Origin of the sequence: Serratia sp. 3ACOL1 (assembly GCF_003668775.1) — a bacterium.
GTDB lineage: Bacteria > Pseudomonadota > Gammaproteobacteria > Enterobacterales > Enterobacteriaceae > Chania > Chania fonticola.
The window spans coordinates 2,306,863-2,768,235 of the sequence record NZ_CP033055.1 but is presented as its reverse complement, the minus strand read 5'-3'; the positions used below and the strand labels follow the sequence as shown (position 1 = coordinate 2,768,235).

344 protein-coding genes, 5 tRNA genes, 17 pseudogenes and 1 riboswitch (2 of these 367 cut by a window edge) are annotated in these 461,373 nt (G+C 53.9%); of the genes and pseudogenes, 231 read left to right on the top strand and 135 right to left on the bottom strand.

Annotated elements, in window-relative coordinates; translation table 11 throughout:
* Positions 1 to 511, bottom strand: a pseudogene (locus tag D9980_RS12405) (LytS/YhcK type 5TM receptor domain-containing protein) (it extends 1,198 nt beyond the left edge of the window).
* A gap of 91 nt (positions 512 to 602) precedes the next feature.
* Positions 603 to 1,847, bottom strand: a complete 1,245-nt coding sequence (locus D9980_RS12400; RefSeq protein ID WP_121607443.1) for a DUF1479 domain-containing protein — start codon at positions 1,845 to 1,847, stop codon at positions 603 to 605.
* A 169-nt stretch (positions 1,848 to 2,016) separates the two neighbouring features.
* Between D9980_RS12400 and D9980_RS12395 the strand changes: the two genes are divergently transcribed.
* The 3 genes from D9980_RS12395 to D9980_RS12385 all read left to right on the top strand — a co-directional run bounded on the left by D9980_RS12395 (position 2,017) and on the right by D9980_RS12385 (position 4,771).
* Positions 2,017 to 2,559, top strand: coding sequence for a GNAT family N-acetyltransferase (locus D9980_RS12395; protein ID WP_024486109.1), 543 nt, complete (start codon positions 2,017 to 2,019; stop codon positions 2,557 to 2,559).
* Positions 2,560 to 2,678: 119 nt separating this feature from the next.
* On the top strand, positions 2,679 to 3,893 hold the full coding sequence (alaC, locus tag D9980_RS12390; protein WP_121607442.1) for an alanine transaminase: 1,215 nt from the start codon (positions 2,679 to 2,681) through the stop codon (positions 3,891 to 3,893).
* A 353-nt stretch (positions 3,894 to 4,246) separates the two neighbouring features.
* Positions 4,247 to 4,771 carry a cytochrome b gene (locus D9980_RS12385; RefSeq protein ID WP_121607441.1) on the top strand — a complete coding sequence of 175 codons (525 nt, stop codon included), beginning with the start codon at positions 4,247 to 4,249 and terminating at the stop codon, positions 4,769 to 4,771.
* Between the two features lie 68 nt (positions 4,772 to 4,839).
* Here D9980_RS12385 and ypdK read toward each other — a convergent pair whose 3' ends face one another.
* Positions 4,840 to 4,914, bottom strand: a complete 75-nt coding sequence (gene ypdK, locus D9980_RS12380; protein WP_099782600.1) for a membrane protein YpdK — start codon at positions 4,912 to 4,914, stop codon at positions 4,840 to 4,842.
* Between the two features lie 314 nt (positions 4,915 to 5,228).
* Between ypdK and D9980_RS27170 the strand changes: the two genes are divergently transcribed.
* A complete protein-coding gene (locus tag D9980_RS27170; protein WP_255417745.1) occupies positions 5,229 to 5,360 on the top strand; it encodes a hypothetical protein in 132 nt (43 codons plus the stop codon).
* A gap of 78 nt (positions 5,361 to 5,438) precedes the next feature.
* On the opposite strand, the gene D9980_RS12375 is transcribed toward D9980_RS27170, so the two are convergent.
* Positions 5,439 to 5,885 (bottom strand): hypothetical protein, encoded by a 447-nt coding sequence (locus D9980_RS12375; RefSeq protein ID WP_121607440.1) that lies wholly within the window; start codon positions 5,883 to 5,885, stop codon positions 5,439 to 5,441.
* 441 nt (positions 5,886 to 6,326) lie between these two features.
* On the opposite strand from D9980_RS12375, the gene D9980_RS12370 reads away from it, so the two are divergent.
* Positions 6,327 to 6,536, top strand: a complete 210-nt coding sequence (locus tag D9980_RS12370; RefSeq protein WP_024485107.1) for a hypothetical protein — start codon at positions 6,327 to 6,329, stop codon at positions 6,534 to 6,536.
* 171 nt (positions 6,537 to 6,707) lie between these two features.
* Here D9980_RS12370 and D9980_RS12365 read toward each other — a convergent pair whose 3' ends face one another.
* A complete protein-coding gene (locus tag D9980_RS12365) occupies positions 6,708 to 7,247 on the bottom strand; it encodes a DUF2058 domain-containing protein (protein ID WP_024485106.1) in 540 nt (179 codons plus the stop codon).
* A gap of 216 nt (positions 7,248 to 7,463) precedes the next feature.
* The gene (locus D9980_RS12360) at positions 7,464 to 7,823 is read right to left on the bottom strand and encodes a helix-turn-helix domain-containing protein (protein ID WP_121607439.1); all 360 of its coding nucleotides are present in this window, start codon (positions 7,821 to 7,823) and stop codon (positions 7,464 to 7,466) included.
* A 246-nt stretch (positions 7,824 to 8,069) separates the two neighbouring features.
* Here D9980_RS12360 and hsdR point away from each other — a divergent pair, with 246 nt between their 5' ends.
* From hsdR to D9980_RS26995, 4 genes and pseudogenes are all read left to right on the top strand, one after another.
* Positions 8,070 to 10,505: an EcoAI/FtnUII family type I restriction enzme subunit R gene (hsdR, locus tag D9980_RS12355; protein ID WP_121607438.1), complete on the top strand. Its 2,436-nt coding sequence runs from the start codon at positions 8,070 to 8,072 to the stop codon at positions 10,503 to 10,505.
* Between the two features lie 74 nt (positions 10,506 to 10,579).
* Complete coding sequence (locus D9980_RS12350; RefSeq protein WP_121607437.1) at positions 10,580 to 12,052, top strand: N-6 DNA methylase; 1,473 nt, start codon at positions 10,580 to 10,582, stop codon at positions 12,050 to 12,052.
* Positions 12,052 to 13,815: a restriction endonuclease subunit S gene (locus D9980_RS12345; protein WP_121607436.1), complete on the top strand. Its 1,764-nt coding sequence runs from the start codon at positions 12,052 to 12,054 to the stop codon at positions 13,813 to 13,815. Before D9980_RS12350 ends, D9980_RS12345 begins: the two co-directional genes overlap by 1 nt.
* A gap of 10 nt (positions 13,816 to 13,825) precedes the next feature.
* Positions 13,826 to 14,014 (top strand): annotated as a pseudogene (locus D9980_RS26995) (nuclease); the annotation flags it as partial.
* Between the two features lie 119 nt (positions 14,015 to 14,133).
* Here the strand turns inward: D9980_RS26995 and D9980_RS12335 are convergent.
* The 8 genes from D9980_RS12335 to D9980_RS12300 all read right to left on the bottom strand — a co-directional run bounded on the left by D9980_RS12335 (position 14,134) and on the right by D9980_RS12300 (position 20,284).
* Positions 14,134 to 14,208, bottom strand: a tRNA-Arg gene (locus tag D9980_RS12335).
* A gap of 237 nt (positions 14,209 to 14,445) precedes the next feature.
* Positions 14,446 to 15,498 carry a tyrosine-protein phosphatase gene (locus D9980_RS12330; RefSeq protein ID WP_121607435.1) on the bottom strand — a complete coding sequence of 351 codons (1,053 nt, stop codon included), beginning with the start codon at positions 15,496 to 15,498 and terminating at the stop codon, positions 14,446 to 14,448.
* 11 nt (positions 15,499 to 15,509) lie between these two features.
* Positions 15,510 to 16,361 (bottom strand): PTS system mannose/fructose/sorbose family transporter subunit IID, encoded by an 852-nt coding sequence (locus tag D9980_RS12325; RefSeq protein WP_024485102.1) that lies wholly within the window; start codon positions 16,359 to 16,361, stop codon positions 15,510 to 15,512.
* Positions 16,358 to 17,146 (bottom strand): PTS sugar transporter subunit IIC, encoded by a 789-nt coding sequence (locus tag D9980_RS12320; RefSeq protein WP_121607434.1) that lies wholly within the window; start codon positions 17,144 to 17,146, stop codon positions 16,358 to 16,360. Before D9980_RS12320 ends, D9980_RS12325 begins: the two co-directional genes overlap by 4 nt.
* 38 nt (positions 17,147 to 17,184) lie before the next feature.
* Complete coding sequence (locus D9980_RS12315; RefSeq protein WP_121607433.1) at positions 17,185 to 17,658, bottom strand: PTS sugar transporter subunit IIB; 474 nt, start codon at positions 17,656 to 17,658, stop codon at positions 17,185 to 17,187.
* 11 nt (positions 17,659 to 17,669) lie between these two features.
* Complete coding sequence (locus D9980_RS12310; protein ID WP_024485099.1) at positions 17,670 to 18,101, bottom strand: PTS sugar transporter subunit IIA; 432 nt, start codon at positions 18,099 to 18,101, stop codon at positions 17,670 to 17,672.
* A 297-nt stretch (positions 18,102 to 18,398) separates the two neighbouring features.
* Entirely contained in the window at positions 18,399 to 19,250 is an 852-nt protein-coding gene (locus tag D9980_RS12305; RefSeq protein WP_074030644.1) for a MurR/RpiR family transcriptional regulator, read from the bottom strand.
* Between the two features lie 95 nt (positions 19,251 to 19,345).
* Positions 19,346 to 20,284, bottom strand: a complete 939-nt coding sequence (locus tag D9980_RS12300) for a formate/nitrite transporter family protein (protein WP_024485097.1) — start codon at positions 20,282 to 20,284, stop codon at positions 19,346 to 19,348.
* A 236-nt stretch (positions 20,285 to 20,520) separates the two neighbouring features.
* On the opposite strand from D9980_RS12300, the gene ccmA reads away from it, so the two are divergent.
* From ccmA to D9980_RS12240, 12 genes are all read left to right on the top strand, one after another.
* Positions 20,521 to 21,153, top strand: a complete 633-nt coding sequence (ccmA, locus tag D9980_RS12295; RefSeq protein WP_024485096.1) for a cytochrome c biogenesis heme-transporting ATPase CcmA — start codon at positions 20,521 to 20,523, stop codon at positions 21,151 to 21,153.
* Positions 21,153 to 21,812, top strand: a complete 660-nt coding sequence (gene ccmB, locus D9980_RS12290) for a heme exporter protein CcmB (protein WP_021806074.1) — start codon at positions 21,153 to 21,155, stop codon at positions 21,810 to 21,812. Before ccmA ends, ccmB begins: the two co-directional genes overlap by 1 nt.
* 116 nt (positions 21,813 to 21,928) lie before the next feature.
* Positions 21,929 to 22,666, top strand: coding sequence for a heme ABC transporter permease (locus D9980_RS12285; protein ID WP_024485095.1), 738 nt, complete (start codon positions 21,929 to 21,931; stop codon positions 22,664 to 22,666).
* Positions 22,663 to 22,914, top strand: coding sequence for a heme exporter protein CcmD (gene ccmD / locus D9980_RS12280; protein WP_065683034.1), 252 nt, complete (start codon positions 22,663 to 22,665; stop codon positions 22,912 to 22,914). The genes D9980_RS12285 and ccmD overlap by 4 nt, the downstream gene beginning before the upstream one ends.
* Positions 22,911 to 23,405 (top strand): cytochrome c maturation protein CcmE, encoded by a 495-nt coding sequence (gene ccmE / locus D9980_RS12275; protein WP_024485093.1) that lies wholly within the window; start codon positions 22,911 to 22,913, stop codon positions 23,403 to 23,405. Before ccmD ends, ccmE begins: the two co-directional genes overlap by 4 nt.
* Complete coding sequence (locus D9980_RS12270; RefSeq protein WP_121607432.1) at positions 23,402 to 25,372, top strand: heme lyase CcmF/NrfE family subunit; 1,971 nt, start codon at positions 23,402 to 23,404, stop codon at positions 25,370 to 25,372. Before ccmE ends, D9980_RS12270 begins: the two co-directional genes overlap by 4 nt.
* Positions 25,369 to 25,920 carry a DsbE family thiol:disulfide interchange protein gene (locus D9980_RS12265; protein WP_021178627.1) on the top strand — a complete coding sequence of 184 codons (552 nt, stop codon included), beginning with the start codon at positions 25,369 to 25,371 and terminating at the stop codon, positions 25,918 to 25,920. The genes D9980_RS12270 and D9980_RS12265 overlap by 4 nt, the downstream gene beginning before the upstream one ends.
* Entirely contained in the window at positions 25,917 to 26,384 is a 468-nt protein-coding gene (locus tag D9980_RS12260) for a cytochrome c-type biogenesis protein (protein ID WP_021178626.1), read from the top strand. Before D9980_RS12265 ends, D9980_RS12260 begins: the two co-directional genes overlap by 4 nt.
* On the top strand, positions 26,384 to 27,598 hold the full coding sequence (ccmI, locus tag D9980_RS12255; RefSeq protein WP_121607431.1) for a c-type cytochrome biogenesis protein CcmI: 1,215 nt from the start codon (positions 26,384 to 26,386) through the stop codon (positions 27,596 to 27,598). Before D9980_RS12260 ends, ccmI begins: the two co-directional genes overlap by 1 nt.
* A 34-nt stretch (positions 27,599 to 27,632) precedes the next feature.
* Positions 27,633 to 28,394: a phospholipid-binding lipoprotein MlaA gene (mlaA, locus tag D9980_RS12250; protein WP_024485089.1), complete on the top strand. Its 762-nt coding sequence runs from the start codon at positions 27,633 to 27,635 to the stop codon at positions 28,392 to 28,394.
* Between the two features lie 327 nt (positions 28,395 to 28,721).
* On the top strand, positions 28,722 to 29,348 hold the full coding sequence (locus tag D9980_RS12245; protein WP_162304261.1) for an OB-fold-containig protein: 627 nt from the start codon (positions 28,722 to 28,724) through the stop codon (positions 29,346 to 29,348).
* Between the two features lie 51 nt (positions 29,349 to 29,399).
* Positions 29,400 to 31,187 (top strand): flotillin family protein, encoded by a 1,788-nt coding sequence (locus tag D9980_RS12240; protein ID WP_238393711.1) that lies wholly within the window; start codon positions 29,400 to 29,402, stop codon positions 31,185 to 31,187.
* Between the two features lie 80 nt (positions 31,188 to 31,267).
* Here D9980_RS12240 and fadL read toward each other — a convergent pair whose 3' ends face one another.
* A complete protein-coding gene (fadL, locus tag D9980_RS12235; protein ID WP_121607428.1) occupies positions 31,268 to 32,590 on the bottom strand; it encodes a long-chain fatty acid transporter FadL in 1,323 nt (440 codons plus the stop codon).
* 407 nt (positions 32,591 to 32,997) lie between these two features.
* Between fadL and D9980_RS12230 the strand changes: the two genes are divergently transcribed.
* The 4 genes from D9980_RS12230 to sixA all read left to right on the top strand — a co-directional run bounded on the left by D9980_RS12230 (position 32,998) and on the right by sixA (position 37,860).
* A complete protein-coding gene (locus D9980_RS12230; protein WP_021806065.1) occupies positions 32,998 to 33,294 on the top strand; it encodes a YfcZ/YiiS family protein in 297 nt (98 codons plus the stop codon).
* A gap of 198 nt (positions 33,295 to 33,492) precedes the next feature.
* Positions 33,493 to 34,806, top strand: a complete 1,314-nt coding sequence (gene fadI, locus D9980_RS12225; protein WP_121607427.1) for an acetyl-CoA C-acyltransferase FadI — start codon at positions 33,493 to 33,495, stop codon at positions 34,804 to 34,806.
* Positions 34,803 to 36,971 carry a fatty acid oxidation complex subunit alpha FadJ gene (fadJ, locus tag D9980_RS12220; protein ID WP_121607426.1) on the top strand — a complete coding sequence of 723 codons (2,169 nt, stop codon included), beginning with the start codon at positions 34,803 to 34,805 and terminating at the stop codon, positions 36,969 to 36,971. Before fadI ends, fadJ begins: the two co-directional genes overlap by 4 nt.
* 406 nt (positions 36,972 to 37,377) lie before the next feature.
* Positions 37,378 to 37,860, top strand: coding sequence for a phosphohistidine phosphatase SixA (gene sixA, locus D9980_RS12210; RefSeq protein ID WP_024485082.1), 483 nt, complete (start codon positions 37,378 to 37,380; stop codon positions 37,858 to 37,860).
* A 56-nt stretch (positions 37,861 to 37,916) separates the two neighbouring features.
* Here the strand turns inward: sixA and D9980_RS12205 are convergent, their stop codons facing one another.
* The 3 genes from D9980_RS12205 to smrB all read right to left on the bottom strand — a co-directional run bounded on the left by D9980_RS12205 (position 37,917) and on the right by smrB (position 42,828).
* The gene (locus tag D9980_RS12205; protein WP_121607425.1) at positions 37,917 to 39,578 is read right to left on the bottom strand and encodes a ShlB/FhaC/HecB family hemolysin secretion/activation protein; all 1,662 of its coding nucleotides are present in this window, start codon (positions 39,576 to 39,578) and stop codon (positions 37,917 to 37,919) included.
* A 162-nt stretch (positions 39,579 to 39,740) separates the two neighbouring features.
* Complete coding sequence (locus tag D9980_RS12200; protein ID WP_121607424.1) at positions 39,741 to 41,843, bottom strand: filamentous hemagglutinin N-terminal domain-containing protein; 2,103 nt, start codon at positions 41,841 to 41,843, stop codon at positions 39,741 to 39,743.
* Positions 41,844 to 42,297: 454 nt separating this feature from the next.
* Positions 42,298 to 42,828 carry an endonuclease SmrB gene (gene smrB, locus D9980_RS12195; RefSeq protein ID WP_021806058.1) on the bottom strand — a complete coding sequence of 177 codons (531 nt, stop codon included), beginning with the start codon at positions 42,826 to 42,828 and terminating at the stop codon, positions 42,298 to 42,300.
* Positions 42,829 to 43,010: 182 nt separating this feature from the next.
* On the opposite strand from smrB, the gene prmB reads away from it, so the two are divergent.
* The 6 genes from prmB to D9980_RS12165 all read left to right on the top strand — a co-directional run bounded on the left by prmB (position 43,011) and on the right by D9980_RS12165 (position 47,993).
* Positions 43,011 to 43,943 carry a 50S ribosomal protein L3 N(5)-glutamine methyltransferase gene (prmB, locus tag D9980_RS12190; RefSeq protein WP_024529156.1) on the top strand — a complete coding sequence of 311 codons (933 nt, stop codon included), beginning with the start codon at positions 43,011 to 43,013 and terminating at the stop codon, positions 43,941 to 43,943.
* Between the two features lie 84 nt (positions 43,944 to 44,027).
* The gene (gene aroC / locus D9980_RS12185) at positions 44,028 to 45,113 is read left to right on the top strand and encodes a chorismate synthase (protein ID WP_021806057.1); all 1,086 of its coding nucleotides are present in this window, start codon (positions 44,028 to 44,030) and stop codon (positions 45,111 to 45,113) included.
* A gap of 9 nt (positions 45,114 to 45,122) precedes the next feature.
* Positions 45,123 to 45,950 (top strand): penicillin-insensitive murein endopeptidase, encoded by an 828-nt coding sequence (gene mepA / locus D9980_RS12180; protein ID WP_121607423.1) that lies wholly within the window; start codon positions 45,123 to 45,125, stop codon positions 45,948 to 45,950.
* Between the two features lie 192 nt (positions 45,951 to 46,142).
* The gene (locus tag D9980_RS12175) at positions 46,143 to 46,943 is read left to right on the top strand and encodes a sulfite exporter TauE/SafE family protein (protein ID WP_121607422.1); all 801 of its coding nucleotides are present in this window, start codon (positions 46,143 to 46,145) and stop codon (positions 46,941 to 46,943) included.
* A 190-nt stretch (positions 46,944 to 47,133) separates the two neighbouring features.
* A complete protein-coding gene (locus tag D9980_RS12170) occupies positions 47,134 to 47,679 on the top strand; it encodes an elongation factor P hydroxylase (RefSeq protein WP_121607421.1) in 546 nt (181 codons plus the stop codon).
* A gap of 32 nt (positions 47,680 to 47,711) precedes the next feature.
* On the top strand, positions 47,712 to 47,993 hold the full coding sequence (locus D9980_RS12165; protein WP_021806053.1) for a YfcL family protein: 282 nt from the start codon (positions 47,712 to 47,714) through the stop codon (positions 47,991 to 47,993).
* Positions 47,994 to 48,035: 42 nt separating this feature from the next.
* Here the strand turns inward: D9980_RS12165 and mnmC are convergent, their stop codons facing one another.
* Positions 48,036 to 50,057 (bottom strand): bifunctional tRNA (5-methylaminomethyl-2-thiouridine)(34)-methyltransferase MnmD/FAD-dependent 5-carboxymethylaminomethyl-2-thiouridine(34) oxidoreductase MnmC, encoded by a 2,022-nt coding sequence (gene mnmC / locus D9980_RS12160; protein ID WP_121607420.1) that lies wholly within the window; start codon positions 50,055 to 50,057, stop codon positions 48,036 to 48,038.
* Positions 50,058 to 50,227: 170 nt separating this feature from the next.
* Here mnmC and fabB point away from each other — a divergent pair, with 170 nt between their 5' ends.
* From fabB to D9980_RS12125, 7 genes and pseudogenes are all read left to right on the top strand, one after another.
* Positions 50,228 to 51,442 carry a beta-ketoacyl-ACP synthase I gene (gene fabB, locus D9980_RS12155; RefSeq protein ID WP_021806051.1) on the top strand — a complete coding sequence of 405 codons (1,215 nt, stop codon included), beginning with the start codon at positions 50,228 to 50,230 and terminating at the stop codon, positions 51,440 to 51,442.
* A gap of 646 nt (positions 51,443 to 52,088) precedes the next feature.
* Positions 52,089 to 52,259: riboswitch (M-box (ykoK) riboswitch) on the top strand.
* Between the two features lie 59 nt (positions 52,260 to 52,318).
* Positions 52,319 to 53,329 carry a magnesium transporter gene (locus tag D9980_RS12150; RefSeq protein ID WP_024531285.1) on the top strand — a complete coding sequence of 337 codons (1,011 nt, stop codon included), beginning with the start codon at positions 52,319 to 52,321 and terminating at the stop codon, positions 53,327 to 53,329.
* A 191-nt stretch (positions 53,330 to 53,520) separates the two neighbouring features.
* Entirely contained in the window at positions 53,521 to 53,949 is a 429-nt protein-coding gene (locus tag D9980_RS12145; RefSeq protein ID WP_121607419.1) for a hypothetical protein, read from the top strand.
* 70 nt (positions 53,950 to 54,019) lie between these two features.
* Positions 54,020 to 54,340, top strand: coding sequence for a copper-binding protein (locus tag D9980_RS12140; protein ID WP_024486011.1), 321 nt, complete (start codon positions 54,020 to 54,022; stop codon positions 54,338 to 54,340).
* Positions 54,341 to 54,350: 10 nt separating this feature from the next.
* Positions 54,351 to 55,610 carry a TolC family protein gene (locus D9980_RS12135; protein WP_121607418.1) on the top strand — a complete coding sequence of 420 codons (1,260 nt, stop codon included), beginning with the start codon at positions 54,351 to 54,353 and terminating at the stop codon, positions 55,608 to 55,610.
* A complete protein-coding gene (locus D9980_RS12130) occupies positions 55,607 to 57,049 on the top strand; it encodes an efflux RND transporter periplasmic adaptor subunit (protein ID WP_121607417.1) in 1,443 nt (480 codons plus the stop codon). Before D9980_RS12135 ends, D9980_RS12130 begins: the two co-directional genes overlap by 4 nt.
* Positions 57,046 to 60,188, top strand: a pseudogene (locus D9980_RS12125) (efflux RND transporter permease subunit). The gene D9980_RS12130 and the pseudogene D9980_RS12125 overlap by 4 nt, the downstream one beginning before the upstream one ends.
* A 210-nt stretch (positions 60,189 to 60,398) precedes the next feature.
* Here D9980_RS12125 and apbE read toward each other — a convergent pair.
* Complete coding sequence (gene apbE / locus D9980_RS12120) at positions 60,399 to 61,430, bottom strand: FAD:protein FMN transferase ApbE (RefSeq protein WP_121607416.1); 1,032 nt, start codon at positions 61,428 to 61,430, stop codon at positions 60,399 to 60,401.
* A gap of 145 nt (positions 61,431 to 61,575) precedes the next feature.
* Here apbE and D9980_RS12115 point away from each other — a divergent pair, with 145 nt between their 5' ends.
* Positions 61,576 to 62,691, top strand: coding sequence for an SLC13 family permease (locus D9980_RS12115; RefSeq protein WP_024486882.1), 1,116 nt, complete (start codon positions 61,576 to 61,578; stop codon positions 62,689 to 62,691).
* On the opposite strand, the gene D9980_RS12110 is transcribed toward D9980_RS12115, so the two are convergent.
* The gene (locus tag D9980_RS12110; protein ID WP_370454320.1) at positions 62,660 to 64,111 is read right to left on the bottom strand and encodes a PLP-dependent aminotransferase family protein; all 1,452 of its coding nucleotides are present in this window, start codon (positions 64,109 to 64,111) and stop codon (positions 62,660 to 62,662) included. The genes D9980_RS12115 and D9980_RS12110 overlap by 32 nt on opposite strands.
* Before the next feature lie 92 nt (positions 64,112 to 64,203).
* Here D9980_RS12110 and D9980_RS12105 point away from each other — a divergent pair, with 92 nt between their 5' ends.
* On the top strand, positions 64,204 to 64,656 hold the full coding sequence (locus tag D9980_RS12105) for a rhodanese-like domain-containing protein (RefSeq protein WP_024485618.1): 453 nt from the start codon (positions 64,204 to 64,206) through the stop codon (positions 64,654 to 64,656).
* Here the strand turns inward: D9980_RS12105 and flk are convergent.
* On the bottom strand, positions 64,653 to 65,678 hold the full coding sequence (gene flk, locus D9980_RS12100; RefSeq protein ID WP_121607414.1) for a flagella biosynthesis regulator Flk: 1,026 nt from the start codon (positions 65,676 to 65,678) through the stop codon (positions 64,653 to 64,655). The genes D9980_RS12105 and flk overlap by 4 nt on opposite strands.
* A gap of 180 nt (positions 65,679 to 65,858) precedes the next feature.
* Between flk and D9980_RS12095 the strand changes: the two are divergent.
* The 4 genes and pseudogenes from D9980_RS12095 to D9980_RS12080 all read left to right on the top strand — a co-directional run bounded on the left by D9980_RS12095 (position 65,859) and on the right by D9980_RS12080 (position 69,518).
* A pseudogene (locus tag D9980_RS12095) lies at positions 65,859 to 66,226 on the top strand (copper resistance protein).
* Between the two features lie 49 nt (positions 66,227 to 66,275).
* Positions 66,276 to 68,309 carry a protein-disulfide reductase DsbD gene (locus tag D9980_RS12090; protein ID WP_121607413.1) on the top strand — a complete coding sequence of 678 codons (2,034 nt, stop codon included), beginning with the start codon at positions 66,276 to 66,278 and terminating at the stop codon, positions 68,307 to 68,309.
* Positions 68,309 to 69,025 (top strand): DsbA family protein, encoded by a 717-nt coding sequence (locus D9980_RS12085; protein WP_121607412.1) that lies wholly within the window; start codon positions 68,309 to 68,311, stop codon positions 69,023 to 69,025. Before D9980_RS12090 ends, D9980_RS12085 begins: the two co-directional genes overlap by 1 nt.
* The gene (locus D9980_RS12080; RefSeq protein ID WP_024485613.1) at positions 69,018 to 69,518 is read left to right on the top strand and encodes a protein disulfide oxidoreductase; all 501 of its coding nucleotides are present in this window, start codon (positions 69,018 to 69,020) and stop codon (positions 69,516 to 69,518) included. The genes D9980_RS12085 and D9980_RS12080 overlap by 8 nt, the downstream gene beginning before the upstream one ends.
* A gap of 76 nt (positions 69,519 to 69,594) precedes the next feature.
* On the opposite strand, the gene D9980_RS12075 is transcribed toward D9980_RS12080, so the two are convergent.
* Positions 69,595 to 71,049, bottom strand: coding sequence for a PLP-dependent aminotransferase family protein (locus tag D9980_RS12075; protein WP_121609014.1), 1,455 nt, complete (start codon positions 71,047 to 71,049; stop codon positions 69,595 to 69,597).
* A gap of 168 nt (positions 71,050 to 71,217) precedes the next feature.
* Here D9980_RS12075 and D9980_RS12070 point away from each other — a divergent pair, with 168 nt between their 5' ends.
* Both D9980_RS12070 and D9980_RS12065 read left to right on the top strand, forming a co-directional pair.
* The gene (locus D9980_RS12070) at positions 71,218 to 72,204 is read left to right on the top strand and encodes a DMT family transporter (protein ID WP_024485612.1); all 987 of its coding nucleotides are present in this window, start codon (positions 71,218 to 71,220) and stop codon (positions 72,202 to 72,204) included.
* A 310-nt stretch (positions 72,205 to 72,514) separates the two neighbouring features.
* The gene (locus D9980_RS12065) at positions 72,515 to 73,144 is read left to right on the top strand and encodes a CatB-related O-acetyltransferase (RefSeq protein WP_121607411.1); all 630 of its coding nucleotides are present in this window, start codon (positions 72,515 to 72,517) and stop codon (positions 73,142 to 73,144) included.
* Positions 73,145 to 73,222: 78 nt separating this feature from the next.
* On the opposite strand, the gene D9980_RS12060 is transcribed toward D9980_RS12065, so the two are convergent.
* The 3 genes from D9980_RS12060 to D9980_RS12050 are packed head-to-tail and all read right to left on the bottom strand — an operon-like array spanning position 73,223 to position 76,181.
* Positions 73,223 to 74,743 (bottom strand): tripartite tricarboxylate transporter permease, encoded by a 1,521-nt coding sequence (locus D9980_RS12060; protein WP_024485610.1) that lies wholly within the window; start codon positions 74,741 to 74,743, stop codon positions 73,223 to 73,225.
* Positions 74,744 to 74,754: 11 nt separating this feature from the next.
* Positions 74,755 to 75,186 carry a tripartite tricarboxylate transporter TctB family protein gene (locus tag D9980_RS12055; RefSeq protein ID WP_121607410.1) on the bottom strand — a complete coding sequence of 144 codons (432 nt, stop codon included), beginning with the start codon at positions 75,184 to 75,186 and terminating at the stop codon, positions 74,755 to 74,757.
* Positions 75,187 to 75,200: 14 nt separating this feature from the next.
* Positions 75,201 to 76,181 carry a tripartite tricarboxylate transporter substrate binding protein gene (locus tag D9980_RS12050; RefSeq protein ID WP_021178586.1) on the bottom strand — a complete coding sequence of 327 codons (981 nt, stop codon included), beginning with the start codon at positions 76,179 to 76,181 and terminating at the stop codon, positions 75,201 to 75,203.
* Positions 76,182 to 76,304: 123 nt separating this feature from the next.
* Here D9980_RS12050 and tctD point away from each other — a divergent pair, with 123 nt between their 5' ends.
* Positions 76,305 to 76,979 carry a transcriptional regulator TctD gene (gene tctD, locus D9980_RS12045; protein WP_024485608.1) on the top strand — a complete coding sequence of 225 codons (675 nt, stop codon included), beginning with the start codon at positions 76,305 to 76,307 and terminating at the stop codon, positions 76,977 to 76,979.
* Positions 76,966 to 78,378, top strand: a complete 1,413-nt coding sequence (locus D9980_RS12040) for a sensor histidine kinase (RefSeq protein WP_121607409.1) — start codon at positions 76,966 to 76,968, stop codon at positions 78,376 to 78,378. Before tctD ends, D9980_RS12040 begins: the two co-directional genes overlap by 14 nt.
* A gap of 25 nt (positions 78,379 to 78,403) precedes the next feature.
* Here the strand turns inward: D9980_RS12040 and D9980_RS12035 are convergent, their stop codons facing one another.
* The gene (locus D9980_RS12035; protein ID WP_024485606.1) at positions 78,404 to 79,297 is read right to left on the bottom strand and encodes a DMT family transporter; all 894 of its coding nucleotides are present in this window, start codon (positions 79,295 to 79,297) and stop codon (positions 78,404 to 78,406) included.
* Between the two features lie 108 nt (positions 79,298 to 79,405).
* Here D9980_RS12035 and D9980_RS12030 point away from each other — a divergent pair, with 108 nt between their 5' ends.
* Positions 79,406 to 80,179 (top strand): helix-turn-helix domain-containing protein, encoded by a 774-nt coding sequence (locus tag D9980_RS12030; RefSeq protein ID WP_024485605.1) that lies wholly within the window; start codon positions 79,406 to 79,408, stop codon positions 80,177 to 80,179.
* Between the two features lie 16 nt (positions 80,180 to 80,195).
* Here the strand turns inward: D9980_RS12030 and D9980_RS12025 are convergent, their stop codons facing one another.
* Positions 80,196 to 80,777: a common pilus major fimbrillin subunit EcpA gene (locus D9980_RS12025; RefSeq protein ID WP_024485604.1), complete on the bottom strand. Its 582-nt coding sequence runs from the start codon at positions 80,775 to 80,777 to the stop codon at positions 80,196 to 80,198.
* 214 nt (positions 80,778 to 80,991) lie between these two features.
* Here D9980_RS12025 and pdxB point away from each other — a divergent pair, with 214 nt between their 5' ends.
* The 14 genes from pdxB (at position 80,992) to hisP (ending at position 95,076) form a co-directional block, all read left to right on the top strand.
* Positions 80,992 to 82,113 (top strand): 4-phosphoerythronate dehydrogenase PdxB, encoded by a 1,122-nt coding sequence (gene pdxB / locus D9980_RS12020; protein WP_121607408.1) that lies wholly within the window; start codon positions 80,992 to 80,994, stop codon positions 82,111 to 82,113.
* 102 nt (positions 82,114 to 82,215) lie between these two features.
* Positions 82,216 to 83,226: an aspartate-semialdehyde dehydrogenase gene (locus D9980_RS12015; protein ID WP_024485602.1), complete on the top strand. Its 1,011-nt coding sequence runs from the start codon at positions 82,216 to 82,218 to the stop codon at positions 83,224 to 83,226.
* A complete protein-coding gene (gene truA / locus D9980_RS12010; RefSeq protein ID WP_021178578.1) occupies positions 83,226 to 84,047 on the top strand; it encodes a tRNA pseudouridine(38-40) synthase TruA in 822 nt (273 codons plus the stop codon). The genes D9980_RS12015 and truA overlap by 1 nt, the downstream gene beginning before the upstream one ends.
* Before the next feature lie 80 nt (positions 84,048 to 84,127).
* A complete protein-coding gene (locus D9980_RS12005) occupies positions 84,128 to 84,790 on the top strand; it encodes a DedA family protein (protein ID WP_024485601.1) in 663 nt (220 codons plus the stop codon).
* 230 nt (positions 84,791 to 85,020) lie between these two features.
* The gene (gene accD / locus D9980_RS12000) at positions 85,021 to 85,929 is read left to right on the top strand and encodes an acetyl-CoA carboxylase, carboxyltransferase subunit beta (protein ID WP_121607407.1); all 909 of its coding nucleotides are present in this window, start codon (positions 85,021 to 85,023) and stop codon (positions 85,927 to 85,929) included.
* 155 nt (positions 85,930 to 86,084) lie between these two features.
* The gene (gene folC, locus D9980_RS11995; RefSeq protein WP_121607406.1) at positions 86,085 to 87,350 is read left to right on the top strand and encodes a bifunctional tetrahydrofolate synthase/dihydrofolate synthase; all 1,266 of its coding nucleotides are present in this window, start codon (positions 86,085 to 86,087) and stop codon (positions 87,348 to 87,350) included.
* Complete coding sequence (gene dedD, locus D9980_RS11990) at positions 87,351 to 88,094, top strand: cell division protein DedD (RefSeq protein WP_098930342.1); 744 nt, start codon at positions 87,351 to 87,353, stop codon at positions 88,092 to 88,094.
* An 865-nt stretch (positions 88,095 to 88,959) separates the two neighbouring features.
* Positions 88,960 to 89,460 carry a colicin V production protein gene (gene cvpA / locus D9980_RS11985; protein ID WP_024485212.1) on the top strand — a complete coding sequence of 167 codons (501 nt, stop codon included), beginning with the start codon at positions 88,960 to 88,962 and terminating at the stop codon, positions 89,458 to 89,460.
* 21 nt (positions 89,461 to 89,481) lie between these two features.
* Positions 89,482 to 90,999 carry an amidophosphoribosyltransferase gene (purF, locus tag D9980_RS11980; RefSeq protein ID WP_021178572.1) on the top strand — a complete coding sequence of 506 codons (1,518 nt, stop codon included), beginning with the start codon at positions 89,482 to 89,484 and terminating at the stop codon, positions 90,997 to 90,999.
* A 147-nt stretch (positions 91,000 to 91,146) separates the two neighbouring features.
* The gene (locus D9980_RS11975) at positions 91,147 to 91,719 is read left to right on the top strand and encodes a UbiX family flavin prenyltransferase (protein ID WP_024530661.1); all 573 of its coding nucleotides are present in this window, start codon (positions 91,147 to 91,149) and stop codon (positions 91,717 to 91,719) included.
* A gap of 297 nt (positions 91,720 to 92,016) precedes the next feature.
* Positions 92,017 to 92,799, top strand: a complete 783-nt coding sequence (gene hisJ / locus D9980_RS11970; RefSeq protein ID WP_121609013.1) for a histidine ABC transporter substrate-binding protein HisJ — start codon at positions 92,017 to 92,019, stop codon at positions 92,797 to 92,799.
* Between the two features lie 96 nt (positions 92,800 to 92,895).
* Positions 92,896 to 93,582: a histidine ABC transporter permease HisQ gene (locus tag D9980_RS11965; RefSeq protein WP_121607405.1), complete on the top strand. Its 687-nt coding sequence runs from the start codon at positions 92,896 to 92,898 to the stop codon at positions 93,580 to 93,582.
* On the top strand, positions 93,579 to 94,286 hold the full coding sequence (locus tag D9980_RS11960) for an ABC transporter permease (protein ID WP_024485209.1): 708 nt from the start codon (positions 93,579 to 93,581) through the stop codon (positions 94,284 to 94,286). The genes D9980_RS11965 and D9980_RS11960 overlap by 4 nt, the downstream gene beginning before the upstream one ends.
* Before the next feature lie 16 nt (positions 94,287 to 94,302).
* Positions 94,303 to 95,076 (top strand): histidine ABC transporter ATP-binding protein HisP, encoded by a 774-nt coding sequence (gene hisP / locus D9980_RS11955; RefSeq protein ID WP_024485208.1) that lies wholly within the window; start codon positions 94,303 to 94,305, stop codon positions 95,074 to 95,076.
* Positions 95,077 to 95,122: 46 nt separating this feature from the next.
* Here the strand turns inward: hisP and D9980_RS11950 are convergent.
* From D9980_RS11950 to yfcG, 3 genes and pseudogenes are all read right to left on the bottom strand, one after another.
* Positions 95,123 to 96,027 (bottom strand): annotated as a pseudogene (locus D9980_RS11950) (TIGR01777 family oxidoreductase).
* Positions 96,028 to 96,053: 26 nt separating this feature from the next.
* Complete coding sequence (folX, locus tag D9980_RS11945; protein ID WP_021178565.1) at positions 96,054 to 96,431, bottom strand: dihydroneopterin triphosphate 2'-epimerase; 378 nt, start codon at positions 96,429 to 96,431, stop codon at positions 96,054 to 96,056.
* A gap of 155 nt (positions 96,432 to 96,586) precedes the next feature.
* Positions 96,587 to 97,216, bottom strand: coding sequence for a GSH-dependent disulfide bond oxidoreductase (gene yfcG / locus D9980_RS11940; protein ID WP_121607404.1), 630 nt, complete (start codon positions 97,214 to 97,216; stop codon positions 96,587 to 96,589).
* A 376-nt stretch (positions 97,217 to 97,592) separates the two neighbouring features.
* On the opposite strand from yfcG, the gene D9980_RS11935 reads away from it, so the two are divergent.
* The 4 genes from D9980_RS11935 to D9980_RS11920 all read left to right on the top strand — a co-directional run bounded on the left by D9980_RS11935 (position 97,593) and on the right by D9980_RS11920 (position 103,158).
* Positions 97,593 to 100,286, top strand: a complete 2,694-nt coding sequence (locus tag D9980_RS11935; RefSeq protein ID WP_238393710.1) for a ZirU family protein — start codon at positions 97,593 to 97,595, stop codon at positions 100,284 to 100,286.
* Between the two features lie 82 nt (positions 100,287 to 100,368).
* Positions 100,369 to 101,067 (top strand): ZirU family protein, encoded by a 699-nt coding sequence (locus D9980_RS11930; protein ID WP_024485204.1) that lies wholly within the window; start codon positions 100,369 to 100,371, stop codon positions 101,065 to 101,067.
* 76 nt (positions 101,068 to 101,143) lie between these two features.
* The gene (locus tag D9980_RS11925; RefSeq protein WP_121607403.1) at positions 101,144 to 102,760 is read left to right on the top strand and encodes an Ig-like domain-containing protein; all 1,617 of its coding nucleotides are present in this window, start codon (positions 101,144 to 101,146) and stop codon (positions 102,758 to 102,760) included.
* 107 nt (positions 102,761 to 102,867) lie between these two features.
* The gene (locus D9980_RS11920; protein WP_121607402.1) at positions 102,868 to 103,158 is read left to right on the top strand and encodes a chorismate mutase; all 291 of its coding nucleotides are present in this window, start codon (positions 102,868 to 102,870) and stop codon (positions 103,156 to 103,158) included.
* 191 nt (positions 103,159 to 103,349) lie between these two features.
* Here the strand turns inward: D9980_RS11920 and D9980_RS11915 are convergent, their stop codons facing one another.
* The 10 genes from D9980_RS11915 to D9980_RS11870 all read right to left on the bottom strand — a co-directional run bounded on the left by D9980_RS11915 (position 103,350) and on the right by D9980_RS11870 (position 114,170).
* On the bottom strand, positions 103,350 to 103,616 hold the full coding sequence (locus D9980_RS11915) for a type VI secretion system PAAR protein (protein WP_121607401.1): 267 nt from the start codon (positions 103,614 to 103,616) through the stop codon (positions 103,350 to 103,352).
* A gap of 67 nt (positions 103,617 to 103,683) precedes the next feature.
* On the bottom strand, positions 103,684 to 104,700 hold the full coding sequence (locus D9980_RS11910) for a hypothetical protein (protein ID WP_121607400.1): 1,017 nt from the start codon (positions 104,698 to 104,700) through the stop codon (positions 103,684 to 103,686).
* 87 nt (positions 104,701 to 104,787) lie between these two features.
* The gene (locus D9980_RS11905; RefSeq protein WP_121607399.1) at positions 104,788 to 105,804 is read right to left on the bottom strand and encodes a chorismate pyruvate-lyase family protein; all 1,017 of its coding nucleotides are present in this window, start codon (positions 105,802 to 105,804) and stop codon (positions 104,788 to 104,790) included.
* An 87-nt stretch (positions 105,805 to 105,891) separates the two neighbouring features.
* On the bottom strand, positions 105,892 to 106,908 hold the full coding sequence (locus D9980_RS11900) for a hypothetical protein (RefSeq protein ID WP_121607398.1): 1,017 nt from the start codon (positions 106,906 to 106,908) through the stop codon (positions 105,892 to 105,894).
* A gap of 88 nt (positions 106,909 to 106,996) precedes the next feature.
* A complete protein-coding gene (locus D9980_RS11895) occupies positions 106,997 to 108,013 on the bottom strand; it encodes a hypothetical protein (RefSeq protein WP_121607397.1) in 1,017 nt (338 codons plus the stop codon).
* Between the two features lie 35 nt (positions 108,014 to 108,048).
* Positions 108,049 to 109,656: a hypothetical protein gene (locus tag D9980_RS11890; protein ID WP_121607396.1), complete on the bottom strand. Its 1,608-nt coding sequence runs from the start codon at positions 109,654 to 109,656 to the stop codon at positions 108,049 to 108,051.
* A 1-nt stretch (position 109,657) separates the two neighbouring features.
* Complete coding sequence (locus tag D9980_RS11885) at positions 109,658 to 110,140, bottom strand: hypothetical protein (RefSeq protein WP_121607395.1); 483 nt, start codon at positions 110,138 to 110,140, stop codon at positions 109,658 to 109,660.
* Positions 110,134 to 110,616, bottom strand: coding sequence for a DUF4123 domain-containing protein (locus D9980_RS11880; RefSeq protein WP_121607394.1), 483 nt, complete (start codon positions 110,614 to 110,616; stop codon positions 110,134 to 110,136). The genes D9980_RS11885 and D9980_RS11880 overlap by 7 nt, the downstream gene beginning before the upstream one ends.
* Positions 110,617 to 110,619: 3 nt before the next feature.
* On the bottom strand, positions 110,620 to 112,581 hold the full coding sequence (locus tag D9980_RS11875; RefSeq protein ID WP_121607393.1) for a type VI secretion system Vgr family protein: 1,962 nt from the start codon (positions 112,579 to 112,581) through the stop codon (positions 110,620 to 110,622).
* A 671-nt stretch (positions 112,582 to 113,252) separates the two neighbouring features.
* The gene (locus D9980_RS11870; protein WP_121607392.1) at positions 113,253 to 114,170 is read right to left on the bottom strand and encodes a LysR family transcriptional regulator; all 918 of its coding nucleotides are present in this window, start codon (positions 114,168 to 114,170) and stop codon (positions 113,253 to 113,255) included.
* Positions 114,171 to 114,273: 103 nt separating this feature from the next.
* Here D9980_RS11870 and D9980_RS11865 point away from each other — a divergent pair, with 103 nt between their 5' ends.
* A complete protein-coding gene (locus tag D9980_RS11865) occupies positions 114,274 to 115,482 on the top strand; it encodes an MFS transporter (protein WP_121607391.1) in 1,209 nt (402 codons plus the stop codon).
* Positions 115,483 to 115,681: 199 nt separating this feature from the next.
* On the opposite strand, the gene D9980_RS11860 is transcribed toward D9980_RS11865, so the two are convergent.
* The 3 genes from D9980_RS11860 to D9980_RS11850 form a co-directional block, all read right to left on the bottom strand.
* Complete coding sequence (locus D9980_RS11860; protein ID WP_121607390.1) at positions 115,682 to 116,293, bottom strand: LuxR C-terminal-related transcriptional regulator; 612 nt, start codon at positions 116,291 to 116,293, stop codon at positions 115,682 to 115,684.
* A gap of 630 nt (positions 116,294 to 116,923) precedes the next feature.
* Complete coding sequence (locus D9980_RS11855) at positions 116,924 to 117,247, bottom strand: cupin domain-containing protein (protein WP_024530670.1); 324 nt, start codon at positions 117,245 to 117,247, stop codon at positions 116,924 to 116,926.
* Positions 117,248 to 117,273: 26 nt separating this feature from the next.
* Complete coding sequence (locus tag D9980_RS11850; protein WP_024485198.1) at positions 117,274 to 118,440, bottom strand: oligogalacturonate lyase family protein; 1,167 nt, start codon at positions 118,438 to 118,440, stop codon at positions 117,274 to 117,276.
* Between the two features lie 431 nt (positions 118,441 to 118,871).
* Here D9980_RS11850 and D9980_RS11845 point away from each other — a divergent pair, with 431 nt between their 5' ends.
* The 12 genes from D9980_RS11845 to D9980_RS11795 all read left to right on the top strand — a co-directional run bounded on the left by D9980_RS11845 (position 118,872) and on the right by D9980_RS11795 (position 131,816).
* Complete coding sequence (locus tag D9980_RS11845; protein WP_065683084.1) at positions 118,872 to 120,437, top strand: MFS transporter; 1,566 nt, start codon at positions 118,872 to 118,874, stop codon at positions 120,435 to 120,437.
* Between the two features lie 87 nt (positions 120,438 to 120,524).
* Positions 120,525 to 122,327 carry a right-handed parallel beta-helix repeat-containing protein gene (locus D9980_RS11840; RefSeq protein WP_238393709.1) on the top strand — a complete coding sequence of 601 codons (1,803 nt, stop codon included), beginning with the start codon at positions 120,525 to 120,527 and terminating at the stop codon, positions 122,325 to 122,327.
* The gene (locus D9980_RS26990) at positions 122,324 to 122,581 is read left to right on the top strand and encodes a hypothetical protein (RefSeq protein ID WP_238393708.1); all 258 of its coding nucleotides are present in this window, start codon (positions 122,324 to 122,326) and stop codon (positions 122,579 to 122,581) included. The genes D9980_RS11840 and D9980_RS26990 overlap by 4 nt, the downstream gene beginning before the upstream one ends.
* A gap of 346 nt (positions 122,582 to 122,927) precedes the next feature.
* Positions 122,928 to 123,689: a 2-dehydro-3-deoxy-D-gluconate 5-dehydrogenase KduD gene (kduD, locus tag D9980_RS11835; RefSeq protein ID WP_046808386.1), complete on the top strand. Its 762-nt coding sequence runs from the start codon at positions 122,928 to 122,930 to the stop codon at positions 123,687 to 123,689.
* Between the two features lie 45 nt (positions 123,690 to 123,734).
* Positions 123,735 to 124,379, top strand: coding sequence for an RpiB/LacA/LacB family sugar-phosphate isomerase (locus D9980_RS11830; protein WP_021178550.1), 645 nt, complete (start codon positions 123,735 to 123,737; stop codon positions 124,377 to 124,379).
* Between the two features lie 103 nt (positions 124,380 to 124,482).
* Positions 124,483 to 125,034: a phosphodiesterase gene (yfcE, locus tag D9980_RS11825; protein ID WP_024485194.1), complete on the top strand. Its 552-nt coding sequence runs from the start codon at positions 124,483 to 124,485 to the stop codon at positions 125,032 to 125,034.
* Between the two features lie 131 nt (positions 125,035 to 125,165).
* A complete protein-coding gene (yfcD, locus tag D9980_RS11820; protein ID WP_021178548.1) occupies positions 125,166 to 125,741 on the top strand; it encodes an NUDIX hydrolase YfcD in 576 nt (191 codons plus the stop codon).
* 674 nt (positions 125,742 to 126,415) lie between these two features.
* Positions 126,416 to 127,306, top strand: coding sequence for a carbohydrate ABC transporter permease (locus tag D9980_RS11815; protein WP_024485193.1), 891 nt, complete (start codon positions 126,416 to 126,418; stop codon positions 127,304 to 127,306).
* Positions 127,299 to 128,213, top strand: a complete 915-nt coding sequence (locus D9980_RS11810) for a carbohydrate ABC transporter permease (RefSeq protein ID WP_024485192.1) — start codon at positions 127,299 to 127,301, stop codon at positions 128,211 to 128,213. The genes D9980_RS11815 and D9980_RS11810 overlap by 8 nt, the downstream gene beginning before the upstream one ends.
* 13 nt (positions 128,214 to 128,226) lie before the next feature.
* Positions 128,227 to 129,354 carry an ABC transporter ATP-binding protein gene (locus D9980_RS11805; protein ID WP_024530677.1) on the top strand — a complete coding sequence of 376 codons (1,128 nt, stop codon included), beginning with the start codon at positions 128,227 to 128,229 and terminating at the stop codon, positions 129,352 to 129,354.
* Positions 129,355 to 129,369: 15 nt separating this feature from the next.
* Positions 129,370 to 130,659, top strand: a complete 1,290-nt coding sequence (locus tag D9980_RS11800) for an ABC transporter substrate-binding protein (RefSeq protein ID WP_024485190.1) — start codon at positions 129,370 to 129,372, stop codon at positions 130,657 to 130,659.
* Positions 130,660 to 131,123: 464 nt separating this feature from the next.
* Complete coding sequence (locus tag D9980_RS11795; RefSeq protein WP_065683089.1) at positions 131,124 to 131,816, top strand: oligogalacturonate-specific porin KdgM family protein; 693 nt, start codon at positions 131,124 to 131,126, stop codon at positions 131,814 to 131,816.
* 57 nt (positions 131,817 to 131,873) lie between these two features.
* Here D9980_RS11795 and D9980_RS11790 read toward each other — a convergent pair whose 3' ends face one another.
* Positions 131,874 to 132,893 carry a LacI family DNA-binding transcriptional regulator gene (locus tag D9980_RS11790; RefSeq protein WP_046808384.1) on the bottom strand — a complete coding sequence of 340 codons (1,020 nt, stop codon included), beginning with the start codon at positions 132,891 to 132,893 and terminating at the stop codon, positions 131,874 to 131,876.
* A gap of 376 nt (positions 132,894 to 133,269) precedes the next feature.
* Between D9980_RS11790 and D9980_RS11785 the strand changes: the two genes are divergently transcribed.
* The 5 genes and pseudogenes from D9980_RS11785 to D9980_RS11765 all read left to right on the top strand — a co-directional run.
* Entirely contained in the window at positions 133,270 to 133,713 is a 444-nt protein-coding gene (locus tag D9980_RS11785; protein ID WP_121607389.1) for a PTS sugar transporter subunit IIA, read from the top strand.
* A 97-nt stretch (positions 133,714 to 133,810) separates the two neighbouring features.
* Positions 133,811 to 134,092 carry a PTS sugar transporter subunit IIB gene (locus tag D9980_RS11780; RefSeq protein WP_021178540.1) on the top strand — a complete coding sequence of 94 codons (282 nt, stop codon included), beginning with the start codon at positions 133,811 to 133,813 and terminating at the stop codon, positions 134,090 to 134,092.
* A 23-nt stretch (positions 134,093 to 134,115) separates the two neighbouring features.
* The gene (locus tag D9980_RS11775) at positions 134,116 to 135,498 is read left to right on the top strand and encodes a PTS ascorbate transporter subunit IIC (RefSeq protein WP_121607388.1); all 1,383 of its coding nucleotides are present in this window, start codon (positions 134,116 to 134,118) and stop codon (positions 135,496 to 135,498) included.
* A complete protein-coding gene (locus D9980_RS11770; RefSeq protein ID WP_121607387.1) occupies positions 135,495 to 136,331 on the top strand; it encodes a transketolase in 837 nt (278 codons plus the stop codon). The genes D9980_RS11775 and D9980_RS11770 overlap by 4 nt, the downstream gene beginning before the upstream one ends.
* A pseudogene (locus D9980_RS11765) lies at positions 136,324 to 137,274 on the top strand (transketolase family protein); the annotation flags it as partial. The gene D9980_RS11770 and the pseudogene D9980_RS11765, both read left to right, overlap by 8 nt.
* Before the next feature lie 415 nt (positions 137,275 to 137,689).
* Here the strand turns inward: D9980_RS11765 and D9980_RS26675 are convergent.
* The 3 genes from D9980_RS26675 to ackA all read right to left on the bottom strand — a co-directional run bounded on the left by D9980_RS26675 (position 137,690) and on the right by ackA (position 142,084).
* Positions 137,690 to 137,902 carry a hypothetical protein gene (locus D9980_RS26675; protein ID WP_141132628.1) on the bottom strand — a complete coding sequence of 71 codons (213 nt, stop codon included), beginning with the start codon at positions 137,900 to 137,902 and terminating at the stop codon, positions 137,690 to 137,692.
* A 718-nt stretch (positions 137,903 to 138,620) separates the two neighbouring features.
* Positions 138,621 to 140,780 carry a phosphate acetyltransferase gene (gene pta / locus D9980_RS11755; protein ID WP_024485140.1) on the bottom strand — a complete coding sequence of 720 codons (2,160 nt, stop codon included), beginning with the start codon at positions 140,778 to 140,780 and terminating at the stop codon, positions 138,621 to 138,623.
* Between the two features lie 101 nt (positions 140,781 to 140,881).
* Positions 140,882 to 142,084, bottom strand: a complete 1,203-nt coding sequence (ackA, locus tag D9980_RS11750) for an acetate kinase (protein WP_021806000.1) — start codon at positions 142,082 to 142,084, stop codon at positions 140,882 to 140,884.
* 403 nt (positions 142,085 to 142,487) lie between these two features.
* Here ackA and yfbV point away from each other — a divergent pair, with 403 nt between their 5' ends.
* The 4 genes from yfbV to D9980_RS11730 all read left to right on the top strand — a co-directional run bounded on the left by yfbV (position 142,488) and on the right by D9980_RS11730 (position 146,364).
* Positions 142,488 to 142,943 carry a terminus macrodomain insulation protein YfbV gene (yfbV, locus tag D9980_RS11745; protein ID WP_024485138.1) on the top strand — a complete coding sequence of 152 codons (456 nt, stop codon included), beginning with the start codon at positions 142,488 to 142,490 and terminating at the stop codon, positions 142,941 to 142,943.
* A 319-nt stretch (positions 142,944 to 143,262) separates the two neighbouring features.
* A complete protein-coding gene (locus D9980_RS11740; protein ID WP_021178532.1) occupies positions 143,263 to 143,757 on the top strand; it encodes a YfbU family protein in 495 nt (164 codons plus the stop codon).
* A 21-nt stretch (positions 143,758 to 143,778) separates the two neighbouring features.
* Positions 143,779 to 144,435, top strand: coding sequence for a sugar phosphatase (locus D9980_RS11735; RefSeq protein WP_121607384.1), 657 nt, complete (start codon positions 143,779 to 143,781; stop codon positions 144,433 to 144,435).
* 96 nt (positions 144,436 to 144,531) lie between these two features.
* Positions 144,532 to 146,364 carry an SLC13 family permease gene (locus tag D9980_RS11730; RefSeq protein WP_021178530.1) on the top strand — a complete coding sequence of 611 codons (1,833 nt, stop codon included), beginning with the start codon at positions 144,532 to 144,534 and terminating at the stop codon, positions 146,362 to 146,364.
* 439 nt (positions 146,365 to 146,803) lie between these two features.
* On the opposite strand, the gene yfbR is transcribed toward D9980_RS11730, so the two are convergent.
* Entirely contained in the window at positions 146,804 to 147,403 is a 600-nt protein-coding gene (yfbR, locus tag D9980_RS11725; protein WP_021178529.1) for a 5'-deoxynucleotidase, read from the bottom strand.
* Positions 147,404 to 147,539: 136 nt separating this feature from the next.
* Positions 147,540 to 148,754 (bottom strand): pyridoxal phosphate-dependent aminotransferase, encoded by a 1,215-nt coding sequence (locus D9980_RS11720; RefSeq protein ID WP_021805995.1) that lies wholly within the window; start codon positions 148,752 to 148,754, stop codon positions 147,540 to 147,542.
* Positions 148,755 to 149,591: 837 nt separating this feature from the next.
* Here D9980_RS11720 and lrhA point away from each other — a divergent pair.
* The 14 genes and pseudogenes from lrhA to nuoN all read left to right on the top strand — a co-directional run bounded on the left by lrhA (position 149,592) and on the right by nuoN (position 166,333).
* Positions 149,592 to 150,530: a transcriptional regulator LrhA gene (gene lrhA, locus D9980_RS11715; RefSeq protein ID WP_065683097.1), complete on the top strand. Its 939-nt coding sequence runs from the start codon at positions 149,592 to 149,594 to the stop codon at positions 150,528 to 150,530.
* Positions 150,531 to 151,232: 702 nt separating this feature from the next.
* Entirely contained in the window at positions 151,233 to 151,673 is a 441-nt protein-coding gene (locus D9980_RS11710) for an NADH-quinone oxidoreductase subunit A (protein WP_021178526.1), read from the top strand.
* Between the two features lie 15 nt (positions 151,674 to 151,688).
* Entirely contained in the window at positions 151,689 to 152,363 is a 675-nt protein-coding gene (locus D9980_RS11705; RefSeq protein ID WP_021178525.1) for an NADH-quinone oxidoreductase subunit B family protein, read from the top strand.
* Positions 152,364 to 152,447: 84 nt separating this feature from the next.
* Positions 152,448 to 154,256: an NADH-quinone oxidoreductase subunit C/D gene (gene nuoC, locus D9980_RS11700; protein ID WP_202913995.1), complete on the top strand. Its 1,809-nt coding sequence runs from the start codon at positions 152,448 to 152,450 to the stop codon at positions 154,254 to 154,256.
* A 2-nt stretch (positions 154,257 to 154,258) separates the two neighbouring features.
* Complete coding sequence (gene nuoE, locus D9980_RS11695; protein WP_238393707.1) at positions 154,259 to 154,810, top strand: NADH-quinone oxidoreductase subunit NuoE; 552 nt, start codon at positions 154,259 to 154,261, stop codon at positions 154,808 to 154,810.
* Positions 154,807 to 156,159, top strand: coding sequence for an NADH-quinone oxidoreductase subunit NuoF (gene nuoF / locus D9980_RS11690; RefSeq protein ID WP_021805992.1), 1,353 nt, complete (start codon positions 154,807 to 154,809; stop codon positions 156,157 to 156,159). Before nuoE ends, nuoF begins: the two co-directional genes overlap by 4 nt.
* A gap of 99 nt (positions 156,160 to 156,258) precedes the next feature.
* Positions 156,259 to 158,994, top strand: coding sequence for an NADH-quinone oxidoreductase subunit NuoG (gene nuoG, locus D9980_RS11685; protein ID WP_121609010.1), 2,736 nt, complete (start codon positions 156,259 to 156,261; stop codon positions 158,992 to 158,994).
* Positions 158,991 to 159,968, top strand: a complete 978-nt coding sequence (gene nuoH, locus D9980_RS11680) for an NADH-quinone oxidoreductase subunit NuoH (protein ID WP_021805990.1) — start codon at positions 158,991 to 158,993, stop codon at positions 159,966 to 159,968. The genes nuoG and nuoH overlap by 4 nt, the downstream gene beginning before the upstream one ends.
* A gap of 14 nt (positions 159,969 to 159,982) precedes the next feature.
* The gene (gene nuoI, locus D9980_RS11675; protein WP_021178518.1) at positions 159,983 to 160,525 is read left to right on the top strand and encodes an NADH-quinone oxidoreductase subunit NuoI; all 543 of its coding nucleotides are present in this window, start codon (positions 159,983 to 159,985) and stop codon (positions 160,523 to 160,525) included.
* Between the two features lie 13 nt (positions 160,526 to 160,538).
* Positions 160,539 to 161,099: an NADH-quinone oxidoreductase subunit J gene (nuoJ, locus tag D9980_RS11670; protein WP_021805989.1), complete on the top strand. Its 561-nt coding sequence runs from the start codon at positions 160,539 to 160,541 to the stop codon at positions 161,097 to 161,099.
* The gene (nuoK, locus tag D9980_RS11665; protein ID WP_021178516.1) at positions 161,096 to 161,398 is read left to right on the top strand and encodes an NADH-quinone oxidoreductase subunit NuoK; all 303 of its coding nucleotides are present in this window, start codon (positions 161,096 to 161,098) and stop codon (positions 161,396 to 161,398) included. Before nuoJ ends, nuoK begins: the two co-directional genes overlap by 4 nt.
* Positions 161,395 to 163,241 (top strand): annotated as a pseudogene (gene nuoL / locus D9980_RS11660) (NADH-quinone oxidoreductase subunit L). The gene nuoK and the pseudogene nuoL overlap by 4 nt, the downstream one beginning before the upstream one ends.
* Before the next feature lie 98 nt (positions 163,242 to 163,339).
* The gene (gene nuoM / locus D9980_RS11655) at positions 163,340 to 164,869 is read left to right on the top strand and encodes an NADH-quinone oxidoreductase subunit M (RefSeq protein ID WP_024485132.1); all 1,530 of its coding nucleotides are present in this window, start codon (positions 163,340 to 163,342) and stop codon (positions 164,867 to 164,869) included.
* A 6-nt stretch (positions 164,870 to 164,875) separates the two neighbouring features.
* Positions 164,876 to 166,333: an NADH-quinone oxidoreductase subunit NuoN gene (gene nuoN, locus D9980_RS11650; protein WP_021805986.1), complete on the top strand. Its 1,458-nt coding sequence runs from the start codon at positions 164,876 to 164,878 to the stop codon at positions 166,331 to 166,333.
* A 57-nt stretch (positions 166,334 to 166,390) separates the two neighbouring features.
* Here the strand turns inward: nuoN and D9980_RS11645 are convergent, their stop codons facing one another.
* Positions 166,391 to 167,263, bottom strand: a complete 873-nt coding sequence (locus D9980_RS11645) for a LysR family transcriptional regulator (protein WP_121607382.1) — start codon at positions 167,261 to 167,263, stop codon at positions 166,391 to 166,393.
* Between the two features lie 246 nt (positions 167,264 to 167,509).
* Here D9980_RS11645 and D9980_RS11640 point away from each other — a divergent pair, with 246 nt between their 5' ends.
* The 4 genes from D9980_RS11640 (at position 167,510) to elaB (ending at position 170,939) form a co-directional block, all read left to right on the top strand.
* Positions 167,510 to 168,373 carry a DMT family transporter gene (locus tag D9980_RS11640; protein ID WP_046808525.1) on the top strand — a complete coding sequence of 288 codons (864 nt, stop codon included), beginning with the start codon at positions 167,510 to 167,512 and terminating at the stop codon, positions 168,371 to 168,373.
* Positions 168,374 to 168,512: 139 nt separating this feature from the next.
* Positions 168,513 to 169,754, top strand: coding sequence for an MFS transporter (locus tag D9980_RS11635; protein ID WP_121607381.1), 1,242 nt, complete (start codon positions 168,513 to 168,515; stop codon positions 169,752 to 169,754).
* 235 nt (positions 169,755 to 169,989) lie between these two features.
* Positions 169,990 to 170,484, top strand: coding sequence for a DUF1097 domain-containing protein (locus D9980_RS11630; RefSeq protein WP_024485129.1), 495 nt, complete (start codon positions 169,990 to 169,992; stop codon positions 170,482 to 170,484).
* Positions 170,485 to 170,627: 143 nt separating this feature from the next.
* The gene (elaB, locus tag D9980_RS11625; protein WP_024485128.1) at positions 170,628 to 170,939 is read left to right on the top strand and encodes a stress response protein ElaB; all 312 of its coding nucleotides are present in this window, start codon (positions 170,628 to 170,630) and stop codon (positions 170,937 to 170,939) included.
* A 197-nt stretch (positions 170,940 to 171,136) separates the two neighbouring features.
* Here the strand turns inward: elaB and D9980_RS11620 are convergent, their stop codons facing one another.
* The gene (locus tag D9980_RS11620) at positions 171,137 to 179,788 is read right to left on the bottom strand and encodes a glycoside hydrolase family 94 protein (protein WP_121607380.1); all 8,652 of its coding nucleotides are present in this window, start codon (positions 179,786 to 179,788) and stop codon (positions 171,137 to 171,139) included.
* A gap of 288 nt (positions 179,789 to 180,076) precedes the next feature.
* Between D9980_RS11620 and menF the strand changes: the two genes are divergently transcribed.
* The 6 genes from menF (at position 180,077) to menE (ending at position 187,291) form a co-directional block, all read left to right on the top strand.
* Positions 180,077 to 181,369, top strand: a complete 1,293-nt coding sequence (menF, locus tag D9980_RS11615) for an isochorismate synthase MenF (protein WP_121607379.1) — start codon at positions 180,077 to 180,079, stop codon at positions 181,367 to 181,369.
* A 266-nt stretch (positions 181,370 to 181,635) separates the two neighbouring features.
* The gene (menD, locus tag D9980_RS11610; protein ID WP_065683109.1) at positions 181,636 to 183,309 is read left to right on the top strand and encodes a 2-succinyl-5-enolpyruvyl-6-hydroxy-3-cyclohexene-1-carboxylic-acid synthase; all 1,674 of its coding nucleotides are present in this window, start codon (positions 181,636 to 181,638) and stop codon (positions 183,307 to 183,309) included.
* Complete coding sequence (gene menH / locus D9980_RS11605) at positions 183,309 to 184,097, top strand: 2-succinyl-6-hydroxy-2,4-cyclohexadiene-1-carboxylate synthase (RefSeq protein ID WP_121607378.1); 789 nt, start codon at positions 183,309 to 183,311, stop codon at positions 184,095 to 184,097. The genes menD and menH overlap by 1 nt, the downstream gene beginning before the upstream one ends.
* Positions 184,081 to 184,938: a 1,4-dihydroxy-2-naphthoyl-CoA synthase gene (menB, locus tag D9980_RS11600; protein ID WP_021805976.1), complete on the top strand. Its 858-nt coding sequence runs from the start codon at positions 184,081 to 184,083 to the stop codon at positions 184,936 to 184,938. Before menH ends, menB begins: the two co-directional genes overlap by 17 nt.
* Positions 184,938 to 185,921: an o-succinylbenzoate synthase gene (gene menC / locus D9980_RS11595; RefSeq protein ID WP_121607377.1), complete on the top strand. Its 984-nt coding sequence runs from the start codon at positions 184,938 to 184,940 to the stop codon at positions 185,919 to 185,921. The genes menB and menC overlap by 1 nt, the downstream gene beginning before the upstream one ends.
* Positions 185,909 to 187,291 (top strand): o-succinylbenzoate--CoA ligase, encoded by a 1,383-nt coding sequence (menE, locus tag D9980_RS11590; protein WP_121607376.1) that lies wholly within the window; start codon positions 185,909 to 185,911, stop codon positions 187,289 to 187,291. The genes menC and menE overlap by 13 nt, the downstream gene beginning before the upstream one ends.
* Positions 187,292 to 187,347: 56 nt before the next feature.
* On the opposite strand, the gene katA is transcribed toward menE, so the two are convergent.
* Positions 187,348 to 188,784, bottom strand: coding sequence for a catalase KatA (gene katA, locus D9980_RS11585; RefSeq protein WP_121607375.1), 1,437 nt, complete (start codon positions 188,782 to 188,784; stop codon positions 187,348 to 187,350).
* A 335-nt stretch (positions 188,785 to 189,119) separates the two neighbouring features.
* On the opposite strand from katA, the gene D9980_RS11580 reads away from it, so the two are divergent.
* Positions 189,120 to 189,659, top strand: coding sequence for a YfaZ family outer membrane protein (locus tag D9980_RS11580; RefSeq protein WP_024485848.1), 540 nt, complete (start codon positions 189,120 to 189,122; stop codon positions 189,657 to 189,659).
* 51 nt (positions 189,660 to 189,710) lie between these two features.
* On the opposite strand, the pseudogene tyrP reads toward D9980_RS11580, so the two are convergent.
* From tyrP to D9980_RS11565, 3 genes and pseudogenes are all read right to left on the bottom strand, one after another.
* Positions 189,711 to 190,918: pseudogene (tyrP, locus tag D9980_RS11575) on the bottom strand (tyrosine transporter TyrP).
* Positions 190,919 to 191,088: 170 nt separating this feature from the next.
* Positions 191,089 to 192,312: an MFS transporter gene (locus D9980_RS11570; protein WP_121607374.1), complete on the bottom strand. Its 1,224-nt coding sequence runs from the start codon at positions 192,310 to 192,312 to the stop codon at positions 191,089 to 191,091.
* A 42-nt stretch (positions 192,313 to 192,354) separates the two neighbouring features.
* A complete protein-coding gene (locus D9980_RS11565; RefSeq protein ID WP_121607373.1) occupies positions 192,355 to 193,557 on the bottom strand; it encodes an MFS transporter in 1,203 nt (400 codons plus the stop codon).
* 136 nt (positions 193,558 to 193,693) lie between these two features.
* Between D9980_RS11565 and D9980_RS11560 the strand changes: the two genes are divergently transcribed.
* The 8 genes from D9980_RS11560 to D9980_RS27275 all read left to right on the top strand — a co-directional run bounded on the left by D9980_RS11560 (position 193,694) and on the right by D9980_RS27275 (position 202,143).
* Complete coding sequence (locus D9980_RS11560; RefSeq protein ID WP_121607372.1) at positions 193,694 to 194,281, top strand: TetR/AcrR family transcriptional regulator; 588 nt, start codon at positions 193,694 to 193,696, stop codon at positions 194,279 to 194,281.
* A gap of 121 nt (positions 194,282 to 194,402) precedes the next feature.
* Complete coding sequence (locus tag D9980_RS11555; protein WP_121607371.1) at positions 194,403 to 195,599, top strand: nicotinamide mononucleotide deamidase-related protein YfaY; 1,197 nt, start codon at positions 194,403 to 194,405, stop codon at positions 195,597 to 195,599.
* Between the two features lie 542 nt (positions 195,600 to 196,141).
* Positions 196,142 to 196,840 (top strand): DUF1120 domain-containing protein, encoded by a 699-nt coding sequence (locus D9980_RS11550; protein ID WP_121607370.1) that lies wholly within the window; start codon positions 196,142 to 196,144, stop codon positions 196,838 to 196,840.
* 201 nt (positions 196,841 to 197,041) lie between these two features.
* Positions 197,042 to 197,731 (top strand): fimbria/pilus chaperone family protein, encoded by a 690-nt coding sequence (locus D9980_RS11545; protein ID WP_238393706.1) that lies wholly within the window; start codon positions 197,042 to 197,044, stop codon positions 197,729 to 197,731.
* Positions 197,732 to 197,826: 95 nt separating this feature from the next.
* The gene (locus D9980_RS11540; protein ID WP_162304259.1) at positions 197,827 to 200,181 is read left to right on the top strand and encodes a fimbrial biogenesis usher protein; all 2,355 of its coding nucleotides are present in this window, start codon (positions 197,827 to 197,829) and stop codon (positions 200,179 to 200,181) included.
* A 21-nt stretch (positions 200,182 to 200,202) separates the two neighbouring features.
* Positions 200,203 to 200,757, top strand: coding sequence for a hypothetical protein (locus D9980_RS11535; protein ID WP_121607367.1), 555 nt, complete (start codon positions 200,203 to 200,205; stop codon positions 200,755 to 200,757).
* A 139-nt stretch (positions 200,758 to 200,896) separates the two neighbouring features.
* Positions 200,897 to 201,595, top strand: a complete 699-nt coding sequence (locus D9980_RS11530; RefSeq protein ID WP_121607366.1) for a DUF1120 domain-containing protein — start codon at positions 200,897 to 200,899, stop codon at positions 201,593 to 201,595.
* Positions 201,596 to 201,933: 338 nt separating this feature from the next.
* On the top strand, positions 201,934 to 202,143 hold the full coding sequence (locus D9980_RS27275; RefSeq protein WP_315902366.1) for a Hok/Gef family protein: 210 nt from the start codon (positions 201,934 to 201,936) through the stop codon (positions 202,141 to 202,143).
* 71 nt (positions 202,144 to 202,214) lie between these two features.
* Here the strand turns inward: D9980_RS27275 and yfaE are convergent, their stop codons facing one another.
* The 4 genes from yfaE to ubiG form a co-directional block, all read right to left on the bottom strand.
* Positions 202,215 to 202,475 carry a class I ribonucleotide reductase maintenance protein YfaE gene (gene yfaE, locus D9980_RS11520; protein WP_021805960.1) on the bottom strand — a complete coding sequence of 87 codons (261 nt, stop codon included), beginning with the start codon at positions 202,473 to 202,475 and terminating at the stop codon, positions 202,215 to 202,217.
* Positions 202,476 to 203,606 (bottom strand): class Ia ribonucleoside-diphosphate reductase subunit beta, encoded by a 1,131-nt coding sequence (gene nrdB, locus D9980_RS11515; RefSeq protein ID WP_024485993.1) that lies wholly within the window; start codon positions 203,604 to 203,606, stop codon positions 202,476 to 202,478.
* Between the two features lie 71 nt (positions 203,607 to 203,677).
* On the bottom strand, positions 203,678 to 205,966 hold the full coding sequence (nrdA, locus tag D9980_RS11510) for a class 1a ribonucleoside-diphosphate reductase subunit alpha (RefSeq protein WP_024485994.1): 2,289 nt from the start codon (positions 205,964 to 205,966) through the stop codon (positions 203,678 to 203,680).
* A gap of 431 nt (positions 205,967 to 206,397) precedes the next feature.
* Positions 206,398 to 207,123, bottom strand: coding sequence for a bifunctional 2-polyprenyl-6-hydroxyphenol methylase/3-demethylubiquinol 3-O-methyltransferase UbiG (ubiG, locus tag D9980_RS11505; RefSeq protein ID WP_021178493.1), 726 nt, complete (start codon positions 207,121 to 207,123; stop codon positions 206,398 to 206,400).
* Between the two features lie 237 nt (positions 207,124 to 207,360).
* Between ubiG and gyrA the strand changes: the two genes are divergently transcribed.
* Positions 207,361 to 210,012, top strand: coding sequence for a DNA topoisomerase (ATP-hydrolyzing) subunit A (gene gyrA, locus D9980_RS11500; protein ID WP_024485995.1), 2,652 nt, complete (start codon positions 207,361 to 207,363; stop codon positions 210,010 to 210,012).
* Positions 210,013 to 210,183: 171 nt separating this feature from the next.
* On the top strand, positions 210,184 to 213,057 hold the full coding sequence (gene rcsC, locus D9980_RS11495) for a two-component system sensor histidine kinase RcsC (protein ID WP_121607365.1): 2,874 nt from the start codon (positions 210,184 to 210,186) through the stop codon (positions 213,055 to 213,057).
* An 81-nt stretch (positions 213,058 to 213,138) separates the two neighbouring features.
* Here the strand turns inward: rcsC and rcsB are convergent, their stop codons facing one another.
* Genes rcsB through D9980_RS11480 form a run of 3 tightly spaced genes read right to left on the bottom strand, consistent with a single transcriptional unit; the run spans position 213,139 to position 217,657 of the window.
* Entirely contained in the window at positions 213,139 to 213,789 is a 651-nt protein-coding gene (rcsB, locus tag D9980_RS11490) for a response regulator transcription factor RcsB (protein WP_021178490.1), read from the bottom strand.
* Positions 213,782 to 216,484, bottom strand: a complete 2,703-nt coding sequence (gene rcsD / locus D9980_RS11485; RefSeq protein ID WP_121609009.1) for a phosphotransferase RcsD — start codon at positions 216,482 to 216,484, stop codon at positions 213,782 to 213,784. The genes rcsB and rcsD overlap by 8 nt, the downstream gene beginning before the upstream one ends.
* 21 nt (positions 216,485 to 216,505) lie before the next feature.
* Positions 216,506 to 217,657: an MFS transporter gene (locus D9980_RS11480; protein ID WP_121607364.1), complete on the bottom strand. Its 1,152-nt coding sequence runs from the start codon at positions 217,655 to 217,657 to the stop codon at positions 216,506 to 216,508.
* Between the two features lie 838 nt (positions 217,658 to 218,495).
* Here D9980_RS11480 and ompC point away from each other — a divergent pair.
* The 4 genes from ompC to D9980_RS11460 all read left to right on the top strand — a co-directional run bounded on the left by ompC (position 218,496) and on the right by D9980_RS11460 (position 220,838).
* Positions 218,496 to 219,611: a porin OmpC gene (ompC, locus tag D9980_RS11475; RefSeq protein WP_046808380.1), complete on the top strand. Its 1,116-nt coding sequence runs from the start codon at positions 218,496 to 218,498 to the stop codon at positions 219,609 to 219,611.
* A 155-nt stretch (positions 219,612 to 219,766) separates the two neighbouring features.
* On the top strand, positions 219,767 to 220,183 hold the full coding sequence (locus D9980_RS11470; RefSeq protein ID WP_121607363.1) for a VOC family protein: 417 nt from the start codon (positions 219,767 to 219,769) through the stop codon (positions 220,181 to 220,183).
* 79 nt (positions 220,184 to 220,262) lie between these two features.
* Entirely contained in the window at positions 220,263 to 220,592 is a 330-nt protein-coding gene (gene osmE / locus D9980_RS11465; RefSeq protein ID WP_121607362.1) for an osmotically-inducible lipoprotein OsmE, read from the top strand.
* A 158-nt stretch (positions 220,593 to 220,750) separates the two neighbouring features.
* Positions 220,751 to 220,838, top strand: a tRNA-Ser gene (locus tag D9980_RS11460).
* Positions 220,839 to 221,064: 226 nt separating this feature from the next.
* On the opposite strand, the gene D9980_RS26860 is transcribed toward D9980_RS11460, so the two are convergent.
* Entirely contained in the window at positions 221,065 to 221,232 is a 168-nt protein-coding gene (locus D9980_RS26860) for a DUF4942 domain-containing protein (protein WP_370454339.1), read from the bottom strand.
* Positions 221,233 to 221,513: 281 nt separating this feature from the next.
* Here D9980_RS26860 and D9980_RS11450 point away from each other — a divergent pair.
* The 10 genes and pseudogenes from D9980_RS11450 to D9980_RS11405 all read left to right on the top strand — a co-directional run bounded on the left by D9980_RS11450 (position 221,514) and on the right by D9980_RS11405 (position 230,012).
* A pseudogene (locus tag D9980_RS11450) lies at positions 221,514 to 221,751 on the top strand (cold shock domain-containing protein).
* A gap of 768 nt (positions 221,752 to 222,519) precedes the next feature.
* Entirely contained in the window at positions 222,520 to 222,909 is a 390-nt protein-coding gene (locus D9980_RS11445) for a winged helix-turn-helix domain-containing protein (RefSeq protein WP_121607361.1), read from the top strand.
* Between the two features lie 38 nt (positions 222,910 to 222,947).
* Positions 222,948 to 223,502 carry a LuxR C-terminal-related transcriptional regulator gene (locus D9980_RS11440; RefSeq protein ID WP_121607360.1) on the top strand — a complete coding sequence of 185 codons (555 nt, stop codon included), beginning with the start codon at positions 222,948 to 222,950 and terminating at the stop codon, positions 223,500 to 223,502.
* A gap of 269 nt (positions 223,503 to 223,771) precedes the next feature.
* On the top strand, positions 223,772 to 224,293 hold the full coding sequence (locus D9980_RS11435) for a fimbrial protein (protein WP_024486156.1): 522 nt from the start codon (positions 223,772 to 223,774) through the stop codon (positions 224,291 to 224,293).
* Between the two features lie 277 nt (positions 224,294 to 224,570).
* Complete coding sequence (locus D9980_RS11430) at positions 224,571 to 225,242, top strand: molecular chaperone (RefSeq protein ID WP_024486155.1); 672 nt, start codon at positions 224,571 to 224,573, stop codon at positions 225,240 to 225,242.
* Positions 225,243 to 225,398: 156 nt separating this feature from the next.
* Positions 225,399 to 227,882, top strand: a complete 2,484-nt coding sequence (locus D9980_RS11425) for a fimbria/pilus outer membrane usher protein (RefSeq protein ID WP_238393705.1) — start codon at positions 225,399 to 225,401, stop codon at positions 227,880 to 227,882.
* Positions 227,883 to 227,895: 13 nt separating this feature from the next.
* On the top strand, positions 227,896 to 228,132 hold the full coding sequence (locus D9980_RS11420; RefSeq protein ID WP_121607358.1) for a hypothetical protein: 237 nt from the start codon (positions 227,896 to 227,898) through the stop codon (positions 228,130 to 228,132).
* Between the two features lie 29 nt (positions 228,133 to 228,161).
* Positions 228,162 to 228,902, top strand: a complete 741-nt coding sequence (locus D9980_RS11415; RefSeq protein WP_121607357.1) for a fimbrial protein — start codon at positions 228,162 to 228,164, stop codon at positions 228,900 to 228,902.
* A gap of 53 nt (positions 228,903 to 228,955) precedes the next feature.
* The gene (locus tag D9980_RS11410) at positions 228,956 to 229,453 is read left to right on the top strand and encodes a fimbrial protein (RefSeq protein ID WP_046808377.1); all 498 of its coding nucleotides are present in this window, start codon (positions 228,956 to 228,958) and stop codon (positions 229,451 to 229,453) included.
* Between the two features lie 100 nt (positions 229,454 to 229,553).
* Positions 229,554 to 230,012, top strand: coding sequence for a fimbrial protein (locus D9980_RS11405; RefSeq protein WP_162304258.1), 459 nt, complete (start codon positions 229,554 to 229,556; stop codon positions 230,010 to 230,012).
* Positions 230,013 to 230,075: 63 nt separating this feature from the next.
* Here D9980_RS11405 and D9980_RS11400 read toward each other — a convergent pair whose 3' ends face one another.
* The 3 genes from D9980_RS11400 to D9980_RS11390 all read right to left on the bottom strand — a co-directional run bounded on the left by D9980_RS11400 (position 230,076) and on the right by D9980_RS11390 (position 232,591).
* Positions 230,076 to 230,912 (bottom strand): transcriptional regulator, encoded by an 837-nt coding sequence (locus tag D9980_RS11400; protein ID WP_121607355.1) that lies wholly within the window; start codon positions 230,910 to 230,912, stop codon positions 230,076 to 230,078.
* A gap of 393 nt (positions 230,913 to 231,305) precedes the next feature.
* Positions 231,306 to 231,773 carry a hypothetical protein gene (locus tag D9980_RS11395; RefSeq protein ID WP_121607354.1) on the bottom strand — a complete coding sequence of 156 codons (468 nt, stop codon included), beginning with the start codon at positions 231,771 to 231,773 and terminating at the stop codon, positions 231,306 to 231,308.
* Complete coding sequence (locus tag D9980_RS11390; protein ID WP_121607353.1) at positions 231,770 to 232,591, bottom strand: winged helix-turn-helix domain-containing protein; 822 nt, start codon at positions 232,589 to 232,591, stop codon at positions 231,770 to 231,772. The genes D9980_RS11395 and D9980_RS11390 overlap by 4 nt, the downstream gene beginning before the upstream one ends.
* Positions 232,592 to 232,723: 132 nt before the next feature.
* Here D9980_RS11390 and D9980_RS11385 point away from each other — a divergent pair.
* Together D9980_RS11385 and D9980_RS11380 are read left to right on the top strand one after the other, a co-directional pair.
* A pseudogene (locus D9980_RS11385) lies at positions 232,724 to 232,873 on the top strand (IS6 family transposase); the annotation flags it as partial.
* A 377-nt stretch (positions 232,874 to 233,250) separates the two neighbouring features.
* Positions 233,251 to 233,502 (top strand): YdgH/BhsA/McbA-like domain containing protein, encoded by a 252-nt coding sequence (locus D9980_RS11380; RefSeq protein ID WP_370454313.1) that lies wholly within the window; start codon positions 233,251 to 233,253, stop codon positions 233,500 to 233,502.
* Positions 233,503 to 233,826: 324 nt separating this feature from the next.
* On the opposite strand, the gene D9980_RS11375 is transcribed toward D9980_RS11380, so the two are convergent.
* From D9980_RS11375 to D9980_RS11345, 7 genes are all read right to left on the bottom strand, one after another.
* Positions 233,827 to 234,702 carry a LysR family transcriptional regulator gene (locus D9980_RS11375; RefSeq protein ID WP_162304257.1) on the bottom strand — a complete coding sequence of 292 codons (876 nt, stop codon included), beginning with the start codon at positions 234,700 to 234,702 and terminating at the stop codon, positions 233,827 to 233,829.
* 58 nt (positions 234,703 to 234,760) lie between these two features.
* Entirely contained in the window at positions 234,761 to 235,468 is a 708-nt protein-coding gene (locus tag D9980_RS11370) for an MgtC/SapB family protein (RefSeq protein WP_065683124.1), read from the bottom strand.
* Between the two features lie 151 nt (positions 235,469 to 235,619).
* On the bottom strand, positions 235,620 to 236,408 hold the full coding sequence (locus D9980_RS11365; protein WP_037412911.1) for an ABC transporter ATP-binding protein: 789 nt from the start codon (positions 236,406 to 236,408) through the stop codon (positions 235,620 to 235,622).
* Between the two features lie 776 nt (positions 236,409 to 237,184).
* Positions 237,185 to 238,261 (bottom strand): porin, encoded by a 1,077-nt coding sequence (locus tag D9980_RS11360; protein ID WP_121609007.1) that lies wholly within the window; start codon positions 238,259 to 238,261, stop codon positions 237,185 to 237,187.
* A 46-nt stretch (positions 238,262 to 238,307) separates the two neighbouring features.
* Positions 238,308 to 239,099: an ABC transporter ATP-binding protein gene (locus tag D9980_RS11355; protein ID WP_121607350.1), complete on the bottom strand. Its 792-nt coding sequence runs from the start codon at positions 239,097 to 239,099 to the stop codon at positions 238,308 to 238,310.
* A 14-nt stretch (positions 239,100 to 239,113) separates the two neighbouring features.
* Positions 239,114 to 240,724, bottom strand: coding sequence for an ABC transporter permease subunit (locus D9980_RS11350; protein ID WP_237737036.1), 1,611 nt, complete (start codon positions 240,722 to 240,724; stop codon positions 239,114 to 239,116).
* Positions 240,725 to 241,478: 754 nt separating this feature from the next.
* Positions 241,479 to 244,178, bottom strand: a complete 2,700-nt coding sequence (locus D9980_RS11345; protein ID WP_121607348.1) for a glycoside hydrolase family 32 protein — start codon at positions 244,176 to 244,178, stop codon at positions 241,479 to 241,481.
* A 666-nt stretch (positions 244,179 to 244,844) separates the two neighbouring features.
* On the opposite strand from D9980_RS11345, the gene gspS reads away from it, so the two are divergent.
* Positions 244,845 to 245,237: a type II secretion system pilot lipoprotein GspS gene (gspS, locus tag D9980_RS11340; protein ID WP_121607347.1), complete on the top strand. Its 393-nt coding sequence runs from the start codon at positions 244,845 to 244,847 to the stop codon at positions 245,235 to 245,237.
* A 49-nt stretch (positions 245,238 to 245,286) separates the two neighbouring features.
* On the opposite strand, the gene gspB is transcribed toward gspS, so the two are convergent.
* Both gspB and pulA read right to left on the bottom strand, forming a co-directional pair.
* Entirely contained in the window at positions 245,287 to 245,841 is a 555-nt protein-coding gene (gene gspB, locus D9980_RS11335) for a type II secretion system assembly factor GspB (protein ID WP_121607346.1), read from the bottom strand.
* 208 nt (positions 245,842 to 246,049) lie between these two features.
* Positions 246,050 to 249,313, bottom strand: a complete 3,264-nt coding sequence (gene pulA / locus D9980_RS11330) for a pullulanase-type alpha-1,6-glucosidase (protein WP_121607345.1) — start codon at positions 249,311 to 249,313, stop codon at positions 246,050 to 246,052.
* A 465-nt stretch (positions 249,314 to 249,778) separates the two neighbouring features.
* Here pulA and gspC point away from each other — a divergent pair, with 465 nt between their 5' ends.
* The 14 genes from gspC to D9980_RS11260 all read left to right on the top strand — a co-directional run bounded on the left by gspC (position 249,779) and on the right by D9980_RS11260 (position 262,835).
* Positions 249,779 to 250,633, top strand: a complete 855-nt coding sequence (gene gspC, locus D9980_RS11325; RefSeq protein ID WP_121607344.1) for a type II secretion system protein GspC — start codon at positions 249,779 to 249,781, stop codon at positions 250,631 to 250,633.
* An 18-nt stretch (positions 250,634 to 250,651) separates the two neighbouring features.
* Complete coding sequence (gene gspD, locus D9980_RS11320) at positions 250,652 to 252,616, top strand: type II secretion system secretin GspD (protein ID WP_024485903.1); 1,965 nt, start codon at positions 250,652 to 250,654, stop codon at positions 252,614 to 252,616.
* A complete protein-coding gene (gene gspE, locus D9980_RS11315) occupies positions 252,613 to 254,118 on the top strand; it encodes a type II secretion system ATPase GspE (RefSeq protein WP_121607343.1) in 1,506 nt (501 codons plus the stop codon). Before gspD ends, gspE begins: the two co-directional genes overlap by 4 nt.
* 1 nt (position 254,119) lies before the next feature.
* Entirely contained in the window at positions 254,120 to 255,343 is a 1,224-nt protein-coding gene (gene gspF, locus D9980_RS11310) for a type II secretion system inner membrane protein GspF (protein ID WP_121607342.1), read from the top strand.
* A gap of 28 nt (positions 255,344 to 255,371) precedes the next feature.
* Entirely contained in the window at positions 255,372 to 255,800 is a 429-nt protein-coding gene (gene gspG / locus D9980_RS11305; protein WP_024530061.1) for a type II secretion system major pseudopilin GspG, read from the top strand.
* Positions 255,800 to 256,351: a type II secretion system minor pseudopilin GspH gene (gene gspH / locus D9980_RS11300; protein ID WP_121607341.1), complete on the top strand. Its 552-nt coding sequence runs from the start codon at positions 255,800 to 255,802 to the stop codon at positions 256,349 to 256,351. The genes gspG and gspH overlap by 1 nt, the downstream gene beginning before the upstream one ends.
* Positions 256,348 to 256,713: a type II secretion system minor pseudopilin GspI gene (gspI, locus tag D9980_RS11295; protein WP_074028120.1), complete on the top strand. Its 366-nt coding sequence runs from the start codon at positions 256,348 to 256,350 to the stop codon at positions 256,711 to 256,713. The genes gspH and gspI overlap by 4 nt, the downstream gene beginning before the upstream one ends.
* Positions 256,710 to 257,309, top strand: coding sequence for a type II secretion system minor pseudopilin GspJ (gene gspJ, locus D9980_RS11290; protein ID WP_121607340.1), 600 nt, complete (start codon positions 256,710 to 256,712; stop codon positions 257,307 to 257,309). Before gspI ends, gspJ begins: the two co-directional genes overlap by 4 nt.
* Positions 257,306 to 258,292: a type II secretion system minor pseudopilin GspK gene (gene gspK / locus D9980_RS11285; RefSeq protein WP_121607339.1), complete on the top strand. Its 987-nt coding sequence runs from the start codon at positions 257,306 to 257,308 to the stop codon at positions 258,290 to 258,292. Before gspJ ends, gspK begins: the two co-directional genes overlap by 4 nt.
* On the top strand, positions 258,292 to 259,491 hold the full coding sequence (gspL, locus tag D9980_RS11280) for a type II secretion system protein GspL (protein ID WP_121607338.1): 1,200 nt from the start codon (positions 258,292 to 258,294) through the stop codon (positions 259,489 to 259,491). Before gspK ends, gspL begins: the two co-directional genes overlap by 1 nt.
* Positions 259,484 to 259,972, top strand: a complete 489-nt coding sequence (gene gspM, locus D9980_RS11275; RefSeq protein WP_121607337.1) for a type II secretion system protein GspM — start codon at positions 259,484 to 259,486, stop codon at positions 259,970 to 259,972. The genes gspL and gspM overlap by 8 nt, the downstream gene beginning before the upstream one ends.
* Positions 259,962 to 260,705, top strand: a complete 744-nt coding sequence (locus tag D9980_RS11270; RefSeq protein WP_121607336.1) for a type II secretion system protein N — start codon at positions 259,962 to 259,964, stop codon at positions 260,703 to 260,705. The genes gspM and D9980_RS11270 overlap by 11 nt, the downstream gene beginning before the upstream one ends.
* Positions 260,706 to 260,765: 60 nt before the next feature.
* Positions 260,766 to 261,608 (top strand): A24 family peptidase, encoded by an 843-nt coding sequence (locus D9980_RS11265; RefSeq protein ID WP_024486647.1) that lies wholly within the window; start codon positions 260,766 to 260,768, stop codon positions 261,606 to 261,608.
* A 132-nt stretch (positions 261,609 to 261,740) separates the two neighbouring features.
* On the top strand, positions 261,741 to 262,835 hold the full coding sequence (locus D9980_RS11260) for a succinylglutamate desuccinylase/aspartoacylase family protein (protein ID WP_238393704.1): 1,095 nt from the start codon (positions 261,741 to 261,743) through the stop codon (positions 262,833 to 262,835).
* Positions 262,836 to 262,914: 79 nt separating this feature from the next.
* Here the strand turns inward: D9980_RS11260 and D9980_RS11255 are convergent, their stop codons facing one another.
* Positions 262,915 to 264,189, bottom strand: a complete 1,275-nt coding sequence (locus D9980_RS11255) for an MFS transporter (protein WP_121607334.1) — start codon at positions 264,187 to 264,189, stop codon at positions 262,915 to 262,917.
* Positions 264,186 to 265,603 (bottom strand): annotated as a pseudogene (locus tag D9980_RS11250) (M20 family metallopeptidase). The gene D9980_RS11255 and the pseudogene D9980_RS11250 overlap by 4 nt, the downstream one beginning before the upstream one ends.
* A 165-nt stretch (positions 265,604 to 265,768) precedes the next feature.
* Here D9980_RS11250 and D9980_RS11245 point away from each other — a divergent pair.
* Positions 265,769 to 266,692 carry a LysR family transcriptional regulator gene (locus D9980_RS11245; protein ID WP_121607333.1) on the top strand — a complete coding sequence of 308 codons (924 nt, stop codon included), beginning with the start codon at positions 265,769 to 265,771 and terminating at the stop codon, positions 266,690 to 266,692.
* 109 nt (positions 266,693 to 266,801) lie between these two features.
* Positions 266,802 to 266,877, top strand: a tRNA-Thr gene (locus D9980_RS11240).
* An 85-nt stretch (positions 266,878 to 266,962) separates the two neighbouring features.
* On the opposite strand, the gene D9980_RS11235 is transcribed toward D9980_RS11240, so the two are convergent.
* On the bottom strand, positions 266,963 to 267,205 hold the full coding sequence (locus D9980_RS11235) for a DinI family protein (RefSeq protein ID WP_021178442.1): 243 nt from the start codon (positions 267,203 to 267,205) through the stop codon (positions 266,963 to 266,965).
* Between the two features lie 310 nt (positions 267,206 to 267,515).
* On the opposite strand from D9980_RS11235, the gene D9980_RS11230 reads away from it, so the two are divergent.
* Positions 267,516 to 267,986, top strand: a complete 471-nt coding sequence (locus tag D9980_RS11230; RefSeq protein WP_121607332.1) for a hypothetical protein — start codon at positions 267,516 to 267,518, stop codon at positions 267,984 to 267,986.
* 195 nt (positions 267,987 to 268,181) lie between these two features.
* A complete protein-coding gene (locus D9980_RS11225; RefSeq protein ID WP_024530087.1) occupies positions 268,182 to 268,445 on the top strand; it encodes a hypothetical protein in 264 nt (87 codons plus the stop codon).
* Positions 268,446 to 268,758: 313 nt separating this feature from the next.
* On the opposite strand, the gene D9980_RS11220 is transcribed toward D9980_RS11225, so the two are convergent.
* The 4 genes from D9980_RS11220 to D9980_RS11205 form a co-directional block, all read right to left on the bottom strand.
* A complete protein-coding gene (locus D9980_RS11220) occupies positions 268,759 to 268,827 on the bottom strand; it encodes a DinI-like family protein (protein ID WP_121609006.1) in 69 nt (22 codons plus the stop codon).
* 203 nt (positions 268,828 to 269,030) lie between these two features.
* A tRNA-Pro gene (locus tag D9980_RS11215) sits at positions 269,031 to 269,107 on the bottom strand.
* A 76-nt stretch (positions 269,108 to 269,183) separates the two neighbouring features.
* Positions 269,184 to 270,968 (bottom strand): LPS biosynthesis-modulating metalloenzyme YejM, encoded by a 1,785-nt coding sequence (gene yejM, locus D9980_RS11210; protein ID WP_121607331.1) that lies wholly within the window; start codon positions 270,966 to 270,968, stop codon positions 269,184 to 269,186.
* A gap of 9 nt (positions 270,969 to 270,977) precedes the next feature.
* A complete protein-coding gene (locus tag D9980_RS11205; RefSeq protein ID WP_021805879.1) occupies positions 270,978 to 271,205 on the bottom strand; it encodes a YejL family protein in 228 nt (75 codons plus the stop codon).
* A 161-nt stretch (positions 271,206 to 271,366) separates the two neighbouring features.
* On the opposite strand from D9980_RS11205, the gene yejK reads away from it, so the two are divergent.
* Positions 271,367 to 272,371, top strand: coding sequence for a nucleoid-associated protein YejK (gene yejK / locus D9980_RS11200; protein WP_024486230.1), 1,005 nt, complete (start codon positions 271,367 to 271,369; stop codon positions 272,369 to 272,371).
* Positions 272,372 to 272,521: 150 nt separating this feature from the next.
* On the opposite strand, the gene rplY is transcribed toward yejK, so the two are convergent.
* Positions 272,522 to 272,806, bottom strand: coding sequence for a 50S ribosomal protein L25 (rplY, locus tag D9980_RS11195; RefSeq protein WP_024486231.1), 285 nt, complete (start codon positions 272,804 to 272,806; stop codon positions 272,522 to 272,524).
* A 150-nt stretch (positions 272,807 to 272,956) separates the two neighbouring features.
* Positions 272,957 to 274,714 (bottom strand): DEAD/DEAH box helicase, encoded by a 1,758-nt coding sequence (locus D9980_RS11190; protein ID WP_121607330.1) that lies wholly within the window; start codon positions 274,712 to 274,714, stop codon positions 272,957 to 272,959.
* A 285-nt stretch (positions 274,715 to 274,999) separates the two neighbouring features.
* Between D9980_RS11190 and rsuA the strand changes: the two genes are divergently transcribed.
* The 3 genes from rsuA (at position 275,000) to D9980_RS11175 (ending at position 278,221) form a co-directional block, all read left to right on the top strand.
* Positions 275,000 to 275,713, top strand: a complete 714-nt coding sequence (rsuA, locus tag D9980_RS11185; RefSeq protein ID WP_121607329.1) for a 16S rRNA pseudouridine(516) synthase RsuA — start codon at positions 275,000 to 275,002, stop codon at positions 275,711 to 275,713.
* 30 nt (positions 275,714 to 275,743) lie between these two features.
* Positions 275,744 to 276,940: a Bcr/CflA family multidrug efflux MFS transporter gene (locus D9980_RS11180; RefSeq protein ID WP_121607328.1), complete on the top strand. Its 1,197-nt coding sequence runs from the start codon at positions 275,744 to 275,746 to the stop codon at positions 276,938 to 276,940.
* A 936-nt stretch (positions 276,941 to 277,876) separates the two neighbouring features.
* On the top strand, positions 277,877 to 278,221 hold the full coding sequence (locus tag D9980_RS11175; RefSeq protein ID WP_021805874.1) for a YejG family protein: 345 nt from the start codon (positions 277,877 to 277,879) through the stop codon (positions 278,219 to 278,221).
* A 9-nt stretch (positions 278,222 to 278,230) separates the two neighbouring features.
* Here D9980_RS11175 and yejF read toward each other — a convergent pair whose 3' ends face one another.
* The 8 genes from yejF to D9980_RS11135 all read right to left on the bottom strand — a co-directional run bounded on the left by yejF (position 278,231) and on the right by D9980_RS11135 (position 288,539).
* Positions 278,231 to 279,826, bottom strand: a complete 1,596-nt coding sequence (gene yejF, locus D9980_RS11170) for a microcin C ABC transporter ATP-binding protein YejF (RefSeq protein WP_121607327.1) — start codon at positions 279,824 to 279,826, stop codon at positions 278,231 to 278,233.
* Between the two features lies 1 nt (position 279,827).
* Positions 279,828 to 280,853: an ABC transporter permease gene (locus tag D9980_RS11165; RefSeq protein WP_121607326.1), complete on the bottom strand. Its 1,026-nt coding sequence runs from the start codon at positions 280,851 to 280,853 to the stop codon at positions 279,828 to 279,830.
* A complete protein-coding gene (locus D9980_RS11160) occupies positions 280,850 to 281,944 on the bottom strand; it encodes a microcin C ABC transporter permease YejB (protein WP_046808369.1) in 1,095 nt (364 codons plus the stop codon). Before D9980_RS11160 ends, D9980_RS11165 begins: the two co-directional genes overlap by 4 nt.
* Positions 281,945 to 281,954: 10 nt before the next feature.
* Complete coding sequence (locus D9980_RS11155; RefSeq protein ID WP_024484954.1) at positions 281,955 to 283,763, bottom strand: extracellular solute-binding protein; 1,809 nt, start codon at positions 283,761 to 283,763, stop codon at positions 281,955 to 281,957.
* 134 nt (positions 283,764 to 283,897) lie between these two features.
* Positions 283,898 to 285,487 (bottom strand): cyclic di-GMP phosphodiesterase, encoded by a 1,590-nt coding sequence (locus D9980_RS11150; protein ID WP_121607325.1) that lies wholly within the window; start codon positions 285,485 to 285,487, stop codon positions 283,898 to 283,900.
* A 331-nt stretch (positions 285,488 to 285,818) separates the two neighbouring features.
* Positions 285,819 to 286,400, bottom strand: coding sequence for a bifunctional murein DD-endopeptidase/murein LD-carboxypeptidase (gene mepS, locus D9980_RS11145; RefSeq protein ID WP_121607324.1), 582 nt, complete (start codon positions 286,398 to 286,400; stop codon positions 285,819 to 285,821).
* Positions 286,401 to 286,808: 408 nt separating this feature from the next.
* Positions 286,809 to 287,519, bottom strand: coding sequence for a phosphatase PAP2 family protein (locus tag D9980_RS11140; protein ID WP_024484957.1), 711 nt, complete (start codon positions 287,517 to 287,519; stop codon positions 286,809 to 286,811).
* A 45-nt stretch (positions 287,520 to 287,564) separates the two neighbouring features.
* Positions 287,565 to 288,539: a GTP-binding protein gene (locus D9980_RS11135; RefSeq protein WP_121607323.1), complete on the bottom strand. Its 975-nt coding sequence runs from the start codon at positions 288,537 to 288,539 to the stop codon at positions 287,565 to 287,567.
* 315 nt (positions 288,540 to 288,854) lie between these two features.
* Here D9980_RS11135 and D9980_RS11130 point away from each other — a divergent pair, with 315 nt between their 5' ends.
* Positions 288,855 to 289,163: a type 1 fimbrial protein gene (locus tag D9980_RS11130; protein WP_024528050.1), complete on the top strand. Its 309-nt coding sequence runs from the start codon at positions 288,855 to 288,857 to the stop codon at positions 289,161 to 289,163.
* 319 nt (positions 289,164 to 289,482) lie between these two features.
* The gene (locus D9980_RS11125; RefSeq protein ID WP_121607322.1) at positions 289,483 to 289,794 is read left to right on the top strand and encodes a type 1 fimbrial protein; all 312 of its coding nucleotides are present in this window, start codon (positions 289,483 to 289,485) and stop codon (positions 289,792 to 289,794) included.
* A gap of 61 nt (positions 289,795 to 289,855) precedes the next feature.
* Here the strand turns inward: D9980_RS11125 and D9980_RS11120 are convergent, their stop codons facing one another.
* A complete protein-coding gene (locus D9980_RS11120; RefSeq protein ID WP_121607321.1) occupies positions 289,856 to 291,337 on the bottom strand; it encodes a mannitol dehydrogenase family protein in 1,482 nt (493 codons plus the stop codon).
* A 341-nt stretch (positions 291,338 to 291,678) separates the two neighbouring features.
* Here D9980_RS11120 and uxuA point away from each other — a divergent pair, with 341 nt between their 5' ends.
* Entirely contained in the window at positions 291,679 to 292,869 is a 1,191-nt protein-coding gene (gene uxuA, locus D9980_RS11115) for a mannonate dehydratase (RefSeq protein ID WP_024484962.1), read from the top strand.
* A 38-nt stretch (positions 292,870 to 292,907) separates the two neighbouring features.
* Here uxuA and yeiP read toward each other — a convergent pair whose 3' ends face one another.
* From yeiP to D9980_RS11095, 4 genes are all read right to left on the bottom strand, one after another.
* The gene (yeiP, locus tag D9980_RS11110) at positions 292,908 to 293,480 is read right to left on the bottom strand and encodes an elongation factor P-like protein YeiP (protein ID WP_021805861.1); all 573 of its coding nucleotides are present in this window, start codon (positions 293,478 to 293,480) and stop codon (positions 292,908 to 292,910) included.
* A gap of 122 nt (positions 293,481 to 293,602) precedes the next feature.
* Positions 293,603 to 294,847 carry a tryptophan permease gene (mtr, locus tag D9980_RS11105; RefSeq protein ID WP_024484963.1) on the bottom strand — a complete coding sequence of 415 codons (1,245 nt, stop codon included), beginning with the start codon at positions 294,845 to 294,847 and terminating at the stop codon, positions 293,603 to 293,605.
* Between the two features lie 522 nt (positions 294,848 to 295,369).
* Positions 295,370 to 295,627 (bottom strand): DUF1240 domain-containing protein, encoded by a 258-nt coding sequence (locus tag D9980_RS11100; protein WP_370454338.1) that lies wholly within the window; start codon positions 295,625 to 295,627, stop codon positions 295,370 to 295,372.
* 165 nt (positions 295,628 to 295,792) lie between these two features.
* Positions 295,793 to 296,086: a DUF1240 domain-containing protein gene (locus D9980_RS11095; RefSeq protein ID WP_238393726.1), complete on the bottom strand. Its 294-nt coding sequence runs from the start codon at positions 296,084 to 296,086 to the stop codon at positions 295,793 to 295,795.
* A gap of 253 nt (positions 296,087 to 296,339) precedes the next feature.
* Here D9980_RS11095 and D9980_RS11090 point away from each other — a divergent pair, with 253 nt between their 5' ends.
* Positions 296,340 to 296,594 carry a YkgJ family cysteine cluster protein gene (locus D9980_RS11090; protein WP_024484966.1) on the top strand — a complete coding sequence of 85 codons (255 nt, stop codon included), beginning with the start codon at positions 296,340 to 296,342 and terminating at the stop codon, positions 296,592 to 296,594.
* Here the strand turns inward: D9980_RS11090 and D9980_RS11085 are convergent.
* The 4 genes from D9980_RS11085 to D9980_RS11070 form a co-directional block, all read right to left on the bottom strand.
* Positions 296,558 to 297,769 (bottom strand): sugar efflux transporter, encoded by a 1,212-nt coding sequence (locus D9980_RS11085; RefSeq protein ID WP_024484967.1) that lies wholly within the window; start codon positions 297,767 to 297,769, stop codon positions 296,558 to 296,560. The genes D9980_RS11090 and D9980_RS11085 overlap by 37 nt on opposite strands.
* A 161-nt stretch (positions 297,770 to 297,930) precedes the next feature.
* Entirely contained in the window at positions 297,931 to 300,411 is a 2,481-nt protein-coding gene (torA, locus tag D9980_RS11080) for a trimethylamine-N-oxide reductase TorA (protein ID WP_024484968.1), read from the bottom strand.
* A 12-nt stretch (positions 300,412 to 300,423) separates the two neighbouring features.
* Positions 300,424 to 301,584 carry a NapC/NirT family cytochrome c gene (locus D9980_RS11075; protein ID WP_121607318.1) on the bottom strand — a complete coding sequence of 387 codons (1,161 nt, stop codon included), beginning with the start codon at positions 301,582 to 301,584 and terminating at the stop codon, positions 300,424 to 300,426.
* A gap of 227 nt (positions 301,585 to 301,811) precedes the next feature.
* Positions 301,812 to 302,273 carry an NUDIX hydrolase gene (locus tag D9980_RS11070; RefSeq protein ID WP_370454312.1) on the bottom strand — a complete coding sequence of 154 codons (462 nt, stop codon included), beginning with the start codon at positions 302,271 to 302,273 and terminating at the stop codon, positions 301,812 to 301,814.
* A gap of 209 nt (positions 302,274 to 302,482) precedes the next feature.
* On the opposite strand from D9980_RS11070, the gene fruB reads away from it, so the two are divergent.
* From fruB to fruA, 3 genes are read left to right on the top strand one after another with little or no spacing between them, the layout of a single operon-like run.
* Positions 302,483 to 303,616, top strand: a complete 1,134-nt coding sequence (fruB, locus tag D9980_RS11065; protein WP_121607317.1) for a fused PTS fructose transporter subunit IIA/HPr protein — start codon at positions 302,483 to 302,485, stop codon at positions 303,614 to 303,616.
* On the top strand, positions 303,613 to 304,551 hold the full coding sequence (fruK, locus tag D9980_RS11060) for a 1-phosphofructokinase (protein WP_021805853.1): 939 nt from the start codon (positions 303,613 to 303,615) through the stop codon (positions 304,549 to 304,551). The genes fruB and fruK overlap by 4 nt, the downstream gene beginning before the upstream one ends.
* Positions 304,552 to 304,565: 14 nt before the next feature.
* Positions 304,566 to 306,254 carry a PTS fructose transporter subunit IIBC gene (gene fruA, locus D9980_RS11055; RefSeq protein ID WP_121607316.1) on the top strand — a complete coding sequence of 563 codons (1,689 nt, stop codon included), beginning with the start codon at positions 304,566 to 304,568 and terminating at the stop codon, positions 306,252 to 306,254.
* Positions 306,255 to 306,317: 63 nt separating this feature from the next.
* Here the strand turns inward: fruA and nfo are convergent, their stop codons facing one another.
* Positions 306,318 to 307,157: a deoxyribonuclease IV gene (gene nfo, locus D9980_RS11050; RefSeq protein ID WP_024484973.1), complete on the bottom strand. Its 840-nt coding sequence runs from the start codon at positions 307,155 to 307,157 to the stop codon at positions 306,318 to 306,320.
* 107 nt (positions 307,158 to 307,264) lie between these two features.
* Positions 307,265 to 308,344 carry a YeiH family protein gene (locus D9980_RS11045; RefSeq protein ID WP_121607315.1) on the bottom strand — a complete coding sequence of 360 codons (1,080 nt, stop codon included), beginning with the start codon at positions 308,342 to 308,344 and terminating at the stop codon, positions 307,265 to 307,267.
* A gap of 259 nt (positions 308,345 to 308,603) precedes the next feature.
* Here D9980_RS11045 and yieE point away from each other — a divergent pair, with 259 nt between their 5' ends.
* A complete protein-coding gene (yieE, locus tag D9980_RS11040) occupies positions 308,604 to 309,491 on the top strand; it encodes a DNA-binding transcriptional regulator YeiE (protein ID WP_121607314.1) in 888 nt (295 codons plus the stop codon).
* A 134-nt stretch (positions 309,492 to 309,625) separates the two neighbouring features.
* Positions 309,626 to 311,107: an amino acid permease gene (locus tag D9980_RS11035; protein ID WP_024484976.1), complete on the top strand. Its 1,482-nt coding sequence runs from the start codon at positions 309,626 to 309,628 to the stop codon at positions 311,105 to 311,107.
* Between the two features lie 321 nt (positions 311,108 to 311,428).
* Here D9980_RS11035 and D9980_RS11030 read toward each other — a convergent pair whose 3' ends face one another.
* The 6 genes from D9980_RS11030 to puuR form a co-directional block, all read right to left on the bottom strand.
* Positions 311,429 to 312,808: an IS4 family transposase gene (locus D9980_RS11030; protein ID WP_121606694.1), complete on the bottom strand. Its 1,380-nt coding sequence runs from the start codon at positions 312,806 to 312,808 to the stop codon at positions 311,429 to 311,431.
* A gap of 135 nt (positions 312,809 to 312,943) precedes the next feature.
* Positions 312,944 to 314,929, bottom strand: a complete 1,986-nt coding sequence (locus D9980_RS11025) for a ligand-gated channel protein (protein WP_121607313.1) — start codon at positions 314,927 to 314,929, stop codon at positions 312,944 to 312,946.
* Between the two features lie 249 nt (positions 314,930 to 315,178).
* Positions 315,179 to 316,174 (bottom strand): ABC transporter permease, encoded by a 996-nt coding sequence (locus D9980_RS11020; RefSeq protein ID WP_024484978.1) that lies wholly within the window; start codon positions 316,172 to 316,174, stop codon positions 315,179 to 315,181.
* Positions 316,171 to 317,682 (bottom strand): sugar ABC transporter ATP-binding protein, encoded by a 1,512-nt coding sequence (locus tag D9980_RS11015; RefSeq protein ID WP_121609004.1) that lies wholly within the window; start codon positions 317,680 to 317,682, stop codon positions 316,171 to 316,173. Before D9980_RS11015 ends, D9980_RS11020 begins: the two co-directional genes overlap by 4 nt.
* 161 nt (positions 317,683 to 317,843) lie before the next feature.
* Positions 317,844 to 319,124: an FAD-binding oxidoreductase gene (locus tag D9980_RS11010; RefSeq protein ID WP_121607312.1), complete on the bottom strand. Its 1,281-nt coding sequence runs from the start codon at positions 319,122 to 319,124 to the stop codon at positions 317,844 to 317,846.
* 20 nt (positions 319,125 to 319,144) lie between these two features.
* Positions 319,145 to 319,702 carry an HTH-type transcriptional regulator PuuR gene (gene puuR, locus D9980_RS11005; RefSeq protein WP_121607311.1) on the bottom strand — a complete coding sequence of 186 codons (558 nt, stop codon included), beginning with the start codon at positions 319,700 to 319,702 and terminating at the stop codon, positions 319,145 to 319,147.
* A gap of 397 nt (positions 319,703 to 320,099) precedes the next feature.
* Here puuR and D9980_RS11000 point away from each other — a divergent pair, with 397 nt between their 5' ends.
* From D9980_RS11000 to D9980_RS10980, 3 genes are all read left to right on the top strand, one after another.
* On the top strand, positions 320,100 to 321,518 hold the full coding sequence (locus D9980_RS11000) for a glutamine synthetase family protein (RefSeq protein WP_121607310.1): 1,419 nt from the start codon (positions 320,100 to 320,102) through the stop codon (positions 321,516 to 321,518).
* A 487-nt stretch (positions 321,519 to 322,005) separates the two neighbouring features.
* Positions 322,006 to 323,379, top strand: coding sequence for an APC family permease (locus D9980_RS10990; RefSeq protein ID WP_065683227.1), 1,374 nt, complete (start codon positions 322,006 to 322,008; stop codon positions 323,377 to 323,379).
* A gap of 130 nt (positions 323,380 to 323,509) precedes the next feature.
* The gene (locus D9980_RS10980) at positions 323,510 to 324,982 is read left to right on the top strand and encodes an IS1182 family transposase (RefSeq protein ID WP_370454311.1); all 1,473 of its coding nucleotides are present in this window, start codon (positions 323,510 to 323,512) and stop codon (positions 324,980 to 324,982) included.
* Positions 324,983 to 325,322: 340 nt separating this feature from the next.
* On the opposite strand, the gene sbcB is transcribed toward D9980_RS10980, so the two are convergent.
* The 3 genes from sbcB to D9980_RS10965 form a co-directional block, all read right to left on the bottom strand.
* Positions 325,323 to 326,750 carry an exodeoxyribonuclease I gene (gene sbcB / locus D9980_RS10975; protein WP_121607309.1) on the bottom strand — a complete coding sequence of 476 codons (1,428 nt, stop codon included), beginning with the start codon at positions 326,748 to 326,750 and terminating at the stop codon, positions 325,323 to 325,325.
* An 82-nt stretch (positions 326,751 to 326,832) separates the two neighbouring features.
* Complete coding sequence (locus D9980_RS10970; RefSeq protein WP_121607308.1) at positions 326,833 to 327,036, bottom strand: DNA polymerase III subunit theta; 204 nt, start codon at positions 327,034 to 327,036, stop codon at positions 326,833 to 326,835.
* Between the two features lie 75 nt (positions 327,037 to 327,111).
* On the bottom strand, positions 327,112 to 327,297 hold the full coding sequence (locus tag D9980_RS10965) for a hypothetical protein (protein WP_021805840.1): 186 nt from the start codon (positions 327,295 to 327,297) through the stop codon (positions 327,112 to 327,114).
* Between the two features lie 244 nt (positions 327,298 to 327,541).
* Between D9980_RS10965 and D9980_RS10960 the strand changes: the two genes are divergently transcribed.
* On the top strand, positions 327,542 to 328,651 hold the full coding sequence (locus D9980_RS10960) for an SDR family oxidoreductase (RefSeq protein WP_024485910.1): 1,110 nt from the start codon (positions 327,542 to 327,544) through the stop codon (positions 328,649 to 328,651).
* Positions 328,652 to 328,845: 194 nt separating this feature from the next.
* Here the strand turns inward: D9980_RS10960 and D9980_RS10955 are convergent, their stop codons facing one another.
* Entirely contained in the window at positions 328,846 to 329,592 is a 747-nt protein-coding gene (locus D9980_RS10955; RefSeq protein WP_024485911.1) for a helix-turn-helix transcriptional regulator, read from the bottom strand.
* 172 nt (positions 329,593 to 329,764) lie between these two features.
* Between D9980_RS10955 and D9980_RS10950 the strand changes: the two genes are divergently transcribed.
* The 6 genes from D9980_RS10950 to D9980_RS10925 all read left to right on the top strand — a co-directional run bounded on the left by D9980_RS10950 (position 329,765) and on the right by D9980_RS10925 (position 335,027).
* Positions 329,765 to 330,832: an FUSC family protein gene (locus D9980_RS10950; RefSeq protein WP_121607307.1), complete on the top strand. Its 1,068-nt coding sequence runs from the start codon at positions 329,765 to 329,767 to the stop codon at positions 330,830 to 330,832.
* A gap of 161 nt (positions 330,833 to 330,993) precedes the next feature.
* The gene (gene tmaR, locus D9980_RS10945; RefSeq protein WP_024528076.1) at positions 330,994 to 331,311 is read left to right on the top strand and encodes a PTS system regulator TmaR; all 318 of its coding nucleotides are present in this window, start codon (positions 330,994 to 330,996) and stop codon (positions 331,309 to 331,311) included.
* Between the two features lie 217 nt (positions 331,312 to 331,528).
* Entirely contained in the window at positions 331,529 to 332,674 is a 1,146-nt protein-coding gene (locus D9980_RS10940) for an ABC transporter permease (RefSeq protein ID WP_121607306.1), read from the top strand.
* Positions 332,671 to 333,468 (top strand): ABC transporter ATP-binding protein, encoded by a 798-nt coding sequence (locus D9980_RS10935; RefSeq protein ID WP_065683235.1) that lies wholly within the window; start codon positions 332,671 to 332,673, stop codon positions 333,466 to 333,468. The genes D9980_RS10940 and D9980_RS10935 overlap by 4 nt, the downstream gene beginning before the upstream one ends.
* A gap of 3 nt (positions 333,469 to 333,471) precedes the next feature.
* Positions 333,472 to 334,413, top strand: a complete 942-nt coding sequence (locus D9980_RS10930; protein WP_121607305.1) for an MlaD family protein — start codon at positions 333,472 to 333,474, stop codon at positions 334,411 to 334,413.
* Positions 334,410 to 335,027 (top strand): ABC-type transport auxiliary lipoprotein family protein, encoded by a 618-nt coding sequence (locus D9980_RS10925; RefSeq protein WP_121607304.1) that lies wholly within the window; start codon positions 334,410 to 334,412, stop codon positions 335,025 to 335,027. The genes D9980_RS10930 and D9980_RS10925 overlap by 4 nt, the downstream gene beginning before the upstream one ends.
* Here D9980_RS10925 and dsdC read toward each other — a convergent pair.
* Positions 335,024 to 335,965 (bottom strand): DNA-binding transcriptional regulator DsdC, encoded by a 942-nt coding sequence (dsdC, locus tag D9980_RS10920; protein WP_166732952.1) that lies wholly within the window; start codon positions 335,963 to 335,965, stop codon positions 335,024 to 335,026. The genes D9980_RS10925 and dsdC overlap by 4 nt on opposite strands.
* Positions 335,966 to 336,210: 245 nt before the next feature.
* On the opposite strand from dsdC, the gene dsdX reads away from it, so the two are divergent.
* The 12 genes and pseudogenes from dsdX to D9980_RS10860 all read left to right on the top strand — a co-directional run bounded on the left by dsdX (position 336,211) and on the right by D9980_RS10860 (position 349,389).
* Positions 336,211 to 337,548 carry a D-serine transporter DsdX gene (gene dsdX / locus D9980_RS10915; RefSeq protein ID WP_024485917.1) on the top strand — a complete coding sequence of 446 codons (1,338 nt, stop codon included), beginning with the start codon at positions 336,211 to 336,213 and terminating at the stop codon, positions 337,546 to 337,548.
* A gap of 17 nt (positions 337,549 to 337,565) precedes the next feature.
* Positions 337,566 to 338,897, top strand: coding sequence for a D-serine ammonia-lyase (locus D9980_RS10910; RefSeq protein ID WP_121607302.1), 1,332 nt, complete (start codon positions 337,566 to 337,568; stop codon positions 338,895 to 338,897).
* A gap of 246 nt (positions 338,898 to 339,143) precedes the next feature.
* On the top strand, positions 339,144 to 341,051 hold the full coding sequence (locus D9980_RS10905) for an FTR1 family protein (RefSeq protein ID WP_121609002.1): 1,908 nt from the start codon (positions 339,144 to 339,146) through the stop codon (positions 341,049 to 341,051).
* A gap of 66 nt (positions 341,052 to 341,117) precedes the next feature.
* A complete protein-coding gene (locus D9980_RS10900) occupies positions 341,118 to 341,645 on the top strand; it encodes an iron transporter (protein ID WP_024485920.1) in 528 nt (175 codons plus the stop codon).
* Between the two features lie 196 nt (positions 341,646 to 341,841).
* Positions 341,842 to 343,212 carry a Fe-S-containing protein gene (locus tag D9980_RS10895; protein ID WP_121607301.1) on the top strand — a complete coding sequence of 457 codons (1,371 nt, stop codon included), beginning with the start codon at positions 341,842 to 341,844 and terminating at the stop codon, positions 343,210 to 343,212.
* A gap of 2 nt (positions 343,213 to 343,214) precedes the next feature.
* Positions 343,215 to 344,495, top strand: a complete 1,281-nt coding sequence (locus tag D9980_RS10890; RefSeq protein WP_121607300.1) for an ABC transporter permease — start codon at positions 343,215 to 343,217, stop codon at positions 344,493 to 344,495.
* A 13-nt stretch (positions 344,496 to 344,508) separates the two neighbouring features.
* Positions 344,509 to 345,621, top strand: coding sequence for an ABC transporter permease (locus D9980_RS10885; protein WP_121609001.1), 1,113 nt, complete (start codon positions 344,509 to 344,511; stop codon positions 345,619 to 345,621).
* Between the two features lie 2 nt (positions 345,622 to 345,623).
* Positions 345,624 to 346,345: pseudogene (locus D9980_RS10880) on the top strand (ABC transporter ATP-binding protein).
* Positions 346,335 to 346,838 carry a TlpA disulfide reductase family protein gene (locus D9980_RS10875; protein WP_121607299.1) on the top strand — a complete coding sequence of 168 codons (504 nt, stop codon included), beginning with the start codon at positions 346,335 to 346,337 and terminating at the stop codon, positions 346,836 to 346,838. The pseudogene D9980_RS10880 and the gene D9980_RS10875 overlap by 11 nt, the downstream one beginning before the upstream one ends.
* A 210-nt stretch (positions 346,839 to 347,048) precedes the next feature.
* Complete coding sequence (locus D9980_RS10870; RefSeq protein ID WP_121607298.1) at positions 347,049 to 348,428, top strand: IS4 family transposase; 1,380 nt, start codon at positions 347,049 to 347,051, stop codon at positions 348,426 to 348,428.
* Positions 348,429 to 348,451: 23 nt separating this feature from the next.
* Positions 348,452 to 348,805, top strand: a complete 354-nt coding sequence (locus D9980_RS10865) for a transposase (RefSeq protein WP_121607297.1) — start codon at positions 348,452 to 348,454, stop codon at positions 348,803 to 348,805.
* Between the two features lie 284 nt (positions 348,806 to 349,089).
* Complete coding sequence (locus D9980_RS10860) at positions 349,090 to 349,389, top strand: c-type cytochrome (protein WP_121609000.1); 300 nt, start codon at positions 349,090 to 349,092, stop codon at positions 349,387 to 349,389.
* Positions 349,390 to 349,417: 28 nt separating this feature from the next.
* Here D9980_RS10860 and D9980_RS10855 read toward each other — a convergent pair whose 3' ends face one another.
* Positions 349,418 to 350,197 carry a TIM barrel protein gene (locus D9980_RS10855; RefSeq protein WP_121607296.1) on the bottom strand — a complete coding sequence of 260 codons (780 nt, stop codon included), beginning with the start codon at positions 350,195 to 350,197 and terminating at the stop codon, positions 349,418 to 349,420.
* A 225-nt stretch (positions 350,198 to 350,422) separates the two neighbouring features.
* Here D9980_RS10855 and D9980_RS10850 point away from each other — a divergent pair, with 225 nt between their 5' ends.
* The 4 genes from D9980_RS10850 to D9980_RS10840 all read left to right on the top strand — a co-directional run bounded on the left by D9980_RS10850 (position 350,423) and on the right by D9980_RS10840 (position 353,923).
* Positions 350,423 to 350,899, top strand: a complete 477-nt coding sequence (locus D9980_RS10850; protein ID WP_237735571.1) for a sorbitol dehydrogenase family protein — start codon at positions 350,423 to 350,425, stop codon at positions 350,897 to 350,899.
* Positions 350,900 to 350,925: 26 nt separating this feature from the next.
* On the top strand, positions 350,926 to 351,264 hold the full coding sequence (locus D9980_RS26985; RefSeq protein WP_238393702.1) for an NAD(P)-binding protein: 339 nt from the start codon (positions 350,926 to 350,928) through the stop codon (positions 351,262 to 351,264).
* The gene (locus D9980_RS10845) at positions 351,261 to 352,514 is read left to right on the top strand and encodes a GMC oxidoreductase (protein ID WP_238393701.1); all 1,254 of its coding nucleotides are present in this window, start codon (positions 351,261 to 351,263) and stop codon (positions 352,512 to 352,514) included. The genes D9980_RS26985 and D9980_RS10845 overlap by 4 nt, the downstream gene beginning before the upstream one ends.
* Positions 352,515 to 352,576: 62 nt before the next feature.
* Positions 352,577 to 353,923 (top strand): cytochrome c, encoded by a 1,347-nt coding sequence (locus tag D9980_RS10840; RefSeq protein WP_238393700.1) that lies wholly within the window; start codon positions 352,577 to 352,579, stop codon positions 353,921 to 353,923.
* Between the two features lie 54 nt (positions 353,924 to 353,977).
* Here the strand turns inward: D9980_RS10840 and D9980_RS10835 are convergent, their stop codons facing one another.
* Positions 353,978 to 354,286 (bottom strand): monooxygenase, encoded by a 309-nt coding sequence (locus tag D9980_RS10835; RefSeq protein WP_121607293.1) that lies wholly within the window; start codon positions 354,284 to 354,286, stop codon positions 353,978 to 353,980.
* A gap of 43 nt (positions 354,287 to 354,329) precedes the next feature.
* Positions 354,330 to 355,073 carry a DsbA family protein gene (locus tag D9980_RS10830; protein WP_121607292.1) on the bottom strand — a complete coding sequence of 248 codons (744 nt, stop codon included), beginning with the start codon at positions 355,071 to 355,073 and terminating at the stop codon, positions 354,330 to 354,332.
* Positions 355,074 to 355,178: 105 nt separating this feature from the next.
* On the opposite strand from D9980_RS10830, the gene D9980_RS10825 reads away from it, so the two are divergent.
* Complete coding sequence (locus tag D9980_RS10825; RefSeq protein WP_121607291.1) at positions 355,179 to 356,117, top strand: LysR family transcriptional regulator; 939 nt, start codon at positions 355,179 to 355,181, stop codon at positions 356,115 to 356,117.
* Between the two features lie 74 nt (positions 356,118 to 356,191).
* Here the strand turns inward: D9980_RS10825 and gadC are convergent, their stop codons facing one another.
* Both gadC and D9980_RS10815 read right to left on the bottom strand, forming a co-directional pair.
* Positions 356,192 to 357,730, bottom strand: coding sequence for a glutamate:gamma-aminobutyrate antiporter (gadC, locus tag D9980_RS10820; protein ID WP_121607290.1), 1,539 nt, complete (start codon positions 357,728 to 357,730; stop codon positions 356,192 to 356,194).
* 101 nt (positions 357,731 to 357,831) lie between these two features.
* Positions 357,832 to 359,232: a glutamate decarboxylase gene (locus tag D9980_RS10815; protein ID WP_121607289.1), complete on the bottom strand. Its 1,401-nt coding sequence runs from the start codon at positions 359,230 to 359,232 to the stop codon at positions 357,832 to 357,834.
* Positions 359,233 to 359,722: 490 nt separating this feature from the next.
* Between D9980_RS10815 and D9980_RS10810 the strand changes: the two genes are divergently transcribed.
* The 6 genes and pseudogenes from D9980_RS10810 to D9980_RS10785 all read left to right on the top strand — a co-directional run bounded on the left by D9980_RS10810 (position 359,723) and on the right by D9980_RS10785 (position 366,663).
* Complete coding sequence (locus D9980_RS10810; protein WP_121607288.1) at positions 359,723 to 361,189, top strand: amidohydrolase family protein; 1,467 nt, start codon at positions 359,723 to 359,725, stop codon at positions 361,187 to 361,189.
* 107 nt (positions 361,190 to 361,296) lie between these two features.
* A complete protein-coding gene (locus D9980_RS10805) occupies positions 361,297 to 361,542 on the top strand; it encodes a YtcA family lipoprotein (protein ID WP_037375583.1) in 246 nt (81 codons plus the stop codon).
* Between the two features lie 11 nt (positions 361,543 to 361,553).
* Positions 361,554 to 362,603, top strand: a complete 1,050-nt coding sequence (gene mdtN / locus D9980_RS10800; RefSeq protein WP_121607287.1) for a multidrug transporter subunit MdtN — start codon at positions 361,554 to 361,556, stop codon at positions 362,601 to 362,603.
* A 15-nt stretch (positions 362,604 to 362,618) separates the two neighbouring features.
* Positions 362,619 to 364,462, top strand: a pseudogene (locus D9980_RS10795) (FUSC family protein).
* Positions 364,459 to 365,940, top strand: coding sequence for a TolC family protein (locus D9980_RS10790; RefSeq protein ID WP_121607286.1), 1,482 nt, complete (start codon positions 364,459 to 364,461; stop codon positions 365,938 to 365,940). Before D9980_RS10795 ends, D9980_RS10790 begins: the two are co-directional and overlap by 4 nt.
* Positions 365,941 to 365,985: 45 nt before the next feature.
* Complete coding sequence (locus tag D9980_RS10785) at positions 365,986 to 366,663, top strand: SDR family oxidoreductase (RefSeq protein WP_121607285.1); 678 nt, start codon at positions 365,986 to 365,988, stop codon at positions 366,661 to 366,663.
* Between the two features lie 113 nt (positions 366,664 to 366,776).
* On the opposite strand, the gene D9980_RS10780 is transcribed toward D9980_RS10785, so the two are convergent.
* Complete coding sequence (locus tag D9980_RS10780; protein ID WP_024485164.1) at positions 366,777 to 368,099, bottom strand: 6-phospho-alpha-glucosidase; 1,323 nt, start codon at positions 368,097 to 368,099, stop codon at positions 366,777 to 366,779.
* Positions 368,096 to 369,712, bottom strand: a complete 1,617-nt coding sequence (locus D9980_RS10775; RefSeq protein ID WP_121607284.1) for an alpha-glucoside-specific PTS transporter subunit IIBC — start codon at positions 369,710 to 369,712, stop codon at positions 368,096 to 368,098. Before D9980_RS10775 ends, D9980_RS10780 begins: the two co-directional genes overlap by 4 nt.
* A 295-nt stretch (positions 369,713 to 370,007) precedes the next feature.
* Here D9980_RS10775 and D9980_RS10770 point away from each other — a divergent pair, with 295 nt between their 5' ends.
* Entirely contained in the window at positions 370,008 to 370,721 is a 714-nt protein-coding gene (locus tag D9980_RS10770) for a GntR family transcriptional regulator (protein ID WP_021805816.1), read from the top strand.
* Positions 370,722 to 371,285: 564 nt separating this feature from the next.
* Here D9980_RS10770 and D9980_RS10760 read toward each other — a convergent pair.
* Together D9980_RS10760 and D9980_RS10755 are read right to left on the bottom strand one after the other, a co-directional pair.
* Positions 371,286 to 372,197, bottom strand: coding sequence for a LysR family transcriptional regulator (locus D9980_RS10760; RefSeq protein ID WP_121607282.1), 912 nt, complete (start codon positions 372,195 to 372,197; stop codon positions 371,286 to 371,288).
* A gap of 88 nt (positions 372,198 to 372,285) precedes the next feature.
* Positions 372,286 to 373,179 (bottom strand): LysR family transcriptional regulator, encoded by an 894-nt coding sequence (locus D9980_RS10755; protein WP_121607281.1) that lies wholly within the window; start codon positions 373,177 to 373,179, stop codon positions 372,286 to 372,288.
* A gap of 433 nt (positions 373,180 to 373,612) precedes the next feature.
* On the opposite strand from D9980_RS10755, the gene D9980_RS10750 reads away from it, so the two are divergent.
* The 5 genes from D9980_RS10750 to D9980_RS10730 all read left to right on the top strand — a co-directional run bounded on the left by D9980_RS10750 (position 373,613) and on the right by D9980_RS10730 (position 378,451).
* Entirely contained in the window at positions 373,613 to 373,984 is a 372-nt protein-coding gene (locus tag D9980_RS10750; RefSeq protein ID WP_121607280.1) for a DUF2255 family protein, read from the top strand.
* Between the two features lie 97 nt (positions 373,985 to 374,081).
* Positions 374,082 to 375,101: an alpha/beta hydrolase gene (locus tag D9980_RS10745; protein WP_121607279.1), complete on the top strand. Its 1,020-nt coding sequence runs from the start codon at positions 374,082 to 374,084 to the stop codon at positions 375,099 to 375,101.
* A 33-nt stretch (positions 375,102 to 375,134) separates the two neighbouring features.
* Positions 375,135 to 375,899, top strand: a complete 765-nt coding sequence (locus D9980_RS10740) for an SDR family NAD(P)-dependent oxidoreductase (RefSeq protein ID WP_121607278.1) — start codon at positions 375,135 to 375,137, stop codon at positions 375,897 to 375,899.
* 347 nt (positions 375,900 to 376,246) lie between these two features.
* Positions 376,247 to 377,269 carry an alpha/beta hydrolase gene (locus tag D9980_RS10735; protein WP_121607277.1) on the top strand — a complete coding sequence of 341 codons (1,023 nt, stop codon included), beginning with the start codon at positions 376,247 to 376,249 and terminating at the stop codon, positions 377,267 to 377,269.
* Positions 377,270 to 377,350: 81 nt separating this feature from the next.
* Positions 377,351 to 378,451, top strand: coding sequence for an MBL fold metallo-hydrolase (locus D9980_RS10730; RefSeq protein ID WP_121607276.1), 1,101 nt, complete (start codon positions 377,351 to 377,353; stop codon positions 378,449 to 378,451).
* Positions 378,452 to 378,656: 205 nt separating this feature from the next.
* On the opposite strand, the pseudogene D9980_RS26855 reads toward D9980_RS10730, so the two are convergent.
* Together D9980_RS26855 and D9980_RS10720 are read right to left on the bottom strand one after the other, a co-directional pair.
* Positions 378,657 to 378,806: pseudogene (locus D9980_RS26855) on the bottom strand (IS6 family transposase); the annotation flags it as partial.
* Positions 378,807 to 378,989: 183 nt separating this feature from the next.
* Positions 378,990 to 379,868, bottom strand: coding sequence for a LysR family transcriptional regulator (locus tag D9980_RS10720; RefSeq protein WP_121607275.1), 879 nt, complete (start codon positions 379,866 to 379,868; stop codon positions 378,990 to 378,992).
* A 283-nt stretch (positions 379,869 to 380,151) separates the two neighbouring features.
* Between D9980_RS10720 and D9980_RS10715 the strand changes: the two genes are divergently transcribed.
* The 5 genes and pseudogenes from D9980_RS10715 to D9980_RS10695 all read left to right on the top strand — a co-directional run bounded on the left by D9980_RS10715 (position 380,152) and on the right by D9980_RS10695 (position 384,582).
* On the top strand, positions 380,152 to 381,168 hold the full coding sequence (locus D9980_RS10715; RefSeq protein WP_121607274.1) for an alpha/beta hydrolase: 1,017 nt from the start codon (positions 380,152 to 380,154) through the stop codon (positions 381,166 to 381,168).
* Between the two features lie 86 nt (positions 381,169 to 381,254).
* The gene (locus tag D9980_RS10710) at positions 381,255 to 381,977 is read left to right on the top strand and encodes a dihydrofolate reductase family protein (protein WP_121607273.1); all 723 of its coding nucleotides are present in this window, start codon (positions 381,255 to 381,257) and stop codon (positions 381,975 to 381,977) included.
* Positions 381,978 to 382,274: 297 nt separating this feature from the next.
* On the top strand, positions 382,275 to 383,477 hold the full coding sequence (locus tag D9980_RS10705) for an MFS transporter (RefSeq protein ID WP_238393699.1): 1,203 nt from the start codon (positions 382,275 to 382,277) through the stop codon (positions 383,475 to 383,477).
* A 21-nt stretch (positions 383,478 to 383,498) separates the two neighbouring features.
* Positions 383,499 to 384,334, top strand: a pseudogene (locus D9980_RS10700) (NAD(P)-dependent alcohol dehydrogenase).
* 53 nt (positions 384,335 to 384,387) lie between these two features.
* The gene (locus tag D9980_RS10695) at positions 384,388 to 384,582 is read left to right on the top strand and encodes a hypothetical protein (RefSeq protein ID WP_121607270.1); all 195 of its coding nucleotides are present in this window, start codon (positions 384,388 to 384,390) and stop codon (positions 384,580 to 384,582) included.
* A 274-nt stretch (positions 384,583 to 384,856) separates the two neighbouring features.
* Here the strand turns inward: D9980_RS10695 and D9980_RS10690 are convergent.
* A tRNA-Asn gene (locus tag D9980_RS10690) sits at positions 384,857 to 384,932 on the bottom strand.
* Between the two features lie 667 nt (positions 384,933 to 385,599).
* Here D9980_RS10690 and D9980_RS10685 point away from each other — a divergent pair.
* The 7 genes and pseudogenes from D9980_RS10685 to D9980_RS10655 all read left to right on the top strand — a co-directional run bounded on the left by D9980_RS10685 (position 385,600) and on the right by D9980_RS10655 (position 393,005).
* Complete coding sequence (locus D9980_RS10685; protein WP_024485160.1) at positions 385,600 to 386,016, top strand: hypothetical protein; 417 nt, start codon at positions 385,600 to 385,602, stop codon at positions 386,014 to 386,016.
* A gap of 610 nt (positions 386,017 to 386,626) precedes the next feature.
* Entirely contained in the window at positions 386,627 to 387,745 is a 1,119-nt protein-coding gene (locus tag D9980_RS10680; RefSeq protein WP_098930542.1) for a branched-chain amino acid ABC transporter substrate-binding protein, read from the top strand.
* A gap of 105 nt (positions 387,746 to 387,850) precedes the next feature.
* Positions 387,851 to 388,764 (top strand): annotated as a pseudogene (locus D9980_RS10675) (branched-chain amino acid ABC transporter permease LivH).
* An 8-nt stretch (positions 388,765 to 388,772) separates the two neighbouring features.
* Positions 388,773 to 390,059, top strand: coding sequence for a high-affinity branched-chain amino acid ABC transporter permease LivM (gene livM / locus D9980_RS10670; RefSeq protein ID WP_121607269.1), 1,287 nt, complete (start codon positions 388,773 to 388,775; stop codon positions 390,057 to 390,059).
* Positions 390,056 to 390,931, top strand: coding sequence for an ABC transporter ATP-binding protein (locus D9980_RS10665; RefSeq protein WP_024485157.1), 876 nt, complete (start codon positions 390,056 to 390,058; stop codon positions 390,929 to 390,931). Before livM ends, D9980_RS10665 begins: the two co-directional genes overlap by 4 nt.
* The gene (locus tag D9980_RS10660; RefSeq protein WP_121607268.1) at positions 390,928 to 391,644 is read left to right on the top strand and encodes an ABC transporter ATP-binding protein; all 717 of its coding nucleotides are present in this window, start codon (positions 390,928 to 390,930) and stop codon (positions 391,642 to 391,644) included. Before D9980_RS10665 ends, D9980_RS10660 begins: the two co-directional genes overlap by 4 nt.
* Before the next feature lie 173 nt (positions 391,645 to 391,817).
* Positions 391,818 to 393,005, top strand: coding sequence for a sugar transporter (locus D9980_RS10655; protein ID WP_121607267.1), 1,188 nt, complete (start codon positions 391,818 to 391,820; stop codon positions 393,003 to 393,005).
* A gap of 110 nt (positions 393,006 to 393,115) precedes the next feature.
* On the opposite strand, the gene D9980_RS10650 is transcribed toward D9980_RS10655, so the two are convergent.
* A protein-coding gene (locus D9980_RS10650) for an IS3 family transposase (RefSeq protein WP_370454336.1) occupies positions 393,116 to 394,476 on the bottom strand; the annotation gives its coding sequence in 2 pieces (ribosomal slippage) (positions 393,116 to 393,958 and positions 393,961 to 394,476; 1,359 coding nt in all).
* 106 nt (positions 394,477 to 394,582) lie between these two features.
* The gene (locus D9980_RS10645) at positions 394,583 to 395,035 is read right to left on the bottom strand and encodes a transposase (RefSeq protein ID WP_121607266.1); all 453 of its coding nucleotides are present in this window, start codon (positions 395,033 to 395,035) and stop codon (positions 394,583 to 394,585) included.
* Between the two features lie 309 nt (positions 395,036 to 395,344).
* Between D9980_RS10645 and D9980_RS10640 the strand changes: the two genes are divergently transcribed.
* The gene (locus D9980_RS10640; protein ID WP_121607265.1) at positions 395,345 to 396,205 is read left to right on the top strand and encodes an aldo/keto reductase family oxidoreductase; all 861 of its coding nucleotides are present in this window, start codon (positions 395,345 to 395,347) and stop codon (positions 396,203 to 396,205) included.
* A gap of 259 nt (positions 396,206 to 396,464) precedes the next feature.
* Positions 396,465 to 397,667 (top strand): Bcr/CflA family multidrug efflux MFS transporter, encoded by a 1,203-nt coding sequence (locus tag D9980_RS10635; RefSeq protein ID WP_121607264.1) that lies wholly within the window; start codon positions 396,465 to 396,467, stop codon positions 397,665 to 397,667.
* Positions 397,668 to 397,739: 72 nt separating this feature from the next.
* On the opposite strand, the gene D9980_RS10630 is transcribed toward D9980_RS10635, so the two are convergent.
* The 6 genes from D9980_RS10630 to hlyD form a co-directional block, all read right to left on the bottom strand.
* Positions 397,740 to 398,684, bottom strand: coding sequence for a p-hydroxyphenylacetate 3-hydroxylase reductase component (locus tag D9980_RS10630; protein WP_065683277.1), 945 nt, complete (start codon positions 398,682 to 398,684; stop codon positions 397,740 to 397,742).
* Positions 398,685 to 398,704: 20 nt separating this feature from the next.
* Positions 398,705 to 399,874 carry a p-hydroxyphenylacetate 3-hydroxylase oxygenase component gene (locus D9980_RS10625; protein ID WP_121607263.1) on the bottom strand — a complete coding sequence of 390 codons (1,170 nt, stop codon included), beginning with the start codon at positions 399,872 to 399,874 and terminating at the stop codon, positions 398,705 to 398,707.
* A gap of 243 nt (positions 399,875 to 400,117) precedes the next feature.
* Positions 400,118 to 401,230, bottom strand: a complete 1,113-nt coding sequence (locus D9980_RS10620; RefSeq protein ID WP_121607262.1) for an ABC transporter permease — start codon at positions 401,228 to 401,230, stop codon at positions 400,118 to 400,120.
* A gap of 9 nt (positions 401,231 to 401,239) precedes the next feature.
* Complete coding sequence (locus D9980_RS10615; RefSeq protein WP_121607261.1) at positions 401,240 to 402,373, bottom strand: ABC transporter permease; 1,134 nt, start codon at positions 402,371 to 402,373, stop codon at positions 401,240 to 401,242.
* Positions 402,373 to 404,109: an ATP-binding cassette domain-containing protein gene (locus D9980_RS10610; RefSeq protein WP_121607260.1), complete on the bottom strand. Its 1,737-nt coding sequence runs from the start codon at positions 404,107 to 404,109 to the stop codon at positions 402,373 to 402,375. Before D9980_RS10610 ends, D9980_RS10615 begins: the two co-directional genes overlap by 1 nt.
* Positions 404,110 to 404,132: 23 nt before the next feature.
* Positions 404,133 to 405,122: a secretion protein HlyD gene (gene hlyD / locus D9980_RS10605; RefSeq protein ID WP_121607259.1), complete on the bottom strand. Its 990-nt coding sequence runs from the start codon at positions 405,120 to 405,122 to the stop codon at positions 404,133 to 404,135.
* A 391-nt stretch (positions 405,123 to 405,513) separates the two neighbouring features.
* On the opposite strand from hlyD, the pseudogene D9980_RS27270 reads away from it, so the two are divergent.
* From D9980_RS27270 to D9980_RS10580, 6 genes and pseudogenes are all read left to right on the top strand, one after another.
* Positions 405,514 to 405,945 (top strand): annotated as a pseudogene (locus D9980_RS27270) (acyl carrier protein); the annotation flags it as partial.
* A 144-nt stretch (positions 405,946 to 406,089) separates the two neighbouring features.
* Complete coding sequence (locus D9980_RS10600) at positions 406,090 to 409,323, top strand: type I polyketide synthase (protein ID WP_238393698.1); 3,234 nt, start codon at positions 406,090 to 406,092, stop codon at positions 409,321 to 409,323.
* Complete coding sequence (locus D9980_RS10595) at positions 409,236 to 416,051, top strand: SDR family NAD(P)-dependent oxidoreductase (protein ID WP_121607257.1); 6,816 nt, start codon at positions 409,236 to 409,238, stop codon at positions 416,049 to 416,051. Before D9980_RS10600 ends, D9980_RS10595 begins: the two co-directional genes overlap by 88 nt.
* A gap of 42 nt (positions 416,052 to 416,093) precedes the next feature.
* Positions 416,094 to 443,567 carry an SDR family NAD(P)-dependent oxidoreductase gene (locus tag D9980_RS10590; RefSeq protein ID WP_121607256.1) on the top strand — a complete coding sequence of 9,158 codons (27,474 nt, stop codon included), beginning with the start codon at positions 416,094 to 416,096 and terminating at the stop codon, positions 443,565 to 443,567.
* Entirely contained in the window at positions 443,552 to 444,424 is an 873-nt protein-coding gene (locus D9980_RS10585) for a polyketide synthase dehydratase domain-containing protein (protein WP_121607255.1), read from the top strand. The genes D9980_RS10590 and D9980_RS10585 overlap by 16 nt, the downstream gene beginning before the upstream one ends.
* An 18-nt stretch (positions 444,425 to 444,442) precedes the next feature.
* Positions 444,443 to 461,373, top strand: partial view of an SDR family NAD(P)-dependent oxidoreductase gene (locus D9980_RS10580; RefSeq protein WP_121607254.1) — the 5' portion only. Its footprint extends 7,222 nt past the window's final position; 16,931 of the gene's 24,153 nt are visible here — the first part of the coding sequence; its start codon is at positions 444,443 to 444,445; the stop codon falls past the right edge of the window.

Sequence of the window (461,373 nt, the reverse complement as noted above, 5' to 3'; positions counted from 1 at the left end):
GACACGATATCCAGCCCGAGCTCGGTGGGTTTGGCCCAGGCAACGATTAGCAGCATGGTGAGTGATTCGCACAGCATGCCTCCCAAGATCCCGGCACGCCAGCGCTGGCCTTTCTTCACCTTCAGGTTGATATAACCGGCGCCGATCCCGGCAATAATGCTGGTGATCAGGCAGGGAACCGAGGTGATACCGTCGATATCGATCAGATAGCGGTGCAATCCGGCGATAATGCCGGTAATGATGCCGACCCAGGGGCCAAACAGGATCCCCCGGCCATAATGGCGATCACGCGCACGTTAACCAGAGAGCCTTCGACGTTGATGCCAGAATAGGTACTGAACAGGGCGAACAGAGAGAAGATGGCCGTGACTGCGGCCAGTTCCAGCGGAGTATGATCTTCCTTTTGCAACAGCTGTCGAAACAGCCGAGTGCGGGTGAGGAAAAACAGGCAGATTAACATCAGGGCGGCACGATCGAATACCGCTAACAACATTTCAAAAACAGGGTGCACAACGGGCGGCTCACTGCGACAAACGGAAGAACACAGTATATCACAGCGCGGCAATGACCGCGGTGGCCGGAGCACACCGCGGTCATCAGGGCTACTTGATACCCAACTGCTCTTTGCCGAGCGGTGTTAGTAGCTCAACGGTGGCGCGGCCAATGAAATCCACTTCGAAATCATCCGCAGCAAAATCCACCGGGCTTTTGCCGGACAGGAAACTTGGCAACTGCCGTTGCAGATAGGCATCGTTCTTCTCGCAACCCGGCGCGGCGGCGATGTACATCACGTTGCTGTCGAACTCGCCGTTATGCTCGTTTTCTACCGAATGGATCACGTCACAGTGCCAGAATACCGTATCTCCCGGCTCCAGATCGGGAATAGGGGATAACCCACTTAATAAAAGGGGATGCCATTGTTCCGAGATAGATAGCGCCCGGCCCGGGGCGGCTCCGCACAGATCGTCATCCGCCACATCGTCTTGCAGGGCACGCAGCAGGATATAGGCCATGGCATTGGCGATCGGTACCACGTTCAGCGTACCGGCATGGGTGCGTTGCGGTGTCAGCGCTGTCCAGCCCTGGAAGGTGCGGAACATGGAACAAACCGCCGGTGAGGCGATCTCGCGCACTTCGGTACGGCCATCGGCGGCAAAGGGATCGTATTGCTGCCAGTTGCCGGAGAACACGTGACGATAGACATAGCGGAAATTCTCATCCAGCCAGCGTTCGATGGTGCCGCTATCCACATGCGGGGAAAGGCCCAACGAAGAGGAGTTTGGCGGGCGGCGGCGGGTACGGTCGGCATAGGTAGCAACACGCGTTGGGTCAAAATGCTGTTTGCCGTTGCTCTCGGTTGCCCACAGGCTGTTGAGGAACACCTGTACCGCATGCATGCGCTGATCTTGACGAGCCTCGACCTGAGGCTTCGACCAGTAAATGCCGTAGATCTGTGGCTTACTGGCAGCCAGTTTGCCAAAGTAGTTATCTTCGGCGGCATTTTTTAACCGCTCGACGAAGTTATTGCGTTCGAGATAGTCGCCAATCTCCTGGTTCCAGGCCTCGGCTTTGCTGCGTGGGAATACTCCCCGAATGGCGCACACGCCGCGCTGTTTAATCAGGGCAATTTGTTGTTCGGTAACGCGTTGTTGCAGAATATCCTCGGCGTCCACCTGCGGCACCGGGTCCTGGCCGTTGGCCAGTTCCTGACGGATTTGCTCCACCTGCTGGCGAATATTGTCTTCCAGTTCCAGGAAGACTTCGCGATAGTTGGGTAGAGCCTGGCGTAACTGCTGCTTGACGCTTTTTATTGCGGCAGGGATATCATCGATGAGTAATGAAGCCATGGTGTTCTCCTTGGCCCGCCGGTGGGCGAGGATGGTGGTGGTAGGGTAGCGTTATAAAGTTGCTGTTTTGTTGTAACCTGGTTAATGATTATCTGGATTTAATAGGGGGAAATAAAGGGATATCTTTCATTCGTAACTTCCTCTTTTTCGTTTTTCGGAGATTTACCTGATGAAATTGGAAACACCTCGCTTGCTGCTGACATCGCTAACGGCGGATGACTGGCCGTTATTCCTACGTCTATTCCAGGATCCCCAGGTGATCCGTTACATTGCCGATCCGCTGCCGGAACACGAGATCCGCGAACGTTTCGAAGCACGCTTGCCCGCATGGGATAAGCATTGCGATCGCTGGCTATGTCTGGTGATGAGAGAAAAAAGCAGCGGTCAAGCGGTGGGAATGACCGGGTTCCGCCCTGAGTGGTCCCCTTGCCAGCAGGCCGAAGTGGGCTTTGGCAGCCTGCCGGAAGGGCAAGGGAAAGGTTATGGCAAAGAGTCGCTGCCAGTGATCTTGGACTTTGCCTTCAATGCTTGCGGTTTTCACAAAGTGTATGCCACGGTGACAGAGGGGAATTTAGCCTCACGGGGTCTGTTGGAGAGCTGCGGTTTTCAACTGGAAGGGACGCTGCGTGACAATTTCCGCCTGGCGGGCCGGTGGTGTAATGACTGGCGGTTGGGGCTGTTGGCGACGGAATTTGCGGCTGCCAACCGGTAAAAAAATTGTTATGCGGGGGACTCGACAGCCTGACAAGGCTGAGTTATGTTCGATGTTCGGCCATTCTGTGGCCAGCGTCGCTCGGATGGTCCGGGCGCTAACGTCTCTTCGAGGTAACTATGTCTGATAACAACCCGCGCCGTTTCACGCGCATCGAACGCCTGCCCCCTTATGTGTTTAATATCACCTCTGAACTGAAGATGGCCGCGCGCCGTCGCGGGGAAGATATTATCGATTTCAGCATGGGTAACCCGGACGGCCCAACGCCACCGCATATCGTAGAGAAACTCTGCACCGTAGCCCAGCGTGACGATACGCATGGCTACTCAACCTCACGTGGTATTCCGCGCCTGCGTCGTGCTATTTCGCACTGGTATCAGGAACGCTATCAGGTCGATATCGATCCCGAGAGCGAAGCCATTGTGACTATCGGCTCGAAAGAGGGCCTGGCACACCTGATGTTGGCAACGCTCGATCATGGGGATACGGTGCTGGTGCCGAATCCAAGTTACCCGATCCATATTTATGGCGCGGTGATCGCCGGTGCGCAGGTGCGTTCCGTGCCGCTGGTGGACGGCGTGGATTTCTTTGGTGAGCTGGAGCGCGCCATTCGTGAAACCATTCCGCGGCCAAAAATGATGATCCTGGGCTTCCCGTCCAACCCGACGGCGCAGTGTGTAGAACTGGATTTCTTTGAACGGGTAGTGGCGCTGGCGAAGCAGTATGACGTGCTGGTGATCCACGATCTGGCCTACGCCGATATCGTCTATGACGGCTGGAAAGCGCCTTCGATCATGCAGGTGCCAGGAGCCAAAGACATTGCGGTAGAATTCTTCACCCTATCGAAAAGCTACAATATGGCTGGCTGGCGGATTGGTTTTATGGTAGGTAACCCTGAGCTGGTTAGCGCATTGGCACGGATCAAAAGCTACCACGACTACGGCACCTTTACGCCGCTGCAGGTGGCTGCTATCGCCGCATTGGAAGGCGATCAGCAGTGCGTGTTGGATATTGCCGAGCAGTATCGCCAGCGCCGTAACGTGCTGGTGAAAGGGCTGCACGAAGCTGGCTGGATGGTAGAGAATCCGAAAGCCTCGATGTATGTGTGGGCAAAAATTCCTGAGCCTTACGCGCATCTGGGGTCGCTGGAGTTCGCCAAGCGTCTGTTGGCGGAGGCTAAGGTGTGCGTATCCCCAGGGATCGGCTTTGGCGATTACGGCGATACCCATGTGCGTTTTGCCTTGATTGAAAACCAGGATCGTATCCGCCAGGCGGTGCGCGGTATCAAAGCGATGTTCCGTGCCGATGGGTTAATCAAGCCAGCGACCAAATAACATCGCGTTATTGCCTGAGACCCGGCAGTCGCTGTTACACCTCACCCCGACCCTCTCCCACTGGGAGAGGGAGCTGGCCGGAGCGCTTGGTTGGTCCGTGCAGCTTCGGAAAGTAGGGAGCAAAAACAAGAAAGATAAGGTATTACGCAAACCAACAACTAACTCGATCGCCACCCCAGCCAAGGTGTGCCACCGTATTTTCAAACCCACTCGATCGGTCCCCTCGCCCTACGGGAGAGGGTTAGGGTGAGGGGTGTGTTAAGTGCCCACAATCCTGATTTTTCTTCTACTTAAGGTTCTCTTCAGTTGTTATCCGCTATGCTCTGCTAATACCGAATTTAGTGGGAGTCTCTATGAGCGTTCGTTTTGCAAAATCACAAATCCTCCTGCACTGGCTGACGCTGGTGATGGTGATCCTGACTTACAGTGCCATATTGCTGAAGGACTCTGTGCCGGATGACAGCGCGGCATTGGTGAAGGATCTGCACTTTAACTTTGGCCTGTCGGTGTTTGTGCTGATGCTTATCCGCCTTGGGCTACGCCACCGGCATCCTACGCCGCCGATCACTCCGGCCTTGCCGGAATTACAGGCGCTAGGGGCGAAAATGCTCCATTGGGTGCTGTATCTGCTGTTTTTATCGTTGCCGATCTTGGGCTTCTTGACGTTGGCCTATGGTGGCAAACAGTGGATGCTGCTGGGCTGGCAGGTGCCGCAGTGGGTCACGCCCGATGCGGGCATACGCCGCACGCTGAAAATGGTGCACGAAACCTTGGCAAATACGGGATATTTCATCATCGGCATTCATGCCTTGGCCGCGATTTATCATCACTATGTGCGGGGTGACGACACCCTGCGCCGGATGATGCCCGGCAAATAGTTCGCGGTGCAGAAACAACAAAGGGGCGCAGAAGCGCCCCTTTGTCTAAGTACCTGGTGAGATTGCTGTTAGGCAACCATCAGCATGAAGGTGCCTACCCATGCAACCAGCATGAATGAAACGCCCATCAAAAAGTATTTCACGTAACAACTCCTTGTGGAGTCCTCGCAAACCAACGATCCCGATTGTTGTCTGAGTATTTTGTGGCAAATCAGCGGCGGGCGGCGGGTTCTTCAATCAGAAGGAACAACGTCCTGAGCTACGATTTACCGGTCGTTGCGATTCAAGTTCCTTGAGGTTATCCAGGAATCACAACAGGATCGGCGCTAATGTACTCCCAAAATCCTACCCATTTCAATACTGTGTTTTTGATCACACTTTTTGCCGGTTTTTTACCCTGCCAGGGCGTTGAAACGGGTGCAGCATGCACACCCCTTCGAGGTGTAATGGTTGATAAATGCCCGAAGTAACAGTTTGTTACAAGGCATCAGGCCACGGCACTGACGCTGGCGATCAGGAGCGCCCAGAAGACCAGACAAGAAAGCAGGATAGCGGCCCAGACATGACGACGGTTGAGTTCCATTTTTAGCCTTCACTTTGCAATCGGTGGTTGTTTAATAACCCTATCGGCGCAAAACGGTAAAAATTTACTCTCTGGGCAAACTATTTATTCTGAGGGCTGGTGGATCGCCACTACCGTGGTATGCACTTCGTAGCCCAGGAGAAACAGGGCTTGCTCAAGTGCCTCAACCTTCGAGGCATAGGCCACATCCAGCAACCGTTCGATCTGTGCGCCGTTAAACCCCATCTGGCGGGCCAGCAGCGCTTTTGAGGTGTTGCTGCTTAACATGCGGTTATGCAGTTCCAGCTTTAATTTCACCAGCACCGGCAAATGCAGTGCGATGTCACCGCTCTGCAATGCGGAGGACGCAGGCACCGGGCGCCCTTCTTCCATTTCAATGGCGATAGCCGTCAGCAGGCTTTCCTGCGCCTCCAGTTCGACGTCCTCACGTTTGTAGCAGGCGGCTTGCTGCTCGGGGAAATCGCGTAGGGTAATTTGCCAGGCATCGCTTTCGCTATCGAAGGCGTAATGGGCGGGGTAGTGGTAAGGCATCATATTTCCTGCTTGGGGGGAAGTGAGCCGCATTGTGACCGGTTGGCGACAACAATGCCAGAGATTGGCATCCTTAAAGCACGTAGATAATCGCTGCGTAGGCCGCCAAGCTGAACACATTGTTGCGCCGTATCTTTTTTGGACGGCGACTTTTGCCTTAACGGCGGCTAAAGGCCCGGTGAATGCTGGCATGAAGGTGTTTTATTCGGTGCTTGACGACTTTGGCTCTGTGGTTACGGCAGAGCAAGTCTTGCAAGCTGAGCAATCGTCCTTGCCACGCTAGGTATTTCTGCGATCTCTGCCCGCTTTTTAATCACACCGCACGTATGGCGTATATTTTTCAGGCTTTGCTAGTATTCTTAGAGATGCAGCACATTTAACGAGCGATTGTCATCCTGCTTGTGGCACGTCAACTTTACTGTAAACGTTGAGGAGGAGAACATGGAAACTTTGGAAAAGTGCTATGTCTATGCCAAGAACACCAGCAACATGGATTTTCTCGCTTCTACGGTGGCATTCTTGGAGTTTCAGGGGCGTGAAGTCGATGCTAATGGCGTGGCGGGTAATATGTCGCGTGACCAGAGCAACAGCTTTTTTGAACGACTAAATCATTACCGTTCCATCTATAAAAAGCAGGCCCAGCCCGTTTGAATCCACCACAAGGCCCCGTTTTCGGGGCTTTTTCATTTAACTTTTTAATTTAAATACGATTTTGTGTGATTTACTTCGAAAGACGAAAAGATAGGTCGGAATGCCCCTGGGGTTGAGCTCAAGGGGCGTTGTTGCTTGTGGGCTGGCGCTATAAGCATCTGGAAAGTTTGTTTACCACATCAGATCGTCAGGCACGACAAAGTCGGCATACGGATCGTCTTCATCTTTAGCTTCTTTACTCAGCTCGGCATTTAATACAATGCTGCTCTCATCACGCTGCGCAATTTTATCGGCTACGATCGCGGGTATAATCGCGTATTCGCCATCAGGATTCTTATCGGTAATCAGCCGAGCAATGGCAAGGCGGCCACTAATTAATTGAGATTGGGTCGTTTTATCCACATATATTTTTTTAATTAAATTGTTATCTGTGAAGTTATAACCAATATCGCCATGTGAAATAACGATCCGGTTCATTTCAATGAGCTGCTTAACCTGGGCTTTATATTCTTTAGCTAAGGCGGCCTGCTTTTGCTGCTCATTCAGCTGTTTATCACGTTCAACCTGAGCCTTTTTGTTTTCTTCCACGGCCTCTCTTGCCTCACGAGCCTGAACCCGCGATTTTTTAGCTGTTCTTTCCACTTTCGCCAGTTTTTTACTGTTGACCAGTCCAGCTTTAAGCAGCTGCTCTTGTAATGTTAGCTTTGCCATGTTCGTTTCCGAAACCGATTAAATAATGCCTTAGATTATACCCTTAACCTACGAGGTTGTGCTAGGTAACGGGAGACGGTCACGCATCATATTGATAATACTATATATCCTGCCCTCAGCGGCAGCATAGTTGCTGATTTGTAGGGGCCGAACATGTTCGGCCTGAGTTAACCCCATTGGTTATCTAAAGGGCGGACACCCCTACACTGAGCAAGATTAGGGGATCAACTGCTCGGGGGAGCAATCATACAACGCCGCTAGTTTTTCACGGGTACGCTTCTGAGGGCGGTCTGATGCCTCCCATTGTGAAACGGTGGATTGGGTGGTGCCGAGTTTTTCGGCTACATCATACTGAGACAGGTCCCGATAGATCCGCCAGGCCGCCAAAAGTGAAACTTCCTGATTAATCATGATCTTGACGATCGCGTTAGGCACGGTCACATCATCGGATTTTGAGGGAGTGTAGGGCACATCTTCCCATTCATTTTTTGCGTTAATCAGTTTTTCATATTCGCTGTAGGGCACCACGGCATACTGTGGTTCGCCTTTATCATTGCGGATAATTTGCACTGCCATTTTCGGTTACTCCTGGTTTTTGTTAAGGAGCGCTATCCTTACTGGTTGATTAGATAATAAGATTTAATCGCGGTTTGTTCAAATTAAATACGATTAAAATGCGATGCTTCGCGATATACTTCGCAAGAAGGGAAGGTTGACCGGGCTGGGTGAGGCGGGATTACTCAAAACCTCGTTTCAGGTCATTACCTGACTCACTAATATGTGTAAAATCAGAGTTAACCCTATACTGTTGAGAGCGATGCTATGGCTGGCGTGAACAAAACCACTCTGACTGAAACGGACATCATCACAAAATTCATTCTGCCTGCGATTAAAGACGCAGGTTGGAACGTGATGACGCAGATACGCCAGGAGGTAAAACTCCGTGACGGCAAAGTGGTGGTGCGCGGTAAACTGGCGGCACGCCTCACGGTGAAATCCGCCGATATAGTCCTTTATCACAAGCCGGGGTTACCACTGGCTGTAATAGAGGCAAAAGCCAATAAGCATGAGATTGGCAAAGGCATGCAGCAAGGGCTGGATTACGCCCGTTTGCTTGATGTGCCGTTTGTTTTTGCCTCCAACGGCGATGGATTTATCTTTCACGATAAAACCAACCCTGTTCAGCTTGAATCTGAAATCACGCTGAATGACTTCCCTACTCCTGAGCAGTTGTGGAATAAATACTGCGTCTGGAAAGGTTTTACCGCCGAACAGATGCCCGTCATCAGTCAGGATTACTACGACGACAACTCGGGAAAATCCCCGCGTTATTACCAGTTGCAGGCAATCAATAAAACCATAGAGGCAGTTTCTGCCGGGCAAAAGCGCGTGTTGCTGGTGATGGCGACCGGAACCGGGAAAACCTACACCGCTTTCCAGATAATCTGGCGTTTATGGAAAGCGAAAAATAAGAAGCGCATTCTATTTTTGGCTGACCGTAATATCTTGGTTGATCAAACCAAAACGAACGACTTCCAACCCTTTGGCGGCGCGATGACAAAAATCACCGGGCGCACCATTGACCCGGCCTACGAAATCCAGCTGGCGCTTTACCAGGCCATCACCGGGCCAGAAGAGCACCAGAAAGCGTTTAAACAAGTCGCGCCAGATTTCTTTGACCTGATTGTTATCGACGAATGCCACCGTGGTAGTGCATCGGAAGACAGTGCCTGGCGTGAAATCCTCGAATACTTCAGCAGCGCTACGCAGATCGGCCTCACTGCCACGCCGAAAGAAACCGAAGAAGTCTCCAGCACCGACTACTTTGGTGAACCGGTCTATACCTATTCCCTGAAAGAAGGCATTGAAGATGGTTTCCTCGCACCATACAAGGTGGTGCGTGTGGATATCGACGTAGATTTGCAGGGCTGGCGGCCAACCAAAGGGCAACTGGATAAACACGGTGAGCTGATCGAAGACCGTATTTATAACCAGAAAGATTTCGACCGCACTATGGTAATTGATGAACGCACCCTGTTAGTGGCGCAAACCATCACCGATTATTTAAAACGCACCAACCCGATGGATAAAACTATCGTCTTTTGTAACGACATTGACCATGCCGATCGAATGCGCCGGGCGCTGGTAAACCTGAACCCGGAACAGGTTAAGAAGAATGAAAAGTATGTGATGAAAATCACCGGTGATGACGACATCGGCAAAGCGCAACTGGATAACTTCATCAACCCGAAAAAACCTTATCCGGTGATTGCCACCACTTCTGAACTGATGAGCACAGGTGTAGATGCTCAAACCTGCAAGCTGGTGGTACTGGATCAAAACATTCAGTCGATGACCAAGTTTAAGCAAATCATCGGTCGTGGAACGCGCATCAACGAAAAACACGGCAAACTTTGGTTCACTATTCTCGACTTCAAAAAAGCCACCGAACTGTTTGCCGATGAACGCTTTGATGGGGTGCCGGAAAAGGTGATCCGCACTACCCCAGAGGAGATCACCGATCCGGACTCGGATTTTGACGAGCAGCTAGCAGACGAAACACCAGAGAACGAATCACCGGATTTGGTGACTGGGGCGAATGAGACACCCGCAACCTATGACCCGACGTCTGGTGAGGGAACTGGGGCATTTGAAGAAGACGACGAAAACAAGATCCGCAAATTCCATGTTAACGGCGTTGCGGTAAAAGTACTGGCGAAGCGGGTGCAGTATTATGATGCCGACGGTAAGCTGGTCACGGAATCCTTCCAGGATTACACCCGCAAAACGCTTCTGAAAGATAAAGCGTATACATCGCTTGATGACTTCACCCGTAAATGGCACTCTGCCGCCCGTAAACAGGTGATCATTGAAGAGCTGCAACAACTGGGCATTCTTTGGGACGTGTTAGCCGAAGAGGTGGGTAAAGATCTCGACCCGTTCGATTTGCTTTGCCACGTGGTTTACGGCCAGCCGCCGCTAACGCGCAAAGAACGTGCCGACAACGTGCGCAAACGTAATTACTTCACCAAATATTCCGAGCCAGCGCAGAACGTGTTAAACAAGCTGCTGGATAAATACGCCGACGAAGGCGTGCAGGAAATCGAGGATATCCAGGTGCTGAAGTTGAAGCCGTTTGACACGCTGGGCCGCCCGCTGGAAATTATCAAAAGCAGCTTTGGTAACAAGCAGGCTTACGAAGATGCCGTTAACGAACTGGAAAACGAGATCTACCAGTTACCGCCACGCTTTGCCTGATAACCCAAACCCTATTCTGCCACCTGGTGCTTACGGCTCCCGGTGGCATCCTTTTTTAGAAACGGAAAGAAAACATGTCGATTAGCTCAGTCATTAAATCCCTGCAGGACATCATGCGCAAAGACGCCGGTGTGGACGGCGATGCCCAGCGCTTAGGCCAGCTCTCCTGGCTACTGTTCCTGAAGATTTTTGACACCCAGGAAGAAGAACTGGAGCTGGAGCAAGATGATTACCAGTTACCGATCCTAAAACGTTACCTCTGGCGTACCTGGGCGGCGAACAGCGAAGGCATCACGGGTGACGAACTGTTGGAGTTCGTGAATGACGATCTCTTCCCTACGCTGAAAAGCATGATTGCGCCTATCGACAAAAACCCACGGGGTTTTGTGGTGAAGCAAGCGTTTAGCGATGCCTATAACTACATGAAAAACGGTACGCTGCTGCGCCAGGTGATCAACAAACTCAACGAGATCGACTTCAGCAGCAGTTCTGAGCGCCACCTGTTTGGCGACATCTACGAGCAAATCCTGCGTGATCTCCAAAGCGCTGGGAATGCGGGTGAGTTCTACACCCCACGTGCAGTTACGCGCTTTATGGTCAACCGTATCGATCCTAAACTGGGCGAGTCGATTATGGACCCGGCCTGCGGTACGGGCGGTTTCCTGGCCTGCTCATTCGACCATGTCAAAGAGCATTACGTTAACACCACCGAAGACCATAAAACGCTGCAAAAGCAAATCCACGGAGTGGAGAAAAAGCAGCTTCCGCATCTGCTGTGTACCACCAATATGTTGCTGCACGGCATTGAAGTACCGGTTCAAATCCGCCACGACAACACGCTCAACAAGCCGCTTTCCTCCTGGGATGAGCAGCTTGATGTGATCATCACCAATCCGCCGTTTGGCGGCACCGAAGAAGACGGTATAGAGAAAAACTTCCCGGCAGAGATGCAGACCCGTGAGACCGCCGATCTGTTCCTGCAACTGATCATCGAAGTGCTGGCCGATAAAGGCCGTGCGGCGGTGGTGTTGCCAGATGGCACACTGTTTGGCGAAGGCGTAAAAACCAAAATCAAAAAGCTGCTGACCGAAGAGTGCAACCTGCACACCATCGTGCGTTTGCCAAACGGGGTGTTTAACCCTTACACCGGTATCAAAACCAATATTCTGTTCTTCACCAAAGGCCAGCCAACCAAAGAGATCTGGTTCTATGAACATCCGTACCCAGATGGCGTGAAGAACTACAGCAAAACCAAACCGATGAAGTTTGAAGAGTTCCAGACCGAGATCGACTGGTGGGGTAGTGAAGCCGACGGTTTTGCCAGCCGTGAAGAGAACAACCAGGCGTGGAAAGTGGGCATTGACGACATCATTGCCCGTAACTTCAACCTCGATATCAAAAACCCGTACCAGGGTGAAGCCATCAGCCACGATCCGGATGAACTGTTGGCACTGTATCAGACGCAACAGGCTGAAATCAGCGAACTGCGTAACCAGTTGCGCGATATTCTCGGTGCCGCGCTGGCAGGCAACAAGGGGGCGAACTGATGACCGTTGAGAAGCTGCTCACCGACCATATCGATATCTGGTCCTCTGCCCTGCAAACCCGCTCCACGGCCGGGCGTGGCAGTAACGGCAAAATCGACCTCTATGGCATTAAGAAACTGCGTGAGCTGATTCTGGAACTGGCGGTGCGTGGCAAGTTGGTGCCGCAGGATCCGAATGATGAACCGGCGTCTGAGTTACTGAAGCGTATTGCTGCCGAGAAAGCGGGGCTGGTGAAGCAGGGGAAGATTAAAAAGCAGAAGCCGTTGCCGGAGATTAGTGAGGATGAGAAACCTTTTGAGTTGCCGGTAGGGTGGGAATGGGTAAGGTTATTGGATATTGCCACGCTAATTGGCGATGGTCTGCATGGAACACCAAATTATGTAGATCGAGGACATTATTTTTTTGTCAATGGTAATAATTTAAAAAATGGGTGTATACAGATAACAAACTCTACAAAAATGGTAAGTGAAGATGAGTTTAAAAAACATAAGAAAGAGTTAAATGAGAGAAGTGTACTTCTTTCTATCAATGGTACGCTTGGTAATATTGCCTATTATAATAATGAACCGGTAATTCTTGGTAAAAGTGCTTGTTATATAAATCTGACAAGTGAAATGGCAAAGCCTTACTTAAAAATGCTATTTGAGTCATGCTACTTTAAGCAGTTTGCTATGAGTAACGCCACCGGTAGCACTATAAAAAACTTAGGCCTTAAATCTCTTTCTTTAATGCTTGTTCCCTTGGCTCCAAAGGAGGAGCAGAATCGTATTGTTGCTCACATTGAACAAAATTTGATTCTATGTGACCAACTAGAACAGCAATCCCTAAGCAGTCTTGATGCGCATCAGCAACTGGTGGATACCCTACTGTCAACGCTGACCGACAGCCAAAATGCCGAAGTACTCGCCGAAAATTGGGCGCGAATTAGCCAGCATTTCGACTCGCTGTTTACCACCGAAGCGAGTATCGATGCGCTTAAGCAAACTATTCTGCAACTGGCGGTGATGGGTAAACTAGTGCCGCAGGATCCTAACGATGAACCGGCATCTGAACTGCTTAAACGTATTGAGCAGGAAAAAGCGCAGCTGGTGAAAGAAGGTAAAATTAAAAAGCAAAAACCTTTGCTGCCAGTGAGTGACGAAGATAAGCCGTTTGAATTACCGCAGGGGTGGGAGTGGATCCGATTTGGTGAAATTTTAACAGAGCTAAAGTATGGAACTTCTCAGAAATGTGATTATTTAACTAATGGGTATCCTGTACTGAGAATTCCCAACGTGGTTGGGGGTGAAATTTCTTTAGAAGATATGAAGTTTGGTAAGCTAACGGAGCATGAAGTGAAAGAGTTGTCCTTAGAAAAGGATGATTTGATTTTTATCCGCTCAAATGGAAGCCTTGGTATTGTTGGTCAATGTACTTTATTACGGCGAACTTTAGTTGATCATGCTTATGCTGGTTATTTAATTCGTGCAAGAATATTTAATGATGCTGTTTGTGCTGAATATATATCATTAATGATGAAGACGGATTTTATTCGCGATCAAATAGAGAAACCGATCAGAACAACTACAGGTGTTAAGAATATTAATTCTTCTGAATTATCAAATTTAAAATTAGCCCTTCCGCCTATATCAATGCAGAAGATGATTGTAGAAAAGATGGATGCTTTTTTGAGTTTTTGCGAATCACTCAAATCCCGCCTGCAATCCGCTCAGCAAACCCAGCTTCACCTAGCGGATGCGCTTACCGACACAACCTTAAACTAAGGAACAAACGATACTGCTTCATCATGCTATCTGGCGAGTAGGGGATAATTCTCAGTCGCTGGCCATCAGCAAATTGACCAGTGAGCAACTGTTGGAGAAGATGATCTTAAACGATTTCTTCATCCTCTCTGAGCAGTAGATGATCATCGGTCATCCGGAAAATACGCTCGATAAAGGGCGTATCGGCCTGCTAGCTATGCCCGCAAAAGTTTGTTGTAGTCAATGCATGTCGGTTCGTGTTGGTTCGCGTCGATTTTGTTGGAGGTCTTGCTGTGGAGGGGTTTTGTTCGTGTGGGGTAATACCAGTTCGCATCAATATGGTGTCCCCTGCAGGAATCGAACCTGCAACTAGCCCTTAGGAGGGGCTCGTTATATCCATTTAACTAAGGGGACACAGCGGGCGCAGTATACCCATTTTTACGCTTGGGTTTAAGAGGTTATTGGCCTGATCGTCTGAAATGTAACCGGTTTTCTCTGTTTTTAGCCCATTTCTTGCCGTTAGCCGCCCATCAATGTGAGTTTGCGGCAGAAGCCAGGCGCTTTGGGGAAGGGCGAGCGGCAGGAATGAGGCATGTCACAGTGCCCCACAGCTGCCGCCGTGGTATCAAGGAGTTGTCTGGTTCTAAGGGGTTAAATTAAAAAGTTTTGCTGCATCTTGCTAAAGTCGGCGTCGGTAAAGCCTAATTCCTGCTTGATGTAACCCGCAACGCTACCAGATTGTTGTTTCATGGTGTTGAACACCTCAACAATAAAGGATTCGCGCGTATCAATCAGCGTATGCAGGTAATCAAGCACATTTTGGTCGTCGGTTATTTTACGGTAGGCGGCCATTTTTACCTCGTTGCGCTCCATCCGGTTGGCCTGGGTTAGCATGTAATCGGCAATAATGTCATCTTCTGAAACCCCCAGCATGGATAAAACCAATAAAGCGCCATAGCCCGTGCGGTCTTTGCCCCCACGGCAGTGCTGAATATGTGGGCTGTTGTTTTTATCTAACAACACCTCAATCATGGCCTTAAACGCTGTTTTAGATTTGTCACTGGTCACGAAGTGTCTGTATTGTTCTAAAACCTGTGCGCCTTGCCCATTGATCAGTTCTGCAGGGATATCACGCATAACGCTTTCGATCAGCATGCGATCTTCGTCACTGGGCTCGGCGGAAAACTGGGCCGCCAGCTCTGCGGTTTGTGCCGCTGCATCCAGGTGATAGGTTCTTTTCTCACCAACTGCGTCGTTGGGGCTTTTGGCGATCTCATTGGCACTGCGGTAATCAATAATGGTCTGAATCTGCAACGATTCGATGTATGCCACGGCCTGCGGGCTGAGGTGGTGTAAATGGTTCGAGCGGTACAGCATTCCCCATTTTACTTGTTTGCCACCGGCACCCATGTAACCGCCAAAATCCCGGAAGTTATTTAATCCGCCAACGGGAAGGGTTCTTTCTGCGGTAAGAAAAGTTTGGCCTCCCTGTTCGATAATAAAATAAACGCGCTGTTCGGCCTTTAACGGATCGTCCAATAAATAGGGGCTAGTGGCATTGTCCGTAATTAAATAGCGTTCCTGACTGTTGGCATCATTATCTTTTGTCCAGTATAGCGACACCGGGCCTGCATCTGAATTAAAGCTTATCTCGAGCTGGGTCTTGTTTTTTCTGCTGACGGATAACTGAATCTTCGAATTCATCACTATTCCCTTTAACTTAAAATGCCAAACATGGAGCAAATGACGCCGAACACCATCATTGCAATGATGAGTGACACCGTATATTTTCCTTTAAACCTTTTGACCAGGAAGAATATGCCCAAGGAGAACAGTAACGTCAGCAGGTTAGGCGCAACCTTGTCAAACATCTCCTGGACTTTTATCGACTGCTCGCCAACCGCGATCACCAAGGGGGTCGATATCTTGACGGTGGTGGCTATTAGCGATCCTAGCACCATCACGCCCACCACGTTGGCCACGTTTGAGATGCGTTGAATGATGTTGGAGTTTTTCGACTGCTCGATTAAATCCACGCCCTTGTTGTAGCCATAATGGATAAAGAAATATTTCGAGCCGATGTTGACCAGATTAAAGAGAATAAACATCAGTATCGGGCCGATAAGATTACCCTGTAGGGCAAATGCGGCACCGATACTGCCGCAGATCGGCAGCCAGGTGAATTTCAACAGGCTATCGCCTAAACCGGCCAGCGGGCCCATTAAACCGGCCTTAACAGAAACTACCGCTTCTTTCTCTTCTTCTGTGGTTTTTTCTTCCAGCGCGGCGGTAACGCCCAAAATCAGTGCGCCGGTGTTAATCTGTGAATTGTAGAATTCCAGGTGCCGCTTCATGGCCCGTACGCGTGTTTCTTTATCAGCATCGGCGTACAACTTGTCGAGCACCGGGATCATGCAATGCGCAAAGCCAATAGTTTGCAGCTTCTCATAGTTATATGAGAATGACATGGTCTGAATATTCCAGAAAATACGGTTTAAATCGGCCTTGGTCAGCTTTTTTTCCTGAGTGGTGGGGCTCACACCATGATATGAAATTGTCTCGTTCATAAGTCATACTCTTCTTCAGTGTCCGTTGCGGTCGCTTTGCTCTTTTTTGGTGCCGGAGTATTCATGCCGTTGGTATAAGCCATGTCGTAAAGCACGGCAAAGGCCAGGGCGATAAAGGTAATCGGGATAATCGGCAGTTTTAAATAGGTGGTCAGAATAAAGCCCAGCAGGAAGAAGAACCACATCCGGCCCTTTAACAGCATCAGCAATAAGATACACACGCCGATGGCTGGGATCATTTTAGACGCTACGCCCATGCCGGTTAAAATGCTGGCCGGTATGGCTTCTAACACTTTGCTGACCAGGTCCCCACCAAAGTAGATTGCCAGGAAGCAGGGAACGGCACGGATCAAGAACCACAGCGGCGTCGAGAAATAGTGGACCTTGACCAGGCCTTGATAGTCCCCCGATTGAATGGATTTCTCCGCCCAGACGTTTAAGAAGCTGGCAAAAGAGCGCCAGACGATCAGCAGTTGCTGGCAAAGAATAGAGACCGGAACTGCCAGCGCGATACCCGCGGCAATACCGCCTTTGGAGGCGATACCCAAAGCGACGCCGATGATCGATCCCGCAATGATATCGGGAGCAGAGTAGGCGCCTACGTTACCGATGCCCATCCACATCAGTTCAAGCGTGGCGCTGATCGCCAACCCCTGAACCATATCCCCCATGATGATGCCTGCTACCGTGCCGGTTAACAACGGCCGCCGCAGCATTTGTGGCCCTACGTCATCCATTGAGCAGATACCTGCCCAAATGGCCACCAAGATTGCTTCCATTAACATCGTTGTATCCCCCAGCGATTACGTAAAAAGTTACCTAATCAATTGATCAATGTTTTCAGTTCCACAATGGGATCTTTCGGCACCATTTGTATTTCTACCGCAATATTTTTGGCAATCAGCGATTTAAACGCCTGCTCTTCTTCTGGTGTTACCGCAACGGCCCGCGAAAGGCTCTTTCTGCCTTCCTGCATTCTCATGCCACCCACGTTCAGCTTGTCGATTTTCAGCCCACCTTCTACCAGCGCGTGGACATCGACACTGTTGGTAAACAGCAGCATGGTGCGTCTTTTAATTTCTGCCTTTTTCAGTACATCGATAAACTTCTGTACGCCAAATACCTGAACCTTTAATTCAGGCGGTGCTGACATGGTGATCACCGATTGCTGAACGCTATCACCGGCAACCTTGTCATTAATAATCAGGATCTGTTCAATATCATGGTTTTTAACCCATGTGGTGATCACCTGGCCATGAATAAGGCGGTCATCAATTCTGGCTAAATTAATTGGCATGGTATCTTTCCTTAAAGTTCGGTTGACTGTTCCCGCTCGGCTTGTAAGACCTTCCCAACGTTGAAGCAACTATTTGGAAAAACCTCCTCGATAACGGTTCCAATCTCATTTAATGGCAACTCGCGATTGCTGAAAACTTCAAGCAGGGTCGGAATATTAAAACCGCAGAATAACAACACGTCATCATGGGTTAACAACAGCTCGCAAGACAAATTACACGGCGAGCCACCCATCATATCCACCAGGATCACCACTCCATTGCCCTGGTTAATCGATTTATAGGTGTCAAATAGCGTGACGCGAGCATCACTGATATTGGTGTCTTCCTGAATGGAGACCACCGCAACGTTTTCTTGCTTACCGATCAGCATCTCGGCACAGGTCAGCGCACCTTGGGCAAAGGGGCCGTGGCTCACTAATATGACAGGGATCTCAGCTTGCATCGTCTCTCCTGGATAATCCTTTGTGTAATATTATTACTTTGTGTGTTTTATTTTTTAGTAATACTATTACCTTTAAATTGAAATGGACACCTTGAGAAGTGGATTTTCTGCGTTCTGAGAAGCCGATCACCCTTTGGTGGTTAAGGCTGCCTGGAAGGCTGTTTTTGGCTTGAGGAGGAGATGGGGATGTGGGGACCAAAGATAAGGAGTTGATAGGGGGCAAAGGTGCGGATTGTATGAGCGGGCGCGGCATGCAGCGCCCCTACATTTTTAACCCGGCGAGGGTATGTAGCCTGGTTAAGGCTTGTTGTTTTGGTTGTAAAAACGTTCTGCTCGGGTTTGGGTTTGCTTTAATAAACGCTCGTCGTACTGCTGGATAAACAGGTTAGTCACCAACATATTAATCACCGAAAGCTGTGAAATCTTGGAGCGGATAGGGATCAGGCGGGAAACGCTTTCCGTGGAAATGGTGTGCAATAACACATCGGCCAAGCCAGAGATGCGGCTTTGGCCCATTTTGGTGATGGCGATAGAAGGGACACCCAACTGTTGTGCCAGGGTCAGCAACTTGACGCCATCCTGATTTTCACCGGAGTGGGAGATAATGATCAGCAGATCGTGTTTATCCAGGGTATTGACGATGCTAAATTGAATGCTGTAGTCCAGGTGGCAGCTCACGTCTTTCTTTATCTTGATTAACTGGTATTCGAGCTCTTTACCTACCAGTCCGCTACTGCCTGCACCGTAGATCACCACTTTATTGCTATTTCTGATGAGCTCATTGGCTTTGGCCAACTGCTCGCTATTCATCATGGCGTGGGTTTCATCAATAGAGGATTTTTCTATCAGGTGAATTTTACCGTTCACCGTTTCTATTGAGTCATCCAGATTAATGTCTTCCTGCAACACATTATCTTGTTTGCTGGAACCCGACGCGGTGATCAAATCGATTTTAAGATCGCTAAATCCTTGATACCCCAGCTTATGGCAGAGACGTAGAATGGTAGTGGTGCTGACGTCGTTAGCTTTTGCCAGCGTCTGGATACTCATATTTTTTAGCGACTGTTTATTCGCAATAATATACTCGGCTACGCCACGTTCTTTCGCCGATAATCCGTTGCTGACTTCTCTAAGTTTTAAGTCGAACATCTAACACCTTTCGCCGGGTAAGAATGTTATTCGTTGTTTATAATACAATTTCGCACCAACCTTATCAAACGGCGAATCGCTGGCGGCGGCAAGTCTTACTGGCGATCCGTATCTTCTTTCGGTTTTTTCTCCTGCTGAGCCTTTAGCCGTTCGGCCTTGGCCTTGTCACTCATATCGTTACGGATCTGCGCATGGCTGATCAGGGCGAAGATAAAGCTGCCGCCGATGATATTGCCCGCCAACGTCGGGATGGCGAACGGGTAGAAGAATTCCTGCCAGGGGAGTGCGCCGCTAAACACCAGGTACAGGATTTCGACGGAACCAACCACGATATGGGTAAGATCGCAAATCGCCACCAGGTAGGTCATCAGCACGATCACCCAGATCTTGGCGGCTCTGGCCGAAGGGAACATCCACACCATCGTGGCGATGATCCAACCCGCCAGGATGCCGTTGGCAAACATCTCTCCCGGGGTGTTATGCATGATTTCCTGTGACAAGCTGGTGAAGGCCGCACGGGTATTCTCATCAAAAATAGGCATATAGATAAATGCCAACGCGGCCAGGCCGGTGCCGATCAGATTCCCCAACAGTACTATCCCCCATAGGCGGAACAGAATGACGAAGTTCTTCGGCGTCGGTTTATGCATGATGGGCAACACCGCAGTGACGGTGTTTTCGGTAAACAACTGCTGGCGAGCCATGATGACGATGATAAAGCCGAAGGTATAGCCGATGTTCTCGATAAAAAACCGGCTTGGGTCGTCCGGTAGCCGTGCGTGAAAAATCCCTTTCGCCGCCAGGGAAGCCCCCATCGACAAGCCAGCCGCCAAGGCCGACAGTAATAGCGCCAGCCAGTCACGCTCCAGTTCTTTCTCCCCTTCCATGCGGATTTGCTCATGCACGGCAGCGGCGCGCGAGGGCAGTTTTTCCTCATCAACCTCAATGGTGGATTTGCCCCGATCGTGCTCTTCGCTTTCGACCTTGACGCTGCTTTTATCGCTGTTGGCTGGACGATCTGGTTTTACGCTCAATGGTCATTCTCCTATTGGCTGATAACTAAGCGTAGTTGCTGATGGAGCGAAGGAAAGTGCGCCGGAAAAATGATTAAAAAGTAACGAAATTTTAACGTTGCTGATTTTTTCTACGCAATTTTGATCTGATGCGCAATATTACCCCTAATGGAGTACATCCAAGCCAGGCTGCGGGCTTCGAGCGCACTGTGGCTTATGCTATGATTCGCTATCCCAAAGAAAAATATGAGTCCTCCATGCTGGAAGCCAGAAATCTTAGTTGTGTACGAGATGAACGTACTCTGTTTGACAGGTTGAGTTTTTTGGTGAGCCCGGGGGACATTATTCAGGTGGAAGGCCCTAATGGGGCTGGCAAAACCAGCTTGCTGCGCATTTTGGCCGGGTTGGCGCAGCCAGACGCGGGTGAAGTGCTGTGGCAGGGCGAAAATACGCGTCACCGCCGTGAGCAATATCATCTGGATCTGCTGTTTCTGGGGCACCAGCCGGGGATTAAATCCATGCTGACCCCGTTTGAGAATTTGCAGTTTTACCAGGCCGTTAGCCAGTCATCCGATCGTCAGGCCATCTGGCAGGCGCTGGAGCAGGTAGGCCTGGTAGGGTACGAGGATGTACCGGTGGCGCAGCTTTCCGCCGGGCAGCAGCGGCGCGTGGCGCTGGCACGGCTCTGGCTCAGCAAATGCCCGTTGTGGATCCTGGATGAACCTTTGACGGCCATAGACAAACAGGGCGTGGTGGAGCTCACCGCGCTGTTTGGGCAACATGCTCAACAGGGCGGAATGGTGTTGCTCACGACGCATCAAGATTTAACCGGTACATCGCAGGCGGTCAGGAAAATTCGCCTGACACAGACCAGCGCGGAGATCGCCTGATGTTCTTTATCATACTGCGGCGGGAACTGAAAATTGCCTTTCGTAAAGGCTCCGAGATCGTCAACCCGCTGTGGTTCTTCCTGATCGTGATCACGCTGTTTCCGTTGGGCGTTGGGCCAGAACCGCAATTGCTGGCGCGCATTGCGCCGGGGATTATCTGGGTAGCGGCGCTGTTAGCCTCGTTGCTTTCGCTGGAGCGATTGTTCCGTGATGACTACCTGGATGGCTCATTGGAACAGCTACTGTTATTGCCAACCCAGCTGCCAATGACGGTGTTAGGCAAAGTGTGTGCTCACTGGGTAGTGACCGGGTTGCCATTGCTGATCCTGTCGCCGCTGGTGGCGCTGCTGCTGTCGCTGGATGTGAATACCTGGATGGCGATGGCGTTGACCCTGCTGCTGGGCACCCCAACGCTGAGCCTGATTGGCGCTATTGGGGTGGCGTTGACGGTGGGGCTACGCAAAGGCGGCGTGCTGCTGAGTTTGCTGGTGCTGCCGCTGTATATTCCGGTACTGATATTTGCCACTGCGGCGATAGATGCCGCCTCAATGGGGATGCCAATCGACGGTTACCTGGCCATCCTGGGCGCGATGCTGGCGGGCAGCATCACACTGGCGCCTTTTGCCACCGCAGCTGCGTTGCGTGTAAGCGTACACTAGCTGGAAATTTAATCGCGGATGAATGCCTCTAAGAGCTTTTCCGTGCGCAAGACTTTCGCCGTTCTGCCATCAGGGAGCGGCTACCGAATGATTTCTTACCGTGAGCAATGACGACAATGTGGAAATGGTTACATCAATTTGCCAGGCCGGAACGGCTGTACCATGTCTGTGGCCGCTTTGTCCCCTGGTTGGGGATAGCGGGCGCCATCTGTCTGCTGGTCGGCTGGGTGTGGGGCTTTGGTTTCGCACCTAAAGATTATCAACAGGGTGACAGCTTCCGTATCATGTACATTCATGTTCCGGCGGCCATCTGGTCGATGGGCATTTATGGCTCAATGGCGATAGCGGCGTTTATCGGCCTGGTCTGGCAGATGAAAATGTCCGATACCGTGGTCGCGGCCATGGCTCCGGTCGGCGCGGTGTTCACCTTTATTGCACTGGTCACCGGATCTGCCTGGGGCAAACCGATGTGGGGCACCTGGTGGGTGTGGGACGCACGCCTAACCTCGGAGCTGGTGTTGCTGTTCCTTTATATGGGCATCATTGCGTTGTATAACGCTTTCGACGATCGCCGCCTGGCCGGACGAGCCGCCGGTATTCTGGTGCTGGTGGGGGTGATCAACATTCCGATTATTCACTTCTCGGTCGAATGGTGGAATACCCTCCACCAGGGCTCAACCAATATGCAGCAGAGCATTGCGCCAAGCATGCGTTACCCGCTGCGTTGGGCGATCTTCGGTTACCTGTTGTTCTTTATTACGCTGACCTTGATGCGCCTGCGCAACCTGATCCTTTTCCAGGAACGTCAGCGCCCTTGGGTCGCCGAATTGGTTAACAAGGAGCGTCAGTCATGAATGCTGCATTCAGTTCCTGGCAGGCGTTTTTCGCCATGGGCGGTTACGCGTTTTACGTTTGGTTGGCCGTGGCCGCAACTCTGCTTTCCTTGCTGGGGCTATTGGTCCACACCCTGTGGCAGCGCAAGCAACTACTGGCCGAGGTCAGCCGCCAAGCATCACGTGAACGGCGTATCCGTCAGTCACAACAGTCAAAGCAAGCAGCGGCCACACCGCAGTCTGTTAACTCGCGGGAGAAATCACAGTGAATCCACGTCGTAAAAGCCGCCTCTATCTGGTCGTTGTCGTACTGATTGGCGTTGCGCTTACCGCTACGCTGATGCTGTATGCCTTGCGCTCGAATATCGACCTGTTCTATACCCCGAGTGAGATCCTGCAAGGCAAGGGCGAAAAACATGAAAAGCCGGAGGTGGGCCAGCGCCTGCGTATCGGTGGCATGGTGATGCCTGGTTCGGTCAAACGCGATCAGCAAAGCCTGCAGGTGAGCTTCAAGGTCTATGACGCCCGCGGGGCCATCGAAGTAACCTACAACGGGATTTTGCCGGATCTGTTCCGTGAGGGGCAGGGCGTAGTGGCACAAGGCGTGTTGGGGGAAGGTAACGTGGTCAATGCGCGCGAAGTATTGGCCAAACACGATGAAAAATATACGCCACCAGAAGTTGCGGATGCCATGAAAGAGAATCATAAAAGCCCGGCCGCTACCTATAGCAATTCGCCGGACGAGGGCAACAAGTCATGATGCCGGAACTCGGAAGTTTTCTGCTGTGCCTGGCGTTGGCGATTTCGTTGCTGCTGAGCATTTATCCGCAATGGGGAGCGGCGCGCCATGATACGCGCATGATGGCGGTAGCCCGCCCGTTAACCTATGGCATGTTTATCACCATCGCCCTGGCATTTGCCTGCCTGGTGTATGCGTTTATTACCAATGATTTTACCGTCTCCTATGTAGCAGCCAACTCCAACACCAAGCTACCGGTGTATTACCGCATTGCGGCAACGTGGGGAGCGCACGAAGGTTCCCTGCTGCTGTGGGTGTTGCTGCTGAGTTGCTGGTCACTGGCTGTTGCCATATACAGCCGTGCAATGCCGCAGGATGCCGTGGCGCGTGTGTTGTCGGTGATGGGGATGATCACCGCCGGGTTCTTGCTGTTCATCATTATGACCTCCAACCCGTTTACCCGCACCTTGCCGAGTTTCCCGATCGACGGGGGCGACCTTAACCCGCTGTTGCAGGATATCGGGCTGATCTTCCACCCGCCGTTGCTGTATATGGGCTACGTGGGGTTCTCGGTGGCCTTTGCCTTCGCCATTGCCTCACTGATGGCCGGGCGGCTCGATACTGCTTGGGCTCGTTGGTCGCGTCCGTGGACTACGGCGGCCTGGGTCTTCCTGACCATGGGCATCGTGTTGGGGTCAGCATGGGCTTACTATGAGCTGGGCTGGGGCGGCTGGTGGTTCTGGGATCCGGTCGAAAACGCCTCCTTTATGCCTTGGCTGGCCGGTACGGCCTTGATGCACTCGCTGGCGGTCACCGAAAAACGCGGGACCTTCAAAGCCTGGACGGTGCTGCTGGCGATCACTGCCTTCTCCCTGTGTCTGTTGGGCACCTTCCTGGTGCGTTCTGGCGTACTGGTTTCCGTTCACTCCTTTGCCTCCGATCCGGCGCGCGGGATGTTTATCCTCGCCTATCTGGTGATCGTGATTGGCGGCTCGCTGTTGCTGTATGCCGTGAAGGGCGGGCAGGTGCGTAGCCGGGTGCAGCATGAAACCTTCTCGCGGGAAACCTTCCTGTTGGGCAACAACGTCTTGCTGATCGCCGCCATGCTGGTGGTGCTGTTGGGGACCTTGTTGCCGTTGGTGCATAAACAGTTGGGGCTGGGCAGTATTTCCATCGGCGAGCCTTTCTTCAACACCATGTTTACCTGGCTGATGGCACCGCTGGCGCTGCTGCTGGGCATCGGGCCGTTGGTGCGCTGGCGTCGTGATGAACCCACCAAGCTCTGGCGTCGCCTGGGCGTGGCGCTGGTGATCACGCTGGTGCTGTCAATCCTGCTGCCTTGGCTGCTGCAAGACAGTATCGTCGGCATGACGGTGGTTGGGTTGATCATGGCCATCTGGGTGATCCTGTTGACCCTGATGGAGCTGCACGAGCGAGCCACCCATCGCCACGGTTTCTGGCAGGGGCTCAAACACCTTTCCCGTAGCCATTGGGGCATGGTGTTAGGCCATCTGGGCGTGGCGGTCACGGTGATTGGGATCGCTTTCAGCCAAAACTACAGCGTTGAGCGTGATGTGCGCATGAAGGCCGGTGATAGCGTGGAAATTCACGACTATCGCTTCATCTTCCGCGACGTTCACGATATCCGCGGTTCAAACTATACCGGCGGAGTCGGGATTATCGATGTTACCCGCAACGGTAAGGCAGAAGCCACCTTGCGTGCGGAAAAACGCTATTACAGCGTGGCGCGCAGCATGATGACGGAAGCCGCCATCGACGGTGGCCTGACGCGCGATCTGTACGCCGCGTTGGGTGAAGAGCTGGACGATGGCTCCTGGGCAGTGCGGCTTTACTACAAACCTTTTGTCCGCTGGATCTGGTTCGGTGGGGTGTTTATGGCGATTGGCGGCGTGTTGTGTATTCTCGATCCGCGCTATCGCATGAGCAAAAAACTCAAACGTGAAGCCAAACAAGGGGGGCAGGCATGAACCGCAAACTGTTATTTATTCCGTTAATCCTGTTCCTGCTGTTAGTGGTGGCTTTGTTGGTGCAGCTGACGCGTAACGCCGGCGGGGAAGATCCCACCATGCTGGAGTCTGCGCTGATTGGTAAACCGGTGCCGACCTTCAAGTTGGAATCCCTGGAACATCCAGGTAAAACCTTCGATCAGGCGGTGCTGCGCACGGGCAAACCGATATTGCTTAACGTGTGGGCGACCTGGTGCCCCACCTGTCGGGCGGAGCACGAGTATCTCAATACTCTGGCGGCCAAAGGCATCCGCGTAGTCGGGCTAAACTATAAAGACGATCGCCAGAAGGCGGTGGTTTGGCTCAATCAGTTGGGTAACCCTTATGCGCTGAGCCTGTACGACGGCGATGGCATGCTGGGACTCGATCTCGGCGTGTATGGCGCACCTGAGACCTTCTTGATCGACGGTGAAGGTATTATCCGCTACCGCCACGCCGGGGACATGAACGAGCGTGTCTGGCAGCAGGAAGTGTTACCGCTGTACCGTAAATATGGGGGCGACGCATGAGGCTGATAACCTTACTGGTGGCGGCATTGCTAAGCTGGAGTGCTGCTGCTGCCATCGATACCTACAAATTCAATTCGGTAGAGCAGGAACAGCAATACCGTGAGTTGACCGAACAACTGCGCTGCCCTAAATGCCAGAACAACAGCATTGCCGATTCCAACGCCATCATCGCGGCGGATATGCGCACTAAGGTGTATGAGCTGATGATGCAGGGGCAAGACAAGCAGCAGGTCATCGACTATATGGTGGCGCGCTACGGTAATTTTGTGACCTATGAACCCCCGGTGACGCCAGCAACCTTGATCTTGTGGGTCGGGCCGCTGCTGTTTGTGCTGATTGGCGGGGCGGTGGTGATACTGCGTACCCGTCAACGTCGGGCGGGCGTAGTCAACGAGGAATTCTCCGAGCAGGAGCAGCAGCGTCTTGCGGCGTTGTTGAAAGAGACTGACAGGAAGAAACCCTAATGGCTTTTTGGCTGATAATTATAGTGCTGTTGGTCGGTGCGAGCGCGTTGCTGGTCGTACCCGCGATGCGCCAAGGCAAAGAAAGTACGGCGGCCAGCCGCGATACGCTCAACAAGGCGTTCTACCAGGATCGCCTTGACGAGCTGGCACAAGATGAAGATCAAGGGGTAGTTGCGGAACGCCCGGAGCTGGTCAAAGAGCTGCAACAGAACTTGCTGAACGATATTCCTGGGCAACCGGATGAGCAGCCTGCACGGCCCATCAATCGTTGGGCTTTAGTGCCTGGCGTGATGGTGCTGGTGGTGGTATCGGTTGGCTTTTATCTGAAAACCGGCGGTTTGGCTCAGGTTATGGCCTGGCATCAGGTAGAATCCCAAATGCCAGAACTGCGCGCGCGGGTGGCCAATGAGCGTGCCCAACCGCTGAGCATGGAAGAGATCGCCCGTCTTGGCTTGGGCTTACGCACCTCGTTGCAGGACGATGACAGGAATCTGAACGACTGGATGATGCTTGGCCGTGTCGGGATGGCGTTGAATAATGCCACCACTGCGACCCAGGCCTTTGCTCATGCTTACAGCCTGGATCCGAGCAATATGGAAGTGCGCCTAGGCTATGCCGAAGTGCTGACGCGCTCTGGCGATCCGGAAGACAACAAGCAGGCCACCGCGATGCTGCGTACCATGGTGGCAGAAGATCACACTAACGTGCGCGTCCTGAGCCTGCTGGCGTTCAACTCCTTTGAGCAGGGCGATTACCAACAGGCGATCGGTGCCTGGCAGGTAATGTTGAAACTGTTACCCGCCGATGACCAGCGTGTTGCAGTGATAAAGCGCAGCATTGAACAAGCAAAAGTTCAGGTGGGCGCAGAAACTGTTAAACTCTCCGTCACTGTCACGCTGTCGCCAGAGGCGGCAAAAGCATTACCACAACAAGGAACGCTGATCGTTTCGGTTACCGATGGAACCAACCCGGTGCCGGTAGCGGTTAAGCAATTGCCACTGAGTCGTTTCCCGCTATCATTCACATTGGATGACAGCAACGCCATGATGCCTGAGCGTCTGCTTTCCGCTCAGCAGAAGGTGAAGGTGCACGTCAGGCTTTCACAGGATGGTCTGGCAACGCCGCAGGCGGGCGACTGGTTTGGCGATAGTACGCTGCAAGCCTATAGCGGCAAGGAACAGGTCAGCGTTCAGATTGATAAACAGGTTCCCTGATAAAAAGAATCCAAGGGTTTTCATGGAGAAATATATGAACTTTCGCCTGACTGGGCTGGCTTTCGCAACGGTGTTATTGGTAGGCTGTGCCAGCTCGCCTGGTGACGATCCGCAAGGGCGTTCCGACCCTCTTGAAGGGTTTAACCGGGCGATGTTTAACTTCAACTATAACGTGATGGATCCCTACGTGCTGCGCCCGGTCGCGGTGGTATGGCGCGATTACGTCCCGACGCCTGCGCGTAATGGCTTGAGCAACTTTACTTCCAACCTGGAAGAGCCAGCCAGCATGGTGAACGAATTTCTGCGTGGTAATCCTTATCAGGGCATGAAGCACTTCAACCGTTTCTTCCTCAACACTCTGTTGGGGATGGGCGGGCTGATCGACGTGGCCGGTATGGCCAACCCGAAACTGGCGCGTGAAGAACCACGCCGCTTCGGTGGCACCTTGGGGAACTACGGCGTCGGTTACGGCCCGTATGTCCACTTACCGGTCTACGGCAGCTTCACCATTCGTGAAGACGGTGGCGACTGGGCGGATAGCGTTTATCCGGTGCTGAGCTATCTCACCTTCTGGATGTCGGCGGGTAAATGGGTAGTGGAAGGGGTTGAAACCCGTGCTCAACTGCTGGATTCCGATGGGTTGCTGCGCAACTCTTCCGATCCCTATGCGATGATGCGTGACGCCTATTTCCAACGCCATGACTTCCTGGCGAATGGCGGAGTGCTCAAGCCGCAGGAAAACCCGAATGCCAAGGCGATCCAGGGCGATCTGGACGAGATCGACTCTGCCAACTAAAGATTAGGTTTTTTTCAGCTTATCCTGCGGTGAATAGCGTTTGAAAAAGGATCCCGGAAATTTAGGGATCCTTTTTTTATGCAAATGATAATCATTTTTACTGAGGATTTTCTGGGATGGTGGGGCAGTAAATGCTAAAATCTGCGCCAGGCGACTGCCGCTGGTTACATGGAAGGCAGAGCCCGTGGCTTGGTAACCGACTGGTGTGGAACAAGGATCGTTTATAGCGGATTACAGCATCACCTTTTACCGCGTTTTGTACCCTCTTTCCTGCCGGTTTTCTGCTGCCGCGATATTTTCGCTGTGATGCGCACGGAGAACGCCAATATGGACCTACTTTCTTCAGGCAATGCCCCTTTCTTGATCGCTCTGCTCCTGCTGCTGTTTATCGGCGTGCTGGAAACGCTGGCGGTGTTTCTCGGTGCTTCTCTTTCCAGCCATTTCGATGCAGCTATAGACTCCCATCCGGATATTACCTTGGGTGAGAACGTTTTCGCTCATGGTCTGAGCTGGCTGCATATCGGGCGCTTGCCGCTGCTGGTCATCATCGTGCTGTTTCTCGGCGGTTTTTCACTGAGTGGCCTGATACTGCAATGGTTGGCAGGCGGTGAACTACCGGTGTGGCTGGCGGTGATCGTTGCCTTTATTGTCGCAGTATTCAGCGTGCGCTGGTGTGGCCGTGGCATTGCTCGCTACTTGCCACGTGACGAAAGCAGCGCAGTTTCCACAGACAGCTTTATTGGCCGGATGGCAATTATGACCAGCGCAACGGCTACGGTTGGCTCCCCGGCAGAAGCCAGGTTGACTGACGAGCATGGGCGTACCCATTACATTTTGATCGAGCCGGATGAGGAGGATGTCGCCTTTGTGCGTGGAGCCAAGGTGCTGGTTACGGCGCGCATCTCCGGATCCCGATTCAGCGGCAGCGCCAACCCTTGGCCGGACCTGCTGTGAACACGGTTTTAACGGAATTATTTTGATAATGCTTATGGAGAGGTAACCCTGGTGATAATTAGTGATGGTCTTACGTTTTGGGGTTCGATTGCGGGTGGCATCTTTGTTGTCCTGCTGATCATCGGACTGATTTTTTCACGCCTGTATCGCCGCGCCTCGGCGGAACAGTCGTTGGTGCGTACCGGTCTGGGCGGGCTTAAGGTCGTGCTGAGCGGTGGTGCTATCTCCCTGCCGGTGTTTCATGAGATTGTTGAAATCAACATGAAGACCCTGAAACTGGAGGTCAGCCGTGCCATGCACGACAGCCTGATCACCAAGGACAGAATGCGCGTCGACGTGGTGGTGGCATTTTTTGTCCGCGTGCAACCGACCATTGAAGGGATTTCCACTGCCGCACAGACTTTGGGCCAGCGTACGCTGTCACCGGAAGATCTGCGCCAACTGGTGGAAGACAAGTTTGTCGACGCCTTACGCTCCACCGCAGCGCAGATGACCATGCAAGACCTGCAAGACACGCGCGAAAACTTCGTGCAGGGCGTGCAGAGCACGGTATCTGAAGATCTGGCGAAAAACGGCCTGGAGCTGGAAAGCGTATCGCTGACCAACTTTAACCAGACCTCGAAAGAGTATTTCGACCCTAACAACGCCTTCGATGCTGAAGGTCTGACCAAGCTGACGCAGGAAACCGAACGCCGTCGCCGCGAGCGTAACGAAGTTGAGCAAGACGTGGAGGTCGCAGTACGCGAGAAAAACCGCGATGCCATGTCACGCAAGCTGGAGATCGAGCAGCAGGAAGCCTTCATGTCGCTTGAGCAGGAGCAGCAGGTCAAAACCCGCAGCGCCGAGCAAAGCTCCCGGATCGCCACCTTCGAAGCGGAACGCCGCCGCGAGGCCGAGCAGAGCCGCATTTCCGCCGAGCGCCAGATTCAGGAGGCGGAAATCGAGCGTGAGCAGGCGGTACGGACCCGTAAGGTAGAGGCGGAGCGTGAAATCCGCGTCAAAGAGATCGAGCAGAATAAAGTCACGGAAATGGCTGCCATCGAGCAGAAAAAAGTGACGGAAATTGCCGAACAGGATAAGGCCATCGCCATTGCTGCCAAGTCTGAGCAACAGTCCCAGGCCCAGGCGCGCGCTAATGATGCGTTGACCGAAGCGGTGAAAGCGGAGCAAAACGTGGAAACCACGCGCCAGACCGCCGAAGCCGATCGTGCTAAACAGGTTGCTCTGATCGAAGCCCGTCAAGGGGCGGAAACCGAGGCGATGCAACTGACGCTGAAAGCCCGTGCGGAGAAAGAGGCGGCTGAATTGCAGGCTGCTGCCATCATTGAACTGGCCGAAGCCGCGCGTAAGAAAGGCTTGGCAGAGGCGGAAACCCAGCGCGCGTTGAACGAAGCGGTCAACATGCTTTCCAGCGATCAGACCAGCCTGAAGTTCAAACTGGCGTTGCTGCAGGCACTGCCGGCGATTATCGAGAAGTCCGTTGAGCCGATGAAGGCTATCGACGGCATCAAGATCCTGCAGGTTGATGGGTTGAACCGTTCTGGCGGTGCTGCAGGTGCGACGGCGGCTTCGGTCGGCGGCGGCAACCTGGCCGAGCAGGCGATGTCTGCCGCGCTCGCTTACCGCACGCACGCCCCGGTTATCGATTCCCTGCTCCAGGAAATCGGTATCAGCGGCGGTTCATTGCAGGCGTTGACCGCGGCTTTACCCCAGGCGCAGCCAGTTGCTCCGTTGGCAGAGCCTGACGCTGTAGTCGTGCAGGAAGAAATTACGGACCAAAAACCGGAGTCGTATGCACCGCCAACTGAGCACAGCATCACGACGGTAAGCCTTTCCTGAGTTACGACTGGATGGGGTTAATAGAATAAAAAACGGCGGGATTATCCCGCCGTTTTTACGTCTCTGTTTAGGAAGACAGATTAGAAACGGTAGTTGAAGCCAGCACCGTACAACCAAGCTGAACCCTTAGATTCGAAGGTGTATGGGCCTTCGTTGATAGTCACTTTCTGGCCGTGCATGTAAGACACCCCGACGTCGACAGACGCATCTTTATTGAACGCGTAAGTGGTACCGGCGCTGATCCAGGTGCGATCTTGATCCGGGATCGAGATAGAGCGGTTTTCCGCAGGTACCGGGCTATCGTCGAAGGCGATACCGCCACGGAAGGTCCAGTTATCGTCGTAGAAGTAGGTAGTACCCAGCGCGATGCGGTAAGCATCACGGAAGCCTTCATGCTTCTGGAACAGGGTGTTACCGTTGCTGTCGGTCGCTTTCAGCTCCTGGAACTGGCTCCAGCTGGTGTAGGCCATGCTGTAGTGGATCGCCCACTGTGGTGCCACTTTGTTATACCCGGAAACTTCCCACATTTCTGGCAGATTCAGGGTCAGAGAACCTGGGACGTTGTTGCCGTCGGTTCCCATTGGCAGGCCAAGTTTGCCGAGCAGAGGATTAAAGGCAGAAGGCAGGCTGCTTCTGTAGTCACCGTCAAAGTCGATTTTCACTTCAGAACGGTAGGTAAAGCCGTAGCGGTTGTTTTCATCCACTTCATACAGCACGCCCGCGTTCCAGCCATAGCCCCATTTATTGCCTTCCAGATGAGAAATCTGGGTATCAGCAGGGATTTGAGCTACCTGGCCAGCCAGCGCCGGAGGCAGTTGTCCTGAACCTGCGATCAGCAGTGGTAAATCACCGGCGTAGCGATCGATTTTGGCTTTGGCATACACCGCATCAAAGCCCAGACCGAAGCTGAAGTGTTGGTTCAGACGGTAAGCGGCGCTCAGGTTGATATTGGCGGTAGTCAGGTCGGTAGTACCGCCGACGGAGCCAGCGGTGTAGCCTTCGTTGTATTCGGTGGCCAGGCCATAGTTGCTGGTCACGGAAGCGCCGACTGCCCATTGGTCATTCAGCGGTTGAATGTAGTGCAGGTTGGGTACCCAGGCGGTCGGGGCAATGTTCTTCGCATCCAGGCTGCGGCCTGAAGGTGAGGTGCCGGTAATGTTAACGTCTGGGTCAATAAAAACGGCGCCCGCAGTGAGAGAAGGGCGGTCAAACATCATCATGGTTGCTGGGTTACGACTTGCCGAGGCAGCGGTATCCGCCATTGCGCCTTCGCCAGAATAGGCTCGCCCTAAACCAGCCGCCGAAAACTCGTTCAGCTGGAATCCTGCGGCATATACGTTTGAAGAAATAATTGCCACTGCAGCTGCGAGAGCTGATTTAGTGAATAGGTTTTTCTGGCTCATGACCAAAACCTCATTTTATGTGTTTATTATTTAAACAATGTTACACAAAGTAACATGGAGCGCGCGATTGTAGGGTCCGTTATCAATCTGACAAATCAGACCAGTGGCTGAATTATAGGTCCGACCTGTTAAGATGTTGCAAGTTTGTTTTTGAAATATTTCCAAATTGATATCAGAAAAGAGATCCACATAACAAAAAACGACCGATACATAACAAAACTCTTATGTTTTTTTACCAGGTGGCGATTTAGTTATGTGATTTCCGTCACTTAAAATGCTTACAAAAAGTAAGGCTAGTGATTGGCAAGCCCGAGGAGTAAAATAAACACAGAATTTTGTTTATTTGCGCCAGATCATAAATGGCTATTTGGGCGAGCTTAACCGCGGCCCGTGAGGAGATTTCAACTATGTCAGATGCAATCAATAAATGTAACGCTCAGGAAACTGCGGCCTGCTGCTGTGTCGATGTCGGAACCGTGATGGATAACACCGATTGCACCGCTTCCTACAGCCGAGTGTTTGCCAATCAGCAAGATGCAGAGCAAACCCTGGCAGCACTGACTGAAAAGGCGCGCGGCGTGGAGTCCGATCCTTGTGACATCAGCAGTAGCATTAAACCGGTTGACGGCGGCGTGCAACTGGATGTGGATTTCACCTTCTCTTGCCAGGCAGAAACCATGATCTTCCAGCTCGGCCTGCGTTAATCCCGACCCGATCCCGTAGGGGCGTAATATGCGCCCCTGCTGGTATCCGCACCGCTTTACCCCCTACCAGAAAGTTGCTCCCGCTCTCAGTTTTCACTTCTACCGGTTTGCCAAATGTAAACATTTGGTTAACAATGACCTCATCAGGTCAGACCTCTTTTTGTCCGTTGTGTTGACGGCCTCTCTTCAGGAGCGTTTATGAGTAAGGCATTGCCGCTGGTTACCCGTCTCGGCGACCGTATCGCCATCGTTCAAGGGCTGCGTACCCCTTTCGCCAAGCAGGCTACCGCTTATCACGGTATACCTGCGGTCGATCTTGGCAAGACTGCGGTGAGCGAGCTGCTGGCGCGTAGCGGCATCGATCCCGCCCTGATCGAGCAATTGGTATTTGGCCAGGTGGTACAAATGCCTGAAGCGCCTAACATTGCGCGGGAAATTGTGCTTGGCACCGGCATGAGCGTACACACCGATGCCTATAGCGTTTCACGTGCCTGTGCCACCAGTTTCCAGGCGATTGCCAACGTGGCGGAAAGTATCATGGCTGGCAGCATCAGTGTTGGCATTGCCGGTGGGGCGGATTCTTCCTCTGTGCTGCCGATTGGCGTTAGCAAGGCGCTGGCTCGCACATTGGTTGACGTCAACAAGGCCCGCACGCTGTCACAGCGCCTGAAGCTGTTCAGTAAGCTTAAGTTCCGCGATCTGATGCCGGTGCCACCCGCCGTGGCGGAATACTCAACCGGTCTGCGCATGGGGGATACCGCCGAGCAAATGGCGAAAACCCACGGCATTACTCGCGAGCAGCAGGATGCCTTGGCACACCGCTCGCATCAACTGGCCGCCAAAGCCTGGGAGCAGGGGTTGTTGCGCGATGAAGTGATGACCGCCTATGTGCCGCCGTATAAAACCCCGCTGGCCGAAGACAACAACGTCCGCAAAGATTCCAGCCTGGAGTCTTATGCCCGCTTAAAACCGGCATTCGATCGCCGCCACGGTACCGTCACGGCCGCCAACAGTACGCCACTGACCGATGGTGCGGCAGCGGTGCTGATGATGAGCGAATCCCGTGCTAAAGAACTCGGCCTGGAGCCTCTAGGCTACCTGCGCAGCTTCGCCTTTGCCGCCATTGATGTGTGGGAAGATATGCTGCTCGGTCCTTCCTATGCCACCCCGTTGGCGCTGGATCGTGCTGGTATTACCCTGGCCGACCTGATCCTGATCGATATGCACGAAGCCTTTGCGGCGCAAACGCTGGCCAACCTGAAAATGTTCGCCAGCACCGAGTTTGCCCAGCAGAAGCTGGGGCGTGAGCAGGCGATCGGTGAGGTGGATATGGAAAAATTCAACGTGTTGGGTGGCTCCATCGCCTATGGCCACCCGTTCGCCGCGACCGGCGCGCGCATGATCACCCAGACTCTGCACGAGCTTAAACGGCGCGGTGGCGGTTTGGGGCTGGCCACTGCCTGCGCGGCCGGGGGCTTGGGAGCGGCGATGATCGTGGAGGTGGACAAATGAGTTTCGAGAACGCATTGCACGAACAGCGTGCCAAGCCTTCGGCATTTCATCTGACCTTACGCCCGGACAATATTGGCGTGATCACCATCGATGTGCCGGGGGAGAAGGTCAATACGCTGAAGGCGGAGTTTGTTGAGCAGATCAACGACGTGCTGCTCAAGGCACAGCAGCTTGCCACCCTGGAAGGCTTGGTGATCCTGTCCGGCAAGCCAGATTCCTTTATTGCCGGTGCAGATATCACCATGATTGCCGCGTGCCATACGGCTCAAGAGGCACAGACGCTGGCGAAGAAGGGGCAGAGCACGCTGGCACAGATTGCCGCGTTCCCTGTGCCGGTGGTTGCCGCCATTCACGGTGCTTGCCTTGGGGGCGGGCTGGAGTTGGCACTGGCCTGCCATAGCCGCGTCTGCTCGCTGGATGACAAAACGGCGCTCGGCCTGCCGGAAGTCCAGCTAGGCTTGTTGCCTGGCTCTGGTGGCACTCAGCGCTTACCTCGCCTGATTGGTGCCAGCAAAGCGTTGGATATGATGCTGACGGGCAGACACGTTCGCGCGCGTCAGGCGCTGCGTATGGGCCTGGTGGACGAGGCCGTACCGCAATCCATTCTGCTGCAAACCGCCATTGAGCGTGTAAAACAGGGTTGGAAATCGCGCCGTGCGTTACCGTGGCAGGAACGCCTGCTCAACGGTCCGTTGGGCAGAAGCCTGCTGTTCAGCATCGTGCGTAAGAAGACCCTGGAGAAAACCCACGGTAACTACCCGGCAGCGGAACGTATTATTCAGGTGGTGCGCACCGGTCTGGATCAGGGCAGTGCCAGCGGCTATGAAGCGGAGGCCCGCGCCTTCGGTGAACTGGCAATGTCGCCACAGTCTGCCGCATTACGCAGCCTGTTTTTTGCCTCTACGGCGCTGAAAAAAGAGCGCGGCGGGGATGCTCAGCCCCATGAATTACAGCGCGTCGGCGTACTTGGCGGTGGTTTGATGGGCGGCGGTATCGCCTGCGTCACGGCGACCCGTGGTGGGCTACCGGTGCGCATTAAAGATGTGAATGAGCAGGGTATCAACCATGCGTTGAAATACACCTGGGATCTGTTGGGCAAACGGGTACGTAGCAAACGCATGCGTCCGGCAGAGCGTCAGAAACAGATGATGCTGATTTCCGGCAGCACCGATTACAGCGGTTTTGAGCGGGTCGACATCGTGGTGGAGGCCGTGTTTGAAGATATCGCGCTCAAGCAACAGATGGTGGCCGATATTGAACAGTATGCCGCACCGCATACCGTATTCGCCTCCAACACCTCATCATTGCCGATCGGCCAAATTGCGGCGCAGGCAGCCAGGCCGCAGCAGGTTATTGGTCTGCACTACTTTAGCCCGGTGGATAAAATGCCGTTGGTCGAAGTGATCCCGCATGCCACTACCAGCGAACAAACCATTGCCACCACCGTTGCTCTGGCCCACAAGCAGGGGAAAACGGCGATCGTGGTCGCCGATCGCGCTGGTTTTTACGTCAACCGTATTCTTGCCCCTTATATTAATGAGGCGGCGCGTTGTCTGCTGGAAGGCGAGCCGATCGAATCGGTGGATAAGGCTTTGGTCGATTTTGGTTTCCCTGTGGGCCCCATCATGCTGTTGGATGAAGTGGGTATTGACGTCGGTACCAAGATTATCCCGATCCTGACGGCGGAACTGGGGCCACGCTTTGCCGCTCCGGCAGCGTTCGACGCAGTGCTGAAAGACGGCCGCAAAGGGCGCAAGAATGGCCGTGGTTTTTATCTGTATCCAGCCGAGGGCAGCAGGTCACGCCAGAAACGCAAGAGCGCAGACAGCAGCATCTATCCGCTGCTGGGTATCACCGCCAAGGCGCATATTCAACATGCGGTGATCGCCCAACGCTGTGTGATGATGATGCTTAACGAGGCGGCGCGTTGCCTGGATGAGGGTGTGATCCGCAGCGCACGTGACGGTGATATCGGTGCGGTGTTTGGCATTGGTTTCCCGCCGTTCCTTGGTGGCCCGTTCCGCTATATGGATGAGCTGGGCGCAGAGAAGGTGGTAAAAACCCTGCGCTATCTGCAACAGCAATACGGTGAATATTTTGCTCCTTGTGAACGCCTGCAGCGCATGGCTGAGCAGGGGGAACGCTTCTATCCGCAAGGCAGTTAACCAGCATAGCGGCCCGGTTTGCGCTACAGTTTGATCAGGGCCGCATTGTGATCGCCATCACTCCTTGCAATTAGGGCAATCCCGGATGCTGTACAGGGAGATTGTGGAGGGGTAACGTAGCGTTTTGGTGGGTGGCTCACTCAGCGCTACCAAAAATTTCATAGCAACAAGGTTAAAATTTAACCCGTTGAATTGGTTGTTATGTCAGCGATGAATTTGTGTAAGGGCGCAAATGTTGTAAAAAACAGCGTTTTCTTTACGCGAACTTTCAGGCAAAATGCCCGGCCGCCATAGAGAGACGGCGCGTTATCGTTTGAAGCAGGCCTGTGTTCTTGAGTGCAACTCGGCGATACAGCACGCTCGGCGTTTCTGTATAGCGTTATTTTGTCAACAACAGCGGTGCAATATGCAAGTTTTGATTATGCGTCACGGAGAGGCGGCACTCGATGCAGCCAGCGATGCGGTAAGACCTCTTACCGTTTGTGGCCGTGATGAGTCACGTCAGATGGCGGCCTGGTTGAATACCAAGTCTGTGGATATTGAACGAGTGCTGGTCAGCCCCTATTTGCGGGCCGAGCAGACGCTGGAAACGGTACGCGAAGCGTTAACGCTGCCGGAAGGTGAAGAAGTGCTGCCGGAGTTGACTCCAGGGGGCGATGCTGGGCTGGTGAGCTGCTATCTGCAGGCGCTGGCGAAAGAGGGCATCGGTGCGGTGCTGGTGGTTTCCCATCTACCGCTGGTGGGTTATCTGGTGGCCGAGCTGTGCCCTGGGGAATGCCCGCCAATGTTTGCTACCTCCGCCATCGCTAATGTCGAGCTGTCCGAGGATGGCAGCATTGGCAAGTTTGAATGGCAGGTTGGCCCGTCACAGGTGATGGCCAAAGTCTAGGCTGGTTCCCACCCTCAAAGGGCGATGATAAACATCGCCCTTTGTCATTAACGCCATCAAAATTGCCATTGCAATGTAAAGCCGAGGTTGACCGGGCTGGTGGCGAAATTATCGGGCTTGGACAGCGGCACCCCAACGAAGGCGTCATAACCAACCGCTTTTACCCTCCCGCGAATACCGGCAACGCTACCAAGCAAGTGACCATCGGCAAAGTCGTTACTACCGTCACCTTTCACCCGGCCATAATCCATACCCAAGTATAATTGCTGCCCCAATTTTGGCAGGTTCAGGTTCAGGTCATTGCGCAGGTAGTAGCCCTTATTGGCCATCATATTCATTTCACCGTCAAAACCACGTACGGTCCAGCGGTTACCGATACTGAATTGATCCTGAGTGGTCAGGCGGTCCGGACTATATTGCTGGCGAAAGCGGGATTGATAACTCATTGAGAGATCTTGTACCGTAAATGGCGTATAGGTGCTGATATCCAGGTTGACGATACGGCTTGACGGAGCGCTGTCCACCGGTCTTTCGGCACCAAACCAGGCGGTATCACGCTGATAGCTCAACATGGCATCGACAATGGACTGGCCGACGTAGTGGCGGTGATTGAGCTCAACGCTCCAGTTGGCCATATTACGCTTTTGTAACTGCAGTTCCGTATCGTTCAGGTAAAAATGCGAGTTACGCTTGAGGACTTGAAAGCTGAGCGTGTTTTTCTGGCTCGCGTTGCGATACAACAGGCGATTCACTTTTAAGCTAAGGTTGCGATACTTGCCGCGGTAGGAAAAGTCGGTATAGATGCCATGGATATTTTGTACATATTCGCTGCGGCTGGCGTATAAATCCAATGACCAGAAGCCGTAGGGCACCGAGTAGTACAACGATCCGTTATTAGAATGACGGCTCGATTGGAACTGCAAGTCACGACCAGCAGAAACGTAGAACAGATCGTTCATCGAGGTCGGGTTATCAATATATAAAGCCAGGCCGCTTTGATAGCGGCCAGTTTGTTTACTGCCTGAATCATCCAGCCAACCGCCTAAACGCCAGAATGAGGGTTGTTCACGGGTTATTTCCAGGTCGGATTCACCCGGCTTACTGCCTGGGTGGAGTGAAATATTGGCAACGACATCAGGAATGTGCTGCATGTTTTCCAACCCCTGCTCAATAGCGCGCAGATCCAGCAGATCCCCTTGGCTGCCAGGGAAGGTGGTATGCAAGTTGACGTACTTATCGCTGTCGTCCGTTAGCCTGACGTTGCCAATGGTGCCGGGCAGGATATCCAGAGTGAGAAGCCCCTCTGCCAGGTTTTGCTGAGGGATCATTACCCTGGTAGTGATATAACCATGCCCAATCAGGTTATTTTGTATGGCGGTTGCGAGCGCTTTCACCCCTTGGATCCCAAGGCAACGCCCCTGCGCCTGTTCTGTCAGTTTGCGCAAGGGTATCCAATGGGGGATCTTGTCGTCTTTGTTCAGTTCAACCCGTTGTAGGGTGAAGCAGGGTTGTTCTTCAGGAAAATCAATGCGGGTACTTAGACCACCGTTGTCAGAGGAGCGAACGTCTTTACCTACGGTTTCCAATTGGTTGTAGCGTGCTTTTTCCTGTTCCTGCTGGTGGCTCATTTGCTGTTCAATAAATTGGCCATTTTCAGCTGCCTGAACCAGTGGAGTGAGAATAAGTAATAGCCAAGCATTGGGAGAGCGAAAACGCATGTTAACTTCCTTATTAATATGATTTTTCTTAAATCAGACGCGGTGCGGATATAGATAAAAAAAGAAAAACAGCTGATGGCCATTGTTAACATGGCTATCAGCTTGTTATTACCTATCTCGCGATGCTAATAGATGTGATAGGGGTTCAGCATGAGCACTGGATTAGCGCTTGCTATGGATTTCTACAGTATTGTCTGAGATCAGTTTGCCGTAATTACTGAATTTCCCATCAGTACTGACCTTGATCTTGTTTTTGCCAGCCAAGGTCCCTTGATTATAGAAGCTGCCATCGACCTGCTGACCACCGGAAAGCGGGCCGCGCTTCATGTTGATCTCTAAAGTATCACCGGCCTCAATGTTTCCAGCGGTGCTGGCCGATGAGCCATTATCTAAACGTGAGGCATTAACCACCAGATTTTCGGCAGCAATCATATTGCCATTGTGATTACCCATGCTGGCCGCACTCAGCGTGATGTTTTTATCGCTCCCAATATGCCCATGTTTATTGGCTATGAGATAGTTAGGGGTGATGGTGATATCACCATGAGAAGCGATGACACCATACTCATTATTGAGTGAGGAGCTTAAGTTTAGGTTCATGTCACCACCGCTGAATACTCCGTATTCTTGGAGCGGATTGTGATAAGCACTATTAACCAGACGGGCGGCTTCGATATTCAAGGCTTCTTGAGCCATGATTTTACCTGAGTTGTTTTTAATCTCTGACGCTTTTATAGCAATGTTGCCTTCTGCCAGAATTTCACCCTGGGTGTTATTCAGCTCAGAGGATACGTTAATAACAACGTCATCCCTGGTCTGGACGAGACCGTATTGACTGCTCATCTTGTAGGCATTCAGAGTCACGCAGCAGTTGGCCTCAATAATCCCCCTGTCGTTGAAGAGGGTGTTAGCGGTATTAATCGTCACACCACCAACATCTGATACAATTCTCCCCACGTAGTTATTCACACCATACTTGGCATCCAGGGTGACATCGTCCACGGCACTGATGATACCGCTGCTGTTCTTGATTGAGGAGCCTTTGGTGCTAACAGTGATACCCTTTCCAGCGCTGAGTTCACCATTATCATTATCGACCCCTACATTTGAAGATAAGGCTGCGGAACTGTCGATGTTGATATTGCCATCGGCCACCATGGTCCCCTTGATGTTTCTCACGTAAGAGCTTTTAATGTCAATATCATTGCCAGCTTCAAGATAACCACCTGGGCTGTTTATTACGTATGTATTGTTGTTACTAGGGGTTAATACCACCCTGATATCTTTTTGGGCAGAAATAGTCCCCTTATTGGTGAGTGAACCATTCATGTTCATGACAACATCACCAACAGAAGCGGCGAGGGTGCCAGCGTTGTTCACACCCACGCCATTCCCGGTACCGATCAGCGTAATTTTGTTGGCGTACATGCCGCCCAGGTTGGAAACGTCAAGACCTATGCCAGACTGACGAGCAGCAGATAGCAGGGTGGCTTTGGTGTTGTCGCTATTAACGCGGTTTTGGCCATAAGTGACCCGTAGATCCTGAGCCTGCACGTCGGCGTTAATGGCAACGGTGTGGGCAATTAAATCGGTATAGTTGGCGCTGGAACTTTGCAAGCCATCGCCAGTAATGGTAATTTTACCTTTGTTGACAACGTAGTCGAGGACGCGGCCATTAGCCACCGAGGCCTTGCCAGTGGTCAATGTCGCACGATTGGCGTTGATGAAACCGCAGCCGTTACAGGTAATCCCCGATGGGTTGGCAATAATAACCTGTGCATTCTGGCCTGCTACCTCAATCATACCGTTGAGTTGGCTGGCTTTAGCGGAGTTGACTTCATTGAGGATAACGTTAGCGGCACCTTTGGCCATATTCTTGTTGCCGTTAATGGCACCCGCTACTTGTGTCGTTGAATTTTGTGCGCTGTTATTTAGCACCACTCCACCACGGTCTACGTCAAACTGGTTATAGATATTGTGAGAAACGCCCCCTCTGCCGGGCTTATTAATCTCGATAACCGTACCGCCTTTGATTGAACTGGCTCCGAGCGATGGGCCACCTGGGGCGGAAACGATAGTGGCTTGGGCAACGGTTACTCCCTGTAAGGCCAGCAGGCTAAAGAAACAAATTGGCGAAAGTTTGGCAAAAAACGGCTTCTGTTTGTTTTTTAGGGTCATAATATTATTTCCTATAATATTTGAAATGCAAAGGCTATCAATATTGATAGCCGAACTGGTGAAAAAAGGCTTTGCAGCCAACTTCATTTCTGTCAACCATGAGGGAACATCCCCAAGTTGTGCAGGAGGTATAGGCTATTATTTGATTAACTCAAGGTGCTATATTTGCCATGTGGCTATTTGTAGCAATTATTAACTGCGCATAACAATTTTATGCGCTTTATCTGCGTATAACAAAATGCGCATTCTACTTACAATATCCCCCTTGTCTACTTTTTGGCGTTAATACAGGATCTTTCTCGTAAATTTCAAATCACATCAATGATTTTTGTTTTAAGTATATTTAAAACAAATGTTTTTATTTGAAATTAACGCTTAAAAGCGCTTGGTGTACTTAAGCGGGTATGGTATTAGGGAGAGAGCTTAAGTTTTTACCAAGATGGGTAGGGGCTATTTCGTCAAGGTCGTTCTCAACTCATTGCCCCCTTATTGGAATCGTCACTGCGGATTATTTGGCACCGCTAAGTGCCTTTTTATGTCGCTATTCTGCCAGTTCGATCAACAGCAGTATGGCTGCGTTACCGCCCCATTCTTTGGGTGCCTGGTGGAAAGCCAGCACGTCCGGATGTTGCGCCAACCACAACGGCGTTTGCTGCTTGAGGATGTGTTTGCCGTGGCCATGCATCACGCAGGCACAATGCACGTGCTCACGCTTGCAGGCGGCGATCATCGCCCCTAGTTCCTGCTTGGCCTGCATCTGCGTCAAGCCATGCAAATCCAGGAACAGATCCGGCACGTAATCCCCGCGGCGCAGTTTCTTCAACTCATAGTGGCTGTAGCCGGGGCGCACATAGCGCGTTGGGCCCTCATCTTCCAACTGCGGCTGAAACTCATCGGAAAAGTAAAAGCTGGCATCCACCTGTTCTTGCAACAGGCGCTGCGGCGCGATCTGCTTGGTTTTCATTTTAGGTTTTGGGTGGACGATGGTGTCCTGCGGTAGCTTCTTTGCTCCAGCTACCGACTCTCTAAAGAGCAATAATTCATCTTTGCTCAGAGGGGGCTTATTCTTCATTATTCGCTCGTCGCCTATCATTTATCGCGCTAGTTTACCTGCTCGAAGGTTTCTGTCGACGCAAAACTGGCACTGAATGCCAACCAGAATGCTGCTACGCTGCTATTGCTGCTGATTTGTCGCAGGCTTCATGGCAAACTACGGGGCTAAATCATGAATCATCGTGCCTGCCGGAGGGCAAATTGGACAAAATTTTCGTCGAAGAAGCAGTGAATGAGCTGCACACCATTCAGGATATGCTGCGCTGGGCCGTAAGCCGTTTCAACGCCGCCAATATCTACTATGGCCACGGAACCGATAACCCGTGGGACGAAGCCGTGCAATTGGTCTTGCCCAGCCTGTTCCTGCCGTTGGATATTCCTGAAGATATGCGAACTGCGCGTTTGACCTCCAGCGAGCGTCACCGCATCGTTGAGCGAGTGATCCGCCGTGTCAACGAGCGCATCCCGGTTGCTTACCTGACCAATAAAGCCTGGTTCTGCGATCTGGAGTTCTATGTCGATGAGCGCGTGCTGGTACCGCGTTCACCGATTGGTGAGTTGATCAACGATCGCTTCAGCGCGCTGATCCCACATCCGCCACGCCATATCCTGGATATGTGTACCGGCAGTGGCTGTATCGCTATCGCCTGTGGCTATGCCTTCCCGGAAGCGGAAGTGGACGCGGTAGATATCTCCACCGACGTGCTGGCCGTGACCGAGCGTAATATTCAGGCGCACGGCGTGGAACATCAGGTGATCCCGATCCGTTCCGATCTGTTCCGTGATGTCCCGGCGATCCAATACGATCTGATCGTCACCAACCCGCCGTATGTCGATGCGGAAGATATGTCCGACCTGCCGCAAGAGTTCCGCTTTGAGCCGGAACTGGGCCTGGCCGCAGGCAGCGACGGCCTGAAGCTGGTGCGCCGCATTCTGGCCTGTGCGCCAGACTTCCTGAGCGATGACGGCGTGCTGATTTGTGAAGTGGGCAACAGCATGGTACATCTGATGGAACAATATCCGGATATTCCGTTCACCTGGCTGGAGTTTGATAACGGCGGGGACGGCGTATTCATGCTGACCAAACAGCAGCTGATTGACTGCAAAGATCATTTCAGCCTCTACCGCAGCTAACCAACAACCTGGGCCCGCCACAGTGCGGGCCTGTATGCCCCGTTTGCACGCGAACGGGATGACAACCAACGGTAAGGAGCCGTGATGGCAGGGAACAGTATTGGGCAGTTTTTCCGCGTCACCACATTTGGTGAATCTCACGGTGTGGCGCTGGGATGTATCGTAGACGGTGTGCCGCCCGGCATTCCGCTGACAGAAGCCGATTTGCAGCACGATCTCGATCGCCGCCGCCCCGGCACTTCGCGCTATACCACCCAGCGCCGCGAGCCGGATCAAGTGCGCATCCTCTCCGGGGTTTTTGAAGGCGTCACTACCGGCACCAGCATCGGCCTGATGATCGAAAACACCGATCAGCGCTCGCAAGACTACGGCGCGATCAAAGATGTGTTCCGCCCAGGCCATGCAGATTACACCTACGAACAGAAATACGGCGTGCGTGATTATCGCGGTGGTGGCCGTTCTTCGGCGCGTGAAACCGCAATGCGCGTTGCCGCCGGTGCTATCGCCAAAAAATATCTGGCGCAGAAGTTTGGCGTACAGGTGCGCGGTTATCTGGCGCAGATTGGCGACGTGAGCTGCGAACTGAAAGATTGGGATCAGGTAGAGCAGAACCCGTTCTTCTGCCCGGATCCGGACAAGCTGGAAGCTCTGGACGAACTGATGCGCGCGCTGAAAAAAGAGGGTGACTCCATCGGTGCCAAAGTGACCGTGGTGGCGGAAAACGTCCCGGTAGGGCTGGGCGAACCGGTGTTCGATCGTCTGGATGCCGACTTGGCGCATGCGCTGATGAGCATCAATGCGGTCAAAGGCGTGGAAATCGGCGACGGCTTTGCCGTTGTGACCAAGCGTGGTAGTGAAAACCGCGATGAAATCACCCCTGAAGGTTTCCAGAGCAACCACGCTGGCGGCATTCTTGGTGGTATCAGCAGCGGTCAGCCGGTGATTGCCCATCTGGCGCTGAAGCCGACCTCCAGCATCATGGTGCCGGGCCGTACAATCAACCGTCAGGGTGAAGCGGTGGAAATGGTCACCCGTGGCCGCCACGATCCGTGCGTCGGGATCCGTGCGGTGCCGATCGCCGAAGCGATGATGGCGATCGTGCTGATGGATCACCTGCTGCGCCAGCGTGCGCAAAACGGTGATGTGATTTCCGACGTACCACGCTGGTAAGGGACTACGATGAAAAAATGGCTGCTGGGCTTCGCTGCGTTGATCGCTTCCAGCTCTGCCTTGGCGTTAACGCCGTGGCAAAAGATTGACCACCCGGTCAGTGGCACTGCGCAGGCCGTTGGTGGTTTCGCCAATGGCTGTATCATCGGGGCGCACCCGTTGCCGCTTAGCTCACCGGATTATCAGGTGATGCGTACCGACCAACGGCGCTACTTCGGCCATCCTGACCTGCTGGCGTTTATTCAACGCCTGAGCAGCCAGGCCAACCAGAAAGCACTGGGCACGGTGTTGATCGGCGATATGGCAATGCCGGCCGGTGGGCGCTTCAGCAGCGGCCATGCCAGCCACCAATCCGGTTTGGACGTGGACATCTGGTTGCAGCTGCCGCGCCAGCGTTGGAGCGCTCAGCAACTGTTGAAACCGCAGCCGATCGATCTGGTCTCTGGTGACGGTAAGCAAGTGGTGGATCGCCAGTGGCAGCCGCAGATCGAATCCTTGATCAAGATGGCGGCGCAGGACAGCGAAGTGACGCGGATCTTCGTTAACCCGGCGATCAAACAACGTCTGTGCCAGGATGCCGGTGCCGATCGCGCTTGGTTGCATAAGGTCCGCCCTTGGTTTGGGCATCGTGCGCATATGCACGTACGCTTGCGTTGCCCGGCGGGTAGCCTGGAGTGTCTGGATCAGGATGCGCCGCCGGTGGGCGATGGCTGTGGTGCCGAGTTGGCCAGCTGGTTCAAACCGCATCAGCCGAATGCCAATCCGGTCAAGAAGGAGCCGCCACCGCTGCCGCCAACCTGTCAGGCGCTGCTGGATAACCACTTCGCCAATCGCTGATAGCGTAGGGGTGCTGCATGCTGCGCCCGTATGAATAATCAATTGGTTAGATAGGGTCGAAGATGTTCGGTCCCTATAAATTCAGCAACATCACCGCTTGGCAATCACACTCTAGCGCCTCTTAATGAGGCGTTTATTTTTGGTGTCATAAGGCGTAGTGTGTGCGCAAATAAAAAAGCAGGCAGACGACTTATGGATGGGCTGGTGTTAGGTCCCGAATTGCTCGGGATACTGTTTTTGGTAGCAATGTTCGCCGGGTTTATCGATTCGATCGCCGGTGGCGGTGGGCTGTTGACCGTACCGGCTCTGCTGGCCGTTGGCGTCCCTCCCACGCAGGCGTTGGCGACCAATAAATTGCAGTCGGTTGGGGGATCGTTTTCCGCCAGCCTGTACTTTGTTCGCCGCCGGGCCGTCGATCTTAATACCCAGAAGCTGACCATCTTCCTGACGCTGGTGGGGTCAGTGATCGGGGCGATCCTGGTGCAGCATATGCGTGCCGATATACTGCGCCAGATGCTGCCGCTGTTGGTGATCGGTATCGGCGTCTATTTCTTGCTGACGCCAAGGTTGGGGGAAAGCGATCGCCAGCGTCGGCTGGGGGCGTTACCCTTTGGCCTGGTAGCTGGGGGCTGCGTAGGGTTCTACGACGGTTTCTTCGGGCCAGGAGCCGGTTCGTTCTATGCGTTGGCCTATGTGACGCTGTGCGGTTTTAACCTGGCCAAGGCGACCGCCCATGCCAAGGTGCTGAACTTCACCTCCAATCTGGGCAGCCTGGTGCTGTTTATTATCGGCGGCCAAGTGATCTGGAGCATTGGTCTGGTGATGCTGGTAGGGCAGGTGTTCGGAGCCCGTCTTGGGGCGCATATGGTGCTGACCAAGGGCCAGAAGCTGATCCGGCCGATGATCGTGATAGTGTCTTTGATCATGAGCTGCAAATTGCTGTATGACAATCACGGGGCGGAAATTCAGCAGTGGTTGGCGCTGCATTTTTAGTGTGCCAATGATACGTCTTAGTGAGACAATAACCTTCTTTAATCTATGGTTATACTCAATGAATTTCAAGTTACAGCTAGGCGGCCAGCTTGCTCATCCCCAGGAGCTTACTTTAGTAAGTGACTGGGGTGTGCAAGTGCAGCCAACAACGCAGTGGCTTGAAAGGCGAAGAGTATTTTGAGTTTTCTTTATGCCAAACATACACCAGTATCCGCAACTGATTGAAATCTTTAATCAGTGTTTTAGCGATGAGTTCAATACCCGCCTGGTTAAAGGCGACGATGAGCCTATCTATCTGCCTGCCGATGATGAGCTGCCTTATAACCGCATCGTCTTTGCACACGGCTACTATGCCAGCGGCATGCATGAAATCTCCCATTGGTGCATCGCCGGAGCCGAACGCCGCAAGCTGGTGGACTTCGGTTACTGGTATTGCCCGGATGGGCGCGATGCCCAGACGCAGAGTGAATTCGAAGCGGTCGAGATTAATCCGCAGGCTTTGGAGTGGATGTTCTGCGTGGCGGCTGGTTTCCCGTTCAACGTCAGTTGCGACAATCTCAGTGGAGATTGCGAGCCAGATCGCATAGGTTTCCAGCGGAAAGTCCGTACCCGGGTGCTGGAATTGCTGGAGCGGGGAATACCCACACGACCTGCGCGCTTTATTCAGGCGCTGCAATCGTTTTACAATACGCCTCCGCTGGCGGCCGAGCATTTTCCCTACCCGGAAGATCTCTGAGGCCAGAGTCTGTTTGTTAACGAGGAAATTTGATGATCGCAGAATTTGAAGCGCGCATTCTGGCGCTGATTGATGACATGGTAGAGCACGCCAGCGATGATGAACTGTTTGCCGGTGGCTACCTGCGCGGTCATCTGACTTTGGCGGTGGCGGAATCGGAAGAACATGCCGAACACAGCGCCGAACAGCTCAAGGTACGGGTGCAGAGCAGCCTGGACAAGGCCATCAAGGCCGGGGAACTTTCCCCGCCGGATCAGGTGTTGGTGCTGGGCATGTGGGAAAACCTGTATCAGACAGCGTTGCCGACTGAGTAATTGCTTTAAAGGGGACAGCATCACGCTGGCCCCTCGAATGAACTATACCTCGCGTCCCTTCAGTAGCTTCCTGACCCACATGCGGTTTGGGTTTAACGCTGCCAACATCTCGCTATCCCCCGGTAAGGGTTCGCCAAACAGCTGAGCCGCTAAAATTTCTGCGGCCAACGGCGCCGAGCACAGGCCGCGTGAGCCTAAGGCTCCGATCATAAACAACCCCGGATACATTGGCGCATTGGCAATTGCTTCGCCGCGCTGGCGCTGCTGCTGCAAATCGCCATACAGCGCCAGAGTGGCTTGATAGTCCGGCACGGCACCGACCATCGGCATATGGTCTCGCGTAGCGCTGCGCACGCCACAGCGTGCCTGCTGGCCACTGATATCCACCTCTTGCGTCCAACTCTGTTCTGGCAGACAGCGCAGCAGGCGATCGCGGTTCTCTTCTTGCTCTGCCTGGCTATATTCAGTGTTTGATTCACCGCGCTGGTAGCTGGCACCAATGCAGTGCTGCTGATTGCCAGGATTCACCGGCGTCAGATAACCGTCGTAACACAGTACCTGCTTTAACTCACTCAAGATTGGCGTAGTGGGAATATGTGAAACCTGGCCACGTACCGCATATGCCGGTAGAGCGGCGCTAGGTTCCAGAGTGGTGAGTTGGTGCCCGTTAGCCAGGATCACCGTCGCATGTTGGTGACTTTCACCCCCAGCAAAATGCAGCAGCCAACCTTCATCATTGCGGTTCAGATCGGAAAGCGTATGCAGATAGTGGCAAACCAATCCCTGCCGTTCGGCCAGGGCAATCGCGGCACGCGTCAGATCAGCAGGGCACAGCCATCCCCCGAGCGAATAGTGAATACCACCAAACCCCGTATCGATCCCACACTGGGTACTAAGCGTGGCGCGATCGGCCGATTGTGCCAGAGTGTGCGGCCAGGTAACGGCCAGGATCTTGGCGATCTTCCCCGCGCTTTTCTCGTCATAGGCCAATTGGCTGACGCCACACCACTGGTGATCGAACTCAACCTGTTGTTGCCGCAGGGCGTCATACTGGCGGCGAGCAAAGGGGAAGGCGGCGGAAAAGAAGTTTTCCAACGCATCGCCCCGGCCATTCAGCAATGGGTACAGCGCCCCCTGGCGATTGCCGGATGCGCCCTCTGCGGGCTGTGCATCGGCGCAATACAAGGTCACCCTGGCCCCACGGCGCAATAAGGCCAACGCGGTGAGTGCGCTGGCTACACCGCCGCCAATAATGGCGACGTCGTCGGTATTCTCCGCTGCCGGGCGCAGGAACCACGGGCTTGGATTGACGCTTGCCGGAGTGTCGGCGGGTAGCTGACCTGTGAGCATCTCGCGTTTCTGGCCAAAGCCTTTGCATTTGCTGACCTCAAACCCGGCCTGCTGCAACCCACGGCGGACAAAGCCTGCGGCAGTGAAGGTGGCAAAGCTGCCGCCTGGGCGGGCAAAACGCGCCATGGTGGCAAACAGCGGTTCGCTCCACATATCGGGGTTTTTGGACGGCGCAAAGCCATCCAGAAACCAGGCGTCAATTTGATCGTTCATGCTGGCGTCAAAATGCGGCAGCAGGGTATTGACGTCACCGAACCATAAATCGAGCGTGATCTGCCCTTCAGCAAGCAGCAGGCGGTGGCAGCCTGGCAGCGGTAAAGGCCACTGGGCGCGAAGTTCATCGGCAAAGGGGGCCAGTTCTGGCCATTGGGCATGGGCTGCCGCCAGGTCGTCCAACTGCAATGGGTATTTCTCAAAGCTGATAAAATGCAGGCGCTGCAAACTTGCTGTGGGTGTCTCCTGCTGAAAACGGGCAAAGGCCTGCCACAGGGTCAGAAAATTCAGCCCGGTACCGAAGCCGGTTTCTGCCACAATAAACAGTGAGCGTGGGTGATCGCTGAAACGTTGTGGCAACCGGTTGCCCCCCAGAAAGACGTAGCGGGTTTCCTCCAGCCCATCCTGGTTGGAAAAATAGACGTCATCAAACTGTTTCGAAACAGGTGTACCTTGTTCATTCCAGCTTAACGCTGCGGTTTGGATGGGGGCATTGCTCACGGTAGATTGCTCGTAACTCAAGGGGTAGGGCGATTTTAACGGGGGTAGCCCCGAGGTGCAAACTGGGTAAAGATAATGCAAAATTATTCTGATCGGACTTGTTCGGCGTACATCTGTACGCTAAAGTGCGTTGCAAAATCCCGAATGTAAATTGTGGAAGAGGTACTTGAATGAAACGTGCAGTGATTACTGGCCTGGGAATCGTCTCCAGCATTGGTAACAACCAGCAGGAGGTCCTGGCAAGTCTGCAGGAAGGCCGCTCTGGGATCACCTTCTCTCAGGAGCTGAAAGATTCCGGCATGCGTAGTCACGTATGGGGTGATGTTAAACTCGACACTACCGGTCTGATTGACCGTAAAGTGATGCGCTTTATGAGCGACGCGTCGGTTTACGCCTATCTCTCCATGGAACAAGCGATTCAAGATTCCGGCCTGGCAGCCGATCAGGTTTCCAACGATCGCACCGGTCTGGTGGTCGGTTCCGGTGGTGGTTCTCCACGTAACCAGGTTGCGGGTTCTGACGGTATGCGCGCCAAAGGCCTGCGTGGCGTTGGCCCATACATGGTGACCAAGGCGATGGCATCAGGCGTTTCTGCTTGCCTGGCCACTCCATTCAAAATCCGCGGCGTGAACTACTCCATCAGCTCTGCCTGCGCAACTTCAGCACACTGTATCGGCCACGCCGTTGAGCTGATCCAACTGGGCAAACAAGACGTCGTCTTTGCTGGCGGTGGCGAAGAGCTGTGCTGGGAAATGGCCTGCGAATTCGACGCCATGGGCGCGCTGTCCACCAGCTACAACGACACGCCAGAAAAAGCTTCCCGTACCTATGACGCAGCGCGTGACGGTTTCGTTATCGCAGGCGGCGGCGGCATGGTAGTGGTTGAGGAGTTGGAGCACGCTCTGGCTCGCGGCGCACATATCTATGCGGAAATCATCGGTTACGGTGCCACTTCAGACGGTGCCGACATGGTGGCTCCATCGGGTGAAGGCGCGGTGCGTTGCATGAAGATGGCAATGCAGGGCGTAGACACACCAATCGACTACATGAACGTACACGGTACCTCCACGCCGGTCGGCGACGTGAAAGAACTGGGCGCGATCCGTGAAGTCTTTGGCGATAACACCCCGGCCATCTCTTCTACCAAAGCCATGACCGGCCACTCACTGGGTGCGGCGGGCGTGCAGGAAGCGATTTATAGCCTGCTGATGGTCGAGCACGGCTTCATTGCGCCAAGCATCAACATCGATAACCTCGATGAGAAGGCGGCTGGCATGAACATCGTGACCGAGCCAACCAAGCGTGAGCTGACCACGGTCATGTCCAACAGCTTCGGTTTCGGCGGCACCAACGCCACGCTGGTAATGCGTAAACTGCAGAAGTAAGCGCAGGGCGTCATATTATCAATCGGGCACCGTAATAGGTGCCCGATTTTTTTGTTTTTCTAGACGATGGAATGCCTCAGTTCGATATTCTGCTTTCGTTCAATAAAGCGTCAGCTGAAGAAATAGAAACGGGCCACAATCAGCACCGTTAAAAGGGTTAGCGCAATGATGCTGCGCTTTAAGTTTTCCAAGGTTATTCTCCTCATTATCTATTTGCAGTATAGGCACTTTATTCAGGTCATTAATGGGGTAAATAGGATATTTAATCGACGTTGCTAGAGTGAAAATACGCCTTGAAATGTCAGTATGGGTCAGTATTTTTATATTTTTGTAAAATCAATAATAGGTGTCAGATGGCAGAGTCATTAATGGCGTTGCTTGTGGAATATGTCCGTATGAAATTCTAAATAACGCTTAAACCAAACTCCTGAAAGTACGATCCTCTAGCATATTATTTATCAAAAACAAAACAGCCATTATTAAATTAAACGAGGCTGAGTTTTTCGTTTAACTTAAAAAATTCTGTGATAACAATGTTTTTATTATGTTAATTTTTTGCTTTTCATATAAATGACGTATAAACAACATTTCCGTTTTTTATCTCTATCAGATAAAACCCGGCATAATGCCTGCGCTTTATCTAGCTTTACGATCTCGTTATGGCGAGGCTCCTATACGAACACAAGTTACCGCTCTAATGGCATCGAGAGAGGCCACCAAGGGTAAAACAAGCATTAGCCGAATCAAGGCATTGCTAAGGTAACTTCCCCCTGGGGATACGTTGTATAGTGCTAAACCCAAGACGTGGGGATCGGCTTTCGCTGTCCTGTCTTGTCGCCTCTATGAGACTCCATCTTTCAATCGGGAGTATCTAGAATGTCACATGTTGTATTGCAAGACCTTTACCAAAACGCCAACTTTGAAGACGACGCCATTGCGCGTTATATGAACAAAAAAGTCTTTGTTCTGCATCAAGATCTTTACGTTGGCGAAGCCAGGAAAATATTCGTTAATCAACTTTCCAACGACGATATTCCCGCACAAATCTTTATTGAAGACGGCACCAAACTGGTGGGGGTTCTTTCTGTTAAACGCTTATTGCAGGAAGAACATAATGGCGAGCGTATCAAGGATATGATGGAAACCACCTTCTTCCATGTAAAACCCACGGACGAACGTGAACATATCGCCAAACTGGTGGACAATAATAATTTAGATATTGTGGCAGTGGTCGATAATGGCCGTCTGGTTGGTTGTTTAACGGAGCGCGAAATAGCGCAGATTATCGAGGATGAAAACACCGAGGATGCCCATATGCAAGGGGCAAGCCTGCCGCTGGATAAGCCTTATCTTGAAATGACCTCTTTCGAACTGTGGAAAAAACGCAGCGTGTGGCTGCTGTTGCTGTTCGTCGCCGAAGCTTATACCAGTACGGTTATTCAGCATTTTGAGGAGTCATTGGAAGCGGCGATTGCCCTGGCCTTCTTTATCCCGCTATTGGTGGGTACCGGAGGCAACAGCGGTACGCAAATTACCTCAACCATTGTGCGGGCCATGGCCTTGGGAGAGGTCCGCATGCGCGATGTGGGGCGCGTGCTGCGCAAGGAAATGACGACCTCGGTCATGATCGCGTTAACGCTGGCCTGTGCTGGCGCGTTCCGTGGTTGGATGATGGGGATCGGCTATGAGATTACGCTCATCGTGAGCTTGACCCTGGTTTGTATTACGTTGTGGGCCGCGATTGTCTCTTCCGTGATCCCAATGGCTCTGAAACGCTTCGGTGTGGATCCTGCCGTAGTTTCCGCCCCGTTTATCACCACGCTGATAGACGGCACCGGCTTGATCATCTACTTCAAAATAGCCCAGTGGACCTTGGGGCTGAATTAATAATGGAAACCGGCGAAAGCCGGTTTTTGCTATGATTAACGGGATTTTTAAGCCGTGTAGTTGACTGAAATCAAAGCATTTCCAGTTTACAGGATGGTTCCGAGGCGGCTTTGTCAGCGGGTGTAAATTCCGTTCCTGTGAGGGTTTTCTGCCGATATACTCAGCGCAGTTTCTTACTCTGGAATTTTTGCATGTCGGCTTTGGCGTCCATCTCAATATCTATGCATCAGTTGCGCTTCGCCAAGAAGCGGGCCGCAGCATGGCTATTGGCCGTCTGCTGGCTACTGCTCAACAGCCAACTGGCGATCGCCAGCCATCACTGCAATCTGCAACTCACCACCGTAGCGCCAGCCGCGCAGCATACGATGCATATGCAGGCCGCCGATCCGCTAGCCAATGAGATGATGCAGGCCGAAGGGCCGCTGTGTGAAAAGCACTGCGTACCAGATTCTGCACAGCAAGATCACGGCAACCTGGCCTTGGCGGCGGTATTACCCGCCAGCAGTGAGCTGCTGGTTGCCGATCCTCAGCCCCAGGCACAGTTCTCACGCCTCGATTGGCAAACCCCTCCGATAGCAGGCCCGCCGGCAGAGATCGTCTTCTGCCGCTTCCGTGAATAGCCAAACCAACCGCTTTGCCGTCCAGCACGGCGACCTGAGTTGTTTTTGTCTATTTTATGGAGCTATCGTTATGCGTAATCTGATCACTGCCGTTTTCATCTCTCTGATGTTCTCTTCATTTGTCTCCGCTGCGGAGATGCAACATCACCAACATGCCAGCCAAGACGCCGCCGTCTATCACTCTAAAGGGACCATCAAGGCCTGGGGTGAGCAGAAAGTGTCGCTCGCCCATCCTGCCATCCCTGCCTTGAACTGGCCGCCGATGACCATGAATTTCCTGCAGCCCCAGCCGCCATTGCCTGCCTTGGCTGCCGGGACTGCGGTGGAGTTCAGCTTCCGTCAGGTTGACGGCGGCTATCAGCTGACCGCCATCAGCGCCAGCCAAGACTAACGGGGGCACCATGTCCAGACTACTTTCTCACCCATTGCGGGTGGGCTGGCTGCTGCTCGCCTGTTGGACGGCGAGTGCGCAGGCAACCGGCCTGACGTTGGAGCAATCGCTGGCAGCGGCAGAGCGCTATTCCGCCGAACTCTCGGCCAATCAGCATCAGGTGAATGCGCTGCAAAACATGGCGGATTCGGCGATGGAGTTGCCCGATCCCAAGCTTACATTCGGCATTGAAAACGTGCCGGTACAGGGCGGTAATGCCCGGCGTTTGACCCGTGACGGGATGACCATGGAGCGGGTTGGCATCATGCAGGATTATGTCAGCAGCACTAAGCGCCAACGTAAGGCGGACACCCTACGGGCCGAAGCCAATAAAACCGAAGCCAGCAGTGCGACGATCCGAGCCCGCTTGCAGCAGCAGACGGCACAAGCCTGGTTGGAACTGGCGCTGAGTCAGCAGACGCTGAAGGATGCCACGGCCTTGCTCAAGGAGAGTGAACGCCAGATCGCCGCCCAACATGCCGGAGTGGCCAGCGGCAGTTTGCCCGCCGCTAACGTCATCGATGCTCGCTTGACGCTGTTGGCGATGCAGGATCGGCTCAGTGAGGCGCAGCGTGACGTTACCATCGCCCAGGCTCGCTTAACCCAGTTGACCGGGCAGCAGGTTGAGGGGATCGGTGGCTCGTTGCCACACTTCGAGCGCCTGCCCGCCGAGAGCAACCTGTTGCGACAAGCGATAAAACAGCATCCGGAAGTCGTGCAGGCCAGCCGTGAGGCCGATGTGGCCAAGGCGCGATCGGCGCAGTCCGAGGTGGCCGCCATTCCGGACGTGGGGATAGAGGTGTCGTATGGGAAACGGGCCGATGGCTATGAGGATATGGCGGGGGTGATGTTTACCGTCGATCTGCCCCTGTTCCGCTCCCAGCGGCAGGATAAGGACTATGCCGCTGACGTTTCCCGCTCGATGGAAGCCAACGACCAACTGACGTTATTGATCCGCGACCATCAGGCCCAGTTAGATACGCTGCTGGCGCAGTATCAGGCCGCGCAGGCGCAATGGCAGCGTCAACAGCAGCAAGCGATCCCGTTGCAACAACAGCGCGTGGCACTGCAACTGGCGCAATACCGCAGTGGTAAAAGCGATCTCTCCTCAGTGTTGGAAGCTCGTCGGGCCTTGCTCGACAGCCGTCTGAGCGCCGGTAAGGCCGCGCGTGAATTAGCGCAGCTGTGGGCCGCTATCCGTTATCTCACCGTGCAGGAGGCAAAGTCATGAAAATGCGTTTTAGCCTGACGCTGTTAGCCGCCTTATTGGGCGGTGCTATGGGCGGTTACTGGTTTGCCGGGGAAAAAACCGCGGCACAACCTGCTAGCGGCGGTGCCGAACGGCAGGTGCTGTATTGGTACGATCCGATGGTGCCTGGCCAGCGTTTTGATAAGCCGGGCAAATCGCCGTTTATGGATATGGAACTGGTGCCACGCTATGCCGATGAGCAGCAGGATGACGGTGGTGTCACTATCAGCGCCCGCCAGCAGCAGAATCTGGGCGTCCGTACAGCGGCTGCACAACTGCGTGAATTGAATTTGCAGCTTGATGCCTATGGCAGCGTTGCCACCGATGAGCGCGGTGTGCAGGTGATTGCCGCTCGGGCCAACGGGCTGATAGACAAACTCTATGTGCGTGCCAGCCAGCAGCAGGTAAAGAAAGGACAAGCGCTGGCACAGCTGTGGATCCCGGACTGGAGTGCTGCACAGCAGGAATACCTGGCGATCCGCAAACTGGGCGATAGCGCACTGACCTCTGCCGCCCGCCAGCGCCTGGCATTGCAGTTTATGCCTGAAGCCATCATTCGCCAGGTTGAACGCAGCGGCCAACCCCAGACCCGGATTACCATTACCGCACCAGAGAGCGGGTTTATCAACAAGCTGGACGCACGGGAAGGGATGCAGGTTACCGCAACGCAGGGCCTGTTTGAGTTGGCCAGTCTCGATCCGGTGTGGATGGTGATTGATTACCCGCAGGCGCAGGCCGGGCTGTTGCAGGTTGGCGATGCGGTGGCAGCCAGCTCCGCCAGTTGGCCGGGTGAACGCTTCACCGGGGAGGTCAGCGAGCTGCTGCCTAACGTCGATCCGCTTACCCGCACCTTTAAAGCGCGTATCGTGCTGAAAAATTCTCAACAGCGCCTGAAGCCGGGCATGTATTTGCAGGTGCAACTGGCGCAAAACGCCGGGGCCAAGCCGGTGCTGGCTATCCCGCAGGAGGCCCTGATCGGCAGTGGCGATCGCAACCGGGTGCTGGTGGCGGAAGGGAACGGTCATTTTGCTCCGGTTGACGTGGTCGCCGGCCTGGCACAGGACGGCTGGGTAGAAATCAAACAGGGTCTGCAAGCAGGGCAACAGGTAGTCACCTCAGGCCAGTTCCTGATTGATTCCGAAGCCAGCATGCGCAGCGCCTTGCCACAGATGGCCGGGCAGGAGGGGATAAAACAGTATCAGACGTTGGGCGTGGTCGAGGCGGTGGATGGCGCTACCGTCACGCTGTCGCACGATCCGGTGGCAGAGTTGCAATGGCCCGCGATGACCATGGATTTCACCCTGCCAACGGGTGGCTTGCCCACTGGGATTGGTATCGGCAGCAAGGTGATGTTCCATTTTAGCGTGGATGAAAACGGCTCGCACATCAGCCAGATCATGCCGCAAGGAGGCCACCAATGATCGCCTCCGTGATCCGCTGGTCGATACGCAATCGCCTGTTGGTATTACTGGCTTCGATATTGCTGGCCGGGTGGGGCGTATGGGCGTTGCAGAAGGCACCGCTGGATGCGCTGCCCGATCTCTCTGACGTGCAGGTGATCGTCCGGGCGACCTATCCGGGCAAAGCGCCGCAGGTGATCGAAGATCAGGTGACCTACCCGCTGACCACCACCATGCTGACGGTGCCGGGAGCCAGCACGGTGCGGGGCTTCTCCATGTTCGGCGATGCCTACGTCTACATTCTGTTTGAAGACGGTACCGATCCTTACTGGGCGCGTTCGCGGGTGTTGGAGTCACTCAGTCAGGTGCAGTCCTCGCTGCCGCCGCAGGTCAAAGTGGCGCTGGGGCCGGATGCTACTGGCGTTGGTTGGGTTTATGAGTATGCGTTGGTCGATCGTACAGGTAAACACAGTCTGGCGGATCTGCGCGCCTTGCAGGACTGGACGCTCAAGTTCGAACTGAAAACCGTGCCTAACGTCGCAGAGGTTGCCAGCGTTGGCGGCATGGTGCGGCAATATCAGGTGATATTAAATCCGCAAAGTATGCGGGCGCTGAATATTACCCATCAGCAGGTGGTGAGCGCCATTCAGGACGCCAACCAGGAAGGCGGCGGTGCGCTGCTGGAAATGGGGGAGGCTGAGTATATGGTACGCACCTCCGGCTACCTGAAAAAACTCGCCGACTTTAATAACGTGGTGATCACCGCCCGCGACGGGGTGCCGATCCTGTTGTCACAGGTCGCAGAACTGCGTGAGGGGCCGGAAATCCGCCGTGGTGTAGCGGAGCTCAACGGTGAAGGTGAGGTGGCGGGTGGTATTGTGGTGATGCGCTATGGCAAGAATGCGCTGGAAACCATTAATGCGCTGAAGGCCAAGCTGCAACAGCTTCAGCACACTCTGCCGCCGGGCGTGGAGATCGTGCCGGTTTATGACCGATCGCAACTGATCGAGCACGCGATCGATACGCTGTCATTCAAGCTGTTGGAAGAGTTCCTGGTGGTCGCGGTGGTGTGTGCCTTGTTCCTGTCCCACTTCCGCTCGGCGCTGGTGGCGATGGTGACTCTACCGCTGGGGATCCTGGGCGCCTTTGTGGTGATGCACTATCAAGGGGTTAACGCCAACATCATGTCGCTGGGGGAATAGCTATTGCTATCGGCGCGATGGTGGATGCGGCGATCGTGATGATCGAAAACATGCACAAAGTGCTCGAGCAGTGGCGGCAACGCCATCCCGGCCAGCAGCCCACCTCAAAAGATTACTGGCACATCTCTGAGCAGGCGGCGGTGGAGGTTGGCCCGGCGCTGTTCTGTAGTCTGTTGATCATTACCCTGTCGTTTATCCCGGTGTTTTCGCTACAGGCGCAGGAAGGGCGGATGTTTGCGCCATTGGCGTTCACCAAAACCTATGCGATGGCGGTATCCGCCGGGTTGGGCATCACGCTGGTGCCGGTGCTGATGGGCTATTTTATCCGGGGTCGCATTCCGGACGAACATGCCAACCCGATCAATCGCTGGTTGATCCGCATGTATCAGCCGTTGCTGGCAGCGGTGCTGGCACGGCCTAAAACCACTCTGGGGATTTCCGCTCTACTGTTGGTGCTGACCTTATTCCCGCTCAGCCGCCTAGGCAGCGAGTTTATGCCCCCGCTGGACGAAGGGGATCTGCTGTATATGCCTTCGACCCTGCCGGGGATCTCTGCCCGCGAGGCGGCACGGCTGCTGCAATTGACCGACAGGTTGATCAAAACCGTGCCGGAAGTGGACACGGTCTTTGGCAAGGCTGGGCGGGCGGAGACGGCAACCGATCCGGCTCCGCTAACCATGTTGGAAACCACCATTCGCTTTAAGCCCCGCGACCAGTGGCGGCCCGGCATGACGATGGACAAGCTGGTGGCCGAACTGGACAGCGTGGTCAAGGTGCCCGGTATTGCCAACGTCTGGGTGCCGCCGATCCGTAACCGTCTGGATATGCTGGCGACCGGCATCAAAAGCCCGGTAGGCATCAAGGTCAACGGCAGCAATATTGCCGATATTGAGCAGGCGGCCAGCCAGATTGAGCAGGTGGTGAAGCAGGTTCCAGGTGTGACTTCCGCGCTGGCGGAGCGCCTGGCTGGAGGGCGCTATGTGGATATTGATATCGATCGCCAGCGTGCGGCGCGTTACGGCGTTTCGGTGAAAGAGCTGCAATCGGTGGTCGCTACGCTGGTGGGTGGGGAAAACATCGCTGAAACCATTGAAGGGCGCGCGCGTTATCCGATCAACGTCCGTTATCCAAGGGAGATCCGTGATTCGCTGCAAAAGCTGCGTGAATTGCCGGTGGTGACGGCGACGGGTGGGCAAGTACCTTTGGCAGAACTGGCGGATATTCGCATCACCGAAGGGCCACCGATGCTGAAAAGCGAGAACGCCCGGCTTTCGGATTGGATCTATGTCGATCTGCGCGGGCGCGATTTGAAATCGGCGGTGGAAGAGATGCAACAGGTGGTGGCACAGCAGGTGAAGCTGCCTGCCGGGGTTTCCCTCAGTTGGTCCGGGCAGTTTGAGTATCTGGAACGCGCTAGTGCCCAGTTGAAGATTGTGCTGCCGGTAACGCTGGCGATCATCTTCGTGCTGCTGTTTGTCACCTTCAACAGCGTGAGCGATGCGCTGCTGATCATGGCGACGCTGCCGTTTGCGCTGATAGGTGGGGTCTGGCTGCTGTATCTGCTCGATTACAACCTGTCGGTAGCCGGGGCGGTGGGCTTTATTGCCCTGGCCGGGGTGGCGGCGGAGTTTGGTGTGATTATGGTGCTGTACCTTAATCAGGCGTTGGCGAAACATCGTCAGCCCGGCCAGCCGTTGAGTCATCAACAACTGATGGCGGCGATTAGCGAAGGGGCGGTGTTGCGCGTCAGGCCGAAGGTGATGACGGTGGCGACCATTATGGCCGGTTTACTGCCGATTATGTGGGGCGGCGGTGCTGGCTCAGAGGTGATGCAGCGGATTGCCGCACCGATGATTGGCGGCATGGTGAGTGCGCCATTGCTATCGATGCTGGTGATCCCGGCGGTGTATTCGCTGCTGCACCGTAAAGCTGAAAAAACCGTTGCTGAGGCAGAGTAGTCGGCCCCTCACCCCAACCCTCTCCCACAGGGAGAGGGAGCTGGTACAGTGTTGTGGCAAGGTGCCGTGATCAATCTGTTAGCAGGGTAAAAAGCAGTTGGTTTAGTGCCATGGTCAGGTAAGTTTCTGTAACGAATAGCGAACTCGATCGGTTCCCTCTCCCTGTGGGAGAGGGTTAGGGTGAGGGGACAACACGGGAATCAAAACCCTTTACTGCACTAAAAACGCCTTAAACTGCGGCGTCATCGTCGCGCTGAAACCGTCATCGGTTTTGCTGATCAGATACACCGCCAGTCCTTTCTCTTCGGCCAGTTTCAGCGCTTTTTCCGTGCCCAGCACCATCAACCCGGTATCCCAACCATCGGCTTCCAACGCCGTAGGGGCAATCACCGTAACGGAAACCAGCTTATGGGTGATTGGCCGCCCGGTGACGGGATCGATCACGTGGGAATAGCGCTGACCGTCCTGCTCGAAGTAGTTACGATAACTCCCCGCAGTGCTGATGCCGTAGCCTTGCAAATCCACCAGCGCTTGCACCGCATTTTCCCGGTCGGTGGGCTTTTGGATTGCCACCCTCCAAGGCTTGTTCTGGCCATTCACGCCGCGTGATGAAACGGCTCCACCCACCGATACCAGATAGTTGGTGATGCCTTTGCGCGCCATCAACTGGACCAACTGATCCACGCCGTAACCTTCGCCTAGCGTGGAGAGATCGACATACATCTCCGGCAGATCTTTTTGCAGCCATTCACCCCGGCTGTCGCTCAGCAGTTTCAGATGTTGCAAACCAATATGCTGGCGAGCTGCGTCGATTTGCTGCTGACTGGGGACTTTGACGGCCCGTTTATCCGGGCCGAATCCCCACAGGTTAACCAAAGGGCCGACGGTGATATCCATAGCACCTCCGGTATCACGGCCAATGCGCTGAGCAGTGAGGATGATATCAGCCATTCCACGGGGGATGGGCTGCGGCTCGGCAGTGGTGTTCTGGTTGAAGCGGGATAACACCGAATCGGGGCGGTAGGTGGAAATATCGTCGTTGGCCTGCTCCAGCAGTGCATCGATCTCCTGCTGCAATTGTTGTTTGCTCTCGGTGATAGTGCCGCTGACCTTTACGCTATAGAACGTCCCCATGGTTTTGCCTTCGATGTCGATCTGGGGGCGGGTGTTGGCATCGTTACAGGCGGCTAGCAGCATCAGCGCCGCGCTGAGCAGCAGCCTTTTGGCAATGGAATTGGCCATAGAAAATCCTAAAAGCAGGGAAAGACGACGGGTATAAAACAAAATACGATAAATGGAAAGGGCAACGTGCTTTTTTACTGGCGTAATTCAAGAGCTTCGGCTAACGTCATTTTCCAGCCTTCGCTTGAAAAATAAGAGTAAATCCATGAGTTCAAATGCGCTGACCAGTTTGTTGAGGCCATTTTTGCATGACCGCTTCCTGCATGCGTTGCTGCTGATGGGGATGCTGCTGTACGCCATTGGGCCACAGCCGCTGAGGGCACTCTCTGGCTTTATCGATTGGCGCACCATTATGACCCTGCTGGGGTTGATGCTGCTGACCAAAGGTGTTGAGGTTAGTGGCTATTTCGATTTTATCGGCCGCCAGATTGTGAACACCCTGCAAAGTGAACGCTCACTGGCACTGTTTCTGGTGTGTGCCGCTGCGGTGCTGTCTTCGTTTCTCACCAACGATGTGGCGCTGTTTATCGTTATCCCGTTGACCATTACGCTGAAAAAGCTCTCTTCACTGCCGATAAGCCGCCTGATCATCTTCCAGGCACTGGCGGTTAACGCCGGGTCGTTGCTGACGCCGATTGGCAATCCGCAGAATATTTTGCTGTGGAGCAAGTCTTCGCTGACCTTTATGGAGTTTATCGGGCGCATGGCACCGTTCGGCATTATCATGATGCTGAGCTTGCTGGTGGTCACCTGGTTCAGTTTCCCGGCGCGGAAAATTGTCAAAGCCCCTAACACCCAACCCTATCCTTATCAAATGCGCCTGTTGCTGGCCAGTGTCGCGCTGTATGTGGCCTTTCTGATCTGCCTGGATTTGGACGTGCCGTTGTATGGCATGTTACTGGTGTTTGCCGGTTTTCTGCTGTTGGCTCGCCAGGTGCTGCTGCAGATTGACTGGAGCCTGATCTTCGTATTTCTCGCCATGTTTATCAATATTGGCTTGCTGACCCAACTGCCAGCGCTGCAGCCGCTGTTTGACCAGATTGCCTCGCTGGCGGACGGCAGCGTATATGTGTTGGGGATCGCTTTATCCCAAGTGATCAGCAACGTTCCGGCGACCATTTTGTTGCTGAACTATGTGCCTTCCAGCGCTTTGGTGGCCTATGCGGTAAACGCCGGGGGATTTGGCCTGGCGATCGGCTCACTGGCTAACCTGATCGCCCTGCGGATGGCGGGGGAACGCCAGATCTGGCTGCGGTTCCATTACTATTCGATACCCTTCCTGGCATGGGCTACGTTGGTGGGTTGGCTGTTACTGGGTTAATTCGGCTCAGCCGCTCCACGGCCAAGGTAATCTCCCCTGGCGTGAGGGCCGAGAACCCCAGTAACCAGCCGTCGCGTCTGGCTCTGGCGTTCTGATACTGGGTGGACAGGCCGGGAGTAATGACGCCTAGCTGTTGCGCCTGTCGGGTCAGTTCTGCCTCTTGGCCCACCGGTAGCCAAACGCCGAGCTGAAGCCCGCCGCCTGCGTGCTGTGGCGTGGCAAAATGCTCCAGGTGCTGTGCTAGCTGCGTTAGTAGCCAATCACGGCGGCTGCGATAGAGTTGGCGCATGTAACGGATGTGGGCAGCAAAATGCCCTTGCAGAATAAACTCTGCCGTGACGGCCTGTGCCAACTGAGCGCAATGGCTGTCATATACCGAACGTGCGGTGGTAAACGCTGCCACCAATGCGGGGGGCACAATCAGATAGGCCAGCCGTAGCGAAGGGAACAGCGCTTTGGAGAAGGTGCCGACATACAGCACCGTGCTGTGGCGATCCAGACCCTGCATGGCGGGCATCGGTTGGCCGTCATAGTGAAACTCGCTGTCGTAGTCATCCTCAATAATCCAACTTTGCGATCGCCGGGCCTGTTCCAATAGGGCCAATCGCCGTTCCAGGCTGAGTGCCACGCCGGTGGGGTACTGATGCGAAGGAGTCAGATAGATCAGGCGAGGGGGAGGTAACGAGCCGTCTGGCTGCAGCCCGGCCTCATCCACTGCCACCGGTACCAGATTGGCTCCCGCGCTGGTAAATGCGTTCTTGGCCCCGTTGTAACCAGGCTCCTCGACCCACACCACATCTCCGTTATCGATCAGCAAGGTGGCAATCAGCTGCAATGCCTGTTGGGAACTGGTCAGGACGATCACCTGTTCCGCGTCGCAGTTCACGCCCCGGGTTTGGCCGACGTAACCGGCAATGGCTTCACGCAGCGGCAAGTAGCCTTGGGGATCGCCATAACGCAGCAGCTTTTCCCCCTGTAGCCGCAGCCGTTGGGCGGTGAGCTGTTGCCACAGCTTCAACGGGAAGGCGCGCAGATCCGGTGAACCGGCAGCAAACGGTAGTGGCTGTTGTGGATCGCGGCAGCCACCGGTTTGCACAATCGCCAAACCGCGCTGTGAGAGCCGCAGTTGGCCGCTGGATTTGCGTATTGGCGCAGGCTTGGCGATCTGGATAGCGACAGAGGTGCCTTGGCCCACCCGGCGATGTAGATATCCCTCGGCTTCCAGCTGCGCATAGGCGGCTTCGGCGGTAACCCGTGAGATGCTCAGATCGGCCGCCAGAACCCGCGAGGAGGGCAGGCGCTGGCCCGCGCTTAACGTGCCGCTATGGATCGCCGTGCGCAACGTATTACACACTCGCTCACGTAGCGTGCCCGTCGCGTTATCCGCCTGTTGAAATAGCGTCAGCAATACCTGAGACATAATCGGTCTTATCACCTTGGCAAAATGGGTCTCAAACATAAGACCAAAATCAGGCACTATTGTCATCAACCTTAAGGCACTGGAGTTGCACTATGAACGTCTCTTCACTGGTATTGGCTTTTCCCCCGGCAGCGGCAGCACAAAGCTTGGACTATCTGGCGGCTAAGCTCAGCTTTTACGCCGACTCGGCGGACGTGGCGGAAGATTTGCGCAATGGCGTCAGCGAGATTGTGGTGATCGATACACGTGCCAGCGCGCTCTACTCCGCCGGGCATATTCCTGGAGCGCTGAGCTTTCCCCACCGCTTGATGGATGAAAGCAGCACCTCATCTCTCGATCGTGACAAGGTCTATGTCACCTACTGCGACGGTATCGGCTGTAACGGTTCCACACAGGGGGCATACAAGTTGGCCAAGCTCGGTTTTCGGGTCAAAGAGCTGATTGGCGGGCTGGATTTCTGGCTACGCGATGGCCATCCGGTGGCCATCGGTGTTGAGCAGGGGACGATGCAGGGGCGGGATAAAGCACCGGAGTGCGGCTGTTAAAACAGCGCCCACAGTACCAATGCCAATACGATAACGCCGACAACCAGCGCCAAAGGCTTACTGAATAGCGACTGTAAAGGCTGCGGCAGGGCAGCGATTAGCGGGTTAAGTAATGGCTGTGGCTGTTGGACGTCACTGTGTAGCGACGGAGCGTGGCCAGCCTTGTCCAGACGGCGGGTAAATAGCTGCTGGATCACGTCGTTTAGCTGCGCGTGGGTCAACGGCGTATTGAGGTTGCCGTTAAAGCGGTTCTGGCAATAGTCATTGAGCTGTTGCTGCTCCTGTTGGTCTGCTGGCTGTTTCAATACCGCCAGCAGGTTTTGCAGCGTCGGCGCCGTTTGTGGGCTGAGCGCCAATTTCACCTGCATAAACTGACTGAGCAGTTGGAAGTGGCGTGCGGGCAACGGATCGTTGATTTTTACCCCGACCAGATCGAACAGTGCCTGCCAGAGTTTGGCCGTTGTCTCGCCGGTAGCCGCGCTGAGCTTGGTGACCTGCAGCTGTAAGTGCTGATGTTCCGCAGGCAGCAGCGAACGATCGCTGGTGGCCGTTTGTTGCGGGTGAGGGATTGTCAGTTCGCCGGTTTGCAGCAGGTTCAACACTTGCTGGAGCTGTGGGTGGCTCAACTGGCTTAACACCGTATGGCCAAACTGCTGGCGGATAAAGTCGCTGACCGCCTGGCGGTTATTACCTTGTGGCAACAGTTCGGTGAGTTGTTGCAACAGTTGGCGGCTGGCATGGCTCTGTTGTGCCACGCCAAGGCGGTTTTGCAGTAGCTGCTCTGCCGGTTGGAAATGGCGCGCCAACAGTTCGCTGTGGTTATCCGCCCCTAATTCATGACGCAGCGTCGCCCAGATCTCGGCGGATTTGGCCGGGCTGAGGGCCATGATCTTGACGATCAGTTTTTCCAACTGGGTGCGTTGGGCTGGGGAGAGCGGCTGATCGTCGGCAGGGGGGATTTTGCCTGCGGTCGGAGGGTGATCGGCTGCGCCAGGAGCGCCAGGTCCACTTAATGGTTGCATATCACCAGTCCTTCGCAGTGTATAAAATCGACATACCCGGCGAAAAGCACAGGCTTAATCGCTTATGATACCTGTAATTTCGTGCCATCAATACCGCCGCCAGACATTTCTTTACAGGCTAATCGTTGCTTATCCTATTTGCGCCGCTAAGATAGGCGCAGATACGGCATTGAGGGCGTGATGATAAATCGGCAGCGGATTGCAAAATGGTTTTTAACCCTGGCTTGCCTGGTGGTACTGACGTGCCTCACCCAGCGCATGGCGGGTTTGCATACCTTGCAATTAGCTCTTGGCCTGCCCACTGTCAGCGTTAGCCAATCTTCGGCCAGCGGTGATGAAGAGGCCACCACCACGACCCCTTGTGAGTTGAGTGCCAAATCGCTGTTGGCCTCTCCACCGGTGATGTTTGAAAACGTGCTGTTTGGCCTGGGGATGTTGCTGGTCCTGCTGGCTCCGATCATCGCTCCGCGCCTGCCGTACCCTCCTGTACGCGTTATTTCCCCCCCACCCTCAGGGTGCATCTGCGATTATGCGTGTTCCGTGAATGAGTTAATCCCTCGTCAAACCGAGTGACTAATTTATTTATGGAGAACAATTATGTGGAATATCATCAGGCTGGCGTTGGCTTGCCTGTTAGTGCTTTGGCTACCTGCAACACAGGCAGCGGATAGCGGCTGGCTGCAAAGCCCGCAGAACGATCATGCGCAAGTCAGGCTGCGTGCCGACACCAGCAACGGGGACGAAACCCGTGTGCTGCTCGCTGTTGAGCTGGAAAAAGGATGGAAAACCTACTGGCGCTCACCAGGGGAAGGCGGCATTGCGCCAGCAATCACCTGGCAGGATAACCCACCACCGGCAACCTGGTTCTGGCCAACCCCGCAGCGCTTTGACGTGGCGGGGATTTCGACGCAGGGCTATCAGCAGCGGGTAACGCTGCCCATCGTGTTCAAGGGGGCTGTGCCACAGCAACTGGAGGGAAGGCTTACCTTATCCACCTGTAGCAACGTTTGCATCTTGACCGATTATCCGTTCAAACTGGATCTCACCACTCCGGCTGACCCAAAATTCAATCACGACTTTGCTCAGGCGATGGGGCAGGTGCCGATTGCCAGCGGGTTGGTGGACAGCCTGCGTGCCGGTTATCGCAACGGTGAGTTGCAGATTAGCGCCGAACGCACTGCGGGTTGGCAGCAGCCTGAGCTGTTCTTTGATACGGTGGCGGAGACCGATTTGGGCAAGCCAACGGTCAGCAGTGATGGCGAGAGTCTGCAAGCGCGAGTTCCCGTGAGTGATGGTTGGGGAGACGCGGCTCCAGATCTGCGCGGTAAACAGCTGCGGCTGGTTATCAGCGATGGTGGGATCGCTCAGGAGGCTACGCTGACCATTGGCGGGCCACTTGCTTTACCTTCCACCGTGGCTTTCCCCTTATGGCAAGCGGTGTTGATGGCGCTAGCGGGCGGTTTCATTCTTAACCTGATGCCTTGTGTGCTGCCGGTGCTAGGGATGAAGCTAGGCTCCATCTTGCAGGTCGAACAGCGCGATCGGCGTAGCGTGCGTTGGCAATTTCTGGCCTCTTCCTTGGGGATCGTGGTGTCCTTTATGGCGCTGGCCTTGCTGATGACGCTGTTGCGCCTGAGCAATCACGCGCTGGGCTGGGGTATCCAATTCCAAAACCCGTGGTTTATCGGCTTTATGGTGCTGGTGACGCTGCTGTTCAGTGCCAATCTGTTCGGCCTGTTCCACCTGCAACTCTCTTCCTCGTTGAATACCAAGCTGGCCACCCATAACGGGCGTGGCTTGAGCGGTCATTTCTGGCAGGGAGCGTTTGCCACGCTGCTGGCAACGCCTTGCTCGGCACCTTTCCTGGGAACGGCGGTAGCCTTTGCATTGGCGGCTCCGTTGCCGGTGCTTTGGGGCATGTTTGTGGCACTGGGAATTGGCATGAGCCTGCCTTGGTTGCTGATTGCCGCATGGCCTGCGCTGGCGTTACGCCTACCACGACCTGGCCGCTGGATGAACGGGATGAGGCTGGCGCTGGGCTTGCTAATGCTGATTTCTTCGCTCTGGCTGCTTAGCCTGATGACCAACCATATCGGCGTGAAGCCGACTCTGATTGTTGGTGCCATCTTGCTGCTCGGTTTATTGCTGGCGGTGTGGCAACGGTTAGGTGCCCGGTCAGCGGGGATCGCGACGGCCAGCGTGCTGGTGGTAGGCGGTTTGGCATTGCTGGTGGGATCGTTGACGGCCAACCAGTGGCGACAGCCGTTGCACGACAACATCGCCTGGCAACCGCTTTCTGAGCAGGCGATCGCACAGGCGCTGGCCGACAACAAACGGGTGTTTGTCGATGTGACCGCCGACTGGTGTGTGACCTGCAAGGCGAATAAATACAACGTATTGCTGCGCGACGAGGTGCAAAAAGCACTCAGCGCTGATGATGTAGTGGCGTTGCGCGGTGATTGGAGCCGCCCGTCTGAAAGCATCTCGACCTTCCTGCAACAGCGCGGCAGCGTTGCCGTTCCCTTTAACCAAATCTATGGCCCCGGCTCGCCAGACGGCGAGGTGTTGTCACCGCTGCTCACTCGCGAAGCCGTTCTGCAAGCCCTGTCTACTGCCAAAGGAAACCAATAATGAACAAGTTACTGATGTTACTGCTGCTGATTGTCACCCCGGTCTGGGCTGCGGCTCCTTTCACCGCCGAGCAGGAAGTGCGGATCAAAGAGCTGATCCGCGAAACGCTGGTCTCTAACCCGGATATTCTGGCAGAAGCGGTTAACGCATGGCAGCAGCAAACCAACGACCAGCAAATCGGCCAGGCAATTGAGAAAAATAGCAAAATCCTGTTCGACGATCCCGCCAGCCCACGATTGGGGGCCAAGAATGCCAAGCTGACGCTGGTGGCTTTCACCGATTACAACTGCCCGTACTGTAAGCAGTTTGATCCGATGTTGGAGAAGATCGTCAACAAATATCCCGATGTGGCGCTGGTGGTGAAGCTGCTGCCGTTCAAAGGGGAAAGCTCGATCGCCTCATCGCGGGTGGCGTTAACAGCTTGGGAACAGCATCCCGAACAGTTCTGGCCGTTGCATCAACGCCTGATGGCGAAAAAAGGCTTTCATGACAACGCCAGCATCGCCGCTGCCCAAGATAAAACCGGGGTTAAGCAGGTTGCACCGACTGAACAGAGTATGACCACGCTACGCACCAATATGCAATTGGCGGAACAGTTTGGCGTGCAGGGAACGCCGGCCACCCTGATTGGCGATCAGATGCTGCCGGGCGCGGTGTCTTATGAGGATCTGGAAGCGTTAGTGAAGCAGCAATTGGCGAAGGTAAAAAATGGCTAGGTTGCGGCGCTGGGCGCGCGAACTGCTGATTTTGCTGTTGCTCGTGCTGGGCGTGACGTTCGCCATGGACTGGTGGCGGGCCCCGCAGGCTCCCTTGACCTTTGACCAACAAATGCTCGAAACCCTGGATGGAGAGCAGGTGTCGTTGGCGCAGCTCAGCCAGGATAAACCTTTGTTGGTCTATTTCTGGGCCAGCTGGTGTGGGGTTTGCCGCTTTACTACGCCTTACGTGGCCAAGCTGGTGGCAAACGGCGGTAACGTCATGACCGTGGCGCTGCGTTCGGGCAATGACCAGCAGGTTGAGCAGTGGTTGGCGGCTAAAAAGTTGCAACTGCCGGTGGTGAACGATGAGCAGGGCAAGCTATCGGCGCAGTGGCAGATTGGCGTAACGCCGACCATTGTGGTGATCTCTCAGGGTAAGGTGGTGCAGAGCACCACCGGCTGGACCAGCTATTGGGGCATGAAACTGCGGCTCTGGTGGGCCAGTATTTAGTCTCAATGGTTAAATAACATACCCGACCGTAGGGGCGCTGCATGCTGCACCCTATTTTGTTTTGCGGTAGTGACATTTAATTCCCCATAACCTCAACAATCGCCCGGCAAAGCCGGGCGATCCCTTCGGTAATCAGCTCCGGCGTATTGGCGGCAAAATTCAACCGCAAGCCATGTGCGCCGTGCTGCTCCTCAACATAAAAGCATTCGCCACGAGCAAAGGTGACACCCTGTTGCCAGGCTATTGGCATCAACGTTGTAGTGCTAACGGCTGGTGGCAATTCCAGCCAGATAAACAGCCCTCCCGCGGGGATTTCAAACCGACAGCCCGGCGGCAGGTGCTCGCTTAATGCCGCCACCATCGCATCACGGTGCTGGCGGTACATCCTTCCCGCCCGGCGCAGCTGCTTGTCGTAGCTGCCAACGGTGACAAAGGCGTCCAGCGCGCGCTGGATCAGATTGGAGCTGGTAAAGCTGTCGACGTGTTTGAGCCGTGAGAATTGCAGATACTGTTCGCTGTCTGCCACCAGATAACCGATGCGCATGCTGGGCAGCAGCATTTTGGAGAAGGTACTGACATAGATCACCGTGCCAGCGGGAGCCATGGCGCGCAGTGACGGCAGGCTTTTACCGTTGTAACGCAGATCGCCAACAAAATCGTCCTCCAGGATCACTATCCCGGCCTGCTGCGCCAACGCCAGCAAGCGGCTGCGGCGGGCTTCGCTCATACAACGCCCGGTGGGGTTATTGAAATTGGGGATGGTGTAGATCATTTTGGGCTGATGCCGGGCGATCAGCTCCGGTAGTTGCTCAACGCACATGCCATGACGATCGCTGGGCACTGGAACAATGTTGATCTGATGCAGGCGCAGCAGCCCCAGAGCTTCGGCATAGGTGGGCTCTTCGACAATCACCGTATCTCCTGGGCGTAATAGCGTCTGGAAAATCAGGCTGATGGCATGTTGCGAGCCGTTGGTGATCAGCACCTGTTCGGCACGGGTGGGGATACCTTGCGCGGTCAGGATCCGGCTCAGCGTGTCGCGCAGCGGGTAGTAACCACAATAATCACCATAGCTGAAGGCCTCTTCCGCATGACGGCTGAGGATCGACAGCAGGATCTTGCGGAACGCCTCAAGCGGGAACACTTTGGGGCTACCGACGCCAGCGGCAAAGTTGATGATGTGCTCCGGCAAAGGAATATCCGGATAACCGTCCAGCCGCGACGTCGTGGTGGTGAAGCGATCCGCAGGGAATAGCTCGCTGGATGCTGGCCGTTGCTGCATGGGGGCCGGTTGCAGGTGGCGCACATAGGCACCGCTGCCACGCCGCTGTTGTAACAATCCTTTGGCCGTCAGTTCGGCGTAGGCACTTTCCACCGTCAGGCGGCTGACCGAAAGCTCAGCGGCCAGGCTGCGCGTTGACGGCAATTTATCGCCATCGGCAAAGGTGCCGCCAAGAATGGCGCGACGCAGCGCTTCTTCGATCTGTAGATACAGCGGAATGTCCTGCTGACGATCCAGTGGAATGTGCATGAAATTGGCCCGGTCATAAAAGTCTACTTTCACTATATCCCAGAGTAACAAGGCTTGGCACCGATAAAAGTGGCCTGCATAACATCGTAGTAAAGTGGCTATGGTGGCAAAATCTGGCCGCGTTAAAATCTCCGCCAGATGATTAAGCGGTGGAATTTTGAGGGTGTTATGTCGTTACCGTCGGGTGTTGTTGCAGAACCAGTTGTGGTCAGTGGAGGGATCCTGCGGGGAACCAACCAGGGTTACGTGATCGCCATTATCAGCGCCATGCTGCTAGCCTTCACCGCCATCATCATCCGTGCGCTGACCGAGTATTACCATCTACCGACGTTTGTGCTGGCCTTCTGGCGTGCGGCCCTGGTGGCCCTGGTGTTGTTACCGTTATTGCTGCTGTTCAAACCGCAATGGGCCTATCTGCGTCGTGAACAGGTGCCGTTCTACGCGGGTTACGGTTTGCTGTTGGCGTTGTTTAACAGCTTATGGACGCTGTCGGTGGCGCTCAATGGCGCCTCGGTGGCGACTATTTTGACCTATTGCTCGGTCGGTTTTACCGTGTTCCTGGGCTGGATGATGTACAACGAACGCCTCAGCCTGCGCGAGTTGTTGGTGATTGTGGTTAGTCTGGGCGGCTGCTTCCTGGTCAGCAACGGCGACAGTATGGGCAACAGCCGTTTTGATCTGTTGGGGCTGATGGTCGGCATGCTGTCCGGCATTGGTTACACCCTGTATACCCTCGGCGGGCGTATCGCCAGCGAGCGGCGTTACCCGGTGTGGAATACCATCCTGTACGTATTTGGTTTTTCCGCCGTGTACCAATGGTTGTTCAACACCTTGCTGACGTTGTTCCCCTTGGCGGCATTTCACGGTATGGCGGGGGACCTGTGGTTTCTGTCCCAGGGAGCTCAAGGCATTCAGTGGAGTGGCTGGCTGTTGCTGCTCACGCTGGCCGCCGGGCCAACGCTGCTGGGATTTGGCCTGTACAATATCAGCCTGAAAACCCTGCCGCTGGCGGTGGCCAACCTGATCCTGTCGCTGGAGCTGGTATTTACCGCGGTCATTGCCTATTTCCTGTTGGGGGAAAACATGAACCAGTTACAGCTACTGGGTAGCGCGTTGGTGATGGGCGGGGTGTTGATGCTGAGAAAAGCCAAGTAGGCTTGGTTTTCTGCGCCAGTTTGTTACCATTGGCCGCGAAACAACAGGGTGCACACAGCAAATGATGATTAATCCAAGGTTAAAACGAGCGCTTATCGCTTGATTGGGCAGTGTTTTTGAACGGAAAACGCTGCCACAGACACTACGTTCCGTGGCTCTTGCAATTGATATACCCGTCGTCTTTCAAGCTGTAGCGTTGTTACCTGCACTTACACACCCCAGTCACTTACGAAAAAGTAAGCTCCTGGGGATGAGTAAGCTTGTCGCCTAGCTACAACTTGAAATCCATAGGGTATAAGAAGGAGACGCCATGACTGAGAAACACTGGTCACAAGTAGAATTACTCCACCAGACGGTAACCAACCCCAATATCCTGATCAAGGGAACCCACAGTTATTACAGCCATTGCTGGGATGACAGCTTTGAACGTTCCGTGGTGCGCTATTTGCACGGCGATGCGGTCAGCCAACAGTGGGAGCCCCTGGGGCAGCTAGACAGGTTGCACATTGGCGATTATGTCTGTATTGGTGCCGAAGCGGTGATCCTGATGGGCGGGAATCATACCCATCGTATTGATTGGCTGAGCCTGTATCCCTTTATGGAAACCATCCAGGCGTCTTATTTGCCTAAAGGTGATACCAGCCTTGGCGACGGCTGCTGGATCGGGATGCGGGCCATGCTGATGCCTGGCGTGACGATTGGCGAAGGGGCGATAGTTGCCGCCGGTAGTGTGGTGACTGCGGATGTAGAACCCTACGCTATCGTTGGCGGTAATCCGGCCCGGATGATTAAACGGCGGTTCTCTGCGGAGACAATCGAGCGTTTACTCGCGTTGCAGATTTACGATTTGCCCGCCGAGGCGTTCGCCAGCATCCAGCCCTTGTTGGCCAGCGATGATATTGCGGCCTTGGAGCAGGCTGTTGAGGCTATACGCCAATAATAAGTCGGGCGGGTTAACCCCGCCCGATGTTCAACCAGCTCACAATATCGGGGCGCTGCATGCAGCGCCCTTTGTGCATTACTCAACTTCTGTCGCTTCCCCAGTGATACGGCGGTGCTTGCGGAGTTTGCGCAGCAGTGGGGGTAACACCAACACCGCGACGGCCAGCACCAACAGGCATTGGGCAATGGCACTGCTCCACAGAATGTCAAAGTTCCCGTTGCTGATGGACAACGCTCGGCGCAGGTTTTGCTCCAGCATTTCCCCCAACACAAATCCCAGGATCAGCGGCGACATCGGGAAGTGCATTTTGCGCAGGATATAGCCGAACACGCCTAGCCCCACCATTAGTAGCAAATCGAAGGTCGTGCTGTGCACCGCATAGACCCCAACGGCGGAAACGGCGGCGATCGCCGGTACCAGGAACCACAGCGGCACGGTCAGCATACGGGTGAACAGGCCAATAAGCGGGATGTTCATGATCAACAGCATGACGTTGGCGATCAGCAGCGCGGCGATCAGCCCCCAAACGATATCCGGCTGTTCGGTGAACATTGCCGGGCCAGGGGTGATGTTATACAGCGTCAATGCTCCCATCATCACCGCCGTAGTTCCTGAACCTGGTACGCCCAGGGTCAGCATCGGGATAAATGAACCGCAGGCGGAAGCGTTATTGGCGGCCTCCGGCGCGGCGACGCCACGAATATCCCCTTTGCCAAACGACTCGCTGTTACCGCTGATGCGCTTCTCCGTCATATAAGTGAGCGCACTGGCAATGGTCGCTCCGGCACCGGGCAGAATACCGACGAAGAAACCGACAAAGGAGGATCGCAGGGTAGGGCCAACGCACTCGGCAGCTTCTTTACGGTTAAACAGCATACGGCCGGTTTTGCGGATCAGCTTTTGGCCTGTGCTGGTGCTTTCCAGCATCAGCAAGATCTCGCTGACCGAGAACAGCCCGATCACCACCACAATAAACTGAATGCCGTCAGAGAGGTGTACGCTGTCGAAGGTGAAGCGATACACGCCGGTATTGGCGTCCACCCCCACCGTGGCCAGCCCCAGACCAATCAGGGCCGCCAGCAGGGATTTCAACGGGTTCTGGCTCATCATGCTGCCAAGGCAGGCAATGGCAAAGACCATCAGGGCAAAGTATTCTGCCGGGCCAAACGCCAGCGACCAGCGGGCCAGCATCGGGGCGAACAGAATAATGCCGATAATGGCGACCAGCGAGCCGGTGAAAGAGCTGACGGCGGAGATCGACAGGGCAACTCCTGCACGGCCTTGTTGGGCCATCGGGTAGCCATCCAGCGCGGTCATGATTGCGGCGGCATCCCCCGGGACGTTGAGCAGGATCGAAGAGATCCGCCCGCCGTATTCACAGCCGATATACACCGTGGCCAGCAGGATCAGGGCCGACTCGGCGGGCAACTTCAAGGCGAAAGCCAGCGGTAAGAGGATCGCCACGCCGTTGATCGGGCCAAGGCCCGGCAGCAGCCCGACTATGGTGCCTACGAAGCAGCCGATCAGGGCAATCATCAGGTTCTGGGGCAGCAGTGCCACTTCGAACCCTTGTGATAAATACATCCAGGTTTCCATTATCGCTCCCGTTAGCTCAGCCAAACGCCGAGTGGCAGTGTGACATCCAGTAAATAATCAAAGGCGTAGAACAGCGCAACGCCCATCACGGTGCCGGAAATCAATGCGGCCTTGATGCTGGCCTGGAACAACAGACCAATGCTGAACGTCAGCAGGGCCGTTGCCAGCGGAAAGCCGAGCCACTCGAATCCCCAGGCGTACAGCACCAGCGTGATCACCAGTACCAGCAGACGTTGCAGCACTTTGTGATGCGGCCACTCGACTAACTGTGGCCGACGCAACAGCAACAAGGCGGCACACAGGGCCATCAGGCTAAGGATGGCCAAAGGGAAGGGGCGTGGCCCCAAAGGTTCGTAACTGTATTCGCTCTGGATGCCCCAACCGAGCAACAGGCCGCCGCCGCACAGCAGTAACCACAGAGCAGCAAAAATACGATCGCTCATGCCAATTCCCCCGGTTATTTGGCCAGCCCGAACGCTTTGGCCTGTTCACGATACTGGGTAACCTGATTTTTCACGTAGGTATCCAGCTCCTTGCCGGTCAGGTTGAATTCAAACAGGCCACGTAGATCGCGCTGTTGTTTGAACTCCTCGGTTGCCGTCATGGTTTTGAAGGTGTCGATCCACCACTGATACTCGGCCTCGCTGACCTTTGGGCCAAGGTAGAAACCGCGGATGATCGGCCACACCAGATTGAACCCCTGCTCCTTGGCGGTAGGGACGTTTGCCAGCTCTCCCGGCAGGCGCTCTTCGGCATATACCGCCAGCACACGCAGCTTATCTCCCTTCAGGTAAGGCACCATCTCGCTCAAATCGCCGGAGACCGCCTGAATGTGATTACCCAGCAGCGCGGTAACCGGTTCGCCGCCCCCTTCAAACGCCACATAGCGCATCTTGTGGGGATCTACGCCAACTTCACGGGCCAGCAAGGCGGTTTTCATCCAGTCCTGGCTGCCAATGGAGGCTCCAGCACCAAATACCACGCTGTTCGGGTCTTTTTGGAAGGCTGTCATCAGGTCTTTCAGCGTCTTGTAGGGCGAGTCGGCGCGTACGGCGATCATGCCGTAATCGGTGCCCACTGCCGCCAGCCACTTCACATCATCCACGTTGTAGCGGCCAAACTTGCCTTGCGACAGGTTCAGCAGGGAACCGCCAGAGAACGCCACCACGGTGCCAAATTCGGCTGGCCGCTGGGCAACGATGGCGTTATAGGCAACGGCTCCCACGCCGCCGGGCATATAGGTGACGCGCATCGGCTTATCGATAGCCTTGGTTTCTTGCAACGAGACCTGAATCAGTTTGCAGGTGAGATCGAAGCCTCCGCCGGGTTTGGCCGGGGCGATACATTCGGTGCGTTTTGGCGCTTCCACGGCGAACGCCTGGTTGGCGGCGAACAGCAGAACAGTGGCGGTAAGCGTACGGGTAATTATTGTTTTCATGACGTTTCCCCATCGGTTTTGTTTCAGTTTGTGAGAATCCCCGCTGACACGGGGTTGCCAAATTGTTAAAACATAAACCTTTCATTTACCTTTCAGCGACCGGGAAAGTTTACAGGATGTGATATGCGTCTCTTGTTAGTGGAAGATCACCCCGAGCTGGCTCATTGGTTGCAGAAAGCCCTTACCGGCCTTGGGTTTGCGGTGGATGTGGCGATAGACGGCGTGGCGGCAGACCATCTGTTATTGCATGAAAGCTATGCGCTGGTGGTGCTCGATGTTGCACTGCCCCGGCTCAACGGGCTGGAGCTGTTGGCACGGTTGCGTAAGCGTGGGCAGACTCTGCCAGTATTGCTATTGACGGCCCGCACCGAGGTGGCCGATCGGGTTAAAGGGTTGAATCTTGGGGCTGACGATTACCTCACCAAGCCCTTTGAACTGGATGAATTGGAGGCACGCATTCGGGCGTTGCTGCGCCGCAGCGTTGGCGTGACGCAACAGGCATTGCAATACGGTTTATTGACCTATCACGACGAGGGCTACTTCTTGTTGGCGGAAAAGCCTCTGTCGTTAACTCCCCGTGAGCTGGCGGTGTTGACCACCTTGATGCATCGCCGTGGCCGCCCGGTCGCCAAGCAGCAATTGTTTGAGCAGGTGTTTACGCTGTCAGACGAGGCTAATCCCGAAAGCATCGAACTTTACGTCCATCGCGTGCGTAAGAAACTCCAGGGGAGCAACGTGGCGATCGTGACGTTGCGGGGCCTGGGCTACAGCCTGGAGCTGTGTGATGAGGTGGTTTAAAGCACCGCGTTCGTTGTTCTATCAGTTGCTGCTGTTCTTTGGTTTACCGCTGCTGGTATTGGGTGGGATCTCAATCTACACCCACTATTTCAGCGCGATGAGTGCGGCGACGATGGCCTACGATCGCACCTTATTGGCGTCGGCCCGCACGGTGGCGGAGCGGCTGGTGGTACGTAATCAGCGCCTGGAGGTAGATGTGCCTTATGTGGTGCTGGACAGCTTCGAGCGCAATATGAACGACCGGCTGTACTATCAGGTAATTTCCCCTGAGGGACGGAATATTTCGGGCTATAACGATTTGCCCAAGATGCCACCTTATATTCCCCGCTCCAACCTCTATCCGGCCCTGGTGCATTTTTACGATGCGCACTATCGCGGGCAGCCAATCCGCGTGGCGGCGCTGTTCCAGCCGGTGAATGAGGGCGGGGTGATGGGGATGGCGACCATTCTGGTGGCGGAGACGTTAGAGTCGCGGCGCTATCTGGCGCGGCAGATGCTGCTGGCGGCGCTGCTCAGCCAGGGGACAGTGGTGGTATTGACGCTCACTCTGGCTTACGTCCTGCTGAAAAAGCTGCTGCAACCGTTGCGTAAGCTGTCCAGCATGATGCTGCGGCGCGATCCGGGGGAACTGACGCCTTTGCCGATGGTGTTGCCCTGGTCGGAAATGCAGCCGTTGCTGCTGGCATTCAACCGCTATATTGAGCGGCTGCGGTTGATGGTGGCGCGTCAGGAACGCTTTAGTGCCGATGCCTCCCACCAGCTACGTACGCCGCTCACGGTTTTGAAAACCCAGGTGGGGGTGGCATTGGCCAGCGAACGGCCCGAGCAATGGCGTGAGAGTCTGGAAGGGATGAGCGCCACCCTGGACAGTACCGTTGCGTTGACCGATCGCCTGCTATACCTCTCGCGGCTGAAGGCGCACGAGCATCAGGCCGAGCGTAAGTTGCAGCCGGTTAATCTGGCGCAGGTGTTACGCGACGCCTGTTTTTCGCGCCTGCCGCAGGCTCGCAGCAAGCGGATCGATCTTGGCTACGAAGGGGCGGGAGTGTGTTGGGTGGGCGGTGAGGCGTTGCTGTTGGCGGAGCTTTGCGCCAACCTGTTGGATAACGCACTGAAATACACGCCGGCCAAGGGGATTGTGACCGCCCGTTTATTGATGGTGGATGGGCAGGGGTTGTTAGAGATAGAAGACAGCGGCCCAGGTATTGCGCAGGATCAGACGGTCGCTGCGCTGCAACCGTTTCGTCGGTTGGATAACGTTGGCGATCAGCCTGGGGCTGGGTTGGGACTGGCATTGGTTAAAGATATTACCGCTTATCACGGCACCCGCCCGGAACTGCTGAGTTCTGACGCACTAGGCGGTCTGTTGGTACGGATACGCTTTAAGCTGTTGGGGTGAAAGGGGGCGTATTTCCCCCTCAGTCTTACGGTGTTACGGTGCTTTTTCTACGCCCTAACGGCGTACGCAGGCGCTGTGACAGGATCACCCCCAGCAGAGCGACACCGCCACCAATCAGATGGTAGCTATGCAACTGTTCATGCAGGAACAGGACCGCAATTATCGCGGTGAACACCGGTGCCAGGTTCATAAAGATCGACGCCTTGTTGGCCCCCAGGCGCATTACCCCCTGGATCCACAGGAACGGCGCGGCAATCGACGCGGGAATACCGGCAAACAGCACCAGTGGGATGTTCTGGCTGGTAAGCTGCACGTCTTGTGCCATCAGAAAGTTCGGCAACAGCAGTACCACGCCAAACACGATCTGCACATACAGCGACTGCCAGTTGGGCAACGGGATCGCCCAGCGTTTGGTCAACACGCCGTATAGCGCGTAGGAGGCAGAAGCGGCGAACATCATCAGTTCACCTTTGCCGATGCCGTGTTGCAGCAGCAGCCCCGGTTGCCCCGCGCTAACCAGCCACACCAGCCCGCCCAGAGACAGGATACTGCCCAGTGCGATACCCACGGTGGGGGCAACGCGCAGGACAAAGATGCCGATTAACACCGTCAGCAGCGGGATCAGGGAATTGAGGATGCCCATAAACAGCGCGCTGACGCTATGCGCGGCGTAATAGGCCAGGCTTTGATACAGGACCATCCCTAGCAGACCGAGGATCATCAGTTTCCACCAGTTGGCGCGAATGGCTGGCCAATTGCGGAGCGCTCCCGGCAGCACGAAAGGGGTGAGCACGATCAGCGCCAATGCCCAACGATAGAAGGAAATGGCCGCTGGATCGATGGCGGTTGCCGATACTTTACTGACTACGGCGTTAATCGACCAGATCAGCACCGCCAGCAGGGGAAAGAGCACGTTCATGATAATAATTCTCAACAACGAATAACATGCTGGCTAGTCTACCCGTGTCCGGTTTATTATATATAGTCAAAATCAGACAGCATTTCGCGAAATCAAGACAACTTCACCATGGCCGAAACCCGTAATTATCCCACCGCAGACGTCGCTGCTCCGCGCACGCTGTTTTTTCGCTGCGAAGAAACCAATGCGGATACCGAATATCTGCCGCACAGCCACGACTGGGGGCAGCTGATCTGCGTCAAAACCGGGGTGATCGCGCTGAATATTGCCGGGCAGCGCTTTTTGGCCCCACCGGAGTTTGCCGTCTGGCTGCCGCCGGGGATGGAGCATTCCAGCCATAACCGCAAACCGGTGCTGTTCCGCACCATCAACATCGCCAAATCCTTGTGCGCCGGGTTGCCGGAAGAGGCCTGTTTGATCAACGTATCGCCGGTGTTCAGCGCCATTGTAGAAGATTGCCTTGGGCGCAAAATGCTGGAGCCCACTAGCGAAGAGGATCTGCGTCTTTGCCGGGTGCTGATCGACCAACTGCGGATTTCCCCGGTTCAACAGACCTATCTGCCGACGTCACAAGATAAGTTTTTGGGGCCAGTGTTACAGGCGCTGGAGCGTTGCCCTGCGGATAACACCTCATTGGCGGTGTGGGCCAGCAAGGTGTATACCACCGAACGGACACTTTCGCGCCGTTGCCAGCAGGAACTGGGCATGTCGTTTAGCGAGTGGCGGCAGCGCCTGCGCTTTTTACATGCGCTCTCCCTGCTCGAACAGGGGAAAACCGTGCAGGATGTGGCTTTAGATGTGGGCTACAGCTCAGCTTCCGCGTTTATTGTGATGTTCCAGCAGATCGCCGGCACCACGCCAGAACGTTTCCGCCGGGCATGATAATCCCGACACGACATCAACTGGCCCAGGTTACGTCGAACCGAACGTTCACATCACCACTCCAGGTGCCCGCCGGCAAGGTGCTGAAGTCGGTCACCGGGGTCGTGCCATCAGCCGTCGCACCGATGATATTGAAATCGAAGTGGTCTTGCGCACTGCGGCGACCAGGCTGCTTGTCAGCGTTGGCAAGTTTACTCAGGTTACCGCCTGACATACCGGCAGAAGTATCAATCAGGGTGGTTTGAGCGGTTTTTGTTATCGCAGCGCCGTGATGTTTAACTCCCACTTCCAGGGTAGACCCGGAGGTGCCCAACTGAGTCAGGGTATTGGAAACCAGTTTGGCGGTCAGTTTAATTGCGGTTCCTTCGCCTTCGAGAGCCACGTCGAACACGCCTTGCTGGCTGTTGAAGCGCTTGACGCCTTCAGCATATTGGAAATACAGGTTGCCAATGGGCGTAACGACCAATTGGCTGGCGGAGTCTTTCACCGCTATTGCAGGCCAGGTGGCTAATGCTTGTGTAGTCACGTTTTCAGCCTGAGCGCTACCAACGGCTGTGAGTGTTGCAACGATCGCCAGAACAAGTGTCGCTTTTTTCATGGATAACGCCCTTGATTTTCGATTTGTTTCTGCCCGTTAGCCGGTCGCTAACGTGAAGGTTCGCCTCCTTGCGTGATAATTATCGGAAAGAACTCAATAAAGCTTAGAAGAAAAACATCGTTATTTCACCGGGCATAACAAGCTTGGGTTTCCAAGCCATTCGGTGGCACACTATTTTGTAGTTACTGCTTACCTATACCCGTCGGAGAGTGACGTGAAGATACTGGTTGATGAAAATATGCCCTATGCGGTGGATCTATTTAGCCGTTTGGGGGAAGTACAGGCCGTGCCTGGTCGCCCGATCCCAACCGATGCGCTGGCCGGAGCCGACGCCTTGATGGTGCGTTCGGTGACCAAAGTGAATCAGGAACTGTTGGCTGGCACCAAGATCGGTTTTGTTGGCACCGCTACGGCGGGGACCGACCATGTGGACGAGGCGTGGTTGCAACAGGCGGGGATTGGTTTCTCGGCCGCGCCTGGTTGTAATGCCATTGCGGTGGTGGAGTATGTGCTTTCGTCATTAATGCTGTTGGCGGAGCGCGATGGCTTCTCTTTGCGTGATAAAACCGTTGGGATAGTGGGTGTCGGCAATGTTGGCTCCCGGCTGGATGCTCGCCTGAAAGCCATGGGCGTGCGTACGCTGTTGTGCGATCCACCACGCGCCGATCGTGGGGACAGCGGCGAATTCTGGCCGTTGGAAAAGCTGGTGGCAGAGGCCGACGTGCTGACGTTCCATACCCCGTTGAACAAGACTGGCCCGTATAAATCGTTGCATCTGGCCAACGCGGATCTGCTGGATGCTTTGCCCGACGATCGCATTCTGATCAACGCCTGCCGGGGTGCCGTGGTACATAACGCCGCGTTGCTTAACGTGTTGGAGCGGGGTAAGCGATTGAGTACGGTACTGGACGTGTGGGAGCCAGAGCCGGATCTCAGCGTGCCGTTGCTGGATCGGGTGGATATCGGCACCGCCCATATCGCCGGTTACACGCTGGAAGGTAAGGCGCGCGGCACCACGCAGGTGTTTGAAGCCTTTGCCCAGCATCTGGGGCAGCCGCAAGCTATCGAGCTGGGCTCTCTGCTGCCGGTGCCAGAGTTCAGCGAAATCCGCCTCAATGGGCCGCTGGACGAAGGCAAGTTAAAACGATTGATGCACTTGGTGTATGATGTGCGCCGCGATGATGCGCCGCTGCGGCAAGTTGCCGGGCTGCCAGGTGAGTTCGATCGCTTGCGCAAGCATTATCAGGAACGCCGGGAATGGTCTTCACTGCGGGTGCAGTGCGATGACAGCGCCAGTGCGGAACTGCTGCACAAACTGGGCTTCGGCGTCCTGTAAAGGACAACGCGTAAGGTTGCCTTAAGCAATAAGCGGTAAAGTTTATCGGGCGGTGACTGCATCGCCCGTTTGCATTTGAATCAAATACTCTGGAGAAACCCAATGTCTGACGGCTGGAATATCGCTGTGCTCGGTGCCACTGGCGCAGTAGGTGAAGCGTTGCTGGAATTGCTACAGGAACGCCAGTTCCCGGTGGGTGAACTCTTTCCTTTAGCCAGCGAACGCAGTGCTGGTGCGACGGTGCGTTTCAATGGCAAATCCTTGCTGGTGGAAAACGTAGAAGAATTCGACTGGTCGCAGGCGCAACTGGCGTTTTTTGTGGCCGGTAGCGAAGCTGCGGCCCGTTATGCTGATGATGCGGGCAACATGGGCTGCCTGGTGATCGACACCAGCGGCCATTTTGCGCTTGAGCCGGACGTGCCTTTGGTGGTGCCAGGCGTTAACCCACAGGTGCTGGCGGATTACCGCAATCGCAATATCGTAGCGGTGGCCGACAGTATGGTGAGCCAACTGTTGACGGCGATTAAGCCGCTGACTGAACAGGCCGGGCTTTCCCGCTTGCACGTCACCACGCTGATGTCAGTTTCGGCTCGCGGCAAGGTTGCCGTGGACGATCTGGCTGGCCAGAGTGCGCGTCTGCTGAACGGCATCCCCGCTGAGCCGGGCGTGTTCGCCAAGCAGTTGGCGTTTAACCTGCTGCCATTGATGACCGATGAGCAGGGCAGCGTGCGTGAAGAGCGTCTGATCGTCGATCAGGTGCGTAAAGTGTTGCAGGATGAAGGGCTGCCGATTTCAGTAAGCTGCGTTCAGTCGCCGGTGTTCTACGGCCACGCACAAGTGGTGCATCTGGAAGCGCTGCGCCCAATCGCGGCAGAAGAAGCTCGCCACGAGCTGGAGCAAGCTGAAGATATCCAACTGAGCGAAGAAGACGATTATCCAACTCAGGTTACCGAAGCCTCCGGCAGCGATATGCTGAGCATTGGCTGTCTGCGCAATGATTATGGTATCCCCGAGATGCTGCAGTTCTGGTCGGTGGCCGATAACGTGCGCTTTGGCGGCGCGTTGATGGCGATCGAAACCGCAGAACGGCTGTTGCAGGAGCAGATGTACTGATGTCCGAGGTGGAGTTGCCAACCCAGCCAATGCTGAAAATTGCGCTGGGGATTGAGTATGACGGCAGCCGTTATTACGGCTGGCAGCGTCAGCAAGAGGTTACCAGCGTCCAGGCCTGCCTGGAAAAAGCGTTAAGCAAGGTGGCGGATGCGCCGATCGGCGTATTCTGTGCCGGGCGAACCGATGCCGGGGTGCATGCCACTGGGCAGGTGGTGCATTTCGAAACCGCCGCACAGCGTAAAGACGCCGCCTGGACGATGGGGGTGAATAGCCATTTGCCGCCGGATATCGCGGTACGCTGGGTCAAAGAGGTCAGCAGCGATTTTCATGCTCGCTTCAGCGCCACCGCGCGGCGTTATCGCTACATTATTTATAATCACCGCTATCGCCCGGCGGTCTTGCAGCAGGGGGTGACGCATTTTTATCATCCGCTGGACGCCGATCGCATGCATCGTGCCGCGCAGGCTTTGCTGGGGGAAAACGACTTTACCTCATTCCGGGCGGTGCAATGCCAGTCACGCACGCCGTGGCGAAACGTAAAACACGTTAAGGTTTCGCGCTATGGCGAATATATCGTGGTAGATATAAAGGCCAACGCCTTTGTCCATCATATGGTGCGCAACATTGTTGGCAGCCTGATGGAGATTGGCTGTGGCAATCAGGATGAGAACTGGATGGGCGAGCTGTTGGCGCTCAAAGATCGCAGCCTGGCGGCCGCAACCGCACGGGCTGAAGGTCTGTATCTGGTCGCGGTTGATTATCCAGAGTCGTTTGCCTTACCCCGGCCACCGATGGGGCCGCTGTTTTTAGCCGACGATTAACTGGCAGGCTGGCAGATTAATACGTTATTTATGGGTGCCAACGCCGGGTGAGAGACACACCCGGTCAATTGAGAGTGTTTATGGACATCATCAAGTTTCTGATTGATTTTATTTTGCATATTGATGTGCACCTGGCAGAACTGGTCGCGCAATACGGTATGTGGGTTTACGGTATTCTGTTCCTGATCCTGTTTTGTGAAACCGGGCTGGTGGTGACGCCGTTCCTGCCGGGGGATTCTCTGCTGTTTGTCGCCGGTGCGCTGGCCGCGTTGCCTTCCAACGATCTCAACGTGCATACCATGGTGGCGTTGATGGTGATTGCGGCGGTGATTGGCGATGCCGTCAACTACACTATTGGTCGGCTGTTCGGCGAAAAGCTGTTCAGCAACCCGAACTCGAAAATTTTCCGTCGTAGCTATCTGGACAAAACCCACCAGTTCTACGAGAAACACGGCGGAAAAACCATTATTCTGGCGCGATTTGTGCCGATCGTGCGCACCTTTGCGCCGTTCGTGGCCGGTATGGGGCATATGTCCTATCGCCACTTTGCTGCCTATAACGTGATTGGTGCGCTACTTTGGGTGCTGCTGTTCACTTATGCTGGCTACCTGTTTGGCGACTTGCCGATCGTGCAGGAAAACTTGAAGTTGTTGATTGTTGGCATCATCCTGGTTTCAATTCTGCCGGGCATTATTGAAATCTGGCGCCATAAACGCGCGGCTGCCCGCCAACAAAAACAGTAAAAACACCGCTTAACCCGTCGGTTCGACCAGTTTTTTGTCCACACAATCGGGCCGATATGGTTTAATGAGCGACATTTATGGTCTGTTCCCGCGAACGACCCTGAAGCCAATGCCCTGGTAGCGCCCTGTTGCGCTTAGCTCGGCATTTTTGCATGGGGTGTGTTTCGGGAGGATTGTTAAGGCATGAACAGCGGACGGGTGTCTGCCAGGTTCAAACAGAAAGGTCATCGATGAGCTGGATTGAACGAATTCTCAACAAAAGCAATGTTACGCAAACCCGTAAGGTGAGCATTCCTGAAGGGGTCTGGACCAAATGCGATAGCTGTGGTCAGGTCCTTTACCGTGCCGAATTGGAGCGTAACCTTGAGGTCTGCCCCAAGTGCGACCACCACATGCGCATGTCAGCCCGTATGCGTCTGCATACCTTGCTGGATGAAGGCAGTGAAGTGGAACTGGGGAGCGAACTGGAGCCGAAAGACGTTCTGAAGTTCAAGGATTCCAAAAAGTACAAAGATCGTCTGGTTGCCGCACAGAAAGCAACCGGCGAGAAAGACGCGCTGGTGGTGATGAAGGGCACGCTGTATGGCATGCCGATCGTTGCAGCCTCCTTCGAATTCGCCTTTATCGGTGGTTCGATGTCTTCTGTAGTCGGTGCGCGCTTTGTGCGTGCGGTTGAGCAGGCGTTGGAAGATAATTGCCCGCTGGTGTGCTTCTCTGCCAGTGGCGGTGCGCGTATGCAGGAAGCGCTGATGTCGCTGATGCAGATGGCGAAAACCAGCGCCGCGTTGGCCAAGCTGCAAGAGCGTGGCCTGCCGTATATTTCGGTACTGACCGATCCGACCATGGGCGGCGTGTCCGCCAGCCTGGCTATGCTGGGCGATATCAACATTGCCGAGCCAAAAGCGCTGATCGGCTTTGCCGGGCCACGGGTTATCGAACAAACCGTACGTGAAAAACTGCCGCCGGGCTTCCAGCGCAGCGAGTTCCTGATTGAAAAGGGCGCTGTCGACATGATCGTGCGCCGTCCGGTGATGCGTCAGACCCTGGCCAGTATTCTTTCCAAGCTGACCAACCAGCCGCAGCCGCATTTCGATGAGGCCGCGCCGGTCATCGCTCAGGAAAATCAGGCCGACGCCTGAGGAGCAGACAAAGACCCGGCATAGGTGCAAGCCTGCGCCGGGTTCCGCCGTCATTTTGTGGCTAAGTTGCGGCGGGAAACGAAGAGCATCGCTTTTGACGTCGTCAGGGCGATGCGTCTTACGGATTTATGAACCCAAAGTCAGTGATGGGACTCATGCAAAACCACCAAATTCCCCAAGCCACGTCGCCATTGAGCTCGTGGCTTTACTATCTGGAACGTCTGCATAGCCAGGCGATCGAACTCGGCCTGGAGCGTGTGCAACACGTTGCGGCGCACCTTGACCTTCTCACTCCTGCTCCTACGGTATTTACCGTTGCCGGCACTAACGGCAAAGGCACCACCTGCCGCACGTTAGAGGCCATTTTGCTGGCTGCCGGGCTGCGGGTCGGGGTTTACAGTTCACCGCATCTGGTGCGTTACACCGAACGGGTGCGCATACAGGGTGAAGAGCTGAGTGAGGCTGAACACAGCCGCTCCTTTGCCGCGATTGAAGCTGGCCGGGGGGAAACCTCGCTGACCTATTTCGAATTTGGCACCCTTTCGGCGTTACAGCTGTTTAAGCAGGCCAGGCTCGACGTAGTGATCCTGGAAGTGGGCCTGGGGGGGCGTCTGGACGCGACCAATATCGTTGAGCCAAGCGTCGCCGTGGTGACCAGCATTGCCTTGGATCACACCGATTGGCTAGGCCACGATCGTGAAAGCATCGGCCGCGAGAAGGCGGGGATATTCCGTGGCGGCAAACCTGCCGTAGTCGGTGAGCCGGATATGCCACATAGCATCCGGCAGGTAGCAGAAGATCTCAACGCTCAACTGTACCGCCGTGATGAAGCTTGGTCGTTCAGCGAACAGGGCGAACGCTGGCAATGGGAAGGGGGCGGCACACGCCTGACCGATCTCCCTATGCCTAACGTCCCCTTGGCGAACGCGGCGACGGCATTGGCTGCGCTGCACTATTCGGCGCTGGAAATCGACGAGAAGGCGATTTTTGCCGGTCTACAGCAGGCCGCTTTGCCAGGGCGTTTTCAGATCGTGCAGCAGAACCCGCAGCTGATCCTGGACGTTGCCCACAACCCTCATGCTGCGGCCTATCTGGCTGGGCGATTGGCGAAACTCCCCCGCAATGGCGGTGTGGTTCGCGCGGTGGTGGGGATGCTGTCGGACAAAGACATTGCCGGTACGTTGGCCTGCCTGAGCGAACAGGTGGACGAGTGGTACTGCGCGCCGCTGGAAGGCCCGCGCGGGGCCAGCGTTGAGCTGCTGGCACAGTATTTAACGGAACCACGCAAGTTTGCCGATGTCGAAACTGCCTGGCGTCAGGCTATGCAGGACGCGGATATTCAGGATATTGTGATCGTCTGTGGGTCTTTCCACACTGTTGCCCACGTGATGGCGGCGTTAGACGAGAGGCGGGGAGTGTGAGTGGCAAGTAAATTTCAGAATCGACTGGTTGGAACCGTGATTTTGGTTGCCCTGGGGGTAATTGTCCTGCCGGGGCTGCTTGACGGTAAAAAGAAGCATTATGAGGATGAGTTTGCGGCGATCCCGTTGGTGCCCAAACCGGGGGATGCTCATGAAATCGACGTGATCCCACCGGCCAATCAGGCGCTACCTTCGGTTCCACCGGAGGGGGCTGGTGCTTTGGTTGAGCAGCAGCAGGCCGCCGCCGAGGCTTCCGCCCAGCAGGCGGCTAATCAAACGACTCAACCGCAGCAGCCTGCGGTTGTTGCTCCGCCACCTATCGAAACCAAACCGGTTCAGCCAACCAAACCCAAGCCTGTGGAATCTAAACCGGTAGAAGTGAAGCCGGTGGAAGTGAAACCTAAGCCAGTGCCAACACCGCCAAAGGTAGAGCCAAAGCCGGAAGTGAAACCAGAGCCGAAGCCTGAAACCAAACCTGCGGTTGAAGAAAAGGCACCGGCTGGTCAGGCCTATGTGGTGCAGTTGGGGGCGTTGAAGAATGCTGCCAAGGTCAATGAGATCGTCGCTTCGCTGCGCCTGTCTGGGCACCGGGCTTATACCGTGCCATCCACGCCGGTGCAGGGTGAGATCACCCGCATCTACGTTGGCCCAGATGCCTCGAAGCAGAAGCTGCAGGCTTCGCTGGCGGAGCTGAATGGGATCAGTGGGTTAAGCGGGCAGGTGAAGGCGTATAGCGCGCGTTGATATACCCGTCGTCTTTCAAGCTGCAGCGTTGTTACCTGCACTATCTCACCCCAGTCACTTACAAAAGTAAGCTCCTGGGGATGAGATAGCTTGGCGCCTAGCTGCAACTCGAAATCCATAGGGTATAAGCCAGTAGTTTTTCCTATGCCCTTGTAAAATATCAAGAGGGAACTGGAGTAGTGTCACAACCGCTAACCGCGACTCGGACGATCCCCTTCCTGTGGGAGAAGGTTCGGGGAAAGTCGGAGTTGTGTCACAACCGCTAGCCGTGACTTGGACGATCCCCTCCCTGTTGGAGAAGGTACGGGAAAGTCGGAATTGTGTCACAACCGTTAACCGCGACTCGGATGATCCCCTCTCCCTGTGGGAGAAGGTTCGGGGAAAGTCGGAGTTGTGTCACAACCGCTAGCCGTGACTTGGACGATCCCCTCCCTGTTGGAGAAGGTACGGGAAAGTCGGAATTGTGTCACAACCGTTATCCGCGACTCGGACGATCCCCTCTCCCTGTGGGAGAGGGTTAGGGTGAGGGGCCACAGTGCTCAAGGAGGAGGATTGCCAAATCACCACTAAAATTGTGCCTTTCAGGGGTCGGATATCCTAAGTAGGCGCGGCGATTAGCAATTTTAATACCCGTCGTCTTTCAAGCTGCAGCGTTGTTACCTGCGCTATCTCACCCCAGTCACTTACTAAACGTAAGCTCCTGAGGATGAGATAGCTTGTCGCCTAGCTGCAGCTTGAAATCCATAGGGTAACATCGCCGTTTTTTATTTGTTACGTGGTGGGAAATCCGCTACGCAAACGTTTTCTTTTTCTGTTAGAATTCGCCGCGATTGGATGCAGGGGCGATTCATCATTGGAATAGTTCATGGTCTGGATTGATTACGTCATTATAGCGTTGATTGGATTTTCGGCTCTGGTGAGCCTGATCCGAGGTTTTGTTCGCGAAGCATTGTCACTTGTGACATGGGGATGTGCGTTCTTTGTTGCCAGCCATTTCTACCCATACCTTGCAGCCTACTTCACCCGTTTTGAAGATGAGCTGGTACGTAACGGCATTGCGATTGCCATTTTGTTTATCGCAACGCTGATTGTGGGCGCTATCGTTAACTATGTGATTGGGTCATTGGTAGAGAAAACCGGGTTATCGGGCACCGATCGGGTGCTGGGCGTGTGTTTCGGCGCACTGCGCGGCGTGTTGATCGTAGCGGCGATACTGTTCTTCCTGGATACCTTTACCACCCTGTCGCAAAGTGCGGACTGGAAACAGTCACAGCTGATCCCCCAGTTCAGTTACATCATCAGATGGTTCTTTGACTATCTGCAAAGCACGTCGAGTTTCTTACCAACCCAATTACCGGGGCGGTAGCGGCTTAGAGGAAAAGACAACATGTGCGGTATTGTCGGTATCGCCGGTTTTATGCCGGTAAACCAGTCGATTTATGATGCATTGATGGTGCTCCAGCATCGTGGACAGGATGCCGCTGGCATCGTCACTATTGATGCCCATAATGGGTTCCGCCTGCGCAAGGCAAATGGTCTGGTGAAAGATGTATTTGAAGCCCGCCATATGCTGCGCCTGCAGGGCAACATGGGCATTGGCCATGTGCGTTACCCAACGGCTGGCAGCTCCAGCGCTTCAGAAGCTCAACCTTTCTATGTCAACTCGCCGTTCGGCATTACGCTGGCACACAACGGCAACCTGACCAACGCCCACGAACTGCGCCAACAGCTGTTTGAGCGAGGCCGCCGTCATGTCAACACCACTTCCGATTCCGAGATCCTGCTGAACGTGCTGGCTACCGAGCTAGACCGATTCCCGCATTATCCACTGGAGTCCGACAACATTTTTACCGCCGTTGCCGCGATGCATCAGCAACTGCGTGGCGCTTATGCCTGCGTAGCCATGATTATCGGCCACGGTCTGGTGGCGTTCCGCGATCCTAACGGCATTCGCCCGCTGGTGATCGGCAAACGTGAGCTGGAAGATGGCCGCTGTGAGTACATGGTGGCTTCTGAGAGTGTGGCGCTGGATACCTTGGGCTTCGACTTCCTGCGCGACGTAGCACCGGGCGAAGCGGTGTACATCACCGAAAAAGGCCAGCTGTTCACTCGCCAGTGTGCGGAGAACCCAAAAACCAATCCATGCCTGTTCGAGTATGTCTATTTTGCCCGTCCTGACTCCTTTATGGACAAGATCTCCGTCTACAGCGCCCGCGTGCGTATGGGGCAGAAATTGGGTGAGAAGATTGCGCGCGAATGGGAAGATCTGGATATCGACGTGGTGATCCCGATCCCGGAAACCTCTTGCGATATCGCGCTGGAGATTGCTCGTATTCTGGATAAGCCGTATCGCCAGGGCTTCGTCAAGAATCGCTATGTTGGCCGCACCTTCATCATGCCGGGCCAACAGGCTCGCCGTAAGTCGGTACGCCGCAAGCTGAACGCCAATCGTGCCGAATTCCGCGATAAGAACGTGCTGCTGGTTGATGACTCCATCGTCCGCGGTACCACTTCTGAGCAGATCGTAGAGATGGCGCGTGACGCCGGGGCCAAACGGGTTTATCTGGCTTCTGCGGCCCCGGAGATCCGCTTCCCTAACGTGTACGGTATCGATATGCCGAGCGCAACGGAGCTGATTGCCCATGGGCGTGAAGTGGACGAAATCCGCCAGATTATTGGTGCCGATGGCCTGATTTTCCAGGATCTGGACGACCTGATCGCCGCAGTACGCGAAGAGAACCCGGATATCGCCCAGTTCGAATGCTCGGTGTTTAACGGCATTTACGTGACCAAAGACGTTGACCAGAGCTATCTGGAATATCTGGAAACGCTGCGTAATGACGATGCCAAAGCGTTGCGCGGCCAGACGGAAGCAGAAAATCTGGAAATGCATAACGAGGGCTAACGCGCCCGCGTAGCTCACCAAAACGGTGCACCGTAGCGTTGGTTACGGTGCATTGTCTTATTCCCACCTCGAATCTACGAAGGTTGCTGCCAAACCTACCCCTCTTCGGCTATCCTTACGGCATATTTCCCGACAAAGGCCAGCTTGATGAAAAGACTCATTATCGGTATTTCCGGCGCCAGCGGCGCTATCTACGGCGTGCGCTTATTGCAGGTGCTGCGTGGTGTAGAAGAGGTGGAAACCCACTTGGTAATGAGCAACGCGGCGCGCCAGACGCTGGCGTTGGAAACCTCTCTGAGCCTGCGTGACGTGCAGGCCTTGGCCGATGTGGTGCACGATGCGCGTGATATTGCCGCCAGTATTTCCTCCGGATCGTTCAAAACCATGGGGATGGTGATTTTGCCATGCTCAATCAAAACGTTATCTGGCATCGTCAACAGTTACAGCGATGGGCTGCTGACTCGCGCCGCCGATGTGGTGCTCAAAGAGCGTCGGCCATTGGTGCTCTGCGTGCGCGAAACACCGTTGCATCTGGGCCATCTGCGGCTGATGACCCAGGCAGCGGAGATGGGGGCGGTGATTATGCCGCCGGTACCGGCCTTCTACCATCGTCCGCAAACCGTTGATGATATTATCGATCAGACCGTTAATCGGGTTATCGACCAGTTTGACATCGAACTGCCGCAAGATCTCTTCACGCGTTGGCAAGGCGTTAATTAACTAATTCACCCTCAAATTTATACATTTGTGCAACATCGCACTGATTTAGTGCGATTGATGCATCATAATGATCCTGCTTCCCCATGCACTCTGTTTCAGTAACTTGTAGGTTAACCATGGCGAAGCCCGAGTTTGCCGTTCATTTTGTCGTTCGTTGTCTCTGGGAAGAGCTTTGAACAGAGCGTGGCCGTTCCCCGCGCTCGCTAATGACAAAGTGGCATGATTACTGCAGATCCTGTGTGTGATGAAAGTAATGCCCGTAGTGGCATCGGCAAAAATATCCATTTGAGGGTAATTATGAAAAAGCTTGTTAAAGTTCTCCCTTTAGTTTTGGCTTTGAGCGCGGTTAGCAGTGCATTCGCCGCATTACCTTCCACGCTGAAAATCGGTACCGATCCCACCTATGCGCCGTTTGAGTCGAAAAATGCGCAGGGTCAACTGGTTGGCTTCGATATCGATCTGGCCACCGAGCTGTGCAAACGCATAAACACCAAGTGTATCTTTGTGGAAAGCGATTTTGATGCGCTGATCCCCTCTCTGAAAGCGAAGAAAATCGACGCTATTATCTCTTCTCTGTCCATTACCGAAAAACGCCAGCAGGAAATTGCCTTTACCGACAAGCTGTTTGCGGCCAACTCACGCCTGATCGCACCAAAAGGCTCCAAGATCCTGCCAAACGTCGATGCGCTGAAGGGCAAAAGCATCGGCGTATTGCAGGGTACTACCCAGGAAGCCTTCGCTAATGCCAATTGGCAGCCAAAAGGCGTGACCGTGGTGCCTTACCAGAATCAGGATCTTGTGTATGCGGATTTGGCTTCTGGGCGTATTGACGCAGCGTTTCAAGATGAAGTCGCCGCGAGCGAAGGCTTCCTGAAACAGCCTCCAGGCAAAGAGTACGAGTTTGCCGGTGAGTCGGTGAAGGACGATAAATTCTTTGGTGTCGGCACCGGTATGGGCCTGCGCAAGGATGAAACCGAGCTGAAAGCGGCGCTGGACAAAGCCTTTGCCGAAATGCGCAAAGACGGCACCTACGATAAGTTCGCGAAAAAATACTTCGACTTTGACGTTTACGGCGGCTAATTCCTGTCGGGTACTCTCTATGACAACAGGCCCGGTCTTCCGGGCCTGTTCTGGCTGGAGTGTCATGACGTGCTCAATGACGACAGGGTGACGTAAATGCTACAAGGTTACTCCCAACTGATATTTGAGGGGGCTCTGGTGACGCTGGAGCTGGCCCTCAGTTCCGTATTGCTGGCGGTGGTGATTGGTTTGATCGGCGCTGGCGGTAAACTTTCGCAAAACCCTGTTATTTCGACGATCTTTGGTGCCTATACCACCTTGATCCGTGGAGTGCCGGACCTGGTGTTGATGCTGTTGATCTTCTACGGTCTGCAAATTGCCCTCAACAGCGTGACGGAGTTTATTGGCTTCTCACAGATTGATATCGATCCGTTGGGGGCGGGCATCATTACCCTGGGCTTTATCTACGGAGCCTATTTTACTGAAACCTTCCGGGGAGCCTACCTGGCGGTGCCTCGTGGTCAGATCGAGGCGGCTACCGCCTTCGGTTTTTCCAACTCGCAGATTTTCCGCCGCATTCTGTTTCCGGCCATGATGCGCTTCGCGTTACCTGGCATCGGCAACAACTGGCAGGTGATCCTCAAGGCGACGGCCTTGGTCTCCATTCTTGGACTCAACGATCTGGTAAAGGCCACGCAGCTGGCAGGAAAGGGCACCTATCAGCCTTTCTTCTATGCCATTGTCGCAGGCTTGGTGTATCTGTTGTTCACCACGATTTCCAACGGCGTATTGCTGTGGCTTGAGCGGCGTTATTCACTGGGCGTCAAAAGGGCCGAACTATGATCGATATCCTGCATCAGTATTGGCAGCAACTGCTGTGGACCGATGGCTATCGCTATACCGGTGTGGCGGTGACGCTGTGGCTGCTGATCTCCTCGGTGGTCATGGGCGGGCTGTTGGCCATCCCGATGGCGGTAGCTCGGGTTTCTTCCACCCGTTGGGTACGCTACCCGGTGTGGCTGTATACCTATGTTTTCCGCGGTACGCCGCTGTACGTACAACTGTTGGTGTTTTATTCCGGTATGTACAGCCTGGAAATCGTGCGGGGTACGGAGCTGCTCAATGCGTTTTTCCGCAGCGGATTAAACTGCACCATTTTGGCGCTAACGCTGAATACCTGTGCCTATACCACGGAGATTTTCGCCGGGGCCATTCGTTCGGTGCCGCATGGGGAAATTGAAGCGGCCAGGGCTTATGGGTTTTCCAGCTTTAAACTGTATCGCTGCATTATTTTGCCTTCGGCGCTGCGCTCGGCATTACCGGCGTACAGCAATGAAGTTATTCTGATGCTGCATTCGACCGCACTGGCCTTTACCGCCACGGTGCCGGACCTGTTGAAGGTGGCCCGCGATATCAACGCGGCGACCTACCAGCCGTTTTATGCCTTTGGCATTGCGGCCGTGCTGTATCTGATTATCTCCTATACGTTGATCAGCCTGTTCCGCAGGGCAGAAAAACGCTGGATGGCACACGTAACTCATCGATGAATGACGGGGATCCACCATGCCTGAACAAAAATTAGCCGTCACCGAACTGCACAAGCGTTATGGTGACCATGAAGTACTGAAAGGGGTCTCCCTGGCGGCCAATGCGGGCGATGTGATTAGCATTATCGGTTCTTCCGGTTCCGGTAAAAGTACCTTTCTGCGTTGCATCAACTTCCTGGAGAAGCCCAGCGAAGGCACCATCAGCCTGAATAATGAAAATATTCGTATGGTGCGCGACAAGGATGGCCAGCTTAGAGTCTTTGACAAGAAACAGCTGCAGTTGCTGCGTACCCGCCTGACCATGGTGTTCCAGCACTTCAACCTGTGGAGCCACATGACGGTGTTGGAGAACGTGATGGAAGCTCCAATCCAGGTATTGGGGCTGAGCAAGGCTGAGGCGCGCGAACGGGCGGTGCGCTATCTGGATAAGGTCGGCATTGACGCGCGGGCGCAAATCAAATACCCGGTGCACCTCTCCGGCGGGCAACAGCAACGCGTTTCTATTGCCCGGGCGTTGGCAATGGAGCCGGAAGTGCTGCTGTTCGACGAACCGACTTCGGCGCTGGATCCTGAACTGGTGGGCGAAGTGCTGCGCATTATGCAGAAATTGGCGGAAGAGGGGAAAACCATGGTGGTGGTGACGCACGAAATGGAGTTTGCGCGCCATGTCTCCAGCCACGTCATTTTCCTGCATCAGGGGCTGATTGAAGAGCAGGGGCCACCTGCGGAGCTGTTTGGTAACCCTAAGAGCCCGCGTTTACAACAGTTCCTTTCTGGAGCGCTGAAGTAGATATTTTTCCTCTCACCGTCTCCCTGCGGGAGACGGTGAGAGGGCATCAAGCCTGTTGATTGATCACATCATCCAGCGCCTGTTCCAGCTCAAAGAAACGGAAAACAAATCCAGCCTCTTCCAACCGCCTCGGCACCGCCCGTTGCCCCCTAATACCAACACCGCCGCTTCACCCATCAGTAACCGCATGGCAAAGGCTGGCGCACGCAGAAACGCCGGGCGATCCAGCACCTTGGCCAGGGTGGCGGTGAACTGTTCATTATGCACCGGATAAGGTGCCACCATGTTGAAGGGCCCACGCAGCGGAGTGTTGTCCAACAGGTAAATGATGGCATTGACCATATCGTCGATATGGATCCAGGGCAGATATTGGCGGCCATTGCCGATCGGCCCGCCTAACCCCATACGGAATGGCGGCAGCATCTTCGCCAGCGCTCCACCTTTAGGCGACAACACAACGCCGGTACGCAGCAGACAAACGCGCGTGTAGCTACTTTGTGCCCGTAAGGCCAGAGCCTCCCAGCGTTGGCACAACTGGTGGGTAAATTCATCGTGCGGAGGTTCTTCTTCCGTTACCACCGCCTGGCCCTGATCGCCGTAATAACCGACCGCCGAGCCGGAAATCAGTACCGAAGGTGGCGTATTGCTGGCGGCGATGAGCGTGGCTAGTCGTTCGGTCAAATCCCAACGGCTGCGGCATAGCAGTTCTTTCTGCGCCTTGCTCCAGCGTTTGTCGGCAATCGGCTCACCCGCCAGGTTGATCACGGCATCAAAGCCGTCCAGAGAGCGTTGTTCATCAAGCGAAGCCCAGTAGCTGAGCCGATCGCCGAACTTATCCCGTGCCTTGGCGACGTTGCGCGTCAACAGGGTGAGTTCATGCGAAAGGTGCAGCAGTTGCCTGGTCAGGCTACTGCCGATCAACCCAGTTGCGCCGGTAATCAGTATCTTCATGGTCGGCCTCCCTGGTAGGGTGAGTGCTAAGCGGTTTCCCGTCGGTAACTCATGGTCATGGAAACCGAGTCTGCATAACGTAGGGCCAGCAATTTATCTATCTCTACTTCAGCATAGGTTACCCATGGATGTTGTTTCACTATGTCGAGCACATCCTGAGTTAATTTTTCCAACAGCGCGAAGCGGTTGTCTTCAATATGGCGAATGATCGCCTTGGTGATGGTGCGATAGTTGAGGGCGTCGCTAATGTCTTCGCTGTTACGCGCCTTGTCTGCCGGGTAGTGGATCGCCACGTTGATCAGAACGTCCTGACGGTTGTTGATTTCTTCTTCCTTGATACCGATGAAGGTGCGTAACCGCAGGTTTTTAATACGGATAATGGCATCGGGTTGCTGGCATGGCATCAGAGATTCTCCGGAGGTCTGATTGTTTGTACTCAGAATACACGGAAAGTGAAGAAAAGATAATGTAGCCAGACGCTTAAAGAGAGCAACGCGGGGGAGATCACACCGGTTTCCCCCTCCGATGTGTACACGATGCAAGAGAGGGGAAGGCAGCGTTAGGCTTGATCTGCCAATTTGTAGGCGCGTTCCGTTGCCGGGCGGTTGCGGATGCGTTCAAACCAGTTGCGTACCGCCGGATAATCCGCCAGATCGATGCGCTGACGTGGATGAGACACTACCCAGGGATAAGTCGCAATATCGGCAATGCTGTAGTTGTCGCCGCCCAGGTATGGGTGCCGTTGCAACTCGGTTTCCAGTACGCCATACAGGCGTTTGGTTTCCTGCTGGTAGCGTTCTATAGCGTAGGGGACAGGTTGCGGTGCATAGTGGTTGAAGTGATGATTTTGCCCGAGCATCGGCCCAAATCCGGCAACCTGCCAAAATAACCATTGCAGCGTTGCTGCCCGTTCGCGAACCCCTTTGCTGAGCAGTTTACCGGTTTTCTCTGCCAGATAGAGCAGGATCTCGCCCGATTCAAACAGGTTGATGGGGGCCCCACCGTCAACGGGTTGTTGATCGACGATGGCCGGGATTTTGTTGTTGGGAGAAATGGCCAGAAACGCTGGTGCGAATTGATCGCCAGCACTGATATTTACGCGATGGATACGATAAGGTAAACCAACCTCCTCCAAAAGCAGGGTAATTTTGTGCCCATTGGGAGTCGGTGCGTAATACAGATCAATCATATGATAATACTCCTTATAAAACATCAAGATAAGATGAGCATAGATCGGTTGGTTCGCTTGAGGCTATGCGAGCATCCGGTTGGGCTTTATCGGCTGCCCTATCGGGGATGCAGAGGGTACCGTTACAGCTTATACGATCGCGTGATGTTCGATCCAGGCTTTGGTCATGCGGAGTACCGCAGATGGAGAGGGTGTATGAAGGAAAATGCTTTACCGTAGCCAGCAGAGTTAACCACGCTGGACTGGTTCAACAACCGCTGATGACGGGAGCGAGCCTCGGTTTGAAGCCAGTATAGTGTTGTTCAATGCCTCCTCCCATTTGTGAAGAAACGAAAGCCCAACTACTCTAACTGATATCCCGTTAGAGTTTTCCTACGTGGCATTCAAACCTCTTGTTGTGTGGATTAATATTACCTTGCAACTGTTATTTCCGTTGAGCCTTTCCTTTGCCCCAGTAATAGCAAAAATGCTTGCCCCGGCTCCCCTAACCAAGCCTGTTACCCTGTATGAAACCGAGCCATATACCTTATCGTTAGGTGAGACAGTCTATAGTGTTGCCAAAAAACAGCATATTACGCTGGATGAGTTAAAAAAGGCTAATCAGTTTCGCTCATTTTCAAAACCGTTCAATCAACTGGGGAGCGGCGATGAAATTGATATCCCGACTGCAGCATCATTGCGCTTAAAAAACCAGCAAACGGAAGCTTCCCCAGCGGTACCCCTTTCTCAACATAATGAGAGGCTGGCACATGGCCTGTTAAAAGGGACCACACTGTTAGCCGATGATAACACCCCGTTGGCAGCGGCAGGCATGGCGCGTTCGATGGTGGTGGGTGAAATCAATGATTCGGCACAACATTGGCTGAGTTCGTATGGTACGGCGCGCGTTCAACTTAATCTTAATGATGACTTCAGCCTGGAAGGGAGCTCGGTAGATCTTCTGGTACCGCTTTATGATGACAAGAAATCGCTTTTATTCAGCCAGTTAGGGATGAGAAACAAAGACAGCCGCAACACCGTGAATCTCGGGGCGGGCGTTCGGACTGTGCAAGATAATTGGATGTATGGGGTTAACGCCTTTTATGATCGTGACATGACGGGTAAGAACGACCGTGTCGGTTTTGGGGTTGAAGCCTGGACGGATTACCTGAAGCTATCGGCTAACAGCTATCTGGCTCTCACCGATTGGCATCAATCCCGGGATTTTGCCGATTACAATGAGCGCCCTGCCAACGGCTATGATCTGCGGGCAGAGGCTTATTTGCCCGCTTATCCTCAGTTGGGTGGAAAGTTGATGTTTGAGCAGTACCGGGGTGACGAAGTGGCATTGTTTGGCAAGGATGACCGGCAGAAAAATCCCTATGCGGTCACCGCGGGGATCAACTATACACCGATCCCCCTGATCACTATTGGAGCAGAGCACCGTGCAGGTAAAGGTAGCCGTAACGATAGCAGCATCAGTATGCAACTGAACTACCGTCTGGGGGAATCCTGGCAGGCGCAAATTGATCCCTCTGCGGTGGCTGCAAGCCGTACTCTGGCCGGTAGCCGTTATGATCTGGTGGAGCGTAATAACCAGATTGTGCTGGAGTACCAGAAACAAACGTTAATCCAATTGGCATTGCCCGATCAAATGACCGGAAGTGCTTTTGAAACGATCAAAGTGGATGCACAGGTGACGGCGAAATATGGGCTTGAACGCATCGATTGGGATAGCGCATCGCTGGTGGCAGCCGGGGGGATGGTAATACAAACATCCTCACAAAGTATTTCGCTAAAATTACCCCCTTTTATGGCTGGCAATAATAACTACACCTTAGCTGCCGTGGCTTATGATAATCAGGGCAATGCTTCAAACCGCAGTACCACGCAGATCGTTGTCACGCAACAAAATGTCAGCATAGTCAATTCCAGCACTCAGGCTTCCCCAGTCGAAATACCTGCTGATGGCGTTACCAAAAGCATGATTACCTTGACTTTAAAAGACCTTAACAACTTGCCGGTTCAGGGAATGGGGGACCAACTGATAGCGGAATTGCATTTTACACCGAATACGGGGACAACCCAGCCTATCAGTAACCCGTTGTTAAGTGCCGTTACCGAGACCGCACCGGGGGTCTACACCTATCAGTTAACGGCAGGTTTCTCCCAGGGAGAAGCTATTATTGCTCCAACAATTAATGATATCTCTCTGGCTTCAGCTAAAGTTAATTTAATCGTGAGTAGTCAGGTACTGAGCCCGGAAAACTCCCTTTTTAGCGTAGAACCGGCAGAAATTATTGCTGATGGTTTACAGACCAGTACGTTGGACTTTACTGCCCAGGATACCAATCACCAGCCAATTAACGGGTTAACGGTGGCCTTTGAGGTTACGGGCATTCCCGAAGTTACTTTGAGCGCGGTAACGGAAAATAACGGCGTGTACAGCGCCAAACTGAGTGGAACAGTCGCAGGCACGGTAACCGTAGTTCCTACAGTAAATGGTGCCGCCGTGGAGATGAAGTCACACGACGTGGTGCTCACCGCCGATCGCAGCGCTGCCACCATTGAGCTGATGGTGATTAGCGATCATGCATACGCTAATGGCGTCGATGTGAATAAGGTTGAAGCAAGGGTAACCGATAGCCATGGCAATCCTATCGATGCTACCGCAGTGGAGTTTGAGGTAGACAATGGTGCGACGGTCCTGTCCCCTATGGCCAGAACAGATAATGAGGGGCTGGTGACGGTGGAGCTAGCCAATGTTAATGCCGGAGTCGTCACAGTTACTGCCTCTATTGGTGACTACTTGGCGAGTACAGAGATCTCTTTTGTACCAGAAACACCGGTCAAATTGTTGATATACAGCAACGGCACCGAGCTGACTGGGCATCCTGTCGTTGGGGATAACCTCCTGGCCGTTGCAATGTGTTCAATTGCTTTGTGTAACGGAATACCTATGAATTATCAGTGGGAAGTGGAGTCATCTGCAGGTTCGGGGGTCTTTGTCGCTATTCCTGGCGCAACCTCAGAAACATTGACGGTGACGGCAAACTTACAGAAACGGGCTGTTCGAGTGGTATCGCATTAAGACCGGGGTTTTATCATTCTTCCAGGCAGGTCTGGAAGGTGATTCAAACATTGATTTTGAGTACAGCAGAGGAAAGAAAACAATGAACAACAAGATTGGCTCACGCAGAGGGCTGGTTCCTTTGCTATCGGGAATGTTGCTCAGCATGCTGATAGTCGGTTCTGCCTGGTCGGCGGTGACCTCCAGCCCGACTTCTACCGTAAGAGGGCGGGCCCCGGTAGTGACGCAGAGCACCATCGTTTCTGACAATGCCAGTGGCAACGGTTTGATCGATATCGGAGATACCTTGAGTGTCGGTACCGCAGGGGCGTTCAGCGATGCGGATGGTGATACGGCGATACCGGAAACCTACCAATGGCAGGCTGATGGTGCAGATATTGCAGGAGCGACCAATAATACCTACACCATTGTTGCCGGAGACTTGGGCAAAGCTATTACCGTGTTAGTGACTCCGCACACCGACCCGGCCATTACCGATCCGGCCGTGGGTTTAGTGGTTCCCTCCAATACCTTGACAGTTATTGCTGGTGGGACAGTCACCGGCGTGACGGTTACCGGTGAAGTTGGTGGCTATCCACAGGTTGACTCTACTCTGACTGCGACAGCAACCTGTGCGGGTGGTACCTGTAATGGCGTGACCTACCAGTGGCAGCTTGAAACTGGCCAGGGAACAAATACTTACAGCAACATAAGCGGGGCAACAAGCAGCACATATACCCCTGTACGGACAGACCAGAGACTGAGAGTTCAGGTAGTTGTCAGCAACCCTGCAGCTCAGTAATCAAGAGTCAGCCCAGGCATGCTTAAGGTGTGCCTGGGCCAGTTGGTTTAACAAATCAGTATGATGGATACGCTGGATGTTGCATCGCAATAATATCTTTAAGGTTTTTGTATTCAGGATATTACTGGTTCTGATCGTCGTGATGAGCCAGGTGGTGCAGGCTGTCCAGCAATCTACCCAGCCAGTCCACGGGCGGCCACCGACCACTACGCTCTCGGTAGACAATGTCAAGCCGCGGGCCGGGGAGGTGATTACCGTGACATCCTCCTTCAATGATGTGGATGGCGATGCGGAACAGGGAACGACCTACCAGTGGACGTTGGACGGTGCTGCCATTAATGGGGCAACCAGCCCCAGTTATACTCTGGAGCTCAGCAACATCCTGGCGGGCAGTGCGTTGAACGTGATCGTAACCCCTCAAACCAATCCCGATATTACCATTCCAAGTGAGGGGCTGCCGGTTCAGCTACCTAACCCTATCAATATCAAGTGGCAGCGGATGCTTTCCAGCCTGGTATGGGCCGAGTCTCCTCTGGGGGCGGTTGCCGATGGGCTGGCGGTGAACACCGTACATGCTACCGTTCAGTATCTGGACGGTACACCTGTTGTGGGCGCAACGGTGCTTTTCGATGCCGATAATATGGGCGCGATTTCGGCCAGTGCGCAAACTGGAATTGGGGGCGAGGCAACGGCGTATGTGACGAATGTGATTGCAGGTACCACTCAGGTAACGGCCAGGATTGATGATGATGCTCAGACGGTCAATACACTGTTTGTTGCCGGCCCAGTGGAGGTTGTGCATGCGGAAGTCACCCAGGACAATGCGCTGGCCAATGGTATCGACGATAATAATGTGGTGGTCTATGTCGAAGACCGCCATGGCAACAGTATTGAGGGTGAAACGGTAAACTTCACTGCGACCAACGGCGTAACGCTGCTGGCTACCAGTGGCGTTACGGACAGCAACGGTGAGGTAAAAATAGCTCTGACCAGTGACACTGCCGTCAATAGTGATGTCACTGCTACCACCGCCAATGGTGTTTCTGCTACCGTCAACGTTGCGTTTTTTGATGACGTGCAGATGACGCATATCTTGGCCAACGGCGCCTCTTTCTCGGCTGATGATGGCTTCCCTAAAACAGGCTTTACCGGTGCGGAATTTCAGTTGGTGGTTGGCGAGGATCCTGCCGGGAACAGTTCCTATAGCTGGAGTAGCGATCAGAGTTGGGCCAGCGTGGATGGCAGCGGTAATGTGAGCTTTAATCAAGAACCTACATCGGCTAATAATCGGGTCACCATTACGGCCGAACATACAGGCAATGGCTCAACGTTAACCTATCAATTTACCGTCAACCGCTGGTTCAGGAATAATAGCCACTTCCTTATGGAACCCAGTGAGGCTGCCGCGTGGTGCAGTTCCCAAGGGGGAGGCTACGCGGTGCCGAGCTATAGTGAGATGACAGACCGAACCCCGATAGCCCAGACCGGGGCCAACCGGGATGCCAATGCCAGATTATGGAATGAATGGGGCAGCATGAGTCGATACTCTAACGGTTGGTTTATGGGTAACTACTGGGGGAGGGAACTTACCGCGGCCGGTAACGAACGGCATTATGTTTACCTGGGAAACGGTAATTTATTCAGTTTCCCGTTAGACGGCGTAACCTATGTGACTTGCTCAACCTCTCTATAGGCGAATGTGGCAAAGGCAGCAGGACCCGATAGGAATCTTAAAAAGGGTAGGACAGTCATCGATAGCTATGATAGCGTGTACTTTTGAACTAGCTAAAGAGTACGTGAATGCATTTTTCTTCTATCGAAGACGTGAGAAAGGCCATAGATGGCATCGACTCCCAACTTGTTTCACTCATTGCCGAACGTGGCCGGTTGGTGAAGGCAGCTGCTGGATTCAAAAAAGATCAGGATGCTGTTCGTGCGCCCGACAGGGTTCAGAGGGTCATTGATAAGGTCAGGGTAGAAGCCGCTGTGGTCGGACTCCCCGAAGACATTATTGAAAAAGTTTACCGTACGATGATTAACGCATTTATTGATTATGAGCTGGAACAGCACCGAAGTTTGGTACAAAAGTAGTATCGGCCAAGCCCTTGCCGAATAGGGTGGGAGCAACAAGGGCGTGCGGGTATATTTCCACACAAACGATTGAATCCCTCATCACAGTTATAGCATTGATGGTTTTGTCTCGCTTGCTGGCCCGATTCTCCCGCTGAAACGACTTGTAGCCGCACTTGGGGTAACAACTCGTTTCAAACGGGATAGTCCAACTACCCAATGTTAACGCTACCCCCACCAATCAGTACACCGCCACAATTAACCGCATCACCTGTACGAGCAGCAGGTTGCCCGTCAATAAATACGCTGGATGATCCGCCACTGATAGTTCGATTATGCCCATGAGAAGCTAAAGCATCACCCTGTCGAGCTAATGGAGAACCATCAACTTTAACGGTTGAAGAACCTGTTACGACTGGAGTCGGTGGATGACTACCGTGGCCGGTATCTTGATCACCAAGTTTAACTGCATTGCCCATGATGTTAGTTTCCTCTTTACTTGTAAAAATAAGGGTAGGTATTAATAACTAACACCTACTCTACGGATTAAATCACTTGCAAAAATTTACCATTTATTAATGAGAATATTGGAGCTATGAAATTTATACTCATAGAACCATCATCATTTGTATAATATGCAAGTGGTGAGAATGAAGGATCTGATTTATTGATTAATCTAACCATGCGACCTTTGTTCATTATCTGTACATCATAATCCTGCCAGTTAATTGGGATCATTTTAAACTGCGAGTTATGAATGTCAGAAACCATATCGCGATCAACGAAAATACTTTCCTCCGTTTCACCTGTTGACCAAGCCCAAGCTGCCAATGATAATTTCAGTTGCTTGCGGAGAGTGGCGAGGTCTTTATTATCCATGGCCCGCCAGATCTGAAGATAAGCCTGCTCTAGCCCTTTACGCTGTTCTGGGGTATCGGAATAGGGAGCGGCTTTAGCCCAAGGCCATTCCGGCAGTCCACTGATCTTGACCTGACGGCTAAAACGATAAACTTCCATTTTCGAAGGGTATTTATATGGATTAAAATATTCGTCGTCCTTATGCCCCCGTACCACTTGTTCAGCAAGTATTTTCTGCCTAACCACTGGTGTGCCGATGGTTTTAAACTTCTGCTCGTCCGCAGGCACTTTGGCTTCCGGCAGGCCATCCTTACCGATACCTACTTTAATAGCGCTCAATACCTCATTGTTACTGCCACGCATTGCCGTCAACTCCAGTTTGCAACCCGACTGTGGGTCAAATTGGGCACGTTCTGATGCTGACATAGCTTTTTTATCAAACCACCCCAAGGCTCCAAGCTCCAGGCTTATTTCATTTTCGCCATTCTCCATAGTTAACATGGCTGCGGTGCTGGAGGTACCGAAGCCGCGGCCTTGTCGTGCCGAATTGCGATTGTCCAAACCCAATACCCCATTGGTTTTGATGGCGCAAAAGGCATATTCGATATCAAACAGGCTGCGGATATACAACCGTGGCTCTTCAGCGATGCTGCTTTGCGCTATGCCCATGACACAGTACAATAAAGCGATACGCAATGATTTCATTTAACCTCCCTGTAGCAGCCCTTTATCATAATTCTTCCTTGCAGAAAAATCAGGATGTGTATTGGTTATCAATACACATCCTGTTGGTTAAATTACCAATACAAACTTACCGTTTATTAACGAAAATGTTGGAGATATATACCTCATAACTAAATCTCCATCCGAATCACAATAGTATGACAGTGGCGAAATTGATGGATCTGATTTATTGATTAATCTTACCAGACGACCTTTGTTCATTATCTGTATATCATAATCCTGCCAGTTAATTGGGATCATTTTAAACTGTGAGTTATGGATATCAGATTTCATACCTCGATCAACAAAAATACTTTCTTCCGTTTCACCAGTTGACCAAGCCCAAGCCGCCAATGATATTTTCAGTTGTTGACGGAAGGTATCTAGATCTTTATTGTTTAGTGTCTGCCAGATCTTGGTATAAGCTTGTTCTAGCCCTTTGCGCTGTTCTGAAGTATCGGTATAGGCAGTCGCTTTGACCCAAGGCCATTCCGGTAGTCCACTGATCTGGACCTGGCGGCTAAAACGATAAACCTCCATTTTTGATGGGTATTTATATGGATTAAAATATTCGTCGTCCTTATGCCCCCGTACCACTTGTTCAGCCGGTATTTTCTGCCTAACCACTGGCCCGCTTATGGTTTTAAACTTCTGCTCGTCCGCAGGCACTTTGGCTTCCGGCAGGCCATCTTTACCAATACCTACTTCAATAGCGCTCAGTATCTCATTGTTACTGCCACGCATTGCCGTCAACTCCAGTTTGCAACCCGCCTGTGGGTTAAACTGGGTACGTTCTGAAACTGATGTCGCCTTTTTATCAAACCAACCCAAGGCACCAAGCTCCAGGCTGATCTCATTTTCACCATTTTCTAGAAACAGCATGGCTGCGGTGCTGGAGGTACCAAAGCCGCGGCCTTGTCGTGCCGAATTGCGATTGTCCAGACCCAATACCCCGTTGGTTTTGATGGCGCAAAAGGCATATTCGATATCAAACAGGCTGCGGATATACAACCTTGGCTCTTCGGCTATGCTGCTTTGCACTATGCCCATGACACAGCACAATAAAGCGATACGCAATGATTTCATTTAACCTCCTTGTAGCATCCCTTTATCTTGGTTTTTCCTTGTGGAAAAATTAGGATGGATATTGATAATCAACACCCACCTCATTAGTTAAATTACTTGAACAAACTTACCATTCATTAATGAGAATATTGGAGATGTAGAGCTCATAGTCATATCACCATCAGAATCATAATAGTAAGATAGTGGCGAAACTGAAGGGTCTGATTTATTAACAAGTTTCACCATGCGCCCTTTGTTCATTATCTGTACATCATAGTCCTGCCAGTTAATTGGGATCATTTCAAACTTGGGGTTATTTGTATCGTCACCTATTCCGCTATCAGCAAAGATACTTTCTTCCGTTTCCCCTGTTGACCAAGCCCAGGCCGCTAATGCTATTTTCTGTTGCTGACGGATAGTGGAGAGATCTTTATTATCCATCGCCATCCAGACTTGGAGATAAGCTTGTTCTAACAATTTACGCTGCTCTGGGATATCGGTGTAGGGAGTGGCCTTGACCCAAGGCCACTCCGGCAAACCACTGATCTTGACCTGGCGGCTAAAACGATAAACCTCCATCTTCGGTGGATATTTATATAGATTAAAATATTCATTATCCTTATGCCCTGGCACTACCTGCTCGGCCAGTATTTTCTGTCGAACCACTGGCCCACTGATGGTCATATACTTGGGCTCATCTGCTGGAGCTTTCGCTTCCGGAAAGCCATCTTTACCAATACCAACGTCAATAGCGCTCAAAACCTCACTCTGGTTGCCACGCATTGCCGTTAGCTCCAGCTTGCAACCTGCCTGTGGGTTAAATTGAGCGCGTTGTGACACTGACATAACTTTTTTATCAAACCAGCCCAAGGCACCAAGCTCCAGACTTATTTCATTCTCGCCATTCTCCATAGCTAACATGGCGCCGGTGCTGGAGGTGCCAAAACCGCGGCCTTGTCGTGCCGAATTGCGATTGTCCAGACCCAATACCCCGTTGGTTTTGATGGCGCAAAAGGCATATTCGATATCAAACAGGCTGCGGATATACAACCGTGGATCTTCAGCGACGCTGTTTTGTGCTATACACAAGGTAAAACACAATAAAGCGATACGCAATGATTTCATGTTAACCTCCTTGTATTAGCCCTTTACCTCAGACTATTCCCAACAAACAATCCGGATGGGTATTGATTATCAATATCCATCCTAATGGTTAAATCACTAACACAAATTCACCATTAATTACGGAGAATATTGGAGATATAGTATTCAGAGCAATGTAACCATCTCCATCGCAATAATAAGATATAGGGGAGTATGAAGGATCTGACTTGTTAACCAACCTAACCAAACGCCCATTATTCATTATCTGTACATCATAATCCTGCCAGTTAATTGGGATCATTTTAAAATGTGGGGTATAGATATCAGTGCTTATTTTACGATCAGAAAAAATACTATCTCCTGTCTCCCCTGTTGACCAAGACCAAGCCGCCAGTGATAATTTCAGTTGCTGACGAAAAGTTGCCATATCTTTACTGTTCAGAGCCTGCCAGACTTTGAGATAAGCCTGTTCTAACCCTTTACGTTGTTCTGGAGTATCGGTATAGGATGTGGCCTTTACCCAAGGCCATTCTGGAAGTCCACTGACTTTGACCTGACGGCTAAAACGATACAGTTCCATCTGTGCTGGATACTCACCAGGACTAAAATAAGCACTATCCTTATGTCCTGGTATTACATGCTCGGCCTGTATTTTCTGTCGAACTACTGAACTGCTGATAGCTTTATACTTCGGCTCATCCACAGGCATTTTCGCTTCCGGCAGGCCATCCGTGCCTATACCTACTTCAATTGCACTCAGTACCTCACTTTTGTTGCCACGCATTGCCGTCAGCTCTAGTTTGCAACCCGCTTGTGAATTAAACAGCTCCCGTTCTGATTCTGACATAGCCTTTTCGTTAAACCAGCCCAAAGCACCAAACTCCAGGCTGATCTCATTTTCACCATTTTCTAGAAATAGCATGGCTGCGGTGCTGGAGGTACCAAAGCCGCGTCCCTCGCGCGCCGAATTACGATTATCCATACCCAATACCCCGTTGGTTTTGATGGCGCAAAAGGCATATTCGATATCAAACAGGCTGCGGATATACAACCGTGGCTCTTCCGCATTGGCAGTTAATGTCATCATCACTCCTGATAATAGTAACGCTAATTTAGGTAATCTCATCTTAATTCTCTTTTCGCTAAACACGGCTTTGCGGTTTATTTATTCCATTTTGGGTTGGAACCCATTGCCCAAGGCTCGTTATTCGGCTTGGGTGGAGTGTTCCCTTTAGGGTTAGAACCCATGGCCCAGGGTTCGCCTGGTATCACTTTAGGCTTGACGATCGGCCTCTCTTTGCCGATCAAATTCACCCGCAGAGCGGACTCACTCTCTTTTAACGGGGCTGCTATCACCCATTTATTTTTCTTTTTTATGTTCCTCGCGTTGCTACTTTGTACCGGTGCTCCTGATTTATCCCAGCTAACATCAGCACTAAACTCCACCTCAGCCAAGATACCATCATGGTAGCCCACCAAATCGATACCATTATCATGCTGATCCAGTTTAAAACCTGCGGCGGTTTTGAAGGTTCCACTCGCATTGAGTGAAACCTCCATAATCATCACCTTGGTTTTAAAGGCCGCATTTACCTTACCTTCCAGGCTAAATTTCAGGTCATTGTTTTTACCGGCGTCAAACGTCCATATCTGCTGTTTTAATGCAGCACCAAAACGGAAAGAGAGGGTGCATTTCAGCAAGATGCAGCATTCAATTTCAAGATAATTTTTATCCCCGGCATTCTTGCGCTTCAGTGCCTGACGGCATTTATCGGCAAACGCATCAATTTTACAGTAGGCCGCAGCCAGTTGGAGTAGGTCCAATTTACCTGTCAGGCCCAAAAAAGGGGCTGCATTAAAACCAATAAAATGTGTGCTGCTAGCGACCGTATCCAATCTTGAATAGGCATAGGCAACCCCCACGTTCATCGGATCTACTTTCAACTCGGCGATGGTATATTGTTGTGTCCCGGTTGATTTCGGTGCGGGAAGAAGATATTTCTGGCTATTACTCAATAATTTATCAATACGAGAGATCGCATCCAGTGTCTTGGCTGTGGATTTATTTTTGTTTTTTTCAGCATACTTCGCTGAGTAATTCTCGCCCTGAACTATAAGCGCATAGGTAAATTCCAGAGCTGTGGTTTGTGTCAGACTGAATTTATCAGTATGCGTTTCCCAGCCAGCGCGGAGTTTGTTACCATTTTTCGGTTTAACATTCTCCATGGCTTGACGAGCCTTTATCTGTTCATCGCGGCGCTCTTTAATCGTACGTTCCTTATGAGAAAAGGCATACGTAAAAGCAACCGAGTAGGTAAACTCCACTGAAGGAAAAACACGGAGCGTTGCGTAATTACGTCTCCCTTCGCAGCCATTAACGACTAAATCATAGCGTTTACCGTCATTGAACAAATCAGTTGGATTGGCAATATTAGATAAATATGACCAGATTGAAGGCATGGTTGCTACCAGCGACTGATTCTGATCCTTATAAAACAAAGTGACTGCCTGACTCGCGTTGAGTGGGATCTTTTCTGAAAATTTCACGCTCTCAAGTGTAGCAGTATGAGAAGTTGCCTTTTTACACTTTGTTGTTATATTAATACTGCCGGATGCCCCCTTACCTTTATCCAGAAGATCCATCGAGAGCATCTGCTTGACTGGCCAGACTTGATGCTGTTTATCAAAATCCAGCGCAACCTCATGAATACATGGGTCCGGGTTATTACAGGTTGCGCAGGCTGTTCCTGCATCGACAGAACGGGCCATATTATCTTCCTTTGATTAAATGCGCCACATCAGGGATTTCACCTAATTCCCTGAGCATTAAAGATTCTACCCGGTAATATCCTGGTGCTTGACTTTCTGTAAGTTTATTTTTCCATGCATCAGGCATCATATCGATAGTAGAGATGTTTTTTTTGAGAAGAAGGTGAACCATTGCCCTTATTGAATGATCATCAGTAATAGTATTTTCCTTGCAGAAATAAAAGCACTTGGTAGCAAAGGAATAAGCATCCCTTTTTTCATTGCATGCCGTTTTTTTCGATATGAAAATAGTAGGGCTCTCATCTATTATATCGAAGTAAGTGCCATTATGTATCCTTTTAAAGATGTCATCGTCCTCATCTTCAGCGATATCCTCTTGACCTGACAGCCAATACGCCTCAACATCTGAAGCCAGAACGTTAATATATCTCTTCTCCGCAAATGCATTGATTTCCCCGTACTGCGCCTCGGTTATTTTCAGCATTTTCCTTCCCGACTTTGCATCATTGGGAAATGGTTCGCGTATCGCCGAAAAGTCATCTTCACGTTCAACCGCTTTGTATAATGTCCTGACTTTAGTAATAGGTCCCAAGAAGGTATGTACATCCCAGTCAGATAATACTTTAAGAAAATCCCAGATATTACGTGGATCATAAAAACGGAAATAGACTGGTTTTCCTGATCAGGGAGCAATACGTGTAAATATTTGCGTAAATGTTGACGCAACGATTTTATATTGGCCTTTGAATAGATATAAATTCCCCATGGCGTTTCGCGAGTCCCCAGCCAGGCTTCAACCTGCTGATCGACCATAACCAACCAGGGAGCAAGCTCAAGGAGTTCCGGTTGCACCGGCTCGGCATACAGACAACAGTGCGGGGGATTATAACGCTCGAGCATAAGCTGGAGATCGGCTTCTAACGCACCGTCAATAATAGCGTACAGTTTATGTTCTTCCATACCTTAGCTATCCTTCAGTGGGCAATGTGCGACAAACATTGAACCTGCAAGCGCCGCTGCTTTTAAAACTGCCGGGCTGGCTGGGGTCAGTAAATCACCAGGGCTACCACCAGAATTCAGATTAATTGAGGGGGCCTTGATATCCACGCCACCGGCATGAATAACAACAAAACTTCCACCCACTTTCAGCGTCAGTTTGCTATTGCTTTGTAGCGTCAGATCGCCGTTGCTGTCCACACTGAACACGCCGCTAACTTTCTGTGCCAGATCGCCCTTGACCTGTATACCTCGGTCGCCTTCCGTCATCACCAGATTGTTACCGGTGATTTTCTGATCCTGATTACCTTCAACTGTCACTTTTCGATCGTTGGCAACCACCAGTTCTTCATCATGCCCGATACTGCTGCTACGGTTGTAGTTCACCCGTTCGTCTTTCGAATTGAGCACCCGTATTGCCATGTTTTTTTGTGCGTGAACGAAGACTTCTTCATTATCTTTTTCATCTTCAAAACGCAGTTCGTTAAATCCTTCGCCTTTATGGGTTTTTGAACGGATCGACATCTGGGTTTTGCTGCCTGGCAAATTACCAGGAGGCAGATGGTTGGCATGATAGGTGCGGCCGATTATCACCGGCTGATCAGGATCACCGTTTAAAAATTCAACAATCACTTCATGACCAATGCGCGGAATGGCCGACATCCCCCAACGAGGCCCCGCCCAGGGATGCGATACCCGTATCCAACAGGAGCTGGTATCATCGTCTTTCCCTGAACGATCCCAAAGAAAACGCACCTTGACCCGACCATAAGGATCACAATAAATCTCTTCTGAGGGTGGACCAGTGACAATCGCAATCTGGGCTCCGTCAATGCGTGGTTTTGGCCGTGAAAGTGGGCGCCATGTCTGATTATTGGGAATAAACGCAAACTGAGTGGTTATGGTTGTGCCTTGCCCTCCCGATACAGTTTCCAGAGCTTGGGGTTGTTGCCCGCTATGGATAGCCTGGGTGACTTGCCAGCTTGTATTCAGTGTGTCCAGTGGATGGTTTTCTAGGGTAAAGCGCACACCGGGTTGTAGAGCAGGACAATTACTAGCCCCTTCGCCCTGATGGGCATCATTACGTAGTGCCTGAATGCGCCATTGGGAAAACTTTTCCCCGCTTGGACCGGTGTCTTTATAGCGGCCAGGATAATCATAATGCAGATATTCCGCTGACTGATGTTCATCATCTCGAGCGCGATCGCGATATTCAGCGGCCCACAAGGGGTTTTTAAAGGTGTAATCTTTCAGCAATACCTCTGAAGGGCGCAGACTTTCCCGGCGCTTGAAGGTGGTAATGCAAGGTTCATCGAGTGAGGTTTGTTGTTGATTTGGGTAGTAGGATAGCGTCGGCCCTTCATTCACGATGATGTTATCGTCGGCAAAGACCAGCGTGTGCCTGTCATTCTCATGCTCGAGGAAATAATAGATGCCTTCTTCTGCCGCCATTCGATGAAGGAAATCCAGATCGCTTTCATTATACTGAACACAAAACTCTCTGGGTGCATGCTTGTAGCGAAAAGCATGGGCATAGTCACTGATCTTATTTTCTTTCATCAAGGTTTCAAGAATTTCCAGAAAACCCTGTTGCTGAAAAATGCGGGAGTTTTGTCTTAATCCTGCTCGCCAGAGGGCGGGGTGCACACTGAGTCGGTAACGTGTTTGATGAAGTCCTGAATCGCCTTGCTCGACGGAAGTAACAATGCCATTCACGATACGCTGTACTTCTGTCTCACGCCAAATGGTCAGCGTGGCGGTATTGTCTAGAATTGAACGGAACTCCACATTGGGGCTGGCACTGGCAACCTCCAGTTCAAGCGTGAAAGGGGCAGAAAATTGCTCGTGCAACGTAAAACCTGATACCACGAAGGTTTTAGATGGCAGGTTCCCCACACTTAACGTAAACCGCAGGCCACTCGCATCCATGTTCATATTTCCTTATTGATGGCGTGAATGCATCCCAATCTATGCAAATAAAATATTTATAATATATAAGATACTTTAATGTATATGGAAAGTGGCAACAACCTGAATTTGTTCATTTAGTGAGAGCTAGCACGGTTATGCCTCATAGAGATCGGGAAATTTCTCTGATAGGAAATGTTCACTTCAGGCTGTGAACAGCTTCATTTTTCAACAAAGCGTTCAAGAATGAGATAGCCAATTTCCCTTCTTATCGGCCTCCTTCCAAGCCTGGTAGGCGGGGCAATCTGTTGAATCGTGTCGAGCGCCTAATCCCATCAAACTAATAGGCTTAATTCATATGAATGGCTTACAGACACAAGTTTGCCCAAGAACCACAGGAAGTCCTATCCAACGCCACTAGAACCCTATTTAGTCGGTGTTCTCTGCTGTGGCTAGTTATGACTGAGGAAACAGTTCTGATGCGTTGGATAAGTTCGTTTGAGTCTGGAACAGGAAAGCATATTGGTGTTATATGCTTCCCATTGATTGACGCGACGTAGTGTTTGCAAAGCCCGCTTCAGGAACTTAGCAGTCCACAGGGCGGAACCGCGTCAGCTAAGAGCGAGTAGCAGACATTGTGCATTTAGAGATTAGTGTAACACCAGGACTCTCTGTGGCTGTTTAATGTAGTCTTAGGTTGCTAAGGATGTATTGCTCAAATTCTGCTGTATGTAATCAATGAGCGCTCGCGTTTTAGCTGGCAAATAACGCCTGTCAGAATAAAGTGCGAACAATTGAAGTGGGGCTGGCGGTTGTTCAAACTTAATCTCGATCAGCCGTCCATCGTCGATGTAGGGTTGGCAGGCCTGTTTCGAAAGAATGGCGAAACCAACACCCGCTACCGCCGCGCATCCTGCCATCTCTCCGCTGTTTACCCTGTAATGGCCTTTAACCTTAATCGTCTCGAATCCCCCCTTTTTACTCATAAACTGCCAGGGAGCACCTTTAAGTGCATTTACCGTGGTAATACAGGGTAATTCTTCAAATTGCTGTATACGAGAAGGGATGCCATAACGCTGAATGATGGAGGGGGCTGCAACGATAGTGCAAGGGATTGTCACCAGATGACGGGCTATGTAATCACTGTCATCCAGTTGGCCACGGCTCACAATGATGGCTAAATCCAGGTCGTCTCGCAGGGATTCAAAACCAGACAAATTTGTGACACAGCTAATTTCCAGATCCGGGTGCTGGCAGGCAAAATCGGCAACCACAGAACCCAGCAGTGCAGGACCTATTTCATTGGGAATACAGATACGTAGTGGCCCCTTGAGCTGCATTTGCCGCAACGTTAATTCTGTTTCAGTCTGCTCAAGCGCTTCCAGTAATGGCTTCGCCCGGGTATAGAGCAGGTGTCCCGCCTGGGTGAGTTTCATATGTCGGGTGTTGCGCTCAATAAGCTGAAGATTCAGTCTGTCTTCTAACTGAGAAATACAACGACTCACGTTTGATGTCGGCATTTCAAGGATTTTCGATGCCCCAACAAAACTGTCTCTTTCAACCACCGCAATGAAAACTTTCAGGGTATTAAAATCAAGAGCTGGCCGCATAAACTATCCCATAAATGATAACAATAAGTGTCGGTTTTACCATCTAATGAGCCGCATTGATAGCAGTTAAACTCAGATATCTTTCATCCACAGGTCGCTTGCTATGTCACTGGTCACAACAACGTTTAATCATAAAGCCCTCATCCGGATGGCGGTTGTCATGGCTTTTATCCAGTTCACGAATGCACTGGAATATATGATGTTCAACCCTGTTTTTGCTTTTATGGCAGCAGACTTCGTCGTTCCCGTATCATTCTCAGGCTACGTATCCGGCATGTACACCTCCGGGGCAGTCCTCTCGGGAATTATCGCCTTTTACTGGATTGGTCGTTTCAATAAGAAACGTTTTCTCTTCGTCAATATGGCACTCCTGGGGATACTGACATTTTTGACGACATTCACCTCCAGTTTTAGTCTTCTGCTTGCATTACGATTCTGCGCAGGACTGGTAGGAGGCACAACAATGGGGGTGGGTATCAGTATATTGATAAATCTCGCACCGGCTAACTTGCGCGGAAAAATGTTGGCGACGGTCATTGCATCATTTTCGATGGTAAGCATTGTCGGAATGCCCGCGATACTATTTTTGTGTGCTCATTACGGCTGGCATGTCGCTTTGTGGTTTATCAGTACGCTGTGTTTGTTGGCATTGCCACTGATTGTTTCCATCATCCCTCCGGATCCACTCTCTTTCGACACACCCCACGCACTGCCACTCGACGTTAATACTTTGCTGTTCGCTTCCAGTAATGCGCTGGTACAATTTAGCCCGATGCTGATCATTCCTGTTCTGGTACCATTAATGACCCAACTGCTGGGCGCCTCTCAAGACCTGCTGCCATGGCTGTTTTTCGCCGGGGGCATTGCAGGATACCTGTCAACAAAAATGACAGGCGCGTTAACTTCCCGTTTCTCTGCTTTGGTTCTGGCTACAGGGTCAACCATCGTCTTTATAGTGAGTTTGCTAATACCCATTCTGGGCTATCCGCATGCGGGGCTATTTATTACTGTATTTCTCGGTGCATCATACAGTCGTCTGGTTTCCTCCTCAGCGCTGACCATTCAGTTTCCTGATGACAGGCAACTAGCGGGATTCTCTTCATTGCAGTCATCAATAATGTACATGATCACAACGGTCGCATTTTTTCTGTCAGCTTTTCTATTACCTGGGCACGCCATAGCACCACAAAATATGAACACGTTGCTGGGGGTATGTGCAATTTCCGCATCAGGGTTCCCAATCATGGTTATCATTCTGAAAAAGAAACTGGCTAAGCGTACGCTCCAACCGAATCATCTCATCAATGATTAGCATAACGTCCGCTGTTGGCACTGAGCAGACTTTCAGATCTGGTTGGGCATAGAAGTCACAAGGGGTTCAGATAAAGATGGATGCCGAGACAGCCTATATGATCTCGTGATGTTGGCTCCCGGCTTTCGTCGTGGCGGAGTACCCCGAACAAGGTGAAGCCGCCGCCGATGAAGGGGGAACTAACCTGGCGAACAGGCCGTTATGCGTATGCATCCAACGTTCTTTTGCTACAAATCTTTTTCATCGCCCGGTTTTTATAGCAGTTGATGGTTTTTAGCCTGAGCTTGAGCTTTTTGGCGATCTCATAAGGCTGTGCACCGCTGTAGATTTCGTTGATGACGATCAGCTCTCGGCCGGTCAGATACTGCCGGCTTGTGGCTTCCTCTACCTCGGCATCAAACTCATCCTGCACCGTTTGGCGAGGGAATATCGCTAGCAAGATATCCTCTACGCAGGCATTTTTATCCAGAGTGATAAAATGGTTGTACATATCCGGGTTGGTCAGGCACAGGCTGTTTTCATACATCAAGATGATCCTGGTCTCCAGCGTGCCCTGTTCCAGGGCGGCATAGAGCGCGGAACAGGCGCCGTAATAATTAATAAAGCCACAACTGCAATCCAAAATCAGAAAATCACAGGCGCTATTTTTCAGCTCCGGCAGGGTGTGAGCCTCAAATGTCTCTTTCTCGAAGGGTAATTCATGCAACGCTATTTTATTGTGGGGCAACGTTTCACCGTGCCTAAGCAGCGCGTGTAAGCCAGCGGAGAAATAGCGGTCATTACTCACCGTGTAGATATGAATATCAGGCATAGTTGATCATCCTAATCAGTAATAATCCTATCTGGTGCGCGGGTTGGCAGATGAGCCGCAATCTTGTCGATGGCGTGCACGGTTTTTTGCCGACTTTTTGAAAATCAGGATGAGTTTTTTACTGCACATCCAGCAGCAGCCCGCCCCCTCAACGTAGGGAGGAACGTTCCCTGTCAGCTCTATGGAAATATCACAATGTGGGCAATAGGCGACATACTCGCAGTAAGCCATGATATTTACTCATTCCATTGATTTATATTGAAAATTTATATTACATAGGATAGCAGAGATGTTTTTAATGATCAATAAAATAGATCGATATGACAAAAACAATTGATTTTATCGATAAGTTACCAATTATTTCAATAAAATCAAAAGATAAGAACAATCCCTTAACTTATCGGTCAATTATTGAGAATGACTCATATATATTCACTTGGTGTATGCATTGGTGTTTAATTGTTTGAAATATGAATTATTGATATTTCTCGTCTGTGGTCGGTTTGGCGGCAGGCATATTGATGGTGTGGGCAAGGGGAACAGGGCAATTTTATGCAAGAGGAGGGGGGGAATTGCTACAGCTTATTGGGGGTCAAATGCTCCCGGCATGATGGCCGGGAGCACATGAGATTACTTCAGGAAATCTTCACGCTGTGGAGTGAAGGTATCCAGTAAGGTTCCGGCCTCCAGGCAGACGCAGCCATGCACCACGTCGGGTTTTTTGTACAAGGTATCTCCGGCAGCCACTTCCTTGGTGACGCCATCGATGGTGAAGCTGAAGCGGCCGGAAAGTACGTAGGTCAGTTGCTCGTGCGGGTGGCTGTGCAACGGGCCGACAGCACCTTGGCTAAAGTTGACCTCCACCGCCATCATGGTGCCGCCATGAGCGAGGATACGGCGTGTCACGCCGCTCCCTAAATCTTCTAACGCACAATCCTGTTTGTAGATAAACATGGTTGTTCCTCAATCAAATAGTGCCATCAAGCAAAGAGATCTTCCGGCAAGCGGGCTAGATACAGCGCAGGTTCACCCTCAAAATCTGAGGTGAAGAGCACTTGCCGGTTGTCCGGGGTAAAGGATGGGTGCGGATGCGTTACCTGACGGTCGCCATTCAGCACGCGCCATGAGCTGTTATGCGCGGCCAGGCGTGCCTGACGTTTTTGTTTGGCGTCGAATACGTAAAGCCACGGGTCGTTCTCAATGGTGTAGCCTTGAGAATCCTTGATATCGACCGGCGTAGCCGAACCGTCACCCACTAACAGGCTGCCGTCGTAGTTGCTCATCAGGTGCGAACAGGCTGGCATGGTCATCACGATCTCGTCCTGCCCGGTTTGTGGATCGTAACGGCAGATGTTGCGCTCTTGCTGGCCTTTCAAATAAGAGACGTACATCAGGGCCGAACCGTCCGGCACCCAGAATTCGTGGGTGCAGCTTTCGCCTGGGGCATGAGTTTTTACCTTGCGCATATTGCTGCCGTCTTCGTTGATCAGCCACATGCGGGCATCTACCAGATCGTGCGGCCCTTCGTGGCAGAAGGCGACGCAGTCGCTATGGTATGGGCGATAGATTGGGTGGCCCAGCCAGAGGCGGTCTTCATAGATCACACGTGATTCACCGCTGGCCAAATCGACACGCAGCAGGCGGCAATGCGGGTTTTTGGTGAAGAAGCTGTGGAAAATTTTCCAGTCGGTCAGAGGTTGCCAATCTTCACGATCGATTTCGATGCCCACCAGGCTGGTGCATTCACTGTTGGCAACCCAGGTGCCGTAGCCAACCCACTCTTCAGGCACACGATACACGGTTTGTTCATTGCAGTTGCTCAGCTCTACCCGGCGTAACTCACGCTCATTCTTCACGTAATACAGGAAACGATCGTCCGGGGATAAAAAACCGCCGAAGGTATTGTCGCCCGGGCCTTCGGTCAACTGCACCGCTTGTTGCAGTTGCAGATCCAACAGGTAATAGTTGCGGTTACCGTCAAATTCGCCAGCAAACAACAGTTTACTGCCGTCGTTGGTGAAACATTTTTGGTAGAAGTAGTTGCGGTGGCACAGCACTTCAGGCGGTGTCAGGCGGGTGAGTTGTGCGCCGGTACCGGCATCGGTTGTACGATGGAAATTGAACTGGTGGATTGAACCTTTAGCCACGATGGCCTCCCTTAACCTTATCGATAAACCGCCGCTGTTCAGACGATCCTTTAATTAAATAAAACATTGTTTCATAAATTTAGAAAAATGATATCAAAGTGACGGATTAGGCCAACCCGAACGGGTGATTTATGAGAGCTACATCGCATAAATCGTTGCGCTTTGCCCAATTGATAGCAGATCGCGGTTTTGCTCATAGCCAACCAGCATGACGCCGTTGCATGCTCGCCATTATAGAAAGATCACGTATGGGCAATCCCTGATGCGGGGACTGCGGCCAGATGCTGCCCGCGTTTTAAAGCGGGCTAAATGAGATCCCCTTATTTTTTATGTGACTTTCATCACAACATTATAACTCGCCTAAAAGTATAAAACGTTATTCCTGTAAAAATGAAATTGCAGTTCATTATTTTTGTTTGCGAGAAGAAACGATGACAACTAATGGTATTAACGCTCTGGGTAAGGGAAGAACGGTCAGGCTAGGGCATCAGCTGGCTTATGGCGGGGGTAACCTCTTGGGCAGCGGTGCGCTGGCGATCAGCGGTGCCTGGCTGCTCTATTTTTACACCACGTTTTGTGGGCTGACGCTGTTGGAGGCGTCATTTATCTTCTCGGTTGCGAGCGTCATCGATGCTATCAGTAACCCGGTGATGGGTTATCTGACCGATAACTTTGGCAATACCTGGCTCGGTAAGCGCTTTGGTCGGCGGCGTTTCTTCTTGCTGATTGGCGCGCCACTGATGGTCTTTTACCCTCTGCTGTGGGTTGAGGGCTTCGGTTTTTGGTACTACCTCGCCACCTACGTCATTTTCGAACTGATTTATACCTCGGTGATGGTGCCTTATGAGACGCTGGCGACCGAAATGACCGATGATTTTGCCATGCGCTCCAAGCTGACCGGCTATAAAGCGATTTTTGGCAAGATGGCCAACTTCCTGGCGGCGTTTATCCCAGGGCAATTTATTCTGCTCTACGGTAAAGAGTCGGCTCAGCCCTTTCTGTATACCGGCATCACCTACGGCGTGATCCTGTTTATTGCCATCACCGTGCTGTATCTGTTCTCCTGGGAGCGCAAGGATGAAGCAATAGCGGAGGTTAAGCATAAGAAATCGCTGCTCAAAACGTTGGCTTCATTGGCGCGGGATATGCAATCGACTTTCTACCTGCGGGTATTTCGCAAGCATCTGGGCATGTATCTGTTCGGCTTCGGTGCGGAATGGCTGTTTGCCTCGGTATTCACCTATTTCGTGATCTTCGTGCTGCAATACGATCCCGCCATTCTGGCCGGATTGAACAGCCTGAATGCCATCTTACAGTTGATATCGACCGCCATCTTTATTGGCCTGTGCGTGAAAAAAGGTTTCAGTAAACCTTATTCCTGGGCGCTCGGTATCGTGATGTTTGCGGTCTGTTGCTACTCCCTGCTGCACTTCTTTAACCTGCCTGCGCATATTGCCACTGCTGCCATCATCGGTATCACCGTGATCTTCGGCCTGGGCACCGGCGGCGTGTATTACATTCCCTGGACGGTGTATACCTTCCTGGCGGACGTGGACGAAGTCTTTACCGGCCGCCGTCGCGAAGGGATCTATGCTGGGGCGATGACCTTCTCCGGCAAGATTATGCGTTCGATAATTGTCTTCACCATGGGGGCGATCCTCAGTTACTACGGCTTCCAGTCCAAGTCTCACACTCAACCGGAAACTGCCATTACCGCGATCTCCTGGGTGTTCTTTGCTGGCGTGATCTTGTTGGCGCTGATGGCGATTGTCTTCAGCAGCCAGATGACGCTTAACCGCCAGACCCATCAGGTGGTGCTATACGAAGTGGCCCGCATCAAGGCTGGCGGCAAGATCGGCGATATCAAACCCGACGTTCGTCTGGTGATTGAGAAGCTGGTAGGGCTGCCCTACGAACAATGCTGGGGCAACAGCAAGATCTGCCAGAAGATGAATATCACCCCTGAAGTCTCTACCCCTGTGTATAAACCGGCCTAACGGGCCTGATCTCCCCAAAACCCAGTGACAGGATCTTCTCGCCAACACGGCGGGGGATCTCTACCTATTAAAAACAAGGAAAGGGAAATGAAGATCGTACCTCTATCATTATTAATTGCTCTGGCCAGCGTGTGTCATAACGGTGTCGCCGCACCGCTGCCTGCAGCTAATGAACTGGTTTGGCAGGCCATCGCTTTCGGCCAGTCAACGGATGTCAACTTTGCTACCAACGTGCTGCCGGAAAAAGTGGGCACCAATCAGGTGACGATGGCCAATGGCAAGCCGATGCAGGCCGGACCGCTGAAAATGCCGTTCCACGTCGAAAGCCGAGGGGGCAAAATCGGCAATAGCCATGATGGCCTGACCTTCTACTACACGCGCGTTCCCGCCAATGCCAATGTGGTTCTGGAGGCGGAAGTGACGGTCGATCAGTTTGGCCCGGAAAATATGGCTCTGCCCGCCGGGCAGGAGGGGGCGGGATTGCTGATCCGCGATATCCTCGGCAAACCAAGGTTGGAAAAGGTCCAGCAGGGTTATGAGGAGTTTCCGGCGGCATCCAATATGGTGATGAATGCCATCATGACGCAGGATAAAAAAGATCATCAGCGGGTCAAAATGACGCTGATTTCCCGCAACGGCGTGCTCAACTCCTGGGGTAACGCGGGTGTCGAGATCAAACGTGAGGGTTATCAACCTGAGGTCGATCTACAGAAAACGCCAACCTTCCGGCTGCGTTTGGCTCGCACGGATCAGGGATTTACCGCAGCCTATGCCCCGCTGGGCAGCGACAACTGGGTCAGTAAAACCACCAACGATCCGCACCGCGTCACCAAGCTGGATCCTGAAGGTTACTACGTGGGCTTCTTTGCATCACGTAACGCACGCATTACCGTCAACCAGGCCAGCCTGACGCTCAGCGAAAGCCAGCTTCCGGCGGCACAAGAGTTTGCGGTTAAAGCAATGCCGCTGCAGATCGAGATCGGTTCTGCGCCAATATCCGCCACGGATGATTACGTCTTCCAACTACGCAGCAATGAGAGTGGCACTCTGTCGCTAAGCCAGGACGGCGTGGTTATTGCCGCAGAGCGTAAGGTACAGGCCGGAGAGATGCTGGCGGTGAAGGTTGCGCTGAAGAAGGCGGAAACCGCGCTGGATTACCGTTTCACCACGGCAAAAGGCAACGCTCAGAATGACAAGTTGCTAGTGCGCAAAGCGCGTTATGCCGACGCCGCTAATCTGTATGCTGCGCCACAGGGCAAAGCCGAAAATGATGGCAGCCAACAGCATCCGCTGGATTTTGCCACCGCCGTGCAATCCTTAACGCCGGGTGGCACGCTTTGGCTGGCAGCGGGAGATTACCCTTTGGCTGTCATACCAGCCGTAGCCAGTGGCACCGCCACGCATGCCAAAAAGCTACGGCCGCTTGGGGAGGGTGTGGTGTTGCGCGGGATGGAGCTGGAAGCCAGCTATTGGGATATTCAGGGCATCACGGTAACGGAAAAAAGCCTGCGTATTACGGGCAGCCATAACCACCTTGACCGGGTGGTGGCACACCATGCGGATGATACCGGGATTGTCATTTCTTCCCCGGCCAACGCCGATCGGCCATTGTGGGCCAGCCACAACTTGATCAGCCATTCCGAATCATACGCCAACAAGGACCCAGGCCTGATCAATGCGGATGGCTTTGCCGTCAAAATGCGTGTGGGTGAGGGGAATCGGCTAGTCGCGTGCTTCTCGCATGACAACGTGGATGACGGCTTTGATCTGTTTAACAAGATCGAGGATGGCCCGAACGGTAAGGTGATCATTGAGAACAGCGTCGCGCTGCGCAATGTCAATAATGGTTTCAAACTGGGGGAGAAGGGTTACCAGTGGCCCATCAGGTGACTAACAGCCTCGCCATTGAAAACGGCATGGATGGGTTTACCGATAACTTCAACCCTGGCGCCCTGCAAGTCACCAATAATATGGCGATTGATAACCAGAGGTTTAACTACATTTTCCGCCCGGGCCCCTATACCACGCAGGATAAGCAGGGCGTATTCAGCGGCAACGTCTCGTTGCGTAGCAAGCCGGGAGAATATGCCGATGCGGTGGTGGGGAACATTGCCGACAACAATGCTTTCATACCTGCTATGTAGGGGCGCCGCATGCTGCGCCCGACCTGTATGCTGCGCTCGGCCTGTATGCTGCGCCCGGTAAGCTGCATGCGATACCGATTTAGATAAACCCACCGGTTATGCCGTTTTTGCCCCGGTGAAAACGGCATACATCACACAATCAAAAATTACTTTCACATAAAATAAAACATTGTTTCAATTTTATTGATTGCGTCAGGGATAAGCGTTAGACTTGCGCCATCATGATGACAGGGCGGGCAATATCGCTCCCTCTGTATGGCAGCAAGCTGCGGACACTGGCGGGATTGCAACGCTATCCCCACTTTTGACAAGGGCCGCTGATGCCCTGAGTACTAAGGACAAGAGCATGATTCTCGATAATTTTTCATTGCAGGGTAAAGTGGCGATTGTGACCGGTTGTGACACCGGGCTGGGACAGGGGATGGCCATAGGGCTGGCTCAAGCGGGTTGTGATATCGTTGGCGTTAACGTGGTTGAGCCGGACGAAACCATTGCCAAAGTCACTGCACTGGGGCGTCGTTTCCTGAGCCTGAAAGCCGACCTGAGCAAGCTGGAAGTGCTGCCTGAGCTGCTGGAGCGCGCGGTAGCCGAATTCGGTCATATCGATATTCTGGTCAATAACGCCGGCATCATTCGCCGCCAGGATGCGCTGCAGTTTAGCGAAAAAGATTGGGATGACGTGATGAACCTGAACATCAAGACGGTGTTCTTCATGTCTCAGGCGGTGGCCCGTCAGTTTATTGCCCAAGGCACCGGCGGCAAGATCATTAATATCGCCTCCATGCTGTCTTACCAAGGGGGCATCCGTGTGCCGTCTTACACCGCGTCCAAGAGCGCTGTGATGGGTGTTACCCGTCTGTTGGCCAACGAATGGGCCAGCCACGGTATCAACGTGAACGCGTTGGCTCCAGGCTATATGGCGACGAACAATACTCGCCAACTGCGCGACGATCAGGCTCGCAGCGAGGAAATCCTCGAGCGTATCCCGGCTGGCCGTTGGGGCCTGCCAGAAGATCTGATGGGGCCGGTGGTATTCCTGGCTTCACCGGCTTCGGATTACATCAATGGCTACACCGTAGCGGTAGATGGCGGCTGGTTGGCTCGCTAACTAGACAAAGAATAACCGATTGATTTTATTTGCGGAGAGCGAAAGATGAATATTGCACTGATGATGGAAAACAGCCAGGCGGGTAAAAATGCGCTGGTTCTCGAACAATTGCAGGCGGTTGCGGCTGGCAATCATGATGCGGTGTTCAACGTGGGTATGAGCGATGAGCAGGATCACCATCTGACCTATATCCACTTAGGGATTATGGCCAGCATTCTGTTGAACGCCGAAGCGGTCGACTTTGTGGTCACCGGCTGCGGTACCGGGCAGGGTGCCTTGATGTCACTTAACATCCATCCTGGCGTAGTGTGCGGTTACTGTATCGATCCTGCGGATGCTTTCCTGTTCGCTCAGATCAACAACGGTAATGCGCTGTCCCTGCCGTTTGCCAAAGGTTTTGGCTGGGGTGCAGAGTTGAACGTGCGCTATATCTTTGAGAAGGCCTTTACCGGGCGTAAAGGTGAAGGTTATCCGGTAGAGCGTAAGGAACCTCAGGTTCGTAACGCCGGTATCCTCAATCAGGTTAAGCAGGCGGTGATCAAAGACAACTACCTTGATACGCTGCGTGCCATCGATCCAGAGCTGGTGAAGACCGCCGTTAGCGGCCCTCGCTTCCAGGAATGCCTGTTCTCCAACGGCAAAAAGCCGGAGATTGTGGCGTTTGTCAAAGAACTGCTGGCCCGCGCCTGATGTTCTTCAGGTGGCCGAATATCGGCCACCTGTTTTACCCACCGCTTGTTGTCTAACCCAGCTACGTTAAAATGGTTTCATATTCCGTATTAAAGGAAAGATTATGAAGCTGATGTTCGCCTCGGACCTGCATGGTTCGCTCTCCGCCACCGACAAAATCCTCGAACTGTTTGCTCAAAGCCAGGCTGACTGGTTGATACTGTTGGGTGATTTGCTCAATCACGGCCCGCGCAACGCCTTGCCAGATAACTATCAGCCCGCGCAGGTAGCCGAACGATTGAATCACGTTAGTGACAAAATCGTTGCCGTTCGCGGTAATTGCGACAGTGAAGTCGATCAGATGCTGCTCACCTTCCCGATGATGGCCCCTTACCAGCAGGTGCTATTAGCCAAAAGACGATTGTTTTTAACCCACGGGCACCTTTATCATCCCAACACATTACCGCCTTTAACGGGCGGAGACGTGCTGGTGTATGGCCATACGCATTTGCCCCAGGCACAAAGGCAAGGGGAGATCTACTGTTTTAATCCAGGCTCGGTCAGCATCCCGAAAGGGGGTTTTCCTGCCAGCTATGGCATACTGACAGACGACGTCTTGAGCGTGCTCGAGTTGCACAACGGCAAGGTTGTTGCAGAGGTGGCGTTAACGCACTAATTTTATAGTCCCGATAGCTTGAAAGTGGCAGCCATGGTTGTGGCTTGGCAGAGCAGGGGCACATACCAAAAATAATTGAAGCATAACCCGTGCGCGGCATGCATCGCGCCCAAAAAAGAAGGTTTTACAGGATGGCGGAACAGGATCAGGCTGCAGATACCGAGTGGGTTGATATCGTCAACGAGCAAAACGAAGTGATTGCTCAGTCCAGTCGTCAACAGATGCGTGCCCAACGGCTGCGTCATCGTGCGACCTATATTGTGGTGCATGATGGCATGGGGAAAATTTTGGTGCAGCGGCGCACTGACACCAAAGATTTTTACCCGGGTTGGATGGATGCCACCGCAGGGGGAGTGGTACAAAGCGGGGAAAACGTGTTGGACTCTGCCCGCCGTGAGGCGGAAGAAGAGCTGGGTATCGCCGGGATCCCGTTTGCCGAACATGGCCTGTTCTACTTTGAAGAGGAACAGTGCCGTATTTGGGGGGCGTTGTTTAGCTGCGTCGCCAATGGCCCGTTCGCTCTGCAGGAAGAAGAAGTGGCTGAAGTGAGCTGGTTGACGCCAGAGGAGATCACCGCCCGCTGCGACGAGTTCACCCCCGATTCGCTGAAGGCATTATCGCTGTGGCTAACGCGTAATAACGGCCAGGACTACGGTAAGCCGCTGCCGCGCGAAAGCAGAGCCAGCTCTGGCGAGGAAGACGCCTGATTTAACGCACGGCCTTGCTGCTCATAGAGTAGCAAGGCCGCCTATTCTTCTCCCCAGTTAGACCCTCCTCACTTGCCAACCATCTGAAATCACAAATGTAACCATCAATGACGGCATTAATACTTTCCCTCTCGGCCCAAACCGGCTGATTTCATCTACCTACAATTAGTTAACCCACCTCATCAAAATTTCTATCCTTGGCGCTACAAATGCGCATGGAATAAATACCTTTATTTATCATGATATTACATGTTATTTTTGGTTTGGTTTTGATAATTTTTGTTTTTAAATAAAAAAATCAAAACAACGTTTCTACTTTGGTCACACTTTTGCCATCCACTGAATGACGTTGGAAAAATTTCAGATATAATAATTTGAAATAGTGTTTCAGTTTGTTGGTTGGTAGATGTCGGAATCATCTGGGAGACCGAAAAATGGACTTAGCCTTCTGTAGCAAGCAACCCGACAGCATAGTGACAACGCGAGCATTGGCCGCTGATCACTGGCTGAGATTGGCCAGCGAACGCCTGAAAAAATTTATTGATTTATCACTACGGGGGGATGCTGAACCTGGGCAGACTGCCCGGCTTTTCATTTCTATTGTTTAATCTTACTTAAATTTTACTTAACTAATTTCATTTCTTTTTCTATTTAAATGGCTATGGGTAACAACCATGAATGAAAACAGAATGCTGGGGTTAGCCTATATATCACCTTATATAATAGGGTTGATCATATTTACGGCGTTCCCCTTTGTGTCATCATTCTTGCTGAGCTTTACGGAATATGACCTGATGAATCCCCCGGTGTTTAACGGGGTGGAAAACTATCGTTATATGCTGATGGAAGACCATCTTTTTTGGAAATCGATGGGCGTCACCTTTGCATATGTGTTTCTGACCATCCCGTTAAAATTGGCATTTGCGTTAGGTATCGCTTTTGTCCTTAATTTTAAACTGCGCGGCATCGGCTTTTTCCGTACGGCGTATTACGTTCCTTCTATCTTGGGCAGCAGCGTGGCTATCGCCGTGTTGTGGCGTGCTCTGTTTGCCATCGACGGGCTGCTAAACAGCTTTATCGGTGTCTTTGGGATGGATCCGATCAACTGGTTGGGCGAGCCTTCTCTGGCATTGATGTCGGTCACGTTGCTGCGTGTATGGCAGTTCGGCTCTGCGATGGTGATCTTCCTGGCGGCGCTGCAAAACGTGCCACAGTCACAATATGAAGCGGCCATGATTGATGGTGCTTCCAAGTGGCAGATGTTTATGAAGGTCACGGTACCGCTGATCACGCCGGTGATTTTCTTCAACTTTATTATGCAGACCACGCAGGCGTTCCAAGAGTTTACTGCCCCGTATGTCATTACCGGGGGCGGGCCAACCCATTATACCTATCTGTTCTCACTGTATATCTACGATACCGCCTTTAAATATTTTGATATGGGTTACGGTGCCGCATTGGCGTGGATCCTGTTCCTGGTTGTGGCCCTGTTCGCCTCAATCGCCTTTAAATCATCGAAGTATTGGGTCTTCTACTCGGCAGATAAGGGTGGCAAAAATGGCTGACATGCAACAGAACCAATTACCCATGTCCAGTGCGCAGGAAATCGCTGAGCGTGAAGTTCAGCGCACATTGCGCCGGGAAAAAATCAGCGCCGCTATTCGTTACGTCGTGCTGCTGCTGGTGGGATTGTTGATGCTTTATCCGCTGGTGTGGATGTTCTCGGCCTCGTTTAAACCCAATCAGGAGATCTTCACCACCCTGGGCCTGTGGCCAGACAATGCGACCTCGGATGGTTTCGTTAACGGTTGGAAAACCGGCACGGAATATAACTTTGGTCATTACATGCTTAACACCTTTAAATTTGTGATCCCCAAGGTGTTATTAACCATTATCTCTTCGACCATTGTGGCCTACGGTTTTGCCCGCTTTGAGATCCCGTGGAAGAAATTCTGGTTTGCCACGCTGATCACCACCATGTTGCTGCCGAGCACGGTGTTACTGATCCCGCAATACATCATGTTCCGTGAAATGGGCATGCTGGACAGCTATCTGCCGCTCTATTTGCCGCTGGCATTTGCGACCCAAGGGTTCTTCGTCTTTATGTTGATCCAGTTCCTGCGCGGTGTGCCACGGGATATGGAAGAGGCGGCCCAGATTGATGGTTGCAACTCGTTCCAGGTGCTGTGGTATGTGGTGGTGCCGATCCTGAAACCGGCGATTATCTCCGTCGCTCTGTTCCAGTTTATGTGGTCGATGAATGACTTTATTGGCCCGTTGATCTACGTCTACAGCGTCGATAAGTACCCGATTGCGCTGGCGTTGAAAATGTCTATCGACGTGACAGAAGGTGCGCCGTGGAACGAAATCCTGGCTATGGCAAGCATCTCTATTCTGCCGTCCATCATCGTGTTCTTCCTGGCCCAACGCTACTTTGTGCAGGGCGTTACCAGCAGCGGAATTAAAGGTTAATTGAGGATCTATCATGGCTGAAGTCATTTTTAACAATCTGCAGAAAGTGTACAGCAACGGTTATAAGGCGGTACATGGCATCAATCTGACCATTGCCGATGGCGAGTTTATGGTGATTGTCGGCCCTTCCGGCTGTGCCAAATCGACCACGCTGCGGATGCTGGCAGGGCTGGAAACCATTAGCGGCGGTGAAGTGCGCATTGGCGACCGCGTGGTGAATAACCTGGCCCCTAAATCCCGTGGTATTGCCATGGTGTTCCAGAACTATGCGCTGTATCCGCATATGACGGTAAAAGATAACCTGGCGTTTGGTTTGAAGCTGAGCAAGCTGCCTAAAGAGCAGATTGAAGAGCAGGTCAACGAAGCCGCCAAGATCCTGGAGCTGGAAGAGCTGTTGGATCGTTTGCCACGCCAACTCTCTGGTGGGCAGGCGCAGCGTGTGGCGGTAGGCCGCGCAATTGTGAAAAAACCAGACGTGTTTCTGTTCGATGAACCGTTGTCTAACCTGGATGCCAAGCTGCGTGCTTCGATGCGTATCCGTATTTCCGATTTGCACAAGCAGCTGAAAAAGAGCGGCAAACCGGCGACCACCGTCTATGTTACCCACGATCAGACCGAAGCCATGACCATGGGCGACCGTATCTGCGTGATGAAGCTGGGGCATATCATGCAGGTGGATACGCCAGACAACCTGTACCACTTCCCGAAAAACATGTTTGTCGCCGGCTTTATCGGGGCGCCAGAAATGAACATCAAGCCGAGCAAACTGGTAGAGAAGGACGGCAAAATCGGCCTTACCGTCGGTAATTATACTTTGACCCTCAGCCAGTATCAGCAGGATAAGGTCGCCAGCTTTGTCGGGCAGGACGTGTTCTTTGGCGTGCGGCCCGAGTTTGTGTCGATTTCAGAGTCGCCGTTTGAGGGCAACCACTCCGAAGGGGAATTGGTCCGCGTCGAGAATATGGGCCATGAGTTCTTTGTTTACCTGAAGGTGAATGATTTTGAACTGACCTGCCGTATTCCTTCCGATGACGTCAAACCGATCCTGAAAAATGGGCTGCATCGTCCGGTTTACTTCAAATTCGATATGGATAAATGCCACATTTTTGATGCGAAAACAGAAAAGAATATTTCTCTTTAACAGGAGTGGTCAATAATGAAAAAAATAGTCTTACGTACTCTGGTAGCCTCGTCCATGGCGATATTTGCCCATCAGGCCTTTGCCGCGGAACAGGTTGACTTACGTATGTCCTGGTGGGGAGGCAATGGCCGCCATCAGGTTACGTTGAAAGCGATTGAAGCATTCGAGAAGCAGAACCCGAATATCAAGGTGAAATCGGAATATACCGGCTGGGACGGTCACCTTTCACGCCTGACCACCCAAATCGCCGGGGGCACCGAGCCGGACGTGATGCAAACCAACTGGAACTGGCTGCCGATCTTTTCAAAAACCGGCACCGGATTCTATGACCTGAACAAGGTTAGTGAGTATCTGGATCTGACTCAGTTTGATCCCAAAGAGCTGCAAACCACCACGATTGACGGCAAGCTGAACGGCATCCCGATCTCAGTGACCGCACGCGTTTTCTATTATAACGATGTCACCTGGAAAGATGCGGGCGTGCAATATCCCAATAATTGGGATGAATTGCTCGCCGCCGGTAAAACCTTCAACGAAAAACTGGGCGACAAATATTATCCGGTGGTGTTGGAGCACCAGGATACTTTTGCGCTGTTACGCTCGTATATGATCCAGAAACATAACGTCGATATTATCGACGAGTCAAAGAAAAAGTTTGCTTACACCGAAGCGCAATGGGTCGATTTCTTCCAGATGTATAAAGACATGGTGGATAGCCACGTCATGCCGTCATCGAAATACTATGCCTCGTTCGGCAAAAGCAATATGTATGAGATGAAACCCTGGATTGCGGGGGAATGGGGTGGAACCTATATGTGGAACTCCACCATTAACAAATATTCCGACAACCTGAAGGCACCGGCCAAGCTTGAACTGGGGCCATACCCGATGTTGCCTGGGGCCAAGGATGCCGGACTGTTCTTCAAACCGTCGCAAATGTTCTCGATTGGTAAAAGCAGCAAGCATCCAAAAGAAGCGGCAATGTTGATTAACTTCCTGTTAAACAGCAAGGAAGGCGTTGAGGCGCTGAAGCTGGAGCGTGGCGTACCGTTAAGCAAAGTGGCCGTCAGCCAGTTGCGCGAAAGTGGAGCGATCCAGGATAGCGATCCGGCGGTTTCCGGGTTGAAACTGGCGTTATCACTGCCGCATGCCATCAGCGCTTCACCGTATTTTGACGACCCGCAGATCGTAGTGCTGTTCCAGGATGCCATTCAGAATATCGATTATGGTAAGAAAACGGTGCAGGAAGTGGCGGCAGATTTCCAGCGCCAGGGCGACCGTATTCTGAAACGCGCCATGAGATAAGGCTTATTTAAATAGCTGTTGGTCATAGTGATACAGCTGGGAGCTATGCAGAACGCCGACACGCCGTGAACCCGTCCCTGGGGGCTCGAATCGCGCATCCATGCGCTCAACGGTCGGCTAACCTGCATAGCACTCATCTATCAGAGGCTTAAGGTGGCGCGGTATTACGTACGGCTATTTAGGTCATGGATAATTTTTATTTATCATGAATCATAAAAATTAATTTAAATTGTAGTGACGCTTTACCGTTTTGAGTAATAAATATTTCTAATAACACTATACCCTATGGATTTCGAGTTGCAGCTAGGCGACAAGCTATCTCATCCCCAGGAGCTTACGTTTAGTAAGTGACTGGGGTGTGATAGCGCAGGTAACAACGCTGCAACTTGAAAGACGACGGGTATATAACCCCCTTAATTAAAGTGGGGATGCTTTTCTATAATTAAATGATAAGGGTAGTAATAATGAAATTTAAATTATTGACTCTGGTGTTAGCCTCTGTAGCAAACTTTAGTGCAATGGCCATGTCGCTTGATTTGCGCCATGAATGGCAGGATACAGCCAAAGGTGACCATAAAAATAGAATGCTGGTGTCGCATCGTTTCGATAACGGCCTGGGATTCTCTCTGGAAGCAAAATGGCGTCAGGACTCTTCAGACTCGACGCCTGATAAACCTTTCCACGAGCAGGTCAGTAATGGGACAGAAGCCGTCGTCAGCTATCAGCATAAATTTGATGCGATCACCCTGCAGCCTGGGTTTTCGCTAGAGTCCAATAGTAATAATAATGGCTATCGTCCTTATCTGCGTGCGCAGTATAACTTTACCAAAGACATTTATGTGGCGGGCCGATATCGCTACGAATATAAGCGCACCACCTCAAAAGGATCAGAGGGGGATGAGAAAACCAACCGTGGCGATTTTTGGTTAGGTTATAACTTCTACAAAGACTGGTCGGCCGAATATAACTACGTGTATAAGAGCAGCAACAAGGTTATTTTTGATGACGGCAAAACCGATTACGAACATAACGTCAAGCTGGCTTACAAGTGGGATAAAAACTGGAAGCCTTATGTTGAAGTGGGGAACGTGAAGCAAGATAGCCAACACGATAACCGCCAAACACGCTACCGTGTTGGGATAAACTATAGCTGGTAAGTGTAGTTGATTTACCGGGAACGCCGTCTTTTCTGCGGGTTCCCGGTATTATCGCGATTAACAGCTGCTACGACGACACAAGGTTGAAGGGATCGACCCTTCGGGCTGCCAGGGCTGATCGTTCAAACGCGCTAACAATGCCTTGCCTGCCTGAATACCAATCTCCTTATGCGGCACGGTCATGGTCGTCAGCGGTGGCTGGCAGACCTGGCTGACCTCGCTGTTGCCAAACCCCACGATCGCCAACTGCTCCGGCACCTTGATTCGCCGCCGCTGGCATTCATACAGCGCGCCACAGGCCAGTTCATCAGACGCACAGACCAAGGCATCCAACTCCGGCCAGGCCAGTAAAAACTCCGGCAATTGCTGGGCGCCGAGGCTGAAGCTGGCGGGTTGCGCGGCATTAATCACCCGATGAGGGGACATGTGGTTTTGCAGTAGCGCTTTGTGCCAGCCTTGCAGATGCTGTTGGAAAATCCATTGTTCCTGATTGGCGCACAGCAGGCCAACATTCTGATACCCGCTGGCAATCACGGTTTGAGTGAGCTGATACATGGCGGCGACGTAATCGATGCCGATATTGATGTCGATCGGGTCGGTGCGGATTGCTCCAATTTCCACTACCGGAATATTGGCTGCGGTTAATGCCTGACGGGTATTTTCAGAATGCTCAATGCTTAACAGCACCGCCGCAGCCAGGTTGTAAGAGAGCAGGGTTTCCAGCAACGTTTCTTCACGCTCGATATGATGTTGGGACTCGGCTAGCATGATCTGGTAACCCGCCGGTTGCAGTACCCGCTGTAACCCGGCAAACATATCCGCACAGCCGGACTCGGAAAAACTCGGCACCACCATGGCGATGGTATAAGAAGACGCCGAGGCTAACGAACTGGCCGCCAGGTTGGGGAGATAACCCAACTCACTGACCGCCGACTCAATTTTTTCTCTCAGCTTATCTGAAACCTGTTCCGGCGTGCGTAGCGCCCGCGAGACGGTCATGGTGCCCACGCCTGCCAATTGGGCTACGTCGGCCAGGGTAACCCGGCCGGTACTGCGTCGTTTTCTACCGATCGACATTGCTGATCCTGACTGAAATGCGCGCATAACGCATAAATGAGCTCATGGGTTGAAACCCATTACTGGGCTTCGTCGTTCCCGCTTCTGTGCCCATTCTACCCCGTTCCTTTGGCGATCGATAAAAAAACTGAGCCGCCGAGTTTCATCCCCGATAGTTTTGATAGCGCTATCACAGATCTGGATGATTGATTTTTGGTAGCGCTATCTTTGTGCGATAAGTCACAGTTTAACCCCAGCACGTTGATTAAAGTTTTACCGTCGCCGGGCTTTTCCATGACGGCTACGTGCCATCAAACGATCCATAGCCAACAGATTTCGTCCCGTTTCGGTTCGGAAACTCTGGCGGTTTAAGGGAAAAACCCCATAAGGAGGAGATGTGCTCAACGACTGGTTGAACGCCGAACACATTCAACTGTGCGATCAGGTTACCGACTGGCAGGAGGCGGTCACGCTGAGTGCTCAGCCGCTACTGCAGCGTGGTGTGATCACCGCCGATTACCTGACGGCCATATTTCAGCAACATCAGGCGCTGGGGCCCTATTACGTGTTGGCACCCGGTATCGCGATGCCCCATGCCAGGCCGGAGGAGGGCGCCAAAGCGCTTGGTCTTTCACTATTAAAGATCAATCAGGGCGTCCATTTTCAGTCCGAAGATAACGATCCGGTCTTCATCGTGGTGATGCTTTCCGCTCCGGATAGCAGTAGCCACATTGAAATGATCTCGCAGCTGGCCGAGTTATTTTCTGATAGCGAAGCCATGGAGAAACTGTTCCTGGCGCAAACCAAACGGCAAATTGAGGATGTTATCGCCAATTATTAATCTCTAACCGGTTATACCCGCAGTTTTTGATAATACTCAGCATCCGATAGATATCGGGTGACGCTATCCTACACATAAAATTTGGCAGGTAAGAATAATGAAAATCATGGCTATTTGTGGCTCAGGATTGGGCAGCAGTTTTATGGTGGAAATGAACATCAAGAAAGTGCTGAAAAAAATGAATATTGAGGCGGAGGTTGAACATTCCGATCTTTCCTCGGCAACGCCGGGTGCGGCAGATATCTTCGTGATGGCGAAAGATATTGCCGCTAGCGCCAGTGTGCCAGCCGACCAGTTAGTGGTGATCAGCAATATCATTGATATTAATGAGCTTGAAGCCAAGCTGCGTGCTTACTTCACAGCCCACTCCATTATTTAATCTAACCCATTGGCGAGGTGGATATGTTTATCCAGGAAACGCTCAGGTTTGTGGTTGATATATTAAAGGTCCCGGCGGTATTGGTCGGGGTGATTGCCTTGATTGGTCTATTGGCACAAAAGAAATCTTTTTCTGACGTGGTCAAAGGTACGGTTAAAACCATTCTGGGCTTTATTGTGTTGGGCGGTGGGGCGACGGTATTAGTCGGCTCACTGAATCCATTGGGCGGCATGTTTGAGCATGCGTTCAACATTCAGGGCATTATTCCCAATAACGAAGCCATTGTCTCTATCTCACTAGAGAAATACGGTGCCTCCACCGCGCTGATTATGGCGTTTGGCATGGTGGCCAACATCATCGTGGCCCGCTTTACCCGCTTGAAATACATCTTCCTGACCGGGCACCACACCTTCTACATGGCCTGTATGATCGGCATCATCCTCACCGTGGCCGGTTTTGAGGGCGTACAGTTGGTGTTCACCGGAGCGCTGACTCTGGGATTGGTGATGGCTTTCTTCCCGGCGATTGCCCAGCGCTATATGCGCCGCATTACCGGCAACGACGACATTGCCTTTGGCCATTTCGGCACCTTGGGCTATGTCCTTTCCGGCTGGATCGGTTCCAAGGTGGGGAAAAATTCGCGTTCCACCGAGGAGATGAACTTACCTAAAAACCTCAGCTTCCTGCGTGACAGCTCGATTTCCATCTCGATGACCATGATCGTGATCTACCTGATCCTGGCTATCTGCGCGGGCCAGGATTACGTCGAAAGCCAATTGAGTGGCGGGCAGAACTACCTGGTGTACTCGATTATTCAGGCGATCACTTTTGCCGCCGGGGTATTCATCATTCTGCAAGGGGTGCGTCTGATCCTGGCCGAGATCGTCCCGGCCTTTACCGGCTTCTCGGAAAAACTGGTCCCTAATGCCCGCCCGGCGCTGGACTGCCCGGTGGTCTATCCCTATGCCCCGAATGCGGTGTTGATTGGTTTCCTGTTCAGTTTCCTGGGTGGTCTGGCCGGTCTGTTCTTGCTCGGCCAAATGAAGATGGTGCTGATCCTGCCGGGCGTGGTGCCGCACTTCTTCACCGGGGCCACTGCCGGGGTGTTCGGCAATGCGACCGGCGGGCGGCGCGGTGCCATGCTGGGGGCATTTGCCAACGGCCTGTTGATTACCTTCCTGCCGGTGCTGTTGTTACCGGTACTGGGCGCGCTGGGTTTTGCCAACACCACCTTCTCCGATACGGACTTCGGCGTGGTGGGGATCGTGTTGGGCAATATGGCGCGCTTCCTGACTAAAGAAATGATCATGGTCGCGATCGTCGCCATCTTTGGCCTGCTGGTCGCGCATAACTTCCTGGGAAAACGCAAAGATGCCCCAGCCAGAAATAAGGAGGAAAGTTCATGAGCAACACCGTGACTGATTTGACGCAATTGGCCAGGGCGATCCGTCTGGAAACGCTGAAGGCACTCACTGGGCTGGGGTTTGGCCATTACGGCGGCTGTATGTCGGTGGTTGAAACGCTGGCGGTGTTATACGGCGAAGTGATGCGTATCGATCCGGGTGACCCGGATTGGCCTGAGCGCGATTATTTCGTGCTGTCGAAAGGCCATGCTGGTCCGGCGCTGTATAGCGTGCTGGCGCTTAAGGGCTATTTCCCGTTGGAGCAGCTGCAAACGCTCAACCAGAATGGCACCCGGTTGCCGAGCCACCCAGATCGCTTGCTAACCCGTGGGGTGGATGCCACCACCGGATCGCTTGGGCAGGGGGTATCTATCGCTGCCGGTATGGCGCTTTCACACCAACTGGCAAAGCGCAGCAACCGGGTATTCTGCATCCTGGGGGATGGTGAATTGAACGAAGGCCAATGTTGGGAAGCGTTCCAGTTTATCGCCCACCACAATCTGCATAATCTGACGCTGTTTATTGATTACAACAAACAGCAGTTGGACGGCACGCTGGATGAGGTGATCAAACCCTTCGATCTGGCCGGTAAATTCCGCGCCTTTGGTTTTGAGGTGCAAACCGTTCGTGGGGATGACATTGCGGCGATCCGTGATGCTGTGTTGCCGGAACGCAGTGGCGAGCAACGGCCATTGGTGGTGATCCTCGATAGCCTCAAGGGGCAGGGCGTGGCGTATCTGGAGAGCCTGAAAAACTCACACCATCTGCGCTTAACGCCAGATGTTCGTAGCGAAATCGAAAAGGCCATTGCCGAATTGGAGGCTGCCCATGTTTAACCTGGAAATGCCGTTGGAAAAAGACGCCGTAGAAATGCGCAAGGTGTACGCCAGCGTGATCCGCCAACAGGCCGAAGCCGATACGCCGGTGATTGCACTGGAAGCCGATCTGATGAGTTCGATGGCGATGGATGGCGTACATAAGGATCACCCTGAGCGGGTCATCAACTGCGGTATCATGGAGGCCAATGTGATTGGCGTGGCCGCCGGTTTGTCACTGACCGGACGAGTGCCATTTGTCCATACCTTCACCGCTTTTGCCAGCCGCCGCTGTTTCGATCAGCTGTTTATGTCGTTGGACTATCAGCGCAACAACGTCAAGGTGATCGCTTCCGATGCCGGGGTCAGCGCCTGCCATAACGGGGGCACGCATATGTCGTTTGAAGATATGGGGATCGTGCGGGGTCTGGCGCATTCGGTGGTGTTGGAGGTGACCGATGCCACCATGTTCCAGGATATTTTGCAGCAACTGGTGAAGTTGCAAGGCTTCTACTGGGTGCGAACCATTCGTAAGCAGGCGACACGTATTTATCCCGCAGGCTATCGTTTCACCATTGGCAAGGCTAATCTGCTGCGTGACGGCAGCGACATTACGCTGATCGCCAACGGCATTATGGTCGCCGAAGCGTTGCAGGCGGCACAGCAACTGCAACAGCGTGGCATCAGCGCGGCGGTGATAGACATGTTTACGCTCAAGCCTATCGATCGTGAAATCATCAAAACCTTTGCGGCGAAAACCTGCAGGATCGTCACCTGCGAGAACCACAGTATTCATAACGGGCTTGGTTCGGCGGTGGCGGAGGTGCTGGTGGAAGAATGCCCGGTACCGATGCGGCGGGTGGGGGTGAAAGGCCGCTATGGGCAAGTGGGCACGCAGGAGTTCTTGCAGCAGGAATATGGCCTGACGGCGGCGCATATTGTGGCGGCTGCGGATGAGCTGTTGACCCCTCACCCCAACCCTCTCCCACAGGGAGAGGGATCTGATAGCCCGTGTTCTGTTGGAAGTAAATAGATAATCTCAGCAAACTTGCTTCAACACTTTACCTGTACAGACCGGGGACAGGGTAGACAGGTGTTCAAGGACATGGTGAACACTTTTAATATCCTTTAGTCATGACGTTCGGTCTATTTCTCAGGCCGAACATCTCCTTATCCAAGGTGTGTTACCGAATTTTCAGATCCACTCGATCGGTCCCCTCGCTCTGTGGCAGAGGGCTAGGGTGAGGGCGTCAGGCGGTGCATTGCTTGCTCTTTGTTGACGCCAAAAATAAAACGGCCCGGTGATGATCACCAGGCCATTATAGGCATTACCAGAGGCTAAAGGTTTTGCCATGGCAAAATATTGATCGTTCGAGTCATTACAACAATGGATCCTTGCCTTTAAACAAAGCATGGCTTGGAATCGTTTGGGTAACGCTATTAAACATAGGAGAGGCTTCAGGAGGTCTTCCAGAAACAACGACAGTTGTTTGTCCGGCTTCTATAGCTCGCTCAAAGGCTTCCATTCGCGCTATTTGTCGAGCACGGTGTTGTTCTAATTTATGCATAGAAGTACGGCGTTCGTAAGACATGCGTCCTCCCCATGGGTTCTAGACCAACCTCAATCGAAGATCCTATATGTTTGGGTCGCGATATGAGACGGCAGTAAACACTCGATAACTTAAAATCATTCGGGGCGTAGGTGTAGAGCCCCACATTGAAAGTAGTATAGTGGTCAAAAATTATTCTTTCAACGCAATTCATAACCTGGATGGCACAACCTTGTGGCAAGCCTTTGACCCGGCGAAAGTATGTTTTGTTAACTCGGTTTTGCTTAGCATCGAATGCAATTTCATAGTGTTTAGCATAAGTCGGTTTTATAAACCTCGGATGGAGTTCTGCCGTGCAGTCAAACGGATTTTTATCGGTGATCTGCGTAAAGTAAACTTCATACTCCACACCGCTTACCTTAAAAATCGCTCTATGCTGCTTAGGCTCACCATACGCTGCTAATTCATCGAAAAATGTTGTCATATCCTTTACGGTTCTTTAACTCTCCCGATGTAAAAGTATTTTATTTCAGGAGAGAAAGTAACCCTAGGCGTTGATTTATTCTGCGAAGGATATTCCATGTTAAAAATAAAAAAGTTATCAAGCCGCTGAAATATTGAGTATTCAAATATTGATAGGTGTGTCCATTTACCGGATTTATATTTAGCTGCAGTTATAAAAAAACGGCCCGGTGATGATCACCGAGCCGTTATGGGTATTACCAGAGTCTAAAGGTGCCGTAGTGGCACCTTTGTCTCATCAGGCTTTAGCTGCCTGTGCATCAGCCTGAGCCGACTGGATCGCCGTCAGGGCTACGGTATAGACGATATCGTCAACCAGAGCACCACGGGACAGGTCGTTTACCGGCTTGCGCATGCCTTGCAGCATTGGCCCGATAGATACCAGGTCAGCAGAACGCTGCACCGCTTTATAAGTGGTGTTACCGGTGTTCAGATCCGGGAAGATGAACACGGTCGCCTGACCGGCCACTGGCGAATTAGGCGCTTTGGATTTGGCCACGTCGGCCATGATCGCTGCGTCATACTGCAGTGGGCCATCGATGATCAGATCCGGGCGTTTTTCCTGTGCCAGACGGGTCGCTTCACGCACTTTCTCAACGTCGCTACCCGCACCGGAATTACCGGTAGAGTAAGAGATCATCGCTACGCGTGGTTCGATACCGAATGCGGCTGCGGAATCTGCGGACTGAATAGCGATTTCAGACAGCTGTTCAGCGGTTGGATCCGGGTTGATCGCGCAGTCACCGTAGACCAGAACCTGGTCAGGCAGCAGCATGAAGAACACGGAAGAAACCAGCGAGCTGCCCGGTGCGGTTTTGATCAACTGCAACGGTGGGCGGATGGTATTGGCAGTGGTGTGAACGGCACCGGAAACCAGGCCGTCAACTTCGCCTTTCTCCAGCATCAGGGTGCCGAGAACCACGTTGTCTTCCAACTGCTCACGTGCAACCACTTCGGTCATGCCCTTGCTCTTACGCAGCTCAACCAGACGCGGTACATAGAGTTCACGCACGGCAACCGGATCGACGATCTCGATGCCTTTACCCAGCTCAACGCCCTGCGCGGCGGCAACGCGTTTGATCTCTTCCGGGTTACCCAGCAGCACACATTCCGCGATACCACGTTCGGCACAGATGGCCGCCGCTTTCACGGTACGTGGTTCGTCGCCTTCCGGCAGCACGATACGTTTACCCGCTTTGCGCGCCAGCTCGGTCAGCTCATAACGGAACGCCGGTGGGGACAGACGACGTGAACGCTCAGAAGTGGCGGTCAGGGACTCGATCCATTCGGCGTTGATGTGGCTGGCCACGTAGTTCTGTACTTTCTCAATACGCTGATGGTCGTCTGAAGGCACTTCAAGGTTGAAGCTTTGCAGGCTCAGAGAGGTCTGCCAGGTGTTGGTGTCAACCATGAACACCGGCAGGCCGGTTTCAAAGGCGCGCTCACACAGCTTGTTGATGGAGGCATCGATTTCGTAGCCGCCGGTCAGCAGGATGGCACCAATTTCCACGCCGTTCATCGCGGCCAGGCAGGCTGAAACCAGCACGTCTGGACGGTCGGCAGAAGTTACCAGCAGGGAACCCGGGCGGAAGTGTTCCAGCATGTGCGGAATGCTGCGCGCACAGAAGGTCACAGATTTCACCCGGCGGGTCATGATGTCGCCTTCGTTGATCACTCGCGCCTTCAGGTGGCGGGCCATATCAATGGCACGGGTAGCGATCAGTTCGAAGCTCCACGGTACGCAACCCAATACCGGCAGCGGGCTGTTGGCGAACAGCTGTGCAGGATCGACGTTGGCTACGCTGGCCTTGGTGGAATCGTCAAAGATTTCGGACAGGTCTGGGCGAGTACGGCCCTGATCGTCCACCGGAGCGTTCAGCTTGTTGATGATCACGCCGGTAATGTTTTTGTTCTTGCTACCGCCGAAGCTGGAGCGAGCCAGTTCGATGCGCTCGGTCAACTGGGCTGGAGAATCGTTGCCCAGTGCCAGCACAAAGACGATCTCTGCGTTCAGCGTTTTGGCGATCTCGTAGTTCAGCGAGTTGGCGAACTGATGCTTACGGGTAGGCACCAGGCCTTCGATCAGAACCACTTCTGCGTCTTTGGTGTTTTCGTGGTAACGAGCCACGATCTCTTCCATCAGCACGTCCTGCTGGTTGGAGCTCAGCAGGCTCTCAACGTAGCTCATTCGCAGGGGTTCGGCCGCCGGAATGGTCGAGTTGCTGCGGATGATGGTGGTGGTCTGGTCGAGGGAATCGCCGCCGGTACGCGGTTGGGCAATAGGTTTGAACACGCTCAGGCGAACGCCTTTTTGCTCCATGGAGCGGATGACACCCAGGCTGACGCTGGTCAGACCGACGCTGGTGCCAGTGGGGATCAACATAATTGTACGTGACACAGAATAGTCCTCTTCACGGTTTTCTGCCTGCAACGGGGGCGCAGACAAAGATGACAGGCTCAAAACAACACCGCCAGCCTGAGCTGACGGTGTGGAGAGCATTAAGCGGTCAGACGGGAAGCGTCTTGCGCGATGACCAATTCTTCGTTGGTCGGGATCACCAGTGCCGGACGGCTGCCGTCTTTGGTGATGTTGCCTGATTTGCCGAAGCGGGCAGCCAGGTTGCGTTCGTGATCGATTTCAAAGCCCAGCAGGCCCAGTTTGTCCAGGGTCAGCTCGCGTACCATCGCGGCGTTCTCACCGATACCACCGGTGAAGATCACGGCATCCAGACGGCCTTCCATCAGGGCGCTATAGGCACCGATGTACTTGGCCAGACGGTGGCAGAAGACGTCCATGGCACGCTTGGCATCGGCCTTGGTGTCATAGTTGTCTTCAACGTAACGGCAGTCGCTGGTGACTTCGGTCAGGCCCAGCAGGCCAGACTCTTTGGTCAGCATCTTGTTGATCTGGTCAACGCTCATGCCCATGGCGTCGTGCAGGTGGAAGATGATGGCTGGATCGATGTCACCACTGCGGGTACCCATTACCAGGCCTTCCAGCGGGGTCAGACCCATGGAAGTATCAACACACTTACCGTTGCGTACTGCGGTTACGGAACCGCCGTTGCCCAGATGGCAGGTGATGATGTTAACTTCTTCAACCGGCTTGTTCAGCGCCTTCGCGGCTTCTTGAGTCACGTAGAAGTGGCTGGTGCCATGTGCGCCGTAGCGACGAACGCCATGGTCACGGTACAGGCTGTACGGCAGGGCATACAGGTAGGACTCTTCCGGCATGGTCTGATGGAACGCGGTGTCAAACACGGCAACGTTTTTATCAGCCAGATTAGGGAAGGATTTCAACGCTTCAGCAATACCGATCAGGTGAGCCGGGTTATGCAGTGGTGCAAAAGGTACCGAATCTTTGATACCCTGCAGGACTTCGTCGTTGATGACGGCAGAAGCCGTGAACTTCTCGCCGCCGTGCACGATGCGGTGGCCGATAGCGGTCAACTGGGCGGAAAGCTCTGGTTTTTGTGCCAGAATAGTATTAACAATGAAGTTCAGCGCTTCGCTGTGCGCTGCGCCGGCACCCAGTGCCGCTTCTTGTTTACCGCCATCCATTTTCCATTTGATACGGGCTTCAGGAAGATGGAAGCACTCGGCCAGGCCAGAGAGGTATTCTTCACCGTTGGCTGCATCGATGATGGCGAATTTCAGGGAAGAACTGCCGCAGTTAAGGACCAGTACTAGCTTACTCGACATGGAAGTACCTACTTATAGTTCGTGTTGGTATTAAGGAAGACCCAAAAACACGTGGTGAATAAAACGTCAATCAGACAACAAGCGTAGCGCATAATGCCGTTGACATTTATGATTAACATCATGTCAGTGATACAAAGGACACAATGATGAAAAAACCGATGATTTCTCTGCGGTTTAAGCGATCCTGATTTTTACCGCTTCCTAGCCCCACATGGCCGCCAACGGCAGGATTAGGGAGATAGGGCTAAAAGTTGACAAATCTTCTGTCATCTTCTACCGGCACATGGCCGGCTTAGGATACCGATAGCCCGCCACAAACACAAAATAAATTTAAAGCTTCAACTTTTTTGTTAGTGTGTTTGCAAGAATATTTTATTTTTTATACGTGAAGTTGAGGTGCGCAATGACAAGCAGACCATCCGGTTCCGTCAGCTGGTTTCAGATATTCCAGCGCGGGCAGCATTACATGAAAACCTGGCCAGCAGACAAACGGCTGGCACCGCTTTTCCCTGAGAACCGCGTGGCGCGCGCTACCCGCTTTGCCGTTCGCTTTATGCCACCGTTGGCGATTTTTACCCTGACCTGGCAGATTGCGCTCGGCGGTCAGCTTGGCCCGGCGATTGCTACCGCGCTGTTTGCCTGTAGCCTGCCGATGCAGGGGCTGTGGTGGTTGGGCCGACGTTCCGTGACGCCGTTGCCGCCAACCCTGCTGCAATGGTTCCATGAGGTCCGTAACAAGCTGGCGGAAGCCGGGCAGGCGATTGCCCCCGTTGAAGGGACGCCAACCTACCAGGCGCTGGCGGACGTGCTGAAACGCGCCTTCAAGCAGTTGGACAAAACCTTCCTCGACGATCTTTGAGTATCAATCGGCCGGATCTTTCCGGCCTGCCATTACCTCATTAATTTTCTCCCTATTGATCTTGTCATCACTTGGAACCAATTGATTAGCACAGTTATACCCTATGAATTTCAAGTTGTAGCTAGGCGCCAAGCTTACTCATCCCCAGGAGCTTACGTTTAGTAAGTGACTGGGGTGAGTAAGTGCAGGTAACAACGCTACAACTTGAAAGGCGACGGGTATAAACCCGGTTCAAATCAAAGAAAGGTTTAGTTGTGATTCCACGCCATACTGAAGTCATGCGATGCTCTGGTTAATTTGCAGAACTGAGGACAATGAAATGGAAATGACTCACGCCCAACGGCTGATTTTGTCGAATCAATACAAGATGATGACCATGCTCGATCCGGACAATGCAGAGCGCTACCGCCGCTTGCAGACGATCATCGAACGCGGTTTTGGTTTGCAAATGCGCGAGCTGGATCGTGATTTTGGTGAGATGAGCGAAGAAGTGTGCCGCACCATCATCAATATCATGGAAATGCACCATGCGCTCCAGGTTTCCTGGGAGAACCTCAAGGATCGCCAGGGGCTGGACGCGCGTCGCCTGGCATTCCTTGGTTTTGATGCAGCAACCGAAGCGCGTTACCTGAGTTATGTGCGTTTCCTGGTGAACACGGAAGGGCGGTATACTCATTTCGATTCTGGCAGCCACGGGTTTAACGCCCAAACCAAAATGTGGGAAAAATACCAGCGCATGCTGAGTATCTGGCTATCCTGCCCACGCCAGTATCATCTGAGCGCCGTCGAGATTGCGCAAATCATCAATGCCTGATTAAACGTAGAGGGGTTTCCCGTGGAGTGTAAGGGTTTTCTGTTCGATCTTGATGGAACGTTAGTAGATTCATTACCGGCGGTAGAGCGAGCCTGGACGCAATGGGCAGAACGCCATGGCATCAGCCCGCAACAGGTGTTGGACTTTATCCACGGAAAACAGGCGATCACCTCGCTGCGTCATTTTATGCCGAATGCCGCCGAGGCTGAGCTACAGCATGAGTTCACACTGCTTGAGCAGGTGGAAGCAGAGGATACCGACGGCGTCCACGCCCTGCCAGGTGCATTGGCCCTGCTGGAGCAGATCAATGCGTTGGGGATACCTTGGGCAATCGTCACCTCGGGTTCCGTGCCAGTAGCTAACGCACGCCGTCTTGCCGGTGGGGTACCGCTTCCTGAGGTGTTTATCACCAGTGAACGTGTTAAACAGGGTAAACCGCAGCCAGACGCCTACCTGTTAGGGGCACAAGGTCTTGGGTTGGCACCACAGGATTGTGTGGTGGTGGAAGATGCTCCTGCCGGGATCCTTTCCGGCTTGGCTGCCGGTTGCCAGGTGATTGCGGTAAATGCGCCGGCAGACTCGCCGAAACTGGACCAGGTGGATCTGATCCTTTCCTCTTTGGAACAGCTCAAGATCGCCAAGTCCGAACAGGGTGTTGTCATCGAACTTATTGCTTAATCTGCACATTCTTACCTCAATTTGATTAGACCCCGCATCGTCGGGGTTTTTTTATGCTAATTTCTTATGCCGGGATCACTGCAGAATGAGGCCGTTTTGAACAGCGAATTACTTTGGGTTTTGAGTTTACTGTTAATAGCCATTGTGCTGTTTACCACCAACAAGCTGCGCATGGATGTGGTGGCACTGTTGGTGATCATTGCGTTTGTGCTCAGCGGAACTTTGAGCTTGCAAGAGGCAACGGCTGGCTTCAGCGATCCTAACGTCATTTTGATTGCCGCTCTGTTCGTCATTGGCGAAGGGCTGGTGCGCACCGGGGTGGCCTATCAGGTTGGCGACTGGCTGGTGAGAGTGGCGGGCAGCAGTGAAACCAAGATGATGATGTTGCTGATGTTCACCGTTGCCGGGTTGGGGGCCTTTATGAGCTCAACCGGGGTGGTTGCCATTTTTATTCCCGTGGTGCTCAGCGTCGCGGTGCGCATGAAAATCTCCCCAGGGCGGTTGATGATGCCGCTGAGCTTTGCCGGTTTGATCAGTGGCATGATGACGCTGGTTGCTACGCCGCCGAATATGGTGGTCAACAGCGAACTAGTGCGTGAAGGCATCGACGGTTTCGGCTTCTTTGGCGTCACGCCAATTGGCCTGGTGGTGTTGCTGTTGGGCGTGGGGTACATGCTGGTTGCAAGACGCTGGCTCGGCGACAGCGGCGGCACCAAGACCAAGTCGGCCTGGGAGCGCCGGACTTTCCGCGATTTGATCCGCGACTATAAGCTCACCGGGCGGGCGCGTCGTTTGGCGGTGCGTAGCGGTTCGCCATTGATTGGCCGCTCGCTGGATGAACTGCATTTGCGTGCCCGCTACAGCGCCAACGTTATCGGCATCGAGCGCTGGAAGCGTTTTCGCCGGGTGATGATCAGCGCCTTTGGCAGCACGGAACTGCGCGAAGGGGACGTACTGCTGATCGACATGACGGATTGCGATATCGATCTGCGTCAGTTTTGTAGTGAGCAACAGCTTGAGCCCATGGTGCTGCGAGGGGAATATTTCTCCGAACAGTCGCGCAACGTGGGGATGGCCGAAGTTTCGCTAATCCCTGAGTCGGCACTGCTGGGGAAAAGCGTGCGCGATGCCGCTTTCCGTAGCCGTTACGATCTCAACGTGGTCGGCATCCGCCGCAATGGTGAAACCCTGCAAGGCAAGCTGGTGGATGAGCCTTTGGGCCTGGGGGATATTTTGTTGGTGATCGGCGACTGGAAAGCAATTCGCCAGTTGCAGGCCAAAACCCATGATTTTATCGTCTTGAACCTACCCGCCGAAGTGGACGAAGTGGCACCGGCTATCACCCAGGCACCCCATGCGCTGTTCTGCCTGGCGCTGATGGTGGCGATGATGCTGACCGACGAGATCCCGAATCCGATCGCTGCGCTGATCGCTTGCCTGTTGATGGGGCGCTTTCGCTGCATCGATATGGAAAGTGCCTATAAGGCGATCCATTGGCCGAGCATCATTTTGATCGTCGGTATGATGCCCTTTGCCCAAGCGTTGCAGAAAACGGGCGGGGTAGATCTGATCGTCCGTGGGTTGATGGACGTTGCCGGTGACGCCGGGCCGCACGTCATGCTGGCCTGTCTGTTTGTCCTTTGCGCCACCATTGGGCTGTTTATCTCCAACACCGCCACGGCGGTATTGATGGCCCCAATAGCCATCGCCGCGGCTCGTGAAATGGGTGTTTCGCCTTATCCGTTTGCCATGATTATTGCGATTGCCGCCTCCGCCGCCTTTATGACGCCGGTGTCATCGCCGGTCAATACGCTGGTGTTGGGGCCGGGGAACTACAAGTTTGGCGATTTTCTGAAAATTGGGGTGCCGTTCACCGTGCTGGTGATGATTGTCAGCGTGATCCTGGTGCCTTGGTTGTATGCGTTTTAAGCATACAGTTTGCGTTTTATGTCAGGATTAAGAACAGGCGCTTTATCTTTTTTGAGAATACGATGAACTAGCTAACGACCGAAACCCTAAAGCGTTTTGGTATTTTATCGGCTCATGCTGCCGCTCGTTGAGGCTTTAGGGCGGCCTGTGTCGCCCTGGCTTAGTTTAGCGCTCCTTCTGGAGTTGCCATGAAAATGAAACCTGGATTTATAACCCTTACTTTAGCTTCTCTGTAGTTGCTGCGTGGTTGTGCGAGATACATGAGTGACTCCCTCAAAGCCCACAGGATAAAAATTACCGCTTCCTGGTCACGCAAACCTTCCAACGTATCGATTTACGCTCGGTGGTGGAGCAGGAATTCACGGTGGAAATGCCGGAAGGTACGACCTGCGGCTAAGGTGTCTTAGATTGCCAGGCGCACAAGCACCTGGCTCTACTCTTACATGGGGGAGTCGCTGCTGATTTCATCCAGCGAAAGGCTGAAGCTTGGGATGAATACCTGCATAAAATAATCCATTTCTGGGCTGTGACGTAGCTGCAACGTCTTCTCCAAGCGTGCCTTAGCTAACTTGAATTCATTATTCCCCGCCGACAGCTCCTCCAGACATTTCAGATACGCGCATAGCGCATCGGCCTGCTTCACGATCAGCTTTTCGTCCTCGCTGTGATGGTGCTCGTCCAGGATAGAGCGGAAATCGTTCTGTAACTCTTCCGGCAGCATCTCCAACAGCTTTTGTTGGGCAATCTTCTCGATTTTTTTGTATTCGTGGGCAATCTGCGGATTGTAATACTTGATGGGAGTGGGCATATCGCCGGTCAGCACTTCGCTGGCATCGTGATACATCGCCAACAACGCCACGCGTTCGGCATTCAGGTTGCCGTTAAACTTGCGGTTTTTGATCGCGGCCAGCGCATGGGCGACAAAGGCGACCTGCAAGCTGTGTTCGGAAACGTTTTCGGTACGCACATTGCGCATCAGCGGCCAGCGGCTAATCAGTTTCAAACGGGACAGGTGGGCAAAGAAGTGGCTCTGGCTCATGGTGCTCTCTCTACAGCGGCAAGTGAGTGCATTATACGCTATGGAGCTAGGCACATCCCTTGGAATTGTAGGGGGCGTAAATTGTGCTTATACCGATAGAGGTGAAAACGGGCGCAGCGAACCGCGCCCGGCAAAATTACTGGTGATAGGTTTCCAGGAAGCGGCCCAGTTTGCCCACTGCCATTTCCAATTCATCTACGCGGGGCAGAGTAACGATGCGGACGTGGTCTGGGTAAGGCCAGTTGAACGCGCTGCCCTGTACCAGTAACACCTTCTCTTGTAACAGCAGATCCAGCACCAGCTTCTGGTCGTCGCGGATGTTAAAGCGCTTCGCGTCGATGCGTGGGAACATATAGAGCGCACCCTGAGGTTTCACGCAGGAAACGCCAGGGATCTCGTTTAGCAGCTCCCAGGTACGGTCGCGTTGTTCATACAGGCGGCCACCAGGCTGAATAAATTCGCTGATGCTCTGGTAACCGCCCAGCGCCGTCTGGATCGCATGCTGCATTGGCACGTTGGCGCAAAGACGCATGGAAGCCAGCATCTCCAGCCCTTCGATATAGCCTTTGGCATGCTTCTTCGGCCCGTTGAGCACCATCCAGCCCTGACGGAAACCGGCAACGCGGTAGGTTTTGGACAAGCCGTTAAAGGTGACGGTCAGCAGATCTGGGGCCAATGCGGCGATGGAGTGATGCTCTGCCTCATCGTAGAGGATCTTGTCGTAGATTTCGTCGGCAAAGATGATCAGGTCGTGCTGGCGGGCGATCTCGACGATCTGTTCCAGCAGTTCTTTGCTGTAGACCGCGCCGGTGGGGTTGTTAGGGTTGATGATCACGATGCCACGGGTACGTGGAGTGATTTTGCTGCGAATATCGTCCAGATCCGGGAACCAGCCAGATTCTTCGTCGCACATATAGTGCACGGCCTTGCCGCTGGAAAGCGACACGGCGGCGGTCCACAACGGGTAGTCTGGCGCAGGCACCAGCATTTCATCACCGATGTTCAGCAGCGCTTGCATGGATTGCACGATCAGCTCAGAAACGCCATTGCCAATGTAGATATCCTCAACGGTCACGTCACGCATGTTACGTGCCTGATAGTGCTGCATGATCGCCTTGCGCGCCGAGTAGAGCCCTTTGGAGTCGCAGTAGCCTTGTGCCGTTGGCAGATTGCGGATCACGTCGACCAGAATTTCATCGGGGGCATCAAAGCCGAACGGGGCAGGGTTGCCAATGTTCAGCTTGAGGACTTTATTGCCTTCTTCTTCAAGACGTTTAGCTTCTTTGAGTACCGGGCCACGAATGTCATAACAGACGTTGTCCAGTTTGCTGGATTTCTCAATGGGGGACATAGAAAGTTGAGCCTTTTGCTAAGATAGGGTCGTTCCTACCGTGGAACACCGCAATCCGTCCAATGTACTCCTGGAGGCCAGGCTTTTGAAGGGTTATGCACTGCTTTGGTGAAAACGATCGGCAAAAATCGCTTTTTAAGATAATAACCATCTGTATTGATCGTTTTTTTAGTGTTTAAATCTGAATATGTCGCAAATTTAAGGTTTATATGCCAATGGAAGTGTGTGTCACATAAAGGGTTTTTATCAGTTAACCGCAGAAATGTGTATGCCAAGCGCCAGAAAAACGCCAAAGCCGCTTAAAGATAGTAATATGGGATTAATCTGGTTTCATGTCTGTACTGACAATACCACACTGAGTTGAAGTAGAATTACATTAGGTCCACTTCAGTAATTAACTTAAATTTTATTTAAGTAATGGTCAGGGTCTTTTAATAATCAAAAGACTTACTGCTTGAATTTATTAAATTCCCTAATCGATGGCACGTTCGATATACGGGGGGGTTGTTAATATTTTGTACAGAAAACAACAATGCTGTCATGGTCTCTGGCGGCCAGGGATCGAGGTAACCGGGAGGAAAGGGGGGATTTTGCCCGCATAGGATTATCAATGCTTATAAGGGTAAACACTTTTCGTCGTAACTTTCACCACTATCAATAAGCCGTTGCGATAGATCATGGATAAAAAGCGATGCAGATAACGAAATATAAGTAATTTTTTTGCCCTCTTCTAATGAGTGGGGTACTGTCATAAGTGGCGCATGCCCTTTTCAGCTGCGTCTTAGAAATACACCAGGGTAGTTTGTAAATTAGAATTTAAAAAGTGAAGAAAACACTATGACAAGTGCAAATCGTCCGATACTTAATCTCGACCTCGATCTGCTAAGAACCTTTGTTGCTGTTGCTGATTTGAATACGTTTGCGGCGGCTGCCGTTGCTGTTTGTCGTACTCAGTCCGCAGTTAGTCAACAAATGCAGCGGTTAGAGCAATTGGTTGGCAAAGAGTTGTTCGCCCGTCATGGGCGCAATAAGTTGTTAACCGAACACGGTATCCAGCTTCTCGGCTACGCCAGGAAAATCCTGCGCTTCAACGACGAAGCCTGTGCCTCCTTGATGTACAACAATATCAAGGGTGTCCTGACTATCGGTGCTTCTGATGATACCGCCGATACCATTTTGCCTTTCTTGCTAAACCGCGTGACGTCGGTCTATCCCAAGCTGGCGATTGATGTGCGGGTGAAGCGTAGCCCGTTCATGATCGACATGCTGAAGAATGGCGAAGTGGATCTGGCCATCACCACCGTGGATACCGAAGGGCATCCGCACATCATTCTGCGTACGTCTCCAACGTTGTGGTACTGCTCGGCAGATTACCATTACCAGGCGGGGGAACCGATCCCTCTGGTGGTGATGGATGAGCCAAGCCCGTTCCGAGCGATGGCGATCAAGCACCTTGAAGCTGCCGGCATTCCATGGCGTATTGCCTACGTGGCCTCAACGCTTTCTGCGGTGCGCGCGGCGTGCCGGGCAGGTTTGGGGATCACCGTGCGGCCAATCGAAATGATGAGCCCAGATCTGCGAGTTTTGGGCGCTGCGGAAGGTTTACCGCATCTTCCTGATACGCAGTATGCGCTGTGCAAAGATATGAAGTGCGAAAATGAACTGGCCATGGCGATCTTCAGTGCTGTGCAAAACGGCAGTGAGATTTACCACTTCGGCGGCGGCGAATCTTCGGTGATCGATGAAGGTTCCAGCGTGGCGGATAGCGAAGAGTAGCGTTTTACCCTGAGCTAGCCGTATTGAAAGTTACAAACCTCTGCCACGGCAGAGGTTTTTTTTAGCTAAAAAAAGAGAAATCAAGCATTTTGGCCGGTTGAAGGTAAATTCGATGCTAAATGAGTATTTCTGCATGATTTCTAGCAGGTGAAACCCTCATATCTTCGGGTTGCTCGTTTTTTATGCAGTGATAACAACGAGTAAATACCTGGAGTTGATAGGGTTATTTTGCTATTTTACGCTGACGTTTTTTTACCTGAAATTGACAAAAATTGTTAAACTGCCACACTTTTTTTGAGGATTTCTGCCTGAAACGTGTCCTGGATCAAAAAAATACCCCTAGGTAGTGAGTGGAACAACAGGGAATTCCTGAGAGAATGGTATAGTAAAAGTGAAATGTGCCTGTGGGGTTATATCTATCTGTTTCCGTTGAGCAATCAACTGACACGATTTAGCCTAAGCCAAGCGCATCATATGTTAATTAAATGCTTCGTATGTAAATTAGTGTGTAGATACTTTTGTCAAAGTTGACAGAAGGTTATAGAAAGGAGTAAAAAGCCCACAGTAAAACACTGCCTAACTCTCTGTAAAAGCAGCTTGTTTGTGTGGTTATTTATCCTTCCCTTAAATCGATGTGGTGCACTAACTGCCAGTTACAAGAGCAGAACGATCGACGCCACTTTTGATGAGTAAGCATAGAGTATGTCAACAACCATTGAAGTCATCGCTCATCACTGGGCGTTCGCCGTATTTCTTATCATGGCTATCGGGCTCTGCGGCTTCATGCTGCTGGGTGCGTTCTTCTTGGGTGGGAGAGCCCAGGCTCGCGCCAAAAACACCCCTTATGAATCCGGGGTCGACTCGGTCGGTACGGCGCGTTTGCGTCTGTCCGCCAAGTTCTACCTGGTGGCCATGTTCTTCGTCATTTTCGATGTTGAAGCCTTATACCTGTACGCCTGGTCGGTCTCGATTCGTGAGAGCGGTTGGGTAGGCTTTATCGAAGCCGCCATTTTCATTTTGGTGTTATTGGCTGGTTTGGTTTATCTGGTGCGTATCGGCGCATTGGATTGGACTCCGACGCGCTCCAAGCGTTTGAGTAAGCCAACTATCATCAAGAACGCTAGCAACAGTCATCCGCAGTAACAGCGAGGCATTAAGATGGACTATACGCTCACCCGCATAGACCCGAACGGTGAGAATGACCGTTATCCCCTGCAAAAACAGGAGATCGTAGGCGATCCCCTTGAGCAGCAGGTTCACCGTACGGTTTACATGGGTAAACTCGAACATGCTTTGCATGACATGGTGAACTGGGGGCGTAAAAACTCTCTTTGGCCGTATAACTTCGGCCTTTCGTGCTGTTATGTGGAAATGGTGACCTCGTTTACCGCCGTTCACGACGTGGCGCGTTTTGGTGCGGAAGTATTGCGTGCCTCCCCACGCCAGGCCGACTTTATGGTCGTTGCCGGCACCTGCTTTACCAAGATGGCCCCGGTCATTCAGCGTTTGTACGAGCAAATGCTGGAGCCTAAATGGGTGATCTCGATGGGCTCCTGCGCCAACTCCGGCGGCATGTACGATATTTACTCGGTCGTCCAGGGCGTGGATAAATTCCTGCCGGTCGACGTGTATATTCCAGGCTGCCCACCGCGCCCGGAAGCTTACATGCAGGCACTGCTGCTGCTGCAAGAATCCATTGGCAAAGAACGTCGCCCGCTGTCGTGGGTCGTTGGCGATCAGGGCGTGTACCGCGCCAATATGCCATCAGAAAAAGAACGTAAGCACGCCGAGCGTATTGCGGTAACCAACCTTCGGTCGCCTGACGAGATTTAAAATTGCGGGTATCGGCTAGTTACGTTGCCTTTTTGTGGTAACAACGAATAGTTAAGCTTGCAATAAAAATGGCCATTTAATGTGGTGAAAAAAAATATGACAGATTTAACGACGCACGAAGCTCTGCCTGCATGGCATACCCGCGATCATCTTGATGATCCGGTGATCGGCGAACTGCGCAACCGTTTTGGGCCGGAAGCCTTTACTGTTCAGCCCACCCGTACCGGAATGCCCGTGGTATGGGTCAAAGTTGAGCAGTTGCTGGAAGTAATGACGTTTTTAAGAAAACAACCGAAGCCGTACGTCATGCTGTTCGATCTGCATGGCATGGACGAGCGTCTTCGTACTCACCGTGAAGGCTTGCCTGCCGCGGACTTCTCTGTTTTCTACCATCTGATCTCTGTCGAACGTAACCGCGACATCATGCTGAAAGTGGCGCTGTCTGAAAAAGACCTGCACGTGCCCACAGTGACCAAGATTTTCCCGAATGCCAACTGGTATGAGCGCGAAACCTGGGAAATGTTCGGTATTACCTTCGACGGCCACCCGCACCTGACGCGCATCATGATGCCGCAGAGTTGGGAAGGACATCCACTGCGTAAAGACTACCCGGCGCGCGCCACCGAATTCGATCCCTTTGTGTTGACCAAACAGAAAGAAGATCTGGAGATGGAGTCGCTGAAATTCAAGCCGGAAGATTGGGGTATGAAGCGCGGCACCGAGAACGAGGACTTCATGTTCCTTAACCTCGGCCCGAACCACCCGTCTTCACACGGTGCATTCCGTATCATTCTGCAGCTGGACGGTGAAGACATCGTCGACTGTGTGCCGGACGTGGGTTACCACCACCGTGGCGCAGAGAAGATGGGCGAACGCCAGTCCTGGCACAGCTTTATCCCGTATACCGACCGTATCGAATACCTTGGCGGCTGTGTAAACGAAATGCCTTACGTACTGGCGGTGGAAAAACTGGCCGGGATCGTGGTGCCGGATCGTGTCAACACCATCCGCGTCATGCTGTCTGAGCTGTTCCGCATCAACAGCCACCTGCTATACATCAGTACCTTTATCCAGGACGTGGGCGCCATGACCCCGGTGTTCTTTGCCTTTACCGACCGTCAGAAAGTTTATGATGTCGTTGAAGCGATTACCGGCTTCCGTATGCACCCGGCCTGGTTCCGTATTGGTGGCGTGGCGCACGACCTGCCACGTGGCTGGGATCGCCTGCTGCGTGACTTCCTGGACTGGATGCCGAAGCGCCTCGATTCCTATGTGAAAGCGGCACTGCACAACACCATTCTGAAAGGGCGTTCTGTCGGCGTGGCTTCTTACAACGCCAAAGAAGCGTTGGAATGGGGTGTGACCGGTGCTGGCCTGCGTGCTACCGGTGTTGAGTTTGACGTGCGTAAATGGCGTCCATACTCCGGCTATGAAAACTTCGATTTCGAAGTTCCGGTCGGCGACGGCAACAGCGACTGCTACACCCGCGTGATGCTGAAAGTGGAAGAGCTGCGCCAGAGCCTGCGTATTCTTGAGCAGTGCCTGAACAACATGCCGGAAGGCCCGTTCAAGGCGGATCATCCGCTGACCACGCCGCCGCCGAAAGAGCGCACGCTGCAACATATTGAAACGCTGATCACCCACTTCCTGCAGGTTTCCTGGGGCCCGGTGATGCCAGCCAACGAATCATTCCAGATGGTTGAAGCCACGAAAGGGATCAACAGCTACTACCTGACCAGCGACGGCAGCACCATGAGCTATCGCACCAGGATCCGTACGCCAAGCTATGCTCACCTGCAGCAAATCCCTGCGGTGATCCGTGGCAGCCTGGTCTCTGACCTGATCGTCTATCTGGGTAGTATCGATTTTGTAATGTCAGATGTGGACCGCTAACTATGCATGATCTTAAAGACACTCACGTGAGTCACGATGCGCTTGAGGCCACAAATGCAGCCGCTCCCCAGAGCGGCGCTGATGCATTTGTGCTGAGCGCGGAAGAACGTGATGCGATCGAGCACGAAAAGCACCATTACGAGGATCCACGCGCCGCCTCCATTGAAGCACTGAAGATCGTGCAGAAGCAGCGTGGCTGGGTTCCGGATGGGGCGATTTATGCCATCGCTGAAGTGCTGGGCATCCCAGCCAGCGACGTAGAAGGCGTGGCCACGTTCTACAGCCAGATTTTCCGCCAGCCAGTAGGACGCCACGTGATCCGTTACTGTGACAGCGTGGTTTGTCACATCAACGGCTACCAGGGCATTCAGGCCGCGCTGGAAAAGAAACTCAACATCAAGCCGGGCCAGACTACCTTCGACGGTCGTTTCACCCTGCTGCCGACCTGTTGCCTGGGTAACTGCGACAAAGGCCCGAGCATGATGATCGATGAAGATACTCATGCTCACCTGACGCCAGAGAACGCGGTCGAACTGTTGGAGCGGTATAAATGATGATTGATATCAAACGTACTGCCGAAATGCATCCGCTGACCTGGCGCCTGCGCGATGACCAACAGCCGGTATGGCTGGATGAATATCGCAGCAAGAACGGTTACCAGGGCGCGGAAAAAGCGCTGAAAGGCATGGCCGCCGACGACATCGTCACCCTGGTGAAAGATGCCGGGCTGAAAGGCCGTGGTGGTGCAGGTTTCTCCACCGGTTTGAAGTGGAGCCTGATGCCGAAAGACGAATCCATGAACATCCGTTACCTGCTGTGTAACGCCGATGAAATGGAGCCGGGCACCTATAAAGACCGTCTGCTGATGGAGCAACTGCCACACCTGTTGGTGGAAGGCATGCTGATTTCGGCATTCGCGCTGAAAGCCTACCGGGGTTACATCTTCCTGCGTGGCGAATACGTCGAGGCCGCAGTGCATCTGCGCCGTGCGATTGCGGAAGCTACCGAAGCAGGCCTGCTGGGCAAAAATATCATGGGCAGCGGCTTTGACTTCGAGCTGTTCGTCCACACCGGCGCTGGCCGCTACATCTGTGGTGAAGAAACGGCGCTGATCAACTCGCTGGAAGGCCGCCGCGCCAACCCGCGCTCCAAGCCGCCATTCCCAGCTTCCGTGGGTGTATGGGGCAAACCGACCTGCGTGAACAACGTAGAGACTCTGTGTAACGTGCCTGCCATCCTCGAGCATGGCGTGGACTGGTACAAAGGGATCTCCGCCGGTAAGAGTAACGACGCCGGTACCAAACTGATGGGCTTCTCTGGCCGGGTGAAAAACCCAGGCGTCTGGGAGCTGCCGTTTGGGACCACCGCGCGTGAAATTCTGGAAGATTACGCCGGTGGCATGCGCGATGGCCTGAAATTTAAAGCCTGGCAGCCGGGCGGGGCGGGTACCGACTTCCTGACCGCCGATCACCTGGATCTGCCAATGGATTTTGAAAGCATCGGTAAAGCGGGCAGCCGTTTAGGTACGGCGCTGGCGATGGCGGTGGATCACGAAATCGGCATGGTTCCCCTGGTGCGTAACCTGGAAGAGTTCTTTGCCCGTGAGTCCTGTGGCTGGTGTACACCGTGCCGTGACGGCTTGCCGTGGAGCGTGAAGATCCTGCGTGCTTTGGAAAGAGGCGAAGGCCAGCCGGGGGATATCGAAACCCTCGAGCAGCTGTGCCGCTCCCTTGGCCCAGGTAAAACCTTCTGCGCCCATGCGCCAGGTGCCGTAGAGCCACTGCAAAGCGCGATTAAATATTTCCGTGAAGAGTTTGAAGCCGGGATTTCCCCACAGTACTTGGGCAATCTCCAGGCGGTTGGCGGCATTCAGCCAAACAACTTGTTGAAGCAACGCTGGTAATTCCGCTTTGCCTGGGTGCGGTGAGCGCGCCCCGAAACACGGCCAGAATTTTTGATTAACGCCTGCCTTATGGGCAGGCCACTTGGAAGCATGCTGACTATGGCTACGATTCATGTAGACGGCAAAGAATACGACGTAGATGGAGCCGACAACCTGTTGCAGGCGTGTCTCTCCCTCGGCCTCGATATTCCTTACTTTTGCTGGCATCCGGCGCTTGGAAGCGTCGGCGCTTGCCGCCAATGTGCGGTAAAGCAATACCAAAACGCGGACGATACGCGTGGCCGTTTGGTGATGTCCTGTATGACACCGGCATCCGATGGAACCTTTATTTCCATCGATGACGCAGAAGCCAAACAGTTCCGTGAAAGCGTGGTCGAGTGGTTGATGACCAACCACCCGCACGACTGTCCGGTATGTGAAGAGGGCGGTAACTGTCACCTGCAGGATATGACAGTAATGACCGGCCACAGCTTCCGTAAATATCGCTTCAGTAAGCGCACCCACAACAACCAGGAGCTGGGGCCATTTATCTCGCACGAGATGAACCGCTGTATCGCCTGTTACCGTTGTGTGCGTTACTACAAAGACTACGCGGATGGCACCGATTTCGGGGTGTACGGCGCGCACGACAACGTCTATTTCGGTCGTCCGGAAAGCGGCACGCTGGAAAGCGAGTTCTCCGGTAACCTGGTAGAAGTGTGCCCAACCGGCGTATTCACCGATAAAACCCACTCCGAGCGTTACAACCGTAAGTGGGACATGCAGTTTGCCCCGAGCATCTGCCAGCAGTGCAGCATCGGCTGTAACACCAGCCCGGGTGAGCGCTATGGCGAACTGCGTCGTATCGAGAACCGTTACAACGGCAGCGTAAACCACTATTTCCTGTGTGACCGCGGCCGCTTTGGTTATGGCTATGTGAACCAGAAAGATCGCCCTCGTCAGCCGCAGCAACTGCGTGGCAACGACTGGATCACCCTGAACGCCGAGCAGGCGATGCAGGGCGCGGCAGATATTCTGCGTCAGGCCAACAAAACCATCGGTATCGGTTCACCGCGTGCCAGCCTGGAAAGCAACTTTGCGTTGCGTGAACTGGTCGGCGCCGAGAACTTCTATACCGGCATCAATCAGGCTGAACAACAGCGCCTGAATCTGATACTCAACGTGTTGAAAAACAGCGGCGTTTATACGCCTAACCTGCGTGAAATCGAAAGCTACGACGCGGTGTTGGTACTGGGTGAAGATCTGACCCAAACCGGCGCTCGTATCGCGCTGTCGGTGCGTCAGGCAGTGAAAGGTAAAGCCCGCGCGATGGCTGCGGCACACCGCGTTGCCGATTGGCAGATCGCGGCGGTGCAAACCATCGGGCAGCACGCCAAACACCCGCTGTTCGTCACTAACGTTGATAACACTCGCTTGGACGATATCGCCGCCTGGAACTACCGTGCGCCGGTGGATGAGCAAGCCCGTTTAGGCTTCGCCATTGCCCACGCGCTGGATGAGTCCGCCCCGGCGGTGACCGATCTGACCGAAGACCTGAACAAGAAAATTGACGTGATCGTACAGGCCCTGGCCGGTGCGCAGAAACCCTTGATCATCACCGGCAGCAATGCGGGTAGCACAGCTATCATTGAAGCTGCGGCCAACATTGCCAAGGCGTTGAAAGGTCGCGGTGCCGATGTTGGCATCACCTTCGTTGCCGCCGCTGCCAACAGCATGGGTCTGGCGATGATTGGTGGTGGCTCGCTGGACGAGGCACTGGTGCAACTGGAAAGTGGTTCTGCTGATACCGCCATCGTGATGGAAAACGATCTTTATCGTCACGCCCCGGCGGCCAAAGTGGATGCCGCATTGGCCAAGATCAGTAACCTGATCGTTGCCGATCACCAGCGCACCGCTATCATGGATAAAGCCAACCTGATCCTGTCTGCAGCCAGTTTTGCAGAGAGCGATGGGACCTTGGTCAGCCAGGAAGGCCGCGCACAGCGCTTCTTCCAGGTCTACGACCCGGCTTATTACGATGATGCCAAGAAAAATATCTACAGCGTGATGTTGGAAAGCTGGCGTTGGATGCACTCGCTGCACTCCACCTACACCAGCCGCCAGGTTGACTGGACCCAGCTCGATGACGTGATTGCCGCCTGCGTAGCCGCATTGCCGCAGTTGCAAGGTATTGTCGAAGCTGCCCCAGATGCGACCTTCCGCATCCGCGGTCAGAAACTGGCCCGCTCACCGCACCGCTACAGCGGCCGCACTGCGATGCGTGCCGATATCAGCGTGCATGAACCGCGTCAGCCGCAGGATAAAGACACCATGTTCGCCTTCTCGATGGAAGGGAACAACAGCCCGCTGGCTGACCGTCAGCAGATCCCATTTGCCTGGGCACCAGGTTGGAACTCACCGCAGGCATGGAACAAGTTCCAGGCCGAAGTGGGCGGCAAACTGCGCCATGGCGATCCGGGTATCCGCCTGATCGAAGCAGGGGAGGGCAACCTCGGTTACTTCACGGCTATCCCTACGGCGTTCAAAGCCGAAGGCTGGCGTGTTGCGCCGTATTACCACCTGTTTGGCAGTGACGAAATGTCACAGCGCTCCGAAGTGATCCAGCAGCGTATGCCTCAGGCCTACGTGATGATCAACGTTGCCGATGCCGCACAGCTTGGTGTCAATGCCGGTGCCTGGGTCGAGTTCAGCTGTGCAGGTCAAACGCTGCGTTTGCCGGTACGCCTGAGTGAAACCCTGAGCCAAGGCCAGGTTGGTTTGCCGCTCGGCTTGCCAGGGATCCCGCCGGTATTGGTGGGTGCGAAGGTTGAAAATCTGCGGGAGGCGGCACTATGAGCTGGTTGACACCTGAGGTGATCGACATCCTGATCGCCGTGTTGAAAGCGGTGGTGATCCTGTTGGTCGTGGTCACCTGCGGGGCGTTTATGAGCTTCGGCGAACGCCGTCTGCTGGGCCTGTTCCAGAACCGTTACGGGCCAAACCGTGTCGGCTGGGGCGGTTCGCTGCAGCTGGTCGCCGACATGATCAAAATGTTCTTCAAAGAAGACTGGGTTCCGACCTTCGCCGACCGCATGATCTTTACGCTGGCCCCGGTGATCGCCTTTACCTCGCTGCTGTTGGCCTTTGCCATCGTGCCGGTCAGCCCGACCTGGTCGGTGGCCGATCTCAACATCGGTATTCTGTTCTTCCTGATGATGGCTGGCCTGGCGGTGTATGCCGTGCTGTTCGCCGGCTGGTCCAGTAACAACAAATACTCGCTGTTAGGGGCGATGCGTGCTTCGGCACAAACCCTGAGCTACGAAGTGTTCCTTGGCCTGTCCGTGCTGGGCGTGGTGGCGCAAGCCGACTCGTTCAACATGCAGGCGATTGTTGAATCACAGGCGCACATCTGGAACGTCATTCCGCAATTCTTTGGTTTCATTACCTTTGCGATTGCCGGTGTGGCGGTATGTCACCGCCACCCATTTGACCAGCCGGAAGCCGAGCAGGAACTGGCCGACGGTTACCACATTGAATATTCCGGTATGAAATTCGGTCTGTTCTTCGTGGGGGAATACATCGGTATCGTGACCGTGTCCGCCCTGATTGTGACGTTGTTCTTCGGCGGTTGGCAGGGTCCATTCCTGCCGCCATTCATCTGGTTCGCACTGAAAACGGCCTTCTTCATGGTGATGTTCATTCTGATCCGTGCTTCGTTGCCGCGTCCGCGTTATGACCAGGTGATGTCATTCGGCTGGAAAATTTGCCTGCCGTTGACGCTGCTGAACCTGCTGGCAACCGCCGCGGTCATTTTGTACAACGCTCAATAAGGGGTGAATAAACCATGACATTGAAAGAGTTAGTGGTTGGTTTCGGCACCCAGGTGCGCAGCCTTTGGATGATTGGCCTACACGCCTTCGCCAAACGCGAAACCCAGATGTATCCGGAAGAACCGGTTTACCTGCCGCCGCGCTACCGTGGCCGCATCGTGCTGACGCGCGATCCGGACGGTGAAGAGCGCTGCGTGGCCTGTAACCTGTGTGCGGTTGCCTGCCCGGTTGGCTGTATCTCCCTGCAAAAAGCAGAGCAGAAAGATGGCCGCTGGTATCCGGAGTTTTTCCGCATCAACTTCTCACGCTGCATTTTCTGCGGTCTGTGCGAAGAGGCTTGCCCAACCACCGCGATCCAGCTGACGCCGGATTTCGAAATGGGTGAGTTCAAGCGCCAGGATCTGGTGTACGAAAAAGAAGATCTGTTGATCTCGGGGCCGGGTAAATATCCGGAATATAACTTCTACCGGATGGCCGGTATGGCGATTGACGGCAAAGCCAAAGGCGAAGCCGAAAACGAAGCCAAACCGATCGACGTCAAAGGTCTGTTGCCTTAAGGAGCCAGCAAGCATGGAAATTGCCTTTTATCTGGCAGGGTTCATTGCGATTATCGCGACCATTCGCGTCATCTCGCATACCAATCCTGTGCATGCGCTGCTGTATCTGATCGTCTCTTTACTGGCGATCTCGGCAGTCTTTTTCTCACTGGGTGCCTACTTTGCGGGTGCTCTGGAAATCATCGTCTACGCCGGTGCCATTATGGTGCTGTTCGTGTTCGTGGTCATGATGCTCAACCTCGGCAACGCGGTGCAGCAGCAAGAACGCGACTGGCTGAAGCCTGCCGTCTGGATTGGCCCTGGTCTGTTGTCACTGATCTTGCTGGTGGTGCTGATTGTGGCGATCCGCAGCGTGTCCGATCAGGGCATCACCGGTGAGATGGTGGACGCCAAAGCGGTCGGGATCAGCCTGTTTGGTCCTTACGTGCTGGCGGTTGAGCTGGCTTCAATGCTGCTGTTGGCGGGCCTGGTCGTTGCCTTCCACATTGGTCGTGAGCACAAACCGGGTGAGGTGTTCAGCAATACCCCGGCAAGCAGCGAAATGGCGAAAAGAAAATCGGAGGACCAAGCATGATCCCTCTTCAACATGGGCTGATCCTGGCGGCGATCCTGTTCGTCCTGGGGCTGACTGGCTTGATGTTACGCCGTAACCTGCTGTTTATGCTGATCAGTCTGGAAGTGATGATCAACGCTGCGGCGTTGGCGTTTATCGTGGCGGGTAGCTATTGGGGCCAGACCGACGGGCAGGTGATGTACATCCTGGCCATCAGCCTGGCGGCAGCCGAGGCCAGTATCGGCCTGGCGTTGCTGCTACAGCTCTACCGTCGTCGGCATACCCTGGATATTGACACTGTCAGTGAGATGCGCGGATGAACCTATTATATTTAACTATTCTGCTACCGCTGATCGGGTTCCTGCTGTTGGCATTTTCCCGTGGTCGCTGGTCTGAAAACACCGCGGCTACCGTTGGCGTAGGGTCGATTGGCCTGGCGGCACTGGTCACGGTGTATGTGGCGATTGATTTCCTGGGCCAAAAGGCCGCTGGCGTGCAGCTGTATGAGCAAAGCCTGTGGAACTGGATGAGCGTTGGCGACTTTAACGTCGGCGTTACCCTGGTGCTGGACGGCCTGTCGCTGACCATGTTGTCAGTGGTCACCGGCGTTGGCTTCCTGATCCACATGTATGCTTCCTGGTACATGCGTGGTGAAGAGGGCTACTCCCGCTTCTTCGCTTACACCAACCTGTTTATCGCCAGCATGGTGGTATTGGTACTGGCAGACAACCTGCTGCTGATGTACCTGGGTTGGGAAGGCGTGGGCCTGTGCAGCTACCTGTTGATCGGTTTCTACTACAAAGATCCGGCCAACGGCGCGGCGGCAATGAAAGCCTTCATCGTTACCCGCGTGGGCGACGTGTTCCTGGCCATTGCGCTGTTCATTCTGTACCACGAGCTGGGTACGCTGAACATTCGTGAACTGATGGTGCTGGCACCGCAGAAACTGGCGGTTGGCGATACGGCATTGACCTGGGCAACCCTGATGTTACTGGGTGGCGCAGTCGGTAAATCGGCTCAGCTGCCGTTGCAAACCTGGCTGGCAGATGCGATGGCGGGTCCAACCCCGGTATCTGCATTGATCCACGCGGCAACCATGGTTACTGCAGGTGTCTACCTGATTGCCCGTATGCATGGCCTGTTCCTGATGACGCCGGAAGTGCTGAATCTGGTCGGTATCATTGGTGGCGTTACGCTGCTGCTGGCGGGCTTTGCCGCGCTGGTGCAGACCGACATCAAACGCGTACTTGCCTATTCCACCATGAGCCAGATTGGCTACATGTTCCTGGCGCTGGGCGTGCAAGCATGGGATGCGGCCATCTTCCACCTGATGACTCACGCGTTCTTCAAGGCGCTGCTGTTCCTGTCCTCCGGTTCGGTGATCCTGGCCTGTCATCATGAGCAGAACATCTTCAAGATGGGTGGCCTGCGCAAGAGCATTCCGCTGGTGTATGTGTGCTTCCTGGTGGGGGCGCGGCGCTGTCTGCTCTGCCTATCGTCACCGCTGGCTTCTTCAGTAAGGATGAAATCCTGGCGGGCGCCATGGCGAACGGCCACTTCAACCTGATGATAGCCGGTCTGATTGGTGCATTCATGACCTCACTGTATACCTTCCGCATGATCTTCATCGTGTTCCACGGCGAAGAGAAAATCAAAGCGCATGCGGGCAAAGGTATTACTCACCACCTGCCACTGTTGGTTCTGATGGTGCTGTCCACCTTCGTCGGCGCGATGATTGTGCCGCCGTTGCAGGGTGTACTGCCGGAAACCACCGAACTGACACACGGTAGCGTTCTGACGTTGGAGATCGCCTCTGGCGTGGTCGCTATCGTCGGGATCCTGCTGGCAGCTGCGCTGTGGCTGGGCCAACGTCGCCTGGTCAACAGCATCGCGAACAGCGCTCCGGGTCGTTTCTTCTCGACCTGGTGGTTCCATGCCTGGGGCTTCGACTGGCTGTATGACAAAGTGTTCGTCAAGCCATACCTGGGTATCGCCAAGCTGCTGCAAAGCGATCCGCTGAACTCACTGATGAACCTGCCTGCGCTGTTCTCCCGCTGGGGGAACCGTGGCCTGACGGTGAGTGAGAACGGTCAGATCCGCTGGTATATCGCGTCTATGGGTGTGGGTGCAGTGCTGGTACTGGCTCTGTTGATTTTGGTTTAACTGAATAATTTAAACAGACGCATTTTGGGTTCGGCCCTTGTCGAACAAGGGCCCGATACAAGTTTTTTAGATTATTCATATAAGGGACACAAAACGCCATGCTATTACCTTGGCTAATTCTTATCCCCTTTATCGGCGGTCTGCTGTGCTGGCAGTGCGAGCGTTTCGGTACTAAGGCGCCGCGCTGGATAGCGTTGATCGCAATGGGGCTGACGTTGGCGCTTTCTCTGCAACTGTGGTTGCAGGGGGGCTATTCGTTGATAAAACCGCAGGGCGTGCCGCAGTGGCAGTCTGAGTTTATGTTGCCGTGGATCCCGCGCTTTGGCATCAGCATTCACCTGGCGCTGGACGGCCTGTCACTGCTGATGGTAGTGCTGACCGGTTTCCTGGGCGTGCTGGCGATCCTCTGTTCTTGGCGTGAAATCCAGAAGTATCAGGGCTTCTTCCACCTGAACCTGTTGTGGATCCTGGGCGGCGTGATCGGTGTGTTCCTCGCCATCGACCTGTTCCTGTTCTTCTTCTTCTGGGAAATGATGCTGGTGCCGATGTACTTCCTGATCGCCTTGTGGGGTCATAAAGCATCGGATGGTAAAACCCGTATCACCGCAGCAACCAAGTTCTTCATCTATACCCAGGCCAGCGGTCTGGTGATGCTGATTGCGATCATGGGCCTGGTATTCGTGCACTACAATGCGACCGGCGTGTGGACCTTCAACTACGAAGATCTGCTGAAAACCCCGATGTCGCACAACGTTGAATACCTGTTGATGCTGGGCTTCTTCATCGCGTTTGCGGTGAAAATGCCGGTGGTGCCATTACACGGTTGGTTGCCTGATGCGCATAGCCAGGCACCAACGGCGGGTTCTGTCGACCTGGCGGGGATCTTGCTGAAGACGGCGGCCTACGGCCTGCTGCGTTTCAGCCTGCCGCTGTTCCCGAACGCGTCCGCCGAGTTTGCCCCTATCGCCATGTGGCTGGGTGTGATTGGTATCTTCTACGGTGCCTGGATGGCGTTCGCACAGACCGATATCAAACGTCTGATTGCCTATACCTCCGTTTCCCATATGGGCTTCGTGCTGATTGCCATCTACACCGGTAGCCAGCTGGCTTACCAGGGTGCGGTGATCCAGATGATCGCCCACGGTTTGTCTGCCGCGGGTATGTTCATCATCTGTGGCCAGCTGTACGAACGTCTGCACACTCGCGATATGCGTCAGATGGGCGGCCTGTGGGGACGTATCAAGTACCTTCCTGCGCTGTCACTGTTCTTCGCGGTGGCTACCCTGGGGATGCCGGGTACCGGTAACTTCGTCGGTGAATTCATGATCCTGTTCGGCAGCTTCCAGGTTGTACCAGTGATCACCGTGATTTCTACCTTCGGTCTGGTGTTTGCTTCGGTTTACTCGTTGATCATGATGCAGCGTGCCTACTACGGCACCCCGAAATCTGATCAACCGTTGCCGGGCATGACCGCACGTGAACTGTTTATCATTCTGCTGTTGGTGGTACTGCTGGTGCTGCTGGGTGTCTATCCTCAGCCAATCCTCGATACCTCAAGTGCGGCGATGAGCAACGTGCAACACTGGTTTGGTCCGTCAGTTTCAGCAATTTCAACAACAAGGCCGTAATTCGCCATGACAATAACTCCTCAACAACTGATCGCACTGTTACCGCTGTTGATCGTCGGATTGACGGTGGTGGTTGTGATGCTGTGCATTGCGTGGCGACGCGACCACTTTATCAACGCCACCCTGACAGTGATCGGTCTTAACCTGGCGCTGCTTTCACTCTACTTTGTTGGCCAGGTAGGCCCAATGGACGTCACCCCGCTGGTGCGGGTTGACGGTTACTCGATGTTCTATACCGGGCTGGTGGTGTTGGCTAGTCTGGCAACCTGTACCTTCGCCTATCCATGGCTGGTGGGTTACCCGGATAACCGCGAAGAGTTCTACCTGCTGGTGCTGATTGCTACCATGGGTGGCATTCTGCTGGCGAGCGCCAACCACCTGGCTTCACTGTTCCTGGGTATTGAGCTGATCTCGCTGCCGCTGTTTGGTCTGATAGGGTATGCCTATCGCCAGAAGCGTTCGCTGGAAGCGGCCATCAAGTACATGGTGCTGTCTGCGGCGGCCTCCAGCTTCCTGCTGTTCGGCATGGCGCTGCTGTACGCCGAATCCGGTGACCTGTCACTGGCAGGCCTGGGCAAGAGCATGCAGGAGAACATGATGCATCAGCCGCTGATCCTGGCAGGCATGGGCATGATGATCGTCGGTCTGGGCTTCAAACTCTCCCTGGTACCTTTCCAGCTGTGGACGCCGGATGTGTATCAAGGGGCGCCAGCGCCGGTTTCAACCTTCCTGGCTACTGCCAGCAAGATTGCGATCTTCGCCGTCGTGATGCGTTTGTTCCTGTATGCACCGGCTGCCGACAACGAAGCGCTGCGGATGGTGTTGTCGATCATCGCCGTCTGCTCGATCCTGTTCGGTAACCTGATGGCGATCAGCCAGACCAACATCAAGCGACTGCTGGGTTACTCCTCGATCGCTCACCTGGGTTATCTGCTGGTGGCACTGGTTGCGGTGCAAACCCACCAGTTGTCGCTGGAAACCGCCGGGGTTTATCTGGCCGGTTATCTGTTCAGCAGCTTGGGTGCCTTCGGTGTGGTTAGCCTGATGTCCAGCCCGTACCGTGGCCCGGACGCCGACTCGCTGTTCTCCTATCGCGGCCTGTTCTGGCACAAGCCAATCCTGTCAGCGGTTATGACGGTGATGATGCTGTCCCTGGCCGGTATCCCGATGACGCTGGGCTTTATCGGTAAGTTCTTCGTGATTGCGATGGGCGTCAGTGCTCACCTGTGGTGGTTGACCGGTGCCGTGGTGCTGGGTAGTGCGATCGGTTTGTACTACTACCTGCGTGTGACCGTCAGCCTGTTCCTCAGTGCGCCGGAAACGCTGGTTCGTGATACGCCAAACAACTGGGCGTTGACCGCCGGTGGTGTGGTGGTGCTGATCTCTGCCGCGTTGGTGCTGTTGCTGGGTATCTACCCGCAGCCGCTGATCACGCTGGTGCAGATGGCACAGCCGATGTTCTGATTGAACTCGAGCTAGACAACAAGGGTCGCCAAATGGCGGCCCTTGTTTATTTGTGGGTTAGGGCGAGCAGTTGTTAAACGAGGTTTCCAGTTCTTGAACTACCGCGCGTATTCTTGCCGTGTGTTGCAGATCCGGATGTAACACCAGCCAGATATCTACCCAGTCCTGATTCTCCGGGAGGATACGCACCAGATCGGGATCGCTATCGGCCAGGAAGCAAGAGAGCAGGCCGATGCCCAACCCGTTGCGCGTTGCCGAACGCAGTAACAGCTGTGAGTTGCATTGCAGCACCACGTTTGGTTCATTCAACGCCTCTCCGCCGAAGTTGTCCCAATGGCGTGGCACCAGTTCGCGCGGGAACATCAGCAAATCGTGGCCACGTAGATGGTCGCCTTTACTCGGCGTTCCGTGTTGATCCAGATAGCCCTGCGTGGCATATAACCCCATCTCAATGGTTGCCAGACGTTTGATGACCAGTTCATCAGATTCAGGGCGAGCACCACGGATAGCCAGATCGGCTCCGAGATAGGAGATGTCGGAGATATTGAGTGCCGTCAGTAGCGTGATGGTGATATGCGGGTATTTCTCGCGCAGACGTTTCAGCGCCGGGATCACAAAGGCCTCGGCCAAGGTATCGGTGGTGGCAATGCGCACCTCACCCGCGAGGCTTTGATCGCCGCTGCTGGCTTTACGGGCGATAGCCTGAACCGAATTTTCCATCGCCAGCACTTCTGCCAGCATGGCTTCACCCAGCGGGCTGAGCGAGAAGGATTTTGGCGTGCGAATAAACAGCTTTGAACCCAACGCCTGTTCAAAAGCGGTGATCCGTCGCCCAACGGTAGCTTGATCGACGTGAAGTTCATGGGCGGCCTTGCGTAACGTACCGCAGCGTGCCACCGCCAGGAAGAAGCGTGCATCATCCCAATTCATCGTGCAGTGTCCTTGGTGGCTCCGATCTATTTTGACCGCCAGCGGCGGCAGAGATTGTTATTATCTGGGAAGCGGTAAGTAAATGCATCTGCGTGAGGTTGTGGAGCAAGCTTATTTGTAGCAGGCAATCCATTTTGCGCAAGAATGCTGGTATTCTTGGTTGGTGCCGCTAACACATTTCCGACGGTGAAAACCGCCGAGCAAGAGATTATTTGCAGCCCGGCTGGGCAGCATTCTGGGGAAATCATGGTTGCTTTATGGATGGTCGCTGCCAGCGTGTTCTTCGCGCTGATGGGGGCCTGCATCAAACTGGCTTCGGCCAAGGTCGGTTTCTTCGATATTATTTTTTACCGTTCATTGATCAACGTGGCCATCGTGGCGGTGCTGATAAAAATCAAAAATATCGGTTTTCGTACCCGTCATCTTGGCTTGCACATGAAGCGCGCCGCAATTGGCAATGCGGCCATGTATTGCGGCTTCTATGCGCTGATCCATCTGCCTATTGCCACCGCAACCACGCTGGGCTATACCAATCCGATTTTCCAATCGGTGATCACCTTCGTCACGGCCAGAGGCCAACTGACCGGCAGGTTGCTGTTCTCGGTGCTGCTGGGCTTTGTGGGCATCCTGATCTTGTTGCGTCCAGATGTACCGAACGGGGAATATACCGCCACCTTGATTGGCCTGCTGTCTGGATTGCTGACGGCGCTGGCCTATTTCAACGTCGGCAAACTGGTGCGTACCGGGGAGCCTGAACTGCGTGTAGTGTTTTACTTCTCGCTGGTCGGTACCTTGTTCGGCGTGGTGATGAGTTCGATTGTCGGATTCGCAGCGTTGGATGCGACCAGCCTGCTGTACGTCTGCGCTATCGGCGTATTCGGCAGCCTGGGGCAGATCACCATGACCCGCGCCTATGGCGGTGGCAATGCGGTCACCGTCGGCATTCTTTCCTACAGCACGATCATTTTCTCCACGCTGCTCGGCTACCTGATTTTTGCCCAGACCCTATCGTTTATCGCCGCGGCGGGCATGGTGTTGATCATCCTTTCCGGCGCATTGGCCATTTTGCGCCGCGCACCCGCGAAAAAGGTAGCAACGGCTTCGGTGTGATTTTGCCGCTTTGGCCACCTGCAACAATGCATCATAGTGCTGCATTGTTGGTGGTTTTGGCGGTCTGCTCTGAACGCTATGATGAGCGCCTGATATTTTGCGGGTGAGGTGATTTGCCTGCGTATTTAGGGAGAAAATCATGTCCGACGGTTTAGCCGTTGATAAAACCGCGCGAGCCAATACGACCTCCTCGCCTGGTGCCATTGTGCTGTTTCTGGCTCTGGCATTGATGTCGGCACTGCTCAACAGCAGTGCGCCAACGCCGCTTTATCCCTTGTACCAACAGCAGCTGGCACTGACCTCGGTCAGCCTGACTCTGATCTACGGGGCTTATGCCGCGGGCGTACTGATTTCCCTGTTCGCCGTGGGCAACCTGGCTGTCAAGGTGAAAGATTTACGCAGCATGATCGTCCCGGCGCTGCTGGTGGTGTTGCTGGGGGCCTTGCTTTTTGCCCTGGCCGATTCATTTTCCCTGATGCTGATGGCCCGCTTGCTGGCCGGGGTAGGCACGGGGGCGTTGACCGGTGCAGCAAATATTGCGTTGGTTCGTTTTGGCCCTGCGGACGGCGGCAAGCAGGCGGCGCTAATTGCTACTCTGTCCTTTACTGCCGGGTTGGCATTGGGGCCGATTTTTAGTGGTATAGCGTTGCAGACCGGTTTTCATACCACCTCGATGCCGTTTGTGATCATCATGGCGGTGGCAACGATTGCCGCTTTGGGGATTATGCTGAGCTGGCCTGCGCGTGTGATGGTCAAAGCTAGCGTCAGTTTGGCTGAGGGGAGTGGGGCAGGGGAAAATACCTTGGCCGCGGGCCTGCGCGCGACCGGGAGCCGGTTTTTCGTGTGTGCCGGCGCGCTGTTTGTCTGTTGGGCGCTGGCTGCCAGTATCCTGGCGATCGGCCCCAACGTGGCGGAAACGCTGTTGGGTATGCAAAACCGCAGCAGTTTCGGCTATGTGATTGCGGTCTACCTGCTGATTGCCGGGGCCAGCCAGATCCTGAGCCGTCAAATTAATGCGCGCCATTCGCTGATGTTTGGCTGCCTGGCACAGGCGTTGGCGGTGGTGGTATTTGCCGAAGCCATTCAGATCCATTCACTGGGGTTGGCCGCTGCGGGGATGGTCATTGCCGGTTATGCTTACGGAGCCATCTTTGTCGGCAGTGCGACGCTGGTTAACCTGATTTCACCCCAAGCCAGCCATGCACGCTTGATCTCACTGTTTTATGTGATTGCTTATGTTGCCAACTGGGTGCCCATTTTGCTTGGCAGCATCATCGACCATGCCAGTCTGCAACTGGCGGTCAACCTGCTATTCCTGATCAGCGCCATGGTGTGTGTTGGTTTGGGGATATGGGTTACGCGAGTGGGCTTCCCGCGCTGATCCTGGTTGTTTTTTTAACGTTGCTGGCCGGTGGTAGTTCGGTATCACCGTCTTAACTCAACAACGTGGCTACCGGTACTCAGTATTTCATGATGAAAAAACGCGCTATTTTTGTGATTAAAGTCTCATTATTGTGATTTCAATCTATCAAATTGCATTGTTAATGTGATTTTTATCACATGTGGCGGTCTGGTTTCGCGTAAACTAGGTGGATTATTTTTAGCGGATCAGGATTATGAACGTCATTTTTGCCATTGCGGTAACTACCGGTATTCTCTCCGGCGTATGGGGCTGGGTTGCCATCAGCCTTGGGCTAATCAGTTGGGCGGGCTTTCTTGGCTGCACGGCCTATTTTGCCTGCCCGCAAGGTGGCCTCAAAGGCCTGGCGATCAGCACACTGACCTGTTTGAGCGGCGTGTTCTGGGCGATGGTCATTATTCACGGCAGCGCGTTGGAACCCGCCTGGAGCATTCTGGGTTACCTGCTGACCGGCGTTGTCGCTTTCCTGATGTGCATTCAGGCCAAACAACAATGGCTTGGTTTTGTTCCCGGGACTTTTATCGGTGCCTGCGCCACCTTCGCCGGTGACGGCAACTGGCCATTGATCACGGCCTCACTGCTGGTTGGGCTATTGTTTGGCTACGCCATGAAAAACAGTGGCTTGTGGCTGGCCGCACGCCGTAAATCCCCCTCTGTAGCGCTGGCTGAACAAGCCTCCACCGACGCCTGAAAGGGCGTCAGTATCTTGCCTTGCCTCTTTTTTAATCAACATTCTGATGGCGTGTATCCAGGTCGTGTCCTACCATGGGACTACGACCAAGGGTTGTTGATGGTTAAGCAACGTTGAATTTGTTAATAACGGAGAGCTTAAAGATGGCGATAAATCGAAACGAGAACCAAACGACGCTGGATGACGATCTGAGAATGCTGAGTGACACGCTGCAAGAAGTGTTGGATTACTCTGGCGATCGAGCCGATCAGGCTTATACGGATATCAAAGCCCATGCCGAGCGGGCGCTAAAAGACATCAAGTCGCGTCTGGCAAATAGCTCAGAATGTTATTACGTGCGGGCGAAAGAGGTGGCATGTCGCGCCGATGACTATGTCCGTGACAAGCCTTGGCACAGCGTAGGCATTGGTGCCACGGTAGGTTTGGTGCTTGGGCTATTGCTGGCCCGTAAGTAACACCAATGAGCGTGATAGCTGCCGAATAGTGTCACAGGAAGGAGTCATGCAGATCGCCGACACGCCGTAAACCCGTCCCTGGGGGCTCGCAATCGCGCATCCATGCGCTCAACGGTCGGCTAACCTGCAATGACTCCCTCCTGTCTCAAGCTTCGGGTGTAGCGGTATTAAACACAGCTATTTAGCTACTGCGTCCCTTATTGCTTTCCCAGAATTACCTCCACCTGGTAGGTTTTAGCCTCATCAGCCAAGGTAATCACCGCTTCCTGCTGCAACACACCATCAATGAACACCTGAGTTTCTCCTTCCCCCTGGCGTAGGGTGAAGTGATATTCGCTCTCCCCTTCACGGTAGGTTAGGGTGACCGGTGGCCAATCTGCCGGTAAGCGGGTGTGGATGGAAAGCGTATTGCCGTGGCGTTTTAGCCCCAGCAACGACTCGACGATTAACCGATACATCCAGCCCGCCGAGCCGGTATACCAGCTCCATCCTCCGCGCCCAACGTGTGGGGCTACCGCGTAAATATCTGCCGTGGCGACATAAGGTTCGACCTTGTAGCGCTCCGCCGCGGTGCTGTCCAGGCTGTGGTTGATGGGGTTAATCAGCGCCATCAGTTCCCAGGCACGCTCGATATTGCCCATCTCGGCGAACGCCATCACCGCCCATACCGCCCCGTGAGTGTATTGACCGCCGTTTTCCCGCACGCCGGGCAGGTAACCCCGGATGTAGCCAGGATTCGGGCCGTTGCCGTCAAAGGGTGGGGTCAGCAGTTTGATGATGCCGGCCTGGTCGTCTACCAGGTGCTTATCCAGAGATTGCATTGCCTGTGCGCTGCGATCTTTGTCACCCGCGCCGGAAAGGATCGACCAACTCTGGGCTATGGCATCAATGCGGCATTCTGCCGCTTGGTGTGAACCCAGCGGTTCTCCGCTATCGAAGTAACCACGGCGATACCATTCGCCATCCCAGGCGTTGTTGTGCAGGTTGGCGCGCAGTTTTTCTGCTTCCTCGCGGCACAGTTCTGCCAGCTCCAGATCGCCGCGGTGGGTGGCCAGTTTGCCGTAACGTTGCAGAATATAGAACAGGAAGAAGCCCAGCCAAACGCTCTCACCCCGGCCTTCCAACCCTACCATGTTCATGCCGTCGTTCCAGTCACCGGCACCCATTAGCGGCAAGCCATGCTCGCCAAAGGTCAGGCCATGCTTCAGCGCTCTGGCCCCGTGCAGATACAGGCTTTCCTGTTCCGGGCTGATACCAGGCTGTTCATAGGAAGACTCCTCACCCGGTGCCAGTATACGGGCCTCCAGATAACCCACCTGTTCTTCGAGAATCGATGAATCATCGGTCGCGTCGAGGTAGTGGCATATCGCCAATGGCAACCACAGGTAATCATCGGAGCAGCGGGTACGCACCCCGTTGCCCTGCGGTGGATGCCACCAGTGCTGAACGTCGCCCTCAACAAACTGGCGCGAAGCACACAGCAGGATCTGCTCACGCATCCGCTCAGGCAAGGCATGCGTCAGGGCCAAGGTATCCTGGAGCTGATCGCGGAAGCCAAATGCGCCGCCGGACTGGTAATAACCGCTGCGTGCGTGAATGCGGCACGAGAGGGTTTGATACAGCAACCAGCCGTTGGCCAGCAGGTTAACCGCTGGATGAGGCGTCCCGATCTGCACCTTGTTGAGGATCTTGTCCCAATGAGCATCGACCTGCTGCAATTCGTGTTGCAATGCCTCCTCGTTGAGATACTGGCGCAGCAGGGATTCGGCTTCGTCGGCATCTTGTCCCAGACCAAGCGCAAACACAAAGCTGCGCTGATCGCCATCGATCATGCTGATGGCCGATTGCACCGCGCCGCAGGGATCCAACCCGGCACCGGTCTTGCCGGATAACCGCCGCAGCTTAAGTACGGCTGGAGCGGCCAACGAACCGTTTCGGCCAATGAACTCCCGCCGATCGCCGGTGACCGAGCAATGGACACCAGTGACGCCGAAGAACGCGGTACGTGGCGATCCGCTGCTGGTGTAATGGTTGGTGGCGAAGATGCCACAGCCGCCAGGCGGTGTGGCTACGCGGGTGACCACGTGCATCGCCGATTTCTGGCGTAAATCACCGAGGATCAGTTCGGCATAGCCGGTAGTCGAAAGCTTACGCGTGCGGCCAGAAGTGTTGGTGAGCGTCAGCAGGAACAGTTTCACCGGGGCGTCTTTGGCAACCAGCATCGTCAACTGGCTGTCGATGCCGCCTTCCCGGTGTTCAAACACGCTGTAACCAAAGCCGTGGCGCGTCAGGTAATGACCGCGCCCACGGGCGGGCAGCGGCGTTGGTGACCAGACGTGACCACTCTCTTCATCGCGCAGATAGAAAGCCTCGCCGCTGCGATCGCTGACCGGATCGTTATCCCAAGGCGTCAAGCGGTATTCATGTGCATTCTCATACCAGGTGTAGGCTTGGCCGCTTTCAGAGATCACCGAACCGAACATCGGGTTGGCGATAACGTTTGACCACGGGGCCGGCGTCACCTTGCTTTCGTTCATGGCGATCACATATTCGCTGCCATCCTCCGAGAATCCGCCAAACCCGTTGTAGAACTGGAGCTTGTCGATGATTGGCAACTGTGGCGAATGCAGATTACGCGGCAAATTGGCCATGGTAGCCAGTTTGGAGGAGGCGGTGGGCGGCCCCAATGGCTGTTGTAGCGTTTGTGGCAACTGCAACCGTTGGTTGAGCTGTTCCGTCAGGCCACCACGGCGGTCATCCAGATAGATCCGCGCCACGCTCAGTAGCAATGTGTGATCCTCCGGTGACATATGTTCACTGGAGCGAACGAAAATCCCTCCAGGTTTGTCCGTCAGGGAAGACTCCATCCCGGCGGCGATCAGCCCCATGATCCGATTTTGCAGATCTTGCCGGTAACCGCCGGAATCCTCATTGAGGATCACCAGGTCGACCAGCAATCCTTTGAGGCGCCAGTAGTTGTGTGCCTGAATGAGCTGTTGCACCAGCCCGATATTCTCACTGTCGGTGACGGACAGCAGCACGATTGGCAGATCGCCGGAAATCGAATAGCCCCACAGGCCAGACTGCCCGCGGCGGTTATTGATGATTTCATTGCTGGCGGCACGCATCTCCTGCACCGGGAACACCACCGCGCTGGCAAGGCGGTTAAACAGATTGGCGTCTTCTTCGTTAGCGTTCAACTGGCGCAATACCACCTGGCTGTGCGACCAGGCGAGTTCGAAAATACGATCGGCCATATGGCGGTCGCGGTACTTCTCCAACATCGCCAGGCTGGTGGCGCGGTCTTCACACACGCCGTAGAAGATATCCAGCGTCAGCGGCACGTTGGGTTCCAGCCGGATCCGCTGACGGATGGCGATGATCGGATCGATCACCGGTCCGGCGCTATTGGTCAGGGGTTCATTCTGATATAGCGCCTGCGGGTTGGCTGCCGTGCGGCCACGGCCGATAAACTTGGCCCGGTCGGTTTCAAAGGACGTTTTGCTGCTGGCACCCTGGACCGACATCATATGCAGCAACCACGGCGATTTTTCTTTCGGCTCACGCGGACGGCGATGGCACAGAATGGCATCCTGTTCCTGCAACAGCTCGGTTTGTACAAACAGATTGCTGAACGCAGGGTGGGCCAAATCGTTGCTGGCTGGGGCCAGCACCACTTCGGCATAGCTGGTGATCTCAATGGTCCGCGACTGTTTTCCCCGATTCACCAAAGTTAAGCGCCGTAGTTCGATGTCGTCCTCAGGGGAGATCACCACCTGGGTTTTCACCGACAGCAGCCCCTGTTTGCGTTGGAATTCCGCCCCGGCATCGTTGAAGACCGCGCGATAGCCGCCTTTCTCGGTTTCGCCGGTGGGGTGCCAGGTATTGCTCCACACCTCACCGGTTTGCGGATCGCGCAGGTAGCAGAATGCGCCCCAGTTATCACAGGTGGCATCCTCACGCCAGCGGGTCAACGCCAGATTCTGCCAGCGGCTGTAGCTGCCGCCGGTTTGGGTGATCATCAGGTGGTAGTTGGCATTCGACAGCAACTGGACTTCCGGGATCGGTGTATCCACACGGGTGAACTCACGTGCAGCGAAGCTGGCCGGTTTAATCGCGCCTTCATGGGTTTCGAAGTGGCGGCGGGTGCTGTACAGCTCAACCGCATCAGGCACCCGTTCCTGCAACAGCAAACGGGTCGACTGGAAGGCGGGGTAACGGGCGAAGCGTTTCACCATCGGCGCATCCAACAGCAGGTGTGACAACGCCAGGAAACTCATGCCTTGGTGGTGGGCCATATAGGAACGAACAATCACATACAACTGCCCCCGGCTGAGGCGTGAAGTGGTGTAGTCCAGCGCTTCATAGAAGCCATAACGGCCCTTGGCACCGTTTTTTTCCAGTTCCACCAGGTTGCTACAGGCACTGTCCGGGTCGACAATCAGCGCCATCATGGTAGCGTACGGGGCGATCACCATGTCGTCACTCAACCCACGCCGCAGCCCTAACCCCGGCACGCCAAAGGCGTGATACTGGTAGTTTTGCAAAGCGTCAAAGCCGAAGTAACCGGACTCGGAAATCCCCCACGGTACACCGCGCTCCTTGCCCCAGGCAATTTGCCGCTCGACTGCAGAGCGGCACATTTGCACCAGCAACGTATCGGGATAGGCAGGCATCACCAGTTGCGGCATCAGGTATTCAAACATTGAGCCGCTCCAGGACATCAGCGCTGGCTCCTTGTCGATCACCGTAAACAGCCGGCCTAACGCAAACCAGCTACGCTGCGGAATTTGGTTGGTGGCAATCGCCACATAGTTGGTCAGGCGGATTTCCGAGGCCAGCAGATCGTATTTACCACTGTCGGCACGGTTTTGATCGCAGTTGAAACCGACGGTCAGCAAATGGGTGGCTTCGTCATACAGGAAGCTGAAGTCCATTTGCGCCATTGCGGTCAGGCGCCGTGCCAATTGCGCCAACTGTTCGAGGCGCTCCGCTGCCAACTGCTGCACGGCATCCAACTGCGTTTGCTGTTCAGTCGACAGCGTCAGCCGTTCAGGTGGGTTGGCCAGCCAATGCAAGCTAGGGATTTGTTCCAGCTCTGGCATGCTGTCGCTCAGCCAGCTAAACCATAATGCCCATTCGGCGCACAGCTCGTTGAGCTGCTGGTGTAGGTTGCCGGCCCAGCGTTTGACCTCGTCACCCTGTTGCAGAGCGGGTTCCTGCAACCCATTACAGTGGTTACGCATTTCATTGAGTTCAGCCTGTAGTGCCGCCGGATGGACGTTCTGCGCCTGTTCCCAGTGTTTGCGCAGTTTGGTTAATCCTTTCGGTGCGGCGTTACCCCAGTGCTGCTCCAGTATCAGCAACGTATCTTCCACTCCGGCCAGAATGCGGACTGGCTCGATAACTGGCTGCATAGCCAACGCTGGCAGGCCTGAGCTCAGGGTCAACAGGTGGCCTGCGAAATTACCGCTGTCCACGCTGGAAACATAACGTGGATTCAGAGGCTCCAGGGTACGCGTGTCGTACCAGTTGTACAGGTGACCGCGATAATGCTCCATGCGATCGAGCGTATTCAACGTCAGGGTAATACGCTGCAAGGCTGCACTGAGGGTGATATAGCCGAAGTCATAGGCGGTAAGATCGGCCAAAAGCGCCAACCCGATATTGGTGGGTGACGTGCGGTGCGCCACTACCGGCTCTGGAATTTCCTGGTAGTTATCCGGCGGCAGCCAGTTTTCCTGCTGGTTGACAAAGGTGGCGAAAAACTCCCAGGTTTCGCGGCTGCTCTGACGCAGGAAACGGCGCTGGCGATCGTCGATGGCCGTTTTGCTGCGCTGTGGCTCAAGGCTGAGCGAATAAAGCAGGTACGGCGACAGGATCCACAAGGCGGCTAATGGGATGGCGGCTAACAGCGCAGCCGGGCTGGAAAAAGCGGCCAATAGCAACAGTGAAACGCCAGCAAACGGGTTGATCCACAGGTTGCGATAAAAATTCGCCAGCGTGACGGTCAGGTGGTGTTTGGATTGGTCGAAGCTGGTCCACTCTTGCAGATGACGTTTGCTGATCAGCAAACGCCACAGGGTGATGCCAATGGCCTTCAGGCTATACCAGGCTTCATGAGGTAGCTCAGCCAGACGCAGGCCAATCTGACACAGCCGATGCTGTGATCCCTTCAGTGCCAGCTGCAAGTGCTGAATAACGGGCCGACGCGGGGGCTTGCGTACCACATCTTGCAACAAAGCCAGCAGCGTGGGCAGCAGCAGAATAATGGCGAATACGGCCAACCAGTATGGGGTATCCGGTAGCCAGGTTAAGCCAAAGAACAGCAGCAGCAGGAAGCAGGGGGCTACCAGGCTGCGGCGTAGGTTATCGAACAGTTTCCAGCGCGACAGAGGGCTTAATGGGTTAGCGGCCCGCGAACCGTCTTCAGTGGTGACCCGGGGCAACAGCCAGTTCAATAGCTGCCAATCGCCGCGGATCCAGCGGGTGCGGCGGGCAACATCGACCAGATAGTTGCTTGGATACTGTTCATAGAGTAAGACGTCGCTCAATAAACCGGAACGGGCATAGCAACCTTCCAGCAGATCGTGGCTTAACACCAGATTTTCCGGGCAGGTGCCCTTCAGGCTGTGGGAGAAGACGTCAACATCATAAATCCCTTTGCCGATAAATGAGCCTTCGCCGAACAGATCCTGATAGATATCTGAAGCCATCTGGGTATAAGGATCGTTGCCGGGCGTACTGCTGCAAAGGGCAGCATAACGGCTCTGGCCATAAGCGGGGATCTCTTCGGCCATGCGGGGTTGCAGGATGGCATAACCCTCCACCACTCGCTGCAGTTTGGCATCATACTGAGGTTGATTCAGAGGATGGGCCATGGCGGCGATCAGCCGGTGTGCTGTTTCACGTGGTAGCACGGTATCGCTGTCCAGGGTGATCACGTATTTGACGTTTTTCAGCACCTCCAGCCCTTGGCCAACCTGAGTGGTAAACGCATTGCCACGGTTACGCAGCCAATCGTTCAGCGCGTTCAACTTGCCACGTTTACGCTCCAACCCCATCCAGCTCTGCTGTTTTTCATTCCATTGGCGATCGCGATGGAATAGGAAAAAGTGGCTTGGCCCTTCGCAGGCATACTGCGCATTGAGCTCGTTCATCTTCTGGCTGGCATAGGCCAGCAGTTCGGCATCGTCGGGCTGCTGTTGCCGAGGCGAGTCATTAAAGTCGGTGAGCAGGGCAAAATGCAGGTGCTTGATGGCATTGCCCAGATAACAAACTTCCAGTGTGTTGATCAACTGGTCAATGCCGGGTTTGCTGCTTATCAGCGTGGGAATGGCAACCAGCGTGCGGAACTCGGCCGGGATACCACAGGAAAAATCCAACCTTGGCAGCGGCTGCGGAGAACGGCTGCGGGTGGTGATCTCACTGAGCAGACTAATGACGAACTGAGCGAGCACCATCCCCAAGGGGAACAGCAAGATCAACAGTCCCCAGGTGAGCCCGGTTTGGTGGGCATGGCGTAACAGCAAGGCCCAGCAGGCCATCGTGAGTAGGCTGATGCTGCCGAGCCAGGAAAGCAGTGGAGATTGGCTGAGTGCCTGACGGATACGCGTAATACGGCTAAGCCGAACGTCGAGCTGTTGCTCTAACTGCGTGCGACCATGGTCAATCAGGTAATAGCCGATGTGATGAGTGCGTGGATCGTTGCGGGGATCTTCGGCGGCGACCCGTGCCATATTTAGAGCGTGTTGTGCTACCTCAACCTCATTGTAAGAACAGTGGCGAGCCAGTCTCTCGATCACATGACGATAGTTGTCACGGGTATCGAAATGCATTAGTGGATAAACCCCGGTAGGATCTTCGCGCAGCGTCTGATCGACCTTGCTCATGGTCTCAACAAATTCCGCCCAATCCATTTCACTCAGTTGCCGCAGGCCAGCGATACTGTTGCTGACGGAAAGTTGGCTCACAGCCAGTTGTTGGTTGAAACGATGGATAAGCTCATCGGAGCTCAGGCTGACTTCGGCCAGGCGTTGCTCAACCCAGGTCAGCGGTAGCGCCAGCATGGTGCCGTGCCCTTGCAGGCGTCGCACCAGTTCCGCCACAAAGGCGCTGGTGCGGGGCGGGTTGGAGCGGGCCATATCGGCAATCACAATGATCAGGTTGGCCGGATCGTTTTCCGCCGACTCCAGCATTTTGGTCACCCAACTATCGGCCAGGCTGCGTTCTTCCTGTGCCTGTGCCACTTCTACCGCCACGCGGCGCAAGTTCTCAATGAGCGCCAGCCTCAGCATGCCCGGCAGCGCCCAAAGCTCGCCCAGGGTCAGATTGGCCTCTTTTTGGTAGGCGGCAATATAGCGCGTCAGGCTCTCGGCATCCCATCGCCCGTCGCCGTGAGCAATGGCTTCGGTGGCGATATCGAAAATTCGTGGGCAATTGTGCGGGGCGGTTAACTGTGGCAGCCCACGGCCGAAGGTTTTCGGCAGATGGTGCCGAACGACGCGGATCTGCTCCTCGATAAGATAAAAGTTATCCAGCAGCCAGTCGCCCGCCGGGGTCATGGTGTTTTTCTTGTCGTTACTCAACCTGCGGCAACTGTCCGTCAATACCTGCTCGTTGTTATCGAGACGCTTGAGCAAATAATAGGGTGTTTTATGGGTTGCCAGCTTATGGGAGCGTGCCAGGCGCTGGCCAAAGCGTTCCATTTGGTCGACCGAAAACAGCTCTGCCTTGATGTTGCTGGCAGGAGGGGTTTCGGCAGCAGCCCGGTTATGCCGTAAGGGTAACCGGGCCACTTTGGGGTGATGGCGCTGCTTCTTTAACCAATTGATAAGTATTTCTTTCACGCAAAAAGCTCCTTACATCTGACCCAAAGGACAGCGGGTTAATACCGTTGGGAGGCTGTGAACATCTTGATTTAACTATCGATTTGATATGACAAGATTTCACTGCGGCAGGAACATGACTTCTAAGTATAGTTCCGCCGCGCGCGTGTGGCTGTTTTTTAATCTTAAACTTCAGTTTTAATAAATAATTAGCGACGGAAGATATGGGTTAATTGACGCTATTTTTCCGCCCGTAAGGGTTGATTTACCGTATAATTCCCCACATAGCGTTTGGTTAATGAGGTGGCAGTGGAACAACTTTCGGGATTGCTGCGGCGGCTACGTCAGCAGCTTGGGCACGATTTTCCCCGTGAAGCCGGATTTCGGCAGCTAACGCTGGTGGTTCCCGGCCATCTGAGCGATTTACTGCTGGAGTGGCTGGCGGCGCAGGTGCTGTTCCCTCAATTCTACTGGCGTCATCGCGACGGGCGGCAGGAGGCGGCGGTGTGCGGCGCTTTGCGGCAGTTTTCACACCCTTCAATGGCGCAGGCATTCGTGAATGCCTATCCAGCAGCCCGTTTATGGGGGCTGACTGCCTTTGACGGTGACGCCCAGCTGTTTTTGCCGCGCCTGGAAATTCTCAATCGCCAAGGTAAGTGTGAACTGACGCTAAACCTGTTTTCTGAAGAGGCATTGAGTGATGACGCCCAAGCGGCGCTTGCCTGGCTTGAAAATCTGCTGGTGATCAAACCGATCGAGAATTTACAGGTGAAAGTGCTGTCGGTGCAGCATCAGCCGGAACGTTCCGGGTGGGAAATCATGCTACGCGATGCGCTGAAGGCGATAAATCGGCAGCAGATGGATAAGGTGGTCTTGGCGCGCAGCTCGGTGTTGACGCTGGAGAGTCCATTGTTTGCCCCTGCGATGATGGCCGCCAGCCGCAGGGTGAATCACCAATGCTACCACTTTATGCTGCGCTTTGATGCACATTCCGCATTTCTTGGCTCCAGCCCGGAAAGATTGTACCTGCGGGAGGGAAAACATTTGCTGACCGAAGCGTTAGCGGGGACGGTTGCCAACCATCCTGATGAGCCGCAAGCCCAGGCACTCGCCCAGTGGTTGCTGCAAGACAGCAAGAACCAACAGGAAAACCTGCTGGTGGTCGATGATATCTGCCAGCGTTTGCAAGGCGGTGCCAGATCGGTCGATGTGTTGCCACCAGAAGTGGTGCGGTTGCGCAAGGTACAGCATCTGCGGCGGCGTATTGAAGGGCAACTGAACCAGGGTGATGATGCCGATTGCCTGCAACGGCTGCAACCGACGGCTGCGGTGGCTGGGCTGCCGCGCCAGGCCTCGCGTGAGTTTATCCGCCAGCATGAGCCTTTTTCTCGCGGTTGGTATGCCGGCTCTGCGGGTTATCTTTCTGCGGCACGGGCTGAGTTCTGCGTTGCGCTACGTTCCTGCCAGATCGAGGATGCTCGGGTTGAGCTGTATGCCGGGGCGGGGATTGTGGCCGGTTCCGATCCGGCACAGGAGTGGCAAGAGATCGAAAACAAGGCGGCGGGCTTACGCACTCTGTTGCAGTCAGAACATTCTGGGTAGGTGCATTGAGCAGGCCGATCTTCGTGTGTAAACTTGTTGTGTTTTATATGTTTCTTTTTTGTTCTTTTTCGGGGCGCTATTTGGCATGGGTGGGTCGAAATTGATTTATTGCAGGCCACCTGCCACAGGGAAATACGGCGTTTTTGCGCTGGCGCAAAAGCCGTAAAGATAATTACTTATATAATTCAGAGTTATGATCCCCGGTTCGCTACCTCGTTTGGGTAGGCTTCGGCGCGTAACCTCTGTTTACTACTGATGAGCGAAATATGTCGACAAGTGTTTTTAATCGCCGGTGGGCGGCGTTGTTGCTGGAAACGCTGGTCCGCCATGGAGTGCGGCATGTCTGTATCGCTCCGGGATCGCGCTCCACGCCTCTTACGTTGGCCGCTGCCGCGAACCGCGCTTTTGTCTGTCATACTCATTTCGATGAGCGGGGCCTGGGCCATTTAGCGCTCGGTCTGGCAAAGGCCACGCGTGAGCCGGTGGCGGTGATCGTCACCTCGGGTACCGCGGCAGCAAATCTTTATCCTGCCCTGATCGAAGCCGGGTTAACCGGGGAGCGGCTGGTGTTCCTCACCGCCGATCGTCCGCCGGAGTTGATTAACTGCGGAGCCAATCAGGCGATCCGCCAAAACGGCCTCTACTCGAGCCACCCCACCTTGAACATCGATTTGCCACGCCCAAGCCCGGATATTCCGGCTCGCTGGCTGGTATCTACCTTGGACAGCGCGATGGCGCGCCTACGGCAGGGGGCCCTGCATATCAACTGCCCGTTTGCGGAACCGTTATATGGTGGAGATGAACAGCTGTATGAGCAGTGGTCGGCAGAGTTAGGGGACTGGTGGCAGGATACGCACCCTTGGCTGCGTGAAATGGATCCCCATCAGGTTATTAAGCAGCCGGACTGGTTTTTCTGGCGGCAGAAGCGCGGCGTGATTATCGCTGGCAGGATGGGAGCGGAAGAGGGCGTGCAACTGGCTGAATGGGCGGGCATGCTCGGTTGGCCGCTGATTGGCGATGCCCTTTCGCAAACGGGACAACCGCTGCCCTGTGCCGACTTATGGTTGGCGAATCCACAGGCTCGCGATCTGTTGGCTAGTGCGCAGTTGGTGGTGCAGTTTGGCAGCAGCCTGACGGGCAAACGCCTGCTGCAGTGGCAGGAGCGCTGCCAGCCGGAGGAATTCTGGCTGATCGACGATCTGCCTGGGCGTCTCGATCCCGCGCATCATCGTGGCCGCCGTATTCGTTCTACCGTTGGCGAGTGGCTCGATCTGCATCCGGCGCAACCTCGCTCACCTTGGGCTGGCGATCTGTCCGCGTTGGCGGATGATGCCCTTGATGCGACGTCGCAATACCTGGTTAACCGGTTTGGTGAGGCCCAACTGGCCCATCGCCTACCTGAGCTGTTGCCGGAGAACGGCCAGCTGTTTCTCGGCAATAGCCTGATTGTGCGCCTGATCGATGCCCTAACCCAGTTGCCTGCCGGTTATCCGGTGTTCAGTAACCGCGGGGCCAGCGGTATCGACGGCCTAATCTCCACCGCGGCTGGGGTTCAGCGCGCCACAGCCAAGCCGACGTTGGCCGTGGTAGGCGATCTCTCCGCGCTATACGATTTGAACGCCCTGGCACTGTTGCGCCAATGTTCGGCGCCCACGGTGCTGATCGTGGTGAATAACAATGGCGGGCAGATTTTCTCGCTGTTGCCAACGCCGGAACCTGAGCGCCAGCGGTTTTACTGTATGCCGCAGGACGTGGAGTTCAGCCAGGCGGCAGCCATGTTCCAGCTTGATTATGCCTGCCCGGAAAATTGGGGGCAGTTGCAGCAGGCAGTGGAAAAAGCCTGGCGCCACAGCGGAGCCACGCTGATTGAGTTGCAGGTGCCGCCAAGCGATGGCGCAGAAACCTTGCAACATCTGGTACAAAAAATGGGGGCAAACTGATGCTGGCTTCCCGCGTGCTACAACAAGGCGAAAGCCAACGCCCATGGTTGATCTGGCTGCATGGTCTGCTAGGGAACAACAATGAGTGGCGGGTGATCGCCTCGCGTTGCGAACAGTGGCCCTCGCTGGCGATTGATTTACCCGGCCATGGCGATTCTGCCGATCAATCCTGCCTGGACTTTGCCGACGTCAGCAAGCAAATCACCGCCACGCTGCAGCAGCATAATATTGAGCGTTACTGGCTGGTGGGTTATTCACTCGGTGGGCGCATCGCCATGTACCATGCTTGCTGCGGAGAAGCGCAAGGGCTACAAGGTATTGTGATCGAAGGCGGTAATCCAGGGTTGGAGAACGAGGATTTACGTGCCCAGCGGCGTGCCCATGATGCCGCCTGGGCGAAGCGTTTCCGTACTGAACGGATCAAAACGGTATTGGCCGATTGGTATCTCCAACCGGTCTTTGCCAACCTCAGCCCGGTACACCGCGAGGCGCTGATAGCTGCCCGTGCAGATAATCATGGCCCGGCCATTGCCGATATGCTGGAGGCGACGTCTCTCGGGCGGCAACCTTGGCTGGTGCCACAGTTACAACAGTTGGCACTGCCAGTGATGGTGTTATGCGGTGCTGACGATCACAAATTTCAGGCGTTGGCGCGTGATGCCGGTTTGCCATTGCAAACCGTGCCAGAAGCGGGTCATAACGCTCATCTGGCCAATCCGGCAGATTTTGCCGCCGCGCTCGATGCATTTCTTGCTAAAAAAGGAACCAAACATGCTGTATCCCAATGAAGAACAACTGTACGCCGCGATCGACTGGCAGGACTGCTCGGGTGATTTCGAAGACATCCTGTACCACAAGTCCAGCGATGGCATTGCCAAAATCACCATCAACCGCCCACAGGTGCGTAATGCCTTCCGCCCGCACACGGTGAAGGAAATGATCGAGGCGATGTCGAACGCGCGCTATGACGACGGCATCGGCACTATCATTCTTACCGGTGCCGGGGATAAAGCCTTTTGTTCCGGTGGCGATCAGAAAGTGCGCGGTGACTACGGCGGCTATCGTGATGACAGCGGTGTACACCACCTGAACGTGCTGGACTTCCAACGCCAGATCCGCACCTGCCCTAAACCCGTGGTAGCGATGGTTGCCGGGTATTCCATCGGCGGCGGTCACGTGCTGCATATGATGTGCGATCTGACCATTGCGGCCGATAACGCCATCTTTGGCCAGACAGGGCCGAAAGTCGGTTCCTTTGACGGCGGCTGGGGTGCTTCCTATATGGCACGCATCGTCGGCCAGAAGAAGGCCCGTGAGATCTGGTTCCTGTGCCGCCAATACGACGCCGCTGCGGCGCTGGATATGGGCTTGGTCAACACCGTGGTGCCGTTGGCCGATCTGGAAAAAGAGACCGTGCGCTGGTGCCGTGAGATGTTGCAGAACAGCCCAATGGCTCTACGCTGCCTGAAAGCCGCACTGAACGCCGACTGTGATGGACAGGCCGGTCTGCAAGAGCTGGCGGGTAACGCCACCATGTTGTTCTATATGACCGATGAAGGTCAGGAAGGGCGCAACGCATTTATCGAAAAACGCCAGCCTGACTTCAGCAAATTCAAGCGTAATCCGTAATGACGGCACTAACCCGTGTTGCTGCGATCTATCGCTATAGCCTGCCGATGGAGGCGGGCGTGGTGCTGCGCAACCAGCGGCTGAAAACCCGAGATGGCTTGCTGATCCACCTGCAACAGGATGGGCAGCAGGGATGGGGGGAAATTGCCCCCTTACCGGAGTTCAGCCAGGAGACGCTCGACCAGGCGCAGCAGGCTACCTTGGCCTGGGGGCAGGCTTGGGCTGCGGGTGAACTGCCTGCGGAAAGCGAGTTGCCGTCGGTGGCTTTCGGCACCAGTTGTGCCCTCGCAGAACTGGCTGGGCAATTGCCAATGCAGGCCGATTATCGCAAGGCACCTCTGTGCACTGGCGATCCGGACGAGCTGTTTGACCTGTTGGCCGCGCTGCCGGGGGAGAAAGTGGCCAAGGTGAAGGTGGGGATGTATGAGGCGGTGCGGGATGGCATGGTCGTCAATGTCTTGTTGGAAGCCTTGCCTGACCTCAAGCTACGCCTGGATGCCAACCGCAGTTGGAGCCGGGCCAAAGCGGACGGTTTTGCCAAATACGTTAACCCAGCGTGGCGCGATCGCATTGCGTTTCTGGAAGAGCCCTGCAAAACCCGTGATGAATCCCGTGAGTTTGCCCTGGCAACCGGTATTGCCATCGCCTGGGATGAAAGCGTGCGTGAAGCCGATTTTGTCGTGCAGGCGGAACCGGGCGTGGCAGCGATTGTGATCAAGCCGACCTTGGTGGGTAGCCTGGCACGCTGCCGTGAACTGGTCATGCAGGCGCATCAGGCCGGATTGGTGGCGGTGATCAGTTCCAGCATTGAGTCCAGCCTGGGGTTGACGCAGCTGGCGCGCATCGCGCATTGGCTGACGCCGCAAACGGTGCCAGGTTTGGATACGTTGAACCTGATGCAGGCCCAGTTGATACGCAACTGGCCAGAGAGCACCTTGCCGCTATTGGGCATTGATACCTTGGAGTGTGTATGGCGCAGTTGAGTGATTGGCCGTGGCGGCATTGGGCCAAACAGCGCCCGCAGGCGACCGCGGTGATCTTTGAACAACAGCCGGTCAGTTGGCTGATGTTACAGCGGCAGGTAGAAGTGCTGGCTGCCGACTTTCAGCGCCAGGGCGTGTTACCTGGTAGCGGTGTGCTGCTGTGTGGGAAAAACAGCTATCCGCTGCTGTTGGCCTATCTGGCGCTCTTGCAGTGTGGTGCGCGCCTGCTGCCGCTCAATCCGACGCTGCCTGCGCCGATGCTGGCGGCTTTGCTGCCGGATCTGGATATCGACTTTGCTTTCAGCCCGGATGGCTTGCCTGAGTTGCCCCCTGGTGCGATCGTCTTGTCGCCGCCGGGCGTTGATGAGTGCCACTTGCAACTGTTGCCGTGGGATGAACAAAGACTGGCGACGTTGACGCTGACTTCCGGCTCCAGCGGCTTGCCAAAAGCTGCCGCCCATAGCTATGCCGGCCACCTTGCCAGTGCCGATGGCGTGTTGCAACTGCTGGAGTTTCAGCCGCAGGATAGCTGGCTGCTCTCGCTGCCGCTGTTTCACGTGTCTGGTCAGGGCATTATCTGGCGCTGGCTGGCGGTGGGGGCACAGCTTGTGGTGCGTGAAATGCAACCCTTGGCCGAGGCGCTGGCGGGATGCACCCATGCTTCGCTGGTGCCAACTCAACTTTGGCGTTTGCTGTCTGAACCGATGGCCAAGCATGCGCTAAAAGAAGTGCTGCTCGGTGGAGCGATGATCCCGGTGTCACTCACCCAGCAGGCCGAGGCGGTAGGGATCCACTGCTGGTGCGGCTATGGTTTGACGGAGCTGGCTTCAACGGTTTGCGCCAAGCGTGCCGACGAGCTGCCCGGCGTTGGGGCACCTTTACCAGGCCGTGAAATACGCCTGGTGGATCAGGAAGTCTGGATCCGCTCCACCAGCCTGGCGCTGGGTTATTGGCTGCGGGGCCAGCTAGTGCCCATTACCGACGATCAAGGATGGTTCCATACCCGCGATCGTGGCGCGATGGAGCAGGGTGAACTGCGTATTATTGGCCGGCTGGATAACCTGTTCTTCAGCGGCGGGGAAGGCGTTCAGCCGGAAGATGTGGAACGTGTTTTTGCCGCGCATCCACAGGTGTTGCAGGTGTTTATCGTGCCGATTGACGATGCGGAGTTTGGCCAACGGCCGGTAGCGGTGGTCGATCTGGAAGGTGAGTTAACGCTGGAAGGGTTAATGCTCTGGGCGCAGGACCGGCTGGCGAACTTCCAGCGGCCGATTGCCGCGTTGGCGTTGCCCGACGAGCTAAAAAACGGCGGCATCAAGATTTCGCGCCGTCGTCTACAACAGTGGGCGAGTAGCCAACTGCAAGCATAACCTGTTGCGTTGCGAAAAAGGCCGCCCGAGGGCGGCCTTGCTATTGGTGTAAAAAATTATTTCAGGCCCAAGGCCTTGGCTACGCCGTTACCGTAATCGGGATGTACTTTGGTGAACAACTCAACCTGACGACGTTGGATCTGTTCTGGCACCTGCGACAGTTCACCGGCGATACGGGTGAACATACGTTGGTGCTCCTCGGCACTCAGCAGATTGAACAGCGCGCGCGGTTGGCTGTAGTAATCGTCGTCTTCACGATGATTCCAGTGATCGGCGGCACCTTCGATGCTCAATGGCGGTTCGCTGAAATCTGGCTGCTCCTGGAACACCCCAAAGCTGTTTGGCTCATAGGTTGCGCCGTTGCCGCTGTTACCATCCACCCGCATAGCCCCATCGCGATGATAGTTATGGAACGGACATTTGGCACCGTTGACCGGGATTTGGTGATGGTTGACGCCCAGGCGGTAGCGGTGTGCATCACCATAGGAGAACAGACGGCCCTGCAACATTTTATCCGGGGAGAAGCTGACGCCAGGCACCACGTTAGCCGGGTTCATGGCCACCTGTTCTACTTCGGAGAAGTAGTTATCCGGGTTGCGGTTCAGTTCGAAGAAGCCGACATCGATCAGCGGGTAGTCGCCGTGCGGCCAGACTTTGGTCAGGTCAAACGGGTTATACGGGGTTTGTGACGCTTCATGCTCTGGCATGATCTGGATTTGCAGTTTCCAGCGCGGGAAGTCACCGTTCTTGATGGAATCGAACAGATCGCGCTGCGAACTTTCACGATCTTTGGCGATGATGGCTTCTGCTTCATCGTCCATCAGGTTTTCGATGCCTTGCTCACAGCGGAAGTGGAACTTGACCCAGAAACGCTCGTTATTGGCATTGATAAAGCTGAAGGTGTGGCTGCCGAAGCCGTGCATATGACGGTAGGATTTAGGCAGGCCACGGTCGCTGAAGTCAATGGTCAACTGGTGCAGTGATTCAGGCAGATGGGAGAAGAAGTCCCATTTATATACCGGATTGCGCAGGTTGGTGTGCGGATCGCGTTTTACCACGTGGTTCAGATCAGGGAATTTCAGTGGATCGCGCAGGTAGAACACCGGGGTATCGTTACCTACCAGATCCCAGTTACCTTCTTCGCTATAGAACTTCATGGCAAAGCCGCGGATATCACGTTCGGCGTCGGCAGCCCCACGCTCACCGGCAACGGTAGAGAAGCGGACGAACATCTCGGTTTGCTTACCAATCTCAGAGAAGATTTTTGCGCGGGTGTACTTGGTTATATCGTGGGTGACGGTAAAGGTGCCGTAAGCTCCGGACCCCTTGGCGTGCATACGACGCTCTGGGATCACTTCGCGGTCAAAGTGGGCCAGTTTTTCCAGGAACCAAACGTCTTGAAGTAGCATCGGGCCGCGCTTGCCGGCGGTGATCACGTTATTATTATCAACAACGGGCGCGCCAGCCGCGGTAGTTAATCCTTTCTTGCTCATCAATTGCTCCTTACTGTATTGCAGTTAAGTTGATAGCTCAGTTTCGGGTGCTGCAGATCTTCATCATATTAACTAATGAAAAGGCCAGCTCTGCTGACCTCCATCAATGGCACTACTAGTTGTAGACTTATTCTCAGTCCTCGGCAAATAGGCAGCGCTTATCGTTGTAATTTTGGGGTAACTGATTGGCATTTGTTTACAGTTTATTGAAAAATTAACGGCTTATTGCTTTAAATTAGCCGGGAATTGATGACAATTCAGTTACACTTACCGCGGATTTTTTCCGGTGCCAGACATCATCACTCCTTGATGATGAAGATTGAAAAGGATCAATAATGAACAAAACTTTAGTCGCGTGCGCAGCAGGTTTGCTGTTTGTGGCTGGCTCTGCCAATGCGATCAGCGTGAGCGGTGAGGCAGGGGAACATTACACCAACCTGGGCGTCGGCTTGGGGGGCACAACGGCGGGCCTGGGGATCAGCGGCAACTGGATCCGTAGCGATCATGATGGTGACATCGGGAGCCTGGGGCTGAGCTTCGGCCTGCCGGTTGGGCCTTTGACGGCCACCGTGGGCGGCAAGGCCATTTATCTTAGCCCGAAAGATGGCAAAGATGGTGGGGCATTGGCATTAGGAGGCGGTCTGCAATGGGATCTCAACCGCTATCTCAGCCTGTATGGCGAAGGCTATTTTGCGCCGGAGTCTTTGACCAGCGGGGCAAAAGCCTACAACGAAGCTAATGGCGGGGTGCGCTTAAACGTGCGTCCGTTCAATGTGGATGTCGGTTATCGTTACATCAACATCGAAGGTAAAGACGGCAACCGCGACAACGCGATAGCCGATGGCCCTTATATCGGTGTGGGCGTGGGTTTCTAATCCTGCCTGCTATTAAATGGGCGCCGCATATGCTGCGCCCATTTTTTTCTGTTAGCCGATGGCTGGTAACAGGCCGCTGGCGATGCTGAGCTGAATGGCGATCACCGCCACCCCACAGACAAACACCAACGCCAACGCTGGCGTTCCGCCCCAGACTCGATAGCTGGCCTGATGCCGCCGCCGAGTTTTCCAGACCAGCAATGAAGGTAGCAGCAGGGCGAGTACGGACAGCGCAATTGCCGCGAACCCAAGTGCCAGCACAAAACCGCGTGGATAGAACAGTGCGAATGCCAATGGCGGCAGGAAGGTGATGGCCCCGGTCTGCAAACGGCCCCGCACGTTATCCCGGCGTTTGAACAGATCGGCCAGGAAGTCGAACAACCCGAGTGAAACCCCCAGGAATGAGGTTGCCAGTGCCAAATCGGCAAACAGGTGCACCGCCAGCTCGACATGAGGCGACGCAACCACGTCACGCACCGCTTGCAGTAAACCGTTCAGTCCGGCCTGTTGTGCCAGAATGCCGACAAAGGTGGTGGAACTGATGCTGCCCAGCGTCGCCAACTGCCAGAAGATATAAGCCACTAACGGGATGGCACTGCCGATGATGAAGATCCAACGCAGTTTGCGGATGTTGCCGCCCATATAGTTGACGATACTGGGTACGCTGCCGTGGAAACCAAATGAAGTGAAGATCACCGGGATGGCCGAGAGCGCCAGCCCCTGTTCCAGCGGGAGCGTCAGCAGGTTGGTTTGCTGGATGTGCGGCATCATCAGACCAAGCATGACGATCAGGAAAATCGACTTGGCGGTAAACAGAATACGGTTGAACAGATCCACCGAATGGGTGCCGATGCAGACGATCCCCCTGCGACCAGGGTGAACAGCAGTACGCCGAGGTAAGTCGGGAAGTCCTGAGAAGTCCACTGGCTGATGCTGACAGCCAGCAGTTCGCCAGCGCCGCTGATATAGGCTGCGGTCAGCGCATACATCAAGAACATCATGCTGAAACTGGTAAGCCACTGGCCACCGCCGCCCAGATAACGTTTGGCCAGCGTTCCCAGACCGGTGTCCGCCTGCTCATGCTGATAAACCTCGACCAGCAACAGCGCGGTATAGCACATTAATAACCACAGCCCGACCAGCAGTGCCAGCGTTACGCCAAAACCTACGCCCGCTGCCGCCAGGGGCATAGCCAGCATCCCTGCACCAATGGTGGTGCCTGCCACGATAAAAACACTGCCCAGCGTGCGATTCTTCACGTTTTTCTCTGCTATTGGATGATTTAGGGGCGTTTTCGGGACCCTATTTTTAGTGCGGCAGAATAGTTGATTGCCGATTTTGTGTCAAACCGGCGTTACGTATGGTGTACATTTAAATTTACGGTTGTGAGTGAGGCCGCGGCGGTATCAGAAGGGGGCTCTCTGTCCAGTCAGTTCATTAGCGAGCGAGCCCGCTGCTTTGTCGCTTCGCTTCTGTGTTCCGCCAGACTGATACCGAAAGACAACAGTAAGGCGATGGCGGCGATGCCTCCGGCCAGCCAGAGGTTGGCGGTCATGCCAAGTTCATCCACAACTTGGCCACCTGCCCATGCCCCCAATGCAATGCCGATATTGAATACGCCCACATACAGTGCGGTAGCAATCTCTACGGCTCGCGGTGCGACTTTCATTGTCCATGTCATTAGACCGACTGATACACCGCCATAGGCCAGCCCCCAAACTAGCAGTACCACTCCACCGCTGATGTAGGAGTCACCAATGGTCAGGAATAGCACTGGAGTGAACAGTAGGCCCATCGAGACCGCTATCAAAGTCAGGACCGTGCGCCGCGCCGCGATGGTACCTGCCAAGAAGTTGCCAACAATGCCTGCAAAGCCGTAGGCGAAAAGCAGTGCGCTAATCCATTGCGTATCGAATCTCGGTACTGACAGCAGTAACGGGCGCACGAAGGTAAAGACCATGAAGTGGCTGGCTACGAGCAGTAACGTCAGAAATAACCCGACTTGCAGCTTCCGATTACCGAGTTGTTTGCCGAACTGGCGTAGGGTAGCCGAACTGGCAACGGGGAGTGCAGGAACGACGGCAAGATGCAAAACCAACACCGACACGCTAAGCAACGCTATACTGCCAAAAGCCCAGCGCCACCCCACAAAGTCACCGATCAGCGCTCCGAGTGGAACCCCAAATACAGAAGCGGCCGCCACCCCACCAAAGATAATGGAGGTTGCCAATCCGATGGAGTTATCAGGAACAAGCCGGGAAGCCAAGCCACCCGCGATAGCCCAGACTCCCCCCATACAAAAGCCGACGAGAACACGAGCAGCCAGCATCCAAGCCATGTTAGGTGCCAATGCCGATACAATGTTGGCGATAGCCAGTAGGCCCAGTAATCCGCACAGGATCCTGCGCCGGTCAATACCACCAGATGCAATCACCACCAGCGGCGCGAACAAGGCCGCCAGCACTGCGGGCAGCGAGATCATCTGGCCTGCCGTGCCGGTAGAAGTCTCCAGAGAGTCGGCAATCGGCGTCAGCAGACCGACCGGCAGCATTTCCGTCGTGACCACCGAAAAGGTGGCAAGACCTATGGCGGTGACTGCCAACCATTGGTGTCGGGTAGACGTTTGAGGCGCAGTACTTGAAGATTTATCCATAGTTAAGCTCCTTGTGAGTAGGGAAAACAGGTTGTGCCCATATCACGCGGCATTTGGTACGGATGAGTCACGTAGGCGCTGACTCCCCCAAAGAGCGACCAACAGCACCAAAGCGCCCGCGCACAGGGCTATAACAAATCCAGCACGCGCACCGCTTTCATTCACTACCTGGCCGGATACGGCGGCTCCCAGCGCAACCCCGACATTTAGAGCGGCCAGCAGCCAGGTCATGCCTTCCGTCAATTGGCGCTTTGGTACCTGACGTTCGATAAGCGACATTGCCACGATCATCGTTGGCGCGAAAAACAGACCTGCTACGAACACCACAGTGGCTAATGTGGCAATGTTGCCTGCCAGCAGGAGGGGCAGCGTTGTCACAGCTGTCGCCAGCCCACCCAGCAACAGCAGGCGGGATAATGGGATAGTTAACTTGCGTGCGCCAAACAGCAGACCTGACAGGCATGATCCTACGGCATAGGCAGATAGAACCAGACTGGCCGCCGCTGGTTGCCCCAGTTGCTCGGCGAAGGCCACGCTGACGATATCAACAGTGCCGACGATGATACCCATCGCCATCATCAGCAGTGCCAGCAATCGCACGCTCGTCAGTTTGATGACAGATCCTGGCAGGCCCGAAGTAGCGTCATGTTTTTTGACCAACGGTTCGGTGCTGCGCTGTGCGATCAGGGCCAGCACTCCTATGGGGAGAAGTATCGCCGCCGCTAATGGGCCAGCTTGTGGAAATAGCGCTACGGACAGGCCAACTGACAGCGGCGGCCCGGTGATGAAGGTGACTTCATCGAGCACTGTCTCAAGCGAATAGGCCGTCTGCAAGCGCGGTTGGCCCTGGTAGATAGCTGTCCAGCGTGCCCGCGCTACCGCCGACATGCTGGGCATAAAACCGGCCAGTAAGGCACCTGCGAACAAAGTCCAGTCGGGTGCCAGCCACCAGGAACTGGCGAGTAGAAGCAGTATTCCGATGACGCTGATGGCCGTCGCAGCTGGCAGTACTCGGCTCTGTCCGTGGTGATCCATCAAGCGAGATATCTGTGGCGATAGCAGAGCGTAGGCCAGCACGAAGGTGGCGGATACGGCACCGGCCAGAGCGAAGCTGCCACGCAGCTGTGACAACATGGTGATGATGCCGATGCCAGTCATCGACAGCGGGAGCCGTGCCAGCAGTCCGGCCAGAGCTAAGCTCTTGGTGCCGGGAGCGGTGAACAGTTCTCTATAAGGGTTAGCCATCTCAGTCTCCAGGGGGCGTCGCTTGCCTTAGTGGCATAGCGCGGTGATAATACATACGGTACGTATGAATAGGAGTGTATATTCATACGGAGTGTATGTAAATAAACATACGTAACGTATCTAAAGGGGAACATCAATGGCTCGCCGCACCCGCGCAGAAATGGAAGAAACCCGTGCCACATTGTTGGCAACTGCCCGTAACGTCTTCAGAGAGCACGGCTACGCCGAGACCTCGATGGATGAACTCACCGCGCAGGCGGGCTTGACCCGTGGCGCGCTTTATCACCACTTTGGTGACAAGAAAGGGTTGCTGACGGCAGTGGTGGAACAAATCGACGCCGAGATGGATGCGCGCCTACAACTCATCTCCGACACTGCCGAAGATGCGTGGGAAGGTTTCCTCGGCCGTTGTCGTGCCTATCTGGATATGGCGCTGGAGCCGGAATTCCAGCGCATCGTGCTTCGCGACGCCAGGGCGGTGCTGGGCGGTGCTTCGCCGGACTCGCAACGCCATTGTGTTGAGTCGATGCGGCGGCTGATAGACAACCTTATCCAACAAGGTATCGTCGCTAAGGTCGATCCGCAGGCGCTAGCATCGTTGATCTACGGTAGCTTGGCCGAGGCTGCGTTCTGGATCGCGGACGGTGATGACGGCAATACGCGGCTGGCGCGAAGTGTTGCCGCGCTGGAGCTATTGCTGCGAGGATTGTTGGCCAAATCATAAGTTAACGAAACTCCCTGTTCATACTGCTCCCCTGCCTGTAGCACTATTAGCCGCAGCTATTTGGTGAAAAGTTGTTAACAGGCTTCTATAGTGGAGGGATCTGAACATAAGGGAGAGATCAATGTTAAGAGTGGAGATGCTCAGCACCGGTGATGAAGTGCTACATGGGCAAATTATTGATACCAACGCCGCCTGGCTGGCAGATTACCTGTTCCAGCAAGGCTTACCGATGAGTGGGCGTGAAACGGTGGGGGATAGCCTCTCCTCTCTGATCGAAATCCTGCAGGAGCGTAGCCACATTGCCGACGTGCTGATCGTCAACGGCGGTCTGGGGCCAACCAGTGACGATCTCAGCGCGTTGGCGGCAGCAAAGGCTTGCGATACCGAGCTGGTCGAACATCCTGAATGGATCGCCCGTATGGAAGCCTACTTTGCGGAGCGCGGCCGTCCGATGGCGGCTTCCAACCGTAAACAGGCACAGATCCCGGCTAATGCGGAAATGCTGGATAACCGTGTAGGTACCGCCTGCGGCTTTGTCTTAACGCTGAATAAGTGCCGGATGTTCTTTACGCCGGGTGTGCCTTCCGAATTTAAAGTGATGGTAGAAGAGCAGATCCTGCCACGCCTGCGCCAAGGCTTTACTTTACCTGAGCCGCCGTTGTGTCTTCGCCTTACCACCTTCGGGACTTCGGAAAGCGACTTGGCTGCTGAACTGGACGGCATGCCTTTGCCGCCGGGTGTCGTACTGGGCTATCGCTCTTCCAGCCCGATTATTGAACTGAAGTTGACTGGCCCACAGGCTCAGCGTGCCGCGATGGAACAAGCCTGGCAGCGAGTGCGGCAGGTTGCGGGTGAAAATACGATTTTTGAAGGTACGGCAGGGCTACCGGCAGAGCTAACGCAACGCTTACAGCAGCAGAACTTGACGTTGGCGCTGAGCGAGCAATTTACCGCCGGGCTAATCAACCTGCAGTTGCAGAGCGAAGCGGCCCCGCTGGCCGGTGGCGAACTGTTACCCGCACATTGCTCCGAGACGCTGGCAACAGTGCTGGCGCGTGCTCAGTCTTTGGCTCAGCTCACCGGCGCGCAGTTAGCGTTGGCCGTTAGCGCCATGGCAGGGGATCGTGTCAGCGTTGCCTTGCATACGCCAAAAGGCGGTATTGGTCAGACTGTGGGCTATCGTGCATCACGTCATGGCCTGCGCTTACGCCAGGAGTCGGTCGCGATGCTGGCGCTGGATATGCTGCGCCGCTGGTTGAATGGCGGCCAGGTTTGCGGCAAAAACGGCTGGCTGGAAATTGTGGAAATTATCGAGTAGAACATTCCTCAGCAGGTTCAAAACCTAGGGGCCTCATGCAGTAAAGCGTGCGGTCCCCTACGGTCGAACATGTGCGACCCCTTCCATTTCTGCAAATCTTCACTGGTATCGCCTATCGCCGAGCAACGGCTAGCTGGAAATAGTCGCTATTACCGGAGATAAACGGGTTGATAGCGCTGATATATCCCTGATTCATTGTTGCTTTTTTGTTTTATTATTGTGCGCGTGTTTTTTGGTGCGCACATGCGTAACTAGTTGATTATCAATATTAATTAAAAATTATAAGTTAATTATTTACGTTTTTTTATTAACTTTTTATTATTTATAGTTATTGCCTATCAAACGACAGAAATTTACTTGGATTTATGTCTTCCAAAAGCCAGTGTTGGTGATTTACCATTCTGCCCCTCATTTTTCTTGCAGTTTTTTATTTTAAATAAATCCAAAAAATTGGAATTAGATGTCTGTTTGTTGGTTTTTCATGGAGGAAGTATCCGAGATAGGGATGGTCAAGGTTAGTTGATCTTAAGAATGGTATTTAAATGAAATTGTTTAAACTTACAACGCTGCCCCTTATTCTGGCTACTTCTGCCGTTTCCCTTCCTGTGATGGCAGCGGAAACGGCCCAAATCATGGTGAAAGGGTCCATCGTTCCTACCGCATGTTCCATCTCTGTTGCTGGCTCGGCAGACTTCGGCAATTTGACCGAAAATGAACTGAAAGAAAAAAGCAAATTCCTCAATGCTTACCAGCTAGGCTATAAGCCCGTTAATTTTGATATTCAATGTAACTCTGCAGCAAAAGTGGCGTTATCTACACAGGCTGATATTCCGCCTTCTGGTCCGAGCACGGTAGGTGTTGTGAGCTACGTTAATGAGACTGAAAAAACGTCTCGTACCAAAACCGAACACTTGGGCAATCTGGGAGTGATTGAGGGGCATGACATCGGCTATTTTACCACGGCGCTGGTAAGTGCAAATTTGGATGACAAAAATTCCGAGCTGATATTTTCCCAAGATAATGGCCATGATTGGCAAGCTGTCTCTGGTGCAGATGAGCATGTGATGTATCAGGATGGCTCTGCATTTTATAGTTGGGGGAAAGACAATGCACCACAGGAAGCAACCAATATCTCTGGTGTTATCAATATCTCTGCTGCCATTGATGCTCGTTTTATCGATGACATGAAAGAAGTCCTCAACTTTAACAGCAGCACAACCCTAAGCCTACAGTACCTGTAAACCCTCGGTGTCTTGTCTGGCAGTTGCCTGCCAGACAATGTTTACCTGCTGTTATTTTATCAATACTGTTTTCTGTAAGGTGTGTTTGTGATGCGTTGTCAATTTTCCGCTTATTTTATTTCCGTTAAGCGAATAATCTCCAATACGTTATTACTGGTTGCTCAGTCTTATTCTAGGAGTAAAGATTTAAAATCGGATTGGGTGCTGTGCAGTTTTTTACTGGTTGCAGTATCTATTTTTTCGACTCAGTCTCACGCCTCTGGCGTATTACCTGAATCTTCGGCGGTCATTATTGACGAAGCACAGAAGGGCGGCAGCATTAATGTTAAAAACACGGAAAAAGTTCCGGTGCTGTTGTATACCAGAATCGTTGAATTACCTGACGATCCCACTCCTCGCCTGATTGTGACCCAGCCAGTAGCTCGTTTGGAGCCAGGCCAGTCCCAACGCGTACGCTTTGTGTTGAACACCGATACTCCGTTGCAGAGCGAACATATCAAGCGCGTATATTTTGAAGGCGTGACTGAACGGACTACGGATAACAGCCAAGTGTCCGTTAGCGTGCGTCAGGATCTGCCAGTGATTATTGTACCAAAAGGGTTGAGTGCTAAACGCGATATGTGGACCGATTTGGACTGGTCCGTTAGCGCAAACAGCCTGAAAGTCACCAACACGGGTCGCCATGTGGTGCGCTTGACCCCGCAGGTCAAACTACAACCCGCAGGTAATGTGCTGTCCCTGAACAAGAGTTATATCCTACCTGGCGAAACCCTGGTGGTCACCGCACCTGCCAGTACCCGTCTCAGTAGCCAGCAGCAGGTGGCGTTCTCCCCCGTTACTCGTTACGGGTTTGGTGTAGGTGTAAAGACTGCCCCTCTGAGCGGCAAATAATTACTCATACCATGAAGACAACCCGCCATTCATTACTGATCTCAGCCATTTTATTGGTTTGCTGGGGGGGATCCGTACCAGCAGAAGGGGCCAAATTGACCAACTTCAGTGAAAGTCGGCTGAAGGCGTTGGGTATCGATCCGTCTACTGCTGCCTACTTTGCACAAGGGGCGCGCTTTACGCCTGGTATTACCGATGTGGAGCTAGAGGTCAATGGCGCCAGCCGAGGCATGCAGAGACTGGCATTTGGTCACAGTGGTGAAGTGTGTGCGGATGAAGCCTTTTTTGCGTCTGCCGGTATCCGATTGGATCCGCCACTGCGGCAGGAGAGGGCGGACGCAGATACCTGCCCGCAACTTACCGACGTCTGGCCGACCGCTACGATCTCCCTACTTCCCGCCACTCAAGAAGTGCATATTGTGGTGCCGCCGGAAGCGGTGGAGAAGGCAAATGACCTAGCGCATTTCCAGCAAGGTGGCACGGCTGGCTTGCTGAACTATTCCGCTTACCGTTCCTATTTTTCCTCGTACGGTAACCATTCAAGCAACAGCTACCTGAATCTGGAAAGCGGTTTTAACGCGGGAGACTGGATGGTGCGCGGTGCGCATAACCTGCGCCAGAGCAGCGCGGGTGGCTTTACCTTCGACAATGCGTATGTATACGCACAGAAAACCCTGGTGGATAGAAAGCAATTGTTGCAGGCCGGGCAAATCAACTTTTCCAATAATCTCCTGTCCGGTGCGTCCATCGATGGGATGCAACTGATCCCACAGTCTGCGCTGAGCAGCCAGGGAGAGGGGGCACAGGTGCGCGGTATTGCCCGGGCAGACCAGTCACGGGTGGAAGTACGCCAAAGCGGGATCCTGATTTATTCCACGCTGGTGCCGGCCGGTCCCTTTACGCTGACGGAGCTCCCTGTATTGAACTCCACCAGTGACCTGCAACTCAGGGTGATAACCCCGGGCGGGCAGGAAGAGGCTTACACCATCACTGCGGCATCATTTCGCAGTTTGGTACCAAAGGCACCGGAAACCTGGTCTTTGGCGTTGGGACGCCTACGTGCGGACAGCGTCAGCCAGGGCTATGAGCGGCCCTGGGTGGCCAGCTTGTCTGATGGGCGGGCGCTTTCCCAGCGGGTATTGCTGGAGGGCGGGTCAATTATCGCCTCTGGTTATCTGGGCAGCGGTGTGGGGCTCACCGTCAGTCCGCGTCAAGAAGTCTCTCTAGGCCTGGCCGCCGCGCTGAGCCAGGATCGCAACCATGACCGACAGGGGGCAAAGAGTACGGCTTCGGTGAACTGGCAAGCGCCACTGAATCTCGGATTTGGTGGTGATATCACCCTCTATTCTCCTGGCTATCGGGAACTGACGGACTCGGTTTCCCTCACTGATAGCCCTTACAGCCGCACCAGTGCAGGTCTGCGGATGAATTGGTACCAAACGACTCTGGGCCATATTTCGCTCTCTGCCAGCCAGACCCGTCAGGGGGATAATGGCGGTGATACTCGGCGCCTGATGGCCACCTGGAACCGCAATTTTGGTTTTGTAAACGCCTCAGTGAACTGGCAGCGCCAGAGCCGAAGTGTACGAAGCTGTCATGCATCTTATCGGTGCCGCAATACCGACCGCGACAGCCTGTTTGTTAACCTCAGTTTTCCACTGGGTGGACAGGTGATCGGTAGCCATTATCGACATACCCCAGATTCAGCGGCTGTAGGCATGCAGACGAGCGGTGTCCTGACGGATAACAGCAACTGGTCATTGGCGACAGAGCACAGTATGAAACAGCAACGCGATACCAGCCTGTCAGGCAGCCTGAACGGCAACCTGCACTACACCACTGCCGGGTTATATGGATACGCTGCGACCGATCATACCCGCAACTACTCCGGCACGTTGTCTGGCGGCATCGTAGTCCATCAGGAAGGTGTGGTGTTCTCACCGCATAAGATTAACGACACTTTTGGCGTAGTGACGGTGGAGCCTGCGGTCAGTGGGGTAGAAATCAACACCCCACGGGGAAAAGTATGGACTGACTGGCGGGGTAAGGCGGTGGTTCCTGGGCTACCCGCTTACGCAGCAGGCCGGATAGAGTTGAACACGGAACAATTGCCAGCAAATACCGATGTCAGCAATGGCTTGCGGCAAGTTGTGGCGGGGCACGGAGCGGTAACCGATACCCATTTTATTTTGCAGCAGACGCGCAACGGGTTGTTGACGGTGAAGCTGATGGATGGATCGCCGTTGCCGAAAGGCAGCGCCATTATTGCGCAAGACGGTAGTTATGTGACCACGGCGGTAGATGCAGGCACGGTGTTTCTTACCGATCTGAACGATAAACGCCCGCTGATGGCGCGTTGGCAGGAGCAGCAATGCAGTCTGCATTATTCCGTACCGGAAAAGGCGCTGAAGGGGGAGGCCTATGAAAATGTCACCGCACAATGCAGTTAACCGTAGAACCAGGGTGGGCGTGTGAAACAGAAAGTGATCACATTAATCCGGGGATTGAAGCTTATCACTGTGCTGTGGCTTGTTACTCCAGACGCTATGGCACAGAACTGTCAGGTGGTGGTATCACGCCCCGAGATCCAACTGGGCAAACAGATCCATGTTGCCAATGCAGGAACGTTGTTTACCCAGCAAGAGATGACAGTCGCCGCTGAGTGTGTGGGGACGGGGCCGATCACGTTGCTGATTGATGGCACGCCGGATGAGGGGGGACAACACTTTCGCTTTGGCACTGCGGGCAGCATGACACTGACGCTGCTGACTGCGCAGTATGACGGTGGTGACACAGGGCTGAGGCTGAGTTCTGCGCTGCAGGGGGAAAGGCAGCTATCGTCGGGTTCATCGGTTCCGCTGTCTCCTGGCAGCCAGATTACCACGCTCGCAACAGGGGCCGCCGGGAAGGAGACTCATCTGCTGATAGTGCAGTTGCGCCTGGATTTTCCCGCAGCAGGAGATGAGGGCCGGATCCGCGATCTGACGGAGATGGACGGCCAAGTGAGGTTTGAAGCTCGGCAATAGTCGATATCGCCTGAGGCTGCCGACAAACCCCAATAGGCTCACGGCGTAGGGGCGCTGCATGCTGCGCCTGTTTTTGTTATGGAAGAGGTATCCAGTCTAGGGATGGTTAATGTTAGTTAATCTGAAAAATGGTACTTAAATGAATATGTTTAAAATTACAGCTCTGACCCTTGCCATCGCTACTTCGGCGTGTTCCTTGACTGCGATGGCGGCGGAAACGGCTCAAATTACGGTGAAGGGGGCAGTATTTCCTTCCGCGTGTGCCATCTCTGTTGATGGTTCTGTTGACTTCGGTAATTTGAAAAAAAACGAGCTGCAAGAACAAACTAAAAATCAAAATGCCTATCAGTTAGGCTACAAGCCTGTTGGTTTTAATATTCAATGTAAATCGGCAGCCAAAGTGGCGCTATCTGCACAGGCGGACACCCCTGTTTCTGGCAATCCCACGATGGGTGTTGTTAGCTACCTCAGTGATACCGACAAAGCGCTGCGTGCTGAACCTGGACAACTTGCATCCCTAGGGGCGCTTGAGGGTGAAGACATCGGCTATTTTACCGTGATGCTGGCAAGTGCCACCCTGGATAGCAAAGATGCCGAGCTTATCTCCTCCAAAAATGGCGGCAGTAGCTGGAGCGCGGTTTCTGGCACCGCCGAGCATTTGATGTATCAGGATGGCTCTGTGTTCCATGGTTGGGGGAAAGACACCGCACCACAGGAAGCCACTAATATCTCAGGTATTATGACGGTCTCTGCGGCACTTAACGTTAACGTTGTGGAAGAGCTGAAAGACGTTGTCAACTTTAACACTAACACCACTCTAAGCCTGCACTACCTGTAAACCATAGGGGTATTGTCTGGCGGTTGTCTGCCAGACAATGAGCCCACCATAGCTTGCGTTTACGTTAAGCATCGGTAGTGTCCTGGTGCTGGATTTGCTGCGTCGTTGGCTGAATGGCAGCCAGGTTCGCGGCAGAAGCGGTAGGCTGAGAATGGTCGAAATTACCGCAGAGAAACTTGTTGATAGCGGTGATATATCCCTTATGGATCATAACAATATAAGGGGTATTCGCTGTGGGATTGTGTTGTTACACTCTTTGCGGGTGCTTGAGACTTTTCGTCTTGGGCATTGTGTGGCAAGGCGGAAAGTTGAAAGCCCCAAACTGACGTTAACTCAGAATGGGGCAACCAATAACGCTTCGACACCGTTATGGTAGCCCCTTCACAGCAAGGAGGCAAGCCATGTATAAAAAACATGCGCTCTACGCGTTACTGGCTGTATGCATTACGGTTTTGGTATTAGTCTGGATGATTAAAGACCGCTTTTGCGGTCTGGAAATCTACCAGAAAGATATCACTATCTTGGTGTCATCGGCCTGTATGCGATAGGTGAAGTGGTAATCATAAGGCGGGGGTAACCCCGCCTTAAGGTCTCCAGGCGTGGTTTCAGGCACCCAATCTCAGATTTCCAACTCGATATCCATGGCGGGCATGCAGCAGCAGGGCAGGATCTCGCCGTGATTGATAAATGCCAACGGCTGCTGGTGGTAAGCGACCTCACCCTTCAGTAATTTCACTCGGCAGGCACCGCAATAGCCGGAGCGGCATTGGTATTCCACCTCCACCTCATGCAGTTCCAGCACGTCGAGCAGGCATTTCTCACCTTCGGGGCAGGAGAGCTGCGTACCGGTGGCACGCAGCGTGATGGTTGGTGCAGCCACTTACAGCTCGAAATCACTCAGGTCGTCGGCGTTGACTTCAGAGTCAATCTGGCCGACCAGGTAAGAGCTGACTTCCACTTCCTGCGGAGCCACCTGCACGTTATCCGACACCAGCCAGGCGTTGATCCACGGGATTGGGTTGGAGCGAGTCGGGAACGGTGAACCCAGGCCGACGGCCTGCATGCGGATATTGGTTATGTATTCCACGTACTGGCACAGGATGTCTTTGTTCAGGCCAATCATGGAGCCGTCGCGGAACAGATATTCGGCCCACTCTTTCTCTTGTTGCGCCGCCAGGACGAACAGGTCATAGCACTGTTGCTGGCATTCTACGGCGATTTCAGCCATCTCTGGGTCATCAGCGCCTGAGCGCATCAGGTTCAGGATATGTTGCGTACCGGTCAGGTGCAGGGCTTCGTCGCGGGCGATCAGTTTGATGATTTTGGCATTGCCTTCCATCAGCTCACGCTCGGCGAAAGCAAACGAACAGGCGAAGCTAACGTAGAAACGAATGGCCTCCAGCGCGTTGACGCTCATCAGGCACAGATACAGCTGCTTTTTGATGGCGCGCAGGTTAACGGTCACCGTTTTCCCATTGACCTGATGTGTGCCTTCACCCAGCAGATGATAGTAGCTGGTCATTTCGATCAGATCGTCGTAGTAGCCGGAGATATCTTTTGCCCGCTTGAGGATCTCCTCGTTGGTGACGATATCGTCGAACACCACCGACGGATCGTTAACGATGTTACGAATGATATGGGTGTAGGAACGTGAGTGAATGGTCTCTGAGAATGACCAGGTTTCGATCCAGGTTTCCAGTTCCGGAATGGAGATCAGCGGCAGAAACGCCACGTTAGGGCTACGGCCCTGGATGGAATCCAGCAAGGTCTGATACTTCAGGTTGCTGATGAAGATGTGCTTCTCGTGTTCTGGCAGCGCTTGATAGTCGATACGATCGCGCGCGACGTCAACCTCTTCAGGACGCCAGAAGAAGGAGAGCTGCTTTTCGATCAGCTTTTCAAAAATTTCATGTTTTTGCTGGTCGAAACGCGCCACGTTGACCGACTGGCCGAAGAACATCGGCTCAAGCAACTGGTTGTTTTTGTTTTGAGAAAAAGTAGTGTAAGCCATGAGCTTGGATCCATTAGTGCCGAGCTGAAAAGTAAAGGGGCCGGAAGAGTTCCGGCCCGCTGTGTCAAACGTTAGATCTTGCAGGCGCCGCCTTCACAGTCGTCATCGCCGCCCTGAGCAGGCTGCATGTCTTCCTGGATATCATCTGCACCGTCGCGGGTGTTCTGATAATACAGCGTTTTGACACCGAACTTGTAGGTGGTGAGCAGATCTTTCAACAACTGCTTCATCGGCACCTTGCCACCCGGGAAACGGGTTGGGTCATAGTTGGTGTTCGCCGAGATCGACTGATCGATAAATTTCTGCATCAGGCCAACCAGTTGCAGGTAACCGTCGTTATTGGGTAATTCCCACAGCAGTTCGTAGTCATTTTTCAGACGCTCATACTCAGGAACGACCTGGCGCAGAATGCCGTCTTTGGACGCTTTGATACTGATATGGCCGCGTGGTGGCTCAATGCCGTTGGTGGCATTGGAGATCTGCGACGAGGTTTCCGACGGCATCAAGGCAGACAGCGTTGAGTTGCGCAGGCCGGTCTCTTTGATCTCTTTACGCAGGCTTTCCCAGTCGTAATGCAGGGGTTCGCTACAGATCGCGTCTAAATCTTTCTTGTAAGTGTCGATTGGCAAGATGCCTTGCGCATAGGTGGTTTCATTGAACCACGGGCAAGCCCCTTGCTCCTGAGCCAGACGGTTCGAGGCTTTCAGCAGGTAGTACTGGATCGCTTCGAAGGTTCTGTGGGTCAGGTTGTTGGCGCTGCCGTCGGAATAGCGTACGCCGTTCTTCGCCAGGTAATAGGCAAAGTTGATCACACCGATACCCAAGGTACGGCGACCCATCGCGCCACGGTGAGCGGCTTTGATCGGGTAATCCTGATAATCCAGCAGGGCGTCGAGCGCACGTACGGCCAGCGTAGCCAGCTCTTCCAGATCGTCCAGGCTCTCAATCGCGCCCAGGTTGAATGCTGACAGCGTACACAGCGCGATTTCGCCGTTTTCGTCGTTAACGTCATCCAGCGGTTTGGTCGGCAGAGCGATTTCCAGGCACAGGTTTGACTGGCGTACCGGGGCGATCTGCGGATCGAACGGGCTGTGGGTGTTGCAGTGGTCGACGTTCTGGATGTAGATACGGCCAGTAGAAGCACGTTCCTGCATCATCAGTGAGAACAGCTCTACCGCTCTCACACGCTGCTGACGAATGCTGCTGTCTTTCTCATACAGGGTGTAGAGACGCTCGAACTCGTCCTGATCGGCGAAGAATGCGTCGTACAGCCCTGGGACGTCAGACGGGCTGAACAGGGTGATGTCTTCATTCTTGATCAGGCGCTGATACATCAGGCGGTTGAGCTGCACGCCGTAGTCCATGTGACGCACGCGGTTGCCTTCAACCCCACGGTTGTTTTTCAGCACCAGCAGGCTTTCAACTTCCAGATGCCACATTGGGTAGAACAGTGTGGCTGCACCACCACGTACGCCACCCTGAGAGCAGGATTTCACCGCGGTCTGGAAGTGTTTGTAGAACGGGATACAGCCGGTATGGAAGGCTTCACCGCCACGAATTGGGCTACCCAAGGCACGGATACGGCCAGCATTGATACCGATACCAGCACGCTGTGAAACGTATTTCACAATGGCGCTGGAGGTGGCGTTGATGGAATCCAGGCTGTCACCACACTCGATCAGCACGCAAGAGCTGAATTGGCGGGTTGGGGTGCGCACGCCAGACATGATCGGCGTAGGCAGTGAAATCTTGAAGGTGGAGATCGCGTCATAGAAACGTTTTACGTAGTCCAGACGGGTGGCGCGCGGGTAGTTGGAGAACAGGCACGCGGCTACCAGGATATACAGGAACTGGGCGCTCTCATAAATCTCGCCGCTGACGCGGTTCTGCACCAGATATTTCCCTTCCAACTGCTTCACGGCAGCGTAGGAGAAGTTCATATCACGCCAGTGATCGATAAAGGAGTCCATCTGCTCGAACTCTTCAGTGGTGTAGTCTTCCAGCAGATGTTTATCGTATTTACCCATCTCCACCATGCGTGCAACGTGGTCGAGCAGCTTCGGCGGCTCAAACTGACCGTAAGCTTTTTTACGCAGATGGAAGATGGCGAGGCGAGCGGCCAGATACTGATAGTCCGGTGCGTCACGGGAGATCAGATCGGCTGCGGCCTTGATGATGGTTTCATGAATATCGGCGGTTTTGATGCCGTCATAAAACTGAATATGTGAACGTAACTCTACTTGAGAGACCGAGACGTTGTTTAAACCTTCCGCGGCCCAGTCGATGACTCGGTGGATTTTGTCGAGGTTGATGCGCTCTTTACTGCCATCGCGTTTAGTTACAAGTAGGCTTTGGTTCATTTTTACCTGTCCGTGAGATTCCCCTAAGCAGAAAGTGTAGTCGCTCTGCTCAGTATGTAAACACTATATATAGGGGGTGTATGTCGGTGAGGTAACAAGATAGTGATAAAACGGTGGGTTTGCAAGTGAACAAAACCTGCCGATCTTGTGGATAACTTGGGGGTGAAATGTTACCAATTGTTCCTAGTGCGCGCCCTATCTGGGGTGGCAAGGTTGTCAATAAGCGCGATGAGATTTTGCTGATTTTGTGAAAACCCCGATCGTTTGCCGCTTTATTAAACGTTAGAAAAAAACCGCATATTGATCTGCTTTTATATTCTTAAAAACGGTTTAGATCGGCTTTTTTGATCGAAAACGGATAAATAGGTATTTATCTTATACGCTTAGTTGCACCGGCGGCGGAAACATCGCCCCGGTACGTTATGGCAGTTTCAACCCTGGTGCTGGGTATGCACCATGTAGTTCACATCAACGTTGCGGCCCAGCTTGAAATGGTCGGTGATCGGGTTGTAATGCAGGCCGATGATATGTTTTTCACGCAGCTCGGTGCCGTCGACCCAACCGATCAGTTCAGAAGGGCGGATGAACTTCTTATGATCATGGGTGCCCTGTGGCACCATCTTGAGCACGTATTCAGCGCCGATGACCGCCATCAGCCAGGCTTTGGTATTGCGGTTGATGGTGGAGAAGAACACGTGGCCGCCCGGTTTGACCAGATGTGCACAGGCCCGCACGACGGAGGCCGGGTCTGGGACGTGCTCGAGCATCTCCATACAGGTGACAATGTCATACTGTTGTGGATGAGCTTGCGCATGGCTTTCTACCGTTTCTTGCACGTAGGTCACCTGCATACCGCTTTCCAGCGCATGCAGTCGCGCCACCTGGAGCGGTTCTGCCCCCATATCCAGCCCGGTCACCAACGCACCTTCACGTGCCATGCTCTCTGCCAGAATGCCGCCGCCGCAGCCAACGTCGAGCACTTGTTTGTCAAAAATGCCTCCTGCGCGCTGCATGATATAATTCAGACGCAGCGGATTGATCCGATGCAGCGGCTTGAACTCACCTTCCAGATCCCACCAGCGCGAGGCGACTGCTTCAAATTTGGCGATTTCCTGGTGATCAACGTTTGGCGCGTGACGGGATGATTCAGCATTCATGGGCGTTATTAGCTCCTGGTTCTCTTATGGTGCAGATTATACATGTTCCGGCACGCTTGGCGCAGCGCTGTTGTGATCGAGGCAATTGTTATCGAGGCAATTTTCGCCCGCAGGGCAGCACATTTCAGTGAAACAGCGCCGGTAATTTCCCCGTAAAGCGCGCTTTGTGATATAGTTTTACACCTTTGGCACTACGCCAAGGCAGATGAATCATTCAGTATGAGGGATAGCAGCTCCATGAGCGACCTTGCCAGAGAAATCACACCGGTAAATATCGAAGAAGAGCTGAAAAGCTCGTATCTGGATTACGCGATGTCCGTTATTGTCGGCCGTGCGTTGCCAGATGTTCGTGATGGACTGAAGCCGGTGCACCGCCGCGTTCTGTACGCGATGAATGTACTGGGTAACGACTGGAATAAACCATACAAGAAATCGGCCCGTGTCGTTGGGGACGTGATCGGTAAGTATCACCCGCATGGTGACAGCGCGGTGTATGACACGATCGTCCGTATGGCCCAACCGTTTTCGTTGCGTTACATGTTGGTGGACGGCCAGGGTAACTTCGGTTCTGTGGACGGCGACTCCGCCGCAGCAATGCGTTATACCGAAGTTCGCATGTCGAAAATCGCCCACGAACTGCTGGCGGATCTGGAAAAAGAGACCGTCGACTTCGTGCCAAACTATGACGGTACCGAGCAGATCCCGGCCGTTATGCCAACCAAGATCCCGAACCTGCTGGTCAACGGCTCGTCTGGTATCGCCGTGGGCATGGCGACCAACATTCCGCCGCATAACCTGTCTGAAGTTATTAATGGCTGTCTGGCCTATATCGAGGATGAAAACATCAGCATTGAAGGGCTGATGGAACACATCCCAGGCCCGGACTTCCCGACGGCGGCAATCATCAATGGTCGTCGTGGTATTGAGGAAGCCTACCGTACCGGCCGTGGCAAGGTGTATCTCCGCGCCCGTGCCGAGGTAGAGGCGGACGCTAAAACCGGCCGCGAAACCATCATCGTGCATGAAATTCCTTATCAGGTGAACAAAGCGCGCCTGATCGAGAAAATTGCCGAGCTGGTGAAAGAGAAACGTGTTGAAGGCATCAGCGCGCTGCGTGACGAGTCTGATAAAGACGGCATGCGCATCGTGATTGAAGTCAAACGTGACGCCGTGGGTGAAGTGGTGCTGAATAACCTGTATTCGCTGACTCAGCTACAGGTAACCTTCGGTATCAACATGGTGGCACTGCATCAGGGCCAGCCAAAGTTGCTGAACCTGAAAGATATTCTGCGTGCATTTGTGCGCCACCGCCGTGAAGTGGTGACCCGCCGTACCATTTTCGAACTGCGTAAAGCCCGCGACCGTGCCCATATCCTGGAAGCGTTAGCCATTGCGTTGGCCAACATCGACCCGATTATCGAACTGATCCGCCGCGCGCCGACTCCGGCAGAAGCGAAGATTGCGTTAATCGCGCAACCTTGGGACCTGGGTAACGTCGGGGCGATGCTGGAACGTGCCGGTGACAACGCTGCACGCCCAGAGTGGCTGGAGCCAGAGTTCGGTATACGTGACGGTAAATATTACCTGACCGAGCAACAGGCTCAGGCGATCCTGGATCTGCGCTTGCAGAAACTGACCGGCCTGGAGCACGAGAAGCTGCTGGACGAGTATAAAGAGCTGCTGAACATCATCGCTGAGCTGATCTTTATTCTGGAAAACCCAGACCGCTTGATGGAAGTGATCCGTGAAGAACTGGTGGCCATGCGCGATCAGTTCGGTGACGCGCGCCGTACCGAAATTACCGCCAACACGTCTGATATCAACATCGAAGACCTGATCAACCAGGAAGATGTGGTCGTGACATTGTCGCATCAGGGCTACGTGAAGTATCAGCCTCTGACCGACTATGAAGCGCAGCGTCGCGGTGGTAAAGGCAAGTCAGCCGCCCGTATTAAAGAAGAAGACTTTATCGATCGTCTGCTGGTGGCCAACACCCACGACACGATCCTGTGCTTCTCCAGCCGTGGTCGCCTGTACTGGATGAAGGTGTATCAACTGCCTGAAGCCAGCCGTGGTGCCCGTGGCCGGCCAATCGTCAACCTGTTGCCGCTGGAAGCCAACGAACGTATCACCGCCATTCTACCGGTACGTGAATACGAAGAAGGCCGCCATGTGTTCATGGCTACCGCTAGCGGTACCGTGAAGAAAACCGCATTGACCGAGTTCAGCCGCCCACGCAGCGCTGGCATCATCGCCGTTAACCTCAACGAGGGTGACGAGCTGATTGGTGTTGACCTGACCGACGGCAGCAACGAAGTGATGCTGTTCTCTGCCAACGGTAAAGTGGTGCGCTTCCCAGAAGGGCAGGTGCGCTCGATGGGCCGAACCGCTACCGGCGTACGCGGTATCAACCTCGGCGAAGGCGATCGTGTAGTTTCGCTGATTGTTCCACGCGGTGAAGGCGATATCCTTACCGTGACGCAGAACGGCTACGGCAAGCGTACTGCGGTAACGGAATATCCGACCAAATCACGTGCGACTCAAGGGGTTATCTCCATCAAGGTCAGCGAGCGTAATGGCCAGGTTGTTGGGGCTGTGCAGGTCGAAACTACCGACCAAATCATGATGATCACCGATGCAGGCACGCTGGTGCGTACCCGTGTCGCGGAAGTCAGCGTGGTTGGCCGTAACACCCAGGGTGTTACCCTGATCCGTACTGCGGAAGACGAGAACGTCGTCGGCCTGCAGCGCGTCGCTGAACCGGTTGAAGATGAAGAGCTTGATAGCCTTGAACCGGGCGCGGAAGAAGCGGAAGAAGATACCACACCACTCGATGAGGGTGATGAGGATACCGGCGCCGTAGACGATGTGGATGACGAGAACGCCTAAATAACACGGCCTTGGCCGTATAATCTGGGTGGATCAAAAAGGGCTTGGCAGCGATGCTAGGCCCTTTTTCAGTTGTATGGTTTAATTACTGTAATCACTTGTCGATGCTGCACGGGATCGTTGTTTTGCTATGATTATGCTCGTCACCTCTTACTCTGGCATGGTACCTGCTTGAAATACTTAGCCTCTTTCCGTACCACGTTAAAAATTTCCCGCTATCTGTTTCGGGTGCTGGCGTTCATGCTGTGGTCGCTGGGTGCGCTGCTGACCACGTTTTATATCCTGGATATCGTGCATGAGAAAGAATCGGATATCAGGCAGGAATATAATCTCAACTTTGACCAGGCTCAGGGCTACATTCGCCACTCGGCGGATATCATCCGCGACATCAAATACATGGCGGAAAACCGCCTCAACGGCACGGTAGGGAGCCTCGAGCTGTTCACCGGCATGATGAATGGCAAAGACAGCCAGCCGGAGATGAAACCGCTGTACCCGGAATCCAACTGTGCGCTGAATTCCAACTACCGTGACTCGATCACCTCGTTAAACAGTCTGATCCAATACTGGAAAGAAAACTTTGTCGCGGCCTATGATTTGAACCGGGTGTTTTTTATCGGCAGTGACAGCCTGTGCATGACGGAATTCGGTAGCAGCAACGGCATCACCGATCGGCAAAACGTGCTCAAGGCGCTCCATGAGCGCATCCTTAAATACCGTAACGCCGCCAACAGCGCGGAGAAAGACAATAACCTTTACTGGATCAGCCCCAGCCAGCAGCGGTCTGATGTAGGTTATCTGTATGTGATGACGCCGGTCTATGTCGGCAACAAGCTGGAAGCGCTGCTGGGGATTGAACAGACGATCCGCCTGGAGGACTTTGTCACCACCAGCAACTTGCCAGTGGGGGTTAATCTGCTGGATGAGAACAACGAATCGGTGCTGCGACTGGCCAATGGCGATCGCTACGCCTCTTCGCTCAATGTTTATCCGCAGGAACACACCTATTTTGGCTATGTCGACAGTTACCAGGATCTAATCATGAAGAAGGCGCTGCCTCCTTCGTCGCTCAGCATCGTGTATTCATTGCCGGTGAAGAGCGTGGTGGAGCGCTTCAAGGTACTGATCCTCAATGCGGTGCTGCTTAACCTGTTGTCAGCCGTGGTGTTGTTCAGCCTGGCGTGGTTGTTCGAACGCAAAATGTTCCTGCCAGCGGAAGAGAATGCCTTCCGGTTGGAGGAGCATGAACAGTTCAACCGCAAAATCGTGGCTTCGGCGCCGGTGGGTATCTGCATTCTGCGCATCAGTGATGGTACCAACATCCTGAGTAATGAACTGGCGCATAACTATATCAACCTGTTGACCAACGAGGATCGGGATCGTATTACACGCATTATCTGCGAACAGCAGGTCAACTTTGTAGATGTGATGACCAGTAATAACAACAATCTGCAAATCAGCTTTGTGCATTCCCGTTACCGCAATGAGGACGTGGCTATCTGCGTGCTGGTTGACGTTAGTGCTCGCGTCAAAATGGAAGAGTCGCTGCAGGAAATGGCCGCGGCGGCGGAGCAGGCCAGCCAGTCCAAATCGATGTTCCTGGCCACCGTCAGTCATGAACTGCGCACGCCGCTCTACGGGATTATCGGTAACCTGGATCTGCTGCAGACCAAGGCGTTGCCGCAAGGGGTTGATCGCCTAGTCAATGCGATGAACAACTCCTCGGGGCTGTTGCTGAAGATCATCAGCGACATCCTGGACTTCTCCAAGATTGAGTCGGAGCAGTTGAAGATAGAACCCCGTGAGTTTTCTTGCCTCGAAGTCATTACTCACATTGCGGGCAACTACTTGCCGCTGGTGGTGAAAAAGCGGCTCGGTTTGTACTGTTTTATTGAACAAGGTGTGCCTGAACGTATCAATGGCGATCCCGTGCGTTTGCAACAGGTCTTGTCTAACCTATTGAATAACGCCATCAAGTTTACCGACACCGGCTGTATTATCCTGCAGGTCTGCACCCGTGACAGCTATCTGGAGTTCAGCGTTCGCGATACCGGCGTCGGCATTCCAGAAAAAGAGGTCCTGCGCCTGTTTGATCCCTTCTTCCAGGTTGGCAGCGGGGTGCAGCGCCATTTCCAGGGCACTGGGCTTGGGCTGGCGATTTGTGAAAAACTGATCAACCTGATGGACGGTGATATCGCGGTGGAGTCCGAGCCTGGCCTCGGCAGCCTGTTTACCATTCGCATTCCGTTGTTTGGGGCGCAGTTCCCGACGCCGCAGGCCAGCGATACCTGGCAGGGCAAAAACCTGTGGCTGCAAATTCGTAATCAGCGGTTGGAAAGCTATCTGCAGGCGATCCTTGGCGGCTTCGGCGCCACGGTATTACGTTATGAGGGGCAGCAAACCGCAGCAGGGGATGTTCTGCTCAGCGATTATCCTTTGCAGGAGGATACCCCGCTGTTGGCACAGATTGAATTCTCCATTGCGCACATCGGACCGTCATTGGAAACGCACCCGGGTTACTGGCTGCATAGTACCTCCACGCCACGGGATGCCATCCTGCTGTTGAACCGGTTGTTTGGCGTGGTTACCGAAAGCGATAAGGCGTTGGTGCAACTGCCGTTACCGGTTAAGGCCAATAGTGCCGATAACGGGGATATTCGCCTGCTGGTGGTGGACGATCACCCGATCAACCGGCGCTTGCTGTCCGATCAGCTGTCATCGTTGGGCTATCAGGTGATTACCGCCAATGATGGTGTCGATGCGCTCAGCGTACTGGAACGCAATGCGGTGGATATTGTATTGACTGACGTCAATATGCCGAATATGGATGGCTATGAATTGACACGTTGCCTGCGCCAGTCGAATTTCACTGCCCCGGTGATTGGCGTAACGGCTAATGCGCTGGCAGAAGAGAAACAGCGCTGTCTTGAGGCCGGGATGGATAACTGCCTGTCGAAACCGGTCACGCTGGAGACGCTGGAGCAGTCGCTGGGATATTACAGTCAACGGGTACGGCGGCTTAGGGCTGAGTCGCAAACGGTATAAATACTAAAGGGCGCCTAAGAGCGCCCTTTAGATTGATAACAATGTTGGTTCAGGGGTGCCGCATGCTGCACCCGTTGAACTTTAGTCTTTATCCAACTGCGTCATACTGACGGAGGAGAGATAGTTGAGCAGTGCGATATCGTTATCAACACCCAGTTTCATCATGGCTGATTTCTTCTGGCTACTGATAGTCTTGATGCTGCGGTTCAGTTTTTTGGCGATTTCAGTCACCAGGAAACCTTCGGCGAACAGACGCAACACTTCACTTTCTTTCGGAGAGAGGCGTTTGTCACCGTAACCGCTGGCACTGATTTTCTCCAACAGCTTCGAGACGCTCTCTGGCGTGAATTTCTTGCCTTTCTGCAATGCGGCCAGCGCTTTTGGCAAATCGGTAGGCGCACCCTGTTTCAGGACGATGCCTTCGATGTCCAGATCCAACACCGCGCTGAGAATGGCCGGATTGTTGTTCATGGTCAGAACGATGATCGACAATTGCGGATAGTGGCGTTTGATATATTTTATCAGCGTAATGCCGTCGCCATATTTGTCACCCGGCATCGAAAGATCGGTGATCAGGACGTTGGCGTCCAGCTTGGACAGATTGTTGATCAGTGCTGTAGAGTCCTCGAACTCCCCAACGACATTCACCCACTCAATTTGCTCAAGTGACTTCCGGATGCCAAACAGTACGATAGGATGGTCATCGGCAATAATTACGTTCAGGTTATTCATGTTGTTGGCTACCTTGCTGCAGCAGTCTACTGACGAAAAAATCAATCTGACTGATGTTATTCTCGATCTTGAGCGCATCACCGTCCGCGATGTGCTGTTCTAACGATTCACACAGAAGCTTTCCGGGAAGCAGATTTAACATAGCAAACACGCCCTTCAGGCGGTGTGCGGTTTGAGACAGCGCTGCAAAATCACCGCTGCCCGCCTCAGTATACAGTTTTTTGATATCGTCGGGTACTGTATCAATAAACAAACCATAGTAATCACTTGATCTCAATTGTTTTTCATACACTTGGGCGCTTTCTGCCAGCGATCCTACAGGGGTTTCTTCCAGCTCTTGTGCCGCCATCTGGTGTTCTATCAAGATCAGAACAGCGTCGATCATGGCATTGTGCAGGTTATAGTTGACGCGAATATAGCCTTTATCAAGCTGTTGCCAGCCCGCTTCATCGCTGGTTAGCAGCAACGTATAGTTGTCGGCCTGCTGCGGGTTATCGGTCAGTAATACATCATATTCCCGGCTGTTTTGGTGCTCCTCGGCCACGATGCAGTTGGCCCCGTAGCCCGCCAGTAGCTGAGTCACGATACGGCGGATCTCGTCGGAGGTGATATCCAGCAGCGCCGTTACCCCATCGAGTAACTTCTCCGTCGCCTGTTCCTCTGTTTTTTCCTGCTCCATAGTGACGCGAATGGTATAGCGGGTACCGATATCGATTTTGCTGCGGATATCCAACTGGCCATTGAGTTTTTTGCACAGCTGATTACACAGGAAAAACGTCAGCCCAGAACCGTGGTCGAAGCGATCGACCAGCGTTTGGCTGAGGAACGGGTAGGTCAGGTTGCTGATTTCCTCATTGGAAATGCCGGTGCCGGTGTCATTGATATGAAATACCAGGTGTTCAGGGCGATCGGCTTCCTGTTCCACCACCAGGGTGATCTTGCCGTAGGCGGTGGTGATGATGGCGTAGCGCAGCAGCAATGAAAGGATTTTGCGCAGTGCGCCAGCATCGCCAATGTACTGTTGGTTGACGTCCAGATTAACGTGATTGAACAGCGCCAGCCCTTTCTGGTTGATGGCTGGCAGCACGTCCAGCAGCAGTTCATCCAGCAGTTCAGTGGGGTTGAAAGGTTGACGTACCGGCTGCCAATCCTGTGTCTCCAGCCTGGTGAGCAGGGTGATATTGTCGATCAGATCCAATACCGATGCCGAAGCCAGGTTGAGCTGTTTAAGCAATGTCTGTTGCTGCTCGGCATCTGATGGTTGGCACAGGCTCGCGGCCAGTTCGTGCATTTGCCGCACCGGCTGATTCAGCTCGATCCCCAGGTTATGCAGCATCAACTTACGGGCCTGCACGTTTTTATCGTATTCGCGGCGGGCCTGTTGCAGCCGCTTGTTCACCATCACTTCTTTATCCTGATCGTTGAGCAGGAACAGATAGGTTTCTGCCGTTCGTTGGCTGCGGAAGATGCGGATCTCATAGACTTCGTTGTTGACCGTCGCCTGGATCACGCCGTGATGCTGCTCCGCCATATGGGCAATTTTGGACAGGCTGAGATGTGGCAACAGATGTTCGGCGATCTTGTTGCTGGTAATCACGCTGTTATCGGCAAAGTCATAGACCAGCAACCCGCAAGGCAGGCTGGCGACAATTTCCTGGTTGAGCGAGCGTTGGAGATCCAGCTCGGCGGCGATATTTTCGCTGGGGCGGATGTACTGCTGGCGGAGGAAATAAATGCCCACCATCGATAGCGTCAGCAACAGCAGATTGACCGCCAGTAGCCAGATGTTATTGCGCAGCAGGTCAATCGCCAGATTGAAAGCTGAAACGCGGTAAATCAGCTGCAACGGCGAGTTGGGCAAGGCAACACTGAATTCAACCCAACTGCCTTTCAGGGCCGCCTGGGCGTTAATTGCCGTTTCGCTCGGCACCATGCTGTCGTCGATCTCTTCATTATCGGGCAGCAGCAGGAAGTTGGAGCGGGCCATATTAAGCGGAATGATATCGTTAATCGGCAGGTCGAAGGCGATCACCGTGGCCAAATGCCCCGGCTGGTTAAAGGTGGTACGGATCGAAAACGAATAGGCGTTCTGGAAGCGCTGTTTGCGCAGGCCGGAAAAACTCTCGCGTTCGTCCAGCATATTGGCCTGTTGCAGCATTTCAGTGCGGCGGTCTGACACCGACGTAGTCAGGTAGTTTTCTTTCAACCGGGAGGTCAGGTCTTTCAGCGATTGGGTCGTCACCAGACTCAGGCTGTTATCTTGCCCGTTGAGAAAATACATCGCATAGTTTTCGGTCTCGGTTCCCCAGCGGTTATCCAGGAAGTCCGAGATATTGGCAACCGTAGCCAGCGTAGCGTTGTCGTGGTTGCCAAAAATGACCGCATCGGTTTTGCTGCGTCGCTTCTCAACATAATATACATCCGGACGCAGTCGAGTTTCCTGCAGGTTGGTCTCAGCAGGAAGCGACGCGGTATTACCAAATTTGTCGTAGATTTGCTCGGTCAGAGAGCGGTAGCTGTCGATACGCTTTTGCAGCATGTTGGCGATGGTGTTGACGGCATGTTTTTTCTCCGTCAGATAGGCGTTGGTGTAGTTATAGCTGTACAACCCAATGGCCATGGCCAGCAGCACGACAAACAGCCAAAAGCTGCGGGTGATGTAGCGGGAGTTTATGGTCAGTTGTCTATCTTGCAACATGGCTACGCATTCCTGAAATTAGCGAGTGACCGCTTTGGCGCTGGCTGTGACGATCAGCAGTAATGCCGCGACACAGGCCAGGGCAAACGTCAGGCTGGAGACCTGGGCGATTAGCCCGATCACTGCCGGGCCAGCCAGAATACCGGCATAGCCCACCGTAGTGACCGAAGCGATGGCCAGGTTGGCAGGCATGACGCGTTGGTTCCCAGCTGCGCTAAACAGAATAGGGACCACATTGGATGCTCCGACCCCGACCAGCATAAAACCAATCAAAGAGGCTATGGCGCTGTTTATGGTAATAGCCAACGCCAGGCCGATGGCCGCACACAGGCTACCCAGCAACAGTACCTGATATCTGCCCATGGCATTCACCACGCGATCGCCATTCAGCCTGCCGATCGTCATGGCAATGGAGAACAAGGCGTACCCCAACCCAGCCTGGTTATGATCCATCCCGCGCATGGTGGTCAGGTACAGCGCGCTCCAGTCGAGCATTGAGCCTTCCGCCAGGAACATGATGAAGCACAGTAGGCCAATGAACATCACCCAGCCACGTGGCAGAACGAACATCGGGCCTTCTTTATCTCCGCCGCTTTCACGCAGCAGGTTTTTACTGGCAATCAGTAGCAGAGCCAGAATGGCGACGACGGCGATCAGAGTGGCTTGTAGCGGGCCTAGCCCCAACCATAATAGGGCGCTGACGCCACCCGCACCGGCTATCCCGCCAATGCTGAAGAAACCGTGAAAGCCGGACATCATGGCACGATTGCTGGCGCGTTCGACCACCACGGCCTGAATGTTCATGGCCACGTCAATCATACCTATCGCTGCGCCGAACAGCAGTAAGGCTAATGCCATCCCCAAGGTGGAGTCCATCAGCACCAGCAGTGGCAAATCGATGCACAGGGCGATACCCGCCAGCAGGATCACGCGGCGACAGCCAAATTTGCCGGTCAATAGCCCTGTCAACGGCATTGCCATGATCGAGCCAACCCCGATGCATAGCAGCAGCAGGCCTAATGAACCGTCATCTATGGCGATACGCGTTTTGGCAAAAGGCACCAGCGGTGCCCAGGTGGCCATCGCCAGTCCGGCGATAAAAAAGGCCAGGCGGGTTGCATTCTGCTCGGGCACACCGGGCTTAATTTGTTCGTTGCAAGTGACTGTCATGTCGGTATCGGGATCGGCTCTGGATAGTGGCTTAAATGAACCCCTGTTTTTATCACAATCTGTGATCGGGGTCGAAAGGATTCGCGTTAACCGTGTAGCCCATCAGGGGGAGGAGCAGTGTTAGATCACTCTTTGATGAGGGTGAAATAGTTTCTCAAGGTAATAAATATATTATCGGGGGAATTGATGCAGGATTTATTGCTATTTTGTATGTGATTGCTGGCTATTTAAACGATGAGCGGCGGCAAATTATTCATTGGTTAATTTGTTGGTGGTTTTTTAGGGGTAATTTAGCTATTAGTGCGGTGATTTACCATGTTTATGATATCTGTTTGTGATTAAATTTGTGCATTAAATGCTTTATTTTGACGATTTTTTAGCTGATTTTTGGGTATAAAAAAACCGGCCAGAGGCCGGTCGTAACTACAAAAATTATCATACGGATAATGAAGGTAATAATGAAAATAATGATGATAGCGGGATGATTATAGCGCCAGGCGTTGCAACGGTTTTTGGCACAACGTGCTTATTGTTTGATACTTTTGTACTGTTATATTTATTTTTATAAAGATTTGTATATTGCATTGTTTTGTAAGGTTTAATTTATTTTTTTATCTTTCGGTGCTTTATTTTGTTTGTCGGTAATGTTTTGTTAAAGTTCGCCAGTATTTACATTTTGAAACTTTTAAATATAGGTATGAAACACTATCGGATACTTGGTATCATTTTCTTTCTGGATTAATATAGCCCTTGTTACCAGAATGGTGATTCACAGTCGCGCTAATAATGCTCAGAAGAGCAGTGGCCGTAGCTCGACATAATTAAGAGGATAATAACGATGAAACTTCGAGTACTCTCCCTGATCGTCCCAGCTCTGTTGATGGCAGGCACAGCAGGTGCAGCAGAAATCTACAACAAAGACGGCAATAAACTGGATTTGTTCGGTAAAATCGATGGTCTTCACTATTTTTCCGACAACGATAAAACCGACGGCGATCAGTCTTACATGCGTTTTGGCCTGCGTGGCGAAACTCAGATCAACGATCAACTGACCGGTTATGGTGAGTGGGAATATCAGGTTCAGTTGAACAAAACTGAAGACGAAAATGACGCATTCACCCGTGTGGGCTTCGCTGGTCTGAAATTCGGCGATTACGGCTCATTGGATTACGGCCGTAACTACGGTGTGATGTATGACATCGGCGCATGGACCGACGTGTTGCCTGAGTTCGGTGGCGATACCTATGGCGCGGACAACTTCCTGTTCCAACGTACCAGCGGTGTTGTGACTTATCGTAACAACAACTTCTTCGGTCTGGTTGATGGCCTGAACTTTGCCCTGCAGTATCAGGGTAAAAACGGCAACGGTGAAGAAAGCAACAATGGCCGTGATGTCCTGAACCAGAACGGTGACGGCTACGGTATGTCCGTATCCTACGATCTGGGCTATGGCATCAGTGCTGCCGGTGCATTCTTCAGCTCTGACCGTACCAACGATCAGAACGGTGGCCCTAACGGCACCTCTTCCATTCTGGGTCGTGGTGACAAAGCCGAAGGCTATAGCGGCGGTCTGAAATACGACGCCAACAACGTCTATCTGGCAGCAATGTATACCCAGTCTTACAATGCTACCCGTTTCGGCAACAGCAATAGCTCTCTGTACGGTTACGCGAACAAGGCACAGAACTTTGAAGTGGTTGCACAGTACCAGTTCGACTTCGGCCTGCGTCCTTCCGTGGCGTACCTGCAGTCTAAAGGCAAGGACATTGGCGGCGGTTACGGCGACCAAGATCTGCTGAAATATGTTGATGTGGGCGCGACCTACTACTTCAACAAAAACATGTCCACCTACGTTGACTACAAAATCAACCTGCTGGACGACAACACATTTACCGACAAAGCCGGTATCAATACCGACGACGTGGTTGCTGTAGGCCTGGTTTACCAGTTCTAAGCAATACCGTGAATGTGACCACGCGGCCTTCGGGCCGCGTTTTTTTTTGCCCGTTCGCCAGCCGCACAGATTGATCTTCACGCGGCACTGATTGCTATTCTGCTGAGTCCGTACCTGCCTACCCTGTTTATAAATTGATAAATCAGGAGGTTGGTATGGAACTTAAGATTGAGCGTGTGATTGAGACGGTGCTGTATGTTAACGATATCGAACGTGCCGCAGCCTTTTATCAGCAGGTGTTACAACTGCCAGCGATGGTCGCGAACGATCGTTTCCGGGCCTATAACATCTCCGATCAAAGCGTGTTGCTGCTGTTTGTTGCCGGAGATTCGCTGAACGGTGCTCACTATCCGGGAGGCTATATTCCTCCTCATGACGGCAGCGGCCCACAACATCTTGGCTTGGCCGTGAGCAAGGCCCAGTTACCCCTGTGGGAGCAGCAGTTGGCCGAACACGGTGTTGAGATAGAAGGGCGTATGCGTTGGGAGCAGGGCGCAGAGAGTATTTATTTCCGCGATCCGGATGGTCATCTGTTGGAACTGGTGACGCCGGGTATCTGGGCCAACTATTAACAGCGGCAACGCATTATTGGCATAAAAGCCTTTTAGCTTCTACACTTAGATAACAATAAGCATGCTAAGGAGATAAGCTATGACAATGAAACTGGTTTTGGCCGGATGCACTGCGGCTATATTTACCGTACTGACTGGGTGTACCACTTACGACAGGGCCGCGAGCTATGTTAACGAGCCTGTGGTAAGCGATGTAAAAGTCGGGATGACGAAACAGCAAGTACGCGCAATTGCCGGGCCACCATCAACCTCAGCCAGCCTGATCCATGCGCAGGGTACCTGTGATACTTATGCCGTGGCACCACGGGATGGTAAAGCTCAAACCTATTTTGTCAGCTTCAACGACACGGGCCACGTGATGAACAAGGGTTATCAGAGTTGTTCAGAGTACGATACCCAACCTAAATAACTGCCTGCTTATTGTCCGAAAAGAGCCTCGCTGATGCGGGGCTCTGGTTTTTTTAACCGCAATCGGCCTGAAATTTAAGCGAACGAGCGTTTTGACGCATTTTTTTACGTCAAAACGATAGACATTTCATGACGGTACCGTTAATATCTGCGCCCATTGGAAGGATGGCCGAGTGGTTTAAGGCAACGGTCTTGAAAACCGTCGAGTGTAACAGCTCCCAGAGTTCGAATCTCTGTCCTTCCGCCAAATACAAACCCCAAGCTCGTAAGAGCTTGGGGTTTTTTGTTTGTGCCGATGTTTAGTATGCCATTGAATGTTGACTGCCCTTGTCCTTGTCCTTGTCCTTGCTTACCCGGTATTGGGCCGGTATTTGAGGGACCCGTCATTCACTGTGCGCTCTTCCGGTTCCATTGATGGTCAAGGGTAGGAGAGGTAGCAGGGTGAGATTGGGAGGCTAATCTGTTCTCCGCCATCATAATCGTGATGCTGACATCCCTGGAAAATGTTTTGTCACGATGTCATTCATCTTCTCAACCAGCCCCGGTTTCCTAAACGTCAGATGTGCCGAGCCCTTCATACAATATTTGATCGAAAAATACTCATCTTCATACACCTTCGCCATTTGCCGACTGGCACAGATATGTTCATAGAGTCGCGTGGTGATATCGCTACGATTATCAGCCAGCGGTTAGTCGAAGATAAATATATTCAGAAGATCGTCATTTGCGATGTCGAAAAAATTCCGCCAGATACTGACTCATTTTGCACGGATTGGCTAGACGGGGTTCTACGCCGGAATCCCAGATTTTTCCGGCGGCCAAAACTATACGGCCCAGAGGGATCGAAACTACAAAAAGGATAAGGATGTCTGCTGCAGCATCCCGCGATACATTGAGTGGCTCTAAATTAAAGGAAGTCTCCATGCCTGATAAAGTGACTGGTTTAGTAAAATGGTTTGATGCAGTGAAAGGTTTTAGTTTTCTCTCTCCTGCTGATGGCAGCAAAGATGTCTTCGTGCATTTATCTGTGGTCCAAAGTAACGATTTTAAAATGTTAGATGAAGGGAGAAGTGGGGTTTTATATTGAAAGTGGTACCAAAGGTTCTTCCGCTGGTAATGATTTCCCCCTGTTAGTCCCCTTTAAGCATATTGGCGAATGAAAGGGACTGTCCTCGTTTTGTTTACGAGCTTCATGGGGGGCATGCGAACAGAAAAACGTGACAACAAAGTCTGTCACAGCTTTTCGGGTTCTGCCTACGGCCACAGCAGACTGCCAAAGGGGACAGTGAATATGAACGCTAGCCATGAGTAAACCTCAAAGGCCAGTTATTGTGCATCAAATTCAACCAACTGGGGATTGTTATGTTTTTATTCATATATTTCAATCGGATATTGATTAGTGTGCTTGGTTTATTCAACTGTAATTTCCCCTGCAATCAACCCATAAGAACAATCCTAGTCTGATTTAGACTCTGATTTAACGGATTTAGCTATCATTGGTATCTTTTGGATCGTAATATTTTTCACAGCGAACCACGGATGGCGGGCAACAGACTAGGAAAAGACGTGCATTACAGTTCCTGTCACAAGAGAAGCGAGATAAGTGCAACGATGTCTGCATGATGATAACTACGCAGGAAAAGATAGTTTTTTTAACTAAAAAACATGAAAAACATATTGCATATGTTTTATTGATGACCTCAAGAGATCTTCGAGATATCGTATCGTGTTAGTGAATGATGGTAGTTAGAAGTGAGAATTTACTTGTGATATATGGAGTAAAAAACCATTTATATGATGGGGTGTGGGTTTAAATTCTTTCTTTCAAATCAATTTGAAAAGACGTATTTCATAGCCTTAGAATGGCCACTCTTAATCAGGATGTATGTCGTGGGGTATGATAGCGCACGTTGTTCGAGGTTTTACATATGGGGAAAAGGACTTTATACGGCTATCGCATTGGTTGCGATATCTATGTGGATATACGGCATAAATGCCTGGTCTATATGGTTTCTGATAAAAATAAAGAAGCCTCTGGCATCAAAGTCGTGCATTTAAGAAAAACCATGATGCAATTATTAATCTACATCTTGGATAATGCGCAACAACACATTATCCAGGATGATGATATCATGCTAAATGTTTGGGATGCTCAAGGGTTGAGTTCATCCAGACAACGACTGTGGCAAGTCATCAACACACTGAGTCAAAAGCTTTGTGCTTTTGGTATTTCCGCTCACTTTATTGTGCGCGTGAGGGCTCAGGGTTACATTATTGATAAAGAAATCATCACATTGATTTATGGTGAAAAAATGTAGGGGAAAGGATCCTGATATTGAGCAATGGAACTTAATGTATGATTACTATAATTTCTGATGATAGCTATTTTGTATTGGGGGCTCAAGCGTTGTTGACGCACTCTGGATACCAAGTGGCCACCATTGATATACATAAACTTAATCGCCCTGTTAACTCACAGCAGAACGACATCATTCTACTGTCATCAAACAATAGAAACTTGATCCATAATGTACTGTTGTTTGCTGGGGTCGAGAACAGGCGTGTCATCCAAATGATTGATGGGAACACGCCATCCGATATGTGGGCTGATGGTGTTCTGTCAAAAAAAACGGCGACACATGAGTTTCCACGCATCATAAAATACATCTTGAATCTGAAGGTAAAGGACTGTTTGAAAGATCTGACGCTTCGTGAAGTGGAGATCATGGATAAATTATTAAAAGGTAAAAAAAACCATGCCATCTCCAGAGAAATGCGAATATCTGAAAAAACTGTCAGCGCCCATAAGTTGAACGCATTAAAGAAACTGGGTCTCACGGGGTTAAATTCACGGGCCATACTGATCTACGGAAGCTATCAGAACAGACTACAAATGCAAAGATCTCACTAACCGGTTGTGAATGTTTTTTAAATTATCGGAGGATATCTGTTGCTGGATAAGTTTCCGGCAATTGCAATAAAAGGAGTTTTGTAGATGCTGTAGTTGACTTAAATAAGATGACACTATTTTTACCAACCTGATGCAATGATTGCTCAAAAGTATAGCCTTGTTACATGGGCGAAATACTAATGCGCTATCAATGGTGAGGTTGTTTATACCACCCGGGCAACAATATGTTTGCCAATATGTACTTATCACATACTTTAATGGATTTAAAAATGAAAAAGACTTTAATTACACTCGCCTTGGTTGCTTCCGGTGTTCTGGCATCGTCCGTTTATGCTGCCGATGGCACGGTAAATTTTGTCGGTGAAATCACGGATTCTGCCTGTATCGTCGACAGCACTGCGCAAAACCTGCAGGTAACACTCGGTAAAGTTGCTGCAACCTCGTTTAGCGGTGCAGGCAGCTATTCTTCCGCAACCCAATTCAAGCTGGTGTTGAAAGACTGCCCTGCGGGAGCAACAACGGCGACCGTCAAGTTTGACGGGAACAGCGTTGACAATGACAACAGCGTGCTGGCCTTGACCCCAGGTGGCGCAAGCGGCGTAGGCATTGAGTTGTCTGACGCCAGCCAGAAGGTGGTTAATTTATTCACCAACTCCGCGCCTTATGCACTGACCGCGGGCGTAGGTACTGAAACCGACCTGAATTTCACCGCACGTTATAAAGCGCTGAGCGCCGATATCCAACCCGGTGTTGCGAACGCGTCTGTGCAGTTCTCTATTATTTACAATTAATCCGGATTTTCTTTGCCTGGCAAAGATGTCTTGATAAAAGCAGGTCGGTATTTATACCGGCCTGCTTTAACCAGGACCGCCAACCCGGCTTTACAGCACTTGGCACCCGGACTGAAAAGCCCACATTGCTCGCGTTCTTCATTAACACCACGCGTCATTTTTATGTGCCGTGTCATTACGCGCAATGAGCATTAACTAAAGCATAAGCCGGTCTGTCCCTCTCTCCGTGCTTATCTTTTATTCAACGCTTATTCATATTCTCAGATAGGAAGTACACATGAAGTTATTGTCAGTAGTCTTGGTGGCGGGTTTGTTTGCCACCGCATTTAGTGCAACCGCCGGTGTGGTGGTGGGTGGGACTCGCCTGGTTTATGACGGGGCTAAAAAAGAAGCGGCATTAAATGTCAGCAATCCCGACAAAACACCTTATTTGATCCAGTCCTGGGTTGACACTCAAGAAGGCGGCGAGGCTAAAGCCCCCTTTATTATCACGCCACCCTTATTCCGCCTGGATGGTAAGCAGAATAACGTATTACGCGTCGTTCGCGCAGGAGGAAACCTGCCAGAAGATAAAGAGTCCCTGTTTTGGTTGAACATAAAGTCTATTCCATCCAGTGAAAAACGGGATAACACGTTACAAATCGCAGTGAAGACGCGCATCAAGCTGATTTATCGCCCAAAAGGGATTAAAGGCACGCTGGAGCAGTCTGCAAAGGACATCAAATGGCAGCGGAGTGGCAATACCCTGAAAGCCACCAACAACTCCGCCCATTACGTGACCTTCTTTTCGGTGAAAGTCGGTGGAAAAGATATTCCCGACTTTCCGATGGTTGCCCCCGGCGCCACACAAACCATGACGCTGCCAGCTGTCAGTGCCGGGAGTCAAGTCAGTTGGGAAATCATCAATGACTACGGTGGCACCAGTGAAGCTTACCAGGCCTCACTGTAAAGCCAACTGATGGGTAAATTTCAAGATCCGCTGCGTCAACATATTGGAAACGAGTAAATGGAAAAGCTGCTGAACAAGGGATATGTAAACAGGACCCGGCACTGCGTTCATTTGACGCGGCTAAGTTATTTGATCCTCTGTCAGTTAGGGTTACTGATGACGGATATGGGGTGTGTACAGGCTCGGGAATATTTTGACCCCGCCTTGTTAGAACTGGGTAACGCACCTCAAGCCAGGGCTGATTTATCTGTCTTTGAAGAAAGCAATACCCAGGCGCCGGGCAAATACCGGGTCGATATCTTGCTGAATGACCAATTCATTGAAACCCGTGAAGTGGACTTTACCCTGGTAAAAGATGCCAGCGGCAACCAAAGCCTGCAGCCTTGCCTTAATCAGGGTGAGCTGGAACAGCTGGGTGTCAAGGTGGCGGCATTCCCAGGGCTGGCCAAGGACGGTTGCGCCGACATATCAGCGGCCATTCCTCAGGCCTCGACAGCGTTTCGCTTTGGTCAACAGCAGCTTAACCTCAGCATTCCACAGGCCGCGCTGGCCCGGCAGGCGCGCGGATATGTGCCACCAGAACAGTGGGACCAGGGTGTTTCGGCCTTGTTGGCCAACTACAGCTTTAGCGGTTCTAACAGCCGGGCAACCCATGACGATGGCAACAGCAACAACAGTTACTTTTTAAATTTGCGCAGTGGATTGAATATCGGCCCCTGGCGCTTACGCAACTACTCAACCTGGGCTCGAGACAATGAAGGCGGCGACAAATGGCGCTCCATCAACACGTATTTGCAACGTGACATTGTTGCCCTGCGCAGCCAACTCACACTGGGTGACAGTACCTCTCCCAGCGAAGTGTTTGACAGCGTGCCGTTTCGCGGTGGTCAGTTGGCTTCGGATGAAGAGATGCTGCCGGACAGCATGAAAGGTTATTCACCTGTCGTGCGTGGCATTGCCAAAAGCAACGCTCAGGTTACCGTGCGGCAAAATGGCTATGTCATTTACCAAAGCTATGTCTCACCCGGGGCATTTGAAATTAATGACCTGTATTCCACCTCGGGCAGCGGCGATTTGGCCGTAACGGTCACTGAAGCCGATGGCAGTGAGCAAAACTTTATTGTGCCATTTGCCTCTGTGCCGGTGTTGCAGCGTGAAGGTGCCTTGAAGTACAGCCTGACCGGCGGTCACTACCGTTCTTCAGACAACAGCGTGGATGAGACGGCGTTTGCGCAGGGGACCGCTATTTATGGTCTGCCCTGGGGGCTGACGGCCTACGGCGGCGTGCAGGGCGCCGCGCATTACCAGTCGGTTGCTGGCGGTATAGGGAAGAACATGGGCCGTATCGGCGCCATCTCTCTGGATATTACCGAGGCGCAGTCAACCTTATCCGATGACAGCACCCGCAGTGGTCAATCATGGCGTTTTCGGTACGGCAAGAGTTTTGTTGAAACCGGCACCAATTTTAGCCTGGCCGGATACCGCTACTCCACACGAGGGTTCTATACCCTGCAGGAAACGCTGGATACCTACAGCAGTAATAACTCTCCGCTCGGCGAGCAGCATAAACGCAGCCGTGCGGAGATGGTTATCAGCCAAAGCCTGGGTGAGTCAGCAGGCTCCCTTTCATTGAGCCTGATTGATGAAGGGTATTGGGACAACGGCCAGAAGACGCAATCCCTGGGTGTCGGCTATAGCAACAATTGGCAAGGGGTGAGCTATGGCATCAACTACAGCCAGAATAAAAATGCGGCCAGCAGTAATGGCACACGCAGTGAGGCCACCGACAGGGTGTTGGCGCTTAACGTGAATATCCCACTCAATCGCTGGATGGGTAACACCTGGGCGAATTACGCCATGAGCAATACCAAAGGGGGCGCGACCACGCATAACGTCGGTCTCAGCGGCACGGCGTTGGACAATAACAACCTGAGTTGGGGAGTCAATCAGGGATATGCCACGCAGGGCGGCCGGGGTAATGGCAATCTGATGGCCAGCTACGATGGCGGTAGCGGCCAGATTAATGGCGGCTATAGCTATGACAGTCATCAGCAGCGCATCAACTATGGCGTTGCGGGCGGTGTCATTGCTCACGCGGGGGGCGTCACGCTATCCCAGTCGCTGGGTGAAACGATCGCGTTGGTTAAGGCGCCGGGAGCAAAAGGCATCGATATCAATAATAACCGTGGCGTGAAAACCGACGGTCGCGGTTATGCGGTGGTGCCGTATATCAGCCCCTATCGCAATAATGCCATCAGTCTGGATACCACCTCACTGCCTGATGATGTTGAGCTGGAACTCACCAGCCAAACGGTCACCCCGACGCGCGGAGCGGTGGTGGTTGCCCGCTATCAGACCAAGATTGGTCAGCGGGTCATGATGACGCTGCTCCGTGCCAATGGCGAACCGGTGCCGTTTGGTGCCACGGTCAGCGACGCCGCCAACCCGGGTGAAAACGGCTTTATCGTCGGAGACCGGGGTCAGGTTTATCTGACCGGTCTGGCCGAGAGCGGCAAGCTAGGGGTGCAATGGGGGAAAGGTGGCGATAGCCAATGTCAGGTCAGCTATCAATTAGCCAGGCAACACTCTCAGGATATAACGGCCAACGGCATTCAGATAATGAATGGCCGCTGCTTATAAAGGAACCCAAGAAATGAAGAATATCGTCAAGATGATGGGGGGCCTGGTGTTTTTATACAGCACCCACGCCTGGTCTTTCTTTGCTTGTAACACCGAATCTTCGGGTGTCACGATCAATGCCCCGACGCTGGTTGTTCAGCGCGATGTGCCCGTCGGTGCCCGGTTGGCAGCGCCGGAGTTTTACTCACCTATCACGCTGTTATTCAGTTGCCCGGAGGGGAGGACCTACCCCACGGGGGGCACTATTTAGGTGTCAAGGCGGCGATCCCCTATTCCGGAATGTCGACTGGCGACGGAGCCCGTCTCTATAAAACCAATATTCCCGGGCTGGGGATACAGTTGGCCGGGATTCAGGCCAACCAAGCCGCGGGAATTGGCTGGGTTGGGGTTGGCAACAATGTAGACGGCAATGTGAACCAGGCAGCATTTCTGAGCACTGTGGGCGTGATGAGGACAGCGACAGCCGGTGCGGCGGTCACTTTTTATAAAATAGGGGACATGTCGTCAGGTGTGCTTACCCAAAAGGTCGCGTCACTTATCCTGGGTAATGTGAACAGTTGGGCCCAACCCGAAGTCCCGATCAATATTACCGGGATGAGTGTGACGGTGCTGGCCTGTTCACTGACCACGCCAACGGTGGCTGCCCCGTTGGGCAATGTCTATGCCACCGCCTTTACCGGGGTCGGTTCTACAACGGGTAACGTTGATTTTAACCTGGGGCTCAATTGTGCTGCCGGTACCAAAGTCAATGTGACCATGAACGGGACACAAAACTCGGATACCGCCAATACCAGCGTGCTGGCATTAACCGGCGCCGGGAGTGCGGGGGTCGCAAAAGGGGTAGGTGCGCAGATTTTGTATAACAATACGCCCTTGAACATTGGCTCTCGCCTGTTGTTGAAAACCGCTGCCGGTGGTATTGAGACCTTCCCTTTTAAAGCGCGTTATTATCAAACCCTGAGCAATGTTTTACCGGGGTCCGCCAATGCAACGGCAACACTGAGTATTACTTATCTTTAAATCAACGTTAATAGCATAGTTTGTGAGGATCAATGAATTTATCAAAATCAAGAATGGCGCTGACCGGCTTATATTTACTTGCCAGCCCGCTGGTGATGGCTGCGGATAACAGCACCATTAATATTACCGGCAATGTCCTTGCCTCGCCGTGCGTTGTTGATGCGACCAACTCGGTCATGAATATTAAACTGGATGATATTCAGGCGACCGCCTTGAGTACCGCGGGCTCATACAGCCCCTGGAAAACCTTTTCGATCACGTTAGCCAGTTGCCCCGCATCAACCACCAATGTTGATATGACGCTGTCTGGCACCCAAGATCCGCAGGATGCGACACGCTATAAGAATACCGGCGCGGCAACCAATCTTTCTATTGAACTGACGGACAACGCAGGGACCAATCTCGGCAATGGTAAAAAATCATCCGTTGCGGTAAATAGCTCCACCAAACAGGCCGTTTTTACCCTGAAAACACGTGCCTATTCGGCTACAGGCAGTGTGATGCCGGGGAGTATCGCGGGCACGGTTTTGGCCACCTTTACCTATAGATAAAGCCCGGCAGTAAAGCACTGGTTGATGATGAAAGGACTGTAAGATGAAATTGAGTACCCTTGGCCTATTACTTTTATCTGGACTGTCAAGTTGGGGATGTTTGGCAGAGGATTCAAATTTCACTATCAGTGGCAACGTGATGGCCAGCCCTTGCGTTGTTGACACTGACAGCGCCAATCAGACGATAGATTTTGGTCAAGGCCGCAGCCGTGATTTTCTGGTTGCAGGCAGCGTGGGAGAATGGCAGCCTTTCTCGGTTTTACTCACCCAGTGCCCGATAACCACGCGTCACGCGACCGTGTTACTGACGGGGAGCGCGACCTCCGGGCCAGATGGCGTGCCACTTTATGCCAACCTGGGTTCGGCTCCCTACGTCGGGATACAAATAGCGGATGGCAATACTCATCAAACCCTGGGGCCAGGCAGCCGGGTCACCCTGGCCGTGGATAATACCAGCAAGACCGCAACCCTCTCTCTGGTCAGCAGGTTGTACAGCACCGGCCAAATGGGTGCAGGCCAAATCAGGGGCGCCATGCAGCTCGACTTTACTTATCAATGAACCATCTGCAGGTTTGTTATAAAAGGCGTTTGGATTAGACACAGGCGTCCGCTAAAAACCTAATCAAGGTCGGGATGGCAGAACATTGCTGTCCCCGATCAAGTTATAGGTAGTGCAGTCAGATGATGCTTCGCTTTCTATCGGGGTGTAGCATAAAACAGCAGATATACGAGTGCTATAGCTAAAAGCCGTGATATAGATATAAGGAGTGACCTTACAATCTGCTCCTAACTCTTTAATCGATTTTATTTTCCCAGGTAAATCATAAATGGCAGAATCCGTATATATGATACATCCTGAAATTTCAGAGTGGTGTGTGTAAGAACTTAATGGAGATAACTCCTTATTTTTAAAAACCAAGTAAGTCACCCACAAAATGACAATAAGAGCCAATATTACCATCATGTAATAATACAGACTCTTTAATTTGCCCCTTTTTTTATGCTGCATGGGATAAATTGTATGATCATTAACATTATCTTCATGCCCAAGGGCTTTGGTAATATTTTCTATCAGCACGCCACTATTTGAAGAAGACGCAATTATTGTCTCACCAATTTGCTCCTGCACAGAAAAAATCTGATTAAATTTGAATCCCTTCCTCGGGATCGTCAATATCATGATTTTATATTCTTTTGATATGTTTTTCAGTGCCTTACGAAGAAGCGAGATACTTTGATAGAGTGTGTCAACGGACACATTTTTAGCGTCATCCTGCCAAACGTACTGGTAAAAATCATGTTGGGACACCAGATCAAAACGCCGCTCAAGAAGCAGTTCCAGACACCGACTGACAGGTATGTGAAGAGTAATGATAAAGTCTTCAGCACCGAAAACAGTCAGTTGACATGTTGCCGGACAAAACTCAAAGCTCGAGTCAATGATGTATTTTTTTAGCATTCTTCACCAAGATTTTGATTGCATAATTCAAATAAATTTAAATACAAGTTTTTCATACCTTCCGCCGGTACTCGTTATAACGTACAGGTGCTTGATCTTAATCACATGACAGCTTGCCAATTAAGCATATTCAAAGTGGCAACTTTTGGCCATGCCAATTGTATGTAATTTTTAAGTCATCAGACCTATCCTCAAAGGATAAGGCATTCCCCGACATAAACGCACCGTGGATCGTCAGTGGCGAATGGATAAAACCTGCATCAAAATCAAAGGCCAGTGAGAATATCTGTACCACTCGGTTGATACCGCGGGTCAGCCATCTATTGTATCAGGAAAAAGGTAATGTTCATCATATCTGGTGCTATTACGAATAAAAATACGACTACGGCTTTATTAACTGATGCAATAAAGCGTAACGAATTTGTCACTCATAAAAAGGTAGCCATTACTCCCTACTTTGTACATATTAAGCCTATAGTCCTTATCATTAAATAACATGAACTCGGGAAACATACCCGTCAATAAATCAGTTGAAGCCATGTTTCCTGGAAGCTCTGAAACGATAGATTTATCAATAGCATAGATGCTTCCGTAGTGATGTAGTGTAAACGAGGATGCTCTACGGATAGTTATTCTTTCGTTTTTTTTATTGCTTATGACTCCGTCAAAGTTGACCCTTCCACGCGCTCCAGTTAATAATATAGAAACTCTCACCCTGCTAGACATTAGCTCATTTTTGGTGACTAATGTGCCATTGCAAGAGATATTTATTTTGTCTGCTTTGTCAGGATAAATGTAATAAATCAATAAGGGTAGCAAGCAGAGAGCCAACACCGCAGGGACTAGCAATTCTTTTCTCATTTCACATTACTCCCAATCAAGTTATAAGTAATGCAGAAAGGTGAACTGGTGTTCTCCAAGGGATAACGGCACGCAATTGCAGAGGTACGAGTACTATATCTAAACATAGTGATATAGAGGTATGGTGTGGTTTCGCAATCGACACCTAACTCGCTAAGCTCTTCAATTCTCCTCGATAACATACTATTGTTAGCATTAGTATATATGCTGCATGTAGATCCATCTGTATAGGGTGTGTAATAGAACAATGGATATATCTCCCTCTTTTCAAAAAAGAAGTTAAAAGCCACTAAAGCAGTAATGGCAACCAAAATACTCAAGACATAAAATAGTGACACCCTCTGTTTTTTATTTTTTCTCTGCCACCATAATAAAATTATATTTCCATTAACGGTATCTTCATGAGAAAGGTGACTGGTGAGGGAGTCTATGGATATGTCACTAGTTAAAGAATGGTTATCTACTTCCGCAGCAAAATTTTCTAATACAGGAAAAATTTCATTGAACTTAAACCCCTTCTTAGGGACTGTTAGTATCATAACTTCATATTTTTTTGATATGGTTTTTAATGCCTTACGAAGCAATGCAATGTTCTGATAGAGTGTGTTAACGGAAATATCTTTACCTTCATCGCCCCAAACGTACTCATAAAAATCATGTTGTGGCACCAGATTAAAACGTCGCTCAATGAGCAGCTCCAGACAACGACTGGCAGGAGTGTTAAGAGTAATAGTAAAATTCTCACCATCTAAAACAGTCAACTGGGAATTTTGTGGGGAAAACTCAAGGTTTGAGTCAATAATATATCGCTTTAACATGCGTTACCAAAATTTTAATTATTTAAATTTAAGTTAATTATAGTGCAAAACTAGGCTGTGTCCCGTAACTATTTTTGGCTATGTCGCATTAAGGCGCTGTTAGGTCACATGGTTTTTGTGATGTTACTGCTCATGTCACTGATCCGAAACGTCTTCAGTCACCTGCATATTGCTCAGTGCGTCCGCTGGTATCTGGTTTACTCACTGCGTTTACACAACCTGGATGAGATGATGGCAGAGCGCGGTATTGTCGTTGACCATTTAACGCTGCATCGTTGGGTTGGCGTTCTTGAATGTGGCCGGGGCCAAAACGGGGAAATTACTGCTGACAGGGCAGGTTATTGATGTCATTGACGGTATCGCTGTCGTCTTCGACGATCAAAAGCGTTTTGCCTTTTCCGTTTTTCCCACCGCGATTTACAGGTCTTACTGAAGTCTACACAACCCCCCACCTTGGCAGTGATCACATTTTATTTAACTTTGCGTGAGGTCTTGGGGAACAAATTCGTTGAATACTTCTCACATCGAAGTGATATGGGGGCAGGAGAGAGCCGATGAGTAAGCAACAGCAAACCGGTAAGGATGCCATGAGCCAGTAAAAGCGTAATCCCGTCGGCGGCCTTTGCTGCCGGTTATTATCCAGCTAGTGAGAGGATTTAATGATGAAAAATGTAATCTTGGCTTTGGTACTGGCCGCAGCCAGCAGCAGTGTCATGGCCGCCATGCCGGTGACAAGTAGTGCTGCACAAGGGTTGCAAAAAATCGGAGAGGTTTCCAGCCAGGCGACAACGTTGAGCAGCTTTGAACAGATGATAGCCGCAGATGCGCAACAGCGAGGGGCCAGTGCCTATCGCATTACTTCAGTTACCGTTAATAACCATGTTTACGGCACCGCGGATTTGTATAAATAATCAGGAGAGGGCATGGTGGTAAATCGATAAGGGGCGACGTTCAATTGATGAACACGCCCCTTTACCTTTACTCAACCACGCTGCAGGTTGAAAATCACATCGCTTTCTGTCGGGCTGAGCTCGCCGTTTTTTCATAACGCGTCGCATTCAGTACATTCCACTGACGGAATAGACCCGAGTTTCCTAGGAAAATGGCACTCCAGTTGGGTTAACGTAACGCAAAACCCATTTACCCATGAGCTTGGGGTTTTTCGTTTTCAGATGGCCTTCAGGTCTTTACTTTCTAGGCGCTTGCACCACTTCGCCAGGTGATTTTCCGCGTGTTCACATCGCCATCAGGATCTCGGTAAAATCGTTAGTAATGGACGATGTCATGGGCTCGTCACGTTTAATAATATAAAAGCATGCGCTGATATTGATATCTTCAGCAGATTTTTTCTTGAGGTTCAGCTGTGGGCTGTAATGTGCCACGATACGATCGCTTAATAGCGCGAGATAACCCTGCTGTTTCACTAGACACCAGGTGGCGAGGAAAGAATCAGTTTCCACGACATTACCCTGCTGCGTGCACGGGAAAGAGGAGTCTTGCATCGCTAGACGGCCGGCAGTACAGGAATGCGGGACTACCCACTTTGTTTCGTCCAGCGGCAGCTCATCAGAGGACTGATTGTTCCCTTGATAAAGCGAAAACGTTTCACATTTGAAGTCCTGCGTTACCAGATCGACACAGTTAATCCCCTCGCTGAGGTTGCAGACTACCAGATCCAGTTCGTTATTTCTCAACTTGGCAACCAACCCCTCGGGGCAATCCTCAATCACGATAATGCGGCTGTGTGGATAACGCTGATTAAAGATCTCAAGTGCGTCGGGGAGATAGCATAGCAGTGGATAGGTGCTCATACCTAGGCGCAAGAATTTCTCTCCGGTTTCTTTCAGTCCACGGAATTCATAAATGGTATTTCTTAACTCATTGGTGATAGCGTCAATGCGTTGAAAAAACGCTTCACCTACCGCAGTGAGCCGGACACCGCGGTTGCTGCGTTCCAAAAGACGCGAGCCTATATTTTCTTCAAGTTCTTTAATAATACGGCTGAGTGTCGGTTGTGAAATAGCCAGCTTTTTTGATGTTTCATGTAAGCTACCGCAGTAAACAATTTCTTTAAAAGTAGTCAGGTGAGATAATTTCGGCATACTTTTCATAATAATTCTCTTCATTCATGTTTTAATTGGCGGTGTAAAAGGGCCCTACGTGACGTTTTTAACCAGAGCCACAAATTCTGCTGTAATAGGCCTGCTTCATCATGCTATCGCCAAGTAAAGTATTGACGGTTTTATCAAGTACCGTAGTAGTGACAGAGGCGGGCATGAGAGTTGCGGTGATCTCTACGTCATCATCGCCAAAAGGCTCGATATCCAGGTGCGAGATAAAGCAGTTTTCGGCTTGCATCACCTTTTTGAATTTGGCTAACGCTTCGCGTTGCTCGTGTTCAAATGCAATCACGCAGATCTGGTAGGTGGATTCACCGTTAACATCGCTGAAGGGTTGTTTGTTGACCATATTGACGATCGGGCGCAGCAGTGTATTGGCAGCCAGTACGTATAACGTAGCGGCCAGAGCATCTCCATATAATGCGCAACCCGCGCAGGTACCGACGGCTGCCGATCCCCAAAGCGTAGCCGCTGTGTTCAGGCCGCGGATATTCATTCCTTCTTTCATGATTGCCCCAGCTCCGAGAAAACCGACGCCAGAAACCACATAAGAAATCACTCTTACCGCACCCCCACTGCCATCAATGGTCATGGCCAGATGTACAAAAATAGCTGCGCTGGTGGCAACAAGTGTATTGGTGCGTAACCCGGCGGTGCGTTGCCGGAACTGTCTTTCATAGCCAATAATTGCGCCAAGTAAAGATGCCGTTGATAGCGTTATTAATGTTTGAATAAAATGCATGATAAAAACCAACATGTTATCTGCTTATCATGAAACACCGATAAAAAGGTAGCTCTTGATAAACAGGTAGTTAAAATGGCAGACTTTTCATCTGCCAGACAGCGATTAGAAATTGATTTTATGCCTTGGTAAACACGGTTCAGTGGCGTTTACACAGGGCCTGGTTTTAATAGGCCGAAGTAGCAATTTGCTGGCTTAGCTCAGCGCTGATTTCTTCGATCAGGCTTTGCATTGAGCGTTTGTTCCGCTCCTCACGCCGTAGGGTGATTTCATAATTTCCGGTCACGGTACCGGGTTCTGAACCTAACAAAATAATCCGATCTGACATCATTACGGCTTCTGTTATGCTATGGGTTACTAAAATCATGGAGCGAGTTTTTATTTGCCGCGTCGACCAGATCTGCATTAGGTCGTTGCGTAGATTTTCTCCGGTATAAATATCCAGGGAAGAGAAAGGTTCATCCAGTAGCAGCAACGCAGGTTCAACGACGAGTGCACGGGCAAACCCCACCCGTTGGCGCATACCACCGGAAAGTTCTCGTGGGAAAGCATTGCGGTATTTTTCCAGACCAATCAGGTTCAGCATTTTTATCACCTGCTTGTCGATGGTGTCTTGGGAATAATGCTGTGCCTGCAATCCAAAGGCGATATTTTGATAAACGGTTAACCAAGGGAAAATAGCAAAGTTCTGGAAAACCATATTGATTTGTGGGTTAGGGCCTGAGACTTTGTTCTCACCCAGCATGACATCCCCAAAATCAGGAGATATCAAACCTGAGATGATCCGCAGTAGGGTGGATTTGCCCGAGCCGGATTTCCCTAATACGCTGACTACTTCATTATCATAGACTTTGAGGTCGATATCACTAAGGACCAAATGTGATTTTTGGGCCGTAGGTTGGAAGCTCTTGCTAACGTTGCTGACAGTAAGTAATACTTTTTTCTTGGCCATCATATTTCCTTGGTTATCTTTTAAAAAACAAATAGGCGAATAGGATATGCCGCTGAGTTTTGCACAGGAACATCCAGACGTGAAAATTCACACGGGAGAATGCCAGCGGCCTTATTGGTCTGATTAGTAAGTTGAATTCTGGCTATTGAGAGATGCTGTCAGCTAGGGATCGCCTAGTATAAGGCGCTGAAGGAAGTAATAATAAAGTGCAGTTGTGACGTGATGACGTCACATACGGATACTTTTCAGGACGCAGTAAATGACTATTGCGCCTAAGCCTCCAGCAGGCTCAACAAACCAATGAATAACGAACCGTCGGTGTCCATAATTTTATCCTGTATTAAATCGGAGTCTCATAGTACCCACAAGGGCCAGGAAGCTCAATAACTGAGTGGTGTTTTAGAACTGCAAAATGTAATTTAATATTAATAACTATCGCAAGGGTTGTTTAAACTAAACATAGCGTCAACGAGGTTGTAGTTTCAATGAGTGGTTGGCTATAAATCCCGGAGCAATGGAAGTGAAACTAAATCGTTAAATGAGGGTAATTCAGGCAATGTGGTGATTGTTATCTTTGGTTTCGCTATGATAAACAATCTAATTTCAGAGGGGAAAGTCTATTGGCAATGTGGAATGGGGAAAGAAACGGCCAACATGATTGTATTCACTGTTTTTAACTTTCATTCATATGTCTTGCTTGCTACCTTTTACCCGTTCAAAACGATAAAAAGCCCAATGAGGTCAAACCTCATCAGGCATGGGGTTCAGCGCTTAGCCTCTCAGAACTGGTACATAATCCCCGTCTCGACGATATCATCAGCACTTAAACCGGCTGCATTATGTTTATCCAGCAGGTTCAGTTTGTACTCTACATAGGTCGACATATTGGCATTGAAACTATAACCCAGCGCCATATCTATATACTTGACCAGATCGGTATCACCGATGCCAGGCATATCGCTGCCACGCGATTGCAAATAGGCAAGAGAAGGAGTGATGCCAGAGTCAAAGTGATACTGTGCCACGGCTTCGACGGCATCGGCCTTTGGTGCAAAGCCGGTGTAGTTGCCACCATCCACGTAGGTCATGTTCTGAGTGCGGGTATAGTTTGCTGCCAGGTAGAGGTTATCCCGATCGTACTTCAGGCCCAGAGTCCAGGCTCTGGCACGATCGCCATTGGCCATACCAAAACTACGCTGTGCCTGTGTACGATCCGAATTGGCGTAGGCACCGCCTGCGCTCAGTCCCCAACCAATGTCGTAGGTCGTGGAGAAGGAATATCCGTCGCCGTTTTGTGTCTGTAGGTCTTGCGTGTGATGAGCGTCGTCCCCCCGATTCTTTCCCTGATATTGCATGCCAATATTCAGGCCATCAATAATCCCCCCCAAACCCTGATTATGATAGGTCAACATACCGTTGCCCCGACTGGTCATAAAGTTATCGGCAGCTTCATAACTGTCATTACCAAACTCGGGTAATACATCGGTCCAGCTTCCCACATCATAGAGTAAACCGTAGTTGCGCCCATAGCTGATGCTTCCAAACGGGCCGAATTTCACCCCGGCAAAACCCAACCGCGTGTAGTTACCACTTTGCTCGCCGCTTTCCGCTTCGTTCAGCCCAATCTGATATTCCCATTGGCCGTATCCAATGATGTCATCATTAATTTGTGTTTCGCCTTTAAAGCCAAAGCGAGTGTAGGATTGATCGCCGCTGCTGCCAGCATTATTACTGAAATAATGAACACCATTAATCTGCCCATATAAATCCAATTTGTTGCCGTCTTTATTTACGATTTCTGCAGCCAACGTGGTGCTGGCTACTGGCAATAGTAACCCTAATACAGCTAAGTGCATTTTATTTTTCATTTCAATAACCTGATGTTAATAAATACGTTGAAATTTATGATGCTTTTTGTGATATCGCAATTCTTTTATACAAACGATCGCTGGTTTCATCAATAATGGCTGCCATATTCTGTCTGCCTCGTGATTCTCTTGGCCTGTCGATAACGATCTCATCGGTGATTTGCCGTTTATTGGCATCCATAATGACGACTCGGTCGGACATCATGACCGCTTCTTCTATGTCATGGCTCACCATGACGATGGCACTGGTATTACTTTTTTTGTTCGTCCAGATATTCATTAAATCCATCCGCAGTTTCTGCGCGGTGAAGATATCAAGAGAAGAAAAGGGTTCATCCAACAGCAAAACTTTGGGCTCCACGGCTAATGCGCGGGCAAAACCTACGCGCTGGCGCATACCACCGGAAAGTTGACGGGGCCAGGCTTTCTCATATCCATTCAGGCCAACCAGCGTGAGTAATGCTTTCAACTTTTTGTCGATCAATTGCGGTGGCAAGTCTTGTGCGATCAGGCCAAACGCGATGTTGTCATACACCGTGAGCCACGGATAAAGAGCATAAGACTGGAATACCATGCTGATATCGGCATCGGGTCCTTCGATAGGTTTTCCTGCCAGCGATACCGTGCCGGTATCAGGGACAATCAGGCCGGCAAATATGCGCATCAACGTTGATTTTCCTGAACCTGACTGCCCAAGGATCGTAACGAATTCACCCTTGTGAACATTCAGATCCACGTCGCGCAGCACTTCCTTGGGGAGCTTGTTTTCTCCAATGAAGGCTTTGTTAACCTGCTTGGCGCTGAGCACCACTTCTTGAATAGTCATTTAATTTCCCCGCATTAATCATATTTGAATTTGGTTTCTGCTACGCGATACAGCGGCTGCCAGATAAAGATTACGCATAACGCCACCAGTGAGCACATGGCAGCGCAGCCCAGGGCGGATTCCGGGTTTTTACCGGCATCGGTCACGACTGAAATAAAAGCGCCCAGCCCGGTAGTACTGATCGTGGTGGTTCCCCATTGAATGACTTCTGCTGCAATGGCGCTATTCCAGGCACCGCCTGCTGCAGAAATAATGCCGGTAACGATGTAGGGGAAAATCGCGGGCAGCATATAGTAACGCCACCATTTGAAACTCCGTAAACCGAAGGTTTCGCTGACTTCGGTGATATGTGATGGGATTGCCGTGACGCCGGCAATGACGTTAAACAACACATACCACTGTGTGCCGAGCATGATCATTGGAATCGCCCACCAACCAAGATCCTGATGATAAACAGCGATAAAGGCGGCGATCAGAGGATAGAAAATATTCGGCGGGATAGCAGCCAGAATTTGAATGATCGGTTGGAAGAATTTCACCAGGCGTGGATTCATACCTATCCAGACGCCGAGTGGGGTGAAAATCACGATGCTGAGCACCATTGCAGCCACTACACGTGCAGTGGTCAGCAGCATCCATTCAGGCATCATGGCGAAGTATTGCTTTGGGAAATACTCCCATAGTTGATAACCGAACCAGGCACAGGCCATGACCACCGCGAGATACCAAGTGCTGCGCCACAGCCAGTTGGCTTTTGCGGTGATGCGAAACAGCTTATGCAAGCCAAGGCCGTACCAGATCTGTGGCAGCTTAAACAGCCATAAATCAGCCAGCATACGTAGGGCCGCTGACAACATTGACCCTAGATGGGAATAGCTCAGGCAGTTATAAAACCATGAGCTGCCTTCAGTTTTATTGGCGCTAACATCTTCATATTTGAAACGGGAGGTATAGCGAACCAACGGGCGGAAAACCAATTGGTCGAGCACGATAATATTAGCCGCCAATGTGATCACGGCAAACAGAATCGCGTGGAGGTTTTGCTGCGCCAGCGCTTCGGCAATATAGGAACCTACACCAGGCAATGCCACCGATTTATCGTTGACCGGGATAGCCTCCGACGCCACCAGAGCGAACCATGCAGCCGATTGTGACACCATGGCATTCCACAATAATCCGGGTACGGAATAGATAAACTCTAACCGCCAGAAACGTTGCCATGGATTGTAGTTGAAGCTGCGCGCGGCTTCATCCAGTTCACTTGGAACGATGCGCAGCGTCTGGTACAACGTTAACATCATATTCCATGCCTGGCCGGTAAATACCGCAAAGATAGCGGTACACTCCAGCCCCATCACGCTGTGTGGGTACAGGCCAAGAAAATACACCGTGGTGAAGGTTAAAAAACCCACCAAGGGCACTGACTCCATAAAGTTGACGAAAGGTAATATCACCCTGCGTAACGGCACGTAGCGCGCCGCTAAGACGGCAAAGACAATGGAGAATAACAATGACCAAATCATGCCGATGGCAAACCGCATTGTCGTTCTTAGTGAGTAATAGAAAAGATTCCAGGTATCCAGACTAATGGCGCCCACGCTGTGTTCATCAAACGAGCCGTGCATGTCCCCCCAGGCACGGATAAGAAAGACGGTGACCAATGATGCTATTACAAAAACAATAAGGTCATTTAGATAGTACTTTCTAGAAATAGATGTACTTCTGCTTTTTTGCATAATGCCAATCCCGTAAGTTTCTCAAAAAAACCGGCGGGAACGTCAGCTAAATAAAGCCGAGCGCCTCCGTTTCAAACGAATGTATATAGCTTGAGATAAATTAATTTGCTGATTGTTACGCTGATGGTGAACGATGAATACTACAGGATCAGGCAGGACAAGCCGGTGTTATCAGATGCAAAGGCACGAAGGTAGTGCCAGACTGTTGCTGATAACCCGTTGATTGATTGTCTACATTCTGTTTATTTCAGAATGTAGCATGAACTACATTACTGAAATTTATCCAGTAGTACTAAACTAAAACTTCCATCGTCCATAAGGCCCCCGTGGTGAGAATAAAGCGGTGAGATAGTAATGCTTGAACATAATGAATAGCAAGTAGATGTGATGGTTTTCATTATTACATATGTAACAGGATGAAAATTGAGTTTTTAAATGATATATCCATAAATTAAAATGGGGGGGTGATATCGTCAGATAGACAAGGACATCAGAAAATTGAAGCCTATATAGCTAATTTGAATATTATTTAAATTAGGGGGATATAACTGATTTTCTTTGAGTTACGCTTCTTCTTGATGGACTGTTTTTTTGCAACATTATTAATGCCCCGAGCTTCCTGGAAGCTCGGGGGGGGGCAGGGCTACTTTTCGGCCCAAATTGATTTCAGCGGCCATATGGTCATCGCAGCAATCGTCGCTGAGTTGCCTTGGCTGTAAACTTCAATGCCGGTGCTGGAAGGATCTGGAAATATCAGATCGGTCAGAACTACTTCACCTTTACCGGAAAAAACGGTGACTGATGATGTATCAACAATAATGCGTAATTTCAGTATGCCGTCATCTGAAAGTGGCAGCGGGGCGCGGTGTTTGGCAGCAAAGCCTGAAAAGAATGTGCTTTCACCCGATTTTGTCCGATCCAGATAGAGTTCTCCTGCCACTGCATCATAACCGATGAGGGTTTCTTCACCCTGTGCACCTTTACGGATCTTGAAACCGACTTCTGCAGCATGCTCCGGCTTCAATTGAGCCTCTATTTCATACACTTGTCCTTGCACACCTGCATCTGCCAACAGAGTGTCTCCTGCCGAGAGTACCGTCTCTTCTTTTAACTGGTAGAGCGGTTTACCACGCAGGCTGGTCATGCTTTCAACCGGGGCCTGGGTGAGTTTGATGTGGTCCCCCACCGTTTGCAGCTCCAACTCTCTGACCAAGGTCTGTCCACCGCGCCAAGAGGTGGTGGGTACACTACCGGCATAATCCCAATTGCTCATCCAACCGATCCAATAACGTTTACCATCGGGAACGCCGTTCCAGGAAACGGCAGCATAGAAATCGGAACCAAAATCTGCCCAGTTGGCGGTTTGTTTCGGTTGATCAGATAAGAGGATTTGGTCAACCAGTATGTGCCCCCAACCACCGGTATTATTATCAATAACTTGGATTTGAGCATTCTCCCCTTTGAGTGATGCGACGTTCCAAGAACGCCAGTCAAGGGCTTCAGAATTTGAGCCGGTCGCGCTATAGATGATTTTGTCATTAACCAGCAGATTTACCGTGGTTTCGGATGAAATCGGTTTGGCTGGTAGATCCGAGGCAATAAAGTGGTCGGCCAGAATATGGCCCCAACCGCCGCTGTTGTCATCAATAATGGCAATCCTGGCCTGCTGCCCTTGATATTCGGCGACATCCCAATTGACCCAGTTCAGGGCTTCGCTGCCATTTCCGGTTGCGCTCCGTGTGACCTCTCCATTTACCAACAGCACCACCGCCGTAGTCCCACTTTTGCCATAGGGATTATTGCCGCCGCCGATCAGGAAGTTGATATAGGATTTTTCAAGGGTAAACGCGGGAGAGGTCAATGTCCCTATTGCCGAATCTCCACCTTCTTTATTGATTAATTTGCCAAAAAAGCTGTTTACCAGATGTGAACCCAGGAAACCGGTGACTTGCTGCTGATCGCCAATGGTGCCAGTGGCAACCTGCTGATTGATAAAATCACCTTCAGCTGTCCATCCGAGTTGACTATAGGTCACCTTTTCATCACCTTCAAAATCTGCACCTGAGAACAATAGATCACCCGTTGGCAATTCAGTTTTCAGGGTACTGTCAGCAACATGGGGATGGTTGCCTCCGCCAACCATAAGGTTGATATAGTTATCGGTAATTTTAAACGAGGGGGACGTTACGGTGCCGATTGCCGCGTCGCTATTGACGAAGGTATTTAGCAACTTCTCACCCTGATACAGGCTTACCCCATTCTGACCTGGATTATTACCTTGCGATACATAGCTATCAGCCAGATCTCCCGTTGCAGTCCATCCCAGCGAGTTATAGCCACCTTCGAAGTTCTCAACAACGGCGCCCTCTGGAGGCGTACTGTCAAAGACATTGTTGTCGTCAGCCTCAAAGGTGGTACCGTTAAAATTACCGACAAAATACTGCGAGCCCGAACCGCCAACCGGCCCACCAGGATTAAGGTTGATGACCATCACCCATTTCCTGTTTGCGGGATCACCATCGACGGGGAGCTCGAATAAATCAGGGCATTCCCACACGCCAGCAGTGGCATTTATTGGCCCGAATTCACTCATAAACTCCCATTCGCGTAGATTTTTAGACGAATACAGGACTGCTTTATGCTGGGTGGCGAGTACCGCGACCATTACCCATTTTTTTTCCGGTTCGAACCAGAACATTTTAGGATCGCGGAACTCTCGGAATTGTTCTTCATAGCCGGTTGGTGGCAAAGGCAATACTGGATTATTAGCATACAACTGCCAAGTGCGGCCTTTATCCAAGCTATAAGCGAGAGATTGCGCCTGAGTGCCTTCCTCAACGGTTTTACCGTTTGCCAATGTCATGCTTGCCGGATAATAGCTGGTATACATCGCTATCATGGCGGGTTTGCCTGGCTCACCCAAGCCGCTGGTGTTATCGATATCGACGACAGCACTGCCAGAGAAAAACATCTGAGTTGCCTTTCCCTCAGCATCTTTCTCAACGGCTAAAGCCACGGGTAGCTCTTCCCAATGTACCAGATCGGTGCTGATGGCATGGCCCCAGGACATGTCGCCCCAGCCATTACCGTTAGGGTTGTATTGATAAAAAAGATGATATTCCCCATCGTAATAAACTAATCCGTTAGGATCGTTTTGCCAGTTTTTAGCTGCGGTATATTGTAATTGAGGTCGATACTTTTCCAGGTAAGAGGATTGAACATGCGTATCCTCGTTTGGGGTATTACTGTTACTTGAGTTATCGCAACCGTAAAGCAGTGAGGCACTGACTGCGATGATTAACCCAGGGGAAAGTTTTTTTTTCATAGGATGACCGTAAGACATAACGTTCCTTGTAGTAATTTTGTTAAAAAATGGACAAGGGAGAGCAATGTATTCATCTGCTCATTGTATTTAACTTCTGTTATATGAAAATTATATCTACCGCTATCTTTCTTCTGCAACTGAAACGATTCAGCTTGTGTTGCAAATAAAACTGAAGAACCTTATGCATTACTGAATCTTATAGATTAAAACTGCAATAAAACCGCTAACCAAGCAAGAGTGTATTTTTTGTTTGTGACGTAAATCAAAATTAATTTAATTATTATCGTTTCATTGCTTTTTTATTGTGATTTAAGTTGAATAATTGGTTGGGTTTGCTGCATGATTAATGTATCGATTCAGCTTTCAATCCTTTTATGATAGAAAAGGGTGGCCATTAGGTTTCAATCTTGTCATGTAGCGATGTAGTACCTTGAATAAAAAGGGGCTGAAGCCATTTTCTCAGTGTCAGCTATTGACGCCGTGGATTAATAACCGCTCAATCATAGATTTCGTTAATCCTGGCGCAAAGTACTCTACTTGTGTGGCTACGAGGTAAAATGCAAAGCACTGAAAATGAATCTGCAAGCGGGATCGCAATAAGGAAAACTTTTCTCTCTAGCAAGTGACAGTGCTGGGGGATTTGTTAAAATAGACCCACTTAATCAAGATAAGATTATTATTATCATGCAGTTAACTCCGGTTTTTCGTCTTATCCCTGTGTTGCTTTTGCTGGTAACGGCAGGTTGCCAGCAACCACGTTCTTCTCAGCAAAAGGATCCGGTCGCCCTTAATGAACAGGTAGAACAGCTGGCTTCAGTGATTGCCAGTACCAAGTATTTGAAATATAAGTGCAATCGTAGTGATTTACCCAGCGATGCGGTTATTGACAAGGTTGCCTACAAAGTCGCCAAGCAACGAGGCTGGAATAACGCTGGCTACGGGGCTTTACCGCAGCGTAGTGAGGAAATTTATCAAAGCCTGATGAGAGACAACACGCCGGAACAAACCAAGTGCAGCAGCTTTAACAGCCTGTTGGCACCTTTTACCGACGAACTGCGTGCAGAAAGGAGCAGTTAGTGACACCAACTTGACGCCTTGTGCCAAGTGTCCGGGCTAGTGGTAAGGTTTATTCTGACTCTTCGGCGGCGCTTTCTCTATCCACCTTGCCGCCCGGCCAATCCTCTAATGCGTCAAGTGTGAATACATCGCCATTGAAGTTAAAGATGGTCACGTCCTGTTGTATTTGTTCAATCGTAAGGTTGGGGGCAGGGCTGTCTCCTTCCTGATAACGCTGACCGTTCAGCGTGATGCTGCGTTTGTCATCTTCCGATGCGTAAACGTGCGCGCTGTATCTTAAAGGGGCTAATTCATCACTGGCTAAGGAGGGGAGGACTTTGTTATCTGGTCCCACTTGCTGCGCCGGTTTATTTTCATCATGCGCAGTTTCTATATCAGCGTTGGTGACCGTATGCCTGGGCATCTCCGTTTTTACCACGGCAGAGGGGACAACTTGAGTCAATGCGGGGGCAGCGAAAGCTTCGTTGTTACGCCAGTGCTGTCCGGAAAACCAGCCTATCGCTATTAACAACAATGCATACACTGGCAGCAGATAGCGGGGAATAAACAGCCCTTTGGCTGGCTGAACGCTGACTTCTGGCTCTACTATCGATTTATTGTCCACATCCCTGAACCTTTAATTAACGCTGATTTCTACAGCCAGAGGTTTTTTATTGGCGTGTCGCCAACGCTGGGTAACGCCAAGGTATGAAGGGTATATCCTGCCAGAAAACTCGGGTCAATAGCATTGTACTGATATTCGGGATTGATGTGACTCAGTTGGTTTAACATCTCGTTTCGGGCCACCTGATGGTGACCCGAAACGAACCGTTTTATTTACTGCTTACAGGCAAACCTGTGCCTTGGGCAGTGACTTGTTGTTTGACCAACAAGGCCACCGACCAGGCTGGTACTGTAACGCTGCCCTCTGCGGTAATATTGATACCGGAGGCGAGTGAGCGGTCTCCCAGGTTTTGTTGGATTGCGCTCAGGGTGAGGTTTTCACCGGTAAAGTCATTAAGCGTTCTGGCTTCCGGCGCTGCGTTGATGATAACGACTAACGCATCGGCTTGTGGATCAAGATCGTTGCCCGCCTGAACTCCATCATCAATGGTCATCACCAGTAAGCCCAGTTGCTGTTCTGCGCCCGTGTTACGGAAATCGACACGCTTCATCACTTCATGGCCGCTACCCAAGGCAATCAGAGGCGAAGATTGGCGCAATTGCGTGAGTTCCTGATAGAACGAGGTCATCTGCGCGATCTCTGTTTGGCCAGGTGTGGCAACAGCATCTTTTACGCTGGCGATCAGCGAATAGTTGTCACCGTCATCGCTGATGCGTGGCATACCAACGTTGAAGTTGTTGTCTTGATAGCTGTAATCCACACGGTTAAACCAGTCCCCAGCATCAAATGAGTCACGGGTAAATGACTTGGAACGCAAGAGTTCTGAGCCTTGTTGATCGAATGCCAGCCCTTGCCCCAACAACGTAGTGGCCAGTGACACCGCCTGCATGCGTACGCGAGTGGTGAGATCGGCTTCACGTGCGGCTTTGTAACTGATCATATCCCATAAGGTTTGGTTGTCGTGTTTGGAAACATAGTTGACCACTTCGGTCGGATCGTTGGCATAGCCCCCAATCGCCCCATTATAGTCAATTTCGCTGCCTTTCCTGACGGAGCCGTCTTTATCGATCAACAGGAATTCAGCCAGGTTGCCGGCCATGCCCAAACGGGTCAGATCGGCCAGATGGCGCACGGTATCCTCATTTTGCTGGGTTAATTCGTTAGCCAATACTCCGGCGCCGTTACCCAGCCCCTGGTTTTGACGTAAGGCATCACCAGAGTCAAATGGGCCGCCTCCGCGAACAGCATCACGCAGACGATCGGAGAAGGTGCCAATGCCGGTGCCTTTTAACGTGATCTGTGAAGCGATTTCGAAGCGATCTTCCTGACCAGAATTCCAACCTTCACCAAAGAAATAAACGTTGGGGTTCACCGATTTTACTTTCTCCCGGGCAGCCAGGATTTGTGCTTTCGGATGATAGCCCATCAGGTCAAAGCGGAATCCGTCAATCTTGTAGTCTCGGCTCCAGACCACCAGAGAGTCTTCAATCAGTTTGGCAAACATCCGGTGTTCGGGGGCCGAGTCGGAACAGCAGGTGGCCGACTCTACACTGCCCGTAGTTTCATTCAAACGTTGATAATACCAGGGCACGATTTTATCCAGCACCGAGGTACGATCCGTTGGGCCTGCCGCATTGGTATGGTTATAAACCACGTCCATGATGATGTTCATACCCAGTTGCTGTTTGATGGTCTGCACCATGGTACGAAACTCTTTGATGCGGGCAGTGCCTTCGGGATTGGTAGCGTAAGAACCTTCAGGCACCGTGTAGTGGAACGGATCATAACCCCAGTTGTAGGAGTCAGTCTGTGCCACATAGCCATTCAATTCCTGCACCTGCGGGTTATCCTGGCTGTCATTCTGTTTCAGTTCTTCAAGTACATCACCGATGGTGGTTGAACTCCCACAGTAGCCAGCAAAACGGCTTTGCTTAACGGCGCTGTTCAGTTCACAAAGCCGACTGAATGGATGGGTGAGATCCGCCACTTTGTCGCTGAACTCATTGACGGTTGCCAGATCGAACACCGGTAACAATTCAATATGGGTTACGCCAGCTTGCCCAAGCTTCCTGAGATGTTGCACCATATTGCTGTCACTGGCAGTCAACGCCAGATATTTACCCCGTACCTGTTCAGGAACGGTCTGATCCCAGGCGGAAAGATCACGGACATGCGACTCATGGATGACCATCTTGGCAATATCAGCCTGGCTGGTCTGCGGGTGTGGCATTGCCAGACCGTCCCAGCCTTCTGGTTTCAACGCGCTGTCATTGAGATCCACGACCTGGCTGTATTCGGAGTTCGTGGAGAGGCTATGGGAGTAAGGGTCGGTGACTTCATACTGCTCCACTTTGCGCGATTGCGGATGATAAACGGTCAGGGCGTAACGATAAAAAGCGTCCTTAAGGTCGTGACTTCCTTGATATGACCAGGCACCGGACTCGTTATCTCTGGTCATCGGATGGCTACCAATGACTTTTTTATCCGCACTGTAGATCACCAGTTCTGCCTGCTGGGCCGTTGGTGCCCAGACACGGAAAGTGACGCCAGAATCGGTCAGCAGAGCACCATACTCCAGGCCTTCCGCTGCGGCTGAGAAGCGATCATCAAGAACGCCAGCGGTCTGTACCTGGGTTGCTGAAATAAGGATGCCGTCCTGATTGGCGGCCAGGGCGACGGTCTCGCCGCTAAGCAGTTCGTCTACTTTTGCATTATCCGGCAACTTGAAGGCGGCATAATCCGCAAGGTGAGGGAAGCGCGAACCCAGTTCCTGGCTGATGCTGGTCGGTGTCAGAGAAATATAGCGATCGGTAAATTTCCCTTCGCTGTTGGCAGCCACTTTGCCACTGTGGTTATAGTACAGACGTACGATAGGTTTCCCTTCCCCGGCTGGCCACAGCAGGGTGTGTTTATCTACCCAATGGGCTTCAGCCAGAGCAACCCCGAAGGCCGCGCGGAAAGCTTCGGCACGGGTATCATAAAGCGTACTGCTGCCTGCAAGCGCAGAAACGGTCCTGTCCGGAAAATCACTGAACGATAAACGCATATCCGTATCAATCAGCTTATTGGTGCCATCACGCAGAATGAAGTTGATACACCCAGTGGTTTTGGTCAGTGGTAACACCCAGTACGGGCCATAACTGTCGTTGCCTGTCGGTGTTGTACTGGTGTCATTCCAGTCCCCAGAGGGATTATCCAGGGCATCACAGGTATCGTTATTCCACAAAAACAGGTTCTTGGTGCTGTAATCAGCGGCGGAGCCGCTGGTGATACCAGCAATATCGACCAGATGAATTACCGCCTGGTTTTCACCTGCCATGACGGCTTCGCCAGGCATGGCTATGTCAGGCAGGCGTGCAATCGGCTCTTGGTTGTTGGTATCGGGGCTAACGTCTGAAGAATTATTATTATCACAGCCGCTCAATATGATAAGCGAGCCGAAAAGTAGGGCATTACAGGTATTTTTCAGCATTCTAAATTCCCTATCAGGCTTACATTATAGAAAGTAAAAAATCGTATCAATGTGTAAAGCAGTGGTATTAGATATTGCATGCTGAGGAGGAGCATCCTCCTGCTTTAGGAGGAGGAGGGGCGTAGGTGGCAGGAGGAACCGAAGTTTAGAGGAGGGAGATAAAACAGGTTAAATCGCTTTTATGTTAGCGAGATTAAGAAATAAATAGCTATAAAAACAGAAAGATAAATTATTTCGATAAGTAAAAATAATGATTTATTATTTAGGGGAGTATGTATAAAGTAACCACTTCTGAGAGGATGTATTCAGAAAGGTAAGGGCTGACAGAGGTACTGAGTTGTAAGGTTTCAGTCATAACCTTACATATTCTCAAACGACAATGCCCCCAACGATATGCCCACCGACTGACTGATATCGGTGAACTTCTAGCTGGCGTAAACAGAGAAGCAGGCAAAGGAAGGCAAGATGCGATTTTCTGTATTGTTATCGGTATGCAGAGAGGCTACTGTCAGGCTGTTAACGCCGCGATGGGCTTTATGCGTGCTGTCACTGTTGATTTGCAATCAACTCGCCTTGCTCACCTGGCACGGGCTCCTGCCCCCTGAAATATCCCCTGTACGCTTATCCAAAGCAGACTTCGCACCAGTAACAACTGGCGGTGGAGGTGAGTCTGAACGTTACCGCTTCACCCTCTTTGGTACTTCGGCACCCTCATCTTCCGCCACTGAGCATTCGGTCTCTGAGCAAACCCTGCGTAATGCACCGCCTTCTTCTCTCAAGCTAAACCTGACCGGCATTGTCGCCAGCCCCAGTTCAGAGCGTTCCATCGCCATTATCGCCAAAGATAGCAAACAGTTCAGCCTTGGCGTGGGGGATCAGGTGCCTGGTTATGACGCCCGAATTGCGTCAATTTTTGCCGATCGTATCGTGATCTCTTATCAGGGCAATTATGAATCGTTGTTGCTGTTTAGCGAGCAACCCGAGGCCGCTAAAAGTGACAAAAAAACCTCAGCGTCGCAGCTCAAGGCACAACTGCAAAAGCAGCCGCAAAGCATTCTTAATTACCTGAATATCTCACCGGTGATGGTGGATGACAAACTCATCGGCTATCGACTCAATCCGGGCAAACAAGGGGAGTTATTCCGCAAGGTCGGGCTGCATGAAAACGATCTTGCCATAGCGCTTAATGGCCTGGATCTGCGCGATGCACAGCAGGCTCAACAGGCATTGAAACAGCTTTCAGAACTCAGTGAACTGAATCTTACCGTGGAGCGTGGCGGTCAGTTACAGGATATCTATTTGGCTCTTGGAGATGACTAATTGTTAAATACAAAAATAATCAGGAGCTTACGCATTGTGCTACTGGCGGTGATGCTGCTTGGTACTCGGCAGGGCTGGAGTGCCGAGTTTTCTGCCAGCTTCAAGGGCACGGATATTCAGGAGTTTATTAATACGGTCAGCAAGAACCTGAATAAAACGGTGATTATCGATCCTGCCGTGCGCGGTACTATCACCGTACGCAGTTATGACATGCTCAATGAGGAGCAGTATTACCAGTTCTTCCTCAGCGTGCTGGACGTTTATGGCTTTGCCGTGGTGGATATGCGTAACGGCGTGTTGAAAGTGGTGCGTTCCAAGGATGCGAAAACCGCTGCGGTGCCGGTAGCCAGCGATGCCCAGCCGGGCGAGGGTGATGAAGTGGTGACACGTGTCGTGCCGGTCAATAACGTGGCGGCACGCGATCTTGCCCCGTTACTCCGTCAATTGAACGATAACGCCGGGGCTGGCAGTGTTGTGCATTATGAGCCTTCCAACGTATTACTGATGACCGGGCGTGCGGCGGTGATCAAACGTTTGATGGCGATTGTTGAACGGGTTGACAAGGTAGGCGACCGTAGTGTGGTAACGGTACCGCTGGCCTATGCGTCTGCTGCTGAAGTCGTCAAACTGGTCACCGAATTAACCAAGGATGCCAGCAAATCAGCGATGCCAAGCCTGATGGTAGCCAATCTTGTTGCGGATGAGCGAACCAACTCGGTCCTGGTCAGCGGAGAACCCAACTCCCGCCAGCGGATTATCGCCATGATCAAGCAGCTGGATCGTGAGCAGGCCGTGCAGGGCAACACCAAAGTGATTTACCTGAAGTATGCCAAAGCCACCGATCTGGTTGAGGTGTTGACTGGCGTCAGTACCAGTATTCAAAGTGAGCAACAGAATGCCAAGCCGGCGGAAGCGCTGCGTAAAGACATCACCATCAAAGCCCATGAGCAAACCAATTCACTGATACTGACGGCGGCTCCGGATGTCATGCGAGATCTGGAAAAGGTGATTACTCAGTTGGATATTCGTCGTGCACAGGTGCTGGTGGAGGCGATTATCGCCGAGGTACAAGACGCCGATGGTTTGAACCTGGGGATCCAGTGGGCTAACAAGAATGCCGGAGTGACGCAGTTCACCAATACCGGTTTGCCTATCACCACGGCGATTGCCGGCGCCAATCAATACAATCAGGACGGGACGGTGAACAGTACCCTGGCCAGTGCTCTCAGCAGTTTTAACGGTATTGCTGCCGGTTTTTATCAGGGCAATTGGGCAATGCTACTGACCGCGCTTTCCAGCAGTAGCAAGAATGACATTCTGGCGACACCGAGCATTGTCACGCTTGATAACATGGAGGCGACGTTCAATGTCGGCCAGGAAGTTCCTGTCCTCTCCGGCTCGCAAACGACGTCGGGCGATAATATCTTCAACACGGTGGAGCGTAAAACCGTCGGCATTAAGCTGAAGGTCAAACCTCAGATCAACGAAGGGGACTCAGTGCTGCTGGAGATCGAGCAGGAGGTTTCCAGTGTGGCTGATGCGGCTTCCAGCAGCAGTGCTAATTTGGGGGCGACCTTTAATACCCGCACGGTCAATAACGCGGTGCTGGTAGGCAGCGGCGAAACCGTAGTGGTGGGGGGCTTGCTGGATAAAACCGTCCGCGACAGCACGGACAAGGTCCCGGTGCTGGGGGATATCCCGGTGCTGGGCTATCTGTTCCGCTCCAACAGCAAACAGGTTTCCAAGCGCAACCTGATGCTGTTCATCCGCCCGTCAATCATCCGTGATCGTGATCAGTATCGCCGCGCCTCCTCAGAAAAGTATCAGGCTTTTAATCAGGAACAAGACCAACAGCGTGGCAAACAAGGGAGCGCAGCCACGCTGAACAACGAGGTATTGAAGTTGCCACCCGATCAAAACGGTGCCACTTTCCGCCAGGTTAATGCCGCGATCAGTGCATTCTATTCAACGGGGGGACGATGAATACCCTCCCCGAGGACCTGAGTGAATTACGCCCGCAGTTGCCATTTGCCTATGCGCGCGAGCAACGCATTTTGCTGTTGCGGGATCATGCTGGGTGCCGTGTACTCCGTCTGGCGGAAACCACCGCCACAGCATTGCTTGAGGCGCGTAGGGTGGCAGGGTGTGGGCTGACTATCAGTACGGTGTCGGGTGAAGAGTTTGAGAAACAACTGGTGATCAGCTACCAGCGCGATTCGAAAGAGGCGCGACGCATGATGACCGATATCGGCAATGAAATGGATTTTTATACCTTGGCAGAAGAGCTACCCGACAGCGACGACTTGCTGGATGCCGATGATGATGCTCCTATTATCCGCCTGATCAACGCGATGCTGACTGAAGCCATCAAGGATAAAGCATCGGATATCCACATTGAAACCTATGAACGCCATTTGCAGATCCGTTTCCGGGTCGATGGCGTGTTGCGTGAAATTCTTCGCCCTCAGCGGCGGCTGGCCTCTTTATTGATATCGCGCATCAAGGTCATGGCGCGGCTGGATATTGCCGAGAAGCGGATCCCCCAGGATGGGCGCATGGCACTGCGAATCGGTGGCCGAGCCATTGATGTGCGGGTTTCGACCTTACCGTCTAATTATGGCGAACGAATCGTTCTGCGTTTACTGGATAAAAACAGCGTCAGTCTGGATCTCGCCGCGCTTGGCATGTCTTCACATAATCGGCGGCAGATCGATGAACTGATCCAGCGGCCACATGGCATTATCCTCGTCACCGGTCCTACAGGTTCGGGTAAGAGCACCACCCTCTATGCAGCATTGAGCCGCCTCAATGCCAGCGAACGCAATATCATGACGGTCGAAGACCCGATCGAGTATGAACTCGAGGGTATCGGCCAGACGCAGGTAAACCCCAAGGTAGATATGACATTTGCTCGCGGTTTGCGGGCCATTCTGCGTCAGGATCCTGATGTGGTGCTGGTCGGTGAGATCCGCGACAGCGAAACCGCTCAGATTGCGGTTCAGGCATCACTGACAGGGCACCTGGTACTCTCCACGCTGCACACCAACAGCGCGCTGGGGGCCTTATCGCGGCTGCAGGATATGGGCATCGAGCCTTTTTTGCTTTCCACCTCATTACTGGCCGTGCTGGCACAGCGACTGGTTCGCACACTCTGCCCCGATTGTCGCCAAACGTACGCCGCCGATCCGATCCTGGCCGATCAGATGGGGATTTTACCCGGAACCCCATTATGGCAGCCGAAAGGATGCTCACAGTGTAATTTTACCGGTTACCGTGGGCGTACTGGTATTCATGAACTGCTGCTGATTGATGACCGAGTGCGTACGGCGATCCACCAGGGAGAGAGTGAATTCACGATTGCTCGTCAATTACGTCATGAATACAAAACATTGCGCCAGGGGGGATTGGAAAAAGTGTTGGCGGGCGAGACTAGTTGGGAAGAGGTGATCCGCGTGACCGAAAGCCAGTCTCAGGAAGAGGGATGACATGGCCCTATTCCATTATCAAGCGTTAGACGAGCGCGGCAAAAAACGGCGGGGAGTGCAGGAAGCGGATTCAGCCCGCCACGCCCGTCAACTTTTACGGGAACAGGGGTTGGTCCCTGTAAGCCTGGACGAAGGGCAGGATGAGCGCCAGCAGGCGCAAAGCGGGCGGCGTCTTTCATGGGGGCGGGGGATTAGCAGTGCCGATCTGGCGTTGTTGACTCGTCAGCTTGCGACCTTGGTTGCCGCTTCCTTACCCTTGGAGGAGGCGCTTGATGCCGTGGCAAAACAGAGTGAAAAACCCCGCCAGCGCAGCCTGATGGCCGCAGTGCGCACCAAAGTACTGGAGGGGCATTCCTTGGCGGAGGCCATGAGCGGTTATCCCACCAGTTTTGAGCGGCTGTACTGCGCGATGGTGGCCGCAGGTGAAGCCTCTGGTCATCTGGATCTGGTTCTGAACCGGTTGGCGGATTACACCGAGCAGCGCCAGCAAATGCGAGCTCGTATCCTGCAGGCGATGATCTACCCTTGCGTGCTGACGGTGGTAGCCATCAGCGTGATAGCCATTTTACTTTCCGCCGTCGTGCCCAAGGTGGTGGAACAGTTTATTCACATGAAGCAGGCACTTCCGCTATCAACGCGTGTGCTGATGGCGCTGAGTGACGGAGTTCGAGCCTTTGGCCCTTGGGTGCTGCTGTTGATGTTATTGGCGCCGATGCTGATGCGTCTGTTGCTGCGCCAAGAAGCGCGGCGCATTGCTTTCCATCGGCAGTTGCTGCGCCTCCCGGTGATCGGACGCATCGCAAGAGGGCTCAATACCGCCCGTTACGCCAGAACGCTGAGCATTCTCAATGCCAGCGCAGTGCCATTGCTGCAAGCGATGCGCATCAGCGGAGAGGTATTAACCAATGAATATGCGCGCCGCCAGCTGTCACTGGCAACGGAATCGGTACGCGAGGGGGTGAGCCTGCATCGGGCTCTGGAAATCACTGCGCTGTTTCCCCCGATGATGCGGCACATGATCGCCAGCGGTGAACGCAGTGGAGAACTGGACAGCATGCTGGAACGTGCGGCAGACAACCAGGATCGGGAGTTTACTGCCCAAATGCAGTTGGCATTGGGGCTTTTTGAGCCCTTGTTGGTGGTGAGTATGGCGGGCGTGGTGCTGTTTATCGTTTTGGCGATCCTGCAGCCAATCCTGCAATTAAATACCTTGATGAGTATGTAAATTCAATCTGCAAATAACGGAGAGAAAAATGCGGCAACAGCGTCAGCGAGGTTTTACCCTGCTGGAAATTATGGTGGTGATTGTGATCCTGGGCATCCTGGCGAGTCTGGTAGTGCCTAATCTGATGGGAAATAAAGAGAAGGCGGACCATCAGAAGGTCGTCAGCGATATTGTCGCGCTGGAGAGCGCGTTGGATATGTACAAGCTGGATAACAGTCGATATCCCACCACCGAACAAGGGTTGCAGGCACTGGTGACCAAGCCCTCGGCACAACCAGAACCGCGCAGTTATCCCCAAGGTGGCTATATTCGCCGTTTGCCGCAGGATCCTTGGGGGGCAGACTATCAGTTGCTTAGCCCGGGCCAACACGGTCAGTTAGACGTTTTCTCTTATGGGCCCGATGGCATACCGGACACCGAGGATGATATCGGTAACTGGACTATCGGTAAGAAGTAGTGCGCCAACGCGGCTTTACGTTGTTGGAAATGATGCTGGTTGTGCTGCTGATCGGGAGTGCTGCCAGCTTGGTGATCATGTCATTTCCGGCCATGCAACAAAATAACCCGCAGCTACAGCTGAAACGCTTTCAGGCTCAGTTGGAGTTTGCCATGGATGCCGCGGTGCAAAATGACCAGTTGCTGGGGATCCGGGTTCGACCAGACGGCTGGCAATTCCAAATGCTACAGCGTCAGGCCGCTGAAAAACGCGGGGCAGTATCTGGCTCGGATAGTTGGCAAGGTTACGCCTGGCAGAATTGGCAACCCCGTCAGGCGGCGTTAGGAAGCCAAATGCCTGATGATATTCGGCTCAAGCTGCATTTCCCCGATCGGCAGGAGTGGCCGCGTGCTGCGGAGTTGGCACCGGAACCCGATATTCTGCTGTTACCCGGCGGGGAGGTTACACCGTTTGAGCTGGTTTTCAGTGAGGCCGGTAGTCAACCATTGGTTTGGTTGCGGGTGGACGCAGCAGGCGCGATCGATTCGTCAGCAAACGGAGCCGCACAATGAATACCCAAAGAGGGATGACATTGCTCGAAGTGCTGGTGGCACTGATCGTTTTCGCTTTGGCGGGGTTAGCCGTGCTGCAAACCACGGCACAACAGGCTGGCAGCATTGGCCGTATGGAGGAAAAAATACTGGCAAGCTGGTTGGCGGATAATCAACAGGTCAGGTTACATCTTGAGAAAACCTGGCCGGAAAAGCGCTGGATCGGCACCACGGTGACCTATGCGGGCGAGGAGTGGTCTGTACGCTGGCAGGGGGTTGATACCGAACTGGGTCAATTACGGGCACTCGATGTTGAGGTGCGGCGTCATAAAGAAGACGCTGCGCCAGTGGTTTCTTTACGCAGCTACGTGGTGCGGGAATGAAATGCCGTAGCCAGCGGGGCTTCACGTTGCTTGAGATGCTGTTGGCATTGGCGATTTTTGCTGCGTTGAGCATCAGTGCCTTCCAGGTGTTGCAGGGGGTGATGCGCAATGATGAGATTTCGCAGCGCAAAGCACAGCGGTTGGCCGAGCTTCAACGTGCTTTTATACAGCTGGAAGGGGATTTCGGTCAGATTATCCCTCGCCATCACAGAGGGAATGAACGCGTATTTTCCGCGGCGCGCTATCAATTACAAAGTGAGGACTGGGGCGTCTCTTTCATGCGCAACGGTTGGCAAAACCCGATGGGGATGTTGCCCCGCGCCGAGTTACAACCGGTGGGATATCGTCTGCGCCATCAGCAGTTAGAGCGGTTGAGCTATGCCCATGCGGATCCGCTCGTTGGGGAAGCGCCGGTGGTCAAGGTCTTGCTCAATGAGGTCAGTGTCTTTCGTCTGCGCTTTTTTGCTGAGGGGACGTGGCGGGAGAGTTGGGACAACGGGTCGGTTTTGCCGCAGGGGATTGAAGTGACATTAGTGGTTGCTGGCGTGGGTGAATTGACCCGTCTGTTTTTGATCACGGCGGTGGGGCAAGAATGAGGGCGAGGCAAAAGGGCGTTGCCCTGCTGGTGGTGTTGCTGATCCTGGCGCTGATGGTGACGATTGCAGCGACCATTGCCGAGCGAAATGGGCGCACCTATCTGCGCACAGCGGCTCATTTGGATCGCCAGCAGGCAAAATGGTATGCCCGCTCGGCAGAGGCACTGGCGGTGAAAATTTTGCAACGAGACGCGCTGGATTCACCTAATAAAACGCATTTGGCGCAAAACTGGGCGCAAGAACAGCGCCGTTTCCCCGTTGAAGGCGGGGAGGTGTTTGGGCAGATTGTTGATGGCCAGGCCTGCTTTAATCTCAATGCCATTAACCAAGGGGCTGCTACTGAAGGCATGCAGCCGACATTGCCTTACCCTACCCAGGTTTTTAGACAGTTGTTAATCAACCTGGGGGAAGATCCCCTGCGTGCGACGCAGATAGCCGCGGCACTGCGTGACTGGATAGACAGTGATAGCGAGCCAGGCATTGATGGGGCTGAAGATGAGGTCTACATGGCCCAGGCGGTGGCTTATTTGCCCGCCAATCAACCCATGCAGGATGTCAGTGAGTTGCGGACCATCTCTGGGGTTGATGCCAGCCTTTATCGGCGTCTTTTGCCTTACGTTTGCGCGCTGCCAACCCAGACGCTGTTGGTAAACGTTAATACCCTGAGTGAGTCTCAAGGGCCATTACTGGCGGCGCTATTTCTCAAGGAGCTTGATTCAGCCATGGCGACTCGATTGTTACAACAGCGTCCACGTGAAGGGTGGAGCAGTACGACGGCATTTTTGGCACAGGTTGCCCTTAAGGACATCGACACCTCAACGGTCAGATCGCTGTTGACGATAAAGAGTGAGCTGTTTTTAGCCAGTTTCACCGTGCTGATGGGGGAGACTCACTATAGCCAGCGCAGCCTGTTGCGCAAAGCCGGTAACAGTTTCCAGGTAGTACAGCGGCAATATGGATTAAGCATGATGGTGGAGCCTTGATGCCTAACAGAAAGCCCCGTGAGCAAGCCAGGTTGATATTGCGCTTACCCAGCGATGAAACGCAGCCAGTGTTGTGGTATTTCGCTTCAGCAGGCGGTCATCAGCAAGGTAGTTTGGCTATGGGGGAGAACGATGACCAATTGGTGAGCCTGCTTGCCAGATATCCTGCCTGGGTATTGGTGCCTGCGAGCGAGTTGGTTTTCCATCGTGTGACGCTGCCTCGTCGTGCCAGGCGTCAGCGTCTGCAAGTGCTGCCGTTTATGCTGGAGGAGCAACTGGCAACGGATGTGGAACGGCTGCATTTTGCCATTTTGCAGCAAAGTGGTGATGTGTGTGACGTTGCGGTAGTTGATAAAAGCCTTATGCATCAGTGGATAGCCCGTTGTGAACGTCTGGGGGTGCAGGTGCAGGCAATGTTGCCAGATGTGCTGGCGTTACCCTTGGCCGCCGACGGTTGGAGTGTGGTCAGTCTCAATGATCAATGGCTGTTTCGCCGGGAAAAGCATGCCGGCATGATTGTTGAATCCTCCTGGTTATCGGAGTTTTTGGCCGTGTGGGCACCGCCGGTAATTGAAAGCTACTCCGCACCACCAGCATTAACCGCTAGCCCTCCGGAATGGCGTGTTCAACCACCGCGGGATTTACTGCAACTGGCGGCAGAAGGCGTGCACGATAGCGGAGCCGATCTGCGCCAGGGCGAATTCACCCGCTCGAGCCCCTGGCGTACACGATTACGCCCCTGGCGAACCGTGATGATGGTATTAACGGGGTATTTACTGCTGTTGTGTGTGAGCGCCGGGCTATCTCATTACCGGCTTTGGCAACAGGCTGAACATTGGCGGCAGGAAAGTGTGCGGGTCTACCAACAGCTGTTTCCGGCTGATAAAAAGGTGGTTAACCCGCGCGTGCAGATGCAGCAGCACTTGCAGCAATTACAGCCTATCGAGCAAGCCGGTGTGGTCGCACAGATGCGCCAATTGCAACAGCTGATGGCGGAGAACTCGGCAATCCGGTTCCAGGCGCTGTCTTATGACGCTAGCCGTAAAGAGCTGAAAGTCGATATACAGGCGGCCTCTTTTCAGGCGTTGGAACAGTTTCAGGTTGCTGCCGGGCAGCGTTATCAGGTGCAACCTGGCGAAATCAAGCAGAATCCAACTGGGGTAGAGGGCCGACTGACTCTGGGGATAAAGGATGAATGAACTCAAGCACCGCTGGCTACAGCTCAGCCTTCGGGAACGAGGGTTAGTATTAGGTTGTGGTGTATTGGTTATCGTGAGCTTGTGCTACTACGCACTGTGGCTGCCTTGGCAACAACAGGCTAGCCAATGGCAGCGTACTATCGCCCGTGAACAAAACACGGTGCAATGGATGTTGCAACAGGCTCCGCGCTTGCGCCAGCAGGGGATGCAACCCATACAGGATACCTCCCTAAGCTTGTCGGCCAGGGTGGCACAGAGCGCTGCAGATCAAAACATGAACATTACCCGCATGCAGCCTCAGGGAGAGCGGTTGGCGGTCACGCTGGAACCTGGCGATTTTAATGCCCTGATGCTTTGGCTCACACAGTTGGAAAAGCGCTATAGCGTTCGCATTGTGGCGCTTGAGGTGGCGATGCGTCCCGATAAACCCGGATGGGTGACGGTAAACAAACTGATGCTGGAGCGCAGCGATGGGCGCTAAAGCCAAAAAGGCCGTGCTTTTGTTGGTTTGTTATCTCCTATTGCTGGGAGGCCACGCGCCGGCACGAGTAATACAAGCTTTTATACCCGCAGATATGAAGGTCGGTGGCTTTTCGGGTTCCCTGTGGCAGGGTAGTTTGCACCAGTTAAGCTGGCGTAACGTTATGCTGGCAAAAGTGAATTGGCAGTTCACTTTCTCCTCTTGGATGCCAGCCTTAGAGATTGAGTTAAGGGATCCGCAAGGCTTACAGGGAGCCGGTATCCTGCGTGGTTGGCAGGATCTGCAACTGCATGAGTGGCAACTCTCTGTTCCTGCAGATGTTGTGCGCCAACAGTTGTCGTTGCCTTTGCCGATCACTGCCCAGGGAGAGCTTCGACTGCGGTTGCAACAAGGAGAGTTCAGTTCCGCGGGTTGCCGGAGTCTTGACGGAGGTGTTGTCAACTGGCAGCACGCACAGCTTGCGACCCCGTTGGGGGCGTTGGAGCTGGCTAACGTGCAAGGCCAATTGAGCTGTGATGGAAAAGGGGCTCTGGTGTTGGTGCTGAAACAAGACTCCTCTCATCTGAGCCTGACGGGGCGTGGCACCGTCGGATTTGACGGGCGCTATCAGTTCAACGGTCAGGTGCGCCGAGGGCCGGTATTACCGGAGACGATGAGGCCACTGATAAATCAGTTAGGCAGGGCCAACGATCAGGGGCAGATACCCTGGCAGGTTCAGGGGCGGTTGCTTTAAACGGCGCTAGGCTGTCTTAAAAGGGTTGGGTAGGTACTTGGCTGACTGCAGGGAGGTTTTTTGAGTTTATTACTGGATTTTACCGTTGCATTTCCCCTCCTCTGGCTGTGTGTCGTGGGGATATTTGGGGCCATAGTGGGTAGCTTTCTGAACGTAGTGATTTATCGATTACCGGTGATGCTGGAGAAGCAATGGCAGCGCGAGGCGCTCGTGCAACTGGCGCTACCCTTACCTGAATCCATACCGCGTTTTGATCTGCTATTACCGCATTCCTGTTGCCCGCATTGCCAGCATCCTATTGCGGCCAGGGACAATATACCCCTGCTGAGTTTTCTGTTGTTAAAGGGTAAGGCTCGTTGCTGTGGTGAGCGAATCCCAAGGCGCTACCCGCTGGTTGAGGTGGCAACGGCTATGATGTTTGTGCTGACGGCGCTTATATTCCCGCTAGGGTTCCCCTTGCTGGGCGCCTGGATCTTGCTCTCCTTTTTGCTGACGCTGGCAGTTATTGACCATCACAGACAACTGTTGCCAGATGTGCTGACGTTGCCACTGCTGTGGATCGGACTTTTATTCAATATTGAGGGGCATTTTGCCTCGTTGGAACAGGCGACGATTGGCGCAGTGGCAGGTTATGTCTGCCTATGGAGCGTGTTCTGGCTATTCAAGCTGGCAACCGGTAAAGAGGCTCTCGGCTATGGTGATTTTAAATTACTTGCGGCGTTAGGGGCCTGGTTAGGTTGGCAAGCGTTGCCACAGGTAATTTGGGTGGCAGCGGCCAGTGGTCTGCTGTTTACGCTGATACAGCGAGGGTTGGCGAAACAAGATTTTAATCAACCGTTAGCCTTTGGTCCATGGCTCGCCGTGTCGGGCGCGGTCAATATGTTTATACCTTGGAGCTTTTAAGCGCCTATATCTTGATTGGAGGCGCTAGTAAGCGCACCCAGTCTTGTTCCTGAAGTACGACTTTTGTTAGTCGGTTGACCAATGATCAAGAAATTATTCGCGTGTTACTTACTGATACTAAAGGGAATGGTTATGCATAAGGTTACGATGTTGGCGGTGTTGCTTACGGGGATGCTTAATGCTCAGGCGGCAACGGTTTATACCGGAGATAAAATTGAGGGTAATCCGGTTATCAGCAAGTTGGATGTAGACGATCTGGAGGCAGGAAAGGTTTATCGCTTCATGTTCCAGGGGACCAGCAATGGGATCGGTCAACATTGGTATGTTCCTGTTATGGTGGCCAAAGGCGCACAGCCTGGTCCTAAGCTGGGTCTGCAAGCGGCGGTCCATGGTGATGAACTAAATGGCACCCGGGTGATACAGCAGGTGTTTGAAAAGCTGGATCCCGCAGAGTTGAAAGGCAGTGTGATCGGTGCCGTGGGCGCGAATCCTTCCGGCATGTTGGCCAATAACCGAAACTGGCAGTTGGCCAATGACGGGGGGGATATGGTCGATTTCAACCGGGTCTGGCCGGGCAAGGAAAAAGGCAACGCTGCCGAACAGCAGGCTTGGCTGTTATGGAATAATTTGTGGGCGGGCAATGCCACCCTGTTCGTTGATATGCATACGCAGAGCCGGGGTACCGAATATCCCTTGTTCATCTATGCGGATTACCGTAACCCGCAGGTGAAGCAAATGGCTGAATTGTTCCCAGCGGACCAGATTAAAGCCGATCCTGGTGAGAAAGGCTCTGTCGAAACCACTTTCGTTGAAAACAAGATCCCTGCCATTACACTCGAAATTGGCAAGCCCAAGCTTTATCAACCTGAACTTATCGCACGTAGCTTGACAGGGGTGCGTAACCTGATGGTTCAACAAGGCATGACAGCCGGCACATTAGGGACAACGGCTAAAGAGCAAAAAACCTTTATCGGTAATGAAATGAGCTCGATCCGAGCTGAGGTTGGCGGATTTGCCGAAGTTCTGGTTAAAGTCGGCGATACGGTGGTCAAAGGGCAGAAGGTGGCGGTTCAGCGTAATGCATTTGGCGACACCATTCGGGAATATACTGCGACCCATGATGGCCGAGTGTTAGCTATCGGCAATGATCCGTTGCGCGAACCCCGGGCTTTGCTGGTTCGTATCCTGTTCAACAATCCTGAACCTCAGTGTGCCGATGGTTGCTAATTGACGTGAGATTTTTTCCCCCTTGAGGATCTCCTCAAAGGGGAAAATAGGCTAATTATTCCAATAGCCTGGGGGGGTATCAGGCCGAACGCAAATGCTTTCTGCTCCCTAACAGTGCCCAGCCGCTCAGCAGTGCCATCATCATCAGATAATAGCTTGGTGCCAGGCTGGTCCCGGTTGCGGTGATCAGCAGGGTACAGATCAGCGGCGCAAAGCCACCAAATACCGTCACCGCCACGTTGTAGCTGATCGCCATACCGCTGGCCCGTGTTGCCATCGGGAACAAATCGGCCATCACCGAAGGCACCGTCGAGAAGTAGATGGACTTCAGCAAGGCCAGCCAACTAACCATCAACATCAGCATCATTGGCGAAGTGTGATTCACCACCAGCAGGAATGCCGGGTAAATAGTCAGCAGCAGCAGGATCAGCGAACCCCACATTAACGGCAGGCGGCCGACTTTTTCCGCCCATAATCCCATGATTGGGGTGACCACCGTTAAAATCACACCGGCTAACAGGGTTGCACTAAAGGCGTCGGAGCCAGACAGATTCAGGTTTTTGGTGGCATAGGTGGGTACATAATTCAGCATGTAGTTGATGGCGGTGGAAATCACCATCAGTCCGATGGCCAGTAACAGCAGATTTTTTTGATTACCGATCAGCATCTTTAACGGTGCTTCGGGTTTCTGCTGCTGTACGAAGCTGTCTGGCTCATGTACATGGCGGCGGATATACAGCCCCACCGGGCCGATCAGCAGCCCAAAAGCAAAGGGAATACGCCAGCCCCAGTCCTGGATTTGGCTTTCTGTCAGCCAGTGGGTCATGCCTAACCCGAAGGCGGAGGCCATCAGCGTGCTGGCGCCTTGCGTGGCAAACTGCCAGCTGGCGATAAACGCCTTGCGCTCCGGGAAGTGTTCGACCAGAAAGGCGGTTGAACTGCCAAACTCCCCACCGGCGGAAAAACCCTGAATCAATCGGGCAATCAGGATCATCAGCGGAGCCGCCAGCCCAATGGTGGCGTAAGACGGCATAAAGGTGATGATCGCACCGCCAAGCAGCATCAGGCTGATGGACATCAAAAGTGCCTTCTTGCGGCCAACCCGATCGGCGTAGGCTCCGAGCACCACTGCACCCAGTGGGCGGATCAAGAATGAGACACCAAAGCTGCCGAAAGTCAGCAACAATGAAACGGCCGGATCCTCCGTAGGGAAAAAGGCATGGGCGATATAGCTGGCGAAAAAGCCATAAACCGCGATATCGAACCATTCCAACGCGTTGCCAATGCAGGTGGCAAACAGCGTTTTATACAAATTGGGCTTCGCTACGCTATCCTGTTGGGCTATCGCGCTCATGAGGACTCTCCTGCCCGGCGTTGTGCCAGGATCGTGCTGCCATTTTCGCCCAACTCCCAGAACAGACGAGTCATGATCTGCAATCCTTCACGAGCAATGGATTTCAACATATGCTCATTGACCCCGTGTTGACCACAGGCCGGATAGGAGTGGGGGATCCACAGCGTGGGCAGTCCCAACGTATCGGCAAATACGTCATTAGGCAGTGAGCCGCCCAGATTGGGCAGCAATGCGGGTTTTTTGCCGCTGGTTTGTTGCAGGATCTCAAGTGCCCAAGGAACGAGAGGGTCTTGTGGATTGAGCCGGGTGGCCGGTGAACCATGCAGCCATTCCACTTCTACATTATTGCCAAAACCGTGTAATTGCAGATGTTGCTGGACATGGTTGACCAGATTTTGCCAGTCGGTACCGACCACGAAGCGCAGTTGGCATACCGCTGAAGCGCTGCCAGGGATGGCGTTCATTGGCCGGGCTGGGTTGCCCGTTTGATAGGCCAGTACTTCAAGCGTGTTCCAACCATAAAGGCGCTCGCTTGGGGTCAGCCCAGCTTCACCCCAGTTCTCATCGATCGCTGGATCGCCAGCTTGGCCGCCAACGCTGAGATCGCGCAAAATGGTGCGCAGATTGTCATCCAGAGGGGCGGGTTTCAGCGCTGCAACCTGTAACTGGCCGTGTTGATTAACCAGAGAGGCGATGGCATTAGCCAGTTGGGTTCCGGGATTGCTGAGTAATCCCCCCAGTTGCCAGAGTGATAGGCGTTATCCCTGGCGTGGATGCTGAGGCGGAAATTGATACAGCCGCGTGAGCCTAGGAACAATGTTGGCTGTGTGGCGTTCAGCCGTGGGCCATCAGATGCGATAAACAGATCGGCTTGCAGCAGTTCGCGTTGCTGCTGGCAAATGGCCGCTAGCCCAGGGGAACCGATCTCTTCGCCCATTTCGAAAATCAGCTTGCAGTTGAACCCTAGTTTACCCCCGCGTGCGTGGAAAACCTGCTCTAGCGCCGCTAGGTTAATACTGTGCTGCCCTTTGTTATCCGCGCTGCCACGGCCGTACCAACGATCGCCTTCTTCATTCAATTCCCAAGGTGAAAGGCCTGTGCGCCAGTTCTCGTCGTCGCCGAAAACCACATCGCCGTGGCCATAGCTCAGCAGGGTAGGTAATGTAGGGTCTTCAATGCGTACGGCGATCAGAAACGGGCGGTTGGCCGCTTCCGGGTTATCGAACAGTTGTAACTCGAAACCCAGCGTCCGTAACGTTGGCATGATTTCCTGTTCTAGGTAGAGCAAAATGCCGGCATCGTCGTCATGCCGCTGGCTTTCGGTGGCCAGCGCGATGCGCCGCGCCAATATGCGGCGAAATTCGCCACTGTCAAAATACGCTGTCGCCAAAGCGACGGCCTGTTCACCCGTCATGATTATTTTCCCTGTTGTGTTTGCGTTGTGTTTTTTTACTTGTTGTGTTTGTTATCTAAGCTAAAATCGGGGTTTGCCACAATTATCCATTTAACAAACAAGCTTTGCTTTAAAGGCAACGGTCGTTTGCTCGTTGGCAAGCTTTGCACCAAGGAGAGGCACGGCATGTTGAGTAGCGAGGTTCGCTTTTTTCTGGTGGTTGCCAACTGTGGTTCGCTCAGTGCGGCCAGTGAACAGCTGTTTGTGGCGGTATCGGCAATCAGCAGGCAGATCCAGCGCCTGGAAGCGCAGGTTGGGACGCCATTGTTCGAACGCCACGCGCGGGGGATGGTGCTGACCGAGGCCGGGCAGATTTTTGAAAACCATATTCGTAAAAGCCTGCTGAATATTGAGCAGGCGGTGGCAGAAATCAAAGGGTTGAAAGCCGAACGGCGTACTGTGCTACGCGTGGCCTGTAGTAACGGAGTGGCCTTTATGCTGATGCCACAACTGATGGCGCGTTTTCGTGCAGAATACCCGGCTGTCAGCTTCGTGCTGACGGTGGCAGACACTAAAACGTTGGCGCGGTTGGTACGCAATGGCGAGTGTGACATGGTGCTGCAGTTTAGTTTGCACCCAGAGCGGGGCGTTGAGGTAGCGGCTTCGTGGCCTGCCCCGGTCTTGTTGTTGATGAGAAAGGAGCACCCATTAGCCGACAGGCAGGTGGTTCTGGCAGATCTCTGCCAGTATCCGGTGTGCCTGCCTGAGCCGGGTTCCACGGTACGTCAGCTGTTTGATATTGCTTGCCAGATGAATGGCACCTTCATTGAACCAGTGCTAACCTGTGATAACTTCTCCACTCTGTACTATTTTTTACAGGGCTCCCCGCTGGCGGTGACCATCTGTAGCCAGTTTACCGCGATGCTGTTGTTGCAGCCGCAAGGATTGATCCTGAAATCTTTTGCAATCGAGCAGCAAAGCCCGCGGACCTTGCAGCTGCAATTACCACTGGGGAGGCAGCGGAGTACGGCTTTGGCGTTGTTTGTGGACTATATTAATCAGACATTAAGTCGCGAAGAACGGGCCATTGGTGAGAAATTCGGCATATAAGCCGTTTTTTCATCGACAAGATAAATAATCTGTTGATTACGCTTGATTGTTCCAGTCTGGCTGTATTATATTGCGCTCCACGGAAACAGTACCCCTTCCGACAGATTTCGCCGGCTTAGCTCAGTAGGTAGAGCAACTGACTTGTAATCAGTAGGTCACCAGTTCGATTCCGGTAGCCGGCACCATATAAGAAACCCCAGCAGAAATGCTGGGGTTTTTTGTCTTTGGCGTCCATGTGCGGCGCAGTCAATGACCGCGCCCTTCGGCCCTTTAAATATCGGTGGCCAGCCATTGGTCAGACTCTTCGAACATCTCTTCCAACATACGGTTTAACTTCTCGCGGTCACTTTTGCTGGCGTCTGAGTTAAGGCCGTTGGCCTGCATGGGTTTTACCTTCACTTCTGCATCCGGGAAGATGCGATGTACCCGTTTTGTCAGCTCGGCCTTGATGATTTCATCGGCACCGGGGATCCCTGCGACATTACGCTTATCAAACACCAATTCAACGAACATAGCCCAACCCTAAATTTACTGTTTATGTATACAGTTATTCTGACCGAAGGGACGGGGTGAGTGCAAGAGGGGGAGGGGAAAATTTTATCGTGGTCTATTTTGGGGGATGTGTGCTCTATTGTCATTACACACAAATTGTCAAGGTATGAATCGTTGGTTTTTATGATGCATATTGATCTTTGTGCATCCGTTTGAATGCATCCATCATAATTGAGTGCAAAGATGCTCGGTTGTGCAATACTTTTTTACATGTCATAAGGCTATTATTTAAGCTGTTATAGTTAAACTTTTTCCAAAGGGAATTAATTGCGTGAAAAAAACATTACTCTTTTTAGGTATGCTATCGGTTGGCGCCATCGGTGTGGTGACTTCGGCAGTTGCCCAAGATGCTGATAACAAAAATGCACTAAAGCCAGCGATTAATTTGGCAGAGTTGTTTGCTGAGAAGTCTACTATATGGTCGACTTATCCAGAAAATAATGCCTATGTTTTTGATCGCTCAGAGGAAAGCTATACTGTCGTCGCTAAACGAGCGGATGGTGTTGTGGCATTGGTCAATAAACAGGAGAGCTATACGACCCCTGGGAAAATGGTATTAATGGGGACCTACTTTAACTGCAATAAAATGACTGATGCGACTTTTTATGTTGAAGATGTCAGTGTAGACGACGTTGCCAAGCAGCTTGCTAACCCGGCTATTGATGATCCAGAGAGAGTGCGGGGTTTTGATGCGAGTATGCCAGTCCACGATCTCTATCTGGTTGCCTGCCCGCAGAGCTGAAATTCGTTGGCTTATTAATCGGTGGTGGTCTCTGATTATTGATAGGCTTGTGAACAGTCACAATGGCACCGCTATCCAAGGAAGGCCAGCCGATCAACATCCCTACCGGGGGGAGAGCCCCCGGTTTGCAATTTCTGAGTAATAGACTACGTTTACTAAGGCAGTCTAATTATCATTTAAATCAAAGGAATTGTTATGATTAAGAAAGCGTTAGTAATGTCTGTCTTTGCTCTGGGTATGATTTCCTTCGCTTCCGTTGCTGCTGATGCTACAGCTATGGCACATGAAGACGCAGCGGTTAAGCATGAAACTGCCGCGAAGCACCACAAGAAGGCAGCAAAGCATCATAAAGAAGGAAAACACGAAGAGGCTAAGAAAGAGTCAGCAATGGCTACTGAAAGCTCTAAAGCAGCTCATGAAAAAACCATGGCGGCTGATGCAGAAAGCGCCAAGAAGTAAAGTTTAATGGTGCTGCCCCTATTTCAGTTTTGTAATGCGTGCTGAGATATTATTGCCGATATAGGGGTAGCGCTCCGCACTCGATGGTTACCCGTTAGTTAAGCTAACAGTCATGTTCAGTGCGGCCCTATTTAGAAGAATTAATGCCACACCCACCAAGTGATTATGTTGAAAGCAGCTGCCGATATCAGAAGAACTACTGTGATTAAAATATCGGTGTCGATGTCTGACTTCAAGAAAAAATCCTTCCGTGGTGGCATCAAGTTATGAAATATAGTCACTATCCGCGAATTTGCAATTTTCACGTCTGAAATCATTCATCAGCACTTTCCCACGTTTCCTGCAGTATTTCCTCGATCGCTTTTCTATCTGCCGGTGTCATCAGACTTTATGTTGTTATGGGACATAAATGAGGCTAAAACGGAAAGATGAAGTTAAAACATAGGATAAGCAGACTTGGTAAAAGAGGCTCAGTACTGTATAGACGTATTGAACTGAATCACTCATTTCGCCGGCAATTTTACCATAGCCAAATTCAAGGCATAAAAAAACCAACCATAAGTGGTTGGTTTTTCTATAAATATTTGGTCGGCATGAGAGGATTCGAACCTCCGACCCCCGACACCCCATGACGGTGCGCTACCAGGCTGCGCTACATGCCGACGCAGAACCCTATACTACCGTTTTCAGATGTAAATTCAAGCAGCTACCTCACCGATTGCTCTAGATTTAAGCAGTTTAGTTGGCGATAAAGCGTTTTACATCGGTCAGCACCTGTAACAGCAGGGCTAGCTGGGGTTTCTCGTCTTTGATCTCGTTATCGTCTTGATCGTAGGCACGGTAGGTGCCATTGCCATCCAATGTCAGCGTCTGTGTTGGCGTGGTGATCACCAACTGGCTGCCGTCACCGGTGGCGAGCCAATTGTTTTTACGCTGTGCGGCAAACAGATCTTCGCCCTGCGAGTAGTCATTAGCCGGTGTTTTCACATGCAGCAGACGTTGCATCAGCGTACGCATTACATCGTTATGATTGGTCAGCTTATTGATGGTTTGTGCTGGCGTGCCTGGCCAGTGAATGACCAACGGAACCTGCAACTGGCTGCGGTTAAAGCTGCTGCCCGCTCCCCAATTGCCTTTGCCGGTATCGTTGAACTCTATGCCGTGCTCGGCGGTGATCACCACCACGGTTTTATCCAGCAGGCCTTTTTCTTTCAGCGTTGCCAGCACCTGATCAATCTGGGCATCGACGTCTTTCGCGCCTGTACGATAGAGCTGGGTAAAGGCTTCCGGCGAGAGCTTGTTGTCGCCTTCTGGGAATTTTGCACCGCTGAAATTGATATAGGAGAACCAAGGGCTATTCCCGCTCTGAGTGGCCAACCAGCTCTGCCACTGATGCGTGGTGGCAGCATCGCTCTGCACGAACGGTTCCGGCGGGAGCGAGAAATCGGTCAATAGTGCCTGGCGGTAAAGCGTGGCGTTGAAACCGTCTGAAGAGAACAGGCCAAACTGATAGCCTTGATCGCTCAGTGCACTAATCAACGCAGCCGGTTTGCGCCCGGCCAGAATGCCATCCAGATAGGTAGGCGAAATACCGTAGAACAGGCCAAACAGGCCGGTGTCCGCATGGTTACCGGAGCTGTAATGGTCGCTGAAGCGGATATTTTCCTGGGCAAAGCGGCTCAGGCCGGGCATGTCTTGCGCCAGATCCTGGGTACGCACGCCGTTAACCACGATCATCAGCAGGTTGTAGCCGCTGCCTTTATCACTGTAGTTCAGGCTATTGAGCGGGTATTCAACGGCCGCCGCTTCTGGATTGCCCTGTTGCATCAGGCGCCGCTCATATTCTTGCTGATCGAGCAGGCCGTGTTTTTCCAGGAACTTACGCGCGGTCATGGGGTAAGAGAGCGGCAAGTTGGCGCGCTGCATGGTGATCGGCCGATAGAAATTGGCATCCGCCCAGATATAAATCAGGTGCGAAGCAAAGAACGAACAGATGAACAGCACCGCCAGCGGCTTACCGAAGTTGCGCCGGTTCAGGCTGCGCAGTTTCTGCCAGCTCCAGGTGGCAAACAGCATTTCAATCAGGAATATCACCGGTACGGCGATAAACACCAGTTGCCAGTCGCGCGCCAGCTCACTTTGGTCCGGGTTGATGACCAACTCCCACACCACCGGATTAAGGTGCAGGTGGAAGTGGGTAAACACTTCGCTGTCGACCAGCAGCAACGTCAGCCCGGTGGTGGCCAACGTCGCGGAAATAAATCGCAGCAGGCGCTGCGACATCACCACAAAGGTGAGCGGGAAGATGATCAGCAGGTAGGCGGCAAAGACAATAAAGCTGAACTGCCCAATCAGGCTGACCAACGCATAGACTCGCCCCAGCAGTGAGGACGGCCAGTCGGTAACAAACAGGTAGCGGCTGCCCAACCCGATACTGAGCAGAATATTAAATAAGGCGAACCAGTGCCCCCAGCTAATCATCTGGGAGACTTTTTCACGATAACGCTGACGGTTTGTCACCATAAGTAATTATTAATGCGCTTTATCTTCACGGATAGAAGCCTGCAGGGCTTCAGCAAACGATCTGGCCAGTGTCTTCCGCTGTGCGGGAGCAATACTGGTGTTGATCAAATTGGTTACCATGTTGCCCAGTACCATCAAAGAGAGATCGGTGGGAGTATGGTGTTTTTCCAGAACGTTGACCAGCTCAGAGAGCAGTTGTTCAACGTGTTCGTCACTATAACGAGATGATTGTGGCATAAATATTGTGCTCAAAGCTCGACAAAGTCCCATATCTTACCGTATGGGGCCGTGATTTTCCGCTCTTTTATAGCGTGAAGATCGTTAAGGCATTGCCATGCCCGTTGTCTTTCGGCTTCGTCAGTGCTTGAATACGCGCTCAAAGAACAGGAGGATTGATCATGAGTCTGGATATCGAGCAGATTGCACTGCACCAGTTGGTAAAACGCGATGAGCAGACGCTGGAAGTGGTGTTGCGCGATTCCCTTCTTACCACCAATGCGGCGGTGGAAGAGATGATGGCAGAGCTGCATCGCGTTTACAGCGCCAAGAGTAAGGCTTACGGCCTGTTCAACGAGCAGAGCGAACTGGCGGACGCGTTGCGTAACTGCCGTAAGGGTGATGACGACTTCCTCGCATTTAGCCGTGCTGCCACCGGCCGTCTGCGCGACGAGCTGGCCAAATATCCGTTTGCCGACGGTGGCGTGGTGCTGTTCGCCCATTACCGCTATCTGGCGGTGGAATACTTGCTGATCACGGTGCTGAACAGTTGCAACAGTACGCGTGTCAATGAAGAGTTGGATATCCGCACCACCCACTATCTGGATATCAACCACGCGGACATTGTGGCGCGTATCGATCTGACCGAATGGGAAACCAACCCGCAATCGACTCGCTATCTGACATTCCTCAAAGGGCGGGTAGGGCGCAAGGTCTCCGATTTCTTTATGGATTTCCTGGCGGCGTCGGAAGGGCTGGATACCAAAGCGCAAAACCGTGGCTTGTTACAGGCGGTGGATGATTACTGTGCCGATGCTCAACTAGGCAAACACGAACGCCAGACGGTACGTCAGCAGGTTTACAGCTACTGTAATGAGCAGTTGCAGGCCGGTGAAGAGATCGAGCTGCAGGAACTGTCGAAAGAGATAGCCCCGGTGGGCGAGAAGGATTTCCTGCAGTTTTCCAGCGAGCAGGGCTACGAGCTGGAAGATAGCTTCCCGGCGGATCGCGGCACGTTACGCCAATTGACCAAATTTGCCGGCAGCGGCGGCGGTATCAGCCTGAACTTTGATGCGATGCTGCTGGGGGAGCGGATTTTCTGGGATGCGGCCACCGATACCCTGACGATCAGAGGTACGCCACCGAATCTGCGCGATCAGTTGCAACGTCGCACGGGCGGCAAATAAGTTAAGCGGGTACAGCATGTTCGACCGTAGGGCGCAGTTCATATGCTGCGCCCGTTTAACCGCCCCTGCATTGTCATGTAGCGGCCAATAAAAAACGCCGCAATTGCGGCGTTTTTCACTTCGGCGTCCCGAAAATCGATAACGTAGCGATTAAACGCGAACGAAGTCGATGTGAGCCAGTTTTGGCTTGAACGGGTGACGCTGTACAGCCTGAACCTTAACTTTGGTTTCTTTACCGTCGACAACCAAAACTACTGCTTCGCTGTAGAATTCTGGTTTAACTTCCATGTTCTTTACAGAATCATGGTCTAGTTCGATAGCAATCGCAGCTTCTTCGCCACCATAGATGATAGCTGGGAATTTGTTTGCTGCACGCAGGCGGCGGCTCGCACCCTTACCCTGGTCTTTACGTACTTGTACGTTGATAGTGAACATTGTTTTTTCTCTTAAAAGAAAATTTACCCTGCTACAGGCGACCCAGTAACAGGCTCGATAACCTGCTTTCACACTGGGCGAACCCAGGTAAAGCGGGCGGCATTTTAACGGAAAGCCGCTCTCTGGGCAATGAAAACCTGCCGCACGGGCTTAATACAGCTCATTGGCACGGCGAAAGCGACCCTGATAATCAAAAACTTTTTCACGTATCTGCCAGAACTGGCCGCGTTTGCGCGCGACGACGAAGTCTGGATGGCGCAACAGCCCCTGCTGAGCCAGAATGTCCGCCGCGTTTTGCCAACTGAAGGGGACGCCTGGTGCCCGTTGGTGCGGGCGCAGGAACAGCATCTCGAAGGCCTTGCGTTGTGCGGGCGTTTGCAGGCGGAACCGTTCGCTGGTGCTGGTGCCATCTTCGTCATAATAGGTGGCTTTCAGCCATTCCCCTTTGTCGTCCTTGCCGCTTTGCAGTTCCATTCCGCCGCAGCGCAGGACTAGCGCATCCTTCAGCTTCAATGCGGCCTTCAGCATATCGTCCGGATCGACCAATACTTCCTGACACTGATGACAGCGGCGTGCCGCAATATCGTTCTCTGCGCCGCAGTGCGGGCAGCATTTGAAACGGAAGCGGTAGTCACACTGCTCGCGATGCCCTTCATCATCTTCCAGCCAGCCCTGACAGCGGCGGCCATAGTGCTCGATGATGTCGCCGTTCTCGGTGCATTTGCCCCAAAACAGATTGGCAAAACCGCAGCCAGGGCAAAAGACCTGCACCGGTTGGCTGTCTGAGTGGGGTTTGCTAACGCCTACTTCCGGCGTGAACAAATCGTGGGGATTGCCTGCGTAGTCCAGGATCAGGCAGTCGGTCTTGCCTGGGGCCAGCCGTAAACCGCGCCCGACGATCTGCTGATACAGGCTGACGGACTCGGTGGGCCGCAAAATAGCGATCAGATCGACATGCGGTGCGTCGAAACCCGTCGTCAGCACCGCCACGTTAACCAGGTAGCGCAACTGCTGTTGCTTAAAGGCTTCGATTAGCGCGTCACGCTCGCCTGGCGGCGTTTCGGCACTGACCAGAGCCGCTTCCCCACCTGGTAACAGGCCATACACTTCACGGGCATGCTCGACCGTGGAGGCAAAAATCATTACGCCTTTGCGGGTTTCGGCGTATTCGACGATCTGGCTGATGATGTGTGGCGTAATGCGGTTTTGCTGTTTCAGCTCGCGGTTAAGATCCACTTCGCTGAACAAGCCGTTGCTTCTGGCCTCCAGGCGGCTGAAATCGTACTGCACGATCGGCATATCCAGCCGTTCTGGCGGCACCAGGAAGCCGTGTTTAATCATATAGCGCAACGGCAGTTCATAAATGCAGTCGCGAAACAGACTGTTGCCGTCGCCACGGGTGATACCGTGGTAGTGATATTGATAGATCCAGCCTTTGCCCAACCGGTAAGGGGTGGCCGTCAGCCCAAGCAGGCGCAACTGCGGGTTGGTTTTTTGCAGGTGTTGAATAATCTGTTGGTATTGGCTGTCGTCATCGTCGCTGATGCGGTGGCATTCGTCGACGATCAGCAGGGAAAATGCGCCGTCGAACAGCGATAGATTACGTGCTACCGATTGCACGCTGCCAAACACCACCTTACCGCTGCTCTCTTTTTGCTGAAGCCCGGCGGCGAAGATGTCGGCCTCTAGGCCGTAAGCGCGGTATTTGCTATGGTTTTGCGCCACCAGCTCTTTAACGTGGGCCAGCACTAACACCCGGCCACGGGCGCGTTTTGCCAACTCGGCGATCACCAGGCTTTTGCCCGCGCCGGTTGGCAGCACGATCAGGGCCGGTTCCGGATGTTGGCGGAAATGCTTGATGGTGGCGTCGACCGCTTCCAACTGATAGGGGCGTAGGGTAAAAGCCATGCGTTAGTACCGCTCGCTGAAGTGGGCTGTAACATTCCACTGAAATTGTGACATTTTGCTCCTCAGACGGCGGAAAAATTTCTATTATTATGCCCTCTGCGGCTACGCAGTGCGAGAAGCATGGAAATTACCCCTGTTATGGCATCGTTTCCGTCGCTATACTAAGCGGCTTCCCTACGCGAACATCCTCTTCGAACCTGTTTTTTGCACCTGGTGCGACAACGGGGCGTCATATTTAGCAACCAGATCAATGCGATCATAACAACGACAGGCAAAGCAGATTCAATGCGACTGGACAAGTTTTTATCTCAGCAGTTGGGTATCAGCCGCGCGCTGGTAGCGCGTGAACTCCGTGCAAAACGTGTCACCGTAGACGGTGAAGTGGTCAAGAGCGGGGCGCTCAAGCTGGCTCCGGAACAGGAAGTGCGGTTTGATGGCAACGTGTTGTCACAGCTGAACGGGCCACGTTATTTCATGCTCAATAAGCCACAGGGCTATGTGTGCTCTACCGACGATCCGGATCATCCAACCGTGCTCTATTTCCTGGATGAACCCGTCGCGTACAAGCTGCATGCGGCAGGGCGGCTGGATATTGATACCACCGGCCTGGTACTGATGACCGATGACGGCCAGTGGTCGCACCGTATCACCTCACCGCGCCACGAGTGTGAGAAAACCTATCTGGTGACGTTGGAACATCCGTTGGCCGCTGATACCGCTCAGCAGTTCGAGCAAGGCGTGCAGCTGCATAACGAAAAAAATCTGACCAAGCCAGCGAAGTTGGAAAAAATCGAAGATACCCTGGTGCGCCTCACCATCAGCGAAGGGCGTTACCATCAGGTGAAGCGCATGTTTGCAGCAGTGGGTAATCGGGTCATCGAATTACACCGTGAGTGCATTGGTGCCATTGTGTTGGATCACGATTTGGCACCGGGGGAATATCGCCCGCTGACCGAAGAAGAGATTGCCAGCGTAGGCGCACCGCACCTGCTGGATTAATTTTTGCGACCGACCAAGGAGTCGTTGAACGTGCAACAGAACCGGACCTCTCACCTCGGTTTGATCTTTATTCTGGGCCTGCTGTCCATGCTGATGCCGCTGGCGATCGACATGTACTTGCCCAGCATGCCGATAATCGCCCAGGAGTTTGGCGTGGAGTCTGGCCGGGTGCAGATGACGCTCAGCGCCTATATGCTGGGCTTTGCCGTTGGCCAATTGTTCTATGGGCCGATGTCCGACAGCATTGGTCGCAAACCGGTGATCCTGTGGGGCACGCTGATTTTTGCTATCGCCGGTGGGGCCTGTGCGATGGCCCAATCGGTAGAGCAACTGATCAACCTGCGCTTCCTGCACGGGCTGGCCGCAGCGGCGGCAAGCGTGGTGATCAACGCCCTGATGCGTGACATGTTCACCAAGGACGAGTTCTCACGCATGATGTCGTTCGTGATCCTGGTGATGACCATTGCGCCATTGCTGGCTCCGATGATCGGTGGCGTGCTGCTGCTATGGTTCAGCTGGCATGCCATCTTCTGGACCATGGGGGCTGCGGCGCTGTTGGGGTCGGTACTGGTGGCGTTCTTTATCAAGGAGACGTTGCCCAAGGAGCGGCGGCAAAAATTCCATTTGCTCACCACGCTCAGGAATTTCGGCTCGTTGTTCCGCCACAAACGCGTGTTGAGCTATATGCTGGCCAGTGCTTTCTCGTTTGCCGGGATGTTTTCTTTCCTCAGCGCCGGGCCATTTGTCTATATCGAGCTGAATAACGTTTCACCGCAGCATTTTGGTTATTACTTTGCGCTGAACATCGTGTTTCTGTTCCTGACGACCCTGATCAATAGCCGCAACGTGCGCCGCCTGGGGGCGGTTAAAATGTTCCGCCTAGGCCTGTTTGTGCAATTGACGATGGGGGTGTGGTTGCTGGCCGTCACCGCCAGCGGACTGGGTTTCTGGGCTTTGGTGCTCGGGGTGGCGGTTTATCTCGGCTGTATCGCCATGATCTCGTCTAACGCGATGGCGGTGATCCTGGACGATTTCCCCCATATGGCGGGAACAGCCTCTTCGCTGGCTGGGACGTTGCGCTTCAGCATAGGCGCGCTGGTCGGGGCAATACTGTCCTTGGCCCCAGGTAAGAGCGCATGGCCGATGGTTTCATCTATGGCCCTGTGCAGCATCGTGGCGGTGCTGTTCTATTTTTATGCCAGCCGTCCGCGCAATAATCCTGCCTGATTAGCCCCTCACCCTAACCCTCTCCCACAGGGAGCTGTCTCTTATACACATCTCAAGTTGCGGTCAAATGGCCGTAATTTGAGAAACATAGCAGGCTGATTTTAAAGAGAATTTTTCCGAGTGCCCTATTGATTTGCTTGAAATAATTCCCATAAAAAACAGTAAGATGCCGAGTTGTGTATAAGAGACAGCACAGGGAGAGGGGACCGATCGAGTTGTTTTATCGTTACTGAGCTCACATTGGCTCTTCCAACGAATGTGCCATATGTTAAGTCCTGTACCTGACCTCCGCCCTTGATGCGCACCACAGATTGGCTCTCGCACCTGATTACAGCTCCGGGCCAGTACCCTATCCTCGGGGAGAGGATTGGGGTGAGGGAGATCAAATGCAATTAGACCCCAATCTACCTGCTTGCAAGTTTAAGTTTGTTGCTAAATATATGCAGGCTAACTAAACGGCAATCAAACGAACTGTAGTTTTTTTGTTAAATATGGCAGAGTTACTTTCCCAGGTGGCCAGAGGTGCAACCCGCTGGCTAACAGGGCGTTTCCTTGGCGGCTAATCAGGCTAATATTGTTTTAAATCAAAATATTATTGATTTAACCTGCCTCAGGTGTTTGAGCGAGATGTTTGCACAATGTAAAATTATACCGATTGTAAAGTAACCGCATTGCAAGAAAAAAATGTTGAGATCGCGGCGGGAAAGGGTTACATATAACGCAAAAATGCGAGCTGAGTCGCAAAACGCCGTGAGAGAACCTTCTACGGTGGAGAAAAACTGAGTGATATCAGCAAGCGCAGGATGTGGTTAATTGTTTGTTGCAAATTTTACTTAAAAATAACATTTGTGGGCAGCAAAGTCGGATTATCCCGGCTATAACTAAGACATCCTGTGATGTAAAAAGTGTTTCATCTTTTCATACTAGGGATTTCATGTGGATAGTTTCCAGCTTTCGGTAGTGCATCGCTTGCCGCAAAGTTATCGTTGGCTATCAGGTTTTACCGGCAGCAAGGTTGAACCGATTCCGCTTAGCGGCATAGACGAAGATAACGATCTGATCGGCCTCAAGCTGCTCAGCCATGACGGGCGTGAAGCCTGGCGGGTCATGCAGCAGCTCAACCTGTCTCTGCAAGAGATCCAGGTCAACTGCTCCATCGTTGAATGGGAAGGCGAGCCTTGCCTGTTCGTTCATCAATGTGATGAAAGTGCCGCCATGTGCCGCTTGAAAAACGTCGGCGCGGCGATTGCCGAGCAGCTCAGCGCGCAGTACCCCTTCTGAATGATGCCGCTAATCAACCAACTGCAATAACTGCTGCGTATAGGCAGCAGCAGGTGCGTTGAAAATCGTCTGGCAGTCACCCTGCTCCACGACTTCTCCCTGACGCAGTACGATCACCTGATGGCACAACGATCGTACCACCTGCAAATCATGGCTGATAAACAGATAGGCCAGCCGGTGACGAAGCTGAAGCGACTTCAGTAGCGTCAGGATCTGCGCCTGCACTGATTTATCCAACGAGGACGTCGGTTCATCCAGGATCAACAGCTGTGGTTGCAGGATCAGCGCGCGGGCAATGGCGATACGCTGGCGCTGCCCACCGGAAAACTCCGTGGGATAACGATAGCGCAGGGCCGGATCCAATCCGACTTCCTCCAACGCCTCAATCACCCGCTGTTCGCGTTGCTCGGCGGTCAGTTGCTGGTGGATCTCCAGACCTTCGGCGATGATTTGCAGCACGTTCAGGCGTGGATTCAGCGCGGAATAGGGGTCCTGGAACACGATCTGCATCCGGCTGCGGTAAGGCAGCATCTGCTGGTTATTGAACTGATGCAGCGGTTGGCCATCAAACCAGATCGCACCTTTGGAGCTCAACAGGCGCAGTAGTGCCAGGCCAGTCGTGCTCTTGCCTGAACCCGATTCACCCACCAGCCCCACGCTTTCCCCAGGCTGTATTTCGAAGCTCAGATCTTTCAGCGCGTAGTTCTGATCGACAATGCGCCGTAACAGGCCACGTTTGATCGGGAAGCTGACCTGCAGGTGTTCCACTTTCAGCAGCGGCATGGGCTTATCGCTGGCCGGTAGCGGCAGAGGCTTGCCCACGTCTTCCGCAGCCAATAGCTGACGGGTATAGGCGTGCTGTGGGGCGCTAAACAGGCCGTCACGACTATTTTGCTCTACGCACAACCCTTGGCGCATTACCGCCACGTTATCCGCCAACCGGCGCACGATGTTCAGGTTGTGGGTGATGAACAGCAATCCCATCCCCAGCTCCTGCTTTAACTCTTTCAGCAGCATCAGGATCTGCGCTTGAATGGTCACGTCTAGCGCGGTGGTCGGCTCATCGGCAATCAACAGTTTGGGCTTGGTCAACACCGCCATGGCGATCATTACTCGCTGACGTTCTCCGCCGGAGAGTTGATGGGGATAGTCCTTCAGGCGCCCTTTGGCGTTACGTATTCCCACCCGATCCAGGCACTGAATAATTTCGGCGCGGGCGCTGTCACGGCGCATACCCATGTGGAGCATCAGCACTTCGGCCAGTTGCTTTTCGATGGTGTGCAGCGGGTTGAGCGACACCATCGGCTCCTGGAATATCATTGAGATCTGGTTGCCACGTACTTTGCGCAGTTCGGCTTCTGATGCATGTAACAGTGAGTTGCCGTTAAACAGAATATCCCCACCGGGATACACCACCGGCGGGGAAGGCAACAGCCGCAGCACGGAGAGGGCGGTGACGCTTTTGCCTGAGCCTGATTCACCCACCAACGCCAGCGTTTCCCCTTGTTCCACCTGTAACGAGACGCCGTTGACCACCTGATTCAAGCTGCCTCCCTGGCGGAAGGCGATGCTGAGATCCTGAATAGCGAGCAGAGGAGTGGTCATATTAATGCGCCTTGCTTGGGTCGAAGGCGTCGCGCACCGCTTCGCCGATAAAGATTAACAGTGAGAGCAGCACCGCCAGTACCAGGAAGGCGGTAATGCCCAACCACGGAGCTTGCAGGTTGTTTTTGCCCTGTAAAAGGAGCTCACCCAACGAAGGCGAACCGAGCGGCAAGCCGAAGCCGAGGAAATCGAGAGAGGTGAGGGTGGTGATCGAACCGCAAAGAATAAACGGCAGGAAGGTCAGCGTGGCCACCATGGCGTTAGGCAGCATATGGCGATACATAATCACGCGATCCGGCACGCCCATCGCTCTGGCGGCACGAATGTAGTCGTAATTGCGGGTACGCAGGAATTCGGCACGTACTACGCCCACCAGGCTCATCCAACCAAACAGGATGGTGATGCCTAACAACCACCAGAAATTGGGTTGGATGATGCTGGACAACAGGATGATCAGGAACAGCGTCGGCATCCCCGACCAGACCTCGATCAGCCGTTGCCCCCAAAGATCGAATCGGCCGCCGTAATAGCCCTGCGTCGCTCCCGCACAGATACCAATCACGCTGGAACACAGCGTTAGTGCCAACCCAAACAGCATTGAGATACGGAAACCGTACAGCACCCGGGCCAGCACATCGCTGCCATTACTGTCGGTGCCGAGTAGGTTCTGGCGTGACGGTGGGGACGGGAAGGGCACTTCAGTGGCAAAGTTGATGGTGTTGTAGCTAAAGCGGATCGGGGCCCAGATGGCCCAGCCGTGTTGCTCAATCTGCTTGATAACAAAGGGATCCTGAAAATCGGTAGTGGTATTCAGCTCCCCGCCGAAGGTCTTTTCGCTATAGTTGACCATAAAGGGTACATACAGCCGGCCTTCATAGCGCACCAGCAACGGCCGGTCGTTGGCGATCAGGTTGGCGGCCAGGCTGAGCGCAAAGGCAGCCAGAAAAATCCACAGCGACCAGTAACCACGGCGGTTGCTGCGAAAACGTGCCCAGCGGGCCTGATTGATGGGGCTTAAGCGGCTCATTGACGGCCCTCGAAATCAATGCGCGGATCGACCAGGGTATAGGTGATATCGCTGACGATATTCAACAGCAGGCCGATCAGGGTAAATATGTAGAGCGTTCCGAACATCACCGGATAGTCGCGTTGCAGGGTAGCATCGTAGCCCAGCAGACCAAGGCCGTTGAGCGAGAACATCACTTCGATCAACAACGAACCGGTGAAAAACATGCTGATAAAGGTGGCCGGGAAACCGGCGATCACCAGCAGCATGGCGTTACGGAACACGTGGCGGTAAAGGATCTTCTTCTCGTCCAGCCCTTTGGCGCGGGCGGTGACCACGTACTGTTTGCGGATCTCGTCAAGAAACGAGTTTTTGGTCAGCATGGTCAGGGCGGCAAAGCCACCGATCACCGTTGCCAGCACAGGCAGGGTAATGTGCCACAGATAATCGGTGATTTTACCGTACCACGGCAGCGTGTCGAAGTTGCTGGAAACCAGCCCGCGCAGCGGGAACCAGTCCAGATAGCTGCCACCGGCGAATAGCACGATCATCAGGATGGCGAACAGGAATGCCGGAATGGCGTAGCCGATGATAATCAGTGTGCTGCTCCAGGTGTCAAAGGCGCTGCCGTTGTGGATGGCTTTGCGGATCCCCAGCGGGATCGACACCAGATAGATGATCAGCGTACTCCACAGCCCCAGGGATGCGGAGACTGGCAGGCTCTGGCCGATCAGTTGCATCACCGAGGCACCGCGGAACAGGCTATCGCCGAAATCGAGGCGCATGTAGTTCCACAGCATGGTGAAATAGCGTTCGTGCAGCGGCTTGTCGAAGCCGTAACGTTTGGTGATCTCGGCGATCACCTCGGGATCCAGGCCGCGTGAGCCACGGTATTGGCCTTCGGTCACGTTGCCCGCGCCAGCCTTCATATGCCCAAGGCCTTCACCCGCGCCACCGCCGCCAAAACCGCTGGTTTGCCCCATCTCAATGGAGGCAATGGCCTGATCGACCGGCCCACCGGGGGCGATTTGCACAATGAAAAAGTTAATGGTGATGATCGCCCACAGCGTGGGGATCACCAGCAGTAATCTGCGTATCAGATAAGCGGCCACCTGAGGCTCCTTATTGCCGTTGCGCCGGCAAGCGTGCCGCCTTGTTGACGTCGAACCACCAGTTGTCGAACCCGATCGAATAGGCCGGGCGTACCGCTGGCGAAGAGAATTTGTCCCAATAGGCGTAACGGTCGTGATTGGAGTACCACATCGGCAGCATATACATGTTCCAGGTCAACACCCGATCCAGTGCGCGGCCAAGGGACAGCAACGCTTTTTCATCCCCTTGATGCTTCATGATCTGCTCTATCAGGGCATCGACGGCTGGATCGCTGACGCCAGGGCTGTTGTAGCTGGAATTCAGATATTCTGTGGCCCAGTAGATCTGCAGGTTGGAGTTGGGGAACGGCATAGCGGGGTAGACCCTCGGCATCATATCAAAATCACGCTCGCGCATACGGCGGGTGAATTGGCTGATGTCGATCTCACGGATCTGCATATCGATACCCAACCGCTTCAGGTTGTGCTGGAAAGGCAGTACATATTGGAAATTGCTGCCACTCGGCAACATCAGTTCAAAGGTAAAGGGTTTACCGGTTTGACTGTTAACCAACTGCTGGTTTTTCACTTCCCAACCGGCCTGTTTAAGCAACTCGGTGGCTTTCAGCAGGTTAGCCCGGTCATTGCCGCTGCCGTCGGATGTTGGAGGCTGATAGATCGAGGTAAACACTTCTGCTGGCACTTTGCCTTTCAGCGGGGCCAGCCAGGCCAGTTCCGCAGCGTCTGGGTAGCCGGTGGCCGCGTATTCGGTATTCTGGAAATAGCTGTTGGCGCGCTGATAGGCATCGTAATACAGCGCCTTGTTCATCCAGTCGAAGTCGAAGGCCAGGGTAATGGCTTCCCGAACCCGGCGATCGGCGAAAATCGGGCGCTGGATATTGAACGCTAACCAGCGGGCATTCTGTGCCGCCTGATTGGTTTCATCCTGTTTGATGATGAAGTTGCGAGCGAAGTTGCCGCCCTGATACTGGGTGGCCCAGCTTTTTGGCGAGCCTTCGACGCGGAAATCGTAAGCCCCGGCTTTAAAGGCTTCCAGCGCCACCTTATCGTCCAGGTAATAGTCGTAACGCAGCGTATCGAAGTTATAGCGCCCACGATTCACCGGCAGATTGGCGGCCCAATAGTCACGTACACGCTCATAGGTAATATATTGGCCCAATCGGTAGCTGCTGATTTTATAAGGGCCACTGCTTAGTGGGGGAACAGTCAGTGGCTCATTCAGTTTATGGTCTTTCCAGAAGCTTTCTGGCATCACCGGCAGGCTTAAAAGGCCGAGTAGCTGATCTCTATCCGGTTTGGGAAGTTCTATGCGAACAGTCAGACGGGAGATGGCCTTGACCGTGACGCCTTTATAAGACGAACGGAATTGCGGCACCCCTTCGGTCATAAATTTGTTGAAGGTGAAAGCCACGTCGGCGGCGGTGATCGGGCTGCCATCATGGAAGCGCGCGCGTGGGTTGATATCCAGCTCCATCCAACGCATATCTGCCGGGTAACGAGCCGATTCCGCAATCAGCGGATAATAGCTGGAAGGTTCATCGTCCGAGCTGGTGAACAGCGTATCGTAGAGTTCCCCGGTTCTTTCACCGGGTACACCGCGCAAGGCGAAACGGTTGAAGTTATCATAGGTGCCGATGGCTGCCAGCCGAACGTCGCCGCCCTTGGGGGCCGCTGGGTTCACGTAGTCAAAATGGCTAAAGTCGGTGGAATATTTCGGTTCACCGAGCGTGGCGAAAGCGTAGCTTTCATTAAGGGTTTCGGCCTGCATGCTAAAACTGAGTGCCGAAAGCACCAAGGCAGCAAAAATGCGTACGGACATCTCTACGGTAAGCTCCTGCTATCTATACCCGTCGCCTTTCAAGCCATGGTTTGAAATACGTCGGATATAAGTCAATTAATCCAGCCGGTAGCATAGCATTTCAGGCTGGTTTTCTGAGTAAAGAAGTTTAAATATCAGGGGTTAACTGCGGCCCGATAATCAAAAACGGCCTTATTCTGGCAAAAGGCCACAAACTCCTCAATACCCAGTGGCTTACTGAAATAATAGCCCTGCATAAAATTAACGTCGCGTTCTTGCAGAAAATTCACCTGTTCGGCGGTTTCAACGCCTTCCGCCACGGTCAGCATTTTCAGTTTTTTAGACAGCGAGATCACAGCGTCCAGGACGGGAGCGGTCGCCGTATCCTGGCCGATGGTATTGACGAAACCGCGGTCGATCTTGAGGTAATCCAGGGTAAAGCGTTGTAGATAGATTAAGGCGCTGTGGCCGGTACCAAAGTCATCTACTGCGATTTCAACCCCTTGGCGATGTAGCCAATCAAACTCTTCCAAGGCGTTTTGTTCTTCCACCATACCGCGCTCGGTGATTTCAAACACCACGGTGAAATAGTCGGCCGGCAACTTAGCCAGCAGCTCGGTGATATCGTCATGGAACGAAGGCGCATTAAGGTGGGAAGGGGCAAGATTGATGCCCAGTTTTGCTCCCCGTGGCAGAGCTTGCACCAATTGCGGGATATCGGCCACGATCCTACGGAACAGGTGGCGGGTCAGCGCTACGATCAACCCTTCGCTTTCGGCATAGGGGATAAACAGATCGGGTGGAATGCGCCCCTCGGTGGGATGTTGCCAGCGGATCAATGCCTCAAGGCCGGCGATAGTGTTGGTTGCGGAGTGGAACACCGGTTGATATTCAACAAAGATCTCATTGTGTTTGATGCCTCTCATCAGCGCGCGTTCGGGGCTTTGACGCAGTATCTGCATGTAGTAATACAGCACGCCCACCATCAGGGAAAGCACCAGGCTACCCAGCACGGTCAAACGGATATCGTTAGCCGTCAGGGATTGGTGATAGAAGATCATACTCAGTGGATAGCCCGGGACGGCTAGCTGGCTGGCGTGGCTTTTAGGTAATTGCGCTAGTGGCAGCATATTCGAACTGAAGGTGGTTACCGCATGCCCTCCAATCACGATGGCAAATCCGGGAGTATCTCTATCACGTGAACTGAGCAGCAGGTAGGGGGCCAGGGTGAGATCCAGCGTGGCTAATATGCCGGTATTGCCTGGCCCTGGTTGGCGCAGCCACACGGCAATCGCCGGTTTTCCGGGCACCATCGGCGTGCCTTGTTGTAATGCCATATCCAGTGGTTTATGCCAGTCGATCTCGGAATAAATATGGCTCATCCGCAGCATCATGTTACCGGTTGCCGAGGAGCAATAGGCAAAACCGTCTTTTACCAGAACAAAGGTGCGTACGCCGGCGGTAAAAGCGGCACGGTAGGTCAGATCGGACTGGGCCTGTTCGCAGGGTTTACCGGTAAGCGGCATGATTTGTTGCATCATTTCTTGCAGATGATCGAGGTAATTAACGGCAAATTTTTGCGTACGGTTTTCGATTTTATGCTGATATTGCGAGCGTTGATGATTGATCAGAAATAAAGTAACAGAGGTAAACACAATGAAGAAAACGACCGCGACAATAGCGCTTTTAGTCAGGCTACGCCGTGTGTTGGACGCATGGCGTGCAAATGCTCCCTTCAATCCCATTACTCGCCCCCTGAGCGCAGCATAAAAATATTATTGTTATATTGCTGGTGATTAATATATCCCACCGATCCTGCCTGCGTCATTATTCGTTTGGCTCGCACTGAGGCTGTCTGTTTAGACATAGCGTAAATAGCGCGTTACGAAATGGCATGTCACTTGACGATAATAGGCTATTTTTTCAACCGTTGCGTGGTTTATGGCACTGTGATAATCGAAAATAGCGATGCGGGTTTGTTCGGCGCCAGCGTTACAGTGAAAAAAAACGCTGCCCTGGGGCAGCGTTCTCGTCTCGTTTGTTTGGCTTTCAGGACCAGATTCAGATACTACGCCGTTAGCTGGAACTTTTACCCAGTAACCGGCGGCCTTCACGATAACGTTTATCCCAATAGTTATCCGAAAGGCTAGAGATTGTCACACCACTGCTGGTAGAGGCATGAACGAATTTGTCGTTACCCAGATAGATGCCGACGTGGCGGCCAGTAGAACCAGCGCGGAACAGCACTAAATCACCTGGGCGCAGTTTGGCGCGTTGAATTTGCTTGCCCATATCTTCTTGCTCATAGGTTGAGCGGGGCAGAGCCATACCAAACTGTTCGCGGAAGGTACGTTGCACAAACGCCGAGCAATCAATACCGCGCTTGCTTTCACCGCCTAAACGGTAGCGGACGCCTTTCCAGTCAGCATACTGGTCCATAATCTTTGACTTGACGTCAACGTTACGCACCATCGCTTCGAATTCATCCTGAGAGGCTTGCAGTAAAAGACCGTTTTTGTCATTAACTGCATGCATCTCAGTTTGTGATCTATCTAACTTCGAAGTGTTTGTTGAGCTACAGGCGGAGAGCACCAAGGCTGCCGCAATTGCAGGTAATACCCGCAAAAAATATCTCAGAAAAGGTTGAGATTTGACCATTGTAATTGTTTTCCCTTGAAGTCCTTAACGACGCAAGTCGTTATCTGAAAAATACCAAACGAAACGAGACTAGTTGGCACCGGCAGGAAGGACAATCAGTTAGCATCGGAAATGTGCAGGAACGCACAGTTTTCGGATTTTTACTAACGAGCCAAGCTAAACCAGGCACAAACGCATCCGAGAGTACCGGAATGACGTGAGGATTGCGAGCCTTTTTCCGACATTCTTTATATGAAATTGTGATGTAACATAATGTAAATCTTCATATAAAAAATCGCGGTTCGGCGGTTATGTTGGATTGACGTTAATTAATGGGGTAGGCATGTTAACGGTGTGGTTGTTGAGTAAACAAGATGCGACAGGTAAATAACCGAGAGGCGCGGGCCTCCCGGCTATCATAATCTAAAGTTATGGCTGCGTTGGACGATACTTACCGGGTAGTTTGCAGTTCAACCAGTGGATCACAACATCGCTGGCCGGTGTCATCAGCCACCAACTGGTACCGACCATCACCACCGACAGCGAGCCGACGGCAATATCGGTGAACCAATGTGCGCCGATCATGATGCGTGGCAGGCAGAAGACCAGGGTGATCAGCAGCGCGATGGCAAATGCCGTGCGGTTAAAGTAGCGCAGCATAAAGCAGGAGAAAATCATCAGCATCATGCCATGATCGCCAGGGAAGCTGTCGCTGGAGGCGTCTTTGGTGGGGATGCCGGTGAGTTCGCTGACCCGGTTGATATTGTCAAAGGTCAGGGTGGGGCTGGCGTGTTTTACCGGCAGCAGGTGACCAAACTGGTTGAGCACCACCCCCGTTAACAACATCACGACGCCGGTAACGATCAGACGGCGGCGGCCAAAGGCATCCTGCTTGAGGTAGAAGTAAAGGTACAGCAGCCCCATGGCGATGAGCGAAATGACGTCGAATATCCGATTGTTGGTGATCGCCACCATTCTCAGAAACCAGGCATCGCTGGCCAGATGTTGGTTGAAGAAGAAAAAGATTGCTGAGTCAATCTTGAACCAGAACCCGTGATCCGTGGGTAAATACCAGGAAAGAAATAGCACGATGCCCAAGACGTTGAGCATGAGGATGAAGGGTAAATTGCGGCGTGTCATGGCTAACCTGTAAAAAATCAAAAAATAATGCCAACGTTAAAAGCATTAACTTAAACGGATGTTAAACAAGGCCGATTGCAAAGCATTCCAGTTGGCCTCGTCGCTGTGGATCAATTCGATACGGCTGTCGAGCGGAGCTGCGGGGCGCGTCTCGATACTGAGATCCTGCCCTTGGCGGTTGATCAGCAAACTGCCTTCGGCAATGCGAACCACCGCCTTGGCCCGATCAACCGGTGCTAACCTGATCCATTCCATCATGCCGACGGTATCAAAGACGGTTTCCCCATCGAAAATCCAGCCGCAGCTGGTGAATCCTTGACCTTGATTAAGGGCGCGGCGCCAGCGGGAGTTTTCAGGCAAACGCAACGCTGCCAATCCTTGGGTCTTGGCGTGGCTATGATGATGCTGTGCGTCCGGCAATTCTGTGCAATTGGTGCGTGGCCGATCCAACAGCTTGATATCCATGCGCCCTTGCTCGATGGAAAAGACCGGCCGCTGCTGGCCATGCAGCGTTTGCCAGGCTTCCAATGCCTGGACATCTTGCGGCTGCCAGGTATCCATTTTATTGGCGATGATGACGTCGGCTGCGGCCAGCTGATCGCGGAAATTTTCATTTTCGCTATAGCGAGATTCGTTGAGTTGGCGGGGATCAAGCACACAGATCGTTGCCAGCAAATCGATCCATCCGCCATAGGTTTCCTGGGTCAACAGCGCCAGGATCTGCTTAGGGTGACCTAATCCAGTGGGTTCAATCAGTAACCGATCGGGTTTGGCCTGTTGCAGCAACATATTCAACCCTACCTGCATAGGTAGTCCGTTAACGCAACACATGCAGCCACCGGGGATCTCTTTCAATATCGCTCCGCTGTCGGCCAGCAGGGCGCCATCGATACCAATCTCGCCAAACTCGTTGACCAGCACGGCCCAACGCTCATTTTCCGGCTTATTGGCCAACAGGTGTCGAATAGTGGTGGTTTTCCCGCTACCGAGAAAGCCGGTGATCAGATTGGTTTTTGTCATTTGGAAATTCCCGTTAATGATGTTTTCAATTGATTAAAAGTGGGCAATTATTTGCTTTTTTATCGCTATTGGCCAATAGGAGGGGCAGATCACAAATTTAAACATGAAAACCGCCCATTTTTGGCGTTTTTTTTTCGCTAAAAAGTTAGGACTTTTCCCATAAAAAACGTGGCATTAACAAAGTCAATTGTACCGTACCGTATTGTTTCCACGACCTTAATGTACCGATTAGCCATGAAAAAAACCGCCTATCCTTGCGATTATTCCTAAAAAAATAACCTATCTTTAAAGTGGCTTAACAAAAGTGAGGTTGCCATGAATAGCTTACGGTTAATTATGATCGCAGGAGCGTTGTTTTCATGGATGGCAGCAAGTCATGCGGGTTCCACAGGTGGTGTTATCAACTTCGTGGGTGCCATTGTCGAAGGGCCTTGTACGGTAGATGTTAGTAACTCAACGGCGAATACCCAATGCTATCGTAACGGGCATAACTACACAGGCACGCAAAGGCTGGCAAGTTTTGATGCCAGCAGTAAAGAACTTCCGCTGAATATCGGTACCACCGAAATGCGGTGGGTAGATCAGCAGAAAAAACTCGCAATAATGACGGTAATTTATCGTTAAGTCCTCTAGTCATGCCGAGTGGGGCTCGGCATGACTTCCCCAGATCCCGCATGTTGATTCGTTTTCTCCACACCTTTCATAGCCTAACCGACTGACCAGGATTGCGCACGTCAAGCCGTCTTCACCGCAGGCCGTTGCTGGATATCAAATTAAGACTTTTCCGACTTGAAATCTGTATTTTGCAGCAATAAATTATGCGCCGCCAGAGAGGTGGTGTTTCATCTAACTAGATGATAAATAGATAAAACCTCTCTAACTTGCGTTTAATCCAAGAACTTTTTTTCAGGTTTATATTGGTTTAATAACAAGTGAGGTGACCATGAAAAGCTTACGGTTGTTTTTGATCGCAGGAATGTTGTTTTCATGGCTGGCAGCAGGCGTGGCCAATGCAGCTACCGGTGGCGTGATCCACTTCTATGGCGCCATTGTCGAAGGCCCTTGCACGGTGGAAGTCGCTGACTCAACGGCGCAAACGCAATGCCATCGCGATGGGCAAAACTACACCAGCAAACATCAGTTAGCGAGCCTGGAGAGCGGTAGCAAAGAGCTGCCAATGAATCTCGGCAAGAGCGAGATCAAGTGGTTGGATCAGCAGAAAAAACTCGGAATAATGACGCTGGAATACCGTTAATCTAAATTCAAACGTCAAGTGGCCGTCATGCCTGGCAGATTGGCATGGCGGCCGATAGGGATCAATTCAACTGGGTGGTTACCCAATCTTTTACCGTCTGGCGTGCCCCTCGATCGCGCAATGACAGATAGGCCTGTGTGACCTCCGCCACAAACGCACTATCCGCTGGCAACTGCTCGCCAAACACGCTTTTCAACGCCAGCAACGCGGCCACGCGGGGTTCACCGTCCTGTGAGCTGCTAACGGCCTGCTGCAACGTGGCCAGCATTGGGTCGCGGATATCAATCGGTTGCCCGGCGTCATCAATCCCTCCGACATAACGCATCCAGCCCGCTACGCCAAGCGCAAGCCCCGCATGGCTGCCGCCATATTGCCGATGCCAACGGATCGACTCCAGCAGGCGCTGAGGCAACTTTTGCGTGCCATCCATAGCGATCTGCCAAGTGCGGTGTTGCAGTGCCGGGTTGCTGTAACGTTCGATCAACTGCTCCGCGTAGGCGGCCAGATCGATGCCAGCGACCTGCAGCGTTGGAGCCTGCTCGTTCAACATCAAATGGTGCGCGGCGCGGCGATAATTCTCATCCGCCATGCAGTCAACAATGTATTGGTAACCCGCCAGATAGCCGAGGTAGGCCAGGAAGGAGTGGCTGCCGTTGAGCATCCGCAGTTTCATCTGCTCGAACGGCAGAACATCGTCCACCAGTTGCACACCGGCATCCTCCCAGCGTGGGCGGCCAGCAACAAAATTATCTTCCACCACCCATTGAATGAAGGGTTCACAGGCGATAGCGCATTCATCACGCACGCTACCCAGGGCTGTAGCAATTTCATCCAGCGTTTCTGGCGTAGCGGCCGGAACGATGCGATCGACCATGGTGCTGGGGAAGGTGACGTGTTGAGCGATCCACTCGGCCAGCTGTGGATCGCGCGCTTTGGCCAGCCCGGTCACCGCATTGCGCACCACGTGCCCATTCTCTGGAATGTTGTCGCAGGACAGCACGCTAAAGGCAGGTAGATGGCGCTCTCGACGTCGGCGCAGTGCTTCCACCAGGATCCCCGGCACCGTGGTGGGGTGGATCGGATTAGCCAAATCGGCTTTGATCGCGTCGTGTTGCAGGTCCAATTGGTCGCTACCCGGTTCGATGCAGTAGCCTTTCTCCGTTATGGTCATAGAGACTATCGCTACCTGCGGCTCGGCCAGCTTTTCCAGCACGGCGTCGATGCCTTCCAATTTGCGATGTACGCTTTCGTGAACGGCCCCCACCACGATGGCCTGATCGCCCGCCGCGCCCTTTTCCAACACGGTGTAAAGATGATCCTGATCGCGCAGGGTCTGGAAAAGTTTATCTCCGCCGAACAGGCTGATCTCACAAATCCCCCAATCGCCGCCGTTACGGTTGAGTACCCTGTCGGTCAGCAATGCCTGGTGAGCGCGGTGAAAAGCCCCAAAGCCCAGGTGAACAATTCGGCTGCGCAGGCTCTGGCGATCGTACTGGGGCAGTTGTGTCTTGGCGGGCAACGGTGAGTTGGCGATAGTTTTCATTAATGGCTCCATGACGAGAGCAAGGGCAGGTTGATCGCTTGCATAAAGCTATCAGACCAGTTAGCTGCAGGTGTATGCCCGGCTCTCGCGTATCTGTTAACAACCGCCAGTGTAGAGCGGTAGAGAGGTGAATAAAATTGGTCAGTCCAAAATATCCCAGGATCGTGAGTTGGATCAATCAATCGACGTTTCTGTTTTGACAGCATGCCGCTAATCAGTAAGGTTAAAGATGAATGATATCTACTGCAATGTGGTATAACAGGATTGATTTGATTTTGCGATCTACCTCACCACTGATACCGCTTCAACGATGACAGAGCGACTTTTACAAGGATAAATCAATGGAACAAACATGGCGTTGGTATGGGCCGAACGATCCGGTTTCGCTGGATGATGTGCGTCAGGCAGGTGCGACCGGCGTAGTGACCGCGTTACACCATATCCCAAATGGCGAAGTGTGGCCGGTTGAACAGATCAAGGCGCGTCAGGCTCTGTTGGCGGAAAAAGGGCTGGTGTGGTCGGTGGTGGAAAGTATTCCGGTGCATGAGGAAATTAAAACCCACAGCGGCAACTACCAACGTCATATCGCCAACTATCAACAATCGCTGCGCAATCTGGCGGAATGTGGCATTGATACCGTGTGCTACAACTTTATGCCGATCCTCGACTGGACGCGTACCGATCTGGAATACCAACTGCCAGATGGGTCCAAGGCCTTACGCTTTGATCAGATCGCCTTTGCGGCCTTCGATCTGCATATCTTGTGCCGTAGCGGGGCGGAAAAAGATTACACCGACGAAGAGCAAGCCCAGGCACAACGCTATTTCAAGGCGATGAGTACGGCAGATATTGCCAAGCTGACCGGTAACATCATTGCCGGCTTACCTGGGGCGGAAGAGGGATACACGCTCGATCAGTTCCGTGCCCGGCTGGCGGAGTACGATCATATCAATAAGGCGCAACTGCGTGAAAATATGGCCGTCTTCCTGCGCGCTATCGTGCCGGTAGCGGAAGAGGTGGGTGTCAGGTTGGCAGTGCATCCCGATGATCCACCTCGTCCAATCCTTGGCTTGCCACGTATTGTTTCCACCATCGAAGATATGCAGTGGCTGAAAGAGACGGTAGATAGCATCTATAACGGCTTCACCATGTGTACCGGTTCTTACGGCGTGCGCGCGGATAACGATCTGGTGCGGATGATTGAAACCTTTGGCGATCGCATTCACTTTACCCACCTGCGCGCTACCTGCCGCGAGCAAAACCCTAAAACCTTCCATGAAGGGGCGCACTTACAAGGGGATGTGGATATGGTAGCGGTGGTTGAAGCTATTCTGACTGAAGAACAGCGCCGTCATAAAGCGGGTGATCTGCGGCCTATCCCAATGCGACCAGACCATGGTCATCAGATGCTGGACGATCTGAAGAAGAAAACCAATCCGGGCTATTCGGCCATCGGTCGGTTGAAAGGTTTGGCGGAGGTTCGTGGGGTCGAGTTGGCGTTGAAGCGGCGGTTTTTCCCGGAATTACTCTAGCAAAGCAGGGCGCACTCAGGTTGCGCCCCCACCGTTGACTAGTCTGCGCGGCTCATATAGCGGCGTTCTGCAATATGAATGCGGATTTTATCACCGCTGCTCAGGTACTCAGGTACCAGAATGGTCAGGCCGGTCGCCATGGTGGCCGGTTTGTTACGCGCACTGGCAGAAGCCCCTTTGATGCCCGGAGCGGTTTCAACAATTTCCATATCCACGGTCTGCGGCAGTTCCAACGCAAGCACCTGGCCATCCAGCGTCAGTACCTGCATACCCGGCAAGCCCGCTTCAGGGATGAACAGCAGCTCATCTTCGATCTGATCTTTCTTGAAGATATAAGGGGTGTAGTCTTCATCGTCCATGAACACATACTCTTCGCCGTCAATATAGGAGAAGTTTACCTTGCGGCGGGAGAGGCTGATGGTGTCCAGAATATCATCGCCTTTAAAACGCTCTTCTACCTTCAGCCCGGTACGGACGTCGGAGAAGCGCATTTTATACAGCGTGCTGGCACCACGGGCGCTTGGGCTCTGGACATCGATGTCCTTTACCAGCAGCAGTTTGCCGTTGTAATTGATTGCCATACCGCGCTTGATTTCGTTCGCTCTTGCCATTGGAATACCCTGTCAACATAGATTTTAGGAAGTTGCGACAAGTTACTCGCGCCGTGCTTTTCAGGCAAGAGCCGCGCGCAAAAAGAGTGGGGAAAACGGGCGGCCTTAGCCGCCCTTGAGGCTTATTTAAACACCGGCAGCAGATCTAATAGCGTTAGCACGTGAGCCACGGCGTTAATCACCCCAAACAGGATGATGAACAGGATCATGCCTTGGCCGCCGGGAGCGCGGTAGCTGGCCTGTGGGAAACGGCGGCGGCTGGCGCGTGCCATCATGGCAGGAACGATCACAGCCCAAATGGTGGCGGCCAGCCCAGCAAAGCCGATGGCGTACAGGAAACCGTTCGGGAACAGTAACGCGGCCAGGGTTGGTGGCACGAAGGTCACCAGTGCCGATTTGGTGCGGCCTGCCTGGTTATCCTTGAACTTGAAGAAGTCGGCGAGGAAATCAAACAGCCCCAGCGACACCCCCAGGAACGAACTGGCCAACGCCATATAAGAGAAGGCGTTAAGCAGTTGGCCTACCGCATAGCTACTGGAAACGTTACCCATCTGCTTGAGCAGGCTGCCGATGTTGCCCCCTTCGGCGATCACCTGCTTGAAGGCATCACGGGCGATATTGCCCTGGATCACATACTGCCACAGGATATAGATCGCCAGCGCCAGTAAGGTACCGTATACCAGGCTGCGCACCACGGCACCGCTGTCTTTCTGATAATACTTCACCAGGCCGGGTACGTTGCCGTGGTAGCCGAACGAGGTCAGCAGGTAAGGCAATGCCGCCAGCGCATAGGGCAGGTAGTTGGCGTCGCTGCCACCCTGGTTGAACAACACGGCAGGCTGCACGTGGGTGAACATATCACCGACGGACAACACAAAGGTGATCACCATACCGCCGATCAGAATGGTGCTCAGGCGATCCACGGCACGGGTGGATAACCAGACGATAAAGGCCACGACGATGGCAAACACCAATCCAGACAAGGTTTGGTTGGACCCAAAGACACCTTCCAGCGTATGGGCGATGATCGAGCCGCCCGCCGAGATATAGGCATAGGTCAGAATATAGAGTACGAAGGTGATCGACAGGCCGTTAAGGGTATTCCAGCCTTTACCGAGCAGATCTTTGACCACGGTGTGGAAGCTGGCGCCCGCCGGATAATTCATGGTGGCTTCCAGGATCATCAGTCCGGAGATCAGCATACAGAACCAGGTATAAATCAGCAGCGCCACGGAGCCGCTGAACCACACGCCAGAAGTTACGATAGGAATAGAGAACATACCTGCACCTACGGCGGTACCGGCAATGATCATCGCGCCACCGAGTACGGAAGGGCGGGAAAGCTTCTGGATGGTGTCCGCAGACATTATTGCTCCTGATTGGCCGTTGGCCTTGAGTTCTTTTGTACTAGCTCAATGGTACGTGCGCGATGTGTGCATGTAAAGCGGATATTTGGGGGGGTTGGTGCATTCTTCAGCGCTTAGGGCGTTATTTTGGTGGTTTTGCCCTTCACCCCAGCCCTCTCCCACAGGGCGAGGGGGCTACAATGGCGTTGTGCTCAGGGGCAGAAGTCTGTCTGTGGCAGGTTCAACATTCCGATATGCAAGATGGCGTTATTGCACCTCCGAGCTCGATTCACGCTTTACCCCTATCCCGAAGAGAGAGGAATTGGTACGGCGTTTTGTTCAGGTGCGGGAGTCAGCTTGTGGCATGTTAAAATTTGCCCTATGCAAGATGGAGCTTTTGCGGTGCCGAGGCCAGTTGCTGACGTTAACTTGTGGCACATTCAGTCCCCTCTCCCTGTGGGAGAGGGTTAGGGTGAGGGGCATCACTTTACGTATTGTGATGTATTTCTTTGTCTAATTGGCGGGTATAGCGGGAAATGCCAATCATCGACAAAGTGATAAATCTTTCACATAAGTCGTTGGTGACATCCAAGAGATTTTATCGCACGTGAAATAGCCATCATGTTTAAGTTTGTAGTTTACATACAACGAGACCGGTAAACTAAAAAGTATTGATGCCAACGCTAATCTAGTTAAGTTTGTAATAATAATCATATTATGCTTAGGCAATCGGTTAAAAATAAAGAAAAAAACAGAACCAGATAAGGCATAGAGTATCAGAGGTGAGCCAAAGAAGCACATAAATATAGAGGCTGAAAAAGTTATTTCATCCTTCATTAATATCAATGAAGTGGCGTAACTGTAAATCATTAAAGTTCCACCAGTGAATATAATTAGCAGTACTGTTGCCCCTAATACTTTCCAGCATCTATTTTTCACAAGACTATCCTTATCTTATGGTAGGTTTCACTGGCAAAGTGATCGGTTGGTGACATAAGTTGTGGGTGATTGCCATGATATCCTGTCACATGTTAAATAACCGGTATGCTTTAGTTTATAATCAACATATAAAGCAATGGGTAAGCTGATAACAAATGAGGTAAACATTAGATAAACCAAATATCGAGTGATTCCTTTGTCGTATTTTGGGCGCTTATTGAAAATAAAAAAATATACACCGCTAAGCATGGCATATATTAGTAGTGGGCTGGAAAGGAAAGCTATAAGAACAGATGCGGAGAAAGTTATTTCATCCTCCATGAATACCAACGCTAAAACATACTGCCAGACTAATAATGTCACAAGTGAAAACACAATTAAGAGTGTTGTTGCCAGTAATATTTTAACGTATTTATTATTCACATCCGTTTACTCAATCCATTGTTCGTTCTGCGCTGCCATGCTCCATTAAGGTTAGATTCTAGCACTATTGGTAAGCATTGTGAATGAGTATAACTTAATGCGGCGTTCTGCTATTGTCTCAACCACATAATCAGCCCCCATAGGATCGCAGATGGACTGCCGTGCCGACTGTGGTGCCTGCTGTATCGCACCTTCGATTTCCAGCCCGATCCCTGGTATGCCCAACGGCAAACCGGCCAATACCCGTTGCATCCATCTGGACCAGCAACTGCGCTGTGGAATATTTCATTCGCCGCTGCGGCCCAAAGTCTGCGGTAGTCTGCAGGCCAGCCGTGAAATGTGCCACGACCGCCGTGATGAGGCGCTGATCTATCTTGCCAAGTTGGAGGCGGATACTGCCCCTTGAGTGTCCTTCAGTCGCCACATACATAGCACTGCACCCAGCACCATCGCCAACGCAAAGTAAAATACCGCGTGATAACTCCACATTTCAGCCACGACTCCGGCGATCGAACCGGCAATAATCCAACCAACGCGGGTGGTATTGGTAAACAGCGTGGTGGCTGCCCCGGCTTGGCCGGGCATCAAATCCTGGAAATAGAGCATACCAATTCCCGCTAACACCCCAATAAACAGCGCGTTCAGCAGTTGCAGGGCGATCAGTTGCCAAGTACCGGTTATAAACAGTAGCCCGGCATAAAACAGCACCCCGGCAATCACCGCGCAGCGCATCAGGAAGCGCTTGCCAAAGCGTTGGGCCACCATGCCAGCGAGTAACATGGTCGGGATTTCCAGCCCGGCAGCGGTGCCCATCAATATTCCCGCCAATTTTTCCGGTAATTGTAATTCTTGCACCATATACAGCGGCATATTGATCAAATACATGCTGTTGGCCGTCCACATTAGCGTGCAGGCCATAAACAGCAATAACGTATCACGGCGGTTCTGCCGTGGTGCTTCCAGCGTAGCTCCGCCGGTGCTTTGCACTTTTGGCATGGAGGGCAACATCTTCCATACCAACGCTCCACAGAGAATAAAGGCAGCGGCGGCGGCCAGATACATCACCTTAAAACCAAACCCCAAGGCCAGCGCAAAGGCGATCGGCGGGCCAATCACCCAGGCCAGCGAAACCTGAGCACGCAGGATAGAACTGAACATCACCGTTCCCCGGCCGGTGTGCTCGGCATGTTCCCGTGCCAGGGCAAACATTTGTGGGTTGGCGGTCGAGCCAAAGCTGCTCAGTAGCACGCCGACGAACAGCAGCAGGTAATAGTTACGGTTCCAGGCGAACAGCGCACAAGCCAAGGCACCTAACATACAGCAGAGAAAGATCAGTGATTTGCGATCGCCCCTCTTGTCTGAGCGGCTGGCCAGAAACTGGCTGACCAAAATGCCGATCACCGCGCTGCCGGTAAAGAACAGCCCGACCATCGTTGGCCGTACGTTCACTTCGGTGGAGAGGAACAGACTCAGCGTGGGCGTCTGTAGGGCACCAGCAATCCCGGTGAGAAAGGCCACGACCAGAAATGCCAACGAAGTTAAATCGGGCAAACGTCGTGTCGCCGCAGTTGAAGTACGCATAAGCTGAATGACTAGCCAAAGAGAAGGGAGACGCGCGCATGATACGCTCGTTTAAAAAAAACAAAAACCGGTTTCAATCAAGGAAAGGGTAAATAGAGTGTATCTGTCGGCAGGAAAAGAGCAGGGCGATGTCACCATCACCCTGCGCTGGTGGCTAGCGGTTATGCGCCAGCAGGAACGTCGTGCGCGGTATTCTTCAGCACTTCGCCCTGATATTTCTCAATTTCCAACTGTGCCATCTGGCCACAGTTGCCCTGTGCCAGGTTGGATGAGCCAATATCGAAAGTCAGGCAGTTGACGTTGCCGTTCTTACAGATCGACCCCGGCGTTGACGGATCGGCCGGATCGTACCAGGCACCTTCGCTGATCCGCACCGCACCTGGGCGCACATCTTCACTGACAATAGCGCCAACCAGGATCTGCCCACGGTCGTTAAACGCCCGCACCAGGTCGCCGTTGGTGATGTTGCGCGACTTGGCATCCTCTGGATGGATCAAGATCGCTTCACGGTCGGCCACCGCATACTTCTTACGCAGCGGCGTGTTGTCGAGCTGTGAGTGCAGGCGGTTGGTCGGGTGCGCGGTATTCAGTGACAGCGGGTATTTGGCTGCCTCTGGGCCACGGTACCATTCATGCGGCGGCATCCAGGTAGGAATACCTTTGCAATCCAGATACTCCATCTTCGAGATGGCATCGGAATAGATCTCAATCTTGCCGGACGGAGTCCCCAACGGATTAAGCAGCGGGTTTTCACGGTAATCGGCGAAACGTACCCACTGTTTGTTTTCCTGCGGGATCGGGAAACGAATGTAGTTGTTCGACTCCCAGAACATGTCAAACGGCGGCAGGGCAACGCGGGCGGCGCGGGCCTGCAACTTCATGTCGTCGTACATGCCTTTCAGCCACTGGGTTTCGTCTTTGCCTTCGGTAAAGGCATCCAGCACGCCAAGCTTGGCGGCCAGAGCGGCGAAGATATCGAAGTCGTTGCGTGACTCATGCTGCGGCGGTACGCACTGATGCATCGGGAAGACGTACAGCTGTGAGTAGTCGCCGCCCATCTCCAGATCGTTACGCTCATAGCTGGTGGTTGCAGGTAGCACGATATCCGCATGCTTGGCGGTGGCCGTCCAATACGGTTCGTTAACCACGATGGTTTCTGGCCGCTGCCAGGCTTTGACCAGATTGTTGGTGTCCTGATGCTGGTGGAAGGTATTACCACCGGCCACGTACACCATCTTCACGTCTGGGTAGGTGACATCGGTCCCATTGAAGTGAATGGTCTTGCCTGGATTGGTCAGGCACTCGGCGATACGAGCCACCGGGATTGGCGTTGGTGAATTCTTCGGTGCATTCCCCGCAGAGATACCGGAGAGGATGCCGCCTTTAGCCGTTGGGCTACCACCGGAAGAGTAGTGATAGCTGAAGCCAAAGCCACCGCCTGGCAGGCCGATCTGGCCAAGCATGGCCGCCACGGTCACCAGCAACCAGTGCTGCTGCTCACCGTGATGCTGACGCTGGATCCCCCAGCCGCCCATGATCATGGTGCGCTGTTTCGCCATATCGCGCGCCAACTGGCGCAACACTTCGGCATCGACGCCGCTGATATCGGCTGCCCACTCGGCAGTTTTCGGCGTACCGTCGGTTTCACCCAGCAGATAGGCCTGGAACTTGTCGAAGCCTACGGTGTAGGTTTTCAGGAAGTCCGGGTTATGCAGCTTTTCGGTCAACAGGGTGTGGGCGATACCGATCAGCATCGCGCTGTCGGTGTACGGACGCGGAGCGATCCACTGTGCGCCGACATATTTGGCACTGTCACTGTGCACCGGATCGATGCTGATGATGCGGGTGCCTTTCTTCTTCAGCGCCTCAAAGCCGGTCTGGCCGACGTGGTCTGGCACGTTCCAGCTGTTTTTCAGCGTAACCATCGGGTTACAGCCCCACAGGATCACCAGTTGGCTATTGTCGATGACGTTTGGCCAGGCGGTTTGCTGTTCGTAAACCTCCATTGACCCCATCACGTGCGACATGATCACCTGTGCAGCACCGGTAGAATAGTCACCGGCATAGCCAAGGAAGCCACCGCTCAGGTTCATCAGGCGTTGCAGCAGGGTACGGCTGTTGTGCAGCATGCCCACGCTTTTCCAGCCGTAAGAACCGGCATAAATTGACTGCGGGCCGTGATCTTTTTGCAAACGGACGATTTCGTTACCGACCAGATCGATCGCTTTTTCCCAGCTGACGCGCACCCATTCATCGTTGCCGCGCAGTTCGGTACGGCTGCCAGGGCCGCCTTCCAACCAGCTTTTACGTACCATTGGGTACTTGATACGGTTTTCCGCATGGACCTGGTGGGGAGCCATGGTGATCAGATCGTTCGGGTAAGGATCGTCTTTGACCGGCAACACGCCGACCATTTTTCCGTCTTGCACGATGGCTTCAAATGCGCCCCAGTGCGCGCCGGTCAGAATGCCTTTTTGTGCCTGGCGTAAGGCCACAAACTGTGGCAATGCCTGGCTGATGGCTTCCGCCAATGCTGATTTAGGCCACAGACCCGCAAATAGAGGCACGGCGGCCAGGGCGCTGGCACCGGTCAGGAAACGACGGCGGCTCATGGCCAATGGTTGTTGTTGGTACTTGCTCATTTCGCTTCTCCCTTAACTTTTGGCCGGTGTGGCAGGTTGCATATCGCTGGCATGTTTCTGAACGTACTGCGTCAGAACGCGCAGTTGTTCTTGCGACAGCGAGGTGCGAGGAGCCATACCTTTAATCACGCCGATCCACTGGTTGGCGTTGAAGCGATCAAGGGCGGTCAGGCCGTGGCAGCCGGTACAGTTAGCGGACATCATATCGGCAGTGTAACGCCAGATTTTCTGCTCATCGTCGATCAGTTGTTTACGTGGCAACCAGACCTGCAGTGAAACCTGATGCCAGACCAGGCCGGTTTCGGCATCGGTCATGGTACTGCCGGTTTTCAGCAGTTTGCGCGCATCTTCGCCCAGCAGGACGCTGAGGATACGTTTACCTTGCGCGGCGTAGAATACTTCGCTGACGCCATCCTGTTGCCAGCCGCTGACATCTACCAGCACCTTGTCACCTTCCTGTTTCACAACGTGAACTTCGGTTGAAGGCATCAGGTTACCGGCATTATGCGTATCGTCGGCTTTCAGGAAGAACGGTTCGGTGGCGATGGTGAACAGCGTGGTTGCTGTTGGAGAGGTTTCCGCCGCGGCTTTCGCCAGTTCGGCAGCGCCCGCCTGTGCAGCACCGCTCATATCCGGCAGGATATGCGCAACGCCCTTATGGCAGTCGATACAGGTTTCGCCTTGCTTGATGGCCACCGGGTGCTGAATACGGGCTTCAGGACGTTGGGCGGTGATATCCATGGCATCGAAGCTATGGCAAGAACGGCAGGTGGCCGAATCGTTTTCTTTCAGCGTTTTCCATACCGATTGTGCCATGGCCAGCTTATGGGCTTCGTATTTTTCCGGGGTGTCGATTTTGCCGGTCATTTCGCCGTAAATGTCTTTCACCGCGCGGATCTTGGTCCACAGGTAATCGAGCGGCTCATGAGGGACGTGGCAATCGGCACATTCAGCGCGGATCCCCTTGGCGTTCTGGAAGTGGACACTGCCTTGATATTCGGCCAGAGGTTGTTGCATGGTGTGGCAGGAGACACAGAAGGCGGTATCGCTGGTTTTATGGAAGACCGTTGCGGTCCCTGCCAGCAGTGCGGCGCCGAGAATAATCCCGATCACCAAAATCCAAAGCCATCCCCACCGGCGTCGCTTTTCAAAGCCAGCTTGTTTTTTGCTCATATTGAACCCACTTATAGTTATGAAATACCAAGGAAAAACTTGCCAAAAAGGTTTCGACACCAGGTCAAAAACACCTGGATAAGTATAGGTATTTTCGCAAAAGAAACCTAATACCTTAGGGGTATTTACAGTGAAAAGTAGAGTGATTGAGCAATAAAATAGCGTTATATTCCGTGTTATATATCGCTATGCTTTGATGAACAGAGGAGAAATTGGAGGGGATAACGTCACAATACAGGCAGATATACCTGTTGGCTCAACCATAGGTGGATCGCCGTTCTGCTCGCTTCAAAATGGGGCTCCGGCAGGTCGTGCGGGGAACACCAGCGCCATTCGGCACATTTTTCCGGCTCTTTCAGCTCGGCTTCTCCTCCTGGATGCTGAACCAGCATGCAGATCGACACCGTATGTTTTCCCTCTGCGCGCCAGGTTTGCAGATTATTGCTGACGCCAATAAAGGTTGGCGGAGCTATCTGCAACCCGGTCTCTTCGGCGATTTCGCGTTGAGCGCACTGTTCAAAGGTTTCCCCTGCATCCAGATGCCCTCCGGGGATCGACCAAAAAGGGGCATGGGTGCTGCAGCGTTTCCCCAGCAGGATTTGCCCTTGAGCGTTAACGATAATGACCCCGATACCGGTGGCAACCATGTTGTTATCTTCCTTCAGCACTGTTTCAGCACAGTATGCCATTTTCCCCTGTGGATGGGGGCTTTAGCCATAAAAGTGTGCGTAAGGTCAAAAAACTATCACGTCGAGATCGAGAAAACTTGCTTTCGATGATAGCTGCTCACACACTCATTGAAACGTTTCAGCGTCATCGATGGCCTGGTTAGGCGATGGGTAACGCTCCTTTTTCTTAACTTGGCTGAAACGATTCAATTCAGCAGGAGAGGAGAACCATGTTCCAGTTGTCACAGCAAGATATTCACCTGGGAGCTGCCGCTAGCGGCAAACAGGAAGCCATCCGGCAGGTAGCGGCAGCGCTTACCTCCGCCGGATGCGTCAGCGCCGCCTATGTTGACGGCATGCTGCAGCGTGAGCTGCAAACCTCCACTTATCTGGGCAACGGCATCGCCATTCCACATGGCACTACAGATACCCGCGATCTGGTGCTGAACACCGGTGTTCAGGTATTCCAGTTTCCACAGGGTATCGAGTGGGGCGAAGGCCAGACAGCCTATGTAGTGATCGGCATTGCTGCGCGTTCCGATGAACACCTGGCGCTACTGCGTCAGCTCACACACGTGCTCAGTGATGACAGCGTCGCCGAACAGTTGGCAACAACGACTTCAGCCGAAGAACTGCGCAGTTTGCTGATGGGCGAGAAGCTGGCGGCTGAATTCAAGTTTGATGCTTCACTGATTGCTCTTGATGTGGCCGCCGATTCGCTGATGACGCTGCAAGCTTTGAACGCGGGCCGTCTGCAAAAAATCGGTGCGGTTAACGCCCAGTTTGTCAGTGATGTGATTACCCGCAAGCCGCTGAATCTGGGCCAGGGGATCTGGTTGAGCGACAGTACCGAAGGCAACCTGACCAGCGCCGCCACCGTTAGCCGCCCGGCACAGGCGTTTGATGAAGAAGGTGAAAAGGTCGCGCTGTTGCTGACCGTCGCCGTCGCCGATCAACAACCGCTGACGGTGCTTAACTACTTAAGCGATCTGTTAGTGAGCCAAAAAGCTGAACGCTTGCTGAACGCCGATGCGGTGGGCGTGCTGGCGTTACTGACCAGCGAAGTTGCCGAAGAGAGCGCGGTTCTGAGTGCGGAATACGTGGTGCGCAACGAGCATGGCCTGCATGCTCGCCCAGGCACTGCACTGGTCAACGTAATCAAACAGTTCTCCAGTGAAATTACCGTTACCAATCTCGACGGCAGCGGTAAACCGGCTAACGGCCGCAGTCTGATGAAGGTTGTGGCACTGGGCGTGAAAAAAGGTCATCACCTGCGCTTTACCGCCAGTGGTGACGATGCTGAAGCAGCGCTGAAAGCCATCGGCGAAGCTATCAGTGAAGGTCTTGGTGAGGGTGCAGCATGAGCAGAAGAGTAGCAACCATAACCCTGAATCCGGCTTACGATCTGGTGGGCTTTTGCCCGGAGATCGAACGGGGTGAGGTTAACCTGGTAAGAACTGCCGGTCTCCATGCGGCGGGTAAAGGGATCAACGTTGCCAAGGTACTGAAAGATTTAGGTATCGACGTCACCGTTGGCGGTTTCCTTGGTAAAGACAACCAGGATGGTTTCCAACTGCTGTTCAGCGATTTGGGGATTGCCAACCGTTTCCAGGTGGTCCCTGGGCGTACACGTATTAACGTTAAGCTGACGGAAAAAGACGGTGAAGTGACCGACTTCAACTTCTCCGGTTTTGAAGTGACGCCGCAGGATTGGGAACGCTTTGTGGTGGATTCTCTGAGCTGGCTAGGCCAGTTCGACATGGTGGCGGTCAGCGGTAGCTTGCCAGCCGGGGTTGCCCCGGAAGCCTTCACCGAGTGGATGACCCGCCTGCGTGCGCAGTGTCCGTGCATCATTTTTGACAGCAGCCGTGAAGCGCTGGTGGCCGGGCTGAAAGCCTCGCCGTGGTTGGTAAAACCTAACCGTCGTGAGCTGGAAATCTGGGCAGGCAAACCCTTGCCGAAGTTGGAAGATGTGGTGGAAGCCGCTCACGCCCTGCGTGAACAGGGCATTGCCCACGTGGTGATCTCACTGGGTGCCGAAGGCGCTCTGTGGGTTAACGCCTCTGGTGCCTGGATCGCCAAACCGCCAGCCTGTGAGGTGGTCAGCACCGTGGGTGCCGGTGATTCCATGGTCGGCGGCCTGATCTACGGCCTGCTGATGCGTGAATCCAGCGAACATACCTTGCGCTTGGCCACTGCCGTGGCTGCCCTGGCAGTGAGCCAGAGCAACGTTGGCATCACCGATCGCCCGCAGTTGGCCGCGATGATGGCGCGCGTCGATCTGAAACCCTTTAATTAATCGCAGGAGTCAGAATGAAAACGCTGCTGATGATAGACAGTTCGCTCGGGCAGGCTCGTAGCCACCTGGCGAAACGCATGCTTGAGGCCGCTGCGGCCAAAACCGGCCTGACGCTGGTTAACACGGCCAACGAGGCTGAACTGGTGGTGGTAGCGGGTGTTGCTGCACCTGCTGACGCTGAGCTGAATGGCAAACAGGTTTATATTGGAGATGTGGAACACGCGGTGCGTGAACCTGAAGCCTTCCTGGCCACGGCACAGGCGCAAGCCAAACCGTATCAGGCTCCAGCCCAGACGGTAGCACCGGCAAAATCTGCCGGTCCGAAACGCATTGTTGCCATTACCGCTTGCCCGACCGGCGTTGCGCATACCTTTATGGCAGCCGAAGCCATCGAGAGCGAAGCCAAGAAACGTGGCTGGTGGGTGAAAGTGGAAACCCGTGGCTCCGTCGGTGCCGGGAATGCGATCACTCCAGAAGAAGTGGCTGCGGCCGATCTAGTCATTGTCGCGGCAGATATCGAAGTGGATCTGGACAAGTTCGCTGGCAAGCCGATGTACCGCACCTCAACCGGTTTGGCGTTGAAGAAAACCGCGCAGGAACTGGATAAGGCACAGGTAGAAGCCGAGATCTTCCAGCCGCAAAAAAGTGGCAGCACCGCGAGCTCAGGCAAGAAGAAAGAGAGCGCAGGGCCTTATCGCCACCTGCTGACCGGCGTGTCTTACATGCTGCCGATGGTGGTGGCGGGCGGTCTGTGTATCGCGCTGTCGTTCGTGTTTGGTATCAAGGCGTTTGAAGTAAAAGGTACGTTGGCTGCGGCGCTGATGCAGATCGGTGGTGGTTCGGCCTTTGCGCTGATGGTGCCGGTTCTGGCGGGTTACATCGCGTTCTCCATTGCGGATCGTCCTGGCCTGACGCCGGGCCTGATCGGCGGTATGTTGGCGGTTAGCACCGGTGCGGGTTTCCTTGGCGGTATCATTGCCGGTTTCCTGGCGGGTTACGTAGCCAAGGCCATCAGCGGTAAGCTGCGTTTGCCACCGAGTATGGAAGCCCTCAAGCCGATCCTGATTATTCCGCTGGTTGCCAGCCTGATCACCGGTTTGATCATGATTTACGTAGTGGGCACGCCAGTCGCCAAGATCATGGTCGGCCTGACCAACTGGCTGCAATCGCTGGGCACCGCTAACGCGGTACTGCTGGGCGCAATCCTCGGTGCGATGATGTGTACCGATATGGGCGGCCCGGTTAACAAGGCGGCCTATGCCTTTGGTGTAGCGCTGTTGAGTTCTTCGGTCTACGCACCTATGGCGGCGATTATGGCGGCAGGTATGGTGCCACCGCTGGCGATGGGGCTGGCTACTATTCTGGCTCGTCGCAAGTTCGAGAAGTCCGAGCAGGAAGGGGGCAAAGCCGCGTTGGTGTTGGGCCTGTGCTTTATCACTGAAGGGGCAATTCCGTTTGCCGCCCGTGACCCGATGCGCGTTCTGCCGTGCTGTATCGCAGGTGGAGCACTGACCGGTGCGCTGTCGATGGCCTTCGGTGCAAAACTGATGGCACCACACGGTGGTCTGTTCGTGCTGTTGATCCCTGGTGCTATCTCGCCGGTGCTGCTGTATCTGCTGGCGATTGTGGCGGGTACCCTGCTGGCGGGCGTGGCCTATGCGGTCCTCAAACGCTCTGAAGCGCCGGTAGCCACGGTGGCGTAACGACAACCACAAAATAAAAAGCCGGCATCTGAAAAATGCCGGCTTTTTTATGTCCGCAGAAAATTACTGCTGCGCCTTCAGCCAGGCAATCTCCTCGGCCCAGATATCCGGGTTCACCGTCTCCAGGATCAGCGGGATGTTATCAAAGCGCTCGTCGCGCATAATATAGCTGAACACGGTCTTACCGATATTACCTTCACCCAGGCTGTGGTGGCGGTCAACGCGGCTGCCAAACTCGCTCTTGGCATCGTTAAGATGCATACCGCGCAGGTAGTTAAAGCCCACCACGTCACCCAGTTCTTTAAACGTCTTCTGGCAATCCTCTTCGGTACGCAGGTCGTAACCGGCGGCGAAAGCGTGGCAGGTATCAATACAGACACCGACGCGGCTCTTGTCTTCCACACCGTCGATGATCGCCGCCAGATGTTCAAATTTGAACCCCAGATTGCTGCCTTGCCCGGCGGTATTCTCGATCACTGCGGTGACGCCTTGGGTTTTATCCAGCACGATGTTGATCGACTCAGCGATCCTTGCCAGGCATTTATCCTCATCGATCTGCATCAGGTGGCTGCCCGGGTGGAAGTTCAGCAGCGTCAGCCCCAGTTGCTCGCAGCGTTGCACCTCATCAAGAAACGCCTCGCGGGACTTCTCCAGTGCCTCCGTTACCGGATGGCCAAGGTTAATCAGATAGCTGTCGTGCGGCAGGATTTGCCCTGGGCCATAGCCGTACTGTGCGCAGGCACTTTTAAACTTGTCTATCACGTCGGCAGGCAGCGGGGCGGCCTTCCATTGACGCTGATTTTTAGTGAACAGGGCGAATGCGGTCGCCTCTAATTCGTGTGCGCGGATCACGGCCTGATCTACGCCGCCAGAAGCGCTGACGTGTGCACCGACAAACTTCATTTTCATTCTCCTGTGTTAACGCTGCCATTATGGCATTGATAAGCGAAGGATTGAATGGCAGGGGGTAAAACAAGCAGGCCCGAAAGCTCGGGCCTGAAGAAGGGGGATTACAACAGATGCTGCACCAACAGGTTGATTGCACCGCCGCCGATAATCAGCCAGACGAACAGCAGCGTCGCCAGCAAGATGGGTTTCACACCAGCCTGACGTACCGCGCTAATGTGGGTGGTCAAACCTAAAGCGGCCATGGCCATGGCCAGCATCCAGGTGTCGATGGTAATCAGATGCTGTACCAGCGTGGCCGGGATCAGGTTGAACGAGTTCAGCCCGGCAACGGCGATAAATAATACGGCGAACCACGGAATGGTGATGGCCGATTTTTCACTCTTGCTGCCGTTACCGGCCCGGCGGCTGATATAGCCAGACAGTAACAGCAGGAACGGGGCTAACATCATGACGCGGATCATCTTGGAGATCACCGCCGCGTTTTCCGCATCCGGGCCGATGGCATGGCCAGCAGCAACCACCTGAGCCACTTCATGGATTGTCGAACCCGCGTAGATGCCGAAGGTTTCCTGCGTCAACGGCAGCCACTGGAAGTGCTCATTCAGCTGATACAGCCACGGATAGGCAAAGATCGCCAGCGTACCAAACACCACGACGGTAGAGACAGCGACGGCAACCTTGCTGGAGTCTGCCTTCAGCACCGGCTCGGTGGCCATCACGGCTGCGGCACCGCAGATGCTGCTACCGGCACCGATCAGCATGGTGGTTTGGCTGTCGAGGCCGAACACTTTTTTACCCAACCAGCAGGCCAGCAAGAAAGTGCTGCTCAGGGTCAGGGCATCGATAATGATCCCGCTGGCCCCCACGTCGGCGATTTGCTGGAAGGTTAAACGAAAGCCATAAAGAATGATCCCCAGGCGCAGCAGCCGCTGTTTGGCCAGTTGTACGCCGGTATGGCAGCTAGGCTGCAACCAGGGATAAAGAGTGTTGCCGACCAGGATGCCGCACAGGATCGCCAGCGTCAGGGCGCCTAATCCTAACCCGGCAACCCAGGGAACATCGCCCGCCCAGACCGAAAACGCGGTCAGCGCGCCGGTCAGCAGTAAGCCTGGTATCAGCCGTGGTAGTCCAAACAGGGGAAAACGCTGTTCGGGATAGGGTTGAGTGCTGTGACTCGCCATGATTATTCTGTCCTCTGCTAAATTCCTGAGTGCAATGATAAAAGCAGGTGACCTAAAAGAGAAATTGATTATATATTTATAACTTATCGGAATAAGTGGTTGATCATCTGGACGGCTCGGTTACTCCGCCAAGCCTAATCCTGTAAACGTGATAACCTTATAAGGCAGGGCGGTGAGCTTACCGACGCCGTGTGACTGATTTTTTTGTGTTTTTATTTAAATGGTTTTGTCTGACCATTCTTTTTATGTCGAGGCTGTTATGCATATCACTTTGCGCCAACTGGAAGTTTTTACCGAGGTGCTGAAAAGCGGATCCACCACTCAGGCCTCAGTGGTATTGGCTTTATCACAATCGGCGGTCAGCGCGGCGCTGGCCGATTTGGAAGGGCAACTGAAGGTGTTGTTGTTCGATCGCGTGGGTAAACGCCTGGTGATCAACGAACATGGCCGCTTGCTATACCCCAAAGCGCTGGCTCTGCTGGAGCAGGCCGGGGAAATTGAACAACTGTTCCTGCATGATAGTGGCGCGTTACGCATCGCCGCCAGCAGCACCATCGGCAACTATATGCTGCCAGAGATGATCGCCCACTATCGCAAAGATTTTCCTGCGACCCCGTTGGAACTGAACGTGGGCAATAGTCAGGAGGTGATTGTTGCGGTAGCCGATTTTCGTGTCGATTTGGGGTTGATAGAAGGGCCGTGCCACATGCCTGAGTTGGTCACTCAGCCGTGGCTTGAAGATGAGCTGGTGGTGTTTGCCGCGCCGGATAACCCATTGCTACAGCAACCGGTGACTCTGGCAGCGCTGGCCAGCGCCCCTTGGATCCTGAGGGAGCGGGGGTCTGGCACGCGGGAAGTGCTGGATCATCTGCTGCTGGCGCACCTGCCAAACTTCCAGTTGGTGATGGAGTTGGGCAACTCGGAAGCGATCAAGCACGCGGTCCGCCACGGTATCGGCATTAGTTGCCTGTCACGTCGCGTAGTGGAAGAACAGCTGGCTAGCGGGGTGTTGGTGGAACTGAGTATCCCTCTGCCACCATTGATGCGCACGCTGTATCTGATCCATCACCGGCAAAAACACATTTCTAATGCGCTACAGCGTTTCTTGAGTTATTGCGTTGGGCAAAAACCGATCAAGATCGCATAAAGTCATCATTAGGACCGCTGCTAATAATTGGCCGCGGATTATGAAGCTATCTTATATCAGGGCAATGTTACTAGTTCGCTGGCGGGTATTTGTTACAATCCGGCCCTCATTTTTGACGAGCAGATAGGGTAAGAATGGCTCAGCAGGATATAAAAACAGCGGGGCAGCAAGCACCCGGATTACGCCGCGAGCTGAAAGCGCGGCATTTAACCATGATTGCCATTGGCGGTTCCATCGGTACCGGCCTGTTTGTTGCCTCTGGCGCAACGGTTTCCCAGGCAGGCCCAGGCGGCGCGTTACTCTCCTATGCATTGATTGGTCTGATGGTGTATTTCCTGATGACCAGCCTGGGTGAGCTGGCGGCGTTTATGCCGGTTTCAGGTTCGTTTTCCACCTATGGTGCCAAGTATGTTGAAGAGGGCTTCGGCTTTGCGCTGGGTTGGAACTACTGGTACAACTGGGCGGTGACCATTGCGGTCGACCTGGTGGCGTCACAGTTGGTGATGAACTACTGGTTCCCAGACACACCGGGCTGGATCTGGAGCGCCCTGTTCCTTGGCCTGATGTTCTTGCTTAACTACATCTCGGTCAAAGGCTTCGGTGAAGCGGAATACTGGTTCTCGCTGATCAAGGTGAGCACGGTAATTATCTTTATCGGCCTTGGCGTACTGATGATTTTCGGTATTCTCAAGGGCGGTGAAAATGCCGGTTGGCATAACTGGACGATCGGCGATGCGCCGTTTGCCGGTGGCTTCTCGGCCATGATTGGCGTAGCGATGATCGTTGGCTTCTCGTTCCAGGGCACCGAGCTGATCGGCATTGCGGCGGGCGAGTCGGAAGATCCGGGCAAGAACATTCCACGCGCAGTGCGTCAGGTGTTCTGGCGTATTCTGCTGTTCTATATCTTCGCGATCCTGATCATCAGCCTGATCATTCCTTATACCGATCCAAGCCTGTTGCGCAATGACGTGAAAGACATCAGCGTCAGCCCGTTCACGCTGGTATTCGAACATGCTGGCCTGCTCTCTGCGGCGGCGGTGATGAACGCGGTGATCCTGACGGCGGTACTCTCTGCGGGTAACTCCGGGATGTATGCCTCAACCCGTATGCTGTTCACGCTGGCTTCGGAAGGTAAGGCTCCACGCATTTTCGCCAAGCTGTCAAAAGGCGGTGTGCCGCGTAATGCGCTGTATGCCACCACCGTCGTAGCGGCACTGTGCTTCCTTAGCTCGATGTTTGGTAATCAGTCCGTTTATCTGTGGCTGCTCAATACCTCGGGCATGACCGGCTTTATCGCCTGGTTGGGGATCGCCATCAGCCACTACCGTTTCCGCCGTGGCTATGTGATGCAAGGGCACAGCCTGAGCGATCTGCCATATCAATCCGGTTTCTTCCCGTTGGGGCCAATGTTTGCCTTCGTGCTGTGCTTGATCATCACGCTGGGGCAGAACTATCAAGCCTTCCTGGCGGATCGTATCGACTGGTACGGTGTGACGGCAACCTACATCGGTATTCCACTGTTCCTGATTATCTGGTTCGGATATAAGCTGACGCGCGGCACCAAAGTGGTGAAGTACAGCGAAATGGAATTCCCGAAGTGGAACCCTGATAAGTAAGCGATTAGCTCTAGACGCGGCGGGTTACCGCCGCGTTATCCTCTTTCCTTGAAATCCCCAGTTAAATTCCCAACCAAAATAATGCCTGCACACGATAGCAATCAATAATGATGATTGAGCATCTGGCTGCCCCTCACCCCAACCCTCTCCCGTAGGGAGAGGGAGCCGATCGGCGTTGTTATTAGATATGGGAGTACAGCTTTGGCACCTTACGCTGGGCAGGGAGTTGGTACGGAGTTGTGGTGAGGTACAGGGCTGATGTGGAGGATGTCATTGAGTTGTAGCACGGACAGTCCCCTCTCCCTGTGGGCTGTCTCTTGATCAGATCTCCTGATCAAGAGACTTCGCCAGTTTATACCCTTCGACGATGTCCTGAAGCTTGAACCATGCCTCCCACATCACCACCCATCCCGCTCGTCCCGTTCGTTTACTGTCATACCAACGCCCCAGCTTTGCCAGATTCAGGTACGCCCACTTCAGGCTCGGTGGCGTCTTTGGCAAGGTTTTACCTTCCTGTTTCACCCACAGCAGCTTCCATTCTAGTGGACTCAGTACCCGTTCACAGCTTTCATTGAGCGTTTCTTCACTCAACCCGCCCTGGCGTAAGGCCAACACACGTACCGCTATAAAGCTCAGGATCACGATCATTCGCTCCAGATTATCTCGCGTTTGCATCCGCAACTGTTCCACCTGCGTTCCACCGCTTTTCCAGGCTTTATGGTATTCCTCTATCAACCAGCGACGCTCGTAGTAGCTGATAATGACCCGAGCCTCTTCTGCTGAAGTAACTTTTTCTGATGTCAGAAGATGCCAGCATGCTCCCTCTTCAGCTTCTTCACGACAGCAGATATATGTCAGCGGGACACTGTTCTCTTCTGACGTACTCCCCGGCATTTTGAGTTCGACCGAGCTATAGCGGATACTCATTTGTGCCTCACGCGCAGCACGCCCGCCTTTCTGAACCACATTTAGTAGATAACTGCCTGCTTCTGTTAGTGTTTCTGGCAACTCCAACAGTTTTTTATCCTGTCCACTCAGCAACCGGTTCTGAGCCGCCCTAACGACGAAGCGCTGTCTATTTTTCGTTTTATAATCAAGGTAATGCCAGATGTCCGCTTCTCGATCACAGACGGAGATAACTTTTGCTTGTGTGTCACCGAGCCGCTGTGCCGTTCGTTCAGATGCCTGTTGCCATTTGTAACTCTCTTTTTCTTCATAAGGCACGTGTTTACGTTGGTGTTTTTTACCGTATTCATTAGCCTCACGACTCCAACGATGTTGGTCGATAAGTCCCAGGAACTGTGCGGCATCGGGAGCATAAAGCAGGACGGAGTGAGCGAGTAGACCATGAGTATTCTTGCTGGTTGTGGTGTTCCCCAACTCGTCATACGCGGTGGTATGGGCGAAGTTAATAGAGGTCGTATCTTCCAGTGCAAGGAGCAGCGTGTGTGTATGAGCAGCGTTTGCCGTCGCATTGAAGCCCGCCTCGGCAATGGCGTCGGGTGAGACATTGGGGTTGCGGATCAGACGATAAGCCCCTTCAACTTCAGCGGCGGTTTGGGATGATTTCACAATAGAAAGTCCTGTTTTTTTAGCCAACGAGGCAGTGAATTTGACGAGACGCTGAGTTCGCCGATAGTCGCCAAGTTGAGCGAGACCAAAAGTCTCGTTAGCCCATGAATAGCAATCAGAAAGCACCATACTAAAAACCGAAGAAGAGGAGAATATAAAGAGAGATCAACAGACGGGGAGAAAGTTCAAAAACTCCCCGGCGTTTGCGCCGGGGAAATGTGTATAAGAGACAGCTCCCTGTGGGAGAGGGTGAGGGGGTCAGAATCAGAAGTTGTAAGTCATACCCACGGTATAACGACGGCCATCCAGCGTGGTGTTGAAGTGTTCGTAATCCACGGTTTTATCCAGAATGTTGTAAACCCCGCCGCTAAGCTGCAGGTTTTTAAGCGCCTGGTAACTCACCCCGGCATCAACAAAGGTATAGGATGGTGTGCTGACCGCCATTGAGGTACGGCTCAGGTATTCCGAGGTTTCGCTGCGGAAGTTAACGCGCGACCACAGGCCGAGATCCTCAGTGGCTTGCCAATCCAGCACGCCATTGATCATGTGCTTCGGCATCTGGTTCAGCGCCTTGCCCTGGAACTCACCGCTCTTCTGTTCAGACTCGGTAAAGGTGTAGTTGGTGCTCAGCTTCCAGTCTTCGGTGATCTGCCAACCGGCGGTCACTTCGATACCGCGCATATTGGCTTTATCCACGTTGACGCGGTCACTGACGAAATCATAAGTGGTGTCACCGATGGTGCAGGCCGGATCCTCTGAACTATTACAGCGGCGAACTTCGGTGATTTTGTCTTTGAAATCGGTGTTGTACAGGGTGATGCCAGCGTTCAGTCCCTCTTGGTTATCCCACAGGATGCCGACCTCTTCACTGATGCTTTTCTCTGGCTTCAGATCCGGGTTACCCACGATGATGCCGTTGCTCACGCCACCGCCGGTGATCTGGCCCCAGTTGGCAGAGGATTGACGCAGGTCTGGTGAACGGTAGCCCGCAGAAACCCCACCTTTCACGGTCCACATCTCTGTCAGGTGCCATACGCCATACATGCGCGGTGTCCAGTGGCTACCGTAGTTCTGATCCTGATCCATACGGATACCGGTGGTCAGGCTGAAATCGTTGGTCAGTGCCCATTCGTCTTCGGCGAACAGCGCCCAGCTCCAGCGGGTCAACTGGTCCAGACCGTCGGCGGCCTCAAGTTGGTTGCCACCGTCATGCAATTTCTCGTAGCGGTATTGCCCACCGAGGTTCAGCATGTGTGAACCAAGATCAAATTGGGTCTGGGTGTTGAAGATGGTGTTGTACATCTTCATGTTGCGTCCGGGGTTATTGGTCTCTTCCCGCTGAACGTAGCTGGTGCTGTTACCAAAGTCGTAATAACCGTTATGGGTGATCGAGTAGTTATTACGGGTATACAGATTGTCGCTGGAGGAATTCGGCTTACAGACGCCTTTGCGGCAGTTTTCTAATGCGACGGACTTACCCGGCGTACTGTTACGATCTTGCAGGGAACGACCGATTTCGAAATCAAAGTCGTTCTTTTCATCCGGCGTCAGGCTGAATACCGCCGTGCCGCTGCGCATACGCTGTTCGTTAAAGCCATTGGTGAAGTGATCTTCCCCACGATGGGAGAACAGACCATTCACCCGCAGGCCAAGCAGCCCATCGATCAGCGGGCCAGAGGCGTAGGCGTTGGTCTGGTAAATATCACCGGAATCTCGGTCTTCTTGAATGGTGGCATCGCCTTGCAGGGAGCCAACCCAGTCTTTAGTGGTCGAGGTTTTGCGCGTGATGATGTTGATCACCCCGCCCATGGCGTCGGAGCCATAGAGTGAAGACATTGGCCCGCGTACCACTTCAATGCGTTCAATAGCCTGCAATGGCGGCAACCAACCTTGCTCGATACCGGCGTTATCGCTGTTAGGGCGGGTGCCACGCGTATCGACACGTTTACCGTCGATCAGGATCAGCGTGTATTTAGAGGACATACCACGAATGCTGATATCGCTGCTGCTGGCACCGCCGGTTACCACCACGCCTGGCACGTCTTTCAACGCATCGGTGACGTCGCGGTAGGCGCGGGTTTCCAACTGTTGGCGAGGGATCACCGATATGGTAGCCGGCGAGTCTTGAATTCTTTGCTGGAAACCGGAGGCGGTGACCACCATGGTATCTTCAGTTTGTGCCAGAGCGCTGCCGCTGGCGAGTGATGCGAGGATTAACGCGGTTAAAGTGTTATAGCTTGGCTTTTCCATTGGGTTAAATATTCCCGTCCCGAGGTCAACAGGTTTTCCTGTTAGTTGTTTGATTTAAAAGAATATGTTTTCACGCTGCCGCGAGAATTCCCGTTGCGTGAGGAAAACGTCAGGCCATTGTAAGGAAATTGACAGAAATGTAAATGCAAATGATAACTCGTATCATTTGTATATTTGATCAGTAATGTATTGAAACCAGAGGAAAAGGAGGGGTATAGCCCGGCGCAGCGCAGTGGTGCGCCGGGTGGGTCAGCGTTTCTGGATGTAAGTGATCGCCAGTGCCAATGCCAGCACCAGCCCTTTGATGATATCCATGGCGTAGTAGGGCACGGAGAGCATCACCAGGCCGTTTTGCAAGACGCCCAAGATAATCGCGCCAACCAGGGTACCCAGCGCATTAGGCTTGCCGGAGCCCGCCAAGGAGAAGCCGATATAGGCCGCTGCTACGGCATCCATCAGATAACCGCCACCGGCATTAACCTGTGAGGAACCGATACGTGACGCCAGCAAAATACCGCCAAGGCCCGCCAGCAGGGAGGAAAGCACGTATGCGGTAACCCTGTAACGTACCGTACGGATACCAGAAAGCCGGGCGGCCTCCGGGTTACCGCCGATGGCATACATCCGGCGGCCATGCTTGGTCAGCGACAGGAAAAGCTGCATGATCACCGTCACTGCCAGCATAATCAGCACGATCACCGGTACCTGGCCCAGCGTGGAAAACACCTCTGGGATCACGCCTTCGGCCATATCCCCGTTCGGCAGCACCATATTCTGGGTGATAGAGCCGCCGTAGCTGTAGGTCATGGCCACGCCCTGGATAACGAACAGGCTGGCAAGCGTGGCGAGCATATCGGGGATCTTCAGCACCACGATCAAAAAGGCATTGAACAGGCCGACCAGCGTACACAGCAGCAGCGTCAGCACGATGGCACCGGTGGTGCCAAAGCCGTACCAGGCAAACAGCGAGATCACCAACGCATTAGCCAACGACGCCGTTGAGCCGACGGAGAGATCGAAGCCGCCCACCGAGAGCGAGATCGACACGCCAATGGCAATCACCGTCACGATAGCGATCGAACGCAGAATGTTGATGATGTTATTGGCATCAAGGAAATTGTCGGAAGCCAGGCCAAACAGCGCGATCAAGGCGACAACGGTGAGCAACATCCCCCATTTATACAAAAACTCAAACAGCTGGTGGCGCCAGGGCAGAACGCTTTTCAGGGATAATTCTTTACTCACGCAGGAGTTCCTCCGGTGGAATACAGTAATAGGGTTTCTTCATCAATATCGGCGGCGTTGAGCTCCGCCACGACGCGGCCATCCCACAGCACGCAGATGCGATCGCACAGGCCTACCAGCTCGGAAAACTCGCCGGAAGCATAGATAATGCCTTTGCCGTCACGTGCCAAACCGTCGATCAGCCGGAACAGATCCTGTTTGGCCTTGATATCTACGCCTTTGGTGGGTTCGTCAAAGATCAGCACCTCGGCGTTGCCACGTAACCATTTGCCGATCGCCACTTTTTGCTGATTGCCACCAGACAGGCGTGCCAGCTTTTGCTGTGGGCCGGAGGCCCGTACGCCAAGCCGTTGCATAATCTCTAAAGCCCAGCGCAGTTCCTGACGGCGGCTGAACAGGCTCCAGCGGGAGAAGCTGTCATCGGCACTGACGCTCAGGTTCATCGGGATGGCTTCGTGGATAAAAATGCCTTCCTTGCGGCGCTCTTCCGGCACCAGCGCCAGGCCATGTTCTACCGAGAGATGCGGTGAATGCGGTGCCCAGGGTTTGCCGTGCAGCTCTCCCTGCGTCAATTTGCTGGGGGTTGCACCGAATAACGCTTTGCAAAGCTCGGTCTTACCTGCGCCCGCCAGCCCGGCAATGCCTAGGATCTCCCCTTGATGCAGGGTTAAAGAGACGTCACGCAGTTTATGGCGATCGTGCAGCCCTTCTACTCGCAGCAACGGGCGCGAGCCGTGTGGTGGGCGGGGGGCCGGAAAGATATCGTCCAGCGAATGGCCCAGCATTTTTTCGACGATCTGCTCACCGCTCAGGCCCTGCATGCTGCCTTCACCGGCATGACGACCGTCGCGCAGTACCGTCAAATGATCGCAGACGGTTTTCAATTCGTGGATACGGTGGGAAATAAACACGATGCCTATGCCTTCGGCGCGCAGGCGGCGCACGATGTGGAACAGGCGTTCGCTCTCATTGCTGTCTAGCGGGGCCGTCGGCTCATCAAGCACCAGAAAACGGCAGCGGTGGGATAGCGCCCGAGCCAGCAGCACCTGCTGTTTCTCCGCCAACGTACAAGCTTCCAGGCGTTGGCGTGGGTTGATATTCAGCCCAAGCTGCTGCAACAGCGCGGCGGCCTGGCGATGTAACTGCCGCCAGTTCAGCAGATGGCCCGGCTGATTGAGCCAATCCAGCATGATGTTTTCCGCGACCGACAGCGTGGGGATCAGCGCCACATCCACCTCCTGCTGCACCACCTGGATCCCGTGCTGGCGGGCCTGCAGTGGCGAATGAATATCGACCTTTTGGCCGTCGATAAAAATTTCACCCTGATAATGGTTATGCGCGCCGGAGAGAATGCCCATCAGCGTGGATTTGCCCGCGCCGTTGGCCCCCACCAGCGCATGAGTCGAACCGCCTTGCAGCGTAAAGTCGACGTTTTGCAGTGCGTTGAACCCGGCAAAGGCGATGGAGATATTGCGCATCTCCAAGCGTGAAGCGTTGTTGGTCGGCATAATATGGCTGAAGACGTTGCGCCCCTCGTGTTTCAAATCGCGGCGTGGTGGCGGCAACGTGAAATTCATTTGGATGTATAGACGGCTAAAGAAACTCTTTTGTAACACGAATTGCCATTTTTGCAACATGCAAAATGGCATAACGTAGATAAAAAGCGGGGTCAGAACCCTAAGCGATCGCGCAGGGCGTAGTAGGCGGCCCCTAGGGCGGTAAATGGCACCTGTAAATGGCGGCCACCGAAGAACGGCAAATGGGGGAGTTGGGCGAAAGCATCAAAGCGTTCCGCGTCGCCGCGCAGCACTTCGGCAATCAGTTTGCCTGCCAGATGCGTCAAGGTCACGCCGTGGCCGCTGTCGCCTTGCAGGTAGTAAACGTTATTTTCCAGGCGACCAAACTGCGGCATGCGTGACAGGGTCAGCAGGAAATTGCCGGTCCAGCGGTAATCGATGCGCACCTTCTTCAACTGCGGGAAGGTTTTGAGCATCAAGGGCAGGATCCTGGCGTCGATATCCGCCGGATCCTGTGCGCCATAAACCACGCCTCCGCCGTATAACAAACGGTTGTCTGCCGTCAGGCGGAAGTAATTCAGCAGGTAGTTGCAGTCTTCAACGCAGTAATTATCCGGCAGCAGGGAAAGGGCCATATCCGCAGATAAAGGTTCGGTGGTGATGATTTGCGAGCCGCAGGGCATGCTCAAGCGGCTGAGGCGCGGTTCTAGCTTCTCTCCCAGATAGGCATTGCCTGCCAGGATCACCAAACTGGCGCTGACGGAACCCAGCGCTGTGTGTAGCTTGTTAGGTTGGCCATAATCGATGTGGGTGACCGCCGATTGTTCAAACAGCCGCCCGCCGTGGCGGCGTACCGCTTCGGCCTCACCCAGCGCCAGATTTAACGGATGCAAATGGCCACCTTGGCGATCCAGCAGCCCGCCAACATAGCGTTCGCTGGCCACGGTGCGGCGCATGGCTTCCCCGTCCAGCAATTCCAGTTGCTGGTGGCCATAACGCTGCCAGTGGTTCATCTTTTGTGTTAATTCGTTGAATTGACGTGAAGTGAGAGCGGCGGCCACCGCGCCGGGGCGATAGTCACAGGCGATGGCGTAGCGATCGATACGCTGGCGAATGATCTCCGCCCCTTCAAACATCATGCTGCCGAGCATTGCCGCGGTCTGCTGGCCGTAGCGAGCCTCAATCACATCGATATCGCGGCTGTAGGAGTTCACCACCTGCCCACCGTTGCGCCCACTGGCTCCCCAACCGATGCGGGCGGCTTCCAGCACCACCACGTCGTAACCAGCCTCGGTCAGGTGCAGGGCGCTGGAGAGGCCGCTAAAACCGCCACCGACGATGCAGACATCGCAGCGGATAGCCTCGTTCAACTGGGGATAAGGAGCGTGGGGGTTGGCGCTGGCGGCATAATAGCTGGCAACATGTTCCATCATCACTCCTCCGGCGGATCTTGTCAGAAGGTGGTTGGGGTGTGCGCGCTGACGATCTTGCAAACGCGCGTTGAGGTATTGCTGAAGCTGTGGGGCATACCGGTGTTGATGGCATAGCTCTGGCCAGCGGTCAGCAGATAGGTCTGGCCGTTGACCGTCAGCATGATCTCCCCTTCGAGCAGCGTGCCGATCTCTTCGCCCTGATGCTTGATCTTTTCACCGGTGGTGGTGCCCGGTTGATAGGTCTCCAGCATCATGGCCAGGCTGCGGGTAGGGCTGCCGTTATGCACTAGCTTCATCGAAACGCCTTGGCTGCCGATCTCAATCAGATCGTCCGGCTCGATCACCACTTTGGGTTCATCTGGCCGTGCAGGTTCAGCAAAAAATTCAGACAGCGATAACCCATAGACCTTCAGCAGTTTCTGCAGCGTACTGATGGCAGGGCTGACTTTGTCCTGCTCAATGGTGCTGATGGCGCTGTGGGTTAATCCGGACAGTTCGGCGACCCTACGCTGTGACAAACCCAAGTGCTGACGGATCTGCGACAGGCGCTTGCCTGGTGCCAAGCTGACTTCGCTCATAGCGGTAGTTCCTTCTGGTAGGAGCGACAGGTTGGGATCACACCCGGAGCCGGGTACCTGTCTGAGTGATATCGAAACCACATGATATCGGTAGTTGGGCGGCCGTTGTAAAATATATTGCCCATGTTTCCCCCTGGTCTGGCGGAAGAAATTCTGTACCAACAAAGCGCAAACAACGCCTTTTCGGTCAATATTTTATCAATTTAGCAGTCCCTGGCGAATAATCAAACGCCATTGTAACATTTGCAAACCATTTATGTTAAAGCTATGTTTCATGTTATGGGTGTTATTTTGAGCGCCAGCCTGTGGCGCACTCTATAGAGAAATCAAACCATGTGTTAAGTCAATCGGCAAGCGGATGCGAAGGCATTCCCTAGAGCACAACGGCAGGTGATGTATGCAAACCAATAGCGCAGTAGTAGAAGATTTTGCACAGCATAATGAAGAAAGGCGAAGTAGCGCGTTCCAAAGTGAGGTTGCTCACTATTTGGAACGCCATCCTGCCACGCAGTATATCGATATCCTTCTCACCGATCTCAATGGTTCCTTCCGCGGTAAACGCATTCCCGTCTCCGGGTTGAAAAAAGTTGAAAAAGGCTGCTATTTCCCTGCCTCGGTGTTCGCTATGGACATTTTGGGCAACGTGGTCGAAGAGGCCGGATTGGGCCAGGAACTGGGCGAGCCGGATCGGATCTGCATGCCCGTGCCCGGTACGCTGACGCCGTCGGCGGCGGATCCGCAACATATCGGTCAGGTGCTACTGACCATGCTGGATGAAGATGGTACTCCCTTTGACGTTGAACCCCGCAATGTACTGAACCGAATATGGCAGGCGTTGCGCCAGCGCGGACTATTCCCGGTGGTAGCGGTAGAGTTGGAGTTTTATCTCATCGATCGACAGCGAGACTCAGCAGGTTATCTGCAGCCGCCGTGCGCACCAGGCACCCAGGAGCGCAACGTACAGAGCCAAGTCTATTCACTGGATAACCTCAACCATTTTGCTGGGGTGCTCAACGACATCGACACGCTGGCACAAATGCAAGGGCTACCGGCGGATGGCGCGGTGGCTGAAGCCTCCCCCGGCCAGTTCGAGGTGAACCTGAATCACACCGACAACGTGCTGCAAGCCTGCGATCATGCGCTGGCGCTGAAGCGCTTGGTGCGTCAGGTGGCCGAACATCACCATATGCATGCCACCTTTATGGCGAAGCCTTATGAGGAATACGCGGGGAGTGGCATGCACGTCCATCTCAGCGTGGTAGACAGCGCGGGGAAAAACCTGTTTGCCGAAGCGGATGGCGAAGATTCGGCACTGCTTAAGCGGACATTAGCCGGGATGATCGCCTTGATGCCCGCATCGATGGCGGTGCTGGCGCCTAACGTCAATGCGTTCCGCCGTTTCCAGCCGGGGATGTATGTGCCGATCCAGGCCTCCTGGGGGCATAACAACCGTACCGTGGCGTTGCGCATTCCCTGTGGCGATGCGCAGAACCATCGCGTGGAGTACCGCGTTGCCGGTGCCGATGCCAACCCTTATCTGGTGGTGGCGACGATCCTGGCGGGGATGCTGTACGGGCTAGACACCGAATTACCGTTGCCTGAGCCAGTGACCGGCAACGGTTTGGAACAGGAGGGGCTACCGTTCCCGATCCGCCAAAGCGATGCCCTTTACGAATTCGAGCATCAGAACGAACTGACGCACTACCTCGGCGAACGCTTTTCACAGGTTTATCACGCCTGCAAAATGGGTGAACTGATGCAGTTTGAAAGATTAGTGACGGAAACCGAGATCGACTGGATGCTGAAAAATGCCTGATATCAGGTACCCTGATGGCAATGAAGGGCCTTTTTCCTGATATTAAGCAAAAGAATTTGTATTAGAAGGTTTCAGGATCTTGTCTTTCTGTGATCTTATGGCAAAATACGCGAAATGCAGATAGCCGACGTTTTAACGCGTCGGTTATTTTTTTTTGCATTATGTTTTACCAACGTGCGTTTCATACATCAAGCGAGGCCGGACATCGAGCCGGATAGATAAATAGGTTCGTCGCGATCAACCAAAACTTTATGGTCGTGACTCATGAGGATAAGAAAGATGGGGCAATTTTTCACCTTGGCACCGGTGCCCGCCGGTTTCCGTTGCGGTCGCAGCGATTATGGAGCAACACAGGCTTTTGTGCCTAGTTATCCAGCTTCCCTCATCCCCCTTTTAGAATTTAGTCGCACGTTGCGAAGTTTCCCCGCAACCTTGAGTCTTGGCGTGTCTATTATCCGCAAGACTGAAGGTAAGGGGGGGCTACGCGATGTCCGATAACATCATCACCGCCGCACCAGCTGCCGGCCAGCGCGCCCAACTGCGTAAAACACTGACTTTAGTCCCGGTCGTCATGATGGGTCTGGCCTATTTGCAGCCCATGACCATCTTTGACACCTTCGGCATCGTCTCCGGCCTGACCGACGGTCACGTCGCGACCGCGTACGCCTTTGCTCTGCTGGCGATCCTGTTTACCGCCCTGAGCTACGGCAAACTGGTGAAGAAATTCCCTTCAGCCGGTTCTGCCTATACCTATGCCCAGAAAGCCATCAGCCCGCACGTCGGCTTTATGGTGGGTTGGTCATCACTGCTGGACTACCTGTTCATGCCGATGATCAACATCCTGTTGGCAAAAATTTACCTGGAAGCCATTTTCCCGGGTGTACCTTCGTGGATCTTCGTTGCGGCCCTGGTTGCCTTGATGACGGCGTTCAACCTGCGTGGCATCAAGCTGGTAGCCAACCTGAACTCCATTATCGTGGTGGTACAGGTGGCGATCATGATCGTGTTCCTGGGCCTGGTGATTAACGGTATCTCCCACGGTGAAGGTGCAGGTACGCTGGTGAGCAGCCGTCCGTTCTGGTCTGACAATGCGCACGTAGTGCCGATGATCACCGGTGCGACCATTCTGTGCTTCTCGTTCCTCGGCTTTGACGGCATCAGCTCGTTATCCGAAGAAACCAAAGATGCAGAAAACGTGATCCCGAAAGCCATCTTCCTGACGGCCTTGATCGGCGGCGTGATCTTTATCGTGGTGTCGTACTTCGTGCAGTTGTACTTCCCGGATATCTCGCGCTTCAAAGATCCTGACGCATCACAGCCGGAAATCATGCTGTATGTGGCTGGCAAGTTCTTCCAGTCGGTGATCCTGGTGTTCTCGTGCGTAACCGTACTGGCTTCCGGTATGGCATCTCACGCGGGTGTTTCCCGTCTGATGTACGTCATGGGCCGTGATGGCGTATTCCCGGAGCGTTTCTTCGGTTATGTGCATCCAAAATGGCGTACTCCGGCGCTGAACGTACTGCTGGTTGGCGCGATTGCGCTGTCTGCCGTTTCGTTCGATCTGGTCACGGCTACGGCACTGATCAACTTTGGCGCTCTGATCGCGTTTACCTTCGTTAACCTGTCGGTGATCTCGCAGTTCTACATTCGCGAGAAACGTAATCGTACGCTGAAAGACACCTTCAACTACCTGATCCTGCCGGTGTTGGGGGCGTTAACCGTCGGTGCATTGTGGGTCAACCTGGAAGTCAGTTCGATGACGCTGGGCCTGGTCTGGGCGGCGATTGGTCTGCTGTATCTGACGTTTGTCACCCGCAGCTTCAGCCTGCCGGTGCCACAAGCAAGCGAAGACGTGGCTTAATCCACTCGCCTGCCTCGCGATAGCAAAAAGGGTTCCACATGTTGGAACCCTTCAGATTGATGACAAAGTCCTGGCCGTGCGGCCAGGACTTTGATCTAATAAGGTCAGTGCAAAAAACGGACTGACTGCCATGCTCAAAGAACCTTCTCCCCATCAGTACCAGTTTGAAACCATTACCCTTGATGAACTGGTTCCCGAAGACCATCTGGTCCGTAAAATCGATGCCGCCATTGATTTTGAATTTATCCGCGATGCCGTTGCTCACCTTTATTGCCCCGATAATGGCAGACCCGCAATCGACCCCGTTCGCCTGATTAAAATGATGCTGTTGGGCTACCTCTTCGGTGTCCCCTCAGAGCGCCGTCTGGTCAAGGAAATCCAGGTCAATGTCGCTTACCGCTGGTTCCTGCGTATGGGGCTGACCGAGAAGGTCCCCGACGCCTCAACCCTGAGCCAGAACCGCATTCGTCGCTTCAACAACAGCGATGTCTTCCAGCAGATTTTTGACCATATCGTGTTACAGGCTCTGGGTCAGGGGATGGCAAACGGACGTGTGCTCTACACCGACAGCACCCACCTGAAAGCCGATGCCAACCCGCGCAAGGCCGTGAATGAACTGCGCCCTGAAGGCGTCAGTGAATACTTCACACAGTTGAATGATGCCGTGGAGGCCGACAGGAAGAAACGCGAAAAAAAGCCGCTGCCCGCCGCAAGAAAAACAACCAAAAACGACGCCGTTAAAAACACCAAAGTCAGCATCACCGACCCAGAAAGCGGCTTTATGCACCGGGACAACAAGCCAAAGGGCTTCTTCTATCTGGACCACCGCACGGTGGACGGCAAGCACTGCATCATCATGGATACCCATGTCACGCCGGGCAATGTGCACGATAGCCAGCCGTTCATTGGCAGGCTGGCACGGCAGGTGGAGCGGTTCAACCTTGATACGGTCGCCGTGGGTGTGGATGCGGGTTATTTTACCTCGGCGGTGTGCCATCTGACGCAGGAGATGAGTATCGCGTTGGTACCGGGTTATCGCAGGCCACACAAAGGGCTGAATGACTTCCAGAAAAAGCACTTCAGGTATGACGAGGCGCGTGATGTGTATGTGTGTCCGGCGGAGGAACTCCTGATATACGGCACAACGGACCGCAACGGCTATCGGCATTATCGTTCAGAGCCGGCAGTGTGCCAGCGGTGCGAGCAGAGAGGGCAATGCACGCAGAACAGCAAAGCACAGAAAACGATAACGCGGCACGTATGGGAAGGGGCGAAAGAGGAAGCGAACAGGTTGCGACTGACGAAATGGGGCAAGAAGGTGTATGCGCGGCGCAAAGAAACGGTTGAAAGAAGCTTCGCGGATGCGAAACAGCACCATGGGCATCGATATGCGCGGTTCCGCGGTCTGTCGAAAGTGCAGATGCAGTGTCTGCTTGCGGCGACAGCGCAAAATATGAAGAAGATGGCGCTGCTGGCGCTTCTTTATGCTGTTTATAAGTGGCTGAAAGGGTTTATGGAAGGACAGGAGCCCCATAGAGGCCCTCAGAAAAAGCAAAAAGCAGTGTGGTGGGAAAATATCGCGATCGCGACCTACGGTCGCTAAAAACAACGAACCCCATCAAAATAATGGGGTTCGTCATCAGTCTGAAGGGTTCCACATGTTGGAACCCTTTTTGTTTGCTTGAAGAAATGTAATGCCGTTCAGTGAGAAGGTGGCTGAGGTACTTGCGGCTCCCCTCACCCCAACCCTCTCCCACAGGGAGAGGGAGCTGGTATGGCGTTGTGGTCAGGTGCGGAAGTTAATCTGTAACCAGGTTGATGCAGAGGATGAGTGGCGTACCTCAGAATTGATCTGAAACGGGCTGATGTAGAGGACGAATACTGTAGTTAAGTATGTAGCACGTTCAGTCCCCTCTCCCTTTGGGAGAGGGTTAGGGTGAGGGCTACCCCACCAACTGTTTACCGTAGTCAAACAGCGCCTTCAGCAACGCCATCTTCTCTTTATCCCCTTCGTGCAGGTTGTACAGCGACTCCAGCTGCAAGATATAACTTTGCACCCGCTCGGCACTGAGCACCTCCTGGCGGTGCTGCAACCAGCGGCGCTGCTCTGCGTCGTCCAGCGTATTGGGGTAGTTACGGGCCCGGAAGCGGAATAGCAGCTCTTTCATCCGGCCATCGCTGAAGGTCAAATCCAGCGCGGGTAGATTCTGCGGTTTGGTTTGCTGAATGATCCTCATCGCCGCTTTGTCGGCGTCGCTGAAGAAACCGTCGTACAGTTTGGCATCCACATCATCGTTCGGGGTGAAAGGAGCGGCTTCGGCAAATATGGCTACCACTTTTTCACGGATCTCCGGGTGCTGGCGCAGCACCTTCAGATTCTCCAGACACGCCTGACGATCGATGCCTAGCCTGTCTGCGTTTTCTGGCAGCAGCGTCTTGGCAGGAGCCAGCACTGGGCATTTATTGATATGCACCAGTTTGATCGGCACCGGGGCCTGATCGGCTGCCAATTGATCGCGGCGGGTGTAGAGGCGTTCACGCAGCTCGTCGGCATTCAGTTCCAGCAGCGGGCTAATATCCCCTGCCAGATCGCACATAATCACCGCATTTTTATTGTCTGGGTGCCAGGCCAGCGGTGAAACCCAACTGGTGTTACCCCGTGCCGCGCCAAACATGCCGGAAACGTGCATTAACGGCGTCATTTCCGCGACGTCGATCAGCGCATTGAGTTTGTGCTTGTTACGGTGCTGCAACAGGTAGTCAAACAGCCTTGGCTGCGCCTGTTTGACCAGCTTGGCCATGGCAATGGTGGCATGCACATCGGACATCGCATCGTGAGCATGTTCGTGTTCAACGCCGTTGGCACGCGTCAGATGTTCCAGACGGAAACTGGGGAAGCCATCTTCGTTTTCTGGCCAGATGATGCCTTCCGGGCGCAGGGCGTAGCAGGCCCGCATCACATCCAGCAGATCCCAGCGGGAATTGCCGTTTTGCCAGCTGTAGGCATAAGGGTCGTAGAAGCTGCGGTAAAAGATGTTGCGGCTGACTTCATCGTCAAAGCGGATATTGTTATAACCCAGAATGCAGGTGCCAGGGACGCTGAACGCTTCATGAATACGGCGGGCAAACTCGGCCTCGTTAACGCCTTTGGCCAGCGCCTCTTGTGGCGTGATGCCGGTGATCATCACCGCTTCGGGGTCGGGCAGATAGTCATCGGCTGGCGCACAGTAAAACACCTGCGGTTCTTCGATAATGTTGAAATCCATATCGGTACGCACCCCGGCAAACTGCGCCGGGCGGTCCATTGACGGGCTTTTGCCGAAGGTTTCGTAGTCGTGGATGTAGAATGTGGCCGGTGCCTTGCTGCTCAAAGTCGCATCTCTTGTTGGCGTAGGGAATAGCCCTATTGTAACGGCGCGATCACCGATGCCAAGTATTGGTTAATGCTTAACGTTAAATTGAGTGGCGCTGCGCAGTACGATAGAAGTTCAGCCGTTGCTGAAAGTAGCCGCGTAGATGCGTGGGGACGCGCGTTTCGGCGCTTTCCCACTCGGCGGCGTAGCCGTAGCGTTCGCTATAAATAATTCTGAGTGCCAGCAAATCGGTTTGGATCTTTTCACGTTCTTGCTGGGGTAGGCCATCCAGTGGTCGTGGCATGTCTTTCTCCCTATTCGATAGCGCATAATATGTGGCTAAAGAGAATTTGTCGCTACCTCATTCAGGGCAGAACTTTCACAGCGCCTGTGCCAGAGTGGGGTGGTGCTTTACTGGCTTGATGCTCATCGCTTGTTCTTGCTGACCATGATCGTGCTGATGATCCAGAGATTTAGCATAGGTATACAGACCGCTAATCAGAGCCAGCCAGAATAGTGTGCAAACGGTTAATACAGCCAGCCAGACCTTTTGGTTGTAGCTCATGATAACTCCTAAAAATCGCATGGGATTAATCTCATTAATTAAATCAGAGATAACATAAATGTTAATTAAACAAACGGAATAAAAGATGCGCTGAGCTGTTACTAATTGCCTGTGAGTGTTTCAGGATATTCCTTAAGATAATATTAAGAAGAGTCGTTACGTAATCAGTTAATTTCTATTTACTTCTGGTTTATAAATATAGGCATACACTCCACCTCATTCAATACAAATGTAGGTGTGTAAGATGAAAACGTTACTTTTGACTGGGGCGACTGGCTTTCTCGGTGGTGCGGTACTTGAAAAGTTACTGACTGAAAATCAAAAAGTTAACTATCTATTATTGGTGCGAGCGGAAACCGAGGAACAGGGCTTGAACCGTATTTTCACTAATATGGAAAAGTTCAATATAGATAAAAACATTCTGAGTAAGCTCACTGTGGAGAATATTTTACTGGGTGACTTAAGCGAACCGGAATACTTTTTGTCTGATGCCCGTATTAACCAGGTAACTCATGTCGTTAACTGTGCCGCGGTGGCGTCATTTGGTAATAACCCACTTATTTGGAAGGTTAACGTTGAAGGCACGCTGGCATTTGCGCAGCGAATGGCTCAGGTGGTTGGATTAAAACGTTTTCTGCATGTGGGCACGGCAATGTCTTGTGCACCTCAGGTGGGGTCGTTGGTGGCAGAAAGCGCCGAGTTTGAGGAAACGGCCGAACACTTGGTGGAATATACCCGCTCCAAATCGACCATCGAGCAACTGATGCGGCAAACCTGCCCGCAGCTGCCGCTGGTGATCGCCCGGCCCTCGATCGTGGTGGGGCATACGCAGTTGGGTTGCAAACCCTCCAGCAGTATTTTCTGGGTGTTCAGTATGGCGTTGATGCTGCGTAAGTTTATGTGTTCACTGCAAGATAGTATCGATGTGATCCCGGTGGATTATTGCGCCGATGCGTTAGTGATGCTGCTCAACCGCGAAAGCTTGGATAACGATGTTTACCATATCTCGGCGGGGGAGGAGAGCAGCGTCAGTTTTGCGGATATCGATTATGCCATCGCCGCCGCACTAGAGGAGCCACCGGTGGGCGATCGCTATGCGCAGGTCAGCTACGAAGCCCTGTTGCAAATGCGCAAACAGTTGAAGGATATCTTCGGGCCGTGCAATGAGCGCCTGATGTTGAAAGCGATGCGCCTGTACGGCTCCTTTGCCATGCTGAACGTGCGCTTTAGCAACGAAAAAATCCTCAAGCTGGGCATGCCGAAGCCGCCACGCTTTACCGATTATATTGGCCGCTGCGTGCAATCGACCCGTGGGTTGTCGATACCACAGCAAATGGCGGTGGACTTTAAATAGCGGATAACTGCTCGTATGTAGGGGCGTTGCATGCTGCGCCCGATTTTCTGACGCAATGACAATTGCGAGGAACAGATCTGTACCGATCCTGCCTAGACCATTGATTATCCAGACGGGCGCAGCATGCAGCGCCCCTACGATGTTAGCCCAGAGAAGGAACGTCAGTACAAATTCAGCAAAATAATCGGTAAGCGCTACCAGGAGGAGGAAGACCAGAATACCCGGCCCAGCACTACCAGTTGGTCTTTGCGCTGTGGATAGCTGAGCCGTTCATCCTGGTACTCTTCCCGATTCAGAGAGCGGATGACCACGCCACCGTCGGGCTGCTCAATCAGGATCTTGACCCGTAACAGATTGCCGTGGCGGATGGCATAGGTTTTCCCTTCGCGGATGCGGGTATCGACGGTATTGATACCCACCACATCACCATCCTGCAACCGGGGTTCCATGCTGGAACCTGAAATGCGGATAATGCGTGCCGCGTTCACCGGCACCCCCATCTTGTGCAGATAGTAGCGGCGGAAGATCAGCGAGAACTCTTCACTATCGACAATTTCGTAGCAGCCGTCACCGGCGGAGAAATCGATATCCAGCAATGGGATCTCCACAAACTCTTCCTTGTCCTGCTCGGTATCTTCCCATACCACGGGTTTGAGCCGTGCCGGTTGGAAATCCGATTCGGCCGCCACGTTGGCAAACGGCTGTTCCAGCGCCTTTTCATGGAATACATCGAACCAGCCTTTGGGCAAGCCGAGTTTAGCCTCAATGCGTCTGGCGAGGTTGTCGCCCAGGTTGCGGGAGGATTTTTCACCGGTGATCTGGCTCAGCGTTGGCGCAGAAGATCCCACCAGGATGGCGAACTCATTCTGGTTGGTGCCTTGCCGGGCGAAACGTGCCATCAGATCGCGCAGGTTGTTGCGCCTGATTTCTTTGGTTTCCATGCGCCGATGGTCTCATTCTTTAGCAAAAAGGTAAATCCTCCGCCGCTAAAATCTTTAGCGCCAACCTAAACCTATTCCTAACCAGGAAACATCTTTCAACAGCTTGTGTTGTACGTCAGCCACATTGTTCCACTAAAATAAGGGTTTTACAGCAGGGTTGGCGGGTACAAGCGTGCGTCTGGATAGAAAAATCTCTTCTTTTGAACACCTGATCTACCGTAATTACCGTATCGTCCACGGGGTACGGATCGGGTTGGCCTTTATCCTGACCTTCCTGCTGATCCGGCTATTGGCGGTGCCGGAAGGTACCTGGCCGCTGATCACGCTGATCGTCGTGATGGGGCCGATCTCTTTTTGGGGTAACGTGCTGCAACGGGCGCTGGAGCGTATTGCCGGTACGGTGTTTGGTGCGGCCTCTGGCCTGATTGCGCTATACCTGGAGCTGTATTCACTGCCAGTGATGCTGGCTTGGTGCGGGGTGGTGATGTTTGCCTGTGGCTATCTGACGCTCGGCAAACGACCCTATATGGCGTTGCTGGTGGGCATTACGCTGGCGGTGGTCATCGGTGCCGGGGCTGGCGATATCTCTATCGCACTGTGGCGCAGTGGCGATGTGATTTTTGGTTCGTTGCTGGCGCTGTTATTTACCAGCATCTACCCGCAGCGAGCTTATGTGTTGTGGCGAATGAAAATGGCGGATTGCTTGGAGACGGTAGGGAAGATCTACGGCGCTTACCTTTCACCCAACATGATTGAGCGGCCCCGGTTGGAGCCTCGGCTCAAAAACTTGCTGGGCGATGTGGTGAAGCTACGCGCACTGATCGCCCCCGCCAGCAAAGAGACTCATATCGCCAAACCGGTCTTTGAAGCGGTACAGACCCTGAGCCGCAATCTGGTTTGCACGTTGGAGCTGTTGGCCGATGCTTACTGGGCCTCGCGTGAAACCCATTTTATTATGCTCAATGCCAAGACCCTGCGTAGTTCACAGTTGTTAACGCAGCGCGCTATCGAATCGCTGGCGAATATTATGCGAGATGGCGAGCCCCTGCATGCGCAGGTCATTGCCGGGGAACTGAGCGATATTTCCGCAGAGCTGAAGACATTAATGCAAGAGGCCAGTGCCGCTCAACTCAGCGAAGCACCTATCTATGGCTATGTCTGGCTGAGTATGGAACTGGCACAGCAGTTGGAGGAGTTGGGCGATCTGCTCAAGGTCTGTACGGCCAATACTCAGGAATAGTGGATCAGATCATGAAGCAGGCGCATCAGGATAGGGTCAATGCGCTAAAGTGGGTAAGATAAGGCAATGACAGTTGTGTCTGACGGCCACAACCCTGTATCTTGGTATCATTGTGGCCGTAAGCAAATGAATCTGTGTATTACTAAAGCAAGGGTATAAAGATGGATAATGCAAATAAGCCGAGTTTCCAGGACGTTCTGGAGTTTGTGCGTATGTTCCGCCGTAAAAACAAGCTACAGCGTGAAATTGTCGACAACGAAAAGAAAATTCGTGACAACCAGAAGCGTGTGCTGCTGCTCGACAACCTGAGCGAGTACATCAAGCCGGGCATGAGCATTGAAGACATTCAGGGCATCATCGCCAACATGCGCGGTGACTATGAAGATCGCGTTGATGATTACATCATCAAAAATGCCGATCTGTCGAAAGAACGCCGCGATCTGTCCAAAAAGCTGAAAGCAATGGGCGAAGTGAAGTAATTCGCGTCAAGCAGGGCTGGGGATCTCCCGGCCCTGCGTCTTTTTAGGGGCTCAGCGCCCTGAATGACCTTAAAGAATAACGATATGTTACCGTGCTATAGCAAATCTGCTTAAAGCCGCTACGCTAATGTTATAAATAGACTTTGCCCAATCGCTTTCAAGCTGTCGCTTGAAGGACGACGGGTATAAATTTCTTCGCCAGAAGAGGCTGTCATCGATGGCAGAACCGCAACTCAGCACCTTTCTCAACTTGGACGAGACGCTTCATCCTCCCCGTATCTTGGCATCTGGGGATTGGGTGCTGGCACATTATCGTCTGTTGGAACCCGCCGTTGGGCAACTGCAAGCTCGCCTGCCTGCCAATGTGGTGTTCGATCTCAGCCAACTGGGCAGTCTGGATACGGCAGGTGCTACCTTGCTGGTCAATCTGCTGGGTGACCAACGGATATCCGATCTCAAACAGTTAGCCCCCACGCTCCCTGTGGAACGCCGCGTGCTGCTGGAAACCGTTGGCCGTGCCTTGCAAGGATTTGAGCCACCACCGGCAGAAAAGCCGCCCGGTCTGGCAATCGAACTGCTGGCCAACGTCGGCCGGTCGATGGAAAATTTCTGGCACAACCTGGTAGCCCTGCTGGGGTTTATCGGCCTGACATTGCAAACCCTGTTTGCCAGTCTGCTACGCCCAACGCGCTGGCGGATCACCTCGCTGGTGGCCAATCTCCAGCAAATCGGCCTGAACGCGGTGCCGATCATTATGCTGCTGACCTTTCTGGTGGGCGCAGTCATCGCTTTCTTGGGCTCAACCGTCCTGTCTACCTTCGGTGCCAGCATTTTTACCGTGCAACTGGTGGTGTTTTCCTTCCTGCGAGAGTTCGCAGTGCTGCTGACGGCCATCTTGATGGCGGGCCGAACCGCCAGCGCCTTTACCGCAGAGCTCGGGCTGATGAAGGCCAACGAGGAAATAGACGCTATTCAGGCGATGGGGCTGAACCCGGTTGAACTGCTGGTGCTGCCGCGCGTGTTGGCGCTGCTCCTGGCGTTGCCGATGCTGACCTTCATAGGCATGATTAGCGGCATCTTTGGTGGCATGGTCGTGTGCGCCCTGACGCTGGATATCTCACCGACCATGTTTTTAACCATCACGCAGAGTAGTGGCGGTTTTCAGAACTTCCTGGTGGGGATGAGCAAGGCGCCGGTATTTGCGTTCCTGATCGCCATTATCGGCTGTCTGGAAGGGTTTAAAGTCAGCGGTAGCGCCGAGTCGGTAGGGGCACATACCACCGCCAGCGTCGTGCATTCAATCTTTGTGGTGATCCTGCTGGATGCGGTCGCTGCACTGTTCTTCATGGAGATGGGCGTGTGAGCCAGACGACCCCGGAAGCCATTATCCGCATCCGTAAATTGCGAAACTGTTTTGGCACCCAATGCGTGCATGTGGACCTCGATCTGGACGTGCGCCGAGGAGAAATCCTGGGCGTGGTCGGTGGTTCGGGTACCGGCAAATCCGTGCTGTTGCGCAGCATCGTTGGTCTGCGTCGCCCAACCGCTGGCCAGATCCACGTCTTTGGCGAGGATCTGATGGCGCTCTCGGGTACGCGCCGCTCCGTACTGGAAAGGCGATTTGGCGTGCTGTTTCAGAGAGGGGCATTGTTCAGCTCGCTGACGGTGACGGAAAACGTGGCGCTGCCGCTGATTGAATACGCAGGCTTACCGCGCCGTGATGCCGAGCAGCTGGCACAGGTGAAGTTGGCGTTAGCGGGGCTCCCTGCCAGTGCTGGCAACAAGTATCCTGCCTCGCTTTCTGGCGGCATGGTCAAGCGTGCCGCGTTGGCTCGATCGCTGGCGTTGGATCCGGAAATCGTATTTCTTGATGAGCCAACGGCCGGGCTGGATCCCATTGGTGCCGCCGCTTTTGACAGCCTGATCCGCACGTTGCGCGATGCCTTGGGGTTAACGGTGTTTCTGGTCACCCACGATCTCGATACGCTTTATACAATCTGCGACCGGGTAGCGGTACTTTCGCAGAAGAAGGTTCTGGTGGTGGATACGCTGGAGGTGGTAGCCGCCACTGACGATGCCTGGATCCAAGAGTATTTCCACGGCCCGCGTGGGCGGGCGGCACAGCAGGCCGTAACGAATATCCCAGAGAGGCAATAACAAATGGAAACCCGTGCGCATCATGTCTTGATTGGTTTATTTACGCTGATTATTTTCAGCGCCGTGCTGCTGTTCAGCCTGTGGTTGACCAAGTCTGGCACCGATCGCCAGTTCAAGCAGTACGATATCGTGTTCAATGAAGCCGTTAGCGGCCTGTCACAGGGCAGCACGGTCAATTACAGTGGGATCCGCGTGGGCGAAGTCACTCAGTTGCGATTGGATCCCAACGTACCGACCAAAGTCTGGGCGCGCATTCGGGTCGCGGCCTCTGCACCAATCCGTGAGGATACCCAGGCTCGCCTGGCAATAGCTGGCATTACCGGTACGTCCAATATCCAGCTCAGTGGTGGGAGCGAAGCCAGCCCGATGCTGACAGGAGAGGATGGGGCAATCCCGGTGATTGTCGCCACGCCATCGCCGTTGACCCAGTTGCTCGCCAATGGCGAAGATGTGATGAGCAATGTCAACCAGGTGCTGGTGCGTTTGAATCAGCTAATGACGCCGGACAATCAGCAGCGTTTGGTGAATACGCTGGATAATCTGGAACAGATTACCTCTACCGTAGCCGGGCAACGTGAAGATATCCGCACCATCCTGCAGCAGTTGGCACTGGTGACCAAGCAAAGCAACGATACGCTGGCTCAAACCAATCGGTTGGTGCGCAATGCTAACGTGCTGTTGGACGGGCAGGGCAAGCAATTGGTGGCCAATGCGGCTAATACAATGGCTTCGCTTGAGAAAACCACTGCACTGCTCAACAAGCTGATTGGTGAAAATCAGCAGTCACTGAATAGCGGCATCCAGGGATTCAACGATCTTGGCCCGGCGGTAGATGAATTACGCAGAACCTTATTGACCTTACGCGGTGCCATGAGCCGCCTGGAAGAGAACCCGTCCGCCTTGCTCAGGGGCCGCGAACGTACCAAGGAGTTTACCCCTAAATGATTAAGCTAAAACTTCGCCAGATGCTACGGTTGTTGGTGCTGGTTGCCGTGATGCCGCTGGCCGCCTGCACCATTTTGCCGGAAAGCCCGATACAGCAGGTGTATTTGCTGCCAGCCCAGCCAGTGGCCGTGGCAGGGGGCCAGGCGTCTGAACGCTCGGTACGTATCGTGCAGCCCAATACCAGCCAGTTTTTGAACGGTACGCGCATTGCTGTGCAGCCTCAGGGTGCGGAGATCACCTCTTTTAGCGGTTCACGCTGGAGCGATCCGGCCCCGCTGTTGTTGCGTAATCGCCTGATCCAGGAGTTCCGCACTAACGGCAATTTCCGCTCGGTGAGCAGCGACGATGACAATTTACAGGCAGATCTTGAGCTAGGCGGCGATTTGTCCTCCTTCCAAGGGGTCTATAACGGAGATCGGGGCGAAGTGGTGATCCGCTTTGATGCTCGCCTGGTTCGCACCTCCGATCGCCGAGTGATGGCCAGCCGTAGTTTTGCGGTGCGCGAGCCGATCCACGGCACATCGATGGACAACGTCGTGCAGGCCTTTGGCCTGGCCAGCGATAAACTGGCAGTGCAGACGCTGGCATGGGCGCGCCAGCAGGCGGGTAATTAAGACTCGTCGGCCATGGCCTTCAACCACTGGATAAAGGCGTTGATTTTAGGCCATTGCCGGTCCGAAAGCGTGGAAATGTAGTAGCGCTGTGCGCATTGCATTTCCATGCCGGGGAAGGGCGCGATAAGTTCGTTATTCTCCAGGCGCTTACTCACCAACTTCTTGCGGCCCATGGCAATTCCCACGTGGTTCATGGCCGCGATCACCGCCAGATCCGAACGATCAAACCCCATACCGCGCTGCCCTTCGGCAAATTCCAGATCAAAGTGTTTGGCCCAGGTATTCCACTCCCCGATGTCCGAGTCGTAACTCCATGCCTGGCGATCGTGCAATAACGTGCAGCGCCGCAGGTTGGCGGGGTTACCCACTAGCTCATGGCGCTCGGCGTACTCCGGGCTGCATACGGGCACGATCGACTCATCCATCAAATGCTGGCAATCGAGTTTCTCCGGCGTTTTGTCATCAAAATAGATCGCCAGATCGATCCCCGCCCCGTGGAAGTTCACCATTTCGTTGCCGGTGAGAATATTCAGACTGATGGCCGGATATTGGCGATCAAAGTCCGCCAGCTTGGGCACCAGCCAGCATTGGGCAATCGACGGGCGGGAGTAGATAGTCAGAGTGCCAGACAGCTCCTGGCTTTTAATCTCCAATATCTCCTGATTGAGATAGCTGAGCGACGATTTCAATACCCAGAATAGCCGCTCGCCCTCAGGGGTCAGTTCGATCCGGCGGTGAAAGCGCTGAAATAGCTTAAAACCCAACTCGGCTTCCAGGTTGTTGATCCGATGGCTGACGGCGCTGGGCGTGATCGCCAACTCTTCGGCGGCCAGCACGAACGAGCCTTGCCGCGCGGCAATCTCAAACGTATGCAGCTTGGCTAGCTGATAGCCATTCAGGTGCCTGTTGCGGGCGAGCTGGTGCTTTTCGTCGTACACGGTCATCACCTGTTAATCAGTAGGGGCGCCATATGCTGCGCCCGTTATAAATCATTAAGGAGTATATCGAAATCCGGGCTTAAAGATGAAGCAATGTGATTCAAAGGCAGGAATAGTGCCAAATGTTGACCGAAATCACCTGATTGATTGAATCTGGCTCATGTGAAGAGGCATTTTGATCGTTTGTCAGCGCTGGGGCGTTAGTTTCCAATAGGAGTGAAATTTATCCTGGAAGGACGCTGAACATGGACTCGCAGATCTGGGTAGTCGCTACGTTATTAAGCAGCATCATTATCATTATTCTCACTATCGTAAAATTCAAGATCCACCCGTTCCTGGCGTTGTTGCTGGCCAGTTTTTATGTGGGAGCCCTGATGGGCATGAACCCGCTGGAAATGGTCAATGCCATTGAAGGCGGCATCGGCGGGACCTTGGGCTTCCTGGCGGCGGTGATTGGTTTAGGCACCATTCTGGGCAACATGATGGAAGTGTCCGGGGCGGCAGAACGCATAGGCATCACCTTGCAAAAGTGCCGCTGGCTGTCGGCTGACGTGATCATGGTGCTGGTGGGGCTGGTCTGCGGCATTACGCTGTTTGTTGAAGTGGGCGTGGTGTTGCTGATCCCGCTGGCGTTCTCGATTGCCAAAAAAACCAATACCTCTTTGCTGAAGTTGGCGATCCCGCTGTGTACCGCATTGATGGCCGTGCACTGTGTGGTTCCTCCGCATCCGGCGGCGCTGTTTGTCACCAACAAGTTGGGTGCCGATGTGGGCTCGGTGATTGTGTATGGTTTGATTGTCGGGCTGGCCGCTTCGCTGATTGGTGGGCCGCTGTTCCTCAAGTTGGTCGGCAAGCGCCTGCCGTTCAAACCGGTCCCCGCCGAGTTTTCCTCTGTGCAGGTGCGTAACGAGCAGGACTTGCCTTCGTTGGGTGCCACACTGTTTACCGTACTATTGCCGATCATTCTGATGTTGGTGAAAACTGCAGCGGAACTCTATATGGCCAAAGACAGCGCGCTGTATACCTTCCTGGAGTTTATCGGCAACCCGATCACCGCCATGTTTATCGCCGCCTTCGTGGCCTACTACGTGCTGGGTATTCGCCGCAATATGGGCATGGGCACCTTGCTGACCAAAACCGAAAACGGCTTCTCTTCCATCGCCAACATCCTGCTGATTATCGGGGCCGGTGGTGCATTCAACGGCATATTAAAAGCCAGTGGGCTGGCAGATACGCTGGCCGTGATCCTGTCGAATATGGATATGCATCCGATCTTGCTGGCCTGGCTGGTGGCTATCTGCCTGCATGCGGCGGTGGGGTCGGCCACCGTGGCGATGATGGGAGCAACGGCTATTGTTGCCCCCGTATTGCCGCATTACCCTGGCGTCAGCCCGGAGATCATCGCGTTGGCCATTGGCTCGGGTGCCATCGGTTGCACCATCGTCACCGACTCGCTGTTCTGGCTGGTTAAACAATACTGCGGCGCGACGCTCAGTGAGATGTTTAAGTATTATACCTCGGCCACCTTTATTGCTTCGCTGATTGCGCTAGGAACCACATTCCTGCTTTCTTATATCATTTAGACCAAAAGAGACTAATTATGAATACGTTAGACATTGAAAACCTGGTAGTGAAATTTCCTTTGGTGCAACGGCTGATGGATTTGGAAGCGGTGACCTGGTTCAACCCCAATACGACCAAGCTGGAGGAAGGGTTACCTTACGTCGGGTTGACGCAAAATGATGTCGCCGAAGCCGAAGCGCGCTTGCAACGCTTTGCTCCGTATCTGTGCCTGGCATTCCCTGAAACGCAGCAAACGAACGGCATTATCGAGTCTGAAGTGGTGGCGATCCCGGCGATGCAGAGCGCGTTGGAGCAGCGTTATGAGCAGGCTATCGCGGGCAAGATGTGGTTGAAAAAGGACAGCCATTTGCCGATTTCTGGCTCCATCAAGGCCCGTGGCGGCATCTATGAAGTGCTGACTCATGCGGAAAAGTTGGCCATCGAGGCGGGCATGCTGTCTGTAGACGACGATTACAGCATCCTGTTTAGCGACAAGTTCCGCCAGTTCTTCAGCCAGTACAGCATCGCAGTGGGTTCAACTGGCAACCTGGGGATGTCGATTGGCATCATGAGTGCCAAGCTGGGGTTCAGCGTCAGCGTGCATATGTCTGCCGACGCTCGCGCCTGGAAGAAGCGCAAACTGCGTGAGCACGGCGTTAACGTGGTGGAGTACGAGCAGGATTATGGCGTGGCGGTGGCTCAAGGGCGTAAGCAGGCGGAGTCAGACACGCACTGTTTCTTTATTGATGATGAGAACTCGCAAACCCTGTTCCTCGGCTATGCGGTGGCCGGTGGTCGCCTGAAAAAGCAGTTTGCGCAGATGAACATCCAGGTTGATCAGGACCATCCGTTATTTGTCTATTTGCCCTGTGGCGTAGGCGGTGGGCCTGGTGGAGTAGCGTTTGGCCTGAAGCTGGCGTTTGGTGACCATGTGCACTGTATCTTTGCCGAGCCGACGCACTCACCTTGCATGCTGCTTGGGATCCACACCGGGCTGCACGATCACATTGCGGTGCAGGACCTGGGCATTGATAACGTCACTGCGGCGGATGGATTGGCTGTCGGCCGGGCTTCCGGGTTTGTCGGGCGTGCCATGGAACGCTTGCTGGACGGTTTCTACACCCTGAGCGATCAGGAGATGTACGACCTGCTTGGCTTGCTCGCCGCTGTAGAGGGCATTCAGTTGGAGCCTTCTGCATTGGCTGGCATGGCGGGGCCAGCTCGAGTCTGCGCCGACCCACATTATCTGGGCAGCCATAAGATCGATGCCCAACGTATCGCTAATGCGACGCATTTGGTGTGGGCAACCGGTGGCGGTATGGTGCCTGAGGAAGAAATGGCCAAGTACCTCGCAGCGGCAAAACGCTAGCGCTATATGCGGTTAAAAGGGCGCAGCGGCGCCCTTACGGTCGAACATGTGCGATCCTCAAACGAGTTACCACCGGCTCACCCTGTAGGGGCGCAGCATGCGGCGCCCGTTTCGCTAGATCCTTCCTCACGTTTCCCTCAACAAGAACAATAAATCGTCGCCATAGTTTGACCTCGATCAGAGTATCGTCTTGATGCGCCCATCATAATGAGAATTACTCCCATTATAAGAATGCCTATCATGACCATGCGTATTATTGGACGGATCCTGTTTTTCTGCGCCGGATGGTTTCTTCTCAGCTCTGTCGCCCTGGCTGCCGCAGATTACCAACAGTTGAGCGATGACATTCAGTCACGCCTGGATAAAACCTCGCAGTTCTACCAGCAACAACAGATTGCTGAAGCCCGCAGTGAAGTACAGATGGCCTATTTTGAGGTGTTCGAAAACCTCGAAGGACCGATCCGCATCAACATTTCCGCGCAAAAAAGCTATCAGATGGAGGCCGCCTTTGGCGAAATCCGCAAGATGATTGGCGATGGCAAGCCGCAGGCGGAGGTCGATGCCAAAATAGCCTGGCTGAAAAACGAGTTAAACGGCGTGCTGCCGGTATTGAGCGGGGGGCACAAACTCACGGCGGAGCAGCAGCACGGCGCTTATGACAACGAACAAATCGCACCTTATTGGCAGCAGAGCTTTAAAACCATCGATGACCTGTTGGCCGAAGCCGTTGGCCTGTATCAAAGCAACAGCTACGCTGAAGCCAGTAAAAAGGTGCAACAGGCGCAGTATGACGGCTTCAAAAATTCCGAAATGGAAACCTCGCTGCGGCAAAATCGTTCCTCCCAGCAGGCCGGTGATATTAACCGCCAGTTCTCTGAGCTGATCAAACTGAGCGGCGAACCGGACCAGATGAACGAGGTCGGCTACCGTGTTACCACCTTATTGCAGGATCTTGAAGACTTGCTGCCTGGGCTGCCAACCACCCGTGATGACCAAGTCGTTGCGGCCACGCCAGACGTCAATGACGCCGCGCTGGATGCGGACTGGCAGAAAGTAACCAACGATATTGATAAAGCGGTGAATGCCGCTATTGCGCAATACGCCAGCGGTGATGCCAAAGGCGCCATGATGGCGATCCAGGATGCTTACTTCGACCTGTTTGAAGCCAGCGGCATGGAGAACAAGATCGGCTCGCGCGACTCGGCCTTTAAAACCCGCATCGAAGGTTACTTCACGCGCATGGTCAGCCAGATCAAGGCGGGGCAACCGCTTGATACGGTGAAGGAGCAGTCTCAGGCGCTGCAAACCGATTTGGCGGCGGCGGTAGAGATGTTGGGCACCGGTGGCCAGACCAACTGGAGCCTGCTGATTTACAGCCTGTTAATCATCGTGCGTGAAGGCCTGGAAGCCTTGCTGATCGTCGCGGCTATCGTCGCATATCTGGTGAAAAACAATCATCACGACAAACTGCCGCTCATTCGCCAGTCGGTGTATGTCGCGCTACTGGCCAGCGTGATCACCGCCGTGATTTTCCAGTGGCTGTTCTCTAACTCTGGTGCCAGCCGTGAACTGCTGGAAGGGTTCACCATGCTGATCGCGGTGGTGATGCTGTTCTCCATGAGTTACTGGCTGCTGTCAAAAGTGGAAGCCAAACAGTGGAAAGCCTATCTGGAAGGTAAGCTTTCGCACTCGTTAAGCAGCGGATCGATGGTTGGCCTGTGGCTGACCAGCTTCCTGGCGGTCTACCGCGAAGGGGCGGAAACCGTGCTGTTCTATTTTGCCCTGATGGGGGATTCCAGCTCGATGGAAGGGCATCTGTCCATTCTGGGCGGGTTCCTGATCGGCTGTGTGATCTTGCTGATCGCCTACCTGATCATGCGCTACAGCGTCGTCAAGTTACCCCTCAAACCGTTCTTTATGTTTACCGGCAGCTTTATGTACCTGATGGCCTTTGTGTTTGCTGGCAAAGGTGTGCTGGAGCTGATCGAAGGCAAGCTGTTTGAGCCAACGTTGCTGAGCGGCGTGCCAGAAATTTCCTGGCTGGGTATTTACCCTTATGTCGAAACGCTGATACCGCAGGCGATCCTGCTGATTGCCGCCGTATTTGCCCTGTGGGTCATGAGGCGGGGAACCGTAGCAACAAGTCGGGGGTAACACCCCGCAGTATTTCTGGGATGATTTTTTAATCTGAACGATTATTTAGCGAGGATGATAACAACTATGGCTATGAACAAAAAATTAATCAGTGGCGCACTGATCGCCGGGATCTTCACCGCACCAGCGGCGTTTGCTTTCAAAGAGTACCCTGCTGGCGAGCCGGTAAAAATGAACGAGCTGGAGATCGCGGCCGTCTACCTGCAACCGATCGATATGGATCCGCGTGGCATGGGGCTGCCAGCGGCTAAAGCCGACATCCACCTGGAAGCGGATATCCACTCGGTTGAGGGCAACAAGAACGGTTTTGGCGCGGGCGAATGGATGCCTTACCTGACCATCGCCTACACCCTGACCAACACCGATACCGGTGAGAAGCAGGAAGGCACCTTTATGCCAATGGTTGCCAGCGATGGCCCACACTACGGTGCCAACATCAAGATGATGGGCGTGGGCAACTATAAGGTGACCTATCATATCGATCCGCCATCCAAGGCAGGCCTGCATCGCCATACCGATAGTGACACCGGCGTTGGCCGCTGGTGGAAACCTTTCGATGTCAGCTTCGACTTCAAATATGTTGGTCTGAACTGATTTAGCCGTAAAGGTTTCACTATCAACAGGCCGGGCAGGCAGCAATGTTTCCCCGGCCGTTGGCGTTTAAATGCTAACGCCACACGACGTTCTCCGTTGGTTGCCATGATTGGACAAGCTCATCATTAACGGATAACGGTTTATACCCAATTGCCGCTCAGGCTGAGCTTGTCAGTGAGCGGGGTGTACAGTCATCATGAGCTATTTTCTTGTTTCGGTACTGCAATCTTTCCTGCCCGTTGCCCTGCTGCTGGGGCTGAGTTGGACAATACGCCAAACTCCCCTGGTGCGCCCGATGGTGCTGCTGAGCCTGATCGGCTTTTTTTGCGGCACCTTTACCGCGGCTCATCTGCCTGATTCACAGCAATGGGCGCTGTGGTTTACCGGCCTGCAAATCGCTCTGATCCTGTTGTTCCTGCTTAACCAGTTTACCTCTGGTTCGCGTTCGGGCTATGTCTGGCAATTTATCCTGGTGCTGGTGGCTTCGCTGCGTTGGGGGAAAACGCCTAACCTGGGGGCGATCACCGCCACCGACGTCATCAACACCGAGTTACTGCTCAATATTAGTGCGGTGATTGCCGGCATTATTATCGTGGCGTTTGCCGGGGCGCTATTGGCCGCCTGCGTGCGTCAGGTTCGCACTCTGCGCTGGCCGCTGCTGCTATTGCTGGCGTTGTTGCTACTGGCACCGCTCTCCGGCGAACTGATGCTGGCATTAATGAAGCTCCAGGTGCTGGAACTCACCAAATCCTTGCTGAGCTATGTGGCCAAAGTCACCAATGCCAACGGCCTGATTAACTATTTCTGCGGCGGATTGCTGCTGCTGACGGCTCTGGTTTACCTGTTGAAAGTCGTCATACCGCGCCGTCGGGCGCAGGTGGAACCGCGGCCCATCGAACACCGTAAGGCCGTTGCCCACTATCAAAATTCCCGGCGCGTGTTGGTCATGACCTTGGTGCTAGCGGTGATTGCTGCCGGTTCCCAACTCTACTGGGACAAAATTGCCTCCCAGCCCCCGCGTTTATCTGAAGCCTTGCCGGTGAAGCTGAATGCCGATGGGCTGGTCCATATCCCGATAGAACAGGTCAAGGATGGCAAGCTACACCGTTTCGTCTGGGTGGCGGACGACGGTAAAGCCGTGCGCTTCTTCGTGATCAACCGCTACCCAGACAAACTGCGCCTGGGCGTGGTGTTTGATGCCTGCCTGCTGTGCGGCGATCAGGGCTACGTGATGGAAGGCAATCAGGTGATATGCGTGGCCTGCGACGTACGGATATTTATTCCGTCGATCGGTAAGCCAGGTGGCTGCAACCCGGTGCCGATCGAAGAGTGGGATATGACCGCCACGGATTTGGTCATCAGCAAGAAATCGCTGGAGTCCGGCCTTAACTATTTCAGCACCATCATTACGCTGGAAGTCACCGACCCGGTTGACGGTAGCAAGCTGACCAACACCAAAGCGGAACATCGCTACAACTACGCCGGTAAAACCTATTTCTTCTCCAGCGCGGCCAACTATGAAGCCTTCCGCGACACACCAGAGAAATTCATCAAGGAAGGGGAATAACCATGTTATGGCGCATGCTGCAACAGTCGTGGTATCGCAATATCCGCAAAAAATCGCTGGCGGTGATCACCATTTTTCTGGCAGCGGGCCTGGTTTCTGCCCTGCTGGCCGTGTCGATCGATATCGGCGACAAGATGGCCCGGGAGATGAAATCCTATGGCGCTAACATCCTGATCGAACCGGCCGGGCAGGCGACCTTGCCCTCGCTGTTCGGTGAGAAAAACAACCCGCTGGCCGGTCAGGATTTTCTCGACGAGGCCGAACTACCCAATATCAAAGACATCTTCTGGCGCAATAACATCATCGGCTTTGCCCCGTTGCTGAGCGGTGAAGTCAGCGTACAGCAACGGGTAATACCGGTGTTAGGGACCTTCTTTGAGCAGAAGGTCAACGTACCGGATGAAGAGAACTATCAGACCGGCCAGAAGATTATCAGCCCTTATTGGCAGGTGACCGGCCAGTGGCCTGATGAAAGCGGCGCGGCCAATCAGGCACTGGTTGGCCAACAGTTGGCTCAACAGAGCGGCTGGAAGATTGGCGACACCATTACTGTCAAAGGTCCAGCAGCGGCGTTGGAGGTGACGATCAGCGGCATACTGGCCAGCGGCGGCGATGAAGAACAGCAACTGGTGCTGCCCTTGGCGCAGGCTCAGAACTTGCTGGGGCTGAAGGGCAAAGTGCAGGCCATCCGCGTATCCGCGCTGACGGTGCCGGAGAACGAGCTGTCACGTAAGGCCAGGGCCGATCTGGAGTCACTGGACGCAGAAGAATACGACCTGTGGTATTGCACCGCGTATGTCTCGTCCATCGCCCATCAGTTGGAAGAGGCGATATCCGGTTCCGGCGTTCGCCCAATTTGGCAGGTGGCCGCCTCAGAAGGGATTGTGATCGAGAAGATCCAACTGTTGCTGGCGGTGGTGACGCTGGCTGCGCTGTTGGCCTCCGCCATGGGCATTGCCTCGCTGATGACCAGCAATATTATGGAGCGCACCAAAGAGATTGGCCTGATGAAAGCGCTGGGGGCCAGACAGTGGCAGATCATGATGCTGTTCTATCTGGAGGCGGCAATGAGCGGCATTATTGGCGGCCTGTTAGGCTGCATCGCTGGCTGGGGATTGGCTAAGGGGATTGGTTTGATGCTGTTCGGTGCGCCGCTGAGTTTTGCCTGGATTGTGGTGCCTTGCGTGCTGGTGCTGTCGGTACTGATTGCGCTGGCAGGAACCTGGTTCCCGGCCCGCCGCATCGCTCATCTCTACCCGGTGGAGGTGTTGTATGGCCGTTAATTCCTCTCAGAACATGTTCTGGCGCCTGGTGTTCCGCGCGCTGCGCTTACGGATGCAGCGGGTGGTGGTGGTGTTTGCTGCGTTGGCGGTAGGGGCGGCGATCGTCACCGCGATGTCTGCGGTGTATTTTGATATCAACGCCAAAATGAGCCAGGAGCTACGCACCTTCGGTGCCAACTTTTATGTTGGGCCGGGGATGGGTAATTCTATGGCGGAGAAGAGCTATCAGCAGATTGTCGACAACGCCCCGCCAGGGCTGGTGACGGCCAATAGCCCGTATCTATACGGCATGGCGCGTACCGAACTGGAAAAGGTAGTGGTGATGGGCGTGTGGTTCGAATCGCTCAAGCAGATCGTTCCTTACTGGCAGGTGACGGGTAACTGGATTGGCGTCAGCTTTGACGATCGCAATGCGATGATCGGCTACAAGCTGGCAAACCGCCTCGAACTCAAGGTGGGCGATTCGGTGGTGCTGGTGGAAGGGGAGCAGAAGAAAAAGTTGCAGATCAAAGGCATTGTCGAAGCCGGTGACGCCACGGATAACGTGCTGATTATCAACCTGCCGCTGGCCCAAAGTTGGCTACATCAGCCGGACCTGATCAGCCATGCCTTATTTAGCGTGAACAACGAACACGGTCAGGTGGAGCAGTTTGCCGAGCAGTTGCAAAAACGCTATCCCGATCTGGAGATCCGCCCGATCCGCAAGGTTTCGGCTTCTGAAGGCCAGGTATTGGACAAGATCAAAGGGCTGATGGGGTTGGTTTCGGTGGTTATCCTGGTGCTATCAACGCTGTGCGTGAATACCACCTTGATGGCGATCGTCAGCGAACGGTCGCGGGAGTTTGCCTTACAAAAAGCGTTAGGCGCCAAAAGCAGCGACATCGTGCGCCAGATTATGGCCGAGACCTTGATTATCGCGCTGTTTGCCGTGGTGGTCGGCATTATTGCTGGCTATATCCTGGCGCAGGTTCTAGGGCATACCGTGTTCTCTGCCTCCATCGGGCTGCGGGCGCAGGTTATTCCACTGACGGTCATTCTTTCATTGCTGGTTGCCCTGATTGCAGCCGCACTGCCAACCTATCGCGCCGTGAATATCGAACCGGCCAAAGTGTTAAAAGGAGAGTAACGGTGACTCAACAGCAACCGACCAACGATCAGCAACTCTCACCCTGGGTAATTGAAACCCGTCATCTCTACAAACGCTTCGGCCAGGTGGTGGCGCTGGAGGATATTAACCTCAAGATCAAGCGTGGCGAATTTGTGGCCATCATGGGAGCCTCGGGTTCGGGCAAAACGACGCTAATGAACATCCTGACCTGCCTGGATACCGTCAGCGACGGGCAAGTATTGCTGGACGGTGTAGACGCCGCCGGGCTGGATGAAGAAGGGCGCAGAGCCTTCCGTTCCGACAAGATTGGCTTGGTATTCCAACAGTTCCACCTGATCCCGTTCCTGACCGCGTTAGAGAACGTGATGCTGGCCCAGCACTACCATAGCGTGGTGGATGAAGTGGCCGCTCGCAAGGTGTTGGATCAGGTTGGCTTAGGCCACCGTTTTGATCACTTGCCGAGCCAGCTTTCTGGGGGGAACAGCAGCGCGTCTGTATTGCCAGAGCGCTGGTCAATGAACCTCCGGTGATTTTTGCCGATGAGCCAACCGGCAACCTGGATGAACAAAACGAGCAGATGGTGCTGGGCTTGTTAACCGAACTGCACAAGCTGGGGCGCACCATCGTGATGGTTACCCACAACCCGGAACTGGGCAAGTTTGCCGATCGCATCGTGCGCTTGCAGCACGGCAAGTATCAGGGCGAAGAGCTTAACGACCATGAGGTGGAGCATGTTAGCTAATGCTAAAAAGTTCGGCGGTATCCTGTTAATCGGGGCCGCGTTACTGCTTAACGGCTGTAAAGAAGAGAAGGCCGAGATCGGCGCTGCGGCCCCTGCGCTGGCGGCCTACGATTTGCAAGGCAACCAGGTTGCGTTGAGCCAGTGGCAAGGCAAGCATGTGTTCCTGAACTTCTGGGCCTCGAACTGCGGTGGTTGCCTGGCCGAAATGCCTGCGCTGGAGAAGCTGAGTAAAGAGTTTGGCGACAGCATCGTGGTGGTGGGCATCAACACGGATAAGGATGAGATGAATATCCAGGCGCTGTTGGATGAACGCCAGGTATCATTCCCCAACGTGCGTGATCAACTGGCGATCACCCAGGAGCGTTATCAGGTGATCGGCACGCCAACCGCCTATCTGATCGACCCGCAGGGCAAGCTGATTGGCCAGTATGTCGGCATGCTGAAAGAACCCGATCTCAAGGCGATCTTCGAACAGTCCCGGCAGAAAGGGTAGTCGCGAGCCTGTCTTCCCTCTCCCCCAAAGGGCAAGGGGGCTAGCTCGGTGTCGTGGGCAGGTGTAGAAGTTGATTTGTGGCACATTCTGTCCCCTCTCCTGGGGGCTGTCTCTTATACACATTTCCCCGGCGCAAACGCCGGGGAGTTTTTGAACTTTCTCCCCGTCTGTTGATCTCTCTTTATATTCTCCTCTTCTTCGGTTTTTAGTATGGTGCTTTCTGATTGCTATTCATGGGCTAACGAGACTTTTGGTCTCGCTCAACTTGGCGACTATCGGCGAACTCAGCGTCTCGTCAAATTCACTGCCTCGTTGGCTAAAAAAACAGGACTTTCTATTGTGAAATCATCCCAAACCGCCGCTGAAGTTGAAGGGGCTTATCGTCTGATCCGCAACCCCAATGTCTCACCCGACGCCATTGCCGAGGCGGGCTTCAATGCGACGGCAAACGCTGCTCATACACACACGCTGCTCCTTGCACTGGAAGATACGACCTCTATTAACTTCGCCCATACCACCGCGTATGACGAGTTTGGGAACACCACAACCAGCAAGAATACTCATGGTCTACTCGCTCACTCCGTCCTGCTTTATGCTCCCGATGCCGCACAGTTCCTGGGACTTATCGACCAACATCGTTGGAGTCGTGAGGCTAATGAATACGGTAAAAAACACCAACGTAAACACGTGCCTTATGAAGAAAAAGAGAGTTACAAATGGCAACAGGCATCTGAACGAACGGCACAGCGGCTCGGTGACACTCAAGCAAAAGCTATCTCCGTCTGTGATCGAGAAGCGGACATCTGGCATTACCTTGATTATAAAACGAAAAATAGACAGCGCTTCGTCGTTAGGGCGGCTCAGAACCGGTTGCTGAGTGGACAGGATAAAAAACTGTTGGAGTTGCCAGAAACACTAACAGAAGCAGGCAGTTATCTACTAAATGTGGTTCAGAAAGGCGGGCGTGCTGCGCGTGAGGCACAAATGAGTATCCGCTATAGCTCGGTCGAACTCAAAATGCCGGGGAGTACGTCAGAAGAGAACAGTGTCCCGCTGACATATATCTGCTGTCGTGAAGAAGCTGAAGAGGGAGCATGCTGGCATCTTCTGACATCAGAAAAAGTTACTTCAGCAGAAGAGGCTCGGGTCATTATCAGCTACTACGAGCGTCGCTGGTTGATAGAGGAATACCATAAAGCCTGGAAAAGCGGTGGAACGCAGGTGGAACAGTTGCGGATGCAAACGCGAGATAATCTGGAGCGAATGATCGTGATCCTGAGCTTTATAGCGGTACGTGTGTTGGCCTTACGCCAGGGCGGGTTGAGTGAAGAAACGCTCAATGAAAGCTGTGAACGGGTACTGAGTCCACTAGAATGGAAGCTGCTGTGGGTGAAACAGGAAGGTAAAACCTTGCCAAAGACGCCACCGAGCCTGAAGTGGGCGTACCTGAATCTGGCAAAGCTGGGGCGTTGGTATGACAGTAAACGAACGGGACGAGCGGGATGGGTGGTGATGTGGGAGGCATGGTTCAAGCTTCAGGACATCGTCGAAGGGTATAAACTGGCGAAGTCTCTTGATCAGGAGATCTGATCAAGAGACAGGGTGTGGGAGAGATGCTGAGCTCCAGCCTGCTGGCCTTCGCAGGAAACCTGCGTCGGTTCACCAGCAGCAAGGCCCTGGTAGCGTACGCAGGACTGAATCCACAGCGATGTGAGTCGGGGATGTTTAAAGGGAAAAGCCGGTTATCGAAAGTGGGACACGGTGAGCTACGAAGCGCGTTATACATGCCCGCGGTGGTGGCAAGCCAATACAATGTTGTGGTTAAAGACTTAACAGAAAGGCTGAAGTTGCGTGGGAAATCGGGCAAAGAGAGAGTGTGTGCGGCGATGCGAAAACTGCTGCAACTGGCCTATGGTGTGGTGAAATCAGGAAAGGTATTTAATGCGGAAATACCGCTTGCCGGATAGCCGACAAGACGGTATCTCTCCCAAAAGGAGCTGTCTCTTATACACAACTCGGCATCTTACTGTTTTTTATGGGAATTATTTCAAGCGCATCAATAGGGCGCTCGGAAAAATTCTCTTTAAAATCAGCCTGCTATGTTTCTCAAATTACGGCCATTTGACCGCAACTTGAGATGTGTATAAGAGACAGCCTGGGGGAGAGGGTTAGGGTGAGGGGCATGGATCCTTCACCTTCGTAAATGGTTTAGCCTTGAACGACCGGTATGAAACAACAGGGTAAAAGATTGATGAACAAGCAACATGTAGCACTATTAATAACGCTATTGGCTGGTAGCAGCCCGGCATTGGCCCAGAGCCCTGATGTGATCTATAAAAATAGCTGCGCCTCCTGCCATGGCCGCTATGGTGAAAAAAATGCCTTAGGCAAAGCCCGCCCGCTGAAAGATTTAACCCAGCAGGAAATCGCAGAAGGCCTAAGAACCCGCAAAGCAGGCGAGATCGTGGGCGCTGGCAATAAGGCCAAAGCGCGTTTAAGTGACGAGGATATCGCCGTGCTATCGGAGTATGTGGTGACCTTGAAAAAGTGAGTAGAGCCAATACCCACCGGGCAAAACATCACAGCGTGAAGTGATCGCGAAACTGTGCCAGTGCTTCGCTACTGTCCCCGGAGGCCCAGCCTTCGAGTGCTATCACACCTTGGTAATTAATCTCCTGCAGCGTTCTGGCAATGGCGCGATAGTTGATTTCCCCGGTCCCAGGCTGCATACGACCAGGCACATCTGCTACCTGGATCTCGCCTATCTGTGTGCCGCAGCGGCGGATCAGTTCAATCAGGTTGCCCTCACCGATTTGTGCGTGATAGAGGTCGAGGTTCATCTTAAGCGCTGGGCTATTGACCGTTTCCACCAACGCCAGTGTGTCAGCTGCGCGGGCAAAAGGCGTGCCGGGATGATCAACCGTCAGGTTCAGGTTTTCCAGGGTAAAGATACGCCCAGCCCGTTCACCGAGTTGTGCTAAACGACGAAGCGTATCGGCAGCCTTCAACCACATGTTACCCGTCACCCTGTCAACCGGTTTCACCGGTAAGCCCTGTGGATCCAGGCCGGTACCGTGCAGATTCAGGCAGGGGCAGTTCAGCCGCTCGGCTATCGTTAGTGAGGTTTCTGCACTTTGCAGCAACTGCGCGATTTCTTGATCATCCGTTAGATTGCCGCTGAGATAACCGGTCATTGAAGTGAGGCGAGCTCCTGTCGCTACCAGTGCATCGATATCCTTATTGGCCCAGCTCCAGATCTCAGCCCCAAAACCCAGCGCATGAATGCGCTCTACACGTTCGATAAAGGGTAAATCCAAAAACACCATTTCTGCACAAACCGAGAGTTGATAGCTGGCCACTAGCGGTCTCCTAATTTAAGGGGGTTATTTACAATTTGTCATCAATATACATGCTTAAGTTATTTTTTAATGTCAAAAAAAGATAATTTCAGCTTGGTCATAAATTTAGGGGGGAATTAATATGTTTACATTGTAGAGTTATTGGAGGACATTCGCTGTACTTATTTAATTAGGCCGTAATTTATGTATTCGAGAAGGCGTTTTCTAACAGCAGGCACTGCCCTGATGGGCTTTGCCGTATTCAAACCTTCCTTGTCCTGGGGGAGAATGCCGAGTGAAAGCAGCGACGCTGCCATTTTTATTAAGCTTTCAGTGCTATTAACCAACGGGAAAAAAATGAGTCCGGTAATAGCACTACGTGCCTTGAATTGTTTGCAGGAAGAGGATCCTTCCTTTCAAGAGGAAATGCAGTTGCTGGACAATGCACTGAGAGTTGCAAATATTCTCTCGGCCGATGAACTGAATAATCATTTGATTATGACTGGCCCCACTGGCGACACCGCCAAGAAAATCATTTCTGCCTGGTATCTTGGTTATACAGGAACACCCGTATCGCTAAGGGCGTCAGATAACACGCGTTTTGTCAGCTATACCGATGCCTTTGCCTATGCTCCCACTTTGGACGCGACAGTGATCCCCACTTATTCCCGAGGCAAGACAAACTATTGGGTGCAGCCACCTATAACCCTCAACAGCGACTAGTTCCCGTTGAAAATAAGAGCAATATCATGAGTAAACACTATGATGCCGATGTGATTGTCATTGGCTCTGGCGCATTGGGCAGTAATGCCGCAACCTTGCTGGCCCGCAGTGGCAAGGCGGTTATTATTCTTGAAGCTGGCGAGAAAATACCGCGCTGGAAGATCGTCGAAAATTTCAGAAACTCAGCGAAAAAAGCCAACTATAACTCCCCCTATCCCAACGAGCCTTGGGCCCATCACTCCTATGATGAACAATACATAGAGAATACCGGTTCCTTTGATTTCCGGCCCGGCATGCTGAAACTGGTGGGGGGACAACCTGGCATTGGGCGGCCGCTTGCTGGCGCTATTTGCCTAGTGATATGAAGCTAAAAACATTGTATGGCGTGGGGCGCGATTGGCCACTGGAATACCACGAGCTGGAGCCTTTCTACCACCAGGCCGAAGTGGCTTTGGGGGTTTGCGGCAGTAATACCGACGATCAGAGTGGGCAGGGCGGCAGTGCTTTTCCTCCACGTTCGCAGCCGTATCCGATGTTACCTGAAGGTGAAACCTACCTATTCCAGCGGTTGAAAAGCCGAATGGCTCCGGCAGGTTATCATTTTATCCATGAACCCAATGGGCGTGCTACTCGTCCGTATGATGGTCGCCCCGCCTGCAGCGGTAATAATAACTGTATGCCGGTATGCCCGATTGGTGCCATGTACAGCGGTGATCAACATGCCCAACATGCGCAAGATGCCGGGGCACGTTTATTCACGGATTCAACCGTGTGGAAACTGGAAAAAGGCGTTGATGATAAAATTGTCGCAGCTCATGTTCGCAGCTCTAAAGGTGTCGATACGCGGTTAACCGCAAAATACTTTATCGTTGCCGCTCACGGGCTGGAAACGGCAAAACTGTTGTTAATATCGGATATCGCCAACAGTTCCGATCAGGTGGGGCGTAATTTAATGGATCACACCGGCATGGGCCTGCAGTTTCTGGCCGATGAACCTCTTTGGCCGGGGCGAGGCGCCGTACAGCAAGGGGGAATATTCAACTCTCGCGACGGCGATTTTCGTAAAACAAGAGCGGCAATCAAGCATGCCATTGCTAACAATGTCCCCAATATGGCCGTAGCACAACGTCTGATAGCTCAAGGTGTCATAGGTAGCGAATTGGACAAACAGATCCGCCATCAGGCGGCACGCTGGGTCGATATCTCCACGGTGTTTGAAACCCTCCCCCAGGCAAGCAACACCGTACGCCCAAGTACCACACGCAAAGATGCATTGGGCATTCCGATGCTGACGGTGAATTACGAAGTCGATGACTATGTCAAAGCGGCAAAACCCGTGGTGGAGGCGGATTACAAAAGATTCGTCGCTCTGATGGGGGGCACCGTCATTAATGACAATACTGGCTGGCAAAACCGTGACCATTTAATGGGGACCGTCATCATGGGCGATAACCCAAAAGATTCAGTGGTAAACCACGAGTGCCGGTGCTGGGATCATAGCAACCTGTTTCTCGCGACGACTGGGGTGATCCCCGCTTCGGGAGTCGTCAATCCCACGTTGACGGGCGTAGCTCTGAGTATTCGCGCAGCTGAAATCATTGAGCGTGAGATTTGAATATGAAGATACTTTTCAGGTTTCTCGCTGTAACCGTGTTGTTTATTGGGTTTAGCCACTCTTTGGCTGTACTTGCCGCCGATAAGGCGTTGGTTGAGCGTGGCAGATATATTGCGATCGCTGCTGATTGTGGTGCCTGCCATCGCCAGGCTCTCAATAATGGCGTTCCCTTTGCTGGGGGATACGCGATCGAGTCACCGATGGGGCGTATCATCGCCAGTAATATTACCCCCTCGAAGCAGTACGGCATCGGTAATTATAGCGAACAGCAGTTTGCCAAGGCTGTGCGTGAGGGTATCGCCGCTGATGGCAAGAATCTCTATCCAGCTATGCCATACACTTCATACCGTGATATGACTACGGCGGATGTACAGGCGCTTTATGCCTACTTTATGCAGGGGGTTGAACCCGCAGATATTCCCCCTTCGGCACGTACCGATCTGAGTTTCCCGTTTAATATCCGGCAGATTATGTGGGGCTGGGATCTGTTGTATCTCAGCGGCGCTTCTGCTGATAAGGCAGAGGCGCTTCCTGGTTCATTGGAGCGCGGTAAGTATTTGGTTGAGGTGTTGGCGCATTGCAGTGCCTGCCATACCCCACGCAATATCATGATGGCAGAGCAGAGCAGCCTTAACCTTGCCGGTAGCCCGCTTGGTGGCTGGTACGCCCCTAATATTACCCCTGATAAGAGTGGCATTGGCGATTGGAGCCAGCGGGATCTGGTCACCTACCTGAAAACCGGGCATCTGGTTGGTGAAGCACAGGCGGCAGGCGCTATGGCGGAGGCCGTCGAAAATAGCTTCAGCTTAATGACGGATGATGATTTGAATGCGATCGCTTCATGGGTTAAGCAGGTGCCAGCCATTCCTACGGCGGTAGACAACATTGGGCTTCAATCGCCACGGGGTGGGGTTGATATCAATAGCGTTCTCACCGGGCAGGGAACCCTGACAGACAGCTCAACAACGGACGGAGCTAAACTTTATGAAAATGCTTGCGCTAGTTGCCATGGCCATGACGGTCAGGGAACCGACGATAGCTTTTATCCCGCATTAACTCGCAACCGTGCGGTTTCCGCATTCGGTCCGCAGAATTTGGTGATGGTCATCGTGGAAGGTATCCAACGTAAAACCAGTAACACTGATATCAGCATGCCCGCATTTGCTGAACAGTTAAACAACGCGCAAATTGCCTCAGTCAGTAACTATGTCCGCAGTCGTTTTGCCGGTATTGACGATAAAGTGACTGCGCAGGATGTACAGACCTTTCGTGATGGTGGGGAGCCTCCGTTTATAATGCGATACATAAACTGGCTAATGACCGCAGGGATATTGGTGATGGTATGTTTGTTGGGCGGCTTTTGGTATTGGCGAAAAATAAGGCGTTCAGGCAGACAGCAAATTCGCTGACTCTATCAGTGTCACCCCCTTCCAAAAGGAAGGGGGAACGGATGTAGCGCAAAATTAATCACAGCGCCCATGGTTGATTTTGGTCAGGGGAAGGTTGATGTCGAATATTTTCAGATGAATATTTTTAGCCCCCATCGCCTCAGCCCGTTTGACGTGATGTTCGGCATATTTTTCGGCAAACGCTCGGTTTTCGAAAAAGTATATCCCGCCCGCCTCGCCGGTGTGCTCATTCTCAGTCCAGATCTTGGAGATGAAACCCGGCTCTTGATTGATGCTTTCGGCCAGCGATTGCGCATTTTTGGACAGGGTTGCACCAAGCTGGTCGGCTGGGAAACTAAAATCAATCTGTAAAATGACACTCATATCGTGATCCTTTTGGTGGCTGGTGGTTTTATAGCAAACAGGGTTATTCCGTGGTGTGTTCTGCAACAGGGGGTAACTGTGCGCTGAGACGGTTAAGTAATGTCTCTGAGTCCACATAACCCGTAGAGAGCAGGGATATTTCCCCATGGCGTTCCAGCAACAGGGTGGGGAAGGAGCGAACGCCCCATTGGCGGCACAGCGCAAAGTCTTGGCTAACCGCCTCTCTGGCCCGTTGTGACGTAAAGGTTTGGCTGAATTCGTCAAATGGCAGGCCAACCTGGTCGCAGATGTCACGATAAAACGCCTCGGTTTTAGGATCCTGCCCATCGACATAGAATTTGTACTGGGTTGCTGCGAGAAACGGCAACGCTGCAGAGGAAGGTAAACCTCGCTCAGCCAACAACAGGGAAGCCGTTGTGACTGCCCGGCAGGCCGGCTCGGTATCGTAGTTGAATTGTGCTGCTTCCAGCAGGCTGAAACCAAACGGTTGGCCGGTTTTTTTCTGGATGTGGCTCCACTCCTGCCTTAAGAAGGCTTTGAATGCCAAATTCCAAGCATCGCCGCCGCCAGCGCGCAACCCCCCCATGGTCATCACAAAACTCAGGCCATGTTGATCGCAATACTCCGCCAGTTGCTTCACCGCAGGTGAAATCCCCCAGCACCAGGAGCACATCGGATCGCCGACGTAACGAATGACGATATTGCTGGACGTGATTGTCTGCCGTTGAGTACCAGGGGACTCATCGGGCAGAAGACAACTGCCGGTGGTGGGATCGCATTGCATCATGATGGAGACTCCAAGCTGGGTTGAGATCGCGATCGTCATGATATTTGACAGCAAAAATTAATAAATAGACTATAAAAGCTAACTCTGTTCAACATTTGTGAACAAATGGACAAACTTGCAGCCATGGCCACTTTTGTCAAAGTGGTTGAAACCGGAAGTTTCACCCGCGCGGCTATCGCCATGGGGCTTCCCAAAGCGCGGATCTCCCAGCGTATTAGCGATCTTGAGCGCGCCCTGAGCGTGCGCCTGTTGCATCGAACGACCCGGGCGTTGAGCCTGACGGAGGATGGCAGCGCCTATTTTGAGCGCTGCCAGCAAATTCTCGCGGAAATCGATGAGTTGGAAGGGGGGCTCAGCGGCGGGGTAACAACGCCGAGCGGCAAGATCCGTATCGAGGCTTTGGCCTCGATTGCGCGTTGGATCCTCGCACCTCAGTTGCATGACTTTCAGGCGCGTTTTCCAGAGATCGTGGTGCGGCTTGCCAGCAGCGATCGCATCAGCAATTTGTTTGAGGAGGGTATCGACTGCGCTATCCGTGGCGGCATACTGGAGGATTCAACGCTGGTGGCCAGGCACGTTTGCGACGTGCAGATGGGCTTGTATGCCTCAGTTGATTACCTCCGCTCAGCACGAGCTATCAGGCAGCCTGAAGATCTTCAGCATCATCGATGGGTTGGGGGTTTTGGCATTCAGCGAGGCAAACAACTTAGCTGGCATCTGCAATCGGCAAACCGGAGCATTGCGGTAGTAGGCAACAGCAGTATGCTGATCGAAGATCCCGATGTGGCTATGAGTGCCTGTCTTACCGGGGCAGGCATCTGCTCCGGAGCACCCTTCGCGGTGGAAAGCTATGTGAAGAGTGGGCTCTTGCAGCCGGTGTTACCCGAGTGGCACTTTGCTCCACGGCCAATTCATATTATCTATCCCACCGGCAAGCATTTGTCGGTTCGGGTGAGAAGCTTTGTGGATTGGTCATTCGAGCTGATGAAAACCCATCCGCTGTTGGCGATGACGCCTTTAGCGCTGGCAAAATCACTGAGTTGAGTGGTTTGAAGGCTGGTTAACCGGGGGGTAAAGAGGTGGATGGCGTTGCCGCACATCCACCCAATAATCGAGGATCAGTGAACCTTTTTACCATCAACAATGATGTGGTGCGGGCTACGTGCCTTCGGATGGATGAAGAAATGCCCTTCCTGAGCGCTATCCGTGCTGATTGGCACCAGCGTGATATTTTTCGCTCCGGCAGCTTTATTATGCAGTGCATAAATAATGAAGGGGATTACCAGCACCACCATGAAGCACACAACCAGTAAACCGGCATAGACGTCGTTAGCTTCCCCACCCGGTAGCCCCGAAGGAGGGAAGAAGGAGACGACAAAGGCTACCAGAGAGGTCAACAACCCAATGACCGCCACTGCAATTTTAACCCCATTGCCACCCGGTATATTAAAGGTGCGCTTGTTATTCGGCTGCTTGCGGATCAACTGGATATAAGCCAGGAATAACAGGAAATAGCTGCAAAGATAAATCACCACCGTCAGCGCCAGTGCAATCAGGAACGACATGTTATTGCCACCCCCTGTATTGGTCAGCACAATCAGTGCTACCGAGGTGATGAGTAACTGGGAAATAACCAGCACCACCGGGACGCCGTTTTTGTTCATTTTGGCAAAGCGGGCAGGTAGGATCCCTTGTTGTGCCGTCACTAACATCCCGCGGGAAGGCCCGACAATCCATGCGGCGATCTCAGCCAGCACGCCCAGGAGCAACAGCGCAGCGATACCGCGGATAGCCCATTCGAAACCCGTCCCAAAATGATTGATCAGCACCGTGAAGGTTTGCATCACGCCCGCAGAGAGGTTGATTTGCTCATGGGGTATTACGGCGGCAATGGACAACCCGCCGATTGAACTCAGGCAAATTGCCGCAAACATCAACAGCAGCATGGCGAGCGGATAATCGCGGCCCGGGTTTTTCATCTCATTGACGTGGGTAGCGGAGGCTTCCACCCCCATATAGCTTAGGATGAAGGCCACAAACACCACTAACGTGCTCATGCTGGTGACGTTCGGGAAGAAGGTTTCGGCACTCATTTCAATCGCAATGGGAGCACCAGAGCGCAGATAAGTGACGGCCAGGATCACCAGAATTGCGGCTGGCAGCAGGATACCGGCAAAAAAACCAATCTTGGCGATGCGAGCGGTATTCTTGGTGCCACCAAACTGAGTTAAGGCCAGACCCCATAAAATAATCAGTGCGGCGACGGTCTTAACTATCGGATCGTTATTGAGTTCGGGCCAGTTAAGAATATAGGACAACGCCCCTAGCACGAAGTAGAGCATTGGGATAAAGCCTATCGCGATTTGCAAATAGCCAAACGAAATAGCGGCAAATCCCCATTTCTCACCCAGGGTTTTAGAAACCCAGGTAAACACGCCACCCTCCTGCCAACCTTCTACCGTCGCCATTTCTGCGGCACACAATCCTACCGGGATGAACCACAGCAAGCCGCCAAGGATCAGGAAGAAGGTCAGTGAAAAACCAGAGGTTGCAAACGTTGGGTATTCGTAAACCGCCATCACCATTGATGCCGTTATGGCAAAAAAGCCCAACAGCGTGAGTTGTTTTGGCGCAGCGATGATTTGAGTGCTAGCCATGGCAATTCTCCTGGGACAAGCGAAGATGCTTGCCAGTTAATTTTTTATGGTTAACAGGAGTGGCGAAGAGCAGACCACTCCATTAACAGATCAGATGTGGATCAGCCGTGGTTAAAACCGGCCGCTTCATCTTCCGTAAGTGGATTAACCACCGGATGACTTTCGAAATGCTCAAGTGCTCGCTTCAGATCGTCAAGCAACAGGCTACCCAGGTCAAAACTCACGCCGTGGCGTACTAGAATACGTTGGATCACCAGATCTTCCCGATTAGCTGGCATGGAGTACGCAGGTACCTGCCAGCCGCGTGAGCGTAATTTATCGGCGAGGTCATACAACGTGTAGCCACCGATATTGGCGCCGTCTTTCAGTTTCCAGGCCAGCGCCGGGATGCCTTTACCACTGTCGCCATCAAACAGGATTTCAAACGGACCGAGCTTACCGATCTCGTCGGCAAGATACTGGGCCGTGGCATAGCAGGCGTTATGGACTTTGGCGTAGCCTTCGCGGCCAAGGCGTAAGAAGTTGTAGTACTGAGCGATGATCTGCCCACCAGGGCGTGAGAAGTTGAGCGCAAAGGTAGGCATATTGCCGCCAAGATAGTTGACGTTGAAAATAAGCTCTTCGGGCAGGTCTGCCGCTTCACGCCATACCACCCAGCCCGCACCCAGAGGGGCCAGCCCAAACTTGTGGCCTGAGGTATTGATGGATTTTACGCGGGGCAGGCGGAAATCCCATTCCAGATCGGGGGCACAGAATGGGGCAAGAAAGCCGCCGCTGGCACCGTCGACATGAATAGGAATGTCCAGCCCGGAGTCTTGTTGCAGCTTATCGAGTGCGTCGCTGACCGCTTTTACCGGCTCGTACTGGCAGGTAAAGGTCACTCCGAGGGTGGGGACTACACCTATGGTATTTTCATCGACTCGTTTCAGTACCTCTTCCGGGCTCATGATCAGACGATCGCCTTCCAGAGGGATTTCTCGCAATTCAACATCGAAATAACGCGCGAATTTGTGCCAGCAAATTTGCACTGGTCCGCAGATCATATTGGGTTTATCGGTTGTCAGGCCCTGCGCGGCACGCTTTTTGCGCCATTGCCATTTCAACGCCAACCCACCCAACATAGCGGCTTCTGACGAGCCAATGGTGGAGCAGCCCAGCGTAGTGCCTGGCGACGGTGATTTCCACAGGTCGGCCAACATGCGTACGCAGCGGGCTTCAATTTCGGCCGTTTGTGGATACTCGTCTTTATCAATCATATTTTTGTCGATGGACAGATCCATCAGGTCGCGAATTTCTTCATCAACCCAGGTCTGGCAGAATGTCGCCAGGTTTTGCCGTGAGTTACCGTCTAACATTAATTCATCGCGGATGGCACTAAATACGTGGCGAGGATTTCGCTCTGCGTCTGGAAACCCCGATTTCGGTAGTGAAATGGCCAAATCTAGCGAGGAATAAACATCATCATTAACATTGCTGCTATTTTTCTGGTTGCTTTTACTCATGAAAACCCTCTTGATTTTTATATGTCAATATACTCGGCAGGATCACGTAAATCCGTCCCCTATGCTCTACTAACGCCATCAAGTCTTGGCGTTAATTCTAGAACATTTTCTGAAAAAGACAGGAAATCATCATAAATATAATATTTAACCAGTAAAATCAGTAAGAAAGAGGCGTTCCTTGTTGGGTGTTTTGCCAATATTTTTTAAGCAAGAGTGTAGTGATTCATAGGGATAGTCGCACTGGGATTTTTGTGTCAGTAATTTAATCATTGTTACGTCATGGTTATAATAACATTAAATCTGTTAATGAGACTTTTCTCTCTACAGATAAGGTAATTCCCATGTTATCCACTGCAATCTAATGGTTTATTAATGAGGATATAAAATTATTGAAAAATAAAGCATTGTGAGGATTACGTTCTACAATTACTCTAAACAAAACCTGCAGTTACCCGCGAAGTCGGTTTGATTTGATAAGGAGTGATGTGTCATGCAGCAAAATCCGATGTTTCAGCCTGCCTGCGAACATTCTGAGGCATGCCTATGCCACAGCCCGGCATTTGTACGCATTAATACGGTATTAACCCGACAGGCGGCGAAAGCGCCGCCGATAACGACAGCCACGGTCGCAGCAGCAATACCCGCAGGGCAATCTACGCATTCCAATGCAACCGCTAGCGCAACGCAGCTGAAAGCGTTTATCAACGTACGGATTTTTGACGGGGTTTCTGACCAACTGCGCGAGGGGATGCAGGTTATCGTTGAAGGCAACAAAATCAAATCGATTGAACCTGCTGATACGCCTCCGCCAGCGGAAGCAACGATTATAGACGGCAACGGTGGCGTGCTGATGCCCGGCCTGATTGATGCGCACTGGCATGCCATCATGGCTCGCCCTTCCATGATGACGGCGATGACGGCCGATTTTAACTATATCCAGGCGCTGGCGATTGCCGAAGCGCAAGCAACGCTGCTGCGTGGGTTCACCACGGTCCGCGATATGGGCGGGCCTGTCTTTGGTCTGAAACGTGCGATTGATGAGCAGATTACGGTTGGCCCGCGAATTTACCCGTCCGGAGCATTTATTTCCCAGACCGGCGGCCACGGTGATTTTCGCATGCTCAGCGAAGTCCCACGCGCACCAGCGGACACTCTGAGCTATATCGAACGGGTAGGAATAACTGCCATTGCCGATGGCGCCGACCAGGTGTTGTTGCGCGCCAGGGAACAGCTGATGAGGGGGGCATCCCAGATCAAATTTATGGCCGGTGGCGGTGTCGCCTCACTCTATGATGGCATCGACGTGACGGAAGGCTCCGTGCCCGAAATCCAGGCAGCGGTGACCGCTGCGGAAAATTGGGGTACCTACGTGACCGTTCACGCCTATACGGCCCGCGCTGTCACCATGGCAATCAAAGGCGGCGTGAAATGTATCGAACACGGCCAGTTGGTGGATGAACAGACCGTGGAGCTCATGGCGCAACAGAATCTGTGGTGGTGCCTGCAACCTTTCCTGGACGATGAAGATGCCGTACCGATGGCGAATCCGGCTTCACGCGCCAAGCAACTGGTGATGTCCGCCGGAACCGATAACGCCTACCAACTGGCGAAAAAGCACCACATCAAGACCGCCTGGGGTACCGATACACTGTTCGACGCCCGGCTTGCCACACGTCAAGGCGCCCAGCTTGCCAAGCTGATCCGTTGGTATACGCCTCTCGAAATTCTTAAAATGGCCACCAGCGTTAATGCCGAACTTTGCGCGCTCTCCGGCCCGCGTAACCCTTATCCCGAGAAGCTCGGGGTGATAGAAGCAGGCGCTCTGGCCGATATGATCATTGTCGACGGCGATCCGCTAACGGATATTCAACTGCTGGCCCAGCCTGAGGAAGCATTTCAGATGATCATGAAAAATGGGCAAATTTATAAAAATACGCTGGAAAACAGCGCAGTTTAGTACAGCGCCGCAATGCGGTTTTGGGAGATAAAATGGCAAGCGCACACTCTTTTCGTCAGCGTAGGGGGCCTGTGTTTTTTCGTTCTGGCCATACGCGTTATGGAGCGTTGGCCTTATTGCTGGTCAGCACCTTTAGCCTCATCGGGTGTCGTGACTTTGGTGCGCCAGCATTTTCCTTGCTCGGCTCTTATTTCCCTGCCTGGCTAGCCTGTGCAGGGATTGGCCTCGTGGTGGCGATAGGGGCGCGCGTTCTGCTGATTTTTGCAGGAATTGACGAAGTTCTGCCGTGGCGGTTATTCGTCTATACCTGCCTGGCGCTCGCCGTAGCCTTTATGTCATCGCTTTTATTCTAAGTGCGCTAAAAATGAACACCTTAAAACAACAGGGCAATAAACGTCGTATAGCGATCGTCATTGGGGTGGTTATCGTTATTGCTGCCGCTATTTCAGGGTGGCTGACGCTGCGTCAAAACTCGTTAAATCCCACGTCGCAGGATACGGTCATCGGCGCCAGCGTGGTGAACGTCAGCAGCTCCGTACCTGGGCGTATTCAGTCCATTAATGTGACAGAAAACGGCAAGGTGCAACGGGGTGAGGTGATGTTCGCCCTCGATCCCACGATTTACCGTTTGCGGGTCGAGCAGGCGCGGGCGGAACTGCAGATGGCGCAAGCTGCCTGGGACACGCAGCATCGCACGATGATTGCAGAACAATCTAATGCAGCGATCACCGATGAGCAGGTTAACCGGGCGCGGGCCAACCTTAAGCTGGCAACTCAGACGCTGGCACGCATTCAGCCGCTGCTGGGCAAGGGCTATGTCACCGCCCAGCAGGTGGATGATGCCCAGACCGCCAAACACGATGCGGAAATCAGCCTGAAACAGGCGCTGAAGCAAACCGTCGCTTCGCAGGCATTAATCAGCAGCGCTGCGGAGTCTGAGGCTCTGCTCAGCGCACGCCGCGCCGCATTGGCCATTGCCGAACAAGAGCTGGAAAATACCCAGATACGAGCGCCGCACAATGGCTTGGTGGTGGGGTTGAATGTTTCGGCGGGGGAGTTTGTGATGCCGGACCAGGCGGTATTTACGCTGATTAATAGCGACCACTGGCACGCTTCGGCATACTTTCGCGAAACGGAGCTGGCGCACATCAAACCGGGGGATTGCGCCACGGTATATGTCATGGCCGATCGCCAGCGTGCGATTCAGGGCAGAGTGGAGGGCATTGGCTGGGGGATCAGCTCAGAGGAGCAGTTTAACATTCCACGTAATCTGCCTTATGTCCCGAAATCGCTGAACTGGGTGCGGGTCGAACAGCGTTTCCCGGTGCGGATCAACCTTAAAGATCCGCCGGCGGAGTTGATGCGAATTGGTGCCAGCGCGGTGGCAATAGTACGAGGCGACCATGGTTGCTGACCGCCCTGGGGCAGAATGTTGCGCCAGGTGAAGCGCGATTTGGCCTATTTCCCTGGCCGATTGGCGATGGCCTGGCGGGTCGGTGCGCTTTGTGCGCTGATGACGCTGGTTGCCATGCTGTATGGTATCCCCGAATCGGCGATTAGCTGCTATCTGATTTTGTTCGTGATGAAACCTGACGCCGCCGAAAGTATGGCGATGGCCATTGCGGTGACCCTGCTCGTTTCCATAGTGGTGGGGCTGATCTTGCTGATCCTGCCTTATACCCTGGAATCTGCGCCTTTACGCATGGCGGTGCTGGTCCTTAGCTCGTTTGCCTTTCTCTGGCTAGGCTCGGCGAGCAAGCTCGGGCCGGTGGGCAGCATTATTGCGCTGGTGATCGCTTTTATCATGTCGCTACTTGGCGATGCGCCGAATGGAGAATTGGCGGTACGTGCAGTGCTGTATGCCTGGCTGATGGCCGCATCCCCGATGCTGCTATTGGTAGCCTTTAATCTTTTCATCGGGCGGCCACCCTGGAAACTGCTACGCGCAAGTCTGGCAGAGCGCTTAGAGGTTGCCGGTGAGGCATTACGCCACCCGGATGCCCCCAGCCTGCATAAAGTAGAGGAGCTGCTGCGGGAAGGGCAGAGCGAACATCAACAGCGGGCTATGCTCGTGCGCATTTTCCATCTGCGGCCTGCCGCAGAGGCCGCCTGGTTAACCGCCGCTGTCAACAGCAGCTATCGGTTACTGTTGGCCATTTCAGCCCTCAATAAAACCGTACCGGCGTTAACTCGCCCTGAACTGGCAGACTGGTGCAGTTCTGCCGCCGAGGCCATTACCGCAGGCCGGGTGGTTGAACCCCCTGCGTTTAATCAGAGTGGCAAAAATGACGAAGTCATCCACGCGCTGGTGCAACTTGCAACGCCAGATAACGCGGTAGACACCAGTGCGCCAAAAGCCTCGTTTTTAGCCGCAGACGCCTTTACCAATCCCGTCCATCAGCAGTTTGCCTTAAAGACCACGGCGGCCAGCGTAATCTGTTATCTCGCCTATACCGCACTGGACTGGCAGGACATTCATACCGCCATGATCACTTGTTATGTCGCCGCGCTAGGCACGGCGGGGGAGACGGTGCACAAGCTGACGTTACGCATTGTTGGTTGCCTGATAGGCGCATTGATGGGCGTGCTTTCGCTGATTTTTATTGTTCCGTCGCTGAGCGATATCGGCCAGTTAATGGCGTTGGTATTCGGCGCGCTGCTGCTCAGTGCCTGGGTATCGAGCGGCAATGAGCGAATTGCTTATGCGGGCATACAAATCGGACTGGCATTTTTACTGACCGTGTTACATGGCTTTGGGCCGAGTACGGATTTGGGCGTCGCGCTCGACAGGGTGCTGGGGATCCTGCTGGGGAATCTGGTGGTGTATTTGATATTCACTTACGTGTGGCCCGTCGCCATTGCTGATTTTGTCCGCACTCGCATCCGCAGCCTGGTCGCAGGGTTAAGCAATCTGGCCGCGTTGCCGCCAACAGAACGCCCGGCAGCGATAAGACAGGCGGCAGAGGTTGAAGAAGAACTGACTACGGCACGGGAGGCGCTAAGGCTGGTTCCTTTTGAGCCAAGTTCGCTACGCCCCCGCCCGAAGAATACCGGCGTCTGCAAGCGATCCTTGGCGAAATGGAAAACCTCTGTCCGGCGCTGTTTTTGCCCTTTGATAAGTCCTCCTCCGATGTGGAACGGCTTAGGCGACTTTCCTCGAGCAGTAGAGTGATTAATCCCTCAGTACCAACAGGCAGCAACAACGGTTTGCCACCCGCCGTTGAACTTGAGATCCAACAAAGCATCAGGCGACTTGAGGAACTTCTTGGATGAAGCCGCGCACTCAGACTTTCAAAATACGAACTTTCAGCACGGCAGTGGGGCTGTGTCTGTTAGCAGGCTGTGCCACGGACCAACTGGCGTTGGCCCCGGCTAGCCCTTCCTCTCCCTGGACACCTGACGGCATCAGCAGTCATGAATTTGCTGTTCCGGCCAACCCGGCGGTAGCGGAACTCCCTGCACCGCCTGCGATCAATCAGACACAGGTCTACCAGTTACCCGAACTTATCGACATCGCCCAGATGCAAAACCCGGATACCCGCATTGCCTGGCAGCAGGCGCGGCAGGCTGCGCTGGGTGTCGGCATGGCTGAAGCGACATTTTTGCCAATGATTTCAGCCAGCGTCATCGGTGGTTATCAAAGAACGCACACGCCATTGCCCTATGACATTGACGGCCAACACGATGTGGATACCTCCGGCAGCGCGGTAGTACCGGCACTGGCGTTACAGTGGTTAATCTTCGATTTTGGCCAGCGTAGCGCTTTGCAACAGGCAGCTAAGCACACCTCCTATGCCGCCAACGTCGCCTTTAACGGTATGCATCAAAAGATTATTTATGATGTTACGCGCAGCTATTACCAATACGGTGCGGCCCAGTCACGCCGCAAAATAGCGCAGGAGACGCTGCGCAATAGCCAGAAAATCCTCGATGCTGCCTTGGCGCGTAATAAGAATGGCGTCGCGACAACGGTGGAAGTCGCGCAGGCACGCCAGCAGGTCGCGCAGTCGGAACTGAATCGCGTTGTGGCGCAGGGAACGGAACGTGACGCATGGCAGGCCTTACTGGCGGCCATGGGCATTTCTGCCTCATCGCAAATCAAAGTAGGCTATGCCGAGGATAAACCCTTGCCGCAGACGGCCAGTGCGCCAACCCAGCAGATGATTAAGCTGGCGCTCTCCCAGCGGCCAGACGTATTGGCAACTTATGCTGCTGCCCAGGCCGCAACCGCAGGCATCAAGGCAGCAGAGGCGGACTTTCTGCCGAAGGTCTATCTTGCGAGCGCGGTCGCGGGTGGCGATGGGCGCTTTGATATGCAGGGATTGCCGCCCATTGGCCAGCAAACGTCCTCCTCAAGTATTCTGTTGGGCGTTACCGTACCGCTTTACGATGGTGGAATACGAGCTGCCCGCGTGAAAGAGGCCGAATCACGTGCCGCCGTGGCAAACGAGACTTTCCAAAAGACGCAGGAGGCTGCGGTTCGAGAGATTATCGTGGCGGCAGATACGCTGCAATCCGCGCTAGAAGCCAACCAGGCAGCCTTGAACCTGGTAAAAACCGCGTTTATTACCTACGACGCCGCGCTGGAGTCTTATCGCAATGGCGTGGGGACCATCACCGTAGCCAACGAGGCTGCCAATGGTCTGCTCTATGCGCAACAGATGAGTACCGATGCTCATGCGGCAGCACTGATCGCGGCGGCTAATTTAGCCTTTGTGATGGGCAAAATGACTCACGTTGACCCAGAGTAATTCAGGAGCGGGAAACCTACCGCTATCAGCATAAGGAAGAAAAGCATGACATCTCCATTCTCGGCACTGATCATCGGTGCATCACGCGGAATAGGTTTAGGCATTGTCAGGCAGCTATCCATGCAGGGCTGGCAGGTAGTTGCAACCTGTCGCGGCGCGGTGCCTGCCGATAGCCCGGCTGACACGCAATGGCTGAAGTTAGATGTCAATCAACAGGATGAAAGGATTGCCCTGAAAGAACGGCTGTTGTCGCAGCAATTCGATCTTATCTTTATCAACGCAGGTGTTTACGGGCCCGCCCATCAGGACGTTGCCCAGGCGAATGATGATGAGATCGTTGAACTGTTTATGACCAATACCTTTTCCCCGGTTCGCTGTGCGGCAGCGTTAATACCGTTGGTGAAACCGCAAACCGGCGTAATGGCGTTGATGACTTCGGAGTTGGGCAGTTTAAATGAGAACGACGCGGCGACCTATCCGCTGTACGCCGCCAGCAAGGCTGCTCTGAATATGTTAACGCGCGGATTGCGTGATACCGCCGCACAGCGGGAGGTGACTTTGCTGTCGGTGCATCCGGGCTGGGTACAAACGGATATGGGCGGAACCAATGCCACGCTGACTGTCGAACAAAGCTGCTCTGGCATTGTGAGCCAGGTTCTGGCCTGGCGCGGCAAAGGAGGGCATCACTTTATTGACTATGCTGGCAACGTGTTACGTTGGTAAAACACATTTTCGTAGGGCGCAGTATGCTGCGCCCATTTAACTCCGGTGCCAATCTTCCCCTCCTCGGCCTGTACAGGGATTAAGGGAGGGGAAAGTGGTAACGCTATCCTTACTTACTTCAATTCAGGCCAGTAGTCCTTGTTCGCCTCGATCAAGTCATCAAGTATTGCTTTGGCAACTGATGCGCTAGGCACGGTTTTCGACAGCGTAATGGCTTGCCACAGTTTCTGATAAGAACGCTGTTCCCAGGCATCGACCACCAGTTTTTCTACCGCCACCTGCTGGCTCATCAGCCCTTTCTGGAATTGCGGGATATTGCCAACCACCAGCGGTTGCGGGCCGCTTTTGCCAACCAGACAGGGGATCTCGACCATGGCTTCCGGATCGAAGTTATTAATAGCGCCGTTGTTTGGCACAATCAACAGCATGCGCTCCTGGGTGTTGAAGGCGATGGCGGTTGCCAGATCGACGATGTAGGAGGCATGCTCATCGATTTCTAACTCACCTGCCGAGGATTTCCCCGCCTGGATAATGGCATTGCAAGAGCCGAAGACGTGCTTCTCGCGGTGATCCATGACTTCGTTAGCGCGGGTACGCTCCGGGTTGGAATGCTCTACTACGTAGTCCGGGAACAGATAGTATTTCAGGTAAGTATTTGGGAAAGTTTCTGGATCCAACGCCCAGACATCTTTCGCTTTGGCAAAGGTGTCATTCCAACTAGCCTCTGTACCATGTTCATCTGATGGCGGAACGTAGCCAAATTTAGCCACGTATTCGCGGATTTTAGGCATCAAGTCGTTGCCCTGAAGATCCTCAATAGACGTCCACCAGCCGAAGTGGTTCAGCCCGTAGTAACGCACGCGCATCTCTTTGCGGTCTTTCAGGCCAGCAATTTGCGCCATGCGGCTTTCAATGCCGATTGGCATATCGCAGATGTTGAGGATTTTCGCCGTTGGGCGCAGACGACGGGTTGCTTCTGCCACAATCGCCGCCGGGTTGGAATAGTTCAGCATCCAGGCGTTTGGCGAGTATTGCTCCATGTAGTCGGCAATTTCCAGTACGCCGCCGATGGAGCGCATGCCGTAAGCAATACCACCTGGCCCGCAGGTTTCCTGACCAAGCACGCCGTGGCGCAGAGGGATTTTTTCGTCTTTTTCACGCATCGGGTATTTGCCCACGCGGATGTGTGCCATCACGAAATCCACATCGGTAAATGCCACTTCGGGGTCGGTGGTGTAGCTGAATTCGATGTCTGGTGCCTGCTCTTTCAGGATAATTTTGCACGCTTCGGCAATGGTTTCCTGGCGCGCACCATCGTTATCATAGAATTTCAAGGCGCGCAGCGGGAAACGATGCTGGTTTGCCAGTAACATCAGTACGATACCAGGAGTGAAGGTGCTGCCACCGCCAGCTACAACTACAGAGAATTTATTCATGATACTGCCTCCGTCATGGATTTAAGTTCGCTCGAAGAAGCGTCTTTCATCAGGTTTTCGATCTGGTCGCGGACCTGCGGGACGTTCAGCCCCACAATCACCTGTATACCGTTGCCGCGTCGCACCACACCGTGGGCACCCAGCGCTTTAAAAATGTCGTCGCTTTGCGTCAGCGACATATCCACCAGGGCAATACGCAGGCGGGTCGCACAGTTGTTAACGCTCAGGATGTTGCTTGCTCCGCCAAGTGCTTCGAGAAAACCGGCAGCCTGGCCTTGTTTGGTTTCTTTCGCTGCCGTAGTTTGCTGGCGGGATGCTTGATAGTCCGCCTTGCTGTAGAGCTTGATTTCAGCCTCTTCGCGGCCCGGCGTTTTCAGATTGAAACGTAGAATCAAGGTGCGGAACACCAGGAAGTAGATAGCGGTAAAGGCAAGTCCAATGCCAATCTGAATAAACATCATTGATGCGTGGTTGTGGAACATCGGGATCCAGTTTTGTGGCAGGAATTGGTCTAGCAGACCGCCGCCCATATTGCCCACCACGCCGCACATATACATGACCGTCGCCATGGTAGCGGCCAGAAATGCGTGGACGACAAACAGTACCGGCGAGATAAACAGGAAGGTAAATTCCAGTGGCTCGGTAATGCCGACCAGCATCGCCGTTAACGTGGCGGGGATCAGCAGGCCTGCCACCTTCACTCGATTTTCAGGTGCCGTGGTGGCGTAGAGAGCCAGCGCAATCCCCAGACAGCCAAACACCTTCGAGTTACCGTGCAGCGCAAAGCCACCTTCTGGGAACAGCGTTTTCAGCGGCAGCGTACTCTGACTGAACTCCTGCAAATGCTGCGCCCAATAAACCTGAATGCCTCCTTCCACGACTGCCGGACCATAGACAAATGGGCCGTAGATGAAGTGATGAAGCCCTGTCGGGATCAGGATGCGCTCAAGGAAGGTGTAAACCCACACGCCGAGCGAGCCAGCGCTGCGCAGGAATTCCTGCAGTGATTCAATTCCCATCTGTACTTTTGGCCAGCCGAACAGGGTTAGCCACGCGCAAGGGATCATGACAAAGAAGGCAACAATGACCACGAATGAACTGCCTTGGAAAATACCGAGGAAAACGGGGAGTTGTTTATCGAAATAGCGGTTATGGATAGCGGTGACCAATCCGGAAATCACAATCGCACCGATAATACTGGTATCGAGCGTTTTGATGCCGGCAATCATCGTGAGCCCGGTTCCCGCCACCGGGTCGACGTTAAAATCAACGCCAAAGTACTGACCCCAGGTCATTCCCATTGCGTTAATGAAGTAGTTCCAGGTCATGAAACTGACTAGTACGGCCAGGCAGGCGCGGCCCTGAGCCTGTTTTGCCAGGCCAATCGGTAAACCCACGGCGAAAATCAGTGGCATATTACGAAATACCGTCCAGCCGCCTTCTTCAATAATGTGGACGATTTGCGCAAATAAGTTATCGGGTGCAGTGAGCGCTTCACCGACAAACATCGGGTTACGCAGCATAATGGCGATACCGACCACAATCCCGGCAAACGGGAACAGCAGGACCGGGGTAAACATTGCGCCACCAAAACGTTGTATTTGACTGAGCATTTTAAATCCTCATGTAACAACCTGTAGGGGAAGTGACCTTATTCTTTAACGCGGGTCTGAGAAGCAGAGTAGGGAGTACCTGAGGGGTTATCTTTGTCCGTCGCACCGATTCGTGATCGCATTCATGGTTTTTGTTTGCACCAAGTTGTCTACTTTTCGTCATAAAACTGTACACGACGATTTCACTTGAAATTTTCACCTGATGAGGTTGTTTGCAACTTCAATAAAAACAGCCTATTAATTTATAGGAAGTGGATTATTTAAGCGCAGTGCGAAGCTTCAGAGAGGTCTATCAGTGATCTACAAATCCATAGCCGACAGGCTACGCATTCGGCTTAATTCTGCCGATTACCATATTGGCAGCCCATTGCCTGCGGAGGTTCGCCTGGCGGAAGAGTTTGGCGTCTCCCGCATGACCATTCGTAAGGCGATAGATTTGCTGGTGGGATGGGGATTGGTGGAGCGCCGCCACGGTAGCGGCACGTATGTCGCGAAGAAAGATGTGCATCATGAAACCACCAACCTGACCGGATTTATCGAGGTGATGCGCAATCAGGGTAAGGAAGTGGTAAGCGACGTGCTGGAGTTTACTATTATGCCCGCGCCACCCGCTATCGCCAGCCAGCTGCGCATCAAGATTGATGAACGGATCTACTACTCGCGACGGGTTCGTTCGGTGGACGGCAAGCCTCTGATGGTAGAAGACAGTTATATGCCCGCGAAGCTCTATCGCAATTTGTCCGTTGCCCACCTGGAGGGGTCAAAATTCAGCTATATCGAAGATGAATGCCACATCATCGTGCGCGGCAATTATGAGAGCCTCACGCCTGTACTGGCCGATAAAAAGATGGCGAAGCTGCTGAATGTCGATGAACAGACACCTATTTTGCGCATCACCTCGCTGTCATACAGCGACAGCGGCGATTTCGTGAATTACTCGGTGATGTTCAGAAATGCCAGCGAGTACCAGGTGGATTACCATTTACGGCGGGAGCATGTGAAAGTATAGGAAATAGGGTTAAGGGCGAACTGCTAAGACAACGTTGGAAAGCAAAAAGCCCGCTTAGTTTCCTAAGCGGGCTTCTCTAAATATGGCTCCTCTGACTGGACTCGAACTTTACTTTAATTAATTGATTTTATTAATTTAAATAGATGGTTCTTGATGGCTAAGCCCCCAATAAAACCCCTAAAATTGCCGAATACCATAATTGTGAGCCGCATCGCATATTGATACTATTATTACAGTAAAAATTCGATGTGCTTTGCATTTGTTCTAGAGGTGTTACATTTCAGATGTGAAGATATTTAGGCTTGATGTCAGTAGGTGTTAAACATTGCACTGGGTAGTGATATTATCGAAAGGGGCAGCCTTCGCTGCTACTATTTGCAAATAACTCATGCGAATTATTTCTCCAAACCTAAACCCAAACGTACTGTCCCTTGCGATTTTTGGAGTAATGAAAATCGCAGGAACTAGGTGCGTAATTTTCTCCCCGAGTAACTGGGTAGGTATACTCAACTCTAATCTTATCCTTGCATTGTGCTGACTGCCCAAGATGAAGAACCTTATCCTTCAGTCAGGGAGGTCCTTTCCAGGCCGGTATCGCAAATATTCAATCACCAACGCCAATGCAGGCGAGAGTTGCCGTTTGCTGGCATAATAAATATGAAGCCCGGGATGCGTTGGGCACCAATCTTTCAACACCGGTAGTAAACGCCCGTTGGTTATAAACGGTTGAGCCAACTCCTGGGGCATGAAGGCAATACCAAAGCCATCAACAGCAGCGTCAATTACCGGATAAATGCAATTAAATATCCACGGACCTTCGGTCCGAATCTGTAAATGGCGTTTCCCTTTTTGCAGTTCCCAGGCATAAATTCCTCCCTGAGTTGAGAAACGCATGTTGATGCAGGAGTGACGCTGGAGATCTGTCGGCTCTCTGGGAGTAGGGTGTTTCTCTAAATATGCTGGCGCAGCAACCATCGCCATACGCACATCCGCAGAAATTCTCACCGTCGTCATATCTTTCGCTATCTGATCGCCGAACCGGATCCCTGCATCGAAGCGTTCAGTCACGATATCGGTTAACCCAGGACTGATAGCAATTTCAATCTTTATATCAGGATATTCTTTCTGTAAGGTCGAGAGCCGTGGCCTGAGCACGGTATGCCAGGCAAAATCCGACGTCGTTATACGCACATTGCCTGCCGGTGTGTTACGACGCTCACTGAATGCCGCCAGTTCATCAGCAATCACGGTTAATCTGGGCCCGACACGTTGAACTAAACGTTCACCCGCTTCTGTTGGCGAGACGCTACGTGTCGTGCGCGTCAGTAGCCGTAATCCCAGCCTTGTTTCGAGAGACCGAATTGTGTGGCTCAGTGCGGATTGTGATACGCCAAGCTGAGCCGCAGCGCGGGTGAAACTGCGCTCACGTGCGACAATAAGAAACGCTGCAATATCCCGGAAATTTTCACCTGCCATCGCTCGTGCCTACTTGTCTCAAAAAGTGACTCATAAAAGTTACCGGTACCGCCCTGAAATAAAGCCATAAGGCAAGAGTTCAGAAGCGTCAAGTCCGATGACGCAAGGCTTCAACCAGCAACGTCATTGCCCGGGAAGGCTGATGTCTGTTTGGATAATAAAGATGCAGACCTGACCATACCGGACACCAGTCTTCGAGAACAGAAATGAACGTGCCCTCAGTAAGAAAGGGTTGCACCAGATCTTCCGGCAAATAGGCCAGGCCAAGGCCAGCTTTTGCCGCTTCAAATATATCGTATGCGTTGTTGCATATGATCGCCCCTTCTACATGAACAGCAACCGTACGGTTACCCTTAACGAATTCCCATTCATAAAGACCACTGTCGGTAGATGTGCGCAAATTAATACATTGGTGCTGTGTGAGATCATGGGGTGTTCTTGGTATTATTCGCGGTGAGAAATAGTCGACTGTACCCACGACCCGGTTTTGTATATCAGGGCCGATACGAACAGAAATCATATCCTGAGCCAATTCCTGTCCGAAACGGACCCCTGCATCATACCCGTGAGCTGCAATATCAACACTCCGGTACTCATTGACTAACTCAATCTTGATATCAGGATACTTTGGTAGAAAATTAGCCAGTTTCGGCCATAGAATACTGCGGATGGCATAATCGATGGCGGTGATCCTGATGGTTCCCGTGGGGTTATCACGAAGCTCACTTAGTGCCAGAATCTCAGCCTTAATTTCATCAAACTCAGGAGCGAGACGTTCGAGCAGATGCTGACCGGCCTCCGTAGGCATTACACCTCTGGTGCTTCGTATAAGAAGTTGCACCCCCAGTTCCTCTTCGAGTTGCCGGAGGGTATGGCTGAGTGCGGGTTGTGAAATGCCCAGTTGCGCCGCCGCACGGGAAAAATTTCCGGCTCGGGCAACAGAAATGAATGCTGATAAATCACTTAATTTATCACGTGCCATTTGTGCTGTTCCTTTGACACAGTGTGCCATTATTCCCACTGACTAGCATGACATTATCAGTAAAAAAAACACAGCGCTAGGGTGTTCCCCTCACTTCAGTCCATTCACTCATTCATGAAAAATATTTATAATACCATGTCGATTAAGCTGTCTAGTCAATTCTTCCAGCGACACGTAGAGTAACGGCAGAGCTGATGTGTAAAGAAGTCCAGGATGAGTGAACGCTCATGAACAATATCGAACACTTTGAGAAGGCTCAGTGAGCATGATGGTTTCTGCGCTGATGAGTATGAACTACAACCGTGGCGTACCTCCTGAACGCGAGGCAATGGTTGTACTGCTACAGGAGGCCGCAAAAAATGGCGAACGATATTCTGCATCACAGCAAAATTAGGCTCAGGGTTAATTAATCACCTACTCTGGAGAAGTTTATATGTCATGGCCTGAAGATGAATTGCAACGCATTATTGATGAAGACGATCTGCATATTTCCCTGCTACGTGAAGACGGCAAAACATACGGCACACCCACTTGGATTTGGTGTGTTCACGTTGATGATGATCTTTATGTACGTGCGCGGAATGGGTGCAGGTCACGTTGGTTTCAGGCGGCGGAGAGAGAAAGAGCAGGGCGTATTATTATCGCCGGAATAGTTAAAGATGTCATTCTTGAAACCGTCAGCAGCAGTATTAACCGCTGTATCGACGAAGCTTATCGAAAAAAATATCAAGGCAGCCCTTATCTGGAACCTATGGTGAGTGAAGATTCACGTGCTGCAACTATAAAAATCACACCTCGCTTATAAAATATTTATCTGGTGCTAATAGTAAAGTTGCAATCAATTATGTCTATTATCATGATAACTATTTATTTTTAATTCTATTAATACAGAGGTAAGTAATATGTCTGTTTTAAAAACCTCGTTACTCTGCGCTTCAATACTGGTAGCACCGAGCACTTTTGCCAACGTTCAGCCCAAAACTGTGGCTGAAGAGATTAATGTTGTCGGCTCGGAAAAAATTATTTTTCAGAACGGCGAAATAAAAATGGTGGGTAATCTTTATCTTCCCACGAACTATGACCAGAGTAAGAAATACCCCGCTATTGTGGTTTCTCATCCCTGGGGCGGTGTAAAAGAGCAAACCGCCGGTTTATATGCGCAGCAATTGGCAAAGCAGGGCTTTGTGACTCTTGCCTTTGACGCTTCTCACTATGGTGAAAGCGGCGGTTTGCAGCGCGATTTAGAAAACCCTGCAGATCATGTACAGGATATTCGCAGTGCCGTCGGGTATTTAAGCTCCCTGACGCAGGTTGATAACAGCCGCATCGGTACGCTAGGTATCTGCGCTGGGGGCGGCTACACGCTGCATGAAGCGCAAGACGATCTTCGTGTTAAAGCCGTGGCCAGTGTGGTGGCCTACGACATTGGTGATGCAACCCGAAATGGTATTCAGGGTTCCCCGGTTACCGCTGCCGACAGACAAAAACTGCTGCAGGCTGTTGGCGAACAGCTCAATAAAGAGGCTGCAGGCTCGCCGGTGCTCGTAGAGCAGCTTCTGCCATCACGAGATACATTGGATGCCAACACACCTGCGTTTGTCCGTGAAGCAACAGATTATTACCTGACTCCGCGCGGCGCTCATCCGCGAGCCACTAACCGCTATGTGGTGACCAGCCCGGGGCTCCATATGGCGTATTACCCGCTTGAACATATGGAGCGTATTTCTCCACGTCCGGTATTACTCATTGCCGGTGAAAAAGCGCAAACGTTGAAATTCAGTCAGCAGGCTTATGAGAAATCGCAGGAACCTAAAGAGTTGATGATTATTCCAGGCGCATCGCATTTCGATCTTTATGATAAGCCACAATATGTTATCCCGGCGGTTAATAAGCTGACATATTTCTTTAAAAAGAACCTGTAATTTCCTAACAGATATCAATAAGGGAAGAGAATTATGCATTTTTCATTCAATGCTCAAGTGGTACTGGTAACAGGTGCAGCATCAGGTATCGGGTTAGCTACAGCAAAAGCGTTTGCACAGGCGGGAGCTTCAGTAGTGCTCGCGGATATCAATGCAAAAGCTGTTCAGGCTGCCGCAGAAGAATTGGTTGCCGCAGGACATAAGGCCAACGGCATGAGTTGCAATGTTGCCAATCTGGATGAAGTTGAAGCCATGGTTAAAAAAACGGTCGAAACGTTCGGGCGATTGGACATAGCCTTCAATAATGCGGGTATACAAAATGCTCTAGCCGAAACCGCGGATGCCACGGTCGACGATTTCGACAGTGTTAACTCGGTTAACCTGCGAGGGGTATGGGGCTGCATGAAATATGAGTTGCAACAGATGCGGTTGCAAGGCAATGGTGCCATTGTTAACTGTTCTTCTTTGGGCGGCTTGGTTGGCGGAGCGGAACGAGGCACTTATCATGCGGCAAAGCATGGCGTAATCGGGCTGACCAAGAGCGCAGCACTGGAATATGCAACACGTAATATCCGCATTAATGCGGTTTGTCCTGGTCTCATCTGGACGCCAATGGCTGAACAAATGGTAGCCAACGGGCAAAAAGAAGCTCTCGACGCGATGGTGAAAAGCATTCCGATGGGAAGACATGGCCGTGCAGAAGAAATTGCTGATGTTGTTTTGTGGCTGTGCAGTTCAGCTTCCAGCTACGTTACCGGTCAGTCAATTTCAATCGATGGCGGCCTGATCATGCGCTAGAAGCTAAAGCTACTCAAAGTATATGTAGCATGGCAATCACAGAAAACGCAGAAAGATTGTAAATCTGGAGATTGATGAAAAAGTGTTTTTATAACCCCAGATACCTGGATTTCGCACTCTCGCGGTTTATGCCGCGACCCTTCGGCCCGTTCTCCCTTAAGAACGGGCTTTGCCAGCAATCAGCGTTGAACGTCCATAAGGGTGAATGGAGTGAGTCATCCTCACGTACTTCGTGTACGCTCCGGCTCTTCCGTGTTCAAACTGCCTGCAACAATTACGCCTATCGGGATAGGCTATAAGTCAAATGGCATTTATTGAATGACTTACATTGCAAAAAAGAGATAAGAATGAAAAAAAGCCTTCTCATAATATTAATTATTTTCTGGGGAACATGGGTTAGTGCTCAGGATATTGCTGTACGCAACTTTCCTGCACCAGAAACAGTTAGCCCTGAAATTCAACCACTAGTCACGGGTAAGCGAATGCCATTTTGGAATGACCATCCTAAAACCGCTGAACAATGGAAATCGTGGGTTAATCAAATAGCCCAAGTGACGATTGAACAACTGCCGCATTTACGTAACCAGATGCAGGTGGAGGTAGAACCAGCACAGTTTGCAAGCGTGAAGGGCTTTATTATCACGCCAAATCACCTTCTTCCAGAAAACCGCAGTCGTATCCTGATACATTTCCATGGTGGTGGTTATGTACTTAACCCTGGCGAGGCAGGAACAGATGAAGCAATTATGATGGCTGGTTTCGGACAGATCAAAGTGATTTCTATTGACTATCGTATGCCGCCAGATTTCCCATTTCCTGCTGCTATCGATGATGCGGTTACTGCGTATCGGGAAATACTCAAAACGTACCCTCCAGAAAAAATAGGTGTATTTGGGACATCAACGGGAGGGGGCATGACATTGGCACTGATGTTACGCGCCAAAGCGGAAGGTTTGCCGTTGCCAGCAGCCATCGTTGTCGGCACACCATGGACTGATATGACCAAAACCGGGGACTCTTATTTTACTCATGAAGGCATCGACAATGTACTCGTCAGCTACGATGGCTGGCTGGGTGATGCAGCAAAACTTTATGCCAATACGTATGATCTGAAAAATCCACTACTCTCACCAGTCTATGGTGATGTTCAAGGATTGCCCCCAACATTATTGATAACGGGAACCCGCGATCTTTTTTTAAGTAATACAGTCCGAATGCATTTAAAGCTGCGAGAAGCGGGTGTTACTGCGGATTTGCTGGTTTTTGAAGGGGTGTCACACGCCCAATATCTGATGGCCGTTGATTCACCAGAAACAAAACAATATTTTAAACAAAGCAACCAATTTTTTAAGCAATATTTAGCAAACTAGATACTGAATAAAGTGAATAGATTGATCTCTACTATAAATATGCGTGTAAGTTAGGAAAAATTAGTATGGAGCATACGCACTATGTTGCTTAAAATATTTATAGCGGTTTCTTGCCTACTACTGGGAGGGTGTATCATTCTCGGTCAGGCAAAATTTGGCAAGCACCCAGAGGGTGAGTTGCTGTCCCGTATTCAGGCATCTCCGAACTACAAGGAGGGTGAATTCCACAATACTGTTCCCACCGCCACGCTGGTGGAAGGGCAAAGTTCGCTGAAGATCATTTGGAAAAGTATTTTCGCCGACACAACAGGTCTCCGTCCTCCAGGGCCATTACCCACAGTCAAGCTTGACCTTGTGTCACTTAACCCTACAAAAGACACGGTGATCTGGCTTGGCCATTCTTCTTATTTCATACAGCTTGCTGGAAAAAGAATTCTGGTGGACCCAATCTTCAGTGACCACGGGGCACCCTTTTCTTTCTTGAATAAGACCTTCCTGGGAACCGATTTGTATACTGCTGCGGACATGCCGGAAATTGATGTGCTGGTCATCTCGCACGATCACTGGGATCACCTTGACTATTCTACAGCCACTGCATTGATGCCAAAGGTGAAAGTAGTTCTCAGCCCGCTAGGTGTTGGAGCACATTTTGAGCGTTGGGGCTATCCCCGAGAGAAGTTGCATGAAATTGATTGGAACGCGGCACTGCGGGTTGGCAACGAGCTCACCGTCCATGTCGTCCCTGCCCGGCATTATTCCGGACGTTTGTTCGTCAGGAACAAAACGCTCTGGGCCGGATTTGTACTGGAAACACCGGAACGCAGAATTTTCCTGAGCGGCGACACGGGGTATGGCCCGCATATCGCGGAAATCGCCCACCGCTTTGGCGGGTTTGATCTGGTCGCCATTGACGGGGGACAATATGACCCCCGCTGGCCCCTAATCCACATGACTCCCGAAGAGGCGGTGCTTGCCGCGCAGGAGTTGAAAGCGGAAACACTGCTGCTCGCACATGTAGGTAGATTTTCCATCTCCACCCATTCATGGGACGAACCCTTTGTGCGAGCGGTGAAAGCAAGCAAGGAGAAGCCTTTTCGGCTGCTCACGCCCAAGATCGGCGAGCCAGTATGGCTTGACGGTACGGAACAGCATTTCACGCACTGGTGGAAAGAAGTGAAGTAGGGAATGCTTCTGGTATGCACTGGAGTGGTCAAGGCGTTTGCCCTGAGGCAGGGCCTTGGGACTTGTTGGCGCATGAGGAAGTCGGCTACTTATTGCCAATCTTCTCTGCAACGGCATCCACCAGTTCCCTTAAGCTGATTTCAAGGGGGCAGTGGTTCCGTCGCATTAATAGCACAAAGCCAATCCCTGGTGTGCTGCTGATTTTTTAGGCAGCAAAAAGGTAACATTGCTCAGCAGGAGACAAACCGTCCCCTGCTGAATGCTGACGTTGTCCTTTGCGTATCATCTGTATCCATTCAATTCCTGCCAAAATCGTTTGTGCTCGCCGAAACGATTTTAATACCAACATTGGCCGTGTTGGTCATTTGATGTTCCGGTAGGGGCGTCCCGCAGTAAGTGGACGTTCAGGAAGTAAAAAAGAAGCGATCAATTCCCAGGCGGGGTCCAGCATATCATAACGAGATATAAGTTATTTTTTATAAAACATGGCATTACAATATTATTGATAATTAAGGGACACAGCCTGACTTAGGGATTTTCATTTTCGATATCTGAAGGTTTCAACAAATGCTGCAAATGCAGGTGATGCCTGTCTGCGATTTGGGTAGTAAAGATGAAATCCTTCAAAATATGGACTCCAGTCAACTAGAACCTCTTTCAAACTCCCGTCGCGAAGGAAAGGTTTAACGAGAAACTCGGGAACATAGCCAAGTCCTATACCATCAAGCGTGCCGTTGAGCACATGCATGATGCTATTAAACGTTAGCTGACCATTCACGCGAATGTTGAGTTTATGATTATCTTTCTCAAACTCCCATGCGTAGCGCCCACCGGCGAAAGAGTGTCGGATATTAATGCACGAATGATGGGTTAAATCCTGAGGAATAACCGGAGCGGGATGCTTTTTAAAATAATCCGGTGACCCCACGACGGATAAACGCCAGTCAGGACTGAGTCTGACCGCGATCATGTCTTTGCTGATGGACTCTCCAAGCCGGATCCCGGCGTCAAAGCGATCACTCACAATATTGGTGAAGCCGTAATCAATGCCGATTTCTAAATTGATATCTGGATAAGCTGTAAGAAATTCTGCGATTTTGGGCCTGATGATCATTTCTACGGCATCGTCAGAACAGGTCAGGCGAATAGAACCCGCGGGCTTGTCGCGCAGTTCGCCCAGCATTTCAATTTCGGTTGCGATCTGCTCAAACAGTGGGCCGATGGAATGCATCAGTCTTTCTCCTGCTTCTGTTGGAGAAACATTCCGGGTGGTTCGAGCCAGCAACCTTACACCCAATCTCTCTTCGAGGCTTTTGATGGTATGACTGAGTGCTGAAGGAGTGACGCCCAAACTTGCTGCGGCTTTCGTAAAACTTAGTTCTCTGGCCACCGCCAGAAAAGCCTGTAAATCATTCATGATGCCATCGCCGTTTGCTGAAAATTTTTCACAACTACATGCAGATTATAGCATCTAATCAAATCAATCCATCTCCCGTAAGATCACCATCGTCAATTAGATTTTTAAAGGTAATAGACAGATAAATATTGGGTGCTGTGTTGCCCGCAGGTTCAGTCATGTTTGCATGGTGCGCGCAACGAAATGTACGCCTTCAGAACGGTGAATCTGGTCATTTCTCTTCACAGGTGAAGTGAAACATTTCACCTGATATTAACTGTGAAACGTATGAGAAGGAAAACGTATGAATAAGATAATGGCAGCAATGGCTTTAGGTGCCAGTATGGTCTCCGTGGGTGCCTTCGGAGCAGACGGCGACGACTGGGATAAGACTTTTCGCCGCAGCGATAAAGTCATTACCCAGAAAGTTTCCTTTAAAAACAGAGTCAATATTACGATTGTGGCGGAGATGTATCTGCCAAAAGATTTTGATGAAACAAAACCGCATGCTGCAATTGTAGTAGGGCATCCATTCGGTGGTGTTAAAGAACAAACCGCCGGTATTTATGCACAAAAGATGGCTGAAGAGGGGTTTGTTACTCTGGCGTTTGACGCGTCTTTCGGTGGGGAAAGCGGAGGGGAACCACGTAATATTTCTTCCCCTGAGATTTACAGTGAAGATTTCAGCGCAGCGGTGGACTATTTGGGTACCCGGCCATTTGTAGACCGGAACCGTATCGGCGTGATCGGTATTTGCGGCAGTGGTGGATTTGCGGTTAATGCTGCAAAAGTTGATCCGCGTATGAAAGCGATAGCAACAGTGTCTATGTATGACATGGGCCGTGCGCGCCGTCAGGGTTTGGATGAAAATCTGGATAAAGCCCATGTCACAAAAGCACTCAAGGCGATCGGTGATCAGCGCTGGGCTGAGTTCGAAAGTGGCAACATTACATATGAACCGGGTGTGCCGGTTGAGCTCACGAAAGACTCCTATGACGTGGAACGGGAATTTCACAACTACTACCGCACACCAAGAGGGCAGCATCCGCGAGCAACGACAAATATGTCATTGACCAGCAGCGGCCCGCTGATGAATTTCTATCCTTTTGACCATATTGAAACCATTTCTCCGCGTCCCCTTCTTTTTATTGCCGGCGATCAGGCTCATTCGCGCTCGTTTAGTGAAGAAGCCTATGCGCATTCGGCGGAGCCTAAGGAACTGTTCATTGTTCTGGGGGCAGGGCATGTAGATTTGTATGACAAGGTCGATCTTATCCCGTTTAAAAAAATCACCTCTTTCTTTAGAGAGAATCTAAAGTAACAACAACCATCATAGGGTTGCGCCAGAACTGTAAAAATTGCCCACGGTGCGGCCTATGTTGGCTAACGTTTCTACAGGAGTCCTGCATGCGTCCTAAAATTATTTGCCACATGATCAGCTCAGTTGATGGTCGACTTTTGGTGGAGCGTTGGACTCCACCCGCTCTTGGCATTGACCTAAAAATTGTCAGCGAAACGTACGAACAGGTCGCTAGCCGCCTTGGTGCCCAGGGCTGGATAGTTGGCCGTAAAAGCATGGAGCCCATGGCGAAAGGCGAGGCTCGTCCGTTAAGCGAAGTGCAGGCTGTTGCACGCAGATTGCATATCGGTAAAAGAGATGGCGGTAGCATTGCCGTCGCTATCGACCCGCATGGAAAGCTGCATTACGGCAGAAGTCATATCGGAGATGAGCATTTCGTCGCGGTACTCGGCCATCAGGTTTCCGACGAATACTTGACCGAGCTGCAAGAAGATGGAGTTTCCTACTTGTTCGCAGGGAATGATGGACTCGATCTTGAGCAAGCAATGGAAACACTGGGAAATAGTTTCGGGATCGAGTCCATCCTTTTAGAAGGTGGTGGTGTAATCAATGGCGCGTTCCTCAAAGCTGGGTTGATAGACGAGTTGAGCCTATTGGTTTATCCCGGTATTGACGGTTTATCGGGTATATCAAGCATTTTCGAATACCTGGGCGGTAATAATGAGAGTCCTGCTTCGGGGCGTTCACTTCGTCATCTATCGACCGAGACGCTAGAGGGGGGGATAGTCTGGATTCGGTACAGCTTTGAAGATAGCCCTATTTCTGTCTAGGTCTAAGATTCAACTGCATATTGTCGCGGCCTCTTATCAAGAGGCTGGCTTGTCAGGATTGCCTCTACTCATCGATTAATCAAGTCTCGATAGGTTTTAGGAGGGACGATTCTTTATCGTGAAGTGAGCGACTGTCGACAAATCATTCAATTAAAAATTTATCGTCGAAGGATGAAATCATGAGCACTAATTATATTAAACGACTTACTGGAAAAGTGGCTTTTGTTACCGGCGCCACTAGTGGTATCGGCCAGGCTAGGTAAAGTGGATATTGATAAAACAGAGGCAAGACAATTCATGACAACTCATCTGAGCGACAGGTCCGAACACCCTACCCAGACATGGGCGTACTGGAACGGTGTATTGGCGATGACGCTGTGCGTATTCGCCCTCGTGGCATCGGAGTTTATGCCGGTCAGCCTGCTGACTCCCATCTCCCATGATCTCGGGGTCAGCGAGGGGCTGGCAGGGCAGGGGATTGGGATTTCAGGTGCGCTGGCCGTGTTGACCAGCCTGTCGATCTCAGGGCTTGCCAGGAATACTGACCGTAAGGTTCTGCTGCTGGGGCTGACGTTGTTGATGGCGCTCTCCGGCATGATTGTCGCGATGGCGCCTGATTATCTGACCTACATGGTAGGTCGGGGGTTACTGGGTGTTGCCATTGGCGGCTTCTGGTCAATGTCAGCGGCGACGGCGATCCGCTTGGTACCGCCGCCTCAGGTGCCGCAAGCGTTGGCCATTTTCAACGGTGGCAATGCTCTGGCGATGGTGATCGCCGCGCCGCTTGGCAGTTATCTCGGTGCGGTCATCGGATGGCGTGGGGCATTCTTTTGTCTGGTTCTGGTGGCGTTAATCGCCTTTGTCTGGCAATGCATCAGCTTGCCTGCAATGGCGGCAGAAAGGGACGGCAAGCGTTCAGGCAATATCTTGCGTCTGTTGAACAATCCGTTAGTCGCAACTGGGATGGCAGCCTGCGGCATCTTCTTTATGGGGCAGTTCACGCTCTTTACCTATGTGCGACCGTTCTTGGAAACAGCCACCCATGCCAGTATCCCTACGCTGTCGCTCACGCTGCTCATCATTGGTGTAGCAGGATTTATCGGCACGCTGCTGATCGGCGTTTTTCTGCGTCGTGGATTTTACCCGACGTTGATCGTCATCCCGCTGCTGATGACCGCGATTGCCGGGATGCTGATCGCGTTTGGTTACAGCATTTGGATCGTTATGCCCCTTCTCGGCATCTGGGGGCTGGTAGCGACCGCCGCTCCGGTCGGTTGGTGGACCTGGGTTGCCAGAACGCTGCCTGATGATGCTGAAGTGGGCGGCGGGCTGATGGTTGCTGTAATACAACTGTCTATTGCGTTGGGTTCCACTCTTGGTGGGCTAGCGTATGACCACAGTGGTTATCAAAGTAGTTTCGCCATCAGCGGTATCTTGCTGGCGATCGCGGCCATGCTGGCTTTGTTGGCGTCACGTAAAGACCCTAAACACAATGCATGAACAGGAGTTAATGCTGGGAGAATTAAAGCTTTTGGTGCGTACTTGGTACTCAGCCTCTTGAACCTATGGATATCACCCGCCGGGAGCCGGGCGCACATGATGTGCAGATTGAGATCGCTTATTGTGGCGTGTGTCATTCCGATCTCCACCAGGTTCGTGGTGAATGGGCAGGCACGCTCTACCCTTGTGTGCCGGGGCATGAAATTGCCGTCCATGAGCGTTATGTGTTGCGTATTCACCACCTGGAATCACAGCTTGCTGCGGTTGTGCCACTGCTATGTGCTGGTATCACCACTTACTCCCCTTTGCGTCATTGGCAGGCCGGTCCGGGCAAAAAAATCGGCGTAGTCGGTATCGGTGGGCTGGTGCATATAGGCATCAAGCTGGCCCATGCTATGGGGGCATATGTCGTTGCTTTCACTACCTCGGCATCCAAACGCGAAGCGGCGAAAGCGCTGGGAGCGAATGAAGTGGTGGTATCGCGCAATGCCAGCGAGATGGAAGCCCACGTGAAAAGTTTCGACTTTATCCTGAATACGGTAGCCGCACCGCATAACCTCGACGCCTTCACCAGTCTACTGAAACGTGACGGCACCATGACGCTGGTTGGTGCGCCCGCCACGCCGCATCCCTGTCCAGAAGTGTTCAACTTGATTTTTAAACGTCGGTCTATTGCCGGATCGATGATTGGCGGTATTCCGGAGACGCAGGAGATGCTCGATTCCTGCGCCGAGCAAGGGATTGTAGCGGATATCGAACTGATCCGTGCCGATCAGATTAATGAGGCTTACGAGCGCATGCTGAAGGGTGACGTCAAGTACCGCTTTGTGATCGATAACGCCACGTTGGTGGCGTAATACCTTTTTTAACCGAGTGTGCTGCTGCCCGCTCATCCAATATGGATAGTGTCATGAGAACCTTGACTATGATGTTATGGCTGTTAATCAGTTCGTTTACTGTAGCTGCAGCCGATATGTCTCAGGGTGCAGATAATTTTTACAAAATTTCTACTCCGAAGCCACAGAGATTGGTTACCTGCTCACGTCATCTTGAGCAAGTTATTTTAACTATTACTGAAGGTGTAGGCTATTTCTCTATGGGGTGATCATTTAGCAGGTTAATATACTAAAAATAGGTGCTATTCAGTTAGCCTTTGAGCTTTGCAATATATGCAAAATGGTTAGATGACTTTGAGGTTTTGGCATCAACAGTGGAATGTTCTGGATGTAATAATCTCGCCGATTCGAGTCCCAATGAAGCCCCCAAAAGTGCTGGGTTTCGGTATACCTATATGGAACAGAGTGTAACTCGATTTGCGAAAAGGAGGAATTTTACTTTGAGACACTATGGAATTCAGTGCAACTCCATGGTGTTAAATTTGGCTCCTCTGACTGGACTCGAACCAGTGACATACGGATTAACAGTCCGCCGTTCTACCGACTGAACTACAGAGGAATCGTGTGAACGAGGCGAATAATAGCGAGGCGTATTGGGTTTGTCAAAGCACTAAAGTGAGGGAAAAGTGCGTTTGCTGCCAGATTGAGCATATTGGCTCGTTTTTCGGCACTTTGCTTTGATGAACAACGCGAAAAAATGCGGATCTATAGGGATGACAAAGAGTAACGGGTTCAACATACCGCTAAACGGGCGCAGTATGCAGCCCCACAAAGTGAGCTAGCTGCCCATTTCGCCATTCCGCTGTAATGACAAAATGTTAAGTAGTACCGCCATAAAGCGATCCCACTAAAATACTCCTCACCGAATATAAATTAATCAGGATGGGTCCTAACACCGTTGGGATGGGGCCACTAGTGAAAACCCAAAATATCTGCTTATTTTTTTACCAAACTGTGATCGAGATTGTTTTTTTATTTTTCAGCTGCCGGATGCTTGGTTTTTCAAAAAAAAGTTGATTTAAATCAAAATGGTAAGTCGATGTAATTGGCGATAAGTGATTTTTTTTAAGATTTTTCTATGTTACTCTGGCGGGCATTCTATGCTGATAGCAGTAATGGGGCCCTCGCAGATCTTGTCAATGCTTGCTTTATTACTCTATGCTACGCCAAGCCATTTTTATAGCGGTAAACTACGCCGTTCCTTTGTTTCCCGGAGTTTTTTAGTAATGAAAAAAACAATCGCCATAGCCGCATTGTGTGTGTTGCTGGCAGGGTGCCAGACTGCGAAAACCAAACCTGCCACCGCCGCCGGTGTCCCTGCGCCAACCCCAGTTACACCAAGCGCTACCGTTACGCAGCCAGCTCAGCCGATGGCTTCTGTCGGTACCGATGACATCATGTATCCCTGCATGAAAGAGCTGAATGCTCTGCAACAGGTTAGCCCGCGGTTGTATCAAACCCGCAGCGTAGAATTGAACGATATTGTTGCGCAGGCCAAGCTTTACATGCGCATTCGTGACAATGTCAGCACCGACATCCATCAAATCATGGATGCCGCCTATCAGTTCCGCATTGCCAAAACCTGTAACCGTATCAGCACCGACCTGACCAATGCCTTGATCGAGCGTGTGACTGGCGCCTAACGCGCATACCCCGTATTCAGATATTCCGGGAATACATGGTGTTGTACCAGAAACGCTCTCTTAGGGAGCGTTTTTGTATTCTGCTCATCCAAAATGCCCTCCAGTTGCACCAGCAAGGTGCGCCAGCAAATTCTCCTTGTTCTTTTCTAACGCTCGTTGCCTACCAAAACCAGTGAGCCTCCTCATTTTTACGGCTGAGAGCGCCAGCAAATCGGCTCTATTTTTGTATGCGCCGTCACAATGGCTAGATTTTTGCTTGGATAAACGCGGGTAAATCGGTTGCGCTCTCGCGCAAATTATTTTCCCCGACTACACATAAAGTGACTGCTCCACGTCATTTACCCGTCGTCTTTCAAGCTGCAGCGTTGTTACCTGCGCTTGCTCACCCCAGTCACTTACAAAAGTAAGCTCCTGGGGATGAGCAAGCTTGTCGTGTAGCAGTGCTGTACAGGGATGTACAAATGCCGCGAGCGCATGGACGCGCTAGAGCGGCCAACTTGAAATCCATAGGGTATACACCCGTCGTCCTGCAACTGCCGCCGTTATTGGCCGCAATTTGCAACTGGCCGGGTCTACGGTCTTTCGCTAAAACAGTGCTGAGGAATGCAAAATGTCATTGAGATTGCTAAAAACCCCGCTTGCTGCTCTGCTTATTGGTTGTTTTAGTACGGCTTTTTCTGCACATGCCGATATCGTGATTGGCGTCGCCGGGCCATTCTCCGGCCCAAATGCCACCTATGGGGATCAATACTGGCGTGGGGCCTCGCAGGCTGCCGCAGACATCAATGCGGCCGGGGGAATTAAAGGGGAAAAAATCAAGCTGGTGCAAGGCGATGATGCTTGTGAACCTAAGCAGGCAGTCTCGGTAGCTAACCGCCTGGTCGATCAGGATCACGTCGCTGCGGTGGTGGGGCATTTCTGCTCGTCTTCCACCATGCCCGCTTCGGAGGTGTATGACGAAGCCGGGATTATTGCCATCACTCCCGGCTCCACCAACCCGAAAATCACCGAACGTGGCATGAATAACATGTTCCGTATGTGCGGCCGCGACGACCAGCAAGGGGTGATCGCCACCAATTACATGCTGGATACCCTGAAGGCGAAAAAGATCGCCGTTATCCATGATAAGGACACCTATGGCCAGGGGTTGGCAGATGCCGCCAAGGCAGAAATGAACAAACGTGGCGTGAAGGAAGTGATGTACGAAGGGCTGTCGCGCGGTGAGAAAGACTTTAACGCTCTGGTGACCAAAATCGCCTCGGTTAATCCAGACGTGGTGTACTTCGGCGGCTGCCATCCAGAGGCGGGTCCGCTGGTGCGCCAAATGCGTGAGCAAGGGGTGAAAGCCAAATTCTTCTCCGGCGACTGTATTGTTACCGAGGAACTGGTGACGGCGGCCGGTGGGCCACAGTACACCACTGGCGTGCTGATGACCTTCGGTAACGATCCGCGTCAGATCCCAGAAGGGAAAGCGGTGATTGCCAAGTTCCGCGAGAGTGGATTTGAGCCAGAAGGGTACACGCTGTACTCCTACGCATCGATTCAGGCCATCGCTGCAGCGTTCAATGCCACCGGTGGTAAAGACAGTGCCAAGGCCAGCGAGTGGTTGAAATCTCACGATGTGGATACCGTGATGGGGAAAAAAGCCTGGGATAAAAAAGGTGACCTGAAGGTATCAGACTACGTGGTCTACCAATGGGATGACAAAGGCAAATATCACCAGCTCTGATGTAAAGATCAACGGATCCGTGCGTATGGCGGATCCGTTCCTTAACCCCCTTTGGGCCGCGTGGTGCTGAACTTGCGGCTCGCCCATCAGGTGAGATTGCTTATTATGGATGTATTCTTCCTGCAACAGCTGATTAACGGCCTGACCCTTGGCGCGGTGTATGGCCTGATCGCCATCGGCTACACCATGGTGTACGGCATTATTGGCATGATCAACTTCGCCCACGGCGAGGTGTATATGATTTCTGCCTATCTGTGTGCGATTGGCCTGGCGCTGCTCTCCTTCTTTGGTCTCCACTCTTTCCCGCTGTTGATCCTGGGCACCCTGGTTTTCACCATCGTGGTCACCGGCGTTTATGGTTGGGTGATTGAACGTATCGCTTATAAACCGCTGCGTAACTCCACGCGTCTGGCTCCGCTGATTTCTGCCATCGGTATGTCGCTGATCTTGCAGAACTACGCGCAAATTAGTCAGGGGCCTCGCCAGCAGGGGATCCCCACGCTGCTGGACGGCGTTTTTCGGCTCAATTTTGATGGCGGTGTGATCCAGATTACCTACACCAAGGTATTTATTCTGGTCGCCGCACTATTGGGTATGGCGGTGCTTACCTACGTGATCCAACGCACGCGCCTGGGGCGTATCTGCCGGGCTACCCAACAGGATCGCAAGATGGCATCGATACTCGGCATCAATACCGATCGGGTGATCTCGCTGGTGTTTGTGATTGGCGCGGCGATGGCCGGGCTGGCTGGGGTGCTGGTCACCATGAACTACGGCACCTTCGATTTTTACGTGGGCTTTATTATCGGCGTCAAAGCCTTCACCGCAGCGGTGCTGGGGGCATTGGCTCATTGCCTGGCGCGATGCTCGGAGGCTTGCTGCTTGGGGTGGCAGAGGCACAGTTCGCCGGCATGGTGAACTCGGATTACAAGGATGTGTTTTCATTCGGTCTGCTGGTGGTGATCCTGATTTTCCGCCCTCAGGGCCTGCTGGGGCGGCCAATGGTCGCTAAGGTGTGAGGGAAACTATGTCTCAATCCACAGTTCATCAAGGGCTGAGTATTAAACGCAGCCTGTTGGATGCCGTTCTCGCGGGCCTGATCGCGCTGATTGTGTTTGGCCCGATCGTCGGCATCGTGCTGGACGGCTACAGTTTCAACTTTGAGCCCCGTCGCCTGGTGGTGATTCTTGCGGTAGTCATGGTGGGGCGCTTGTTACTCAGCCTGTTTTTGCAAACGCCGCTGGGGCACAAGGTGTCGGCGCGTTTTGAGGGGGGCAATGACGGTGTTTATGTTCGGCCAGTCGGAGCCAGAACGAGCCTGCGTTGGATCCTGCCTCTGCTGGCGGTGTTGGTATTGCTGTTCCCGTTTATGGCGACCAAATACCTGCTGACCGTGGCGATCCTCGGCCTGATTTATGTGTTGTTAGGGCTGGGATTGAACATTGTGGTGGGGCTGGCCGGGCTGCTCGATCTGGGTTACGTGGCGTTTTATGCCATTGGTGCCTACGGCTTGGCGTTGGGCTATCAGTATTTGGGCCTGGGCTTTTGGGCGATGTTGCCGCTGGGAGCGCTAATGGCGGCGCTGGCCGGGGCATTGCTGGGGTTCCCGGTGCTGCGTATGCACGGTGACTATCTGGCGATTGTGACGCTGGGCTTTGGTGAAATCATTCGCCTGGTGCTGAATAACTGGGTGTCGTTAACCGGTGGGCCAAACGGCGTTTCGGTTCCTGCTCCGACCCTGTTCGGCCTGGAGTTCGGCCGCCGAGCCAAGGAAGGGGGAATACCGATCCACGAGTTCCTCGGTATTACCTATAACCCCAACCTGAAGTTTATCTTCATCTATGTGGTGTTGTGTCTGGTGGTGTTGCTGGTGCTGTTCGTCAAACACCGGCTGACGCGGATGCCGATAGGGCGGGCATGGGAAGCGTTACGGGAGGATGAAATCGCTTGCCGTTCGCTCGGGCTTAATCATGTGCTGGTCAAACTCTCGGCGTTTATGATGGGAGCTTCCACCGCGGGTATCGCCGGGGTGTTCTTTGCTACCTATCAAGGGTTCGTCAATCCAACGTCGTTTACCTTCTTTGAATCGGCGCTGATCCTGGCGATCGTGGTGCTGGGGGGAATGGGATCGACTATCGGCGTGGTGCTGGCCGCTTTTGTGCTGACGGTGGCCCCGGAACTGCTGCGCAGCTTTGCCGAATATCGAGTGTTGCTGTTTGGCGTACTGATGGTGTTGATGATGATCTGGCGGCCACGCGGCCTGGTGCGTATCAGCCGTAGCAGCTTTACGCCACGCAAGGGGGTAGCACCATGAGCGATGCCATTTTGCGCGTTGAACATTTGATGATGCATTTCGGTGGCATCAAAGCGCTGAACGATGTAAATCTCGAGGTGGAGCGTGGGTCGATCACAGCGTTGATCGGCCCGAACGGCGCGGGGAAAACCACGGTGTTCAACTGCCTGACGGGTTTTTACCGTGCCAGCGGCGGAGCGATCCTGCTCAATACCCACAAACGGCCCATTGATGTGATCCGTATCCTCGGCCAGAAATTCCGTGCAGGGGATTGGATTAACCCCGCGCAACTGGGGTCGCGCCTGTACTACAAAATGTTTGGTGGTACTCACTTGGTGAACCGTGCCGGGCTGGCCCGCACCTTCCAGAATATCCGTCTGTTCCGTGAGATGTCGGTGGTGGAGAACCTGCTGGTGGCGCAACACCGTTTGAGTAACCGTAACCTGATTGCTGGCGTGCTCAATACGCCTGCCTATCGCCGGGCAGAAAATGAAGCGCTGGACCGCGCATTTTACTGGCTGGAAGTGGTCGAGTTGGTGGACTGTGCTAACCGGCTGGCGGGGGAGATGTCCTACGGCCAGCAGCGGCGGCTGGAGATCGCCCGCGCGATGTGCACCACCCCGGAAATGATCTGTCTGGACGAACCCGCCGCCGGGTTAAACCCGGTGGAAACCGCCACCCTGAGTCGGATCATCCGCTTTCTGCGCCAGCATCATGATATTACGGTGCTGCTGATCGAACATGATATGGGAATGGTGATGGAGATTTCCGACCGGGTGATCGTGCTGGATCACGGCAATGTGATCGCCGAGGGAACACCTCAGGAGATCCAACACAATGACAGCGTGATCGCCGCCTATCTGGGCGCAGATGAAGAGGAGCTGGCGGGATGAGCGAGGTGATGCTGGAATTTCGCGAGGTAGATGTCCATTACGGCCCGATCCAGGCGCTGCAACAGGTGTCATTGCAGGTCAGGCAAGGGGAAACCGTAGCGTTGATCGGGGCCAACGGGGCGGGGAAATCCACCTTGCTGATGTCAATTTTTGGTCAGCCTCGCATCAGCGGTGGGCAGATCCTGTTTCAGGGGACGGATATCAGCCAGCGGTCGACGCATTTTGTGGCCAGTAGCGGCATTGCCCAGGCTCCGGAAGGGCGGCGGATTTTCCCTGACATGAGCGTGGAAGAAAATCTGCTGATGGGCACGATTACCCTCGGCAACCATCATGCTGCTGAAGATATGCAGCGTATGTATGAGCTGTTTCCACGCCTGAAAGAGCGGCGTAACCAGCGGGCGATGACCATGTCCGGCGGTGAACAGCAAATGCTGGCGATAGCCCGTGCGCTGATGAGCCGGCCAAAGCTGCTGTTGCTGGATGAGCCGAGCCTGGGGTTGGCACCGATCATCGTCAAACAGATCTTCAGCATTCTGCGGGAGCTGGCCAACGGCGGCATGACAATTTTCCTGGTGGAGCAAAACGCCAACCATGCGCTGAAGCTGTCCGATCGGGGCTACGTGATGGTCAATGGGCAAATCCGCCTGAGCGGCAGCGGTGCGGAGCTGCTGAGCAATCAGGAGGTGAGGAAGGCTTATCTGGGAGGCGCATAAAGGTAACCGCCCCGATGAGGGGCACATTGAACATCCTCGATCGTAGGGGCGTCACATACGGCGCTCCTACTGTTGAAAAAAACAGCGCTACAAAAACGTGATCTAGGTCGCATTCTGGTTACGGGTTAGTTAAAATGGCACCACTGCCAGCCCCTGTTCCGGAACACCTTACAATGGATGAAATCAGCACTTCCCGCTCGACCGCCTGGATGCGCGTGGTCGTCTTGGCCATTTCGGCATTTATCTTTAATACCACCGAATTTATCCCAGTCGGGTTATTGAGTGATATTGCCCAAAGCTTTGGGATGCAAACCGAGCAGGTGGGGCTGATCATCACGATTTATGCCTGGATCGTTGCCACGATGTCGCTGGTCTGTATGTTGCTGACCAGCAAGATCGAACGGCGTAAATTGCTGATCTGGGTGTTTGTCCTGTTTATTGCCAGCCATGTGCTCACTGCGGTGGCGTGGAACTTCACCACGCTGGTGATCTCGCGCGCCGGTGTGGCATTGGCACACTCGGTGTTCTGGTCGATCACTGCGTCATTGGCCATTCGGGTGGCTCCGGCGGGCAAGAAGGCACAGGCGCTGAGCATGTTGGCGGGGGGAACCGCGCTGGCGATGGTGTTGGGATTACCGTTAGGCCGAGTGGTGGGGCAATTGCTCGGCTGGCGTATGACGTTTATTGGCATTGCCGTGTGCGCCACCCTGGCGTTGGTGATGCTATGGCGCTTGCTGCCAGTGTTAAAAAGCGAGCATTCTGGTTCACTGGCCAGCGTTCCCCTGCTGTTCAAACGCCCGGAGCTGGTCAGCCTGTATATGTTGACCATCATCGTGGTGACGGCGCACTTTACTGCCTACAGCTACATCGAGCCCTTTATCCAGACCGTGGCTGGGTTATCCGCCAACTTTACCACCTTGATGTTGTTGCTGTTCGGCGCTGCGGGTATTGTTGGCAGCCTGCTGTTCAGCCGCTATAGCGAACGCTTCCCGTCGGGTTTCTTTATGGGCGCAATTGGCCTGCTGGCCCTCAGCCTGTTATTGCTGTTGCCCGCCTCCGGTAATGAAACGACTCTGACGTTGCTGTGTGTGATCTGGGGCATGGCCATCATGGCGATTGGTCTTTCCATGCAGGCGAAGGTGCTCAGCCTGGCACCGGATGCGACCGATGTCTCGATGGCGATATTCTCCGGTTTGTATAACTTTGGGATCGGCGGCGGGGCGTTGCTGGGTAACCAGGTCAGCCTGCATCTGGGAATGCCAAACATTGGCTTCGTCGGCGCGCCGTTGGCACTGATCGCCCTCGGCTGGTGTGTATTGAGTTTCTACCGCAGTGAACGTTTGCAGCACCATCGGGCTTGATAGCTCTGGCAAACACCTTGTAGATACGCTGCATGCTGACAAACTTCAACCGGTTCTGAACGTAGGGGCGCTGCATGTGAACTGACCCCAAGAAGTTGGACGGTTTAAAATTAAGCAACCATCAAGGCCTGCGTTCTGTATTCCACAGGGCTCAGGCCTTTGAGCTTCTGCTTGATACGTCGGTTATTGTAGTAATCTATGTACATGTCTATCTCTTCAGACAGCTGTTCCACACTCTCAAAGCGGTGTAAATAATACAGTTCAGCTTTCAGATGGCCAAAGAAGTTTTCCATTACCGCATTATCCAGGCAGTTCCCCTTGCGAGACATGCTCTGTTCTATCCCATTTTCCTGCAACTGATGCTGATAAGCCGCCATCTGATAGTGCCAACCTTGGTCACTGTGCAGCAACGGCTTTTCTTCCGTTTTTAGCGTACTCAGCGCCTTGTTCAACATCGTTTTTACCAGGCTGAACACCGGTTTACGGGACATCTCATAGGCAATGATTTCACCGTTAAACAAGTCGAGTACCGGCGATAAATACAGCTTTTCATCCGCGACCCGGAACTCCGTGATATCGGTCACCCACTTTTGGTTAGGCCCTTGCGCGGTAAAATCGCGCTGCAAGGTATTCGGGGCCACTTTACCGACATGTCCCTTGTACGAACGGTACTTTTTACGGCGAACGGGCGATTTCAATTGCAGTTCAACCATCAGTTTTTGCACGGTTTTATGATTTAGCACAGCCCCCATCTTTCGAAGAACACTGGTCACCCGGCGATAGCCGTAACGGCCTTTATGCTCGTTAAAAACAGCCATTATTTGCTGCTTGGTTTCACCATACTTATCCGGTGCTTGATGGCTTTTACAACAATAGTAATACGTACTGCGCGGCAGTTTTCCGGCCCACAGCAAAGCATCCAAACGGTGTTCTGACCTCAATGCACTGATTATTTTTGCCCTTTTCGACGAGTCTGGGCTTCTTTCTGTTGCATCAAGGCTCTCAACTTTTTTATGTAAGCATTCTGTGCACGTAAAAACTCGATTTCCTCCCGCATCTCTTCGGGTGTCAACTCATCAGGCGATTTATCGGCATGGGGGGTTTTGGGATGCTGACGCATTTGGCGACTTCGCTTATTCAGGTTGAGGGCTTCAGCCCCGTTCTCCTGATAGAGTTTAATCCAACGCTCCACAGTAAGGTAACAGGGAATATCGAATTTGGCGGCGATCGTCGCTGAAGAGAGTGGATTTGAAAGCGCGAACTCAACGACAGAGAGCCTGAAGTCAGGCGTGTAATGTGGCTTGCGTCCTACCCGCAGCCCTTGTTCCCCATGATGCTGATAAGCGGCAATCCATCTGCGAAGTTGAACATGGGCAATAGAAAACGTCTTGGCGGTCTGTTTTTGACTGCCGAGTCCGGCAAGATAGTGCCGGACCGCGTCAAGTTTGAACTGAAGTGAATACTTCATCAGAACTGCTCCTCCAAATGTCAGATGTTTGTCCAACATTTGGGGGTCAGTTCACATGCTGCGCCCGTTCATATAACCAATGGTTAACTTTGGACGAGCAATCACCAGGCTAATAATCCTCGGCTTTATCTGTTCCCCATTGAGCAGGGTTATTCGCGATATACTCCCGCGCTAACCCTAACTCTCTTTCGGTACGAATAACCCTTTCCCAATAGTTACGTTGCCAGATAGGTCGCTGTAACTGGCGAGTCACAGCGGCTTTAAAACTGCGAATAATCGTTGCTACGGTAGCGTTAGTCTCCATATGAATATGCAATAACGCATGCATATGGTTAGGCATCACGACAAAATGGTCTAACCCAACAGCAGCAAAGTGCTGAGGTATTTGCAGCCAGCATTTTTCCGCGATAAGCCCGTGGTTATTGAGCTGCATGATTGAATTATTTATTGTGCCGAAAAGGCATTGGCGCTGGTGGGTGCATATCGTTACAAAATAGAATCCCACCGAAGCATAGTCGTAGTTGCGTAAGCGAACGCTTTCTCTTGAACGGTCATGTGTCATTTTTCCTCCTGGTTTTGGTTATTTCATCAGAGGGTGTTTGGTACAAATAGGCCAAATGTTTATTTTTGCGAGGTGTTTTGCAGGATAAAGAAGGGCGCAGCATGCAGCGCCCCTACGGTTGGACATGGTGTTGTGTGGGTATTCCCTCCCTAGATGCTCACCGCACAGCCTGGTTATAGGTTTGCACCTATAAATCTGTCGCGGATAGGTTTGAACGCTGTAGCTTGCCAGGCGACGGGTATATATTGTTTGCCTATCGTTGGTAATAGCAGCGTCTGAACTTTGCGCCATCTTATTAGGAGTTTGATTATGTCCAGCACTCATCTGTCAGGTACCTTTACGCTCGGCACGCATACCGTCAAGCGGCTCGGCTATGGCGCCATGCAGCTCGCCGGGCCTGGGGTTTTCGGTCCGCCGAAGGAGCCTGAAACGGCCATCGCGGTTCTGCGTGAAGTGGTTGCCAACGGGGTCAACCATATCGATACCAGCGATTTTTATGGCCCGCATTACACCAATCTAATTATTCGCCAGGCACTGCATCCTTATGCCGACGATCTGGTCATTGTCACCAAGATCGGCGCTCGCCGCGATGAGCAAGGCGCATGGTTGCCTGCATTTTCTCCGGCCGAGCTGACCCAGGCCGTGCATGACAACCTGCGTAATCTGGGGTTGGATGTGCTTGATGTGGTCAATCTGCGCTGCATGTTTGATGCACATGGCCCGGCAGAGGGGTCGATTGAAGAGCCACTCTCCGTGCTAGCCGAGCTACAACAGCAGGGGCTGGTCCGCCATATCGGGCTGAGCAATGTCACCTCGGCTCAGGTTGCGCAAGGGCAGAAGATTTGTGAGATTGTCTGCGTACAGAATAATTACAACCTGGCACACCGGGATGACGACGCACTGATCGACGAACTGGCTGGCAAGGGCATTGCCTATGTGCCGTTCTTCCCGCTGGGTGGATTCACGCCGTTGCAGTCTACGACGTTGTCAGAAGTTGCGCAGCAGGTGGGAGCCTCGCCTATGCAAGTGGCACTTGCCTGGTTGCTGCAGCGTTCACCAAACATTCTGCTGATCCCAGGGACATCTTCCCTAGCCCATCTGAAAGAGAATCTTGCCGTAGCCCAGCTCAAACTGCCGAGCGATGCTGTTGCGAAGTTGAATGCGATGTAAGGCAACCCGGCAACCATAACCTCTGCGGGAGCTCTGGGTTCCCGCTAAAAATACATCTTCCCAGCATTCTCAGCCCTCTGCGTATCAACGCCAGTCCTGTTTTCTTTAATGTATTAACAAAATCCATTCTCGTCAGGAAAGACACAAATGTTGTCTTAAATGTGTCCATTTCATCAGATGATTGTTAATATGTTAACGAATAATCACCAAGACTCACGCCCACAACCGCTGAGGCGTTATTGATGATAGAGGAGCCGCTATGCCACCTGCCTTTACTAACCGGCCGCCACGTTGGTTGATCCCGCTACTGGGATCGCTGGTGGCTTTTGGCCCGCTGTCGATTGATATGTATCTACCTGCGTTACCCGCTATGGGGCAGCAACTGCATGCCACACAGGGGCAAATGCAGCACTCATTGGGGGCATTCTTTGCCGGTTTTTGCATCGGCATGTTGCTGTACGGGCCGCTTAGCGATCGGCTAGGCAGGCGAAAGCTGTTGCTTAGCGGCATGCTGTTGTTTGTGATTGCCAGCGTGCTATGCACGCAGGTCACCCAGATTGAGCAATTGGTGGTACTGCGGGCGCTACAGGCATTTGGCAGCGGGGCCGCCGTGGTGATGGCGCGGGCTATCGCCAGAGATGTTTATACCTCAGATGAACTGCCCCGAGTATTATCGCTGATGACGCTGGTTACCATGATTGCACCGCTGCTGGCCCCGCTGTTGGGCGGTGCTTTGCTGACGGTCTTCGACTGGCAAGCCATCTTCATGCTGTTGGCGGTGGTGGGTTGTATCAGCGGGTTATTGGTGTTCTGGGTACTGCCGGAGACGTTAAAAACCCCGCCAGGGCAGTCAGGCAGCATCCTGAAGGCGTTTCATAACTATTGCCTGTTGGTCCGTGACAGAGAAGCAATGGGCATTATTGCTACCCTGGCGTTTTCCTTCGCGGGCATGTTTGCCTTTATCAGCGGTTCTCCCTTTGTCTACATCAGCTACTTCCAGGTGCCTGCTCAGTATTACGGGCTGTTGTTTGGCTGCAACGTCATTGGCATGATCGCCGTGCTGCTGCTGAACGTGCGGATGCTGAAGGTCTACAGCCTGCCGCGCCTGTTGATGATACAAAGCAGCGCCCAGGTGTTGTTTGGGTTATTGCTACTGGTGTTCCATCAGCAGAGCCTCTCTATCCTGGTGATTCTGGTGGTGTTGTTTATGTCGCTGGTGAATGCTATTGGCACCAACAGCCTGTCGCTACTGTTGCAACAACGTGGCCAACAGGCTGGGAGTGCCAGCGCGCTCGCTATCTCATTGCAGTTTGGCATGGGGGCGTTGGCAAGCCTGGCCGTTTCCTGGTTGCAGGATGATACGCCGTTTGCCATGACGTTGGTGATGGCCGTCTGCGCGGCACTAGGTTGGGTAGGGCAGAGAATGTCTGTGGCGCGTATTGGTTCACGGCTGCATGAATAGGTAGGATGTGGTGGTGAGGTTTTCATGCGCATTGCCGTTGCCGACAATGCGCATGAGGTTTACCGATTTAAATCACTGACTATTGGCAATAATACCGCGCAACAGCTTCTTCAAAATGCCCACTTCGTCTGCCGTGAAGGCGGACAGGACCTGTTCTTGCTGTTTGGCGGCAATATCTCTCAGCACGCTGGCCTGGCGTTCGCCAGCCTCGGTCAAGTGATGGCCATTCTCGGTGCTGGACACCAAGCCTTTACGGTACAACGCTTCCTGCGCCTCTTCGATTTCTCTGGTTGGCATCGCCATTTCCGCCAGCAGGCAGGCCTTATCAAGGCAGGCGTCGCTGTCTAATACCAACAGCATTCTGGCCTCGCTGGCCCGCAACCCGGTGGAGAGCTGCTTGGGCTGGTAGCTACTTTGATAGCTGCGCAGCGCCTGGGTGAGCAAGTAGAAGACGTTGTTATTCAAGCGTTCCTGCCTGGCGCTGCCTACTGCATTCTGTGCAACGCGCTCCGCCACCTGCGGATAAGGCAGCACCATGGAATAGGATCCTTGGTGATACACCAGCGGTGCGCGGCCCAGGTCGTCAAACGCCACCACTTTACCAATCAGGATCCAATGGTCACCGCCGTCAACTTGCTGATATTTCTCACACTGAAAGCGTGCGGCACAGTCGGTAAGCAAAGGTACGTCACCCGCGCCGACCTCCACCTCAATCCCGGCAAATTTATCCTCGCTGGGGCGGGCGAAACGATTGGAAATATCCATCTGATCGGCGGCCAGCACGTTAATGGCGAAGTGGCTGGCTTGTTCAAAGATCGCATAGCTGCCGGAGCGTTTATCAATGCTCCATAATACCAACGGTGGATCCAGTGATACCGAGTTAAAACTATTGGCCGTGACTCCCACGCGGGTGCCATCTGCGGTTGCTGCCGTCACTACCGTCACGCCGGTGGCGAAGTTGCCCAGCGCACGCCGGAATGCGCGTGGATCCAGAGCAGGTTCTGTGTGATGTGTCATTAAATAGGTTCTCCTGCTCGTTATACCATCGTCGGATCGGGTTCTAACCCCATCAACTCGCGGCCTAATATCTGTGCACAGACATCGTAATCGGTATAGGCGTGTGCCCCAGTCATGTGCGAGTCGCGGAACAGGCGCTGGATCTCATTGCTTTCCATCCAACTGGTTGCCCCAGCAGCGCTGAACAAGCGATCGACCGATTCGATACACATTTTGACCGCGTAGGCCTGGTTGGTACGCCAGAACGTCAATGTCTCGTGGGAAGGATATTGGTGCTTTCGGCCGTGTTCGGCATGTTCTTGCCAGGTTTTTTCCAAAAAGGCGCGGGCGGCAGCAACCTGATGGGTGGACTCTGCCAGACGCATCAGCGCCGGGGTGGCCGTCCCCACGCTGGCTCCGGTATAGGCTCGCACGCGGTTTTGGGTTTTTTCTTTAAAGGCGACTAGCATGCGCTCCGCAACGCCAAGGCTGATGGCGGCAAAACCGCAGGCGAAATAGGGGCGATAGGGCGAGTAGAAAATATTACTGTCTGGGTAAAGGCCGAAACCCGCAGAGCGCCCGTGCATCATATCCTGAGCGGCCTCAATGCGGTGGTTCGGCACGAAGGCATTTTTTATCACCAGCGTTTTGGAACCGCTGCCGCGCATGCCAACCGCAAACCAGTCATCACGAATTTCGTAATCGCTACGTGGGATCACGCCAAAGCTGTAGAGCAACTCACCGTCGGCGTTTTTGCGGCGAAAGCCGACAATCGCCCATTCGGCATGGTCACAACCGCTGCTCCAGCCCATTTCACCGCTCAGATAGACACCGCCTTCGGCTTCCTCAATGCGGCCAAACGGGGCAATACTGCTGCTGGCGGTGGCGTCTGGATTATCTCCCCAGATCTCTTGTTGTAGTTTGGGGGAAAACATCGCTATCTGATGGCTGTGGGTGCATAACAAACTGAAAGCCCAGGCGGTTCCGCCACAGGCTCCGGCCAGCGCGGCGACACAGTCGGTGAATTCTGGCAGGGAGATTTCCAGGCCACCGAATTTTTTCGGTTGGAACACCCGGTGCATACCTATGCTTTTTAACAAACGGATATTCTCATCCGGTACTTTTCGTTCGCTTTCCGCCTGTGCGGCGTTGGCAGCGATAAGTGGCAGAATGGGCAGTAATTTTTCCAGCATCGGGTTGCTAGTTTTCATCGGTTGGTTCCCTCGGTAGGGGTGGGCGTGGGATGAGTATGGGGGAAGGGTATTTTAATGGAATGTAACATTCAGGTAAAAAATTGTACTTTTCATGTTAAATGTTGAGGGTGTGATCTGGAGGCGGGTTTGTGTAGAGCCGGCTTGGTGATGCATTTGTTTGCGAAAGCGGGTGATACTATCCCAGAGCCCTCGAGCTGTTTTAATTATGACCTGGACCCTCAAGTTATGGGACACCTCTAGTCAGACAATTTTGCTCCTAAAGATGATGTATGCAATGCCTCCTGTGAGAACGGTAATAATCATCAGAGGCCACAGACTTTCCCAGACAATGTTGATGCTGGCATCTTTCAGATATATTTGCTTGGTGATATTCACAAAATGGCGCATGGGGTTGAGCATGGTCAGGTGTTGCAACCACTGGGGCATATTCTCGACAGGGGAAATAGCACCTGATAGCAAAATTGCTGGCATCACCATTCCAAAGGTGCCGATAAATGCTTGTTGTTGGGTCTGGCACAGTGATGAGATAAATAACCCGAAACCAACCAGTGAAAGGCCGTAAATCAGCATAGAAAAATAAAACAGCCACAGTGAACCGCTGAAGGGAATCGAAAACAAAAAAATACCGATCAGCAAGACCAACGTTGCCTGAAAGAACGCGACACACACTGCTGGTACTGCCTCTCCGATAAAAAGCTGCCAGGTAGTTATGGGCGACACCAGCAACTGATCCAGGGTACCCTGTTCACGTTCGCGGGCAACCGAAAGGGCGGTGACCATTAAGACCCCTATAGTAGCAATCATAGCGATCAGAGAGGGTATGATCATCCATTTAAAATCCAGGCTCGGATTGTACCAATTACGTATGATTAACTCGCTGTTGTTAGGTTTTTCATAACCATAATCAGCAAGTATTTCGTTCTGATACTGCAAAATGATCGACTGAGCATAGTTGGCGGCGATCCTTGCGCTGTTTGAGCTACGGCCATCAAGCAACAATTGAATCGACGCCGTATTGCCGTTGATAATATTCTGGGAAAAATCGACGGGAAAACGAATCAGTAGCAACGCTCGTTGGTTATCTATCGTCGTTTTGATCTCTTGCGGATTATGCAACAGGATGGTACGAGAGAACGAATCCGCCATAGCCAAGCGCTGGATCAACTCCATTGATTGTAGACCATTATCCTCGTTATAAATGGCGAGTGTGGCGTTTTTTACCTCCAGCGTAGCGGCATAGGGAAAAAGCAGAGCCTGTAAAATAACGGGGACGATTAGGACGGCACGAGTATCTGCATCGCTAAAAAGGGCCTGCATTTCTTTAGCGATCAATGTCCATAAACGAGACAGCATAGAGGCTCCTTAATCTAGTCGTCGTAGGGTTTTATTGGCGGTCAACCAGAGCAGTATGGTTGCTGAAGAGACTAGAAATAACAGGTTAGTAACCAGTACGACGCCGATATTTCCTGCCAGAAACAGGGTTTGCATTGCGCTGACGAAGAAGCGGGCGGGAATGATATACGTTACAGCCCTAACTAACACAGGCATGCTGTCAATTGGGAAAATAAAGCCGGAAAGCATCACGGCAGGCAAAAAGGCGGCGTTCATTGAAATCAATGCGGCGTTGAACTGAAGGCGCGTCACTGTTGAAATCAGCATTCCCAGTCCGAGTGAGCTGAGCATGAATAGACTGCTGGTGAGCAGCAACAGTAGATATGAACCGCGGAAAGGGATGCCGAGGATCAGGGTTGAGGTCAGCATACAAAGCCCCATCACGCTCAGACCCAATAGGTAATAGGGTATCAGTTTGGACAACAGAAACTCCGCCGGTGTGATTTGGGTAGAAAGCAATGCTTCCATTGTGCCGCGTTCCCATTCGCGAGCAATGACCAGCGAAGTCAGAATTGCACCAATTACGGTCATGATGATGGTGATCGCGCCAGGCACGATGAAATACTGACTGTTCGCGGCTGGGTTATACCAGTAGCGTATTTTAGGCTCAATCAGCGGCCGATCATTGCGGCCCTGGTCGTTACTTTGCTGCAACTGCCAGATTTGCCAGATGCTCTGAACATAACCTTGAACGAAGTTGGCCGTGTTGGGATCGCTACCGTCGGTGATCACTTGCAGTGGCGCCCGCTCGTCCGGATGTGCCAGACGTTTGGAGAGATCCGCAGGAATAACCACCATGCCGCTGATATGACCGGCTTGCATCATTTCAGTCAACTCAGGTCGGCTGATGCTGAGGAAAGGAGTGATATAGGGCGTACTGGTAAAGGCCTGGATGAGATCGTTGGCGTCCTTGCTTCGCTGCTCAACCAGTATGCCAAGCTTCAGCCGATTGGAGTCTAGATTGATACCATAACTGAAAATGGCTAACAGCATTAGTGGGATAACGACTGCGACCAAGCCAGTGCTGGGGTCACGCAGGATTTGACGTATCTCTTTGATGCACAGCGCGTGCAGACGTCTCCAGGAAAAACGATCGCTGTCCATTATGCTTCCTCTGCATCATAATTTTTGATCAATGCGATAAACGTTTGTTCCATCGTCGGATCGGGGTTTTGCGCATTGGCAATCTGGTGTTTAAGCTCGTCTGGGGTGCCGATAGCGATAATTTTTCCGCGGTAAACTAATGCAATGCGGTCACAATACTCTGCTTCTTCCATAAAGTGCGTCGTCACCATTACCGTAACGCCTTTATCCACCATTCCATTGATATGTAGCCAGAATTCCCGGCGAGTAATGGGATCAACGCCAGAGGTGGGTTCATCAAGAAACAGAATGTCTGGTTGATGCATAAGGGCGCAGGCCAAGGCCAGACGCTGTTTATATCCCAGGGAAAGGGAATCTGTTTTTTGGCCCATCAGGGAATGCAGGTTGAAGGCGGCGATCATTTCAGTCATTTTGTCGTGCTGCTTTTTGCCACGCAGACCATAAATGCCGGAAAAAAATCGCAGGTTCTGCGCGACCGTCAGGTTGCTGTACAGCGCAAATTTTTGTGCCATGTATCCCAGGCGTTGGCGTGTATTACTGGCATTTTTTTTCAAATCTTCACCCAGAACCAGAGCTTGGCCGGAACTAGGAACCTGTAACCCGCACATCATTTTAAACGTTGTGGATTTTCCCGCGCCGTTGGGACCAAGCAAGCCGAATATTTCACCACGCTGTACTTTGAAACTGACACGGTCATTGGCGAAAAAATCGCCATACCTTTTGGTTAATTCCCGGGCTTCAATAACCGTTTCATCTGGACTTGCCTCAATGGCTGACAGGACCTCTGTCAGTACTGACTTACTGTTCTGATTACCGCCAAGCAGATCAATGAAAGCGTCTTCAAAACGGGGGGCTGTATCCGTTATCTTCGCGCAGGACAGATTGAGATTGTGTCGCAGTTGCTGGCGATCGACACCCGCTTGCAAAGCCAGACGTAAAAATTTCCCCTGGATGACGCCGTCACTAACTTCTGGCAGGACAATTGCTCGCTGTAATAGTGCGCGATGGCTGATTTCCGATGTCTCAATTTGCACGGTACGCCCTGTCATGCTCTGTGTCAGTGTTTGTGGTACGCCGTTGAATAAAATCTTACCCTCGTTTATCAACAGGATATTGCTGCATCGCTCAGCCTCATCCAGGTAGGAGGTACTCCATAAGATCAACATTCCGTCGTCGGCGAGCTCATGCACCATCTGCCACAGTTCACTACGTGAAATGGGGTCGACACCTACGCTGGGTTCGTCGAGCAACAAAACCTGGGGTTGGCCGAGTAACGTACATGCCAGCCCCAGTTTTTGCTTCATACCACCGGAAAGCTTACCGGTCATGCGGTTGGTAAAATGCGTCAAATCGGTAAACGTCAATAGGCGACTGAAGGCTTGTCTACGCTGTTCCCCTCTTATGCCGCGCAGCTCTGCGTATAGCGTCAGATTTTCGATGACCGTCAAGTCTTCATACAGACCGAACCTCTGCGGCATATAGCCCAGAATGGTATGTAGATGGCGAGATTGCGTGCAGGGATCCAACCCCGCCACCCGAACTTTCCCTCCGGTTGGTGTCATCAGGCCAGCGAGCATGCGGATCAGGGTGGTTTTTCCTGCACCATCAGGGCCGATAAGACCCGTTACTGCACCACTGTGCAATACGGCGGTCAAACCATTGACCGCGGGTTGCTCGCGAGTTGGGAAATGTTTTTGCAGCGACTCCATCTCAATAACGAATGTTGGTTTTATCATTGTTATTCTGCCCCTGGCCTGAGTTACTTTACGTCGTCGGTAAAATGCAGGGTTACGGGCATTCCCTGTCGCAATGAGCTATCGGGATCGGTAACGACGATGCGCAGGCGATAAATCAGATCGGTACGCAGATCGGGGGTTTCCACATTCTTGGGCGTAAATTCGGCAGTAGAGGAGATAAAGCCAACTTTACCGTGGTAGTAGTTGTGCGGACGGCTGTCAGTGGATATTTTCATCTTCGTGCCTGGTGCTACCTTGCCGAGACTCGCTTCACTAACATAGGCTCGAATCCACACGGGCTCTGTCAGTGACAGCGTAAATACCGTGCGGTTTGCGTTGAGTATGGTGCCAGGTTCTACGGCACGAGTTAACACTACACCGATGGAAGGGGCATATAAGGTGGTATCCAAAAAGTCGCGTAGCGCCTGTGATTCGGTTGCCTGGTAATACAAAACGTTGGCTTTAGCCTCTTCAATCTGTTGTGGGCGGCTGCCTTTCTGAAATATCGTGAGTTGTTCTTTTGCAACCTGCAGCGCGGCCAATGCCTGGTCGCGGATGGAACGGGCCTCCTCCAGTTGGTTTTCTGGAATGGCTTTCAACTTCCATAATTTCAGTTGCCGCTGTAAAACGCTATTGGCGTAGTTGTAAGCAGCAAGCCGTTGGGCTACCTCGGAATGCCCCTGACCTATCTCTTCATCACGATAACCTGCCTCCAGCAGAGACAACCTGGCTTTGGCGCTAGCGACATTCGCACGTGTCAACGTCAACGCATCAAGGTAACTTCCAGAGTCTAACTGGCCGAGTATCTGCCCCGCTTTGACGATGTCACCTTCATCCACATTAAGCGAGGCAAGTCGACCTGATACCCGGAATCCGACATTAACCGATCGGGTATCGACATTGCCATAAAGCGTCAGCGGCTTCTCCTGTTGCTGCTGAGATTGATAGCCATAATATGCGGCAATACAAAAAATAATTACTATGGCAATAGTTTTAATCCTATTTTTGCTCATCTTGCTGGTCGCGCCTCCATTTTTATGATTTGAAGTTATCCGGTTTTTATGGGGCAATAGGGTGTCAGGAGTGATATTTTTTAGACTTGCATTAATTCAATTTAATTTAAAGGGTGATTATTCTGAGTTTATACGTTTAACGATTAAAAATAAATCGGATGTATCTCGGTTTAATAATGGACTACTCTTTTTTTTGTGTTCAGTACAATTTATTTTCTAATGTTGTAGTACATTGATGTTGAAAAAAAGAAATCGGTTAGCTGTTCTGGCGCTATTTGTGAAGGATACGGGAAATGGAATTACAGGAATCACAGAATGAGGGGGGGCGTCGTTAAATGAACAATTGAATCAGCGTTTAGCGCAGTTGATTGCGAGTCAACTGAACACGCCTGTGCACAGAATCAGTGCAAAGGAACCGTTGACGCGTTACGGGGTCAATTCTTCTCTTGCCTTACAGCTTGCGTGCTTGCTGGGAGGTTTTTTTGAAGGGATTGGCTCCACCTTCTTTTTTAAAAATAGAAATATACAGGCAATAACGGATCATCTTTTGGTGAACCAACGGAAGGCCGTGATCGCTTGGCTGAGCGATTTTCCACAAGGGAAGTGCACCACGAAAACGATCTTGTCATCTTCCGGAACAGCCCGAGAGAAAAATAAAGAAGACAGTTTGCGGGACATGACAAAACGTTATCTGAGAGAGTTGATAGGCCGTACATTGAGGCTATCACCCAAGGCGTTGAAAGATCATTCACCATTCAATGAATTTGGTTTTAGTTCCCTTGCTGTAGTGTCTATTACACAGGAGCTTGAAGATATTTTTGACGAATTACCAGTAACATTGTTTTTCGAACATTATACCATCGAAAGCGTAACGGATTATCTTCTGGGTCATTATTCTCCTGAGTTGGTCGAACATTTTGGCGTGTCAAATGCTGATAAAGCGGCACCGAATAGGTGCGCAGAAATATTGGCAAAAAGCGAACGCCGCTATGACCCGTCCAGCCTTTTTGTATCGCCATCTTCGCAGCCTACGTCCGTCTTTGATATTGCCATCATCGGCCTGGATGGGCGTTACCCTAACGCGGAGAACATCACTGAGTTCTGGCAAAACCTGGTGGGGAATGTCGACTGTATTACGGAAATTCCGCCAGAGCGCTGGGACTGGCGTGATTATTTTTCCCCAGAAAAAGGCGTTCAGGGCAAAATTTACGGAAAATGGGGCGGATTTGTCCGCGACGTAGACTGTTTCGACCCGCTGTTTTTCAACCTTTCGCCGTATCAGGCTGAACAGATGGATCCCGCAGAGCGTCTGTTCATGCAGTCTGCCTATGGGGCGTTGGAAGATGCCGGATATACCCGCGACACACTGGATCCAGCGCGAAGGGTGGGCGTATTCGCGGGTACGACAGTTGAAGAGTATCAGCCCTATGGACTGGGCAGTAATCTGGGTTTGTTTATGAGTAACAGTGCCTCGATTACCAACCGGGTTTCTTACTTCTGCAACTTCAATGGGCCAAGCTTGACGCTTAACACCATGTGTTCTTCGTCGCTGTCGGCGATTCATCTGGCTTGCCAGAGCCTGATGTTGGGGGAGTGCGCGGCGGCGATTGCCGGTGCCGTTAACCTGTCGATTCACCCCAATAAATATGCCTACCTGGCACACAAACAGTTCTTGTCCAGCCATGGTCGCTGCATGGCTTTCGCCGCGCAGGGGGACGGGTATGTTCCCAGCGAAGGTGTAGGTAGCCTGGTGCTAAAGCCGCTGGCACGTGCGGTGGCGGATGGCGATAACATTTACGGCGTTATCAAAGGTAGCGCCTTGAACCACGGTGGTAAAACCAACGGTTACAGCGTACCTGGCCCACAGTCACAGGCTGAGGTGATTGAGCAGGCGCAGCGCTGCTCGGGGGTTGATGTCAGAAACATCAGCTACGTCGAAGCGCATGGTACCGGCACAAGTTTGGGCGATCCGATCGAACTTGAAGGGCTGAACAGGGCGTTTGGCGGTGACGCGGCAGGTAAACAGTACTGCGCCATCGGTTCGGTCAAATCTAACATCGGCCACTGCGAAAGCGCCGCCGGTCTGGCGGGCCTGACCAAGGTGCTGTTGCAAATGCAACACGGGATGCTGGTCAAGAGCCTGCACAGCGACACGCTTAACCCAAGCATAAAATTCAACAATACGCCGTTTTTCGTTCAGCGCGAAAATGCGCCTTGGCCGCGCCCGCGGCTTAGCGTTAATGGTGAAGAGAAATGCTTTCCACGCATTGCCGGGCTGTCATCATTCGGTGCGGGCGGATCGAATGCCCACATGATTATTGAAGAACCTCCGCAACAGCCCAGACGCGAAGAGATAGCATCCAGACCGGTGCTTATCGTGTTGTCTGCCGCCAATCAGGATCGCTTGGCGGCACGGTTGGCGCAGTTGGCCAGCTATCTGGCGCGGCATGAGGTCAACCTGACCGACCTGGCATACACCCTGCAAATCGGGCGTGAAGCAATGGCGACACGTCTGGCGATGGTGGTTAACAACCAGGATGAGTTGGTTGAAAAAGTACGGGCAGTTTCAACCGGTGAGGCGAGTGGTGTTTATCAGGGCGAAATCAACGGCTCAGAGGCTGCAACAAACACCACCGCACACGGAGTTGCCGACGATGGGCTGGAGAGATTGGCTGAATGTTGGGTGCGTGGAGAAAGGGTTGATTGGCATTCGCTATACCCTGAGTCTCACCCTCGACGCCTGAGCCTGCCGACCTATCCGTTCACCAGAGAACGTTACTGGTTGCCACCGTTGGTCGCTGAACTGGGCGGGCAACCTGAGCATTTGCATCCGTTGGTTCACTGCAAAATTTCAGATGTGAACGGGGTCGGTTTCCGTACCCGGTTAACCGGGAATGAGGTGTTTCTGCGTGACCATCAGGTGCGTGGGCGGGCCGTGGTGCCTGCCGCTGCACTATTGGAATGGGCTGCCGCTGCGCTAACGCTGGCGCACGCCGGTGAATGCGGCGCTATAACTTTGCAAGACGTCGTCTGGCTGCGGCCGTTGGTCGTCGAGTGTGAACGTGAAATCTATATCGCGCTACAAACACTGGCGGAGGGGCGTAAAACATTTGAACTATACGGTATGGAGGGCGATCGCCGGCAGGTGTACTGCCGCGGGTATGCCGTTACGTCAGGCGCGCAGCAGGAAGCCGATCGGCACTTGGATGTCGCTGGGTTGCGGGCGGATTGCCAGCCAGTAGCGAACCTGGTAGAGAAATATGCGCATTTCAGCGCCCAGGGGATCCACTATGGGCCATCGCTGCGTGCGCTGGTCGCCGTGAGCACCAATGCTGAGATCGCCGTGGGTGAGATTGATCTCAGTGCCTGCGAATATCCGCCGGCGCTGCGCGGCATTGTGTTGATCGACAGCGCATTGCAGGCCTGTGCGGCATTGGAAGGATTTACCCGGTTATGTCTGCCGTTCGCTGTGGCGCAATGGTGGACGTCGGGTGTCGTAGCGCAAAAAGTCTATGCCTTGGTACGTAAGACGCAGGCGGAAGAATACAACATTGAGATGACCGATGCGCAAGGCCGGGTCTTTATGCAACTGACGGGTGTGAGCCTGCGTTTGTTTGATGCCCAGTTGAAAGCAGAGGAACCGCATTTGCAGTTGGCTGTTCCAGGTTGGCGCGAACAGGCGTTATCACCAGCATCAACACCGGGTATACGGGGGCTTTGGACGATAGTGTGTGAAGCATCGATCGCGCCAGGGCTAGAGGGGCAGTTGGCCGCCGATCGCTATCTCTGTCTAACGGCGCAGGGGACGCCGGCGCAGCGTTACACGGCGTATGCTGGGCAGTTGCTGGCGTTGCTGCAAAACAACCCGGCCTTGCAGGAGGCGGCACCTGCCACGCTTCAACTCGTGGTCGCGGGCAGCGGTGAACCTGGGCTGATGCAGGGGCTAGCGTTGCTCCTGCGCAGCGCTGAGATGGAGTTTTCGCACCTGCGGGTCCAGGCGATTGTGCTGGATGATGAATCCTCCCCGGCTGATTGGTTAGCCGGGGTGCTGCGTCGTGAGGCGCAGCAGGGAGATCCGCTGGTACGTTATCAGGCGGGGCGTCGGAGGGTGTTGTGCTGGCAGGAGCCGAAGGCCGCTGCGCCAGCGCTTCCCTGGCGGGACCAGGGAGTGTACTGGATCACCGGGGGGTTGGGGGGCTAGGGCGGCAGTTGGCGGTGGCCATTGCTGGTGCGGTTAGCCATCCGGTGTTGATCCTCAGCGCGAGACAAGCACCGACGGAACCACAGCGTCAGTGGCTTGACACGCTGCGTGCGCAGGGCGCTCGCGTAGAATTTTATCCGCTGGACGTCAGCGACAGCACAGCGGTAGCCCAGGGGGTTTCCTCTATCACCGCCACCTATGGTGGCATCAATGGTGTGCTGCATTGCGCCGGGCTGCAACGTGATTGCCTGGTGCATAACCTCAATGAGAGCCGGTTGCAGGAGGTCATGGCAGCCAAGGTCGCCGGTGCCGAGGCATTGGATCGCACCCTTGGCGAACGGCCGTTGGACTGGATGGTGTTCTGTTCCTCGCTGGCGGCCGTACAGGGAAACCTCGGGCAAAGCGGCTATGCAGTGGCCAATGCCTATCTTGATCAATTAGCACTCTACCGGCAGCAGCAGGTTGATCGGGGTGAAAAACAGGGACGGACGATATCGGTAAACTGGCCTTTGCTGTCGGATGCCGGGATGCAGGTGGATGCGGAGCAGCAAGCCATTTTGCAACGCTCGTTTGGTTTAACGGCGATGCCTGTCGCACGGGGCCTTGAGGCGCTGCCGCAGATATTCGCGCTTGCTGCGCCAAGGGTTGCGGTGTTGTATGGCGAACCCTCCAGGTTCCACAAATGGCTGGTTGCGCAAAGGGGTCAATCTTCCTCCGAAGCCGAGCAAACATCGCCGCTGTCGGTTGAAGGCCACGACGAACGCCGGCAAGCGGTGGTTGGCTACCTGAAAAACACGCTCTCCAGTGTGATCAAGTTGCCTGTAGAGCGGATCGACGGCAAGGCGTCACTTGAAAAATACGGCTTTGATTCCATGGTGGCCGTTTCGTGGAATCAGGTCTTGAGCGATACATTGGGCAAACTGCCGATTTCCATGTTCTTTGAAAACCAGAGCATTGACGCTTTGGCTGACTATCTGGTGGCGCGCCATGCCAGCAAACTGGTGAACGTCTTTGGTGCAGCGACGATGCCTCTTGTTGAACCACCGCCGAAGAAAGAAGCGACGCCGGTTCCCGGCCCACGCCCAGGGGCGGTAAATGCAATTGACGACGATGATATCGCGATTATCGGTTTGAGCGGCCGTTACCCGCAGGCGGATGACATTGGCCAGTTCTGGCAGAATCTGTTGCAGGGGCGTGACTGCATTAGCGAAATTCCTGCTGAACGCTGGGACTGGCGTCGTGATTATGATCAACGGCCCGGTGTGCCAGGCAAAAGCTACGGAAAATGGGGCGGGTTTATTGACGGGATGGATTGTTTCGACCCGTTGTTTTTCCAGATCCTGCCAAGTGACGCCGAAAAAATGGACCCGCAGGAGCGCCTGTTTCTGCAATGTGCCTGGAGCGCGATCGAAGATGCCGGTTACACCCGCGCCAACCTGCCCGAAGATGAGGAGCGGCTGGTTGGGGTGTTCGTTGGCGTGATGAACGAAGAGTATCAGCTCTATACACCAAAAGCTGGCGAGGCGTGCGCTGCGCCGGTATTGCAGGGGGTCAGCGCTTCGATCGCTAACCGGGTGTCGTGGTTCTGCAACTTCCGTGGGCCGAGCCTGGCCGTTAACACCATGTGCTCCTCCTCGCTGACCGCCATTCATCTGGCCTGCCAGAGCCTACACCAACGGGAGTGTTCGGTGGCGATTGCCGGTGGGGTCAACGTCAACGTACATCCGAATAAATACCTGGCATTAGCTGAGATGGGATTTCTTTCCTCGCAAGGCCGCTGTACCAGCTTCGCCGCCGATGGCGACGGTTACGTGCCCGGCGAGGGAGTCGGGGCGGTGGTGTTGAAGCCGCTAGCGCGCGCACTGGCTGATGGCGATGCTATTTACGGTGTGATTAAGGGCAGCGCCGTGAATCACGGTGGCAAAACGCATGGCTATACCGTGCCCAATCCCCAGGCACAGCAGAAAGTTATCGAACGGGCAATACAGGCCGCAGGCGTGCACAGCCGGGCGATAAGCTATCTTGAGGCACACGGCACCGGCACCGCACTCGGCGATCCGATTGAAATTAGCGGCCTTACTGACGTGTTCACCAACCAGACAGCCGACAAGCAATTCTGTGCTATCGGTTCGGTCAAATCCAATATTGGCCATTGTGAAAGCGCTGCCGGGATCGCTGGCCTGAGCAAAATTCTGCTACAGATGCAGCACGGCCTATGGGTGAAAAGCCTGCACAGCGAGGTTATCAACCCGCACATTGATTTTACCGATACCCCGTTTGTCCTGATACGGGAAAACCAACCTTGGCCGCGCCCGCGGCTGACGTTGACAGGGGAAACCCGCGAGTATCCGCGCCTGGCGGGTCTGTCCTCATTCGGTGCGGGGGGTTCCAACGCACACCTGATCGTCGAGGAATATTTACCAGTTGGCGAGCGTGAAGCGACGGCAGCGATGCCGGTGATCATCGTGCTGTCGGCGCGCACCGCCGCGAGCTTACAGCAGCAGGTGGAGCGCCTGGCGGATTATCTGGAACAACGGGACGTCAATCTGACGGACGTAGCCTGGACCCTGCAAACCGGGCGGGAGGCAATGGCGCACCGGTTAGCGCTGGTGGTGGAAAGCCGCCAGGCGTTGACGGAAAAATTGCGGGCGGTGATTGCGGGCGAACAGAAGGTGGCGAATTGTTATACCGGCGGAACGAAGCATGAAAACAGCGTGCTATCCCTCTCGAATGATGATGACTTGCGGCAACTAAGCCTTATCTGGATCGGCAAGCATAAGCTGGACAAACTGGCCGAGTTTTGGGTTCAGGGGCTTGAGATTGACTGGCGTGAGCTGTACGGCGCACATCGGCCACAACGCCTCAATCTGCCGACTTATCCCTTTGCGCGGGAACGTTGCTGGGTCAGCCCTCCTGCAGAACACGCACACCCGCAGCGGGGGGCGGCTCTGCATCCTCTGGTGCATTGCAATACCTCGACGTTTGAACGCCAGCGATACAGTACGCACTTGACAGGGTGTGAGTGGTTTCTAACCGATCATCGGGTACAGCAACAGGGCGTTGTTCCCGGTGTCGTTCAGCTTGAATGGGCTCGTGCGGCGGTTAACCTGGCGCTGGAGAGCCAGGAGAGCGTGTATCTCAAACAGGTGATGTGGTTACGGCCGCTGGCGGTTGCCAACGCGCTCACCATTCATATTGCGTTGAAACCGCAACCGGACGGCTGCATCGGCTATGAAATTTACTCCGCCGATGATGAGGCGCATGTCTACAGCCGTGGTTATGCCGTGGTTGGTGAACCGACAGTTCCCGCACCATTTGACCTGGCTGTTTTGCTGGCACGCTGTGATGCCAACCTGGATCACGACGCAATTTACGTCGGTTTTGAGCAGGCCGGACTGCATTATGGTCCTCGTCTGCGGCTGGTGAAACAGATCCGGAGCGGGGAGGGGCTTGCGCTTGGAGAGTTGCTGCCAGCGCAGCATCAAGACGAATTGGGTTATCTCTGGCCGGTGGATCAGCTGGATGCGGCGCTTCAAAGTAGCGTTGGTCTGCTGACGAGCAGCGAACTGCTGCTGCCGATTGCTGTCGAGTCGGCCAGGTTCTGGGGCAGCCGCGCTGCCCCTGTTTATGCCGTCATCCAACCTGCGGTGAAGGATACTCCGGCGCTACGTAAATGGGATATCGCGCTGGTTGGCCCCGATGGACAGGTCGTGTTGCAACTGCTTGAGGTGACCTTGCGTCAGGCGGTGGCCTCAACGAACGATGAAACCCTTGGCGAAACCCTACCTGCGCCGGGGGAAGAAGAGGTGACGCGGCTGATCGAGCAGGCGCTGAGTGCCCTTATTGCATCGACCCTCAAACTGCCAGTGGAAGAACTGGACCGGAATGTGCCGTTTGCTGAGTTCGGCTTTGATTCCATCAATCTGGGAACGCTGGGCAATCAACTGAATGAACGCTACGGATTACAGCTCAGCACCACGATCTTTTTTGAAGCGCCCACCATTGCTGCGCTGGCCGTCAGGCTGGCGGCTGAGCATCGCGAAGCGTTTACCGGTGTTCTGGATACGGCTGGACCGGCAATCGCCGCATTAGCGGATGTCCCACCGCTGTTCACCCCAGGCTGGCGCCATCCGGCTAAACCTCCTGCCGCAACGGCGGTTGAGCCGATCGCGGTGATCGGCATGAGCGGCAGTTTCCCGCAGTCACCGGATATCGGGGCCTTATGGGCTAATCTGCTGGCCGGAGAAGACTGTATCAGCGAACTGCCGCCGGCGCGCTGGGCCACCCGCCCAGAGAGATGCCATGCGGGTATTTTGCAGAACGTCGCCGGTTTTGATCCGCTGTTCTTCGGCATTTCACCGCGTGAGGCGAAAGCGATGGATCCCCAGCAACGTCTATTGATGATGTATGTCCATCATGTTCTGGAGGATGCGGGTTATTCCACCGCAAGCCTTTCCGGTAGCAATACTGCCTTGTTGGTCGGCACCGGTAGCACCGGTTACGGGCAACTGCTGGCGCAGGCGGGCGAGCCGAACGCTGGCTACAGTATGGCTGGTTTGGTGAGTTCGATAGGGCCGAACCGTATGAGCTACTGGCTGAACTGGCATGGCCCGAGCGAACCGATCGAAACTGCCTGTTCCAGCTCGCTGGTGGCCATCCACAGAGCGATGGAACTGCTGCGTAACGGTCAGTGTGAACAGGCTGTGGTCGGTGGCGTCAATACGCTGATGTCTCCAGATGCGCAAGAAAGCTTTGCTCTGGCGGGTATGCTGAGTGCGGACGGCCGTTGTAAACCCTTCTCTGCACGGGCGGATGGTTACGCCCGCAGCGAAGGAGTGGGGATGCTGATGCTCAAACCGCTAAGTGCCGCTGAGCGTGATGGCGATCATATTTACGGTCTGTTGCTGGGCAGCGCTGAAAATCATGGCGGGCGCGCGGCTTCGCTGACATCGCCTAATCCCAACGCACAGGCCCGGGTGATTGAGGCCGCATTCCATCAGGCCGGGGTAGAACCTGCAACGGTTAACTACATCGAAACCCACGGCACCGGTACGCTGCTGGGCGATCCAATCGAAATCATGGGGTTGCACCAGGCATTCAGCACGCTGGCGCAGGGGGCTGCATTGCCCGTTGCCGGCTGTGGACTGGGGTCGGTGAAAAGCAATATCGGCCATACCGAACTGGCCGCAGGGGTTGCAGGCGTGATTAAAGTGCTGTTGCAAATGCGCCACCAGCAACTGGTCGCCAGCCTGAATGGAGACCCCTGTAATCCACAGATTGACCTGACGGGCAGCCCGTTTCATCTGGTGAACCAAAATCAGCAATGGCTTGCCTTACGCGACGCTATGGGTCACGCACTACCACGCCGGGCTGGCGTTAGCTCCTTCGGTTTCGGCGGGGTTAATGCGCACATCGTGCTGGAAGAGTATCCGGCAGCTTCTCGCCAGCCGACAGCGGTTAATGCCCCGGTGCTGATCGTTTTGTCTGCACAGAGCGAGCAGGCGTTAAATCAGAGGGTTGCGCAGTTACATGACCATCTGCTGCGGGGCCCACAAAATCTCACCGACCTGGCCTATACCTTGCAAGTGGGTCGCGACGCCATGAAAGTGCGCATCGCCCTGATTGCGGGTAGCCAGCAGGCGCTGGTGGATAAGCTGGCTGCGCTGCTGAATGCCCAACAGGGGGGCAGCGGTATCTGGCGTGGTACAGCAGAGAATCACGGTGCTGCCTTACCAGGACGGGACATGGACAATCTCCCCGCGCTGGCTGAGGGTTGGGTGAACGGCGCCAGCGCTGATTGGCACCATCTCTACAACGGGCAACCGAGCCCGGTGCGTCTGAGCCTGCCGACTTATCCTTTCGAATTGGAGCCTTACTGGCCAGAACAGCCTGCGGTAGCAGGCAGAACGCATTTCTTGCATCCACTGATTGAACGCAACACTTCCGATTTAAACGAGCAGCGTTACACCACCACGTTGAGTGGCGACGAGTGGTTCCTGCGTGACCATCAGGTTAACGGGCGAGCCATCGTGCCAGGGGCGGTGCTGTTGGAGTGGGCGCGAGCGGCGGTTTGTTTGGCGGCGGAGGTGGCGGAGGTAACGCTGTGCGACGTGGTGTGGTTACGGCCTCTGGAGGTAACGCAGCCGACGCAGGTGCATATCGCACTGGAACCAAGGCCGGATGGGCATATTGAATTTGAAATTTATGACGACGGCCCGTCTGACGAACCGGCCTATTGTCAGGGATATGCGGATACGAAACCCCGGTTTGTAGCACCGGCAATGGGTGACAGGCCAGCCGACGTGTTGCGTCAGGTTCAGCAGGTGATCGAAGGAGACGCATTTTACGCTCGTCTTGCCGCTCTGGGGATGCGCTTTGGTGAAAGCTTGCGGGTGGTGCAGCGCATTTGCGTTGAGGGCGATGGCGTGTTGGGTGAGCTGGATATCGGCAATACGGTGAGTCACCAGGGCTATGGCTGGCTGCCAGCGCTGCTTGATGGCGCGTTGCAAACCGTAGCCGCCGCTACCGGGGAGGGTGCTGGTTTCGCTTATCCCTTTGCGCTGCGGCAGATTGCGGGGGGGCAGAGGTTTCCCTCCCGCGTCTGGGCACAGGTAAGGCTAACGGGAAGTGGGCAGGAAGCGGTGCGTAAATGGAACATCATTGTCCAGGACGAACATGGAAAAGCCGTATTGGCATTTGACAGCGTGAGTTTCAGGGACGCCCCTTAACACGCAACGGCAACTGACGGAACAAGAAGTGGAGAATTGATCATGGACAGAAAAAAGCAGGCTGGGCTGGCATCTTATCAGGTGCCACGATCGTTGAACCCGGCGGCAAGCGAGGAAAGTGCTACTTCAGTTTCCGACGAATTAACGGGTGAAATTCTGCTTACGCCAGTATGGCAGGTGGAGGCTGGCAGCGATACAGCCTGGCCGACACCGATCGAAATTGCGTCAGGAGAGGATGTCGGCTACGAAACCATCGCGCAGGAAATAAAATCGCTGGCGTCGGCGGAACACCTGCTGTGGCAGGTGAGTTCCGATGCGACACCTTCTCTGACCGGCCTGCGTATTATCCAGTCTTTGCTGGCGGAAGGTTATGGCACCCATCCGCTGATGTTTACCGTGATTACCCGTAACGCGCAGGCTGTTCAGCGCCATGAGCGTACCGATCCGCAACAGGCGGCGGTACATGGTTTGATCGGTTCGTTAGCCAAAGAGTATCCGCATTGGCGCATCCGCCTGTTGGATCTCTGTGCCGATCAGCCTCTGGATCAGGTTGCCTGGCAGGCATGCCCGAGCGATCCGCTGGGCGATGCGCGGGTCTGGCGTGAAGGGTGCTGGTACCTTCAGCGTCTGCTACCGTGCCGCCCGTTTGACCCCGTTGAACCGGCGTTTCGCCGCGATGGTGTTTACGTGGTGCTGGGCGGTGCCGGCGGGATCGGCACGGCGTTCAGTGAGTATCTGGTCCGTCGATATCAAGCCCAGATGGTGTGGTTGGGGCGTCGGGCTGAAGATGAGGCGATCGTCGCACAGTGCGAGCGCTTGGCTGAACTGGGGCCAAGGCCGCTGTATTTACAAGCTGATGCCTGTGACCGGGAACAGCTTGAACTGGTTTATCAGGTGCTGAAGGCGCGATTCCCACGCATCAATGGGTTGGTGCACTCCGCGATCGTACTGGCAGATCAAAGCCTGGCGATGCTCGACGAGACTCGTTTCAATGCCGCACTGCAAGCCAAGTGCGCCACGGCACGCCATTTGGATGCGGTGTTTGGTCATGAACCCCTCGATTTCCAGCTTTACTTCTCTTCTCTGCAAAGCTTTATGAAAGCCCCCGGCCAGGCAAATTACGCCGCCGGTTGCTGTTACGCCGACGCGTTCGCGCATAATCTCAACGACCGTCCTTACCCGGTGAAGATGGTTCACTGGGGCTACTGGGGAAGCATTGGCGTGGTGTCCAGCCCGTTTTACCGTGAGCAGATGATGAAACAGGGGGTGGACTCCATTGACCCCCCCGAGGCGATGGCCACGCTGGAACGGTTGCTTTCTGGGCCTTTTACCTGTTTGAGCCTGATAAAAACGCTGCGTGATGATGTGTTTCCCCAACTGGTCGACAAACATGCCGATCGGATTGTGTTGGCGCAGGGGAACGGGCTGTTGCCGCTACCGCGGCTGTCCGTCACGGCAGCGGAGCAAAAGGTGCAGCCTGTGATCCCTGCGCTGATGGGGCTGGAACAACGTCTCGCCGCGCTGCTGCATAGTCAACTGGCTGCGCTGGGTGGGTTGGATGACCTTGGTGAGGTGCCACAGAATTATCGGCGTTGGCGGCTTGCCGCCTTGGCGCTTATAAATGCTGCCGGTATCGCACCGGATCACCCCGTGCCAGATGCGGATCGGATCTGGGAAGAGTGGGAACGTTACTGCCTATCGGTGCAGCACACGCCGGGGCTGGGTGCACAAACTCGTCTGGCTGACGCCACCTTGCGGGCGTTACCGCTGATTCTGAACGGCAAAAAAAACGCCATGGAGGTGATGTTCCCTCAGGGCAGCATGGCGTTGGTGGAAGGAATATATCACCACCACCCGATCTCTGACGCCTTTAACACCTTGTTGGCTGACGCGCTGATCGCGTGGCTACAGGCTAGTCTGCAACAACGGCCGGAGGCCCGGTTCCGTATTCTGGAGGTTGGCGCTGGTACCGGCGGCACCAGCCGCGAGATTTTTTCCCGTTTGGCCCCGTGGGCGGAACGGATAGATGAATATGCCTATACCGACATTTCTGAAGCTTTTCTGCTGTATGCCAGAACGCATTATGCGCAGCAAGCGCCCTACCTGAGCACCAGGCGGCTGAATATCGAAAGGCCACCCGTTGAGCAAGGCTTTGTCCCGGCGAATTACGACATTATCGTGGCGACAAACGTTCTGCATGCCACACGTGACATTCGCCGAACCTTGCATCACTGCAAGAGCCTGCTGAAACGACAGGGGTTGATGTTAATCAACGAGGTGTCTGCTACCAGCGTCTTTTCCCATGTGACTTTTGGGCTGCTGGACGGCTGGTGGTTGTTCGAAGATACTCCGTTACGCCTGCCGGGGGCACCGGTACTGGGTGCTGAAACCTGGCAGCGCCTGCTGGTGGAAAGTGGGTTTACCGACACGGCACTGCCAGCCACGGCGTTGAGCGCGGCCGGGCAGCAGATCATCCTGGGTTTCAGTGACGGTATTATTCAATTGCCGGCTTCTGCACCTGTGCCGAATACCTCCGTACCACAACGTGTTATACCACATCCGATGGCAGCGCAGGATGCCGGGCTGACCGTGCAAACGGTAAAGCGGATGCGTGACATGGTAGCGGAAATGCTCAATATCCCATCCCATAAAATCAATCCGGTGGTTCCGCTGGGAAATTATGGTGTTGATTCCATCATGGCGCAGCATCTGGCGAAGGTATTGGGCAGCATTTTCTCCGATATCAGCGTCACGTTATTGTTTGAATATCCCACCATTGAAAAGCTGGCCAATTATTTTGCCACGACGCAAAAAACAGCGCTGGAGAACTGGCTGAACCGGCAACCCGGCAGCGATGCGCCACTGGTCGACGCGGTGGTTAAAACGAATTCACGTCGTATCCGCCGTCGTTTTGTTTCACAGATGTCCACGGAAACTCTGTTATCACCGCCATCTGGCAGCATCGCCGTTATTGGCCTGAGCGGCCGCTATCCGCGCGCCGCCAATCTGGCGCAATTCTGGCATAACCTTGAGCAAGGGGTGGATTGTATCACTCAGGTTCCTGCGGAGCGCTGGGGAGAAAACGCGCGTCAGCAAGGCGGTTTTATAGACGATATTGCGTGCTTCGATCCGCTGTTCTTTCAGATTTCGCCGCGGGAAGCGGAGTTGATCGATCCGCAAGAGCGCCTGTTTTTGCAGTGCGCCTGGCATGCGATTGAAGATGCAGGTTATACGCCGCGCGGCCTGTCACCGAATAACCAGGTTGGGGTGTTCGTCGGCGTGATGAACAACTCATATAGTGCGCAACCCAGCCACTGGTCAATCGCTAACCGCGTCTCGTTCACCCTTGACTTTCAGGGGCCGAGTCTGTCGGTTGATACTGCCTGTTCTTCGTCACTGAGTGCTATCCACCTGGCATTGGACAGCCTGGCCAAAGGGCGTATTGACTGTGCCATTGCCGGGGGCGTCAATCTTATTGTCGATCCCCGCCAGTACGCGACCTTGGCCGGTTTAAACATGCTTTCCGCGGATAGCCGCTGCCGCAGTTTCGGCGCTGGAGCTGAAGGATTTGCCGATGCGGAAGGCGTCGGCGCGATATTGCTCAAACCGCTGGCACGGGCCTTGGCGGACGGCGACTCTATCTACGGCGTGATCAAAGCCAGCGCCCTCAATCACGGTGGTAAAACTGGCGGCTATAGCGTGCCTAACCCGAAGGCACAGGCTGGGATGATTGACCAGGTATTGCGTGACGCTGGCGTTAACCCGCGCACGGTCAGCTATATCGAAGCTCATGGTACAGGGACTGCGCTGGGTGATCCGATTGAAATTCGTGGGTTGAGTGAAGCGTTCGGTCGCCAAACCCAGGACAAACAGTTTTGTGCCCTCGGTTCGGTCAAATCCAATATCGGCCACTGCGAAAGCGCTGCCGGCATTGCAGGCCTGACCAAGGTACTGTTGCAGATGCGGTACGGCAGACGAGTGAAAAGTCTGCACAGCGAAGCCCTCAACCCGCATATCGATTTCAGCCGGACACCGTTCACGGTCCAGCAGCACAACGACGACTGGCCACGCCCGCGTGTGACGCTTGACGGCGTGACGCGAGAGTACCCGCGTATTGCCGGCATTTCCTCCTTCGGCGCTGGCGGTGCTAATGCCCACTTAATCGTTGAGGAGTATGTCGCTGCCGCAGAAACGTCAACGACAGTCAGCGACGTTGCACTGTTCGTCCTCTCGGCGCGTACTCAGGACGCTTTGCGAACGCAGGTCGAACAACTGCGGGTGTTTGTTGAGCAGCACGACGTTAACCTGGCCGATCTGGCATACACATTACAGGTCGGGCGTGAAGCGATGGCCTGCCGATGGGCGTTGATTGCCGGTTCTCGGCAGCAACTGCTGGCCGGGTTACAGGCACAGAACGGCGGTGAAACGTTGCCGCAGATGCGGGTATGGCAAGGGGAAATCGGGCCTGGTCAGGATCCGCTTGAACTGATGATGGCGCATGAGGCGCTGCACGCAGCGCTTGGTGAGCACCAGTGGGTGGATAAATGCGCCTGGCTGGCTGAGCGCTGGGTACAGGGGGGAAATGTTGATTGGGGCCTGCTTTGGGGGGATGTGGTGCCGAAACGCGTAAACCTGCCCGGCTACCCATTTGCCCGCGAATCTTACTGGCAGCCAGCATTCCGGCATAGTGCCGACACTACGAGCGTGACTGGCGGGCAGACGCTGACGGCAGAAACGATCCTGGCCGCGCCGCACTGGGTCGAGCAGGTGCCGCCGAAACAGGAAATGAGGACTGCTGGGGATAGCTGGTGGTTTTCCTGTGATATCGAGCTGCCCGGTGATAAGTCTGTGCGCCTGAGGGCGGAAGGCTCGCCGGCAGGGTGTTATGCACAATATGCTGAACAGTTGATGACGCAATTAGGCGAACTGGTGGCACTGCCGGGGGGGCAACCTCTGACTCTGCATCTGGTGGTGGGCGATTGGGATGAAGAGCCGCTGGTGGCAGGGTTGCACTCGCTGCTGCGTAGCGTCGAACAGGAGTATTTGCACCTGCGTTGTCAGACGCTGATCCTCGACCCGGCCGCGCTGAAAGACGAAAGCGCATTGACGACGCTGCTGAATGCGGAAGCTGCCGCCGAGGAGCCGCTGGTGCGCTACCGTGACGGGCGGCGTGAAGTGCAGCGTTGGGCAGAACTGCCGGTGAATGACCCCGTTATGCCGTGGCGTGACGGCGGCGTTTATTGGATAACCGGTGGCCTGGGTGGCCTGGGCCGGGTGATGGCCCAGGCCATCGCACAGCAGGCCGCTGACCCGCTGCTGATTTTGAGTGGCCGCACCGTGACGGCGGCGGCGCATCAGGCGTTTGCCGATGCGCTGCGTGCGGCGGGGGCCCGGGTAGAGCTGCATGCGCTGGATGTCAGTGACGCGCCCGCGGTGCACGCACTGGCGCAGGATATCGCTGCCCGTCATGGGCGACTGAATGGCGTGCTGCACTGTGCGGGGGTGTTGGAAGACCACCTGCTGGCGACCATGACGCCGCAGGCGTTGCACAAGGTGCTGGCCCCGAAGGTGGCCGGGGTGGCGGCGCTGGATGCGGCAACGCGTGAACTGGCGCCGGAGTGGATGATCCTGTGTTCCTCGCTGGCCGGGGTGTGGGGCAATCAGGGGCAGAGCGGCTATGCCGCGGCCAATGCCTTCCTCGACCAGTTTGCCTGTGAGCGTCAACGCCGGATGCCGGGGCGTACGCTGTCGGTGAACTGGCCATTATGGGATGCAACCGGGATGCGGATGACGGCGGCAACCCAGGCAGCACTGCATGACAGCGGCCTGGTGCCGTTGCCCGCCGCTGAAGGCGTGGCGGCGCTGGCGCGGTTGCTGGGGCAGGATACGGCGCACGCGGCGGTACTGTACGGCGACCGCCCACGCCTGGTGGCGCAGTTGGCACAGGCAGGGGGCCTGTCAGCGCGGCGGCCTGAGCGTTTACCTGCTGGCGGCGGGGCACGGCCGGAGTTGAAGGGGCTGGATGTGGCGGAGTCAGTCTTGTGGGACCTGACCGAACTGGCGCAGCAACAGCTGAAGCTACCGCGCCATGAAATCACACCGGAGCGTCAACTGACCGAGTACGGCTTTGATTCCATTTCGTTGACCGAGTTTGTGCGAGGCCTGAGTCGCCACTTCGGTGTGGTATTCACGCCATCGCTGTTCTTCAGCTACCCCAGCCTGGGGCAGTTTGCGGCTTATTTGCAGGCGACCTTCGGCGATGAACTGACGGTGTTTTATCAGCCATCGTCAGCACCGCAGCCGGTATCACCAGATCTACCGCTACGCCAGCCCGTGTCGCGGTCCCCGGCAAGCCAGCCGGAGGATGACGAGCCGATCGCGGTGATTGGCATGAGTGGCCGTTTCCCGGGCGCACGTACTACGCGGGAGCTGTGGGCGATCCTGGCGGAAGGGCGCAGCGTTATCGGCCCATACCCGGCGGAGCGGTTGGAGGGTGAGGACGGGGTGACGCGCTGGCTGGGGGCGGTGCCGGGGGCGGACGAGTTCGACCCGCTGTTCTTTGAGATGTCGCCGCGTGAGGCAGAACTGACGGACCCGCGCCAGCGCCTGCTGTTGCAGGAGGCGTGGCGGGCGCTGGAAGATGCCGGTTACGGCGAACGTCAGCTGGCGCAACACCGGGTGGGCATGTTCGTGGGCGTGGAGCAGGGGGATTACCTGCAGCGGGTGGGACGGCGTGGGGGCGTGATGGGCAACCATGACGGTATTCTGGCCGCCAGGCTGGCCTACGTGCTGGATCTGCAGGGGCCGGTGATGGCCATCAACACCGCCTGCTCGTCCGGGCTGGTGGCGCTGCATCAGGCATGCCGCAGCCTGCTGGACAACGCGTGTGACACGGCGCTGGCAGCAGGGGTCAACCTGATGCTGACGCCGACCGTGCTGGATGCCATGCACGACACCGGGATGCTGTCGCCGGACGGGGTATGTTACGCGTTTGACCGGCGGGCGAATGGCCTGGTGGCGGGTGAGGCGTGCGTGGCGCTGGTGCTTAAACGGCTGTCGCGGGCGCAGGCGGACGGCGATCCGATCCAGGCGGTTATCGCGGGCAGCGGGATCAACTACGACGGACGCACGCAGGGGATCACGGCCCCGAACGGGATAGCGCAAACGCAACTGTTGCGCGAGGTGTATCAACGGGCAGGGCTCAGCCCGGACGCGGTGGATTATGTGGTGACGCACGGCACCGGAACGCCGTTGGGCGATCCGGTGGAAATCAACGCGCTGTGCGAGGCCTTCGGCAATGAAGGGCGGCAGCAGGGGTGTGCGTTGACCTCGAGCAAGCCGAACGTGGGGCATACGCTTGCGGCGTCAGGACTGGTGAGCTTGGTGGGGCTGATAGAGGCGCTGCGGCACGAGACCATCCCGGCGAGCCTGCACTGCGAGCAGGAGAGCGAGTATATCGACTGGGCGAACAGCCCGTTCTATGTCAACAAAACCGCGCAGCCGTGGCCGGTGGCGGCGGACCGGGTGAGAACGGGGGCGGTCAGTGCGTTCGGGGTGAGCGGCACCAATGCGCACGTGGTGGTGCGCGGGGCGGAGTCGGCGGGCGTGAGGCGGCCGGCGGTGGGGCGTCAGTGCCACCTGCTGGTCGTGTCGGCGAAGACGGAAGCGGCGTTACAGACGCGGCTGGCGGAGTTGACGGCAGAGCTGGCGGTGGGAGCGTGGGATGCGGCACGGCTCAGTGCGCTGAGCCACACGTTGTTGAACGGGCGTCAGCATTTTGCTCACCGCTGCGCGCTGGTGGTGGAGGACGAGGAAGAGACGCGTTACGTGCTGCAACAGGCGTTGGAAGGGGGGAGCCGCAGTAACCTGTTCCGCGGGGAGGTGAAGCGCGGGTTCCGGGCGCAAAAGGGATTGCAGACGTACGGCGAGCGGCTGATCGGTGAGACGGTGGCACAGGAAGAGCGCGGTGCGTTGCGCGAGGGGCTGCTGTCGCTGGCGGAGCTGTACTGCCAGGGGTACGGGCTGAACTGGTCGGGGCTGTTTGGTGATGCGGCGCCGGTGCGGTTGAGCCTGCCGGGCTACCCGTTCGCGCGGGAACGTTACTGGATAGCGGCGGAGCGCGAAGGTGAAGGCCGGGGTCTGCATCCGCTGGTGCAGCGCAACACGTCGGATATCCATGAACTGCGTTACAGCACGCGGTTGACAGGGAGTGAGAGCTTCCTGCGCGAGCATGTGGTACAGGGGCTCAGGGTGGTGCCAGCGGTGGTGCAGCTGGAGTGGGCGCGTGCCGCGGTCAGCCTGCTGCTGGAGGGGCATGCCGACGGCATGGGAATAACGCTGCGTGACGTTGTCTGGCTGCGCCCGCTGATTGTGGAAGAGGCGCTTGAGGTCCACATTACGCTGGCGCGCCTGGACGATGGGCGTATAGGTTACGAAATATATAGCGGTAAAGAAAATGAAGAACTGATCTATGGCCAGGGGTACGCGCAAACCTCCCAGCCAGAAGACGAGGTGGCTGAGCCGGTTGATCTCGCCGAGTGGCAGCACGCAGGCGCACAGTCTGTGGACATTGCGGAATTGTACGCGCAGTTTGACCGTTGCGGGTTGCACTATGGCTCAAGTTTTCATGTGCTGCGCGAAGTTCGCGTGCATAACGAAACGGCGGTTGGCCAGTTGGTAGCCAACTCTGCGGTGGCGCTTAATGTCGGCTATGGCTGGCTGCCAACGCTGTTGGACGGTGCATTGCAAACCGCTGGCTGTTTAAGTCGTGATACAGGGCTGCTGTTACCCTTTAGCGTCAGGGAAGTGAAGGCGTTGCGCCCACTTTCTGCGTCAGCATCGGTGCAGGTACGCCCGGCACGCCATGACGGAGCAGCACAGCAAAACGCATCGCAGTCGTGGGACATTACGGTGCTGGATGAACAGGCTCGCCCGGCCATTTATCTCAACGGTTTTGGCATGCGCCAGGTTAAGACCGATGAGGCCGCCGGGGTGTTGTTGGCCCGCGCTGTTTGGGGTGAACAGACGTTAAATGCCCATGAGGCGGACATCATTGGTGAGCGCTGGCTACTGACCTGCGGTGTTGCGTTGCCGGCGGAATGGGGGGGCAGGCTGCCAGCGGAGCGGTCTATTGCCTGCTGCCCGGACGAGGGCGACATTGCGCAACGTTACACTGCGGGTGCGCAGCGGATCCTGATGCTGTTGCGCGATGAGATAGCCGACGTGGCGGCGGAACGGGTGACGGTTCAACTGATTGTTCCGGCGACAGGTGAAGCAGAGATCCTGCGTGGGCTGGGCACTCTGCTGCGCAGTGCACAGCAAGAGTATCCCAATTTATTTGTCCAGGTTATTGGGTTTGACGATATTGAGGCACTCGATGGGGAGCGTTTGCACGCTCTGTTGTGTACCGAAACGCAGGCAAGATATGCGGAGATTCGTTATGTCGATGGCCGGCGTGAAACAATGCGCTGGGAGGAGGCTTTGCCCGTCAGCGAGCCGGCCCCGATGTGGCGCGATGACGGCGTTTACTGGATCACCGGCGGATTGGGTGGCATTGCTCGTCATCTGGCTCTGATGGCGGTGGAGCAGGCGGCGCAACCCACCCTGATCCTGAGCGACATCGTCACGGGAGCCGATGAGCAGGCGTTGGTGCAAAAATTGTGTGCCAGCGGTGCCAAGGTTGAGATTTACCCGCTGGACGTCAGCGATCGGGCCGCGATGGCGGCCTGTGTGGCTCAACTGGTTGAACGCTACGGGCACCTCAACGGGATTGTGCACAGCGCGGGGATACTACGCGATCGCCTGATACAACAGATTGATGCCGAAGAACTGGCGGAGGTTTTCCTGCCGAAAGTGCAAGGTGTTATCGCGCTGGAACAGGCCGTGGGCGATCTGCCGCTCGATTGGATGATCTTGTGCTCCTCGCTGGCGGCGGTCTGGGGCAACCTGGGGCAGGCGAGTTATGCGGGCGCGAACGCCTTTATGGACCATTTCGCCACATACCGACAGTCGTTGGTTGACGGTGGGCAACGGCAGGGGCGCACGCTGTCGCTCAACTGGCCGCTGTGGGCTGACGGCGGCATGCAGGTTGACGACGGGAAACGCGCCTGGCTGGAGCGTCATGCGGGGTTACAGGAATTGCCTAGCCAGATTGCCCTGCCAGTGCAACCGCAGGCGTTGAACCTGCCTGGTGCGCAGATGGCGATTCTGTACGGCGCAATGTCCCGCCTGCGGCAGTTGCTGCGTTCCGGCGAGACGGAGCGGCACGTACGGCCAGTGGAAAGTCAGTCATTACCGGCCGGTGATGTGCAGGAGTTGGCGGCCAGTCGCTACCTGGTTCAGTTACTGGCACAAACCCTGAAGATACCCGCCGAACGTATCGACGCCCGAGCGCCGCTGGAACAATACGGTATTGATTCCGTTATGTCGGTATCACTGGTGCGTGATTTGGAAGAGGTTTTCGGCCCGTTGCCGGTCACGTTGTTCTTTGAGTATCAAAATATTGCTGCGCTGACGCACTATTTCATGCAGCACCACCAGGCCACGCTGAGCGACATTCTGCATCGCGGTGGCCGTAACCGGCCGGATACCGTTGGCACGTCCGCGTCGGGCCGGCGCTACGGGCGGCGCAATCAGCCCCAACCTTCGGCACCGGTTGTTGCGGGTGGGCCTCTGGATATCGCCATCATTGGTCTCAGTGGGCGCTACCCCGGAGCGGAAGATCTCAACGCATTCTGGGCTAATCTGAGCAACGGCGTTGACGGTATCACCGAGATCCCCGCAGAACGTTGGGACTGGCGGCATGATTTTGACTCGCGCAAAGGCAGTGCGGGTAAAAGTTACAGCAAATGGGGCGGTTTTATCGACGGTGTGGATCGGTTCGATCCCCTGTTCTTCGGCATGTCACCGCTGGAGGCGGAAAAGACCGATCCCCAGGAGCGGCTGTTCCTGCAATGTGCTTACCATGCGGTGGAAGATGCCGGATACACCCGCGACAATCTGGCGGGCGACGATCGGTTGGCGGGGGTCTTTGTCGGCGTGATGTATCAGGAGTATCAGCTTTACGGCGCGCAGGCCCAGGCGCACGGCGACAATCTGGTTCTGCTCAGCAGCGCGGCTTCCATTGCCAACCGGGTGTCGTATTTCTGTAATTTCCAGGGGCCGAGCCTTGCCGTTGATACCATGTGTTCCTCGTCGCTGAGCGCTATCCATCTGGCCTGTCAGAGTTTGCGTCAGGGAGAATGCCGTGTCGCCGTTGCGGGCGGAGTCAACGCCTCGCTGCATCCGAATAAATACTTACAGCTGTCGCAGGGGCAGTTTGCCTCCAGTACCGGTCGTTGTACCAGTTTTGCTGCTGGCGGTGACGGTTATGTTCCCGGCGAAGGGGTGGGGGCGGTCGTGCTCAAACCCCTGCGTCAGGCGATCGCTGACGGCGATCATATTTACGGTGTTATCAAGGGCAGTGCCCTGAACCACGGCGGGAAAACCAATGGCTATACGGTGCCCAACCCGGTTGCGCAGAGCAGCGTGGTCGGTCGCGCCCTGGAGATGTCTGGCGTTGATGTTCGACACATTGGTTATGTTGAAGCCCACGGGACGGGAACGTCGCTGGGCGATCCGATTGAAATCCGCGCGTTGAGCCAGGCATTTGGCGAACGTACAGCGGACACCGGTTTTTGCGCTATCGGTTCGGTCAAATCCAATATTGGCCATTGTGAAAGCGCTGCGGGTATCGCTGGCTTGAGCAAGCTGCTGCTACAGATGCAGCACAAGCGGTTGGTGAAAAGCCTGCACAGCGAAGAACTGAATCCTTATATCTCCTTTGACGACACGCCGTTCGTGGTTCAACGGGAGAACGCGCCGTGGCCTTGCCCTGCGGATGGGCTTGCGCGTATCGCGGGGCTGTCTTCTTTCGGTGCGGGTGGCGCTAATGCTCATTTGATCGTCGAAGAGTATTGCCCGGCACAGGACATCGCGGTTGAGGTTTCTGACGTACAGATCATCGTGCTGTCGGCGCGGTTAGTGGAACAGTTGCAGGCCAAAGTGGCGCAACTGAGCGATTACTTAAGTCGGCATGAGGTTAAGCTGGCCGATCTGGCCTGGACGCTGCAAACCGGGCGCGAAGCGATGGCGATCAGGCTGGCAATGGTCGTGACGTCTCAACAGCAACTACAGGAACGGCTGGAAGCATTGCGTAACGGCGTAGCAGGCCTATATCAGGGGGAAGCGGCCCCGCTGTCGGAGAGTGTGCCAACCCTCAGCAAGGGCGCAGATGCGCTGGCCGCGAGTTGGGTCAGCGGTGTGTCCGTCGATTGGACCGTACTTTATCAGGGGCGGTATCCACGGCGTCTGAGCCTGCCGCTGTATCCTTTCGCGCGTGAGCGCTGCTGGGGTGCGCCCGCTGCAGGCCTACCAGCGGCCGGTGCGGTCAAGCGCGTGCATCCACTGATTGAAAGCAATATTTCCGATCTGCATCAACAGCGTTATCACACAAGGCTGAACGGTCAAGAGTGGTTCCTGCGTGATCATGTGGTGCAAGGCCGCGCTATCGTGCCGGCGGTGATTCAACTGGAATGGGCCAGGGCTGCCGTCAGCCTGGCGTTGGAAGGTGTTGCTGGCCAAGGGGAACTGTGTTTATACGATGTCGCCTGGCTGAAGCCGCTGGAGGTTACCGACGCCGTAGATGTCAATCTCTCTCTGGAACCGTTAAGCGGTGGTGACATTGGGTACCGTCTCTACAGCGGGGATGCCGGTGAACCGCAGGTGTACAGTCAAGGGCGTGCAAGGTTAGCGGCGCGGGAGCGCGCGCCGTCCCTCGATCTGAACGGTCTGCGCAGCCGCTGTGAACGTTCGCTCAACGGTGAGGCGCTGTATCAGCGTTTTTCTCAGGCTGGGCTGAGTTACGGCACGGTATTTAAGGTCATAAAGACGCTGCATACCGGCGACGGAGTGGCATTGGCGGAACTGGCCATTGCCGATGAAACGGCATGCCTTGGCTATACCTGGCTGCCGGATATGCTGGATGGTGCGCTGCAAAGCTGCGCTGGGATCATGAATGACGACGGGGTGGCACTGCCATTCTCTCTGAACAGGATAGAGGCTTGGCACATGCCGCCGTCCCGCGCCTGGGTGGTGATACAGACCGGCAAGGGTGACACACCAGCACTGCGCAAGTTGGACATTGCCATTACTGACGAGCAGGGCGCTGTCGCGCTGCGTTTGCAAGGCTACACGATGCGCCCAACGCAGACTGGCGGTGCAGCGCAACAGACGCTTGACGATGCACGCGATATTGGAACATTCAGCTTTATTCCTGCCTGGCAGACGGTAAATGACGCCGACACCCCGCAGGTCCCTTGGCCGCAGCCTTATGAAATTGTCCTGAGCGATGGCCTGACACCGGCGCAAATCTTCGGGATGTTGGGAGCGGAAACCGACATTCAACACCTGCTATGGCGAACCGACGTGCCGGAGCCGCTGATGCTGGGGCTGCGCCTGGTACGCGCCTTGCTGGAGGCCGGTTATGGTAAACGCCCGCTGGCCCTGACGGTGATCACCACGCAGGGAATGGCGGTGTTCGAGCATGAACAGGTTGATCCGCGGCAAAGCAGTGTCCACGGACTGATCGGCGTATTGGCAAAGGAGTACCCGCACTGGCGCGTCCGTCTGCTGGATCTGCCCGCAGGCGGCGTAGCGCAGGGCTGCGATTGGCAAACTCAGCCAGCCGATCCCCAGGGGAACACGCGCGCTTGGCGTGAGGGGGCCTGGCACCAACAGAGTCTGCTGCCCTATACACCAGCCGCCGTTGGCACGGTGCAGACGCCGTATCGCCAAGGCGGTGTCTATGTGGTTCTCGGTGGTGCTGGTGGCCTTGGCGTCGCCTGGAGTGAACACCTGATCCGCCGCTGCCAGGCACAACTGGTCTGGCTAGGCCGCCGTGAAGAGGACAACGCAATCCGCAGCCAGTGCGATCGGCTCAGCCGGTTCGGGCCGCGCCCTCTTTATCTGCAAGTAGACGCCACCGACGTGGAGGCGCTTGAACTGGCGAGAGAGACCGTCACCGCGCGCTTCGGTGCGATCCACGGTGTGGTGCACGCCACCATCGTCTTGGCTGACCGCACGCTGGCGCTGATGGATGAATCGTGCTTCGAGAGCGTCTTGAGAGCTAAAACGGTTACTGCGGACAATATGGACGCGGTGTTCGGTGCATTGTCGCTCGATTTCATGTTGTTCTTCTCCTCGATGCAAAGCCTGTCGCGTTCACTGGGGCAGTCAAACTACTCCGCCGGTTGCTGTTACATTGATGCGCTGGCCCATCACCTTCGCCACCGGGCTTATCCGGTGAAGGTGATGTCTTGGGGATATTGGGGCAGCGTCGGCGTTGTCGCACAGGAAAGTTACCGCACTCGCATGGCGCAGCTTGGTTTTGGTTCGATCGAACCGGAAGAGGCGATGCCCGCCTTGGAACAGTTATTGGTGTTCCCAGGTGAACAGATGGCGTTGGTGAAAACCACCAAATCGGAGGCGACGCGGCTGTTATCTCAGGGGGCTCGGAGCGAGGTCGCACTGGCCGCGCGTGCTGGCGTAACGACGAGCATTCAGGTGACAGCATCGGCCGAACGTCTGGCGCAGGCCGGAGAATTGCTGGTACCGCTTACGGCGCTGGAGAAACGGCTGGTACCACTGTTGTGGGCACAATTGGCACAGCTCGGTTGGTTAGATGACCAAACGCCACTGCCACATTACCGGCAGTGGCGGGACGCGGCGCTGGTGCTGTTGTACCAGGCGGGCGTCAATACCCAAGATCCTGCACCGGTGTGGCAGAAAGAGTGGGCGCGTTGGCAGGATTGGAGCCAAACGGCGCGACAAGATCCGGCGCTGGGGGCGCAGATCCGGCTGGTGGAAGTCACCCTTGGTGCGCTCGACGACGTGTTGCTCGATACACGAACGGCAACCGAAGTGATCTTCCCGCAGGGGAACACAGAGCTGGTTGAGGGGATATACCGTGGCCATCCTGTGGCCGACACCTTCAACGACCTTTTGGCCGATCAACTGATTGCCTGGGTACAGGCACGCCTGGAGCAGGAACCGGCGGCGAGGTTACGTATCTTGGAAATCGGTGCTGGCACCGGCGGCACCAGTGCCGTCTTGTTCGAGCGCCTGGCACCTTGGGCCGGGCAGATTGAAGAGTATACCTACACCGATGTTTCCGGCGCCTTCCTGGTCTATGCCCGAACCCACTTCCAGCCCCGCATCCCTTACCTGAAGCTCTGCCTGTTTGACGTGGAGCGTTCGCCGCGCGGGCAAAATCTCACGCCGGGTAGTTACGATGTCGTCTTGGCGACCAACGTCTTGCATGCAACGAGAGATATCCGCCATACCGTAACGAACGCTAAAGCGCTACTGAAAGGCGACGGCATACTGTTGATTAACGAAATTGCCGAGCCCAGCGTGTTTGCTCATTTGACCTTCGGCCTGCTGGACGGATGGTGGCTGGCGCAGGATACCCCGCTGCGGCTGAGGGGCACGCCTGCGCTTTCTGCGGCGGCTTGGCGGCAGGTGTTGGAAGACGCGGGTTTCAACAACGTGGTAACGCCAGAGGCTGAATTACATGTGCTGGGGCAACAGATTATCCGGGCCAACAGCGACGGCGTGATGCGGCTGGCACGGGTGACCGCTGCGCAAGCACAGCCGGGCGCAGAGTCGCTTTCTGGGGCTGGTGATGAACTGAAAGCCACGGCAATCCGCCATCTCCGGCGTAGGGTGGCCGAAATCCTGAAAATGCCCGAGGCGCAGGTGAAGGCGGAGGAGCCGCTGAGCGCCTACGGCGTAGATTCTATTCTGGCTGTACAGATAGCGCAGGCGTTGGGAGAGGTCTTTACGGGCGTCGATGCCACGCTCCTGTTTGAACACCCGAGCATTGATGCGCTTGCCGGGCATTTTACCACTACACAGCGTGATGCCACTGTGCGCTGGCTGGGTGGCGCATCCCAGACATCGGGGCATCGGCAGGAAGCGGTGCGTCCAATCCGCCGCTTTATCGGCACTGTATCCGAACGCGCTGAAACCCAGGATATTGCCATCATTGGCCTGAGTGGACGCTATCCTAAAGCCGCGAATCTGGAACAATACTGGCAAAACCTGCGCGACGGCGTGGATTGCATCAGCGAGATCCCGTTACAACGCTGGGATTGGCGGCGTGATTTTGACGAACATAAAGGCGTAGAGGGTAAAAGTTACAGCAAGTGGGGTGGGTTTATTGATGATGCGGATGCTTTTGATCCGCTGTTTTTCAACCTGGCGCCGCGCGAAGCCGAGCGGATGGACCCGCAGGAGCGTTTGCTGTTGCAATGTGCCTGGAGTGCCCTGGAAGATGCGGGTTACACTCCGGCGACGCTCGCCCCGCAAGGGCGGGCGGGGGTGTTTATTGGTTCGATGAACAGCCACTATACGATCCAGCCGGCTCAATGGTCCCTGGCTAATCGCATCTCGTCTCTGTTCAATCTACGCGGGCCGAGCCTGACGGTGGATACCGCTTGTTCCTCGTCGCTGACGGCGATTCATCTGGCGTTGGAAAGCCTGAAGCGGGGGGAGATTGATTGTGCCATTGCTGGTGGTGTCAACCTGATCGTTGACCCGGTGCAATATCAGACTTTATCTGCCATGACCATGCTGTCGGAGGATAACCGTTGCTGCGCGTTCGGCGCAGGGGCCAACGGTTTTGTTGATGGGGAAGGCGTCGGCGTGGCGGTACTGAAACCGTTGGCGCGGGCGGTTGAGGACGGCGACCATATTTACGGCGTCATCAAAGGCAGTGCGTTGAATCACGGGGGAAAAACCGGCGGTTTTACCGTGCCAGACCCCAAAGCCCAGGCGGCGGTTGTTGAACAGGCACTGAACGAAGCGGGGGTTGATGCCCGCTGTATCAGTTATGTGGAAGCACATGGCAGCGGCACAGCCCTGGGCGATCCGATAGAAATCAGCGGCTTGACTCAGGCATTTCGGCAACACACTCAGGATGCAGGCTTCTGTGCCATCGGTTCGGTAAAAGCCAGCATCGGCCATTGCGAAAGCGCAGCCGGTATTGCCGGGCTCACCAAAGTGTTGCTGCAAATGCAATACGGTCAGTACGCAAAGAGTCTGCACAGTGAAGTGTTGAACCCACATATCGACTTTCAGGCCACGCCGTTTACCGTGCAGCAGCAAACCCAACCGTGGCCTAGGCCGGTGGTTAATCTCAATGGCGTTGAACGGGAATATCCGCGCCTCGCCGGTGTGTCCTCTTTCGGTGCCGGTGGGGCGAACGCCCACCTGATCGTTGAAGAGTACCCTGCACAGCAGCAGTCCGACGCAGTATCAGTTTCACCGGTTATCGTAGTGCTGTCGGCACGCAGGCCCGAACGGTTGCAGGCGCAGATGAGGCAACTGCTGGCGTATCTGGAGCAGCACAGGGTCAGCCTGTACGATCTGTCTTACACGTTGCAGGTCGGGCGCGAGGAAATGTCGGCGCGTATAGCTCTGGTAGTGGATTCTCAGGCTACGCTGATCGAGCGGTTGCGGCTGGCGCTGCAGGGCGAAACCCTGCCAGCGCAGGTTTACCGCGGTGAAGTGAAACCACATCAGGATCTGCTGGCGCTGTTCTCATCCGACGATGAAATGCATGAGGCGATGGCAAAATGGCTAGCACGCGGCAAACTGGACAAGTTGGCAGAGTGCTGGGCTAACGGCATCAGCGTTGACTGGGGTGCTTTCTATGACGACATGCGTCCTGCTCGCCTGAGCCTGCCAACCTATCCTTTCGCCAAAGAATCTTACTGGCAGCCGCAGCGGCGGTTGCATAGCGTAGAGGCCGAGAATCTGCACCCGTTGGTGCATCGCAATACCTCAGACTTCAGCCAGCAGCGTTACAGCACCCGGTTGACTGGTAGTGAATGGTTCCTCCATCCGTGCCGCAAGGTACCGGCAGCGGTATTGCTGGAGTGGGCGCGAGCAGCGTTGGCATTGGCGGGAGGGATGGCAAATGATGGTGCACGCATTGCGCTGCATGACGTTGGCTGGCCGCAGACGCTGAGCGTGGATGCACCGCGTGAGGTGCAGATATCACTGCGGCCACAGGATGACGGGCGCGTTGCTTGGCAAATTTATGATGATGCGCAAGAGCCTGCGCTGGTTTTCTGCCAGGGTTATGCATCGTTTATGACCGACCAGAATACGCAGGTTATTGACGTTGCGGCGTTGCACAATCCAACCTCGCAATGGCTGGAAGCACCGGCGATTTACGCCGGCGCAGAACAGGTTGGTGAATCCTTCCGGGTGCTGCGTTCTGTAAGCCGCGACGGTGACCGTCTCATTGGTCGGCTGGAAATAACCGGCGATCATAGCGACTTCTTCTGGCCGCCGGCCGCGCTGGATGGCGTGCTGCAAGTCAGTGAGGCGCTGTGGAGTGATGGGGGGAATGAGCTTCTTCCGGCTACGATCCGGGACATCCAATCCTGGGAGCGTTTACCGGCGCGGGCCTGGGTGATCGCTGAACCCGCGGTACAGAGTACTGCCGACCAGTGTTGGCGGGATATCACGGTGGCTGACGATCACGGGCAAGTGGTATTGCGCCTCACAGGCGTTGCTGCGCATGGCGCAAGCGACGAGGCCGAACGGGTGCTGGCGCTCCCTGAATGGACGCCACAGGTGCTACCGCCCGCGGACGCAGCGGTCGGGCAGCACTGGCTACTGGTTTGCGAAGTGGCACTGCCGCCTGAATTTATCGGTGTGTTCGGCGCGGAGCATTGTCTTGTTCTGAACGCACAGGGCGCGCTGGCGCAGCGTTATGACGACGCTGTCCGTCAGTTACTGGAGCATGTCCGGCAACGTGCCGTCTTACCGCAGCACGGGCCTGTCACGATGCAATTGCTGCTGCCGGCGAACGGTGCCGGCCAGGTGATGCAGGGGCTGGCGGCCTTGATGCGCAGCGTGGCGTGCGAGTATCCCCATATCGCGACTCAAGCCGTACTGATGGACGGAACGGCCCGCTATGAGGCGGAACAACTGACACGCTTGTTACAGGCTGAAGCCGGTGGTGGCGCGCCAATCGTGCGTTACACGGATGGTCGGCGCGAAGTACCGGTCTGGTTTACACCAGAGAACCAGGTACAGGTGCAATTGCCTTGGCGGGACGAGGGGGTTTACTGGATCACCGGCGGCTTGGGCGGCCTTGGCCGCCAGTTCGCCAACGCTATTGCCCAAGTGATAAACCCGGTACTGATCCTGAATGGGCGCGCCGCATGCACCTCAGAACAGGAAGCGTTTATCCAGGCGTTGCGTGAGCGGGGCGCAACCGTAGAGATTCACGCGCTCGACGTCAGTGACCATGCGTCGGTCGAGCAATTGATCGGCGATATTCTGGCCCGACATGGTCAGCTTAATGGTGTGATCCACTGTGCGGGTGCATTGTGCGATCGGCTAGTGCCGAATATCACGGAAGACGATCTGCAACAGGTGTTGGCGGCGAAAACCCGTGGTGTCGAAATCATTGACGAGGCAACACGGTCGCTGAAGCTTGACTGGCTGATCCTGTGCTCATCGTTGGCGGGAGCCTGGGGCAATATCGGGCAGAGTGCCTATGCGGCGGCCAACGGATTTATGGACGGCTATGCCCGTTATCGTCAAAGCCTGGTTGAACGTGGGGAACGCCACGGACAAACCCTGTCCATCGGCTGGCCTCTGTGGGCCGCAGGCGGTATGCAACTGGATGCTGAACGGCAGACGCAGTTGTTCAACTCTCTGGGCATGCGGGCCTTGCCAACCGAAGAGGCGCTGGTGGCGATGGCGCAACTGCTTCACCAGTCGGTGACTTACGGTGTTGTGCTGTACGGGCAGCGCCGCGCTATCCGGCAGTGGCTGCACCACTCTTCAGTCGGGGAGGAGCAACCTACGGCCCCCACCAGAGAGGGCGGGGCTGTACTGGATGCCGAGCGGTTGCAACGCGTGGAGTGTCTGATCGGCGATAAGGTGATGGAACACCTGAAACTCCCGGCAGAAGCGCTGGATCGTGACACACCGTTTAACGAACTCGGCTTTGATTCCGTCAGTCTGACTACGTTCGGCAATATGCTGAACACCCGTTATGGCCTGACGCTGACACCAACGATTTTCTTCACGGCGCCAACATTAGCGCAGTTTGCCGAGTATCTGGTACGTGAACATTATGCTGCGTTTGCTGAACCAGTGAGCGATGCGGCAGACGAGCGACGTCCGGCGCGTATAACGCCGCCAGTTGGCCTCCCGCAACGTGCTCCATCGCCGTTGTTACATCGCTTGCGCTCCACGCCGATAACGACGCGGGAAGGGGAGCCCGTGGCGATTATCGGTATGAGCGGCAACTTCCCGCAGTCGCCGGGTATTGACGTGCTGTGGGATAACCTGACGGCAGGTCGTGACTGTATCGGTGAACTGCCTGCCGATCGTTGGCCGGGGCCATCGCCGGCGCTGCGCCATGCGGGCGTGCTGGATGACGTTGCTGCGTTCGATCCGCTGTTTTTCGGCATCTCACCGCGTGAAGCACAGGCGATGGATCCACAGCAGCGTTTGCTGATGACTTATGTGCATCAGGTGATCGAAGAAGCAGGCTACTCCGTAAATAGCCTGTCCGGCAGCAATACCGCGCTGCTGGTGGCCACGGGCTCTACCGGATACGGCCACCTGATGGCACAGGCCGGCAGCCCGATTAGTGGATTCAGCTCAATAGGTATCTCCACTACGATGGGGCCGAACCGTATGAGCTACTGGCTGAACTGGCATGGGCCGAGCGAAGCGATCGACACCGCGTGTTCCAGTTCGCTGGTCGCGGTACATCGGGCGATGGCGCTGCTGCGCTCCGGCCAATGTGATCAGGCGGTGGTGGGCGGAGTGAATACCCTGATGTCGCTAGAGGCCCATGAAAGCTTTGTCCTGGCAGGCATGTTGAGCCAGAACGGGCATTGCCACACCTTCTCCAACCAAGCTGATGGCTACGTGCGCAGTGAGGCGGCAGCCATGCTGTTCCTCAAACCACTCGCGGCAGCGCAGCGCGATGGTGACCACATCTATGGTCTGCTGCTCGGCAGCGCCGAAAATCACGGTGGCCGTGCCGCCTCGTTGACAGCCCCGAATCCACGTGCTCAGGAACAGGTGATTATTGCGGCGCATCGTCAGGCGGGCATTGATCCGCGCAGCGTGGGTTACATTGAGGCGCACGGTACCGGTACGCCATTGGGAGATCCTATTGAGATCGAGGGCATCCGACAGGCTTTCCGGGTGCTGGCGCAGGAACAGGAGCTGCCAGCGGCGAGCTGCGGGTTAGGTTCCGTCAAGAGTCATATCGGTCATCTGGAACTGGCCGCCGGAGTGGCCGGGCTGATTAAAACCGTGCTGCAACTCAGGCATCGCAAGCTGGTGGCGAACCTGAACTGTCTGCCACTGAATCCGGCGATTAAGCTCGATGACAGCCCGTTGTATGTGGTCAGCGAGACACGAGACTGGCCCGCGGCCATCGATGAGAAAGGCCGAACGCTGCCGCGCAGTGCCGGCGTTAGCTCGTTCGGTTTTGGCGGCGTAAATGCACACGTCGTGGTCCAGGAGTATTTGCCTGCGCAGAGTGCCGAGACGGTGGTGACGTATCCATTGCTTATTGTTCTCTCGGCGCGTAACGCACAGCAGTTACGTGAACGCATTGCCCAGTTGAGCAACTACCTTGACCAGCACCAGCAGGAGGTGAATCTGGCGGATCTGGCCTGGACGCTGCAGGTGGGGCGTGATGCGATGGCGCACCGCCTGGCGTTGATTGTGCGTTCCGAGCAGGATTTGAACGACAAGCTGCAAAGCGTAATGAGTGGCAACACGGTGGGTGCGGGGGTTTATCAGGGCGAGATCAAATCCCATAAAGGCACGATGGCGCAATTCGACGCCGATGAAGACCTGCGTGGCGCCGTGCAGTCGTGGATCGCCAAAGGGAAACTCGGCAAGCTGGCAGAGTTTTGGGTGCAGGGGCTGGAGATTGACTGGCTGGCGTTGCACCACGGCAAGACTGCCCGCCGTCTGAGTTTACCAACCTATCCGTTTGCCCGCGATCGCTATTGGCTGCCGGACGCTGAACAGGCTGTGGCGGTTAACAGCACGGTGCCACACCCGTTGGTACAGCGTAATACCTCGGACTTAAACCGTCAGCGTTACAGCATTACCTTGACCGGCCAGGAGTGGTTCTTGCGCGATCATATTGTGCAGGGGCAACCTATTGTGCCCGGTGTGGTGCAACTGGAATGGGCACGCGCCGCCGCGATGCTTCAACTGGGCGGAGAAGTGCGCAACGCGGAGATCGCTTTACAGCAGGTTGTCTGGTTGCAGCCGCTGGCGGTGAGCGGCGCGATGACCGTTTATATCGCGCTTGAAGCCGTTGAGGATGGCCGTATCCGTTATGAGATCTACCGCGAAGACGCCGGGCAGGCGCAGGTTTACGGCCAGGGTTATGCCCGGCAGAGTGAGGTGCAAGAGGCACCGTGGTTCGATTTGGCGGCGTTGCGTAAGGAATGTAACCAACATCTGGATGGTGAATGGCTGTATCAACAGCTCGAACGTGGCGGATTGTATTACGGTGACAGTTTACGGGTCGTACGCCATATCGCTGCTGGCCGCGACATGGCGTTGGGCGAATTGGCTGCATCTGCCCTCCCGGACGTGCAGGGATACCGTTGGCGGCCCGAGTTGATGGACGGCGCGCTGCATACCCTGATTGGGTTGTTATGTGACAAAGCTGAAATGGCGTTGCCGTTCGCCTTGCAGGAAGTCACGACCTGGGGACCGATGCCACAGCATGTCTGGGCGCTGGCTCGCCCAGCTGTGGATCGCACTGCTGGGCAGTGGGATATCGACATTATCGATGAGCGGGGACGACAGGTAATGCGCTTGGCCGGGTTCAGTACCCGTGCCATTCGTGAGCCAGTGAATGGCACGCCGCTTGTGAAGGTGCCTCGGACAGCCCCTACGGTTTCAAAGGAACAGGCTGTAGAGCCCGAACGGTGCGACGATCTGGCGCTGATACCTTTCTGGGCAGCGGATGTGCGTGAAGAGGAGGACTGGCCGGACGCGGTTGAGCTGGCCGTTGACCTGAACGTTGGCATAGGGGCAGAGGAGCTGTCTGCCCAACTGCCGGATGCGGTGCAACACCTGATCTGGCGGGTGCGCAGCAGTGAGGGGGAGCCGGTGCTGGCTGGCCTGCGGCTGGTCAAGGCGTTGTTGGCGCGGGGCTACGCCAGTCAGGCTCTGCACCTGAGCATTATCACCACCCAGGCGCTGGGTGTGGGGCCGGATGAACCGGCCGACGCCAGCCAGGCCGCATTGCATGGCCTGATGGGGTCGCTGGCGAAAGAGTACCCACACTGGCGCATCCGGATACTGGATCTGCCCGGCGGTATTCCGGAGGCGGACATTGACTGGCAGCGGCAACCCGCGGACAGCAAGGGCAATTCGCGCGCCTGGCGCGAAGGGGGTTGGCTGCGTGAAACGCTGGCACCGTGCCGGCCGGAGGCACCGCAGCGCGGGGCTTACCGGCAGGGCGGCGTTTATGTGGTGCTCGGCGGTGCGGGCGGCCTCGGCATGGCGTTCAGTGAGTACCTGGTGAGGGAATATCAGGCACAACTGGTGTGGCTGGGGCGGCGTGCGGAGGACGAGACCCTTCGCGCTGGCCGTGAGCGGCTAGCGGCGCTGGGGCCACAGCCGCTGTATCTGCAAGCCGATGCCAGCGACCGGGATGCGCTGGAGCTGGCGTATGGGGTTATCCGCGAACGCTTCGGGGTGATCCATGGTGTGGTGCACAGCGCCATTGTGCTGGCAGACCAGAGCCTGGCACGGATGGATGAAGCCAGGTTCGCCTCGGCGCTGACGGCCAAGACGGAGACCGCGCTGAATCTGGATGCGGTGTTTGGCGCCGAGGCGCTGGACTTTATGCTCTATTTCTCTTCGCTGCAAAGCTTCAGCAAATCACCCGGACAGTCGAACTATGCGGCGGGCTGCTGCTGGCAGGACGCCTTCGCCCACGCGCAGCGGGCACGGCGGCCATATGCGGTGAAGGTGATGCACTGGGGCTACTGGGGCAGCGTCGGGGTGGTGGCGGATGAGGTCTACCGCGCGCGCATGGCACGGCTGGGTTTGGGGTCGGTAGAGGCCGCTCCTGCAATGGCGGCGCTGGAAACGCTGCTGTGTGGGCCGCTGAATCGGCAAGTGTTCGTAAACGTCAGTGGCGCGGTCGCGGCTCAGGCGCTGGCGGACGAGTCCGGGCTGGAGGCGTGGGTGGCGGACGCGGTGCCAGCGGTGACGCTAGCGGCGGGCAATGTACCGGAGGTGCCGGACGTGGCGGCGGTAACACAGATGGAGCAGCGACTGCTGCCGCTGTTGTGGTCACGGTTGGCGGCACTGGGCTGGCTGGCGGCGGACTTTGTGGCCCCGAGAGGCTATCGCCGCTGGCGGGAGACCTCGCTGGCGTTGTTGCGTGAGTCCAGCGTGAACCTGTCTCAACCCGCACCGGACTGGGACACTGCATGGGCGGAGTGGCAGGCAGACTGTGCGCCGTTGCAGGACATACCGCAGATCCGCCTGGTCAACGCGATGCTGGAGGCGCTACCGGCGATCCTGTGTGGCGAAACGGCAGCCACGGCGGTGATGTTCCCGCAGAACGGGCAGAACCTGGTGGAGGCGGTGTATCACGGTAACCCGCTGAACGATGCCTTTAACGCGCTGCTGGCGGATCGGCTGGAAAGCTACCTGCGGGCGCGCGGCCCGCAAGCACGGCTACGCATTCTGGAGATTGGCGCAGGCACCGGTGGCACCAGTGTAATGTTGTTTGAACGTCTGAAACCTTACGTCGGACAGATAGAAGAGTATTGCTACACCGATATTTCCCCGTATTTCCTGCAACATGCGGACCAACACTATGCCGCCATGGCACCGTATCTGCGTACGCAGCGGCTGGACATTGAACGTTCGCCACAGGCGCAGGGGATTGCGGCAGGGTGTTATGACGTGGTGGTGGCGGCCAACGTGCTGCACGCCACGCGGGAGATAGCGACGACGTTGCGCCATACCCGTAGTGTGATGAAACGTAACGGGCTGCTGTTGCTCAATGAAATCGCGACATTCAGCCTGTTCTCCCACCTGACCTTCGGGCTGTTGGACGGCTGGTGGCAGGCGCAGGACATAGGGTTGCGCCTGCCGGGAACACCGGCGCTGGCCCCTGCGATGTGGCAACGAGTACTGGCTCGCAATGGTTTTTCTGCGGTACGGACTTATGCGGCGTCTGGTTTGCAGATCGTTGAGGCGATGAGCGATGGTGTGCTGTTGCTAGCACCGCAAACGCAACCGGCACCACGCCCGGTCACGGTCGTCAGACAAAAGGTCACCGGTCCGGCTGGCCAGGTAGAAAAGATCCTCAGTAGCCTGATCGCGGAACACCTCAAATTGCCGCCGGAAGAGTTGGATCGCGATACACCGCTGACGGAATTCGGCTTTGATTCGATCACCCTGACTTCCTTCGGCCAACTGCTGAACGATCGCTATGGCCTGACGCTGAGCCCGACGGTGTTCTTTGAGGCACCGACGCTGGCGGATCTGGCTGATTACCTGGGGCGTGAGCATCCGACTGCGTTTGCGCCTTCACCGACAACGGTGGGTAATACACCGCCGGTGGAGCCCCATCGGGCCAGCATATCTCCCGTTCTCCGGCAAAGCCGTCCGGCCACACGTGCGGAACCGGTGGCGATCGTTGGCATGAGCGGTAGCTTCCCGCAGTCGGCGGATATCGACGTGCTGTGGCGCAATCTGCAAGCAGGCCGTGACTGTATTGACACGCTGCCGGCAGCGCGTTGGGGCCCACTGGCACCGGCTGCGATGCCGCAAGCGGGGGTGTTGGACGCGGTGGAGTACTTCGACCCGCTGTTCTTCGGCATTTCACCCCGCGAAGCCTTGTCGATGGACCCACAGCAGCGGCTGCTGATGCAGCATGTTTGTCATGTCATCGAAGATGCCGGTTACTCGGTGCAAAGCCTGTCCGGTAGCAATACCGCTCTGTTGGTTGGCACTAATGGTAGTGGCTATGCCCGCCTGTTATACCAGACCGGCATGGAGGTTGAAGGGTTCAGTGCAGCCGGAGTGGTGAGTTCCATGGGGCCAAACCGGATGAGCTACTGGCTGAACTGGCACGGCCCCAGCGAACCGATAGAAACGGCGTGCTCCAGCTCACTGGTGGCGATCCACCGCGCGGTAGGGCTGTTGCGCAGCGGCCAGTGTGAACTGGCGGTGGCCGGCGGGGTGAACACGCTGCTATCGCCGGAAGCCTACCAGAGTTTCTCCATCGCGGGGATGCTCAGCCCTGGCGGGCGCTGCCGTACTTTTTCGGCGCAGGCCGACGGCTACGTGCGTGGTGAAGGGGTCGGCATGTTGATGTTGAAGCCGCTCAGTGCGGCGGAGCGTGACGGCGATCATATCTACGGGCTGATTGTTGGCAGTGCGGAAAATCACGGTGGTCGGGCAGCATCCTTGACGGCACCGAATCCGACCGCCCAGGCGCGGCTGATCGAACAGGCGGTAAGGGAGTCGGGGGTCGATCCGCGTGCGCTGGGGTATATCGAAGCACACGGTACTGGCACGGCGTTGGGTGACCCGATAGAAGTGCAGGGGTTGCATCAGGCGTTCCGCGCCCTGAGCGAGGGGGTCGAGTTGCCAGTGGGCAGCTGCGGCCTGGGCACCATCAAGAGCAATATCGGCCATCTGGAGATGGCAGCCGGGGTAGCCGGGGTGATTAAAACGGTGCTGCAACTGCAACACCGGCAGTTGGTGCCGAGCCTGAACAGCCAGCCGCTGAACCCGCATATCCAGCTGGAAAACAGCCCGTTCTTCGTGGTGAGCGACGCGCAAGCGTGGGTGGCACCGACGGGCCGCCACGGAGAGACACTGCCGCGCAGTGCCGGGGTCAGTTCGTTCGGTTTCGGCGGGGTGAATGCCCATATTCTGCTGCAGGAGTACCCGACAGCAAGCAGACGGACGGTGGACGAGGGTGCGGTCATGGTGGTGCTGTCGGCGCGCAGCGAAAGCGCGCTGCGTCAGCGGGTGGAGCAGTTGTATATACACCTGTCAGAGCATGAGGAAAGCCTGACGGACCTGGCATACACGCTGCAGGTGGGTCGTGATGCGATGGAGCACCGTATGGCGCTGGTGGCGGATTGTCAGCGTGGGCTGATGGCGCAACTGCGCGGGGTGCTTGACGGCGTGGCGGTGGAAAACATCTGGCGCGGTGAAGTGAAGTCCGTGCCGACAGAGGAGTTCTCTGCGGGAGATGAGTCCCTCAGGAGCTGGTTCAGCTATGGATTAAGGGCTTTGAGATTGACTGGCCATTGCTGTACACAGGCCGACAGCCCAACCGCTTGCGCTTGCCGACCTATCCGTTTGCCCGTGAACGCTTCTGGTTCCCAGAGAACGGCCTCATGGCGCCGGGTCTGATACCGCATTTACACCCGCTGGTACACCGCAATCTCTCTGGTGTACACGCCTTCTGTTACGACACACAGCTAACCGGGCAGGAGTGGTTCTTGCGTGATCATCAGGTCATGGGCCGCGCGGTGCTGCCGGGCGTCGCTCAGTTGGAGTGGGCGCGGGCGGCAGTCAGCCTGGCGTTGAGCGGCGAGCCTGATGGTGCGGATATCTGCCTGAAGAACGTGGTCTGGTTGCAGCAACTGACAGTCACCACACAGCGGGAAATCCATATTGAGTTGACGCCAGAGGAAGAGGGGGGCATGCGCTGGGAGATCTATAGCGACGAAGATGGGGATGAGGTGATTTACAGCCAGGGTCAGGCTGCGCCGGTGCTAGGGGCGGATGCCCCCGTGGTTGACATGGCTGCGGTTGCGGCATGTTGCACGGATCAGGTAGACGGCGCGTGGTTGTATGCACAGTTCGCTGGGCAAGGGCTGGACTATGGCGAAGGGATGCGGGCGGTGCAGACGCTGCGTGGCGGTAATGGTCTGGCCTTGGCCGCGCTGGCATCGGTAGGTCACAGGGACAGTTGCCTGTGGTCGCCATCGCTGTTGGACGGTGCGTTGCAGGCTATTGCTGGTACTGCACGGGAAGGCGATATCGCTCTTCCTTTCGCCTTGCGCGAGCTTCGCGCCTGGTCAGCACTGCCTGACCGGCTGCAGGTCATAGTGCAGCCAGGGCGGTCGAACAGCACTGCCGCGCCAGAGTGGGATATCACCCTGGTGGATGATGAAGGCAGCACGGTAATGCAGCTGTTGGGGGTGACGATGCGCCCCGTCAAGCTCGGTGCCGGACAGGGTGCTTTTTTCACTCAAGGGAATTAACAGGACAAGGACAGATTCATGGAACACACAGGACAGGAAGTACAGGTATCCCCACAGCAGCAGGATGTAGTGGAACAACCGGAGGTGCAGCAGGTACCCGATAGCGCAGATTGTGTTGTACCACCGGACTTGTCAGAGGGTGAACGCTTCAGGTTGCTCGTCACGCAATATCTGAAACAGCGCCTGGCCCGCACGCTGAATGTGGCGGTGGCCAGGATCGATGAGCAGGTGGCGCTGGAAAAATACGGCATCGACTCCCTGATGGCGGTCACCCTGACCCGTGAACTGGAGAGCCTTTTTGGGCCTTTGCCCGTAACGCTGTTTTTTGAATGCCAAAGCATTGCCGAATTGGTGCACTATTTCATTGCACACCACAAGGAGGTGCTTGCACGCCTACTTGATGCACCGCCGCAGGAAGAAGTTGAACCGGTCGGGGTGGCACCGAACGAAAAAAAACGCCGCCGGGGCCAGCGCGGTTGGCCAGCGCCAGTCAAGGCAGTCGTGCATGACAGCGCGCAACCGCTGGACATTGCCATCATCGGGCTGAGCGGGCGTTATCCCGGAGCCGCCAACCTGGAACAGTTCTGGCTCAACCTGCTTAATGGTGTCGACGGTATTACCCCCATCCCCCCGGATCGCTGGGAATGGCGGCGTTATTTCCCGCAGGCGACAGAACTTGAGTTGGCAGGCCTCAGCGGCTGGGGGGGCTTTATTGACGGTGTGGACGAATTCGATCCCCAGTTTTTCAATATTTCTCCGCGTGAAGCCGAGTATCTCGATCCGCAGGAACGTCTGTTTTTACAGTGTGCCTGGCATGCTATTGAAGACGCTGGCTACACCCGGCAGCAACTCAGTACGGATTCTATGATAACCGGCGTCTTTGCCGGTGTGATGTATGAAGAGTATCAGCTCTACGGTGCTCAGGCACAGACCCAGGGGCGGCCGATGCTGCTGTCCGGAAGTGCGGCGTCCATTGCCAACCGGGTCTCGTATTTCTGCAATTTCCACGGCCCCAGTATGGCCGTGGACACCATGTGTTCCTCCTCATTGACTGCGATCCATCTGGCTTGCTACAGCCTGCGCCGTGGCGAATGTCATGTGGCGGTTGCGGGGGGCGTTAACGTCTCCGTCCATCCGAATAAATACCTGCTGTTATCACAGATTCAGGCCGCATCCACTCATGGGCGCTGCAAAAGTTTCGCTGCCGATGGTGATGGCTACATTCCTGCCGAAGGGGTGGGCGCGGTCATACTCAAGCCGCTGCAACAGGCGGTGGCGGACGGCGACCATATCTATGGCGTGATCAAGGGCAGTGCGCTGAATCACGGCGGCAAGGTGAATGGCTATACCGTGCCCAACCCTAAAATGCAGAGTTGGGTGATCCGCCGGGCGTTGCGTGAGGCGGGCGTGAGCGCCGAAGCGGTCAGCTATGTAGAGGCACACGGCACCGGTACCACGCTGGGCGATCCGATCGAGATCCGTGGTTTGAGCCAGGCGTTCGGCAGTGAAAAACGTCAGTACTGCGCCATTGGCTCGGTCAAATCCAACATCGGTCATTGTGAAAGTGCGGCGGGTATGGCCGGTTTAAGCAAGATCCTGTTGCAGATGCAACATGGTCAACGGGTGAAAAGCCTGCACAGCGAAACCCTCAATCCGCATATCGATTTCAGCCAGACGCCGTTCGTGGTGCAGCAGCAAACCGGTCCCTGGCTGCGCCCGCAGTTGGCAGTGAACGGCGAAATGCGTGAATTCCCGCGCATTGCCGGTTTGTCGTCCTTCGGGGCGGGCGGGGCGAACGCGCACCTGATCGTTGAAGAGTATCGGGGTGAGATCGCACCGACGCCGGTGCAGGGGCCACAGCTGATCGTGCTATCTGCGCGTACTCAGGAACGTTTACAGGCACAGGCGGAGCAATTGCTGGGATTTCTTGCGGAACGCGAGGTTAATCTGGCGGATCTGTCCTGGACGCTGCTGACGGGGCGCGAGGCGATGAACTGCCGGCTGGCGCTGGTGGTGGATTCGCAGGCCAGGTTGATGGATAAGCTCCGGGCACAGATTGCTGGCATAACGGAAGAAGAACATGGCTATCGCGGCGAGCCGGACCATTCCGTAGCGGCACCCGAGCCGTTGGAGTTGGGTAATACCGTTCCCGATGCAGGGTTGCTAAGCGAACTGGCGCGAAGCTGGGTTATGGGAACAGAGATTTCTCCTCTCGCCCTGTGGCCAGAATTGAAACCGCAACGCATCAGTTTGCCGGGGTATCCGTTTGCCAAAGAGCGCTACTGGGCACCGTTGGCGGTGGAGACAGCGCCTTCACCTGATTTGGCGATTGCCACTGAAGTTGCGGCGGTGTATATCGCGCCGTCTTGGGTAGAACAGGCACTGACGTCATCCACTTATTCCAGTGAGGAGGTGCGGCGGCTGTGGTGTGACACGACGTTGCCTGCGTCCTTGATGACGGCGCAGAATGTTCTTTTTACGGCACAGGGGAGTGCGGCGCAGCGTTATGCGCAGTACGCCGAGGATATTCTGGCCGATTTGCAGGCGCAACTGGTGGCGTCGGAGGGGCAACCACGCCGTATTCAACTGGTGTTGATGGAGGACGATGAGGTTGTACTGATGCAGGGGCTGAGCGCCATGCTATTCAGCGCGATGCAAGAGTATCCGCACCTGCGTTGTCAGACGCTGATCCTCGACCCGGCCGTGCTGAAGGACGAGAGTGCATTAACGACGCTGCTGCATGCGGAAGCCGCCGCCGAGGAGCCGCTGGTACGCTACCGTGACGGGCGGCGTGAAGTGCAGCGTTGGGCAGAGCTGCCGGTGAATGCCCCTGTTATGCCGTGGCGTGACGGCGGCGTTTATTGGATAACCGGAGGCCTGGGTGGCCTGGGCCGGGTGATGGCCCAGGCCATCGCACAGCAGGCCGCTGGCCCGCTGCTGATTTTGAGTGGCCGCACCGTGACGGCGGCGGCGCATCAGGCGTTTGCCGATGCGCTGCGTGCGGCGGGGGCCCGGGTGGAACTGCATGCGCTGGACGTCAGTGACGCGCCCGCAGTGCACGCACTGGCGCAGGATATCGCCGCCCGTCATGGGCGACTGAATGGCGTGCTGCACTGTGCGGGGGTGTTGGAAGACCACCTGCTGGCGACCATGACGCCGCAGGCGTTGCACAAGGTGCTGGCCCCGAAGGTGGCCGGGGTGGCGGCGCTGGATGCGGCAACGCGTGAACTGGCGCCGGAGTGGATGATCCTGTGTTCCTCGCTGGCCGGGGTGTGGGGCAATCAGGGGCAGAGCGGCTATGCCGCGGCCAATGCCTTCCTCGACCAGTTTGCCTGTGAGCGTCAACGCCGGATGCCGGGGCGTACGCTGTCGGTGAACTGGCCATTATGGGATACAACCGGGATGCGGATGACGGCGGCAACCCAGGCAGCACTGCGTGACAGCGGCCTGGTGCCGTTACCTGCCGCTGAAGGCGTGGCGGCGCTGTCGCGGTTGCTGGGGCAAGATGCGGCGCATGCGGCGGTACTGTACGGCGACCGTCCACGCCTGGTGGCGCAGTTGGCACAGGCAGGGGGCCTGTCAGCGCGGCGGCCTGAGCGTTTACCTGCTGGCGGCGGGGCACGGCCGGAGTTGAAGGGGCTGGATGTGGCGGAGTCGGTCTTGTGGGACCTGACCGAACTGGCGCAGCAACTGCTGAAGCTACCGCGCCATGAAATCACACCGGAGCGTCAACTGACCGAGTACGGCTTTGATTCCATTTCGCTGACCGAGTTTGCGCGAGGCCTGAGTCGCCACTTCGGTGTGGTATTCACGCCATCGCTGTTCTTCAGCTACCCCAGCCTGGGGCAGTTCGCCGCCTATTTGCAGGCGACCTTCGGCGATGAACTGACGGCGTTTTATCAGCCATCGTCAGCACCGCAGCCGGTATCACCAGATCTACCGCTACGCCAGCCCGTGTCGCGGTCCCCGGCAAGCCAGCCGGAGGATGACGAGCCGATCGCGGTGATTGGCATGAGCGGCCGTTTCCCGGGCGCACGTACTACGCGGGAGTTGTGGGCGATCCTGGCGGAAGGGCGCAGCGTTATCGGCCCGTATCCGGCGGAGCGGTTGGAGGGTGAGGACGGGGTGACGCGCTGGCTGGGGGCGGTGCCGGGGGCGGACGAGTTCGACCCGCTGTTCTTTGAGATGTCGCCGCGTGAGGCGGAGCTGACGGATCCGCGCCAGCGCCTGCTGTTGCAGGAGGCGTGGCGGGCGCTGGAAGATGCCGGTTACGGCGAACGTCAACTGGCTGAAAACCGGGTGGGCATGTTCGTGGGCGTGGAGCAGGGGGATTACCTGCAGCGGGTGGGACGGCGTGGGGGCGTGATGGGCAACCATGACGGTATTCTGGCCGCCAGGCTGGCCTACGTGCTGGATCTGCAGGGGCCGGTGATGGCCATCAACACCGCCTGCTCGTCCGGGCTGGTGGCGCTGCATCAGGCGTGCCGCAGCCTGCTGGACAACGCGTGTGACACGGCGCTGGCGGCGGGGGTCAACCTGATGCTGACGCCGACCGTGCTGGATGCCATGCACGACACCGGGATGCTGTCGCCGGACGGGGTATGTTACGCGTTTGACCGGCGGGCGAATGGCCTGGTGGCGGGCGAGGCGTGCGTGGCATTGGTGCTTAAACGGCTGTCGCGGGCGCAGGCGGACGGCGATCCGATCCAGGCGGTTATTGCGGGCAGCGGGATCAACTACGACGGGCGGACGCAGGGGATCACGGCCCCGAACGGGATAGCGCAAACGCAACTGTTGCGCGAGGTGTATCAACGGGCAGGGCTCAGCCCGGACGCGGTGGATTATGTGGTGACGCACGGCACCGGAACGCCGTTGGGCGATCCGGTGGAAATCAACGCGCTGTGCGAGGCCTTCGGCAATGAAGGGCGGCAGCAGGGGTGTGCGTTGAGCTCGAGCAAGCCGAACGTGGGGCATACGCTTGCGGCGTCAGGACTGGTGAGCCTGGCGGGGCTGATAGAGGCGCTGCGGCACGAGACCATCCCGGCGAGCCTGCACTGCGAGCAGGAAAGCGAGTATATCGACTGGGCGAACAGCCCGTTCTATGTCAACAAAACCGCGCAGCCGTGGCCGGTGGCGACGGACCGGGTGAGAACGGGGGCGGTCAGTGCGTTCGGGGTGAGCGGCACCAATGCGCACGTGGTGGTGCGCGGGGCGGAATCGGCGGGCGTGAGGCGGCCGGCGGTGGGGCGTCCGTGCCACCTGCTGGTCGTGTCGGCGAAGACGGAAGCGGCGTTACAGACGCGGCTGGCGGAGTTGACGGCAGAGCTGGCGGTGGGAGCGTGGGATGCGGCACGGCTCAGTGCGCTGAGCCACACGTTGTTGAACGGGCGTCAGCATTTTGCTCACCGCTGCGCGCTGGTGGTGGAGGACGAGGAAGAGACGCGTTACGTGCTGCAACAGGCGTTGGAAGGGGGGAGCCGCAGCAACCTGTTCCACGGGGAGGTGAAGCGCGGGTTCCGGGTGCAAAAGGGATTACAGACGTACGGCGAGCGGCTGATCGGTGAGACGGTGGCACAGGAAGAGCGCGGTGCGTTGCGCGAGGGGCTGCTGTCGCTGGCGGAGCTGTACTGCCAGGGGTACGGGCTGAACTGGTCGGGGCTGTTTGGTGATGCGGCGCCGGTGCGGTTGAGCCTGCCGGGCTACCCGTTCGCGCGGGAACGTTACTGGATAGCGGCGGAGCGCGAAGGCGAAGGCCGGGGTCTGCATCCGCTGGTGCAGCGCAACACGTCGGATATCCATGAACTGCGTTACAGCACGCGGTTGACAGGGAGTGAGAACTTCCTGCGTGAGCATGTGGTACAGGGGCTCAGGGTGGTGCCAGCGGTGGTGCAGCTGGAATGGGCGCGTGCCGCGGTCAGCCTGCTGCTGGAGGGGCAGGCTGACAACGCCGGTCTGAATTTGGCGAATATTGTCTGCGTGCAACCGTTGGTCGTTGAGCGGGCGTGTGAAATACATATTGCCCTCGAGCCGTTGGACGATGGACGCATCGGTTATGAGATATACGCTGACGACGACGGGCAGACGCAGGTTTACTGCCAGGGCTATGCCGAACAGCATGGTGGGGTGCCTGGATCCGCGGTTGATCTGGACGCGTTCAGGCAACGCTGCCAGCAGGCGGTGACGGCGGAAGCGTTTTATGCACGTTTGGCAAGTACAGGATGGCCGCAAACCTCCGGCGTGCGTGGCGTTTGGCTCGCTGAAGATCTGGCCATTGTCGCGCTGGAGACGGAGAAAAACAGCTTTGACTGGTCGCCTGAACTGATTGATGGCGTACTGCAGGTTACATGTCTGCTGGGCGCAGAGATGCCGCTGCAGGTGAGCGCAGTTTACGGCTGGCGGCGACTGCCACCGGCGGTGACGGCGATCATCCGGCGCAGCATCGGAGCAGAGCAACCCGCTTGGCAAATCGCGATTTATGATAATGAACAGCAGTTGGCGTTGGAGCTGATCGCCAGCGCTGCGCCGGAATGGGGCGGAATGGCAACGGCGCCGGTGAATGAACCGATGCCATTAGTTGGCGAACTGATGCTGTTCCCGGACTGGCAAACCACGGAAGAAACGCCCGTGGCTGATAACGATTGGCCGCAGCCGACAACGTTACGGATTGAGCATGAGCAGGATACGCTGCCGAAAGCGCTGCTGGCGCAACTGTCCGGACTTGTCTCCTGCGACCACCTGCTCTGGCAGGTGACTGCGGTAGCGGGAACTGCGCCGGTGCTTATCGGGTTGCGTCTGGTACAGGCGCTCCTAAAGTTGGGATACGGCCAACGGCCGCTGCGGTTGACGGTGCTGACTACCCAAGGGCAGGCTATCGTGCGGGATGAAGTGATCGATCCGGAGCAGGCGGCGGTTCACGGTCTGATCGGTTCATTGGCGAAAGAGTATCCGTTGTGGCGCATCCGGCTGCTTGATTTTCCCGCCGGACAGACGCTGGCAGACACCGGATGGCAAAGCCGAAGCGCCGACGGCCAGGGCAATGCCCAATTATGGCGCGAATATCGCTGGCATCGCACCTGTCTGCGGCTGTGTCGCCCCTTTGAGGTTGCAGCCCCTGCGTTCCGGCAACAGGGGGTGTACGTTATTCTGGGCGGTGCGGGCGGCATTGGTTGTGCGTTCAGCGAATACCTGATCCGCCGTTATCAGGCACAGACCATCTGGCTGGGACGTCGTGCCGAAGATGCCGCCATCAAGGCTCAGCTTGACAGGTTGGGCGAGTTGGGGCCACGTCCGCGCTATCTTCAGGCCGATGCCACCGACCGGGATGCGCTGGAGCTGGCGCGGGAGTCGATCGGTGAGCAGTTCGGTGCTGTTCACGGCGTGGTGCATTCTGCGATCGTGCTAGCCGACGGTCCACTGGCGACAATGGATGAAACCACGTTCAACCGAGCGCTGTGCGCCAAGAGCCTTACCGCACACAACCTTGCCGCCGTGTTTGGCGAGCTGTCGCTGGACTTCATGCTGTTTTTCTCCGCAATGCAGAGCTTCAGCAAAGCCGCTGCGCAGGCGAATTATGCCGCAGGCTGCTGTTACGCCGATGCCGTGGCGCATAATCAACGCAGCAGGCCGTATCCCGTGAAAGTGATGCACTGGGGGTACTGGGGCAACGTCGGGGTGGTGGCGGATGACGCCTACCGCATACGCATGGCGCAGTTGGGCCTGGGGTCGGTGGAGGCCCCACAGGCGATGGTGGCGTTGGAGAAACTGCTTGCCAGCCCACTGCATCAGCTCGGGTTTATCAAGACCACGGATGCGTCGGTGGCGCGGGCGTTAACCGACCCCGGCGGGAAGACGATTGCCATCGCCCCGGCTTTGCCGGAAATGATGTTACCGGCGTTGCCCCCCGTGGCGCATCCCGGCGGTTTGGCACCAGTGCAGGCGATGGAGCAGCACTTAAGCCGGCTGCTGTGGGCGCAACTGGCGCAGATGAATTGGCTGGATGAGGGAGCTTCTGCCCCCGCAGCCTGGCAGCGCTGGCGCGTTGCGGCGAGCTATCTACTGCAAAAAAACGGTATCGATGTGTCTACCCCGGCACCGGAGTGGCAAGAGACGTGGGCGCAGTGGCAGGATTTTTGCGCCACGGTGGCTGGGCAGCCCGGGGTTGATGCGCAACTGCGGCTGATTAACACGACGCTGGGTGCGCTGTCGGCGATTTTGTCCGGTGAGCAGGCCGCCACAGCGGTGATCTTCCCACAAGGTGGGCTGGAACTGGTGGAGGGGATTTACCGCGACCACCCGTTGGTGGAGCTGTTTAACGATTTGCTGGCCGACCGTCTGGAGCAGTATGTCCAGGCGCGGCTGGAACAACAACCGGACTGCCGTTTGCGCATTCTGGAGATCGGTGCCGGTACTGGCGGCACCAGCGCCAGCCTGTTTAAGCGTCTGGCCCGCTACCAGGCTAATATTGAAGAGTATGCCTATACCGACATTTCACCGGCGTTTTTCCCCCATGCACAAGCGGCCTTCCAGGCGCAGGCTCCTTATCTGCGTACGCGCCGGCTGAATATTGAGCAATCTGTTGCGGCGCAGGGGCTGGACGTTGGCAGCTATGACATCGTGCTGGCCGCTAACGTGCTGCATGCCACACGGGATATTCGTCGCTCCTTGAGTCACAGCAAGAGCCTGCTGAAACGCAACGGGTTGCTGCTGATCAATGAAATGGCCGCCGCCAGTGTCTATACCCACCTGACTTTCGGTTTATTGGACGGGTGGTGGCTGGCCGACGACCCTTGGTTGAGGCTGGAGGGCGCGCCAGGGCTGGCGACGGAGAGTTGGCTGAGGGTGCTGAGTGACGGTGGATTTCACACGGCGCAGTGTCTGGCCCCGGAGTTGGACGGGTTGGGGCAGCAGGTGTTGCAGGCCATGAGCGATGGGGTTTTCTGTTGCGAACAGGAATCCGGGGCGTCGGCGGTGCACGTGCCACCAACGGTTTCCGACGATGCGCTGACGGACGGGGTAGAACGCCTCCTGCGCGTTCTGATTGTTAGCCACCTTAAGCTTGTGCCAGCGGCCCTGGAGCGCGATACACCGCTGACCGAGCTGGGTTTTGACTCTATTACTTTGGTCTCCTTCCTTAAGGTGTTCAATGAACGTTATGGCTTTGAACTGAGCCCGACGGTGTTTTTTGAAGCACCGACGTTGGCACAACTGGCCGCTTATTTGGCACGTGAACATGGGCAGCGTCTGATCGGAACCCCAGTCAGCCCGGCGAACATCCTGCGCACTGTGATGCCACATACATCAACCCGTCATCGCCGCCGCCGTGTGCCTGCGTCGCAGGCCGGTACTGCGGAGCCGATCGCCGTTATCGGCGTCAGCGGCAGTTTCCCGGGTGCACCCGATATTGAAGCATTGTGGGAAAACCTGCGTGCCGGGCACTGTGCTATCGGTGATTTTCCATTCACCCGTTGGGGGAAGCCGCAGCAACCGGGCGTGCTGCCTTGTGGGGTATTGGAGCAGGTCGAGTACTTCGATCCACTGTTTTTCGGTATCTCGCCGCGCGAAGCGCTGTCGATGGATCCGCAACAGCGTCTGTTGATGCAGTACGTCTATAACGTTCTGGAGGATGCAGGGTATTCGGTGCAAAGCCTCTCCGGCAGTAATACCGCGCTGCTGGTCGGCACTGCCGCGACGGGCTATGGGCAACTGTTAAGTTGGTCAGGCGAACCGGTGGCGGGTTACACCGCAGCGGGGATGAGCAACTGTATGGGGCCTAACCGCATGAGTTACTGGCTTAACTGGCACGGGCCGAGTGAGCCGATCGATACTGCGTGTTCCAGTTCGCTGGTCGCTGTACACCGGGCCATTGGGCTGTTGCGCAATGGGTTGTGCGATCAGGCGGTGGTCGGCGGCGTCAATACCCTGCTGTCACTTGACGCGATGCAAAGCTTTACCCAGGCGGGGATGGTCAGCCCGTCCGGGCGCTGCAACACGTTTTCGGCGCAAGCGGATGGCTATGTGCGCAGTGAGGGTGTCGGGATGCTGATGCTCAAACCATTGAGCGCCGCCGAACGCGATGGTGACCACATTTATGGCCTGCTGCTGGGGAGCGCCGAAAATCACGGCGGCCGTGCGGCTTCGCTGACGGCACCTAACCCCAACGCACAGGCGCGGCTGATTGAGGCGGCCTTTGGCGATGCTGGCGTGACGCCGGAGAGCGTGAACTATATTGAAACTCACGGTACCGGTACGCCGCTGGGCGATCCGATTGAAATACAGGGGCTGAAGCTGGCGCTTGGTGCACTGGCGGGCGAGCGCGTTCTGCCCGAAGGGCACTGCGCTCTGGGGGCGCTGAAGAGCAATATCGGGCACCTGGAATTGGCCGCTGGCGTCGCCGGAGTGATCAAGGTGCTGTTGCAGATGAAACATCGGCAACTGGCCGCCAGCCTGAACAGCCAGCCGCTCAACCCGCATGTCGCGCTGGCGGGCAGCCCACTGTGCGTGGTGCATGAAAACCGGCCTTGGGAGCCGTGCCGCGATGTACAGGGTAACGTGCTGCCACTGAGAGCGGGTGTGAGCGCTTTCGGCTTTGGTGGCGTGAACGCGCACGTGCTGATGCAGGAATATCAGCCACCTCATCGTGCAACCACACCAGAAACCAAGCCGGTCTTGATCGTGCTTTCGGCGCGTAATGAAGAGCGGTTGCATGCCCGAATCGGCCAGCTGTGTGATTACTTAGAGCGGCATCCGGTCAATCTGACCGATCTGGCCTGGACGCTGCAACTGGGGCGCGAAGCCATGTCAGCCAGGCTGGCGCTGGTGGTCTCTGATGTCACACAACTGTTGGCACAGCTGCGCGCTGTCGGTAGCGGGGATAGCGCGCCGGGTACTCTGTTCCGCGGTAACGTCAAAAAGACCGCCGACGGGTTGACGTTGTTCAGTGAAGATGACGATTTGCAACATACCATCGGCGTGTGGATCGCTAAAGGGAAGCTGGATCGTCTGGCGGATCTCTGGGTGCAGGGCGTCGGTTTTGACTGGCGGCGGCTGTACGACGACGTAACGCCGCAGCGCCTGAGTTTGCCGGTTTATCCGTTTGCCCGTGAACGTTATTGGGCTGCCGTGAAACCGGGCGGCGACGGTGGCGGAGAAGATCGCCTGCATCCACTGGTGCACCGTAATACTTCAGATTTTGCCGGGCAGCGCTACACCACGCGTTTAACCGGGGAAGAGTGGTTCCTGCGCGATCACGTTGTGCAGGATCGCGCGATTGTGCCGGGCGTCATTCAACTGGAGTGGGCGCGTGCGGCGGTTGCTCTGTCGTTGGGCGACGAGGCGGCACACGGCGTGGTACTGGAAAACGTGACCTGGTTACGGCCGTTGGCCGTGGAGCAGGCGCTGGACGTGCATATCGATCTGGAACCAGGCGGTGACGGGCGCGTCGGTTACCAAATCTACAGCGACGACGATGGCGAAGAGCGACTCTATAGCCAGGGTGAGGCCTTCGCCGCATCCGTTGGCGATGCGCCACACATCGAACTGGCCGCCATGCAGGCCGAGTGCCAGCACGTGTCTGAAAAAGACCAAATCTACCCGGCGTATGAGCAACTGGGTGTGCGCTATGGCCCGGGGTTCAGGGTGTTGCAAACGCTCCATCTGGCGCAAGATCTGGCGATCGGCGAACTGCATCTGCCGGAGACGGCAGAGCTTGAGGCGTATGGATGGCCGGGCAGCCTGCTTGATGGCGCACTGCAAACCAGCGGCGCGTTGGCCCATGAACCGGCGCTGGCGTTACCTTTTGCCCTGCAACGCATTGAGTCGTGGCGTCCTTTGCCCGCCCGCGCCTGGGTCGTGGTACGGCCTGGTGACGCTGACGGTGATGCCGTGCGTAAGCTGGACATCGTTATTGCCGATGAGCAGGGCGAGGTTGCCCTGCGGCTGAGCGGTGTTACCCTGCGGACGGTGCCGACGAGCGCTGCGCCAGAGCCTGTGCAGGCGACTTCACAGTCGACCACATCGCCCCTGCCTGCCGACGTCAAGAGCGGGCAGCATGACCATTGCGTCGCGGCGGCGGTCGACTCCTGCGATGAGCTGACGGCACAGGTGGAAAGAGCGTTGATGGAGCTGGTGGCTAAGCACCTCAACCTGACGGCGGATATGCTGGATGCTGATACCCCTCTGGCTGAGTTCGGCTTTGACTCCATCACGCTGACGTCATTCAGCACTCTGCTTAATCAACGTTACAGTATTGCGCTAAGCCCGACTGTCTTTTTCGAAACGCCGACCCTGGGCGCGTTAGCGAAATATCTGGTCCGTGAACATGGCGATGCTTTGGCGGCGGCGTTCTCTATTTCCCATACTGCGGTGCCGGTGCCGGTGTCTCGCAAGGCGCCTTCCACCCGTCGCAAGCGAATGTCGGCAATGCGTGTTGCACCGGTGGCAGAGAAAGCTATCGCGGTGATCGGGATGAGCGGATGTTTCCCGCAGTCGCCGGATCTCCATGCGCTGTGGCACAACCTGGAGGCAGGACGTGACTGCATTGTAGCAATGCCGCCCGAACGCTGGCCAGGCGGCGTGCAGCCGGCCATAGACCACGCAGGCATCATTGACGATATTGACGCCTTTGACCCGCTGTTTTTCGGTATTTCGCCGAGCGAAGCCCGGTTAATGGATCCGCAGCAGCGCCTGCTGATGCTCTATGTCCATAAAGCGATCGAGGATGCGGGTTACTCGGTGCAAAGCTTATCTGGCAGCAATACCGCGCTGCTGGTCGGCACCATGACCAGCGGATACGCCGAGATGCTGTCAAAGGCGAACGTGGCGATTACCGGCTACAGCGGCACCGGACTGGCCGGCTCCATGGGGCCGAATCGGATGAGTTACTGGTTGAACTGGCACGGGCCGAGTGAACCGATAGAGACATCCTGCTCCAGTTCGCTGGTGGCCATTCACAAAGCCGTAGAGCTGTTACGCAGCGGCGAGTGTGAACTGGCTGTGGCAGGGGGGGTCAATACCCTGCTGTCCGATTATTTACAGGAAACGCTGATGCAGGCCGGGATGCTTAGCCCCGGTGGTTATTGTCGCACGTTCTCCGCTGGCGCTGATGGATATGGGCGTGGCGAAGGCGTCGGTATGTTGCTCCTGAAACCGCTGAGTGCGGCTGAGCGCGACGGCGATCATATTTACGGAGTCATACGTGGCTCGGCACAGAACCATGGTGGCCGCGCCACTTCGTTGACCGCACCAAACTCCCAGGCGCAGGCGCAGTTGATCGAAAAGGCGATGCGCCAGGCTGGTATTTCCCCAGAAACCTTGGGCTACATTGAAGCGCATGGTACCGGAACGGCGTTGGGCGATCCGATAGAAATCGAAGCGCTGAAACAGGCCTTCCGCAATCTGGCAGCGGGAAGAACGTTGCCTGAAGCCTGCTGTGGCTTGGGCAGCATCAAAAGTAATATCGGTCATCTGGAGCTGGCCGCTGGCGTCGCTGGCGTGATTAAGGTGTTGTTGCAGTTGCGCTATCAAAAGCTGGTGCCGAGCATCAACAACCAACCGCGCAATCCGCATATCAATCTGCAAGGGCAGCCGTTCTATATCGTTGACGAAGCCCGCCCCTGGACGGCGATAACGGATGAACGGGGCAATAAGCTGCCGCGGCGAGCTGGCGTTAGCTCATTTGGCGTCGGCGGCGTTAACGCTCATGTGGTGCTGGAGGAATATCAGGCTGCACCTATGCTGGCATCCACCACCTCGGCCGGACCGGTAATTATCGTGCTATCAGCCCGCAGTCGCGAGCAGTTAACGGTCTCTATCGCCAACCTGCATGCCTATCTTTGCGTCAACAGCATCAATCTGAACGATCTTGCCTGGACGCTACAGATGGGACGTGACGCGATGCCGGTGCGCGTGGCGTTGGTCGTGGACACCCCGCAAAGACTGATCGAGCGTCTTCATAGCCTGATGCAGGGCGCCACCGTGGCGGAAAATATCTGGCAGGGAGAAGTGAAGCGTAATCAGCCGATGTTGTCGGTCTTTAGCGCCGATGACGATCTGCGCCAGGCCATCACCCGCTGGATCGACAAAGGCAAACTGGCGAAGTTGGCTGAACTGTGGGTGCAGGGGGGCGCCGTTGACTGGCGCGGCCTGTATGGCGTGACCACGCCACGGCGTCTTAGCTTGCCGACCTATCCGTTTGCCTTGCAACGTTGCTGGATCCCAGACGCTAAAGCGGCGCAGGAGAGCGCCGCGGTTACCGAGGAAGAAACCAGCACCAAGCCGGTCTGTTTCAGCGAAGAGTGGCGAGCTAAGCCCATTGAGGGGGGCAGCGCAGTAACCGCTGTGCGGCGGGTGCTTTGCCTGCTCGGCGATAGCGGACTGGAAGCCGAAGTGCGCAGCTATTTTACCGGCGTACTGCCGGACATTGAGATGTGGTGCGTCAGCGCCACGACACAGACGCTTGCGGAGGGGTTGCGTGTAGCGTTGGGCAGCGTTCGTCAAATCGACGCTTTGCTGGACCTGCGTTCGCTATCCTGTGCCAATGATGACGCCGTCCCGATGCTGCATTTGCTCCGGGCACTGAACGGCGAGCAAATCGCCTGCCGCCGTCTGCTGTGGGTTGGCAGCTGTGACGATGACGACGGGCAGGCAGCTCTGGAGGCCCGTATCGGTCTGGTGCGTTCGCTGAAGTTCAGCTTCCCGGAGATGGCGGCGATCACCGTCAATGAGCGAGCGACTCAGCCAACCTCAATCGCCGGTTGGCTGGAGCGGTTGTGGGCTGAGATTAATGCCACGTCTTGTGGCGATGTGCTGTATCTGGAGGGAGTACGCCACATTAGCGAACTGATTTCGCTATTGCCGCCGAGCGTTGGCGAGAGGCCTTTCCGTGAGGGGGATGTCTGCTGGATCACGGGCGGCTGCGGTGGGTTAGGTATACGCATTGCCCAGCGTCTGGCCCAGCGACACGGGGTTAACCTGGTGTTAAGTGGGCGCGGTGAACTGGATGAGGGCAAACGGCGACTGATTACGGAGCTGGAATTGTGCCAGGTGCAGGTGCTTTATCTGCAAGTGGACGTAACGGACAGTGCCGGGATGAAGCTGGCCTACCAGCAGGCGAAAGCGCACTTTGGCCGGATTGACAGCGTTATTCATGCCGCCGGGATGGAGGAGCAGGAAGATATTCTGACGGTGAGCGAAGCGCTGTTCCGCCAGGTACAAGCGGCTAAAATTGCCGGAACGCGGATATTTAGCCAGCTGTTCAGTGAGCAGCCAGCGCGTTTTATCTGTTATCTGAGTTCGGTTTCGGCGGTTATCGGCGACTTCGGCGGCGGGGCCTACGCCATGGCGAACCGTTTTATGTTGGCGCATGCCCGTTTGCACGGTGCTGGCGCGCTGGCGATCGGCTGGCCGTTGTGGCGTGATGGCGGAATGAGCGCAGGGCATACCGACAGTATGGAGCGCTATCTGAACGCGAGTGGTCAGCGGGCGCTGGAAACCGATGAAGGTATGGATCTGTTGGAGTCGCTGCTAAGCGTGAATGACGGCAGACAACCGTTGGTGATGGTGGGCGAGCCGCAACGGATGGAGCAACTGCTGTTGCGGGCGCAGACGCGGCAGGTGGTTGCAGACGTTGAACCGAATGAAGCGTCGCCGCTGGTACCTGGGCAAGGTTATCGTCCTGAGATGAAGGGGCTGAATCTAAGTCAATGTATCTTGTGGGACCTGACGGAGCAGACCAGCCAAATGCTTGGCTTGTCGCACGAAATGCTGGAGGTGGATGCCAATCTGAGTGAGTTCGGCGTGGATTCTGTACGCCTGATTGAAATGACGCGGCGGCTTAACGCCTATTACGGCCTGACGCTGATGCCATCGGTTTTCTTTAGTTACTCCACGCTCGAACAGTTGGCGGCGTATCTTGAGCAGACTCACGGCGGGTTGATGAGCCTGTTTTACCAACAGCGTGATGATACGCCTGCGCTGCGAGCGCCCCTGAGCGCTCAGCCTGCATTTGGCCCTGGCAGTATTCAACCCGCGCCAATCCCTCAAAACGTTCAGCCAGCGCCTACGCCCTGCACCGTAGCCCAGGAAGCAGTAGCGATTATCGGCATCAGCGGCCGCTTCCCGGGCGCGCGGGATAGCCACGCCTTCTGGCAGATCCTGGCGCAGGGAGACAGCGTAATTGCCGCTTATCCTGACGAACGGCTTACGGCGCCGTTGGCAAACGTCAATGCCCAGATAGCGGCACTCCCCGGCGCTGATGAGTTTGATCCGCTATTTTTCAACATTTCTCCACGCGAGGCGCAAGCACTGGATCCGCGTCAGCGCCTGCTGCTGCAGGAAGCCTGGCGTGCGTTGGAAGACGCCGGTTACGGGAGTCAACAACTGGCCAGGCATAAAATCGGCATGTTTGTCGGCGTTGAGCAGGGTGACTATGTGCGTCAGTACCACGATATGTCCGAAGCGGGGGCACTGACGGCTAACCATGACGCTATTTTGGCCGCGCGTCTGGCCTACATGCTGGATCTGCACGGGCCGGTAATGGCGATTAACACCGCTTGTTCTTCCGGGCTGGTGGCGTTGCATCAGGCCTGTCGTAGCCTGCTTGCCGGAGATTGCGATACCGCCGTCGTCGCCGGGGTCAGTCTGATGACGACGCCGCTGGCGCTGGAGGTGATGTCCCGTTCCGGCATGTTGTCGCCGGATGGGGTTTGCTATGCCTTTGACCAGCGAGCCAATGGCCTGGTGGCTGGCGAAGCGTGCGTTTCTCTGGTGATTAAGCCCTTATTGCAGGCGCAGAGGGATGGCGACCCGGTCTATGCCACCATTGTGGGCAGCGGCATTAATTATGATGGCAAAACCCAGGGGATCACTGCGCCAAGCGGCGCAGCACAGACACAGTTGCTCGACGAGATCTACCAACGCTGCGGCATTAATCCTGATGAAATGGATTATATCGT

Excerpts from the sequence above, each read along its gene's own strand:
- D9980_RS12400 (WP_121607443.1), bottom strand. The coding sequence starts at position 1,847 with ATGGCTTCATTACTCATCGATGATATCCCTGCCGCAATAAAAAGCGTC.
- D9980_RS12395 (WP_024486109.1), top strand. The coding sequence starts at position 2,017 with ATGAAATTGGAAACACCTCGCTTGCTGCTGACATCGCTAACGGCGGAT.
- alaC (WP_121607442.1), top strand. The coding sequence starts at position 2,679 with ATGTCTGATAACAACCCGCGCCGTTTCACGCGCATCGAACGCCTGCCC.
- D9980_RS12385 (WP_121607441.1), top strand. The coding sequence starts at position 4,247 with ATGAGCGTTCGTTTTGCAAAATCACAAATCCTCCTGCACTGGCTGACG.
- D9980_RS27170 (WP_255417745.1), top strand. The coding sequence starts at position 5,229 with ATGCCCGAAGTAACAGTTTGTTACAAGGCATCAGGCCACGGCACTGAC.
- D9980_RS12375 (WP_121607440.1), bottom strand. The coding sequence starts at position 5,885 with ATGCCTTACCACTACCCCGCCCATTACGCCTTCGATAGCGAAAGCGAT.
- D9980_RS12370 (WP_024485107.1), top strand. The coding sequence starts at position 6,327 with ATGGAAACTTTGGAAAAGTGCTATGTCTATGCCAAGAACACCAGCAAC.
- D9980_RS12365 (WP_024485106.1), bottom strand. The coding sequence starts at position 7,247 with ATGGCAAAGCTAACATTACAAGAGCAGCTGCTTAAAGCTGGACTGGTC.
- D9980_RS12360 (WP_121607439.1), bottom strand. The coding sequence starts at position 7,823 with ATGGCAGTGCAAATTATCCGCAATGATAAAGGCGAACCACAGTATGCC.
- hsdR (WP_121607438.1), top strand. The coding sequence starts at position 8,070 with ATGGCTGGCGTGAACAAAACCACTCTGACTGAAACGGACATCATCACA.
- D9980_RS12350 (WP_121607437.1), top strand. The coding sequence starts at position 10,580 with ATGTCGATTAGCTCAGTCATTAAATCCCTGCAGGACATCATGCGCAAA.
- D9980_RS12345 (WP_121607436.1), top strand. The coding sequence starts at position 12,052 with ATGACCGTTGAGAAGCTGCTCACCGACCATATCGATATCTGGTCCTCT.
- D9980_RS12330 (WP_121607435.1), bottom strand. The coding sequence starts at position 15,498 with ATGAATTCGAAGATTCAGTTATCCGTCAGCAGAAAAAACAAGACCCAG.
- D9980_RS12325 (WP_024485102.1), bottom strand. The coding sequence starts at position 16,361 with ATGAACGAGACAATTTCATATCATGGTGTGAGCCCCACCACTCAGGAA.
- D9980_RS12320 (WP_121607434.1), bottom strand. The coding sequence starts at position 17,146 with ATGTTAATGGAAGCAATCTTGGTGGCCATTTGGGCAGGTATCTGCTCA.
- D9980_RS12315 (WP_121607433.1), bottom strand. The coding sequence starts at position 17,658 with ATGCCAATTAATTTAGCCAGAATTGATGACCGCCTTATTCATGGCCAG.
- D9980_RS12310 (WP_024485099.1), bottom strand. The coding sequence starts at position 18,101 with ATGCAAGCTGAGATCCCTGTCATATTAGTGAGCCACGGCCCCTTTGCC.
- D9980_RS12305 (WP_074030644.1), bottom strand. The coding sequence starts at position 19,250 with ATGTTCGACTTAAAACTTAGAGAAGTCAGCAACGGATTATCGGCGAAA.
- ccmA (WP_024485096.1), top strand. The coding sequence starts at position 20,521 with ATGCTGGAAGCCAGAAATCTTAGTTGTGTACGAGATGAACGTACTCTG.
- ccmB (WP_021806074.1), top strand. The coding sequence starts at position 21,153 with ATGTTCTTTATCATACTGCGGCGGGAACTGAAAATTGCCTTTCGTAAA.
- D9980_RS12285 (WP_024485095.1), top strand. The coding sequence starts at position 21,929 with ATGTGGAAATGGTTACATCAATTTGCCAGGCCGGAACGGCTGTACCAT.
- ccmD (WP_065683034.1), top strand. The coding sequence starts at position 22,663 with ATGAATGCTGCATTCAGTTCCTGGCAGGCGTTTTTCGCCATGGGCGGT.
- D9980_RS12270 (WP_121607432.1), top strand. The coding sequence starts at position 23,402 with ATGATGCCGGAACTCGGAAGTTTTCTGCTGTGCCTGGCGTTGGCGATT.
- D9980_RS12265 (WP_021178627.1), top strand. The coding sequence starts at position 25,369 with ATGAACCGCAAACTGTTATTTATTCCGTTAATCCTGTTCCTGCTGTTA.
- D9980_RS12260 (WP_021178626.1), top strand. The coding sequence starts at position 25,917 with ATGAGGCTGATAACCTTACTGGTGGCGGCATTGCTAAGCTGGAGTGCT.
- ccmI (WP_121607431.1), top strand. The coding sequence starts at position 26,384 with ATGGCTTTTTGGCTGATAATTATAGTGCTGTTGGTCGGTGCGAGCGCG.
- mlaA (WP_024485089.1), top strand. The coding sequence starts at position 27,633 with ATGAACTTTCGCCTGACTGGGCTGGCTTTCGCAACGGTGTTATTGGTA.
- D9980_RS12245 (WP_162304261.1), top strand. The coding sequence starts at position 28,722 with ATGGACCTACTTTCTTCAGGCAATGCCCCTTTCTTGATCGCTCTGCTC.
- fadL (WP_121607428.1), bottom strand. The coding sequence starts at position 32,590 with ATGAGCCAGAAAAACCTATTCACTAAATCAGCTCTCGCAGCTGCAGTG.
- D9980_RS12230 (WP_021806065.1), top strand. The coding sequence starts at position 32,998 with ATGTCAGATGCAATCAATAAATGTAACGCTCAGGAAACTGCGGCCTGC.
- fadI (WP_121607427.1), top strand. The coding sequence starts at position 33,493 with ATGAGTAAGGCATTGCCGCTGGTTACCCGTCTCGGCGACCGTATCGCC.
- fadJ (WP_121607426.1), top strand. The coding sequence starts at position 34,803 with ATGAGTTTCGAGAACGCATTGCACGAACAGCGTGCCAAGCCTTCGGCA.
- sixA (WP_024485082.1), top strand. The coding sequence starts at position 37,378 with ATGCAAGTTTTGATTATGCGTCACGGAGAGGCGGCACTCGATGCAGCC.
- D9980_RS12205 (WP_121607425.1), bottom strand. The coding sequence starts at position 39,578 with ATGCGTTTTCGCTCTCCCAATGCTTGGCTATTACTTATTCTCACTCCA.
- D9980_RS12200 (WP_121607424.1), bottom strand. The coding sequence starts at position 41,843 with ATGAAGTTGGCTGCAAAGCCTTTTTTCACCAGTTCGGCTATCAATATT.
- smrB (WP_021806058.1), bottom strand. The coding sequence starts at position 42,828 with ATGAAGAATAAGCCCCCTCTGAGCAAAGATGAATTATTGCTCTTTAGA.
- aroC (WP_021806057.1), top strand. The coding sequence starts at position 44,028 with ATGGCAGGGAACAGTATTGGGCAGTTTTTCCGCGTCACCACATTTGGT.
- mepA (WP_121607423.1), top strand. The coding sequence starts at position 45,123 with ATGAAAAAATGGCTGCTGGGCTTCGCTGCGTTGATCGCTTCCAGCTCT.
- D9980_RS12175 (WP_121607422.1), top strand. The coding sequence starts at position 46,143 with ATGGATGGGCTGGTGTTAGGTCCCGAATTGCTCGGGATACTGTTTTTG.
- D9980_RS12170 (WP_121607421.1), top strand. The coding sequence starts at position 47,134 with ATGCCAAACATACACCAGTATCCGCAACTGATTGAAATCTTTAATCAG.
- D9980_RS12165 (WP_021806053.1), top strand. The coding sequence starts at position 47,712 with ATGATCGCAGAATTTGAAGCGCGCATTCTGGCGCTGATTGATGACATG.
- fabB (WP_021806051.1), top strand. The coding sequence starts at position 50,228 with ATGAAACGTGCAGTGATTACTGGCCTGGGAATCGTCTCCAGCATTGGT.
- D9980_RS12150 (WP_024531285.1), top strand. The coding sequence starts at position 52,319 with ATGTCACATGTTGTATTGCAAGACCTTTACCAAAACGCCAACTTTGAA.
- D9980_RS12145 (WP_121607419.1), top strand. The coding sequence starts at position 53,521 with ATGTCGGCTTTGGCGTCCATCTCAATATCTATGCATCAGTTGCGCTTC.
- D9980_RS12140 (WP_024486011.1), top strand. The coding sequence starts at position 54,020 with ATGCGTAATCTGATCACTGCCGTTTTCATCTCTCTGATGTTCTCTTCA.
- D9980_RS12135 (WP_121607418.1), top strand. The coding sequence starts at position 54,351 with ATGTCCAGACTACTTTCTCACCCATTGCGGGTGGGCTGGCTGCTGCTC.
- D9980_RS12130 (WP_121607417.1), top strand. The coding sequence starts at position 55,607 with ATGAAAATGCGTTTTAGCCTGACGCTGTTAGCCGCCTTATTGGGCGGT.
- apbE (WP_121607416.1), bottom strand. The coding sequence starts at position 61,430 with ATGGCCAATTCCATTGCCAAAAGGCTGCTGCTCAGCGCGGCGCTGATG.
- D9980_RS12115 (WP_024486882.1), top strand. The coding sequence starts at position 61,576 with ATGAGTTCAAATGCGCTGACCAGTTTGTTGAGGCCATTTTTGCATGAC.
- D9980_RS12110 (WP_370454320.1), bottom strand. The coding sequence starts at position 64,111 with ATGTCTCAGGTATTGCTGACGCTATTTCAACAGGCGGATAACGCGACG.
- D9980_RS12105 (WP_024485618.1), top strand. The coding sequence starts at position 64,204 with ATGAACGTCTCTTCACTGGTATTGGCTTTTCCCCCGGCAGCGGCAGCA.
- flk (WP_121607414.1), bottom strand. The coding sequence starts at position 65,678 with ATGCAACCATTAAGTGGACCTGGCGCTCCTGGCGCAGCCGATCACCCT.
- D9980_RS12090 (WP_121607413.1), top strand. The coding sequence starts at position 66,276 with ATGTGGAATATCATCAGGCTGGCGTTGGCTTGCCTGTTAGTGCTTTGG.
- D9980_RS12085 (WP_121607412.1), top strand. The coding sequence starts at position 68,309 with ATGAACAAGTTACTGATGTTACTGCTGCTGATTGTCACCCCGGTCTGG.
- D9980_RS12080 (WP_024485613.1), top strand. The coding sequence starts at position 69,018 with ATGGCTAGGTTGCGGCGCTGGGCGCGCGAACTGCTGATTTTGCTGTTG.
- D9980_RS12075 (WP_121609014.1), bottom strand. The coding sequence starts at position 71,049 with ATGCACATTCCACTGGATCGTCAGCAGGACATTCCGCTGTATCTACAG.
- D9980_RS12070 (WP_024485612.1), top strand. The coding sequence starts at position 71,218 with ATGTCGTTACCGTCGGGTGTTGTTGCAGAACCAGTTGTGGTCAGTGGA.
- D9980_RS12065 (WP_121607411.1), top strand. The coding sequence starts at position 72,515 with ATGACTGAGAAACACTGGTCACAAGTAGAATTACTCCACCAGACGGTA.
- D9980_RS12060 (WP_024485610.1), bottom strand. The coding sequence starts at position 74,743 with ATGGAAACCTGGATGTATTTATCACAAGGGTTCGAAGTGGCACTGCTG.
- D9980_RS12055 (WP_121607410.1), bottom strand. The coding sequence starts at position 75,186 with ATGAGCGATCGTATTTTTGCTGCTCTGTGGTTACTGCTGTGCGGCGGC.
- D9980_RS12050 (WP_021178586.1), bottom strand. The coding sequence starts at position 76,181 with ATGAAAACAATAATTACCCGTACGCTTACCGCCACTGTTCTGCTGTTC.
- tctD (WP_024485608.1), top strand. The coding sequence starts at position 76,305 with ATGCGTCTCTTGTTAGTGGAAGATCACCCCGAGCTGGCTCATTGGTTG.
- D9980_RS12040 (WP_121607409.1), top strand. The coding sequence starts at position 76,966 with ATGAGGTGGTTTAAAGCACCGCGTTCGTTGTTCTATCAGTTGCTGCTG.
- D9980_RS12035 (WP_024485606.1), bottom strand. The coding sequence starts at position 79,297 with ATGAACGTGCTCTTTCCCCTGCTGGCGGTGCTGATCTGGTCGATTAAC.
- D9980_RS12030 (WP_024485605.1), top strand. The coding sequence starts at position 79,406 with ATGGCCGAAACCCGTAATTATCCCACCGCAGACGTCGCTGCTCCGCGC.
- D9980_RS12025 (WP_024485604.1), bottom strand. The coding sequence starts at position 80,777 with ATGAAAAAAGCGACACTTGTTCTGGCGATCGTTGCAACACTCACAGCC.
- D9980_RS12015 (WP_024485602.1), top strand. The coding sequence starts at position 82,216 with ATGTCTGACGGCTGGAATATCGCTGTGCTCGGTGCCACTGGCGCAGTA.
- truA (WP_021178578.1), top strand. The coding sequence starts at position 83,226 with ATGTCCGAGGTGGAGTTGCCAACCCAGCCAATGCTGAAAATTGCGCTG.
- D9980_RS12005 (WP_024485601.1), top strand. The coding sequence starts at position 84,128 with ATGGACATCATCAAGTTTCTGATTGATTTTATTTTGCATATTGATGTG.
- accD (WP_121607407.1), top strand. The coding sequence starts at position 85,021 with ATGAGCTGGATTGAACGAATTCTCAACAAAAGCAATGTTACGCAAACC.
- folC (WP_121607406.1), top strand. The coding sequence starts at position 86,085 with ATGCAAAACCACCAAATTCCCCAAGCCACGTCGCCATTGAGCTCGTGG.
- cvpA (WP_024485212.1), top strand. The coding sequence starts at position 88,960 with ATGGTCTGGATTGATTACGTCATTATAGCGTTGATTGGATTTTCGGCT.
- purF (WP_021178572.1), top strand. The coding sequence starts at position 89,482 with ATGTGCGGTATTGTCGGTATCGCCGGTTTTATGCCGGTAAACCAGTCG.
- D9980_RS11975 (WP_024530661.1), top strand. The coding sequence starts at position 91,147 with ATGAAAAGACTCATTATCGGTATTTCCGGCGCCAGCGGCGCTATCTAC.
- hisJ (WP_121609013.1), top strand. The coding sequence starts at position 92,017 with ATGAAAAAGCTTGTTAAAGTTCTCCCTTTAGTTTTGGCTTTGAGCGCG.
- D9980_RS11965 (WP_121607405.1), top strand. The coding sequence starts at position 92,896 with ATGCTACAAGGTTACTCCCAACTGATATTTGAGGGGGCTCTGGTGACG.
- D9980_RS11960 (WP_024485209.1), top strand. The coding sequence starts at position 93,579 with ATGATCGATATCCTGCATCAGTATTGGCAGCAACTGCTGTGGACCGAT.
- hisP (WP_024485208.1), top strand. The coding sequence starts at position 94,303 with ATGCCTGAACAAAAATTAGCCGTCACCGAACTGCACAAGCGTTATGGT.
- folX (WP_021178565.1), bottom strand. The coding sequence starts at position 96,431 with ATGCCATGCCAGCAACCCGATGCCATTATCCGTATTAAAAACCTGCGG.
- yfcG (WP_121607404.1), bottom strand. The coding sequence starts at position 97,216 with ATGATTGATCTGTATTACGCACCGACTCCCAATGGGCACAAAATTACC.
- D9980_RS11930 (WP_024485204.1), top strand. The coding sequence starts at position 100,369 with ATGAACAACAAGATTGGCTCACGCAGAGGGCTGGTTCCTTTGCTATCG.
- D9980_RS11925 (WP_121607403.1), top strand. The coding sequence starts at position 101,144 with ATGTTGCATCGCAATAATATCTTTAAGGTTTTTGTATTCAGGATATTA.
- D9980_RS11920 (WP_121607402.1), top strand. The coding sequence starts at position 102,868 with ATGCATTTTTCTTCTATCGAAGACGTGAGAAAGGCCATAGATGGCATC.
- D9980_RS11915 (WP_121607401.1), bottom strand. The coding sequence starts at position 103,616 with ATGGGCAATGCAGTTAAACTTGGTGATCAAGATACCGGCCACGGTAGT.
- D9980_RS11910 (WP_121607400.1), bottom strand. The coding sequence starts at position 104,700 with ATGAAATCATTGCGTATCGCTTTATTGTACTGTGTCATGGGCATAGCG.
- D9980_RS11905 (WP_121607399.1), bottom strand. The coding sequence starts at position 105,804 with ATGAAATCATTGCGTATCGCTTTATTGTGCTGTGTCATGGGCATAGTG.
- D9980_RS11900 (WP_121607398.1), bottom strand. The coding sequence starts at position 106,908 with ATGAAATCATTGCGTATCGCTTTATTGTGTTTTACCTTGTGTATAGCA.
- D9980_RS11895 (WP_121607397.1), bottom strand. The coding sequence starts at position 108,013 with ATGAGATTACCTAAATTAGCGTTACTATTATCAGGAGTGATGATGACA.
- D9980_RS11890 (WP_121607396.1), bottom strand. The coding sequence starts at position 109,656 with ATGGCCCGTTCTGTCGATGCAGGAACAGCCTGCGCAACCTGTAATAAC.
- D9980_RS11885 (WP_121607395.1), bottom strand. The coding sequence starts at position 110,140 with ATGCTGAAAATAACCGAGGCGCAGTACGGGGAAATCAATGCATTTGCG.
- D9980_RS11880 (WP_121607394.1), bottom strand. The coding sequence starts at position 110,616 with ATGGAAGAACATAAACTGTACGCTATTATTGACGGTGCGTTAGAAGCC.
- D9980_RS11875 (WP_121607393.1), bottom strand. The coding sequence starts at position 112,581 with ATGGATGCGAGTGGCCTGCGGTTTACGTTAAGTGTGGGGAACCTGCCA.
- D9980_RS11870 (WP_121607392.1), bottom strand. The coding sequence starts at position 114,170 with ATGCGGCCAGCTCTTGATTTTAATACCCTGAAAGTTTTCATTGCGGTG.
- D9980_RS11865 (WP_121607391.1), top strand. The coding sequence starts at position 114,274 with ATGTCACTGGTCACAACAACGTTTAATCATAAAGCCCTCATCCGGATG.
- D9980_RS11860 (WP_121607390.1), bottom strand. The coding sequence starts at position 116,293 with ATGCCTGATATTCATATCTACACGGTGAGTAATGACCGCTATTTCTCC.
- D9980_RS11855 (WP_024530670.1), bottom strand. The coding sequence starts at position 117,247 with ATGTTTATCTACAAACAGGATTGTGCGTTAGAAGATTTAGGGAGCGGC.
- D9980_RS11845 (WP_065683084.1), top strand. The coding sequence starts at position 118,872 with ATGACAACTAATGGTATTAACGCTCTGGGTAAGGGAAGAACGGTCAGG.
- D9980_RS11840 (WP_238393709.1), top strand. The coding sequence starts at position 120,525 with ATGAAGATCGTACCTCTATCATTATTAATTGCTCTGGCCAGCGTGTGT.
- kduD (WP_046808386.1), top strand. The coding sequence starts at position 122,928 with ATGATTCTCGATAATTTTTCATTGCAGGGTAAAGTGGCGATTGTGACC.
- D9980_RS11830 (WP_021178550.1), top strand. The coding sequence starts at position 123,735 with ATGAATATTGCACTGATGATGGAAAACAGCCAGGCGGGTAAAAATGCG.
- yfcE (WP_024485194.1), top strand. The coding sequence starts at position 124,483 with ATGAAGCTGATGTTCGCCTCGGACCTGCATGGTTCGCTCTCCGCCACC.
- yfcD (WP_021178548.1), top strand. The coding sequence starts at position 125,166 with ATGGCGGAACAGGATCAGGCTGCAGATACCGAGTGGGTTGATATCGTC.
- D9980_RS11815 (WP_024485193.1), top strand. The coding sequence starts at position 126,416 with ATGAATGAAAACAGAATGCTGGGGTTAGCCTATATATCACCTTATATA.
- D9980_RS11810 (WP_024485192.1), top strand. The coding sequence starts at position 127,299 with ATGGCTGACATGCAACAGAACCAATTACCCATGTCCAGTGCGCAGGAA.
- D9980_RS11805 (WP_024530677.1), top strand. The coding sequence starts at position 128,227 with ATGGCTGAAGTCATTTTTAACAATCTGCAGAAAGTGTACAGCAACGGT.
- D9980_RS11800 (WP_024485190.1), top strand. The coding sequence starts at position 129,370 with ATGAAAAAAATAGTCTTACGTACTCTGGTAGCCTCGTCCATGGCGATA.
- D9980_RS11795 (WP_065683089.1), top strand. The coding sequence starts at position 131,124 with ATGAAATTTAAATTATTGACTCTGGTGTTAGCCTCTGTAGCAAACTTT.
- D9980_RS11790 (WP_046808384.1), bottom strand. The coding sequence starts at position 132,893 with ATGTCGATCGGTAGAAAACGACGCAGTACCGGCCGGGTTACCCTGGCC.
- D9980_RS11780 (WP_021178540.1), top strand. The coding sequence starts at position 133,811 with ATGAAAATCATGGCTATTTGTGGCTCAGGATTGGGCAGCAGTTTTATG.
- D9980_RS11775 (WP_121607388.1), top strand. The coding sequence starts at position 134,116 with ATGTTTATCCAGGAAACGCTCAGGTTTGTGGTTGATATATTAAAGGTC.
- D9980_RS11770 (WP_121607387.1), top strand. The coding sequence starts at position 135,495 with ATGAGCAACACCGTGACTGATTTGACGCAATTGGCCAGGGCGATCCGT.
- D9980_RS26675 (WP_141132628.1), bottom strand. The coding sequence starts at position 137,902 with ATGTCTTACGAACGCCGTACTTCTATGCATAAATTAGAACAACACCGT.
- ackA (WP_021806000.1), bottom strand. The coding sequence starts at position 142,084 with ATGTCGAGTAAGCTAGTACTGGTCCTTAACTGCGGCAGTTCTTCCCTG.
- yfbV (WP_024485138.1), top strand. The coding sequence starts at position 142,488 with ATGACAAGCAGACCATCCGGTTCCGTCAGCTGGTTTCAGATATTCCAG.
- D9980_RS11740 (WP_021178532.1), top strand. The coding sequence starts at position 143,263 with ATGGAAATGACTCACGCCCAACGGCTGATTTTGTCGAATCAATACAAG.
- yfbR (WP_021178529.1), bottom strand. The coding sequence starts at position 147,403 with ATGAGCCAGAGCCACTTCTTTGCCCACCTGTCCCGTTTGAAACTGATT.
- D9980_RS11720 (WP_021805995.1), bottom strand. The coding sequence starts at position 148,754 with ATGTCCCCCATTGAGAAATCCAGCAAACTGGACAACGTCTGTTATGAC.
- lrhA (WP_065683097.1), top strand. The coding sequence starts at position 149,592 with ATGACAAGTGCAAATCGTCCGATACTTAATCTCGACCTCGATCTGCTA.
- D9980_RS11710 (WP_021178526.1), top strand. The coding sequence starts at position 151,233 with ATGTCAACAACCATTGAAGTCATCGCTCATCACTGGGCGTTCGCCGTA.
- D9980_RS11705 (WP_021178525.1), top strand. The coding sequence starts at position 151,689 with ATGGACTATACGCTCACCCGCATAGACCCGAACGGTGAGAATGACCGT.
- nuoE (WP_238393707.1), top strand. The coding sequence starts at position 154,259 with ATGCATGATCTTAAAGACACTCACGTGAGTCACGATGCGCTTGAGGCC.
- nuoF (WP_021805992.1), top strand. The coding sequence starts at position 154,807 with ATGATGATTGATATCAAACGTACTGCCGAAATGCATCCGCTGACCTGG.
- nuoG (WP_121609010.1), top strand. The coding sequence starts at position 156,259 with ATGGCTACGATTCATGTAGACGGCAAAGAATACGACGTAGATGGAGCC.
- nuoH (WP_021805990.1), top strand. The coding sequence starts at position 158,991 with ATGAGCTGGTTGACACCTGAGGTGATCGACATCCTGATCGCCGTGTTG.
- nuoI (WP_021178518.1), top strand. The coding sequence starts at position 159,983 with ATGACATTGAAAGAGTTAGTGGTTGGTTTCGGCACCCAGGTGCGCAGC.
- nuoJ (WP_021805989.1), top strand. The coding sequence starts at position 160,539 with ATGGAAATTGCCTTTTATCTGGCAGGGTTCATTGCGATTATCGCGACC.
- nuoK (WP_021178516.1), top strand. The coding sequence starts at position 161,096 with ATGATCCCTCTTCAACATGGGCTGATCCTGGCGGCGATCCTGTTCGTC.
- nuoM (WP_024485132.1), top strand. The coding sequence starts at position 163,340 with ATGCTATTACCTTGGCTAATTCTTATCCCCTTTATCGGCGGTCTGCTG.
- nuoN (WP_021805986.1), top strand. The coding sequence starts at position 164,876 with ATGACAATAACTCCTCAACAACTGATCGCACTGTTACCGCTGTTGATC.
- D9980_RS11645 (WP_121607382.1), bottom strand. The coding sequence starts at position 167,263 with ATGAATTGGGATGATGCACGCTTCTTCCTGGCGGTGGCACGCTGCGGT.
- D9980_RS11640 (WP_046808525.1), top strand. The coding sequence starts at position 167,510 with ATGGTTGCTTTATGGATGGTCGCTGCCAGCGTGTTCTTCGCGCTGATG.
- D9980_RS11635 (WP_121607381.1), top strand. The coding sequence starts at position 168,513 with ATGTCCGACGGTTTAGCCGTTGATAAAACCGCGCGAGCCAATACGACC.
- D9980_RS11630 (WP_024485129.1), top strand. The coding sequence starts at position 169,990 with ATGAACGTCATTTTTGCCATTGCGGTAACTACCGGTATTCTCTCCGGC.
- elaB (WP_024485128.1), top strand. The coding sequence starts at position 170,628 with ATGGCGATAAATCGAAACGAGAACCAAACGACGCTGGATGACGATCTG.
- menD (WP_065683109.1), top strand. The coding sequence starts at position 181,636 with ATGTCGACAAGTGTTTTTAATCGCCGGTGGGCGGCGTTGTTGCTGGAA.
- menH (WP_121607378.1), top strand. The coding sequence starts at position 183,309 with ATGCTGGCTTCCCGCGTGCTACAACAAGGCGAAAGCCAACGCCCATGG.
- menB (WP_021805976.1), top strand. The coding sequence starts at position 184,081 with ATGCTGTATCCCAATGAAGAACAACTGTACGCCGCGATCGACTGGCAG.
- menC (WP_121607377.1), top strand. The coding sequence starts at position 184,938 with ATGACGGCACTAACCCGTGTTGCTGCGATCTATCGCTATAGCCTGCCG.
- menE (WP_121607376.1), top strand. The coding sequence starts at position 185,909 with ATGGCGCAGTTGAGTGATTGGCCGTGGCGGCATTGGGCCAAACAGCGC.
- katA (WP_121607375.1), bottom strand. The coding sequence starts at position 188,784 with ATGAGCAAGAAAGGATTAACTACCGCGGCTGGCGCGCCCGTTGTTGAT.
- D9980_RS11580 (WP_024485848.1), top strand. The coding sequence starts at position 189,120 with ATGAACAAAACTTTAGTCGCGTGCGCAGCAGGTTTGCTGTTTGTGGCT.
- D9980_RS11570 (WP_121607374.1), bottom strand. The coding sequence starts at position 192,312 with ATGGATAAATCTTCAAGTACTGCGCCTCAAACGTCTACCCGACACCAA.
- D9980_RS11565 (WP_121607373.1), bottom strand. The coding sequence starts at position 193,557 with ATGGCTAACCCTTATAGAGAACTGTTCACCGCTCCCGGCACCAAGAGC.
- D9980_RS11560 (WP_121607372.1), top strand. The coding sequence starts at position 193,694 with ATGGCTCGCCGCACCCGCGCAGAAATGGAAGAAACCCGTGCCACATTG.
- D9980_RS11555 (WP_121607371.1), top strand. The coding sequence starts at position 194,403 with ATGTTAAGAGTGGAGATGCTCAGCACCGGTGATGAAGTGCTACATGGG.
- D9980_RS11550 (WP_121607370.1), top strand. The coding sequence starts at position 196,142 with ATGAAATTGTTTAAACTTACAACGCTGCCCCTTATTCTGGCTACTTCT.
- D9980_RS11530 (WP_121607366.1), top strand. The coding sequence starts at position 200,897 with ATGAATATGTTTAAAATTACAGCTCTGACCCTTGCCATCGCTACTTCG.
- D9980_RS27275 (WP_315902366.1), top strand. The coding sequence starts at position 201,934 with ATGGGGCAACCAATAACGCTTCGACACCGTTATGGTAGCCCCTTCACA.
- nrdB (WP_024485993.1), bottom strand. The coding sequence starts at position 203,606 with ATGGCTTACACTACTTTTTCTCAAAACAAAAACAACCAGTTGCTTGAG.
- nrdA (WP_024485994.1), bottom strand. The coding sequence starts at position 205,966 with ATGAACCAAAGCCTACTTGTAACTAAACGCGATGGCAGTAAAGAGCGC.
- ubiG (WP_021178493.1), bottom strand. The coding sequence starts at position 207,123 with ATGAATGCTGAATCATCCCGTCACGCGCCAAACGTTGATCACCAGGAA.
- gyrA (WP_024485995.1), top strand. The coding sequence starts at position 207,361 with ATGAGCGACCTTGCCAGAGAAATCACACCGGTAAATATCGAAGAAGAG.
- rcsB (WP_021178490.1), bottom strand. The coding sequence starts at position 213,789 with ATGAATAACCTGAACGTAATTATTGCCGATGACCATCCTATCGTACTG.
- D9980_RS11480 (WP_121607364.1), bottom strand. The coding sequence starts at position 217,657 with ATGACAGTCACTTGCAACGAACAAATTAAGCCCGGTGTGCCCGAGCAG.
- ompC (WP_046808380.1), top strand. The coding sequence starts at position 218,496 with ATGAAACTTCGAGTACTCTCCCTGATCGTCCCAGCTCTGTTGATGGCA.
- D9980_RS11470 (WP_121607363.1), top strand. The coding sequence starts at position 219,767 with ATGGAACTTAAGATTGAGCGTGTGATTGAGACGGTGCTGTATGTTAAC.
- osmE (WP_121607362.1), top strand. The coding sequence starts at position 220,263 with ATGACAATGAAACTGGTTTTGGCCGGATGCACTGCGGCTATATTTACC.
- D9980_RS11445 (WP_121607361.1), top strand. The coding sequence starts at position 222,520 with ATGGGGAAAAGGACTTTATACGGCTATCGCATTGGTTGCGATATCTAT.
- D9980_RS11440 (WP_121607360.1), top strand. The coding sequence starts at position 222,948 with ATGATTACTATAATTTCTGATGATAGCTATTTTGTATTGGGGGCTCAA.
- D9980_RS11435 (WP_024486156.1), top strand. The coding sequence starts at position 223,772 with ATGAAAAAGACTTTAATTACACTCGCCTTGGTTGCTTCCGGTGTTCTG.
- D9980_RS11430 (WP_024486155.1), top strand. The coding sequence starts at position 224,571 with ATGAAGTTATTGTCAGTAGTCTTGGTGGCGGGTTTGTTTGCCACCGCA.
- D9980_RS11425 (WP_238393705.1), top strand. The coding sequence starts at position 225,399 with ATGACGGATATGGGGTGTGTACAGGCTCGGGAATATTTTGACCCCGCC.
- D9980_RS11420 (WP_121607358.1), top strand. The coding sequence starts at position 227,896 with ATGAAGAATATCGTCAAGATGATGGGGGGCCTGGTGTTTTTATACAGC.
- D9980_RS11415 (WP_121607357.1), top strand. The coding sequence starts at position 228,162 with ATGTCGACTGGCGACGGAGCCCGTCTCTATAAAACCAATATTCCCGGG.
- D9980_RS11410 (WP_046808377.1), top strand. The coding sequence starts at position 228,956 with ATGGCGCTGACCGGCTTATATTTACTTGCCAGCCCGCTGGTGATGGCT.
- D9980_RS11400 (WP_121607355.1), bottom strand. The coding sequence starts at position 230,912 with ATGCTAAAAAAATACATCATTGACTCGAGCTTTGAGTTTTGTCCGGCA.
- D9980_RS11395 (WP_121607354.1), bottom strand. The coding sequence starts at position 231,773 with ATGAGAAAAGAATTGCTAGTCCCTGCGGTGTTGGCTCTCTGCTTGCTA.
- D9980_RS11390 (WP_121607353.1), bottom strand. The coding sequence starts at position 232,591 with ATGTTAAAGCGATATATTATTGACTCAAACCTTGAGTTTTCCCCACAA.
- D9980_RS11380 (WP_370454313.1), top strand. The coding sequence starts at position 233,251 with ATGATGAAAAATGTAATCTTGGCTTTGGTACTGGCCGCAGCCAGCAGC.
- D9980_RS11375 (WP_162304257.1), bottom strand. The coding sequence starts at position 234,702 with ATGAAAAGTATGCCGAAATTATCTCACCTGACTACTTTTAAAGAAATT.
- D9980_RS11370 (WP_065683124.1), bottom strand. The coding sequence starts at position 235,468 with ATGTTGGTTTTTATCATGCATTTTATTCAAACATTAATAACGCTATCA.
- D9980_RS11365 (WP_037412911.1), bottom strand. The coding sequence starts at position 236,408 with ATGATGGCCAAGAAAAAAGTATTACTTACTGTCAGCAACGTTAGCAAG.
- D9980_RS11360 (WP_121609007.1), bottom strand. The coding sequence starts at position 238,261 with ATGCACTTAGCTGTATTAGGGTTACTATTGCCAGTAGCCAGCACCACG.
- D9980_RS11355 (WP_121607350.1), bottom strand. The coding sequence starts at position 239,099 with ATGACTATTCAAGAAGTGGTGCTCAGCGCCAAGCAGGTTAACAAAGCC.
- D9980_RS11350 (WP_237737036.1), bottom strand. The coding sequence starts at position 240,724 with ATGCACGGCTCGTTTGATGAACACAGCGTGGGCGCCATTAGTCTGGAT.
- D9980_RS11345 (WP_121607348.1), bottom strand. The coding sequence starts at position 244,178 with ATGTCTTACGGTCATCCTATGAAAAAAAAACTTTCCCCTGGGTTAATC.
- gspS (WP_121607347.1), top strand. The coding sequence starts at position 244,845 with ATGCAGTTAACTCCGGTTTTTCGTCTTATCCCTGTGTTGCTTTTGCTG.
- pulA (WP_121607345.1), bottom strand. The coding sequence starts at position 249,313 with ATGCTGAAAAATACCTGTAATGCCCTACTTTTCGGCTCGCTTATCATA.
- gspC (WP_121607344.1), top strand. The coding sequence starts at position 249,779 with ATGCGATTTTCTGTATTGTTATCGGTATGCAGAGAGGCTACTGTCAGG.
- gspE (WP_121607343.1), top strand. The coding sequence starts at position 252,613 with ATGAATACCCTCCCCGAGGACCTGAGTGAATTACGCCCGCAGTTGCCA.
- gspF (WP_121607342.1), top strand. The coding sequence starts at position 254,120 with ATGGCCCTATTCCATTATCAAGCGTTAGACGAGCGCGGCAAAAAACGG.
- gspG (WP_024530061.1), top strand. The coding sequence starts at position 255,372 with ATGCGGCAACAGCGTCAGCGAGGTTTTACCCTGCTGGAAATTATGGTG.
- gspI (WP_074028120.1), top strand. The coding sequence starts at position 256,348 with ATGAATACCCAAAGAGGGATGACATTGCTCGAAGTGCTGGTGGCACTG.
- gspJ (WP_121607340.1), top strand. The coding sequence starts at position 256,710 with ATGAAATGCCGTAGCCAGCGGGGCTTCACGTTGCTTGAGATGCTGTTG.
- gspK (WP_121607339.1), top strand. The coding sequence starts at position 257,306 with ATGAGGGCGAGGCAAAAGGGCGTTGCCCTGCTGGTGGTGTTGCTGATC.
- gspL (WP_121607338.1), top strand. The coding sequence starts at position 258,292 with ATGCCTAACAGAAAGCCCCGTGAGCAAGCCAGGTTGATATTGCGCTTA.
- gspM (WP_121607337.1), top strand. The coding sequence starts at position 259,484 with ATGAATGAACTCAAGCACCGCTGGCTACAGCTCAGCCTTCGGGAACGA.
- D9980_RS11270 (WP_121607336.1), top strand. The coding sequence starts at position 259,962 with ATGGGCGCTAAAGCCAAAAAGGCCGTGCTTTTGTTGGTTTGTTATCTC.
- D9980_RS11260 (WP_238393704.1), top strand. The coding sequence starts at position 261,741 with ATGCATAAGGTTACGATGTTGGCGGTGTTGCTTACGGGGATGCTTAAT.
- D9980_RS11255 (WP_121607334.1), bottom strand. The coding sequence starts at position 264,189 with ATGAGCGCGATAGCCCAACAGGATAGCGTAGCGAAGCCCAATTTGTAT.
- D9980_RS11245 (WP_121607333.1), top strand. The coding sequence starts at position 265,769 with ATGTTGAGTAGCGAGGTTCGCTTTTTTCTGGTGGTTGCCAACTGTGGT.
- D9980_RS11235 (WP_021178442.1), bottom strand. The coding sequence starts at position 267,205 with ATGTTCGTTGAATTGGTGTTTGATAAGCGTAATGTCGCAGGGATCCCC.
- D9980_RS11225 (WP_024530087.1), top strand. The coding sequence starts at position 268,182 with ATGATTAAGAAAGCGTTAGTAATGTCTGTCTTTGCTCTGGGTATGATT.
- yejM (WP_121607331.1), bottom strand. The coding sequence starts at position 270,968 with ATGGTGACAAACCGTCAGCGTTATCGTGAAAAAGTCTCCCAGATGATT.
- D9980_RS11205 (WP_021805879.1), bottom strand. The coding sequence starts at position 271,205 with ATGCCACAATCATCTCGTTATAGTGACGAACACGTTGAACAACTGCTC.
- yejK (WP_024486230.1), top strand. The coding sequence starts at position 271,367 with ATGAGTCTGGATATCGAGCAGATTGCACTGCACCAGTTGGTAAAACGC.
- rplY (WP_024486231.1), bottom strand. The coding sequence starts at position 272,806 with ATGTTCACTATCAACGTACAAGTACGTAAAGACCAGGGTAAGGGTGCG.
- D9980_RS11190 (WP_121607330.1), bottom strand. The coding sequence starts at position 274,714 with ATGGCTTTTACCCTACGCCCCTATCAGTTGGAAGCGGTCGACGCCACC.
- rsuA (WP_121607329.1), top strand. The coding sequence starts at position 275,000 with ATGCGACTGGACAAGTTTTTATCTCAGCAGTTGGGTATCAGCCGCGCG.
- yejF (WP_121607327.1), bottom strand. The coding sequence starts at position 279,826 with ATGACCACTCCTCTGCTCGCTATTCAGGATCTCAGCATCGCCTTCCGC.
- D9980_RS11165 (WP_121607326.1), bottom strand. The coding sequence starts at position 280,853 with ATGAGCCGCTTAAGCCCCATCAATCAGGCCCGCTGGGCACGTTTTCGC.
- D9980_RS11155 (WP_024484954.1), bottom strand. The coding sequence starts at position 283,763 with ATGTCCGTACGCATTTTTGCTGCCTTGGTGCTTTCGGCACTCAGTTTT.
- D9980_RS11150 (WP_121607325.1), bottom strand. The coding sequence starts at position 285,487 with ATGGGATTGAAGGGAGCATTTGCACGCCATGCGTCCAACACACGGCGT.
- mepS (WP_121607324.1), bottom strand. The coding sequence starts at position 286,400 with ATGGTCAAATCTCAACCTTTTCTGAGATATTTTTTGCGGGTATTACCT.
- D9980_RS11140 (WP_024484957.1), bottom strand. The coding sequence starts at position 287,519 with ATGACACGCCGCAATTTACCCTTCATCCTCATGCTCAACGTCTTGGGC.
- D9980_RS11135 (WP_121607323.1), bottom strand. The coding sequence starts at position 288,539 with ATGACAAAAACCAATCTGATCACCGGCTTTCTCGGTAGCGGGAAAACC.
- D9980_RS11130 (WP_024528050.1), top strand. The coding sequence starts at position 288,855 with ATGAATAGCTTACGGTTAATTATGATCGCAGGAGCGTTGTTTTCATGG.
- D9980_RS11125 (WP_121607322.1), top strand. The coding sequence starts at position 289,483 with ATGAAAAGCTTACGGTTGTTTTTGATCGCAGGAATGTTGTTTTCATGG.
- D9980_RS11120 (WP_121607321.1), bottom strand. The coding sequence starts at position 291,337 with ATGAAAACTATCGCCAACTCACCGTTGCCCGCCAAGACACAACTGCCC.
- uxuA (WP_024484962.1), top strand. The coding sequence starts at position 291,679 with ATGGAACAAACATGGCGTTGGTATGGGCCGAACGATCCGGTTTCGCTG.
- yeiP (WP_021805861.1), bottom strand. The coding sequence starts at position 293,480 with ATGGCAAGAGCGAACGAAATCAAGCGCGGTATGGCAATCAATTACAAC.
- mtr (WP_024484963.1), bottom strand. The coding sequence starts at position 294,847 with ATGTCTGCGGACACCATCCAGAAGCTTTCCCGCCCTTCCGTACTCGGT.
- D9980_RS11100 (WP_370454338.1), bottom strand. The coding sequence starts at position 295,627 with ATGTGCTTCTTTGGCTCACCTCTGATACTCTATGCCTTATCTGGTTCT.
- D9980_RS11095 (WP_238393726.1), bottom strand. The coding sequence starts at position 296,086 with ATGGAGGATGAAATAACTTTCTCCGCATCTGTTCTTATAGCTTTCCTT.
- D9980_RS11090 (WP_024484966.1), top strand. The coding sequence starts at position 296,340 with ATGGACTGCCGTGCCGACTGTGGTGCCTGCTGTATCGCACCTTCGATT.
- D9980_RS11085 (WP_024484967.1), bottom strand. The coding sequence starts at position 297,769 with ATGCGTACTTCAACTGCGGCGACACGACGTTTGCCCGATTTAACTTCG.
- torA (WP_024484968.1), bottom strand. The coding sequence starts at position 300,411 with ATGAGCAAGTACCAACAACAACCATTGGCCATGAGCCGCCGTCGTTTC.
- D9980_RS11075 (WP_121607318.1), bottom strand. The coding sequence starts at position 301,584 with ATGAGCAAAAAACAAGCTGGCTTTGAAAAGCGACGCCGGTGGGGATGG.
- D9980_RS11070 (WP_370454312.1), bottom strand. The coding sequence starts at position 302,273 with ATGGCATACTGTGCTGAAACAGTGCTGAAGGAAGATAACAACATGGTT.
- fruB (WP_121607317.1), top strand. The coding sequence starts at position 302,483 with ATGTTCCAGTTGTCACAGCAAGATATTCACCTGGGAGCTGCCGCTAGC.
- fruK (WP_021805853.1), top strand. The coding sequence starts at position 303,613 with ATGAGCAGAAGAGTAGCAACCATAACCCTGAATCCGGCTTACGATCTG.
- fruA (WP_121607316.1), top strand. The coding sequence starts at position 304,566 with ATGAAAACGCTGCTGATGATAGACAGTTCGCTCGGGCAGGCTCGTAGC.
- nfo (WP_024484973.1), bottom strand. The coding sequence starts at position 307,157 with ATGAAGTTTGTCGGTGCACACGTCAGCGCTTCTGGCGGCGTAGATCAG.
- D9980_RS11045 (WP_121607315.1), bottom strand. The coding sequence starts at position 308,344 with ATGGCGAGTCACAGCACTCAACCCTATCCCGAACAGCGTTTTCCCCTG.
- yieE (WP_121607314.1), top strand. The coding sequence starts at position 308,604 with ATGCATATCACTTTGCGCCAACTGGAAGTTTTTACCGAGGTGCTGAAA.
- D9980_RS11035 (WP_024484976.1), top strand. The coding sequence starts at position 309,626 with ATGGCTCAGCAGGATATAAAAACAGCGGGGCAGCAAGCACCCGGATTA.
- D9980_RS11030 (WP_121606694.1), bottom strand. The coding sequence starts at position 312,808 with ATGGTGCTTTCTGATTGCTATTCATGGGCTAACGAGACTTTTGGTCTC.
- D9980_RS11025 (WP_121607313.1), bottom strand. The coding sequence starts at position 314,929 with ATGGAAAAGCCAAGCTATAACACTTTAACCGCGTTAATCCTCGCATCA.
- D9980_RS11015 (WP_121609004.1), bottom strand. The coding sequence starts at position 317,682 with ATGCCGACCAACAACGCTTCACGCTTGGAGATGCGCAATATCTCCATC.
- D9980_RS11010 (WP_121607312.1), bottom strand. The coding sequence starts at position 319,124 with ATGATGGAACATGTTGCCAGCTATTATGCCGCCAGCGCCAACCCCCAC.
- puuR (WP_121607311.1), bottom strand. The coding sequence starts at position 319,702 with ATGAGCGAAGTCAGCTTGGCACCAGGCAAGCGCCTGTCGCAGATCCGT.
- D9980_RS11000 (WP_121607310.1), top strand. The coding sequence starts at position 320,100 with ATGCAAACCAATAGCGCAGTAGTAGAAGATTTTGCACAGCATAATGAA.
- D9980_RS10990 (WP_065683227.1), top strand. The coding sequence starts at position 322,006 with ATGTCCGATAACATCATCACCGCCGCACCAGCTGCCGGCCAGCGCGCC.
- D9980_RS10980 (WP_370454311.1), top strand. The coding sequence starts at position 323,510 with ATGCTCAAAGAACCTTCTCCCCATCAGTACCAGTTTGAAACCATTACC.
- D9980_RS10970 (WP_121607308.1), bottom strand. The coding sequence starts at position 327,036 with ATGCCACGACCACTGGATGGCCTACCCCAGCAAGAACGTGAAAAGATC.
- D9980_RS10965 (WP_021805840.1), bottom strand. The coding sequence starts at position 327,297 with ATGAGCTACAACCAAAAGGTCTGGCTGGCTGTATTAACCGTTTGCACA.
- D9980_RS10960 (WP_024485910.1), top strand. The coding sequence starts at position 327,542 with ATGAAAACGTTACTTTTGACTGGGGCGACTGGCTTTCTCGGTGGTGCG.
- D9980_RS10955 (WP_024485911.1), bottom strand. The coding sequence starts at position 329,592 with ATGGAAACCAAAGAAATCAGGCGCAACAACCTGCGCGATCTGATGGCA.
- tmaR (WP_024528076.1), top strand. The coding sequence starts at position 330,994 with ATGGATAATGCAAATAAGCCGAGTTTCCAGGACGTTCTGGAGTTTGTG.
- D9980_RS10940 (WP_121607306.1), top strand. The coding sequence starts at position 331,529 with ATGGCAGAACCGCAACTCAGCACCTTTCTCAACTTGGACGAGACGCTT.
- D9980_RS10930 (WP_121607305.1), top strand. The coding sequence starts at position 333,472 with ATGGAAACCCGTGCGCATCATGTCTTGATTGGTTTATTTACGCTGATT.
- D9980_RS10925 (WP_121607304.1), top strand. The coding sequence starts at position 334,410 with ATGATTAAGCTAAAACTTCGCCAGATGCTACGGTTGTTGGTGCTGGTT.
- dsdX (WP_024485917.1), top strand. The coding sequence starts at position 336,211 with ATGGACTCGCAGATCTGGGTAGTCGCTACGTTATTAAGCAGCATCATT.
- D9980_RS10910 (WP_121607302.1), top strand. The coding sequence starts at position 337,566 with ATGAATACGTTAGACATTGAAAACCTGGTAGTGAAATTTCCTTTGGTG.
- D9980_RS10905 (WP_121609002.1), top strand. The coding sequence starts at position 339,144 with ATGCGTATTATTGGACGGATCCTGTTTTTCTGCGCCGGATGGTTTCTT.
- D9980_RS10900 (WP_024485920.1), top strand. The coding sequence starts at position 341,118 with ATGGCTATGAACAAAAAATTAATCAGTGGCGCACTGATCGCCGGGATC.
- D9980_RS10895 (WP_121607301.1), top strand. The coding sequence starts at position 341,842 with ATGAGCTATTTTCTTGTTTCGGTACTGCAATCTTTCCTGCCCGTTGCC.
- D9980_RS10890 (WP_121607300.1), top strand. The coding sequence starts at position 343,215 with ATGTTATGGCGCATGCTGCAACAGTCGTGGTATCGCAATATCCGCAAA.
- D9980_RS10885 (WP_121609001.1), top strand. The coding sequence starts at position 344,509 with ATGTTCTGGCGCCTGGTGTTCCGCGCGCTGCGCTTACGGATGCAGCGG.
- D9980_RS10875 (WP_121607299.1), top strand. The coding sequence starts at position 346,335 with ATGTTAGCTAATGCTAAAAAGTTCGGCGGTATCCTGTTAATCGGGGCC.
- D9980_RS10870 (WP_121607298.1), top strand. The coding sequence starts at position 347,049 with ATGGTGCTTTCTGATTGCTATTCATGGGCTAACGAGACTTTTGGTCTC.
- D9980_RS10865 (WP_121607297.1), top strand. The coding sequence starts at position 348,452 with ATGCTGAGCTCCAGCCTGCTGGCCTTCGCAGGAAACCTGCGTCGGTTC.
- D9980_RS10860 (WP_121609000.1), top strand. The coding sequence starts at position 349,090 with ATGAACAAGCAACATGTAGCACTATTAATAACGCTATTGGCTGGTAGC.
- D9980_RS10850 (WP_237735571.1), top strand. The coding sequence starts at position 350,423 with ATGGGCTTTGCCGTATTCAAACCTTCCTTGTCCTGGGGGAGAATGCCG.
- D9980_RS26985 (WP_238393702.1), top strand. The coding sequence starts at position 350,926 with ATGAGTAAACACTATGATGCCGATGTGATTGTCATTGGCTCTGGCGCA.
- D9980_RS10845 (WP_238393701.1), top strand. The coding sequence starts at position 351,261 with ATGAAGCTAAAAACATTGTATGGCGTGGGGCGCGATTGGCCACTGGAA.
- D9980_RS10835 (WP_121607293.1), bottom strand. The coding sequence starts at position 354,286 with ATGAGTGTCATTTTACAGATTGATTTTAGTTTCCCAGCCGACCAGCTT.
- D9980_RS10830 (WP_121607292.1), bottom strand. The coding sequence starts at position 355,073 with ATGATGCAATGCGATCCCACCACCGGCAGTTGTCTTCTGCCCGATGAG.
- D9980_RS10825 (WP_121607291.1), top strand. The coding sequence starts at position 355,179 with ATGGACAAACTTGCAGCCATGGCCACTTTTGTCAAAGTGGTTGAAACC.
- gadC (WP_121607290.1), bottom strand. The coding sequence starts at position 357,730 with ATGGCTAGCACTCAAATCATCGCTGCGCCAAAACAACTCACGCTGTTG.
- D9980_RS10815 (WP_121607289.1), bottom strand. The coding sequence starts at position 359,232 with ATGAGTAAAAGCAACCAGAAAAATAGCAGCAATGTTAATGATGATGTT.
- D9980_RS10810 (WP_121607288.1), top strand. The coding sequence starts at position 359,723 with ATGCAGCAAAATCCGATGTTTCAGCCTGCCTGCGAACATTCTGAGGCA.
- mdtN (WP_121607287.1), top strand. The coding sequence starts at position 361,554 with ATGAACACCTTAAAACAACAGGGCAATAAACGTCGTATAGCGATCGTC.
- D9980_RS10790 (WP_121607286.1), top strand. The coding sequence starts at position 364,459 with ATGAAGCCGCGCACTCAGACTTTCAAAATACGAACTTTCAGCACGGCA.
- D9980_RS10785 (WP_121607285.1), top strand. The coding sequence starts at position 365,986 with ATGACATCTCCATTCTCGGCACTGATCATCGGTGCATCACGCGGAATA.
- D9980_RS10780 (WP_024485164.1), bottom strand. The coding sequence starts at position 368,099 with ATGAATAAATTCTCTGTAGTTGTAGCTGGCGGTGGCAGCACCTTCACT.
- D9980_RS10775 (WP_121607284.1), bottom strand. The coding sequence starts at position 369,712 with ATGCTCAGTCAAATACAACGTTTTGGTGGCGCAATGTTTACCCCGGTC.
- D9980_RS10760 (WP_121607282.1), bottom strand. The coding sequence starts at position 372,197 with ATGGCAGGTGAAAATTTCCGGGATATTGCAGCGTTTCTTATTGTCGCA.
- D9980_RS10755 (WP_121607281.1), bottom strand. The coding sequence starts at position 373,179 with ATGGCACGTGATAAATTAAGTGATTTATCAGCATTCATTTCTGTTGCC.
- D9980_RS10750 (WP_121607280.1), top strand. The coding sequence starts at position 373,613 with ATGTCATGGCCTGAAGATGAATTGCAACGCATTATTGATGAAGACGAT.
- D9980_RS10745 (WP_121607279.1), top strand. The coding sequence starts at position 374,082 with ATGTCTGTTTTAAAAACCTCGTTACTCTGCGCTTCAATACTGGTAGCA.
- D9980_RS10740 (WP_121607278.1), top strand. The coding sequence starts at position 375,135 with ATGCATTTTTCATTCAATGCTCAAGTGGTACTGGTAACAGGTGCAGCA.
- D9980_RS10735 (WP_121607277.1), top strand. The coding sequence starts at position 376,247 with ATGAAAAAAAGCCTTCTCATAATATTAATTATTTTCTGGGGAACATGG.
- D9980_RS10730 (WP_121607276.1), top strand. The coding sequence starts at position 377,351 with ATGTTGCTTAAAATATTTATAGCGGTTTCTTGCCTACTACTGGGAGGG.
- D9980_RS10720 (WP_121607275.1), bottom strand. The coding sequence starts at position 379,868 with ATGAATGATTTACAGGCTTTTCTGGCGGTGGCCAGAGAACTAAGTTTT.
- D9980_RS10715 (WP_121607274.1), top strand. The coding sequence starts at position 380,152 with ATGAATAAGATAATGGCAGCAATGGCTTTAGGTGCCAGTATGGTCTCC.
- D9980_RS10710 (WP_121607273.1), top strand. The coding sequence starts at position 381,255 with ATGCGTCCTAAAATTATTTGCCACATGATCAGCTCAGTTGATGGTCGA.
- D9980_RS10705 (WP_238393699.1), top strand. The coding sequence starts at position 382,275 with ATGACAACTCATCTGAGCGACAGGTCCGAACACCCTACCCAGACATGG.
- D9980_RS10695 (WP_121607270.1), top strand. The coding sequence starts at position 384,388 with ATGAGAACCTTGACTATGATGTTATGGCTGTTAATCAGTTCGTTTACT.
- D9980_RS10685 (WP_024485160.1), top strand. The coding sequence starts at position 385,600 with ATGAAAAAAACAATCGCCATAGCCGCATTGTGTGTGTTGCTGGCAGGG.
- D9980_RS10680 (WP_098930542.1), top strand. The coding sequence starts at position 386,627 with ATGTCATTGAGATTGCTAAAAACCCCGCTTGCTGCTCTGCTTATTGGT.
- livM (WP_121607269.1), top strand. The coding sequence starts at position 388,773 with ATGTCTCAATCCACAGTTCATCAAGGGCTGAGTATTAAACGCAGCCTG.
- D9980_RS10665 (WP_024485157.1), top strand. The coding sequence starts at position 390,056 with ATGAGCGATGCCATTTTGCGCGTTGAACATTTGATGATGCATTTCGGT.
- D9980_RS10660 (WP_121607268.1), top strand. The coding sequence starts at position 390,928 with ATGAGCGAGGTGATGCTGGAATTTCGCGAGGTAGATGTCCATTACGGC.
- D9980_RS10655 (WP_121607267.1), top strand. The coding sequence starts at position 391,818 with ATGGATGAAATCAGCACTTCCCGCTCGACCGCCTGGATGCGCGTGGTC.
- D9980_RS10645 (WP_121607266.1), bottom strand. The coding sequence starts at position 395,035 with ATGACACATGACCGTTCAAGAGAAAGCGTTCGCTTACGCAACTACGAC.
- D9980_RS10640 (WP_121607265.1), top strand. The coding sequence starts at position 395,345 with ATGTCCAGCACTCATCTGTCAGGTACCTTTACGCTCGGCACGCATACC.
- D9980_RS10635 (WP_121607264.1), top strand. The coding sequence starts at position 396,465 with ATGCCACCTGCCTTTACTAACCGGCCGCCACGTTGGTTGATCCCGCTA.
- D9980_RS10630 (WP_065683277.1), bottom strand. The coding sequence starts at position 398,684 with ATGACACATCACACAGAACCTGCTCTGGATCCACGCGCATTCCGGCGT.
- D9980_RS10625 (WP_121607263.1), bottom strand. The coding sequence starts at position 399,874 with ATGAAAACTAGCAACCCGATGCTGGAAAAATTACTGCCCATTCTGCCA.
- D9980_RS10620 (WP_121607262.1), bottom strand. The coding sequence starts at position 401,230 with ATGCTGTCTCGTTTATGGACATTGATCGCTAAAGAAATGCAGGCCCTT.
- D9980_RS10615 (WP_121607261.1), bottom strand. The coding sequence starts at position 402,373 with ATGGACAGCGATCGTTTTTCCTGGAGACGTCTGCACGCGCTGTGCATC.
- D9980_RS10610 (WP_121607260.1), bottom strand. The coding sequence starts at position 404,109 with ATGATAAAACCAACATTCGTTATTGAGATGGAGTCGCTGCAAAAACAT.
- hlyD (WP_121607259.1), bottom strand. The coding sequence starts at position 405,122 with ATGAGCAAAAATAGGATTAAAACTATTGCCATAGTAATTATTTTTTGT.
- D9980_RS10590 (WP_121607256.1), top strand. The coding sequence starts at position 416,094 with ATGGACAGAAAAAAGCAGGCTGGGCTGGCATCTTATCAGGTGCCACGA.
- D9980_RS10585 (WP_121607255.1), top strand. The coding sequence starts at position 443,552 with ATGGCGCCGGGTCTGATACCGCATTTACACCCGCTGGTACACCGCAAT.